The organism is Pseudomonas sp. FG35, from assembly GCF_057809295.1.
In genome coordinates, this window is record NZ_JBMDJR010000003.1 from 57,672 (window position 1) to 508,497 (window position 450,826).

Genomic DNA, 450,826 nt, shown 5'->3' on the forward strand with positions numbered 1-450,826 from the left:
CATGGTCACGGATCCGTTGCAGACTGTCTGTCGACAATGATCGCAAGTGTCCCGATAAATGTGTTCCGGCAAGCAGTTCATCATGGCGGCCGTCAAACGCCTGTGCCGGAATATCCCTGATCGGATTGCCGAACAGCTTCAGCGTATGCAGACGCTCGGCGTGCAGCACCCCGGCCGGCCATTCCTTCAGGTCATTGCCGTTCAAATGCAGCCGCTCCAGCCAGGGCGGGATCGCTGCGTTGAAATCCTTGAGTCGGTTGTGATTCAGTTCCAGCAGCTCCAGCGCCTCCAGAGACGCGGCGTTGAAGGATTTGAAACGGTTGTAGTTCAGACTCAGGCGCCTGAGGTGCTGCAGCGACTCCAGCCGCTGTACGACAGTGCGCCCGTCCTGCAAGCGATTGGCGGACAGATCCAGTTGCTCAAGCCGCTGCATGTCGCCGATGGCTTGCGGCAAGTTCTCCAGTGCATTGGCAGCCAGGTCCAGGGTTTCAACTTGCGTGAACGACAGGAGGAAATCGTTGAGGCCTTGCTCGCTCAGTTCCAGCCCTCGCAGATTCAAGCCCGCCACATGGGTAAAGGCTTCCGGCAGCCTGGGCAACGCTCCCACACCGAGAGTGCCTTCCAGATCCAGCACATAATCGGCCTCGCCAGCCTCACCGAGCAGACCCAGTCGCCAGCACTCGATGATTTTTTGTGCCGCGTCCCCGCGACCTTCCGATGAGATTCGCGGATGCCTGAAACGCTGTTCTGAACTGCGCCGGACGAAGATCCAGCCATTCAACTCCCGGGTCATCACGTCGAACCGCCGGTTCCACTCAGCGAGCCGCGCACTGACTTGTTCGTCGCTGGCGCCAATGCGCAGGTACTCGACTGCTTCAATGGCCTCCTGCTCCGACAGCTCGGGAATGATTCGCTGCAGGCGACCGATGAACGAACCTGGATGCTCTTCAGCGGGCAATGCCGGTGGCAGCGGCAACAACCGCGAGGCCACGCGCGACCCCGTCTCGATGGGGTGCGGGTAAGGGTCGGGTATCGGTTCAAGGGCAAACCTTGCCAACGTCCCCTCCGGCAGCCCCAGGGTCGACTCGACCCGTTGTTGTGCCGCCCGCAGGCGGACTTGCGTTTCGTCTGTAAGGGGAGCACCGGTCAGATTGGTATTGATCAACAGTTCGTCACGGGCAAGCATTTGCGGCGCCAGCGTGGTGATGCGGGTGTTGCGCAGATCCAGCCAGCGCAGCGCCCGAAGCTCTTCGGCTGCCCGCGGCCATTGTTGCAGTTGCGTCCCTTGAAGGTTCAGGACCTTCAGGTTCGGCATGTTCGAGACGTCCAGCCGATACAGCGGATTGCCGGACAGGTTGAGCTCCACCAGTTTCACGCGGGTATCGGTGGGGACGGGATTGGTGGTCAGCGCACATTCACTGAGATCGAGATGGCGAATCTCGGGGAATGCGCGCAGGAATCCACGCATTTGTGCAGCATCTGAACGGCGTGATTGCAGACGCAGGGATTTCACATGAGGAAAAGTCCCCGGCATGGGTGGCAGCGGGTCGTCGCAGACCCATTCGAGGTGACTGTAACCCGGGGTTTCGGCAGCAAGTGGTGCATTGCGCCAGCATTGCTTCAACTGACGCACAGCTCGCAAGCGCTCTTCGACATGCGCACCGGGAACCGCCCATTGAGCGAGCGTTGATTCAAGGCGCTCCCACTCAAGCGCGCGTTCGACCAGCCCTTGCATGATCTGCGCGTCGCTTTGGCCTTCTCTCATCGCTCTGAGGATGACCCCGTTGGCCTGTCGCAAATCCAGATTCGGATAGACGTCGAGCAATCGGATCACCAGCGAAGGATTGACACCCGAACGCCCTACTGCGCCCTCCCCACTGGCGAAATACCCCAGTCGACGACCTTCGAGACGCACTGGCGCTGTGAACGCACGGACGCCCTGGCCGGGTGGAACCACGAAGGCGCGAACCTGCTCCGGGTGAGCGGTGGCGTAATCGATGATCGCACGTTGTAGCCTGGCGCCGTCCGTCATCCCGAATATCCCCAGCGCCTCTGTTGATTGCCGTGGCAAAGCGCGCATGAGCGCGGGGAAAAACCGATCGAGCCGAGCGCTCGATGCCTGCTCGCTGAATGCCTGGAACAACGGCCCCTGTTTCACCAGATACACACGGTGTGCCGCCGATTCGCTGCCAATCGCCTCAAGCAGCCCGCCCTGTCGATGCCGATCGCGAAACTCCAGCCGCACATCGCCCGGCCAGCCCGGCAGTTTCTCGAGCAACTGCAATGCCAGACGCCCACTGTCGGCTGGAGGATGCTCCAGGTACAAACCGGCATACGCGCGACTCGCCCGCCCCTGACTTGCATGCCAGCGCGCCTCCTCCAGCAGGCGGCGAGGGACTGGCCTGGAGGTTTGCAAGATCGCCAGCGAGTCGGCATCGGCATGGGTCAGCACCTCCCTGGCGGCGGCATCGCCGAGTCCCGGACACGCCGTTTGCAGCTTGATGATTCGCGCGTCCGGCGCGGCTGTGCCGCGAGGCGCTTCAAACAATTGCAACGCATCGGCCAGTTCGGGCGGCGGCGGCAGGTTATCCAGATGCATTTTGCGCAAAGCGTTGTCACTGACACCGCCGATATCGGCGATGGCCAGCAATTGCGTGTCTGAAAGCCTGTCGGTTCGATGCCCGATGCGGCGCAGCAGCGTCAGCCGGTCCCAGGACAACGGACGCTCCAGCGTATGGCGCCAGGCACCGACGCCGTTGTGGCTGAGCGGCGGCTGGTAGGCGCGGGGATCGCGGGGATGCCGCACTCGCCAGCGTTTGATTGTCCTGTCCCAGTGCTTCTCGTACGCCCTGCCCTCGATCCGGATCCAGGTTTTCTCCCCTTCGGTGAATTGCCCCAGGGCATTGGGTTCGTGTTGGTGAAGATGCCAATCGGGGCTTTCATAGGCCGTCAGATCCGGACGCCACAGCCGGGTTTCGCCGCTGGCCAATGTGACCGGATGCAGTTTTTCCATCACGGGTGCAGCCGTTGCAGGTCTGACACCGTCCAGGCTTTTTCCGGCCCCGGCGAGCACGCCGAACAGCACCAGATTTTCCGCGACATCGATCAAGTGCGCCTTGGCGGCCTGGCGATCCCCTTCGCTCCAGTCAATGACGCCTTCAATGGACTCTTCCAGCAACTGACCGACCATGACGCCAGTCATGATCTCGCCCAGCACAGGTACAAACCCTGCTGCCGTGGTCAGCACCAGCATGCCGATGTTCAGCAGTGCCGCGAGCTTCTCACTGCGCACTTTCGCATCGACATCAGCCGTGGGTACGGCGTGACTGCGGGCATCGGCAGTGAGCCGGTCGCGGTGTTGCTCGAAAAGATAGTTCCACAGGTCAACGTTTTCGGATGCGGGGTCATCGCCCTCGCGGGGAATGACTGCCGGGGCCAGATAAGGGTCGTCCTCCGGGAGCGGTTGCTGGCGCAGGGGGGGCCATTCATGGACGGATGTGAAGCCGGTGAAGGGATTGAGCATTGTAAGGAGCTTGAGAACAACACGCCCGGCGGCCGATGCGTCCGAGGCATCGCGAGTGAACTGACTGAAATAGTCCGCGCGATCGGCATAAGCCACGAAACGGCTGAAAAACCGCTGATACGCCGTCGGCACAACCTCTGCCGACGAGCCGCTGTCGCGTTCGCTGAAGCGCTTCCTGAACATGTCCCACAGTTGCTTGCGCGTATAACGCTTCAACGGGTGCCGGGGATCATGGGGGATATAGAGCAGCAAATCGTCTGTATAGCGATCATTCTCGCTGATCGAGAAACAGACACATCCAGTCATACGATGCTTCATCAGGCTCAGTTCGTGAAACCAGACGCTCTTGTTGCCCAGGCGAGGATGCCGGTTGCCATCGATGACCGACAGGATCATCGGGTAGTCGGCAGGCTCGATGTCGTTGCACAGCAGCGCCTGCTCGGCGGCAGCGCGCAGATCAGCCTTGGCGGCGCCGATGAAATTGTCCCGCAGGGTCGCTTGCACCTCTTCGGCGTGGAGATAGCCCCTGAGGTAAGCCTGATACTTGGCGCCGATGTCCAGCGAACGGCATAGCGTGATGAACCCGGGAACGGTCAACGTGGTTTGCAGGGGAAGGAGCACACCGGATGTCCACCATTCGATCAAGAAACCGGAAGAATCGTGGAATGCCTCAGGCTCACATTCCGAGGCTGCAAAGTTATGCAGCGCCGCCTGCAGCAGCGGCAGTTTGATGAACTCGAACACACCCACTTCTATCGAAAGGATCCCCATTTGAACCGGTTTGTTCAGGCACAGATAAATCACATCGACATCTATCTCCACGCCAAATTGCTCCTGCAGTGCCTTGGTCAGCAAAGGCCTGGCAAAGGTGTCGATGTTTTGCAGGGTTGACAGTTGTCGGTCCAGCCGGGACTGGGCGACGAAACTGGCGACAACGGCGTCGTTCAACGCACGACGCTGCTGCGCGGTGGCCTGGCGATAACCGGGCGTCAGTGCCGCGTTGGCGCTGCCCAGCTCCGCACGTCGCTGCGCCGTGGCGTCCGTCAGCCAATCGGGAATGGCCTGTTCAAGAAACGGACCGTGGATGCTCTGTGAGGCCGCGGGTCTCATATCAGCGGCGGGAATCGGTGGCATGGCGCCTCTCCTGTGGGATGAGGCGTCAGCACACCATTTCGCGGGCGACCGTTCGCAGTAGATAGTTATGCCGGCGCCACCAAGGCATTACCAACGGTTTCGCGCGCTGTCGGCCGATTGACTATGCTCAACAGGCACACTTTGAGACGAGGGATGTATGGACGATCCAGTCGACAACAAACCACCGACCTTCTGGCAGATGCTGCACAGCGTCATGGCGGCGGCGTTCGGGGTGCAAAGCGGCAAGAACCGGGCGAGGGATTTCACCCACGGCAAGCCGAGTCATTTCATCTTTCTGGGCATTGCGTTCACGGCAGTGTTCGCCCTGACGCTGTTCGGCATCGTTCAACTGGTGGTGCATCTGGCCGGCGTCTGACTCGCTCAGTGCATCAGTGTCTGCAGATTGAACGGATAGCGGTAGGAAACCGGACGGCCTTTCGCCGAGAGCTTGCGAAAGTGCACGCCATAGTCCGGTGAGGCGCCCATGGCAAGGATTCGGCGGGCATGATCCCGATCGATCAGTTGCAGCAACGGAATCTGTCGGTCACGACCGCCGTACTGATTCAGATCGACACCCTGCGCGTGATCATGCAGCTCGACCAGTGCCCAGCCACCGAGGGTGAAATGGCCGCCCAGCAACGCGCTCAGCCGCCCGTCAACCAACGCCTGCAACGCTTCTGGCGAGGTATTGACCGCGCTGAACAGCACGTCTTTGCCCGGCACCTTGCCGGCTTCCGAAACGGCACGCATCGCGCCGAAGGCCATTTCATCATTGGCCGCCCACACCAATGACACCTTGGGATAGCGGACCAGCAATTGCCTGGCCTGCTCGTAGGCACGCTGTTGCGTCCAGCCGCCGTAGACCAGTTGCCGCAGGTGCACCTGAGGATGCTCGGCGAGTGCCCGTTGCATGCCTTTTTCTCGCAGTTGGGCCGAGGGCGTGATCTTCAGACCGGAAAAGGCCAGCAGGTCGATGCTTTCACCGGGCGCGACAGCCGGATGCAGACGAATCAGCTCCTTCATCATCAAGTAGCCGCCCTCTTCATCGTTGGGCACCAGACTGCCGATGCGATCAGCACGATCGGCCATCATCGCCTTCTGGTTGGGCGTCAGTGCCGAGTTGACGATAAAGAGCTTCACGCCGCTGCCATTGGCCATACGCAGGATCTGCGGCGCCACGTACTGTTCATTGACGAACACCAGATAGTCCGGGCGCTCAGGCCCCTGCAGGGCCAGTCGCGCCTGAGCCAGGGTCAGTTCCGGCTGGCGCTGGGCATAGAGGATGCGCAAGTCGATGCCCAGGTCCCGGGCGGCGGCCTGCATGAATTGCGAGTAGCTGACCCAAAACGCTTCCTGGGTCGAGCCCGGATTCAGGAACAGCACCGACTCTGCACGCGCGCACGTACCGAAAACCGCGCCGAACAGCAGCAGGCTGAGGTGGAGAAACTTGAACATGAATCATCCGGGCCCAAGGAAAAATGGCCGCGCATTATAGCCATTGATCACCTGGCCTTTGGCGCTTGATCCCGCCTTTTGTCCGACAATCGTCGCAAGCGGGGCCCGGACGAGTCGTTTTACTGATGGCTGACCCAGAACACCGCCGTTCCAACGACCAGAATGATCAGGAACAGAATGGCCCATGCATCGACGCTGCTATCGCTTTTCCTTGCCTTGGTTGGGTTGCTCATTGCATCGCCTCTTGTCGGTTTTATCGGTGATTGCAGAAAGACTCGACCACAGTTAAGACGATGATTGACCGCACGACAAATGTGGGTTAGTTGAAAGTGATTCTCGTTAGGCGATTTGGTTCTTTCCATATACTCAAACATCACTTTTGCGCATAACTGCAAACGGGTATATTGCCCCGGCTCCTTCAGGGAGTGCGCGGCCGTGCGCGCCGAATTGCAGAGGAACCATCGGACTCCAGCAAGCGAAAACGCAGCGTTTTCCGAGTGGCCAAAGCCTGAGAACAGGACTTATATGTACGTATACGACGAGTACGATCAGCGGATCATCGAGGACCGCGTCAAGCAGTTCCGTGATCAGACCCGACGCTATCTGGCAGGTGAGCTGAGCGAAGAAGAATTCCGCCCCCTGCGCCTGCAAAATGGCCTGTATATCCAGCGTTTCGCGCCGATGCTGCGCGTGGCGGTGCCTTACGGCCAGCTGACCTCGCGCCAGGTGCGCATGATGGCGAAAATCGCCCGCGACTATGACAAGGGCTACGCCCACATCAGCACGCGCCAGAACGTGCAGTTCAACTGGCCGGCGGTGGAAGACATCCCGGACATCCTCGCGGAACTGGCCACCGTGCAGATGCACGCCATCCAGACCAGCGGCAACTGCCTGCGCAACGTCACCACCGACCAGTTCGCCGGTGTCGCAGCCGACGAGTTGATCGACCCGCGTCCGTGGTGCGAAATCGTTCGTCAGTGGACGACCTTCCACCCGGAATTCGCCTACCTGCCGCGTAAATTCAAGATCGCCGTCAACGGTTCGACCTCCGACCGTGCGGCCATCGAAGTCCACGACATCGGCCTTGAGCCGGTCCACAACGCTGCCGGTGAACTCGGTTTCCGCGTGCTGGTCGGCGGTGGTCTGGGTCGTACTCCGGTGGTCGGCGCGTTCATCAACGAATTCCTGCCATGGCAGGACCTGTTGAGCTACCTCGACGCGATCCTGCGGGTCTACAACCGCTATGGCCGTCGTGACAACAAATACAAGGCGCGGATCAAGATCCTCGTCAAAGCGCTGACTCCAGAAGTCTTCGCCCAGAAAGTCGATGCCGAAATGGAACACCTGCGCGGCGGGCAGACCACCCTGACCGAAGCCGAAGTCCATCGCGTCGCCAAACACTTCGTCGACCCGGACTACAAGGCGCTGAGCAATCAAGACGCCGAACTGGCCGCCCTCGACAAAGAGCATCCGGGCTTCGCCCGCTGGCGCACGCGCAACACCCTGGCGCACAAGAAGCCGGGCTATGTGGCCGTGACCCTGTCCCTGAAGCCAACCGGCGTTGCACCGGGCGACATCACCGACAAGCAGCTCGACGCCGTCGCCGACCTGGCCGAGCGCTACAGCTTCGGTCAACTGCGCACGTCCCACGAGCAGAACATCATTCTGGCCGACGTCGAGCAAAGCCAGTTGTTCACCCTGTGGGGCGAGCTGCGTGAAGCTGGCTTCGCCACGCCGAACATCGGCCTGCTGACCGACATCATCTGCTGCCCTGGCGGTGATTTCTGCTCCCTGGCCAACGCCAAGTCGATCCCGATCGCCGAATCGATCCAGCGCCGTTTCGACGACCTGGACTACCTGTTCGACATCGGTGAACTGGACCTGAACATCTCCGGCTGCATGAACGCCTGCGGTCACCACCACGTCGGCCACATCGGCATCCTCGGTGTGGACAAGAAAGGTGAAGAGTTCTACCAGGTCTCCCTCGGTGGCAGCGCCAGCCGTGACGCCAGCCTGGGCAAGATCCTCGGCCCGTCTTTCGCTCAGGAAGACATGCCGGACGTGATCTCCAAACTGATCGACGTGTACGTGGAACAACGCACCGAAGACGAGCGTTTCATCGACACCTACCAGCGTATTGGCATCGACCTCTTCAAGGAACGCGTCTATGCAGCGAATCATTAAGAACAACGAGGTCGTCGACGAAACCTGGCACCTGCTGCCCAAGGATTTCAACATCGACGAAATCAGCAACTGCGACGACCTGATCGTCCCGTTGCAACTGTGGCGTGAACACGCCCGCATGCTCAAGGCCCGCGATGGCGGCCTGGGTGTGTGGCTGGACGCCGACGAAGAAGCCGAGGAAATCGGTGACGACGTGAATGAGTTCCAGGTAATTGCCCTGAACTTCCCGGCGTTCACCGATGGCCGCAACTACTCCAACGCCCGCCTGCTGCGTGACCGTTACGGTTTCAAGGGTGAATTGCGAGCAATTGGCGACGTGCTGCGTGACCAACTGTTCTACATGCGCCGTTGCGGCTTCGATGCCTTCGCCCTGCGCGCGGACAAAGACCCGTACGACGCCCTTGAAAGCCTGAAGGACTTTTCGGTGACCTATCAGGCCGCCACCGATGAACCGCTGCCGCTGTTCCGTCGTCGATAAAACCCTGAGTCAAACACAAAAAAACGCCGGTCATTCGACCGGCGTTTTTTTATGCCCGATTCACCAGAATCGTTGCTGGGTCAGCCGGCTCCACCAGCTCAACAACACGCGATCCACCGAACCGCTGGCGGCCATGCCGATACGTTCCTGGAGGCTTTTGCGTTCGGCATAGTGCAGGTGATAGACCTCGGACTGTTTGGCACGCTCGGCCAGGTATTCGTCGCTGGTCTTGAGTTCGTCGACCAGTTGCTTTTCCAATGCCGCGATGCCGAGCCAGACTTCACCGGTGGCGACTTCGTCGATCGCCAGTTGCGGGCGATAGCGGGCAACGAAGTTCTTGAACAGCTGGTGGGTGATGTCCAGGTCTTCCTGAAACTTTTCCCGACCCTTCTCGGTGTTTTCGCCAAATACGGTCAGGGTGCGTTTGTATTCGCCAGCGGTCAGCACTTCGAAATCGATGTCGTGCTTTTTCAGCAGGCGGTTGACGTTGGGCAACTGCGCCACCACACCGATGGAGCCGAGAATCGCAAACGGCGCGCTGATGATCTTCTCGCCGATGCACGCCATCATGTAGCCGCCGCTCGCCGCGACCTTGTCGATGCACACGGTCAACGGCACGCCGGCTTCCCGGATGCGCGCCAGTTGCGACGAGGCCAGACCATAGCTGTGAACCATGCCGCCGCCGCTCTCCAGACGCAGGACCACTTCGTCCTTCGGTGTGGCCAGGGTCAGTAGCGCGGTGATCTCGTGGCGCAGGCTTTCAGTCGCCGAGGCCTTGATGTCGCCGTCGAAGTCCAGCACGAATACCCGCGGTTTGGCGTCGGGTTTCTTCTTCTGTTTCTTTTCGGACTTGGCCTGGCCCTTGCGCAAGGCCTTGAGCTGATCCTTGTCGAGCAGGGTCTGCTCCAGCCGCTCACGCAGGCCTTTATAGAAATCGTTGAGCTTGCTGACCTGCAACTGGCCGGCAGATTTGCGCCGGCCCTTGCTGCGCAACGCAGCAAAACTCGCCAGCACCACCAGAATGGCGATGACCAGCGTTACGGTCTTGGCCAGGAAACTGGCGTATTCAGTCAAAAACTCCACAGTGACTCCTTCAAACGATGCGCGGTCGTGAAACACACGCGGGAATTGGCTCCAGCATACCCATGCACCGGCCCGTCGGCCAGCCGTGAAACCTCTGGCAACAAGGCTGGAACGGGCATTTCAAACAAGCGTATGTTTTTTCATTGACAGCTCACCGTCATCCCCATAACCTCGCCACAACCTTCAACGTACCGGGATGACGCGGACGTGGGCAGCATCTACTTGATTCGACATGGCCAGGCCTCCTTCGGTGCAGACAACTACGACGTCCTGTCGCCGACCGGTGTACGCCAGGCAGAAATCCTCGGCCGTCACCTCGCCGAACTCGGAATCAGCTTCGACCGCTGCCTGTCGGGCGACCTGCGCCGCCAGCAACACACGGCCAACAGCGCGCTGGAGCAGTTCGCCGCCGTCGGTTTGCCGGTTCCGGCTCTGGAAATCGATTCGGCCTTCAACGAATTCGATGCCGACGCCGTGATCCGCGCGCTGCTCCCGGCCATGTTGCCGGAAGAGCCCGAAGCCCTGGAAATCCTGCGTAACGCCGCGCAAAACCGTGGCGAGTTCCAGCGCATCTTCGCCCTGATCATCGAACGCTGGCTCGCCGGCACCTACGACACGCCGGGCCTGGAAAGCTGGCTGGGTTTCGTCAAGCGGGTCCAGGCAGGGCTGCAGCGGATTCTCGAACAGGCTGACAACACCCAGAAAATCGCGGTGTTCACCTCCGGTGGCACGATCACCGCCCTGCTTCACCTGATCACTCAAATGCCTGCCCGGCAGGCCTTTGAACTGAACTGGCAAATCGTCAACACCTCGCTCAACCAGCTGAAGTTCCGCGGTCGCGAGGTGGCTCTGGCTTCCTTCAACAGTCATGCACACCTGCAGCTGCTGAAGGCCCCGGAACTCATCACCTTTCGCTGAGTCCGGATTACTGTGACCCTGCTGCAATCAACCAAAAAGGATCGAACCATGACCTCCGTAGCTGATGCCGTAAAAGCAATGCAAGCCAAGTTCAACCCAGCCGCCGCTGCCGGTCTGGATCTGGTCTTCGGTTTCAACATCACTGACGAAGACAAGCAATACGCCCTGATCGTCAAAGACGGCACCTGCGACATCCAGGAAGGCGAAAACCCGGACGCCAACTGCACGCTGGTGCTGGACAGCGAAACCCTCAAAGGCATCGTCAGCGGCGAAACCGACGGCATGCAGGCGTTCATGGGCGGCAAGCTGCGCGTTGAAGGCGACATGATGCTGTCGATGAAACTGTCCGAGCTGTTCCCCGCGTAAGACCGCAGCCAGTCTGCAAACAAATCCCGCCCCTGTGGCGGGATTTGTCGTTTCAGGCGTTCACACCGGCAAACGATGCCGCCAGCAATTCCCGTGTGTACGGGTGCCGGGCCGAATCAAACAACCCGGCCGTTTCGCCACGCTCCACCACTTCGCCATCCTTCATCACGATCAGATCGTGAGCCAGCGCCCGCACCACCGCCAGGTCATGGCTGATGAACAGATAAGTCAGCCCGTGCTCCTCCTGCAACCGGCGCAACAGCGCGACGATCTGTTTCTGCACCGTGCGATCCAGGGCCGACGTCGGCTCATCGAGCAGGATCAGATCCGGCTTGAGCACCAGCGCCCGAGCGATGGCGATGCGTTGTCGCTGCCCGCCGGAAAACTCGTGGGGATAGCGATGACGCGTCGCCGGATCGAGCCCGACTTCCTTCAGTACATCAATCACCGCCTGCTCGCGCGCCTGCGCATCCAAGTCACTGTGCACCTGCAAACCCTCGGCAATGATCTGCTCCACGCACAAGCGCGGGCTGAGGCTGCCGAACGGATCCTGAAACACCACTTGCAGGCGTTTGCGCAACGGACGCAATTGTTTGCCGCTCAGTTGCTCAAGCGCCTCGCCGTTGAAGCGGATGCTGCCGTCGGCATCGATCAGGCGCAGGATCGCCTGACCCAGCGTGGACTTGCCCGAGCCGGACTCACCGACAATGCCCAGCGTCTTGCCCCGCTGCAGGTCCAGATCGATGCCATTGACCGCGTGCAGATACGACTTGGCCCGCAGCCAGCCGCCTCCCAGCGGAAAACGCACATGCAGATCGCGAACTTCGAGCAAATCCTCCGCCGCATCCCGGCACAGCGCCGCGCCGCCGGGTTCGGCGTTGAGCAACTCGATGCTGTAGGGATGCTGCGGCGCACGGAACAACTGCTCGCAGCTTGCCTGTTCGACGATCTCACCCGCACGCATCACCGCCACCCGCTGGGCGATGGTGCGCACCAGATTCAAGTCATGGCTGATAATCAGCAGCGCCATGCCCAGACGTTGTTGCAGTTCCTTGAGCAGCAACAGAATCTTGCGTTGCACGGTGACATCGAGGGCTGTGGTCGGCTCATCGGCGATCAGCAACTGCGGTTCGCACGCCAGCGCCATCGCGATCATCACCCGCTGCCGCTGCCCGCCGGAGAGCTGATGCGGATACGCTTTCAGCCGCTCGCGCGGTCGTTGAATGCCCACCAGCTCCAACAGCTCCAGAATCCGTTTGCGCGCCGCCGCGCCGGCCAGGCCTCTGTGCAGCGCCAGGCTTTCGCCGAGTTGCCGCTCGATGCTGTGCAACGGATTTAGAGAACTCATCGGCTCCTGAAAAATCATCGCGATGCGGTTGCCGCGCAGTTGCCGCAGATAGCGCTCGTGCACACCCAGCAACTCTTCGCCGCCGTAGCGGATGCTGCCGTCGATCCGGGTGATGTTCGGGTCCAGCAGTTGCAGGATGCTGTGGGCCGTCACCGACTTGCCGGAACCCGACTCGCCCACCAGCGCCAGGCATTCGCCCGGGCAAATGTCGAAGTTGATGCCGTGCACCACTTCCTGCCCTTTGAACGCCACCCGCAGGTCGCGTATTTCGATCAGATGTTCACGCATATCAAGTCCTGGGGTCGAAGGCATCTCGGCAGGCTTCGCCGATGAATACGAGTAGAGAAAGAATCAGCGCCAGGGCAAAAAATGCCGTCAGGCCCAACCACGGTGCTTGCAGATTGTTCTTGCCCTGGCCGATCAACTCGCCCAGCGAAGCGCTGCCGGCGGGCATGCCGAAGCCGAGAAAATCCAGCGCCGACAACGTGGCAATTGCCCCGGTCAGAATGAACGGCAGGTACGTCAACGTCGCACTCATGGCATTGGGCAGAATGTGCCGCACGATCACCTGCACGTCGCCGACACCCAGCGCCCGCGCCGCTTTCACGTACTCGAGCCCCCGGCTGCGCAGGAACTCGGCGCGCACCACGTCCACCAGACTCAGCCAGGAAAAAAGCGCCATGATCCCCAGCAACCACCAGAAATTCGGCTCGACGAAACCCGACAGAATGATCAGCAGATAGAGCACCGGCAGCCCCGACCAGACCTCCAGCAAGCGCTGGCCGAGCAAGTCGACCCAGCCGCCGTAATAGCCCTGCAAGGCACCGGCGGCGATGCCGATCAACGCGCTCACCGCCGTCAACGCCAGGGCGAACAATAGCGAGACCCGCGTGCCGAATATCACCCGCGCCAGCACATCCCGCGCCTGATCGTCGGTGCCCAGCCAGTTTTCAGCGGTGGGCGGGCTCGGGGCCGGTTCGCTGAGGTCGTAGTTGGCCGTGTCGAAGCCGAACGGGATCGGCGCAAACCACATCCGTCCGCCCTGCCCCTCGATCAATTCACGCACCTGGGCGCTGCGGTAGTCGGGCTGGAACGGCAGCTCACCGCCGAAATCCTGCTCGGTGTAGCGTTTGAACGCCGGGAAAAACCATTCGCCCTGATACGTCACCAGCAACGGTTTGTCATTGGCGACCAGTTCGCCGCCCAGGCTCAGGCCGAACAGCGCGAGAAACAGCCATAACGACCACCAGCCGCGCCGATGGGCCTTGAACCGCGCCCAGCGGCGCTGTCCGATGGGAGAAAGCGTCGGCATCAGGCAGTCCTCGCGGTGAAGTCGATGCGCGGATCGAGCAGCGTGTAACACAGGTCGCCCAACAGTTTTATCAAGAGCCCGAACAGGGTGAAGATGAACAGCGAACCGAACACCACCGGGTAATCCCGCGACACCGCCGCCTCGTAGCTCAGGCGGCCGAGACCGTCGAGGGAGAAGATCACTTCGATCAGCAACGAGCCGCCGAAAAACACCGTGACCAACGCCTGAGGCAATCCGGCCACCACCAGCAGCATCGCGTTGCGAAACACATGCCCGTACAACACCTGTCGTTCGCTCAGGCCTTTGGCTCGGGCCGTGACCACGTACAGCCGCGAGATCTCGTTGAGGAAGCTGTTCTTGGTCAGGATCGTCAGCGTTGCAAACCCACCGATCACCAACGCGCTGACCGGCAACACCAAATGCCAGAAGTAGTCAGCAACCTTGCCCCACAGCGACAGCTCGACGAAGTTGTCCGAGACCAGCCCTCGCACCGGGAACCAGTCCAGCGCCGTACCGCCGGCGAACACCACGATCAGCAGCAGCGCAAACAGAAATCCCGGCATCGCGTAGCCGATGATGATCGCCGCGCTGCTCCAGACATCGAACGCCGAACCGTTGTGCACCGCCTTGCGAATGCCCAGCGGAATCGATACCAGATAAGTGATCAGCGTCGCCCACAATCCCAACGACAAGGTCACCGGCAGCTTCTGCCAGATCAGCTCGGTCACCGACGCACCCCGGAAGAAACTCTTGCCGAAATCCAGTTGCGCATAGCTCTTGAGCATCAGCCACAAGCGCTCGCCGGTGCTTTTATCGAAGCCGTACTGGCGCTCGATCTCGGCCACCAGTTTCGGGTCCAGCCCACGGGTCGCGCGGGACTCGCCGCCAATGCTTTCGACATGACTGGCACCCACCGCCGCACCGACACCGATCCCCTGCAATCGGGCGATGGCTTGTTCGACCGGGCCACCGGGCGCGGCCTGCACGATCACGAAGTTCACCAGCAGAATCGCCAGCAAGGTTGGCACGATCAGCAGCAGACGCCGCAGGCTATAACCCCACATGGGCGGCGTACTCCTTTTGCTGTTGCTGCATTTGCGTCGAGGTCAGCGCGGTCGGACTGATTTCCCACCAGGTGTCGAGGCCGGCGTCGTACAGCGGCGCAATCGCCGGGCGACCGAAACGGTTCCACCACACCGTGGAAATCCCTGGCGGGTAATAGTTGGGAATCCAGTAATAGCCCCACTGCAACACCCGATCCAGCGCATGGGCGTGGCGCAGAAGGCTCTCGCGATTGTCGGCCTGCACCACGCCTTCAAGCAGCGCATCCACCGCCGGGTCGCGCAGCACCATGTAGTTGTTGGAGCCGGGATCATCAGCGCCGTCGGAGCCGAAATAGTTGAACAGCTCGCGCCCCGGTGCCTGACTCACCGGGTAACCGACCACGATCATGTCGTAGTCGCGGCTGCGTACGCGGTTGGTGTATTGCGCGGTGTCGACCTGACGAATATCGAAGCCGATGCCGATCTGCGCCAGGTTGCGTTTGAACGGCAGCAGCAGACGCTCGAACCCCTTCTGGCCGTTGAGAAAGGTGAATCGCAGCGGATCGCCGGCGGCATTCACCAGTTGATCGCCTCGGGGTTTCCAGCCGGCGGCCTCCAACAGTTTCAGCGCCTGCAACTGTTGCGCGCGGACGTTGCCGCTGCCGTCGGTGCGCGGCGCCTCGAACACTTGACTGAAGACTTCATCGGGAATCTTGCCGCGCCACGGTTCGAGGATTTTCAGCTCTTCGGCATCCGGCAGTTCGGTGGCCGACAACGCACTGTGGGAAAAGAAGCTGCGCTGACGCAGGTACATACTGCGCATCATCTGCCGGTTGCTCCATTCGAAATCCCAGAGCATGGCGATCGCCTGCCGCACCCGGCGATCCTGAAACACCGGCTTCTGCAAGTTGAACACAAAGCCTTGGGCACCTTGCGCGGCCCCGGGTGCGAGGTGTTCGCGCAGCAACTTGCCCTGCTCCAGCGCCGCGCCGGCGTAACCGATGGTGTAACTGGTGGCGGAGAATTCGCGGTTGTAATCGAAGCCACCGGCCTTGAGCACTTGTCGCGACACGTCCGTGTCGGCAAAGAACTCCACGCTCAATTGATCGAAGTTGTAGAGCCCGCGAGTGATCGGCAGATCCCTGCCCCACCAATCCTTGATCCGCTGAAATTTCACGCTGCGCCCGGCGTCCACCGCGCTGACCTTGTACGGCCCGCTGCCCGGCGGAATCTCGAAGCCTGCGCCATCGGCGAAATTGCGTGTGCGCCACCAGTGCTCGGGCAGCACCGGCAACGTCGCCAGATCCAGCGGCAATGTGCGGCTCTCGTTGTTCTTGAACACGAAACGCACCTGGGTCGGCGACTCGACCTGCACCTCGGCGACATCGCGAAACTGTTGGCGATATTTGAGGCTGCCCTGAGTGGTGAACAGCTCGAAGGTGTAGCGCACGTCTTCGGCGGTGATCGGCGTGCCGTCCTCGAACCGAGCCTTGGGGTTCAGGTAAAAGCGCAGCCAGCGCCGGTCCGCGTCCAGCTCCATCCGGTGGGCGACCAGACCGTAGACACTGTAAGGCTCGTCCTTGCTGCGATAGGCCAGCGGCGCGTAGAGCCAGCCGTCTATGTCGGCAACGCCGGTGCCTTTGTCGATGTAGGGAATCAGGTGATCGAACGGGCCGCTCTCCAGCGAAGAGCGGCGCAAGGTTCCACCCTTGGGGGCGTCGGGGTTGGCGTAGGCCAGGTGCTGGAAGTCCGGGGCGTATTTCGGGGCTTCGCCGTAGACCGTGAGGGCGTGTTGGGGCGCCGCGAACAGCACCGGGCTCAGCGACAGACCGACGCTGAACAGAATGACTCTGGAAAACATGGGCAGATCCTTTCACCACGTGCCTGCCTGATGGTGATGTGCAACAGGCCGGGCCTTTTTATAGGTCGGGGGTTAGAACGATGTGTTACTAAAACCCGCCCCGACCTATCTTTCTCAGAACTTGTAATTGATCCGCGTGTACAGCGTGCGGCCAAACGGGTCGCCGTATTTCGGGTCGTAGCCGCTCTGGAACGTGTAGGTCTGGTTGCTGAATGGCGGCTCGCGGTCGAACAGGTTTTTCACCCCGAGGGTCACCGCCAGGGTCTTGCGCCAGATATAGGTGCCGGCCACGTCCCAGACGTTGTACGAGCCGACGTAATCGTGAGTCTCGCGATCAGAGTCGTGGTAACCGCTGGTGTAGCGGTTGGTCAGGCTGGCACCGAGCGGACCGTAGTTCCAGCTGCCGGTCAGGCTGTGACGCCAACGAGCCACGGCGCCGGCCGAGGCAAAGTCGCCGCCACGAAAATCGCCGAGCTTGTCGATGTAGTCGCCCTTGAGCTGCTGCTGATAGTCGTAACGGGTGACGTAAGTGCCTTGCAGGCCAATGCCGAAATCGCCATACGGTGTGCTCGGCAGGCGATAGTCGAAGCTCACGTCGACGCCGTTGGTCTTGATCTTGCCGAGGTTGGCGAGGCCGGTGACGATGTGATCGATGGAACCATCAGGCTTGCGGATCAGGCGCTCCGGGTACAGCTCCGGGTTTTCGAACACCGCCGATTCTGGGAATTCGGCGATCTGGTTGGCGATGTCGATCCACCAGAAATCCAGCCCGGTGGTCAGTCGATCGAACGGCTGATAAACGAAACCGAGGGTGACGTTGCGTGCGGTTTCCGGGCTCAGGTCGGTGTTGCCGCCGGAGGTGCGATTGAACTGCTGGGCGCAGTCGCGGTTGGCGATCCCGCCGTTGCTCGGGTTGCCACCGGCGCACAGGCGCGGGTCGTTGTAGTTGGCATTGGTGAACGAGGTGAACGTCGGGTTGTACAACTCATAAAGCGACGGCGCACGGAAGCCTTCACTGTAGGCACCACGCACCACCAGCTCCTTGAACGGCTGGAAGCGGAACGAGTATTTCGGGTTGGTGGTGCTGCCAAAGTCGCTGTATTTGTCGTGGCGCACGGCGGCGGATAATTCAAGGCTGTCGAGCACCGGCACGTTGACCTCGGCGTATTGGGCCGAGACGCTGCGATCCCCTTTTACGCTGCCATTGGGATCAACACCCAGGCTCTGCACGTCGCCGGCAAACGCGGCGAAATCCTGGTGGAAATCTTCCTTGCGGTATTCACCGCCCAGCGCCAGCGCCGAAGGCCCTGCACCGAACCAGTCGCCGATCTCGCGGCTGATGCGCCCGTCAATCGCCTTGACCCGGCCCACTGCTGTTGCGTAATCGCCGTCTACCTCATTGTCCGCCAACAATGCTGAACCGGCAGCAGTCTGTGGACCGAACGGGTTGATCACACCGTTGGCGATGCCCTGGCTGACGGCACGGTCGTTCACGTAACCGCTGCGAATCGTGTTGACCACCTTGTTCTGGTTGTACGACGCGCCGAGGTTGTAATCCCACCCCACCAGCGTGCCATCGAAGCTCAACAGCAGGCGCTGACCCGTGTTGTCATCTTCATGCTGCCGGGCACCGACGGCAGTTTCGCGCCAATTCACGTCCACCGGTTGCGTCGGGTCGAGGGCGAAACCGCTCGGGCCGGGCGTAATGCCGTTACCCGGATAGAACGCCGTGCCAGGATTGACCTGATTGCCCATCAAAGTGCCGGGGCCGATCTGCGTCCGGTTTTCATTGCGCGCCCAGAAGTATTCGAGGCTGACGTTGTGATCATCCGACAGCTTGCCGGTGGCCTTGGCGAACGCGGAGGTCTTTTCGGTTTCCGGCACCAGATCCAGGTAATTCCACAGGCTCTGGCGGCAGATGCCGTTGCGTGACAACAGCCCCGGCGCATTGCAACCGGAACCGGCCAGCGGGTTGGTGGCGTTACTGCCCTGGCTCCAGTTGGCGGGCGATGCCGTGCCGGAGGTGTAATCGAGTCCGCGTCCCGGCTGGTAGTTATAGGTGTAGCCGCGATCGTCGGCCGCCAGGCGATTCTGCTTGTCGTAGCTCACCACGCCGAAAACGTTGAAGCGATCGTCCTGCAAATCACCAAAACCCCAGCTGCCGCTGAAGTTGCGGCTTTCACCGCCACCGGAATGGGTCGGCGTATCGTAATTGGTGCTGATCTGGCCTTCGGTGAGGCTGGTCTTGGTGATGAAGTTGATCACCCCACCGATGGCATCGGTGCCATACAACGCCGAGGCGCCGTCGCGCAGCACCTCCACCCGGTCGATGGCGGCGAACGGGATGGTGTTGAGGTCGACGCCAGAGCCATTGATCGCATTGGTCGCGTTGTTGCTCAGACGCCGACCGTTGAGCAGCACCAAAGTCTTGTTCGGGCCAATGCCACGCAAGTCCGCATAAGACGCGCCGCCGCTGGAAGAACCCACCGAACGCCCGGAGCCTACGGACGACTGGTTGGCAGAGATACGGCTTACCAGCTCTTCGGTGGTGGTCACGCCCTGCTTCTGCAATTCCTCGACCCGCAGGATGGTGACAGGCACAGCGGTTTCGGCATCGACCCGGCGAATCGCGGTGCCGGTGACTTCGACCCGTTGCAATTGGGTGGTCGGTTCTGTCGCACTGCTGTCGGCAGCGACAGCCGGCAACGTGTTGATCGCCAGCAGCAAGGCCAGGCTCAAAGGGGATTTAACGGGTGAAAAATGGATCATGAACAGCCATCCCTGCGTTTTGGTTTATGCAGGGATGTGCGATGGCGGATGACGATTTATAGGGTGCGATTTAGACCGTTGGGTGCTGAGGTTATGCAAAATGCGGCATGACGCTTCATCAGACCAACGCCATTTCCGCGAGTAAGCGGGTATCGAGGCCGAACCGCTCCTGCGAGACCATCCTGAACTGCCCTTCTGCCAGGTCGCAGCTCACTAGCAAGTTCCACGAATGGCGGGTTGCCGCCGACGGAATCAATACAAACGGGTGCTCGGCCAGCAACGCGTCGGCGAACAATTGCTGATTGGGTGAAGGCTGTGCAGGGCTCAGCCAGTAAGGGTTCGGCACCTCTTCGGGCTGCACGATTTTCACCTTCGCGTCGCTGATGACCTCAAAGCACGTCAATACATAAGGTTCGCGGTCCAGGGCATCAAAACTGCGGTTGGCTGCCACCTCCAGAATGGCCGAGGAAGGATCGACTGAGGCGTAGACGACGCGTCGTCCGGGTATATTCCAGCGACCGCCTTTCAACTTCGATCCAATCCCGCTGTCCCACGTGCCTCCGTAAACCTCGGGATCCAGCCGCCAGGCATACCAATGCTTGTCCCACGGCAAGGGGTTCATGGGTAAACCCCGTAGATAAGCTGCTGCAAATACTGCTCGACCATCTGAAAACCCAATGGATGCAAGGTCAACTCCAGCGGCACATGACCGTGAAAATAGGTAGAGGGTTTCTGCAGCCAATCCTCCGCCCGTGGTTGCCCCCCGAAGGCCCGAATGGCCAACTCCAGCACCAACGCATATTGGTAGGCGATGACACTCTGCTGCGGGTCAAGTCGTACCGGTTTTCCTTCCTTCAGCAGCCGCCGAACCGTTCTGACCGACTTGCCAGTGATGAGTTTGACCACGTCGCCTTGCTGGTAAAGCTCGGAGGTTGAAAGCATGTCGACGACGTCGTTCAACTCGAAACCTTCATCGGTAAGGTGAACAATCAGCAGGGCGTCATCACCGATGTTTTGGCCATGCACGAGCAATTCGACAGGTTTGCCCTCAACCTTCTTCAAGCCCGCCAACCGGGTTACTTTTGCGCTGGGCAACGCGACATCCTCCATGGGGCACCTGGCACGGTCATCGCGCCACTGTTGGCGTGCGGAATAAGCCGGCGTTTCGTATTCGAGGTGTGCAGTTCGCATGATCAATCCATTATCAGAGGCCTGAGTAATCAGGCCGTTAACGACTTCAATGTCATCGCCGATGCTATAGATCACGCTTCCGACGACCAACCTGAAAAAGTCGTCGGAAATATCCCTGCTTTCACATGAAACCCGGCAACTTCCGTAGGACGTTGTCGGGCGTCATTACGTATTCAACTCCCGAAGTGATAACTCACATCCAGCCACCACTGGCGCCCGTACGGGTCGTAGTTGCCGGTCGGGTAATAAGGCCACCCCGCCGAGTCGTCATGCTTGACCTGGTTGAGCACGTTGTTCACGGTCAGCCCGACGCTTGCCCGGTCGTTGAGCTTGTAGCGTGCACTGGCATTGAACACCGTCCACGGCGACAGACGCCCGTCGCCCGCGCCGTTGGTGACCGAGCCGTAGCGAATCCCCATCAATGTTGCCGTGGCCTTCTGGTAATCCCAGGTCAGGCTGGCGTTGACCTTGCTGCGCCAGTCGTAGTTGGTACGCGAGGTGCGCCAGTCCTGGGTCGGGGCTTCGTCCGACTCCTTGTAGTAATGCGAGAGCACCAGGGTGTAGCCCAGCGCCGAACTGAACGCGCCGTACTGCCCGGCGCCCCAGCGGATGTTGCTCTTGAAGTCCAGGCCGCTGACCCGTTCGCTGGCGGCGTTGATCGCGTTCACCCGCACCCGCTGCAACTGATTGGGATCGACGGCCGCATTGCCGGGATTGCGATCGACGCGCGCCAGGGTCGACTGGCAGTTGGCCGAGTTGATGTCCTGGGTGCCATTGCGGCATTCGTTCTCTTGCTGCAGCAGACGGTTTTCGTCGACGGTGGTCAGCAGGTCATCGATCTCGACTCGCCAGAAATCCGTCGAGAAGTCAAAGTTGCGCGAGGGTGACCAGACGAAACCGTAGGTCCAGGATTTACCGCGTTCGGATTCCAGATCCGCCGTGCCGCTCTGGGTGTAATCGACCCGCCCGCGATCACAGGCGCCCTCCACGCCCTGGCTGCAACCGTAATAGTCGATCTGCGCCGGGTAGTAGCCGTTGCTGTCGGACTGATAGATGTAGTTCAGGTCCGGGGCGCGGAAACTGGTGCCGTAGCTGCCGCGCACCAGCAGGCTGTTCACCGGCCGCCATTCCAGGCCGAGGTTGTAGGTTTTCTGTTGTTCGGTGCGGCCGCTGAATTTGTATTGGTCCCAGCGCCCCGCCGCTGTCGCCAGCACCGTGTCGGTGACCGGAATGCTGAACTCGCCACCGGCCGCATAACGCTTGCGCGAGCCGCCGGAGCTTTGCGCAGGCGTCACGCCGTAGAAACTGCCGTCGTTGAGGCTGTCATCCGGGTCGATACGATATTCCTGCTTGCCCGCCTCCAGCACCCCGGCGAATCCCACCGGGCCAGCCGGCAGATCAAACAACTCGCCGTTGACCGACGCGTTGTAGCTGGTGGAAACCGACTTGCTGCTCTGCGTCAGGTTGCCGCGAAACTGCTCCCACTCCTGGGTTGTCAGTGGCCGGTCAAGGCGCGAGGCATCCGGCGCGAACACCGGATAACCGTCGCGGGTGCCCAGCTGCGGGCCGAGGTAGAAATCCTGGATCGACGAAAGCGGCGTGTAACGCGTGGTGCGCACGCTTTTATATTCAGACCGGTTGGCTGCCAGTTCATAGTTCCACCCGGTGTCGGCGATCTTGTCCGAGAGGCCCAAGGTGCCGGTCCATGAGGTATCGCGCCACTTGCTGTTGTTGCTGGTGCGTCCGCCGATTTCCTCTTCGCCGAAGCGGCGGTACCAGCGCTCCAGATTGCCGCTGTTCTGGTTGATGAAGTCCGGCGAGGTGAAGCTCGGGCCGCGTGTGTTGTTCTGGATGTGATCGAGGCCGTACATCAGGTCGGCGAAGACCTGACCACTGTCGCTGAAATGCCAGGTGCCACGGGTGTAGCCGTCGTAGTTTTCCTTTTGCGTCTGCACCGTCCAGTAATCGTTGTACATCTGGTCGGTGCGGCAGCGCCCGCCGCTGTTGAAGAGCTTGTTATCGAACGTGCCCTGATAGGCACCGCAGCCGGGTCCCAAATAGCGGTTGTTGGTCAGGTCGCGACGGTAGCCGACATCCGCCAGGGGCCCGCTCTGCATGAAGCCGCGATCATCGGCCCAGATCGGATCGCGGTGGGTCAGTTCGAGTCCGAACAAACCGTCGAAGTCGCCCCAACTGCCGCCGCCGCTGATCTGCAAGCGCTGGTTGTCACCGCCGCCGCGCTCGCTGGTGCCGCCCTTGAGATTGACGTCGACGCCATTCATTTTGTCTTTGAGGATGATGTTCACTACCCCGGCAATCGCGTCAGAACCGTAGATCGCCGAGGCGCCGCTGCTGAGCACTTCGATGCGCTCGATGATCGCCGATGGAATGTTCGCCAGGTTGGTGAAGTTGACCTTGCCGTCGTATGGCGTCGGATAATCGGCGACCCGTCGGCCATTGATCAGCACCAGCGTGTGGTTGGGCCCGAGGCCGCGCAGGTTGAGGGCGCTGGCGGCCGGTTGCCAGGTGTTGCCGTAGTCTTCGCCCTGGGTCATGCCGGTGTTCTGGGTTTGCGTGGCGAGGGCGTCGTAGACGTTCTTGTAGCCGCGCGCTTCCATTTCTTCGTGGGTGATGACATTGACCGGGGTCGCACCATCGCTCTGGGCGCGGGCGATGCGCGAGCCGGTGACGGTGACTTTTTCCATGCGGTAATCGGCGCTGCTGGCGGGCGCCACGGCTGCGGCCTTGACCGGCGCGGCGCTCGGCGCATCGGCCGGGCGAATGCTCAGGCCCTGAGTGCCCTGCTCGACTTGCAGACCGCTGCCGATCAAGGCTTTCTCTACCGCCTGACGACCACCCAATGCGCCGCGCACCGCACTGCTGCGCTTGCCCTGAACCAGATTCTGACTGAAGGAAATCGGCACGCCAGTCTGGCGCGAGATGTCCAGCAGCACCTCGTCGAGAGCCCCTGCGGCAATGTCGAAGGTAAAGACCTGAGCGGCGGCGTCTTGTGCCTGAACGGCGACCGGAGCCATGCCCGCCACCAGCACGATGGTCAGCGTCAGGCGGGACAATTGTTGTTTGAATGAGAACATCGAGGGGCTTCCCTGTTGAAGGCGTCTGCAGGGAATGAGCAGCGGGCCGGCGCTTTTTATAGGGGGACGGATAGACCGGGAAGTTATGGATTTATAACCGCGCTTCGATGCTAACCCAGTACGCGTTATGCCAAGTGACACGGATCGGCAGCGAACGCTCCAGCAGTTGCAGGGTGCGGTCGCTGTCGTCCAGCGGATAGAGACCGCTGAGACGCAGACCGGCAACCTCCGGACTCAAGTGCAGGATGCCTCGACGGTAGCTGCGCAGGCTGTCGATGACTTCGCTCAAGGGGCGATCGCGTACTTCAAGCCGCCCTTGGACCCAGGCACTTTCCTGCCCGTTGCCGGGTTTCAGCGCGAGGATCTCCTGAGCGTTGAACAGCAGACTTTCGCCCGCCTCCACCACTTGCCGCGCGCCGCTGGCGGTGACCACTTCGACTTGCGAATGCAACATCACCAGCCGCGTCGAATCCTCACCGCGCTGCACCAGGAATTTGGTCCCGAGCGCACGAATCCGCCCATGCTCGGTTTCGACCACAAACGGCCGGGACAGATTTTTCGCCACATCGATCAGCAGTTCACCGCTGCGCAAGTCCAGCAAACGCTCGATGTTGTTGAAGCGTGGCACCACGCGGCTGCGGGCATTCAACGTAAGGGCGCTGCCATCCTCCAGCGTGAATTCCCGACGCTCGCCGGTACCGGTCGACAACTCGCCGGCCTCGGGCAACCAGCCATAACGTCGACCGAGCAAACCGGCCAGCACCGCGATACCGAGCACGCTCAAACTGCCGCTGAGGAATCGACGGCGACTGGACGGCGCATTCAGGCTGTGCAACACACTCTCACGCGGCAAGCCGCGCAGGTTCGCATGACGCAACAGGTTCAGCCCGCCACCCATTTGTTCGATGATCTGCTGATGCCGTGGATCCGCCGTGCGCCAGGCGTCGAAGGCGGCGCGCTCCTGCAGGCTGACGTGCCCCGATTGCAGCAGCGCCATCCATTGCGCCGCTTCGTCGATCAGCGTTTCGTCCGGCCTCATGCCTGCATCGCCTGATAGCAACGCTTGAACGCCTCGACCATGTATTGCTGCACGCGGCTGGTGGACACGCCGAGGCGTTCGCCGATTTCGCTGTAGGTCAGGCCGTCGAGTTGGTGGTAGAGAAACGCCGCCTTGGCCTTGGCCGACAGGCCGTTGAGCAAGCGATCCACCGCCAGCAGCGTTTCGATCACCAATTCCCGTTCCTCGGGCGACGGATGCACCGGTTCCGGCGCCAGCGCCAGGCTTTGCAGATAAGCGCGCTCCAGATCCTGCCGGCGCCAGCCTTCATAGACCAGCCGCCGGGCAATCGTGGTCAACAGCGCACGGGGTTCGCGGATTGCCAGCGGATCGGGCAGCGCCAATACCCGAAGAAAGGTTTCCGAAGCAATGTCCTGTGCGCTGTGCGGGCAACCGAGCGTACGGCTGACCGCCGCGCACAGCCATCGGTAGTCCTTTTGGAACATCTGCCCGATGACCTGGTAATGCGGGTTGTGACTCCCCATGCGTTACTCCCTGAAAACGGGTTCCACCCGCTGCGAAAATCCATGGATACGCCGGGATCTTCCGGCGGTGATCAGGGATGCGACTGTGCAATAGCGCCTGAGACATTTGAAGTAATAAAAAATCAGGATCAGCAAACCTTTGAGAATAAGGCACGTCGTCGCCACGGCAATATTGGCTGACACAACGTTGATCTCGATCAGTGGCGCGAGCCACGCCAGTCACTAACCTTGCGCCTCCATCGATAGCCACGGACGGCTCACAGGGAGCCTGCGGCTGACCTTTCAAGGAAGAACAATCATGCGATCACTCAACATCATTCTTTTGTCGTCGGCGTTCAACGGCCTGACTCAGCGTGCATTGCTGGACCTGCGCCAGGCCGGGCACTCGCCGAGCGTGGTGCTGTTCACCGACGAAGCCGCCGTGTGCGAACAGATTGAAAACAGCGGTGCCGACCTGGTGATCTGCCCGTTCCTCAAGGACCGTGTGCCCCACGCACTGTGGAGCAATCCGCAGCGCCCGGTCGTCATCATCCACCCCGGCATCGTCGGCGATCGCGGTGCCAGCGCACTGGATTGGGCGATCATGCGCGAGCTGCCGTCCTGGGGCGTGACCGCCCTGCAAGCGGTGGAAGAAATGGATGCCGGCCCGGTCTGGGCCACCTGCGAATTCAACCTGCCAACGGGGCTGCGCAAATCCGAGCTGTACAATGGCCGGGTCAGCGACGCGGCGATCTGTTGCATCCGTGAAGTGGTGGAGAAATTCATCGACGGCTTCGTGCCGGTGGCGCTGGACTACAACGATCCGAAAGTGCGCGGGCGTTTGCAGCCGAACATGAAACAGGACGACCGCACCTTCAGCTGGCATGACTGCTCCCGCTTCATCAAACGCTGCATCGATGCGGCGGACGGCCAGCCCGGCGTACTCGCCAGTCTTGCCGGCGGGCAGTATTACGTGTTCGACGCGCACCTCGACCAGCGCACCGGCATGCCCGGCGAAATTCTCGCGGTACACGACGACGCGGTGCTGGTGGCGACCGGTGATCACAGCCTGTGGATCGGCTCGCTACGACGCAAACCGCAACCGGGCGAGGAAACCTTCAAGCGTCCGGCGCGGCATGTACTGGCCGGGCAACTGGCGCACGTGCCGGTGCTGGACTGGTCGATTGCCAACGCGCCGTTCAGCGACGAGCCGTATCAGCCGATCCGCTATCGCGAGTCCGGCCAGGTCGGCGAGCTGACGCTGGAGTTCTACAACGGCGCCATGAGCACCGAACAATGCCGGCGCATGGTCGAGGCGTTGCGCTGGGCCAAGTCCCGCGACACGCACGTACTGTTGATCAAGGGCGGGCGCGGCAGCTTTTCCAACGGCGTACACCTGAACGTGATTCAGGCTGCCGAAGATCCGGGCGCCGAAGCCTGGGCCAATATCCAGGCCATCGATGATGTGTGCGAAGAATTGCTCAGCGCACGGCAACTGGTGGTCAGCGGCGTTACCGGCAATGCCGGGGCCGGTGGCGTGATGCTCGCTCTGGCGGCTGACATCGTGTTTGCCCGCGCCGATATCGTGCTCAATCCGCACTACAAGAGCATGGGGCTGTACGGCTCGGAATACTGGACTTACAGCCTGCCCCGCGCCGTCGGCCCGGCCATGGCGGAACAACTGACTCAAGCCTGTCTGCCGGTCAGCGCTGCGCAGGCGCTGCAACTGGGCATGGTCCAGGAAATCGGCCCGCGCTGCCCGGACGAGTTCTCGCTGTGGCTGCTGCAACGTGCCAACAGTGTGCTGAGCGATCCCACTTATGCGGCGGTGCGGGAGCGCAAGTTGCGGGTCGATCATGTGTTGATTCGTCAGTGCCGCGAGGCGGAGTTGCAGGAGATGCAGGAAGACATGCTGTACAACCGCAATCAGTTTGCCGAGAAGTGCCGGAGTTTTGTTTACAAGCGCAAGACTTGCTGCACGCCGGCGCGGTTGGTGGAGGATTGGGCGCGGGTGCGTGAAGTCGAAGTGGCTGACTGAACAATGACGCGGTCCCGGGGCTGCCCGTACAATGCGGGCACCTCAACCACCGGCCCGCCCATGGACATCGACCTCGCCCGCACCTTTCTGGAAATCGTCCGTCACGGCAGCCTCGCCGCGGCGGCGGAAAAGCTGTTCGTCACGCAAACGGCAATCACCGCCCGCGTCCAGAAACTCGAAAGCCAGTTGGGCAGCACGCTGTTCGTGCGCAACCGTGCCGGTGCGCGGCTGACCGCCAATGGCGAGGCTTTCGTGGTCTACGCCAATCAGCTGGTGCAGACCTGGGAAGCGGCGCGCCGCGACCTGCCCTTGCCCGAGGGCTATCACAACGTGCTGCACATCGGCGGCGAGGTCAGTCTGTGCAACCCGCTGATGCTCAGTTGGGCCGCTGAGCTGCGGGAGAAAATCCCCGGCCACGCTTTGCGCATGGACATCCGCGACGGCGAAAACCTGCTGCGCCAGCTCGAATTGGGGGTGCTCGATGCGGCGCTGGTCTATCAACCGGAATATTGGCCGGGACTGCAGGTCGAGCAGGTGCTGGAGGAGAAACTGATTCTGGTGACCACGCCCGGCCGCCCTGCCCCCTACGTGTACATCGACTGGGGTCCGGACTTCCGTCGCCAGCACGACGCCGCCCTGCCGGAAAAAGCCAAGGCTGCCCTGAGCTTCAACCTCGGCCCGCTGGCCCTGCAATACATTCTGGAGAACGGCGGCAGCGGCTATTTCCGGACCCGGGTCGTGCGCACCTACTTGGAAAGCGGCGCGCTGGAACCGGTGACCAAAGCCCCGGAATTCGGCTATCCGACCTACCTCGTCTACTCCCGCGACCGCGACTCGGCGATCCTGCAACAGGCGTTCGATCTGCTGCGCGAAGTGATCAAGGCCGATGACGACTGGTCGCAGCGCTGGAACCCGTTGAGCTGACGGCCGCTATACACCGGAGCATGGCACTTGTGACCTGAAGGTTGCCCCTGCACAAACGGCGGGATCGGCTACGCTGCCGGGATAACGACAATATCCGCAGGTGAGCGCAGTGAGGCAGACCACCGAGGCATTTCGCAGCCGCTACCGGGCGGCGATCCATCCCCGCTACAACCCGTGGCTGCACGGCGCGTTCGTGCTGCTGTTCGGCGTGCTGGCCATCGGCGCGTTCTGGAGCAGCGTGCACCAGGTGCGGCCGCTGGAATGGCTGACCGTGCCGCTGACCCTGCTGTTCTTCAATTTCGGCGTGTACATGGTGCACCGCCACCTCGGCCACCACAAAAAGCGCTTCGCGCGGATGTTCTACGCCCGGCATGCCGGCGATCATCACAGCTTTTTCACCCCCGGCCACATGACCTACGACGGCCCCCGCGACTGGCGGGTGATCCTGTTCCCGGCCTGGCTGATCGTGCTGCACACGCTGGCGATCACCCTGCCCCTGTGGTGGCTGTTCGCGCAGGTCAACAGCAACGTCGCCGGGCTGTTTGGCGGCTGCATGGTGTTCGGTTACCTGACCTATGAAGTGTTTCATGCCTGCGAGCATCTGCCGCCGCAGAACCCGCTGACCCGCCTGCCGTGGATCCGCCAGATGCGCCGTCTGCACGAATTGCATCACCGTCGCGAGCACATGCAGAAGCGTAATTTCAATATCGTTTTTCCGCTGATGGACTACCTGTTCGGCACCCTCTACCGGGAGCCGGAAACCGCCCCTTTGACCGATTCGAGAACGCCCATGACCCGCATGCAGCACACAGTCGATATCGCCGGCGATCCGATCGCCGTCCTCGCCTACGCCGCCACCGTCAGTCGCTGGCCGGAGTGGCATCCGTCTTCGCTGAAGATCGACGGCCCGAGCGGTGCGTTGCATGCCGGTGCGCGATTCGACGAGGACATCCACGCCGGCGGCCGCGAGGGGCATTTGCGCTGGGAGGTCACCGAATACCTGCCCGGTCGGCGCTGGTGTGCCCGGGCCCAGGGTGACCAGGGTCTGTCATTGCAGCTGACTTATGAATGCTCGGCGCACGACGGTGCCACGCGGTTCGTGCGCACTCTCCACTACCAGTTCGAAGGTATCGGCCTGCGCATCGCCAACCATCTGCTGCTCAAGCGTCGCATCGAGCGCGAATCGGCGACTTCGATGCTGGCCCTGCGCGACATGGCCACCAGGCACCTGGCCCTTGCAGGAGCTCACGTGTGAAGTGGCGCTATTCGGTGTTGTTGCTGATCGTCGTCGTTGTGGCGTTCCTGCTGCTCATGCCGACCAAGGTCGAGCCCGTAGCATGGACACCGCAACCAGCGCCCTCGCTGAGCGAAGGCCAATACGCTGACAATCAGCGGCTCAAGAGCGCGGCGCAGGTCGGTCCAAGTGACATCGAAGGCCCGGAAGCGCTGTTGCTGGAAAACGACTTTCTGATCACCGGCCTGCACGACGGACGCCTGCTGCAAACCAGCCTCGATGGCCAGCAACGCAAGGTGCTGGCCGATACCGGCGGCCGGCCGCTGGGGCTGGCGCGGCATCCCAACGGTTTGCTGGTGATCGCCGACGGGGTCAAGGGTTTGCTGTCCCTCGACGCACAGGGTCAGCTGGTGGCGCTGACCACCGAAGCCAATGGTCTGCCGTTCGGCTTCACGGATGACGTGGCGATCGACAAGTCCGGACACTACGCCTACTTCAGCGACGCCTCGAGTCGCTGGGGTTACGGTCACGATGGCGAAGCGATCATCGAACATGGCGGCGACGGCCGCCTGCTGCGTTACGACTTCCAGACCGGAAAAACCAGCCTGTTGCTGGACAAGCTGGAGTTCGCCAACGGCGTAACCCTCGGCCCGGAAGACGCTTATGTGCTGGTCAACGAAACCGGCGCCTATCGCATCAGCCGCTACTGGCTGACCGGCCCCAGGGCCGGCACCCACGACCTGTTCATTGACAACCTGCCGGGGCTGCCGGACAACCTCGCCTTCAATGGCCGGGATCGCTTCTGGGTGGCGCTGTACACGCCGCGCAATCCGCTGCTCGACCGCACCGCTGAACAACCGTTCGTACGCAAGATGATCGTGCGGGCCATGACCGTGCTGCCCAAACCGGTGGAGAAACGCGGGTTCGTGTTGGGGCTGGATCTGGACGGCAAAGTGATCGCCAATCTGCAGGACGCCAGCGCCGGCAATTACTCGCCGATCACCACCGTGCGCGAGTATGGCGAGTGGTTGTATTTCGGCTCGCTGAAGGCCACGCACATGGCGCGGATGCCATTGGACGCCGCCTTGAAGTGAGGCTTTGAGATTTGTGATAAATCGGCTGACGTCATCGCTGGCAAGCCAGCTCCCACAGGGTTTTTCGTCGTTTGCAGGTTCCGCGACCAACACGGTCACTGTGGGAGCTGCGGTGCGACGATTCGACTTGCCAGCGATGGCGGACTATCAGTTACTGGATCGATCGAACTTGTCCGGATCCTCGTCCTCCGGCACTGCCTCGCTCTTGCGTTTCTCTTCAGGATTACGAACGGTGTGCGCCGGGCTGTTCGGCTCGGGTTGGGTCGGAACCGGGTCGAATGCACCCTGCTCTTCACTGGGGAATTTTGGATCTTTCATAAGGCACCTCGTTGAGAGTCGCAATGTGAAGACTCTGAACATTCGAGGTGCCGGTCGTAGCTATCGTTCCAGTCGTTTCACCAGCGAGGGCCGGTGGCGCGACTGACGGTCAGGATCGGGCCTGCAACTGCTCGACGATCTTGTCTTTGACCTGCAGGCGTTTCTCTTTGAGTTTCTTCAGGGTGTCGTCGCTGGGTGCATCCGAGGTCGCCGTCTCGGCCTTGACGACTTCGGCGTCCGCCTGGGAATACTTGTTGATCAGTGCATCCAGATGTGGATCCGCGGTGCGTCGTTGCTGGATCTCTTCCTTTGTCAGTTTCAAGTCCTGTAACAAATCATGGGTCACCGGCATGGAACACCTCCGTCAGTTGATCGGCAGCCAACGCGACCGATTGCGCTGGCCAGGTATCAGAATGGCCTCGGTTGACCGGTTCTGTCGACCTCCTGTCAGACCAGCGGTGCCCGTTCGTCGCCCTTTCGCAAATGCGATAAAACCTTTGGTCGGCGAAATCCCTCCATTGGTTAACGCTCACAAAAACCTGCGTGGAGAAACACCAATGGACGGATTCAAACTGCGTCATCTCTTTCTGGCTGTCGCCCTCAGCACCGGCATGGGTTCGGCCTTTGCCGCCACCGACAACGATTTCGTCGATAACGCAGCAGCCGGCGGCATCGCCGAAATCGAAACCAGCCGTCTGGCACTGGAAAAGAGCCAATCGGCCGACATCAAGGCGTTTGCCAACATGATGATCACCGACCATGGCAAGGCCAACGATGAACTGGCCACGATTGCCAAGGCCAACGACATTGAAGTGCCGGACACCACGACCCTGGTCAAACAGGCCAAAGAGAAAATCCTCGACATGCGCGATGAATCCTTCGATGCCGCCTATGCCAACAATCAGGTCAAGGCGCACGAAGAAACCATCGAGCTGTTCAAGAAACAAGCCAACACCGTGACCGACGACAAAGTCAAAGGCGCCACCGAACTCAAAGCCTTTGCGCAGAAAATGTTGCCCGGTCTGGAAAAACACCTGGCCGCCGCCAAAGAGCTACAGGCCAAACACCCCAGCAAGTAACCGCCAGGTACTCAAAGAGGCCGCCTCCATTGGACGCGGCCTCTTTGCGTTGGGGCCTTGTTGCAGGCAAAAGATCAGCATTTCCGGCCACGCCGACTAGAGTTACCGGTGCATTGCTTGCGGCAGATCAAAAATATCCTCGCGGGAACGAACAACTATTTCGAACGGCCAGGGTCATTCACTTCGCGCCGGTCATTTTCCGAAGATCCGGCCCCCAATTCGCAATGGAGCAACAGGCACATGGCAGCACTGCAGAACAGCACACTTAATGCGATTAAAAACAATCAGGTTCAACTGCTGGGCGAATGGATCAACGGGCTTCAAACCACCGGCGCTACGCGCAACCTCAAAGAACACGACATACAGCAACAGACCGGCGAATTCCTGCAACTGGTGGTCAGTGGCCTGGAAAACGACAGCGGCACCAACATCGCCGCGCCGGGCTGGGAAGGCATGCGCCAGTTCCTCGAAAAACTCTCCCACAGCCGCGCCCAGCTCGGTCAGGATTCCCAGCAGACCGCCAGCTTCATTTTCTCGCTCAAGGGCCCGCTGTTCGCCCTGCTGCAAAACCATTATCGGGACCAGCCCGCCCTGCTCGCCGAACAGCTTTGGGAAATCTCCGAACTGTTCGATGCTTTCGGCCTGTACACCATTCGCACGTTCCAGAAGTCCCGTGAAGCGGTGATCAAGCGCCAGCAGGAAGAACTGCTGGAGCTGTCGACCCCGGTGGTCAAACTGTGGGATGGCGTGCTCGCCCTGCCGATGATCGGCACCCTCGATTCACAGCGCACCCAAGTGGTGATGGAATCGCTGCTGCAACGCATCGTCGACACCGGCTCGGAAATCGCCATCATCGACATCACTGGCGTGCCAACCGTCGACACGCTGGTCGCCCAACACCTGCTCAAGACCGTGACCGCGATCCGTCTGATGGGCGCCGACTGCATCATCAGCGGCGTGCGTCCGCAGATTGCCCAGACCATCGTGCACCTGGGCCTCGACCTGCAAGGCGTGGTCACCAAAGCCAATCTGGCCGACGCACTGAAGCTGGCCCTGACCCGTCTGGGCATCACCCTCACCAAGACGGTCTGAACAATGGAACGTATCCCGATTCTTCAGATGGGTGACTTCCTGCTGGTGACCATCCAGGTCGACATGCATGACCAACTCGCCCTCACCCTGCAAGACGACCTGTCCGAGCGCATCAGCAAGACCTCCGCGCGCGGCGTGCTGATCGACATCTCGGCGCTGGACATGGTCGATTCGTTCATCGGCCGGATGATCGGCACCATTTCCGGCCTGTCGAAAATCATGGATGCCGAAACCATGCTGGTCGGTATGCAACCGGCAGTAGCGATCACGCTGGTGGAGCTCGGCCTGTACCTGCCGGGCGTCAGCACCGCGCTGAACGTCGAGCGCGGAATGAAACTGCTGCAGGAACGAGTACGCCAGCAATGACCGTGCGCAGCAGCGGTACCCAACCGATCAACATCGAGCAGGATGTGGTGCTGGCACGGCAAACGGCGCGCAAGCTGGCCACCGAGTGCGGCATGCGCTTGATCGACCTGACCAAACTGGTGACCGCCGTCAGTGAACTGGCGCGCAACACCATGGTGTATGGCGGTGGCGGAGACATGGACTGGCAGATCCTCGATGACAACCACAAGGTCGGCCTGCGCCTGACCTTTCGCGATGAAGGCCCGGGTATTCCCGACATCAAACTGGCGATGACCGACGGCTGGACCTCCGGCAGCGGTCTGGGTCTGGGCCTGACCGGGGCCAAGCGACTGGTAGATGAATTCGAACTGGACACCGAGCCCGGCAAAGGCACTCGCATAACGATCACCCGATGGACATGAACATCAGCGGGACATTGACCCAGGTGTTGGTGATCGAGGACAGCAGCCAGATCGGCCATGCCCGGCGTACGGCCCAGCGTCTGGCCGAGCAACACGGTTTTGGCGAAAGCGATGCCGGCCGCGTCGCGCTGGTGGCCACGGAGCTGGCGAGCAATGTGCTCAAGCATGCCGGGCACGGCGAACTTCACTTGCGTCTGTTGCCGCGTCAGGGTGACGACGGCATCGAAATGATTGCAGTCGACCGGGCCCAGGGCTTTGATCTGGATGCGTGCATGGCCGATGGTTTTTCCACCGGCGGTACTCAGGGCATCGGTCTGGGAGCCGTGGCACGCCAGGCCGATGTCTTTGATGTTTTTGCCGATCATCGCGGCGCGGTGCTGCTGGCTCGTTTATACCCACGCAGCGACCGGCAGGTGGATATGCCGTATGGTGTCAGCCAACACTCGCTGCACAACGACCCGGCCTGCGGTGATGTCTGGCATCTGGCGATCCACGGCGCTGACGTCAGTGCTCTGGTGGTCGACGGTCTGGGCCATGGCGAGGACGCCGAGCGTGCGGCCCGCGCCGGTGAAAAGGCCTTTACCTTGAATCCGTTCGGTGCGCCGACGCTGCTGATGGAAGACATGCACCGTGAGATGATCGGTAGCCGGGGCGGCGCGGTGGCATTCGCGCAGTTTCACGCCGGCCGTGCCAGTCTGTCGTTCACCGGTGTCGGCAATATTGGTGCCAGCCTGATCGCTTCCGACAAGTCGCGCGGACTGGCCTCGCATCCGGGCATCGTCGGTGGCCAATACAGAAAAGCCCAGCCTTTTGACTATGCTCACGTGAACGGACATCTATTGATCATGTATAGCGACGGCTTGCAGTCCCGCTGGAACCTTCAGGATTACCCCGGTCTGGTGCATCGCCATCCCGCCGTGATTGCCACCGTCCTGCACCGCGACTTCTGCCGCGGGCGCGACGATGTCACCGTGCTGGTGGTTGCCCTGGAGTCCGCCCATGACTGAGTCCCCGACACTGAGCAATGCCGAACAGGCTGCGTTGATCGCCCAGTTGCAGAGCGAAACCGCTGCGTTGCGCGAAGAGCTCGACGAAACCAATCAGGGCGTGCTCGCCCTGTACGCCGAGCTGGATACCCAGGCTGAACAACTGCGTCAGGCATCCGACCTGAAAAGCCGTTTTCTGTCGTACATGAGTCACGAGTTCCGCACGCCGCTGGGCTCGATCTTGAGCATCAACAGCCTGCTCGCCGACGAACTCGACGGCCCCCTCAGCCCCGAGCAACACAAGCAGGTGGCGTTTGTCAGCACCGCCGCCCGGGAACTCAGCGACATGGTCGACGACCTGCTCGATCTGGCGAAGATCGAGGCCGGACGCATCAGCATTTCTGCGGCGTGGTTCGACATGTTCGACCTGTTCGCCGCACTGCGGGGGATGTTCCGGCCGATTGTCGATGCCACGGCCGTAGACCTGATTTTCGAAGAGCCGGTAGGCCTCCCGCGTCTTTACACCGACGACAAGAAGCTGGCGCAGATCCTGCGCAACTTCATTTCCAACTCGCTGAAGTTCACCACCCGTGGCGAGGTCCGGATCTCGGCGCGTCTTGAGGGTGAGGGCAAGGTGCGGTTCGCCGTCAGCGACACCGGCATCGGTATCGCTGCGGAGCTGCACGGCACCTTGTTTGAAGACTTTTCCCAGGTCGACTCACCGCTGCAAAAACGCCTGCGCGGCACCGGGCTCGGCCTGTCGCTGTGCAAACGCTTCGCTGAATTGCTCGGTGGTGAGGTTGGTGTCGAAAGTACGCCGGGCGTGGGCTCAAGCTTTTTCGTGATCATTCCGCTGGCACTTGCCCAGGAGAACGTCGATGAAACATGACATCCGTCTGTTGATCGTCGATGACAACGTCGCCACTCGCTATGCCTTGCGCCGACGACTGGAGCGCCACGGTTACGAAGTGCTCGAGGCCGGCACCGGCGGCGAGGGGCTGGCCCTGATCGCCAGTCAGTCGCTCGATGCGCTGATCCTCGACGTCAACCTGCCGGACATGAGCGGGTTCGACATCGTGCGTAAACTGCGCGCCGACCCGGGCACCGCCCTGCTTCCGGTGATCCACGTGTCCGCCGCGTCGATCCAGACCGGCGACATCATCACCGGCCTCGATGCCGGGGCCGATGCCTACCTGATTCATCCGGTCGATCCCGACGTGCTGCTGGCAACGTTGCGCACCCTGCTGCGGGTGCGTGACACGGAGAACGCGTTGCGCGAAAGCGAGGCGCGTTTCCGCGAGATCTTCGTCAACGTCTCCGCACCCATCGCGGTGCTCGATGCCGATCTGAAAGTCCATGAGTGCAATCACGCCTTTTCCCAGCTGATCCAGGACAACCGCGACCCGCAGACCCTCAGCGAATGCTTTGCCGAGGATCAGAGCGCGATCCTCGACGAACTGCGCCTGCGACTGGTGGACGGCGAGCGCTGGAAGGGCACGCTGAACATGCGCGTGCAGGGTGAGGTTCGCGAGACCGAATGGCAGATTTCGCCCTACCGGACTCCGAAGCTGAGCCTGGTGTTCGTCGAAGACGTCACCGAACACCGTCATCGCGAGCGCTCGCACCTGGCGCAGCTGGACGACACCACCACGCAACTGGCCAAGGAAGTCGCCGACCGGGTACGCGCCGAATCGCAACTGCTGCAAGTACAGAAAATGGATGCGCTGGGCAAGCTCACGGGCGGCATCGCCCATGACTTCAACAACCTGCTGACCGGGATCATCACCAGCCTCGAACTGATCCAGAAACGTGTTGCCGATGGCCGAACGGACAAGGTCCAGTTCTACGCCGAAGCGGCTCTGAACTCGGCGAGGAGCGCGGCCTCGCTCACCCATCGCCTGCTGGCGTTTGCCCGTCAGCAACCACTCGACACCCGTCCGCTCGACATCAACAGACACGTCCGCTCGCTCGAAGAATTGCTGGTGCGCACCATCGGCGAACGCATCGCCCTCAAGCTCGAATTGACCACCAAACCTGCCATCGCGCTGGTCGATCCGATTCAGCTCGAAAGTGCGGTGCTCAATCTGGTGATCAATGCCCGGGACGCATTGCCACGGGGCGGCAATATCTGGGTCAGCACTTACGCGGCGTACTCCCACGGCGACCCGAACCTCGCCGATGGATCCTACGTGGCGCTATCGGTGCGCGATGACGGTACCGGCATCGAGCACAACGTGATCGACAAGGTGTTCGAGCCGTTCTTCACCACCAAGCCGCTGGGCCAGGGCACCGGGCTGGGGCTGTCGACGATCTACGGTTTTGCCCGTCAGTCCGGTGGCGATGCGCACATCCGCAGCGTCGCGCGACGCGGCACCGAAGTGACGATCATGCTGCCGGCCACCAGCGATCCGACCGCTGTCGATGTGGCCCCGGTGACGATTGATCCGCAAGGCTCGGGCGAACATGTGTTGATCGTCGAAGACATGCCGGCGGTACGCCTGTTCGTCACCGAAGTGCTGGAAGACGCCGGTTACCGCTGCACCCAGGCCGGCGATATCGAAACGGCGCTGGAACGCTTGCAGAACGACGCGTCGATCGACCTGCTGCTGACTGACGTTGGTCTGCCACGCATGACCGGCCGTGAACTGGCCGACGTTGCCCGGGGCTGGCGTGAGGGGTTGCCGATCCTGTTCATGACCGGTTATGCGGAAACCGCGATCAACCGCCAGGTGTTCCTCGGGGCGGGTATGGACATGCTGGTCAAACCGTTTCAGATCAGCGCATTGCTGGACAAGGTGCGTCGCACGCTCGACGGTGCCTGATACACCTAGCGGCTGAGGGCGCGGGCGAGAAACGGCGCAGTCCGGCTCTTCTTGCTCGCCGCCACTTTCTGCGGCGTTCCGGCCACGACGATCTTGCCGCCCTGATCCCCCGCACCCAGGCCGATGTCGATTACCCAATCGCTCTGCGCCACCACGCGCATTTCATGCTCGACCACGATCACCGTGTGTCCTGCGCTCACCAGATTGTCCAGTTGTTCCAACAAGCGGTCGACGTCTCGCGGATGCAAACCGGTGGTAGGCTCATCGAGCACATACAACGTCGCGCCGCGCTGATTGCGTTGCAGCTCGGTGGCCAGTTTGATCCGCTGGGCTTCGCCGCCGGACAACTCGGTCGCCGGTTGCCCGAGGCGCAGGTAACCGAGGCCGATGTCGCGCAGCACTTCCAGTGAACGACGGATCGCCGGTTGCTCGGCAAATACCGCCACCGCTTCATCCACGGTCAATTGCAGCACCTGCGCAATGCTCAAGCCCTGCCAGAGGATGGCCAGGGTCTCGGGGTTGTAACGCGCGCCGTGACAGGTCGGGCACGGCGCATAAACGCTGGGCATGAACAGCAACTCGACACTGACAAACCCCTCGCCTTCGCAGGTCGGGCAGCGACCCTTGGCGACGTTGAAGGAAAACTGCCCGGCGTCGTAGCCCGCCACTTTCGCCTCATCGGTCGCGGCAAACAGCTTGCGCACGTTGTCGAACAGCCCGGTGTAGGTCGCCAGATTCGAACGAGGGGTGCGGCCGATGGGTTTCTGATCGACCTGAACCAGACGCTTGATCGACTCCAGCCCTGCGCTGACCTGGCCGGTGCTGGCAGACGGGGTATCGTCTTCCAGATTGAGTTCTTCCGGTTCGGCGTCACTGACGCTGCGCCCGAGCTGCGCGCCGACCAGTTCCAGTAGCACCTGGCTGACCAGGCTCGATTTGCCGGACCCGGAAACACCGGTGACCGAGGTGAAACAGCCCAATGGAAATTCGGCGCTGAGATTGTCGAGATTGTTGCGGGTAACGCCGTCGAGCTTCAGCCAGCCCGACGGTTTGCGCGCAGTGCGTGTGGAGCGTTGCTGTTCGGCGAACAGATAGGCGCGGGTCTGTGAGTCCTCGATCGCGGCCAGCCCCGGCGGCGGGCCGCTGTAGAGAATCTGCCCGCCCTTTTCGCCCGCCGCCGGGCCGACGTCGATCAGCCAGTCGGCCCGGCGCATGGTGTCCAGATCGTGCTCGACCACAAACACGCTGTTGCCGTCGGCCTTCAGAGGCTGCAACGCCGCGAACAGCGCTTCGCCGTCAGCCGGGTGCAGGCCGGCGGAAGGTTCGTCGAGCACGTAGATCACGCCAAACAATTGCGAACCCAGTTGGGTGGCCAGTCGCAGGCGTTGCAATTCGCCGGACGACAGGGTCGGCGTGCTCCGTTCCAGGGCCAGATAACCGAGGCCGAGATCGGTCAGGGTGCTCACCCGTTCCAGCAGATCCTCGGCAATGCGCTGCGCGGCCAGGCGTTTTTCCAGCGACAGGTTCGGCGTATGGCGCACGTCCGGCGCGTTGGCGTGGCCGCTGGCGCCATGGGCCACGCGCTGCTGCCGGGCTTCGCGGGTCTGGCTGTGGGTCAGGGTTTCACCGGTTTCATCGGCGTGTTCCAGCCAGCTCGCGTCCGCGACCGGCCGCAAAACCTCGGCGACTTGCAACAGAGACATCCGCGACAACTCGCCGATGTCATGCCCGGCAAACGTTACCGACAGCGCCTCGCGCTTGAGGCGCTTGCCATCGCACAACGGACACAGGCTGCCGAGCATGAACTGCGACACGCGCTTCTTCATCAGCGCACTTTGCGAATGGGTGAAGGTGTGCAGGATGTAGCGCCGGGCGCCAGTGAAGGTGCCTTGATAACTGGGCTCCATGTTGCGCTTGAGGGCGACGCGGGTTTCTTCCGGCGTCAGCCCGGCGTACACCGGAACGGTTGGTGTTTCCTCGGTGAAGAGGATCCAGTCACGCTGTTTTTTCGGCAGCTTGCGCCACGGGATATCGACATCGATGCCCATGGTCACCAGGATGTCGCGCAGGTTCTGCCCCTGCCAGGCCAGCGGCCATGACGCTACGGCGCGCTGGCGGATGGTCAGATTCGGATCCGGCACCATCAACGCCTCGGTGACCTCGTAGACCCGGCCCAGTCCATGGCATTGCGGGCACGCGCCTTGCGGCGTGTTCGGTGAAAAATCTTCGGCATACAGCATCGGCTGACCCGGTGGGTAGCTGCCGGCGCGCGAGTACAGCATGCGGATCAGGCTCGACAACGTGGTGACGCTGCCCACCGACGAACGCGTGCTCGGCGTGCCGCGCTGTTGCTGCAGGGCCACGGCCGGCGGCAGGCCTTCGATGGAGTCGACGTCCGGCACGCCAACCTGATCGATCAGCCTTCGCGCATAGGGCGCCACCGATTCGAAATAGCGTCGCTGGGCTTCGGCATACAGCGTCGAAAACGCCAGCGACGACTTGCCTGACCCCGACACCCCGGTGAACACCACCAGTGCATCGCGAGGAATGTCGACGTCCACGTTCTTCAGATTGTGCTCACGGGCACCGCGCACGCGAACCATGCCGGCGGCAGAACTGGAATTGCGTCTGGAAGTCATCGGCCAGCCTTGGTCAGGGGATTGGAGCTCAGGTGCTGAGCACGGAACGGATCATCTGCAGCAATGCTTCGGGTCCATAGGGCTTGCCGAGCAAATGGGTGTCGGGACTGAGCTGGTGGTTGCGCGAGATGATGTCGCGGGTGTGGCCCGAGGTGAACAGCACGGCCACCGGCGGCATTTGCACCTTGGCCCACGCCGCCAGATCGGAGCTCTTGATCAGACCGGGCATGACCACGTCGGTGAAGATCAGGTCGACCCGAGCGCCTTCCATCAACATCTGCATGGCTGCGTCACCATTACCGGCGGTCAGCACGCGATAACCTTCCTCGCGCAGTAGTTCAACTGCCGAGGTGCGCACCGCTTCGTTGTCCTCGACCACCAGGATTGTCTCGTGGCCGCCCGTGAGGGGGGTCTCCACGCTTGGCGCCGCTTGACCCACCGCTCGCAGGCTGCGCGGAAAGTACAACTGCACGCGCGTGCCCTGGCCCACCTGGCTGTCGATCTCGACATGCCCGCCGCTCTGTTTGACGAAGCCGAACACCATGCTCAAGCCGAGGCCCGTGCCCTGGCCGTCGGCCTTGGTGGTGAAGAACGGTTCGAACACCTGCTCGAGCATGTGCGGGGCGATGCCGACGCCGCTGTCACTGACCGAAACCCGGACGAAATCCCCCGGCACGATCCCCTTGCCCGAACAGAACGCCCGATCCAGTGAAAGGTTGGAGGCGCCGAGCACAATCGTGCCCTCGCCTTTCATGGCGTCCCGGGCATTGATCGCCAGATTGAGAATGGCGTTTTCCAGTTGATTGCGATCAACGTTGATGTGCCACGGTTCGTCCGGCAGTTGCACGTCGATCTGAATGGTTTCGCCCAGCGCCCGTTGCAGCAACTCACCGACGCCTTCGAAGATCTGCCGGGGATTGCACACCGCCGGCGACAGCGGCTGGCGACGGGCAAACGCCAGCAGTTGCGAGGACAGCTTGGCGCCCCGCTCCACCGCCGCCAGCGAGGCGCTGACCCGACGCTGGACGTTGGCATTGTCCGGTTCATGCCGCGCCAGCAGATGCAGGTTGCCGGCGATCACTTGCAGCAGGTTGTTGAAGTCATGGGCCACGCCGCCCGTAAGGCCGCCGATGGCCTCGAGCTTCTGCGACTGACGCAATTGCTCTTCCGCGGCGAGGCGCGCCTCGACTTCATCCGCTACCCGCTGTTCGAGGTTGCGGGTGAACTTGAGCAGCGATTCTTCGGCGATCTTGCGCTCGTGAATATCGATCAGCACACCGGGGAAACGGAACGGCCGGCCCTGCTCGTCGAATTCGCAAGCGCCGCTGGCGAGCACCCACAGACAACTGCCATCGGCACGCACCACCCGGTACTCGGCGTTGTAGGGCTCGCCGGTACGCACCGAATTCTCCACGCACTCCTGTACCCAATTACGGTCGTCCGGATGAATGTGCGTCTCGGCGATATGCTGAGGCAGGTTGCTCAGGTCTTGATCAGGCGGGTAGGAAAATGTCCGGGCAAAACGCTCGTCGGCCGACAGCACATTGTTTCTGACGTCCCAGACAAACGAGCCAAGCAGTGCCCCGGCATTCAGTGCCAGTCGCACCCGCTCGTTATCGGCGCGATAAGCGTCTTCGGCGGCCTGACGCAAGCGTTCGGACAACACCAGTTCAGTGGTTTCCACCACCATCGCCATGACGCCCGAAGGCACACCGGCATCGTTGGCCACCGGGCTGTAATACAAATCGAGCCAGACATCCTCGGGTACGCCGTCGCGCAGCAACACCAGGACCTTGTTGCGATATTCCAGGGTGCCGCCGGCCAGACAGGTGTCGACCACATGCCGGTTGAAATCGGCCACCTCCGGCCAGCCCAGTTCCACCGGCGATCCGAGCAGGTAGGGATGTCGTCCGCCGGCGAATCGTGAGTAAGCGTCGTTGTAGATCATGTAACCGGCATGGCCCCAGAGCATGACCATCGGCAGCGGCGATGCCAGCATCAGTTGCACTGTGCTGCACAGGCTGGCCGGCCAGGTTTCGAGCGGGCCCAGATCGGTCCTGCTCCAGTCGAACGCACGGATTCGCCCGGCCATCTCGCCTTGCCAGCCGTCACACCCATGGCTATCGGATAAAAACTGCATCAGCTGCTTCAACGCCTTGTGGTTGATCCGGATCTATCGCTGCGCGGTCAAACGTCGCGCCCGTCTGTTTCGAGCGCATCGGGCAACGATGGTTTCATTAGAGGTATAGCCGATTTCAGTGGCAGCCGACGCTCAGACTTCGATCAGATGTTTGAGCGGATGGTAGCCGGTCTTGAGCTTCGCAGCGACGTCGAGAATCGCCTTCTGGATGCCGTCCAGGTGTATGCAGGTCAGCTCGATGGCGGCGCTCTGATTGCCAGCCTCGATGTACTCGATCAGCCGCAGGTGTTCGTCGTCGCGACAGGCTTCGTGGCTGTCGTCATCCAGCGCCGCGGCGTACAGCGAGGCGCGGGAAATCAACTTCTGGAACCAGTCGAGCAGCACCGGGTTATTCAGGCTGCGGGCGAGCTTGATGTGGAACTCGCCGAGCAGGTGAATCAGCCGCTCGTGATCGCCGGCTTGGTGGGCTTCGTCTTCCAGCAGCAAGTGATCGCGCAGGTCCTGCATCGCCGCAGAGTCTTTGCGTCGGCACAGTTCGGTGACGATGCCGATCTCGACCAGACGTCGGGTTTCGAACAGCGAACGGATCTCTTCATCACTGGGCAGCGATACCGATGCACCTTTATTGGGCTCGGTGGTGACCAGTCCATCGGCCTCCAGTTGCTTGAGCGCGGCACGAACCGACGTGCGGCTGACATTGAACAATTCTGCCAGCGACGCCTCGCCCAGCTTCATCCCAGGACGCAGCGAACGTTTGCTGATCGCCTCGTAAACCCCTTGGTAGACGCGGTCGACCGTGGTTTCCGGTTTTTTCTCGGTCATCTGAAAACTCCTTCAATGCTGGCAGCGCTGCCTGACGAGCGACTCAGTCAGGGAAATGGGGGGTTGCGCCAGCAGATTAATCCGGGTATTTCTAAATTGCATTCAGATATTGCATACAATAATTAGAGGATTGCACCATTATGGGTCAACCAATAGCCATTGAAGTGCGTAATGTATCCAAGCGGTATTCTGATGACCCTGGCCTCGCGCCTGCCCTCGACAACGTCTCGGTGAACATCGCCGACAACGAGTTTTTCACCCTCCTCGGCCCCTCGGGCTGCGGCAAGACCACCCTGCTGCGCGCCATCGCCGGTTTCGAACACGTCAGCGACGGCGAGATCCGTCTGGCGGGCGAAACGGTCAATCACCTGCCGCCGTTCAAGCGTCGGGTCAACACGGTGTTCCAGAGTTACGCGCTGTTTCCGCACATGAGTGTCGCGCAGAATATCGCCTTCGGCCTCGAGATGCAGGGTCTTGATCGCAAGACGATTCCCGGACGGGTCGACGAAATGCTCGCGCTGGTGCAGATGGAGCACCTGGCCGGGCGCAAACCGGCGCAATTATCCGGCGGCCAGCAGCAGCGCGTGGCTCTGGCCCGGGCCCTGGCGCCGAAGCCGAAGGTGCTGTTGCTCGACGAGCCGCTGTCGGCGCTGGACCTGAAGCTGCGCAAGGAAATGCAGGTCGAACTCAAGCGCGTGCAGCAGGAAGCCGGCATCACCTTCATCTTCGTCACCCACGATCAGGAAGAAGCGCTGACCCTGTCCGACCGGATCGCGGTGATGTCCGCCGGCAAGATCCTGCAGATCGGCACCCCGATCGACATCTATGAACGTCCGCAGCACCGCTTCGTCGCCCAGTTTATCGGCGACATCAATTTCCTTCCCGGCCAACTCAAACGCGGGGAACACAACGAAAACATCTTCGTACCGAACGGCATGCCGGTGGAAATCCCCTGCCCGCCGCAAGGCGTCAATGGCAGCAGCGTGCAGCTGGCATTCCGGCCCGAGCGCTCGCAACTGGTTGCAGCGAATCAGCCGCATCATCTGCGCGGTGTGATCGAAGCGGTGCTGTATGTCGGCACCGCGACGCTGTACCAGTGCCGCTTGAACAACGACATCAAAGTCATGCTGCGGGAAAACAACGAAGGCCTGAACCGTGGTCGCGCAGTCGGTGAGCCCGTGGCGGTGCACCTGCCGCCCCAGGCCTGCCTGTTGATGGAGGCCTGAGATGAGCGTCAGCAGCACTTCTCCCTCCCTCAATCGCGCGCTGTTGCTCAGCCCGGTGGTGTTGACCCTGCTCGCCCTGATCGCCATTCCGCTGGGGATCATGGGTTACATCAGCCTGTTGCCGCGCAACACCTACGGCGGCGTCGACTGGCAGGCTCAATGGCAACTGCAGAGTTATGTGCAGCTGTTCTTCCAGGAAGGCTTCGACGGCGAACTGGAGCTGAACTGGGTCTACGCCCAGGCGCTGTTGCGCTCGGTGTTCCAGGCCAGTGGCACCACGGTGTTGTGCTTCCTGTTCGGCTTTCCGGTGGCGCTGTGGATGTCGAGCCTGACCCCGCGCCGGCGCAATTTGATGGTGTTGCTCATCACCATCCCGTTCTGGACCAACCTGCTGATCCGTAACTACGCGTGGCTGATCATCCTGCGCGAACAGGGCTGGGTCGCCCAGAGCCTCAACGCGCTCTTCCCGAGTGCCGGCGGCATCACCCTGCTCTACAACGACTTCGCCGTGAGCGTGGGTCTGGTCTACAGCTTCCTGCCGTTCATGATTTTGCCGATCTACTCGACCCTGGAAAAACTCGACTGGCGTCTGGTGGAAGCCGCCTATGACCTGGGCGCCAACCGCTGGCACGCCCTGCGCCGGATCATCCTGCCGCTGTCGATGCCCGGCGTGATTGCCGGCGCGTTGCTGGTGTTCGTGCCGAGCCTCGGCGCCTTCATCACCCCGGCGATCCTCGGCGGCGGCAAGACCCTGATGATCGGCAACCTGATCCAGCAGCAATTCGGCACCGCGCGCAACTGGCCGCTCGGCAGTTCGTTGTCGTTCCTGTTGCTGGGGATTCTGCTGTTGTCCCTGGTGCTCTACGCCCTCTACAGCCGCAGCGCGGTGAAAACCCTGAACCGGGGAGCGAAAGCATGATCTCTCTGCACCTGAAAAAACTCCCCGCAACCCGGGAAATCAGCCTGCTGATCCTCGCCTACCTGTACGTGCCGATCCTGGTGTTGATCGCCTACAGCTTCAACGCCAACCGCTCGGCGACGGTGTGGACCGAGTTCTCGTTCGCCTGGTACGGGCGGATCCTGGCCAATCCATCGATCCAGACCGCAGCGCTGAATTCGATCATCGTCGCGACCATCGCCACAGTCTGCGCCACGACCATTGCACTGCTCGCAGCCCTGGCGACTTACCGGCCGTTCTACGGACAGAAAATGGTCGAGGGCGGGATCAACCTGCCGCTGATCCTGCCGGAGATCGTCACCGCCGTGGCCACCCTGCTGCTGTTCATGGCCCTGGGCATCAAGCTTGGGCTGATGACGGTGATCGTCGCGCACATTGGCTTCTGCATTCCGTTCGCCTACCTGCCGATCCGCGCACGGCTCAACGATCTGGACAAGAGCCTGCTGGAGGCCGCCAACGATCTGTACGCCAACCCGTGGCAAGTGTTCCGCCGCGTGACCTTGCCGCTGTTGTGGCCGGCGGTGCTGTCCGGTTCGGTGCTGGCGTTCGTGGTCAGCCTCGACGATTTCATCATGACCTTCTTCGTCGCCGGGCCCGGTTCGACCACGTTGCCGGTGTACATCTTCTCGGCGATCAAGGCCGGCGTAACGCCCGAGATCAACGCGATTTCGACCCTGATGCTGGTGATTTCCATCGTGCTGGTGGTGCTGGCCTTCTGGCTTGGCCAATGCGGCAAACAACAATAAACCTGGAGCGCTCTGTTCATGAAAACCAAAAGCATGCGTTTGGCAATTTCCGGTCTGGCCCTGAGTTGTTTCACCGCGTTCAGCGCCCACGCCGCCGAGCCCAAGCAATTGTTCTTCTACAACTGGACCGATTACTACCCGGTGGACCTGCTGGCCAAGTTCGAAAAGGAGACCGGGATCAAGGTCACCATGGACGGCTACGACAGCAACGAAACCCTGCTCGCCAAATTGCAGGCCGGCGGCGCGGCGTATGACGTGATCGTGCCGTCGCAGTCGATCATGCAGACGCTGATCAAGCAGGACCTGCTGCTGGAAATCGACGCTCCGACCCTGAGCAACTTCCAGTACGTCAAAGGCCCGTTCCGCGATCCGAGCTTCGACCCGGGCCGCAAGTTTTCGGCGCCGTACCTGTGGGGCACCACCGGGTTTTCCTATGACAGCGCACGGGTACCGGGCGGCAAGCTCGATGATTCGTGGAAAGAATTCTTCGAACCGCGCAAGGAACTGCAAGGCCAGCTCGCCGCCCTCGACACTTCCAGCAGCGTGATCAACGCCGCCAGTCATTACCTGAACGTCGACGAATGCACGGAAAACCCGCAGGAGGCCAAACGCATCCTCGAACTGCTGCAAAAACAGAAACCGTTTTTGAAGATGTACAGCTCCGACAACACCGTCGACCGCATGGCCTCGGGCGAAGTGATCATGATGCAGAACTGGAACGGCTCGACGGCCCGCGCCACGTTGCAGAAGAGCACGATCAAATACGTGTACCCGAAAGAAGGCCTGGCGATGTTCCAGGACAACTTCGCCGTACCGAAAAGCGCTCCGCATCCGGGCAACGCGAGGATCTTCATCGACTGGATGATGAAGCCCGAGAACGCGGCGGCCGTGTCCAACGCGATTGCCTATGCCAACGGGATTCAGAGCGATCAGTTGCTGGATGCGAAATGGAAGGTCATGGACGCGATCAACATGCCCGAGGAATACGCCTCGCGCCTGCGGCCGGAGAAGGAATGCAGCAACAAGGCGCGGGAGCTGCAGGATCGGATCTGGTCGAAGCTCAAGGGTTGATTCGGGATCGCTGGTTGATCTGAACGCCGACCACCCAGTTCGACCTGGAGAAGCCCCTCACCCTAGCCCTCTCCCAGAGGGAGAGGGGACTGACCGCATTGTCTCGAGAGATACGCCGACCTGAGAAATCGAGTTGATTACGGATTCACAGCCAATCGTTCAGGTCGGCGTAGCTCTTCAATATCCCCCATTCGGTCCCCTCTCCCTCCGGGAGAGGGCTAGGGTGAGGGAAAAATTTCAAAGAACACCGAGGTTCCCATGTCCCACCCCCGCTGGCTCAGAAACATCCGCCCCTACGGCGCCCCCGCCGAAGACCTGCTGATCGAAAACGGCAAGTTCAGCCAACGCCGCCCGGCCTCCAATGCTCCACTGACCGCCACCGACATCGACGGCCAGAACCAGCTCCTGACCGCTCCGCTGGTGGAAAGCCACGTCCACCTCGACAAGACCCTGTACGGCCAGCCCTGGCGCCCGAACAGCGCCGGCCCGACGCTCAAGGACTACATCAGCAACGAGCGCCGTGTGCTGCGTGAAGTCAAGGCGCCGATCGCCGAACGCGCCGGCGCGCTGCTGGAAAACTGCATCGCCCGGGGTTCGCTGACCATGCGCTGCCACGTCGACATCGACCCGGAATTCGGCCTGCGCCACGTCGAGGCCATGCAACAACTGCGCGAAACCTACAACGACCTGATCGACCTGCAACTGGTGGTGTTCCCGCAAACCGGCCTGATCAGCCGCCCCGGCACCGCCGAGCTGATGCGCGAAGCCATGGCCCTGGGCGTGGAGAACGTCGGCGGCCTCGACCCCTGCGGCATCGACAACGACCCGATCGCGCAACTGGATTTCGTGTTCAAACTGGCCCGCGAGTTCCAGCGTGGCGTCGACATTCACCTGCACGACAAAGGTGAACTGGGCCTGTGGCAGATCGCCCGGATCGCCGATTACACCGAGCGTTTCAACCTGCACAACCGGGTGATGATCAGCCATGCTTATTGCCTCGGCATGTTGCCTTGGAGCCAGGTCAAACCGGTCGCCGAACGCCTCGCTGCGCTGGGGATTTCGCTGATGAGTTCGGCGCCGGCCGACTGCGCGGTGCCGCCGTTTCTGGCGCTGCGTGACTCCGGCGTCAACGTCTGCCTCGGTTCCGACGGCATTCGCGATGCGTGGTCGCCGATGGGTAATGGCGACATGCTGGAACGGGCAATGTTGCTGGCGTTTCGTTTTGATCTGGGCAAAGACGATGAACTGGCGGCAGCCTTCGACGCGGCGACGGGCAACGGTGCCCGCGCATTGGGGATCAAGGATTACGGCTTCGCCATCGGCCGGCCGGCAGACTTTCTGCTGATGCCGGTCGAAACCCTCGGCGAAGCAGTAGTTTCGCGCCCTGTGCGTCAGGTCTATCGCGGTGGCGAATTGATCGCGAGCGGCGGTCGTTTGCTGGGCAGCCGTCTGTGAAACGGATCGGTCTGAAGGCTGGTTGCGTGGTCGGTTTCGACGGCACGCAACATGTACTGTGGCGCGACGGCGAAGTGGTGTTCGCCGGTTCACGGATCGAGTTTGTCGGGCGCGGATACCAAGGGCCGGTGGATCAGTGGATCGACTACGGCAATGCGCTGATCGGACCCGGTTTCATCGACCTGGATGCCCTCGGCGATCTCGACTCCACCGTGCTGACTCTGGACAACGGCGACGAACGCGCGATGGGCCGGATGTGGTCGGCGGAGTATCTGGCGGCCGGCCCGCGTGAGTCGTTCAGCCCCGAAGAAGAGGTCTTCAAGTACCGCTACGCCTTCACCCAGTTGATCCGCAACGGCATTACCACGGCCATGCCGATCACTTCGATGTACTACCGCGAATGGGCGGAGACCTACGACGAGTTTGCCGCTGTCGCCGACGTCGCGGGCGAATTGGGCCTGCGTACCTATCTCGGCCCCTGCTACATGAGCGGCATGAGTTACTGGCGCGCCGACGGCACCCTCGCCCATCACTGGGATGAGGCTCGGGGCCTGGCGGGACTGGATGCGGCCGAACGGTTTTTCAAGGATTTCGATGGCGCCCACGCCGGGTTGATTCGCGGTGCGCTGCTGCCGGATCGCATCCAGACCTGCACTCCGGCGCTGCTCCAACGCACGTCCGCCTTGAGTCGTGAACTGAACGCACCGATGCGTCTGCATTGCTGTCAGGCGCCCGGCGAAGTAGCGATGGTCGAACAGTTGCGCGGCACCACGCCGCTGGGCTGGTTGCAGCGGTTGGATTTGCTCAACCCGCGCAGCCTGTTGCCCCACGGCATTTACACCTCGGGAGATGACGACTTGCAACGGGTCATCGACGGCGGCGCCAGTCTGGTGCACTGCCCGCTGGTGTTCGCCCGTGACGGCGAGGCGCTGAATTCGTTCGGCCGCTATCGGGCCAAAGGCATCAACCTCGCCCTCGGCACCGATACCTGGCCGGCGGATTTGCTGGCCAACATGCGCCACGGTCTGAACATCGCCCGGCTCATGGAGGGAGGGCCGTCGCAGACCCGCAGCCTCGACCTGTACAACGCCGCGACCCTCGGCGGCGCCAAGGCGTTGGGCCGTGACGACCTCGGTCGCCTGGCCCCCGGCGCCAAAGCGGATATCACCGTGTTCAACCTGCGCGGCCTGCACCTGGGCCCGCTGTTCGATCCACTGAAAAACCTGCTGCTGGCCGGGCGCGGCGACGACTGCCTAGCCAGTTACATCGACGGTCGCTGCGTGATGCACGACGGTCAGGTCAACGGCGTCGACTACCCCACTCTGCAACGCCAGGCCCAGCGCCAATACGAAAAACTGATGCGCAGCCACAGCGACCGGGCCTTTGGCCGACCGGACTGGAAAAAGCTGTTCCAGCCGGCCATTGCGTTCGCCGACGCCTACAGCGCCGAAGCGCCGTTGAGCGCCATCGATCCACTTCTTTAGAGAACACTGCCATGCACAGCTTCGATTTCAGCCAACTGAGTCCACGGGAAAAATACAAGATTCTGATCGGCAGCGTGGTGCCGCGCCCGATTGCACTGGTCACCACCATCGATGCCGAAGGCCGGGTCAATGCCGCACCGTTCAGTTTCTTCAATGCGCTGTCGGCGGATCCGCCCATTCTCGCGCTCGGCGTGGAGAACTACGGCGACCAGAGTCCGAAGGACACCACGCGCAATATCCAGATGAATCAGGAGTTCACCGTCAACATCGTCAGTGACGCCTTGGTGGAGGCCATGAACGTCTGCGCCGTGCCGTTCGCGCCGGGCTTCGATGAGTTGACCGCAGCGGGCCTGACAGCGATCCCCGGCACCTCGGTCAAATGCCCGCGAATCGGCGAAGCACCGGTGGCGCTGGAATGTCGGCGGATGATGGCGCTGAACATCGGTCAGTCGCGGGAGATCATTTTTGGCGAGGTGTTGATGGCGCATGTGCGCGACGAGTTGATCGACCCGAAAACCCTGTACATCGATCAATTGGGGCTGGATGCGATCGGACGCATGGGCGGGCATGGTTATGCACGGACCCGAGACTACTTCGACCTGCCGACCCGCTCGTTGCAAGCGTGGACGGAGGCGCCGGGGGGTGGCGAGCGGTTCTGGCCACAGCGCTGATCAGTGGAAGTCGCGGCTCTGTACGCGGATGCCGTTGAGCAGCGGAGTCAGATCGCTCAAGCGTCCGGCGATCAGGTGCCGCACCTCGCCTTCCCGCTCCCAGCGGCCATCGACCTTGAGCAATTGCGAGCCCACCAGCACCTGCCGCTGACGCTCGGCCAGATCGCGCCAGACCACCACGTTGACGTTGCCGAACTCGTCTTCCAGGGTCACGAAGGTCACGCCACTGGCAGTGCCCGGCCGCTGACGCCCGGTCACCAGCCCCGCCACGCTGACCGGCCGGCCATGTTCGACCTCCAGCAACTCCCGGGAACTGCGGCAGCGCCGCGCCCGCAACTCGTTGCGCAACAGCGTCAGCGGGTGCGGCCCCAGTGTGGTGCCAAGGGTGGCGTAGTCGGTGAACAGGTCTTCGCTGACACTCGGCGTCGGCAGCAACACATCCGGTTCCTCCTGACTCGGCAACCCGGCAAACAGCCCGAGCTGTTTCTGCACCCCGGCCACTTCCCAGCGTGCCCGATGGCGGTGACCGGCCAGGCCGCGCAACGCCCCGGCGTCGGCCAGCAACGCCTGGGCGCGACTGTCGAGCCCGGCCCGCTCACCCAGATCGGCGACATCGGCAAATGCCCCCCTCGCCCGCGCGCTTTCAATGCTGCGCGCATCTTCCTCGCGAAAGCCCTTGATCATCCGCAGGCCCATGCGGATGGCCGGTTGCTCGCCGGCAATCGGCTCCAGGCTGCAATCCCAGTCACTGGCGCGCACGTCCACCGGACGGATCTGCAAATGATGCCGGCGCGCATCCTGAAGAATCTGATCCGGACTGTAGAAACCCATCGGCCAGCTGTTGATCAGCGCACAGGCGAACGCCGCCGGTTCATGGCACTTGAGCCAGCAACTGGCATAGGTCAGCAAGGCAAAACTGGCGGCGTGGGACTCGGGGAAACCGTAACTGCCGAAGCCCTTGATCTGCTCGAAGATCTGCGCGGCGAATTCCGGGCTGTAGCCGTTTTTCTTCATGCCGGCGGCCAGCCGTTCCTTGTGCGGTTCCAGCCCGCCGTGGCGTTTCCACGCCGCCATGGAGCGGCGCAACTGGTCAGCCTCGCCGGGGCTGTAGTCGGCGGCGACAATCGCGATCTGCATCACCTGTTCCTGAAACAGCGGCACACCGAGGGTGCGCTTGAGCACCACTTCCAGTTCCGGGGACGGATAGGTTTCCTCTTCTTCCTTGTTCCGCCGGCGCAGGTACGGATGGACCATCCCGCCCTGTATCGGCCCCGGCCGGACGATGGCCACCTCGATCACCAGGTCATAGAAGGTTTGCGGGCGCAGACGCGGCAGCATCGACATCTGCGCCCGGGACTCGATCTGGAACACGCCGATGGTATCGGCGCGGCTGATCATGTCGTAGGTCGGGCGATCCTCAGGCGGGATGGTGGCCAGGCTCAGGTCCTGATGGCGATGGCGGCGCAGCAGGTCGAAACAGCGGCGGATCGCGCTGAGCATGCCGAGGGCGAGGATATCCACCTTGAGCAGCCCGACCGCATCGAGGTCATCCTTGTCCCACTGGATGATGGTGCGGTCGGCCATAGCGGCGTTTTCCACCGGCACCAGAGTGTCCAGCGGTTGCTCGGATATCACGAAACCGCCGGGGTGCTGCGACAGGTGCCGGGGGAAGCCGATCAGTTGCCCGGTCAGGCTCAGCACCCGGTGCAGCAGCGGACTTTCGGGGTCGAAACCGCCCTCGCGCAGGCGCTCCACGGGTGGGGTTTCATCGCTCCAGTGACCGCAACAGTCGGCCAGCGCATTGATCTGGTCCGGCGGCAAGCCCAGCGCCTTGGCCACATCGCGGATCGCACCGGAAGCGTGATACGTGCTGACCACCGCGGTCAGCGCCGCACGACGGCGGCCATAACGACGGAACACGTATTGCAGGACTTCTTCCCGGCGTTCGTGCTCGAAATCGACGTCGATGTCCGGCGGCTCGTTGCGCTCCCTCGACATGAAACGCTCGAACAGCAGCGTGGTGCGGTCCGGGTCGATCTCGGTGATGCCCAGGGCAAAACACACCGCCGAGTTGGCCGCCGAACCCCGGCCCTGACAGAGAATTTTCTGCTCACGGGCGAAGCGCACCACGTCGTGCACGGTGAGGAAGTAGCTTTCGTAGCCGAGTTCGGCAATCAGCTCCAGCTCATCGTCGATCTGCTTGAGCACCTTGGGCTGTGCGCCTTTCGGCCAGCGCCAGGCGATGCCTTGTTCGGTCAGGTGGCGCAGCCAGGAACTGGCGCTGTGTTCCTCGGGCACCAGCTCTTTGGGGTATTGATAGCGCAACTCGCCCAGATCGAAGGTGCAGCGGCGGGCCAGCTTTAGCGATTCGTCCAGCAAGGTCTGTGGATACAGCTCGCGCAATACATCGAGGCTGCGCAAATGCCGCTCGCCGTTGGGGTGCAGGCGCAATCCGGCCTCGGCCACCGGGACGTGATGGCGGATCGCGGTCATGGTGTCCTGCAAGGCTCGCCGGCCACGGGCATGCATGTGCACATCGCCGCTGGCCACGGCTGGAATTTGCAGCTCATCCGCCAGACTCAACAGTGCGGCAAGCCGTTGCTGATCGTTCTGCCCACGATGCAACTGCACCGCCAGCCACAGCCGCTCGCCGAACGTCTGTTTCAGCCAGCGCCCCTCTTCCACCTCATCGACCGCCTCCGGCACCCACAGCACCAGCAATCCCGGCAACGGCTCGCTGAAGTCCTCGCGCAGTATTTGATACTGGCCTTTTTGGGTACGCCGTCGAGCCTGGGTGATCAAGCCGCACAGGGCCTGATAACCCTCGATGTTCTCCACCAGCAACACCAGTTTCGGGCCGTTCTCGATACGGATTTCGCTGCCGATGATCAGCGGCAACTCCACTGACTTGGCTGCCTGCCAGGCACGGACGATCCCGGCGAGGGTGCATTCATCGGTAATCGCCAGCGCCTGATAGCCGTGCTTTTTCGCGCGCTGAAACAGTTCCAGCGCACTGGACGCGCCGCGCTGGAAACTGAAATTCGACAGGCAGTGCAGCTCGGCATAACCCTGGTTCATGCGAACCAGCCCTGCAGCCACAACGGACCGACCTCACCCACTGCCCGGTACGCCCAGCCTTGCTGGCCTGCGCGGTTCTGGATCAGGTAATAGTCGCGGCGCACGTCGTCACCGTCCCACCAGCCGGACTCGATGCGCTCCGGACCCATGAGGATGCGCGCCGAACCTTCGGGCACCGACTGCGGCTCGCCCAACAACCAGCCCGGACGCTGCACGCACGGCAATGCAGGGCAACGCTGCTTGTCGTCGGCGTTCTGCCACGCGCACTCCGGGCGATGATCGGCCTGAAAGCGCAGGCCCTGCACCGCCTCATCGCCCAGCCGTGCGCGCAGGCGTTCGCGCAGTTGCTCCCAGGGCAAGGTCTGCTGCGGGCGGTCGTCGAACAGTTCCTGAAACTGCGGCACGAAACTCGGCAGATCCTCGGCGCGCAGACGAAAGCCGCGCACCGGGGCTTCGACCTGCACCTGCTCCAGTCGGCCACGGGCCAGTTCAAAGAGCATCGCCGGATCGCGCTCGGCGCTGAGCAGGCCGACCTTGATCAGCGTGTCCGGCAGCCCCGCATGTTCCAGGTGCAGATCGAAGCGCTGCACGCCGCTGTCACGCCCGCACAAAAACGCCGCCAGATCGGACGTCAGGCGGCGCAAGGGGAACAGCAGCGCCTGATGGGACTGCACGTCGAAATTGAGTTCGATGCGCACGTCGAAGCGATCCGGCGGCAGGTAGAACGCCAGCGCCAGCGGTCGCGCGCCGAACAGCGTGTCCAGGTGCTTGAGCATCGGCGCCTCGAAACGCCGGGCCAGGGCCTGACGCGGCAGGTTCTGCACCTGATGGAGGTTGCGCAGGCCCATGCGCGACAAGGCCGTGGCCACGCTCGGCTCAAGCCCGATGCGGTCGACCGGCAATTGCCCGAGGTGATGGCGCAGGGCTTCACCGTCGGGCACCACCAATCCGTCATAGGCGTTGGCCAGTACTCGCGCCGCCACCGGGTTGGGCGCGGCGACGATGCGGTGACGAAAGCCCAGCTCCGTCAGTTCCGTGCGCAAGCGCGCTTCGAACTGCGCCCAGGACCCGAACAGCCCAAGGCTCGACTCGATCTCGAACACCACGGTGCGCGGGTAATGCACGCTGACCTGGGCGCTGAAACGATAGGCCCAGGCGGCGAGAAACTGCTGCCAGTGCTCGACCTCGGCCGAATCGTAATCGACGGTGGCAAACCCTTTGCTCATGGCCTGCGCGGCGGTCATCGATTGCCCGGGACGCAAGCCCAGTGCCCGCGCCGCCGGGTTGACCGCTTGCAGCACCCGCCGCTGGGCCGGGCCGCTGAGCAGCGCCAACGGTTGCTCGGGATCGGGGCGCTGACGCAGCACGGCGTCGAGGGCCAATTGCGGGAACAGAATGCAAACCCAGCGCATGGCGACCTCAATGCCCCACGGTGAAGGCAATCGGTGCGCTGCGCGCCAGTCCGCCCCGGCACTTGAGCACGCGCAATTGCGCCGGGCGGGCATCGATGGCGATGCGCAGCGCGGCCGGCGACGGGTTGACCGCTTCGCTCAAGGGGCGCCACGCGAACGCCAGGGTCTGGCCGGTTTCCGCCGCCACCTGCAAACGGCGCAAGGCGCGGTCATCGGCCTTGTGCGGCCAGCACAGCACCGCGCCGCAACTGCCCGAGCGCAGGCATTGTTCTGCCGCCCACAACGCATCGCGTTCGCTGGCCTGGATCACCGACAACTGCCGCAGATCGACCCCGGCATTGGCCCACGCCTGCGGGTACGGCACGAACGGCGGCGCCACCAGCACAATGCGCTCGCCCGCCGCCGACAGCCGCGCCAGCGTCGGCCACACCAATTGCAATTCGCCGACACCGGGCCCGGCCAGCAGGATTTCGCTCAGCGCCGCTTCTGGCCAGCCGCCACTGGGCAACGCTGCGTCCAGCGCCGCGTGCCCGGTGGGTTGCGGGCTGGCGGCGGGTGGCGCAGGCCGGCCCTTCCAGACCTGGCCGCCATTGAACAGCGTATCCAGCGCAACGACGGCACCCATCAGCCTTGCCTCACCAGACCGCAGAACACCCCTTCGATAGCCAGGTCCTGATCGGCCCGCACCACAATCGGCTGGTACGCCGGGTTGCGCGGCAACAGGCGAACCTCATCGCCGACCCGCTCGAAGCGTTTGATCGTGACCTCACCGTCGAGTCGCGCCACCACGATCTGGCCATTGAGCGCTTCGGGGTTGCGCCGCACGCCGACCAGATCGCCGTCGAGAATGCCGTCCTCGATCATCGAATCGCCCTGCACCCGCAGCATGTAGTCGGGCGTACGGGAGAACAGCGCCGGGTCGAGCATCAGCCGATTGTGCAGGTCGGCATCGGCCCCGATGGGCGCACCAGCGGCCACCCGGCCGAGTACCGGGACTTCGAGCAGCTCCGGCCGCGCAGGTTGCCCGAGCAAACGAATGCCCCGGGCCTGATGCGGATTGACCTCGATAAACCCGGCTTCGGTGAGCGCCAGCACATGCTTGCGCGCCACGCTGCGGGAGGCAAAACCAAAAGCCTCGCTGATTTCAGCGAGGCTTGGAGGCTGACCGTGTTCGGCGATGCGTTCGCGGATAAAGGTCAGGATGGCGGTACGGCGAGGAGTGAGAGTCGTCATGGAGTACATTTGTACTCTTGTGGGAATTTCCTGACAAGCACCACCAGTCAGCTCAAACCGCGCTCCGCCAGAAACTCCGCGATGTAGTCGATAAACGCCACAACCTTGGCCGTAGCCCGCCGATGACTCGGGTACACCGCCAGAATGTGCGGGCCAAAACTGTCCGGATCGATCTCGTAATCCGCCATGACCCGCACCAGTCGCCCGTCGGCGATGTACGGCGCGGCACTCCACAGCGGCGTGTGCAGCAGGCCACGCCCGGCCAGGGCGCTGGCCAGCAGCAGGTCGTAATTGTCACTGCGCAACAGCGGCGCCGTCGGTTGCGCCAGGCTCAGGCGCTGGCCGTCGCGCTCGGCCCACCAGAATTCGCGGCTGAGCAACGGATGCCGGTACAGCAACCATTCATGCTGATCGAGGGTTTGCGGCGTGACCGGCAAGCCCTTGCGCGCCAGGTATTCGGGGCTGCCGCACAGCGCCAGACGATTGCTGCCGACCACCCGGGCGATCAACCCCGGCAAATCATCGTGCCCTTCACGCAACGCCAGGTCGTAACCGCTTTCCAGCAGATTGACGAATTCGTCGCACAAATCCACTTGCAGGCTGATCTGCGGGTATTGCTGTAAAAAGCCGTCACACACCTGATCGAGAAACGCTCGCCCATAGGCCAGCGGCGCAGTGATTTTCAGGCTGCCGCGCAGGCCATGCTGCAACTGCTCGATTTCCTCACTGGCCTCGTCCAGCCGTTGCAGCACCTGGCGTGCGGTTTCCAGATACAGCCGGCCGATTTCGGTCAGCAGAATCCGCCGCGTGCTGCGCTCGAACAGCCGCGCCCCAAGTTCGGATTCCAGATGATTGACCGCTTTGGTCAAGGCCGACGGAGTCTTGCCCAGTTGCTCGGCAGCGCGGCTGAAACTGCCGAGCTGCGCGGTGACCACGAACATTTTCAGTGCACCCAGCTTGTCCATGCTTTTTCCATTCAGGCAAAAACGTTTTTCGTGAGGGAGGCGTTCTGTCGGGCGTTGGCAGCCACTAATCTGGCCATCAGACGCAATAACAAGGAAATGTTCAATGAAAAGATTCATCCCGCATTTCACAAAAAATCTGCTGATCGCCGCTATGAGTTTTGCCTCGATGGAAGCCATGGCCGCCACCGATCTGGTGCTGTTCAATGGCAAGATTTTCACCGCCGACCGCGCTCAACCGAAGGTTCAGGCGCTGGCCGTGGAGAACGGCAAGGTGCTGAAAGTCGGCAGCGATGCGCAGATCAAGGCCTTGATCGAGCCCGGCACCCAGGTGATCGACCTGAAAGGTCAGGCGCTGATGCCCGGCCTGATCGACAGCCATTCCCACGCGATTTTCGGCGGACTGGAAATGGTCTCGGCTAACATGGAAGACGACGTGGTCGGTCTGGATGAACTGGAAAAACGCCTGCGCGGCTGGCGCGATGACGGCAAGGCCCGGCATGGCGATGTGTTGAGCGTGGCCGGCATGAGTTCGGCGTATTGGGCCAAGGCTGAGGCATTGGGCAAAATCTTCAATAACGGCGAATGGGCCGACGTGCCGGTGGTGTTCACCGGCAGCGATCACCACACGGCGTGGGCCAACAACGTGATGCTCAAGCGTGCGGGCATCGACGCCGCGCTGCTGAAAACCCTGCCGGACGCGGAAAAAGACACCCTCGGCAAACTGGCCAACGGTGAACCGAACGGCTTTGTGGTCGACGCCGGTTGGGATCGGGTTGCCTCGAAAATGCCAGTGCCGAGCCCGGCCGACATGCTCAAAGCCGCGCAATCGGCGGTGCGTTTCAACAACAGCCTCGGCATCACCGCGTGGATGGACCCCGCCGCCAACGCCGCGCCGGGCGAGCCGGTGTTCGCCCTCAAGCCCACCGAGAAAACCGTCGGCGTGCTGCCGGCCTATAAAGCCCTGTCGGAAAGCGGCGGCATGACTGCCCACGTCGCCGCACTGCTGGTGGCCAATCCGAAAAGCGTCCCGGCCGATCTCGACACCCTCGACAAGGTGCGCCGGCAGTTTCAGGGCATTCCCAACCTGACGCTGCCGGGGATCAAGATCTTCGCCGACGGCGTGATCGAGTACCCGGCCCAGAGCGCGGCGATGATCGATCCCTACAGCAACTCGCACAAACAGGGCGAATTGCTGATCGATCCGCAGCATTTCGGCGAACTGGTCAGTGCCATCGACCAGCGCGGCTGGCTGGTGCACATCCACGCCATCGGCGACCGCGCGGTGCGCGAATCGCTGAACGGCATCGCCCAGGCGCGCAAGGACCGGCAAAGCGGCGTAACGCACTCGATCACCCACCTGCAAATGGTCAACCCGAAGGAGTTCGCCCGCTTCAAGCCGCTGAACGTGATTGCCTCGATGCAACTGCTGTGGGCCAGCGCCGACGACTACACCACCGACATGATCAAGCCTTACGTCAGCGCCCTCGCCTTTCGCTATCAATACCCGGCGCATTCGCTGCTCAAACAGGGCGCGACGATTGCCGGCGCCAGCGACTGGCCGGTGTCCTCGCCGAACCCGTGGAACGCCATGGCCCAGGCCATCACCCGCACCGGGCCGCTGGGCGTGCTCAACGCCGACGAACGCCTGGACCGTGAAACCATGTTCTACGCCTACACCGCCAACGCGGCGCGGACCATCGGCCTGGAACAACAGATTGGCTCGCTGAGCCCCGGCAAACAGGCCGATTTCATCGTGCTCGATCGCGACGTGTTCAGCGTCGATGACAAAGCCCTGCATGACACCCAGGTGCTGCAAACCTGGTTCGCCGGCCGTCAGGTCTACGCCCCTACCCTCCAATAACAATCGCCGTATCCGCTGCCCGACCCCGCGCCAGCCGCCGGGGTCCGGCGCAGCCTTGCCCGCTTCCTGCCCATAACAACCACAACAACGGGACTTCACATGAAAGCCTTGCCCCTGCTCGCCCTCACTTCCTTGAGCCTGCTGCCTTTGAGCAGCCACGCAATTGCCCTGAACGATGATTTCGCGGTGCTGGTCGATCTGACCCTGGCCAGCGATTACCGCACCCGCGGCATCTCCCAGACCCAGAACGACCCAGCCCTGCAGGCCGGTCTGACCCTGGCCCACAGCAGCGGCCTGTACCTCGGCGCATGGAGTTCGAACATCGATTTCGGTGGCGGCCTGAAAACCCGTCAGGAGGTCGATTACTACGCCGGCTGGCTGTGGCAGGCCACCGAGGCTGTGAGCCTGGATCTGGGCTACATCAAATACGCGTATCCCAAAGAGAGCCAGTTCAACCAAAGCGAGGTGTACTCGATTCTCAGCGCTTACGGCGTGAAACTCGCGGCCTATTACTCCAGTGACGCGCCGGGCATCGACAGCAAACAGAGTTCGCTCTACAGCTACATTGGCTATGAAACCGAATTGCCGTTCGATTCCGGGCTGAAGCTGCGCTACGGCAACATGGACTTCAAGGACCCGCATATGTATTCGGCGTCCGGTCACAGCGAAGAGTCCTACCGGGAGTGGGAAGTCAAACTGACCCACAACCTGGCCGGCGTGGTACTGGGTCTGAGCTACATCGACACCGACCTTTCGCAGAGCCAGTGTCTGAGCAGTTGGGGCTTCAAGGACGTGTGCACGGCGACGGTCGTCGCCAGCGTCAGCAAATCCTTCTGAACCGCCGCAGTTCTCCGTGGGAGCCGGCCTGCTGGCGCCCACATTTTTTTGCACTTATCGTGATTTTGTTACCGGATGTTTACGGAATTTTTACCAATGCTCTTCTACAGTTACGCGCGTAACCGTATGGGTTTTCGACTGACGTAGAGGAAAGTATCGAAATGGCTTTGGGCAAGGGACTGCGTTTACCGTCCATCACTCCGACCCGCTTGGTGCTGCTGTTTTCGCTGGCACTGGTGGCGCTGTACAACCTGGCGACCTGGAAGGCGCTGGGAACGCTGATTACCCTGCAAGGCGCACAGAAACTGGCGTTTTTCGCGTCCTTCGGGTTGTTCCTGTGGGCGGCAATCACCCTGCTGCTGACCCTGGTGTCGTTTCGCTGGACGCTGAAACCGGTGCTGACGCTGGTGGCCCTGCTCTCGGCCTGCGCGGCGTATTTCATGAACGAATACGGAATCACCATCGACACGGTGATGATCCAGAACGTGTTCGAAACCAATCCCGGGGAAGCCACGGCGCTGTTCAGCGGCAAATTGCTGGCTTACGTGCTGTTGCTCGGCGTGTTGCCGGCCGTGCTGATCTGGCGCTGGCCGGTGGTGTATCGGCCGTTCTTTCGGGGCTTGCTGAACAAGGTGCTGGTGATCGTCGCCTGTGTGCTGGTGATCGGCGCTTCGGTGGGCGCGTTCTATTCGACCTACGCACCGATCTTTCGCGAGGAAGACAAGCTCACCCACTTCATCAACCCGACCAACTACATCTACGCGATCAGCAAATACACCAAGCAGCGGCTGGGGATCAAAAAGCATTTTGTGGTGCAGGCCATCGGCGAAGACGCGGTGATGAGCGCCAAGGCGGCCTCCCGCGAGAAGAAATCGCTGATGGTGTTCGTGGTCGGCGAAACCGCCCGGGCCGACCATTTCTCGCTCAACGGCTATGAGCGCGAGACCAATCCCGAGCTGAGCAAACTCGACATCCTCAATTTCACCCAGGTGCATTCCTGCGGCACTTCGACGGCGGTGTCGGTGCCGTGCATGTTCTCGATGTTCCCGCGCGAGGACTACAGCGACAAGAAAGGCAAAACCTACGAAGGCCTGCTGGACATCCTGCAACGGGCCGGCGTGCAGGTGCTGTGGCTGGACAACAACAGCGACTGCAAGGGCACTTGCCTGCGGGTGCCGAACCGCGACATCGCGAAGAACCAGCCGGGGCCGTTCTGCGACGGCAACAACTGCCTCGACGAAGCGCTGCTGGCCGACCTGCAAGGCTACATCGACAGCCTCAAGGGCAACGCGATCATCGTCCTGCACGCCGACGGCAGCCACGGCCCGGAATATTACGAGCGCTACCCCAAGGACATGGAGCGCTTCAAACCGATCTGCCACACCAACCAGCTGGGCAGTTGCAGCCGTGACGAACTGGTCAACGTCTACGACAACACGATCCTCTACACCGACCATTTCCTGGCCAAGGTGATCGAGCTGCTCAAGCGCAATCAGGATCATCTCGATACGTCGATGCTGTACGTCTCCGACCATGGCGAATCGCTGGGCGAGAACGGCCTGTACCTGCACGCCGCGCCTTATGCGCTGGCGCCGGAAGCGCAGACCCATGTGCCGATGGTGATGTGGTTCGGCAACAACACCCTGGCGCAACTGGGCATCGACCGTGGCTGCCTGCAAGGCAAAAGCAGCCAGCCGGATCTGAGCCACGACAACCTGTTCCACTCGGTGCTGGGGTTGTTCGAGGTCAGGACGTCGCTGTATCAGCCGGGGCTGGATATTTTCCATGGCTGTCGGCCAGCGATGACGGCGGGACAGTGATCCCCTCCAGCTGCGCCAGATAGGCCCACGGGTAAATCCCGCGCTGATGGCCGTCGCTGAACACCAGTTGCAGACCGTAGCCCTGAGCGTTCAATTCGATGACCCGCACACGCGGGTCAACCATGGGCGGCGAGCCCCGCAGGCGAAACGCCCGGCATTGCGAGCACGGGCATTGGCGGCGCAGTTCGGCATGGTCAAGCAACTGCTCGCGGCCATCCGGCCAGCTCAGCCGCAACCGGTGCTCAGTTTGAGAATTGCCGACCGACAGCGGATTCATTGCAGCTGACTCAAGGCAATCCGCACGGCTTTGCGCACTTCCGGATCGCCGTCGTCCTGCGCGGCCTGCAATGCGGCCACGGCGCCGCGATCGTTCAGTTCGCCGAGGGCCAGCGCGGCTTCCTTGCGCAGGTTGCTGATGCGGTGGCCGAGGGTGTCGATCAAGGCGTCGAGGGCAGCGACGTACTTGAGGCGCCCGAGACTACGGGTAGCGCGCAGGCGCACTTGCCAGTAGTCGTCGGCCAAGGCTTCGATCAGCGCCGGGCCCGCATCGGTGTGGCCGACCTTGCCGAGGGTGGTCGCGGCTTCTTCGCGCACTTGCCAGGCCTGATCCTGCAAGGCCTGACGCAACGCAGGCAGCACGTCAGCGTCACTTGCCAGGCCCAGGGCGCCGGTGGCGGCGCGGCGTACTTCGGTGTCCGGGTCATCACTCGCCAGGCGGGCCAGTGCCGGCAACGCGTCGAGTTGCTTGAGCCAGCCGAGCACGCCGACGGCTTCGCGGCGCACACTGGCATCGGCATCGTTCAGCGCCTGAATCGCGGCCGGCGCAGCGCCGGGGAAACGCAACTCGCGCAAGGCCCGGAACGCGGCAATCCGCACGCCGGTTTCGGCATGGGCGGTCCACGGCAGAATCACCCTGCCCGCCGCTTCGGTCTTGAGCAGGCTCAGGCTCTGCGCCGCAGCGGCTTGCACCGCCGGCGACGGATCCGTCAGCGCCTGGCACAGCGCCTCAACCACCGGCTCGTCTTCCCAGGCTTCCAATAAACGCGCCGCTTCGGCACGCACCTCTTCGGCAGGGTCTTCGGCCAGTCGTTCGACCAGCCAGAGCAGACCGTCCGGCTCTTCGAGGTCGGCCAGGTCGATCAGGGCAATCCGCCGCACCCCGGCATCATCGGCGGTCAGGCGTGGTTGCAGGGCGAGAATGTCGTCGTTATCGGTCAAAGCAAAAAATGAAGTCACAGGGCAAATCTCGGCAAAGAGTTTTCAGGAGGCAGGCCGAGCGGATTGAGGCGCGGCAGCGGTCGGTCGTTGTCGTGGCGCAGCAGGTCGAGGCAGTGGCGCTTGAGGCGCGAGAACTCGTGGCTGGTCACCAGTTCGGTGGTGCGTGGCCGGGGGAAATCCAGGCGCAGGTCTTCGATGATTCGCCCCGGTCGTGCGCTCATCACCAGCAAGCGGTCGGCAAGGAACAGCGCTTCGTCGATGTCATGGGTGACGAACACCACGGTGGTGCGAATCCGTGTCCAGATGTCCAGCAGCAGTTCCTGCATGTTCAGTCGGGTCAGCGCGTCCAATGCGCCGAAGGGTTCGTCCATCAGCAACAGCCGTGGCCGGTTGACCAGCACCCGGGCGATTTCCACCCGTTGCTGCATGCCGCCGGACAGTTGATCGGGCCAGCGTTCGGCGAAACCTTCGAGGCCGACCAGTTTGAGGATGTCGTCGGCGGCGCGGTGGCGCTCGGCCTTGCCGATGCCACGCATTTTCAGGCCGAAGGCAACGTTGTCGCGCACCGTGCGCCACGGAAACAACGTGTGATGCTGGAACACCATGCCGCGTTGTGGCGACGGGCCGGACACCTCGGCGCCATCGACTTTCAACTGTCCGCCATGGGGTTGCAGATGCCCGGCCAATGCGCCGAGCAAAGTCGACTTGCCGCAACCGGACGGGCCGAGAATGCACACGAACTGGCCCGGCTCGATCTGGCAATCCAGGCCCTGCACCGCCTCGAACGCTTGCCGGCCTTCGCCGAGGACGATGGACAACTGGCGGATATCGATCCGCCCTTCCGGGGTTTGCATCACGCTCATCAGGCTTTTCCTCGTGGTCGATGCCAGGGAGTGAACAGCCCGCCCAGGCGTTTGATCAGCAGGCTGCTGCCCATGCCCAACACGCCGATCAGCAACATGCCGACCACGATGTCGGCGTAGTTCTGGATGGTGTAGGACTCCCAGGTGTAGTAACCGATGCCGAACTGACCGGAGATCATTTCGGCGGTCACCAGACAGAACCACGAGGTGCCCATGCCGATGGCGAGCCCGGTGATGATGCTCGGTGCGGCGCCCGGCAGGATCACTTCCAGCAGGATCGCCCGACGCCCGGCCCCGAGGCTTTTGGCCGAGGCGATCAGCCGCGGGTCGACGCCTTCGACGCCGTGCACGGTGTTGAGCAGGATCGGGAACAGCGCGCCGGTGAAGGTGATGAAGACCATCGACAGTTCCGACGACGGGAACATCAGGATGGCCAGTGGAATCCATGCCACGGCGGGGATTGGGCGCAGTACTTCCAGCGGTGGCAGCAGCAGGTCTTCGGCCCATTTCGAACGGCCGATGGCCAGGCCCAGGGCGATGCCGATCACCAGCGCCGCGAGGTAGCCGGCGAAGACCCGGCCAAGGCTGGCGCTCAGGTGCTGGATGAGCTTGCCGGAGTCGCCGAGGCCGAGCGCGGCTTCGATCACGGCCAGCGGGGTCGGGACGTTGGCGAAGGTGACGAGGCCGAGGTTCCAGTGGTGGCTGGCGGCTAGTTGCCAGAAGAGCAGGCAGAACGCTATGGAGGTTGCTCTGGTGGTCCAGCGGGCTTTCGGGATTTTCATGGATCGGAATTCCGTGTGATGACTGAGATCGAACCCCCTCACCCCAGCCCTCTCCCCCAAGGGGGCGAGGGGGAAAGGGGGCAGATCTTCAAGCCTTTCAAAACCTGTACCCGACTCGAGAACGAGCAGATGTTCATGATTTTCAAACCTGAGTTCGGCTCGATATCTCAGGTCGGCGTAACTCTCCAGAACAACACCGTCAGTCCCCTCTCCCTCCGGGAGAGGGTTAGGGTGAGGGGCTTTTGATCTGCTGTTAGCGGGTGGCCACGGCCTGGGTGGTAGCGTCGGTAAAGTCGAGGACTTTGCCGCCCTGAGCCGTGGCAAATTGCTGCGCCTGCCCCTTGAGCAAAAACGCGCTGAGCCGCCCCTTCGCATCACTGGCAAACCACGCCTGCTCCGCCAGCAACTTGATCCCGCTGTCACTCGCCTGGGCATACACCGCACGGATGTTCTTGCCTTCCGATTTCAGGCCGGCCAGCGCCGTGAACGCCTCTTCAGCCGAGGCATAACGCCGGACCTTGTCCTCACCGCGCACCCAGATTTCCGCGACATGGCTGAAGTCGGTGATCGCTTTGCCGGTCAATGCATCCTGCGACTTCAACGGCGTCTGCGCGTAGTTGGCCAGTTGCGCCGTGTAATCCAGATTCGAAGCCTTGAACGCCGCACGGATGTACTGATCGTCGATAAAGGTATTCAGATCGAGTCCGCGATCGGCCTTCTTCAGCAGCTTCAGCGTGTCGATGGCGGTGCCTACGGCCTGGCGATATTCCGGTTTCCAGCTCAGGTCGCGGGTCTGCACGCCCAGCGGACCGTGGAACAGGTAGTTGACCTCAGCATCTACGCCAGTGACCTTGGCGATCAGTTCGCTGTATTTCTCCGGTTCGGCGGCCAGCAGTTGATTGGCCTCGATGCTCGCGCGCAGGTAGGCGACGACGATTTCCGGGTACTTCCTGGCGTAGGCCTGATCGACCAGCGCACCGTGGAACGTCGGTGCATTGGCCTGGGCGCCGTCGTAGATCTTGCGGGCGAAGCCGCGGCTCGGGAACAGTTCGGCAAACGGTACGAAGTCGGCGTGGGCGTCGATTTTGCCGGCCTGCAACGCGGAGCCTGCGACCTCTGGCGGCTGGGCGATGATGTTCACGTCCTTGAGCGGATCCCAGCCCTGCTCCGCCACGGCGCGCAGCAACATGCCGTGGGCGGTGGAGGCGAACGGCACGGAGATGGTCTTGCCCTTGAGTTCGCTCAACGACTGCACGCCAGACGCGCTCGGCACCACGATGCCGTTGCCGCTGCCCTTGATGCTGCCCGACAGCACGCTGATGAACAGACTGTGTTTGCCGGCGGTTTCAAACGCCACGCCGTTGAACGCACCGGGGAAATCGGCCATGGCGCCGAAGTCGAGTTTGCCGGCGACCATCTCGTTGGTCAGTGGTGCGCCGCTGGTGAAGTTCTTCCATTGCACATCGTACCTGGCGTCCTTGTAGGCGCCGTCGTGAGGCAGGTATTTGTCGAGCAGGCCCAGTTCGCGAATCAATAGGCCGCCGGCGGCGCAATTGATGGTGGTGTCCTGGGTGCCGATGGCGATGCGGATGGTTTCGGCGGAGGCCGACAGGGTGAACGAAGCCAGTACCAGACCGGCGATTGCTGCACGCAACATGGTTGAATCCCCTCGAATCATTTATAGGATGTTCGTCTCCGCCGCGATCAGGGCGCGGTGGGAAACGAGGGGTGTGTTGAATCAGGCGTCCGGTGTTGCCGGATAGCGTTTTAGCGAAGCAGGTACGGGATTTCGACTTTCACCGCACCGGTCGGGCAGTCCTTTTCGCAAGGCATGCAGTACCAGCATTCATCGAAGGCCATGTAGGCCTTTTGCGTGGCCGGGTTGATCGCCAACAGGTCCATCGGGCAGACATCGACGCACACGGTGCAGCCCTTTTCGGCGATGCATTTGTCCTCGTCCACGGTGACGGGGGCGTTGGAGCGGAAGAAGATTTCCTGGGCTTGGTAGGCCATGGTTCGGACTCTCTCTAGTGATGCCTCAAGCGGCGAATGCGCCGACCCGGAGGCGGTCGTAGGCCTGCATTTCCTCGGCATCGAGGGGGATGATGTAAGGCTCGACGGCTTTCTTGAAACTGGTCATGCGCCCGTCTTCGCCCTTCTTCAGGTGGCAGTGGCAGAACCATTCGCGGTCGTCCCGTTGCGGATGATCGACGCGGTAGTGGTACAGGCCCCAGCGACTTTCGGCGCGGAACAGCGAAGCGCGGGCGGCCATTTCGGCGCAGTCGCGAATCACGCTGGTTTCCATGGCGCGCATCAGTTCGTGGGCGTTGTTGGCCTTCATCTCGTTGAGATCGCGCTCGATGTCGCTGAAGCGTTGCAGGCCGATTTCCATTTTCTTGGTCACTTTCGGCGGTTGCAGGTAGTCGTTGACGAAGCGCCGCAGCTTGTACTCCACCTGGGCTGGCGGCAGACCGTGTTCGCGATCCAGCGGTGCATAGACCCGGGCCTTTTCCTTTTCGATCTGCTCGGCATCCAGCACGGAGAACTCGCGCCCGGCAACAAACTCCGCCGCGTTGTTGCCCGCGAACCAGCCGTAGGTGAACGCGCCAAGCATGTAGTTGTGCGGCACGGCGGCCATGTCACCGGCCGAGTACAAACCTTTCACCGAGGTTTCGGCGCGCTCGTTGACCCACACGCCGGACGCCGAGTGGCCGCTGCAAAAACCGATTTCCGAGATGTGCATCTCGACCATCTGCGTGCGGTAATCCGTGCAGCGATTGGCATGGAACTGGCCGCGACTCGGACGTTCGTTGCTGTGGAGGATTTCCTCGATGTTCTGGATGGTTTCCTCGGCCAGGTGATCGAGCTTGAGGAACACCGGACCGTTGCCGCTTTCCAGTTCCTGGTGGAATTCCCACATCATCTGCCCGCTCCAGTAGTCGCACTCGATGAAGCGTTCGCCCTTGTTGTTGGCGGTGTAGCCACCGAGCGGGCCGGTGACGTAGGCGCAGGCCGGGCCGTTGTAATCCTTGATCAGCGGGTTGATCTGGAAGCACTCGAGGTTCGCCAGTTCGGCCCCGGCGTGATACGCCATCGCGTAACCGTCGCCGGCGTTGGTCGGGTTTTCGTAGGTGCCCATCAGATAACCCGAGGACGGCAGACCGAGGCGCCCGGCAGCGCCACACGCGAGGATCACTGCCTTGGCCTTGATCACATGGAAGTCGGCAGTGCGGCAGTCGAACCCCATCACACCGTTGACGGCGCCCTCCTCGTCAGTCAGCAAACGGGTGCAGACCAGGCGATTGGTGATGTTGACCCTTGCGCGCTTCAACTGGCGATACAGGACTTTTTTGATGTCGTGCCCTTCCGGCATCGGCAGCACGTAGGCGCCCATGTGGTGGACTTTCTTCACCGCGTAATCGCCGGTTTCGTCCTTCTCGAACTTCACGCCCCAGCGGTCGAGCTGCTCGATGGTTTCGAAACTGTGGGTGGCGTAGGCATAGACCGCTGCCTGATTGACGATGCCGTCGTTGGCGATGGTGATTTCCTTGGTGTACTGCTCGGGCGTCGAGTGGCCGGGGATGATCGCGTTGTTCAGGCCGTCCATGCCCATGCTGATCGCGCCGCTGCGCTTGACGTTGGCCTTGTCGACCAGCAGCACGCGCAGTTCCTTGTTCTTTTCCTTGGCCTTGATCGCGGCCATCGGGCCGGCAGTGCCGCCGCCGATCACGACGATGTCGTATTCCTGTTCGAGGGTGTTGCGGGTCATGGTCACGCCCCTTTTTGCCGGTCGATCCGCAGGCGGTACTGGAACGCATCGCCACGGTAGTAAAGGTGTTCAAAGTCCAACGGCTGGCCGTGAGCGTCGTGGGTCAGCCGCTCGATGCGCATGATCGGCGAGCCGGCCTCGACGTTCAGCGCCTGAGTCAGGTCGCTGTCGGCCAGCACCGCGTCGATGGCCAGATCGGCATGGCCGAGGGCGATGCCGCAGTCGTTTTCGAGGATCAGGAAGATGTCGCGGGTGACCAGATCGGCCTTCTCCAGCCGCTCGCCGACGGCTTTGGGCAGGTAGGTGATTTCCAGCGAAATCGGCTCGCGGTTGATCAGCCGTACACGCTTTATCTGCGCGACGATTTCGCCTTCGGCAACCTGCAAACGCTCGGCGACCAGTTTGTCGGCGGCGATGAATTTGAAGCTGCGCAGACGGTTGATCACCTCGTAGCCACGGCCGGTCATGGACTCGGCGAGGCCTTGCAGGGTGCTGACGTTTTGAAAGGTCTTGGGTTTGGCGACGAAGGTGCCTTTGCCGTGGATCTTGAAGATCAGCCCTTCTTTCTGCAGATCGCCCAGGGCCTGGCGCACGGTGATGCGGCTGACCTTGAACAGCGTGCCGAGCTCGCTTTCGGACGGCATCTGGCTGTCTTGCGGGTATTCGCCGTCGAGAATCCGGGCACGCAATACGTCGCGCAGTTGGGTGTGCAGCGGGACGCTGCCCAGGGAGAGAACGTTATCGGTCATCACGGGATCACTTGTTATAACGAGTTATGACGTGATCTTAGAGATGTTATGACAAGCTTGAGAAATACCGAATGAGCATAAGGTTAGATGCGCCTTCAGTGGCGTTTGAGGATCTGATCCATGACCCAGTCGGTCTTCAGGGCTTCGGCGGCGATTGCCGGGTGCCGGGACTCACCGCGAATCTGCGCGTTCATACCGAGTACGTGATGCCACTGGATGTGTTCGTGATGGGGGATTTCCAGGCTGATGTGTTCGTCGGCATGCAGCTCGACCGGATGCTCGTCGAACACCGAAAAGCCGATCCGCCCTTGGCTGCCAAAGATCTCGACCCGATCCTCACGGCGATCCGCAACAAAGCTCCAGCAACCCATGCCCAGCGCGCCCGAGGCGAATCGCCAACTGGCGCTGACCGCATCCTCCGCGGCGTACAACCCGGCCTGACGCGCGGTGAAACCGGCGACTTCGACGATGTCGCCAAGCAGGTACTGGAACAGGTCAAAACCATGGCTGGCCAGATCCGCGAAATACCCGCCCCCGGCGACTGCCGGATCGGTGCGCCAGTTTGCGCTGCCGTCCAGATCCTTGGGCGATGGTGCCTTGGTCAGCGTCCAGCTCAGATGCCGCACCTGGCCGATGCGGCCCTGCTCCAGCCACTGCCGAACCTGCTGGAAACGCGGTAACGAACGGCGGTAATAGGAGACGAACAGGTGCAGACCAGCCTCGGCGAACGCCTGCTGCATCTCGCGGCTTTGCCCGGCATTGAGCGCCATGGGTTTTTCCACGCAGCAATGCTTGCCGGCGGCGGCAACCTTCAGGCTGTAGGCGTGGTGACTGTCGGGTGGCGTGGCGATGTACACCGCGTCCACCTCGGGGTCGTTGATCAGGGCATCGACGTCGGTGTACGTCCGGGCGATGCAGTGGCGCGCGGCGTAATCGGTCACGGCTTCGAGGCGGCGCCCCATCACCGCCACCAACGCCGAGCCGGGCGCCTTGTAGAAAGCCGGCCCGCTCTTGCGTTCGGCAACGCTGCCGCAACCGATCATGCCCCAACGCACCACGTTCATGCTTGCGCCTCAGCCGATGCGCAGTGCGCGCAGATCGAGGTGGCCGTTTTGCAGTGGCGGGCACCAGTAGTAGCCGCCGGTGATCGGCCGGCTGATGCGGTACAGGCCGTCGGTGATGCCGTCTTCCAGACCGCTCATGCGGCGCAGTTGCGCTTCAAAGGCATCGAGGGAGAAGCCGAACGCCAGGAACATCAGGCCGGCGCGGTCGCCTTCGATCCACGGCATCGAACGACGCACGACGAAGGCTTCCGGGGCGAAGCTTTCCTGGGCGGTGCGTTTGACGTGGGCCGACACCGGAGCGTCGTCGATCTCTTCGTTGTCGCTCAGGCGACGGCCCATGATGTTGTCCTTGTCCTCGGCGGACAACGCATGGAAACCCTTGAGGTCGTGCTGCCATTGCTGGATTGCGGCGAAGCTGCCACCGACCAGACCGTCCGCGCCGTCACTTTGCAGTGCGGCGGCGATGGCGGCTTCGTCGTGCGGGTTTTCGGTGCCGTCTTCATAACCGGTGAGGTCATGGCCGTCCTTGTGGCGAAAGGCTTCCTGCATCTGCACCAGACGCAGCGCCGGGGCCAGTGCGGCCTCAAGCGCGGTGCTGCGGTTGAGCAGGTCGCCACGGTCGATGCCGTGCAGCCAGACCCACAGGGCGTGCTGGGTCGACGGGTTTTCCACGCCGACACCGGTCAGCGCCGGGAAGCTGCGCAGGCCGTCGATGTTCACATTCAGGGCCTTGGCCAGGGATTCACCGAAACCGACCACCGCCGACTTGCCGTCCACCAGGTTCAGCAGGTTGTCGATCGCCTGCGGCAGCGCTTCAACCGAATCAAGGGCGAAAAACAGGTGACGTGCTTGTGGCGGAACGGGGGTGGCGAGAATGCCCGGCTGGTAGTAACTCATGTCGACTCCTTGGAAAGAGCGCGGAGTTTAACTGTAGGCGGAGGGTTTGTGGGGGATTGAAATGGGTTGGGTAGCCTCAAAGGCCCCCTCACCCTAGCCCTCTCCCGGAGGGAGAGGGAACTGACCGGGTTGTTTGTTGGAGATACAGCGACGTGAAAGACAGAGTTGAATAGGGATTCGCTGAAAAACTTTCAGGTCGGCGTATCTCTCGAATATCCCCCAATCGGCTCCCTCTCCCTCCGGGAGAGGGCTGGGGTGAGGGCCATCGGTCTCAGATCAAATCGAAGCACTGCGCCACGCACTCGGGCTTTTCCCCGTCCAGCGTTTGAACGCCCGGCGAAAACTACGCACGTCGCTGTAGCCGACTTCCTCGGTAATCCGCTCAATCGGCATATCAGGATTAGCCAGCAAACTCATGGTGCGCGCCTGACGCACTTGTTCCAGCAGCGCCTCGAACGTCAGCGAATGCTCAGTCAGCCGCCGGCGCAGAGTGCGGCTGCTCATATTCAAGTCGGCGGCAATCTTTTCAATATGGCTGCCCCGGCTCAAGTCACGGGCAATCGCCCGCTCCACCGCCTGGATCAGATCGAGTTTCTGGTGAACCTGCGCCGCCTCCAGTTCCAGCAACTTGACCGCCTGACGCAGCGCCAGCGAATGGTGGTTGGGCAGGTTCACATCCAGCCATTGCACGTCGATCAGCATGCGGTTGTGCAGGCACCCGAAGCGCACCTCCGGCCCCAGCAGCCGCCGGTACTCATCCAGGTAATCCGGCGCAGCGTGCATGAACTCCACGGCAATCGGCTTGAACGTCTCGCCCACCAGCGCCCGGCCATAGACCAGCAGGCTGGCGAAAAACTCTTCAACCGCAAACACCTGAACCTCGGCAAACGGCAGCCGGCACTCAACATCGACATAGACCTGGTCGCCCACCACATCGACGCTGGAAACGACAATCCCGCCGGAAGTGTGCTGATGCCGAACCCCGATTTCGAACGCGTCGCGCAAGGTCTTGCACAGCGACAGCACATGCCCGAGCAGACCCAGCGTACCGAGCACGTTCTGCGCGCCGACCCACAGGCCCAGCCCCTGATTGGGCAAAGCCTTGAGCGCACGCTGGATCATCGCCACGGCCTGGCGATAGGAAATCCGCTGCGCCGGATCCTGCAGGTCGTCGAAATCAAACCCCAGGCCACGGCACAGACTCTGCGGCTCGACGCCCTTGTTGGCGGCGACTTCGGCCAGGGTTTGCAGGAGAAATGGCGACACCAGCGCCAGTTCGAAGGTGGGGTCTTGGACTTTTACGTTCATGGAGGCTGACATCCCGGATCACGCTGAATTGTTATTTTTGTAACCGGTTATGTCGAAGGAAGTTAGCACAGGGTTGGCGGACTGTCCGCAGAAGCCCCCTTCCGTGTCCGCCAATACCCTGCCCTGTTGTGCGCCAAGGGCTTATTTCTATCGTGGCCGGGCACCCCGAATGCCGGCGTTGCGCCCAAAACACAATAATAATGAGGACGGACATGACCCCGAACCGCGCGACATTCCCTGTGCGACTGGCGCTGAGCCTGCTCGGCTGCGCCGCGACCCTGCCGGTGCTGGCCACTGAAGCCGGCGTCGACAACATCGGCCCCGGCACCGACGGCTTCTTCATGCTGCCGCTGGAGGTCGACAGCCTTCCGGAGAACATGGTCGCCTTCAACCTCTACTACAACCATTACAAGTCACGAAAGCTCAACATCAGTTCGCTCGGCGGCAAGGTGCCGAATGTCGAGATCGAATCCACCGCCGTCATCCCGCGCATCGATTACCTGAGCCCGGTGCGGATTTTCGGCGGGCGTCTGGCCGGTTACATCGCCCAGCCGTGGCTCAAGCAGGAAGTCTCGGTGTTCGGCCTGAGCGACACCCGTGAAGGCATGGGCGATACCACCATCGCGCCGATCATCCTGTGGGACATGGGCAAGGACCTGACCCTCGGCGCCGCCGTGGAAATCACCGTGCCCACCGGCGAATACAGCGTCGATCGACTGGCCAACACCAGCAACAATTTCTACACCTACAAACCGCTGTTCTCCTTCACCTGGCTGCCGACCGAGCGCACCGAGGTGTCGATGAAAACCACCTACAGCTTCAACGAGAAGAACAAGGACACCGACTACAAGTCCGGGCAGATCTTCCACTTCGATTACTCGGCCAGCTACAAGATCACCGACGACCTGATGCTCGGCATCAACGGCTACTACCTCAAGCAGACCACCGACGACAAACAGTTCGGCCACACCGTGCAGTTCGCCGGCGAAGACGTGAACGACGGCGTACGCGGCAAGGTCTTCGCCATCGGCCCGGCGCTGCACTTCACCTTCCTCAAGTACGCCAGCGCGGAGATTCGCTGGGCCAAGGAATTCGACGTGGAGAACCGGCCAGAGGGGGAAATGCTGTGGGCGAAGGTGAGTATTCCGTATGCTTTTTAAATAAAAGAACCGAAAAAAAGGGCGGCCAAAAGGCCGCCCGAAGCGTACTACACGAGAGTTCTTTACAACGTCAGCTGTCCCCGCTCCTCCTCGGTCAACTGCTGCTTCGCTTGTTCATCCAGCGCTCCGGCGCCCAGCACCTGCACCGGGCTGTTGGGGTTGTAACCCGGTGTCGGTGCGCGGCTGGCGCCGTCGCGGGTCGGGGCCAGTTGTTCGTTGCCGAAGCTCAGTACCTGCACGGTGAACACCGAAGCCTGGTTCTGGCGCGACGCGGCTTGCTGCTGACGGGCGACGTCTTCCGCCGCCTGGGTTGCCGACGACGCAGCGGAGCTGGCCGAAGTGATCGCGCCGGTGTTGACCGCCGAGACCACCGGCACGCCGGTCGCCTTGCCCTGCACCGAGATGTTGGCGGCGTTGACCACCGTCAGCGCGGCGATGTTGACGTTGCCCGACACGCGAATCCCCGCCTCGCCCGCATCGATGGTGCCCAGCGGCGCGATCAGGTCGATGTCCCCCGGTGCCACCTCGGCAATCGGGTTGAGCGTGGCGATACCGGCGCCGGTGCTCGGCACCGATGGCGACAGGGTCACGTTGCCCCAGGTGTCGTACACGCGTTTCGGCGGGGTGTAGACCACGGTGGTTTTCGAACCGCGACCGGCGTTGATGTCGCCCTCGGCGGACCAGCCCAGGATCGAGCCGCCGAACGTGGTCATGATCCGGCTCTGCCCGAGCAGAATGCTGCCCTCGGAGTAGAGCTGAATGTCGCCCGAACCCTGGGTGATGATCCCCGCCGTCGATGGCGGCGCCGCGCCTTCGATGCCGAACACCTGACCGCCACCTGGCGTGAGCATCTGGATATCGCCACCGAACAGCGTCTTGACCCCGGCACCGCCGTAGAGGGTGATGTCGCCGTCATAACGGATCAGGTTGCCGACCACATCGACGGTCGGGAACAGCGAAGCAATGGCGTTGCGACCGCGCAGGTAACTGCCTTTGCGCGGGCCGTCGACGTCGTTGTACTCAAGACCACCGGCACGCAATTCGGCGAAGTACACCTGACGGGCGAAGATCGCCTGCTCGGCGCCTGGCAGCGCAGCGAAGAAGGCTTGCGCCTGTTCTGCGTTGCCGCTGAAACCGTAGCCGAGGGTCAGCCAGCTCTGCAATTCGTCGAGGTAAGTCTTGACCACTTTGCCCGGTTGCCCGTTGAGGGAAACGCTCGGGTCGGCAAGGTTCTGCGGGTTCAGGTAACGGGCGATGAACCGCGAATAGTCCGCTCCCTGTGCGCCCGTACCGGCCTGCATCACCAGGCTGGCGCCGGGACGGTTGTCCCCCGCCAGAATCGGTCCGATGCTGGTAATGCTGGCACGGTTCTCCATCAGGATGTTGCGCCCTGCCTTGATGTCCAGCACACCCGGGCCGGCGATGTCGAAGCTGCTGTAGAGGATGTCGCGCCCTGCCGAGACCCGGGAAATATCCCGTGAATTGTTGTGCACGAACAGATTGCCGGTCGAGGCGACACCCTCTGTATTCGGTAACCCCATCTCGCCGTTGGGCGCCGTGGTCGGTTGCCCGAGAAAGGTACCGGAAGCCACGATGTCTCGCCCTGCCAGCATCCAGACAGGGCTGGCCGCCTCGTACCAGGTACGTTTGGAGAGGCTGAACGTCAGTGTTTCCCCACTGCGCACCCCCACCAGATCACCGGTCAAAGCATAGAACCGTGCGGGCGCCTGCACCTCACTCAAACCCGAGTAACTGTTGGCACCAAAAGCAAACAGCGGATATCGCAAGTTTTTATCGGGTGAAACCCCATCACTGCCACGGTTGGTCATGATCGGCGTTTTCGATGTGTTGTTACCGTAGCCATTGAAGGCCGGTGTGAATGGCGTAGCGATGGCCGACGGACTGGCGCCCGACTGATTGATTGCGTAGCCACCGGCATAGATCGAATCCTGCGCCAGGAGCTCCAGTTGCCCGGCCTTCGAGGGCGCCAGCAACAAGGAGTACGCTGTGGCCGGCAAAAATCCGCTGCCTTGCATGTAGGTCGCCGACGGCCCGGCATAAATCGAGCCCTGGGCCGCCACCGCACGCAGGATCGACGGATATACGAAGCGCCCATCGGTGGGAGATGTGTTTCGCCCGATCATGGGGCCCTGCCCGTCAACCTCGCCCAGCTGTGTACTTGGCGTCAGGTTGCCTCCAGCCGAAAACAGATCGATAGCCGTGTGATCGGTCCATAGCGAGAAACCACTCAATCCGCCCCCGTCATGCACGACACCGTCAGCGGTGGTGAACGGCGTCGAGTTCTGCAACCGAACCCGGCCCGGGTCCGCCGCACCACCCAGCACCAGGTCGCCGCGGGTATTGAGGCTCATGCCCGAGTCGCCAGGGATCAAGACCAGGCCGCCGGAGGCACTGCCAGCGGTGGATGTGAACGGGTCAAACGGTCGGACTTCTCGTGGGTCCTGCACATAGGAGGCTGCGCCGTACTGCAGATTGATTCCACCCAGCGCCCCGCCAGTCAGTCGGGCCGCGCCGCGCAGGTTGATCAGAGCGCCTTGCAAGTCGTGTCGGGGGACTCCCACGCCACTGTTGCCGGCCCGTGCCTGCAACGACGGATTGAGCGAACCGCCGATGCGGATGTCCATATCACCGCCACCGGTCAATTGCAGCCGTCCATCGTCGCCGACGCGCCCGGTACTCCCGACCGCCACGATCAAGCCTTGGCCACGGGGGTAAAGATTGGTGTTGGCGTTTTCGCCCAACGCCTTGACCATGCCCCCATCGGCACCTGCGCGCAGGCTGATGTTGCCGCCACCCAACGTGCCGAAACCGGTGAAGCCAACCAGGAACGGCCCGGTATCGACGCCTTGATCCGGCAACGGCTGAGTCGCATAACTGCCGAAGTTGATCCACCACGCCGTCGGCACATCGCTGTTGCCGGTCCCCTGACGCCAGAACCAGTTGCCCACCGCCACACTGGGCACTTGCTCAGGTGTTTCCAGGGTTGCCGAAGGGCCACGCCGACCCAGCACATCCCCCGAAATCGAACCACCGGCGTTGATGGTCAGGTTGCCGCCCATTTGCGGGTACCAGGCCTGATACAGACTGTCGTTGCCTGTGACCCACCGCTCGTAATCGCTGCCGGCACTGCCCAGCACCGAACCGTTGTCCGACAGACGTCCGCGCGGCTGGTTGAAGCGCGGATCGATCTCCTCGGATTGGGTGCCGGCGGTATAGACGCCGAACGGTGAGTCCATGCTCAGATCACCGGCGGCGAGCACGTCCAGATCCCCGGTACCGGTACGCAGTACGCTGAACATCTGTGTGCGGGTCCTGACGGTGATGCCCGGTTTGTTTTCCACGCACAGCTCAGGGAAAGACCCACACCAGGCAAGCACGTCTTCATCGCTTATCGGTGACCCCGGGGGCATGCCCATCCAGTTGTCCGGTGCCCACGTCCATCGCGGTGCAGAAACGCAGGAGTTCGGTGCCCAGTCGCACCATTCCTTGAGCTCGTCAGGCACGGGTTCGCCCGGGGTGAAGCCACCCAGATTGCCTTCACCCCAAACCAGGGTTGGTGCCTTTTCAGTGACTTTGAGCCCGTAATGAGTGTCGGCCAGACGCAGATTGCCGTCGCTGGAAACCGGTTTGATCGCACGCGTATCAGCGGCACCCAAATCGGCCCCCGCCACCACCCGCATCGACCAGGACGCGCTGCCGGCCGGTAACAGGCTGGCAACGGCCCAGTTGCGCCCCTGCTGGTTGCCGTTCAATGGCCGCAACTCGATAAAGGCCGTCCCATCGGCCAGAACCACGTCGGTCATCGACGGAATCAAAGAACCGCGCAGCAATGCCAGCGATCCACTCAAGCGCACGCCTTTGATCGCGTTGGTACCGGCTTCGACGCTCCCCGGCAACGGCACGCCTTTAGGCCAGCGAATCGCTTTGACAGACGTGACGTCATTCAAGCGAATGCCCGCGCCAAGGCGGCTGCCGGCCGGCAATGTGACGTTGTCGGTCAGCAGCGTTCCAGCGGCAAAAATCAACTGGCCCGAGGCATCGTGAACCGCGCCTGCCAGTACCGTACCGGCGCCCAGCGTGTATGGCGCGGCCAAGGTCGCTTCGGTTGGCAACAACGTGCCAGCGGCCAGGGTCGTCGCTTGCAGCGGCACGTCGTAGTTCAGCGTGACGCCCGCCGGGAACAGCGTGCCCTCCGCCAGTGTGACGCCTGCACCCGGCACCACCAGATCACCGCCGAACGGCTGAATCCCCGGCAACAGTTTCCAGCCCGCATCGTCGACCGTCTCGGGTGGCGGTGCAAAACCGTCGTTGAGGCTGCCGTGGATATCGAGATTGCCGCCGGCGCGAATCACCAGGCTGCCAGACTCGCCAGAGCCATAGGCTGCGGTTTTCTGCGTATGCGGATTGAGACTGGCATAGCGGTAACCGGACAGATCCACATCGCCCTGCACCACCAGATCGCCGTCGGCGGTTTTGCTGACGATCTCGACACCCGGTCGCAGATGGAAGGCATCGGCATAGGACGCATTGTTCAGGCCGGCCAGTTTGTTCTGCAGCAGGTTGCTGTTGAGCAACGCGGCATCGATGAACGCCGTGTTGTCGCCATGGATGCGGTCAAGGTAGGCCTGATCGATCACCTGATACGGACGTCCGCTGGCCGCCGGGTCTGCACCGTCGCTGGCATCGCTGTAACGGCGCGTGGCATTGAGCCCGATCGAACGGGCGCCCTGAATGTTCAGCGCGCCGCTGGCATCGATGGCGATGTCGCCGCCGGCCAGACGTGGTGCGTTCAACTCCAGCGTACCGCGCGGCAATCCATCGGACTGCCCGGGCAATGGCCCCAGTGCAGCGTCGGTGCCGTGGCGCAGATCGATCCGTGCGCCGGAGCCCAGCGTCAGCGTTCCGGCGCCGGAGTTGAGCTCGACCATCGCCCGGTTCGGTGCATCGATGATTTTTCCGTAGCTGTCGACCCGCAGCACACGGCCATGGGCGTCGAGCACGGCGCTGCCAGTCACCGTCAGGCCGTTCTTCGCCGACAGACGAATCGAACCGACCCTTGAACCACTCGCGTCGACAAGACCCGCGACGGTCAGGCTACCGTTGTCCACCGAGACATTGACCTCACCGGCCTTGAGCCCGTCGCCGATCAACAGATCGCCCTGCTTGAGTTGCAGGCTGCGGCTGCCAAAAACCTGCCCTGCGTTCAAGCGCTGGTTAAGGGCCGCGAATTGCTGGCTCGGATCGCCATTCAAGTGTTGCGCGCGGATGTCCACGCCACCGGCCTTGTACGGCACCCATGTGCCACCCGCGTCATAACTGCCGCTGCTGGCGCCGAGGATCTGGCCCTGCAGATCGACCATCCCGGCATCGCTGGCCAAGGCGATGGCGCTGAGATTGCCGGCCTGATTGTTCTGCGCCGACAGGTCGATGCTTGAGCCCGCGAGCTGACGGATATTGCCGTGGCTGCTGTACAGCGCCACATCACCGCCCCAGCTGTACTTGTTCACATCGTTGAACGCCAGGGTACGCCCGGCCATATCCAGGTAAGCGCCACTGTTCAGGGTCAGGTCTTCTACCGATTTGATCACCAGTTTGCCGCTGGCCAGAGCAATGCGACTGTCGAGCGTGACATTACGCGCATCGAGCGTCAGTTCCGCGCCCAGGACATTGGCCGCCGCTGGGGTACCGGCGCCCGTGAGAGTCAGGTTGTTACCGGCCTTGAGCAGGTTCACCGAGGCCGCCTCCCCCGTCAGCAACGGGGTGCGCAGGTTGAGGTTGCCGCCGCTGTAGGCATAGCCCCCGACCGGGTCGAAAGCGCCTTGCGCCTGATACACCGCAAGGCTGCCTTTGTGGTTGGCGGTGATGTGGTCGCTGGCGGTCAGATTGACGTTGGCAAAGCCCAGCACCACGCGATCGTTCTGCTCCAGTCCACTGGCCTGCGGGTTGGGGCCGTAGCCGAATTCGATGCGCTGGGCCTGAATGTCGAGTGTGCCCTGACCGGTGCCGGCGCCGCCAGAGATGACAGCAGCGGGCGCTTGCGTGGCGCCGTTCCAGACCAGATTCGCAGTGCGGATGCTCGCAACGTCTGCGGCTTGGCCCAAGCCATAAATGGCCGGTGTGCTGAGTATCAGATTCTGCAGTTTGCTGACGCCGGTCTGCCGATCCAGCGTGTCGAGGCTGACACTGCCATAGAAATTGAAGGCATCGCGACTGGTCAGGCTCAAGGTCTCCAGGGCCGGAGCGCCAAACTGCGTATCACCGCGCAACAGCCGGTCAAGCACGTTCTGGTTCAGGGTCAGGCCGGTCGGCACACGACTGCCGGCGGCACTCAAGGCCTCGGCACTGCCGGCATTGATCGTCCCCACCGCCAGCGTCAGATGGCGAGTACCGAAGCGTACCGTTTCGTCGAGCTCGAACTGTTTGTCTGTGGCGGCCGTGATGCTGCCATTGGAGTAAAGCAGCGTCGGGTTGGTGCAGGCGTTCGTCGGGCAGGTGCCGATGCGAATATCCCCCGCGCCGGAAGTAGGGGTCGACAACGACGGCGCGAGCACGTTGGTCCAACCGTTCGAGACCACCAGCAGACCTGCCGTGCCCGGAGCATAGATAAAGCCTGCGGATGAATCGTACGGTGCGTCGCCGCGCCCCAGAGTGTTGATCCCCGAACCGGCTTCGAGCGTGATGCTGCCACGGGTACTGGTGGTACGCAGCAGCACTTCAGGCGCAGACAGCATGGCGCCCTCACGCAGGGTGATATTCGATGTATCACCGATGAACGAAACGATATTGCCCGCCGTGTTGTAATCGATCGCCGGTTGCGCGCCGATGGTCAGACGGCCTGCACCCAATCTGTTGAGGCTGTCGGCATACAGCGACACGCCGCTGAAACCCTCGGTACGCCGATGCCCGTCGCCGAGCAGTTCCACATCCCGCGCGCCCCTCACCACCGCCGTCCCGACCACGCCGCCAGTGGCCGGTTTGAACAACACCTGTCCGGCGAAATCCAGCGCAATGCCCTGCTCGGCGCCCGACATCAAGTACAGATTCAGCGACTTGCCATCCATCGGCGCCAACGCCCGTGGCACGCCACGCCGTGCAGCGTCACTGCGGATGAATTGAGTAAAACCGGTTTCGTTGTACTGCGAATAACGGCGCACGACATCGGCCGAGGTCAGGATGACCTGGCTGGCCAGGTTGTCACGCAGCCCGGTGTTGGCGATCGACATCAACCCCGAGCTGGTCCATGAACCATTGCGCAAAGGCAACGCGCCAGACGTGACACCCGCTGCGGCCTGGCCGTTGACCTCGACCCGGAACGCCCCCGGTAACAAGGCGAACGTCGAGGGCAGCAGCGTATAGGTGCCTGCCGCCAGCCCCGGCACGCCGGAGCCGAGGGTGATTTGCTGGCCGATGCGCGGATCAACCGCTCCTGCTTCGGCGAGCATCGGCGCGTAGGTGCTCTGATTGCCGGGCACAATGGCGTACACCGGATTGCTGGCCAGGCCTGGCAAGCTGAACGTACCGTCGGTGGCATTGCGCACCAGCGGATTGAAGCGTGCATCGGTAGAGCCGCCCCGCCCGGACACAAACCCGGTCCCTCGCAGGTCGCCGCCGCCAGACAAATCGATCAATGCTCCCTGCTGCACATCGACGTACCGCGAGGTCAGCGTTACACCGGCGGTTTCTGCGGTAATCCCCTTGAGCACAACCGATTTGCCTGCGTATCGATAGTCGATGCCGTCGGTGGTGCCGCCATAGGGCATGACCAGTCCGTCCGCGCTGACCGAGGTCACACTGCCCGGCAACAAATGCAGGTCATGGGTGTTGACCACGGTCTCGTCGCCCAGGCGGATCATGCCCAGCGGCGCACGAATAACGCCGCCCTGCTCAATGTGCCCGGCAGCCAGCGTCAAGTCGCCAAACACCGAGTAAGGCACGACGGCCGGGGCGCTCCCGGCGCGGGTGATGCGCAAGGTGCGCGCCGGGTCGGCGCCAGGGTGCACGCTCTGATAACCGACCCGCACCTCGGCAGTGACATCACTGGCCGGATAGATTTGCGCGGCCTGCAGGTTCAGGTCCCCAGGCGTCCACAACTCCGTTTTAGTGGTGTACCCGGTCGGAGCCAGAAAGCGCAGATCCCCCCGGCTGTGCAAGGTCACCTGATCAAAGCCGCGCCGACTGACCTCGATTGCCGCACCGTTGAGTGACGCAATCTTCCCCGCCGTGCCGAACGACAGGCTGTTGCCCAGATCCAGCAGGTCCGCCGTGGCGTTGAACGTGGCGGGTGCCACATGGGTCGTCGGAGTGTTCATGACTCGCGGGCGCAGATAACCCGGCGCGTCGAAGTATTTGCCGGTCCCCGACAACCGCAGATACGGCGCTGACAGATTGATCCGCGCAGTCTCTCTGGCGCCGTCGGCCAACGCCAACGCGCCGGCATACAGGCTCAGGCTCTGGCGGCTGTGCAGATCGACATCGCCGTCGAACGACAGCAAACCATTGCTCAGCAGGCTGAGGTTGTCGAAACCGCCGGCCATCAACTGATTGGCGCCCAGGCGGGCACGACCGTATTGCAAGGCTGAAGCAGCGGCACCGGGTTGCAGATCCTGCGGCAGCTGGGACTTGCCTGCGTCCTGTCCAAGGATGATTTCCCTGGCGGCACGCACTTTATTGGCGGCGAGGTTGAGGTCGTAGAGCGGCGTCTCCAGTGCAATGTCCAGACGCCCGCCGGCTGCGCCCGCACCACCGGCGACTGCACGCAGGCTGCCATCGATGAACAGTCCGTTATAGGAGCTGAGGCTGATTCGTCCACCATCGGTGGCTATCGGCGTTGGGCCCTGCCCGGCGATATCCAGCGTGGCTTGAGCACCGGACGCGTCCAGTCGTGCGCCCTCACGCACGATCACATAGGCGTCGGCCGACGTTGCCGTGGTTTTTTTCGCATCGATTTCACCGCCGACGATGATCGTGCCGCCCTTGCCCACCAGCCCGTAAGTACGACCCAGCGCATCCACCGCCGTGGCCGCGCGGCCAGCCACATCCAGCACCGCGTGTTCGCCGATCCAGATCGAGCGGTTGTGCGCTGCGTTGTCAGCCAGTTGTGAGTTGTCGGCGACGTCGTTCAAACCGAACTGTTGCTGGCGAATGTCGAGGGTGCCACCCCAGGCATTCAGTTCGCCATTGAGGGTGATCTGTCCCGCGCCGCGCAAGTTGATGCTCTGCCCGGGGTCGACGCTGATGCGCGAGCCCTGGCCGAGGCTCAGGGTCGTGTGCGCAGGATCGAGCAACCTGACTTCGCGGGCACCGGCCTGCAGCGTCAGGCTGGCACCGGCACGCCGCGTCAGTTGGGCCTTGGTCGGATTTTCCTGATAGAGCGGCGGCGTCCACAGCTCCAGTGCCTGCTGCGGCGCGGCACCGCTGACCTGATTGGCGGCCGCCTCGCTGAAGCGATAGACCGGCATCGACACATCAATGACGGTGTTATCCGTCACTTCCATCCGGTTCAGGCCAATCAGGTTGTAGGTCGAGAAGCCTTTTTCAAACAGCGTCGGCGTCAGCTGCAACACAGAGTCGGCCTGACGCTTATCGGTCTGGCCGATCAGCACATCGCCGGTCTGCAGAAACAAACGGCCGCCGCCAGACACACCGTAACCCCGCAGCTGGCCGTCCAGAGTCAGATGACTGTCACCCGACGCGGTCAAGGCGCCGGCCTCCAGCGTCACGTCACCGCCCTTGCCTCCGCGGGTCTTGCCATTGGCCAGAATCGCCCCGCCGGAAGACACGTCCAGCAGACTGCCGGCACCGACCTCGATGTCGCCGCTGCTGCGGATCGACACCACGCCACCATCCAGATACGCCAGGCTGACTCTATCGTCCGGGTTGGTGCGCAGGTTGCTCCACAGACCGCGAGTGTCCAGTTGTGCCCCTTCAGCCACGCTCACGCGGGTGGCCTTGCCGGTCGGCGCGACGAGTCGGGTGTCGGTGAGGCGATCGGTGTTGAGCTGATTGAGCACATTGCCCAGATGCAGGCTGCCGCCACGCGCGGTCAGGTTTGCGTTGACCTGCACGTCCGGCCCGTACAGGGTGATGTCGCCGCCATTGTCGACGGTGACGGCACCCTGGACGTTGATCCGTTCCTTGGCCGCCACTTTCAGCGCGCTCAGTTGCCAGTCACTGAGTTGCCCGGCATCGAGGAACAGCTTGCCGTTGCGCGCATCGGATACGGCGCCGGTCAGATCCCGATCATTGCCGGCGACCGGGCGCTCACCGCCGATCTGCACCTGTTCGAGCAAAGGGTTAAGCCCATAGAGCAAACCACCGGAAGCCGCCACGTACGCCGGGTCATAACTGCCGACAATCAACTGCCCGCGCCGCGCCAGCGCCGTCTGACTCTGCGCATAGCCATCGAGTACGGCACGCGGTGCCTGGATCTGGCGCTCGCCCTGATAAGCCTCGCCAAGCATTTGCCCTTCGAGCACAGCGTTGCGGGTGCCGATCACCAGTTGCCCGGCATCGCGTCCCACGGTGTAGCCCGACTCCCGACGACTGGACGGCGCAATCAACGGGTTGTAGTAATAACTCGTCTGGCCCCAGCGCTCACTGCTGTCTTCATAGCCCTTGTACAGCCCGGTGTAGAGCAGATCGCCCGGTGCTTTGGAGACCTCATACAGGCGCCCGTCGGCCCCGCGCAGCCAGCTCTGGCGAATCTCGCCGCTTTGTACGTCCAGCGTGCCGCCGGACAGGTTGATCAGCGAGCCCTTCTCGGTCACCACGTCATTGCCGGCGAAACTCACCGTGCCGCCCTGAGCCATCCACTCGCCGATGCTGTGGCCCTGGGTGCCGAGGTAACCGCCGACCTCCAGCAGACCACCAGCGGTGTACCAGCGATCCGTGGCGTAGCCGTTGGTGCCGGCCGGGACGTAGACCAGTTCGCGCACATCGACCCAGATGTCATTGCTGTTGAGCGCACCTTTATCGCGATTGACCGAAGCATCGCGCTGCTCGTTGCCCTGGACGTTGATCTTGATGCTGTTGGATTCCATCGCGACTTTCACGCCGATGGCACCGGAGACATCGATCAATGCGCCGTCACGCACCAGACTGCGACGCTGCGCCGCCACTGCAACCTGGCCGCCCGTGGCGAGGGTGATCGAACCGTTCTGGAACTCGACGCTGCCGCCGCTCTGGATATCAATGCGCGACTGATCGCTGCGAATCCGGTTGTTCGGTGTAACGCCCGTCAGCGCCGCCTGATGCTGACTGTCGAGGGCGGTCAGATCGCTGCTGTCGAGCAGGATCGCCGTCGCGCTGCCCTGCCCCAGCGTCACGCTGCCTTGGGTGTCGGTCGCCGGGTTGAGCAAGTGGATCGTGCCGCGAGTGGCTACCGAGGTGCTGGCCAGCAACACGCCGTTTTGCACGATCTCATGGCCGGTCAGGGTGATATCGCCAGTGGCGGCCTGAATCAGACCGTTGTTGCTGACCTTGCCGGCAGTGCTGCCGGCCTTGAAACCCGGCGTGACTTCGTTGCCGAACGTCGTGGAGAAGACGTTGCCTTCAGTACCCGAGCCTTTGCGAATGTAAAAGCGATCCCCCGCGCCGAGCACGGTCTGGCCCTTGCCGGTGTTGATGCTGCCGTCGTTCTGCACTTCGCTGCCGAGCAGCAAGGCATAGCCGCCAGCATCGGTCGATTTGGCCGGCCGCGCCGTTTCGATGGACGCACCGCGCTCCACCAACACTTTTCCGGCGGCCTCGGTGAACGTCGGTTGGCTGCCGGTGCTGTCGAAATACAGGCCGCGGTCGCGGAACTGAATGTCAGTGATGTTGGCCGCCGCCGCCACCAGGTTGCGCACGTTGACCTGGCTCGTGCCGCTGAACACGATGCCGTTACGGTTGATCAACATCACCGTACCGTTACCCTTGATCTGGCCCTGAATCTGGCTGGCCCGCGCATTCGGATCGTTGACCCGGTTGAGCACCGCCCAGTTCGACTGCTGGACGAAATCGACCGTGGTGTTGCGCCCGACGTTGAAGGTCTCCCAATTGAGGATCGCCTTGTCGGCGGTCTGCTCGATCTTCACCGTGGTCTTGCCATCAACCTGAGTCTGCTGCGGGCCTTTGGCGTTTTGCCAACCTTGCGTGAGGCTGTTATCGACCTTCAGACCGCCCTCGCCCAGACCATCAGGCACAAACTGCACCGTGCCCAGCGCCGCCGCACGACCGGCCGCCTGCGCCGCTTGTTGCGCCGCAATCGCAGCCACGGTGTTGTTCAGGGTCTGAATCGAGCGTTGCAGCTGCTGATTGGCCTTTTGCTGCTGCGCCAGCGGTGGCGTCATCCCCGGCAATCCGCCCACGCTCGGGCGCGCTGCGGCGGCCTGTTGCGCCGCGCCCTTGGCGGCAAACCATCCCGAACTGAACGCAGTCGCCGCCTCGGCACTGCCTGCCACCAGACACAAGGCAATCGCCTGCGCCAGGGGCTTGAGCAACCACAGCGCCGGATCGGCGGCCATGCGCTGCTGAGGCTGAACACGGGTACTGCGACGGGATGGGCGAGCGAGCATCACTACGAGATCCTTTTTGTTTGCCACATGAGGCCGCAGGTCGGCTTGCCCCTGCTGTTACGACATAGGCGGTTGGCGCGGGCCGCGACCGAACGGATGTCACACAAACTTCATGAACGAGGTGTAGATCGGCCAAAAAAAATGGCAGCAGCCCGAAGGCTGCTGCCATTTCATTGCCGTGAAGCGAGGCTTACAAAGGACGGCCGACAGCGTTGCAGACGCTGGCGTTGTTGATGTCCAGGTTGTTGCCCGAGGTGTTGGTGACGAAGTTGGCAGTCACGGCCGCTTTCCAGTTGGTTGGAACCGGAGTGAAGCTGTGAGCGATGGTGGCAGCGTTGTTGCCCGGGTTGCTGTAGTGAGTGGTCAGGAAGGATTTGACGTCAGCGGCCACGGTTGCGTCCTTGTAGCACTGGCCGAAGATGAAGTTGGTGTAAGCCACGATCGGGTAACCGCTGGCTGGGTTAGGAACGACCGGTACCCACTGGGCAGGGTTCGAAGGCGCGGTTGGCAGAGTCGCCGAACCCAGTGCCAGCGAAACGTTGGCGGTGGTTGGCTGTACGCCGTTGACGCGAGCAACCACGGCGTTGCTGGCGGCGTTCACACCGTCCGGACCAACGTAACCGATGGAGCCGTCAACGGCGTTGACTTGAGTGGCCACGTCAGCAGTACCGGCAACGCCTACCCAGGTCGTAGGCAGGGTCGAACCGGCTGGCAGACGAGCGCTGGCGAAGGTGGAGTTGGTGGCGAACTTGGTCGGGCAGATCGAGTTCAGGTGACGGGTCAGGATTTCCGTGGTGCCGCTGGAAACGTTGCGATAAACAACGCGGATCGGCGTGGTGTCGGAAGTGCCCAGCAGAGCGCCCCAGGTGGTTTTGGCGCCGGAGAAGGCGTCGCACAGCTGAGCGCTGGTCAGGTTCAGAGCGGTCTGACCGGATTTTTTGTACGGAATGGCAACCGAAGTAGCCACCGAAGGCAGTTGAATCAGCGGGCCGTACGAAGCGCCGAAGTTGGTGTTGTAGGTGCTGATTTCCGAAGCGCTGAGGATCGAGTCGCTACCGGCGAAGTGAACCGAACCGGTGGTGTTGAACAGTGCCGAGTTGTTGGTCAGGAAAGCGGTCTTGCCGGTGCCGCTACCGGTGCCCAGGTAGCTGAAGTTGGCTGGCAGGATGCTGTTGGCAGAACCTTTGTACAGAGCGGCAGGCAGAGTCGCGCCACCACCGGTTACGTTGGCGGCCATGGCCTGGGCGGAAGCCAGGGCAGCGACAGTCAGGGAAGCTGCGATCAGAGTGCGCTTGAACATGAAGAATCTCCTTTTCAACGTTGGGTGTGAACACAGGTTTGCAGGGGTCTTGCATGACACTGGGAAGACTCACCGCTGACCTTCGCAAGCGGGGTCCGTGGTTAAGTCGCACTGAGAAATTCGCAGTTTCCGGTGACAGATAAAGGAAAAAACCTCGGGAGGTGCGAGGTGATTTTCGAGGGATTTTCTCGGGTGTTCCGGGGGTTGTGCGGAGTGTCTACGGCAAGCTTTTCGAGGGAACCGGCCACAGCCCTTGAAGGGCCGTTGCAGATGACAGAAAGGAGAACCCGAGGATGCTGTTTTTGGCGCTCGGGTGAGATCCGGGCGCCGGCAAAAAAGTTGAAAAAACTACTGCACCAACTGGTTGATCTCGATGATCGGCAACAGCACCGCCATCACGATCACCAGCACCACCCCGCCCATCACCACGATCATCAGCGGTTCGAGCAATGCGGTCATGCCCATCGCCCGGCGCTCGATATCGCGGGACAGGGTTTGTGCGGCGCGTTCGAGCATCGGCGGCAGCGCGCCGGTTTTCTCGCCGCTGGCGATCAGGTGAATCAGCACCGGCGGGAACACGTTCTCCACTTTCAGCGCGGCCGCCAGATTGACGCCCTCGCGCACCTTGGCGGTGGCCTCATTGACGCTCAGGCTCAGACGATCATTCGACAAGGTCTGCCGCGCCGCCTCCAACGCGCGCAACAACGGCACCCCGGCGCCACCGAGAATCGCCAGCGTCGAGGCGAACCGTGCAGTGTTCAGCCCCAGCACAAAGCGCCCGATCAGCGGCAACTTCAACACCCGATGATGCCAACTCAAACGCGCCGCAGGGTTGCGCAGATACAGGCGCCAACTCCAGAACGCGCCGGCCATGACGCCTGCGCACAACCAGCCCCACGCCCGGATGAAATCACTGGCATTGAGCATCGCCAAAGTCAGCCCTGGGAGATCCTGCCGCGCCTGGGAAAACGCGCTGACCACCTGCGGCACCACGTAACTCAGCAGGAAAATCACAATGCCGATCGACACCAGCCCGACCACACCCGGATAGATGAACGCGGTAAGAATCTTGCCGCGCAGGTTGTTGCGCTCTTCGATGTAATCCGCCAGCCGCTCCATCACCTGCGCCAGATCGCCGGACTCCTCGCCCGCCGCAATCAGCGCCCGGTAAATCTCCGGAAAATCCCGTGGCCGCGCCGCCAGCGCTTCGGCCAGGCGCATGCCGCTGCGCACGTCGGCACGTACGGCGCTGAGTGTGTGAGCGATGTGTTTTTTCTCGGCCTGTTCGACCGTGGCGCTCAGCGCCGCCTCCAGCGGCAGACTGGCGCCGAGCAGGCTCGAAAGCTGTCGCGTGGCCCACGCCAGATCGTTATCCGAGAGCCTGGCGCTGAACAATCCACCGCCGCCGTGCTGGGAGACGTTGCTTTCCTTCTCCACCGACAACGCCGTCAGGCCACGACCGCGCAACACGCCGAACGCCGCGCCCTGACTCTCCGCCTCCAGATGCCCGGACTCGATCTTGCCGCTGGCATCGGCGGCTTCAAAACGATAGCGATTCATCAGGCGTCCCGTGTCACGCGAAGGATTTCTTCAGGGGCCGTGGCACCGCTGCGAATCCAGCGCTCGCCGTCCTCACGCAGGCTGAACATCCCGGCCTTGCTCGCCGCCGCGCGCAACGCCGGCTCCCCTGCCCCTTGGTGAATCAGAGTGCGGATGTCGTCATCGATGCAGAACAATTCATGAATGCCGGTCCGGCCGCTGTAACCGGTGTGATTGCACGCCGCACAACCGACCGGGCGCCAGGTGCCGGGCGTCGCCGGGTCTTCCTGTTTGCACTGATTGCACAGCCGCCGCACCAAGCGCTGGGCCAGAACGCCGAGCATCGACGAGGCCAACAGAAACGGCTCGACGCCCATGTCGACCAAGCGGTTGACCGCCGACACCGCGTCGTTGGTGTGCAACGTCGCGAGCACCAGGTGACCGGTCAGCGAAGCCTGCACCGCGATCTGCGCGGTTTCGAGGTCACGGATCTCGCCGATCATGATGATGTCCGGGTCCTGGCGCAAAATGGCACGCAGCGCGAGGGCAAAAGTCATGTCGATCTTGGCGTTGACCTGAATCTGGCTGATGCCCGGCAAGTCGTATTCCACCGGGTCTTCCACGGTGAGGATGTTGCTGGTGCTCGCATCGAGCCGCGCCAGCGCCGCATACAGACTGGTGGTCTTGCCGCTACCGGTCGGGCCGGTGACCAGCACGATGCCGTGGGGCTGGCGGATCAGGTGATCGAGTTTGGCCAGCACCTGCGCATCCATGCCCAGGGTTTCCAGATGCAAGCGCCCGGCCTGCTTGTCGAGCAGACGCATCACCACCCGCTCGCCATGACCTGTGGGCACGGTTGAGACACGAATGTCGATCGGCCGCCCTGCTACGCGCAACGCAATGCGCCCGTCCTGCGGCAGGCGTTTTTCGGCGATATCGAGCTGGGCCATGATCTTGATCCGCGACACCAGCGCACCGTGCAACGCCTTGCGCGGCGAGACCACGTCGCGCAGGGTGCCATCGACCCGGTAGCGCACCACCGAATGGGTTTCGAACGGTTCGATATGAATGTCGCTGGCCTCGTCCCGCGCCGCTTGGGTGAGCAAGGCGTTGATCATGCGGATCACCGGCGCGCCGTCCTGGGTGTCGAGCAGGTCGGTGATTTCCGGCATGTCCTGCATCAGGCGGTCGAGGTCGACTTCGTTCTCCGCCGCACCGACCACCGCTGCTGCGCTGCCAGTATCGGCGTAGGCCGTGGCGAGCAAGCCGTCGAGTTCGTCATCGCGCACCCGCTCAAGCCTCGTCGCGCCGAACTGCCGGCGTACTTCGCTGATCGACCAGCCCGGCGTCGACGGGCACACCGTCAGCACGCCGTCGCGCAGCAGAATCCGCTGCGCCTTGGCCCAGGCGTAGGGCAAGCTGCTCATAACCGCGGGCCTGCTTCAATCGGCACAGCCTTGATGATTGCGCGGGGTCCCGAAGCCGGAACCGAACTCGGAACCCCCTGAGCAGCGGTCGGCAATTGCGGCGCCTGCATGTCCGGCATCGCCCAGCTGCGTTCCGGTTGCAGACCGCCCTGGGCGCGGCGCATGAAGTCGTAGCGATTGAGCGTGATGCTGCGCCCCGCCGCACTGTCGCGAATGATGTACGGGCGCAGGAACACCATCAGGTTGGTCTTGGTGATCGAGCGGCGCTCGTTGCGAAACAGCGCGCCCAGCCCCGGAATGTTCGAGAGCCACGGCACCGCGTCATTGCTCTGGCTGTAGCCGTCCTGCAGCAGACCGCCGAGCACCATGATCTGCCCGTCGTCGAGCAGGATGCTGGTGTCGATCGCACGTTTGCTGGTGACGATCCCCGCCGAAGTCGAAGCAGCCGAGGCACGTTCGTCGATGCTGCTGACTTCCTGATAAATGTCGAGCTTCACCGTGCCGCCCTCGGAAATCTGCGGCCGCACGTTGAGCTTCAAACCGACTTCTTCGCGGGTCACGGTCTGGAACGGGTTGTTGCTGGTGCCCCCGCCGCCGGTGACGTAGCTGCCGCTGACAAACGGAATGGTCTGACCGACAAAAATGCTCGCCGCTTCGTTGTCCAGGGTTAGCAGGTTCGGCGTCGACAACACGTTGGTGCCGCCCTTGCTCTTCAGCGCCCGGGCCAGCACTTTCAGGTCGAGGATCTTGCCGATGCCGGGGATATCGACCGTGCCGTTGACGTAGCCGAGGTTCAGACCTTTAGGCAACACGTCGACACTGGTCTTGCCATTGACGTTGATCCCCGATCCGCCAAGGTTGGCGCCGCCGATCACGCCATTGCCGGCCAGATTGCCGGTCTGCCATTGCACGCCGAATTCGCTGGCATCGTCCTCGCCGACTTCGACGATCAGGCTCTCAATCACAACCTGGGCGCGGCGCTGGTCGAGCAGGTCGATGACTTCACGCAGGTTGCGGTACAGCGGTTCCGGCGCGGAAATCAGCAAGGTATTGGTGGTGGCGTCGGCCTGAATAGTCACGCCACCAGCGCTGAAGGCCACGTTCTGTTCGCTGCTCTGCGCATTACCGCTGCCGCTGGTGGCGCTGCTGCCCTGGGCGTAGCTGCCGCCGGTGCTGCCGCTGTTAGTGGTCGAAGTGCTGCCGTTGGTTTGTGTGCCGCTCTGGCCGTTTTGCCCGCCACTCGAGTTGGTAGAGCTGCCCATGGCGCTGAGCACCGAACGCGCACTGTCGCTGGTGCCGCTGTCGCTCTCGCCGGTCAGCAATCCGCGCAGCGCTTGCGCCAGTTTGCCGGCCTGGGCGTTGCGCAGATAAACCACGTGCAGATTGCTCGGGTTGCTCTGGGCGTTGTCGAGTTTGTAGATCAGGTTGCGCGCCAACTCAGTGCGCTCGGGGCTGCCGGCGCGGATGATGATGGTGTTGGAGCGCGGGTCGCCGATCACCGCGATTTTCTGCGTTGGATCGTTGCCCGGCGCGTCGAGCAAGTCGGCGACCATCGGCGCGATGTCGGCGGCGATGCCGTTCTGGATCTGCACCACGTCGGTGTCGATGGCGCTCGGCGTGTCGATGCCCTGAATCAGTTGCGCGACCCGCGTGAGGTTCTCGGCGTAGTCGGTGACGACGATGGTGTTGTTGCCGGGATAAGCGTTGATCGGATTGTTCGGCGACACGATCGGGCGCAGCACCGGGATCAGGTTCACCGCGTTCTCGTATTGCAGGCGGAACGTGCGGGTGAGCATCCCGTTGCCGGCCGGTTTGTCAGCGCTATAGATCGGCCCGCCGAGCAATTTGGCGTCGGCCTCCGGCACCACCTGCGCCACGCCGCCGACGTCGACCACGCTGAAACCCTGCATGCGCAGCGCCGCCAGCAGCATGTCGTAAGCCTGATGCGCCGGCACCTGGCCTTCGGAGACCAGCGTCAGGTTGCCCTTGACCCGTGGATCGACCAGAAACTGCTGGCCGGTGGAGCGCGACAACGCCCGCACCACCGCTTGAATATCCGCATCGACAAAATTCAGCGTCACCGGTTGATCGCCCAACGGATTGGCCGGCAACGTCGTGCCCCGTGCCGACCCACCGCTGCGGGCGCGTTCGGTGATGTTGTGCAATTGCTTCGGTGCAGGTCTGGCCTGGGCCTGCGCACGCTCGCGGTCGAGCACCGCGTCGCCACTGCGCTGGGTGTTGGCCAGCGGCCGGCCGAGTTCGCTGTCCACCAGCAGCGGCGGTTGATTCGGTGGTGTGGTGTTGCTGCACGCGCTCAATGCCATCAACAGCATCGGCAACGCCATGCGTTTGGATCCTGACCCCTTCATGAAGCTTCCTTAGCGCCCAGCGCCTGATCCATGCGTACGGTGCCCGACAGAGTGCCGGCCGTGTCATCGGTCGCGGCGTCGTCTGCACGTTGCAGACGGGCCTCGACCACTTGCAGTGAAAAATTCCGGGGTTGGCTCAGCAGCCAGTCGAGCACGGCGTCGGCCGGTGCCGCATCGAAGGTCAACTGCCAACCGGCGGACGCGGCCGCCAATTGGTAATGGCCGCCCAGTCCGCTGGCCTGCAAGGTCTGTTGCAGCGACTGCTCCAGGTTTTGCCCGTCGGGGCGCACGCTGACGTCGCGCAACAGCACTTCCAGCGCTTCAGCCTGGGCGCGCAGTTTTGGCGTTTCGACTTGCGAGGCGGCGATCTTCTTCAGCGGCGGCTGAATCAACGCCACCCACACGAACAGCCCCAGCAACAGCGCCGCCATGCCGCCGACCATGCGTTTTTCCCGCAAGGCCAGCGGCTGCCAACGGGCCTGCAACTGAGCATTGAAGCGCTGCCAACCGGCGCGGTATTTCGCAAGCGAGGGGCTATTCATCTTCGGCTCCGCTGCTGTCGTCGTTGTCGGTGGCGGCGGTCGCCTCGCCGGCCGGGCGCAGGACCCAGCCGTCGTCATTCGGGCTGATGCTGATGCCGGCCTGGGCCAGCGTGCCTTGCCAGTCCTTGTCGTTGCCCGAACGCCGGGCCTCGGGCAGCAGGCTCAATTGCAGCGCGCCGTCGACAAACTCCAGCCGCTGCACCGTCCCGGCCATGGACGGCATGCCACTGCCGGCCTGCGACACCAGTCGCGTGAAATCCTGCCCCGGCGCATCCACCGCGCCTTGCCGGCGCGCCGCGATTTGCTGACGAGCCTGTTGCAACGGATTGAGGATCACCGGCAACTCGGGAAATGCCTGCTTCACCCGTTGCGCCATCTGCGCCTTGAGCTGCTGGCCCTGCCCGGCCTCGCGGGCGGCGTACAGGTTCAAACCGATCACCCACACTGCCAGCGCCAGCGCACAGCAACCGAGCGCCCTGCCCCAGCCGCGATGCTCGGTGCTCGGTTGCAGGAGGCCGCCGTGCAGGCCCCAGTTCGGCAACGGGCCGGAGCAGCGTTGCGTGTCGGCCAATATCGATTGCACAGCCTCGGGCGCGCCGTCTCCGATCCAGTGCGCCGGCAGACCGGTTTCCAGCAGCCACGCTTCGTCGATCATCGGCTGCACCTGCGCCGCATTCGGGCCGTGGCGCAGCAACAGATGATCGTCATGCAGACAGCCGACGCCGCCCGCCATCACCGGCAAGCTGTAGGCCGCCGGGTACAGGCCTTTGAGGTTCAGGCCGAATTGCCCGAGGTGCTGCAGATCCTTGCGTGCTACCCAGGCAATCTGCACCTGGCCGCGTTCATTGCGAGCACTGTGGGCGATGTGCATCTCGGCGCTGTCGCCCAGCATCAAGGCCTGCGCTGCGCATTGCACAGCCGCAGCGGTTTTGTTCGCAGGCAGCGGCGGCAGATCAATGCTCGCCAACAGGCTGTCCGACGGGTGCAGAAAGCACACCAGCGGTTGCTTCGGCAGCGCGCCGAGCCGCACGCGTTCCTGGCGAACGACCTGCCCCTGTCGATCCAGCCAAGCACAATCCAATTCACTGTCGAGACTCAGTTCCGCCAGCGGCGGCAAACTCACGCGCAACTGGCTCATACGCCCACCCGCGACCAGATCACTTGCGGCAAGCGGTCTTCACTGCGATGCAGTAACGCATCGAGGCTGACCCGCCGCTGATCGCGCCGCGCCTGCCCGCGCAGCCGAAACCAGTCGCTGGTGATGCCGACCTTGACGCTGGTGATCTCCAATTGCGGCAGTCGCAGGCGATTGACGAAATCCCCGCGATTGATGAACCAGCGCCCGGCATCACGCTCATTGATCAACGCCTGCGCCCGCTCCAGCGACAGCCCCGGCACGTAAGCCGCCAGCACTGGCGCCGTGGCGGTGTTGCCGTTGAGCCAGGTGGTCGCCGGAATCACCGTCAGGTACGGCGCCAGTTTTGCCAGCACCGCATCGTTGACCCCGTCGACGCTGCGCAGATCATCAAGCGTGCGCAACATCGGCAAGGTCGGCGATTGCGGTTTGCGCGACGCGGACGGCGACGTGGCGCGCCCGCTGTCGAAGGTGTTTTTCGCCACAGGCTTGTCCACTATTTGGGCATTCAACAGGTGCGGATAAGAGCCGATCACCCGCTGACTGATGCGCCGGCTCAAGGCGCTGCTGACACCAATCAACTCGCACAAACGCTCGAACGCCTGCACCTGCGCGTCATCGATCCGCTCGTTGGCCACCAGATTGCGCAGGTTGAACTTGCCCTGCTCGTCCTCCAGCCGCCCCTCGAAACCCTGGGTGTTCAACCGCTGCGCCCACGGTTGATCGAGTCGGGTCAGCGGATCACGCTGCCGCGCATCCCACAATAATTGCCGGCTGATCTCCAACCCGCCGTGCAACAGCCAACGGCCCTGCACGCGCAGTTGTTCGGCTTCCAGCGCCCGGGTCGAAACGCTCTGGCGAGTCAGCATGCCGGCGGCGATCACCGCGACCACCGCCGCGATCAGCAGCGCACTGATGATCGCCATCCCCTGCTGGTTCGATTGGTTGTTCATGACCGGCCTTACAACTGCCAGGAACCGATGTCGGCATTCACGCCGTCGCCGTCAGGCTGGCCGTCGGCGCCGAGGGAAAAGATGTCGATCTCGCCGTTGGCACCGGGATTGAGGTACTGATAAGGGCGACCCCACGGGTCATTCGGCAGGCGCTCCAGGTACGAACGCCAGTTGCTGTTCTTCGCATCGGCCGGCCGCTCCACCAGTACCTTCAGGCCCTGGCTCTGGCTCGGATAAGTGCCGTGATCGAGGCGATACAGCTTCAGCGCCTGCATCAACCCGCCAATGTCTTGCTTCGCCGCCGTGGCCCGCGCCTGATCCGGCCGGTCGAGCACCTTGGGCACCACCATCGCCGCCAGAATCCCGAGAATCACCACGACCACCATGATCTCGATCAGCGTGAAACCCTGCTGCCCACGGGGCATCCGGCTCGGTCGATTGGGCTGTTTGAATTGCGCGATATCCATCTCGTCATTCCCTGGCTTGATTCGATTCGACGCGCAGTGTTGCAAGAAGATATGTCAGGGATGTTGAAAATCCTCGGGTGTTTTCGTCGTCAAGCCGTCAAGCACGGGCGTTAGCGTCAAGGGCTGCCCGACCGCCCGAGACCCCGATGCGCACCCCCTCCCCGCAAACCGGATTCACCCTGATTGAAGTGCTCGTCGCGCTGGCGATCATCGCCGTCGCCATGTCCGCCGCTGTTCGTGTAGCGGGGTTGATGACGCAGAGCAGCGGGGTTTTGCGGGATCGCTCGGTTGCGATGATTGCGGCGCAGAGTCGGATGGCGGAATTGCGGTTGGAGGGGCGATTGCCGATGGGGGTCAAGGCGGTTGAGTGTGATCAAGGGAGGTTGTTGTTGCGGTGTGAGGAGGTGATTGGGGCCGCGGAGAATGGGCGGTTGCTCAAGGTTGGGGTGCAGGTTTTTGATCGCAGCCAGGAGCGGCCCCCGCTGGCTAAGATTGAAACGTTGCTTAGCCGCCCCGAGAATCCCTAGCCCGAGCCCGCCTTAAATGTCGGCCCCCTCGATGGCAAATGAATCAGCGTGGGACATTTCCGACACCCACCTGAAGATCTAAACCAACCTGCACATACCGCGCTGAATCCATAATCAACTCGGTCTCTCAGGTCGATGTAAAGCGCAAGACACCTCGGTCGGCCCCCTCTCCCTCCGGGAGAGGGCTGGGGTGAGGGCCGCTTGTTGAATCACCCGTTTACCCACCCCAAAAACACCGTTTAAAAGACACCCACCGTTACTTCCTCAAGGCTACACAACCTTGCGTCATTACCTACGACTACGCCAGAATCCGCCGGCTTGTGCGTCTAATGCGCGGGTCTTATCGTTTCCGGGTCACTGAAAAACAGTGATCGGGTTTGGTAGCCCGCACATGAGTTCTGCACAGCATCACCATTCGCGGCGTCGTTTCGTCTCGGCTTTATGGTGGTCATGCACAGGGCACCTTCGGGTGCGCCGGGTTCCTCATGTGCCGGTCTACCAACCTGAGCATGGCCGCCACCTTCGTTTGGTAGCGAAATTGGATGGCCTCCCTTTTTGAAGCATGAGGAGTTACATCTATGTTCAAACCGACGCCCAATCCCCCCGAAACCGATCCGGTCTCCCCCTACAAATTCCCCGACTCCCGAACCCTCAACGAAGCCGCCGAACGCGCCCTCGACCACTACCTCACCCCACAACAACGCATCATGGGCAGCCACCATAAACACGACCCCATGTACCTGGCCAACCCGGCCTACAACACCGAATCACTCCTGGCCAACGCCAGCGAATCACTGGGCTCGGCCAGCGAAATGCTCAACAACTTTGCTGCCACGCTGGAGCCTGCTCATCGCAAGACCGCGATCGGGATTGCGCAGTTGGTGATGTTGAGCGAGTTGGCGGTGAATCAGGCGTTGGATCATGTTGAGTTGAAGGCGTGATCGGCTGAGCGCTGTAGCCCAATAGCCAGAAAGAAAATGGCCGAGGTTGTCAGGTGTGACTGACGACCTCGGCCAAATGCGTTTTTCTCTGTACCAAAAGCTTCAACCGATCCGAACGCAAAGGCGTTACGGGCTACTCGCGTGAAGATCGTTCACAACCCGTCAACCGAAGAATTGTAAGAAATGTTGAGCGCAACATTTGCCTCAGGCATCCTGTGCGACGCAAACGTACATGGGTGGCGGAGGTTGATGCTCTCCTCCTCCAGAGCACGCTTTCCTGCTCTGCCAAACGTGTGATGTTCGCACTATCTCAGTGGCCGGAATTTCTAATCCAATCAGGCCAAGGACATCTGAATCTTTGAAAAGGAACTTCCTGTGAGTGGCAAACCTGCAGCCCGAGTCACAGATCCCACCAGTTGCCCACTCCCAGGGCACGGCACAAATCCAATTGTCAGCGGCTCTCCCAATGTCAATTTCGACGGCCTTCCTGCCGCTCGGATGACCGATAAATCCGCGTGCGGTAGCCCAATCACTGGAGCGGTCAGCTCTACGGTTTTTATCAATGGGCTGAATGCCGCGACTCAAGGCAGCACCGGTGGCCACGGTAACGTGGTTGTGGGTGGCTCTGGCACGGTCATTATCGGCGACACCGTTGTATCAGCGCCCTTCAGCGGCCTGATGCCCATGCCGGTGCACTTCAGCGACAAGTTCAGGCTTATTGATGACGAGTCAGGGGAACCCCTGGCTAATCTTGATTACGCCATTCAGCGAGCTGACGGCAGCATTGAGCACGGTGTCAGCGATTCAATGGGGTATACGCACGTAGTCAGCTCGCACCTCGCCGAAACGATCCAACTGTTTTTGGAGGATTGAACATGGATGTCAAAGTAAATAACGGAAGTTTTCCTCATGGCTGAAGTCATTAGCAAAAACGGCCGAAAAATGTCACCTGTAGCCACCAGAACGGTGACACCTGTCAAAGACTCCAGCCCTAAAGCTGTATCCGTAGACGCAAGGCAACAAAAGAGGCGTGCCGAGAATGCGGAGTTCTTAAAGAATCAGAATGTGAAGGCCTTCCTGGATACGTTGGCAAAAGTCGAGGGTGGCGATTATCACGCGAAATTCGGTTATGGCTGGGCACCCGGCTGGAAATCCGGGAAGTGGACATTCAGCGATGAGTCCACTCACCCAGGACCAGGTCATGGCGGTTCAACCACCGCTTCTGGAAGGTACCAAATCACGAAAGCCACATGGTCGGAACTCTCCATCAAAGCAATGGGGTTATCTGACTTCAGCCCCGGAACTCAGGATCTGATTGCCGTTGAGCTCCTGCGCAACGTAAGTGCCATCGAACCGCTGATCGGCGGCGACTTAAAAACGGCAGTTGGAAAAGCATCAAAAAAATGGGAAGCGTTGCCTATGGGGCCGGGGTTGGCAAACCGACCAATCAACGGAAAGCCTTCCGGCCAACCTTATACCGAGTACGACGAAGTAGAAAAAATATATAAAGGCTTTGGCGGTACCGTTAAATGAAACTAAAAATATTAGCCATCAGCCTTTTAGGTTGCGTCAGTTTATTTTCAAGCGCAGCAGACCTTCCTATCAAAGAGGGAATGCCATTTTCGAAAGCCCGCAAAGCCTTGATCAAAAATGGCTGGAAGCCGAATCCGACCTACTCAGGTGAGTTCGGAGTTGAAAGCGTCATTCAAAGAAAAGGCTTCAATGAAATCGAGTCTTGCACGGAGGGCGTCCGTTACTGCAGCTTCAACTACATCAAGAACGGAGATTGTTTAGGTGTAGGAACTGTCGGCGAAGAAGTCAAAGACATGAAGATTTATTCCTGGAACTTCAAATGCCCTGAAAAGGATTGAAGCCAGAAACCAAAGGGGACAGGAGTCTGTTCCTTTTTGTGGAGCGATCAAATGAAGACGCCGACTCTCCTGCTCCTCGCAATGTGTTGCACGGGTACAAGCTTGGCGTTTGCCGGCGGCTCGCAAGCGACAAACGTCAAGCACGGGCCAGCAGACATCGCCGTCGATGAGCCCTTGGTGTCGGCCAGATCCAGGTTGATCGAACAAGGATGGAAGCCAACCCGGATGCACACCAGCGATGGCTATGAATACAGTGGTATCGAGCGCGAGCTGGCTGCACGCAATTTCCTGGAACTCGATACCTGCTCTTTTGATAGCTCGCGCTGCATCCTGTTCTATTCGAAGAAAGGTGCCTGCTTGCGCGTCGAAACCGTCTCTGAGCAGCTTAAAGACATGACGGTTACGGGATGGACCGATGAATGTCCGAACGCATCTCCAGAACCAAATAAAGAGGACTCGAGTTAGGCAAACAAAGAAGCTGACTTATTGCCGCCCCTCCGTCGAAGACTTTTATGAGATCCGAGCAAATGAAAAAGACCAGAAATTTAACTATGCCCAATATAACCGAGCGCAAACATTAAATAACACTTGCACTCTCTCGACGAACGCGCTTGCGATTGTGCATTCAACTTAGGCAGAAGGGGTCAAATTGGAAAACCTTGAAAAATATATGGAGCAGTTTGATTCGAACTATCCAAAATACTCAGACGCACGCTATTCAGAAATTCTAGCATTGGTAGCCAGATATGATTTAAATACGGCATCCAAGGTATTAACCAGCGACTCATTCAAGCAAGCTCTGGAAATAATTTCACCTTTAGTTGCAATAAAAAACTACAAATCTCAAATTCCGTTTCCAGAAGATGTAATTTCCGCGATAGAGGCTATCCTTAACATCAGAAAGGTCTCTATAGACGCATCTGATCGATTCAAGAATTTAGAACCATTTTTCAATACTCTCGTAGCTACTCAAGGCTTTCAGTTACCGACAATTTCAGCAGTATTTCATTTTTGCCACCCAGATCACTTTCCGATTGTAGATAGAAATATTCAAGCGGCTTGCAAAGCGCTGATAGATCAAAGTCCAGCGTTAGCTGGATATGAATATCCAGAGCTTCCTGCACCAGGAACCTCCGCAGCAAACAAATTAAAAAAATATAGGCAATTCATTCAGGTAATTGACAGGTTACTGGAATCGAACCTAGAAAAGCAGAAAATTAATGACTATAGAAGCTTGGATAAAGCACTAATGGTTTTGGGCGCTGTAGAACTTAAAAACGAAAAAAACGGGAATGATCTATTATCTGGAAAATAAATCCGCCCCCTTTTTCTTCGCTTTTAAGAATCTGTCGCAATAGTTTTTTTGACTGATAAAGGATGTCTCATATGTGGATAAAGCTACTGCAAACATGGAATAAACCTTATCAGTGGTTTGAGTCTTTCGTTAAACCTGGCGACGATCTAGGTGTTAAAGGGCTGTATCGAATTTTTGTTTTTGCTTTAGTGGTGGTATTGTCGATTTTTATAATCGACATTGGCTTAACGGCATACACATATAAATCTGAAGAGCCTAATCACGGTATTTTCGGCGATTTTTTTGGTGGCATTGCTAATCCATTTTTGACTTTTCTCACCTTTATGGGCCTGCTCTTAACGATAGTCGTTCAGAAAGTAGAATTGAGAGATTCCAGAGAGGAAATGCGGCGCTCAGCAGATGCGTTGAGTGAGCAAGTAGACGCTTTCAGGAAACAAAGTTTTGAGGTGACTTTCCTTAAAATGCTTGAGATACACTCCAATCTAACTCAGTCAATTGACTTGGTTTTATCCAAAACCAAAAAAACAGTCACCGGCTCGGACTGCATGGAACGATTCCACTCTAGGCTAAAAACAAAATATCGAAGCAGGTTTAGAGATGGCGGAAAGGAATTTCACATTACTACGCTTGAAGGCCTGGATGAGCTTAAAATTATGTATGCTGATTATTGGGAGCCAACTAGGAAAAACTTGCACAGCTGGCATGAAAGCCTATCTGTCATTCTAGGCTACATACAGTCCGAATCAAACTCGGTCGAACCGTACCTATCAATGGTTTCCGCCCAGCTTTCTGAATATGAAAAAATACTTGTTTTTTATCATGTTGCGCTTCATGACAAAAGTCGTTTAAGACCATTAGTTCTAGAACTTGGCTTCTTAAGAAACTTACCGACAGACCTACTACTGCATAAAAGTCACATGCATTTGGTGCCTACCGTGAGCTTTTTATAAGTTCTCTAGGTTTGGACATTAAAAAGGGGATTGGTTTATCACCTTGAAAACCCCTTTTTTCTCTAAAACAAATCTGCCCCGCTCTTCCTATAAATCATAACCATACTTATAGTTTTGTATAATTCCCGATGTCTGATAAGTACGTTTACCACTAGTCATACGCCCGCTCTCAGAAAATAAGTAAAGATTCTTTTTTGCCCTTGAAGCTATCACATATAGCATTTTCGATTCAGAATTTAAGCCAACATAATCCGGCCTATCAATTATATCGTTCCAATGTGGGATAAACCCACGAAGCAAACCATATGCAATTACGGTGTTATATTCCTCACCCTTCACACCATGACAGGTATTAATCACAACCCCAACCGATTCTTTGAAAAAACTCTTAAACACACATACATTATTTTCATATTGACCTTCATTAGCCTCAATATTTTTTATCGCCTTTTCAAAAAAAATATCATACTCATCCTTGAGTCGACCTGCTAGATCTAAACCAAGCCTGGACATCGTATAAACAAAACATTCAGACAAGTAAACAGTACCTACAATCTCTAATGAGAAAAATGAATTTATAATATACAGCAACTCCCTAGAGCTTCTATCAATTGCAAAGCCGAATTCCCTATCTAACTTTTCAAGTGCCTCTGACGCCCAACGGCTTCGAGTAGACACCAAACGTCCGGAGGGTTCAGTTAAAACAAGCTTTGCAATTAATAGCCAAAAATTGTCTTGCTGCCCATAAAACGGGGTAAGTGCCGGAGCATCAAACTTTACATCTGGAAGCAGCTTTATCAAGCTCCGAGTAATTGATCTAATATGGGCCCATTGAGGGGCTATCACACAAATCTCTCTTTCAGAGACACCTGAATCAATCGTCACCTGTATTATTTCTGCAATCACATCCGGCAACTGAGCTTTATATATAGAATTATTAAAGAATTTAATCACCCCACGTTCATTAGAGTATGAGGCCTTTGATACCACACCGTTTACCCCTCTAAAGTAAGAGAAATAATCAACCACACGCTGAGTAGATCGGTAGTTATCTTTAAACTCAAAAAGCCTGAGATTGGCCCCTTCAAACTCAACATTAAGCTCGTCAACATCTCTAGAAACGGCACCTATGTTTGTATATATCGCTTGATTTGCATCACCTACGATAAACAACTTCGGCTTTATTTGCCCTCCACCATAAATTTCTGACAATATCGCATATTGCAAATCGCTGACATCTTGAGCTTCATCAATGCAAATTAGCGGGAACAGTGAGCATAAAAGCTGGGATATTTCCTTGTTACTGGAAACAATTAGAAAAGCCAAGTATAAAACCTGATCAAAGTCAATTTTCTTATTAACTCTTAAAAATTGGTGATATTGATCCAATACCACCTCAGTTAATTTAGACTTATTATAAGCTCTCCCATAACGATCAAGCCTTGTATTTACGTCATCGTAAATTCCAACCCCGCATTCTTTTTTTAACCTAGCGAGAACTCTCTTTGACTCATATTCATCTATAATTGAATACCCATTTTTCGTCAAATCCAAATAAGCAGCATACGGTTTAATGATCCAGTCTAAGGCAAAAGAATGGATAGTCCCCGCCCAAAGCTTATTATGATCATACGTATGGTTGCTCTCAATTCTTGACCGCAACTCTTCAGCAGCACGATTAGTGAATGTTACAGCCAGTACCTTTTCTGTCCGAGAGGATAACTCGAAAACACCTTTTGCAATTCTTGCTGTTAACGCTCTTGTTTTGCCGCTACCAGGACATGCGGAAACATATGCATTCCCGCCATAAACTACAGCATTAGACTGCTCCAAACTCAATTCCATAATTTATATTACCGGCGCAACAAATTTATTAGGAGGCTCAAATCATCATCTGGGCAAACCCTTAAAAACTCATTTATACAAGATGAAGGATCTATCCTATTTTCCTTAAAAAATGCAATCGGCTTATCCTTATCTGCGAATATCGGCATCGGATTTCTCAAGCGATGCACACACATCTTGTACAAGACCTGCTCAGATAGCCGACCGCCACAAGCAAAAGCTATCGCAGCCAATATATAAGGTGGAATATAGACCCGTGAAGAAATTTTCTCCGCCAACAGTAGCGAAAACCACCCCTTTCCTACTTTTTCAGCTAATCGAAGTACTTCCTTTCCGTAGATACTAATATCTGAATTTGAGAGTTTGCTTTTTGACGCCGCTATATTAGCCGACTTACTGTATATTGAAGAGAGAACCTCAATGACCTCTAGAGAGTTATCCGCCATAATGAAATCAACTTCAAATGTATGCGTCGCATAAAAAGCATTAACATACACATTATCAGCGATTAAATCATCCAGAGCAGCCTTTCTCTGCTGTCCGGACTCCTGAGAGTTTCGGCAATCTCGCTGATATTCCGTATCATCTTCCGGATCCTCCGGAAGCACAACTATAGTTTTATCAAAATCCGTGATAATAGCGCAACACTTCCTGATTCTCTTATCATCAAATAGTTTTGAAATATGCTCAAAAAAGGCACTTTCCATATTTATCAAACTAATCCCCAGCTCATCTAAGGACACACCCAATACATTTTTAGCCAATGCAGGAATGATTATAAGCTCAGCATCCCCCTCAACAAGCACTACTCCCTTTGCGAATAGCAGTGTCGAACGTGTAGCATTTAAGTATCTTTCAATGCGACCACACTCTTTTTGCGAAATCCCATTTGCTGGCTGAAAAACATCAACCTCACCGCTCTCCAACCCTAAAATATTCATCTCTGAGATTTTTGCTACAGACGAAATATGCGTTGAATGTGTAGAAAGAAAAACTTGCGTCTTTCCGGTCGAATGCTTTTCGAATAGCGTCTTTTGTATATGAGTATGAATATGAGCTTCAGGCTCTTCGATAATCAAAAACTGACCAGCCTTTTCCGCCTCTTGCTTACGCTCATACTCAAGAAGCTTAAGTGCAATATAGATTAAATTAGCCCCGCCCAAGCTCAACTCACTCAAATCACCGCTATAGCCATCTATATAATTATCCCCAACTGTCAGCGATAATTTTTGCAATAACTTATCAAGCTCACTTGGCAGTGAAGACTGAATATCAATAACTGGCGAAAATGTATAACCAACCGTATTGTGCAGTGTATTTTGTATCCCTTTGGACAAGCTCTTTATTTGGTCCAGACTTGAGATCGCTCCGTTCAGTTCAGAGACCAATGTGGAAATCTCATCCGCTTCAACCCCATCAATCTCTGACTCAAGTCCTTTCAACAAAGAAAGCAGTGGGCTACTTCGATGGTTTTTTAGATCTGACACCACATCTCGGAGTGCTTTAACAAAAGTAAATGACACTTCCTCATGAATTGGATATATCTTTACCCCATAAGCATCAAAATTTAAATCTTCGGGATTAGGAAAAATATTTCTCTCAAAATCCCCAACCAACTCCTCATACGACTCCTTAATCAAAAAATTTGCTGTCGACCTTCCTGTAAATACCACTTCGTAATCATCGATAACAATACTATCTAATACCTTCTTCGCCTCATCAAAATCATCATTAGACTCGAACAATTTTTTTCTAACAATTAGATTTGGTCTAAAATAGTACGTTAGTGTACCTCGCCCTTCGCCCGCCATATGACCAATAAGGTGCTTTAATGTCTGACACCCTTCGTGAGCCGTTAACTCTGAAAAATCTATGGAAATAATTATCCAATGACCACGCCAGGAAGATAAATTTCGACAAAAATCAGCTTCGCATAACTTAACAACATTTCTAGGAAGGGTGTCATCTAAAAGGAGACGCAAAGTGTATAGAGCGTTAGACTTCCCCGAGCCATTTTCGCCCAATACAGTATTAACCCCCTTATTAAATACAAGTTCTGAGGCTAAAAAATTCCTGAAATTTCTAATTTTAAGAGAGCTTATATACATACAACCTTCCATGCCTAGAAGTGCTTTAACTGATTAGCGTCATTTTTCAGAGTCAGAACACACGCCATTTTTTCACAGCCCATCATTTGGAGTTTTTACTACCTGATGCGAAATGGGTAGTGGCTATGAGTTCTACATTCTTAGACTGTAATCAGTGTCGGCGCCAATTTCAGCAGAGAATTTTTTCTAAAATTACTCCTATCGATACAAGCCTTTAATCTATTGCGTGACTCTTCAAGGTGGAGCGTGATGGATTCCATGCATCATCTTGGCAAATTGCCGTAGCCTCACTGTGCCTTGATCTCCCACCAATCCAAAAACCCTTTACCCGGCTCAAACGTCAAAATAACTTCCTTTTCCCAGCAACTCACGGCCTAACCAACCTAGGCATCTCCACCCCCTCCCCCAACCTCTCCACCCCCAACCGCACCCTCTCCCCACCCTGCTCAATCACCACCCCATCCCCCTCCACCGCCACCAACTTCACCCCAGGACTCACCCGCTCCCCCTGCAAAAAGCTCCTCGGCGGTCCGTCGTTGAGGCTGAGTATCGCCACCGCCCCGCGACTCCCCGCCATCACCCCGCTGACCTTGATCTCCACCGGCGCCGTGCGATTGGAAAACCACTGCAACGCCGGGTTATCGCTGCGCGCGGCGAGCAATTGCGGCGTGGCCGCCGGGGTGTGGGATTCGGCGGTGGTCAGGAGCAGAGATGACCAGGTGGCGATGCCGACCAGGGCGGCGAGCAGTGCGGCGGCCTGGATGATTTGGGGGGGTGAAAAGCGTGCGGTGTATCTCATGGGCTGAATCTCCTTTTAGTCCCGGTGACCAGACTACGCGGCAATTCTCACGGTTTTATTTCACACGCCTTACATGTTGGCCGTGCAGGATGGTTTTTTGGGACGGGGCTGGACGCAAGGGAGTGCGCATTCGATGAACCGGTGCAGGCAGCAGGGTTTTACGCTGATCGAGTTGATGGTGGTGCTGGTGATCATCGGTATCGCCAGTGCGGCGATCAGTTTGAGTATCAAGCCCGATCCGTTGCAGTTGCTGCGCAAGGACGCCGAGCGCGTGGCGCAGTTGCTGCAGATTGCCCAGGCTGAGGCCCGCGCCGATGGGCGGCCGATTGCGTGGTTGAGCGATGGCAAGGGGTTTCGGTTCAGTCGGCGCAGTGACAGTGGCAAGGGTTTTGATCATTTCGATCGGGACCCGCAGTTGCGGCCGCGTCCCTGGCAGAGTCCGAAGCTGGAGGTGCGGGTGGAGCCCAAGCAGAAAGTGGTACTGAACGCGGAGTGGATCAATCCGCCGCTGCAGTTGACGCTGTCTGACGGGCTCAATCGGTTGAGTGTGCTGCGCGATGCTTCGGGCCGGATTAGCGTGCAATGAACAGACAACAAGGTTTTACGCTGATCGAGGTGATGGTCGCGATTCTGTTGATGGCGGTGGTCAGTCTGATTGCCTGGAAGGGGCTGGACAGTGTCACGCGCGCCGACAGCCATTTGCAGGCCAGTGGTGAGCAGAGCGACAGCCTGTTGCGGGCGTTGAATCAGATGCAGCGGGATGTGGAGATGCGCGCCGGGATCGAGCTGACGGAGCCGAAGAAGGTCGGCACCGAGGATGAACCGGCGACGGCGCCGCCTGCCGTTACGGTGCGCAGCAGTGACAGCAAGGGGTTTCGGCTGGACATTATTCGGAGTGCGGCGGATCAGCCGGGGGCGTTGCAGCGGGTGCGCTGGTGGCTCAAGGGGGACACGTTGTATCGCGCGGTGGCACCGGCGCGCAGTCGGTATCCGTTGCCGGCGCCGACTGCTGGGGTGGCGGTGTTGGGCGGGGTGAGTGATTTGCAGGTGCGGGTTTGGGAGGCGGACAAGGGGTGGCGGCAGTTGAGCGGGAATCGGCGGGAGGATCCGTTGGGGTTGGAGGTGCGGTTGACTCGGGAGACGGCGCAGGGGGTGGAGAAGTATCGGCAGGTCATGGGGCCCTTGCAGTGATCAGCTGAGGACGACTACGCCACCCGGCAACTCGGTGCATTTGACGCCGTAGGCATCGCGGATCAGCGCGCCTACGCCGGCCAGTTGGTCGAGGGAGAAACGTGCCTGAACCCGGCGTTGGCCGAGTTCGCGGTTGAGCAGCAGCAACATGCCTGGGCGATAGCGGTTGATCTCGTCGATCATCTGGCTGAGGGTTGCGCCGTTGAACACCAGCACCTGCTGCCGCCAGTTCATCACCGCTGCGGTGTCGACGCTTTGCACGGTGCCGACCTGTTGCGCGTCGTAGGTCAATTGCTGGCCCGGTTCCAGGCGCAAGCTGCGGCCTTCGACTTCCACATCCACCGCACCATCGAGGCAGGTCACGCACACCTGTTGATCGAGGTTGCGCAGGTTGAACCGCGCCCTGCTCGCCCGCAGCCAGCCGCCACCGGCCTGCATCGCCATCGGCAACCGCGCTGTCTGCACTTCGACTTCGCCGCTGACCAGTTCAAAGCCTTGCACGCCCTCATCCACCGAACGCTGGTTGATGCGGGTCTGGGTGTTCAATTCCAGGCTCAAGCCGTCGGCCGGTTCGACCCGGCGTTGCTGGCCGACTTCGGTGATGTAATCGGCGCCGAGCCCGGAGAACCCGCCCGGAATCGTGCCGCGTACCAGCAGGAATGCGGCCGATGCGGCAATCGCGCCGCCAAGAAACGCCCTTCGTCCAAACCGGCGTGGCGCCTGTGTCGCTTCCGCCGCCGGCTGCAGCAGATGCCACAAGGCCTTGCACTCTTCAAAGGCGCGGGCGTGTTCCGGGCTTTGCGCACACCACTGGCGCAGCGCTCGGGCGTCGGCGACCGTGGCGCGGCCGGAGGTCAGGAGGATCAGCCAGTCGCGGGCTTCGCTTTGCAGACGCTCGGCAGGCGTGGGCTCGGCAGGTGTCAGACGGAAGATGTTCAAACGCACAGGTACTCGACGGGTTGATCGGGAGCTTCATTCACTAGACGGTTTTCCGGCCCCGCGACCGAACCGCTGAAACACTTTTCTTTCCAGTTTGGCCGCGCAGTGTCCGAGGGCAGCCTTGATTTCCTTCTCGACCATGCGCGTGGAGATGCCGAAACGCTGGGAGATTTCCAGGTGCGGCGCTTCTTCCAGGCGTGCGGCGATGAAGATTCGTCGGCGCCTGGCCGGCAGCTCGTAGAGGGCGCTGAGCAGGGACTGGATTTCCTTCTGGCCGCCGACTACGCGCATCGGGTCCAGCGCTTCGTCGCTGACTTGCAGCAGTTCTTCGACTTCGCTGCCGGTGAGCAGCCGCGCATCGGCCTGGCGGCGGTCGGCGGCGATGTTCAGGGCCATGCGATAGAGGTAGGCGTTGGGCCGCAGCAGGTTCGGCGGCGCTTCCATGCGGTCGACCCGCAGGTAGGTTTCGTGCAGCACGTCGTTGGCGAGGTCCTCCGAGCCGAGACGGCGTCGCAGGCGCACCCGAAAGTCCTCGTAGGACGTCAGGAACAGCTGGACCATCGAACTTTGTCCGGCGTCTTTCATCCCCCGGAAACTCCTTCCCATTGTGTGCATTCCATGCGCTTTCCTGACGATTCGGGTAACAACAGCAACGTGACTGGCTGGCGCAATGCGCCGGGTGTGGGCCGGTCGATTTTGAGCGTGTGAAAACTGTCTACCAGCGCTGCATCGCGCCGAACATCGCCGGTCGAGGTCACCAACCGGTTGTGCTGCACCACGCCGTCGCGACCGATCCACAGTTGCAACACCGCGCGAAAACTGCCGGGCCGGGTCAACGGCGAGCGGCACAGGTTGCGTTCAATCGCGGCCTGCACCGCTGTGGCGTAACTGCGGTTGACGGCAGCGCTGGCGGGGGTCGGTTTCTCCGCCGGCATCGGCACGTCCTCGACTTGCGCCACTTGCAAGGTGAACGCGTCGTCGCGGCTGTACTTGGCCATCAAGCCGCTGCCGCCGAGCATTCGGCGCAACGCTTCGGCAGCGGTGAATTCGCCATCCACCGCCAACGAACGTCGACCGCGACTCAACTGGCTGTCGACCAGCACCGCCATGCCGGTGGCGCGGCTGAACTGTTCGAGGGCGCGGGCCAGTTCCTGGGCCGGGATGTGCAAGGTCATGCGCATCGTCGCCGGCACCGGGTCGGCGCTGGCGCGGCTCAGAAACAAGCCAAGCAGCAGCCCCAGACAGAGCTGGCGCATGAGCGCTGAGCGCACAACATCCTCCCTGGCACGGCCTCGCTGCACGGCTGATGTATCCCTGAAAACCGTCATCCTGAGGGCTGTTTATGAATCTGGTGTGACGGCCACTGCAAAAAAACCATCACGGGATCGGCGCCGCCGTTGCACTAGACTCTTGAGCCAGAGCGGCCCCTTCGGGCCGGCCAGGAGGCAGGCATGAAATCAGTCTGGAAAGTCGTCTTCGGCGGGTTGTTGCTGATGGCGTTGGGCAGTGCGCACGCGGAGGAACCGCTGGGCTGCGTCGAGGTGACGGTGGGTGGCTACAAGGCGCCGAATTACGATTGCCTGAGCCAGCAGATGGGCAACAATCCCAATGGCGCGGCGGCTGCGCAGAAGAATCAGGAAGCGATGAATGTGCCGGTCAACAAGCGTCCGCCGAATCAGGTGGGGCTGGCAACGCCGGCGGCCACGAGTACGCGGATGGGCAACACGTTTGGTACGTCGGTGAAACCGCAGCGGCCGCCGAACTAGCTTTCACTTGATCGTTCCCACGCTCCCGCGTGGGAACGATCAGCGTGTAGAGGGCGGAGCGATTGATGGCTCGTGATCAATCGCTGGGAATCTGGCGGAAGCTCACCGCCAGCCTATTCCAGCTGTTGATGGTGCTGACGGCAATGGTCAGGTCCACCAGTTCCGTCTCGTTGAACTGTTCCCGCGCCTGCTGGTAAACATCGTCGGGCACCCGGCTGTCCGCCAGCAGCGTCACCGCCTCGGTCCAGGCCAGCGCCGCCCGCTCGCGCAGGTTGAAGAAGCCGCTGTCGCGCCAGACCGCGATGGCGTACAGCCGCCGATCCGTCTCCCCGGCCCGTCGCGCTTCCACCGAATGCATGTCGGTGCAGAACGCGCAGCCGTTGAGCTGCGAGGCGCGGATCTTGATCAGGTGCAGCAGCGGCGGTTCGATGCTCAGGTTGCTGGTCAGCGCTTCCAGGCCAATCATCGCTTTCATGGCTTTGGGTGATGCGCTGTAGTAATCCAGACGCGGTGACATGGGCGGGCCTCGGGCAGCAGAAGAGTGATTTCACGGTAAGCGCTGGCTCGGCAAGGTTACAGCCCCAATTCTGCGAAAAAACGGAAGACCACTGAACCGGAGGCCAATTCACGGTTTTTCAAGCACACAACTTCTGCCCCGCCCGCATTCGGGAGTAATCTGGCCGGCACACTCAATCGCCCGGAGCGCCCCCTCGCAATGGAACTTCATGTCGTGATCAATGGCCGCAAGGACCTGGCCGGTCAGTTGTACCAGCAACTGCGCGGCGCCATTGAATCCGGGCGCCTGACCGCCGGCACCCAGTTACCGCCCAGCCGTTTGCTCGCCGAGCAATTGGGGATCTCGCGCAAGACCATTTCCGACACTTACGCGCAGCTCACTTACGAGAATTTCCTCACCGGCGTGATCGGCAAAGGCACTTACGTCAACGCCCGCTCGACGCCGGTACAGCGCAAGCAAAGCCATTCCGAACTGGCCAGTTCCGAGGTGATCGAGAGCTGGCGCAATCTGCCGGTGTTCCTGCGCCATCCGACGCTTGAGGGTTCGCTGCGTTATGACTTCATCGGCGGCGCCACCAGCAAGGGCCAGTTTCCCCATGATGACTGGCGCCGCTGCGTCTCTCACGCACTGCGGCAGATGGCCCATTCCAAAGGCTTCTATAGCGTGCCGGAAGGCCTGCCGGCGCTGCGCAATGCGATTGCCCGGCACATCGCGTTTTCCCGTGGCGTGAACTGCCAGGACGAGGACATCGTGGTCTGCAACGGTGCGCAACAGGCGCTGGACCTGATCACCCGCGTGCTGATCCGCCCCGGCAGTCTGGTGGCGATGGAAGATCCCGGCTACCCGCCGGCGCGGCTGCTGTTCGGCACTCACGGGGCGACGGTGGTCGGCGTGCCGGTGGATGCGGAAGGGATTCAGGTCGAGCGGATTCCCGAGGGCACGCGGCTGATCTATGTGACGCCGTCGCACCAGTTCCCGCTGGGCATGCCGATGAGCCAGGCGCGACGCGAAGCTTTGCTCGCGCGGGCCCATGAGCTGGGCGCGATCATCATCGAGGACGACTATGACAGCGAATTCCGCTACGAGGGCCGCCCGACCGATTCGCTGCACAAGCTCGATCAGCGCGGCATCGTCGCCTACGTCGGCACCTTCTCGAAAACCTTGCTGCCGGAGCTGCGGCTCGGCTACGCGATCCTGCCGCCAGCGATCCTCGAAGCGGTGATCCGCGCCAAGCAGCTCACCGACCTGCACGCCTCCACCCTGCCCCAATGGGCGCTGGCCAAGTTCATCGCCGAGGGCTGCCTGCTCAAGCACATCCGCCGCTGCCACACCATTTATGCCCAGCGCCGCGAGCGGATTCTGGCGCGCATGGCCACCGACCTGTCGCCGTGGCTGCAAGCCGTGCCGCCCAGCGCCGGTTTTCACATGGCGGTGTTCTGCAAGGTCCCTATCGATTTGCCGCTGGTGATCGAACTGGCAAAAAAGGTCGAAGTCGGGCTGTACGCCATCGATGGTTTCTATTATCAGCAGCCGGCCAAAAGCGGGATGTACTTCGGTTTCGGCGCCATCGAGACGCTGGACATCGATATCGCGCTAGACCGCCTGCGCGACATTCTGCAACAGGTCGCTGGTTAGATTGGACTAAACGATTAACCGCCGATTGGTTATTGGTGATCCGGGGGTGCAGGCCTATCCTGCACAAGCGTTATCCCTCAATGAGCAGGATTCGTCCGGCCTGATTCAGGAGTGTGAGCAATGTCCAACGAAGTGATCAACACCGTACAGGTGCAGGCTGCCGCCGGCCGATCGGAGGAGCTGGGCAAGCAGTTGCAGAAGATCGTCGAAACCCTGCGCGAAACGCCGGGCTGCGATTCCTACATGGTCGACCGCTGCCCAGAGGACAGCCACCGCTGGACGGTCAGCGCCCGCTGGCAGTCGGAAGCGGCAATGCAGGCGCATTTCAATCGCCCGGAAGCCCAGGGCTTCATCGACCTGATCGACAGTCGTCTGGCCAATAGCGTGGATTTCAACTCTTTTCCAATCGTTTGACTTACTGACGCCATCGCTGGCAAGCCAGCTCCCACAAGGTTTGTATCGTTCACAAATCATATGAACGACACAAAAACCTGTGGGAGCTGGCTTGCCAGCGATGGCGTATTTGAATGCGCTGAAATCCCCCAGATTGGTCACCCAAACTTCCCGAACATTGGCCGTTTGAATACCCCGGCACGCGGACTACTGTGATGACCGACTCCCCCACTTCATCAGGTGATCACCATGAAAGTCCTGCACTTGCTTGCCGCCCCGCTCGCCGCTCTGGCCCTCACCATCAGCGCTTCGGCACTGGCCCACGGCACCGATTCGCCGTCCGAGAAAATCTCGGTGCTGCAGGACCAGATGCTGAAAAACGTCCCGGGCAAAAAAGCCATGATGATCGAAGTCGACTACAAACCCGGCCAGTCCTCGATCGCCCACAAACACGACGGCACCGCCATGGCCTACGTGCTCGAAGGCGAGATCGTTTCCCAGGTCAAGGGTGAGCAACCGATCACCTACAAGAAGGGCCAGTACTGGTACGAGCCGGCCGGCTCCGAGCATTTGATCTCGAAAAACGCCAGCAAGAGCAAGCCGGCCAGGTTGCTGGTGTTCATGGTGCTGTCACCCGACGAGCAAGTGCTGATCCCATTGAAAAACTGATGGTTGTTTAACCAGCCATAAATGAAAGGCGGAAATTTTTGATTTGCGCCTTTTTTATTTCACGCGGCAATTAATCAAAAATGCTTACAACCAATAAAACTATGACATGACAGTCATTCAGCAAATTGTCAGGTTGTTTTCGTTTTGGCGGGAGTAGTCTGAGGCGACTGTCGCCGGTTCTATTTAATCAACCTCGACACCTCTGACTTTCCGACTGAAGTTGCTTCACGGGAGACTCACCATGAAACTTGCCTTTGCCAGTACCTTGGCGATATCAGTTTTAGCGTTGTCCGCCTGTTCTGTTCCTACCGCTCCGAAAGCGGTTTCCTCTCTCGACACGCTATTCACCCAACCGGTGGGACGCAGCAGCGCCACCCAGGTGAAAAGTGGTCCCGGTGTCTCATTGGGCGTGATCTACAGCCCGAGCACCCAAACCAACCGCGACTACCTGCGCAACTACCAGGCCAATGCCGGCACCGGTTTCGGCCAGAGTTTGCTGGTGCAGCCGATCCACGACGCCTACGTCGCCACCTCGAAACCGGACATGGCGGTGGATTGGGTCAAAGCTTCGCTGCAACGTCAGTTTGGCTCGGTGACGGTGTACCCGGACATGCAGAGCCTGCGTGCGGCCAATCCGGATGTGGTGGCGGTTGTCGATACTCACAGCCAGTTGATTACCTCGCGCAGTTCGAACATCAAGGCGGATGTGAGTGCGGATTTTTATGATGGGAAGTTCAACTATATCGGTACGGCCAAGGGGTCTGAGGCAAAAGAATTGACGCCGGTGTGGGCGGACTTCAAGCGTTCAAAGGAGATTGTTGCGGATATTAATCAGCAACAGGAAGTTCAGGTTCGGGCGTTGCAGAAGTTTGACCAGTCGCTCAGTAATTTGCTGACCAGGCCGGCAGGTAATGTGTCGATGCTTGATAGTAAACAACTACATAAGTTGCAGTGACTGTCAGGCCGCTGCCCTCACCCTAGCCCTCTCCCGGAGGGAGAGGGGACTGACCGAGGTGTTTGTTAGAGTTACGCCGACGTGAAATACCGAGTCGAACTCAAGTTTCGAAAAACACACAAATCGGCTCCCTTTCCCCCTCGCCCCATTGGGGAGAGGGCTGGGGTGAGGGGCTGGATTTGTGCAGCAACACACAAATACCGCCAAACAACAGGCATAAAAAAGCCCCGCCTCTTTCGAGAGCGGGGCTTTTTCATTCAACGGTTACTCAAGCAAGCTCAAGCTCCGCAGTCGCCGCAGCAGGCACAACTGCCTGACCGCTCAGCGCCACGTCGTTCAGCTCACGGTTGGCCACCGCGTACATGGCGTAGTCGGTGCCGCTGGCGGCACGGATTTCCACCAGCATGGCGCGCCAGCGTTCGATCATGGCGTCGTTCTGCTTCATCCACAGTGCCAGACGGGTTTCCACGTCCGAATCACCGCCACCCGCTTGCAGAACGGCGATGGTAATCGCGCGTTGCTGCCAGTCGACGTCGTCGCGGAACGCTTCGCGGGCCAGGGCCTGCCAGTTATTTTCAACCGGCAAGGCGCTGATCTGCGAAATGTACCAGGTGATGTCCAGCGCGCTGCCCACGGCGAAGTACGCCTTGGCCACTTCGGCTGGATCCTGACCGGTCACGTCCGCCGCTTCGATGATCGGCAGCAGCGTGTAGAGGTGGGTCGTCCCCGCCACCATACGCGCCAGCAGTTCCGGTACACCGGCGGCGACGTACGCCTGATAACGCTCTTGCCAGTTTTCGCGGATTTCGCCGCTCAGCAGCTCGTCCAGTTTCAGGCCGAGCTCTTTGAGGTGCGGACCGAAATGCGCGACGTCACGGGCAGCGTTCTGCTCGTTGCGGCGGGCACGCAGGAACCAGCGCGTAGCGCGACGGCCCAGACGCATCAGCTCGTCCATCAGCTCCAGTTGCACGTCAGCGGAGACCTGGTAGTCCAGCGCTTCGATCTGACGGAACCAGTGTGGGAGATGGAAGATGTCACGCACGATCACGTAGGCGCCAGCCACGTTCGCCGGGGTCATGCCCGTGGACTCTTTGAGTCGCTGAACGAAGGTGATGCCCATGTGGTTGACCAGATCGTTGGCGATCTGGGTGCTGACGATCTCGCGCTTGAGGCGGTGACGACGCATAGCTTCGGAGAACTTGCTGACCAGGGTCGGCGGGAACGCCGTTTCCATGTCGCGGGTCAGGTAGTCGTCGTCCGGCACCAGGGAGCCCAGCAGCTGCTCCTTGAGGTCGATCTTGCTGTACGAGATCAGCACCGACAGCTCAGGACGGGTCAGGCCATGACCTTCGGCAACACGTTCGGCCAGTTGCTCTTCGGTCGGCAGGAACTCGATGGCGCGATCCAGCTTGCCACGGCCTTCCAGGTCGCTCATCAGACGTTTGTACTCGGCGATGCGCGCATAAGCGCGGCGGGCCGCCAGGGACAGGGCCTGAGTCTGCTTGTAGTTGTTGCCCAGCACCAGACCACCGACTTCGTCGGTCATGCTCGCCAGCAACTGATCACGTTGCTTGCCAGTCATGTCGCCGGCCTGAACCACTTCGTTCAGCAGGATCTTGATGTTCACTTCGTGGTCGGAGCAGTCCACGCCACCGGCGTTGTCGATGAAGTCGGTGTTGGAACCGCCGCCATTGAGACCGAACTCCACACGACCCAATTGGGTCATGCCGAGGTTACCGCCCTCGCCCACCACTTTGCAGCGCAGTTCGTTGCCGTTCACGCGCAGCGCATCGTTGGCCTTGTCGCCGACATCGGCGTGACTTTCGGTGCTGGCTTTGACGTAGGTACCGATACCGCCGTTCCACAGCAGATCCACCGGCGCCTTGAGCAAGGCGTTCAGCAGTTCGGTCGGGGTCAGCTTGTCGGCCTGGATGTCGAAGCGCTCTTTCATCTGTGGCGAGATGGCGATGCTCTTCGCGCTGCGCGAGAAGATGCCGCCGCCTTCGGACATGATGCTGGTGTCGTAGTCGGACCAGGCCGAACGCGGCAGGTCGAACATGCGCTGACGCTCGGCGAAGCTGGTGGCCGGGTTCGGGTTCGGGTCGATGAAGATGTGCAGGTGGTTGAATGCGGCAACCAGTTGCAGCTTGTCGGACATCAACAGGCCGTTACCGAACACGTCACCGGCCATGTCGCCCACGCCGACCACGGTGATGCTGTCTTCCTGGACATTGATGCCGCGCTCGCGGAAGTGGCGCTGTACGCCGACCCACGCGCCCTTGGCGGTGATGCCCATTTTCTTGTGGTCGTAACCGGCCGAACCACCGGACGCGAACGCGTCACCCAGCCAGAAGCCGTAGTCGATGGCGATGCCGTTGGCGATGTCGGAGAAGGTTGCAGTGCCCTTGTCCGCCGCGACCACCAGGTACGGGTCATCGTCGTCATGCCGCACGACGTTGGCCGGCGGAACCAGTTTGCCGTCCTTCAGGTTGTCGGTGATGTCCAGCAGACCCGAGATGAAGATGCGGTAGCAGGCGATGCCCTCGGCCGCGATCTCGTCACGGCTGCCGCCCAGTGGCAGGCGACGCGGCAGGAAGCCGCCCTTCGCACCCACCGGCACGATGACCGAGTTCTTCACTTGCTGGGCTTTTACCAGGCCGAGGACTTCGGTACGGAAGTCTTCTTCACGGTCGGACCAGCGCAGACCACCACGAGCAACGTTGCCGAAGCGCAGGTGCACGCCTTCGACGCGTGGCGAGTAAACGAAGATTTCGAACTTCGGCACCGGTTTCGGCAGTTCAGGAATCAAGTGCGGGTTGAACTTGAAGCTGAAGTACGACTTGTTCTGGCCGTTGGCGTCGGTCTGGTAGAAGTTGGTCCGCAGGGTCGCTTTGATCAGGTCCAGGTAACGACGCAGGATGCGGTCTTCGTTGAGGACTTGAACGTCGTCCAGCGCGGTCAGGATGGCCTGTTCCAGACGTTGTTGCTTGTCGTCCAGATCATCGCTGCCCAGCTTGCGGGCCAGGTAGAAACGGGTCTTGAACAACCGGGTCAGTTCGCGAGCGATGTCGGTGTGGTTGTTCAGGGTGCTGGCGATGTAGCCGAGGTCGAAGCCCAGGCGGATCTGCTTCAGGTAGCGGGCGTAGGCACGCAGCAGCGCCACGTCGCGCCATGGCAGGCCGGCGGTCAGCACCAGACGGTTGAACGCATCGTTTTCGGCATCGCCACGGACGATGTGGACGAACGCGTCCTGCAGGGTGTCGTTGAGTTGCTGGATGTCCAGGTCCAGGCCTTCGGCAGCGGTGAACGCGAAGTCGTGGATCCAGAACTCGCGGCCGTTGGTATGACGCAGGCGGTACGGGAACTCACCCAGCACGCGCAGGCCGAGGTTTTCCAGGATCGGCAGCACGTCGGACAGGGCCAGCGGGGTATCGGCGTGATACAGCTTGCAGTGCAGCTCGCGTGGGCCGGAGGCCAGCGGCTGGTAAAAGCTCATGGCCAGCGGCTTTTTCTCGCTCAGATTGAGCAAGTGCTGCATGTCGACCACGGCCGAATGCGCTGCGAAACGCTCGCGGTAGCCGGCCGGGAAGCCTTTCGGGAAGTCGGCCAACACGTTGGTGCCGTTGGCTTCGCCGAAGGTTTCAACGGTCAGGGCAGCGTAGTCGTCCTGCCAGCTGCGGCAGGCCTGGATCACTTCGTTTTCCAGTTGCAGCGGGTCGATGTCGATGCGGTTTTTCGGGTCGACGCGCAAGATCAGTTGCACGCGGGCCAGCACGGACTCGGAGAAGAACGTCCAGAATTCGCAGTCGGAGGCTTTCAGGCGCTCCATCAGCACTTGCTGGATCTTCTGGCGAACTTCGGTGGAGTAGATGTCACGCGGCACGTAGGCCAGGCAGTAGCAGAAACGACCGTACGGGTCTTTACGCAGGAACACGCGGATCTTGTTGCGTTCCTGGATCTGCACGATCGACATCACGGTGCTGAACAGTTCGTCGACCGGGGTCTGGAACAGATCGTCACGCGGCAGCACTTCCAGAACCTGAGCCAGTTCCTTGCCCAGGTGAGCCTTGGCCTGGAAGCCGGAGCGACGCTCGATTTCCTCGACCTTGCGGCGGATGAACGGGATGACACGCACGCTTTCGCCATACACCGACGAGGTGTACAGGCCCATGAAGCGGTGTTCCTTGATCACTTTGCCGTCGGCATCGATTTCGCGGATCGACACGTAGTCCGGGTAGGCCGGACGGTGCACGCGGCTCGGATGCGCCGCCTTGGCGAACGACAGCAGTGTCGGTTCGCGCAGGTACTTCACGGCATAGTCTTCGATGTGGCGGTCTTCGTTGGTCAGACCGGTGCGCAGCATCTTGGTCAGGCCGAGGAAGGAGTTCTGGTCGTATTCGATGTGGCCGCCATCGGCCTGATCGACAACGGTGAACTCTTCGTAGCCGAGGAAGGTGAAGTGGTTGCCCACCAGCCATTCCAGGAAGCTCTTGATTTCATTCTTTTCGTCGGCATCGACGGCGAATGCGCTGTTATCGAGCTTGGTGAGGATTTCCTGCACCTTGGCCTTCATCGGCTCGAAATCGGAGACCGCGACGCGGACTTCACCCAGGACCTGCTCCAGTTCCTTGGACAGCACATTCAATTCGGCCGCATTGGCGCAGCGGTCGATTTCCAGGTACATCAGCGACTCGTGCAGAACGCCTTCGCCGGTGGTGCCTTTTGGCAGGATTTCCAGCAATTCGCCCTTGCTGCCACGACGCACGCTCAGCACGGTGGTCTGCAGGGTGTGGATGCTGTAGCCGCGACGGTTCAGCTCGGTACGCACCGAGTCCACCAGGAACGGCAAGTCGTGGTGCAGCACTTCGACCGCGGTGTGGGTCGACTGCCAGCCGTGACGTTCGTAATCGGGGTTGTAGACGCGCACTTGCGGTTGCGCGTGATCGAAGCGCTCAAGCAGGCGCCACGCAGAGAGAGTACAGCCAGCGAGGTCGGAGAGGCGACGTTGGGTCAGCTCGTCCAGGGAAATGATGCCGAAGAATTGTTCAGCGAACAGCGCCACTTGTGGCAGTGCCTGTTCACTGATGTGCTGCGCCAGTGCCGCTTGCAGTTGGTGCTGGAAGTCGGCTTTGCTGGCTGCGGTGAAGAACGCCATCTGTGGTACTCCGCTTGGGCTTGTTATTGATGGAAAGCGTCGCGTGCAAAACCCCTTTCGGGGCGTTCCGTCGCCCTGTTCCTGAATCTCGGGCAGAGGAAACAGGGTGACAGGTGGGTGAAGCTGGACGAGACACTCAGGTCACATTCACCTTCCATGAATGGGCATCTGCAAAAACGACTGCCGGGCGCCGCTCGCGGGGCCATGGCAATGCCTTTACGGGTGCTCATCCGTTGCGCAGCTTAATGGGTGCGACAATGTGTCTGCTTGCGGTGCTGCGACATATTCGGTCATTGGCACGTAAACAAAGGCCTGCGCATCGGTAAACACTAGCATTCATGGGGCGGAACGCCGGTCTGAATGCCCGTTTTTACGGTACAGGCGTGCCAGGAATGACCATTGATCTGTGTCGCGTTCACGACACATCCTCTGACACTCTCACATGCAGAAATTCCCGGGGGCTGGCAGAATCGCGCCCAATTGCGACCAACAAGCCCGCCGAGGCAGGAATTCCCCCATGCAAATGACCACCGCCCTTTTGATCGTCAACCCGTGCGACGACGAAGAAGACAACATGGCCATGCTCTGCTGCCACAGCGACAAGGGCGACATGTTCCTGATGAGCCGCTATCCGGACGAGGACGAGCTGGAGATCACCCTGGATGGCGAGCCGTCGACCCTTGATGGCGTCAAGGTCACCCTGAGCAAGACTCTGCTGAAGATCGAAATCGCCGCGGCGGATGCCGATGCGTTGAACGGGGACGATGTGCTGGAAATCACCTTCAATCCGGACATGGTGGATCTGGCTGAGGTTGAGGAAACCCTGAAGAACATTCTGGATGGTACTGGCACCTATATCAGCCAGATTTGATCGCGTCTGGGCCGGCCCTTTCGCGAGTGAAAGGGCCCGAAAGCACACCGCACCTCCCCCGCCCTACAAAATTCCAACAATTGCCCCGGTCATTTCCCGCACTTTGCGCAAAATGCCGTTAGTCGCCACCCCCTGCGATGGATTAAAGTAACGCCCCCAGCCCCGGCGTTATCCGAACGCCTGTGGCCTCCCTTTCCAGGAACAGTCATCGATGGAACATCGTGAAGCGCTGCTGGCGCTGCGAACCTTTCTTTCAACGCAGATTCTCGGCCAGGAAAAACTCATCGAGCGCTTGCTCATCGCCCTGCTCGCCGACGGCCACATGCTGGTCGAGGGCGCTCCAGGTCTGGCCAAGACCAAAGCGATCAAAGAGCTCGCCGAGGGCATAGAAGCCCAGTTCCATCGCATCCAGTTCACCCCGGACCTGCTGCCCGCCGACATCACCGGCACCGAGATCTATCGCCCGGAAACCGGCAGCTTCGTGTTCCAGCAAGGCCCTATCTTCCACAACCTGGTGCTGGCGGACGAAATCAACCGCGCCCCGGCCAAGGTTCAGTCGGCGTTGCTCGAAGCGATGGCCGAACGTCAGGTCAGTGTCGGGCGTAGCACTTACGAGTTATCGCCGCTGTTTCTGGTGATGGCCACGCAGAACCCGATCGAACAGGAAGGCACCTATCCGCTGCCCGAAGCCCAGCTCGACCGCTTTCTGATGCACGTGAAAATGGGCTTCCCCGACGCTGCCGTCGAACGCCGGATCCTGCAACAGGCCCGGGGCGAAGCCCTGAACGGCGAAACCAAGCCCGAACGCCGAGTCAGTCAGCAAGCGATCTTCGCCGCGCGCAAGGAAATCCTCGGCCTGTACATGGCGGACGCCGTGGAGGAATACCTGGTGCAACTGGTCATGGCCACACGCAACCCGGCCAAGTTCGACCCGGAAATGGCCGAATGGATCGCCTACGGCGCCAGCCCGCGTGGCTCCATTGCCCTCGACCGCTGCGCCCGCGCCCACGCCTGGCTGGCCGGTCGCGACTTCGTCAGCCCGGAAGACATCCAGGCTGTGCTGTTCGACGTGTTGCGTCACCGCATCATTCTGTCGTTCGAGGCCGAAGCCGCTGGCATCGACCAGGATCGGGTGGTGCAACGGATTCTCGACGTCGTAGCCGTCGCTTGACCCCGATGAACGCCTCCCTGCCGTTCGAACCGGGCATCCGCATCAGCCTCGCCGAGCTGATCGAGATGCGTCACCGCGTGCGCGAAGTGCAGCTGTTTTCGACGCCGAGCCAGCGCAGCCCGCTGATCGGCCTGCACCACTCCAAGTTTCGCGGTCGTGGCGTCGACTTCGATCAGGTGCGGGTCTATCAGGCCGGCGACGACGTGCGCACCATCGACTGGCGCGTCACCGCTCGGACGCAGGAACCGCACACCAAACTGTTCCATGAAGAACGTGAACGGCCGATTTTCATCATGGTCGAGCAAAGCACGCGGCTGTTTTTCGGCTCCGGACTGATGTTCAAGTCGGTGCTCGCGGCGCAGGCTGCGGCGCTGATCGGCTGGGCGGCGCTGGGTCACAACGACCGGGTTGGCGGACTGGTGTTCGGCGACAACGAGCACTACGAAATCAAACCGCGCCGCAGCAAGCAAAGCCTGCTGCAACTGCTCAACCGCCTGGTGAAGGTCAACCAGTCGCTGCACAGCGAGCGGGAGCCGGATCGCGATGCGTTCGGCGTAGCGCTGCGCCGGGCCCGCGAAGTGCTGCGACCGGGCAGTCTGGTGATCGTGATCTGCGATGAGCGCGCACTGTCCGACAGCGCCGAACAGCAATTGAGCCTGTTGTCGCGCCATTGCGATCTGCTGATGCTGCCGCTGTCCGATCCGCTGGATCACGCCCTGCCCGCTGCCGGGCTGCTGAGATTCGCCGAGCGCGGCGCGCAGCTGGAACTCGACACCCTGAATTTCGACCTGCGCCAGACCTACCGCGCCCAGGCCGAAGCGCGGATCGCCCGCTGGGAATTGCTCGCGCAGAAGCTGCGAGTGCTGCTGATGCCGCTGAGCACTCAGAGCGAAATGGTCGAGCAGATGCGCGAATTCCTTAACCCGCAACGTCCGGGGAAAGGTCGATGAGCGGCCTCGAACAACTGCAACCGCTGATCTCCCCGCCACCGATTGCCTTCTGGCCGCCGGCACCGGGCTGGTGGCTGCTGCTTTTGCTGTTGCCGGTGATTGGTTTTGCAGTCTGGCGGCTGCGGCGTTTCATTCCGATCAAGAAAAAACCGGTCGTGCGCGCCGAACTGCCGCTCGATCCAGTGCGCATCGCCGCACTCGCCGAACTGGCGCAGATGCCCAAACCCTACGACGGCGCCCCCGCCGGGGCCTGGCTGCAGCAGCTCAACGGCTTGCTCAAGCGCCTGTGCCGCAACCATTACCCCTACAGCCAGAGCCACACCCTCAACGGCCGCAAATGGCTGGCGTTTCTCGACAACCGTTGCCCCGCCGCCGGCCTGACCCGCTGGATGGTGCTCGTCGAAGGCGCCTACAAACCCGAGTGCAAGCTCGACGACAAAGCCATCGCCGGCCTGACCCAGGCAGTCGACACCTGGATCCGCAAACATGTTTGAGTTCGCCTGGCCGTGGATTTTCCTGCTGTTGCCGCTGCCGTGGCTGATGCGCCTGGTGCTGCCGGTGGCCGACAGCGGCGAGCCAGCGTTGAAAGTGAGTTTCCTGGGTGACCTGGAAGGCCTCGCTCGCCGTCGCGCCCGGGCCAATCTGCCAGCGTGGCGCCAGCAAGCACCGTTCATGCTGCTGTGGCTGTTTCTGCTGATCGCCGCCGCACGCCCGCAATGGCTCGGCGAACCGCTGCCGATTGCCGCCAGCGGTCGTGATCTGCTGGTGGCGGTGGACGTGTCCGGCTCGATGGATTTCCCGGACATGCAATGGAACGACGAAGACGTCAGTCGCCTGTCGCTGGTCCAGCATTTGCTTGGAGATTTTCTGGAAAGCCGCGATGGCGACCGGGTCGGTCTGATCCTGTTCGGCAGCCAGGCTTATCTGCAAGCGCCGCTGACGTTTGACCGGCGCACCGTTCGGGTCTGGCTCGATGAAGCGCGAATCGGCATCGCCGGCAAGAACACCGCGATTGGCGACGCCATCGGCCTGGCCCTGAAGCGCCTGCGCATGCGTCCGGCCCAAAGTCGGGTGCTGATTCTGGTTACCGACGGCGCCAACAATGGCGGCGAAATCGACCCGCTGACCGCCGCAAAACTGGCCGCCAGCGAAGGCGTGAAAATCTATCCGATCGGCATCGGCGCCGATCCCGAAGAAAGCGGCGCCACGGCGTTGCTCGGCGGCAACCCGACCCTCGATCTCGACGAACCGGCACTCAAGGCCATCGCCGAGGTCACTGGCGGCCGTTACTTCCGTGCCCGCGATGGCCAGCAACTGCAAGCGATCAAGGACACTCTCGACCAGCTAGAGCCGGTGACTCAACAACCGACCCAGGCCCGTCCGGCGCAGGCGTTGTATCAGTGGCCGCTGGCGTTCGCGCTGCTGCTGAGCATCTTGCTGGTGGCCCGAGTGTTGTGGCCAGACAACCCGCTGCAACGGCTGTTCACCAAGGAACTGTATTTGCAAAGCCCCCTGCCTGACTGGCGCGAGCGCCTCAAGCGCCTGCGTTTGCGGAGGCGCCGATGATCGCCCTCTGGCCGCACTGGTTCCGTCCCTGGTGGCTGTTGCTGCTGCCGTTGCTCGGCTGGCTGATCTGGCAGCTCTGGCACCGACAGAAACGTGCTGGTCGCTGGCAGATGATTCTACCGCCGGCCTTCCACGCCACCCTGCTCAGTGGCGGCAGCGGTCGTGACAGCAAGTTGCCTTGGGTCGCCCTGAGCGTGGCCTGGCTGCTGACGATCCTGGCGCTGCTCGGGCCGAGCTGGGAACGGGTCGAACAGACCAGCCAGAAACCCGCCGACCCGTTGGTGGTGGTTTTGGAACTGACCCCGGAAATGCTCGCCACCGACTCGCCGCCAACGCGACTGGAACAGGCCCGGCGCAAGCTGTTCGACCTGCTGAAAGTGCGCAGCGATGCCCAGACTGCGATCGTCGTTTACGCCGGTAGCGCCCATACGCTGGTGCCGCTGTCGGATGACCTGGCGACCAGTCGCAACCTGCTCGATGCGCTCAAGCCTTCGCTGATGCCGGAAAGCGGCCATCGCGCCGATCTGGCGGTAAGCAAGGCGCTGGCGCTGCTCAAGCAGGGTGCGTTGGGCCAGGGGCGGATTCTGCTGATTGGCTCTTCGCTGTCGGAAGAAGAACGCCAGGGCATTCGTCATGCGCTGAGCGGCCAATCGGCGCAGTTGTTGATGCTCGGTGTCGGCACCGCCGAGGGCGCGCCGATTGCGCAGGAGGACGGCAGTTTCCTCAAGGATGCCCAGGGCGCGATCCGGGTGCCGCAACTTGACAGTCCGGGCCTCGGCGCATTCCTCAGCGCGGTCGGTGGCGAGTACCGCAGCGCACGGCTGGATGAATCCGATCTGGGCGACCTCGGCCTGCTCGATGGCCCGCGCAGCCTGCGCGACGATGGCCAGACCGTACGCCTCGACACCTGGGCCGATCAGGGTTACTGGCTGCTGTTGCCGCTGTTGTTGCTCGCCGCGTGCGCCGGGCGGCGTGGCTGGCTGTTCTGCCTGCCGCTGCTGCTGGCATTGCCGCAACCGAGCTATGCCTTCGACTTCGAAGACCTGTGGCTGCGTCCCGATCAGCAAGGCCTGCACCTGCTCAAACAGAAGCGCCCGGCCGAAGCGGCGAAGCATTTTGAGGATCCGCAATGGCAAGGGGTGGCGTTGTACGAGGCCGGCGACTACAGTGGCGCCGCTCAGCGTTTCGCCGAGGGCAATGACGCCCACGCCCACTACAATCGTGGCAACGCCCTGGCCAAAAGCGGCGAGCTGGAAGCGGCGCTGGATGCCTATGAACAGGCTCTGGAACGCCAACCGGATCTGCGCCCGGCGCTGACCAACAAGGCGCTGGTGGAAAGCCTGCTCAAACAGAAAAACGCCCCTCCGCCGGCCGAACCGCAAGACAAACCGGCGCAGCCAAACATGCCGGGCGATGAACCACCGCCAGCGACCGCTCCGCCGCCAGCGGTCAAAAGCGAAACCCAGAGCGAGCCGCAAACCGGCGAGTCCGCCAGCGAACCGCCGCCGACCACCCCGCCGCTGCCGGGTGCCAACGAGCTGCCGGACAGCGAACCGGGCAAGGAACAGAACACCCCGCCGCTGCTGCGCCCCAATGAGGACACCCTCGAAGGCGAGCAGCAGCAGGCGTTGGAACAATGGCTGGGCAAGATCCCGGATGATCCGGGCGAACTGCTGCGACGCAAATTCTGGTACGAACAGCAACAACATCAGGATCAGGAAAACATTCGATGACCCGTTTCACCGCTCTCTTGCTGCCCCTGCTGATCTGTACGGCCACCGCCCAGGCGGCCGAGCTGACGGCCAGTGTGGATCGCAGTCGCCTGAACTCCGGCGAGACGGTCGAACTCACCCTCGAATCCAACGATGTCACGCAGTTCGGCAAACCGGACCTGAGCCCGCTGGAGCCGCTGTTCGAAGTGCGCGGCACGCGGCAGGTCAACCAGTTGAACACGCTCAACGAAGACAATCGCGCCACCACTCGCTGGATCATCACCCTGCTGCCCAAGCAGAACGGCAGCGTTGAAATTCCGCCGCTGAAACTGGGCGACGTCGAGAGCCAGCCGATCACCGTGCAAGTGATTGAAAGCGACACCCGCGAAGAGAGCAGCGCCCGCGAACCGGTGTTCATCGAGGCCAGCCTCGACCAGACCAGCGTTTACGTGCAGGCCCAGGCCATCCTGACGTTGCGCATCTACCATTCGGTGTCGCTGTACGACGACAGCAGCCTGACGCCGTTGCAGATCGCCGATGCGCGCATCGAGCAACTGGGCGACATGCGCACTTACGAAAAAGACATCAACGGTGTGCGCCATGGCGTGATCGAGATGCGCTACGCGATCTATCCGCAGCACAGCGGCTTGCTGAGCATCGCCCCGCAGACGTTCAGCGCCACACTGGTCGATACCCAGCCCTCGCAGGACGCCACGGCGCAGGGGCCGAAACCGGGCAAACTGATGCACATCAGCTCCGCCGCGACTTCGCTGACGGTTAAACCCAAACCGATGACCTACCCCAGCGATGCGCCGTGGCTGCCGGCCCGCAGCCTGAGCCTGAGCGAGAGCTGGAACCCGGAGCCGGATCACACTCAGGTCGGCGATTCCCTGACCCGCAGCCTGACCCTCAAGGTCGAAGGCTTGGCCAGTTCACAACTGCCCGCCCTGCCCGCCACCGAAGCCAACGGCCTGCGCCGCTACCCGGATCAACCGGTGCTGAACAACCAGAGCAGCGACCGCGGCCTGATCGGCAGCCGCGAAGAACGCGAAGCGCTGGTGCCGAGCCGCAGCGGCTCGATCGAGTTACCAACGGTGGACGTGGTCTGGTGGAACACCTTCGAAGATCACCTGGAACACACCAGCCTGCCGGCGCGCACCCTGCAGGTGGCGAACAACCCGAGCCTGCAAGTCGACACCCCGGCCGGCAACGCGCAACCGCTCAGCGCCGCCGACAGCGAAGCCTTGTGGTGGTGGAAACTCAGCACGTTCGTTCTCGCCTGCACCACCCTGCTCGGCTTCGGCCTGTGGTGGCGTGCCCGCTGGCAACCGGCGATCCTGCGCGCCGCACAAACCGGCCCGAGCCCGCGCACCCTGCTCGACGACATCAAACGCGCCAGCCAGGCCAACGACCCCCACGCCACCCGCCAGGCCCTCGACGCCTGGGCCCGTCAGCAGCCGGAAACACTGGCGGACATGGCGGCGCGGTTTGTGCCTCTGTCGGATGCGCTCGATGGGCTGAACGGCGCGCTGTACAGCGAGACCGGGCAGCATTGGCAGGGTGAGGATCTGTGGCGGGCGATCCGGACGATTCCGACCGCGGAGCGGGTGCAGGATCCGGTCGGGGATAGTGGGTTGCCGCCGCTTTATCCGAAGTAGGGTCGCGATAAACATTAGGTCTGGGGCTGCGCTTGAAAAGCCCCTGCAAAGATTACGTAGTGGATAAATGGCTAAACTCGAGTTTTGTCCACCCGGACACCTTCCTGTTTTATAGAAACCTCAGCTTCCAATAATCACTTCCGTCCTTTACCCAATATCGCTCTCTATCGGGAATCAGGAAACTGAAATCCACGCACTGAGCAATCCAGCCAGGGTATACGGATTCTTCGTGACAGCGCCCATAGTCCATATGCATGTATATTTTTCTGTCAAAGTTCACATAGAACTTAGGAAGCCGCGAAACAAAAATATTAGCCAACTTGAATTCGTCAACACTCAGCGCTTCACCCGACAAATAATGCTGCTCTATTCGCTCAAATAACTTCCCGTCGGGTTCAAACAGAGCATCCAGCTCCAGTGGAGAGAGAACCTTTCCCTCTGAAGCCTCGAGATACTGCGGAAAGTTGTCTGCAGTCAACCTCAGCAACCCTCCTCTAAAACTCTTGCACGCCAGCTCATACTGCTCTTGCGTTATATCCCCGCTTTCCAGGTAGGTGCGATAATCTTTTTCCGCATCAAGGCAGAAATTATATTTCTCATCAACAACCCAGAAACAGCTACCGTGACATACAAAAAAACCAATACTTTTTTCGCCTTCCCAGAGACCATCACAAACTGCTTGATTCAATATCACTTCACGAACCCTTTTAAGAATCCATCTTCATTCTTTTCTGTTGCGGAAATTTGTTATTCAAGTAAAGCCTATAACTTAAAGGTGCCGCCTCAATGAGAGCGGCAACATTATCGCCTCGAGCTGAAAAAACAGTCGACTACGGACTCTACAAAGTAATAACGCTGTTCCGCCCCTTCACCCAGGCAAAGTTGAAAATCCTTAAAGAAAATCAAAAGACTTTGGAATGAATGGGCAGACACCAATGCACTACCTAAAAGTTCATACGCTGAAATATAGTATGCATTTTCCAAAACGCCCTGCGCGCCGCCCAGATCAGACAATGCCATCTCCAAGGATTCGATCGAGAGCAGACCCGAAGAGTTCAGCAACTGCAAAAATTCTTTAAAAAGATCATGAGGCAAACATTTAGTCGACATTCTCTCTCCCCCGAAAACCATTACTTTTTTTACCCGGGCGAATCAGACCCATACTTCCTGGAGATCAACTGGGACAAATTTATTTAATAACCACCCGCCTTTTTACTCTTCGCCAAATTTACAAATTTTCTGAAATAACTTCCAATTCATCCCAAAGTCTGGAAAAACCAATCCCTTCCATATAAGTCACGTAATCTACAAAACCGGGAAACGTAATCTTCTCGATCGAGTTGAAGCCGGCGGACTGCTCGAGCAAAATTGATATCAATTTAGTGGCCAGATGGTAGATACCCGATGTATGGCCGTCAATTGAAGGATCAACGGCGATCGCCACTCCGACCTCCCGGACAAGCCTACCCGTCGCAATAATCTGTAAACTCTCCCCTCTTTCGCCGCCCTTCTCATTCCGGCGGCCACCACCTCTTTATATTGCGGAGTCAGCCTTGCGTCTGTTTCACACCTCCGACTGGCACCTTGGGCAGAACCTCCACGGGCAGGAGCGCGATTTCGAGCACGCCTGTTTTCTCGAGTGGCTGCTGCGCCAATTGAAGCTGGCGCAGCCGGACGTGCTGCTGATCGCCGGCGACATCTTCGACACGGTCAACCCGCCGGTCAAAGCCCAGGAACGCCTCTACGATTTCATCGTCAGCGCCCACGAACAACAGCCGTTGCTGACCATCGTGATGATCGCCGGCAACCACGATTCCGGCTCGCGGATCGAACTGCCGGCGCCGTTGATGCGGCGTTTGCGTACCCATGCGCTGGGCCGAGTGTTGTGGCTGGATGACGGGCAGCTGGATGCGGAACGTCTGCTGCTGCCGCTGCCGAATGCTTCCGGCGAGATCGCCGCGTGGTGCCTAGCGCTGCCGTTCCTGCGGCCTGCCGAAGTGACCGGCGCGCATCTGGGCGATAACTATTTGCGCGGGATCGGTCAGGTGCATGAATGGCTGATCGAAGCGGCGAACGCCAAACGCCAGCCGGGCCAGGCACTGGTCGCCATCAGCCATGCGCACATGGCCGGCGGCTCGGTGTCGGAAGACTCCGAGCGCAGCCTGATCATCGGCAACGCCGAAGCCCTGCCTGCCAGCCTGTTCGGGCCGAGCATCAGCTATGTCGCCCTCGGCCATTTGCACAAGCCGCAGAAGGTCAATGGCGAAGAAAGAATTCGCTACAGCGGCTCGCCGATCCCGTTATCGTTCTCGGAAATCGCCTATCAACATCAGATTCTCGACATCGTGCTCGACGGCGAAACCCTGGTCAGCGTCGAGCCAAAACTGATCCCTCGCGCGGTCAATCTGCAACGCCTCGGCCCTGCGCCGCTGGCCGAAATCCTGCTGCAACTGGCGGATCTGCCGAACATCGACCTGCTGGCCGAAACCCAGCGTCAGCCGTGGCTGGAAGTGCGGGTGCGCCTCGACGAACCGCAGCCGGATCTGCGCCATCAGGTCGAAAGCGCCTTGCAAGGCAAAGCCGTACGACTGGTGCGGATCGCCGCCGAATACGCCGGCAACCGGGGCGCTGACGGCGCCGAGGACGGCAGCGCGCTGATCGAGCTGGACCAGCTCACGCCGCAGGAGTTGTTCAGTCGCGCCTGGCTCGACAATTACGGCAACGAGGTCGACGAGCAAACCCTCAAGGACTTCGCCGAACTGCTGCAAGACGTACAAATGGAGGGCGAGCAGCCATGAAGATTCTCGCCATTCGTTTGAAGAACCTCGCGTCGCTGGCCGGCCCTTTCGAAATCGACTTCACCGCCGAACCGCTGGCCAGCGCCGGTCTGTTCGCGATCACCGGCCCCACCGGCGCCGGTAAAAGCACTCTGCTCGATGCCTTGTGCCTGGCGCTGTTCGGCGCCGTGCCGCGTCTGAACAACACCGGGCGTGACGCCAAGGTGCCGGACGCCGACGGCGAAATCGCCACCGGTGACCCGCGCACCCTGCTGCGTCGTGGTACGGGCGAAGGATTTGCCGAGGTTGATTTTGTCGGCGTCGATGGCCGTCGCTATCGCGCGCGCTGGGAAGCCAACCGCGCCCGGGAAAAGGCCGGTGGCAAGTTGCAGGCCAGCCGTCAGAGCCTGCGCGACATCGATCAGGATCAACTGCTCGCCAGCCAGAAAGGCGAGTACAAGACTCAGCTCGAAGCTGCGCTGGGCCTGAACTTCGAACAGTTCACCCGCGCCGTGCTGCTGGCCCAGAGCGAGTTCAGTGCCTTCCTCAAGGCCGATGACAACGACCGCAGCGAACTGCTGGAAAAGCTCACCGACACCGCGCTCTACACCCGCCTCGGCCGCCGCGCGTTCGACAAGACCAAAGAGGCCCGCGAAGCCCACAAGCAGTTGCAGGATCAGGCCACCGGCGTGACCCCGCTGGCCCCTGAAGCCCGCGCCGAACTCGACGAACGCTTCAATGCCGCCCAACAACAATTGAAGTTGCAGCAAGCGCAGCTCAAGCAGATCGAGCAACAGCACGACTGGCTCAAAGAGCTGCTACGGCTGCAAGACTCCCAACTAGCCGCCGCCGAACAACTGCGCAGCGCCGAGCATGAGCGAGAGTCGCTGGCCGGTGAGCGTTTGAAGCTCACCCGCCTGGAACAACTCGCGCCGCAACGGCACCAGTTCGCCCGCAAAACCGAACTGGATGCACTGCTGACGCCGCTGGCGGAACAGATCAGCGCGCACACCCGGCAAGAAAGCGAACTGACCGAGCGCCAGACGCGACTGGAACAGGATCTCGCCGCCGCGCAGATCGCCCTGACCCAGGCGCAAACGCAGTTGAGCGAAAGCGCGCCGCTGTTGCGCCAGGCTTTCGAGGAGCAAAGCACCCTCGCCCGCCTCGCCAAGGACGTTGCGTCCGGCGCCGAAGCGAAGCACGCCGCAGAGCAGGCCTGCACCCAGGGCCAAAGCACGATCCAGTCCCTGCTCGATCAGCAAAAACAGGTCGCCGAACGCTTGCAGCGCATTGCCGCTGATCTTGAGCAAAGCGCTCATCTGGCACCGTTGAGCGAAGCGTGGAATGCCTACCGCGACCGCTTGCAGCAACTGATGCTGATCGGCAATCGGTTGAACAAGGGTCAAGGCGAACTGGCGTCCCTCGAAGAAAACGCCACCCGCGCCAGCGAAGCGCTCGCCACGCAGAAGCAGCAGCTGGAAGTGCTGTTCAAAGAGGCCGGTGCCGAACCGGACGCCGTCGCCGAACAGATCGGCATCCTCGGCAATCTGTTGCAGGACAACCGCAAGCAATTGCGCGCCGTCGAGGACCTGACGCGCCTGTGGGCCAGTCAGCAGGAGCTGGACAAGCGCAGTGCCGAACTGCAACAGCGTCAGCTCGATGCGCAACACGAACGCGAGCGCCTTACCCAGGACGGGGTGAAAACCAAGTCCGAACTGACCGTCGCCGAACAGACCCTCAACGTCACCCGCGAACTGCTCGAACGCCAGCGTCTGGCCCGCAGTGCCAGTGTCGAAGAGCTGCGCGCGCAATTGCAGGACGACCAGCCGTGCCCGGTGTGTGGCAGCAACGAGCATCCGTATCACCAGCCGGAAGCCCTGCTGCAAAGCCTCGGCCGTCACGATGAAAGCGAGCAGGCCAGCGCGCAGCAAGCCGTCGATCAACTGAAGGAAAAACTCACCGAGCTGCGCGCCGATGTCGGTGGGGTGATTGCTCGGCAAAAGGAACTGCTGCAACAGCAGGAACAACTGGCCGCCCAGCGGCAGGCGCTGACGCCGAGCATCGAGGCACATCCGCTCGCGACATCGTTGCTGAATCAGGACAGTGACAAGCGCGCCGCGTGGCTGACTCGCCAGAACGATCAACTGAATCAGAGCATTACCCAGGACGAACAGCGCCAGACCGCCCTGCTCACGCTGCAACAGGATGCGGCGCGCCTGACCCAGCAATTGCGTCAGGCCGAGACCGCACACCAGCAAGCGACCCAGCACCTGAGCAATCAGCAACGCGAGCTGAGCGCTGACCGCCAGCGCCTGGACGAAGAGCTGGCGGCTTTCGCCACACTGCTGCCGAGCGACACCCTCGAAGCCTTGCGCGCCGAACCGGCGGCGACCTTCATGCAGCTTGACCGGCAGATCGCCGAACGCCTGGCGCAAGTCGATCAGCAGAAGGAAGAGCTGGCCGAACAGCAACAGCGCCAGCAGACGCTCGAGAAAGAACAGGATCGCCAACAAGGCCGTACGCAGCAACTGCAAACCGCTGAGCAGCAACTCAACGCGCTGATCGGGCAACAACAGGTCAGTCAGGAAAAACTGGCGCAATTGTTGGGCGATCACAGCTGCGCCGAACATTGGCAGCAGCAACTGGAACAGGCCGTGGAGCAGGCGCGCAACGCCGAATCCACGACGACTCAGGCGCTGCAGGAGGCGCGTACGCAGCGGGTGCAAATCGCCGCCGAACTGAAAGCGCAGCAAGAGCGTCTGCAAGCGCTGGAAACCGAAGATCGTGATCTGGCCGGCAAGATTGCCGACTGGCGTGCGCGCCATCCGGAACTGGATGACGGTGGCCTCGAAGAGCTGCTGCGGATCGATGACGCGCAGGTCGACGAACTGCGCCAGCGCTTGCAGCACAACGAAAAAGCCGTTGAACAGGCCAAGGTGTTGTTGCAGGAACGCGATCAGCGTCTGCTCGACCATCAGGCCCAGCACAACGGCAATCTGGATGCCGAACAGCTCGCCAGCGCCCTCGCCGACCTGCAAAACCAGTGCACGGCCAGCGAACAGCAATGTGCCGAACTGCGCGCCGAGCAGGCCGAAGACCAGCGGCGCCAGAACGCCAATCAGGCGCTGGCGCAGCAGATCGCCGATGCCTATGCCGAGTATCAGCGCTGGGCGCGGCTCAATGCGCTGATCGGCTCGGCCACCGGCGACACCTTCCGCAAGATCGCCCAGGCCTACAACCTCGACTTGCTGGTGCATCACGCCAACGTACAGCTGCGGCAACTGGTCAAGCGCTATCGCCTCAAGCGCGGCGGCAGCATGCTCGGCCTGCTGGTGATGGACACCGAAATGGGCGACGAACTGCGCTCGGTGCATTCGCTGTCCGGCGGCGAAACCTTCCTGGTCTCGCTGGCCCTCGCCCTGGGCCTGGCCTCGATGGCGTCGAGCACGCTGAAGATCGAATCGCTGTTCATCGACGAAGGTTTCGGCAGCCTCGATCCGGAATCCCTGCAACTGGCCATGGACGCCCTCGACGGCTTGCAGGCGCAGGGCCGCAAGGTCGCGGTGATTTCCCACGTGCAGGAAATGCACGAGCGGATTCCGGTGCAGATTCAGGTACAGCGCCAGGGCAACGGTCTGAGCACACTGGAGGTGAAATGAACACGCTGTATTCCTTCCGCCGCTGCCCGTACGCGATGCGGGCACGGATGGCCCTGCGTTATTCGGGTGTGCCGGTGGAGATCGTTGAAGTCAGCCTGAAAGCCAAACCGGCGCAGATGTTGGCGATCTCGCCCAAGGGCACGGTGCCGGTGCTGGACGCGGACGGTCAGGTGATCGATGAGAGCCTGGAAATCATGCGTTGGGCGCTGGCGCAGCATGATCCGGATGACTGGTTGCTGGGTGGTGATTCAAGGATCGCCGAGTTGATCGAAGCCAACGATCGCGTATTCAAGATTCACCTGAATCGCTACAAGTACGCCGAGCGTTATCCGGAACAGCCGATGGAGGTTTATCGGGCGGAAGGTGCTCTGTTCTTGCAGAAACTGGATGAGTTGCTCGAAGGTCGCGATTACTTGCTGGCCAATCATCCGAGCCTGGCCGATATCGCGCTGTTGCCGTTCGTTCGCCAGTTCGCTCACGTTGATCGTGACTGGTTTGCGCAGACGCCTTACGTGCGGTTGCAGGCCTGGTTGCAGCGGTTTCTGGAATCGGAGCTGTTCACCGGCATCATGAAAAAGTAGGCGCGTTACGCCAGCACTTCACACATGCCGATGGCCGAGCAATCCACTTCAAACGGGCCGAGAAAACCGATGGCAGTTTTCACTGGTGGATTGCCGGCCAACAGCCCCAGCGCATTGGCCCGTTCGATGTTGTGAGCAATGCTGTGGTTGGCCTCTATGGCCCGGGCCAGTCCGCCGACCGAACCCTGGCCGAATCCCAACAGGGAAGCGCCGTTGGTCAGGAACGCCAGCCCGGCGATGACCCAGAGTCTGTAGCCTTTCATGCTCCGCCGACTCCCGCGAGTTCAGCTGAACCGACCGCCGCGTTTTGCGAGCGAAGTTCGAACTGGATGCCAGGATGGGCGACGTCGATCGGTGCTTCGAAGCTGTGTTGCGACTGCGACGCCAGACTGACGAACAACACCATGACCAGGTACAGACCGATGGCCACGTAGGCGCCGCGTTTGGCGGAAGTGATGATTGAACTGGCCATGATGTGTGCTCCGTGGACAATGTTTCGAGGCCCACAGAATCGATCAAAAAAGCCGGGGTAACCACTCAGGGTTTTCCATAGCAACCATCAGCTTCGTTGATTATTTAGCCGGTCTATCTCGCCGTTTGAAAATAGCTATCGCCGGTCGTTGCGCAGACAAAAAACTGCCCAAGGCTGCGATCTTTTGATTTTGCTTTTTGGGAAACAAGATCAAAGGATCGCAGCCTTGGGCAGTTCCAGGGCGTGACGGAAATTTCAGTGTTGAGCTTTGTGATCCAGCGCGGCGTAGAAGTTGGCGCTTTGTTGCAGGTATTTCTGGGTGTAGCTCTGGGTGTGGGCTTTTTTGTCGCTGATTTCAACGTTGGCGCTGGCTGGCAGAGCCACGGTAGCGGAGATGGCGGAAGCGGCAATTACGGAGAAGAGATTGAAGTTCATGGCGGTAACCCTCGTGTTCAGTTGGCTGGCTTGCCCGGTTGGGCCGTGGAGCAAACTTAACGCTCGAGGGTTGATCGCTTGAAATGCTTTGCAACATTACCTGTTATCAGCAGGATTAATACAAAGCTTCAGGCCCCGTAGACCGGGGCCTGCGGCTTATTGACGCACGAGAAACTTGAGATCGCTCGGGGCGTCCATTGGCAGTTTTTGCACGGTTTTGCCCAGCAGACCGGTCTTGCCGTCGCGCTCGACCACGACAATCTGGTTGCTCTTCTGGTTGGCGATCAGCAGGAATTTGCCGCTTGGATCGAGGCTGAACTCGCGCGGGTGATCGCCTTCCACCGAACGTCGTTGCAATTCCTTGAGCTGGCCACTGGCCGGGTCGATGGCGAACACCAGCAGCTGATTGGCGGTGCCACGGTTGCTGACGTAGAGGAATTTGCCATCGGCGGACGCGTGCAGCGCGGCGGCGGCTTTGTCCGAGGTTGGCTGGCCGGCAGCCAGATCGACCAGTTGTGTCTGGGTCAGCACGCCGTCCTTGTAGTCGAACACCGCGACCTGAGCACTCATTTCCATGGTCAGCCAGGCATGTTTGCCGTCCGCGCTGAACAACAGATGACGCGGGCCGCTGCCGGCCGGCAGTTGCACCGAGGCGGTTTTCGCCGGGGTCAGCGGCAGATCCGGGTTGGCTTTCGGGTCGAATTGGTAGATGAAGACCTTGTCCGCACCCAGGTCATTGGAGAACACGTAACGGCCGTCCGGCGAGGACACCGTCGAGTGCACGTGATTCGAGGCCTGACGCTCGGGATTGACCCGGCTCGCCGGGTGCGCGCTCATCTGCACCACCGGTTTGAGCTTGCCGTCGCTGCCCACCGGCAATACCGCGAGGGTGCCGCCCGGATCTTCAACCACCGAGTAGTTGCTGACGAACAGATGGCTGGCGTCGGCGCTGAGGCTCGAATGGGTCGGCTCGTTGCCCAGGCTCTGGACCTGATTGATCAGGGTCAGCGCGTGGGTCTTCGGATCGATGGCGTAGCTGCTCACACGACCGACCGGATCTTTCTGGCCTGGGCCGTTTTCGTTGACCACGAACAACCGGCGCTGATCCTTCGACAGGGTCAGCCACGACGGGTTTTCGCTCTTGATCACTTGCAGCGGCTTGGCGTCGATCTGTCCGGTGGAGCTGTCGAAGTTCATCCGGTAGATGCCTTCGCTGGTGCCGGCGGTGTAGGAGCCCACCAAAAACTGGAAGCTCTCGGCCGAGGCACTGGAAAGTCCCATCGCGCCGACGCTGCCGGCCATCAGCAATGGCCAGAATTTACGCATGTTCATTCGACTTCATCCTCGTCGTCGGCGCTGCTCAGTACATCCCCGAGGCAGACCAGACGGTGTTCGCCGACGGTCTTGGTGTCGCTGGAAAAACCGACGATCAGCCAGCTCTGCAGGTCTTCATCAAACGTCGCCGCCGCCACCTGGGCCGGGGTGAATTCCCAGTGCTTGGCTGTTCGGCCATCGATGCATTCGATGTGCAGGTTGTCGTCTTCGTCGAGGGCGAATTCGAAAGCGTGCAGGCCGTCGATTTCGACCATACCGCAGTGTTCGAGGGCGTTGAGAAGGGTGTCGGTTACGGCAGTCATGGCAATCATGTCTTTCAGGGGGAAAGGGGCAATGATAGCTCAAAGCCCCGCGCTTGATCGCTCCCACGCCCCGCGCGGGAACGATCATGTGGCGTAAGTCAGAGGGCTTCGCGCGATGGCTTGCCGTCCACCAGCCGCTGAATGCGCAGCGGATTACCGTTTTTCAGCGGTTCCGGCAGCAGACTGTCGGGGTAGTTCTGGAAGCACACGGGGCGCAGGAAACGATCGATGGCCAGGGTTCCGACCGATGTGCCGCGAGCATCGGACGTCGCCGGATACGGCCCGCCGTGAACCATCGAATCGCACACTTCAACCCCGGTCGGGTAGCCATTGAGCAGAATCCGTCCGACCTTCTGTTCCAGCAACGGCGTCAGTTCCGGGAACAGCGCGAAGTCTGCCGGCTCGCCGATGATCGTCGCCGTGAGCTGCCCGTGCAGGCCATGCAGTGCAGCGCTCAACTGCGCCTGATCGGCCACTTCGACGATCACCGTGGTCGGGCCGAACACTTCTTCCTGAAGCACTTCATCGCCATCGATCAACAGGCTGACATCGGCCTTGAACAACTGCGGCTGCGCCTGATTGCCCTGTTGCGGATTGCCCGCCAGATGCTCGATGCCGGCGTGGGCCAGGAGTTTTTCCAAGCCTTTGCCGTAGCTGCCGAGGGTGCCGGCATTGAGCATGGTTTGCGCCGCTTGATCTCCGATCAGCGCCGCGACTTGCTCAACAAACGCGGTGAACTGTGGCGAACGGATGCCGATCACCAGACCCGGATTGGTACAGAACTGACCGCAGCCCTGCACCACCGACGCAGTCAGATCGCGAGCGACGGTGTCCGAACGCACGGCCAAAGCCTGGGGCAATACGATCACCGGGTTGATGCTCGACATCTCGGCGAACACCGGAATCGGTTGAGGGCGCGCGGCGGCCATGTCACACAGTGCCCGTCCGCCTCGCAGCGAACCGGTGAAACCCACGGCCTGAATGGCGGGATGCTTGACCAGCCATTCGCCGACGCCACCGCCGTAGATCATGTTGAACACACCGGCCGGCATGGCGGTTTTTTCCGCCGCGCGGATCAGCGCATCAGCGACGAGTTCGGCCGTAGCCATATGACCGCTGTGGGCCTTGAACACCACCGGGCAACCGGCCGCCAGCGCCGACGCGGTATCACCGCCGGCGGTGGAGAATGCCAGTGGAAAGTTGCTTGCACCGAACACCGCCACCGGGCCGAGGCCGATGCGGTACTGGCGCAGATCCGGACGCGGCAGCGGCTGACGATCGGGCAACGGCAGGTCGATGCGTGCACCGTAGAAATCACCGCGTCGCAGGACTTTGGCGAACAAGCGCATCTGGCCACTGGTGCGACCTCTTTCACCTTGAATTCGCCCGGACGGCAGTGCGGTCTCGCGGCAGACCACGGCGACGAAATCATCGCCCAGCGCATCCAGCTCATCGGCAATCGCATCGAGAAACTGCGCGCGGCGTTCGGCGCTGAGGCTGCGATACGCCGGATACGCCGCCGCAGCGGCTTTTGCGGCGGCGTCGACTTCCGCTTCCGTGGCCTGAATGAAATCGTGGGGCAGTGCTTCGCCCGTAGTGGCGTCGACGCTTTGCAGCTTGACGTTGCCCGCCGCGCTGCGACGACCGCCGATGTAGTTGTGACCGAGAATCTGAGTCATGGGATCTCCTTAAAGGGTGCCAATGCTGTCCGGTTCGAATGCCGCTGCGACCGGGGTGATGCCGTTGACCAGCGGTGCGCCGAATTCGGCCTGGCTGATCTCGAACACGTCGCCCGGCTGAGTGCGGATGCCATCGGCGAACGACAGGGTCGCGGTGCCGAAGAAGTGAATGTGCACATCGCCCGGACGCAGGAACTGGCGGTACTTGAAGTGGTGGTATTCGAGGTTCGCCAGGCTGTGGCACATGTTGGCCTCGCCGCTGAGGAACTCGTTCTGCCACAGCACTTCGCCGTCGCGCAGGATGCGGCTGGTGCCCGCCAGGTGTTGAGGCAATTCACCCGTGCGAAGTTCCGGGCCGTAGCTGCAACTGCGCAGTTTCGAGTGGGCCAGGTACAGGTAATTCTTGCGCTCCATGACGTGATCGGAGAACTCGTTGCCCACCGCAAACCCCAGGCGATACGGCTTGCCATCGTGGCCGATGATGTAGAGGCCGGCCATCTCCGGTTCCTCGCCGGCGTCTTCGGCAAACGGCGGCAGCGGGAACGGCTGACCGGGACGCACAACGATGCTGCCGTCGCCCTTGTAGAACCATTCCGGCTGCACGCCCGCCTGCCCCGCCGCCGGTTTGCCGCCCTCCACGCCCCACTTGAAGATGCGCATGGTGTCGGTCATCGCCGCTTCGTCGCCAGCCTGCTGATGCATCTTGTCCCGGGCCGACGCGCTGCCGAGGTGCGTGAGGCCGGTGCCGCTGACCAGCAGGTGCGCCGGATCCGGGTGATCCAGCGGCGGAAGGATCCGCAGTTTGGCGAGCAATTCGGCGTAATCGTGGCTGATGCCCAGACCCAGGGTTTGCACTTGCTGCGCGAGGGTGCTGCCGGCCTCGATCGCGGCCAAAGCAAGATCGCGGACTGTGCGCGCATCCTGCACTTCACGCACCAGACCGCCCTCGACCACCCCGACACGGCGCTCGCCGCTACTCAATTCGAATTGAACCAGATGCATGATGTTCTCCTGTTAAAACAAATCCCGGATCGAAATCAGGTGCGCGTCGCGCCGCGCGCGCTCGCTGCAAATTGCTCGACTGGCAGCACATGCTTGCGCTCGAGCAAGCGATAGACGACACCCGTCAGAATCAGCCCGCACACCATCACCCCGGACAGGAAGTACAGGCCCGAAGCGAGGTTGCCGGTGTATTCCTTCAAGGCGCCGATCACGAACGGGCCGATGTAGCCGCCGAGGTTGCCCACCGAGTTGATCAAGGCAATCCCGGCTGCAGCACTGGCACCAGCGAAGAACCGCCCCGGCAAAGTCCAGAACACCGCCGTGCAGGAAAACAACGCGAACGCCACCAGACACAACGCCGCCAGTTGCGCCACCGGCAACGACAGCCAGGCGCTGAGGAACAGGCCGATCGCGCCCAGCACATAAAGCACCGCCAGATGGCCGTAGCGATCATTCAAACGGTCGGAACTGCGCGGAATGATCAGCAGGCCGATGATCCCGAAGATGTACGGCACCGATGACACGAAACCGGTCACCAGATCGCTGCCGCCGAACTGTTTGATCAGAGTCGGCAGCCATAGGCCCAGACCATAGATGCTCAGCGTGACCGGCAGATAGAACAGCGCCAGCAGCAACACACGTTTGTCTTTCAACGCATGCAGCGGATTGCCGTGACGGGTCTGGCCGTATTCCTGCAGGTCCTTTTTCAGCTCGCCGGTCAACCAGTCCTTCTCGGCCTGGTCCATCCATTTCACTTGCTGCGGGCCGTCCGGCAGCCAGCGCAATACCGGCCAGGTCAGCAAGATCGCCGGGGTGCCGATGACGATGAACAGCCACTGCCAGCCATGCAGGCCGAGGATGCCGTCCATGCCCAGCAGACCGCCGGACACGGGGCCGGTGATCATCATCGCAATGGGTTGGGACAGGATGAACAGCCCGAGGATCTTGCCGCGATGGCGCACCGGAAACCATTGAGTGATGTAGTACAGAACGCCGGGAAAGAACCCCGCCTCCGCCGCGCCGAGCAGAAAGCGCATCACGTAGAAACTGTGCGGGCCCTGGACGAACGCCATGCCGATGGTGATTGCGCCCCAAGTGATCATGATCCGCGCGAACCAGCGCCGCGCGCCGAAGCGTTCGAGCATCAGGTTGCTAGGGATTTCAAACAGAAAGTAGCCGATGAAAAACAGCCCGGCGCCGAGGCCGTAGGCGGCATCGCCAATGCCGATGTCGGCGCCCATGTGCAGCTTGGCGAAGCCGACGGCGGAGCGATCCACATAGGCGATCAAGTACAGCAGGATCAGGAAGGGAATCAGTTTCAGCGTGATGCGCCGGACAAGCCGCAGTTCCTGGCTCATGAGATCGGTCTCCGATTGTTGTTTTTATGGAACCTCGGGGGACGCCTCTCGCTGAAAACCGCCAGGGCCATCCCTCCGTCGAAATCGACTATATAGTAATACTAATTGCGCAACAACACTTCCAAAGCTGCGATTTTGCGCTTATGTTTAGCCGAAGCTCGCAAACAATAGTCTTACAATAAGAGAATCAATCATGTCTGATAAGAAACCCACCCTGCGCTCCGCCCAATGGTTTGGCACGGCCGACAAGAACGGCTTCATGTACCGCAGCTGGATGAAGAATCAGGGCATCGCCGACCATCAGTTCCATGGCAAGCCGATCATAGGCATCTGCAACACCTGGTCAGAGCTGACCCCGTGCAACGCGCACTTCCGCCAGATCGCGGAGCACGTCAAACGCGGGGTGATCGAGGCTGGCGGATTCCCGGTGGAGTTTCCGGTGTTCTCCAACGGCGAATCGAACCTGCGCCCGACCGCCATGCTCACCCGCAACCTGGCGAGCATGGACGTCGAGGAAGCGATTCGCGGCAACCCGATTGACGGCGTGGTGCTGCTGACCGGTTGCGACAAGACCACCCCGGCCCTGCTGATGGGCGCGGCCAGTTGCGACGTGCCGGCGATCGTCGTCACCGGCGGGCCGATGCTCAACGGCAAGCACAAGGGCAAGGACATCGGTTCCGGCACCGTGGTCTGGCAGCTCAGCGAACAGGTCAAGGCCGGCACCATCACGATTGACGATTTCCTCGCGGCCGAGGGCGGCATGTCCCGTTCGGCCGGCACCTGCAACACCATGGGCACCGCGTCGACCATGGCCTGCATGGCCGAAGCACTCGGCACTTCCCTGCCGCACAACGCGGCGATTCCGGCGGTGGATGCGCGACGTTATGTGTTGGCGCACATGTCCGGCATGCGTGCGGTCGAGATGGTGCGTGAAGACTTGAAGCTGTCGAAGATCCTGACCAAGGAAGCCTTCGAAAATGCGATCCGGGTCAACGCAGCCATTGGCGGTTCGACCAACGCGGTGATCCACCTCAAAGCCATCGCCGGGCGCATTGGTGTCGAGCTGGATCTGGATGACTGGACGCGCATCGGTCGTGGCATGCCGACCATCGTCGACCTGCAACCGTCCGGGCGTTTCCTGATGGAAGAGTTCTACTACGCGGGCGGCCTGCCGGCCGTGCTGCGGCGTCTTGGTGAAGCCAATCTGATTCCCAACCCGAACGCGCTGACCGTTAACGGAAAATCCATCGGCGAGAACACCAAGGACGCGCCGATCTACGGTGAAGACGAAGTGATCCGCACCCTCGACAACCCGATCCGCGCCGACGGCGGGATCTGTGTGTTGCGCGGCAACCTGGCGCCGCTGGGCGCAGTGCTCAAACCGTCAGCCGCCACGCCGGAACTGATGCAGCACCGTGGCCGCGCCGTTGTGTTCGAGAACTTCGACATGTACAAGGCGCGGATCAACGACCCGGAACTGGACGTCGATGCGAACTCGATTCTGGTGATGAAGAACTGCGGGCCGAAGGGTTATCCGGGCATGGCCGAAGTCGGCAACATGGGCTTGCCGGCCAAGCTGCTGGCGCAGGGCGTGACCGACATGGTGCGCATCTCCGACGCGCGGATGAGCGGCACGGCTTACGGCACCGTTGTGTTGCACGTTGCCCCAGAAGCCGCAGCGGGCGGGCCTTTGGCGGCGGTGAAGGAAGGTGACTGGATCGAGCTGGACTGTGCCAGCGGGCGTCTGCATCTGGATATTCCGGACGCTGAACTGGCAGCGCGGATGGCGGATCTGCAACCGCCGCAGCAGCTGTTGGTGGGAGGGTATCGTCAGTTGTATATCGACCATGTGCTGCAGGCGGATCAGGGTTGCGATTTCGACTTCCTGGTAGGTTGCCGAGGGGCTGAAGTCCCGCGCCATTCCCACTAACACCGTCATCCCCTTGTGGGAGCCAGCCTGCTGGCGATGGCGATCTGTCAGTTGATATTCATATTGACTGATACACCGCTATCGCGAGCAGGCTCGCTCCCACATTGCTATGATGCGCGGCATCTCCATCGCTCAGGATCGCGCCACTCCCCATGGATTACCGCAAACCTTCCGACCGTAAAAGCATGCACTCGCGCATCGTCCAGGAACTGGGCATGCAGATTGTTTCCGGACGCTTTCTGCCCTGCGACAAACTGCCCGCCGAAGCCCTGCTCTGCGAGGAGTACGCGGTCAGCCGGCCGGTGTTGCGCGAAGCCACGCGAGTGTTGGTCGCCAAGGGCCTGGTGTATTCCAAACCCCGCGTCGGCACCGTGGTCAAGCCGCGCCGCGAATGGCACATGCTCGACCCGGACGTGCTGCACTGGCTGATGCAAAGCAGCCCGCAGAACGAGTTCTTCAACGTCCTGACCAGCGTGCGCAGCATCATCGAACCGGCCGCCGCCGCCCTCGCCGCCCAGCATGCCACCGATGCCGATATCGCGTCGATTGCCGAGGCTTACCAGCGCATGGAAGCCGCACCGACCCCGGAAGCCTTGCTGCAACCGGATCTGGATTTCCATAGCCGGATTGCTGACGCAACCCACAACGACTTGCTGGCCAACCTGTGCAACATGCTTGCGGTGGCGATTGCCGAGGCGTTGAAGCATTCGAATCAGCGGCCGAATCTGCATGAGCTGGCATTGCCTCGGCACAAGGCGATTCTGACGGCCATCGAGAATCGGGATGCGCTGGGGGCGCGGCATGCGACGTTGGTGCAGCTGGATGATGCGCGCAGCGCGCTTAGCGCCGTGCTAGGCACTGAACTTTCCTAAGCCGAGAGACCGCTGGCCCTCACCCTAGCCCTCTCCCGGAGGGAGAGGGAACTGACCGCGATGTCTTGCGTAACACATCGACCTGAAAAACCGAGTCGATTATGGATTCAAAGCAAGTCGTTCAAGTCGGTGTAGTTCTCCAATATCCCCGGATCGGTCCCCTCTCCCTCCGGGAGAGGGCTAGGGTGAGGGGCTTTTGATCTTGCACCATAAAAAAGCCGCAACCCTTCAAGGTTGCGGCTTTTTCATTTCAGCCAACCGGATCAGTGAGCAAACAACGAATTGCCCTTCTGCCCCGCCAGTTTCTCCGGCTTGATCAGGAACTTCGCCAGTGCCGGCAGCAGCCACAGCGCACCGAACATGTTCCACAGCAGCATGAAGGTCAGCATCAGGCCCATGTCGGCCTGGAACTTGATCGCCGAGAAGATCCAGGTGCACACGCCGATGGCCAGGCACAGACCGGTGAACAGCACCGCTTTACCGGTGGATTTGAGGGTCTGGTAATAGGCTTCCTGCAACGGCAGGCCGGCACGCAGGAAACTTTCCAGGCGGCTGTAGATGTAGATGCCGTAGTCCACGCCGATCCCCACGCCCAGCGCCACCACCGGCAGCGTCGCCACCTTCACGCCGATGCCCATGAACGCCATCAGCGCGTTGCCCAGCACCGAGGTCAGCACCAGCGGCAGCACGATGCACAGGGTCGCCGCCCACGAGCGGAAGGTGATCATGCACATGACCGCCACGCAGATGTACACCAGGATCAGGATGGTCAGCTCGGACTTCTTGATCACCTCGTTGGTAGCCGCCTCGATCCCGGCGTTACCGGCGGCGAGGATGAATTCCAGGCCTTCCTTGTTGTTTTCCTTGGCGAAGTCCTGCACCGCATGCACTGCGCGGTCGAGGGTTTCAGCCTTGTGGTCGTTGAGGAACACCAGCACCGGCGCCAGCGAGCAACTGTTGTTGTACAGGCCGTCGGCACGGGCGATGGAGTTGTTCAGCACGTCCGGGTTGCGCGAAAGGGTTTCCCATTTCAGGTTGCCCTCGTTCATGCCCTTGATCATCTGCTTGGACACGGTCACCAGCGAGATCGCCGACTGCACGCCCTCGGTGTTCTGCATCCTCCACATCAGCTCGTCGATCGGCGCCATGGCTTCATAGCGCGAGCAGCCTTCGGACTTGGTCTTGACCATCACCACCAGCACGTCGGAGCTGGTCGAGTAGTTGCTGATGATGAAGTTGTTGTCCTTGTTGTAGCGCGAGTCCGGACGCAGCTCCGGCGCGCCCTGGTCGAGGTCGCCGATCTTCAGGTTCTGGCTGTACCAGAGGCCGCCACCGAAGGCGACCAGCGCCAGGGCGATGGAGATCGGGGCGACTTTCGGGTTGGCAAAGTTCGACAGCAGGCGCCAGAACGGATGTTCGCGGTGCGCGTCCTTCTTGCTCTTGGCGATGGCGCGCTTGCTGATGCCGACATAGGAAATCGCCACCGGCAGCAGGATCAGGTTGGTGAACACGATCACCGCCACGCCGATGGAAGCGCCGATGGCCAGCTCGCGGATCACGCCGATGTCGATGATCAGCAGCGTGATGAAGCCGACGGCGTCCGCCAGAATCGCGATCATCCCCGGCAGGAACAATTGACGGAAGGTCCGCCGTGCGGCGGTCAGGGCGTTGTCGGCCTCGCCGGATTGCAGGGCGATCCCGTTGATTTTCTGCACGCCGTGGGAAATGCCGATGGCGAAGATCAGGAACGGTACCAGCATCGAATACGGATCGAGGCCGAACCCGAAGAAGTGCATCAACCCCAACTGCCAGACCACCGCCACCAGCGTGGTGCTCAACACCGCCACGGTGCTGCGCAGGCAGTTGGTGAACCACAGCAGCAGGATCAGAGTGATGACGAAAGCGATGCCGAAGAACATCACCACCATCACCAGGCCGTCGATCAGGTCGCCGACCTTCTTGGCGAAACCGACAATGTGGATCTTGACGTTGGGGTTCTGCGCTTCGAACTTGTTGCGGATCTTGTCTTCGAGCTCATGGGAGAACTGGCGATAGTCCAGCGCCAGCAGCTTGCCCTGGTCCTGCGGGTCCGGGTAGGACTCCAGCAGCGGGATGTCGACGATGCTCGACTTGAAGTCGTTGGCCACCAGACGCCCGACCTGACCGGACTTGAGCACGTTGTTGCGCAACAGATCGAGGCTGTCCTGGGAGCCGTTGTAGCTCTGCGGGATCACTTCGCCGCCGGCAAAACCTTCCTCGGTGACTTCGGTCCAGCGCACGCTCGGGCTCCACAGCGACTTGAGGCCGGAACGGTCGACGCCGGAGATGTAGAACACCTCGTCGTTGATCTGACGCAGGGTCTCCATGTACTCCTTGGAGAAGATGTCGCCATCCTTCGCTTCCACCGAAATGCGTACGGTATTGCCCAGGTTCGCCAGATCGTTGCGGTGCTCCATCATCTTTTCAATGAACGGATGCTTGAGCGGGATCATCTTTTCGAAACTGGTGGACGGACGGATCAGCGTGGCCTGCCAGAACAGGAAAATGCTGACCAGCAGGCAGATCACGATCACTGCCGGGCGGTTGTTGAAGATCAGGCGCTCGAGAAACGTCGCCTTGTCCTGATGATGAGTGCTCAAGGAAGTCATAGCCCCGCCTTCTTATTATTGATTCGGCTCATTTGCCCAGCTCGGCGCCGTTCGACGAAGTGACCCGAACGCCACCCTGCCCGCTCAGGATCAGATTGCCGTTGCCGGCGGCGGTGACCGACGACAGCGAGATGCGATCCGGACGGTTGAATACGCTGAAGGTTTCGCCGTTGTCACTGCTGCTGACCACCGAGCCGCCGTTGCCGACGATGACGATGGAGCCGTCTTCGAGCAGTGTGGCGCCGGACAGGCCGAACTCCAGCGAACCGCGCGCAGCTTTCAGTTCGACCTGCTCCCAGGTGCTGCCGAAATCGGTGGAGCGGTAAAGGTTGCCGCGCAGACCGTAAGCCAGCAGGGTTTGCGGTTGCGCCGTGCCGATCACGCCGAACAGCGAGCCTTCGTACGGGCCTTCGAGTTTTTCCCAGGTCTGGCCCCAGTCGGCGGAGCGGAACATGCTGCCCGACTCGCCGACGATGAACAGGCCGGCGTCTTTTACCGAAGCGATGGCGTTGAGGTGGAACTGGTCTTCGTTGTCGAGGCGATCGCTGACGTCTTCCCAGTTTTTGCCGCCGTCGGTGGTTTCCAGCAGCGCGCCGTAGGCACCCACGGCCAGACCACTGTTGACGTCCTTGAACCAGACGTCGAGCAGCGGCGATTCGCGCTTGAGGTCTTCGAACTGTTTGGTCCAGGTCAGGCCGCCGTCTTCGCTGGCGAGGATCTGCGCGTCGTGGCCGACGGCCCAGCCGTGCTTGTCATCGACGAAATACACGGCGGTCAGCAACTGGCGGCTCGGCACTTTGGCCTGGGTCCAGGTCTTGCCCTGGTCGTCGGAATAGAGAATGTGCCCGCGATCCCCGACCGCCACCAGCCGGGTTCCGGCGTGAACGACATCGAGCATCAGGCTTTTCGAGGCCTTGGCCGATTCGGTGGAATAGACCACGTCGGCTGGCGCTTCGGCGGCGAGAACCGGCGCCGACAATGTGGCAAAGCCCAGCAGAGAGAGTGCTGTGGCCAGCAACGCGGTGTTGCGTAACGCCGGCGGGCGGCAACGACTCATAGACCTTCCCCTGTTTATTATTGTTGGTCATGGACCTTAAGGGCGCCGCAAGGGTGCTCACGGTGACTGCCTGGTCACAAGCATAGTCCTGAAACCCGCTGTCCAGAGCCCCTTCGGAAGCTGGCTCATCCTATCGGGCATTCGAAACGTCTGACAATCGGCGCAACGTTATCTTTTGTTAACCGAAAGGGACTACAGCGGCAGCTGAATGCGCGGGCATTCGTCCGACTGATGGCAGGGAATCTTGCGAGGGGGACTTGCACGATCGGTATTATGGTATACCATCAGACGCACAGACACTCTTTATCCCCTACGGAGCAGCTCATGAGTTTCGAAATCCGCAAGATCGTCAGCTATGTCGAAGAGACCTTCATTGAAGGCGGCAAGGCGTCCGCCACCCCTGTGACCATGGTCGGGCTGGCCGTCGTGATGAAGAACCCGTGGGTCGGCAATGGCTTTGTCGAAGACCTCAAGCCGCAGATCCGCGCCAATTGCTCCGACCTCGGTGCGATGATGGTCGAGCGTCTGGTGGGCATCATCGGCGGCGCCGAGAAGATCGAGGCCTACGGCAAAGCCGCGGTGGTCGGCGCTGATGGCGAAATCGAGCACGCATCGGCGGTGATCCACACCCTGCGGTTCGGCAACCACTACCGTGAAGCGGTCAAGGCCAAGAGCTACCTGAGCTTCACCAACAAGCGCGGCGGCCCGGGCACTTCGATTCAGATCCCGATGATGCACAAGGATGACGAAGGCCTGCGCTCGCACTACATCACCCTGGAAATGCAGATCGAAGACGCCCCGCGCGCCGACGAAATCGTCGTGGTGCTCGGTTGCGCCGACGGTGGTCGCCTGCACCCGCGCATCGGCAACCGCTACATCGATCTGGAAGAACTGGCCGCCGAAAAAGCCCAGTAATCACAATAAAAAAGGCATTGCAGGAGCGCTCCATGATTCGGCTCACCGCTGAACTCACCCCGGCCGGCACCAGTTATCTGGCGACAGGCATTGGCCAACCCGTGGTGTTGATCCACGGCGTGGGCTTGAACAAAGAAATGTGGGGCGGCCAGATCGTTGGCCTGGCCACGCAATACCAGGTGATCGCCTACGACATGCTCGGCCATGGCGCCAGCCCGCGACCGGCCAGCGGCACCGCCCTGCTCGGCTATGCCGATCAGTTGCTGGAGCTGCTCGACCACCTGCAATTGCCCGAGGCATCGGTGATCGGCTTTTCCATGGGCGGTCTGGTGGCGCGGGCGTTTGCCCTGCATTACCCGGAACGCCTGAAAAGCCTGGTGGTGCTCAACAGCGTGTTCAACCGCAGCGAAGAGCAGCGCGCCGGGGTCATCGCCCGCACTGCGCAGGCCGCCGAGCACGGGCCGGACGCGAATGCCGAAGCGGCGCTGTCGCGCTGGTTCAGCCGCGAATATCAGGCGGCCAACCCGGCGCAGATCGCTGCGATCCGCCAGACCCTGGCCGGCAATGATCCGCAGGGCTACCTGACCACCTACGAACTGTTCGCCACCCAGGACATGTACCGCGCCGACGACCTGGGCAGCATTCAGGCGCCGACGCTGATCGCCACTGGTGAACTGGACCCCGGATCGACCCCGGAAATGGCCGAGCAACTGGCCGCGCGCATTCCCGGCGCGAAGGTTGCCGTGCTGCCCGAGCAACGGCATATGATGCCGGTAGAGTCGCCACGGCTGGTGAACCAGACGCTGCTGGAATTTCTCGACACCGCACACGCCCGACAAAACCATATAAAGGGGATCGTTGCATGACGCTCGCACGCTTCCAGATGTGCATCGGCGGAGAATGGGTCGACGCCCTCTCCGGCAAGACTTTCGAAAGCCTCAACCCGGCGCTGGCCGAACCCTGGGCCGAACTGCCCGACGCTGACGAAGCCGACGTCGAACGCGCGGTGCAGGCCGCACAAACTGCTTTCGACAGCCCGGCCTGGCGTGGTTTGACCGCAACCGCGCGCGGCAAACTGTTACGTCGGCTCGGTGACCTGATCGCCGAAAACAAGGAACAACTGGCGCAACTGGAAAGCCGTGACAACGGCAAACTGATCCGCGAAACCCGGGGTCAGGTCGGTTATCTGCCGGAGTTTTTCCACTACACCGCAGGCCTTGCCGACAAGCTCGAAGGCGGCACCCTGCCGCTGGATAAGCCCGATCTGTTCGCCTACACCGTGCACGAAGCCATGGGTGTGGTCGCCGCGATTATTCCCTGGAACAGCCCGCTTTACCTGACCGCGATCAAACTGGCACCGGCGCTGGCTGCCGGCAATACCATTGTGATCAAGCCGTCCGAGCATGCCTCGGCAACCATTCTGGAACTGGCGCGCCTGGCCCTCGAAGCCGGGATTCCGCCGGGCGTGGTCAACGTCGTCACCGGCTACGGACCGAGCACCGGCGCCGCACTCACCCGTCATCCGCTGATCCGCAAGATCGCCTTCACCGGCGGCGCGGCCACGGCCCGACATGTGGTGCGCAGCAGCGCCGAGAACTTCGCCAAGTTGTCGCTGGAACTGGGCGGTAAATCGCCGAACATCATCTTTGCCGACGCCGATCTCGACAGCGCGATCAACGGTGCGATTGCCGGGATCTACGCGGCGTCCGGGCAGAGTTGCGTATCCGGTTCGCGACTGCTGGTGCAGGACGAAATCTACGACGAGTTCGTCAGCCGACTGGTGGAGCGCGCCCAGCGCATCCGCATCGGCAACCCGCAGGACGACAGCAGCGAAATGGGCCCGATGGCTACCGCGCAGCAACTGGCGGTGGTTGAGGGTCTGGTGGCTGATGCGATTGCCGAAGGCGCGCGTCTGCGTCTGGGCGGCAAGCGGCCGAGCGGCGTCGGTGACGGCTGGTTCTACGAACCGACGCTGTTCGAATGCGACCGCAATTCGATGAAGATCATGCAGGAAGAAGTGTTCGGTCCGGTGGCTTCGGTGATCCGTTTCAAGGATGAAGCCGAAGCGCTGGCGATTGCCAACGACTCGCAGTTCGGCCTCGCTGCCGGCATCTGGACCCGCGATCTGGGCCGCGCCCATCGCCTGGCCCGGGACGTGCGTTCGGGGATCATCTGGGTCAACACCTACCGCGCGGTGTCGGCCATGGCACCGATCGGCGGCTTCAAGAACAGTGGCTATGGACGCGAAAGCGGCATCGATTCGGTGCTGGCCTACACCGAACTGAAAACGGTGTGGATCAACCTCTCCCAGGCGCCGATGCCTGATCCGTTTGTGATGCGTTAGGAGTCCTGCGACATGATCGAACCCGGCATTTACAAAGACGTCATGAGCTCGTTTCCGTCCGGGGTCACGGTGGTCACCACCCTCGACCCGGACGGCGGCATCGTCGGCATCACCGCCAGCGCCTTCAGTGCGCTGTCGATTGATCCGGCGCTGGTGCTGTTCTGCCCCAACTACGCCTCCGACACCTACCCGGTGCTGCGCGACAGCAAGAAGTTCGCGATCCATTTGCTGTCCGCCGACCAGACCGCCGAGGCCTACGCCTTTGCCGGCAAGGGCAAGGACAAGGCCAACGGCATCGAGTGGCATTTGAGCGAACTGGGTAACCCGATCCTCGCCAAGGCCACGGCGATCATCGAGTGCGAACTGTGGCGCGAATACGACGGTGGCGATCACGCGATCATCGTCGGCGCGGTAAAGAACCTGATCCTGCCGGAGCAACCGGTGACGCCGATGATCTATCACAAGGGCAAGCTCGGCGCGTTGCCGACACTGGGTTGAGCGGAGAAACACATGAGCAACGAAAAGTACGAGCAAGGCCTGAAGATCCGCACCCAGGTGCTGGGCGAAGCCTATGTGCAGCGCTCGATCGAGAACGCCGACGACTTCACCCGCCCGCTGCAGGAAATGGTCACCGAATACTGCTGGGGCCACGTCTGGGGACGCGAGGGTCTGTCGCTCAAGGAGCGCAGCATGATCAACCTGGCGATGATCTCGGCGCTCAACCGCCCGCATGAACTGAAACTGCATGTGCGCGGCGCCTTGCGTAACGGCCTGAGTCGTGAGCAAATACGCGAAATTCTGCTTCAGGTCGGTATTTATTGCGGCGTCCCGGCAGCCGTGGACAGTTTCCGGCTCGCCCGTGAAGCCTTCGCCGAAGCCGACGCCGAGGCCTCCAGTTAACCCCTCGGCTGTTTTGATGCCCGTCTGGCATGGACAGCCACCTTAAAGAGCGGACCCCATGAAACGCCTGCCACTCGACGACAGCTTCAAGGTCAATCGCAACCCCGTCACCCTGCGCGAAATCGTGCTGGATAAACTGCGAAGCGCCATCATGAACTTCCAGCTGCTGCCGGGCGATCGCCTGGTGGAGCGCGATCTGTGCGATCGCCTGGGCGTGAGCCGTACGTCGGTGCGTGAAGCCTTGCGTCACCTGGAATCTGAAGGCCTGGTGGAGTTCGCCGACGCCAAGGGCCCGCGGGTAGCGATCATCACCCTCGCCGATGCCGTCGACATCTATGAACTGCGCTGCGTGCTCGAAGGCCTGATCGTTCAGCTCTTTACCCTGCGCGCCAAAGCCAAAGACATCAAGGCCCTGGAAAAAGCCCTCGACGAGAACCGCAAGGCGCTCAAGGACGGCGAGCTGCAACAGGTGATCGACTCGGTGCAGGGTTTCTACGACGTGCTGCTGGAAGGCTCGGGCAACCATGTCGCGGCCACTCAACTGCGTCAGTTGCAGGCGCGCATCAGCTACCTGCGGGCGACGTCGGTGTCACAGGAAAACCGTCGCGGCGCGAGCAACCAGGAAATGGAAAAAATGGTCGAGGCGATCAAGAGCGGCGATCCGCTGGCGGCGCATCAGGCGTGCGTCGATCACGTTCGCGCCGCCGCTGCCGTGGCCCTCGATTATCTGAAGCGCAAACAGGAAGAGACAGGCGCCACTCCACCGATCACCCTGCCCATCGCGCTGAAAGAACCGCGCATAGGTCACTGACATGTTCAGCCCGAGCTTTTGCCCGAAATGCGGTGGCGCTGACCTCGGTCAGCAGGTGCCGCCGGGCGATACGCACGAGCGCCTGATGTGCCGCGGCTGCGGCTACATCCACTATGTAAACCCGAAGATCATCGCCGGCTGCATCATCGAGCAGGACGGCAAATACCTCTTGTGCCAACGGGCGATTCCCCCCCGCCCCGGCACTTGGACCCTGCCCGCCGGTTTCATGGAAAGCGGCGAAACCACCGAACAGGCCGCCCTGCGCGAAGTCTGGGAAGAAAGCGGCGTACGCGCGGAGATCGTCTCGCCTTATTCAATCTTCAGCGTGCCGAAGATCAGCGAGGTCTACATCATCTTCCGCGCACTCGCGCTGGAAATCACTGGCGAGTACGGTCCGGAAACCCTCGCCTGCAAATTCTTCGCCCCCGAAGACATCCCCTGGGAGCAGATCTACTACCCGGCGATCCGGCAGATCCTCGAACGCTACATCGAGGAACGCCAGGCCGGGGTGTATGGCATGTACATGGGCAATGACGACAGCGGCAAGATTCATTTCATGCGTTGATCAGCCGTCACTTGCAAGAGATACAGAGCCCGGCCCGATTCCTCGGTAGATAGGTGCTCAGTCCGGCATCGCACGAATAATATCCGCCAGATCATCTTTGGTGATTTCATTGGCTTTGAGAGCAGCGGAGATGTCTTTCTTGGAGAGCGGGAAACGCTTGAAAATGTCTTTCAAGGTATCGGCATCAATATTGGCCAGCCAAAGAGGATCGATAAAAGAACCGCCATATTCAGGTTTCATTGGGACTTCTTCGTGGGCAATGGCACCTTTGTGATTCAGATACACAACATAACGATCGTGCCCTTCAGGAAAGCTTTTATCGTGATATAGCGTTGTTCCCATCGGCAGGACATAGTAATTGTCATCGCCACCTTGCCCTTCGATCAGCAGTGGCTCTTTAGTTTTAATCATCTTCATAGTGTGTTCCTTTGCAGTATCGCCAAAAATCAGAAAAGCCATAAAGACTGCATTTACAAATAAGGCCGCCGTCAGCCAAAAGCCAATCTGCCTATTTGTAAACATTCTTTTTATCATAGTGCGCCTCAGTATTCCCTTCGAGCATGGCTTGTAAATCCGCAGGCATGAAAATCCCGTCCTGAGGTTTGGTCTGCGTGCGCGCAGCCTGCCTTTCCAGGAATGACAATCCACGCATTTCGCTATATTTGGACGGATTCTGCACGATTGGCTTACCCGAAATTTTGGCTCCCGCTATCGTTACAGTTGTGCAGTTATTGGTGGTTGGATGATAGTTGGACGGCAATACATAGCGCGCAGACGTTGCTGTCTTTCTTCTCAGCTCCTTTTTCTGGGCGACAATACCGTCGAAGTGAGCGATAACGGCCTCAGCGGTTGCACTATCCAAAAAATAAACAAATCCAGTTGTTGTGCGCCCCAAGCTGTTCTCACCCGAGATGTACGCTTTGAAGGATGTCCAAACGTTCAGCACTCCCTCCCCTTCGCTATCAAACGTCCCCCAGGTTTTTCCATAGCGCCCAAAGTCATAGGTGATGTCTTTAGAACCAACCACTACGTGTAAAGCAGCATGTCCGAAAGGATGCTCTTCCTTGTCACGGGTGTAAGGGCCACCCACAAGTATCTCCATATATGCACCCGACACGACTACTTGGTTGGTTTTTGTAGTTTTCCCCGATGCGCCTGTACTTTTTGCTGCCTGTGTCGTGCTGGTAGTTTTAGTAGGCTGAACCATTAAAGATGTTCCGTATCTTCAAGTTTCGGGAATTTAATACTGCAACTTCCCCTAGGGATGTTTGCAACATGCACGAAGCCGTTTTCGTCAAGGACACCTGTCATCAACGTTCCATCGGGGAGTGTCAGTTCGTACGCCTCGTTGGCAACAGGCTCATCTCTATCGTTCAGCAACTGAAACTCGACAAACGTCTTTTCTTTCAGGAACTGCGAGAAAAAGCTAGTGGGCGCCCCCCCACCGGATTCACCCACGAAGGTATCGGGAGACCCGGCAGTGATCGTCGCTCCGCAGGCTGTCTGCGAGCCTACGTGTGCTACATCTTTTCCCAGACCGAACACGTGAGGAGCACCCGTCGTTATGGGATTACTGCCGTGAACCGGGCAGGAATATGTGTCTCCTACCAAAGCAACAGGCATTGAGTTAACGAAAATAGGGCTCGATCCAGTGGTGATATTTCCGCCGTGACTTCCTGGGTCTCCAAGTCGTGCGACTGGCTTTCCTGCCATCGTTTCTCTCCTTTGAACGTCACAATGGCTGGATAGTAACCGATCCTTGATCACTCCTGAACGAGCAAAATACGAAACGGAACCGGCTTACAGGACTGGTTGCGTTTTCCGGCGTGCCGCTGGTTGACGGCCCTAGCCCCACTCCCTATCCTCGCGCCTGTCACGACTCATTCGTGATCGGGTTTGACGGCCCGTAATCTTCTCACGACGTGCATAGCCTTCTCTGCTCGAGCACTCCTGTGTCCGATGCATTCTTTATGGCGACTGTGCGCGGGGCATCTTCGGGTGCGCCGGTGTCCGTGAGAGCCGGTCCGTCAACCCACGCACAGTTGCCACCCAATTTCGTTTGACGGCGTTTTTGTGGCAGCTCTACTGGATCTTACGGAGCTACACCCATGACGGAATCGACCATAGAACTCATCCCCTACACTCGCCGCGATCGACTCAGACAATTCCTAGTCGACAATATGTCGATAGCGCTGAGAAGAACCTTCACAGGCAATCTTCAGGCAGGTGCTGGCGTATGAATACCCACATTTCAATGACCCACAACGAAGACAGCATTCCAGTGCTCCTGGTCTCAACACTGGCACCGCTGGACGTTTTGCACAGCAGCGCGGCGAGCAGGTTTTTGGCAGCTACACAGATGATGGAAAGCCTCGCCAGCCTGGATATTTCAGCTGCCAAGGGTGTCGATGTGCAGCAACTCGCCCACGCAGCAGCGATTTTGCTTCGTGACGGCTGTGATGTAATGGATGTATTAGGGCGGCAGATTCAAGCACAAGCCTGAGCAAAGAATCACAGCCCTTAACCGCTGATAGCTGCGATCTTCTGATTACGAAAAAGAGCATCAAAAGATCGCAGCCACCATCGATTCGCCAGTTCCTCTGGAATCGTAAACAAGCGCTTACGGCGCCATCCCTTCCACAATAACGATCTCCGCCCGCGCCCACTCCTCGCGATAGCTTTTCGCTTCCTGATACGCCGCCGAGCGATAGCACGCCACCGCCTTCTCGTAGCTGTCGAACTCGATCACCACGCTGCGCTGCGGCGTCGTCCGCCCTTCCATTGCTTCGCTGCGCCCGCCTCTGGCCAAGAACTTCGCGCCGAACTCGGCGAACGCTTTCGGCGCGCGCTGGGTGTATTGGCTGTAGTGATCGGGATCGGTGATGTCCACGTGAGCAATCCAGTACGCCTTCATAGTGACCTCTTGGTTGATTTTGTATTATGGTATACCACGAATTTCATCCACATCGAGAGTCCAGCATGGCCTTCAACAGCATCGAAGAAATCATCGAAGATTATCGCCTTGGCAAAATGGTGTTGCTGGTCGATGACGAGGATCGGGAAAACGAAGGTGACCTGCTGCTGGCCGCCGACCGTTGCACGCCCGAGGCAATCAGTTTCATGGCCCGTGAGGCTCGGGGCCTGATTTGTCTGACGTTGACTGACGATCATTGCCAGCGCCTGGGACTGGAGCAAATGGTGCCGAGCAATGGCAGCGTATTCAGCACCGCGTTCACGGTCTCCATCGAAGCGGCGGTCGGTGTGACTACCGGCATTTCCGCCGCCGACCGCGCCTGTACGGTGGCCGCTGCGGTTGCGCCGAACGCACGCGCAGAAGACCTGGTGCAGCCAGGCCACATCTTCCCGCTGCGCGCCAAGGAAGGTGGTGTGTTGACCCGCGCCGGTCACACCGAGGCTGGTTGTGATCTGGCGCGGCTGGCCGGGTTCACGCCCGCCTCGGTGATCGTCGAAGTGATGAACGACGACGGCACCATGGCCCGCCGCCCGGACCTGGAAGTCTTTGCGCGCCAGCACGGGATCAAGATCGGCACCATCGCCGACCTGATCCACTATCGCCTGAGCACCGAACACACCATTGAGCGCATCGGCGAACGGGAGTTGCCGACGGTGCATGGCACCTTTCGTTTGATCACTTTCGAGGACCGCATCGAGGGCGGCGTGCACATGGCGATGGTCATGGGCGAATTGCGCCGTGAGGAACCGACGCTGGTGCGCGTGCATGTGATCGATCCGTTGCGCGATCTGGTCGGCGCCGAGTACAGCGGGCCGACAAACTGGACGTTGTGGGCAGCGCTGCAACGGGTCGCGGCCGAAGGGCATGGCGTGGTCGTGGTGCTGGCCAATCATGAGTCGTCCCAGGCGCTGCTGGAGCGCATTCCGCAACTGACTCAGCCGCCTCGACAGTTCAGTCGCTCGCAATCGCGGATCTATTCGGAGGTCGGCACCGGGGCGCAGATTCTGCAGAACCTGGGCGTAGGCAAGCTGCGCCACTTGGGCCCGCCGCTGAAGTATGCCGGGTTGACTGGGTACGATCTTGAGGTGGTAGAGAGCATTCCGTTTACCGAGTGATTCGATGTTGCATTTCAAGCGGCTAATGCTGCCCTCACCCCAGCCCTCTCCCAGAGGGAGAGGGAGCCGACCGAGTTGTTTTACCGCTATACATCGACCTGAAACTCAGAGTCGAACTCGAGTTTTGAACAGCATAGAGATCTGCTCCCTCTCCCTCCGGGAGAGGGCTGGGGTGAGGGGTCGGATCTAAAATCCAGCCAAAATCCCCACATCGAACACCTCAAAAACCATAAGCCGCCAGATAGCCGGTAAGGCAAAGTGCTTGCACAAAGTTTGGAATACCATAATATGATATTCCATAGACCGGACGACCTGAAAAACCGTCCAGCTACTGCTCCCGACAGGCGGGCAACAACGCAAGCCCGCTCAAAAACACAACAATGAGGGCGTAAAAATGGTGTTGAACAAAGCTGCAACCGCGATCTTTTTCGCGGGACTGCTGAGCGTGACCGGTCAGGCCGCGATGGCCGCCGAGAGTGTGAACTTTGTCAGCTGGGGCGGTAGCACCCAGGATGCGCAGAAACAGGCCTGGGCCGATCCGTTCAGCAAGGCCAGCGGCATCACCGTCGTGCAGGACGGCCCGACCGACTACGGCAAACTCAAGGCCATGGTCGAAAGCGGCAACGTGCAATGGGACGTGGTCGACGTCGAAGCCGACTTTGCCCTGCGCGCCGCTGCCGAAGGCCTGCTCGAACCCCTCGATTTCAAACAGATCCAGCGCGACAAGATCGACCCGCGTTTCGTCAGCGACTACGGCGTCGGCTCATTCTTCTTCTCCTTCGTCCTCGGCTACAACGAGGGCAAACTCGGCGCCAACAAGCCGCAGGACTGGAGCGCGCTGTTCGACACCAAGACCTTCCCCGGCAAACGCGCCCTCTATAAATGGCCGAGCCCCGGTGTACTGGAACTGGCCCTGCTCGCCGATGGCGTAGCGGCCGACAAGCTCTACCCGCTGGATCTGGATCGCGCCTTCAAGAAACTCGACACCATCAAGAAAGACATCGTCTGGTGGGGCGGCGGCGCGCAGTCGCAGCAACTGCTGGCCTCCGGTGAAGCGAGCATGGGCCAGTTCTGGAACGGCCGGATTCACGCCCTGCAGGAAGACGGCGCACCGGTCGGCGTAAGCTGGAAACAGAACCTGGTCATGGCCGACATTCTGGTGGTGCCAAAGGGCTCGAAAAACAAGGACGCGGCGATGAAGTTCCTGGCCAGCGCCAGTAGCGCGAAGGGCCAGGCCGACTTCTCCAACCTGACCGCTTACGCCCCGGTCAACGTCGACAGCGTGGCGCGTCTGGACTCGACGCTGGCCCCGAACCTGCCGACTGCCTACGCTAAGGATCAGATCACTCTTGATTTCGCGTACTGGGCCAAGAACGGTCCGGCCATCGCGACACGGTGGAACGAATGGCTGGTCAAATGAAAATGGCGGCCACCGCATCCCGTCCCTCCACTGCCACCGGGAGCGCCCCGAGCGCTGCCGGCCTGGCATCCGGCAAGGCGAGTGCAATGGCGCACGCCCCGTCCCTCAAGCAACGCTGGCGCGGCGCCGGCAACCTCGCGCCGGCGCTGTTGTTCCTCGGTCTGTTCTTTCTCGCCCCGCTGATTGGTTTGTTGCTGCGCGGCGTGCTGGAACCGGTGCCGGGCCTCGGCAACTATGAGCAACTGTTCGCTAACTCGGCCTACGCCCGGGTGCTGTTCAACACCTTTTCGGTAGCGGGATTGGTGACGGTGTTCAGCCTGCTGCTGGGCTTTCCGCTGGCCTGGGCAATCACCCTGGTGCCGCGTGGCTGGGGCCGCTGGATCCTCAACATCGTGCTGCTGTCGATGTGGACCAGCCTCCTGGCCCGCACCTATTCGTGGCTGGTGCTGTTGCAGGCTTCGGGTGTCATCAATAAAGCCTTGATGGCGATGGGCATCATCGATCAGCCGCTGGAAATGGTGCACAACCTGACCGGCGTGGTGATCGGCATGAGCTACATCATGATTCCGTTCATCGTGCTGCCGTTGCAGGCGACCATGCAGGCCATCGACCCGATGATCCTGCAGGCCGGCTCGATCTGCGGCGCGAGCCCGTGGACCAACTTCTTTCGGGTGTTCCTGCCGCTGTGCCGGCCGGGTCTGGCGTCCGGCGGCTTGATGGTGTTCGTGATGTCGCTCGGTTACTACGTCACCCCGGCGCTGCTGGGCGGGGCGCAGAACATGATGCTGCCGGAATTCATCATTCAGCAGGTGCAGTCGTTCCTCAATTGGGGCCTGGCCAGCGCCGGCGCCGCGTTGCTGATCGTCATCACGCTGGTTCTGTTCTACGTCTACCTGAAGCTGCAGCCGGAATCCCCGGTTGGCGCCAGTCACGCGAGGTAAGCCAACATGCTCCTGACGCCCAATGCCATGAGTCGCCGGATGCGCTTCGGCCTGTATTTCACCACCGGGTTGATCGGCCTGTTCCTGCTGTTGCCGATCGTGTTCATTGTCCTGCTGTCGTTCGGTTCGTCCCAGTGGCTGGTGTTCCCGCCACCGGGCTGGACGCTGAAATGGTACGTGCAGTTCTTCTCCAACGCCGACTGGATGAGCGCAGCGCTGGCCAGCCTCAAGGTCGCGGTGCTGACCACGATCTGCGCTGTCGCCTTGGGTTTACCGACTGCCTTTGCGCTGGTGCGCGGACGCTTCCCCGGTCGGGAAATGCTCTACGGCCTGTTTACCCTGCCGATGATCGTGCCACTGGTGATCATCGCCGTGGCGGTGTACGCGCTGTTCCTCAAGCTCGGCTACACCGGCACGATGTTCGCCTTCGTCGTCAGCCATGTGATCGTCGCGCTGCCGTTCACCATCATCTCGATCATCAACTCGCTGAAGCTGTTCGATCAGTCGATTGAAGACGCGGCGGTGATCTGCGGTGCGTCACGCCTGCAAGCGGTGTTCAAGGTGACCTTCCCGGCGATCCGCCCGGGGATGGTGGCCGGCGCCCTCTTCGCCTTTCTGGTTTCGTGGGACGAAGTGGTGCTCAGCGTGATGATGGCCAGCCCGACCCTGCAAACCCTTCCCGTGAAAATGTGGACCACCCTGCGCCAGGACCTGACGCCCGTGATCGCCGTCGCTTCGACGCTGCTGATCGGCCTGTCGGTATTGGTCATGGTGATCGCCGCCGCGCTGCGCCGGCGCAACGAAATCAGCGCCTGAGCGCCAGGAGTACGACATGAGTGCCGTGATCAAAGACGCATCCCAGCAGAGCGACAAACCCCTGGTCAGCCTGCGCAACCTGAACAAGCACTACGGCGATTTCGCCGCCGTGGACAACATCTCGCTGGACATCAAGGACGGCGAATTCCTCACCTTTCTCGGCTCCAGCGGCTCGGGCAAAAGCACCACGCTGTCGATGCTCGCCGGTTTCGAAACGCCGAGCAGCGGCGAGATCCTGGTCAACGGCCAGTCGTTGGTCAACGTGCCGCCGCACAAGCGCGACATCGGCATGGTGTTCCAGCGTTATTCGCTGTTCCCGCATCTGTCGGTACGCGACAACATCGCGTTCCCGCTGGCGATCCGCAAACTCGCGGCAGCCGAGCGTGACAAACGCGTCGATGCGATGCTGAAACTGGTGCAGCTCGAACAATTTGCCCATCGCCGCCCTTCGCAACTCTCTGGTGGCCAGCAGCAACGGGTTGCCATCGCTCGCGCTCTGGTTTACGAGCCACGCATTCTGCTGATGGACGAACCGCTCGGTGCGCTGGACAAGAAACTGCGCGAAGACCTGCAGGATGAATTGCGCCAGCTGCACCGCCGCCTCGGCATCACCATCGTCTACGTGACCCACGACCAGGAAGAAGCCATGCGCCTGTCCCAGCGCATTGCGATTTTCAGTCACGGCAAGATTGTCGGGCTCGGCAGCGGTTATGACCTTTATCAGAATCCGCCAAATGCGTTTGTGGCGTCGTTTCTGGGTAACTCGAACTTCCTCAAGCTCAAGGCGCAGGGCAATGCGGCGGCGAGTTTTGAGGGGCAGTCGCTGTCGATTCGCCTGACCGCTGGATTGCCGACCGGTCAGGATGTGCTGCTGATGGTGCGTCCGGAAAAGGCGTTGGCGTTGAGTGTGCAGCAGGCGAATGACGAGCCATTGGCGGCCGGCTGGAATGAGGTTTCGGCGAAGGTGGTCGAGGTGTTGTTTCTGGGTGAGAGCCAGACTTGCAGTGTGGTGACGTCGGGTGGCACGTCCATGACCGTGAAAGCATTGTCGGCGGCGGGGATGCCGCTGAAGGCTGGGGATCCGGTTCGGGTGCGTTGGGCGACGGCGGATGCTTGCGTCTATACCGAGTGGGCCGAGAGTGATTTGAACAAAGCCGCCGGCGCGCACTGATTCAATAGAGACTGCGTGTCACTTCTGGCCACCGCAACGTCGGGTTGCGGTGGCCATTTTTTCAGACAATGGCTTTAAAGCCCTCAATCTCATCCGGCCAAGCCGTCAACACTTCAAACCCGTCGTCAGTCACCGCAATCATGTGCTCCCACTGCGCCGACAATGACTGATCCTTGGTCACCACCGTCCAGCCATCCGCCAGACTCTTCACATGCCGCTTGCCGGCATTGAGCATCGGCTCGATGGTGAAGATCATCCCCGCCTTCAACTTCAAGCCCTGCTCTGGATAACCATAATGCAGCACCTGCGGTTCATCGTGATAAACCTTGCCGATCCCGTGCCCGCAATACTCGCGCACCACGCTGAACCCTTCCTTCTCCGCCAGCGTCTGGATCGCATGACCGATGTCGCCCAACGTGGCGCCCGGTCGGACGACGCGGATGCCCGCGCACATCGCGTCGTAGGTTGTCTTGATCAGGTGCCGAGCCTCGGGCGTCGGCTCACCGACCACGTACATGCGGCTGGTATCGCCGAACCAGCCGTTCTTGATCACCGCGATGTCGAGGTTGACGATGTCGCCATCCTTCAACACGCGCTTCGAAGGAATGCCGTGGCAGACCACTTCGTTGACTGACGCACAAACGGTTTTCGGAAAGCCGTGATAACCGACGTTAGCCGGAATCGCCTTCTGCACATTGACGATGTAGTCGTTGCACAACTGGTCGAGCTGGTCGGTGGTGACGCCAGCCTTGACGTGCGGCACCAGCATTGCCAGCACCTCGGCGGCCAGTCTGCCGGCCTCTCGGGATTGGGCGATTTCGGCCTGGGTGTTGATCTTGATCGGATTTCTCATGCCTTGGCCGCCTCTTTGACCGAGGCGTTCTGCGCGGCATCCGCCAGGGCACAGACTTGCTGCAGATCCAGACCGCCCGACTGTTCGGCGCGAATCAGCAACCGGCAAATGGCGTGGTGATCAAGGTCGGGATACAGCTCGGCGAGCATGCCGATGCGCATCCAGTGTTCGGCCTGCGCGTTGATCGAGCGGCTGAGTGCGTTGCTGGAAATGCGCAGATTCTCGTGCATGTCCTCTGAAATCTTTACGATGCCCATGGCAATATCCGATACGAAGTGTATATGGATCGTATATTAATCGTGTGTCGCTCGGGATTGCAAACGTTGCGTGCCCGGTAAATCGCAGGCAAAAAAAAGCTGCCCAGTAGGCAGCCGAATCATGAAAAGCACGCGATGTATTGGGGCCAAGTATGGGCAGCCGATAATGACAGTGTCATGACAGCGATTAATTCACCGAACCGCCCCGCCCGCGTCATCAGGCTGTCATCGAACCCACGGCAGAATTCTCGCAAACCGTCCCGCGCCTCCCGACGGATGATTTGCAAGGATCCCCATGAAAGAAGACACCTCTCTATTTGCCGCCATCGACCTCGGTTCCAATGCCTTTCGCATGATGATCGGCCAGTCGGTACGCAGCAGAAAGGGCTTCATGATTCAGGAGGTCAAAACCTTGCGTGAGCCGGTGCGGCTGGCGGAAGGCTTCGACGGTCGGGCGCTCGACGAAATGGCGCTGGATCGCGGCTGGCAGGCGCTGGCGCGGTTCGGCAAGAAGCTGCGCGGTTTCGAGCCCGGTCGCGTGCGCGCAGTCGCGACCAGCGCGGTGCGCGAGGCCGACAATGCGCAGCTGTTCCTGGCCAGTGCGGAGCGGCATCTGGGGTTTCGCATCGATGTGATTTCCGGGCATGAAGAAGCGCGTCTGGTCTACGCCGGTGTGGCCCACACCCTGCCGGTCGCCGATGACATGCGTCTGGTGGTCGACATTGGCGGCGGCTCCACCGAGCTGATTCTCGGCCAGGGATCACAACCGCTCCTGACCGAAAGCATCGCCCTCGGCAGCGGCACCTTGAGCACCCGCTACTTTCGCAACGGTGAGATTTCCCCCGGCGCCCTGCAAGAAGCCGAACGCGTAGCCATCCTGCAATTCGAAAAAGTCGCCCGCCGTTATCGCGCCCAGGGCTGGCAGCAGACCATCGGCTCCTCGGGCACCGCGCGGATGCTCGCCAAAGTGCTCAAGGCCAATCGCCTGAACGATCATGGCGAGAGCGGCATCACCTACGGCGGCCTGTTGCGGCTGTCGTTACGCCTGCTGGAAGTCAGCAATGTTCAACAGCTGAAACTGGCCGGCCTGCAACCCCATCGCCAGAGCATCCTGCCCGGCGGTCTGGTGGTCATGCTGGCAGCATTCAAAGTGTTCGGCATCTCGCAAATGGTGCCGTCCGAACCCGGCTTGCGGCTGGGCGTGCTGCACGGTCTGATGAGCAACCACTGAGCGATTTCTGCTGCAGGATTTTCACTGCCGGATCAAGCGGTTCGTGACGGCGAAGACGCCCTTTCAATACTCGATGACGCCTGCGTATAAACCCCTGCAAATCACTTCCTTCCCCTCGCTGATTTCGTTCTATCGTTAGATCGAAATGGCAGTATTTCCGGCCGTTTAAAGGTTGCGACAGCGCAGGTCTGAGCCTATGTTGCACGCGAGCTTTTTCCCCGCGAATGGAACGCGATCAACACCACAAAGAGGTGAAGAGATGTCAAAGGATTCACGCCCTGCCGTACTTGGGCTGATCGGCAATACGCCGCTGGTACAAGTCACCCGCTTCGATACCGGTCCCTGCACCCTGTTTCTCAAACTTGAATCACAAAACCCCGGCGGTTCGATCAAGGACCGCATCGGTCTGGCCATGATCGACGCCGCTGAGCGCGATGGTCGCCTGCAACCCGGCGGCACGATCGTCGAGGCCACCGCCGGCAACACCGGTCTGGGCCTGGCCCTGGTCGGCCGCGCCAAGGGCTACCGCGTCGTGCTGGTGGTGCCGGACAAAATGTCCACCGAAAAAGTCCTGCACCTCAAAGCCATGGGCGCCGAAGTGCACATCACCCGCTCCGATGTCGGCAAGGGCCATCCCGAGTATTACCAGGATGTCGCCGCGCGTCTGGCCAAGGACATTCCCGGCGCGTTCTTCGCCGACCAGTTCAACAACCCCGCCAACCCACTGGCCCACGAGTGCAGCACTGGACCAGAAATCTGGGCCCAGACCGAGCATGACCTCGACGCGATCGTGGTTGGCGTTGGCTCGGCCGGCACGCTGACCGGCCTGACCCGCTTCTTCAAGCGCGTGCAACCGGATCTGGAAATGGTCCTGGCTGACCCGGTCGGTTCGGTGATGGCTGAATACAGCCGCAGCAAGCATCTCGGCACCGCAGGTTCGTGGGCGGTGGAAGGCATCGGTGAGGACTTCATTCCGTCGATCACCGACCTGTCGAGCGTGCGCAACGCCTACTCGATCAGCGACGAGGAAAGCTTCGATCACGCGCGCCAGCTGCTGAAAGCCGAAGGCATTCTCGGTGGTTCGTCCACCGGCACCCTGCTCGCTGCCGCGCTGCGCTACTGCCGCGAACAGACCGAGCCGAAACGCGTGGTCAGCTTCGTCTGCGACACCGGGACTCGCTACCTGTCGAAGGTCTACAACGACCAGTGGATGACCGATCAGGGCCTGCTGCAGCGCAAACGCTACGGCGACCTGCGCGACCTGATTGCCCGACGCTTCGAAGACGGCAAAGTCGTCAGCGTCGGCCCGGACGATACGCTGATGACCGCGTTCCAGCGCATGCGCCTGGCCGACGTTTCACAACTGCCGGTGCTGGTGGATGGCAAGCAACTGGTCGGTGTGATCGACGAGTCGGACATTCTGGTGCGTGTGCACGAAGACGCTTCGCTCTTCAGCAAACCCGTTTCCAGCGCGATGACCGACAAGTTGCAAACCCTCGCCCCCGGCGCGACGCTGGCTGAACTGGAAGCCGTACTCAGCAGCGGCCTGGTGGCCATCATCGCCGACGCTTCAGGCTTCCACGGCCTGATCACCCGCGTCGACATGCTTAATCAATTACGGAGATCCCTGGCATGAGCCAGCACGACAAGAACGCCCGTCAACAAGGCTTCGCCACCCGCGTGATCCACGCCGGGCAAACGCCGGACCCGACCACCGGCGCGCTGATGCCGCCGATCTACGCCAACTCCACGTACCTGCAAGACAGCCCCGGCGTGCACAAGGGCTTCGACTACGGCCGCTCGCACAACCCGACGCGTTTTGCCCTGGAGCGCTGCGTGGCGGATCTGGAGGGCGGCACCCAGGCGTTCGCCTTCGCGTCCGGGCTGGCGACGATTTCCACCGTACTCGAACTGATCGATGCCGGCTCGCACATCGTGTCCGGCAATGACCTGTACGGTGGCACGTTCCGCCTGTTCGACAAGGTGCGCCAGCGCAGTGCCGGGCATCGTTTCAGCTACGTCGATCTGGCCGATCTGTCAGCGTTCGAAGCCTCGCTGCAGGACGACACGCGCATGGTCATGGTCGAGACCCCGACCAACCCGCTGCTGAGCCTGTCCGACCTCGCCGCCATTGCGCGCATCTGCAAGGCCCGCGGGATCATCTGCGTGGCCGACAACACCTTTGCCAGCCCATGGATTCAGCGTCCTCTGGAACTGGGCTTCGACATCGTGCTGCACTCGACCACCAAGTACCTGAACGGTCACTCCGACGTGATCGGCGGGATCGCGGTCGTTGGCGACAATCCTGCGCTGGCCGAACGTCTGGGCTTTCTGCAGAACGCCGTCGGCGCCATCTCCGGCCCGTTCGACGCGTTCCTCACCCTGCGCGGTGTGAAAACCCTGGCGCTGCGTATGGAGCGTCACTGCAGCAACGCGCTGGAGCTGGCGCGCTGGCTGGAGCAGCAGCCGCAGGTCAAACGCGTCTACTACCCGGGTCTGGAATCCCACCCGCAACACGAACTGGCCAAGCGTCAGATGCGTGGTTTCGGCGGAATGATTTCCCTGGATCTGAACAGTGATCTGGCAGGCGCCCGGCGTTTCCTGGAGAACGTGCAGATCTTCGCCCTGGCCGAAAGCCTCGGTGGTGTGGAAAGCCTGATCGAGCACCCGGCGATCATGACTCACGCGACCATTCCGGCGGAAACCCGCGCCAAACTTGGCATCGGTGACAGCCTGGTGCGTCTGTCGGTGGGCGTCGAGGACATCGAGGACCTGCGTGCGGATCTGGCGCAGGCGTTGGCCAGTATCTAACGCCGGAAAACGTCAAAGCCCGCGCGAGGCGGGCTTTGGTATTTGAGTAGGCGGCCAGTGCTGGTCTCTGGCTTACGAGGTTTCTCAGGACTCCCACAGTACAGGCAATGTGCTCTGCTGCTTCACACGGCATAAGGGCTGGAACCCAGCGCGGGGTTCTTTCTAACCGTGTACCCTTCGGAACGCGCCCAACGCTTCCTCGCTATCCGCTTGCGCATCAGTCTGCGTCTTCGCCTACATTCTTGAGCCTAGCAAACACGCTGCATTGCGCTACGCGTTTTTTAGACTGATTGTTTTCTAACCCCGATCTGCAAGGAAGCGAACCGACTATCGCCTTCACGGCCCTTCAGCCTGCCTCCCGCCAAGGGCGAACTATACTTTTCAGTTCGCTGTCCAGATTTCCTGTAAACCGTCGACACCCGTGCACCCTCCGGTGCCCCCGTGCCATTCACCAATCTGGTTGACCCCGGGCCGACGAGCCTTCCGTCAATGAACGAATGACGGCTAATGCTCGGTTGCTGTGTGGCTGATGGGGCGTGGAGAACATCATGAAGCATACGCTTTGGCCGGGCCTTGTCCTGGCAGTTGCAGCAACGGTGGCAATGCCCAATGTCTGGGCTGCGAAGGCGCAGGCATTGGCGTCGGATGGGGCGGATCATGTGGGGGCGGGGGCGGTGGCTTCTGATGGATCGGATCATGTTGGCGCCGGCGCCGTTGCCTCTGACGGCTCCGATCATGTCGGTGCTGGCGCGGTAGCTTCTGACGGCGCGGACCACGTTGGCGCCGGAGCAGTTGCCTCCGACGGCTCCGATCACGTTGGCGCTGGCGCCGTTGCTTCTGACGGTTCCGATCACGTTGGCGCTGGCGCCGTTGCCTCCGATGGCGCGGATCACGTCGGCGCTGGTGCTGTTGCCTCTGACGGCTCCGATCACGTCGGCGCCGGAGCCGTTGCTTCCGATGGCGCGGATCACGTCGGCGCAGGCGCCCTCGCCGCCGATGGCGCAGACAAGGTCGGTGCCAACCGGCTCGCCTACTCCCGCGCAGGCGTTGGTTCGGACCAGGTCGCTTCGGCCCTTATGAGCGGCAGCTATTCCGACCAGTTCAACAGTCCTCAATAACCGCTATCGGCGCAACCAGCCCACCGCTGGTTGCGCCGCACTAGCACATTTGTGCTAATCGACCACCCCGATCCCTGGCGTTATATTCCCTCGCAACCCCCGACGCTCCCCAACATTGCCGCTGCGCAGTGCGCGGGATCGTTGTGCCTGGAAAAACAACAACACCAAGGAAGAAACACCATGAAACAGCAGCTCAGCCTCGCCAGGATCTCGATTCTCGGTGCCCTGCTCCTCGGCGCCAGCGGTTGCCAGACCGCCAAACCCACCGAAGACAGCATGCGCGAACGCGCCCAGACCGTCATCGGCCAACCAGTGACCAAGATCGGCAACATCCGCAACGACAGCACGCTGACCTACTACACCGCCTACACCGCCGCCGGCGAATACAACTGCGAGCTGCCCAGCGGCGCGATCATCGCAGTGGCCAGCATGGGCATCATGACGCCTCCGCTGTCTTGCCTGCCCAAAGGCGCGTCGCCGATTCCGTACCAATAATCCGGTGCAGAAAAACCGTTCAAATGCCTCTTCTCATCCGGTAAAGGATTGCGCTCGATCATGAAAACACTCATCGCCACCCTCAGCCTCGCAGCCATCGTTCTGACCGGCTGCGCCACCCCCAAGCAATGGGAAGCCACCGGCGGCAGCAAGACCGACGGCGTTGTCCAGGTCTCCTATGAACTGGGCCAGTTCGAGAGCGGGCAAACCTCCGCCGCTCAAGGGTTGGCCACGGCTGAAGGCCGTTGCAAGATCTGGGGCTACAAGAGCGCCGAAGTATCGGGCTCGGAGAAAAACATCTGCCGCACCATGGGCCAGTACAACTGCCTGCAAACCACCATCACGCAGGACTATCTGTGTAAGCGCTGACCACTTCGGTCTGCCGGTCGCGCAGCGCACGCAGGGTCGCGCGCAGCTCGGCCGGGCGTACCGGCTTGGACAGAATGGCGATCTGGCGGTCATGCAGCGCCGCCTGGATTTTTTCGATGTCGTGCCCGGTGATGATCATGGCCGGCACCGCATAACCGCGCTGACGACGAACCTCGTCGATGCACTCGATACCGGTGCTGTGAGAGCCGAGGTCATAGTCGGCGACGATGATGTCGCAGTCCGTGACCAGGCCCTGTCCGCTGAGTTCGGCCTGCACAAGGCAACCCCAACGCTCGAGCAACGCCGACGTCGCCAACAGAACGTTACGATCATCTTCCACCAGACACACCTTCAGCCCTGTCAGCAACCCGACCTGTCGAGCCTCTTCACGATTGACCGGCACCTGCGGCGATGCGAGTGGCAGCCCATACAAGGTCACGGCCGTGCCATGCCCCAGCCGTGAGCGGATCGCAACGTCGACACCGATCAACTGCCCCAGACGCCGGACAATCGACAGTCCCAGCCCCACGCCCTCAACGTCCTTGTCGCGCAACTGGCGCACCCGATAAAACTCCTCGAACACCTTGGGCAAATGCTCTTCGGCGATACCACTGCCGCGGTCATAGATCGCGATGGCCAACCCCGCGCCGCGCTTGCGAACACCGATCAGCACCGGCCGGTGCGCGCCGTATTTGAAGCAATTGGAAAGCACGTTCTGCACCATCGTCGCGAGCAACGCCGGATCGGTGCGCACCCAGTGTTCGCAAGGCCGCAAGCGCAGTTCGACACCCGCCCAGCGTGCGGCTTCGGCGTTCTGGCGGATCAGATCCGCCAGCCATTCACCCAGCTCAAGCGTCTGCAACCGGGGCAGAATCCGCCCGTTGTCGAGGGTGTAGAGATCGAGAATCGAGCGAAACAGCTGCGACACGTTGAGCAGCGAACGGTCAATGCTGTCCACCAGCCGCCGCTCCTCCTCGCCTAGCCTCGATTCGCGCAGGCACGCGGTAAACAACCCGATGGAGTGGATCGGCTGACGCAGGTCATGACTGGCCTGGGCCAGGAAACGCGACTTCTCAAGGTTCGCAGCGACCGCTTCTTCCGATGCTTTGCGCGTACGCTCCAGCAACAGGTGCGCATACACCGGAATCACCGTGCTGGTGATCATCAGCATCAGCACCATGAACGGTTGCGCCTGCCAGTACGGCGTCAATCGATAGACCGCCAACAGCGCCAGCAATGCCAGCACCGTGGCGATCGCCAGGTAGCGCGAGCCGTAGCGCATGCCGTTGCCGAGATTGACCCAGACCATGACGGCATAGATGGGCAACGCCGCCTCGCCGCCGACCACCAGCCCGAAACTGGTGCCGGTGTAATCGTGGAGCATGCCGAAAATCCGCCGCGCCGGATAATGCCCAGGCCAGCGCACGATGACTTGACGAAGCACAACGGAGGCCAGCAGAAACAGGGAAATGTAGGTGACCACCGGCAGATAAGTATCGAAGCGCTGCCCCGGCAGGAAACCGAGCACGGCCATGTAAACCAGGGCGATGCTGGCGATGATGATGCGCAGATTGGCCTGGTCGAGCTCGGTGTTCTTTTCGAACTTCATGGTGGAACGTCCTTGTGCGGCAGTCGTCATAAACAGCACGAATCAACAGGCAATGCCTTCGCCCGGTGCTAAGGTGCATGCCGTGAGAAATGCTGACCCAGGGAGGGTTTTGCCATGGCGTGCCGAATCATCATAGCCGACGATCATCCGTTGTTTCGCGAAGCGCTGCTGCGCACCGTCCAGCGTCTGCTGCCCGAAGCCCTGATCGAAGAAGCCGGCGACCTGGACACCGTGCTCGCCCTGCTGCCGGCGGGCGATGAGCCTGACACCTTGATCCTCGACCTGCGCTTTCCCGGCCTGACCTGTGTGACCCAGCTCGCTGAACTGCGCCGGTGTTTGCCGCGAACCACCCTGATCGTGGTGTCGATGGTCGATGACGAAGCACTGATCGGCGAAGTCATGGCCGCCGGCATCGATGGATTCATCGGCAAGAACATCGCCCCCGACGAAATCGGTCAGGCGATCCGGGCGATTCGTGAAGGTGAGGTTCTGGTGAAATTCGCCCCGTCCGGCCTGCTGCCGCTGGACACCGGCACCGCCCTCACCCCGCGTCAGCAAGAGGTGCTGCGGCTGATTGCCCAAGGCAAGACCAACAAGGAAATCGCCCGTGAACTGGATATTTCGCCGTTCACGGTGCGGATTCATGTGTCGTCGTTGTTGCGGGTGCTCAACGTGCCGTCGCGGGCTGCGGCGGCAGTCAAGTATTCCGGAGCGGGTTAGCGTCAGAAGCCTAGATCAAGGATCGACCTGGGCCATCAGTTCAGGCACCGATTCCTGGCGTTTCGCATACCGCTGCGCCAGCACCGCGCAGACCATCAGTTGAATCTGATGGAACAGCATCAGCGGCAGAATCAACACGCCAATCGTGCTGCCGGCGAACAACACCTGCGCCATCGGCACACCGGTGGCCAGGCTCTTTTTCGAACCGCAGAACAGAATGGTGATGCGGTCTTCCAGACTGAAACCGAACAGCTTGCCCAGCACTGTGGACGCCAGCAGCACCAGCGCCAGCAGAATGCAGCACACCACCACCAGCCCCAGCAAGTCGATCACCGGAATCTGGTGCCAGATGCCCTCGTTCACCGCTTCGCTGAAAGCGCCGTAGACCACCAGCAGAATCGAGCCCTGATCGACAAATTTCAGCCAGTTCTTGTTGCGACCGACCCAGGCCCCGATCCAGCGGCGGGCGATCTGACCGGCGATAAACGGCAGCAGCAGTTGCACACTGATTTTCACGATCGCATCGAGGGTCGAGCCACCGTCACCGTGAACGTTCAGCAACAGCGTCACCAGCAGCGGCGTGAGGAAAATTCCGAACAAACTGGACGCCGCTGCGCTGCAGATCGCCGCCGGAATGTTGCCCCGCGCCAGCGAAGTGAAGGCAATCGCCGACTGCACCGTGGCCGGCAGCGCACACAGGTAAAGCATGCCCATGTACAGCTGATCGCCGATCAATGGCGACAGCAGCGGCTTGAGCGCCAGTCCCAGTAGCGGGAACAGGACAAAGGTCAGGCCGAACACCAGCAAATGCAGGCGCCAGTGACCGGCGCCGGCGATGATCGATTCCCGCGACAGCTTGGCGCCGTGCAGGAAAAACAGCAGCGCGATGGCAATGTTGGTCAGCCAGCCGAAGCCGGCCGCGACCTGGCCGCTGGCGGGCAGGAAGCTGGCCAGCAGCACCACGCCGATCAGGGTCAGGGTGAAGTTGTCGGGCAAAAATCGTGGGCGCGTCATGGTTTGCTCATCCGGGGGGTTGCCAGTACGTTGAAGCGACTCTAACGTGACTGAAAATTACCGACTAACGCCGAAGAACCCACAGATGCCGCCAAAAGGACACGACAAGAGCGTCAGACGCAGCATTCCCGGGCTGCCCAGCCTGCCGCGTCCACTGTACGGGCGCACCGAATCGCTGCCCAATCGTGCACTCACCCGCCGCCACAGTCATCCGTGGGTGCAGTTGTCCTATGCGATCCAGGGCGTGCTCGAAGTGCAGACTGCCGTCGGTCGTTTCGTTGCCCCACCGGAGCGTGCGGTGTGGATTCCGGCGGGCGTACCACATCGGGTGTTCAGTTCACCGCACACGGAAATGCGCAGCCTGTACATCGATTGCAGTGTTGCCGACTGGGCGCCGGAGCGTTGCCATGTGCTCGGCGTCAGCGATCTTTTGCGTGAGCTGATTCGAGCGTTCAGTCAGATTCCTGTCGAATATGACCAGAGCGGCCCGCACGGGCGCCTGGCCCAGGTGATCCTCGATCAACTGGCCGATGCCCCGCCCATCGACCTGATGCTGCCATTGCCGCAGGACAGTCGCCTGCGCCAGATATACCAGAGTCTGGAGCAACATCCGGAACAGCAGACCACCCTGGCGCACTGGAGCGAAAAATTCGGCGTGACCGAGAAAACGCTGACTCGGCTGTTCCTGCGCGACACCGGCTTGACCTTCCGCACCTGGCGTCAGCGCCTGCGTCTGTTGGGTGCGCTGACGCCGCTGGAGCGTGGCGAACGCGTCACCGACGTGGCTTTGGCGTGTGGTTATGACTCGACGTCGGCCTTTATCGCGGCGTTTCGCCAACAGTTTGGTGAGACGCCGGGAGAGTTTTTCCGATGAAATTAACCGATATTTATCGACTTTGTGCATGCCAATGGGCCAATTTCAGGGTAGAGTTTCGCCCATCAAGAATCTTTGACATCTTTCGACGATAACAATGACCAACCACCCTTTAGCGAACCTGTCGGCGGTAACAGCATGATCGAAGTCACTGAAGTTTCCATTGCCCAATTGCGCGCGGCGCTCGAATCCGGCCAGACCACGGCGGTTGAACTGGTGCAGGCTTATCTGGCGCGCATCGACGCCTATGACGGTCCGGACACCGCTACGGCCCTGAATGCGGTGATCGTGCGCAACCCCGACGCGTTGAAAGAAGCGCAGGCTTCCGATGCCCGCCGTGCCAAAGGCGAAACCCTCGGTCCACTGGACGGCATCCCCTACACCGCCAAAGACAGCTATCTGGTCAAAGGCCTGACCGCCGCGTCCGGCAGCCCGGCCTTCGTTGATCTGGTGGCCCAGCGCGATGCGTTCACCATCGAGCGCCTGCGCGCGGGCGGCGCTATCTGCCTGGGCAAGACCAACATGCCGCCAATGGCCAATGGCGGGATGCAGCGCGGCGTCTATGGCCGGGCTGAAAGCCCGTATAACGCTGATTATCTGACTGCGCCGTTTGCTTCCGGCTCGTCGAACGGTGCCGGCACCGCCACCGCTGCCAGTTTCTCGGCCTTCGGTCTGGCAGAAGAAACCTGGTCGAGCGGTCGCGGCCCGGCTTCGAACAATGGCCTGTGCGCCTACACGCCGTCGCGCGGGGTGATTTCGGTACGCGGTAACTGGCCGCTGACGCCGACCATGGACGTGGTGGTGCCCTACGCCCGTACCATGGCCGACCTGCTGGAAGTCCTCGACGTGGTGGTCGCCGAAGACACCGACACCCGTGGCGACCTGTGGCGCCTGCAACCGTGGGTGCCGATCCCGAGCGTCGCCTCGGTGCGCCCGGCTTCTTACCTTGAACTCGCCGTGAAAAGCGATGCACTGGCCGGCAAACGCCTCGGCGTGCCGCGCATGTACATCAACGCCGACCCTGAAGCCGGCACCAGCGAAGAACCGGGCATCGGCGGCCCGACCGGGCAACGCATCAACACTCGTGCCTCGGTGATCGATCTGTGGAAACAGGCCCGTCAGGCCCTCGAAGCCGCCGGCGCCGAAGTGATCGAAGTGGATTTCCCTCTGGTCTCCAACTGCGAAGGTGATCGTCCGGGCGCGCCGACCGTGTTCAATCGCGGCATCGTCTCGAAAGAGTTCATGCACCACGAACTGTGGGACCTGTCGGCCTGGGCGTTCGATGATTTCCTGCGTGCCAACGACGACCCGAAACTCAACCGTCTGGCAGACGTCGACGGCCCGAAAATCTTCCCCCACGACCCGGGCACCCTGCCCAATCGTGAAGGCGACCTCGCTGCCGGCATGGACGAATACGTGCGCATGGCCCAGCGCGGCATCACGCCGTGGGATCAGATCCCGACCCTGCCGGACGGCCTGCGCGGTCTGGAGAAGACTCGCAAGCTCGACCTCGAAGACTGGATGGATCGTCTCGGCCTCGACGCCGTGCTGTTCCCGACCAACGCCGACGTGGGCCCCGCCGACGCCGACGTCAACCCGGCCTCGGCGGACATCGCCTGGAGCAACGGCATCTGGGTCGCCAACGGCAACCTTGCGATCCGCCACCTCGGCGTGCCGACCGTCACCGTGCCGATGGGCGTGATGGCCGACATCGGCATGCCGGTGGGATTGACGTTTGCCGGTCGCGCCTATGACGACTCGACGTTGCTGCGTCTGGCAGCGGCGTTTGAGGCGACCGGTTCCAGGCGTCTGGTGCCGCCACGCACGCCAGCGCTGGCGACAGGCAAGTAAATGCAAAACGGCGGGATCAATTGATCCCGCCGTTTTTTTTCATCGCTCTGCCAGTTCTTCCAGTAAATCCGCCGAAGGCACAAAGAACAGACTGCCCGTGACCGCCGTGCTGAAGTCCAGCAACCGGTCGTAGTTGCCCGGCGGCTTGCCGACAAACATGTTCTCCAGCATCTGCTCCAACGGCTCCGGCGAACGCGCGTAACCAATGAAATAAGTGCCGAACTCGCCTGCGCCAGGTCGGCCGAACGGCATGTTGTCGCGCAGGATTTTCACCTCTTCGCCGTCCTTGGTGATGGTCGTCAGCGCGCTGTGGGAATTGCTCGGTTTGACCGAATCGTCCAGCTCGATATCGGACAGTTTGGTGCGCCCGATCACCCGTTCCTGCGCCTCGACCGGCAACTCGTTCCACGCCTTCATGTTGTGCAGGTACTTCTGCACCAGCACATAACTGCCGCCACTGAACGGCTGATCTTCATCGCCCACGAGGGTGAAATGCTCGGCTTTGCGGCCGACCGGATTTTCCGTGCCGTCGACAAAACCGATGATGCTGCGCATGTCGAAATAGCGGAATCCTTGCACCTCGTCGGTCACCGTCACGGTGCCGTCCAGCGCCGACATCAACTGCGTCGCCAATTCGAAACACAGGTCCATCTGATCGGCACGAATGTGCAGCAGCAAATCGCCCGGCGTGGAAACGGCGCGCCGCCCTTCTACGCCAAACTCGCGAAAGTCATGCAATGACGCGGGGCGTGGACTGCCGAACAGACGATCCCAGGCGTTGGAAGAAAATCCGCAGACGCAGGACAGGTTTCCCGAAGGAACGCGCTTGCCGACCGAGCGCGTCAGGCCGGCGATATCGGCGCACCAGCCGCGGACTTTTTCGGCGGCCTCGGCCTCGGCGTTGAGGGTCGCCACGATGAATATGGCAGCGCTGGTGATCGGGCTGCAGACGGCTTGAGGATCTGGCGTGTCGATGATCGTGACTCCCAAGGGATGATGGACTGGCTCGAAGGGAGGTTAGCAAAGAAGCACTGACTGAAATACCTTCCGTCACCCCATTGCCAAGGCAGACACTTCGTTAATAACGAACAATACCCACGAAATAAACGATTTTTCTTTGTCGGAAGGCTCCTACTAGCATGGCCTCGTCTACCCCGAAAAAACATAAAGACAGGGAGAACGGCATGCACCCCATCAACATCGGCGAACCCTGGATGTGGGTCGCCTTCATCGTTTTTGTCCTCGCCATGCTGGCCGTCGACCTGTTTGTCTTCGGTGGGCGCAAGGCGCATCGGGTCTCGGTACGTGAAGCCTCATGCTGGGTGATTGCCTGGTGCATGCTGGCCATGGCTTTCGCCGGATTGCTCTGGTGGTACCTGAACGGCGAATTCGGCCCCGAAATCGCCAAGGTCAAGACCCTGGAATTCCTCACCGGTTACCTGATCGAGCAGTCGCTGTCGATCGACAACATGTTCGTCTTCGTGATGATCTTCAGCTACTTCGCCGTGCCCCCGGAGTTGCAGCGCCGGGTGCTGCTGTATGGCGTGCTCGGGGCGATCGTGATGCGCGCGGCGATGATCTTTGCCGGGGTCTGGCTGGTGTCGCAATTCACTTGGCTGCTGTATGTGTTCGGCGTGTTCCTGATCATCACCGGGATCAAGATGCTGGTGTTTGCCGAGCAGCAACCGGACCTTGATAACAACCCGCTGCTGCGCTGGGTGCGCGGGCATTTGCGGATCACCAACGGCTTTCACGGCGAGCGTTTTTTTGTGCTGCAGAACGGTGTGCGCTGGGCCACGCCGATGTTTCTGGTGCTGGTGCTGATCGAAGCCAGCGACCTGATGTTTGCGGTCGACAGCATCCCGGCGATTTTCGCGGTGACGACTGATCCGTTCATCATTTTCACCTCGAACATTTTCGCGATCATGGGCCTGCGGGCGCTGTACTTTCTGCTGGCGGACATGGCCGACCGCTTTCATCTGCTCAAGTACGGGCTGGCGCTGGTGCTGGTGTTCATCGGCGGGAAGATGACGGTGATGCCGTGGTTTCACATGCCGGTGGAGTGGTCGCTGGCGATCGTCGGCGGGCTGATTCTGGCGTCGGTGGTGCTGAGTCTGATCCTGACGAAGGACAAATCGCCTGAAGAAAGTCAGGCGAAATAACAGCCGGGGGAGCGAACGTGGTTCGCTTCCCCGGTTTTGGGCTTATTTATCCGACTTGATGCTGGTCCAGACCCGGGTCCGCACCCGCTCCAGTTTCTGCGGCAGTGGCTGCACCACGTACAGCTTCTTCAGCGCTTCGCTGGTCGGCGTCAGGTTCGGGTTGCCGGTGATTTCCTTGTTGATCAGCGGCAGCGAATCCTTGTTGGCATTCGGGTAACCGAGGAAGTCGCTGATCGAAGCGATGACCTTCGGATCGAGCAAGGTGTTGAGGAACTCGTGGGCCTCTTCGACGTTCTTCGCGCTCTTCGGAATGGCGAAGGTATCGAACCAGATCGGCGCGCCTTCCTTCGGCAAGCGCCAGTCGACCACCACGCCGTTGCCCGCCTCTTTGGCACGGTTGCCGAACTGGTAGAAGCTGCCGGAATAACCAATGGCCACGCAGATATCGCCGTTGGCGATGTCGGTCATGTATTTGGCCGAGTTGAAGTAGGTGACGTAAGGGCGAACCTTGAGCATCAGGTCCTTGGCTTTCTCATAGTCGGCCGGGTTCTGGCTGTTCGGGTCGAGGCCCAGGTAATGCAGAGCCAGCGGCAGGATTTCCGACGGCGAATCGAGCATCGCCACGCCGCAGGATTTCAGCTTTTCCATGTTCTCCGGCTTGAACACCAGATCCCAGCTGTCCACCGGCGCATTCTCACCGAGCGCAGCCTTGACCTTGGCCGGGTTGAAACCGATCAGCACCGTGCCGACCATGTAGGGCACGCCGTACTGATTGCCGGGGTCGTTGGCGTCGAGCAACTTGAGCAGCGCCGGGTCCTGGTGGCTCCAGTTCGGTAGCTTGGACTTGTCGAGTTTCTGGAACACGCCAGCCTTGATCTGGGTATCGAGGAACTGGTTCGACGGCACCACCAGGTCATAGCCGGAGTTACCGGTCAGCAACTTGGCCTCGAGGGATTCGTTGGTATCGAAGGTGTCCCAGGTCACTTTGATGTTGCTTTTGGCGGCGAAATCCTTGGGCACCGACGGCAGAATGTAATCCGCCCAGTTGTACACCCGCAGTTCGCGCTGTTCGGCCTGTACGGCGCTGGCCAGCAGCGTCAGCCCGAAAACAGTGGCGCCCAGAATGCGTTTCATCGTGACCATGTTGTGTTTCCCCGAATGCAGCGTGAGTCGATGGTTTTTATGTTCTGTACACGGCAGCGGCTTGCAAATCAGCCAAGGGCAAGGAAGGTGCAGCATTTAGTTGTGGCTCCGATTCTTGCTGACAGCGTAGTCGCAGCACAGTAGCCGGTTGGCCAAAAGGGGATCGAAACGGCCAATTTGCGTGACCGTCGGGATGCGGAAACAACAATGCCCGGCGAAGTGCCGGGCATTGTTTGAACAGCCTGCGAACGCTCAGTCGGTAAAACCCAACCGCGCCGCCCTGCTCTGCTGAGTCTGGCCACGGGTCGCCAGGCAGTAATACAGCGGGCACGTCACGATCAGGCCGACCAGCCATGACAGGTCCGCGCCTTCCACCAGATTGGCGTACGGCCCGACATACAACGATGTGTTGGCGAACGGCAGTTGCACGATGATGCCGATGAAGTAGGCAATGATCGCGTGCAAGTTGAAGCGCCCATAAATGCCGCCGTCGGCGCGGAAGATCGAGGCGATGTCGTAGCTACCGCGCTTGATCAGATAGAAGTCGATCAGGTTGATCGACGCCCACGGTACCAACACCAGCAGCAGCGCCAGAATCAAACCGATGAACTCGGAAATGAAATCCGCCGACGCGCCCAGCGCCACCAGGCAGCAGCCCGCCAGCACCACGCCCGACAAGCTCACTCGCACTTTGATACTCGGCGTCCATTGGCTGGCAAAGGTCTGGATCGAGGTAATGATCGACAGTACCGCGCCATACAGATTCAGCGCGTTGTGGCTGATGATGTTGAGCAGGAACAGCACCATCAGAATCGGCCCGAGCCAACCGGTGGATTGCTTGACCGCCGCCATCGCCTCAGTGCCTTCCGGCGTCGCCAGTACCGCCACCGCGCCGAACGTGAACGACAGAATCGTGCCCAGCGTGGCGCCCAGATAAGTCGCGATAAATGGCTTGCCGATCCCGATGTCCGCCGGCAGGTAGCGGGAATAGTCGGAGACGTACGGCGAAAAGCTGATCTGCCAGATGATCCCCAGCGATAACGTCGCCAGCCATCCGGAAAGATTAAAGCTGCCACGGGTAAAGAAGTCCGCCGGCAACTCATGGGCGAAGATGTAGATAAACCCGGCCAGCAACGCGCTGCCCATCACCCAAGTGCCGATGCGGTTGAGCGTGTGGATGAAGTTGTAGCCAATCACGCCAATGGCCGTGGCGCTGAGAGCGCCGATCAGAATGCTCAACGGCACCGGCACCGACGGCGCAATGCCGACGATGGATTTACCCGCCAGCACAATGTTGGAAATGAAAAAGCCGATGTAGATGATCGCCGCAAAGAACACGATCAACAGCGCGCCGTAACGCCCGAACTGGCCCCGGCTCTGCACCATCTGCGGAATGCCCATGCGCGGGCCTTGCGCCGACGCCAGGGCGATCACCACGCCGCCGATCATGTGCCCCAGCGCAATCGCCAGCAGCCCCCAGAACAAGTCGAGATGAAATACCTGAACCACCATGGCGCCGGTGACGATGGGCAGTGGCGCGATGTTGGTGCTGAACCAAAGAGTGAAAAGGTCGCGGGCCTTCCCGTGGCGTTCCGCGAGTGGGACGTAGTCGACCGTGTGATTCTCGATCAACGGATCTTGCCGGGACATCTGGGACATAAAAATGAACTCGATTGGGTCTGTTCTTATCGTTGTATGAAGCCAAACCGGGGGAGATTCGTGGCCGCCCCTCAGATGAACACCATATTATGGTATTCCAATATTTTCACAAGACTGATCCGCTGTTTGCGGCGTTAACTGATACGGCATCCTCTCCGATATCAAGGCCTTACGGCTAGACGAAAGGCCCGTAACTGTTGAGTTTCCGACGAATACACCACGTTTATCGTTTCACCAAAAAAGCGCTTGCAATCGATGTATTACGGTATACCATCAGACCCATAAACACATAAAAACACGCTTCACCGCACTCGAGGATTGACCAATGATCGATGCTGCCGTCTACAAACAAGTCATGGGCTCGTTCCCGTCCGGCGTTACCGTCATCACCACGCTGGATGACGACGGCCAGATCGTCGGCCTGACCGCCAGCGCCTTCAGCTCGCTGTCGATGGACCCGGCGCTGGTGCTGTTCTGCCCCAACTACAGTTCCGATTCCTACCCCGTCCTGATCAAGAACAAACGCTTTGCCATTCACGTGTTGTCCGGCGGTCAGCAGAGCGAAGCCTATGCCTTCGCCCGCAAAGGCAAGGACAAGGCGCAGGGCATCGAGTGGACGCTGAGCGAACTGGGCAACCCGATCCTGGCCAACGCGACAGCTATCATCGAATGTGAGCTGTGGCGCGAATACGAAGGCGGCGACCACGCGATCATGGTCGGCGCGGTGAAGAACCTCATTCTCCCTCAGCAGGACGCCGGCCCGCTGGTGTACTGCCACGGCAAGATGGGCGCCCTGTCCGCCTTCGCCTGATCCGCACGATTGCACTTAAACAGGCCGGCAAGCGACCGGCCGACCACAAGAGATTTGAGGTAGCGTCATGAAATTTTCCCTGTTCGTACACATGGAACGCTGGGACGAAAGCGTCAGCCACCGTCAACTGTTCGAAGAACTGACCGAACTGACGTTGATGGCCGAGGCCGGCGGTTTCAGCACCGTGTGGATCGGCGAACACCACGCGATGGAATACACCATCTCGCCGAGCCCGATGCCGCTGCTGGCCTACCTCGCGGCCAGGACCACCACCATTCACCTGGGCGCCGGCACTATCATCGCGCCGTTCTGGCACCCGCTGCGGGTCGCCGGTGAATGCGCCTTGCTCGACGTGATCAGCAACGGCCGGATGGAAGTCGGTCTGGCGCGTGGTGCCTATCAAGTGGAATTCGATCGCATGGCCGGCGGCATGCCCGCCTCCAGCGGCGGTCAGGCGCTACGGGAAATGGTCCCGGTGGTCCGCGCGCTGTGGCAAGGCGACTACGCCCACAATGGCGAGATCTGGAAATTCCCCACCTCCACCAGCGTGCCGAAACCGATCCAGAAGCCCAATCCGCCGATGTGGATCGCCGCCCGCGACCCGGACTCGCACAACTTCGCCGTGGCCAACGGCTGCAACGTGATGGTCACGCCGCTGATGAAGGGCGACGAAGAAGTCCTAGACCTGAAGAACAAGTTCCAGACTGCGCTGGACAACAATCCGGATCTACCGCGTCCGCAATTGATGGTGCTGCGTCATACCCACGTGCACTCGGCGGATGACCCGGAAGGCTGGAAGGTGGGCGCCAAAGCCATCTCCCATTTCTATCGCACGTTCGATGCCTGGTTCGGCAACAAGGAAGTGCCGGTAAACGGCTTCCTGGCACCGAGCCCGGAAGAGAAGTTTGCCGGGCGTCCGGAGTTTGAACTGGAGAGCCTGCACAAGACCGCCATGATCGGCACGCCGGAAGAGATCATTCCGCGGATCAAGTACTACCAGGAACTGGGCGTGGATGAGTTCAGTTTCTGGTGCGACAACAGCTTGCCGCATGCGGAGAAGAAGAAGTCGCTGGAGTTGTTTATCAAGCATGTGGTGCCGGCGTTTCGTTAAATACGCCAAGCGCCCCTGAATGCACAGCGCCCCGAACAGAACGTCGGGGCGCTTTTTTTTCGCCTGACGCAGGTGTCAGTAGGCAGTAGAAGTTGTCACGATATCTTCCGGCGCCAACTGGCGACCATCGGCCGATAGCAGCTCCAGCTTCCTGATCGGCTTTCGCTTCTGCGCATCGACCATCACAGAACCCGACTCGCCCGGCTCGAACATGAACTCGCCACCCCACTGCGACAATGCAACGATCACGGTTTGCAACGCCCGGCCTTTTTCAGTCAGCACGTACTCCTTGTAAGCGCTGCCATCGGACGCCGGCACCAGCCGCAGGATGTCACGCTCCACCAGCCCTTTGAGCCGGGTGCTTAACATGTTCTTGGCGATTTCCAGGCTCTTCTCGAAATCGCTGAAACGACTGATGCCTTCCAGCGCGTCGCGGATGATCAGCAGCGACCACCAGTCGCCGATCAGGTCGAGTGTCCGGGCGATCGGGCAGGCATTGCCCGCAAGGCTTTTGCGTTTCATTCAGCGCTCTCCAGCAAAACGGTCATCAAATCGTGGTTGCATCTTACAACTCTGGCGCCCGCGAGCGTCTACGCTGATCGGCTGGCGAAACTTAGCACCTGCGTACAAGTAGACCAGACCCTTAACCGCGATAGTCAGCGATGCCATCCCGGCAACCACACACACCCCGACATAAGGAGTTTTCATGAGCACGTTCAAGACCCAAGACGGCACCGAGATCTATTTCAAGGACTGGGGCAGCGGCAAGCCCGTGCTGTTCAGCCACGGCTGGCCGCTGGATGCCGATATGTGGGAATACCAGATGGAATACCTGAGCAGTCGTGGCTATCGCACCATCGCCTTCGACCGCCGCGGCTTCGGCCGCTCCGAGCAGCCGTGGACCGGCTACGACTACGACACCTTCGCCGATGACATCGCGCAACTGATCGAACACCTGGATCTGCGCGACGTGACCCTGGTCGGCTTCTCTATGGGCGGCGGCGATGTCAGCCGCTACATTGCGCGCCACGGCAACGAACGCGTTGCCGGGCTGGTGTTGTTGGGCGCGGTGACGCCGCTGTTCGGCAAGAAGCCGGACTTTGCTGAGGGCGTCGACAAGTCGGTGTTCGACGGTATCAAGGCTGGTCTGCTGAAGGACCGCGCGCAGTTCATCGCTGACTTCAACGCTCCGTTCTACGGTACCAACCAGGGCCAGAAAGTCTCCGACGGCGTGCTGACCCAAACCCTGAACATCGCGCTGTTGGCCTCGCTCAAAGGCACCGTGGATTGCGTCACCGCTTTCTCGGAAACCGACTTCCGCCCGGACATGGCGAAAATCGATGTGCCGACCCTGGTGATTCACGGCGATGGCGATCAGATCGTCCCGTTTGAAACCACCGGCAAACAAGCGGCTGCCCAAATCAAGGGCGCTGAACTGAAAGTCTACGCAGGTGCGCCACACGGCTTTGCGGTCACCCATGCGCAGCAATTGAATGAAGACCTGCTGGCGTTTCTTGATCGCTGAGTCCTGCTGATCTGAACGCGCCTTGAAAAGGGCCGTCGACAACCCTGTCGGCGGTCCTTTTTTTTGTTGTCCCGGTTTTCAGTGCCAGGGCGAAGCCCCGTGTTTACGGGGCTTTCAGGCCTCTGCATCACGTTTTTATCTTCACATGCCAGCTTAATAATATTTTACCGATAACCACCCCCTCCCTAGTCTGATCCCAAGCACAGAGAACAGGTCGACAGCGACCTGAATCCAACGGCCTCGTGAGAAGGGATCAGAGATGACCACTGAAATAATAAAAACAGACACGCTTGTTGTCGGCGCCGGTCAAGCGGGTGTGGCCATGAGTGAACACCTGAGCAAACTCGGGGTGCCGCACCTGGTGCTGGAGCGCAGCCGCATTGCCGAACGCTGGCGCACCGGGCGCTGGGATTCGCTGGTGGCCAACGGTCCGGCGTGGCACGACCGCTTTCCGGGGATGGAATTCGATGATGTCGATCCGGACGGTTTCGCCCACAAGGAACGCGTCGCCGACTACTTCGAAGCCTATGCGAAGAAATTCAATGCGCCGATCCGCACCGGCGTCGATGTGAAAAGCGTGGTGCGCAATGTCGGGCGTCCGGGCTTCACCGTCGAGACCTCCGAGGGCGTGATCGAAGCGGCCCGCGTCGTCGCCGCCACCGGCCCGTTCCAGCGTCCGGTGATCCCGGCGATTGCGCCGAAAGATGAGCGCCTGCTGCAGATTCACTCGGCCGACTATCGCAACCCGCAGCAACTGCCGGCCGGCGCAGTGCTGGTGGTCGGCGCCGGTTCGTCGGGCGTACAGATCGCCGATGAATTGCAGCGCTCGGGCAAGCAGGTTTACCTCTCGGTCGGCGCCCACGACCGCCCTCCCCGCGCTTACCGCAACCGTGATTTCTGCTGGTGGCTGGGCGTGCTCGGCGAGTGGGATCAAGCTGCTATGAAACCCGGCCGCGAGCACGTGACCATCGCCGTCAGCGGCGCCCACGGTGGCCGCACCATCGACTTCCGTGGCCTGGCCCATCGCGGCATGACCCTGGTCGGCGTCACCGAATCGTTCAGCAACGGCGTGGTGACCTTCAAACAGGACCTGCGCGACAACCTCAAGCGTGGCGACGAGAACTACCTCGCACTGCTGGATGCCGCCGACGCCTACATCGAACGCAACGGCCTCGATCTGCCGCTGGAACCGGAAGCCCGCGAAACGTATCCGGACCCTGAATGCGTGAAAAACCCGCTGGCCGATCTCGATCTGGCCGCCGCCGGTATCACCTCGATCATCTGGGCCACCGGGTTTGCCGTGGACTATTCGTGGCTGAAAGTCGCCGCTTTCGACGACAACGGCAAGCCGCAACATCAGCGCGGTGTGTCCAGTGAATCGGGCGTGTATTTCCTCGGCTTGCCGTGGCAATCGCGACGCGGCTCGTCGTTCATCTGGGGCGTGTGGCACGACGCCAAACACGTGGCCGATCACATCGCCACCCAGCGCAAATACCTGGCCTATCGCGATGCCGAACAACGCGAAGCCGCGCTGCACAACCACGCTGTCGACACCGTCGACGCTTGATTTCCCTCTTCAATCCCGGCGCCCATCGCGCCGGGCCCGATTTCGTCAGGAGCCGCACATGAGTCAGCCAACCCACACCCGCATCCGCATGTTCAACACCAAGGACACCTACCCGAACCAGACCTTGGACAACGACCTGTGCCAGGCCGTGCGCGCCGGCAACACCGTGTATGTGCGTGGTCAGGTCGGGACCAATTTCGAGGGCGAACTGGTCGGCCTCGGCGACCCGCGCGCACAGACCGAACAGGCCATGCGTAACGTCAAGCAACTGCTCGAAGAGGCAGGCAGCGACCTCAGCCACATCGTCAAGACCACCACTTACCTGATCGACCCGCGCTACCGCGAGCCGGTGTATCAGGAAGTTGGCAAATGGCTGAAGGGTGTTTTTCCGATCTCCACCGGACTGGTGGTGTCGGCACTGGGCCAACCGCAATGGCTGATGGAAATTGATGTGGTTGCGGTGATTCCCGAGTAATTCGACCTTAGCGAAAGGAGGCCACACATGACATTTTCCATCGCCGCCCGTTGCCCCGAAACCGGCCAGTTCGGCATCGCCATCAGTTCCTCCAGCATCGCCGTCGGCGCCCGCTGCCCTTGGTTGTTGCCGGGTGTTGGCGCGGTGTCGAGCCAGAACATCACCCTGCCGTCGCTCGGTCCGGAAGTGCTCGCTTTGATGGAGCAAGGCCTGGCACCCGAGGCTGCACTGGACAAGGTGCTGACCCGCAACGGCTACAGTCAGTACCGGCAGATCACGGCGATCAATCACCTCGGCCAGACCGCGCATTTCAGCGGCGCGCAGACCCTCGGCGTGCACAACGCCGTATCCGGCGAGCAATGCGTGGCGGCGGGCAACATGCTCGCCGGGCGCTCGGTGATCGAAGCCATGGTCAGCGCGTTCGAAGAAGGCGAAGGGCAACTGGCCGATCGCCTGATCAAGGCCTTGCACGCCGCCCAGTCCCTGGGTGGTGAAGCAGGTCCGGTGCATTCGGCAGCGGTGGTCGTGGTGGGTGAACTGACCTGGCCCATCGTCAACCTGCGGGTGGACTGGGCCGATGCAGACCCGATCGGCCAATTGCAAAAACTCTGGGACGCCTATTGCCCGCAGCTTCAGGACTACATCGACCGCGCCCTCGATCCGGCCAAGGCGCCGGGTTATGGAGTTGCCGGAGACGACCGATGAGCGACAGCGTCGCGTTGCTCAAGACGCTGGTGGAGTTCGACACCACCAGCCGCGAGTCCAACCTGCAATTGATCGACTTCGTGCGCAGCTACCTCGAAGGTTTCGATGTGCCGTGCGAGTTGATCTACAACGATGAGCGCAGCAAGGCCAATCTGTTCGCCACGATCGGCCCGGCCGATCAACCGGGCATCGTGTTGTCGGGGCACACCGATGTGGTGCCCGCCGATGGCCAGCCGTGGACGCTGCCGCCGTTCGAACTCAGCGAGCGCGACGGCAAGCTTTACGGTCGTGGCACCGCGGACATGAAGGGCTACATCGCCTGCGTGCTGGCGCTGCTGCCGTCGTTGATCGAAGCACCGCTGCGCCTGCCGGTGCACATTGCCCTGTCGTACGACGAAGAAGTCGGCTGCCTCGGTGTGCGCTCGCTGCTCAAGGTGCTGGAGCAACGTCCGGTCAAACCGCTGCTGTGCATCATCGGCGAGCCGACCGAGCTCAAACCGGTACTTGGGCACAAGGGCAAACTGGCTGTGCGCTGCGATGTCCAGGGTCATGCCTGTCACTCGGCCTACGCGCCGCTCGGAGTGAACGCCATCGAGTGCGCCGCCGAGCTGATCGGCGAGCTCGGACGTATCGGCCGGCAGCTCAAGGACGAACACGTCGATCCGCGTTTCGACCCGCCGTATTCCACGGTGCAAACCGGCGTAATCGGCGGTGGCAAGGCGTTGAACATCGTCCCCGCCGATTGCCGTTTCGACTTCGAAATCCGCGCCCTGCCCTCGCAGGATCCGGCGGTCGTTGCGCGGCAACTCAAGGCCTACGCCGAGCAGCAAATGCTGCCGCGCATGCGGGCGGTCAGCGAGCAGAGCGATATCCGTTTCAGTGAATTGTCGGCCTATCCGGGGCTGGCCACCGATGCCCGAAGCCAGGCTGCGCAATTGATCGCCACGTTCTGCGGTTCGGACGATTTCGGCACTGTTGCGTTTGGGACCGAAGGCGGCTTGTTCGACGCAGTGGGGATTCCCACGGTGGTGTGCGGTCCCGGCAGCATGGATCAGGGGCACAAGCCGGACGAGTTCGTCAGCATCGATCAGCTCACGGCCTGCGATGCGATGCTGCAACGGATGCTGGCGTCGATCCGCCTCTGAAAAAACGGCCTGGCTGCTGGATTCAGGTCTGCATCCGAGCCGCAATAACACCGACAGACAGCTGCTCCGATGGAGGTCAGCTGCGTTGTCGTTCATGGCTCTGAAACGACCGGAACAGAGCGTTTTCCGCTGACCGGAGAGCCTCGTTTTTTTAACGCCTGAAGCAACAAAACTACTAATTTATCTCTCCCCTTTCCTTGCCCATGATCAACCCCAACAAGAAATGCGCCGTCCGTGCCGGCGCTCATTGAAGTACGTCCACGTACTCGTCCTTGCCTTGGAGTTCGTCATGACCACCTCTGCATCAACGTCTGCACCGCTCATTGAAAAACACACGATCGGCTACGTGCCGCCCGAAGATCGCCACGGAAAGGTTCGGGATCTGTTCACCCTCTGGTTCGGCGGCAATATCGCGCCGTTGCCCATCGTCACCGGCGCCCTCGGCGTGCAGCTGTTTCACCTGAATCTGGTGTGGGGCATCGTCGCCATTCTGGTCGGCCATCTGGTCGGCGGTGTGCTGATGGCGCTGCACTCGGCGCAAGGTCCGCAGATGGGCATTCCGCAGATGATCCAGAGCCGCGCACAATTCGGCTCCCTCGGCGCACTGCTGGTGGTGTTGATTGCCGGCGTCATGTACATCGGTTTCTTCGCCTCCAACATCGTGCTGGCCGGCAAGTCGCTGCATGGCGTGGTCGACAGCGTTCCGGTGCCGGTCGGCATCGTCATCGGCGCGCTGGGTTCGGGGATCATCGGGATCATCGGGTACCGCTTCATCCACGTGCTCAACCGCATCGGCACCTGGGTCTTGGGGATCGGCATCGTGGTCGGCTTCGGCTACATCCTCACCCACATCCAGACCGATGATTTCCTCACTCGCGGCAGCTTCAACCTCTCGGGCTGGCTGGCAACTGTGTCGCTGGCAGCGCTGTGGCAGATCGCGTTTGCGCCGTACGTCTCGGACTACTCGCGTTACCTGCCGGCGAATGTGCCGGTGGCAGCGACCTTCTGGACGACCTATCTGGGTTCGGCGCTAGGTTCGAGCCTGTCGTTCGTATTCGGCGCCGTCGCCGTGCTGGCAACGCCAGTGGGTATGGACACCATGGACGCGGTGAAACTCGCCACCGGCGCCATCGGCCCGCTGATGCTGGTGCTGTTCCTGCTCAGCGTGATCAGCCACAACGCCCTCAACCTGTATGGCGCGGTGCTGTCGCTGATCACCCTGGTGCAGACTTTCGCTTACCGCTGGATCCCGACCGCCAAGAGCCGCGCCGTGATTTCGATCATCGTCCTGCTGGCCTGCTGCTTCGCTGCGGTCGGCGCGTCGGCAGACTTCATCGGCCACTTCGTCGACATGGTGCTGGTGTTGTTGGTCGTACTGGTGCCGTGGACCGCGATCAACCTGATCGACTTCTACGCCATCCACAAAGGCCAGTACGACATCGGCTCGATCTTCCAGGTCGACGGCGGCATCTACGGCCGTTACAACCCGCAGGCCTTGCTGGCTTACGCGATCGGTATCGCGGTGCAGATTCCGTTCATGAACACGCCGCTGTACGTCGGGCCCGTGTCGGCGCACATCAACGGCGCGGACCTGTCGTGGCTGGTTGGCCTGCTGGTGACCTCTCCGCTGTATTTCTGGCTGGCGACTCGTGACAGTGCTTATCGTCGGCGGCTGACTTCCGGAAAACTGGCGAACAATCTGTAAGTCATCCGTTTTGCGCTGACACGCGAAGGCCCTCGCAAATGAGGGCTTTTTTTTGTTTTGGATGGAGCCGTCTATTTAGCTTTGAACGCCTCACGCCGCGCCTGCCGTTCGGCGGCGTACGCCTGTTGCGGCTGGCTGATCAAATCCTCACGGCGCAACACTTCACCGCAGTGATCGCACATCGGTCCGAGGCCGGCGCTGTGGTTGCAGTTCTTGTGGGTCATGTTCACCGCCAGCCCCTCCTCCGGCGATTTACACCAGGTCTCGCCCCAGGCGCGCAACGCGATCACCACCGGATAAAACGCCTCACCCTTTGCGGTGAGGTGGTACTCGTAGCGTTTCGGCCGCTCGTTGTACAAGCGGCGCTCGACCAGTCCGTCCGCCTCCAGGCTTTTCAGACGGGCGGCGACCATCTGCGGCGTGCCGCCGGTCTGCGCCAGGATCTCGTCATAGCGATGGCTGCCCATGAACAATTCGCGCAAAACCAGCACCGTCCAGCGGTCGCCGACGATCGCCTCGGCCCGGGAAATCGGGCACAGGGTCTCAGGAAGACTATCGTTTACAGCCATCAGGGCTTGCCTCTTACACAGTTACTATGATTATCATATCAACACGATGCGGGAACAAGCCCTGAGCATCGATCACTCTCATTGCCGGAGTACATCGTCATGTCGAAACCTCTTTATCCGCTCGACAGAACCGCCTACCTGCTGGTCGATCCGTACAACGATTTTCTCTCCGAGGGCGGCAAGATCTTTCCGCTGCTCAAACCGATGGCCGAGCAGAACGGCCTGCTCGACAACCTGCGCAAACTCGATCGCGCCGTGCGGGCCCTGCCGATTCCGGTGTTCATCGTACCGCATCATCGCTGGGTCAAAGGCGACTACGAGAACTGGGATCATCCAACCCCGACCCAACAAAAGATCATGCACATGCACCACTTTGCGCGCGGCGAATGGGGCGGTGAATGGCACCCGGATTTCGCACCGAAGGACGGCGACGTCGTGGTTCAGGAACACTGGGGCTCCAGCGGTTTCGCCAACACCGACCTGGATTTTCGCCTGAAACAGCAATGCATCACCCACGTGATCATCGTCGGCCTGCTGGCCAACACCTGCATCGAAGCCACCGCCCGCTATGCGTCCGAACTCGGCTATCACGTCACGCTGGTGCGCGATGCCACCGCCGCGTTCAAAGAGGAAATGATGCACGCCGCCCATGAACTCAACGGTCCGACGTTCGCCCATGTCATCACCACTACAGACGAACTGATCGCCAACCTTCAGTCGCAAGGTGACGCAAAATGACTCTGACCGGCCACCTGCTGATCGGCGCCGCTGACGTCCCCGCTACCGAGGGCACGATGAAGGCGCTGAACCCGGCAACCAACCAATTGCTCGAACCGGAATTCGCCCTCGGCGGTGCGTCGCAGATCGATCAGGCGGCAACCCTCGCTGATGCGGCCTTCGACAGCTACAGCCACACCTCGCTGGCCGAGCGTGCGGCATTTCTGGAAAGCATCGCCGACAACCTCGACGCCGTCCGTGAGGAGCTGGCCGCCCGCGCCGCACTGGAAACCGGCCTGCCCCAGGCACAACTGGAGGGCGAAGCCGCCAAGGCCGCCACCCAGTTCCGCCAGTTCGCCGACGTGGTGCGCAAGGGTCGCTTCCTGCAATTGGCGATCGACCCGGCGCAACCCGATCGCCAGCCGCGGCCACGGATGGATCATCGCCTGCAAAAAGTCGCCATCGGCCCGGTGGCGATCTTCGGTGCAAGCAATTTTCCGATCTCCTATTCAGTGGCCGGCGGTGACACCGCGTCGGCACTCGCGGCCGGTGCAACGGTGATTCTCAAGGCGCATAACGCGCATCCCGGTGCCTCGGAAATCCAGGCGCGCGCCATCCGTAAAGCGGTGCAAATGCACGGTCTGCACGAAGGGGTTTTCTCCATGGTGCGCGGTGGTGGCAATGCCATCGGTGAGGCGCTGGTCGATCATCCTTTGATTAAAGCGGTGACGTTCACCGGTTCAGAGGTGGGCGGCATGGCGCTTTATCGTCGCGCGCAATTACGGCCTGATCCGATCCCGGTGTTCACCGAAATGACCAGCGTCAACCCGACGTTCATTCTGCCCGCAGCGCTGTCCGCGCGTGGCGGTGAAATCGGCGATGGCTTTGTCGAGCGGATGCTGGTGAATGTCGGGCAGGCCTGTCTGTGTCCGTCGATCCTGATCGCGGTCGAGGGCGAAGGTCTGCAAGCGTTGCGCAGCGCCATGATCAAGCGGGTCAGTGCAGCGTCGGCGCGTACGATGCTGACGCCGGGGATTCACGGTTCATACGTCAAAGGGCTGGTGGCAATGGAAAGCGTGGGGGCCAATCTGGTGGCGGTCGGCGCGCCGGCGGATGGTCAGTTTGAGGGACGCTCGGCGTTGTTGGAAGTTGACGGCCAAGGCCTGCTCAGCGAGCCGGCGCTGGCCCATGAAGTGTTCGGTCCGGCGGCGCTGTTGGTAACGGTCAGGGATGATGAAGAGTTGCTGGCGGTCGCCCGTTCGTTCAAGGGTCAACTGAGCGCAGCCATTCACCTTGAAGACCGCGATCTGGATCTGGCCCGGCGTCTGCTACCGATCCTCGAGCGCCGCACCGGACGCATCGTGGTCAACGCTTTCGCCCATCCGCAGGAAGTGACCTTCGCCACCGTACACGGCGGGCCGTTCCCGGCCACCTCGGACAGCCGTTTCACCTCGGTCGGCATGACCTCGATCGAGCGCTTTTTGCGGCCGGTGGCGTATCAGGGCTTTCCCGATGCATTACTGCCGGAGGTGTTGCGCGACGCCAATCCACTCGATCTGCCCCGCAGCATCGACGGCCAATAAAAAATGCCCGGTTCGGCGGATCACCGAATCGGGCATGCTTGTTCAATCAAATAAGCAGGTCCTCATAGAAAGCGCCGTACGGAAGCTCGGGGTGTTCGATCTGGATTTCCAGAATCCACACACCGGCATTCGGCGCCTGATCGAAGTCACCAAGATTGCCGCCGCGATAGATCGCGTGAGGGAAATCGCTGACCCGGTGGCCCTTGATGTCCAGGTTCAGTTTCCAGCCCATCGCCTCGGCCTGATCGGTGGCGTAACGGTACAGCTCGACACCGGTCACGCCCTTGCGCCAGAAGGTTTCGACCTTGTCGAAGAGTTCTTTGGAGGCCGCCGCGCAAGCGACCATTTGTGGGTCGGAACCGGTGACATACGTCGCCCCGGCATCGCCTTCGTGACCTTCCCAGACCACGCCCATGTCGATGAAGAAAATGTCGTTCTCGCCCAGCACCGGATCGCCGTCGGAACGCTCCTTGAAGGTCTTCAGCGTGTTGGCGCCGAAGCGGATCAGCAGCGGATGCCAGATCCGGTCCATGCCCAGTTCGACGAGAATTTCCTTGCCCCGCGCATGGGCTTCAGATTCGCGCATACCGGGTTTGATCACCTTGGCGATCTCGTCCACGGCCTTCCAGGTCAACTGCTGGGCGTGGCGCATGGTTTCCAGCACAAAACGCTCACCTACCGCTTCTTTCCCGCTCAGGGCTGTGGTCATCGCTGATTCCTTCTGGCTAATCGCTTGCGCTGTATAGTTTTTTATATTGCGAAACAGAACGCCTAAGATACAACCATGACACAACGTGTCAATTCTCTTCTGCGCGCACCACACCGCGCTCTTCCAGCAAGCGCACAAACATGCTCAGACTGCGCGAAACCGTGCCCCGCCGCCATACCAGCCACGTCGTCAGATAGCGGAAATCCGACGCCAGCGGCCATACGCTGACCGTCGCGCAGCCGGGCATGCTTTGCAGCATGCTGCGTGGCATCAGGGCCAGGCCGGCGCCGGCACTGACACAGGCGAGCATGCCGTGATACGACTCCATTTCGAAGATCTTGCCGGGCACGGCAGCGTCGGTGCTGAACCATTTTTCGAAGTGATGGCGATAGGAGCAGTTCGAACGGAATGCATAGATGTTCTCGCCATTCACGTCCGCCGCGCGCTGGATCGGCCCGTGGTGAAGCGGCGAGATGATGACCATTTCTTCTTCGAACGCCGGGATGCCCTCCAGCGCCGGGTGCAGGACCGGGCCGTCGACGAACGCAGCCGCCAGGCGCCCCGAAAGCACACCGTCGATCATCGTCCCGGACGGACCGGTCGACAGGTCCAGATCGACCTTCGGGTGTTGCTGGTTGTAGGTCGCCAGCAAACCGGGAATCCGCACCGCCGCCGTACTTTCCAGCGAGCCCAGCGGGAACGCGCCTTGCGGTTCCTCCCCGGCCACCGTGGCGCGCGCTTCCCGGACCAGGTCAAGAATGCGCCGTGCGTACTCGAGAAAACTCCAGCCGGCCGGCGACAGGCGCAAACGGCTTTTCTCGCGGATGAACAGGTCGACGCCCAGATCCTCCTCCAACTGCTTGATGCGTGTCGTCAGGTTCGACGGCACGCGATGGATCTGCGCCGCCGCCGCGCTGATGCTGCCGTGCTCGGCAACGGCCTTGAAGATTTCCAGTTGCACCAGATCCACAGTCATTCTCCAATCGTGAAAGAAACGCTCTTTATTATTCAGTTTCCAGAAACCAAACGCCACCCTACTCTGAGCGCATCCACTGACCTCGCAGGACGATGCCATGAGCCCGATTTCCAGCCAGACCCACGCTATCTCGATCAATCCCGCCACCGGCGAGCAGATCGGTCATTACGCGTTCGAATCCGCCGAAGCCCTCGACGCTGCGCTGACCCGCGCCGCCTTCGGCTTCAACAAGTGGAAACGCAAACCGCTGCAGGATCGCTCCCGCGCCCTGACCGCGCTGGCCGGGGCCCTGCGGGACAGCAGCGAAGCCATGGCCACCATGATCACTCGGGAAATGGGCAAGCCGATCGCCCAGGCCCGTGGCGAAATCGAGAAATGCGCCAAGCTCTGCGAGTGGTACGCCGAACACGGCCCGGCCATGCTCAACGCCGAAGCGACGCTGGTCGAAGGCGGCAAGGCGCGCATCGAGTATCGTCCGCTCGGACCGATCCTCGCCGTGATGCCGTGGAACTTCCCGATCTGGCAGGTGCTGCGCGGCGCCGTCCCGGCGCTGATCGCCGGCAACACCTACGTGCTCAAGCATGCGCCGAACGTGATGGGCAGCGCCTATCTGTTGCGCGATGCCTTCACCCGCGCCGGTTTCGCCGATGGCGTTTTTGAAGTGATCAACGTCACCCCGGAAGGCGTGTCCAGCGCCATTGCTGATCCGCGCATTGCCGCCGTAACCCTGACCGGCAGCGTCCGCGCCGGCATGGCCATTGGCGCACAGGCCGGTGCCGCGCTGAAGAAATGTGTACTGGAACTGGGCGGCTCCGATCCGTTCATCGTGCTCAATGACGCCGATATCGACGAAGCTGTGCAAGCAGCCGTCATCGGTCGTTACCAGAACTCAGGGCAAGTCTGCGCCGCCGCCAAACGCCTGATCATCGAAGAAGGCGTGGTCGAAGAATTCACCCGCAAATTCGTCGACGCCACCCGTCAGTTGAAGATGGGTGACCCGTTGTCCGCCGACAACTACATCGGCCCGATGGCCCGTTTCGACCTGCGCGACGAACTCGACCAACAAGTGCGCGACACCCTCGAAGAAGGCGCCACCCTACTGCTCGGTGGCGGCAAGGCCGAAGGCCCCGGCAATTACTACGAGCCGACCGTGCTGGCCGATGTCACCGACCGCATGACCTCGTTCAAACAGGAACTGTTCGGCCCGGTGGCCTCGATCATCACCGCCCGCGATTGCGCTCACGCCGTGGCCCTGGCCAACGACAGCGAGTTCGGTCTGACCGCCACGATCTACACCGCCAACGTCGCCCTGGCTCAGCAACTGACCAGCGAACTGGAAACCGGCGGCGTGTTCATCAACGGCTACTCCGCCAGCGACCCGCGCGTGACCTTCGGCGGCGTGAAGAAAAGCGGTTTCGGCCGCGAGCTGTCGCACTTCGGCGTGCGCGAGTTCTGCAACGCGCAGACGGTGTGGCTGGATCGCCGCTGATCCAATGAAAAGAAGCCCGGAAGCGTTTTGCGCTTCCGGGCTTTTTCATTTATGCCGGAGCCTGTTGGTGTTCCGACACCGTCCGATCTTTGCTTAATAGCCCCAGCACCACAGCCGCCGACACCAGCGTGATGATCGTCAGGATGTGCAGCAGGTACTGAAACGCCGAAGCGTAACCTTGAACCAGATGCTCATTGGCCAGGCCCGGAACCGTGTTGATCGCATGGGCCATGTCGCCAGTGGTCACCCGGTGCGCGGTCTCGGCAATCAGCGCTGCATCTGCACCGTTGGCCACAGCCTGCAGATCGGTATGCAGCAGCGAGGCAAGAATCGCCGCCACGCTCGCCAGTGCAATCCCTTCACCCGCCACCCGTACCGTGTTGAAAATCCCGGCCGCCATGCCGGCGCGCTCTTTCGGCACCACGCTGACCGACAGTCCATCCATCAAGCCCCACGGCAGACCCGCGCCGATCCCGATCAACACCATCGGCACCACCAGCGCGAATTTCGGCTCGCCGACGTTGTACAGGCTCAGCCAGTGCAGCCCCATGGCGGCAATCAGGAAGCCCACGCCCGACAGGATGCCGGCCGAGACAAACCGTGTCATGGACGCCGCCAGCATCGGCACCACCAGCATCGGCGCCGACAGCGCCAGCAACAGCAGGCCGGCATCGATTTCACTCAAGCCTTCGACACCGATAAAGCGCAGCGGCAGCATGACCACCAGCACGATGTAGCAATAGCAGGTGCCGATCGGCAGCATCTGCACGCCGACGAAGCGCGGAAAGCGGAACAGCGTCAGATCGAGCATTGGACGTTTGACGCGCATTTCGATGCAGACGAACAGTGCCAGCAACAACGCCGAAGCACCCAACAGACCGACCACTAAAGGACTGCCCCAACCGCTTTCGGGCGCCTGGATCACACCGAACGTGAACAGCGCCAGCATCGAGCTGAACGTCACGGTACCCGGCCAGTCGAGACCGCTGGCGTCGGGGTCACGGGTTTCACGCATGCGCGGCAGGCCGAAGACCATCGCGATCACACCAATCAGCGCGGTAAACACAAAGATCGCGCGCCAGTTGAACGCCTCGATCAACGCCCCGGCCACCAGAGGTCCGAACGCGAGACCGATGCCAAACGTGGCGCCGAGCATGCTGTACGCACGAGTGCGCGCATGGCCTTCGAATTCCTGCGCCAACGCCGCCGAACCACTGGCCAGCGCCGCCGCACCGGCCACGCCCTGAATCGCCCGAAGCACATCCAGCCAGAACACCGAAGGCGCCAGGCTCTGGGCAATCGACGCTGCGGTGAATAACAGCATGCCGGCAGTGAACAGGCGCTTGCGTCCATAGACGTCGGCGAGCGCCCCGGCCGCCATCAGCAAACTGCCGAACGACAACATGAACGCATTGGTGATCCAGGTCAGCGCCACCGGGCTGCCGCCCAGGTCACGGCCGATGGCCGGCGTTGCCACCGCGCCACCGGTAAAACTTAACGGAAGGACCAGCGCCGACAGGCAAATGGCCGCGAGGATCAGCAGCTTTTCGCGCGCGCCCTGGTATTGGGAGACGGTTGTCATGGATTTCATCCAATGAATAGAAAACAAGGCTGCGATCAACAGAGCGCAGCCTGCGATGGCTTCAACGGAGGGTTACGTCAGTCCTTGAAATCCGTGGACAATGCCAGCTCATTCCACTCGGCCAATTCCTGCGCCACCAAGCGGTTCTTCGCCTCGATCCGTGCAACCGTGTCGCTGCCCAGCGCCAGCCGCTGCGGCGGGTTCGGTGCGTTGACCAGCGCCAGCATCGCTTCAGCAAACTTCAGCGGATCGCCCAGTTGCGCATGGTTGGCAGCTTCGGCAAACGTGCGCATCTTGCCAACGGTTTCGTCGTAGTCCGGCAGCACCAGCGCGGTCTTGATCAGCGATTGTTCGTCGAGGAAGTCGGTGCGGAAGAAGCCCGGTTCGACCACCGTGGCATGAATGCCCAGCGGCGCCAGTTCCTGATGCAACGCTTCGCTGATGCCTTCTACCGCGAACTTGGTCGAGCCGTAGACACCCCAGCCCACGTAGGCCTGATAACCGCCAATCGACGAGATGTTGATGACCCGTCCGCTGCGCTGGGCGCGCATGTGCGGCAACACGGCGCGGGTGACGTTGAGCAGGCCGAACACGTTGGTGGCGAACAGGCGCTCGGTTTCGCTGGCGCTGGTTTCTTCGACGGCGCCCAACACGCCGAAGCCGGCATTGTTGATCAGCACGTCGATGCGACCGAAGCGCTTGATGCCTTCTGCCACCGCTTGGTGGGCTTCCTCTTCGCGGGTGACATCCAGGCGCACCGCCAGCAGGTTCGGGTGATCGCCGAGGCGGTCGGTGATGTCTTGCGGGTTGCGGGCGGTGGCAATCACCGCGTCACCGGCACGCAGGGCCTGTTCAGCGATAAGGGTGCCAAAACCACGGGAAGCTCCGGTAATCAGCCAGGTACGCATATCAACTCCTCCTGTCGGTGACCCTGGCGAGATTGCCGGGGCCTTCTTGATGAGTTGAGTCGACTTTAAAGCCGTGCTACTGATGTGATAATCCCAACAAATTTGCATGACTTTGTGAAAGGCGTTCACAAATGAAAACCCCGTCCACGGCGGATCTGCCGATCTTTCTCTGCATCGCCCAGCACCTGAATTTCAGCCGTGCGGCGGTGGATCTGGGCCTGACACCGTCCGCGCTGAGTCATTCGTTGCGGGCTCTGGAAAATCGCCTAGGCGTGCGCCTGTTCAATCGCACCACCCGCAGTGTGGCGCTGACCGAAGCGGGCGAGCGGTTATACGCGCGGCTGAAACCGGCGTTTCGCGACATCGACGACGCCCTCGAAGACCTCAATCACTTTCGCGACAAGCCTTCCGGCAACCTGCGTATCACTGCCGGGCGCCAGGCCTGTGAGCTGGTGCTGCTGCCTATAGCCAGCGAGTTTCTGAAGATTTACCCGGACATCCGTCTGGAAGTGGTCGAAAGCGATGCGCTACTGGATATCGTCGCCTCCGGATTCGATGCAGGTGTACGCTTCGGCAATCGGCTGGAAGCTGACATGGTGTCGATGCCCATCGGACCGAATCTGCGTTCAGTGGTGGTCGGCGCACCCGGCTTTTTCGAACGACATCCCGCGCCACAGAAACCTGAAGATTTGCATGCCCTTCCCTGCATCCGACATCGGTTCCCGAGCGGTTCGATGTACCGCTGGGAATTCGAACGGGGTGGTATAGAACAGGAAATCGAGATCAACGGCCCGCTGACGCTGGGCGATGTCAGCCTGATGATCGGCCCGGCATTGCAGGGCTTGGGACTGGCCTATGTGTTCGAGAACATGGCCCGGGAACATCTGGCGAGCGGGCGGCTGGTACAGGTGCTGGCGGACTGGTGCCCGTACTATCCCGGCCTGCATCTGTATTACCCGAGTCGGCGCCACGTGCCGGCACCGCTCAAGGCGTTTATCGATTTCGCCCGCAATGCCAGCGAAGGCAAAACGGGCTAAGCCGCTTTACAAATACTTCAACCAGGCAATGTCGCGACGCCGGGCCTTCAATGCCGAAAACCAGCGCACGGCCGGGAACAACGCGACCGCCAGCACCATCGCCGCCAGCCACACCGCCGTCACCGACGAGAAACCGAAATAGGTGCCCTGATTGAGCCCGAACAGCGCCACGCCGATCAGGTACAGCACCTTCAGCGCATACAAGTGCAGCAGGTAAAAAAACATCGGTGCCGAACCGAACACCGTCAGCCAGCGAATCAAGCGTCGATCCTGCGCGCGCTCGAACACCAGCAACAGCAGCAGCCCGACGCTCACCGTCAACGTGATGAACAACAGCGACGGTGGGTATTTGGTGATGTTGAAAAAGCTCATCAGGGTTTGCACACCGCTGTCACCCAAGGCCCAGGGTTTCTCGCCGTAACCGTTGACCAGCCGCAGTGCCACAAAGCCCAGCAGCCCGGCGACACCACCGATCAATAAACGGCGCTGGCGCACGCCGGCATCGGCTGCGCGAGCGAACCACGGCCCCAGCGCGTAACCCAGCCCGATCACGCCGATCCACGGCAGCAACGGGTACGAGGTGCGCAGGCGCAAGGTCTCGCCCGCCTCGATCCAGCCGCGGTCATGCAGGATTGCCCACGGCACGTGCAGCGCTGACTCGGTTGCGAAGTGCAGTCCGTCGAGCAGGTTGTGCCCGGCGATGATCGTCAGGCTCAGCGTCAACAACAGCCAGCGTGGCAGCCAGACCAGCAGCGACAACGCGATCATGCTCAGGCCGATCGCCCATATCACTTGCAGGTAGATCACGGTCGGTGGCAACTGGAACGTCCAGGCGAAATTCACCAGAGTGAATTCGAGCGCGACCAGAAACAGTCCGCGCTTGAACAGGAAGGCACTGACGTCAGCCTTGCCGTCGTACTTCTCGCCGAACAGCCACGCCGACAACCCGGTCAGCAGCACGAACACCGGCGCGCACAGATGCGCCAGGGTACGGCTGAAGAACAGCGCCGGCTCGGTGATGGCGATGTCCATCGGGTCGGAGACCTGACGATGCAGCAGAAAGGTTTCGCGCACGTGGTCCAGCAACATGAACAGAATCACCAGGCCACGCAGCGCATCAATGGACAGCAACCGGCCAGTCGCCGAGGGGGCAGAACGGGGAACCGCAATCGTCATGGAGGTATCGCAATCGAAAGGTTGATCGATGCGACCGCCCGAAAGCGGCCACATAATTTGCGTTACCTTATAACATGAAAAACCGATCCAATCGCTAGCGGTTCTCAAACAGCGATTACGCTGTACGCAGGATTTCCAGCACGACCTGCAACGGATGGCGCAACTGTCGATCGGCCTGGCGCTTGACCTGACTGCGGCAGGAATACCCGGTGGCCAGCGCCTCGCCCTTCTCCACCGGCGCCTCGATCTGCTTCGCCCAGGATTGCTCGTAAATCACTGCCGACGTCTCGCGATTGCGCGCTTCGTGTCCGTAAGTGCCGGACATGCCGCAGCAGCCGGTGGCCTGAGTCGCGAGCTTCAGGCCAACGCGCTCGAAAACCTGCTCCCATTGCCGGGTGGCGGCCGGGGCGTTTGTTTTTTCGGTGCAGTGCGCCAGCAGGCGGAAGGGTTCGGCGCGACGTTGATCGATTTGCTCCGGCATGACCTTGAGCAACCACTCCTGCACCAGCGCCACCTCCGGGCATTTCTCCATCCCCGGCACTTTCAGATACTCCTGGCGATAGACCAGGGTCATGGCCGGGTCGAGCCCCACCAACGGCACGCCGATCTCGGCCAGTGCGCGCAATTGCCCGGCATTGCGCAGCGCCGCGCGATTGAACGCCGACAGGAAGCCCTGCACATGCAGCGGCTTGCCGTTGGCACTGAACGGTGCCAGATAGACCTGATAGCCCAGTCGCGAAATCAGCTCGATCAGATCCGCCAACAATGGCGCCTCGAAATACCGGGTGAAGGCATCCTGCACCAGCACCACGCTGCGTTCGCGCTGGGCTGCAGACAGCGCCGACAACACCTCGACCGACGCCGGCTGAACCTGCCAGCGACGCATCGCCGCGTGGAAATCGAAACGGCTGAGCAACGGCACATCGACCATGCCGCCAAGGCGCTCGATCAAGCGCCGGCTGAACGAGGCGCCCATCACGCCGTTGTAGAGCAACGGAATCCGCGCCATGTACGGAATCGTGTACTCCAGCGAAGCGATCAGATAATCCCGCGCCGGCCGCAGATAACGGGTGTGGTACAGCTCGAGAAACCGCGAGCGGAAGTCCGGCACGTTCACTTTCACCGGGCACTGCCCCGCGCAGGATTTGCACGCCAGGCAGCCGGCCATGGCGTCGTAAACCTCGTGGGAAAAGTCCTGTTCCTGCGCACGGCTGTTGCGCCAGCGCTGGAGCAACGTGCTGAAAAACGGCGGACGGCGACTGGCATCGGCCAACACATCAACACCCGCCTCGCCCTGCAACCGCAGCCATTCGCGAATCAGCGAGGCGCGGCCTTTTGGCGATTGCGCACGCTGGCGGGTGGCTTTCCAAGACGGGCACATCGCATCGTCGGGATCGAAGTTGTAGCAGGCGCCGTTGCCGTTGCAGTGCATGGCCGCGCCATAGTCCTGCCAGACTTTTTCGTCGATCTGCCGATCGAGCTCGCCGCGCAGGGTCACTTCGTCGATCTTCAGCAATGCCGCGCCGGGAATATTCGGCGTGGCGATCTTGCCGGGGTTGAACTGGTTGAACGGATCGAACGCCGCCTTCAAGGCTTGCAGCGCCGGGTACAGTTCGCCGAAGAAGGCCGGCGCATATTCCGAGCGCAGACCCTTGCCGTGCTCGCCCCACAGCAGACCGCCGTAACGCTGGGTCAGCGCGGCGACGCCGTCCGACACCGGGCGCACCAATGCGGCTTGTTGCGGATCCTTCATGTCGAGAATCGGCCGTACGTGCAGCACGCCGGCATCGACGTGACCAAACATGCCGTACTGCAACTGGTGGCTGTCGAGCAGGTCGCGCAACTCGGCGATGTACTCGGCCAGGTGTTGTGGCGGCACGGCGGTGTCTTCGACAAACGGCTGTGGGCGCGCTTCACCGGCGACGTTGCCGAGCAGGCCCACCGCGCGTTTGCGCATGCCGTAGACGCGATTCACCGCCGCATGCCCGACGGCCAGCGTGTGGCCCAGGCGCTCGACCGTGGCGTCGGTGCCCAAGTGCTGGACGAAGGCCTCGACCCGGCGTTGCAGCTCCTCGGGATCGTCGCCGCAGAACTCCACCAGGTTGATCCCCAGCGTCGGCCGCTCGGCGCTTTCCGGGAAGTACTCGGCGACGCCATGCCAGACGATGTCCTGCATCGCCAGCAACAGCACTTTGGAGTCGACGGTTTCGATCGACAATGGCTTGAGCGCCATCAACGCCCGGGCATCGCGCAAGGCATCCATGAAGCCGGCGTAGCGAATGTTCACCAGCATCGTGTGCTTGGGGATCGGCAACACGTTGAGCTTGGCCTCGACCACAAACCCCAGCGAACCCTCGGCGCCGCACAGCACGCTGTTGAGGTTGAAACGATTGTCGGCCTCGCGCAGGTGCGCCAGGTCGTAGCCAGTCAGACAGCGGTTGAGATCGGGGAAGGTTTCCCGGATCAGCTCGCCCTGCTCATCGATGATCTGCCGCGCACAGCGATACACCTCGCCGGCCCGGCCCTCGCGGGCGCATTCCGCTGCCAGCTCGCTTTCTGCCAGCGGGCGGCCGTGCAAACGTTCGCCACCGCGCAGAACCATGTGCAGTTCCAGCACGTGGTCGCGGGTCTTGCCGTAGGTGCAACTGCCCTGGCCGCTGGCGTCGGTGTTGATCATGCCGCCGACGGTGGCCCGGTTCGAGGTCGACAGTTCCGGGGCGAAAAACAGCCCGGCGGATTTCAGCGCGGCGTTGAGTTGATCCTTCACCACACCGGCCTGTACCCGCACCCAACGCTGTTCAACGTTGATTTCGAGGATGCGGTTCATGTGCCGCGACAAGTCGACGACGATGCCGTCGGTCAACGACTGGCCGTTGGTGCCGGTGCCGCCACCGCGAGGCGTGATCACCACTTTCTGGTAAGCCGGTTCGGCGATCAGACGCGCCAGCAGCGCTACGTCGTCAGCGTCACGCGGGAACACCGCCGCTTGCGGCAAGCGCTGATAGATCGAGTTGTCAGTGGCGAGCACCACGCGGCTGGCGTAGTCGGCATTGATTTCGCCGCGAAAACCGCTGGTTTCAAGGGCTTTGAGAAACTGTTGGTAGTCGGTGTTCAACGCGGTGGAAGGCGACAGCTGGGCAATCATCGGGAGGGCAATCTCGGTCAAAAACGGGCCGTGTGGCGGTGAACAGTTGTGCGCAAGGAATGATTGCGTCACGCTCCCGCCATCTCATAGGCCTTATGTTCATTGCAGAGCGATGTCGGGACAACCGTAAAATCGACCCGCAATCCATGACTAAAACGAATGAATCCGCGAACCCTCACTCCCTCGATGTCGTTGCTGCTGGCTTTTGAAGCCGCTGCACGCCATGAAAGCTACACCCGCGCCGCCCACGAACTATCGCTGACCCAGAGCGCCGTCAGCCGGCAGGTGCAGATTCTGGAAAAGATGCTCGGCATGCGCCTGTTCAGCCGCGAAGGCCGGCGGGTGATCCTTACCGACGTCGGGCGCATGTATCAGCGCGAACTGTCCGAAGCCCTCGGCCAGATCCGCAGTGCGACCTTGCAGGCCATGGCATTTGGCTCAGGCATCCACAGTTTGCGCCTGGCGACCCTGCCGACCTTCGGCTCGAAATGGCTGCTGCCGCGCTTGAAGGATTTCTACACCGCGCACCCGGGCATGACCGTTCATCTTCATTCGCGCATCGAGACGATTGACTTCGACACCAGCGAAATCGACGCGGCGATTTGCGTCGGTGGCGGTGACTGGCCGGGGCTGACCGCCCACCGCCTGCACACCGAAGAACTGGTGGTGATCGCCAGTGCGCAGCTGTCCGATGCCGAACGCCGTGCGGCCGACAAGGACATCGCCGGGCAACTGCTGCTCAACGTCAGCAGCAACGCTCAGGCCTGGTCCGAGTGGTTCAGCCATCATGCCCTGCCCCATCGCAGTATGCGCATTGGCCCGAGTTTCGAGATGACCTCGCACTTGATCCAGGCCGTGCGCGCCAATATCGGGATCGGGCTGGTGCCGAGGATTCTGGTGGAAGATGAATTGCATAACGGCGAGCTATTGCAACTGGGTGAACCGATCAGCAGCCGGCGCAGCTATTACCTGGTTTACCCGGCGCGCAATGAGTCGCTGGCGTCGCTGAAGGCGTTTCGCGACTGGTTGATGCGTACGCTTTGAAACAACCGAGGGCGCCGTTCGGCGCCCTCTGGTTTTGCTCGATCAGAATCGTGGCTTCAGCGCTTTCCAGTCAGGTTTATAGCGTTGCATCTGCCGCACATCATCGCGCTGGCGAATGCCGCAGGTCAGGTACTGGTCATGCAGCTTGCCCAGTTGATCGTGATCCAGTTCCAGCCCCAGGCCCGGCGCACGCGTGATCTTCACGCAGCCATCGACAATCGGCAGCTTGCCGCCTTTGATCACCTCTTCATCCGGCTCCTGCCACGGATAATGGGTGTCGCACGCGTAGTCCAGATTCGGCACGGCGGCCGCCACGTGCGCCATGGCCATAAGGCTGATGCCCAGGTGTGAGTTGGAATGCATCGACACGCCGAGGCCGAAGGTGTCGCACATTTTCGCCAGGGTCTGGGTATCGCGCAGGCCGCCCCAGTAATGGTGATCGGCGAGAACAATCTGCACGCTGTTCTGCGCCACGCTGCGGCGGAACTCGTCGAAATCAGTGACCACCATGTTGGTGGCCAGCGGCAGCCCGGTGCGTTTGTGCAGCTCGGCCATGCCGTCGAGGCCCGGGGTCGGATCCTCGTAATACTGCAGATCATCACCCAGCAACTCGGCCATGCGGATCGAGGTTTCCAGCGACCAGTTGCCGTTGGGATCGATGCGCAGCGGATATCCGGGAAAGGCCTTTTTCAGCGCCTTGATGCACGCCACCTCATGTTCCGGCGGCAACGTGCCGGCCTTGAGCTTGATGCTCTTGAAACCGAACGCCTCGATCATCCGCGCCGCCTGGGCGACGATTTGCTGCTCGTTCAGCGCCTCGCCCCAGTTGTCCGGTTTGTAGGGTGAATCGACGTGCTGCGCATACTTGAAAAAAAGGTAGGCACTGAACGGCACTTCGTCGCGCACCGCACCGCCCAGCAGATCCACCAACGGCACATTCAGGTAATGGGCCTGCAAGTCGAGAAACGCCACTTCGAACGCCGAATACGCATTGCTGACGGCCTTGCTGGCGTGGGAACCGGGCGCCAGTTCGGCACCCGCCAGACTGGCCGGTTTGTGTGCGGCAACCGTGGTCTGAACGATCCGACGCAGCTGATTAAGATTAAACGGATCGAGACCGATCAACTGCGACTGCACCTGTTGCTGGATCGCCAGCGCCGGGGCATCGCCATAGCTTTCGCCGAGGCCGATGTAGCCGTTGTCACTCTCGATCTCGATGATCGAGCGCAGGGCGAACGGTTCATGGATGCCACTGGCGTTGAGCAGCGGCGGATCACGGAAAGCGATCGGAGTGACGGTTACGCGAGTGATTTTCAAAATGACGCTCCTGTTGAGTCGGAATCAGTGGCTCGCCAGCGGGTTGGCCGTCGGCGCAACCGCGGTTTCGGGTTCAGGCTTTGCCGGGGTGTTGCCTTTGGCGCCGGGCGCCATGCGGGCGAAGAAAATCACTACTGCCGCTACCAGCGAAGTCGCGGCCAGGCCATACAGGCCTCCCTCGATAGAGCCGGTGGTCTGTTCCAGAAAACCGAACGCGGTCGGCGCAACGAAGCCGCCGAGGTTGCCGATGGAGTTGATCAGAGCAATGACTGCCGCCGCGATGCGCGCATCCAGATAGCTCTGCGGAATCGGCCAGAACAGTGCCGAAGCCGCCTTGAAACCGATTGCCGCGAAACAGATGGCGACGAAGGCGAAAATCGGCCCGCCGGTGGTGGACATGAACATGCCGAACGCGGCGATCACCAGGGTCAGTGCGACCCAGGCCTGCTGGAATTTCCACTTGCCCGCCAGCGCCGCAAAGCCGTACATCGCGACAATGGAAATGATCCACGGCACCGAGTTGAGCAGCCCGACCTGGAAGTCGCCCAGGTTGCCCATTTTCTTGATCATGCTCGGCAGCCAGAAGGTGGCGCCGTAGATGGTCAGGGCGATGGAGAAGTAGATGAAGCAGAACAATGCGATCTGCCGATCCGCCAACAGTTTGAACATCGATGGTTTGGCGACGTGGGTCGCCTCCCGGGCACGTTGTTCCTCGGCGACTGCCGTCACCAGCGCTTCACGCTCCTCTTCGGTCAGCCACTTGGCCTGGCGCGGATGGGATTGCAGCCAGAACCAGACAAACCCGCAGAGCACCACCGACGCAGCGCCTTCGATCAGGAACATCCACTGCCAGCCGTGCATGCCCAGGCCGCTGATATGCAACAACGCGCCGGACACCGGACCGGATATCACCGAAGCAATCGCCGACCCGCTGAGAAATACCGCCATGGTCTTGCCGCGTTCAGAAGCCGGCAGCCATTGGGTGAAGTAATAAATGATCCCCGGGAAGAACCCGGCTTCGGCAGCGCCCAGGATGAAGCGCAGCACGTAGAAACTGGTTTCGCCTTTGACGAACGCCATGGCCATCGCCGCTGCGCCCCATGTGAACATGATCCGCGTCAGCCAGGCGCGGGCGCCGTAGCGTTGCAGAAGCATGTTGGACGGCACTTCAAACAAGGCGTAACCGATGAAAAACAGACCGGCGCCAAGGCCATAGGCGGCAGCACCGATACCCAGATCGGTTTCCAGATGACTGCGCACGAAACCGATGTTGACCCGGTCGATGTAGTTGACGATGAACATCACCACGAACAACGGCAGCACATGGCGCTTGACCTTGGCGGCAGCGCGGGCGAGTACCGTGATGTCCGGCGAACTCTGGAGGGTTTTCAAGGGGCGACTCCCGATCTTTGTTTTTGTAGGGAAGGCCTGTTCAGGCGTAGAGCGATCATGGACGGGGCAATTGATCCCGTCTAATCTAACCTGGCATTCGATTGATACCTGGATTAGATCAATGTTCGAATTGACCCAACTGCGCTGCTTCACCACTGTCGCCACGGAACTCAACTTCCGCCGCGCCGCCGAGCGGTTGAACATGACCCAGCCGCCACTCAGCCGGCAGATCCAGTTACTGGAACATCATCTGGGCGTCGAACTGTTTACCCGCAGCACGCGCAGTGTCGCGCTCACCGCCGCCGGCCGGGCGTTTTTCATCGAGGCGCAGAATCTGCTCGAACGCGCGCAACAGGCTGCCGTCACCGCCCGGCGCTTTGCCGAGGGCGATATCGGTTCGGTGAACATCAGTTTTGTCGGCAGCGCGGTGTACGAATTTCTGCCCAAGGTCATCGCCGAGGCGCGCCTCAAGCAGCCGCAGGTGAAGATCGACCTGACTGAAATGAACACCTATCAGCAACACGAAGCCCTGCGTGCCCGTCGCATCGATCTGGGCATCGTCCGCGCGCCGTTGCTCGAACCTGGTTACGCCACCGAATGCCTGGTGCGCGAGCCCTTTGTGCTGGCGGTACCGAGCGGCCATCGACTGGCGGAGGCAGACGACGTTTCAGTGAAGGACCTGGATGGGCAGCCCTTCCTGATGTATTCCCACGCCGCCTATCCGCCGTTCAACGAATTGCTCACCGGCATGCTGCGCTCGGCCCGGGTCGCTCCGGATTACGTGCAGTGGCTGGGATCTTCCTTGACGATTCTGGCGCTGGTCAACGCAGGCATGGGCCTGGCGCTGGTGCCGCGTTGCGCGACCAGTGTGGTGTTCAGGAATGTGGTGTTTCGCGAGATCGATCTGGGCGAAGGGGTGCAGAACGAGCTGCATCTGATCTGGCGGGAGAACAACGACAACCCGGCGTTTGCGATGTTGCTGGAGGGCATTCGCCGGGCGGTGAAGGATGGATGGGGTCAGGAATGAGCTTGCGGATATGGAGGGTATTTCGGCGGAGGAGGTGCCTTTGATGCCTCGATCAATGGTTTCTCCAGCCGCTTTCCGTCCGGCCCTACAAAAAGACGCTTTATATGTGGAGGTATCAGTTGCGGTGCTCTGGCTGTCATGATGAACCCTCTGATGCCGGGCTGAATTCAACCCATTGAACCTTCGTGGAATCTATCAGCAAAAATTCGGCGCTAATAGGCTCCTTTGTTCCATCGCCATTAATCCAGCACGGGTACTGCATCACAAACTGCCCGGAGGTCGACTCCGGCGGCCACTCAACCGGCCAGCCTAGAACACGCCTTTCATCGTTCAAATGCAGAGTGATAACCCGATCGAATTGCGCAAACGCGCAGAACCATTCACTGGGATAGGAAGATTGTTTCGTTACGTTTCTGCTGCGCAACCACCTATGCAATTTGCCATTAGTTGCCAGACAACAAGCCATCAATCCCAGCAGCAAGGACGCAGAAAATGCCCAGCACGTTTCAGCTTTCGCATCCCATCTCCCTACAGAAATCCCCTGCTCTCCCACCCACACACAAACCGCCCCAATACCCAGCACCATCCCGTGAATCACAAACGTGAAAATCAACGCCTGTACAATCTGTCCGAACGTATCCGGCCGTTTGAACGCCGTCAGGGTGTAGAAAATCCAGGTCGAGACAAACCCCGGGATCAGGTACTGCAACAACGGAATCACTTCTTTCACCAGATCATCCATGATCGGTCGCTCCTTGAATCAAAAAAACACTCCTCCTAAAACAGCAATGCCGGCCCGTAATGAGCCGGCATTCAAAGCCTAGTGCACGCGGGAGGAACGCTCGCGATCATCTGTCACCGCGCATTACTATCCTGCAGAATCCGATCCACGCCCTTCTCTGCCGCCATCAGCACCGCCGCATGAAGGTTGATGCATGACCTGGATCGTTTCATCATCGCCCAAGGTTTCGAGGAGTAACGCCATGACCCGTTATCAGCCATTGAATTGTGACCTTTACGACTACCTGGAAATCGCTTGCCTGCGCGGCTATCAGCTCGACATCGAGTTGATCGACGGTCAGCGGCTGATGGCCAAAGCCGTGACCACGCGAACCAGCAGTGACAAAGAAGAATTCCTGGTGATCGAGCAACAAGCCGCGCAACAGGAAATTCGCCTCGACCAACTGCTTGCCATCACGCCTCAGGAGACCAACGCCGAGTTCGGTCGGGTGATCCTTGCCGAAGGGGTTTGCGCAATCTGAACAAAAAATCCCGCTCGGAATCAACCGGCGGGATTTTTTGTGACACGTCGCTTTACGCGACGACGGGAATCACCGGATCCGCAGCAGCCAGCGCAATCGCACCGGTCAGCCGCTGGCCGGTTTGTGACCTTACAGACAGTCGCGCACCGCTTTGCGCAACGACCCGGACTTCGCCCACGGCGGCCCCTGATACAGGGAAACGCGGCTGCCGTCCTTGTACTTGACCACATCGAGAATCTCGTCGGCGGTGACGATGCTCGGCGCGGTGATCCGGTAGCCATTGGAAATCGCTGTCTGGGACGTCTTGGCAACGTCCTGCTGCCACAGGGGCAATACACAAGCGGCGTAGTCCTTGGGAGTCTTGTCGCTGGTCTTGCTGACATTCGGTTCGCCCGGCACCAGTGAAGCAGGCAACGAACAACCGGCCAATGCCGCCATCAGCATCCCCCCGATCAACATCCGCATGGTGATTCCTTCATCTGAAAAAACGCGAATGTACCCTGTAACTGTTCGGACATCCATCGTAGCGCTCTGCCTGCATTCCCTGAAAACCGGGCCGTTCAGCTCATCGACAGAAGACCTTGCCCCACACCGGAAAAATGCGGCTAATCTGTTTTACCGAGAATGTTCCGGAGGTGATCATGCGGCTCAATGAATACGAACACGAACTTCAGCGTGACCTGCAAAGCGTGGCATCGGACCTGAGATGGTCGGCGGTGGACCTCAAGCGTATCGCCGAGCAACTGCGCCAGTCGGGCAACGAGGCGGACGCCCAGGCGGTACTGCGATCCTGCGAGGTACTGCAAAGCGATGAAGAACGCCTGCAACTGTACGCCCGGGAAGTGAAAGCCCGCGCCATCAGCCGAACCAAAGTCCACTGAACCTCACCCTTCCATAGCAAAAGCCCCGGACAACCGGGGCTTTTTCTTCACAGACCTTCAGTCTGCCTTGCGACCGCGTGCGCGGCTTTTGTACCCCGGCAGCGCGGCGGCGTACGCCAGCGCTTCCTCGCGACTGGCAAACGAAGCGAGCCGGTCACCCTGCGTGCAGACCCGCCACGGGCCGTTGTTGACGCTGAGTACGTCGTAGCCATTCATGTGCATTTTGTTCAGCATCGCCATGCTCATAGGCACCTCCTGTCTGCTGACGAACTTTTCCACCTTACACCCGCAATGCCCCCTGTGCCGACCGAACGTCGCACCGCGGCCGCGTCAAGTCTCCGGCACTTTTGCCGCTGCCAGGCACTCAGAAGCTCTAGACCGGCAGCGGCCCAAATATTGCTAATTCATGACAGATTTATGACAACCGACATTCGGGTAACACATGAAAGTACGAGCAACGGTCATCTGCGAGCAGGACCGACACATTCTTCTGGTGCGCAAACCCAGGTGCCGCTGGACGCTGCCGGGCGGCACCGTCGAGCCGGGAGAAACCCGCGCGCAAGCCGCCGCCCGCGAACTCAAGGAAGAGACCGGACTGGACAGCGATGAGATGCTCTATCTGATGGAGTTGCAGAACGGCAGCACCCGGCACCACGTCTACGAGGCGTCGGTGCTGAACATCGATCAGGTTCGCCCGCTGAATGAAATTGTCGACTGTCTCTGGCACCCGCTCGATGCGGTGCAGAATCTGAACGTCAGTAACGCTACGCTGAACATCGTCCGCGCCTTCCAGCGACGTCTTTGACCGTCAGCCGGCGAAAGCCCGGCGTCCGGCGCTCATTTCGGTGCGCAATTCACCGATGAAATTGGAAATGTCACGAATGGTGACCAGATGCTCCGGGGAAACCCCGTTGAGCAACAGCTCGACACGCCCGCTGTCGGGTTCGTAAACCTTGATCTGCAAGAGTCCCTGCGCCGTTTCGGTGCAATCGCAATACAGCGGCGAGAAGCCGGATTCGACGATGCGGCAAATATCGGCAATGGCAATCATGGGGGAACGCCTCACAGGCGTTGACTCGGGCAACCCGATGAGCATAGATGAGCTTTTATCGCCCCGCTTGCGCCGACACCTGCAGAATTTGCCAACCGCTTCACATTTCACATCACCGCACTCAGTGGGCGTCATGGTCCCAGATCCAGTTCCAGATCCCTGGCAGGTTCACCGGTTTCGACGACTCACGCACGGTGCGCGCCAATGCGGCTTTTTCCAATGTCGCGCGATCATCATAGAACGGTTTTTCTGCCAGTCGCACGCCGGTGGCAGCGGCGCTGTCGAGCAGAATCTCTAAGTACTCGCGGGTGTGGCGAGCGGTGTAGCGGTTGAGGTCATGGAAGGTCACCACCACCGGAATCACCCCGTCCACCGTTGGCAGTTCACCGAGGGCAATCCGTTCGCGGACTTCCGATAGCTGACGCAGCATGTTCGCCCGCCGCCGGGGACTGGCGTTGAAGCCCCAGATCTTGCCGTCATTGGCGCTCAGATCGGTCAGCAACACCTGCATATGGTGCTGCTGATAAGCGGCGAAGGTGCGTTTGTCGTAGTTCCAGAATGGCGGGCGCAATAACGTCGGCGGCGCGCCGGTGATCGCCACGATGTCTGCCGAGCCGTTGGTCAGCGAGGTTTCGAGCTCATCAGGATCGAGCAATCGATGATTGGTGTGCCAATGGGTAGCGGTGTGAAAACCCAGAATGTGCCCTTCAGCATGCTCGCGACGCATGACCCGCCGGCCGATCTCGCTGTTGCCCGCCCGTGGAGCGCGGGTCTGGACGAAAAACACCGCTTTGATCCCCGGTTGCAGCGGGTTGTCCTTGAGGCTGTCGAGCACGGTGTCGGTGGGATTGAACAAACTGGAAGCGCTGGGGCCGTCATCGAAGGTCAACAGAAACCGCACAGGCGCCTGGGCCTTGAGCCGGGTCTCGGTCTGCGCGGTCATTTCGATGGGAGCGGCGATGCATCCGGCCAACCCGACGGCCACCGCCATCGCGCAGAAAAGCTTGAACCACTGTGTCATGTTTTGCCTTGAGCCCGACCGTAGCGGTCATGTTGTCGATTGGCAAAACTCCTTCGCCGCTGCTGCCTCCCTGCGACCCAATGAGATGGGCCGAGGTTGGATAAAGATACACAGGGTTTGGTTCCAGCGCTCGCTCAGCGTGCCAGCGCCTGTTGAAACGAGCTGTCGATGATCCCCGCTGTGGCCAGCGGTGCCGGCAGCGCCTTGACCTTGAACAGGAAGTCGGCGGTGCTTTGCAGATCGGCGGCGGCCTGTTGATCGACCGGGCCGACCGTCATGTGCGCCTGGCGCAACCAGTGCCGCGAAACCTGCTGATCGAGATTGGCCTTCTTCGCCCACAGGTCGGCGTATTCGTCGGTGTGGCTGTCGACCCAGGCCCGGGCCTGCTTCAGGCGCCCGAGGAAATCGGCGATCGCTTCGCGCTTGCTGTCGATGGACGGCGCCGATGCCGCAATGGCGCTCAAGCCCGGCATCAGGTTTTTCGCCGTCAGAATCGGCCGCGCACCCGAGAACACGATCTGCTGGGAAATGTACGGTTCCCAGACCGGGAACGCATCGATGCTGCCTTGCGGTAGCGCCGCCGCTGCATCAATCGGCATCAGCTTGACGAAGTCGACGTAATTCTCCGGCAAACCGCCCTGCTCCAGCGCCCGCAAGGTCAACTGCTGACTCCAGGCACCCGGCCAGTAGGCGACTTTCTTGCCCTTCAGATCCTCGATGGTTTTCACCGGAGAATCCTTGGGCACCAACAGGGCGATGGTGTCCGGGTTCTGCCGCGACACCCCGATCAGCTTCACCGGCGCCTGCTTGGCCGCCAGAAACAGAAATCCCGAATCCCCCAGAAAACCCAGATCCAGCGACCCGGTCTGCAACGCCTCGGCCAGTGGCGCGGCGGCCTGGAAGTGTTTCCAGTCGACCGTGTAAGGCGCGTCCTTCAACACGCCGGACGCTTCTATGGACGCGCGGATGTTGTAGTAATTCTGGTCGCCGACGTGCAGGACTAAGGGTTCGGCAGCGTAGGTCAATGGGGTGGCAAACAGTGCGCTGGTCAACGCGGCGCGTAGGAAACGTGAGAGCTTCATGGCGAGTCCTGCAGAAGGGGTTTTTATAGACCATAACGCTCTTACAAATAAGATTTGAAATTCGATTAGCGCATAAGCTCAGCACCCTCCCGTTGCACTGTTCGCCGAGCAACAGTGGCTCGGCACAGTGTTTTCCCTGCAACACTTCAAACCTGCAAAACCGGCGTTAAACCCCGTAAATACGGGACAAGGCGCACATGGCACAGAGCCTGCAATATTCCATTCATGCAGGAAGCATTCGATAAAAATATCTTTTTGGACATAAGAATCTGTTGCCTTGCCGGAGCGTGCCCATGAAATTCCTCTTACCGTTTTCCCGCTTCAAAACGCTGCTCGCGGCCTGCGCAGTAGCCCTGAGCCTGCAACCGCTCGCCCACGCTGCCGAAGCGCCGCCGGCCGAAGTGCATCTGGATTACGCCTATTACTCGCCGGTCAGCCTGGCGCTGAAACATCTGGGCTACCTGGAAAAAGCCCTGCCCCAGAGCAAAGTCAGCTGGGTGCTGAGCCAGGGCAGCAACCGCTCGCTGGAATACCTCAACAGCGGCGGCGTGGATTTCGCCTCTTCGGCCAGCCTCGCCGCCGTGCTCAGCCGCGCCAATGGCAGCCCGATCAAATCGGTCTACGTCTACAGCCGCGCCGAATGGACCGCGCTGGTGGTGCGCAAGGACTCGCCGATCCAGTCCGTCGCCGACCTCAAGGGCAAGAAAATCGCCGCCACCAAGGGCACCGATCCGTATCTGTTCACCCTGCGCACCCTGCAACAGGCCGGGCTGAAAAAGGACGACGTGGAACTGGTGCATCTGCAACACCCGGACGGCCGCACCGCGCTGGAGAAAGGCGATGTCGACGCCTGGGCCGGTCTTGATCCGCACATGGCCGCCAGTCAGGTGCAGGCCGGCTCGCGCCTGCTGTACCGCAATCGCGACTTCAACAGCTACGGCGTGGTCAGCGTCACCGAGCAATATGCCAAGCAACATCCGCAAACCATCGACACCGTGATCAAGGCCTATGAGCAGGCCCGCGAATGGTCGGTGAAGAACCCCGACGAATTGGCAAAGTTGCTCGCCAGCGAATCCGGCCTGCCGCTGGACGTGGCCAAACTGCAACTGTCGCGCACCGACCTGAGCAGCCCGCAACTGACTGCCAAGGATGTGCTGGCCTCGAAAGCCGCCGCGCCGATTCTGGTTTCCGAAGAGCTGGTGCGCCGTGGGGTGAATGTCGATCAGGTCATCGATCAATTGATCGACACCGGTTTCCAGCAAGTCGCCGCCGCCCAGTAACCGATCAAGCCCATGACAAGTCCGCGCCCGTCGCGGATTTGTCGTGAGCGGAGAACCGTCCATGAGCAACGACTTGCCCGCTCGCCTTGCCTTGTCGGCCCCACGGCGAAAACTCCCCCTGCTGAATCCGCTCTGGCTTCGGCGCTTCAAAGGCCTGGCCCTGCCACTGCTGATCGTGGTCGCCCTGGAATTCATCGTACGCATCGGCTGGCTGCCGTCCTACCAGATGCCGGCGCCGAGCGAGATTGCCCTGACCCTCACGGATCTGGCCGAAGGCGCCTTGTGGAAACACATCGGCGCCAGCCTGATTCGCGTGCTGCTGGGGTTTGCCATCGGCGCGAGTCTGGCGCTGGTGTTTGCCGCGTGGGTCGGTCTCAGCCGCGAAGCCGAGGCTTATCTGGAACCGACGTTCGCCGCGCTGCGTTCGATTCCCAGCCTGGCCTGGGTGCCGCTGTTGCTTTTGTGGCTGGGGATCGACGAGACCTCGAAAATCGTCCTGATCGCCATCGGCGCGTTCTTTCCGGTTTACGTCAACGTGGTCGCAGCGATCCGCAACATCGACCGCAAACTGGTGGAGGTCGGGCACATCTACGGCTTCAGCCCACTGCAACTGGTGCGACGGATTCTGCTGCCTGCCGCCCTGCCCGGCCTGTTCACAGGATTGCGCAGCGGCATGAGCCTGTCGTGGATGTTTCTGGTGGCGGCCGAACTGATCGCCGCAACCAAAGGACTGGGTTACCTGCTCAGTGACGGTCGCGAAACTTCACGGCCGGACATCGTGCTGGCCGCGATCATCGTCCTGGCGCTGCTGGGCAAACTCAGCGACGGACTGCTGGCCATATTGGAGCGCCGCTGGCTGGTCTGGCGCGACGCGTTCACCGGTCAGGGCAGCAAGGAGTGAACGGTGCAACTAAGCTCAAAGCTTCAGGCAGCTGCCGGAGGGTCGGTCGATGTGCGGAAGACTGTCGCAATACCGGGGCATCCACGATTTCGTCGCGGTGCTGAGCATTCCCGATGCGCTGATCAATCACGTCGGTGACGCACCGCTGGCGCATTACAATGCCGCGCCCACGACGTCACTGGCGATCCTCCATCAGCACCAACAACGGCTATACGCCGACAATCTGCGCTGGGGCTGGCGCCCGCACTGGGCGACGGATCGCGCCGCGCCGATCAACGCGCGGGTGGAAAAAGTCGCCCACGGGCCGTTCTTTCGAGCGATCTGGCGCCATCGACTGATCGTGCCCGTCGACAACTGGTTCGAGTGGGTCAATGCACCCGACAAAAGCCGACAGCCCTGGCTGATTCGTCGGGCCGATCATCAACCGGTTTTCTGCGCCGCCATCGGCCAGTTTCCGACACCCGGAGAGCCTCAACGGGACGACGACGGCTTCGTCATCATCACCGCCAACAGCGAAGGTGGCCTGCTCGATGTGCATGACCGGCGCCCGATCGTTCTGCGCGCTGATCGGGTGCACGAATGGCTCGATCCCGCCACGCCGACCGAGCGCGCCGAACAGATGCTGCTGTTCGAAGCCGAACCCAGCGAAGCGTTCCACTGGCACAAAGTCGGCAAAGCGGTGGGCAGCTCCCGCAATCAGGGTGCGGAATTGATTGAAGCCGTAACGTAAATAAATGTCGACGCGATGCGTTATCAAAAGCAGGAATTCAGCAATCGAATCCTGTGTGTTACACGCGGTGTTTCAAACGCGAAACATTCAACATAAACAGTCGTTTGATTGAACTAACCGCCTGTCTGACATTTCAACCGTCATACATACATTTACAAACACTACGGATAGCATGCGCGCCGCATTTCCTTTTGGCATACCAGTTGACCAAAGAGTCAGCAAAACCAGGAATCCCCCCAAACTTACAAGCCTTGCAGAGAACTAAGTTGCGCGACGATTTTGCAATCAAACAGGTCACAGGCCTGGAGTGTATTCATCTGTCCACGACAGAACGCTTTCAACTCGACTGTTTTATCGGCCACTACATAAAGACTCGAAACCTGCGTGAGGTACCCGATATCGACCGCATCCTGCGCGCCACCCTCCAAAGCTATCCCGGGCGCCCTCCGGTGATGGTCAACGAGCTGAATGCCTGGATCGACAAGACCTTGGGTTATCGGGCCTCACACCCCGATTTCACGCAGCTGGAAGATCTTTGATGAAACGAAAAAGCCCCGCAATCGCGGGGCTTGTTCGTTGTGGCGTTCAGGGTTTCAGCGGGCGTTCCTGATCACGGTCGGACAACTCGCGGCTATCGTCATGCTTCCAAGTCTGCTCCTTGTGTCTCTCCCGCTCGATTTCTTCTTCGCTCGGTTCGTCATCTTCTTCGGGACGTTTCTGCTCGGTTGCCATGTTCACCTCGCTAATGGAATTCATCCATTAAGCGTAGAACTTAAAGCCACCAGCGCAATAGAAAGAAGAACGCCATGCTCAATAGCATGCTAAGCAACGTATTGCGTGTGTAGATCACGAGGCCGATTGCCACTAGTGAACTCAGCAGATAGGGGTTGTCCCACTGCAAATTCAGTTGTTTGTCCGGCATGAACACAATCGGCCCGCAAATCGCGGTCAACATGCCCGGCACGGCAAAACCGAGAAACTGCCGCGCGTTGCTGCTCAGTCGCACCGGCAAACGCGGTTCGAGAAACACATAACGGTTGAGGAACACCAGAATCCCCATGCCGATAATCACTGCCCAGACCATCATGTGCGCTCCCGATACAGTTTGTTGCAGATAAACCCGGCAGTCATACCGGCCAGGCCCGAAAGCACCAGCGCCGAACCCCATTGCCAGTAGCTGAACAACACCGAGCAGAACAGCGACACTGCCACGCAGACCACCGTCGGCACATTGCGCACCACCGGGGTGATCAGGGCGATGAAGGTGGCGGCAATCGAGAAGTCCAGCCCCAGGTGTTCCAGTCCCGGAATACTGCTGCCGAGCACGATGCCGGCCAGGGTGAAGAGATTCCAGGCGATGTAGAACGTCAGGCCGACGCCCAGCGCATACCAGCGGTTGAACTGCTGGCGGTCGTGTTGACTGGTCAGGGCGAACAGTTCGTCGGTGAGCAAAAAGCCCAGGCCGATGCGCCAGCGTCCCGGCAAAGGCGAAATCACATGACGCATGCTCATGCCGTAAAGCAAATGTTGCGAGGTCAGCAGCAGCGTGGTCAGCAAAATCGAGAAAATCCCCGCGCCGCCCTTGAGCATGCCGATCGCCACCAGTTGCGCAGCACCGGCGAACACGATGCTCGACAGGCCCTGCCCTTGCAGCGGCGTGAGGTTGGCTTCAATCGCCATGGAGCCGGCCAGCAGCCCCCAGGGTGCGGTGGCCAGCGATAACGGCATGATCGCCGCGGCTCCGCGAAGAAAGGCACTGCGCGGCATAGATGAGTCAGACATAACACGCTTCAACCGTGAGACAAGGCCCCGGACTCTGCCAGCAAATGCCCGTGGGTGGCTTGAACAATCTTGCGCAGTTGGCGCAAATCCTTCCTTCGGGCAGTCGTTTACCGGCGTAACATGGCAGCCATTCACACACGCGTCAGGGAGACGACATGCTGTATCGAATAGCCGCCGACGGGCTGGTGCTGTTTCATTTGCTGTTCATTCTGTTCGTGCTGTTCGGCGGACTGCTGGTGCTCAAGTGGCCGCGGCTGGTGTGGCTGCATTTGCCGGCGGCGGCCTGGGGCGTGGCGGTCGAGGTATTGCACCTGACCTGTCCGCTGACCTATTGGGAAAACCTGATGCGCCACGCCGCCGGGCAAACCGAATACTCCGGCGGCTTCATCGAGCACTACATCTGGCCGATCATCTACCCGGCCGGGCTGACCCCGCAGATTCAGCTGGTGCTGGGCAGCGTGGTGCTGGTGGTCAACCTGCTGGTCTACGGGCGTCTGATCCGCCGTTGGAAACTGCGGCGCGCCGCGCGCATTCCGTTCTAGCGCGCTTTCAAGGTTTCCAGCCAGGCCGGATCGAGGCGTGTCTGATCGGTGTCCAGACCGAGCGCCTCCATCCGCGCCTCGTGCGCTTCGACTTCCCGGTGCAATTGCGCGTGATCGCTGGAGTTGCCGTCCAGTTCATGCATCTGGGTCAGGCCCAGGTGATAGAAACGCAGCACCTTCATCGCCACCGGGTCGCCCTTGTCCACCGCCGCCGTCACCTGATGCATGACGTTGGTGACGCTCATCAGGCTGCGCTTGAGCCGCCAGCCGTACACCGCCGGGGCCATCCAGGTCTGGTTCCAGAATCGCCCGCGCAGCAACGCCGCCGTCAGCAGAAATGCGCCAAACACCCCGCCGACATTGAATCGCAGATTATCCCCGCCCGGCTCGCCGAACAGCGCCACCGCCGCCGTCGAAAACGCCATCGCCAGCACCAGAAACAGCACCGCGATGATCAGCGTGCTGCGCCGGGTCTGCTGGCGATATGTGATGGCATCGATCGGTTGAATCTCGAACATCGCGACAGGCTTCCATGGCTTGAGTTAAAAAGAGGCTGCGCATTATCGCCTCTGAGGCGGATTTAGCTATGCTGGAGCGCCTTTTCATCTTTTCAACGTCCAACGGGGACATGGCGATACCACGCAGATCGTGCCATCTTCATTCATGGATACACACTATTCGGATGCCATTGGCCATGCCGGCAATGACATCGTTTTAAGGATCACTGCATGACCCAACGACACGTAATCAATGCCTCGGTCAGCCCGAAAGGCAGCCTCGAAACCCTTTCCCAACGTGAAGTTCAGCAACTGAGCCAGGCCGGAACCGGCAGCACCTACACCCTCTTTCGCCAGTGCGCCCTGGCCATCCTCAATACCGGCGCCCATGTCGACAACGCAAAAACCATCCTAGAAGCCTACAAAGACTTCGAAATCCGCATCCACCAGCAGGATCGCGGCGTGCGCCTGGAATTGCTGAACGCTCCGGCCGACGCCTTCGTCGACGGCGAAATGATCGCCAGCACCCGGGAAATGCTGTTCAGCGCCCTGCGCGACATCGTCTACACCGAAAACGAACTCGACGCCTTGAGCATCGACCTCAGCACCTCCCAGGGCATCAGCGACTACGTCTTCCACCTGCTGCGCAACGCGCGCACCCTGCGCCCGGGCGTCGAGCCCAAAATCGTCGTGTGCTGGGGCGGCCACTCGATCAACACCGAAGAATACAAATACACCAAGAAAGTCGGCCACGAACTGGGCCTGCGCAGCCTCGACATCTGCACCGGCTGCGGTCCCGGCGTAATGAAGGGGCCGATGAAAGGCGCGACCATCGCCCACGCCAAGCAGCGGATTCACGGTGGCCGTTACCTAGGCCTGACCGAGCCGGGCATCATCGCCGCCGAAGCGCCGAACCCGATCGTCAACGAGCTGGTGATCCTGCCGGACATCGAAAAACGTCTGGAAGCCTTCGTCCGCGTCGGCCACGGCATCATCATCTTCCCGGGCGGTGCCGGCACCGCCGAAGAGTTCCTGTACCTGCTGGGCATCCTGATGCACCCGGACAACGCCGGCCTGCCGTTCCCGGTGATCCTGACCGGGCCGAAACACGCCGCGCCGTACCTGGAACAACTCGACGCTTTCGTCACCGCGACCCTCGGCGAAGCAGCGAAAAAGCACTACGAAATCATCATCGACGACCCGGCCGAAGTGGCGCGGCAGATGACGGCGGGCCTGAAGGCCGTGAAGCAATTCCGCCGCGAACGCGCCGACGCGTTCCACTTCAACTGGCTGCTGAAGATCGACGAAGGCTTCCAGCGCCCGTTCGATCCGACCCACGAAAACATGGCCAACCTCAAGCTGCACCGCGACCAGCCACCCCATGAACTGGCGGCCAACCTGCGCCGCGCGTTTTCCGGGATCGTGGCCGGCAACGTCAAGGACAAGGGCATCCGCCTGATCGAGGAACACGGGCCGTACCAGATCCGTGGCGACGCCGCGATCATGCAGCCCCTCGATCTGCTGCTCAAAGCCTTCGTCGCCCAGCACCGGATGAAACTGCCGGGCGGCGCGGCGTATGTGCCGTGCTACCGCGTGGTGTCCTGACCCGAAGTGACAAGTGCCCGGAGCGCAACGCTTCGGGCACTCCCTATAAAAAGAGCGAACCATGGATCACATCAACCACATCCTGATCGTCGACGATGACCGCGAGATCCGCGAACTGGTCGGCAATTACCTGACCAAGAACGGCCTGCGCAGCACCGTGGTCGCCGATGGCCGGCAGATGCGCAGTTTTCTGGAAGCCAACACGGTCGACCTGATCGTGCTCGACATCATGCTCCCCGGCGATGACGGGCTGGTGCTGTGCCGCGAATTGCGCGCCGGCAAACACAAGGCGATCCCGATCCTGATGCTCACCGCCCGCGACGACCAGACCGACCGCATCCTCGGCCTGGAAATGGGCGCCGACGACTACCTGACCAAACCCTTCGCCGCCCGCGAACTGCTGGCGCGGATCAACGCCGTGCTGCGCCGTACACGAATGCTGCCGCCCAATCTGCTGATCAGCGAAACCGGGCGCCTGCTCGCGTTCGGCCGCTGGCGGCTAGACACCACCGCCCGCCACCTGCTCGATGAAGACGACACCATGGTTGCCCTCAGCGGCGCCGAGTATCGCCTGCTCCGGGTGTTTCTCGACCATCCGCAACGGGTGCTCAGCCGCGACCAGTTGCTCAATCTGACTCAGGGTCGCGACGCCGACCTGTTCGACCGCTCCATCGATTTGCTGGTCAGTCGCCTGCGCCAGCGTCTGCTGGACGACTCCCGCGAGCCGACTTACATCAAGACCGTGCGCAACGAGGGTTATGTGTTCTCCTTCGCCGTGGAGATGCTCGCCGAATCCTGACGGATTTGTATCGCTCTGTATAAATTCGCCGCGCAGATACGTAACCCGTGTTTTCGCGCCGCATCACCACATATCAGCGATACACCCTCGCGTTTGAATGAACCCACCAGAAAGCACTGGCTCACTCATCATCAAACGCAAGGAGAAACACCATGTTCAAGTCCTCGAAATCCCTGGTACTCGCACTCAGCCTGCTCGGTGGCCTGGCAATGGCCGATCTGGCATCCGCCAGCTCCCAGCCGCTGGTCGCTGAATACGGCTCGGAAAACCTGCAGAAGGATCGCGTTGCCGAAGGTGGCGCGGATCGCTTGCAGGAACTGCGTGAACGCGTGGCAGAAGGCGGCGCCGACCGTTTGCAGGAGCTGCGTGAGCGCGTCGCCGAGGGTGGTGCAGACCGCTTGCAGGAACTGCGCGAGCGCGTCGCCGAGGGTGGTGCAGACCGCTTGCAGGAACTGCGCGAGCGCTCGGCCCGCAGCGTGCTGGTCGCCGAGAACCGTCCCGAGTTCGGTTCCAAGTACCAGCGCTACTGATCGTTTTTACCCGCCGTTGTCGATTCCTGCCGGGGGCACTCTGCCCCCGCAGCGATCACTACCGATAAGCCTTGTTCTCTGACACAAAAGCCCCGCTGTTTCTCGACGACAGCCGTCATGGCTCGTACTAAGCTGCGCGATTGATTTGTTCAGGGACGATCCATGAAACGATTTGCCGCTTGTCTGCTGTCCATGCTGGCCCTGACGGCCAACGCGGCGGATTTGCAACTGCTCACCGACAACCACCCGCCCCTGCATTTCATGCAAGGCAATCAGCTCGCAGGATTCGGTGTGGACGTGGTGCAGGCCCTGGCGACCCAGACCGGCGACCGTATCCATCTGCAACAAGTCCCGCTGCTGCGCGCCCTGCGCATGGCCAGCGATACCCCCGACACCGGCGTATTCACCGTGCTGCGTACCGACGAACGCGACGATCGCTATCAATGGGTCGGGCCGCTGATCGAAGTCGAAACCGCGCTGTACGCCCGCGACAATCTCCAGCCTCCCGTGCACAGCCTGCGTGAAGCCGATCACCTGGGCCGGATCACCGTGCCGCGCAAATGGCTGGTCTACAGCTACCTGCAAGGGCAAGACCTGAACAATCTCTACGGCGTGGAAACCCCGGAGCAGATGATGCGACTGTTCAGCCTGGGGCGTACCGATTTCGTGGTCTCCGATACCTGGTCCAAAGCCGCCCTCGCCCGCGAACAAGGCATGGAGCCGGGACGCTTGCAGTACCAGATCCCGTTGATGAAACAGAACACCTACATTGCCTTTTCGCCGCAGACCGATCCAAAACAGGTCGCACGCTGGCAGCAGGCGCTGGACACATTGCGGGCCGATGGCCGTCTGGAGCAGCTGCGCCAGCGCTGGCTGAGCAATAACCTACCGCGCTGATCGCGCATCAACACCTTCGATAACGACTATGCGCAAGGGTGTTTTCACATCAAAACCCTCCAGCACTACAGTGGGCCCCATCTTCTCCCCACTCTCTGGAGCAACATCATGAAAGACCTCATCGCACTCGGCTTCATCGTTTCCCTGATCGGCGCCACCTCCGCCATCGCTGCCCCACACGCCAGCACCCCGGTTGTCGCGGCTGCAACCATCGGCCAGTCCGGCACCCTGAACGTCGACACCGTCAGCGTCGATGCCGAACACCAAGGCAGTCTCAAACTGCAACAGAACGCCGAACAGACCAAACTGTACATCGCGGAAAACCGCCCGGAATTCGGTTCCAAATATCAGCGCTACTGAGTGATCGGTTTGAGCTGCCAGAAACAGGAAACCCCGCCGAAGCGGGGTTTCTTGCATTTTGCGTCAGCGCACCAGTCGCGCGGCCAGTGCCTTGGCCTGCGACGCCACATCGGTGACAGCGGTGCTTTCCCACCACATGCCACGCAACGGCGGGCCCATGGCGAACAGGCAGGGCGAAACCCGGCCTTCGGCATCCAGCACAGCGCCGTCCACCGCGGCTGCGATGCCCAGCTCCAGCGGCCCCGGACGAACCAGACCGCGCGCCAGCAAATGCTGCGGCAAAGGTCGCGCGACCCGGCGCCAGTCGTATTCGATGCCGCTGGAATTGATCAACGCCGCGCCCTGCACCACGCGGGTTTCGGCCTCGCCGCGAGGGCGAATACGGATACTCACCCCGCCATCCGACGCCAATTCAAGACCCTTGTAGGACGCAGCATGAATGCGCAATCGCCCTTCCCGGTGCAGACGCTCGACCAGTTCCGCGCTCAGCGGCGGTGAACGATGGTGATGACTTTCCCACCACGGCCGCACATGCCGCACGAATTGCCGGCGCTGCAGATCGCTGGCCTGACTCCATAACCGACCGATGTGCGCACGCACGGTGTCGAGCGGCGCCTGCCAGTCGATGCCTTGGGCGATGGCGTCGCGGCAATGCCGGCGCAATTCGCGCAGTAACTGGCGCGGCGTGCGGATGCTGTGATCCTCGGCGAGGAAGTCCACCCACGCCGGCGGCTGCCGACGCACATGGGGCAACAGCCCGTGCCGGGAAAACACCTCGATCGGCCCGCGATGCCCGGCCTGCTCCAGCGACACCACGGCATCGACCATGGTCAGGCCGGAACCGATGATCAGCACCGTCGAGTGCGGATCGAGCTGGCGCATGGCCGCGACATCCCACGGATCCAGCGCCGCCGCGTTGAGGCCACTGGATTGTTTTTGCGGGGTGCGCGCCGCAGGGAACATCCCGGTCGCCAGCACTGCGAAAGCGCCTTGAAGTTGCTGGCCGTCACTCAAGGTGAGCTGCACGGAATCGCCGCAGTCCTGCAAATCGACCACTTCGGCGCGCACATGCTCGACCGTCGAACCGTGTTGCGCGCCCACCTGCTGTGCCTCCGCCAGACGCTGTTGCACGTACACACCGAACAAGCCTCGTGGCGGAAACAGTTCGCTGACCGGTACATGTTGCTGGTCCGACTCCGGCCAGCCACCGCCAGCGATGTGATCGGTGAGCCATTGGGTCAAGTCATCGGCATTGTCCGGATCGACGCTCATCCGCGCCGCATTGCCGTTGAGCGTGTGGCCCAGTTCCACCGCGCTGTACGCTTCGCCCCGGCCCAGTTCGGCCCGGGGCTCGATCACCAGAATCTTTCTGCGCCCCGGCAAACGCAGCAATTGCACCGCCAGCATCGTGCCGCTGAGGCCGCCGCCGACAATCAGGATGTCGGCGTGACGCAGTACGGTCGTATCGGTTTGAGTCATGCCGTTCTCGCAGCTGAGGATATGCCCGGGCCAGTGTCATTCAGACGCCGCGGAGGCGTCTAGATGGACGCCATTTTTTATCATGCCGATGCGACTTGCAGCGTGTTTCATTCCGTTGCGACTGTCAGATCACCACATTACGCACAAAACGCGCCGCCACTTCCCCATCATTGCGATAGGTGTGCGGCTGATTACTGGCGAACATGAAAAACTCCCCGGCGGCGATCTGCTGGGGTTGATCGCCGAGCATCAACGTCAGGCAGCCTTCAAACACGAAAATCTGCTCGCTCCAGCCGTCGGCGTCCGGTTGCGAGGGATAGACCTCGCCCGGTTGCAGGCACCATTCCCACTGTTCCACCGCGCGAGTGGCATTGGCCTTGGACAGTAAAACGGCTTTGCTGCCGGGGATGCTGCCAGCCCAGGCCAGTTCGTTGATACGGCCCGGATCGCGATTGTCCGGGGCTTGGATCAGATCGCTGAAGGCCACTTCGAGGGCTTCGGCGACGCGGTCGAGGGTGGTCAGGCTGACATTCTTCTCGCCGGCCTCGATGGCCACCAGCATTCGCCGGCTGACCCCGGACTTTTCCGCGAGGGCTGTCTGGCTCATGTCGGCGGCGTGGCGCAGGCGCCGGACGTTCTGGCTGACGTGTTGCAGGACCGAAGCCCGCTGAACAGAATCTTTGTGCACTATATTGCTCACTGGCTGGGGTTGGGCAGTATACTGCGCACCATTTGACGCATTGTGCGTCTCCTTCTTAAAAGTGCGCAAGGTCATGACGTCAGCCAACTCCCCTCAAACTCCCCTGCGGTTTTCCCGGTTCAGCAAAGCCGAGTGCGTGCTGGTGTTGATCACCATGCTGTGGGGCGGCACCTTTTTGCTGGTGCAGCACGCCATGACCGTCAGCGGCCCGATGTTTTTCGTCGGCCTGCGCTTTGCCGCCGCAGCTGGCATTGTTGCGCTGTTCTCCTGGAAACACCTGCGGGAACTGACCCTGTTCGAATTCAAGGCTGGCGCCTTTATCGGCGTGGCGATCCTGCTCGGTTATGGCTTGCAGACCGTTGGGTTGCAGAGTATCCCAAGCAGTCAGTCGGCGTTCATAACCGCGCTGTACGTGCCGTTCGTGCCGCTGTTGCAATGGCTGGTGCTGGGCCGGCGCCCGGGTTTGATGCCGAGCATTGGCATCATGCTGGCGTTTACCGGGCTGATGCTGCTTTCCGGGCCTTCGGGGGCTTCGCTGAATTTCAGCCCCGGTGAAATCGCCACGCTGATCAGCGCCATTGCGATAGCGGCCGAAATCATCCTGATCAGCAACTATGCCGGGCAAGTCGATGTGCGCCGGGTAACCGTGGTGCAGCTGGCGACGACTTCGGTGCTGTCGTTTTTGATGGTAGTGCCGACCGGCGAGGCGATTCCGGACTTCTCGTGGCTGTTGCTGAGTACGGCTCTGGGCCTGGGCGCGATGAGTGCGGCGATTCAGGTGGCGATGAACTGGGCGCAGAAAAGTGTTTCGCCGACCCGAGCGACCTTGATCTACGCCGGTGAACCGGTGTGGGCCGGGATCGTCGGTCGTATTGCGGGTGAGCGCCTTCCGGCCATCGCATTGGTGGGTGCGGGACTGATCGTGGCGGCGGTGATCGTCAGTGAATTGAAGACCAAAGGCAAAGAGACACAAACGGTCACGGAAGAATTGGAGCACGAGACCGAAGGCTAAACGGGGGTTTTACGGCTACTTTGTAGGATTCAGAGACATCCTCGCGTTTGGCGATCCGGGAGCTGGCACGTATGATGCTTCACAAACTTCCGCAGATTAGAAGCCTATGTCCCTGATAGTTCTACTGCTTCTGCCTTTTCTGGGCAGTTGTCTGGCAGCCGTGCTGCCGCACAACGCACGTAACGCCGAATCCCTGCTCGCAGGTCTGGTCGCACTGATCGGCACTGTCTCGGTCGCGCTGCTGTACCCGCAGATCGCCCACGGCGGCGTGATTCGCGAAGAATTCACGTGGCTGCCCAGCCTGGGCCTGAACTTCGTCCTGCGCATGGACGGCTTCGCCTGGCTGTTCTCGATGCTGGTGCTGGGCATCGGCACCCTCGTTTCCTTATATGCCCGTTATTACATGTCGCCGGACGATCCGGTGCCGCGTTTCTTTGCGTTCTTTCTGGCGTTCATGGGCGCCATGCTGGGGCTGGTGATCTCCGGCAACCTGATCCAGATCGTGTTCTTCTGGGAGCTGACCAGCCTCTTCTCGTTCCTGTTGATCGGCTATTGGCACCACCGCCACGACGCGCGCCGCGGCGCCTACATGGCGTTGATGGTCACCGGTGCCGGGGGATTGTGCCTGCTGGCGGGGGTCATGATTCTCGGCCATGTGGTCGGCAGCTATGACCTGGACAAGGTCCTGGCCGCCGGCGATCTGATTCGCGCACATGCCCTCTACCCCATCCTGCTTCCCCTCATTCTTATCGGCGCCCTCAGCAAAAGCGCCCAGTTCCCCTTCCACTTCTGGCTGCCCCACGCGATGGCGGCGCCCACACCGGTTTCGGCTTACCTGCACTCGGCGACCATGGTCAAGGCCGGGGTTTTCCTGCTGGCCCGGCTGTGGCCGTCGCTGTCCGGCAGCGAAGAATGGTTCTACATCGTCAGCGGCGCCGGGGCCGCCACGCTGTTGCTCGGCGCGTACTGCGCGATGTTCCAGAACGATCTCAAAGGACTGCTGGCCTACTCGACCATCAGCCACCTCGGCCTGATCACGCTGCTGCTGGGTCTGAACAGTCCGCTGGCCGCCGTCGCAGCGGTGTTCCACATTCTCAACCACGCGACCTTCAAGGCTTCGCTGTTCATGGCCGCGGGGATCATCGACCACGAAAGCGGTACCCGCGATATCCGCAAGCTCAACGGCCTGTTCAAACTGATTCCCTTCACCGCCACCCTGGCGATGGTCGCCAGTGCCTCCATGGCCGGCGTGCCACTGCTCAACGGTTTCCTGTCCAAGGAAATGTTCTTCGCCGAAACCGTGTTCATCAACGCCACCGCGTGGGTTGAAACCAGCCTGCCGATCGTCGCGACCATTGCCGGTATGTTCAGCGTGGCCTATTCGCTGCGTTTCACCGTTGATGTGTTCTTCGGCCCGACTGCCACCGACCTGCCGCACACCCCGCACGAGCCCCCGCGCTGGATGCGTGCGCCGGTGGAACTGCTGGTGTTCACCTGCCTGCTGGTGGGGATTTTCCCGGCCCAGGTGGTCGGACCGTTGCTGGCCGCTGCCGCGTTGCCGGTGGTGGGTGGCGTGCTGCCGGAATACAGCCTGGCGATCTGGCACGGCCTCAATGCACCGATGATCATGAGCCTGATCGCCATGTCCGGCGGCATCGTGCTGTATCTGCTGCTGCGCAACCAGCTCAAGCGCGGCCGCTTCAAGTATCCGCCGCTGGCGGGCCGCCTCAACGGCAAGCGAATGTTCGAACGCAGTCTGGTGGCGATGATGCGTCTGGCCCGGCGGCTGGAGCGGAGGATCGGCACCAAGCGTCTGCAAACCCAGCTGTTCCTGATGGTGTTGGCGGCAGTGCTGGCCGGCCTGATCCCGATGCTGCACAGCGACCTGAGCTGGGGCGACCGGCCGAAGATCCCGGGCTCGATCGTGTTCGTGACCCTGTGGCTGCTGGCAATCGCCTGCGCCCTCGGCGCCGCGTGGCAGGCCAAGTATCACCGTCTCGCCGCCCTGACCATGGTCAGCGTCTGCGGGCTGATGACCTGCGTGACGTTCGTCTGGTTCTCGGCGCCGGATCTGGCCTTGACGCAGCTGGTGGTCGAAGTGGTGACCACGGTCCTGATCCTGCTCGGCCTGCGCTGGCTGCCACGGCGGATCGAAGAGGTTTCGCCGCTGCCAAGCAGCCTGCGCAAGGCGCGAGTACGCCGTCTGCGCGACCTGCTGCTGTCGATTGCCGTCGGCGGCGGCATGGCGCTGCTGTCCTACGCCATGCTGACCCGGCAGACGCCGAACGACATTTCCTCGTTCTACCTGAGCCGTGCTCTGCCCGAGGGCGGCGGCAGCAACGTGGTCAACGTGATGCTGGTGGATTTCCGTGGTTTCGACACCCTCGGCGAAATCACGGTGCTCGCCGCCGTGGCACTGACCGTATTCGCCCTGCTGCGTCGTTTCCGCCCACCGAAAGAAAGCCTGCAACTGCCGGCCCAGCAACGCCTGCTCGCCCCCGATGTGGTCACCGATCTGGTCAACCCGCGCTCGGCCAGCGACACCGCGCTCGGCTTCATGATGGTGCCGGCGGTGCTGGTGCGCCTGCTGCTGCCGATTGCGCTGGTGGTGTCGTTCTACCTGTTCATGCGCGGGCACAACCAGCCGGGTGGCGGCTTCGTCGCCGGTCTGGTGATGTCGGTGGCGTTCATCCTGCAATACATGGTCGCCGGCACCCAGTGGGTCGAGGCGCAAATGAGCCTGCGGCCGCTGCGCTGGATGGGCACCGGCCTGCTGTTCGCCACCGTCACCGGCCTCGGGGCAATGGCGGTCGGTTATCCGTTCCTGACCACCCACACCTGGCATTTCAGCTTGCCGCTGCTGGGTGACATCCATATCGCCAGCGCGCTGTTCTTCGATATCGGCGTCTACGCCGTGGTGGTCGGCTCGACCTTGCTGATCCTCACCGCCCTCGCCCACCAATCGGTCCGGGGCCACAAAACCGCTGCCGCCAAAGGAGCCGTCTGATGGAAGAAGTCATCGCAATCGCCATCGGCGTGCTCGCCGCCTCCGGGGTCTGGCTGATCCTGCGGCCACGGACGTTCCAGGTGGTGATGGGCCTGTGCCTGCTGTCCTACGGCGTCAACCTGTTCATCTTCAGCATGGGCAGCCTGTTCATCGGCAAGGAGCCGATCATCAAGGATGGCGTGCCGCAGGACCTGCTCAACTACACCGACCCGCTGCCCCAGGCGCTGGTGCTGACGGCCATCGTCATCAGCTTCGCCATGACCGCATTGTTCCTGGTGGTGTTGCTCGCCTCACGAGGCCTGACCGGTACCGACCACGTTGACGGAAGGGAGCCCAAGGAATGACGGCGATGACTCACCTGATCGCCGCACCGATCCTGCTGCCGCTGCTGACCGCCGCCATCATGCTGATGCTCGGCGAGAAGCACCGTCCGCTGAAGGCGAAAATCAACCTGTTCTCCAGCCTCCTCGGCCTCGGCATCTCGGTAATGCTGCTGCAATGGACCCAGACCACCGGCGTTCCCGGTTCGATTGGGGTTTATCTGCCGGGCAACTGGCAGGTGCCATTCGGCATCGTGCTGGTGGTCGATCGTCTGTCGGCATTGATGCTGGTGCTGACCGGGATCATCGGCGTCAGCGCCCTGCTGTTCGCCATGGCCCGCTGGGACGGCGCCGGGTCGAGCTTCCACGCGTTGTTCCAGATTCAGTTGATGGGACTCTATGGCGCGTTCCTGACGGCGGACCTGTTCAACCTGTTCGTGTTCTTCGAGGTGCTGCTCGCTGCGTCCTACGGCCTGCTGCTTCACGGTTCGGGCCGGGCGCGTGTGTCGTCGGGGCTGCATTACATCTCGATCAACCTGCTGGCCTCGTCGCTGTTTTTGATCGGCGCGGCATTGATCTACGGAGTGACCGGCACGCTGAACATGGCGGATCTGGCCCTGAAGATCCCGCTGGTGCCGGAGGCCGACCGTGGCCTGCTGCACGCCGGCGCGGGAATTCTGGCCGTGGCGTTCCTGGCCAAGGCCGGCATGTGGCCGCTGAACTTCTGGCTGGTACCGGCCTACTCGTCGGCCAGTGCGCCGGTAGCGGCGATGTTCGCGATTATGACTAAAGTCGGCGTCTACACCCTGCTGCGCCTGTGGACGCTGCTGTTCTCGGGCCAGGCCGGCGCTTCGGCGTATTTCGGCGGCGACTGGCTGATCTACGGCGGCATGGCCACCATGGCCGGCGCAGGTGTGGCGATCATCGCCGCGCAGCGCCTGGAACGCATGGCCAGCCTGAGCATTCTGGTGTCGGCGGGAATTCTGCTGTCGGCCGTGGGGTTCGCCCAGCCGAACCTGATCGGTGCGGCGCTGTTTTATCTGGTCAGCTCGACCCTGGCGCTGAGTGCGCTGTTCCTGCTGGCCGAGTTGATCGAACGTTCGCGCACCGCCATCGAAGTACCGCTGGAAGACGAGAACGAACTGCTGCCGCGTCCGCAGGAATGGCAACGCCCCGTCAAAGGCATCAACCTCGACGACGAGCAGAAAGCTGTGGTCGGCCAGGTGATCCCATGGACCATGGCGTTCCTTGGTCTGAGCTTCATTGCCTGCGCGCTGCTGATCATCGGCATGCCGCCGCTGTCCGGGTTCATCGGCAAGCTCAGCCTGATCGGCGCCCTGCTCAACCCGCTGGGACTCGGTGCCGGCGAACCGATCTCGAATGCTGCCTGGGCGTTGCTGGCCCTGCTGATCCTTACCGGCCTCGGCTCGTTGATGGCATTCTCGCGCCTGGGGATCCAGCGCTTCTGGTCGCCAGAGGAGCGCCCGTCGCCCGTGCTGCGCAAACTGGAATGCACGCCGATTTTCCTGCTGCTCGGCCTGAGCATCGCCCTGACCTTCAAGGCTGAACCGCTGCTGCGTTACACCCAGGCAGCGGCCGATGCCCTGAACAATCCGCAGCAATACGTAATGGCGGTGCTCGGCACCCGCGCCGTGCCGAGTCCGGAAGCCAAGGCTGCGCTGCTGGAGGTGCAACCATGAAGCGTCTGTTTCCTGCTCCTTGGCTGTCGCTTGCGCTGTGGTTGCTCTGGCTGGTGCTGAACCTGTCGGTCAGCCCGGGCAACCTGCTGCTGGGTGCCGTACTCGGTTTCTGCGCCCCGCTGATGATGCGCAAACTGCGCCCGCAACGGATTCGCATCCGCCGCCCGGGCACGATCCTGCGATTGTTTCTGCTGGTCGGGCGTGACGTGATCGTCTCGAACCTGCAGGTGGCCTGGGGCGTTCTCAACGCCGGTCGCCGGCCGCTTCGTTCACGTTTCATCAAGGTGCCGCTGGACCTGCGCGATGCCAACGGTCTGGCGGCGCTGTCGATGATCTGTACGGTCGTGCCCGGCACGGTGTGGTCGGAGCTGGCGCTGGATCGCAGCATTCTGTTGCTGCACGTCTGGGATCTGGATGACGAGGCGCAGTTCATCCAGCACTTCAAGGTCACTTACGAGCGGCCGTTGATGGAGATTTTCGAATGAGCCCGCTGCTGTCGAACGCGATACTGCTGACGCTGTTCCTGTTTTCCTTGGCCATGGTCCTTACGCTGGTGCGCCTGTTCAAAGGCCCGTCGGCACAGGACCGCGTACTGGCGCTGGATTACCTGTACATCGTCGCCATGCTGATGATGCTGACCCTGGGGATTCGTTATGCCAGTGACACCTACTTCGAAGCGGCGCTGCTGATCGCGCTGTTCGGCTTCGTCGGCTCGTTTGCCCTGGCGAAATTCCTCCTGCGTGGCGAGGTGATCGAGTGAACGCTGAACTGTCTCTCTGGGTGGAAATCCCGGTGGCGATCCTTTTGGTGCTCAGCGGCGTGTTCGCCCTGATCGGTGCCATCGGCCTGCTACGGATGAAAGATTATTTCCAGCGCATGCACCCACCGGCGCTGGCCTCGACCCTCGGTGCGTGGTGCGTGGCGCTGGCCTCGATCATCTGTTTTTCCGCGCTCAAGTCCGGGCCGGTGCTGCACGCATGGCTGATTCCGATTCTGCTGTCGATTACCGTGCCGGTGACTACCTTGCTGCTGGCGCGGGCGGCGCTGTTCCGCAAGCGCATGGCCGGGGATGATGTGCCGGCCGAGGTCAGCAGCCGGCGCACTGAAACCGGCAGTTAAATCCAGGCAACAGCCAACAGCCCGGCTCCCAATATCAGACACAGCGGCGAGTAAACCCAAGTGTCGAGCCGGGCGAACCGCGACCCCTTCACTTCCTTGAAAAAACCCACCAGTTCCGAATCGCCAATCGCCCGCGCAAACATCAGCAGCGCAATCGCGCTGATCACCCATTGCAGCGCCCAGTGATGCACGGCGGGCAGCCACCATCCCACTCGCATGCACACCAGTGCGGCAATCAGTAGCAGGGCTGCCGCCACCACCAGCGTGATCCAGCCTGACGGCTTGAACGCCGGCCTGAGTGTCAGCCCGCCGTTGTCCACCGGGACCTGCGGCACCACCGCCACGGCTGCCCATTGCCCACCCATCGCCCAATACACATGCATCAGGCTGATCACCGCAAATATCGTCACCAGCCATTGAGCCAACACAAAGGTCATGGTCGAGAATCCTTTAAAGGGATTTGAACAAAACATCCTAGTCGGCATTTTTCCATGTGCACGACCGGTCGGCGGTGCGGTAAAGTGCCGCCCCATGAAATTCACCCGTACCGATCGTTCACTGCTGGCCTGGATGCTCTATTGCTGCGTCCTGTTCAACGTGTTCGCCTGCAGCATCGGTCACGGACAAATGGTCGGCATGCAGCTCAACGGTATCGGCGGCCAGTTCTGCGCCGTTGACCCGAGCACCCTGGCACCGCTCGCCTCGAATCCCGCCGAAGAAAAGCTGCCGACCCTGGCAAAAGCCTTCGGCTGCCCGCTGTGCTCCACCGGCGGCATGGGCCCGGCGTTCAACTCCAGCCTGACCCTGGCGATCCTGCCGGAACAACACAGCCCGCCGCTGCCGGTCATCGTCAGCGCCGACCTTCCTGCCCGCTTCATCTGGCCTTCGGCCAATCCTCGCGCCCCGCCGCGCGCCTGAGTGTCCTTGCCTTTTTGAATTGTCAGCCCACTGCGCCAACGCGCGGCGTTCGCCTGTGCGCTGACGCCTAGACAAGCATTCAGGATTCAAACGATGAAACAACTTACCTTGCTGGCGAGCCTGTGCGGCTGCCTGTCCGTCAACGTCTGGGCGCAATCCACCGTGGATCTGGCGCCGATTACCATTGACGGCGAATCCGGCGCCGAACCGGGCCTGAGCCTCGACCAGTCCAGTGGCATGGCCTCGCGCCTGGGCCTCAGCGTGCGCGACACCCCGGCTTCGGTGGCCATTGCCAACCGCAACGACATTGAACGTCACGGCTCGCAAAACTTTCAGGACGCGGCCAACACCTTGCCGGGGGTGAACGCCAGTGCGCCGCCCGGCTTTGGCGGGTTCGTCTCCTATCGCGGCTTCACCAGCAGCCAGATCACCCAGATGTTCAACGGGGTCAACGTTTCCGGCGGACTCGCACGCCCCGTGGATTCGTGGATTTATGACCGGGTGGAGCTGGTGGGCGGCCCGTCGTCACTGATCAACGGCGCCGGCTCGGTCGGTGGCTCGCTGAACTACGTTACCAAACTGGCCACCCGCGACGAGCAAGCCATCGATGGCCGAGTCAGTTATGGCACCTACGACACCACCGAAACCGCATTCGGCCTCAATCACGCGCTGACCGAACCCGGCGTCGACGCGCAACATTACGCGCGCCTCGACGTCAGCCACAACACCAGCAACGGCTACATCGACCGGCAGGAACGCGATGCCTGGAGCGTGGCGTTCTCGCTGCTCAGCGATCTGACGCCGAACCTGTCGCACACCCTGGCCCTGGAATATCAGGACGAACACGAAGACAGCCCGTACTGGGGCACGCCGGTGCTCAACCCCAAGGCCGGCGAGTTGAAGATCGACAAGCACAACCGCTTCAACAACTACAACGTCGAGGACGGCCGCTACGAGCAGCGGACGATCTGGGTGCGCTCTATCATCGATTACCGGATCAACGAGAGCACCACCCTGCGCAACACCCTCTATCACCTCGACAGCCAGCGTGATTACCGCAACCTGGAAACCTATCAATACAACGCCGACAACAGCGCGGTGAACCGCTCCACCGCGTATCAGGTGCGGCACCAGGGCGAGCAGAACGGCAACCAGTTCGAACTGCGCCACGACAACACCCTGTTCGGCCTCGACACCACCTGGTCCGGCGGATTCGAGTACAAGGTCAACCAGACCACCAACTCGCCGCTGAACGTCAAAGGCGCCAGCGCGGTGAACCCGAACAACTACCGACCGGGGCATTTCTATGACATCCCCGGAACGATGCCGGGTTTTGTCAGCGACAAGACCAACGAAGTCACCACCAAAGCGCTGTTTGCCGAGAATCGCCTGGCACTGACCGACAAGCTTTCGCTGCTCACTGGTCTGCGCTATGACGACATCGACCTCGACGTGACCAACCATCGCACGGTAACGGCAAGCAACCCGCACCATCTGAAGCGCAGCTGGGATCCGGTCACCGGGCGCATCGGCCTGACCTATCAGTTCATTCCGTCAGCCAATGTATACGTGCAATACAGCACTGCCGCCGAGCAACCCAATGGCACCCAGGACTTTGATGTCTCGACCGGCAAGCAATGGGAAATCGGCAGCAAGTTCGACTACCTGAACGGACGCGGTTCGGCAACGGTGGCCGCCTACACCATCGAGCGCAAGGACTTCGCGGTGACGGATCCACTGGACCCGACCAGCAGCATTCCGGTCGGCCAGCAGACGTCGAAGGGTATCGAGATTGCCAGCTCGTTGCGGATCACCGACAAGTTGCTGGCCGAAGGCAACTTCGCCTGGGTCGATGCGCAATACGATGAGTTCAACGAAAAGAACCCCGCCGGCGTGGTGGTTTCGCGCAAGGGCAACACACCGACCAACGTGCCGGACCGGGTCGGCAATCTGTGGCTGACCTACGATTTCTCGCCAAAATGGCAAGGCGGGGTCGATGCGCGGTACGTGGCGTCGGTGTTCGCCGATAATGCCAACACCATGACCGTGCCGTCGTACACGCTGTTTGGCAGCTTTCTCAGCTACAAGGTGGATTCGCACACCACTGTGACCGGACGGGTGCGCAACCTGACGAATGAGGTGTACGCCGAGTTCGCCCATGTGTCGCCGGCGTATTACCTCGGCACACCGCGTACATTCGAGCTGGCTGTACAGACGCGGTTCTGATTCATCCTGGCGAGGGCGTCGCCCCTCGCCACTTCACTACAGACCTGCCTGAACCTTCTGCGCCACATCCTTCGGCAGCCACGCCTGCCACACATCCGGGTGCGCCTTCATGAACGCCACCGCCGCGTCCCGAGGCGCCGTGTGTTTCTCGCTCATTTCGGCCAGCGCCTTGTTCAGGTCATCAATCGGAAAATCGACCTTGCTGAAGAACTCGGCAATCTCCGGATGCTGTTTCTGGAACGGCGTAGACACACCGATCGACAGCTTCGAGGCCAGTGAACGGGTCGGTTTTGGATTGGGATTATCGGCGTCGGTCAGGGTCTTCCAGGCCTCGGCATCGAACGGCGGCTCTTCCAGTTGAATCAGCTTGAACTTGCCGAGCAATGGCGTCGGCGACCAGTAATAGAACAGCACCGGTTTACCGCGGCGGATCGATGAGCTGATTTCGGCATCGAGTGCCGCACCGGAGCCGCTGCGGAAATTGACGAAATCGTCCTGCAAGCCGTAAGCCGTCAGTTTCTGTTTGTTCACCACCTCCGACGTCCAGCCGATCGGGCTGTTGAGAAACCGTCCCTTGCTCGGGGTTTCCGGGTCCTTGAACACGTCCTTGTACTTCTTCAGATCGCTGACACTGCGCAGGTCCGGTGCCAATGGCTTGATGCCTTTGGCCGGATCGCCCTTGATCACGTATTCCGGTACCCACCAGCCTTCGGTGGCACCTTTGACCGTATCGCCCAGGCTCGCGACCTTGCCTTCGGCTTCGGCCTTGACCCAAACCGGACTGCGCCCGGCCCATTCTTCGCCGATGACCTGAATGTCATTGTTGGCCAATGCGGTCTCCAGCGTGATGGTGGTGCCCGGCAAAGTATCGGTCGGAAGCCCATAGCCCTTCTCGACAATGATCCGCAGGACATCGGTAATCAGGCTGCCGCTTTCCCAGTTCAGATCGGCGAAGTGGATCGGCGTCTGCGCCGCGCTCACCGCAGGCATCACCGTCATCAAACCGAATGTGGTAAACCCGGCGGCAAGCAACCGTCGAAATCCGTTCATGCTTTTGCACCTCGTGCTGTTCACAGCAATAGCAGGATGGCCTGACAGAAGACCGCAAGCCTCTGAATACTCAGTCAACTGACTGTAGACGAGGTTCCTGCTTTTTCAGGGGCATGACACGGACAAGGCTACTTTTCAGACATTTCCTGCAGGCTCTTCAGCTCGCGTCTGACCATGCTGGCGTATTCCGCAGGCTGCAAGGCGTAGATTTGCGAAGCGACCCAACCCAGCCACGCGCCCTTCAGTTCGGCCTTTGCAACGAACAACCGACGTGCTTCTTCGCGGGCACTGTCGAGGTTCTGCAAATGGAAATCGGCGCGACTCACTCGCTGGCCTTGAAGGTCACCAGCTCGCCCTTGCGCCACTTGGCGGCTTTGGCGGTGACGGCTTTCAGGGTCTTGGTCAGGCCTTCCTGCAACTGCTCGTTGGCTGCGAACACGGTGACCGCGCTGTGGCCTTCCTTGAACACGATGGCATGGCCGTCGCCCGTGCTGACAAACGCGTAGTCGCCCAGACCGTACACAGTCATTTTGATTTCGCGAAAGCGGATGTCCATCTTGCCGCCTTCTCGGCTGGGCAGCACCGACGCGCTGAAATGATCGCCGACCTTGAGCTTGAGGCCAGGTTTGTCATCGACCACCAAGGCGCTTTCGGTGTCGATCTCGGCAACGTAAATGCCTTCGGCGTTCTGCTCGGTGATGTAAACAAAACGCGATTGAAACTGCTTGACCAGCTTTGCCCGCAAATCACCCAGCACGAACAAAGCATGCATATCGAGGTTACTGACTGCCAAAGAAACATCCCCACACTTGAAAAGAGTGCCGTACGCGAAAAGCGCCCACGGCAGAAAAAGTCGGCCCGGCCGAAGTGTTGCGCGATGACTCGAATATACGCCTGAGCGAGCGAAGTGCTTATTCAACGCGAGTTGCACAAGACTACTGGAATGCCACTCGCGAAACCTGCAAAGACGTTCTCCAGATGTTGAAGGAAAATGCGTCACGCCCGCCCAGAGAAAGCTGATTACGAACTTTAGGGAAAAAACTCACCAAGAAAATCACTTTTCCGACATATCGCACGCAAAAAATTGCTTTAGATAGCGCCATGCCGTCGCCAGGTGTTGGCGATTCTAGAGCAGCGATGCTGTTCTCGACTACCCGCAGTGGCCAGTAAATGCGGGTCAATCCATGAAAAGGACTTCATATGTGCACTTTGACGCATTTTGCCGTGGCCCACGAGCCCGCCTTTGTCTTGAACAATTCTGGTTTCGAGAATGTTCCTAGAATGCAGCCTTGCACTCAGGAGCCGTTATTTCAGGTGATCCCTGCAGGCAATGCCTTTTTCCATATTAGAGAAAAGTCGACGGGCCTTGTCAGAGGATTCCGAGAGGATCACAACGCCGCCTGCGCCCTCGCCCGCTCACTGGAATCGCGAATCGAACTCCTGGCCAGCGCGCACCTCAGATAAAGAGAGTCATCGACCCCGCCATCCTTCAAGGAGCACACCATGGAACTGCCTGCCTACAACCTGACAACTCTGTTCGATCAATTAGGGCTGCCTTCGGAGGAAACAGCGATTGACGACTTCATCGAAGCCCATCCACTGGATGCCAACACTAAATTGATTGATGCCGAATTCTGGAGCCCGCAACAGGCGCAGTTGCTCAAGGAGTGGCTGCGTGCCGATGGCGAGGAAGCCGTGATGGTCGATGAGCTGAACGTGCGCCTGCACCGGGGCAAATGATTTCGATCAGTGCAGGCAGTCACTGGGTTCAGCGCTCAACTGCTCAAGCCACGCGGCCCTGCACTCTTCCGCTTCATTACGACTCGCGAAAGCGGTGCCACGGCGTTCGCCATTGAGCAGCACCACCCAGCAGACACTTTGCCCCATCGCGCGCAGCCCGGCGGGTACGCCGCTGCCGATCATCACCGCGACATCGACTCTGCATTGCATGCTGACCTCCCAACTTCATTAGCAACCTAACTATGTAGGCATGTTAATGATCTGGATCAGGATGAAACAGCTGCGCGTCTGTACAGCTTAATTGCAGTTCCGGCAACAATGCCTCAGCGCGGATTCTCCGGTTTGTAGCCCAGACGCAACCCGCCCCAGTGGCGGCCCTTGACCATGATCGGCACCGACAGATCGTGCATCAGCTCGCCGGTATCGCGGGTGTAGGTCTGCAACAGCACGGGTTGCTGATGGCTGCCGCAGCGGATACCGGTGCGGTCGGCGAATTTGCGTTTGGTGCGATTGTTGACGGTATCGACCTGCACATCCCCGGTCAGCGGCTGGCTGAATGCCTGATTGTGGGTCGGCACGTAACCCTGCTGCGTGCAGGCAATGGCGAACACCAGGCCTTCGTGGCGCGGCAACAACGGTTCCTGAATCGCCGGGAGTACCTGATCGGTGTAGCGGTCGAAACGGGTCTGGAACTTGGCAGGTTGTGTATCGGGAATCGGCTGATACTGGCGGTCAAACAGATCTTCAAGGCTGATGCGCCCTTGCTCGACATCGGCCTCGAACCGCGCGGCAATCTGGCTGGCGCCTTCGCGGGCAAGGTCGTAGATGCGTTGGTGATAGTCATCCAGCCCGACTTCGGCCAGGCGTTCGCTGATGGTTTCCGCCTGCCCTTCCATCTGTACGGCCGCGTCGGCCAGACGACGAGTCTGCTGGTCGCTGATAGCCAAATCGCTGCGCATCTGCTCGATGGCAGCGAACAGACTGTCGAGCTGTTCGCGATTGGTTTCCGCGCCTCGGGCGATTTCGCCCACCTGGCTTTCGACCCCGGCCGCCAGTCGCGCGATGTTTTCCAGGTGCTGACCGGTGTGCTCAACCTGCTCGACACCCGTGTGTAAATCGTCGGAGAGCTGGCGGATCTGCTCCACCACCTGCGCCGTGCGTTGCTGAATGTCGGCGACCATTTCCCCCACTTCACCGGTGGCCGTCGCGGTACGAGCCGCCAGGCCGCGCACTTCGTCCGCCACCACTGCAAATCCACGACCGTGCTCGCCGGCCCGGGCCGCTTCAATCGCGGCGTTCAATGCCAGGAGGTTGGTCTGGCTGGCGATGGACTGAATCACCAGCGTCACGCGCTGAATATCATCGCTGCGCTGGCTCAAGGCTTCGATCAGTTCGCGGCTCGCATTGGCGCGCTGGCTGAGCTGGTGCATGCGCGAGATCGAATCCACCAGTTCGGTGCGCCCTGCTGCGCTGCTGTGATGGGCTTCGCTGGCGGCGCCCAATGCCTCGCGGCTGAGCTGCGAAGTGGCCTGTTCAGTGGCGATCATGACTTCAGCGTTGTTGACGATCTGCGCGGCGGCGTCGAGTTGCGATTGCAACTTGCCGGCCAGCTCCTTGACGGAAAACGCCACGCCAGCGGCTGACAGCGCGTTATGGCTGGTGGTGTAGGAAAGGTCGCGAGTCAGCTCGGACATCGCGCTGCTGCTGTCGACCGGTTGAGCATCGGGGACCGCCCGAGAACGCAGGCGCGGCAGCCAGACGATCAGCACCGCCAGCGGCATGCTGACGTACAAGGGCCATTCGCCCAGGCTCATCCCGGCCAGCAACAGCATCAGGGCGATGCTTTGCAGGGTCGGCGTCAGCCAGCGATTCTTCGGCAAAACAACTGGTGCAGGCAGAGCCGCAACCAGAGATCCATCTCTCGTCATTTCGTTACCCCACGCTTGTTCTCATTGTTGTGACTGCATTAAACGCCACTACAACGCCATTATCCATGGTCCGTTAGTCGTGGGTCTGTGGCAGGTCAATGGAATGGCAGGGAGACTTTCCGGCAGACGAGAAAAAGCAAAGATCGCAGCCTTTTGCAGTTCCCGATGGAGCTGCAAAAGGCTGCGATCTTTTCGCGACGACCCATATTGAAGGGGTCGCCTCAGGAATCAGGCCTGACGCTGGTGCTTGTCGATCTGCTCGTGCCGCTCTTGAGCTTCGATGCAGTACTTGGTGGTCGGGCTGATCAGCAGGCGTTTCAGGCCAATAGGCTCGCCGCTGTCGTCGCACCAGCCGAAGCTGTCTTCCTTGATACGCTCAAGGGCCTGCTCGAGTTGCGGCAGCATGCGCTGGTCGCGATCGATCGCGTTTACCAGCCAGGTGCGCTCTTCTTCCACCGATGCGGCGTCCGCCGGGTCAGCCGGGGTGTCCAGGCTTTCGATGGCAATACGGTTCTGCTCAATGCGCTCATGGGTTTCGACTTTCATGTTCTGCAACAGCTCTTGAAAGAAAGCTTGTTGCTCGGCATTCATGTAGTCATCTGCCGGCATGGCCAGCAACTTGTCCTTTGTCATTGATATCTCTATAAAAAACGTGCATTAAGGCGAATTAGGGAGCGTTCCGGCGAACCGTCTGCGTTCATCGGAAAGGCATCGTTTATTGCAAACGCCACCCGGCACTCAATTTACGAAGGGGCGGCAGTCTAAGGCTCGTTTGAGGCCTCAGCAACTGTAAATACCGGGAATTTGTCCGACAAGGCCCGGAAACTGCTCTGACACAGGCTTCACAGCGCTCATCGGAGTGCGTTTATAGCAAGAAATTCAGTCGAGCGGCTGTATATAGAAGACAAACGTCGGACGAGCGGCGCTTTGTCGCATTTTCTGACGGCAGAATCCCCAAATTTGTAAGCGCCAACCAATGCCTCGCAAGGGCTGGCGTTGTGCATGAGCAGAAACTCAAGGTTGGCGAATCTGTGGCTGCGGTAGACTTTCCTCCAATAAATCGCGAACGGACTTGGGAAGGAGTTTCGGGTCTACATTTTCCTTGATCAACACCACGACTCTGTCGTTCGATGGTTCCAGTTCTCCGAGGTTCTGTGCAGTTACTGGAGGTGGAAGCAACGACTCAATGCTGTAGTTGATACCCCGGTACCCGATAGCAACCGGCCGAGCAAATGCCTGACGCAAGGTCACACCCAACGCGGAGGACCTGACTACCGACCCCGTAACGCCCGGCAAATCAGGAGCAACTTTGTTCACCCGGTCACGCAGTTGAGAATTGACCTGCTCCAACTCAGCCTCCAACTCGTCGATTCTGGCTTGACTGGTTGTCGACACTGCCGCGGTTGCGGTTTTTACCTCAGGCTGGGGCTTATCAGGCTTTTGAGGATCAGCCGGTTTGGTTTCCTTGTCTTCTTTTGTTTGAACCTTGCCTTCAGCACCAGCACCAGCACCAGCACCAGCACCAGCACCAGCACCAGCACCAGCACCAGCATTTGGCTCCTTGCGGAGTTTGAGCAACTGCGCTTCGATGCTTTTCTTCTTGTCACTCAGATCAACCATCGCCATGGTCAATGCCGAGAACGTGGCACTCATGCCCTCCTCAGAAGAAACACTCACATCAATGGCTCGGGCCAGGTATACGTCCGTGATCAAAACCAATACCGACTGCGCCCCCTCAGAACCTCTTCCGCTCGTACTTAATGCCTGCGCGGCCTCCTTTAACATTTGACGATCCTTTATGGTGTAACGCGTCGGCGCCACCTCGTTGAACCGGCGTCGTGCCTCCAGATAGCTCACACCATAGGTCTCCGCCGCCGGAACCGAGTAGGAAACGCTGTATTGTGATCGACGTCCCAACCCGATAAGCGCACCGATAGCATTGCTGGTGACATTGACGCCAACATCACTTTCAGCCAGTGAAGCAAAGGTAAATCCTGGGAAAGCTACCAAGCTATTTATCACCCGGTCACGAACCTTCAATGGTAAAACCTTTCTGGTCTGAACAGTACCAATGCCCGTGCCATCATCATAGGTATCCGAAGACTCGAAGGTCACTGTTGGTGCAGACCGGTACAACTCCTCACTCAGATCGATGTGATCGACGCGGATCGATCCCAACACATAATCGGCAGTCTTGCTTTTCTGGCCTTTCCCAACAGAACGCGCAACAAAAACATCACCGACCTCAAACTGTGCCCGAGGTGGGTATATCGCCTGAATGCCTAATTGCTCTGTATTGGTTGCCCAGTTTTCGGCGACCACGCCGGGAGTCGGTCTCGAGCCACATCCTGTTAATGCGCCCGCCCCTACCAGACACCAAATTAAATAACTGTGCTTGTACATGCTTTAACCCTCCCTTGAGTTTCCATAGCACGCCTTTGCGCATCGATCGCGCGCAGGTCGGCGCCTCAACGATCGAGGGGGTCATGGACTACAAGGGAGTAATACAAACGAGTACTGATTCAGAGGGCCTGAACTCGCTTAACTTTTCCATCCCTGGTCGGTGCTGGCACTTTGACTATAGATCCGGCACAAACCTCCGCAAGGGCCGTCCCGGCCTTTATTTTCGGGTGTTTCATCGGTGATACGCTCAGCAACGACCGTCGACCCGTTGTCACGAAGTAGTCAGCCCACAGACTTTGCCGCTACATTCGTCACCCACATCACCAGATCGTCGCCTCCAGGGAAGTGCACATGAAACTGATCGGAATGCTCGACTCACCCTATGTCCGCCGCGTGGCGATCTCCGCCAAGTGCCTGGGTATTGAACTGGAACACGACCCAGTGTCGGTGTTTCGCCACTTCGAACGCTTCCAGCAGATCAACCCGGTGGTCAAGGCGCCGACCCTGATGCTCGATGACGGCGAAGTGCTGATCGACTCGACCCTGATCCTCGACTATCTCGAAGCCCTGTCCGGCAAAACCCTGCTGCCAACCGACCTGCCGCAACGGGTCAAAGCCCTGCGCCTGATCGGCCTCGGCCTCGCCGCCTGCGAAAAAGCCGTGCAGCTCTACTACGAACGCAACCTGCGCCCGGCCGACATTCAATATCAGCCGTGGGTCGAACGCGTCGAAGGCCAACTCGCCGCCGCCTTCACCGCCCTTGAACATGAACTCGAAAAACACCCGCTGCCCACCGACGGCCCTCTCCAGCAGGACGGCATCACTCTCGCCGTCGCCTGGAGCTTCACCGGCCTCGTCGTCCCCGACCAGATCGACGCTCAACGTTTCCCGCGCATCGCCCAATACACCGAGTACGCCGAAAGCACCCAGGCGTTCATCAACACCCCGATGACCTGACCATGAGCACCACCGAAACCGCCGCCCCGGCCCTCAAAGAAATCTTCAACGCCGAACGCCTGCAACACATCGCCACTGAAATGAGCGCCGTGTACCCGGCGTTCAAGGCCAAGGCATTTCTCAAGCACGCCAACGAAGGCCTCGCCGACCTCTCCGTCATGCAACGCATGGCCCGCGTCAGCGAAAGCCTGCACGCTGTGCTGCCGCTGGATTACGCAGATTCCCTCGTTATCCTGCGCGAACTTGCCCCACGCCTGAACAGCGGCTTCGTCAGCATGTGCCTGCCGCACTACGTCGCGAGCTACGGCGCGCACGCGTTCGACACCTCGATGGAAGCCCTGAAGTACTTCACCACCTTCGGCTCCTCCGAATTCGCCATCCGCCACTTCCTGCGCAGCGACCTGGAACGCTCGCTGGAACTGATGCACGACTGGACCCGAGACGAAAACCACCACGTCCGAAGACTCGCCAGCGAAGGCAGCCGCCCTCGCCTGCCGTGGTCATTTCGGCTGGAACCGTTGCAAGCGGATCCGCTGTTGGCTGCCGGGATACTTGATCGGTTGAAAGCCGATGAAAGTTTGTACGTGCGCAAGTCCGTGGCGAATCATTTGAATGACGTGACGAAAGAACATCCGGAGTGGGTGCTGGATACGGTTGAGGGGTGGTCGCTGGAGAACAGGCACACGGCGTGGATTGCCAAACATGCGCTACGAAGTTTGATCAAACAGGGGAATTCTCGGGCGCTTACGGTTATAGGCGCTGGGGCGAAGGCTGAGGTTGAGTTGCTGGATGTGAAGGTGGAGCCGGCGGTTGTGCGGCTTGGGGATACGATTACCTTGTCATTTACCGTTCGATCGTTGGTGCCAGTTGAACAGCGGCTGGTGATTGATTATGCGATTGACTATGTGAAGGCGAATGGCGGGACGTCGGCCAAGGTTTTCAAGTTGAAGACGTTGGAGCTGGAGGGGTTCGGGAGTGCGGTTGTGGCGCGGCGGCAGGTGATCAAGGATTTCACTACGCGCAAGCACTATGCGGGGGTGCATGCGGTGCATGTGGTGGTTAATGGGGAGCGGTTGGGGAGTACAGCGGTTGACATCGATTTTTGACGGACTGAAAGATTCTCTCTGACGTTGCTCTCGTACGTGGACTAGCCAACAAAAAAATCCAAGGACCTGGCCATGAAGCTTAAACAAATAGTCGATTGCTTTTTTAAATATGCGATTGAACGGAGAAATCCGTACAGCAGCTTCCCCCTTACCACTGAAATCGATGAGTTTGGCGGGCCGTATGTTGAAATTTCCGACTCAGGAAAACTGGCTATCGTTGCGCGAGATCGCGGTTATGAAGTGTTGAGAAAAGAGACAACATCACCAGAGGAGCTGGCTAAATGGGTGTATGAAATGTTCAACAAGAGATAAAACTTCACACCTATGCGTCATTTCGACTAATCCAACTCGACGCTTTCAACTTTTCGCAACCGATCAAAAATTTACGACTTTACTTTCTGACTGATTTTGACCAAAAGTATCTAAACACGCTTGGCACCCCTTCACAGCCGGCTTCAGGCGGGAAGGAAGGTCAAACTGTCAAGATTGATCTCGGCGTAAGAACCTATATCCCCCTTGTAAAGCGAGACCCTGGACACGCCCAGCTCGGACTGTAAAAGCTCGACTAACGTTCTTAGCTTTTTGTTTTTAGACATCGACGTCGGACGCACTACCGCTGCCTGTCCGGGTTCGTCATCGTAAATCCTGATCAGAAACATATCCTCTTCGCTCTGTATTTCGTAGTTATAACCACGATACTCATACCCGAGGTCGTGGTCGACGTCATCAAAGCGAGTAGCTTTTATTATCTTCAAAGTGGCATCCAGCATTTGATCACCATAGAAGGATCGTTTCAAAGAAATGCTAAAAAAATGGGGACGTGCAAAAAATCGAAAAATGGGGACGCATCTATTTATCAAAAGACCCGCTCTATTTTTTCCGACTCCCCCCCGTTTCCAAGAATTACCAACTGCCATATGGAATGCCGAACTGGTCGATATAACGCTTGGATTTTTCACTGACCGGATATGCGTAACGCCCCTGGTTTTTGCCTTGGCTTGGCCCCAACGGTTCAATCTCAGCTTGCGCCCTAGCCACTTTGATCGGGTGATGACAAGAGTCTCTAACCCACACTTGCACAACTCCGCCCGGCGCCAACCCTAAATAAACGGAAGAAATATAGGTGGCCGTTTCCTCCGGAGTTTTCGCACATCGCTGATTGACCGACGTCAGCATCAGCTGCCTGGCTTCTTCCGGTATATCCACCCAAGCACGATAGGTCTGAGGCTCCACAATAGATTGCCAACGAACAAAGATTCGTTTGGGAAGATCGGCGCCTACTACTGCTTTTGCAGAGCCGCCTACGCCATGCCAACCTCGGGCTGACTCTGTGCCATCCTCTGGTTGCCCGCCCGAGGCGGATCCCCCGCCGGTGCGTAGGAACGTTCTTCCTTTGATGTCTTCCACCGAAGTATCTTCCACCCAAACCTTCATGTAGTGAGGCTCTGTGAAACCCAGCTCCCACCATGGGGATTTTGGGTCGTTTTTCGCTGAAAGCGGGTCTGCGGAACAACCGGTAGTGAGCAGTGTGCACAACAGGGTTACAAGTAGCTTCATTACCAAAGCGTCCAATCAGGTACGTGCGGGTGTTTTACTCGAATTGCATCTGACGTGGGAGCGTTGATGTAAACCGCTTTCACGCCACTTCCATCCCTTCGGCCGAGTGGGTGGTTCCAGTTGGCGGATGTATGAATGTACTTGAGTTTCAGGATTTGCTCCTCTTGCGGGGTGGTGCTGTAGTCGCCAGAGACAAAACGATCACACAAAGCTTGAAGCTCCGCAGGAATGGAAAACTCGGGAGTCTCAGGAATATCGTTGAAGCGAACTCCCTTGGCTTTCGCCTGTTGATGCATCACACGTAGACATACTCTGGAAAGCATCCCGCTCACAGGGCGTTTGAGCTGAACGGCGGCATAGACGCGCTTGATCTGTGGACTAGATCGATCCTGTGGACTATTGGGCATAAGGAGTGGCGGTGGCGTGACGATTTCCAGCATTTCAGAAGGCCAGCCATTGGCGAGCCACTGATTTTTCACGGTTAAAGCATCCTGATAAATCGAGGTGGTTACGACATCAGTGTTAAGCGACACCTCAAGTGTCTGCATCGGGCTGACGAGTACGCACTCATCCGCCTCCTCGAGGTAGCCCCCACCAATATCGGAATGAACACCGGGCAAAATGATCTCCTGATGATCTGGCGTTACACAGCTGAGGGCGAAATTTCCCCTGCACTCATCGCGTGCGACCAATTGGAGGACATCAGTGAAATAGCGTTGATCCAGATAAAGCTTGATGCCTGTTGCAACGGGGCTTTTGATGTTGCCCAGATTGGACCAGCCAGCAATGGAAGGAACGGTATCGAACAGGCCTATAAAGCCCATATTGATATCGCTTTTATATTGATCGCTGAAAGTCGAACTCAAGGAAGCTGCGTTATTTCGAAGGATTTCTCCTAAAGGACCCTGTTTGCCGCGCACGACTTCATTTGCAAAATGCCGAGCGGCTGCCGCACCACGGCTGAAGCCGAAGGTGTCGAATGTCAGGGAGACAATTTCACAGCCCGGATTTTCGTCCAGCGCCTCCTTGATCCGCTGCTTGATCAATACGAACGAAGATTGAACACGACCGGCAACTCCGGTTTCGCCACGCCCAGTACCTGCTCCCAAGGTGCTGTCTTTTTCACCTGAACGGGTGCCGATCCCTTCGACATACACCATGCGAAAAGCACGTTTTCGCGTGCCCTCACCTTCGGCTGCCTCAGGCGTGTCATACAGCTCACTCAGCTTTTTTATATTGCTGACATCATTGCCATAACTACTATCCGGATCACTCATATACGGCTTGCAACTCGCATCAATATCTTGAGCCGCAATCGGATGATGAGCACCACACAGAAGCCCGGCCGCTGCGTTATTCGCATTATTCCCCGTCCCATCGAAGAACACTCCGATCTGCAGGGCAATGCCGATTTTTTCACGTGCCGATGCCGGTTCCTTCCCGTGTTTCTCATATTCAGCCCAACGCTGGGCATGAATATCGACGGGGTCGGTTCCTTTGTTGCGATAGTTTTTAGGCGGGTTGGGAATGTAGCCACTCAATCCTTGATTCCTTCTTCTGATCCTTGAAGAACGGGCCGAAGGGTGACAGCGGAAATCGGGGGATGCAAGGCGTGGCCGCGTGCCAGCACCTGGCGCTCTTTCTCCCTGCCTGCAATGGTGGCGCCGAGCCACGAATGATATGGTTCAGCCTCAAAACCAGGGACGACACCTCGTGCACAAACAATGTCTGGCAGCAGCAGTAACCTTCGCCATCAGTTTTTCCGCTCTTGCCTCTCCCGTACCGCAGGAAGAGCTCGAAGAGTGCCAACGAATAGAAAACTCGGCCAAACAGGTCATGAAAACCAGGCAGCAAGGCGTGCCTATGGCTTCGGTGTGGGAATTGGCCGAAGCGGCAGGTAAGCAGAACGAGTATGTGGGTGAAGTGTTCAAGTCGCTGATCCGCGAGGCGTACGAGATTCCTCAATACTCAAGCGAGAGCTTGCAGCAGAAAGCGATCAGCGATTTCCATTCCAATTTCTACAAGGCTTGCATCGTGACGGCGGAAAAGAGAGCAAACGCAAACGGCTGAGCTCAACGAACAAAAAAGAGAGCAGATTCAGGTAATGAATCTGCTCCCTTTTACTGAAGGACTCCTGATTCAGGGCCAGGGAGCTCCATCACCTTCGCGGGCATTAAAAGCCGCCCCCTCAATGTGATAAACCTGCGGCTCCTCCGAAAAATACCTCTCAAGTCCCAGCATAAAGACCCTGTGATCCTCCCCCGCCTCAAAATCCGTGTGAGCCTCAAGCGAGTCCCACCGCACAATCAGATTGAACCGCTCCGGCGTTTCAATCCCCTGCGCAAGCATGTGCCCGCCGTACCCGTTCGCGCGGCGGAGCAAAGGCGCAACCTCGGCAAATGCACGCCGGAACTCATCAACACGTTCTGCGTGAACAGGCAGCAAAGCGATCTCGTAAATCATGACGCATCCCCCACAGAATCCACACGAAGCGCCGGCTCGACCGCAATCGCAATCTTCCCTTGAAGACCGTTGTTGGGACTTTCCAACCGAGCATGGGCCAGCGCAATCTCCGCAAGCGAATACACCGCGCCAACATGTGGTCGCAGTTGACCGCGCTCCACCAGGACACTCAATTCATCGAGCTTGCCGCGGTTCTGGCGGGTGAAAACGAAGTGATAGCTCGCGTTCTTGCCCCAGGCCTGAACGAGGTTTTGTGGTTTGGCGATGTCAACGATCGAGACCACGCGGCCAAGTTGCGCGAGTGCGTCGGGGCTGCGCGACAGGGTGTCGCCGCCGATGGTGTCGAACACTACGTCCACTCCGAGGCCATTGGTTTCCCGCAGGATGGCGTCGACGTAGTCTTCCTTTTCGTAGTCGATGATCACATCGGCGCCCATGCGGCGGACGAACTCGGCATTTGCTTCACGCGCGGTCGTGAACACTTTGGCGCCCATCGCTTTGGCGAGCTGGATGGCGACATGTCCGACGCCGCCTGCGCCGCCATGGATCAAGATGCTCTCCCCTACTCTGAGCGCTGCCCGCACGATCAAGGCTTCCCATGCTGTCCCGCCCACCAGGCTCAAGCTGGCAGCTTCGAGGTGGCTCAGTGAGGAAGGCTTTTTGCCGATGATGCTGGCGGACGCCACGTGGTACTCGGCATAGCTGCCGGGGCCGTCGAAGATTTGCGGCGTGTACCAGACTTCGTCTCCGGGGGCGAAAGCCGTCACACCCGGGCCGACCGCTTCGACTACGCCGGAGACGTCATGTCCGGTGATGGCCGGCAGTGGCACCAGGTCGGAATAGTCGCCGCGTCGGACTTGATAATCCAATGGATTGATCGAGGTGGCGTGTACCCGGACCAGCACTTGTCCCGTTTCCGGCACAGGCTTGGGCACGTCGCAGAGTGTGAACGATTCCGGGTTGCCAAATGATTCAAGCAGCATCGCTTTCATGGTGAATCCTCGTATCGACAATAAGGGATATCGAGATATCTCGATACATTGCGGTAAATTTTTTTACAGCTCTTTCCCTATGACCTCGGCCAAGGCGCTGATGTTGGCTTCATTGCGCTTGTAGTAGGTCCACTGACCGATGCGCCTGACTTCAACCAGGCCCACACGCTGCAGCGTTGCAAGATAACCGGACACCGTTGACTGCGAGAGTCCGATGCCCTCTTGAATACTGCTCACACACACGCCCACCGTGTGAACGTCGCCCTCGTCCTGCGGGGGAAAGTTCTTTACGGGGTCCTTCAAGCCTTTCAGGATTTCAAGCCGTACCGGGTTTGAGAGTGCTTTGAATACTTCGATCAGGTCCATGCGGCGAGGATATCGAGATTATTCGATATGTCAATACGCTGTTTGACCAACGGAAAGCATCTCGCCTGCCGAGAGCCCGGCAACGCTCGTCAAACCGCCAGAACGCAGCAAGGTACCTGGTAAAGAATGTGCTCGGTGGTACTGCCCAACCATTTGCTCAAGCCCCGGTTGCGAACTCTTCCCATCACGATGACATCGACATGCTGCTCGTCGGCGAACTCGCTCAGCACAGTGACTGGCCGGCCTTCAACGAAGTGGCGCTGACTGGAGGCCACACCGAACTGCCCGGCCAGTCGAAGAAACGATTTTTGCAGGTCCTCGCGCAGTGACCGAGTCAGCTCGGCCAGGGGTAATCCCCCCATGTCCGCCAGGTACGCGGCGGAAATATCGCAGGCATAGAGCAAGTGCAACTCGGCGTCGCACTGAATGGCCAAGGCACTGGCCTGCCGGATGATCTGCTCGTTCAACGAGTTGTCGGCGGACTCGATATCCGACACCTCGACCGCCGCCAGCACTTTACGAGGCAATACATAGCCGCTTCCGCCCACCAGATACACAGGTACTGGACAATCGCGCAGCAATTGCCAGTCCAGCGGCGTGTAAAACGCGCGCCTGAGGGCCGACACCTGTTCGATTTCCTTGATCAGCAGATCGGGCCCATACGCTTTGACGTGATCAAGGATGCGCTGCTCCACATCAGCGGCCCATTCCACTTCGGTGGTCACCTCGATCCGCCTGCCGCGCAGATTGACCGCCCGGGCTTCCAGCGTCCGCCGGTGTTCCTCAAGAAATGCTTCGCGTGCCTGTGACCGGTTGCCTGTTTCCAGCAGCGACAAACCGTCGAGCGAGGGAATCAGCGCCAATATGTGCAAGCGCGCGCCACTGGCCTTGGCCAGCGCCGCGGCATGGTTGATCGCAGCGGACTCGCGCAGGAGCGGATTGATGATCAGCAACAACCGTTGATACTGGCTCATAGAGACCTCTCGTCAGATCCAGGACTTTGCACTTCGGTTCGAACGACCGGCCCCACCGCCAGGATGCTGCCGGGTACCGAATACAGCGCCCGCTCGGTATTGCTACCCATCAACCGGTCAATACCTGCGCGGTGCACCGTGCCCATCACGACCACATCCGCCAGGTATTGCTCGACAAACTCGCTGATGACCGGCACTGGCAGCCCCATCACAAAATGGCGTCGCTCGGGCGGGATCCCGTAGCGATCGGCGAGGTTGATGAAAGCCTGGTGCAGGGACTGCCGCAGCTCCTCGACAAAATCCACTCCCCATCCGGCACCGATCAGCGGCGCGTCGCCATTGAAGGCCGGTGACAGGTCATAAGCGTAGAGCAGGTGCATGGGCGCGTCACATTGCGCGGCCAGCGCGTTGGCGGTCTGAATGATGGTGTCATTCAGACCGCTGATCTGGGTCTCGGGATCGAACGGATCCACGGCCGCCACGATCCGATGCGGCAGGCTGTAACGGACCTCGTTGACCAGATGCACGGGCACCGGACATTCGCGCAGCAAATGGCAATCCAGCGGCGTTATGAAAACCCGCTTCAGGAGGGGTTCGAGCGTCACATCCTTGATCAGCAAATCAGGTTTAAGGTCTGCGACAGCCCGCAGGATATCCAGCAGCGCGTGGGTGGTGAACACCACGTTCACCGTCACCTTCAGTCCCTGTTCCGAGAGTTGCTCAAGCTGATCGGCTACCCAGCGACGGTGGTGGCGCAGATAGCGCTGATACCCGACCTCATCGATTTTGTCCTCCCACAGGTGAACCACGGGTGCCGGTTCAGCGAAGACCCGAACGTCCAGCGCCGCCCCGCTCGCCTTGGCCAGCGCCACCGCGCGCAGCATGGCGGGCGTCTGATGCAGAGTCTGGTCGGCGACCAGCAGCAAACGTTGATATTGCCCCATCACACACCTCCGCAAGACAACCGCAGGCTTTGAGACTGAGCCTGCGCCAATGGCACGCAGTTGATTTACATCAACTTCGGACCATTCAACATCGCCGGTCTCTGACCCAGATCAGATTCCTGCCCATTGAGCGGCGTAGAAAGAAAGCGACTGCAGGGCGTTGTGTCCCGCACCCGTCTTTAAAACCGCAAGGAGGGTCTCCTCATGCTCACCGTCAAAGACCACAACGAACGAGCCGCCAATGCCTATGCCTCGATCGCCGGGCAACACTGGATCGAAGCACTCAGGGACGGTCGCCATGTGCTGATCCGGCCCCTTTCGGAAAAGGATCGGGAACGCGAGTATGCGTTCATCCAACGCTTGTCTCCGGAGTCGCGACACACGCGTTTTCTGGCGCAGATAAACGAACCGTCGGGCACGATGCTGGATCAATTGATGGATACCGATAATCGCCTGCGCCTGGCCTACGTGGCGCTGGTGCACGACAACGGCCAATTGATCGAGATCGGCGTAAGCCGCTATGCCGCCACGGGTGAACACGAGTGCGAATGCGCCGTTACCGTTGCCGATGAATGGACGCATCTGGGGCTGGGGACCTTGTTGATGGAACACTTGATCACGGCGGCGCGCAAGAATGGAATGCATCGGATGTATTCGGTCGATGCCGCCAGCAATGCTTCCATGCGCGATCTGGCGCGGGCGCTGGGATTCGAACGGCACAATGACCCCGACGATCCCCGCCAGGTCATTCACAGCCTGTACTTGTAGCCTCTGTCGCCGGCGAACGTCCGTACGGGCGATCGCCGGTGCTCCAACGCTAGAGCCCCCTGCCCGGCTTGATCGCCAACACACTGCACGGTGCCCGGTGCAAGAGCTGTTCGGCCGTGGTGCCCAAGAGTTTGTTCATCCCTTTGTTCTGCACCGTCCCCACCACGATCACGTCGACGTTTTGCTCTTCGACAAATCGGCAAATGGCCGGCACCGGCACACCTTCGATGAAATGACGACACTCCTTCGACACGCCATGACGCTCGGCCATCGCGGCAAACGCCTCATGCTGTGCTGTGCCCAGCGCCTCGTAGATACCGGTGGCCAGCGGCAACGCACCAAACCCGAAGTCCTGCGCATAGGCGGCGGTCCAATCGTAGACGTGCAACAACTGCAGCCGGGCATTGCACACCTCGGCCAGCTTCGATGCGGCGTCGATAATCCGGTCATTGAACACCAGATCCTGATCTTCGCTGCGAAGCACGTCGATGATCGCCAGAACATGACGGGGGCGTGGGTTCAAGGCGTTGGTCACGAGGTGTACCGGGATCGGGCAATCGCGCAGCAGTTGCCAGTCCAGCGGGGTAAAAAACACTCGTTTCAGGACCGACTCTTCGTGGGCATCCCTGATGATCATCACCAGCGGTATTTCATTGATGAATTGCAGAATCTCCGCGTAAGGGTCCTGAACCCAGACCACTTCGCTCGTGACAACGATCCCGTGTCCACGCATCCGTGTTGCCTGTTCTTCAAGCCAGTGGCGATGCTTCTCCAGGTAGGCGTCACGGGCCACGGCCACCTGTTCGGGGGCAAACAGCCCGACCACGGCCAGCGCCTGTAAATAATCGAATGCCACGATATGCAGCGGTCTTTGCAGCGCCTGCGCCAATGCCAAGGCACGATCGAATGCCGGCGTGTGGTGCATGGAGGGCGGAGCGATCAGCAGCAGGCGGGGTTCCTGTGACATGGTGCACCTCGACATTGAGCGATGGCAGGGAATGAGTCTCAGGCTGTCCCTTTTACCGACGAGCACTTTGATTTTTGTCAGTGTCCGGTCAAATCGTCGCTCGATCCACCAGCAGACCGGCCCACATGGCAGCGGTCAGCAGAATCTGACCGGGTATGACATACGCGGCGAAACGGCGTCCGCCACTGATCCAGGCCACCAGGCATTTGCTCAATGCGTTACTGCTGACCGCCAGCAGCACGGGCGGCGCAATGGCGGCGTAATCCAACAGTCCACCCTTGGCGAGGGTGGCAATCGACGCCGTGGAAGAATGAGCATCGGCGAATCCGCTGAGTACGGCAGTCAGCATCACGCCCGCCTCGCCAAAGTGATCGAGCATCAGCGAAGACAAAAACGTCACGCCGGCCATGGTCAACGTGACCGCCAGCGCGAGCTTGAGATTGAACGCCCCGCCGACCTTGATCGGTTGGTTCGCAGCGACCGCAGGCCTGGGGAACAGCAGGCCCAGGCTGAACAGCAGTGTTACGCCGAATCCGGCCAGCAACGGCCCCCACAGGTGCCGCAGCAGCGCGGTGTCGACCGCGCCGAGGATCAGCGCGACCTGCGCCGCCGTGGCCAGGTTCGACAGCAGGGCCGCCGCACTCAATACCTTGAGGTGCTCCGGGTCTTTGCGGGCGATATGGCCCATCGCCGCAATCGTCATGGTGCTGGAGGCGAAACCGGACGCGATGGCGCTGACCGCGTAGCCGTAGCGCACACCCAGCGTGCGCACGGCGATATGCCCGATGGCGCCGACGGCCATCAGCAACACGGTCAATGTACAAAGGGTGCGCAGGTTGAGTGCCGAGTAGGGACCGATGAACCGGTCAGGCGTCAGCGGCAACACCACCAATGCTGCGATCAGCAGCACCAACCCATCGCGCATCTCCGCTTCGCTCAACTGGCTGCGGGCGAAGTGATGGAGTTTCTGCCGGTAAGCCAGCAGCCCCGCCATGACCACGCCAATGGCGATTGCCAGTTCCGGCGCTGTGCCGCATAGCGCACCCAGTACCAGCACCGTGAGCAAGGCCACTTCGCTGGTCAGCCCCGGATCAGTGCTCAGGCTGCGCCAGTAAGCCACGCCGATCAGCACCGCCAGACAGCCGCCCACAATGCCCAACAGCAGTGCGCCGCCCACTTGCATCGCGACGTAACCCAGCAGCGCCGTGATCGCGAACGTGCGCAACCCGGCACAGGCACGGCTGTCGCCGCGCCCTTTGTGCCGCTCGCGCTCCAGACCGACCAGCATGCCGATGCCCAACGCCGCGGCGGCCCCCGCCAGACCCAGTGCGTCACTCATAAAGGGATCGGACCATCGGCATACGTGATCCCGGGACGCTTATTGACCGGCGCCCTATCGGCAATCGCTGGCCACACGGGGGCCGCATCGATCCGTGACTTGAGTTGATCGATAACATCATTGAAATACCTCCTCCGGCCGCAACCACCGTTGTTTCTCATCCAGTGCAAACTCGGCACTACCCCGCATTCACTCGCAGGGCTGCGGCGGTTTGACGATCATCAGACTGCAGGGAGCCTGGTTCAACACGCTTTCGACGGTACTGCCGATGAATCGGTGTGTGCCGTCGGGATACAGCATGCCCAGCACCACCATGTCGAAAGCGTGCTGCCGGGCAAACAGGCCGATGACCTTTTGCGGGATGCCGGTCAGCAAGTGTCTGCATGAACTCTGGATGCCATAGCGTTCAGCGAGTGCTTCGAAAGCTTCTTGCTGGGCGTCCTCGATGGCGTCTTTCAGACTGCCATCCAGGCTGCCTGTCGACACGCTGATAGCCCCGTCGTCGATGACCGCCCAGCAACCGACATTGAGCAGATGCAGCGCCGCGCCGCAACCGGCCGCCAGCGTGCAGGCAAGGTCAAGTATCCGGTCGTTCAACCCTTGCGTCAGTTCTTCCAGATGCGACAGATCGACCGCCGCAAGAATTTTCATTGGCCTGGCATGCCCGGCGCTTGTCACCAGGTGAAGGTGTGCCGGACATTCGCGCAGCAAGCGCCAGTCCAGCGGGCGATGGAAAGCCCGGTCGAGTGCAGGGACGTAATGGGTATCCTTGATGACCAGGTCCGGATGAAAGTCTTGCACGTACTCAAGCACGTGCGCCAGGTTCGATCTGGCCCAGACCACTTCAGTGGTCACGTTCAGGCCGATGCATCGTTTGAAGCGGGCCTGCTGCTCCAGCCAGTGCCGATGCACTTGCAGATACCCTTCCCGCGCCTGGGCCATTGCCTCGGGTGCAAACAGCCCGGCCGCTGCCAGCACCGGGACATAATCGAACGCGACGATATGCAACAGTGCTCCGTTTGCAAGAGCCAGCGCACAGGCGCGTTCAAAAGCCGGGGTCTGGGTCATTTCGCCAGGGGCTATCAATAGAATGCGTTTGAGTTTGAGCACCACGTGCCTCTCCCTGAAACGTTTACCTGGATGATTGAAAAGCTGATTTCCTGAAGAGCGACATGAGCGGGGATTTTTCTCTCAGCCTGATCACGATCAGGAATTCTGCTGCTCAAGTATCGGCAGGCATTCTTCTGGCTCACTGATTTTTATCAACTTGATCGCAGTGATGTGCCCCCGGTCACTCACAACTTGTTTCTGATGCGCGAGGACGTTTTGACTGACTCGGATCCATTCGTCGTTTAACGGCGGCCGACAAGGCTTTTTCCGTGTCAATGGCGACCCGAGAACTATGATCAACAATTCATGGTGAGGGCTTTGCGGTGGCAGAAACTCGCTCGTATCGCGATCAATACCTCAAAACGGCGTGCTCCCGGTGCAGCGTGCTGGAGCTGTGTCTACCGCTCGGCTTGAACGGTGGAGAAATCGAGCGTCTGGACACGCTGATCGCCCAGCGACTGAAGGTCAAAAAAGGCGCGGCACTCTACCGTGCCGGTGATCCTTTGCGTTCCCTCTATGCCGTGCGGCTGGGGTCATTCAAGACCAGCGTGCTGTCGATCGATGGTCGCGAGCAAGTCACCGGGTTCCAGATTGCCGGTGAAATGCTCGGTCTGGATGCCATCAGTTCGGATCTGCACACCTGCGACGCGTTCGCGGTGGAGGACAGCGAAGTCTGCCCCATCCCTTTTGGCCAGCTGGAAAAACTGGCCCGGGAGCTGCCGTCACTGCAGCACAACCTGAACAGGATCCTCAGCCGGGAGATCGTTCGCGATCACGACATGCTGATGATGCTGGGCAACATGAGCTCGGATGAACGCCTGGCAGCGTTTCTGTTGAACCTGTCGCAACGCTTGAGCGCTCGTGGTTATTCGTCGCGCAGCTTTGTGTTGAAGATGCGTCGTGAGGAAATCGGCTCCTACCTGGGCCTGCGCCTCGAAACCATCTGTCGCGGCATCGCCCACCTGCGCGACCAAAAACTGGTGGAGATTACCGGCCGCGACGTCACCATTCAGAACATGGACGGCCTCAAGCAGTTGATCGTCGGCTGCCATCGTCACCCGCAGTGAGCGTGCCGACGGGCCGGACGCGCCTTCACGGGGTAATCGCCACCTTCATCACACCGTCACGCTGGTGTGCAAACAAATCGTAGGCTGCTTCAATGTCATCCAGTTTGAACCGGTGGGTCACCAACGGTGAAAGGTCAACCATGCCGCTCTGCACGACCGCCATCAAACGCCGCATACGCTCTTTCCCGCCGGGGCACAGGGTGGTGACGATGCTGTAATCGCCCAACCCGGCCGCAAAGGCGTCGAGCGGAATGCGCAGGTCGCTCGAATACACGCCCAGGCTCGACAAGCGGCCGCCCGGACGCAGCACGCGCAACGCCGATTCAAAGGTGCCTTGCGTGCCCAGTGCCTCGATCGCGACATCGACACCGCGCCCATCGGTGAGGGCCATGATCTGCTCGACCACGTCGCCCTCGCGAAAATTGACGACATGGGTGGCGCCCAATCGACGTGCTACCGTCATGCGCTCGGCCACCGCATCGACACCGATGATCGTGCTGGCGCCTTTGAGCCGGGCACCGGCGACTGCACACAGACCAATGGGGCCGAGGGCGAATACAGCGACGCTGTCGCCGATGCTCACCTCGCCCCGTTCGGCACCGGAAAAACCGGTGGACATGATGTCCGGACACATGAGTACCTGCTCATCACTGAGGCCATCAGGAATCGGACAAAGATTGGCCAAGGCATCGGGCACCAGTACGTATTCGGCCTGGCAGCCATCGATGGTGTTGCCGAACTTCCACCCGCCGATGGCCCGGAAACCATGGCGAGTGTCCGGCCCGTCCTGGGAACCACAGCCACACAGGCACGCATAACTTTGCCCACTGGGAGTGATGGCGCCGGCAATCACGCGCTGCCCCTCTACAAACCCGCGCACCTGTGATCCCAGACGTTCGATGATCCCCACCGGTTCGTGACCGACCGTCAAACCCTTCGCCACCGGGTACTCGCCGCGCAGGATATGCACATCCGTACCGCATATAGTCGTGGTGGTTATTCGAATCAAAGCGTCCTGCGGGCCGACTTCGGGGATCGGCTTGTCGTCGAGCACGATGCGATTGTTCTCGACGAAAATCGCGGCTTTCATGGTGGCCATGAGCATTCTCCTGAAGGATTCGACTCGTAGTCAGCCTGCGCCGCGCTGCCAGACCGGCACTTGATAATGATCAACAATCGACGACATCCGCGACGATTGACCACCCGTCTGACGGCGTTCTGCCGACCATCGGTTGTTTGACAAAGATCAAACGTCCACCGCACGCCGGGCTCAGCCTGTAGCCATCGGTTCAACGCTTCCTGCCCCAAGGAGAGTCGTCATGTCAGAACAACCGCGTTACATGCTGGTCGCCTCACCCCTGATGGAAAACAACCCTGCCTTCGACCGTGCGGCGGCACTGGCCAAGGCGGCGGGCGCGGCCCTGCACATCGTGGCTTTCGATTATCTGGAAGGTCTGGCGACCGCCAGCATGGTCAACGAGCAAGCACTGGAACAGATGCGAATCGGCTATATCGAGCGTCATCGTCAGTGGCTCGAAGAACGGGCGCATTCGATGCGCAAGCTCGGGGTCACCGTCACCACGGAAGTGGTGTGGGTGGAACGACCCTTACAGGAAATCCTCATTCACCTCAAAGAACAGCCCATGGCGGCGCTGATCAAGGCGCTGGAGCCGGAATCGTTCCTGTCACGCTTGATGTTCACCCCGCTGGATATTCACCTGCTGCGCGAATGCCCGGTGCCGCTGCATTTCGTCAGCCATGTCGGGCATGCCCTGCCGCGCAAGATCCTGGCCGCCGTGGACCCGTTCCACCGTGACGGGCAGTACGCCGGCTTCAACGACCGGATCCTGCGCGAGGCCGCCAAACTGGCCAGCCTGTGCAATGCCGAACTCGACGTGCTGTATGCCCATGATCTGTCATCGATCAGCGCCAATGAATTCGGCTTCGACAATGCCTCGGCGTTCTTCTCCTCCAGCGCCGCCAAGTCCCTGTTCGATGCCCAGGCCGAGGCGTTCCGCGAACTGGCCGAACGCAATGGCATTCCGGACGAGCGTCAGCACATGGTCATGGGCAACCCGGCCAAGGTGCTCTGCAGCTACGCGAGCGGGTATGACATCGACATGATCGTCATGGGCCCCGTCGGCCATCGCGGCGCAGACCGGCTGGTCGGCAGCACGGTAGAACAGCTGCTGTACAAGATTCCGTGCAGCGTATGGGTAGCGCCGGAGAACCTGCCTGACTGAGTAGGCTCCCGCGCCTCAGGAACGAGTGCGTCCTCCCAGCATCCGGTCCAGGGTGTCGTCGCCGACCCAGTAATGATGGAACAGCCCGGCAGCGGCGTGCAGGCCGATCAGCCAGTAACCGGCATTGCCGATCAGCTCGTGCCAGTGCTTGATCTGCTTGGCCAGGTCCGGATCGACCGCCACCGGCGCCGGCACATGAAAGCCGAAATACGGAAAAGGTTTGTCGCCAGCCGCGAGCATCAGCCAGGCCAGCACCGGTGTGACGATCATCAGCCCATACAGGGCCAGGTGCATCAGGTGCGCGATTGCCGTCTGCCAGGCAGGCGGTTTCGGGGTGATCGGCGGACGCGGCGTCAGGCGGCCAAACAGGCGCACCCACACCAGGACGAAAATGCTCGCGCCGAACATCCCGTGCAATCCCATTAACAGGCCTCGCGCTTCGCTGCCTCGGGGCATGAAGCCTTTGATTTCAACGCAGGCATACACGCCGACGAACAGCGCCAGCATCAGCCAGTGCAAGGTGATCGACAGTTTTCCATAACGGGGTGCGGCCATGTCGCGGGTCATAAGTGCCTCGTGATTGTTGTGAGCGACGGCCGACTCGTTCGGCTGTCTCGATCCGGTTGCCGGGCGAACCGACGATGTCACCCTGCCGGGGAAGTCTTAAGACAATCTGAAGATCCGTCGTTCGTTAACCTTTTTTCACCTTCAGACTTCGTTAAGAAATGGTCCGGATACTCCACTCAAACCTATTGAGGGAGGCGTTCAGCCCATGCCCGATTCTGACTGGAATATTCCCCTGCCCCTGCATTTTGGCCAAGGCGAAACACCGCAGATGCAGCTGTCGAGCGCCCAACCCGGCGATGCTCAACGAGCGGCGTTCGAAGCGTTCATTCAACAACGCTTTCGCAAGGCCCACGGCGCCGATATCCGCCATTTCATGCCTGAACTGTTTGGTGTGCACAACGACTCCGGGGACTTGTGCGCAGCGGCCGGGGTACGTCGTGCGCACCTTGAACCGCTGTTTCTTGAACGCTACCTGGACGAGCCGATCGAGCCCTTGATCAGTGCAGCCGCCGAGCGTCCGGTGGAGCGTAGCGCGATTGTCGAAGTCGGCAACCTTGCCGCGAACGACACCGGCAGCGCACGCCTGAGCATCATTGCCATCACTTACCTGTTGGCCATGGGCGGTCTGGAATGGGTGACCTTCACCGGCAATATCGGCCTGGTCAACAGCTTCCATCGCCTGGGTCTGAAACCGGTGACGCTGTGCGCCGCCGACCCCGAACGTCTGGGCGATGACCGTCACCACTGGGGCAGTTACTACGAAAGCAAACCCTGGGTGCACGTGGGCAATATCCGCGCCGGTTTCATCCATCTGCGCAACATCGGTCTGTTCGGTCGGCTGGGATTGCCGACTTCTGTCGAAGGAGCCTGCCATGTCGCTTGAACGGCAACGATTCCAGGAAACCCTGCGCAGCCATGCAGGGCGCAATGACAACGCGCTGGCGTTATGGGGCGACACCCTGAAAGTCAGTTATACGACGCTGTACGCCGAGGTGATGTACCGCCAGCAACGCTTGCGCGATGAAAACGTGAAGGTCATTGCCCTGGCACTGGATAACGGTGTCGAGGCCATACTCTGGGATCTGGCGGCGTTGTTTGAAGGCTTGACGTGCGTGACCCTGCCGCCGTTCTTCAGTCCGGCACAACGTGCCCATTGTCTGGAACAAAGCCAGGCCGAACGGGTGATCGCTGAACCGGAGTTGGAGAGCGAACTGCTCGCCGCCGGTTATGAACGACGCGGTGAATTCTGGTGCCGCGCCTTTGAAGGCCCGAACCGCCTGCCCGCCGGTACCGCCAAATTGACGTTTACCTCCGGCACCACCGGTACACCGAAGGGCGTGTGCCTGAGCGCCGACAGTCTGCTGCGGGTCGCTCGGGAGCTGGAAGAGGCCAGCAAACCCACAGCCCCTCAACATCACGTGGCGCTACTGCCGCTGGCGATCCTGCTGGAGAACCTCGGCTGTTACGCCGCACTGTACGCCGGTGCGACGCTGAGCGTGCCGAGCCAGAAAACCCTGGGCATCCAGGGCGCCAGCGGCGTCGACCTGCCGCGCTTGCTCGGCTGTCTGGCCAGCCGGGCACCCGAGAGCCTGATTCTGGTGCCGCAATTGCTGCTGTTACTGGTCAGCGCTGCCGAACAGAAAGCCTTCGATCCGCAATCGCTGCGTTTTGCCGCCGTCGGTGGCGCACGGGTTTCCGAGGATCTGCTGCACCGCGCGCAACGGGTCGGCCTGCCGGTCTACGAAGGCTACGGCCTGTCCGAGTGCGCCTCGGTGGTTTGTCTCAACCGACCCGGTGCTCGGCGTCCGGGGAGCGTCGGGCGGCCCCTGCCTCACGTCGAAGTGCGCCTGGCCGAGGACGGAGAGGTACTGATCAAGGGATCGACCCTGCTCGGCTACCTTGGCGAACCAGCGTACAGCGATGAGTGGTGGCCCAGCGGCGATCTGGGCGAGTTCGACCCGGAAGGTTTTCTCTACCTCAAGGGCCGCAAGAAGCATCAGTTCGTCACCAGTTTCGGCCGCAACGTCAACCCGGAATGGGTCGAATCCGAACTGACCCAGCGTCAACACATCGCCCAGGCCTTTGTGTATGGCGAAGCCTTGCCACACAACCACGCCCTGCTCTGGCCGCACCGTCCGGACTGCACCGATGCCCAGTTGGCGGCCGCCGTCGCCGCTGCCAACGAGGCCTTGCCCGATTACGCCCAGGTGCATCACTGGACACGTCTCAAACAACCTTTCACGGCCGCCAACGGCCTGCTCACCGCCAACGGTCGCCCGCGCCGCGAGGCAATCGTCGCGCAGTACCGCGCCGTGCTTACCGAATCCGCCCTTTCCGAGGAATCCGCACCATGAGTTTTTTCGACACCCTGCAAGAAGCCACGCACCAGGAACGCCATGAGCTGTTCAATCTGCCGATCATCCTCGATGCGCTGCAAGGCAAGGTCAGCCTTGAAAGCTATCGCGCGTTTCTCGCCCAGGCCTACTACCACGTGCGCCACACCGTACCGCTGATGATGGCCTGTGGTGCACGCCTGCCGACGCACCTGGAATGGCTACGCAAAGCCGTGTGCGAATACATCGAGGACGAATACGGCCACGAGCAATGGGTGCTCAACGACATCGAGGCCTGTGGCGGTGACCGTAACGCGGTGCGTGATGGCCAGCCGTCGCTGCCGATCGAGCTGATGGTCAGTTTTCTTTACGACCTGATCGCCCGAGGCAATCCGGTGGGTCTGTTTGGCATGGTCAACGTGCTGGAGGGCACCAGCATCGCCCTGGCCACCCACGCCGCGGGCAGTATCCGCGAGCGTCTGGCCCTGCCGGAAACGGCGTTCAGCTACCTCAGTTCCCACGGCTCGCTGGACATCGAGCACATGCAAACCTATCGCCGGCTGATGAATCAGCTGGAAGATCCGGCCGACCAGGCGGCGGTGATCCATGCCTCGAAAGTCGTCTATCGGCTCTACACCGACATGTTCCGCGGCCTGCCCCGTGACGCGGAGGCTCAACATGCAGCTGCATGAAGCCCGTGTGGTGTTGACCGGTGCCAGCGGCGGCATCGGGATAGCGATCACGCGTGCCTTGTGCGCTGCCGGTGCGCAGGTCCTGGCGGTCGCGCGGCATCAGGAATCGCTGCGCCCGTTGCTCGACCTTTACCCGCAGAACCTGTGCTGGGTCGCCGCCGATCTGACGTTCCTCAGCGACCGGCGCAAGGTGTTGGCCGCCGCCGAGGCCATCGGCGGCATCAACCTGCTGATCAACGCCGCCGGGGTCAATCACTTCGCAATGCTGGAACAGCTCGACGACAGCGACATCAACGCCATGCTGGCGGTGAACATCAGTGCGCCGATCTGCCTGACCAAACTGTTGCTGCCGCTGCTCAAGCAGGCCGACAGTGCCATGGTGGTCAACGTTGGTTCGACCTACGGGTCGATCGGCTATCCCGGTTATGCCAGTTATTGCGCCACCAAGTTTGCCTTGCGCGGATTTTCCGAGGCCTTGCGCCGAGAGTTGGCGGATACCCGGGTCGGTGTGTTGTACGTGGCGCCGCGCGCCACCCGCACCGCCATGAACAGCCCCGCCGCCCAAGCCTTGAATGACGCACTCAAATCCAGCGTCGACGACCCGCAAGCCGTCGCGAATGCCGTAATCCATGCGATTGCCGGCGATCGCCGCGACCTCTATCTGGGCTGGCCGGAGCGCTTCTTCGTACGCCTCAACAGCCTGCTGCCCAATCTGGTGGATCGCGGTCTGCGCAAGCAATTGCCGTTGATCCGTCGCCTGAGTGAAAAACCCGAGAACGAGACGCCGAAACCATGAAAAAACTTCTCGCCTGTGTGCTGCTGGGCGCCCTCAGTCAAAGTGTCTGGGCGCTGGACGCTGCCGATCAACAACGCCTCAACAGCATCCAGCAGAGCTGGGCGCACATCCAATACGAGACCCCGGAAAAACAGCGGGCCGCTGCGTTTGAACAGTTGGCCGCCCAGGCAACGCACTTCGCCACGGAACGGCCGGCCGTCGCCGAGGCCTGGATCTGGAAAGGCATCGTCACCAGCAGTTGGGCCGGTGCCGAGGGCGGGCTCGGGGCCCTGGGCAAAGCCAAGGACGCCAAAGCCGATCTGGAAAAATCCCTGACCCTCGACCCCAAGGCATTGCAAGGTTCGGCCTACACCAGCCTCGCCGCGCTGTACGACCGGGTGCCGGGCTGGCCGATCGGGTTCGGCGACAGCGACAAAGCCGAACAACTGCTCAAACAGGCCCTGCAACTCAACCCCGAGGGAATCGACAGTCTGTACTTCTGGGGCGATCACCTTTACCGTCAAAAACGCTACGCTGAAGCCAAAGCAGCGCTGCTCAAGGCCCTGCAAGCCGCTCCTCGCCCAGGCCGGGAAAGTGCCGATGCCGGACGCCGCAAAGAGATCGCCGCGTTGCTGGTGGACGTGAACAAGAAACTCGACTGACAGGAGTCCGTGTGCGTTTATTACTGATCGAGGATGACGTGGCCCTCGGCGAGGGCATTCATCAGGCGCTGGGGCGCGAGGGCTACACGGTCGACTGGCTCAAGGACGGCAGCAGCGCCCTGCACGCCCTGCTCAGCGAAAACTTTGATCTGGCGGTGCTCGATCTCGGCCTGCCGCGCATGGATGGGCTCGAAGTCCTGCGTCGTCTGCGTGGCAGCGGTTCGAACCTGCCGGTGCTGATCCTCACCGCCCGCGATGCCACCGAAGACCGCATCGCGGGACTGGACGCCGGCGCCGACGACTACCTGATCAAGCCCTTCGACCTGGCCGAGCTCAAGGCCCGTCTGCGCGCCCTGCTGCGACGCAGTGCCGGACGCGCGCAGATGCTGATCGAACATGCCGGCATCAGCCTCAACCCCGGCACCCAGCAAGTCAGCTATCTGGGCCAACCGGTGGTGCTCACGCCCAAGGAATATCAGTTGCTGCACGAACTGCTCTCGCCGCCGGGTCGGGTCATGACACGCGACCACCTCACACAGCTGCTCTACGGCTGGAACGAAGAAGCCGAAAGCAACACGCTGGAAGTGCACATTCATCACCTGCGCAAGAAATTCTCCACCGACCTGATCCGCACCATTCGCGGCGTGGGTTATCTGGTGGAGGAGCGCCGATGACCTCGATCCGGCGCCGCACCCTGACCCTGATCATCGGCCTGATGCTCGCCGGTCTGACCGTGCTCAGCCTGTTCAATCTGCACGACAGCAACCACGAAATCGCCGAAGTCTACGACGCGCAACTGGCGCAGAACGCACGGTTGCTGCAAGGCGTGATGCGCATGCCGTTGCCGGGGCAGGAGCACGCGGATCTTTATCGGGCGTTCAACTCGGCCTTGGCTGAAGCCGTGCCCAAGGGTGACGGCCATCCCTACGAAAGAAAACTCGCCTTTCAGGTCTGGAATGCCAAGGGCGAAATCCTGGTGCATACCGCCAGCGCGCCCTCCTTCAGCACACCGCCAATCCAGCCAGGCTTCAGCGATGTGGTGGATCTGAACAAGCGCCACTGGCGGGCTTTTGTCCTGGAAGACAAACAGAACGGTTTGCGCATCTGGGTGGGTGAACGCGGTGACGTGCGAGCGGACCTGGTTGACCGGATTGTCCGCCATACCCTGTGGCCGAACGTGATCGGCAGCCTGATCCTGGCGGCGATGATCTGGCTGGCCATTGGCTGGGGGCTCAAGCCTCTGGCCAACATGGCGGCGACCCTGCGCGCCCGCCACAGCGGCTCCCTCGAACCGCTGCAACTGACGCCGCTGCCCAGCGAACTGGAACCAATGCAGGCAGCGCTCAACCGCATGCTTGCGCAGATCCAGGAAGTGCTCGGTCGCGAGCGCCGGTTCATCGCCGACGCCGCCCACGAAATGCGCACGCCACTGGCGGTACTGCGGGTGCATGCGCAAAACCTGCTGGAGGCCGGCACCGAACAGGAGCGTCGCGAGTCACTCGAATTTCTGATCGCCGGGGTGGATCGCACCAGCCGGCTGGTCAATCAGCTATTGACCATGGCCCGCCTTGAACCCAAGGCCAACGCGCCTGCCAAACAACGCATCGACCTTGGCGAAACCGTGCGCAACAGTCTGGTGCAGCTCACGCCATGGCTGCTGAGCAAGCATCTGGAACTGGCCTTCGACGTCAACGACCAGCCATTCCCTGTGCTCGCCGATGCCGCCACCATCGACATTGCCCTGAACAACCTCATCACCAACGCCGCCAGCTTCTCCCCGGAGCAAGGCGTGATCAGCGTGCAATTGACCAGGGCCGACGGGTTTTACCATTTGAGCGTTGAAGATCAGGGGCCGGGTATCGATGAAGCGGATCGGGCTCGACTGTTCGAGCGGTTCTACAGCCGGGGCAATCCCCAGGGTGCCGGGCTGGGGCTGACCATCGTCAATACCATCGCAACCCGTCTGGGTGGGCGAATCACACTGGAAAACCGGGTCGAAGGTGGCCTGAGGGCGACGTTGTCGATTCCCGCCGGTTGAACAGGTCTTGCGAGCGTTGAGTCATGGCGCAACCATCGGCGGCGCCTTGCCTTGCAGGGCGATCGAGTCGGTATCGGAGCGCTGCACCGTCTCCGGCACTGCCAACCAAAGCAGCACCAGCGCCGCCATTGCCACCGCCGCCAGGGTCACGAACGCAGCGCTGTAACCGGCCTCCTGAACCACAATCCCCGCCAGACTGTTGCTCAATGCCGCGCCCAGACCGAACACCGTTGAAATCGCCCCGAGACTGACATTGAAATGTCCGGTGCCCAGCGTCAGGTCTTTCACCACCACCGGAAACAGCGCGCCGAAAATCCCCGCGCCGATGCCATCGAGCAACTGCACCGAAACCAGCCACCACGGATCGTTCGACAGCACATACAGCACACCGCGCAATGGCAGGATCATAAACCCCGCCAGCAGCAACGGCTTGCGCCCCCACAGATCGGCCTTCGCCCCCACCAGCAGCGCGACCGGCACCATCACCAGTTGTGCCGCGACGATGCAGGCGGACGTGAGTGGCGTGGCCATCTGCAGATTGGCCTGCGCCAGTTTCTGACTCACCAGCGGCAACATCGCCGCGTTCGCCAGATGAAACAGCGCACAACAAATCGCGAACATCAGCAACGGTCGGTTGGTGAGCAATACGGAAAAGCCCGAAGGCTGCTTGCTCTGCCCCGTTTCGCTGGGTGAAAGACCTCGGGCGAGATCGTGGTCAATCGCATCTGCCGACACAAAGGAGACGGCAATCACGCTGGCCAGCGCCATGACCGCCATCAAATAAAACACCGCCACCGGGCCGAACAGGTACGCGGACAAACCGGCCAACAACGCAGCGCAGGCATTGCCCGCGTGGTTGAAGGTTTCATTGCGCCCGGTTCTTCGCGTAAACGCGCGAGGCCCGGTAATGCCAAGGGTGATCGCGCAAATGGCCGGCGCGAAAATCGCAGCGGCAGCAGCGCTGATGGCCTGCGTCAGCGCCACCAAGCTGAACGATGTCACGAACGGCAGCAACAGGCAGCTTCCGGTGACCACCAGCGCAACAATCGCTATCAGCGCCCGTTTGAAGCGTGTGCTGTCGACCAGCGCGCCTGCCGGGGTCTGGGTGATGAGCGCGGCGATCCCGGCAATCGTCATCACCAGACCAATGCTCGCCGGCTCCCAGTGGTGAACCGCCAGCAGGTAAATCGCCAAATAGGGCCCCAGGCCGTCACGCACGTCGGCGAGGAAAAAATTCAGGCTGTCGAGAGACAGGTTATTACGGCGATCGAGGTGAGTGGCCACGGGTAACGTCTTCGTTGTCGAGGTTCTGCGAGATGACTCAACCTCCGCAAATCGAATGACCTTTTGCCAAGCGTTTTAGTTGCATGAAACAGCCGTCTTTACTGGCCCATCAACAACTTGCGCTCGCCTTCGCACAAGCCCACGACGTAATCCCAGACCACCCGCAACCGCACCGATTTGTGCAACTCGCGCCGCGTACTGATCCAGTAACTGCGCTCAATGCTCTCATCCGGCAACAGCGCCACCAGATCCGGGTCCGACGCTGCCATGTAACAAGGCAGCACCGCAATCCCCAGCCCCGAGCGCGCGGCTTGTTGCTGGGCGATCACGCTGGTGCTGTGAAATACCACCCGAGGGTTGCGACAGAAACTGTTGAGGAACATCAGCTCCTGACTGAACAGCAGATCATCGACGTAGCCGATCCACGCGTGCCGGCCGAGATCTTCGCGACTGCGCAGCGGCGGTGCGTTGTCGAGATAGGCGCGGCTGGCATAAAGCGCGAGCCGGTAATCGGTGAGTTTGCGGGTGACCAGCATGTCCGCCGCCGGTCGTTCAAGGTGAATGCTGATTTCCGCCTCGCGGTTGAGGATGCTGACAAAGCGCGGCACCGCCACCAGTTCCACTTCCAGCCCAGGATAGCGTTCGAACAACCCGATCATGCGGCTGGCCAAAAACATGATGCCCAGCCCCTCCGTCACGCCAACGCGAATCTTGCCCAACGGTGCGGTGGATTGAGTGATTTCCTCCTGAGCCAGCAGCGCGACGTTCTCCATGGCTTCGGCATGCTTGAGCAGCGCCTCCCCCGCCGGGGTCATTTCGTAGCCCTGGGCATGCTGGACGAACAACGCGGTGCCGAGGCTTTTTTCGATGGCCTCGATATGCCGGGCCACGGTGGCGTGCGTGGTGTTCAGGCGGCGGGCGGCGGTGAGCAAGCGCCCGCTGCGTTGCAACTCGAGAAAGAACCGCAGGTCGTTCCAGTCGAACATGGCTTGTCCTTGTCGGCTATCGTCAGGAAGCGCTGTTTGAAAACGCACAGCGGCTGCGCAAAAACTAACATTCTTTTGACGAAAGCTAACAACTAGGATGACCGACAACAAAAACAATAAGCGAGGTCAGGGAATGCAGGCTTCCCTTGATGAATTCGATTACATCGTGGTCGGTGCCGGGCCGGCCGGATGTTTGCTGGCCAATCGGCTGTCGGCCGATCCACAGCAGCGCGTGCTGTTGCTGGAGGCCGGCGGGCGCGACAACTATCCGTGGATTCACATCCCCGTGGGTTACCTGTTCTGCATCGGTAACCCGCGCACCGACTGGTGCTTCAAGACCGAAGAACAACCGGGCCTCAACGGCCGCGCGCTGAGTTATCCGCGCGGCAAGGTGCTGGGCGGCTGTTCGTCGATCAACGGCATGATCTACATGCGTGGCCAGGCCAACGACTATGACGGCTGGGCCGCCGAGGGCAATCCGGGCTGGGCCTGGAACGATGTGCTGCCACTGTTCAAGCAGAGCGAAAACCACTTTGCCGGCGCAGCGGAATTCCATGGTGACAAGGGTGAATGGAGGGTCGAACGCCAGCGCCTGTCGTGGCCGATTCTCGATGCCTTCCGCAGCGCTGCCGAACAGAGCGGCATCGCCAGCATCGATGACTTCAACCAAGGCGACAACGAGGGTTGCGGCTACTTTCAGGTCAATCAGAAGGCCGGGGTGCGCTGGAATGCGGCGAAGGCGTTTCTGAAGCCGATCCGCGATCGGGCCAATCTAACGGTGTTGACCGAAGTCGAAGTGGATCGCGTGTTGTTCGAAGACGGTCGCGCCTCGAAGGTCAGCGCCCGTTGGCAAGGTCAACAAAAGAGCTTCAAGGCGCGCAAGGAGATCGTGTTGTGCGCCGGCTCCGTGGGCTCGCCGAGCATTCTGCAACGCTCCGGAATCGGCCCGCGCCCGCTGCTGGAAAAGCTCGGCATCGGCGTGGTGCATGAATTGCCGGGCGTCGGCGGCAACCTGCAGGATCACCTGCAACTGCGCCTGATCTACAAACTGGAAAACGCCCGCACCCTCAACCAGATCGCCGGTAGCGTGTGGGGCAAGATGGGCATGGGCCTGCGTTATCTGTATGACCGCAGCGGGCCGTTGTCGATGGCGCCGAGTCAGTTGGGCGCGTTTGCCCGCTCGGGGCCGGAACAGGCCTCGGCCAACCTCGAATATCACGTGCAGCCGCTGTCGCTGGAGCGTTTTGGCGAGCCGCTGCACAGCTTCCCCGCATTCACCGCGTCGGTGTGTGATTTGCGGCCGCAGAGCCGGGGCCGAATCGAAATCCGCGCCGCCGATCCGCAAACCGCGCCGCTGATTCAACCCAATTACCTCAGCCATCCCGAAGACCTGCGCGTGGCCGCCGATGCGATTCGCCTGACCCGGCGCATCGTCAGCGCCCCGGCCCTGCAAGCCTTCAATCCGGTGGAGTACCTGCCGGGCGCCAGCCTGCAAACCGAAGAACAACTGCACGCAGCGGCGGCGAAGATCGGCACGACGATTTTTCACCCGGTCGGCACCTGCCGCATGGGCAACGATGCGGACGCGGTGGTCGACGCACAGTTGCGCGTGCACGGTGTGCCGGGTCTGCGAATTGCCGATGCGTCGATCATGCCGCGCATCACCTCCGGCAACACCTGTTCGCCTACGCTGATGATTGCCGAGAAAGCGGCACAGTTGATTCTCAACCCAACCGCCCGGAGTTTTCCCGCCGAAGAAAAAGCACTGACCGCACTCTCTTGACCAAAGGAACAGCGGCGCCTGCCCACAGGCTCGGCGCCGACAGTGGAAACAACAAAAACAATCACTGTGAGGGATACCGATATGCCAGAACACGTTCAGCCTCTGGACGCCGTGCGCAGCACGGACGCCAGCCCCGATACCCGAAAGGTCATCTTCGCCTCGTCCCTGGGGACGGTGTTCGAGTGGTATGACTTTTTTCTCTACGGCGCCCTGGCGGCGGTCATCAGCAAGCAGTTCTTCGCCGGGGTCAACGACACCACCGCGTTCATCTTCGCACTGATGGCGTTCGCCGCAGGCTTCATCGTGCGGCCGTTCGGGGCGCTGGTGTTCGGGCGGTTGGGAGACATGATCGGGCGCAAATACACCTTCCTCGCGACCATCATCCTGATGGGTGTAGCGACGTTCGCCGTGGGCCTGCTGCCGACCTACGCCAGCATCGGCATCGCCGCGCCGATCATTCTGGTGGTGCTGCGCATGCTGCAGGGCCTTGCCCTCGGCGGCGAGTACGGCGGCGCCGCGACTTACGTGGCGGAACACGCGCCCATCGGCAAACGTGGTTTCCATACGAGCTGGATTCAATCCACCGCAACCCTCGGTCTGCTGCTGTCATTGCTGGTGGTGCTGGGTTGCCGCTACTTCACCGGCGATCAGTTCGAAGTCTGGGGCTGGCGCATTCCGTTCCTGCTGTCGATCGTGCTGCTGGGCATCTCCACCTGGATTCGCCTGAGCCTGCACGAGTCGCCGGCCTATCTGAAAATGAAAGAGGAAGGCAAGGCCAGCAAGGCGCCGATCCGCGAATCCTTCGGCAAATGGGAAAACCTCAAGGTCGTGCTGATCGCCCTGTTCAGCATCAACGCCGGCCAGGCGGTGACCTTTTATGCGGCGCAGTTCTACGTGCTGTTCTTCCTCACCCAGTTCCTGAAAATGGACCCGGCGGTGGCCAACAGTCTGCTGATAATCAGCGTGGTGATCGGCGCGCCGTTCTTCATCATTTTCGGCTGGCTGTCGGACAAGGTCGGGCGCAAACCGGTGCTGATGCTTGGCTTGCTGCTGGCCACCGCGCTGTACTTCCCGATCTTCAAATCCCTGGCCCACTACGCCAACCCGGCCATCGACCACGCCAGCCGACAGGCACCGATCACCGTGGTGGCCGACCCGGCGACCTGCACCTTCCAGTTCGATCCGGTGGGCAAGGCCAAATTCGACAGCCCGTGCGACAAGGTCAAGACCTTCCTGGTCAAGCAAGGCCTGCCCTACTCCAGCGTCGCCGCCCCAGCGGGCAGCACGGTGCAAGTGAGCGTCGGCGATGTGAAACTCGACGGCTTCGACGAGGCGGCACTGCGCGGCGCCATCACCCTCGCCGGTTATCCGCAACAGGCTGACCTGCAGCAGATCAACAAACCGATGATCGTGGCCCTGATCGTCGGCCTGATCATCATCTCGGCCATGTGCTACGGCCCGCTCGCGGCGCTGATGGTCGAACTGTTTCCGACCCGCATCCGCTACACCTCGATGTCCCTGCCGTATCACATTGGCAACGGCTGGTTCGGCGGTTTCCTGCCGACCGTGTCGTTTGCGCTGGTGGTGTACACCGGGGATATTTTCTACGGGCTGTGGTACCCGGTGTTGATTACAGGGGTGAGCCTGGTGGTGGGGATGATTTGCTTGCGTGAGACCAAGAATATCGACCTCGACAAGAACTGATACATCCACTAAGCCGCTTCAAGTTAAACCTTGAAGCGGCTTTTTTTGCTGCACTTTAGTAATCGACAAATTGATGGCACTTCAATACCATCTTGCTTCCAGCAGATACTCCAGCCTCTTCACTCGATCAGCGAAATATCGCCACAGCCATCAAGGACGAAAACGTGATTTCTACACCCCAGTTCGATGAAGCTGAACTACTAACCCTGATAGATAGAATGTTGCGCACACTTCCAGGCGGAAACGGAGGAAAAGCAAAAATCAGACAAGTTACGCAGAGGCAGGAACGCTACAGGGGTGGTTATGATGCTGTCGCAACAAGCGTCAAGCCTTTTTACATACAGGCTAAAACTTCAAGCTTCCATTCCTACAAATCAAGCAGCGAAATAATCTCTTCGCGAGAATCAATTCCGTTAAATACCAAACCAGGCGTTTTCACATTTTATCTACGCAAGCACAAGGGAACTGACGAGCCGCTGCAACACAATGCATTGTATTGGTTGTCACTTCGCTCTACTGCAGCCTATGTATGCCCAACTTTCGTTTCTGAAAACGAACTCGACACCCGAATTGATTTGGCCATTGTGTTAAAACGGCATCAGGTCTGGGAATATCTCAATAACGATTACACGGATGCTAGCACTGGCAAAACACAGTCTTTTTTTACTCGACACTTCAATGGGCTGATCACCATCGTTCCTCATCGTTTGGTAGATCATTACCTCCACCGCTATAGCTACGACAAATCCACCACGCCGAGTATCGTTTTTCACTCAGATCCAGAATCTGTCGGCTTCGCACAACCATGGAACTCATTTTTTAACGGTCTGACAAATTCAAGCCAGAGTCCAGACGTGACATCCGAGAATAAGGTATTTCAACCCGTCGGGATCGATACGCTCAGAAACATCCAGCTCAACTGGATAGATGAAGCGTTTGACACTGAGATCTCTGGTCTGATGATGAAACCCTCGGATGTTTCGCAGGCGCTCCACTCGGCCAACCTTTCAAACTCTACAAATTTCGACAGATCTACCAGTGCGATAAACTATTTGAGAAAACTGGACGGACTTGATCTTTCGGCTTTCTTTGGTTCGTTTCTCAAAGAAAAATATAGCATCCATCAAAATATCTTGTTCCAAAGCGAGTGATCGACTTCGTTACTCCATCAATCTCCAAGTCGACTCTTCTCCTGCTTTCATGAATGCATGACTATACAAGCCCGTTATCGATTTCCGACTGACGGGCACCTTTTACATTCATCCATCGACATCTATAACTTCAAACTTCACCTGATCGGGATAAAACGCCACATAGTCCTTGATCTGGCTCACAGAAATCTTCGGATGTTCGTACGTCCACACCGCATTCGCCCCCTCATGCCCCGGCACTTGCAGACTGAAATAGTTGGCATCGCCCTTGTACGGGCAGTAGGTGGTGTGGTCGGTGCGGGCGAAGTACTTCTCGTCGATGTCCTCGCGGGGGATGTAGTAGACCGGCGGGTAATTGGCTTCGAGCAGCACCAGCGCCCGAGCTGAGGCGGCGACCTGTATGCCGTGGAATTTCACAAGCAGGCAGCCTGGCTGCTCGGCGATGGTGATGACGGGACTGGGACCGGACGTTTTCATCGGTTTCTCCTGACGGCGGCGAGGGCACCGGTTCAGGTATAACCCATGCGGAGGAATCTCGTCGGGTTCGCAGCCGAACGGCCTTTCTTCAATCAGATATGACCGCCGCTTGCGGAGGCGACGGTTTCTGGTTTCATATCACGCGCAAAGCGGCCAAAACGCCGATCGACAGGAGTCATCATGCGTAAGGATTACCTGGCTTTTTTCATCTCGCTGTTCCTCTCGCGGCTGGCGGATCAGATCCTGTTGTTCATCGTGCCGCTGGTGGTATTCCAGACCACCAACAGCGCGTCTTGGGCGGGGCTTGCATTCTTCGTCGAGTCGCTGCCGCGCTTTCTCGCGTTTCCGTTGTGCGGGGCCCTGTGCGACAAGTTCTCGCCCATCAGGATTCTGCACATCAGTCAGGTCTACCGGGCGCTGCTCTGCGTGTTGGCGGTAGGGCTTTATGCCGTCTTCGGCGGTATCGCGTGGCTTGTGGTGCTGTCTGCGCTGTGCGGCGTGCTGACCACTCAGGGCATCATGGCCCGCGAAGTGCTGATGCCGCATATTTTCCAGCACTACAGCTACACCAAAACCCTGTCCTACTCGCAGATAGCCGACCAGACCGGACTGGTTCTGGGCCCCTTGGTGGCGGCATTGCTGCTGGAGGTTTCGGCCTGGCACTGGGTGGTGCTGTGGGTGGCCGGGCTGTTCTTGCTGGCCGACCTGAGCATGCGGGTGTGGCAACGTTTCAGTCGTATCACCCTCGAGGTTTTCGAGCAGCATCAGGACATCTGGCTGCAGCCTCTGCGCATCGCGTTCAGGCATATCCGCGAACGGGCGGAGCTGAAAAAGATCATCGCCCTGGCGGTCGGGGTCAACCTGATTGTCGGGGTCACTCTGGCCACTTCGGCGGCCATGGTGCTCGGTCAATACAGCGCCGGCAAGGACGACTATGCCGTGCTGCAAGCGGCTGGCGCGGTGACCACCATCGTGATTCTGTTTTTCCTCGCCCGGGTGGTATTGCCGTTGCGCGTACTGGGTGGGGTTGCCTGTTCGATGCTTGCCGCCGGCGCCTTCATCAGCGCCCTGAGCCCGAACCTGGCGGGTTATGTGCTGGGTTTCCTGCTGATCGTCGGCTTCGACAAGATGTTCAACGTCTACATGCGCAGCATTCGCCAGCGAGTCATTCCCCCGCAGGACTTCGGCAAGACCGTGGGCGTGATCACTCTGCTCAACAACTTGTCACAACCGCTGGCCGGTCTGCTGGTCGCACTGCTCGCCGCGCCATTGGGGACACAACGTGTGATTCTGATTCTGGCCGTGCTGGCGACGCTGCTGGGCGTAGCGGCGCTCTGGTGGTTTGCCAGAGTCCGTAACGCCCCCGTCACGTCGATTCTCGAGACCGAGCAGTAACGGATTTCACTATCGTGGAGCGATGTCCGAAAACAAAAAAACCGCAGCCTGTGAAGGACTGCGGTTTTTTTTGGACTCAGATCACGCGACGATATCGGTCGCCACCGCCTGCCCCACCACACCCACCGCGAAGTCCACCGAGCCCTGGCCTGTGAGGTCGATCATCAGGCTGGTCTGGTTGGTCTGTTCGAAGTACGTGAGGATTGCGTCGCCGGCGTGGCCAGTGAAGCCGCTGACGAAGTTCAGCGTGGCTGCGCCGGTGGCGAACCCGGCGATGCCCGACAGGTCGATCTTGTCCAGGCCGCTGGTGAAATCCATGATCCAGTCCGGCGCGGTCATGGTCGAGTCGCTGGCCGCGCCGAACACGAAGGTGTCTGCGCCTTCACCGCCCCACAGCGAATCACCGCCGCCACCGCCATAAATGATGTCGTTGCCGGCACCGCCGATCAGATCGTTGGCCGCCGCGTTGCCGATCAGCAGGTCACTGCCCGAACCGCCAATGGCATTTTCCACGGTCACACCGTGGGCGATGGACACGTTGCCCACCAGACCGCCGACATCGGAGAACGAGCCTTCGTTGAGGTTGATCTTCTGGTTTTGGTTGAAGCCGGAGAAATCCAGGGTGTCATTGCCGCCGCCGTCCCACACCGAGAACACCACTTTCGAGGTGTTCGAGGTGGCGCTGTAGAAGTCGCGATCAGCGTTGGAGTTGAAGCCGTACACGGTGTTGTCGGCACGGGTTTCGAAGTTGGCGCCGTAGAGTTTCTGCACCGCGACGATGTCGTCCATCAACGGTGCCGAGGCGTAGGCGCCGCTGCCGTCCTTGCTGAAGTTCTGGTCGGTGTTGGCTTCGCTCCAGTAGCTCATCAGGCTGTAGCCACGGGTGTCTTCGGCGTATTTGGCGTCGCCGTAGGTCGGGTTGCCGTTGCCGGCGTTGTAGGCGCCCGGGTGCGACAGGCCGAGGGTGTGGCCGATTTCGTGGGTCAGGGTCTGACGCCCGTAGTTGTTGGCGTCCGGGGTCTTGTTGACCTGGTACTGATCGTTGATCAGGTACCACGATTGACCGTCGTAGCTGCTGCCCTGCGGCAGGTAGGCGAACGCTGCGCCGCCGGTGCTGACGTCGTAGTTGCCGAAAGTCATGTGGCCGTCACCGCCCTTGCCTTCGGTGAAGGTCACGTTGGCCACGTCCGACCACGATTGCATCGCCAGCACGGCCTGGGCCTTTTGCTGGGCACTGAACTCGCTGAAGTTGCCGAGTTTGGGGTTGTAGTTCGACGGTTTGTCGGTCAGGAACGTGTAGGTCAGATCAATCTTGCCGTCGGCATTCTTGTCCTGCCACGACATGCCCTTGCGCAGGATTTCGTCAGCGGCCTGGTCGGCGGTGAACGACGGTTTGCCATTGACGGTGCCGGTGCCCCGGTCGTACAGGTGACTGAAGGTGTCGACGGCGGTGTAGGCGCTGCTGGCCTGGGAGGAAGGTTGAGACATGGTGTACGTCCTTGTTTCTGAAGAGTCAGTGTCAGACAGAAAAACGGCGATCTTCTGGCGAGATCGTCCTGTCACTCGCCTTGTCAGGCAGATTGAACCTGCCACAGCCGCCAACGGGGACGCTAATCAATTTCTCGATAGCGTCCCGGATTGCCCCGACGCGCGCTGTCATGACCGGCAATCCTTTTATCTGTATATCCATACAGATAAAAGTTGCCCGAACGCCCGAGTCAGGCCATCCTGTGCGCCTCTTCGGGCAATGATCGACGACGGTGGTTATGCGGCTGTACCTCTGTGAAAAACCCTCCCAGGCCAAGGACATTGCGGCCGTACTCGGCGCAAAGCGTCGGGGCGACGGCTGCTGGCTGGGAACGGACGTCACGGTGACCTGGTGCATCGGCCACCTGCTGGAAACCGCGCCGCCGGACGCCTACGACGCCAAATACAAGCGCTGGGTGCTGGCCGACCTGCCGATCATCCCCGACAAATGGAAAATGACTGTCAAGCCGCGTACCGCCAGCCAGTACAAGGCGGTCAAGCGCCTGCTCGGCAAGGCCAGCGAACTGATCATCGCCACCGACGCCGACCGTGAAGGCGAGATGATCGCCCGTGAGCTGGTCGAGCACTGTCGCTATCGCGGGCCGATCCGCCGCTTGTGGCTGTCGGCGCTGGACGAAGCCTCGATTCGCAAGGCGTTGGCGGCACTCAAACCGGGCGCCGAAACCTTCAGCCTGTACCACTCGGCATTGGGGCGCTCGCGGGCCGACTGGCTGATCGGGATGAACATGAGTCGTCTGTTCACCCTGCTCGGCCGGCAATCAGGCTATCAAGGCGTGCTGCCGGTGGGCCGGGTGCAGACACCGACTCTGCGACTGGTGGTGGATCGCGACCGCAGCATCGCCGATTTCGTGCCGGTCGCGTACTGGGCCATCGACGTGCAACTGCTGCACGGAGGCACGCCGTTCACCGCGCAATGGCGTGCACCGAACGATGCCTGTGACGATCAGGATCGCTGCCTCAATCAAGCCCTCGCCCAGCAAGCGGCCGCCGCAATCAGCAGCGCTGCCAGCGCCCGGGTGGTCAAGCTGCGCACCGAACGCATGCGCGAAGTGGCGCCCCTGCCCTTCGATCTGGGCACCTTGCAGGAAGTCTGTTCGAAGAAGCTCGGCCTCGGTGCCCAGGAAACCCTCGACATCGCCCAGGCCCTCTACGAAACCTACAAAGTCATCACCTACCCGCGCAGCGACTGCGGCTACCTGCCCCTGAGCCAGCACAACGAGGCGCCGGGGATTCTCGCAGCGCTGCGTCAGGCCGACCCGAGCCTCGAAGCGCTGCGCGAGCATCTGGAACCACAGCGTCGCTCCCGCGCCTGGAACGACGCCAAGGTCAGCGCTCACCACGGCATCATCCCGACCGCTGCCGCAAAGAATCTGGAACGCCTGACCGGCAAGCACCGCGCGGTCTACACGCTGATTCGCGCTCGGTATCTGGCGCAGTTCCTGCCCAATCACGAATACGATCGCACTCAGGCCGATTTCGATTGCGCCGGTGAAGCCTTGCGCGCGGTCGGCAAGCAGATCATCGAACCGGGCTGGAAACGCGCGTTGCCCGAAGCGCTGGCCCCGGCCAAGGGCCGTGAAGCCCCCGCGCCACAAACACTACCGACATTGACCCAGGGTGCCGAATGCGCCGTGGCGGACGTGAAGCTCAAGGACCTGTGGACGCAACCGCCCAAGCCCTACACCGAAGGCGACCTGATCAAGGCGATGAAGAACGTCGCCAAACTGGTGGAAGATCCGCTGCTCAAGCAGAAACTCAAGGACACCACCGGCATCGGCACCGAGGCCACCCGCGCCTCGATCATTCAAGGGTTGCTGGATCGCGGCTATCTGGTGAAAAACGGCAAGGCGCTGTCCGCCACGCCCGCCGCGTTCAGCCTGATCGACGCCGTTCCGCGCGCGATTGCCGACCCCGGGACCACGGCGATCTGGGAGCAGGCGCTGGACATGGTGCAGAACGGCGAGATGAGTCTTGAAGAGTTCGTCACCAAACAGGCCGCGTGGATGAGTAAGCAAGTCACCCGATGCGCCGGGCTCAGTCTGACCATCAGCGGCCCGCCACCTGCCGGCAAGGCCGCTGCGCCATGGAAGAACAAACGCAAGTCCACTCGGCGCAAAACCACCGGAACCAGCAAACGCTCGGCAAAACCAGCCAAATAGCCCGCTGCACGCTACTGTTTCTGCAGTGATGGTCAGGAGGCAGCCGCATGTCGGTCATCGAACTGCGTGTCGCCCGGCGCGACGAACTGGAAACCCTCGAAAACCTGATGCAGTTCTACACCTACGACTTCAGCGAGTGGCTGCCGCTGAAGCTGGGCGGACATGGTTTCTTCCCGATCCATTTGAAAGACGATTACTGGCGCCAACCGGCGACCCGACCATTCCTGATCCACGTCGACGGTGAACTGGCGGGGTTCGTGACCGTGGATGACCACCTCCTGATCGAGGGCGCCGACTACAACATCGGCTACTTCTTCGTCAGCCGGCGCTGGCGTGGCCAAGGCGTCGCGCAGTTTGTCGCCTCTGCCCTCTTGAGCCACCTGCCCGGTCGATGGCAGATTTTCCATGTCGACGCGAACCTGCCTGCACAGCGGTTCTGGGCCCGGCTCATCCCCGAGCTGAGCGGCGGCGACTTTACCCGCCAGACCGGAACCGTGGACGGCTATCCCTGCACGTTCTACTGCCTGCGCAGCCTTTCTCCCGCTGTCTGAAGTCCTCTTTTTCATTCCAGAATGACTTTGTCCGACAATATGTAGTGAGCAAAAATAATCACTACAAAACCGTTGACGGCGTCGTTTGGCTTTTGCATGATGCAGACGTCTCCCCGATCGGGAGCACTGGCAACACGCTTGAGCAAGCTCGTCTGACCGCCGAGCTGTTTTTTCCGGATACACGCTGCCCACAAGGCAGATTGAAGAAGCTGACCTGGCCTGAACGTCCAGTACAAGGACGAGAAGCGCTGGCGAAAATTCTCAAGACGCTTGTGGTCGACCCTGAAAACGTCGTCAAGGAGCCTCCCGGTTTTCGCTGCTTCTCCTCGTTGTGACGCTATTGCGTAGCAGTTATTCAACACGACTACATGCAACAGACGCATGACCCCGTACTTCACACGGGCGACCGCTGACGTCCTGGTTTCGGTGCCAGGGATCAACTAACCGATGGGCTACCTGTATTAGCGAATCAACTTTGAAAGATCACCAGACTGGTCAAGGGGCAATATCATGAATCTGAACAATCAACCTACTATCGAAGAACTGGCTCGTATGTTCGCTGCGCAAAAAGACAGCCACGACAGCCATATTCTGTGGATCAGCAAGTCGGGTCAGGTCCATATCGACTGCCTGTCGCCCCATGCTGGTGAAGAAGAGTTCGACCGGAACAACCAGAACCTGCTGGCCCGCCTGAAGATGTACCGCCGCGGCCACGGCTATGTCGGCAAAAAAGCCGCGGCCGACAAGGACTTCATCGGTAATGTTCTGCAAACGCTGAAACAGGCGTGGGACTCGATGCAAAACAACAACGAAGTTCGGGTGATTGATCGGTTTTGCTAAGTTAAAACTTCAATAAAAAGGGCCTGCTTCGAAAACGAAGCAGGCCCTTTTTATTGCTCGCCAAAAAAGCTCATGAACGAGTTTCCAGCACCAGCTTCATGAAAGCCTCAGCCGCCGCACTGTGATAGTTGTTCTGGCGCCGCAATAACGCCGCTCCCCGCTGCGGCGCCTCGCTTTCGACACGCAACCGGCGCAACGCCCGGTCCTCGGTCGCAATCGCCTCCGGCAACATGGTCGCAATCGGCGCATGCCGGATCACTTCCAGCAACGTACTCACCGAGTTCACCTCGATCTGCACCTTGGGCGTGATGCCGTGCTGACGGAAATACTCGTCAATCGATAGCCGCGTGATGAAATCCGGCGCCAGCAAGGCGAAATCCAGCTGCGCAATGTCATCCGGGGTCAGCACCGATGAGCTGTCGTACAGCGGATGCTCGCGCCCGACCATCACCCCCAACGTCTCGACAAATGCCGGAATGCATTCAATGTCCGGATTGCGCACTGGCGTGAAGGCAATCGCGATATCCAGCGAGTCATCCGCCAGCCCGGCCTCGATGTCGTCCATCGACAACTCGAAAATCTCCAGGTGAATCCCCGGATACCGCGCCACGTAATCGCGCACCAACGGCCCCACCAGATACGCTATGAACGTCGGTGTCATGGCCAGGCGCAGCGAGCCTCGGGACAGGTCCTTCACGTCATGCAACGCGCGCTTGCCCGCCTCCAGTTCCACCAGTACCCGTCGTGCGCATTCGATATAGGCCTGGCCGGCGTCAGTGGGTTTGACCGAGCGCGAGGTGCGGTCGAACAGATCCACACCGAGGCTTTCTTCCAGTTGGCGGATCTGTTGCGACAAGGTCGGCTGCGACACGTGCAGCGCCTCGGCCGCCCGGGTGAAGCCGCCGTGATCGGCCACAGCCAGCAGGTATCGCAAATGTCGCAGCAGCATGGGACGCTCCATCTATAGGCAGTGCTTATGCTTTGCATTGTATATCGGTCTTGGACGCTATGGATCAATCGGCAGAAGATGAATCCCACACAGCAAGCCAACCCCGAAAGGAGAAGCACCATGCAATCCCAAGCCTATAACGACAGCCGCATCGCCCTGACCACCCGCGCCCTGGATGCCAAGGCACAGAAGAACCTGTCGTGGCAGGATCTGGCCGACGGCACCGGCCTGAGCCTGGCCTACGTCACCGCCGCCCTCCTCGGCCAGCACCCGCTGCCAAAAGCCGCGGCCGAAGTGGTCGGCGACAAGCTTGAACTGAGCGCCGAAGACGTCGCCGCCCTGCAAATCATCCCGCTGCGCGGCAGCCTCGACGGTGTGCCGACCGACCCGACCATCTACCGCTTCCACGAGATGATCCAGATCTACGGCACCACCCTGAAGGCGCTGGTTCACGAGCAGTTCGGCGACGGCATCATCAGCGCGATCAACTTCAAGCTCGACATCAAGAAAGTCGAAGACCCTGAAGGCGGTTCCCGCGCCGTGGTCACCCTCGACGGCAAGTTCCTTCCACTGCGTCCGTTCTGATCCCTCCGGGCCCGTACACCGCGTGCGGGCCCATCCAAACCTGAATTGCCCTGTCGTCACCACACCTGTCTGGAGGCTGCCCCATGCAAAAAATTCTGTTGACCCTGACCCTGCTCGCCGGCCTTGCCGCCCAGGCCCAGGCTGATGAAGAGGCCGTCGCCTACCGCTACGGCATGTCTCTGGACATCGCTGAAGTCGTGAACATCACCCCGGTCGCCGACATCTGCGGCGTAGTGCCGGTCGAGATGACTTACCTCGACAGCCACGGCGCAAAACACATTCTTCAATACAGCGAATTCGGCACCGGCTGTTCGAACTGAGAGGACTACACCATGAAAAACCTGATCGAAGGCTTCCTGAAGTTCCAGAACGAGGCGTTTCCACAACGCACCGAACTGTTCAAACACCTGGCGACTACCCAAACTCCGGGTACGCTGTTTATCACTTGCTCCGACAGCCGGGTCGTCCCGGAACTGCTGACCCAGCAAGAGCCCGGCGAGTTGTTCGTGATCCGCAACGCCGGCAATATCGTGCCGTCCTACAGCCCGCATCCGGGCGGGGTCTCGGCAACGGTGGAATACGCGGTGGCCGTGCTCGGCGTGACCGACATCGTGATCTGCGGCCACTCCGATTGCGGCGCCATGACCGCCATCGCCCAGTGCAAATGCATGGATCACCTGCCCGCCGTCAGCGGCTGGCTGCAACACGCCGAGTCGGCGAAAGTGGTCAACGAATCGCGGCCACACGCCAATGACGCCGCCAAACTGAGTTCGATGGTGCGGGAAAACGTGATCGCGCAATTGGCGAACATCCAGACGCACCCGAGCGTGCGCCTGGCCCAGGAGAAAGGCCTGCTGAATCTGCATGGCTGGGTGTACGACATCGAGACCGGCTCGATCGACGCGCTGAGTGCCGACCGCCGTACCTTCGTCTCGCTGGCCGAGCAACCGTCGACGTGCGCGGTGTACGGTCAGGCAGTCGATGCGGCTTGAAAACACAACGCCGCGCCCGTCATTGCGACGGGCGCGGCGTTGTTCTGTTCAGCGTTTTACGCCCAGATCGATTTGCGTCATGCGGCTGCGGACGGTGAACACGCCGTCCCCCGAGAGGATCGCGCTGCGGGCAAACAACCGGCCGCTTTCCCAGTTCGAAAGCCCCAGTTCCGGCTTGTTCAGCGCGTACTGGCCATCGACCCAACGGGTGATCCCGTTGCCCACGAACGGCGCGTTGACCGCGCTGTAGAAACATTCCTGAACCGCTGGATCTTCGCTGATCAACGACACCGTGAATTGCGGGCTGTAGCGATTGAACAGCGCGATGGCCTGATCCAGATCGTCGACGATCATCAGGCTGGTTTCCGGGGTTTCTTCCCATTCCCACTCGCGGCCCAGTTGCGCTTCCGGCAGCGGCTCGGCCAATGCTTCGGTCTGGTAACCCCCGGCGCGATAGACCTCGACCGTCGCGTTCTGCCATTCGCCCGGCAGGTAGCTTTCGCTGCCTTCGACGATGTGCAATTTGCAGCCCTGACCGCGCGCGGTGCCGGCCTGCTGCAAGGCGTCGAGGAACAGCGGCACCAGCTCGGCGGCACGGTCGCGCTGGATCAGGCAGACGTTCAAGGTGTTGCAGACTTTGCGGTCCAGCGAGTTGCGTACCACCGCGGCGAAGCGTTTGGCGTCGGCATCGCGATCAGCAATCAGCCACGCGCCACCGGTGCCGTGCAGGCTGACGGCGGTGCCGGCCTGCTGGGCGATGCTGCCCAACTGGCTGACCGCACGGCCCGAACCACGGGCCACCGCCAGCGACAGACGCCGGTCGGCGAACATCGCCCAACCGGCGGCGTGGTTGACGCTCTCCACCAGCGACACCGCTCCCGCCGGCAGTCCGGCATCGGCCAGCGCCGGGTTCAGGGCATGAGTGACGATGGCTTGCGCGGTGCCCAGCGCATCGCTGCCAATGCGCAGTACGGCGGTGTTGCCGGTGCGCAGTACACCAGCAGCGTCGGCAAAGACGTTAGGCCGGCCTTCGAACACGAACGCGACGATGCCCAGCGGCGACACCACCTGCTCGACCTTCCAGCCGTCGTGATCGACGCTGCTGATCACCTTGCCGCGGGTGGCCGGCGCATCACGCCAGGCACGCAGACCGGCGATCATGTCGCGGCGCATCCGCTCGTCGGCGAGCAACCGGGTGGTGGAGCGACCACGCGCCTTGGCCCGTTCGATGTCGGCGAGGTTGGCGGTTTCGATCAGTGCCCAGGCGTCCGGGTTTTCCAGACGTTGGGCAAACAGATCGAAGAAGCGGCTGATGGCCTCATCCGGCACAGCGCACAACGCCGTAAACGCCGCTGCTGCACGCTCGATCGCCACCGATGCAGCCTGCTGATCCACCACCGGAATCAGCAACAGCTCCCCGCTCACCTGCTCCACCAACAGGTGGTCGCCGGGTCGGAAACGCTCGGCCAGTTCGGGGCTGACCACGGTGACGCGGTTACCGGCGAAAGGGATAGGCGTGCCAGCGACGAGACGTTCGAGCGCGAGAGACATGGAGCGGATTCACCATATTGAGGGCGGCCGGAAAATGTATAGGTTGGCCTCCCTCAAAGCAACACGGGCTCAGAATACCGACCAGCCAATCCGCGAGCTGAGCATTTCCAGCGCCGCCATCCCCGCCAGCGAATTGCCCGCCGCGTTCAGCTCCGGCGACCACACACACACCGTGAACTGCCCCGGCACCACCGCGACGATGCCGCCACCGACGCCGCTCTTGCCCGGCAGGCCGACGCGATAGGCGAAGTTGCCGGCCTCATCGTAGAGACCGCTGGTGGCCATGATCGAGTTGACTTGCTGGGTCTGGCGTCGGCTGAGGATCTGCTCGCCGCTGTGTTTGCAGAAACCGTCGTTGGCCAGGAAGCAGAACGCCCGGGCCAGGTCGATGCAGCTCATTCGCAACGCGCAGTGGCTGAAATAACTGCGCAACACCGCTTCAACGTCATTGTGGAAATTGCCGAAGGATTGCATCAGGTACGCCATCGCCGCGTTGCGCGCGCGGTGCTGGTATTCGGAATCGGCAACCTTGCCGTCGACCATCACCTGCGGGTTGCCCGACAGCCGCCGCACGAAGTCGCGCATCGACAAGGCCGGTGCGGCAAAGCGTGACTGGTTGATGTCGCAGATCACCAGCGCCCCGGCATTGATGAACGGATTGCGCGGACGACCGCGTTCGAACTCCAGCTGCACCAGCGAGTTGAACGGCTGGCCGGACGGCTCGTGGCCCAGGCGTTCCCAGATCGCCTCGCCGGAATGTTCGATGGCCTGCACCAGGCTGAACACCTTGGAAATACTCTGCACCGAGAACGGCGTCTCGGCATCGCCGGCGCAATACATCTCGCCGTCATTGCCATATACGGCGATGCCCAATTGATTGGCCGGCACAGTGCCGAGGGCGGGAATGTAGTCAGCCACCTTGCCCTGCCCGATCAGGGGCCGGACCGCGTCAAGGATCTCGTTCAACAGCGCTTGCATGCCGGGTCTCGAAGTCTCGCCCCATGGGATTGCGGGGACACGGTGGCTAGACGCTGCGCCCGGCAATCGAATCACAACGGCGCTGTGTATCGCAGTGTGTACGGCCCGACGCCCGACACATCCCGCGCACAAATCCGGCCCTTCGCGACACATCCGCGATACAGCCCGACGTTCAAATGAACCTGTCGATCGGCAGCCCCGATCAAGCCTTTGAACTCACCTATCGCATCGGAGATACACAATGACCAAGCTCTCGAAAACCTCCCTGACTCTGGGCCTGCTGCTTGCCGGCGGCTTGGCCCTGTCCAACGCGGCTTCGGCTTCAGACGCGTTCAGCGTCAAGCAACTGGATTACGGCTATAGCCAGACCCAGGCCAAGGCCGACTCGGCGGAAAAAACCTCGGAAGGCAAATGCGGCGAAGGCAAGTGCGGCGCCGGCGAATAAGCCTTTTCACGGGGTACACCAGTGCCCCGTTTTCCCCTTGAATGAATGGAGCCTTCCCATGACCACAGCTCTCTCGTCGGCCGTCAAAGGCCTGCACTGGAACCTCGACCGCGCCGGCCAGTGGCTCGCGCCGCTGACCTTGCGCCTGTTCATCGCCTGGGAGTTTTTCGAATCGGGGCTGGAGAAATTCAACGGCCAGAACTGGTTCGAAGACATTCAGGAGCGGTTCCCGTTCCCCTTCGACCACTTGCCCGCCACGCTGAACTGGGAGCTTTCGATGTGGGCCGAGCTGATCTGCGCACTGGCGATCCTGATCGGATTCGGCACGCGGATTTCGGCGATTTCGCTGATTGTCGTGACCGTCGTCGCCACCGCTGCCGTGCACTGGCCGGCAGACTGGTCTTCGCTGAGCGAACTAGCCCAGGGCTACGCGATCACCAACAAGGGCTACGGCAACTTCAAGCTGCCGGCGATTTATTTGGCTGCGCTGCTGCCACTGGTGTTTGCCGGGGCCGGCAAGTTGAGCGTGGATGCGTGGCTGGCGCGGTTTTTCTGGAAACGCGCCAGCCACTGAGGATCAATGCGCCCGGTCCAGCCCCGCCAGCAACGCACTGTCCCGGCTGTAGATGTCCGGCGCGTAGAGCACGCGACCCTGGCCATCGACCTGTGCCGTCCAGTAAGTCATGAGGATCGGCACGGGATTGCTCAGGCGGAATTCATGGGTGACGCCGGTGGCGAGCAAGGTGTCGGTGCGCGCCTTCTCCGCCGGGCTGAGCAGCAAATCGCGCAGCTTCATCGGATGCTCGACCCGTACGCAGCCGGAGCTGAACGCCCGTGGTCCCTTGTCGAACAGCGCTTTGCTCGGCGTGTCGTGCAGGTACACCGAGAACGGGTTGGGGAAACGAATGACCATTTGCCCCAGCGGGTTGCGCGGCCCGGCGTCCTGGCGCAGGAGGATGTTGCCGGGGTTGTCCCAGTCGATGTCGGCGGCGGCCAGCGGCTGGCCGTTGGCGTCGAGCACCTGCAGGTTCTGGCGGCTGAGGAACGTCTGGTCCTTGCGGATTTCCGGCAGTTTGTCTTCCTTCCAGATGGTCGGCGGCACGGTCCAGGTCGGGTTCAGGGTCAGGCGCGTGACCCGGGATTTGAGCAGCGGGGTCTGGCGTTCAGCGCGCCCGACCTGGGTGCGGGTCTGCCACACCGGCAGGCCACCCTGGTAAAGCGTCAGCTCGGCCGCGGCGACGTTGACCAGCAGACCGTCCGGCTCCATGTCCTGGGCCATCCAGCGGAAACGTTCAAGGTTGACCCGCAACTGTTCGCGGCGAGTCAGCGGACTGATGTTGAGTTCGGCAATCGTCCCCGGCCCCACCACCCCGTCGGCCTGCAACGAATGGTTGGCCTGAAAGCTCTTCACCGCCTCCACCAATACGCCGTGATAAGCGTTGTCCGGCGTGCCGGCCACGCTGTTCAGATAGCCTTCGCTGTACAGCCGGCGGGCCAGTTCCGGCACGCGTTTGTCTTCCATGTCCGGACGCAGCAAAGGACCGTTGCCCACCGACGTCCACTGCGGCAAGGCTTTCAGGCGCTGCGCGGCATACAGATGACGCAGATTCTGATATTGCGCCAGCTGCGGGCGGGCCAGATCGAAGGCGGCCGGAACGTTGTGCACGCCGGGTACGGCGATGGCGAGCAATTCGGCCTGCCGGTCGCGTGGCGTTTCGTCGGAATGCCACAGCGGTTCGAAGTGCGATTGCAGCAGGCGCCCGTAATGCAGATCCTGCAGGGCTTGCAGGTAGTAACGGCTGATCTCGATATCGGCGCACAGTTCGCCGTCCTGCGGGGCGGTGAGCGCTACCGGATAGCGTTTCGGGTTCAGGCCATCGTCGGCCAACAGCTGCAATTGCGCATGCAAGGCCGGCAATTGCCCGCCATCGGCCCACACCGGCAGCCAGTCCTGCTGCTGGTAGAACGCGCGCAACTGATCCAGCGCCGGGCCGTTGAGACTAGTGCCGATCGTCGGGCACGCCTGGGGCAGGCTGATCAGCGCAGCCTGCAACGGGCTCTGCGGTTCGATGGGCATTTCCGTCGGCACGGGCGGCAGCGTCGGGAGTCCCGGCAACGGCTCTTCGGCGCAAGCGACAAACGGCGCAGCGAGCAAACAAATGCTCAAGTAGCATGCGTACTTTTTGAACAACTGCTTTACTCCAATCCATGGCCGTCCTGATTGACGGTCAACCTTACCTCAGGTGCGGTGAACAGTCAGGCCCGATTCGCGGGCCTGCCGGGGACGACTGGACGTCAGGAGCCTAAGTGCCGAACAAGTAGCAAGTGGAGACTCACGTTAAATGTTGACGTTTTTGCGCCGACTTCTGCTGACTGCCACCGCCCTTGGCGTGCTGACCAGTCCAGCCTTTGCCGCCGGTACCTCTTCGCCGGTTCTGTACACCAGCCTCGCCCACGCCGCGCCGGAACTCAATCCCCAGGCGCTGAAAGGTGCCTTGAACGCCATGCAATGTGCGATCAACAACGGCGCGAAGCAGTCCCGTCACCTGGCGATCATCGACTATTCGCAGCCGTCCACCGAGCGCCGGTTGTGGATCTTCGACCTGACCCGGAAAAAACTGGTGCTGCGCGATCTGGTCGCCCACGGCTCGAACTCCGGGGAAAACTTCGCCACACGGTTCTCCAACCGTGAAGGCAGTTTCCAGTCCAGCCTCGGCCTGTTCCGCACCCAGGAAAGTTACCAGGGTACCCACGGTTACTCGCTGCGCATGGACGGTCTGGAGCCGGGCATCAACGATATGGCCCGTGACCGCGCCATCGTTATCCACGCCGCGGACTACGTGAACCCGTTCTGGAGCAAGCGTACAGGGCGTCTGGGCCGTAGCCAGGGTTGCCCGGCGGTGCGACCGCAGGTTGCCAAACGGGTGATCGACAGCCTGAAGAATGGCCAATTCATGTTCTCCTGGTACCCGGATCAGCAGTGGCTGAAATCCTCGCCGTACCTCAACTGCCAGCCACAACAGATCGCGAGCATTCTCAGCACTCACGCCAGCTGAATACTCTGTGGGAGTGCGCTGGCTCCCACAGGTTCGGTTTATTACAGATTTGTCATCGAGTTGTCGGTTTGCCGAGCGGATCGCCCGGTAGCTTGAAGTTGTCCCGGCCAGAACGCCGATCAACTTCAACGACTCGAGTGACCCATCATGAAAACCCTGATACTCGCTTTCACCGCCCTCCTCGCCACCGGTTCCGTGTTCGCCGCTGAAATGCCTGAACACACAGTCATTCACGACACCAACGGCTTCTACGTGCACCTGGATGTCGACAAAGTCCTCTCCAGCACCGATATTTCCCAGGCCTGCGGCGTGATCCCCGCGCAGCTCGACTACCTCGACCACCAGGGCCGTGAACATGTGCTGGACTACCAAGTGCAAGGCAGCGGCTGCACCAACGACCATTGAGGCGCAGTAGCCATGAATATCCTTGTTGTCGAAGACGAACCCAAGGCCGGCAATTATTTGCTCAACGGCTTGCAGGAACTGGGCTACAGCGTGAGCCTGGCCCGGGACGGCGCCGACGGTCTGCACCTGGCGCTGGAGTTCGACTTCGACGTGATCGTGCTGGACGTGATGATGCCGAAAATGGATGGCTGGGAAGTCCTGCGCCGGCTGCGTAAGGAAACCGACACCCCGGTGCTGTTTCTCACCGCCCGCGATGACATCGCCGACCGGGTCAAGGGGCTTGAACTGGGCGCTGACGACTACCTGATCAAGCCGTTTTCCTTCGCCGAACTGGTGGCGCGCCTGCGCACCCTGACCCGGCGCGGGCCGATCCATGAAGAAGAGCAATTGCAGGTGGCCGATCTGCAGATCGATGTGCTCAAGCGTCGGGTCACCCGGGCCGGCAACCGGATCACCCTGACCAACAAGGAATTCGCCCTGCTGCAACTGTTTGCCGCCCACACCGGGCAAGTGCTGTCGCGTTCGCTGATCGCCTCGCGGGTGTGGGACATGAATTTCGACAGTGACACCAATGTGGTCGATGTCGCCGTGCGCCGCCTGCGGGCGAAGATCGACGATCCGTTCCCGCTCAAGCTGATCCACAGCGTGCGCGGCATCGGCTACCGCTTCGATACCCAACCATGAAAATCGCCGGCACGTATTCCCTGACCTTGCGTCTGGCGCTGGTCTTCGCCGTGCTCGCCTTTGCCGCGCTGGGAGGCCTGGGCGCGGCGCTGTACAACCAACTGGAAGCAGCTCTGATTCGCCGCGATGACATCCAGTTGGTCAGTCGCGTCGATCAGTTGCGCACCTTCCTCAACGACAGCAACACCCTGGAACTGATCAAGAACAAGCCGGCGCTGTTTCAGAACATGCTCGGCAACCGCGAAGCCTTGCTGACCATCGGCGCACCCGGCCAGCCGCCGTTGCTGGTGGTCAACCCCGGCAACCTCGCCACCCCGAACTTGCCCGCCGTACCGATCGATCATCCGATGGCCCTGAGCGATGTACAGCACTTGCCGAGCGTCGACGGTGTGCCGTTTTCGGCGGTGGCGGCGACCATCGACTCGGGCGATCTGGGCAACCTGCAGGTGCTCACCGGACGCCTGATGACCGAGCGCACGGCGATGCTCGCCAATTACCGGCTCAGCGTGTACGGCCTCGCGTCATTAGCCGCGATTGTGCTGGCGCTGGTCGGCTGTCTGCTGGTGTATCGCGGCCTGCTGCCGTTGCGGCGGATGGCCCGGCATGCCCACGGGATCGGCATCGCCAACCTTGGCGAACGCCTCGACCGCCAAGGCACGCCTCGTGAATTGCAGCCGATGATCGAAGCCTTCAACGCGATGCTGGACCGGCTCGATCGAGGGGTTGCGCAACTGAGCCAGGTCTCCACCGACATGGCCCACGAACTGCGCACGCCGATCAACAACCTGCTCGGGGAAACACAGGTCGCCCTGCAACAGAACCGCAGCGTCGACGCCTACCAGCAGTTGCTCGCCTCCAACGTCGAAGAACTCGAACGGCTGGCGCGGATGCTCGACAACATGCTGTTTCTCGCCCGCACCGACCCGGCCAGCGCGCTGAGTCAGCGGCAGGAGCTGGACGCCAGCGATGAGATGCAACGCATTGCCGATTACTTCGAAGGGCTGGCGGCGGACGTCGGTGTCACCATCGAGGCCAGTGGCAGCGGCGTGATCTGGGCCGAGCCGATGCTGCTGCGGCGGGCCCTGGCCAATCTGTGCGCCAACGCGATCAAGTACGGCGCGGCGGATTCGACGTTGCAGGTCGAAGCCATCGCTGAAACGGACGGCAGCTATCTGCGGGTGCGCAACCAGGGCACGACCATTCCTGCCGAACACCTGTCGCGACTGTTCGAACGCTTCTACCGCGTCGATCCGTCACGCGAGCGCTCGGCCCAGTCCAACGGCTTGGGCCTGTCGATTGTCGCGACCATCATGCAGTTGCATCAGGGCCGTTACAGCGTCAGCAGCGCTGATGGCATCACCTGCTTTGAACTGTTCTTTCCGGCACGGGAGACGCGAGACGCAGGTGCGTGAAGGCGCCGAGCGCAGACGCCGCGAACATCAACGCCGTAGCCACACCGAAGGTCATGTGCAAGCCGCCTGCGATGACCGCGGCCGGCGCCTCAGTCGGATCGTCCGTGGCCAGTGCAAACACCGCGCCCATCGCCGCCGCCCCGGTGATCAAGCCCAGATTGCGCGACAGCCCGAGCATGGCCGAGACCACACCGCGCTGATCCTGAGCAACGCCGGACATCAACCCGCTGTTGTTGGCGGCCTGGAACAGCGCGTAACTCAAGGCCACCACCGTGATCGGCAGCACGTATGCAAGCACTCCGAAACTCACCGGAAACAGCGCCAAGAGACCACACCCGCAAGCCAGGCCGAACAACGCACCCGGCACCATCCGCCGCGCGCCGAAACGATCCACCAGCCGCCCGGCCGGCACGCCGCTGAATGCCGCCAGCAACGGCCCGATCGACAACGCCAGACCGACCTGAGTGCTGGAAAGACCCAAACCTCGACTCAGGTAAAACGGCACGACCACCAGCGTGGTCATCATCACCGTCGTGACCAGCAAGGTCAGCGCCAGACTGCTGCTGATTCGCGTGTCGGTGAACAAAGAGAGGTGAATCAGCGGCGCCTTGCTCCGTTTCTCGACCAGGATGAACAACCCCACGCCCAACAGGCTGAGCAACAGCAACGTCGGGGTGAATCCATCAACCGTCATCGCCAGTGCATAGGCCGCCAGCGTCAGCATCAATACGGCGGTGCCGGGATAATCAAATGCAACACCCGAGCGCACGCTACGATCCTTCGGCAGATAGCGATACACCAGCCACGCATTGAGCAATCCCAACGGCACGTTGATCACAAAAACCGACTGCCAGCCGACATGCGCCATCAACAGCCCACCGAGCGACGGCCCGAGGGTGGTGCCGGTGGCCGACATCGTGGCCAGCAACCCCATCGCACTGCCGGCCCGGGATTTGGGCACCGCATCGGCCACCAGCGCCACCGTCAGCGCAAACATGATTGCCGCGCCAAGCCCTTGCACCGCCCGCGCACCGATCAGCCAGGCGAGGCTCGGCGCCAGTGCGCAGACCAGCGAAGCGGCGGTAAAAATGCCGATGCCGATCAACAACAAGCGCCGCCGACCGAAGCCGTCACCCAACCGCCCGACGCTGACAATCAAGGTAGTGACCGCCAGCAGGTAGGCCAGCACGATCCATTGCACCTGTTGAAACGTCGCATCGAATGCCGCCGCCAGCGTGGGCAATCCGGCGTTGGCGATGCTGGTATCCAGCGACGGCATGAGCATCGACAGCGCCAGACTGATCAGCGCCCAGCGGGCTGAAGGGCTCAGGGGTTCTCGGTGCATGGGGGGCTCACAGGGCAAAGGTCATGCGACATAGCCTGAGCCTCGACAATACAAGGCGCAAGACGCATGCTTTGCACTTGATACCTGCATGGAACGCCATGTCATGAATGCACCGGATCTGAACCTGTTGATCACCCTCGACGTGCTCCTGAGCGAAGGCAGCGTCGCCCGCGCCGCCGAACGCCTGCGTCTGAGCCCTTCCGCCATGAGCCGCGCATTGGCCCGGCTGCGGGAAACCACCGGCGATCCGCTGCTGGTGCGTGCCGGTCGTGGGCTGGTGCCGACCCCGCGTGCGCTGGAGCTGCGCGACCGGGTCAGTTATCTGGTGCAGGAAGCCGAAGCGGTTTTGCGCCCGGCAGAAGTGCTCGATCCCGGCCAGTTGCGGCGCACCTTCACCCTGCGCAACACCGACGGGTTCGTCGAAACCTTCGCCGCCGCCCTGCTCGCCCGCATCGCCGAAGAGGCCCCCGGCGTGCGCCTGCGCTTTGTGCAAAAGGCTGACAAGGACAGCACGCTGCTGCGCGTAGGCCGGGTGGATCTGGAAACCGGCGTGGTCGACGACAGCACCGACCCGACGCTGCACAGTCGCATCCTGTTCCGCGATCAGTGGATCGGAGTGGTGCGTGAAGGACATCCGCTGAGCAGCGGCAAGGTCAGCGCCAAACGCTTTGCTGCAGGCCAGCACATTCTGGTGTCACGGCGCGGGCGCAGCAGCGGACCGGTGGACGAGGCATTGCTCGCCTTCGGGCTGACGCGGGATATCGTCACCTCGTTCGGGGGATTTTCGGCGGCGCTGACGCTGGTCCGTGAATCGGACCTGATCGCCACCGTTCCGGAACGTCACACCAGCAAACTGCGCACGGGCCTGCACAGCTTCGCCCTGCCCTTGCGCATGCCGGATATCAGCGTGTCGATGCTTTGGCACCCGCGCATGGACGCCGACCCGGCGCATCGCTGGTTGCGCAATTGCGTGCGCGAAGTCTGCGCCTAACGCGCATCCCCGCCCGCGGGTTTGTAGAACAGGAATTTCCTGGTCTCGGCGGTTTTTCTGTATTCCTTGGCCCAGCTCGGATGTACGTTGCGGTCGTGGAAGTACAGCGCGCCGTGAGTGCGATCGGTGAGCTGACGGTTCAGCGCCTTGCCGGCGATTTCCTTGGCCAGCGCGTATTCGGCATCTTCCTTGACCTGATCCGGACGCCCGTCGCACCACCAGGAAAACTGGCAACTCTTGCTTTCCGAGCCCTGCTTGACCACCTCGCACACCGTGCCTGGAAAGCCGTCATGCCCGAGGCGATTCATCACTACACTGGCCACGCCTTCCATGTCGGCATTGTCCTTGCCCTTGGCTTCCCAATAGATACTGCGCGCCAGGCAGGTAATCGGATCGTCCAGCGGTGCGGCGCCTGCGGGGTCGACCGCCTGTGCTTCGGTCGGGGTGATGGCTTCGGATTTGGGTGCCGGAGGTGCGTCGGGTTTGTCGGCGGCCTTCTCTTCCAGAACCTCGGCTTTCGCCTCGGCCTTTTCCTTGATCGGCGCCTGATCGGTGGCCAGCGCAGCACCGCTCAGCAGGGTCAACGCAAGACAGCAAAGCAACCCGTTCAATCCCATGATCATTCTTCCGGCAGGGCCCGATGCGGGCGAAGTGTTACGTGGTTGAGACGCCCGGTTTCCGGGGTCTTCGCAGAGTGTAGACGGCAAATTGCACGGAATCGTTCGGCAGAAAAATCCGCGTTGTGAAGAAAAAGACATTGCACGAACCGGGGCCCTTTCGCGCATGATGTGCGCACTCAGCCCAAGGGAGATTTCCATGCGCTTCATGCCATCCGTTCTGCGACTCGCCGCGTTGTCCGTGGGCCTGGCGCTGGCCACTTCGGCCATGGCCACCGATGAGTCGCAATTGATCGAATCGATCAACAGCTACCGCAGCCAGCCGCAGCGTTGTGGCAGCCAGGCGTCCAGCGAATTGCCGCCGCTGTCGGCCGATCCGCGCCTGATTCTGCCGGCCAGCGGCGTGGTGGATTTGCAGCAGGCGATGTCCAGCGCTCGCTACCCGATGGTCAACGTGCAGGCGATCACCCTGAACGGGCCACGGGATGCGGCGTCGGCGATGAAGGCGATTCAGGAAAGCTTCTGTCAGGTGGTGCTGGATCCGCAGTTCGTCGATATCGGCGTCAGCCGCGCTGATCGTGACTGGCGCATCACCCTCGCCCGGCCACTGCTGTCGGCCCGCCTCGGCGACGGTCAGGCGGAAGGCCAGAAACTCCTCGAACAACTCAATGCCGCCCGCGCCCAACCGCGCCAGTGCGGCGGTCAGGCATTCGCAGCGACTGCGCCGCTGGCGTGGAACGCGGTGCTCGGCGGCGTTGCCCAGGAACACAGCCGCGAGATGGCCAACAACAATTATTTCGACCACAAGGACCGCAACGGCGGTACTCCCGGCGACCGCGCAGAACTGGCCGGTTACAGCGGTCAGCAGGTCGGCGAGAACATCGCCGCCGGGCAGGACACGGTGCAGAAAGTCGTTGCCGGCTGGCTCGCCAGCCCCGGCCATTGCGCCAACCTGATGAACCCGCAGTACCGCGAGCTCGGCGCTGCTTACGCAGTCGATCCGAAGAGCAGTGCCGGTATTTACTGGACGGCGATGTTTGGCGGGGAATAGACCTCAAGGCAGTTCCTCCCCCCCAAAGGAGGAAGTACATCGCAGGCAATAAAAAACCGGAGCCAAGCTCCGGTTTTTTTATGGTCAGTGGGTTCTCATCCCCGCCGCATACATCGCCAGTTTCAACAGGCTCGCCACCACCGCCAACGACACCACGCTGCCGGACCAGATCAGCAACAGCCAGCCCAGGCGCTTGTACCAGCGACTTTTCACTTCACGCATCTCAATGGTAGCCATCGCCAATCCTCACTTTGCCGCGGAACACGTAGTAGCTCCAGAAGGTGTACATCAGGATCACCGGCAGGATGAACAGCGCACCGATCAAGGCAAACAGCTGACTGGTGGCCGGTGAAGCTGCCGCCCACAGGCTGACCGATGGCGGGATGATGTTCGGCCAGATGCTCAGCGCCAAACCGATGTAGCCAAGGAACATCAGCACCAGCGTGAACACGAACGGCCAGTGGGTGTGCCGCTGACGCAACGAACGCAGCAGCCCGAACAGCGACAATGCCGCCAGCACCACCAGCCCCGCGAACACGGTCAGGTGTGCATGATTGAACCAGCGACTGGCCAGTTCCGGATGCAGTTGCAACGTCCACGCGCCGATCACTACGACCATCGCCAGCAACAGCCAGGCCAGCGGACGGCTGTAGTGACGCATCCGCGACTCGAGCATGCCTTCGGTCTTGACCAGCAGCCAGGTACTGCCGAGCAAGGCGTAAGCAATCACCAGACCGACGCCGCAGACCAGCGGGAACGGCGCCAGCCAGTCGAGACCGCCACCGGCAAACTGCCGATCCACCACCGGAACTCCCGACACATACGCGCCGATCACCACGCCCTGGGAGAACGTCGCCAGCAGCGAACCGCCGATGAACGCCCAGTCCCACAGATGACGTTTTTCAGCCGGCGCCTTGAAGCGAAACTCGAACGCCACCCCACGGAAAATCAACCCCGCGAGCATGAAGATCAGCGGCAGATACAGCGCCTCCAGAATCACCCCGTAAGCCAGCGGAAACGCGCCGTACAACGCCGCGCCGCCGAGCACCAGCCAGGTTTCGTTGCCGTCCCACACCGGTGCGACGGTGTTCATCATCACGTCGCGTTCCTGCTCGTCGCTGATCATCGGGAACAGGATCCCGAGGCCCAGATCGAAGCCGTCCATGATCACGTACATCATCACCCCGAAGGCAATGATCACGCCCCAGATCAACGAGAGATCGATACCTTGAATACCCATGACTCAACACTCCTTTTTCAGTGGATCCGGGTCGCGGATTCGAGGTTGTCGGTGACCGCCGAAAGTGGCCGGCGCGGGGTCTGCACCTGAGTGCCTTCGGGCGGATGTTCGTGGTGCGGCTGCGGGCCCTTGCTCACCAGTTTCATCATGTAGCCGATGCCCACGGTGAACACCGAGCAGTAGATGACGACGAACAGCGCCAGCGACGTGCTCATCTGCGCCACCGAGTGATGGGACGCCGCGTCATGAGTGCGCATCAGGCCGTACACCACCCACGGCTGGCGCCCGACTTCAGTGGTGATCCAACCGGCCAGCAGCGCGATCAGACCGCTCGGCCCCATCAGCAGCACCAGCCGCTGGAAGCCGCGATGACGGTAGACCTTGCCGTTGCGCCGCAACGCCAGACCCACCACACCGACGAGGATCATCAACATCCCCAGCCCGGCCATCACGCGGAAGCTCCAGAAAATCACGGTCGAGTTCGGCCGGTCTTCTTTCGGGAAGCTCTTGAGCGCCGGGATCTGCTTGTCGAGGCTGTGGGTGAGGATCAGGCTGCCGAGGTACGGAATCTCGATCGCATACTTGGTCTTTTCCGCCTGCATGTCGGGGATGCCGAACAGCACCAACGGGGTCGGCCCGTTGTCGGCGTTTTCCCAGTGGCCCTCGATGGCGGCGATTTTTGCCGGTTGGTGTTCCAGGGTGTTCAAGCCATGGGCGTCACCGACCACCGCCTGGATCGGCGCCACGATCAGCGCCATCCACAGCGCCATGGAAAACATCTTGCGCACCGGTTTGCTGTCGTTGCCGCGCAGCAAATGCCAGGCCGCCGAAGCGCCGACGAAGAACGCCGTGGCGACGAACGCAGCAATCGCCATGTGCGCCAGACGGAACGGGAACGACGGGTTGAACACGATCGCCAGCCAGTCGACCGGCATCACCCGGCCGTCGACGATTTCGAAACCCTGTGGGGTCTGCATCCAGCTGTTGGAGGCAAGAATCCAGAAGGTCGAAATCAGCGTGCCGATGGCGACCATCACCGTGGCGAAGAAGTGCAAGCCACGGCCGACGCGGTTCCAGCCGAACAGCATCACCCCGAGAAAACCGGCCTCGAGGAAGAACGCGGTCAGCACTTCATAGGTCAGCAACGGCCCGGTGACGCTGCCGGCGAAGTCGGAAAACCCGCTCCAGTTGGTGCCGAACTGGTACGCCATGACCAGCCCCGACACCACGCCCATGCCGAAGTTGACGGCGAAGATCTTTGACCAGAAGTGGTAAAGATCGCGGTAAGTGTCGTTACGGGTTTTCAGCCACAGGCCTTCGAGCACCGCCAGGAAACTCGCCAGGCCAATGGTGATCGCCGGGAAAATGATGTGGAACGAAACCGTGAACGCGAATTGAATTCGCGCCAGGTCCAGTGCCTCCAGGTTGAACATGATGATGTCCTCATCAGGGCTGAAAAGCGGCAGCACACGGCCGGGCCACCGCCAGGCGCGAACGCCTGCAGCCAGTCAAAAAAGCAAAAGGGTTGGATCGCGTGGTTCGGTCAGGCCACCGACGACGGGATCAGGTTGCTCGTCTGGGCCGCTTCGAGGCGGATCGCCACGAATTTCGAGGTCGGCGTGTAGGTGCGGTCGCCGTAGCTTTCCAGCGGCACCAGCGGATTGGTTTCCGGGTAGTACGCGGCAGCCTGCCCGGCCGGAATGTCGTAGGCGATCAGGGTAAAACCGCTGACCCGACGTTCGCGCTCGTCGCCCCACAGCGCCACCAGATCGACCTTTTGCCCCGGTTCGAAACCGAGTCGGCGGATGTCCTGTTCGTTGGCGAACACCACGTCGCGCATCCCGTATACACCGCGATAACGGTCGTCGAGGCCGTACAGCGTGGTGTTGTACTGATCGTGGGACCGCATGGTTTGCAGGATCAGATGCGGTTTGACCGGCAGGTTGCGCACGCCTTCGCTGATCAGATGTTCCGGCAGCACACACGGGGTGAACTGGGCCTTGCCGGATTCGGTTTTCCAGACCCGGTCGGAAGCGTTGTTGCCGAGGTGGAAACCACCGGGGGTCAGCAGCTTCTCGTTGAAATTCTCGAAGCCCGGAATCACGTCGGCGATCAGGTTGCGGATACGCCCGTAGTCGCCCACCGCCCATTCCCAGTCGATCGGGTGTTTGCCCAACGTGGCGGCGGCAATCCCGGCAATAATCGCCGGCTCGGATTTCAGATGCGCCGACTTCGGTTTCAGTTGGCCGAACGACAAGTGCACCATGCTGAAGGTGTCTTCCACGGTCACGCCTTGCGGACCTTCGGCCTGTACGTCGATGTCGGTACGGCCCAGGCACGGCAGGATCAGCGCATCACGCCCGGTCACCAGATGGCTGCGGTTGAGTTTGGTCGAGATGTGCACGCTCAGGTCGAGTTTGCGCATCGCGGCGTGGGTGCGCGGGGTGTCCGGCGTGGCTTGGGCGAAGTTGCCGCCGAGCCCGATAAACACCTTGGCTTCGCCACGTTCCATGGCACCAATCGCCATGACCGTGTTGTGGCCGTGCATCCGCGGCACTTTGAAGTTGAAGCGTTTTTCCAGGGCGTCCATCAGCTCGGTCGGGGCCAGTTCGTTGATGCCCATGGTGCGGTCGCCCTGCACGTTACTGTGGCCGCGCACCGGCGACAGCCCGGCGCCCGGACGGCCGACGTTGCCGCGCAGCAGTTGCAGGTTGATGACCTCCTGCAGGGTCGGCACCGAGTGCACGTGCTGGGTCAGGCCCATGGCCCAGCACATGATCACGCTCTTGGCCCGGGCGTACATGCGCGCTGCCAGTTCGATGTCATGCAGCGGCACGCCGGACTGCTCGACGATGTGCTCCCAGCTCGTGGCATCGACTTCGGCCAGATAGCTGTCGAGACCCGAGGTGTGCTCGGCAATGAAGGCGTGATCGAACACCGGTTCGCCGCCGGTGGCCTGGGCTTCGCGCTCCCACTCCAGCAGGAACTTGGCCATGCCGCGAATCATCGCCATGTCACCGCCCAAGGCAGGACGGAAGTACGCGGTGTTGGTCGCTTCCCAGCCGTTGCTGAGCATCTCGATCGGGTTTTGCGGGTTCTGGAAACGCTCCAGTCCACGCTCTTTGAGCGGGTTGATGCACACCACTTGCGCGCCGCGCTTCACCGCTTCACGCAGCGGTTCGAGCATGCGCGGGTGGTTGGTGCCGGGGTTCTGGCCGATGACGAAAATCGCATCGGCGTGGTGCAGGTCTTCATAGACCACCGTGCCTTTGCCGACGCCGAGGCTCTCGCCCATACTCACCGCACTGGCTTCGTGGCACATGTTCGAGCAGTCCGGGAAGTTGTTGGTGCCGTAGGCGCGGACGAACAACTGGTAGAGAAACGCCGCTTCGTTGCTGGCGCGACCCGAGGTGTAGAACTCGGCCTCGTGGGGCGATTTCAAGCCTTTGAGGTGTTTGGCGATCAGCGCGAAGGCATCGTCCCAGGTAGTTTCCACATAGCGGTCGACCCGTGCGTCGTAACGCATCGGATGGGTGATCCGGCCCTGGTATTCGAGCCAGTAATCGCTTTGCTCGGCCAGGGTCGAGACTGTGTACTTGTTGAAGAACGCCGGATCGACCAGGCGGCCGGTGGCTTCCCAGTTCACCGCTTTGGCGCCGTTCTCGCAGAACTTCAGCATGCTCGCACCGGGCGCTTCACCCCAGGCACAACCTGGGCAGTCAAAGCCGCCGTTCTGGTTGGTCTTGAGCATGGCGCGGATGTTTTTCAGGGCGTTTTCACTGCCCAGCCAGTTCTTGGTGAGGCTGATGACAGCGCCCCAACCCGCAGCGGCGCCCTTGTAGGGTTTGTAACGGTCGACTTGTGACATGGGACTTCTCCATGACGATGCACACAGGCAAAAACCTGATCGGGTTTAAACAGCGACGACTGACTTTCAAGTTAAAAAAGCGGTCGTTTCGTTTGACGGGGCCAAGGATAGGAACCGCTGCAAAAACTTGTCTAATCGCTATTAATGACTGCGTTATCGAAAGCATCTATCACGGACTTAAACCCTTTAAATACGGGCACTTGCAAAACTAAGAAGGGAAAAACAGCAAATAATTATTTCATCATCGACAGCATCAATCGGCCGGTCATTAAGAGTGATTGGACTCTGTCTCAAGTTGCTCATAACCTGCGCCGACCCAATCCCTTCAATAGCGGATTTCACCCAAGCGAGGCTGTCATGTCAGAGCGCGTCTTGATCGATGGTTACAACCGCCGCGTCGACTACCTGCGCATGTCGGTCACCGACCGCTGCGACTTTCGCTGCGTGTATTGCATGGCCGAAGACATGCAGTTTCTGCCGCGCCAACGGGTGCTGACGCTGGAGGAAATCTATCAACTGGCGCAGAGCTTCGTTGCGCTCGGCACCCGCAAGATTCGCCTGACCGGCGGCGAGCCGCTGATTCGTCCCGGCGTCGTCGGCTTGTGCAAGCAGATCGCCGCCCTGCCCGGCCTGCGCGAACTGTGCCTGACCACCAACGGCTCGCAGCTCGGCAAACTGGCCAGCCCGCTGTTCGACGCCGGGGTCAAACGCCTCAACGTCAGCCTCGACAGTCTTGATGCCGAGCGTTTCAAGCAGATGACCCGCACCGGTGATCTGGCCCAGGTGATCGATGGCATCGACGCCGCGCGCGCCGCCGGATTTACCCGCACTAAACTCAACTGCGTGGTGATGCAGGGCCGCAACGATCACGAGATCAACGATCTGGTGCAGTTCGCCATCGAACGGGATCTGGACATTTCCTTCATCGAGGAAATGCCGCTGGGGATCATCAGCGAACACAGCCGCGCCGAGTCGTTCTTCTCCAGTACCCAAGTGCGCGAACGGATCGCCGAGCGCTACACCCTGATCGACTCCGCCGAGTCGACCCATGGCCCGTCGCGCTACTGGCGGCTCGCCGAAGCGCCGCACATTCGGCTGGGATTCATCTCGCCCCACAGCCACAACTTCTGCGGCACCTGCAACCGGGTGCGGCTGACCGTCGAGGGGCGTTTGCTACTGTGTCTGGGGAACGAGCATTCGGTGGATCTGAAAGCGGTGCTGCGGGCCCACCCGGGTCAACCGGAGCGGCTTGAGAAAGCCATCATCGAAGCGATGAAACTCAAGCCTTACCGGCACAACTTTGAAGTGAACGACGACGTGCAAGTGGTGCGTTTCATGAACATGACCGGCGGCTGATCCGCCACGTTTGCAAGGCAGAGAGCCGCATGATCATCCGACCCAAGGTCAATCAATTCGCCATTCTCTTCACCCTCAAGGGCTCGATTGCCAAGCGCATCGCCCTGCGCACCCTGATGGTCACACTGCTGGCGTCGGCCATCGTGCTGGTGGAAATGCTCCACCCGAGCAACTTCACCAAGGTCAACGCCACGCCGTTCACGCTGCTCGGCCTGTCGCTGTCGATCTTCATGAATTTTCGCAACAACGCCTGCTACGACCGCTGGTACGAAGCGCGCAAGGCTTGGGGCGATGTGATCGTGCATGTGCGCTCGGTGATTCGCGAGACCCATGTGATCCGCGAATCGGCCCAGCGTCGGTTATTGCTGCTTAACCTTTGTGGTTTCGCCCACGCGCTGAATGCGCGACTGCGCCGGGAAGACGAAGCCGCCGCCAGCGCTCAATGGATCACCCCGCAACACGATGCGCAGGTGCCGGATTACAGCGGGCGAATCCTGCAGACGGTGGGTCAGCAATGCTCCGATCTGCATGAGGCGGGCGATCTCAGTGAATGGCGCTACATGCTGCTGGCCAATCACCTGACCAGCCTGACCCAGGCGCAGGCGGTGTGCGAGCGGATCAAGAACACGCCGCTGCCCTTCCCCTATACCTTGCTGCTGCATCGCACGATTTACCTGTTCTGCATCCTGCTGCCGTTCGCCATGGCCGAACCGCTGGGGTGGCTGACGCCGCTGTTCACGGCGATTGTCAGCTACACCTTCTTCGGCCTGGATGCGATTGCCGATGAACTGGAAGACCCGTTCGGCCGGGATGAAAACGATTTGCCGACCGATGCGCTGGTGCGGGGTATCGAGCGGGATATTCTCTCGGAGCTGGGGACTGAACCGTTGCCGCCAGCGCTGAAACCGGTGGACTACGTCCTCAGTTAATCGACTGCCTTCCCTTCCGGGGAGGGAGACTCATCAATCCAGATGCGCCCAGGTCATGCGGAACGAAGCGCCGCCCCACGGCGAGTCGCCGACCTCGACCTGCCCGCCATGGGATTGCGACACCCGCCGCACCAGCGCCAGGCCGAGGCCGAAGCCGCCCGTGCGGCGGTCACGGCTGGCGTCCAGACGCGAGAACGGTTCGAAGATTTTCTCCCGCCCTGCCAGCGGCACACCCGGCCCGTCGTCGTTGACCTGCACTTCGTATTGATCGCCAACGCGCACCAGCGACACCTCGACCCGCTGCTCGGCATACCGGATGGCATTGCGCAGCAGATTGATCACCGCACGCGCCATGAAACGCGGTTCGATCCGCACTTCGTCGACCCGGCAATCTACGATCAACAGCTGCACCCCGGCCGCCTCGGCTTCCAGCGCCACGCTGCCGACCACGCTGTCGAGCCAGTTGGCAGCCTGAATGTTTTCGCGGGTGATCACCGTCGCGCCGCGCTCGAGGCTGGCGTAGGTCAGCAGTTCGGAGACCATTTCTTCCAGCTCGCCGAGGTCGGCGTACATGTCGGCGATCAGTTCGCGGTTCTGGCTGGCGTCCGGTTGCTGCTTGAGCTGATCGAGCTCGAACGACAACCGGGCAATCGGCGTGCGCAGTTCGTGGGAGACCGCGTTGGTCAGTTCGCGCTGATTGGCGATCAGGCCTTCGATGCGCGCCGCCATCAGGTTGAAGTGGCCGGCCAGGTCGCGGATGTTCGAGCGTTTGGACAGCTGGATCCGCACCGAAAGATCGTTGTCGCCGAAGCGCTCGGCGGCCAGGCGCAGCTTTTCCAGATCGCGCCAGTGCGGGCGAACCCAGAAGTACAGGACGATGCCGAGCAGCACGGCCAGCATCAGGTAGGCCCCGGCAATGTAGAACGGCATCAGGCTCGGCTCGGGAGGCAGCTTGATGCTGAGCAACTGCGAACCACCGTCGATGTTGCTGATGAACTGGGTGTAGTCATCGCGGATCACCAGCAGATCCTGGGCCAGTTCGGCTTTCTCCTGATCGTTGAGGTTCAGTTGGTCAGCCTCGACCAGGCTCAGCGTCAGCCCGTAGTGCGGCCGTAACGCCTCCAGTTGCGCCTCGCGCGCTGAGCCCTGCTGGTCGCGCATGTGTTCGATCAGCGACCACGCCTGTCCGCGTACCGCCTCACGGTTGTAGGCCTGCATCTGATTGTCGAGCAACGCGTTGAAGGTGTGTTCGACGGTTTGCAGCGCCGCCACCAGCCCGACCGTCATCACCAGAAACAGCCCGAGAAATAACCGCAGCATCTACAACTCCCACGCGAACGGATTGAACAGGTACCCCTTGCCCCACACGGTCTTGATGCACACCGGTTCGCGAGGGTTGTCCTTGAGTTTGTTGCGCAACTTGCTGATGTACACGTCGACGCTGCGATTGAGGCCATCGAACGCGATGCCGCGCATGCGGTTGAGGATGTCATCGCGCGACAGGATCTTGCCGGCAGCGCTGGCCAGCAGCCACAGCAGCTCGAATTCCATGGTGGTCAGCTCGATCAGCTCGCCCGCCAGACGCACTTCGCGGCAACTGCGATCAATGATCAGGTTGCCGAACTCCAGCGAACTCACTACGCCGCTTTCCGGGACTTGCCGGCGCTGCAGGGCACGCAGGCGCGCGAGCAGGACGGGCGGCTTGATCGGTTTGATCACGTAGTCGTCGGCCCCGGACTCCAGGCCCAGAATATGGTCGAGGTCGTCTTCCTTGGCCGTCAGGATGACAATCGGCGTGTCCGACACGCTGCGGATTTCCCGGCACACGTGCAGGCCGCTCTGCCCCGGCAGCATCAGGTCGAGCACCACCACCTTGGGCTTGAATTCGAGAAACGCGGCCACGGCCAGATCGCCGCGATGCACCGTGCGCACCTCGTAGCCGTGTTGTTCGAGAAAGTGGGCGATCAGCGCGGCCAGCCGCTCATCGTCTTCCACCAGCAGGACTCTGCCAAAACCCAGGTTATCCATAACAACCGCCGCCAACCGCTTTGTGAAGTGGGCGACATTATGCGGGCATTCAATGGCGAGACGTTTATCGCAGGCAGCAAAAACCGGCCTCCGGGGCCGGTTTTCGTTGAAGTTTCATACTCTTAAGAGTTTTTAACAATTCATGCCGCGACGGGTACACCGCTGTGGAAACGGAATTCCTCGTCCGGCGACTCGATCAGGTCCTGCTCGGCGGCGCGGACTCTCTCGATCACCTGGGCGATGTCCTTGGCGTCACCGTACTGGTAGGCCAGTTTCAGGTAACCCTGGAAATGCCGGGCCTCGCTTTTCAGCAGGCCGAAGTAGAACTTGCCGAGTTCTTCGTCCAGATGCGGCACCAGCGCTTCGAATCGCTCGCAACTGCGCGCTTCGATAAAGGCGCCGACCACCAGGGTGTCGACCAGTTTCACCGGTTCATGGCTGCGCACCACTTTGCGCAGGCTCGAGGCATAACGGCCGGCGTGGAGCTGGCGCAGTTCGATCTTGCGTCGCTTCATGATGCGCATCACCTGCTCGTGGTGCACCAGTTCTTCCCGGGCCAGACGCGACATCATGTTGATCAGATCGACGTGGGAATGGTACTTGGCGATCAGGCTCAACGCGGTGCTGGCGGCCTTGAACTCGCAGTTCTTGTGGTCGATCAGCAGGGTTTCCTGATCGGCCAGCGCGGCCTGAACCCAGGCGTCAGGCGTGCGGCAACCAAGGAATTCGTGGATTTCGGGAAGGATCATGGGGCTCACGGTCAAAAGGTGTTCGAGCGAAGGGCGCCGATTATACCGGCCTGCCCGCAGACCACCAGCCGCGCGCGTTGATATGCATCAAGTCGCAGACGGATGCGCAGCAACTATAGTTGTGCAACGCCGTGCCTTTTCATTGCTGGAGACTCACTCATGCAAGCCATTCGCAGCATTCTGGTGGTCATCGAACCCGAACACGCGGAAAGCCTGGCGCTCAAGCGCGCCAAACTGATCGCCGGGGTGACCCAGGCCCATCTGCACCTGCTGGTCTGCGACAAGAAGCACGATCACGCCGGCATGCTCAGCGTGCTCAAGGCCGCGCTTTTGGCGGACGGCTACAGCGTCACCACCGAACAGGCGTGGAACGAGAGCCTGCACGAAACCATCATCGATGTGCAGCAGGCTGAAGGCTGCGGGCTGGTGATCAAGCAGCACTTCCCCGACAGCCCGTTGAAAAAGGCCCTGCTGACCCCGGCGGACTGGAAACTGCTGCGCCACTGCCCTACTCCGGTGCTGCTGGTGAAGACCGCCGGTTCGTGGAAGGACAAGGTGATTCTGGCGGCCGTCGACGTGGGCAATGCCGATGGCGAACATCGTCATCTGCACACCACGATCATCGACCATGGATTCGACATTGCCAGCCTGGCCAAAGGGCATCTTCACGTGATTACCGCTCATCCGTCGCCGATGCTGTCGGCGGCCGACCCGACCTTCCAGCTCAAGGAAACCATAGAGGCACGCTATCGCGAGCAATGCCGGGCGTTTCAGGCTGAGTTCGACATCGATGACGAGCATTTGCATGTCGAGGAAGGTCCGGCGGACGTGTTGATTCCGTTCATGGCGCACAAGCTGCAGGCGGCGGTGACCGTGATTGGCACCGTGGCGCGCAGTGGCGTATCCGGTGCCTTGATCGGCAACACGGCCGAACAGGTGCTGGATCAGCTGGAGAGTGATGTGCTGGTGCTCAAACCCCAGGAGGTTGAAGACCATTTGGTGGAGTTGGCGGTGAAACATTAAGCATTGTTGTCATCCTGTGGCGAGCACGTTCGCCACAGGTAATGCTCAGTCGCCCAGCGCATCCTTCAGAAATCCGGGTGCGATGTAGCGCTGATAGTGCGCTTCCGACAGCAGGAAAAATTCCCGATCAATGGCATCGCGCAGTTCCGGCAGGTTCCAGTCGCGAAACTCCGGCAGCAATACCATTCCGTAGGCTTCCAGATTAATGATCACCCGCGCGCCCCGGGCGATCAGCTGATACGCCCAGCAATATTCCGACTGATGCGGCACGAAGCGGATCTTGCGCTGTTCCAGTTGCAGACGCAGGCGCGCCGGGTCGAAGACCTCGACCTTGCTCGCCATCACTTGTGACAGCAATTGTTCAAGACGCAGCCACACCGCACGCTTTTCTTCCTCGTTGTAACCGTTCCAATGGATCACTTCGTGGTGGAAACGCTTGCAGCCACGGCACACCAGATCACCGTAAACGGTGGAGCAGAGGCCGACGCAGGGGGTCTTGATGGTCTGATTGGGCATAAATGGGCAGAACACTTGAAACGCGGAACAGGTCGGCATGTTAGCCCTTTGTCCGCCATTCATCACCCCTCAAACGTCAGGGGCAAGCGCTGGATCAAGGTTTGCCCGAGCCGCGCACAACGCCACCAAAGTCCAATAGAGCGCGACTTACCTTTAAATTTTTTTTGCCGTAGAATCAGCCAGCCTTTTTAGGCGCCAATGTCCGTTAGAAGCTGTTTTCAAAGCGTCACGAGCACAGTCGTTCCTTCAGAGCGGTGTTGGCGTAAGGTTTTTCCAGCGGGGAAAAGCCCAACGCCAACCCTCATCAGCTCCCCGTTCTGCAGGCGTAAAACTTTGAAAGCAGCTTCTGTAAGGAATGCCCGGTAATTCTGGCTAAGCGGCCCACAACGCCACGCAGCGCATGAGTACGAGCATTTCGGGATGAGCGTCCCGGACACCCATTTGGGACCACTGATGAGGGTAATAACTGTGCTTGAAGCCTACCGCAAACATATCGAAGAGCGTGCAGCCCTGGGTATCGTTCCCCAGCCGCTTAACGCCGAACAAACTGCAGGCCTGGTCGAGCTGCTGAAGAATCCTCCGGCTGGCGAAGAAGCTTTCCTCGTTGACCTGATCACCAATCGCGTACCACCAGGAGTGGACGAAGCCGCCTACGTCAAGGCCGGTTTCCTCTCCGCACTGGCCAAGGGCGAAGTCTCCTCCCCTCTGCTGGACAAGAAGCGCGCTGTAGAACTGCTCGGCACCATGCAGGGCGGCTACAACATCGTGACCCTGGTTGAACTGCTGGACAACGCCGAGCTGGCGCCAGTGGCCGCCGAAGAACTCAAGCACACCCTGCTGATGTTCGATGCCTTCCACGACGTGGCTGAAAAAGCCAAGAACGGCAACGTTCACGCCAAGGCCGTGCTGCAATCCTGGGCTGACGGCGAGTGGTTCAAGAAGCGCCCTGTACTGGCCGACAAGATCAGCCTGCGCGTCTTCAAGGTCACCGGCGAAACCAACACCGACGACCTGTCCCCTGCTCCAGACGCCTGGTCGCGTCCTGACATCCCGCTGCACGCCCTGGCCATGCTGAAAATGGCCCGTGACGGTATCGTTCCGGACGAGCAAGGCAAGACCGGCCCGATGAAGCAGATCGAAGAAATGCGCGGCCAGGGCTTCCCTATCGCCTACGTCGGTGACGTGGTCGGTACCGGTTCCTCGCGTAAATCGGCGACCAACTCGGTGCTGTGGTTCTTCGGCGACGACATCCCTTACGTGCCGAACAAGCGCGCTGGCGGTTTCTGCTTCGGCAGCAAAATTGCCCCGATCTTCTACAACACCATGGAAGATGCCGGCGCACTGCCAATCGAGTTCGACGTATCGAACATGAACATGGGCGACGTGATCGACCTGTACCCGCACGCTGGCAAAGTCTGCAAGCACGGTACCGACGAAGTCATCACCACCTTCGAAATGAAGACCCCGGTCCTGCTGGACGAAGTCCGCGCCGGCGGCCGTATCCCGCTGATCATCGGCCGTGGCCTGACCGAGAAGGCTCGCGCCGAACTGGGTCTGCCAGCGTTCGACCTGTTCAAGAAGCCGGAAGCACCGGCTGAAAGCACCAAGGGCTTCACCCTGGCGCAGAAAATGGTCGGCAAGGCTTGCGGTATGGCAGAAGGCAAAGGCGTTCGTCCTGGCACCTACTGCGAACCGAAGATGACCACCGTAGGTTCTCAGGACACCACCGGTCCAATGACCCGTGACGAACTGAAAGACCTGGCGTGCCTGGGCTTCTCCGCTGATCTGGTGATGCAGTCCTTCTGCCACACCGCGGCTTATCCAAAGCCGATCGACGTGACCACCCACCACACCCTGCCTGACTTCATCATGACCCGCGGCGGTGTTTCCCTGCGTCCGGGCGACGGCATCATCCACTCGTGGCTGAACCGCATGCTGCTGCCGGACACCGTCGGTACCGGTGGTGACTCGCACACCCGATTCCCGATGGGCATCTCGTTCCCGGCCGGTTCCGGTCTGGTCGCGTTCGCCGCTGCCACCGGCGTCATGCCGCTGGACATGCCGGAGTCGATCCTGGTGCGCTTCAAAGGCAAAATGAAACCTGGCATCACCCTGCGTGACCTGGTTCATGCCATCCCCTACTTCGCCATCCAGAACGGTCTGCTGACCGTCGAGAAGAAAGGCAAGAAAAACGCCTTCTCCGGCCGCATCCTGGAAATCGAAGGCCTGGAAGGTCTGACCCTGGAACAGGCGTTCGAACTGTCCGACGCCTCGGCCGAACGTTCGGCTGCCGGTTGCACCATCAAGCTGTCGAAAGAGTCGATCACCGAGTACCTGCAGTCCAACATCACCCTGCTGCGCTGGATGATCGGCGAAGGCTACGGCGATGCGCGTACCCTGGAGCGTCGTGCTCAAGCGATGGAAGCCTGGATCGCCAACCCGCAACTGATGGAAGCCGATGCCGACGCCGAATACGCCGAAGTCATCGAAATCGATCTGGCCGACATCAGCGAGCCTGTACTGTGCGCGCCGAACGACCCGGACGACGCCCGTCTGCTGTCCAGCGTTGCTGGCGAGAAGATCGACGAGGTGTTCATCGGTTCGTGCATGACCAACATCGGTCACTTCCGCGCTGCCGGTAAACTGCTGGATCAGGTCAAGGGTCAGCTGCCAACCCGTCTGTGGCTGTCGCCACCGACCAAGATGGACGCTCACCAACTGACCGAAGAAGGCTACTACGGCATCTACGGCAAGGCCGGCGCCCGCATGGAAATGCCAGGCTGCTCGCTGTGCATGGGTAACCAGGCACGCGTTGAGCCGAACAGCACCGTGGTGTCGACCTCGACCCGTAACTTCCCGAACCGTCTGGGCGACGGCGCGAACGTCTACCTGGCCTCGGCCGAGCTGGCGTCCGTTGCTTCGATCCTGGGTCGCCTGCCGACCGTCGAGGAGTACATGGAATACGCTGGCAAGATCGACAGCATGGCGGCCGACGTTTACCGCTACCTGTCCTTCGACCAGATTGCCGAGTTCCGTGAAGCTGCTGCGAACGCCAAGATCCCTGTCGTTCAAGCCTAACGCTGCAACGCAATGAAGAACGCCGCCCATCGTAAGATGAGCGGCGTTTTTTTATGCCTCCGCGTTGATCGTTCCCACGCTCTGCGTGGGACGCTCTGCGTCCTGAACCGTGACGCAGAGCGTCACAAGAGGCATTCCCACGCAGAGCGTGGGAACGATCAATCAATGCTGTGCAGGCACAAAAAAGGCCGACCTGCGAGGCAGGTCGGCCTTTCTGTTTCACAAGATCAAACGGGATCCTGTGTTGAACCTCAAGCAGTCAGCGAGTAGATCAACGCCGAAATCGCCACCAGCCCCACTGCGGTGACAAACACGTTCGACATCTGCCCACGATAACGGGCCATCGCCGGCACTTTGCGGATCGCGTACATCGGCATCAGGAACAGGATCGCCGCGATGACCGGGCCACCGATGGTTTCGATCATGCCGAGGATGCTCGGGTTCAGGGTCGCCACGATCCAGCACACCACCAGCATGAACGCCGCCACGATGCGGTCCAGCGCCTTGGCGCCCGGACGCTTGCCGCTCTTGACGATCAAGCCCTTCAGGCCTTCGCTGGCACCGATGTAGTGGCCGAGGAACGACTTGGAGATCGCCACAAACGCAATCAGCGGCGCCGCGAACGCGATGGTCGGGTTGCTGAAGTGGTTGGCCAGGTACGACAGGATCGACAGGTTCTGCGCCTTGGCTTGCGCCAGTTGCTCCGGCGACAGGGTCAGTACGCAGCTGAAGACGAAGAACAGCACCATCACCACCATCAACAGATGGGCGCGGGACAGTATCTGCGAGCTACGCTCATCCGCGTGGACGCCGTATCGACGCTTCTGGTCCACCGCAAACGCCGAGATGATCGGCGAGTGGTTGAACGAGAACACCATCACCGGAATCGCCAGCCACAGCGTGTGCAGCAGCGCCGACGGCGCCGGCACTTGCGAAGCGGTGGTCAGGATGCCGCCGTTCCAGTGCGGAATCAGATACACCGCCAGGAACAGCAGCGCGACGATGAACGGATACACCATAAGGCTCATGGCCTTGACGATCACTTGCTCGCCGCAGCGCACCACGGCCAGCAGGCCGAGAATCAGCACGAACGACAGCAGCGCGCGCGGTGGCTGCGTGATGTGCAGTTGGTGCTCGAGGAAACTGGCGACCGTGTTGGTCAGGCCAACGCTGTAGATCAGCAGGATCGGGAAGATAGCGAAGAAGTACAGCAGGGTGATCAGCGCGCCGGCCTTGATGCCGAAATGCTGTTCCACCACGTCTGTGATGTCGGCGCCTTCGCGACCGGAAAGCACGAAGCGGGTCAGGCCGCGGTGTGCGTAAAACGTCATCGGGAAGGCCAGCAGCGCGAGGATCACCAGCGGCCAGAAGCCACCCAGACCTGCGTTGATCGGCAAAAACAGGGTACCGGCGCCGATGGCCGTCCCAAACAGTCCCAACATCCAGGTAGTGTCATGGCGATTCCAGCTCGACAGTTCGGCTGGTGCTGCCGCCTCAAAGCGTTGTTCGACGCTATTGGCCTGATCATTCATCCGGTCGGATCTCCGCATTCCGGTCACTTGCCACTCGGTCAGGACGCGTCGGAAAAAACCGACAGACATGCTCCGGCCGAAACAGGGGCGCGATTCTCCGCGATAAATGAGCAGAAGCAAAGACTTAGCTGAGGAATGGTTGTACGGATCAGATCGGAGGCTTGTCGTTTTCAGGAAAAATCCTGTCGGCGCCAGATACGCGACATGTCGTTTTATGACATGCACCGGCGCCGAATGAGCCATGGGAAAGCCCGATCAGATCGATCGGGCCAATATGAAGCCGAGGAACATGCAAAAGATGCCCAGACCCATCAACCCCCAGATCGGGCGCATTTCTTTCCTGTTTTTGATGCGTATTTTTTCGGCCCACTCATCGTGTTCGCGTTCCAGTTGTTCCATTCTGGCTTTGGCGTCATAGGTGCTCATATGGATTTCCTTTTGGGTCATGTGTCTGAAGATTGCGAAAACGAACGCTCAAAACTTGAAAAAGACGCCTGCCAATGCCGCGCTTGCCGTCAACACGCCGGCCACCACCGCGACTGGATAAAAATACGTCTCCCAAGTTCCGCCAGAAGCTTCTGCCGCTCAGCTATCAGTTTTCGCGTTTCGTTATGCAGCCTGTCGAGTTCCAGGTTTTCGCGGTTGTTCTGAAGCATTGGCCTTCCCTGGCTGATGGCTATTTCCGTCCGGATTACTGCTTCGTCATGAAGAACGCATCCCGCCCTGCTCTCTATAATTCCGCGCTTCTCACCCTGCCGTATAGCGGATGAGTCCGGCAGCACTCGTAGGCAACATCCGTAAATCCCGCAGGACGGTGCGTCCATTTCCTAACGTTTTTAAACAACCTCACCGACTGGCATTTTTCGGCTATACCCAATGGCGAATTGACCGACATACCCGTCCAGCCCCCTCGCCTGTGGAGCCATCCCATGCCTCTCGTCCGCGTCGACATCAAGAAAAACCCGGACCCGACGTTCGCCAAACGCATTGGCGAAGTGATCTACGCCGCCCTGCGCAGCGAGATCAATGTGCCGGAACACGACAATTTCCAGGTGCTGGCCGAGCACGACGACCAGCACTTCGTCTATGACCCGCAATACCTGGGGATCAAGCGCAGCGACGGCATCGTGTTCATCCAGCTGACCATCAGCGAAGGCCGCACCGTGGAAATGAAACAACGGCTGTTCCAGACCATCGCGCGCAACCTGAACCAGCAACTGGCCGTGCGTCAGGAGGATGTGTTCATCAATCTGGTGGAGGTGAAAAAAGAGAACTGGTCGTTCGGCAACGGCATCGCCCAGTACGTGACCTGATCCTGTGACCACCGGCGCCGACATCACCTTCTGACGAAGCACCCGCGCACTCCCCGCGTCAGCTCCTACACTGCCTGATGCGGGGCCGCGCCAGCCATTGCCAAACCGCTCTGGAATCAGCACTCTGAACCGACTTTTGCGCCCGAAGACCGACGATCACAGGAGCCGAGCAATGCCCGCCACCGTTCTGGTACTGGTTGAAACCATCAATGACTATTTGCCGATCCTCGAACGTCAGGGTTTTCACCTGATTCTCGCGCCGACCCCAGCCGAACGCGCGCAAGCCATCGCCACCCACGGGGCGCGGATCGACGCGGTACTGACCCGTGGCCCGCTGGGCTTATATGCTGAAGAAATCGCGGCCTTGCCCGCGCTGAAAATCATCTGCGTGATCGGCGCCGGTTACGAGCAGGTCGACCTGCAGGCCGCCAGTGACCGTGGGCTGACCGTGACCAACGGCGCCGGCGTCAACGCTTCGTCGGTGGCCGACCACGCCATGGCGATGCTGCTGGCGCTGGTGCGCGACATCCCGCGCTGCGATGGGGCGGTGCGTCGGGGCGAGTGGCCGAAGATCATGCGCCCGTCGCTGGCCGGCAAGCGCCTGGGCATTCTCGGTCTGGGCGCGGTGGGGATGGCGATTGCCAAACGCGCGGGCCTGGGCTTCGACATGGAGATCAGCTACCACAACCGTCAGGTGCGCAGCGACGTGCCTTACGCGTTCTGCTCGACCCCGACCGAACTGGCCCGGGCCTCGGATTTTCTGGTAGTCGCCACGCCCGGCGGCATCGGCAGCCAGCATCTGGTGACCCGCCCGGTGCTCGATGCTTTGGGTCCCAACGGTTTTATCGTCAACATTGCCCGCGCCAGCGTGATCGCCACCGCCGATCTGATCAGCGCGCTGGAACAACGGCGAATTGCCGGCGCAGCGCTGGATGTGTTCGATCACGAGCCGCAAGTACCCGATGCGCTGAAGAGCCTGAGCAATGTGCTTCTCACCCCGCACGTCGCCGGGCTGTCACCGGAAGCCACTCAAGGCACCGTGGAGCTGGTGGGCAAGAATCTGGTGGCGTTCTTCTCCGGGCAACCGGTGCTGACGCCGCTGCAGTTGCCGCCGAAACTGAACAACCAGCGCGTGCACTAAAGCACGCCGAGCAAAGTCCACAGACGCCGGGATTCGGCGTCTGCCGAAATCAGCTCGCCGAGCAGCTCGCTTAACGGCTTGTTGCCCCATTCCACCCCGCGCCGGATCAGATACGGCACCGGGCTGTGGGGTTCGGTGCGGGCCAGGTACTCGGCGATCAGCAGCAATTGCCGATAAGCCTCTTCTCGACTGGCCGGTTCGCGCGGCACTGGCGCGGCTTCGGGCGTGGCCGCGACAGACGCTTCAACCGGTGAGACTGCGACCGGCGCAGGCGGCGGTGCCGACAGTGGTTGTTGTGGGTGCATGGCGATGAACTCCTGAACCAGTGTCAACAACGCTTGAAGGGTGTCCTGCAACGGACCGAGCCCCGGCCCCTGATCTCCCAGATACGCATCGCACCAGGCATCCAGACGCTGCAGGTGTTGCAGGCTCAGCAGCAGATTGCCTTGATGGCGCAGCCAGAACGCCATGGGCGTGGCACGCACCTGCTCGATGAGTTTCTTGTGCTCGCTGCGCGCCGTTTCGGCCGACGCCTTAGCGCCTTTGGAGTCGTTGGCCTGCACCTGCTGCACCTGAATCCGCCGCCAGGTTTCGAGGGTGTAGCCCTCAAAATCGCTGTTGTTGGCGCCAAATAAAGGCACCCGGGTCAGCAGTACTTCACTGTAGCGACGCACCAGCCATTCCAGCGGAATCGCCCGCCACGACTGGTCACCGTCGCCGGCCTGCGGGTGCAAATGTTCGGGATAGCGCTCACACAGACCGGTGATCAGCGCCAGACTGCCCGGCAGTCCATCGAGTGCCTGCAAATGCAGCCAGGCCTCGCCCAGCCAGGCACTGAGCATCAGGTCCTTGCTGCGCTCGAGCAATAGCGTGGTGGTCAACCGCTCGACTTCCGGCCAGTTGGCCCGTTTCAGGGTCGACTGCCAGACACCCGTGGGCAGACTCGCGTCGTCCTCGCGGCGCAGATCGCGCAACTGGTCGTACTCGCGCTCATAACGCAGATCCGCACCACAGGGCGCATCGTCGCTGATGGGCGCAAGCAACTGATCGATCAGGTCCGGCAACGGGGTCGAGGGCAGGCTCACAAATCCTCCTTCTGGGCTTCAAGGGCGGCGGTGGTGCCGGTCACCTGGAACGGTGAACGCGGCGCGCGGGTCGGCAACGGCGGAATCGACAACGGCAGTTTCGAGCCCTGGCTCATCAGCGACACGCGCACGAACATCCGGGTGAATTCGCTGGTCACGCTGTCATTCTGCGCGGTAACCGGCAGGCGCAGGCTCAACGGAAAATCGGTGTAATCCATGCTCGGCTGGCGTTGTACCGAGAAGTGCGCACGCATCAGGCGCAGCAGCGACCACGGCCCGCCAAACTCCCAGCCGGCCTCCAGATCGCGCACCACCAGGTTTGGTTGCAGCGGGTCGTTGACCGGACGCTCCTTGCCGTTGCGCGCCCAGCGCAGGGTCAGGCGGATCGGCTGGCCGGGCATCCAGCGCAGGTTCGGCTGATCGGCAGCGGGATAGTTGATCTGCTGATTGCCGGCCAGCAAGCCCCAGGCAATCACCTGATCGGCGCCCTTCTCTTCTTCGCGATCAGTGCGCCAGCGCACGTCCAGCTCGACGCCGAGAATCCCGCTCTTGTCGCGTACGAACAGCGGCGTCAGCCAGACGCTGGCCTGTTTCACCCGGTTGAGAAAATCTTCCGCCGCCAGCCGCTCCGGGGTCTGGCTCAGGACCAGTCCGGCCTGGGCTACCGGCAAACGCTTGTCGATGATTTCCAGAAAGTGCTGGACCCGCGCCGGGTCGGCATCCTGCGCCTGCACGCCGTTGGCGAACGGAAAGCGGTCAGCCAGGTACTGATTGAAGTAGCCGGCCAGTTCGTTCCACGCGGCAGCCGCCTGTTGCTGTTGCAGAAACTGGCAGCGTTGCAGGGCCGACTGTTGCAACTCCACCGCCCGCATCGCCAGGGTGCCGCGCCCGCCGGTCAGATTGGCGGTCTGCAACACCTGCACGCAGGAGCCGGTGTCCATTTCAATGAAGTCGCGGCTGACCAGTTGCTCGATCTGCGCCGGCGAACTGGCCGGGTTGGAGTCCTTGTACTTGAGCAATTCGTCGTTGAGCGCGCTGAACTGGGTCACGCGCTCGTAATCCAGCGCCGACAGATTGCCCTGCTGGGTCTTCAACCATTCCAGCGCCGGGGCGCGACGCTCGGTGATGCCGAGCATGGTGTTGAACTGTTGCTTGAGGCTCAGCTTCAGATCCTGCACATCGCTGGCGCCATAGAGTTGCAGGCCAAGGTTTTTCGAGCCGTCCCACTGGCTGATTTCCGTGCGGCCACCGAACAGCGGCTGCGCGGTGATTTCATCCAGCCCGCCAACGATCTGCGCCATCGCCCGGCGATTCAAGGCCCCTTGCAGACGCGCCGCCAGATCACTGCGATGGACTTCGATAAAGGCTTTTTGCAGGTTCATCGCCTGTACCGCCTGCACGTTGAACACCGCGTAAGGATGAGTCTGATCATCATGATCCTTGAGACTCAACCACATCGCCTGTGCGGCGGCGGTTTCGGCCGCTTGCAGCAATGCTTCACGGTAGGCCGGCGGAATGCGCGGCAGCTCTTCGGCAACGTAGTTCTTGTAGCTGGCGAAATAATTCAGCGACTCGTTGAGGTCATCGCCATCCACGGTCTGGCCTTGCCGGTTGACGCTGTCCTGGCTGGCACGCAGGGCAATTGAAACGAAGTCACGCTTGAACAGCGCCTGCACCGCGTTGTTGAGCTTGACCACCTGATCCTGCAATGCCAGTTGCCCGCTGCCCTGCTGCACCAGCAGATTGCCCCGCGAACCCACTTGGGCGATCCATTGATCGCGAAAACTCTGCTGCAACTTGCCGGCCTGCGCATCGAGCTGCTGTTCCACGGCCGGGCCGAGCAATGAACTCTTGCGCACCTTGTCGAGAAACTCGCGATAACCCGGCACCAGCTCCTGCCCCTTGCCGCGACTCCAGGTCGAGTTGGTCAGGGCGATCGCCGCTTGCAAGTCATCGATCAGCGCGCGCAGGTCTTCCAGTTCGGCAAGGCTGTTGCCACTCCCGGCTTCAAGCTGTTCCAGATGCAACTTGAGGTAGCCGGCCTTGCTGACGAAGTTGTCGGCCAGAAAATACTGATCGAGCCAGCGCTCCATAAGCCCGGTGAAATTGCTGACGATCAACGGCCGTTCAACGCTCAGATCCAGCGCCTGCAAGTCGCCGCCATCACTGGCCGCCAGCAGCCGGTTGTAGTAGGCGGCATGGGGCAAGGTGCCGACGTTGAGGTTGAGTGACAGCGCGCTGTTGCTCAGTTGCGCCAGATCTTCCAGCGGCGCCCGCTGATCGTTCTGCACTTGGGCGAACAACTGGTTCTGTTGTTCCAGACGCAAGGCTCGCTCGACCAGATCCGTGGCCTTCTGATAATTCTGCCACTGCGCCGGGTCTTCGCTTTCGACGCTGGTGCGCCGGTCGGTGGCGCGGATCGCCTTGATTTTCGCCAGCTCCGCGACCAGCAGATCGTGCAGCGGTTGCAGCATGTGGCGCTGGGTCGACCTGAACACTTCCTGTTCGAGTCGCCCGTCCAGCGAGGAAAACCACGACGTCGGAAAGGCCAGCGAAACGTAGTGCCAGTGCGGCGCCCGTTCCAGCACCCGCCAGAAGTTCTGCACGTTGCGCCGGGTCGGCTCGACCCGATGCTCGTCATCGATCACCGCCACGTAATTCTTCTGCGCGCCTTGCAGCAGCCGCGCCAGTTCATGCGCGTCCTTGACCGACGCCTGCCAGACCCAGAGCATCGCCACCGCCCAGACCACCCCGACCACCAGCGCCACCCCGGCAGTCACTCGTTGCCAGCGCTGGCGCAAGCGCAACAGGCGCGGCACGCCTTGGGCCAGTCCACGTTCGCCGACTATTCGCTGGCGCCACAACTGACGCACAAACGCACTTTGCTGCAGGCCGCTGTCATCGGCAGAAAAACCGTCCAGCGCATCATCGGCCGGCTGATTGGCCGTCAGGTAAACGCCACGAAAACACGGTGCCTCGCCCTGAGCGTTGCCTTGAAAAACCGGTTCCAGCACGTTCTGCAAACCACGCCGCAGAGTTTCCAGACGTTCCGGCAAGGCGTACAGATCCGCACTCAAATGCCCGGACAAGGTGCCGATTTCGATCACCGCCTCCGCCACCGCGCGGTGTAGCCGATCCAGCGCCTGATCGCTCCATTGCCCCTGCCACACTGCATCGCGGGCATAGGGCGACGACCAGCCCAAGGTGCGATCGCGAGCCTCGTCCGGCAACGCGCTGATCAGTTCCTGAAATCCCGGCAGTTCTTCCAGCCCGGTGATGACCACGTACACCGGCAGGCTCAGACCAAAGCGCTGCAACAGATCGATGAAACGCCGACGCGCCGCCAGACCGAGTTGCGTGGCCTGCTCCAGATTGCTCAACCGACTGACCGGCACTGTCCAGATCACCCCGTCCAGCGGGCGCTTGCTGCGCAGGCGCAGGATCAACCCGAGCAGACGCCACCAGCCGCCGCGTTGCAGGTGCATGCCGTCTTCCGGCAGAAACAGCGCCTGCGGCACCACCAGCACCGCGCCTTCGGAGTCCGACCACCAACGGCCGAACCACGCCGGTTTGTCGGTGGGTTGCAAACGCCATTGAGTGGCGAGCTGGGCGCCCTGGGTTTCATCGCCGAGCATCAGCAGCCACGGCATCTGATAACGGTCGTGGGCGCCCTGCTCCTGCTCCATGTGCCGCACGGCGGCGTAGAAACTGCGAATCGCCGCGCCGCTCTGGGTGCGCAGCCACCACACCGCCACCGCGATGATCACCAGCAGCAGAAGGATGGCGACCACCCAGGCCACGATCGTCAGGGTACTCATGAGTCTTGCTCCGGCGCCGCCAGCGTGTCGGGCGCCTGCAACACCGGCTCCAGTTCCTGGCGGATGTCACGCCACAGAAACTGCCCGAGCCCGGTCAGCAGCAGAATCATCGCCAGAATGCCCAGCGCCAGACGAAAGCCATCGGGCAACGCCGTGCGTACCGGCAACTGCAAGGGTGTCGCCATCGAGGGCTGTACCAGTCGCTGACTGACAGCGGCGTAATCGGCCTCGTCCTGCCAGGCAAACGTGAACAGGGCCCGCCGCCATTTTTCCCGTTGCACCTGGCCCTGCTCACCGCGCAGGCGTCCGTGGAAACCGAGGATCAGGCACTGCAAATACACGTTGGCCAGATCGCGGGTGGTGGGCTGCTGTTCATCGAGTAGGGTCTGGATCGCCGCCGGCACTTGTTCGCCGGCCTGACGGCTGGAGTACAGTCGCGACTCCAAGGGCTTTTCCTGCCAGGCGCTTTGGCCTGGCCACGGGCTGAACAGCAGGGTCTCATCGACCAGTGCGACAAAGGCATACACCAGCGCCTTGACCTGTTCAGTCGCCGAATCGCCGACCCGGGCAAACGCGGTGCGCCACAGCCGTTGCGAAGCCTGGGTCGAGAGCTCGACCACGGTTTCGACCAGCGCAGCTTCGTCCTCGCTGTCCTTGGGCAACTGGCTCCAGTCCTGCGACCACTGCTGCCACGTCTGGCGGAACGCACTGCTCAGCGGAGCGTCCTGCAACCCGAGGCTTGCGGCACTTCCTTGCGACATACGACGTTCCTTGTGTGATCAGGCACGTTCACTGTTCTGGGCGACAAACAACACCACTTGCCACGGGCTGCTGGTCAGCTTGGTGGCCGGCGCGGCGATCATCAGCGGCAGTTGCGCGTCGAACCAGCTGCCTTCGGCGGTCACCACGAACAGCCGGGTGTCGTCGCCGACGCTGTAGGCCACCTGTTCGCTGCGGCTCATGGCCTGATGCGTCAGACCGCTCATCCGTTGACGGCTGAGCAAGGCAATGTGCGGCGCCGAAGCGATGATCGCGCCGCGCAGCCATTCGCCGGCCGCCTGCTCGCTGGCACCGTTGGGCATGCGCAGGCCAATGACCAGACGCTGGCTCGGTTGCTCGTCCGGCAACTGAATGGAAAAGCTCTGCTCACCGCGCTCGAACGCGATGCTGCGGTAACCGGCGCGGATCAGTTCCAGGGTGTTTTCCAGCCAGTCGAGCAGCGGATCGTAACCGCGCTGCAATTCGAGAAAATCCAGTGGCGCAAAAGCCGGCACACCCGCCAGCGGATCCAGCGCCGACCACGCACCGGCGAGTCCCAGCAATTGCACATAAATGCTTTGCGGATGAGCGACACGGCTGATCAGCGCCCCTTCCACCTCCGGCAAGCGCGCCCACAACGCCGTCATCTGCCGACGGATTTCCAGCGCGTCATCCTGATTGCCGGCCTGCTGCGCCTGGCGCAATCGCCCGCCGAGAAACAGGCACTTCTCCCGCGCCCTCGCGCAGAGCCCGACCACCCGCCGACCCAATGGGGATTCTGGCAGCAGGACCGGTGTCGGCGGCGTGTACGGCAACGGCAGGAAACCGCCGCCCTCCTTGCGGATTTTCAGCAGCGGCAGGCAGATTGAATCGGCTTTGTTGAGTTGCGTACACAGCCGTGGATTGGGACGCCACACCGTGATCGATTCAGGAAATTCGCCGCTGGTGAGATCCGGTAACGCCTCGCCGACCACCGATTGCAGACGCCCCTTGAGCGGCAGCAACTGACCGGCGCGCCACAGCGGACTGATCGCCAGATAGACCGTCACCGTCGCATCGTCCGTGGCGTCGATCGCGGCAGCGACGTCCAGCTCCAGCGTCGGGTCGACGCCGACTTGCAGATTGACCGGCAGACCGTCCGGCATCGTCCCTTGCAACGACAGCACCCGCACCACGCCGGCGCTCATCGCCGACGGATCGAACTCCATGTGGCTGACGCCGAAAAACCACGGATTGCACGCCTGAGCCAGATGCGCGCCGAGCGCCTCGGCCCGCAGGCCCTGTAACTGAAAATGCTGGGGCAGCAATTGCATGCCTTCATGCCAGCAGACCGCGTCAGGTAGCAGACTCATACGACTCCCTTCGACTGCACCGCGAACCGGCGGCGGACGGTGTGTTTCAGTTTTCCTTGCTGACCAGGCTCATCTCGCGACTGTCGAACTTGAGCCATGCGTCGCTCTGATCGTCCAGCCGCAGGCGGTGCGCTCCGGGAGTGTTATAGCTGGCGAAGACCAAAAGTCCAGCCGCCCGCTTGCCCCCCAAAGGGAACGGCTGGCGGTCGATGAATTGCCCCGGCACCAGTTCCAGTCCCCACACGCTCATCAGCTGACGATAGTCACGCTGATACTGCTCGCGCTCGGCAAACCACTGACGGGCACTGATGCCCGACAGTTGCTTGAGCAGATCCGGATCGTTGACCGCGATGAAGTCCACGGCGATCGGGGTGTCGTCATTGGCCTTGGGCGCGACGTCGAGGGTCAGGCTGTCGAGATCCACTTTCGGCCCGAAAAACGAACAGCCGGCGAGCAGCGCAAACCCGAACGTTAGAAAAAGTCGTGCAGACAAAATGAATTTTCCTTTTCGCCAGTCAGTCCAAAAAAGTTTTTCGCTTGCATTTTTATAGACCTGTTCTAGCGTCTTGGGTAGTTCGGTTCCTACAGCCGAATGAGGAAGGTTTGTCAAAGGAACGACAGGTCATCTGCCACCCTTTCTAACCTGTGGTCCAGCAAGGGAAAGCGATGAACGGGCCTCCCCGATGCATTGCGCCCGCTCATCGCATCGGAGTCCGCCGACATGGCAGAAAGTACCCAGCACAAGCTCGACCGGGTTCGCCCGCCCCGAGTGCAAATCACCTATGACGTCGAAATCGGCAACGCCATCGAGAAAAAGGAATTGCCGCTGGTGGTCGGCATCCTCGCCGACCTCTCGGGCAAGCCGCTCGAACCATTGGCAAAACTGACCGAACGCCGTTTCACCGAAATCGACCGCGACAACTTCAACGACGTCCTCGCCTCCATCGCGCCCCGCGCCACGCTGCAAGTCAACAACACCCTCAGCGGCGACGACAGCAAGCTCAACATCGAACTCAACTTCAAGCACATCGACGACTTCGACCCGGTCAAGGTGGTGGAGCAAGTCACGCCGCTGCGGCGCCTGTTCGAAGCCCGCCAGCGCCTGCGCGACCTGCTGACCAAACTCGACGGCAATGACGATCTGGACAAGCTGCTGCGCGACGTCATCGCCAACACCGAAGGCTTGCAAGAGATCAAGTCGGCCCGCCCGGACACCGCTGTCCCGGCCGCTGATGCCGAAGCTCCGGCCGAACCGCAAGCCTGATCGTCCACCTGACCGAGGAAGAATTCGCCATGCCCGCCGCCGCCCAGAATCAAGCCAGCGAAAATGCTGCCGCCGAGACTTTATCCCTGCTCGATCGAATCATCGCCGAGGGCCGCATGGCCCATGACGACAGTCAGCAGGATTACGCCCGCGACATGCTCGCGGAATTCGCCACCCAGGTACTCGACGAAGGCATGGCCATCGACAAGGACACCGTGGCGATGATCAACGACCGCATCAGTCAGATCGACGAACTGATCAGCGCCCAGCTCAACGAAGTGCTGCATCACCCGGACCTGCAAAAACTCGAAGCGTCCTGGCGTGGCCTGCACATGCTGGTGCAGAACACCGAAACCAGCACCCGGCTGAAACTGCGCCTGCTCAACGTGACCCAGAAAGAGCTGCAGAACGACCTGGAAAAAGCCGTCGAATTCGACCAGAGCGCGCTGTTCAAAAAGATCTATGAAGAGGAATACGGCACCTTCGGTGGTCACCCGTTCAGCCTGCTGGTGGGCGACTACACCTTCGGCCGCCACCCGCAGGACATCGGCCTGCTGGAGAAACTGTCGAACGTCGCCGCCGCTGCCCACGCGCCGTTCATTGCCGCCGCCAGCCCGCGTCTGTTCGACATGAACAGCTTCACCGAACTGGCCGTGCCGCGTGATCTGTCGAAAGTGTTCGAGAGCCAGGAACTGATCAAGTGGCGCTCGTTCCGTGAAAGCGAAGACTCGCGTTACGTCTCGCTGGTGCTGCCGCACTTCCTGCTGCGTCTGCCTTACGGCCCGGACACTTCGCCAGTGGAAGGCATCAACTACGTCGAAGACACCAACGGCACCGACCACAGCAAATACCTGTGGGGTAACGCCGCGTGGGCGCTGTCGCAACGCATCACCGAAGCCTTTGCCAAGTACGGCTGGTGCGCGGCGATCCGTGGCGCTGAAGGCGGCGGCGCGGTTGAAGGCCTGCCCGCGCACACCTTCCGCACCAGCTCCGGTGATCTGTCGCTCAAATGCCCGACCGAAGTGGCGATCACCGACCGCCGCGAGAAGGAACTCAACGACCTCGGCTTCATCGCCCTGTGCCACAAGAAGAACAGCGACGTCGCGGTGTTCTTCGGCGGCCAGACCACCAACAAATCCAAGGTCTACAACACCAACGAGGCCAACGCCAACGCACGGATCTCGGCGATGTTGCCGTACGTGCTCGCGGCCTCGCGTTTCGCCCATTACCTGAAGGTGATCATGCGCGACAAGGTCGGCAGCTTCATGACCCGCGACAACGTGCAGACCTACCTCAACAACTGGATCGCCGACTACGTGCTGATCAACGACAACGCTCCGCAGGAGATCAAGGCGCAGTACCCGTTGCGTGAAGCGCGGGTGGATGTCACCGAAGTCGCCGGCAAGCCCGGTGCCTATCGCGCGACGGTGTTCCTGCGGCCGCACTTCCAGCTCGAAGAGCTGACCGCGTCGATCCGCCTGGTCGCGACCCTGCCGCCACCGGTAGCCGCCTGACCCGCCTGCGCCCGCAGGATTTCCTGCGGGCGCTCCCCTGTTTGCCTGGCACGACACCTTTCAGGAGTTTCAAGCGATGGATGCAATCATTCTCGACCTCGGCGGCGACATCAAAGGCGACAGCCTGCTCGAGGGTTACGCGGACAAGATCGAAGTCATGTCCTACAGCCACAACGTGGCGATGCAAGTCACCAACGACGTCAGCAACTCGGAGCGCACCTCCGGCAAACCCCACGTCGGCGAGTTCACCCTGACCAAATTCGTCGACACCTCCACACCGTCGCTCAACGAATACTGCTGTGCCGGCAAGCCGATCCCGGAAGCCAAGATCACCATCGGCCGCAACGCCGCTGAAGGCAGCGGGCAACTGCTGCCCTTCATTATTTACACCCTGACCAACGTGGTGATTTCCAACGTCAGCGTCAGTGGCGGTACCGGCGGCAAACCGGTGGAAACCCTGTCCCTGAACTTCACCAAGATCAAATGGGAACTCACCGCGCAGAAAGACGACGGCACCAAGGAAGGCACGGCTGCCTCGACTTGGGACATGGCCGCCAACAAGCTCGTCAGCTAACCCGGCGGCGCGGCCATGGCAGGCACCGGCTTACTTCCACCGCTGTTCGAACGCCTCGCCTCGAGCGAGGGCGACGGCGCGCGGGAGTTCGATCGGCAGGATTTGCTCGACTCGGTGCACACCGAGCTCGGGCGCCTGTTCAACACCCGCCGTGGCCCGCGCCCCCTCACCTCCCCGCCCAGCGTCATCGATTACGGCATCGCCGACTGGAGCGCCCTGCAACAGCAGCGCAGCGATGACCGTCGTCGGCTGGCGCGGGACATTCGCGAAGCCATCACCCATTTCGAACCGCGCCTGCTGCTCGGCGAAGTTCAAGTCAATCCCCTGCCCGAGCACCCGCAGCGCCTGAGCATTCGCCTGCTCGGCGAGTTGCGCAGCGGCTCGCAGCACTGGCCGGTGGCATTTGTCATCGAGCCCGGCAACGAAGGGCTGGAGGTGCGCAATGAGCGACTCGATTGACCCGCAATTGCTCGACTACTACCAGCGCGAACTGACCTGGCTGCGACATGCCGGCGGACAGTTTGCCGAACGCTATCCGAAAGTCGCGCGACGTCTGCAGTTGTCTCCCGGCGAATGCCCGGACCCACACGTCGAACGATTGCTGGAAGGTTTTGCCCTGCTCGCCGCACGTCTGCAACGGCGGCTGGATGACGACTACGCCGAGTTCAGCGACGCATTGCTCGAACAGCTTTATCCCCTGGCCATGCGCCCGCTGCCGTCCTGCGCGATCGTCCAGTTCGAACCGGACCCGAGCAAAGGCAACCTCGACGGCGGCTATCCCCTGCCCCGGGACACGCCGTTGTTCGTCACCACCAGCAAGGGCGAAAGCATTCACTTTCGCACCAGCGCCGCCGTGCGTTTGTGGCCGGTTGAAGTCAGCGAAGCGTTGTTGCTGGGCAGCGATGAAGCGCAGGCGCTGACCGGTGTGGCGCAGTCCCGCTCGGCGTTGCGCCTGAGTCTGCGTTGCCTCGGCGACAGTCAGTGGTCGGAGCTTGGCATCGAACAACTGCGCATTCACCTGGCCGCGTCACCGGTGGTCAACGCCAACCTCTATGACCTGCTCGGCGCCCACGCGGTGCAGGTGCTGGCCGGCTCACCGGGGAGCATTCCCGCCCGCGTGAAAGGCCTGCCGAAGATCGTCGGTTTCGCCGACGACGAAGTGCTGCTGCCGGACGAAGACGGCGTGCATCCGGGCATGCGTCTGCTGGCCGAATACTTCGCGTTCCCGGACAAATTCCACTTCTTTGATCTGCCCCTGTCCGGTGTTTCGAGTGACAGCCAGACGCTGTATCTGTACATCGTTTTTGACCGGGCGCCGGCCGGCCGATTGCACTTGCAGGCCACTGAAATCGCCCTCGGCTGTGCGCCGGTGATCAACCTGTTCCCGCGTACCTCGGAGCCGCTGCGTCCGGACGGCACCCGCAGCGAATATCGCCTGATCGCCGACAGCCACCGTGAAAACAGCGTCGAAATCCACAGCATTCGCAGCATGCGCGCCAGCTCCGCCAGCGGGGTGCAACGGCTGCCGGCGTATTTCGGCAGCCAGCACAGCAGCGGTGACCGGCAACGTTACTGGCATGCGCGGCGAGTCAACGGACAGACGCCGAACCGGCTCGGCAGCGATCTGCTGGTCAGCGTCGTCGACACCCGTTTCGAACCGCAGACCGACCTGCCCGATTACAGCCTGACCGCCGAACTGCTGTGCACCAATCGGCATCTGGCCCAGAGCCTGCCCGCCGGTACGCCGCTGGGTTTCGAACGGCCGGGTCCGGTGGCGTGGGCACGCTTGCGCAATCCGCCGAGCCCGCAAAGCCTGCCGCGACTGGACGGTGATTCGCGCTGGCGGCTAGTGTCGCAACTGACCCTCAATCACCTGTCGCTGGTCGAAGGGCCGCAGGCGCTGGATGCGCTGAAGGAAATCCTGACCCTGCACAACCTGCGCGATGAGGCCAGCGCCCTGCGCCAGATCGAAGGATTGCTGAACCTTGGTTGCGAGCGGGTGATCGGCCATGTCGGCGCCGACGCCTGGCGTGGCTGGCGCAATGGACTTGAAGTGCAATTGCAACTCGATCCACAGCATTTCGTCGGCAGCAGCGCGGTGTTGTTTTCAGCGGTGCTCGCGCAGTTCTTTTCGGTGTACGCCACGGCCAATCGCTTTGTGCGCACGGTGCTCATGCAGGCAGACAAGGAGGTCAAGGCATGGCAACCCCAAGCCGGCATGCCCCTATCGCTCTGACCCTGAGCCAGCGCCTGCGCCGTGATCCGCAAGCGTTCGAATGGTTGCAGGCGTTGCTGTTGCTGGAGCGCGAACAGCCGCAGGCCGACGCGCTCGGTTCGGGTACATCGCCACAGGCCGAAGCGCTGAAATTGCGCGGGCCGCTGACGCCGTTGTTCGCCGCCAGCCAGATCGAAAGCCTGGAGGAAAACCCCGGTGAACCGCTGACCCTGAACTCGCCGATGTTCGGCCTCGGCGGCCCCGACGGCCCGCTGCCTTACGCTTATCAGGAATGGCTGCAACAACGGGCCCGGGCCAAGGATCATGCGCCCGCCGAGTTCCTCGACCTGTTCCAGCATCGGCTGCTGAGCCTGCTTTACAAGGTGATGCGCAAACACCGGATCGCCCTCGGTTTCACCACGCCCGGCGCCTCGCCAGTGCAGGCGCAACTGCGGGCGCTGACCGGGTTGTTGCCCAAATCCCTGCAAGAACGCCAGGCGGTTCCCGACTGCGCCGTTCTGGCCTGCACGGCGTTGTACGCCGATGGCCGTCGGTCGTTGGCGGGGTTCGCGGCGATTGTCCGCGAGCAATTTGCCGTGGCGGTGGAACTGAGCGCTTATGAAGGGGCGTGGCGTGAAATTCCACGCGCCAGCCGCAGCGTCATGAAGGCCGGCGGACGCAATCTGCAACTCGGCCGTAGCGCTGTCGCCGGTACTCGGGTCTGGGATGAACATGCCGGAATTCGTCTGACGCTGGGGCCGCTGCCATCGACGCAGGCCGCGCGCTTCTTGCCGGACGGCGAAGCGCATCCGGCACTGGCGAGCCTCGCTGCGCTGTATTTCGGCCCGGATCTAGACGTGAAACTGGTGCTGCTGGTGCGCGGTGCGGGGCCGCTGCAACTCGGCCGACAAACCCCGGCCCTGTTGAGCTGGAACGGTGGCCTGCAACGGCAGACCAGCCTGGCCGTGCAACGGATCGAAACCCGCCTGCGTCAGCTGGAGATCACCTGAAATGGAACTGGCCAGCCTGATCGGACGCCTCAACCCGGACAACCGCCGCGCCCTCGAACGTGCCGCGCAACGGTGCTTGCAGCGCGGGCATCACTTTGTCGAGATCGAGCATCTGTTGCTGGAGTTGCTGGATATCGAGGGCGGCGATTTTGCTTTTCTGCTGCCGCGCTTCGGGCTGGAGCGTGATGCGCTGACGGCGGAGATCAACAAGGCGCTGGACCTGTTCAAGACCGGCAGCACGCGCACGCCAGCGCTGTCCTCGCACACGCTGGGATTGCTGGAAGACGCCGTGGTGCAGGCCAGTGTGCTGGGGATCGACAGCATTCGTTCCGGGCTGCTTTTATTGGCGTTGATCGACCGTGACGAGCGCCGCAGCCTGCTGCTCAACAGTGCATCGTCATTGCTGCGAATTCCGAAAGAAGCCTTGCGCGCAAACCTGCTGGAATGGACGGAAAACTCCCGTGAGCACGTTGGCCCGCGCTCTGTGTCTTCGGGGAGTCCAACGCCACGGCAAGACTCGGTGCTCGATCAATACACCCAGGATCTGACCGCCGATGCTCACGCCGGGCGCATCGACCCGATCGTCGGTCGCGATGGCGAAATTCGCCAGTGCATCGACATTCTTTTGAGGCGCCGGCAGAACAACCCGATTCTGGTCGGTGCGCCGGGCGTAGGCAAAACCGCCGTGGTCGAGGGCCTGGCGCTACGCATCGCCGCCGGGGATGTGCCGCCGTCGTTGCAGGAAGTCAGTTTGCGGGTGCTCGACCTTGGTTTGCTCCAGGCTGGGGCCGGGGTCAAAGGCGAATTCGAACAGCGGCTCAAAGGTGTGATTGACACGGTTCGCAGCGCCGACAAGCCGATCATCCTGTTCATCGATGAGGCCCACACGCTGATCGGCGCTGGCGGTACCGAAGGTGGCAGCGATGCGGCCAACTTGCTCAAACCCGCGCTGGCCCGAGGTGAGTTGCGCACGCTGGCCGCCACGACCTGGATGGAATACAAAAAATATTTCGAGAAAGACCCGGCCCTCGCCCGCCGCTTCCAGCTGGTGCAGGTGGAAGAGCCGGATGAAATCACCGCCGTGGAAATGCTCCGTGGCGTCGCCGCCAAACTCGAACAGCACCACGGCGTGCAAGTGCTGGATGCCGCGATCCACGAAGCGGTGAAACTCTCGCATCGCTATATCTCTGGCCGCCAGTTGCCGGACAAGGCCATCAGCGTCCTCGACACCGCCTGCGCCCGGGTTGCCCTCGGACAGCACGACGTGCCGCCACCGCTGGAGAGCCTGCGCCACCGCCAGCAAAGCCTGAAAGAAGAAGTCGAACGCCTGCGCCGGGAACAGGCCACGGGACTGGATCACCGCGAGCGCATCACCCTGCTGGAAAGCGAATCGAAGACCAATGTCCAGGCCATCCGCGAACTGGAAACCCGTTGGAGTGAAGAGCGCGTCGCCGTGCGCGAACTGCTCGACACCCGTCGCGAGTTACTGGCGCTGAGCGAAAGCGCCGACAGCGACAAGCCCGACGAAGCCATCGACAGCCGCATCGATCACCTCGCCGCCGAACTGCTGCGCCTGGAAGCCGGACTCGATGCGATCCGCCAGGACGATCCGCTGGTACCCGAACAGGTCGACGGCAAAACCGTCGCCGCCGTGATCGCCGGCTGGACCGGCATCCCCGTCGGCAAAATGCTCGCCGACGAAGCCCATGCCGTGCGCACCCTCGGTACACGCATGGGCCAGCGCGTGATGGGCCAGAGCACCGCACTCAATACCATCGCGCAACGTTTGCAGGCCTACCGCGCCGGGCTCACCGATCCGCAAAAACCGGTCGGCGTATTCCTGCTGGTCGGCCCCACGGGCGTGGGCAAAACCGAAACCGCTTATGCCTTGGCCGACGCGCTGTATGGCGGCGAACGCAATCTGATCAGCATCAACCTTTCCGAATATCAGGAAGCCCACACCGTCAGCCAGCTCAAGGGCGCACCGCCCGGTTACGTCGGTTACGGAAGCGGCGGCGTGCTGACCGAGGCCGTTCGGCGCAAGCCGTATTCGGTGGTGTTGCTGGATGAAATCGAGAAGGCGCATCCGGATGTGCTGGAAGCGTTTTACAACGTGTTCGACAAGGGCTTGATGGAAGACGGGACCGGGTTGGTGGTCGACTTCAAAAACACCGTGATGCTCGCCACCAGCAATGTCGGCGCCGAATTGCTGCTCGATACACCGACTGCACAACTCGGCTCGGAAGCGTTCAACGAGGCGCTGCACAAAGTCCTCCTGCAAGCCTTCCGCCCGGCGTTTCTGGCACGCATGACGGTGGTCGCGTATCGGCCGCTGGATGAGCAGACGCTTGAAGGGATCGTGTTGGCGAAGCTGGAGAAATTGCGCGGCCGTTACAAGGCTGCGACGGGCAAGCAGTTCGAGTTCGATTCGGGAATCGTCAAAGCCGTGCTCGCAAAATGCAGCGCAGCAGGCGCGCGGGATGTCGAGAACGTTTTGATGACGCAGGTGACAGGGAAATTGGCGGAGTGGGTGTTGGAATGACCGCCGTCAACGAGAATTGACGGAACGCAAAAATGGCACCCGCGCAGGAGACGGAGTAATGACAGAAGCGGATTTTTTGAATGCGGTGCTGCAGGCAGCAGGTGTACACCCAAAGCTGCAAGATACCGATGAACCAAGTCAATTTACGAAGAGCTGGGTTTCTGAAGGTCCTTGGGAGAGTGCTGCGCAAGTTGAGATAGCTCACCATCTACGACGTGGTTACGGCATCACAACGAAAATTCGCGAAATCAGTTACCCGGAGCCTTACTCCAGCGAAAAGGTCGATTTCTATTTCGAACTGCAAGATGAGTCCTACGCCATTGAAATAAAAGTAGAAAGCACGAACGGCTTATTCGGCGGCGCAAACTTACAGGAATCGATCACCCGTGACGTTTACAAATTAAGCGGTTTTGTGGCTGACCACCGATGGGTCGTGGTCATAGCCACCAGCCAAAAAAATTGCGAGCTGCTTGATTTCACCTTGAATCGCGGGGACTCATGGTCTCGAGATGTGGAGGGCCAGTTCAAGGCTTACCTGTGCAACATTGACACGTACCCACACGGACTGCCCATCGATCGTTCAAAACAACTTTCCGCACCTTTCAACTTTATAACCAACTACTACAAATAATCTCAGCCGCTTTTCCCAACAGAGGGCACACTAATGAATCAAAGGGGACAGATTTATTTATGAAGCAAATAAATCCGCCCCCTTTCTCATCCCCTTTTTTCGCTCAGTTTTTTCTGAACAGACACCGAGGACAAAACCATGGCAATCACTTTAGCCCCGCCCCTTGCGAACGAAGGAAGTTTCGAACTAAAACTTATCAACAAATCACTGGCATACCTCATTAATGTCGGTAATGACCCAGGGGAACTGCACGAACTCAACACGCTATATTATGCGAATCGCGGCAACCTGTTCCTCGACGCAAAACCATGCACCATTATTGATGAGCGAAACTTCAGCAGAGGTCGATGGACGCCCACCGCAGATTATGGAAGCCTGAACATTCACGAACTCCGGGCGCACCTTCCCGCTGCGATGGCGCAAGATGCAAAGGTAAAAAATGGCGATAACGAAATAGACTTGATTGTTTCGTCCGACCAGCGTCTTGTCATCATTGAATGCAAATCAGGTGACGCGTCCAGCAGTGGATCGCAAACCAATAGTTATGTTGAAACATTGCTGGAACGCGGCAACAATCACAATCACAGTTATTTCGCGTATTGTCATGACTCAGCAAAATCAGACAACCATTATTTTTCTTTCTTTCAAAAAATCTTCAAGGCCATCTCTGAAACCAGGCCTAGCATTTATAAAGACGCCACTGATTACTTCAAAAAATTCACCTATACCGGAAAGCCAGAAGTGGATCTCGCCGTAATTATCGACGATTACGCGACAACTAATAACATCACCAAAACATTGGATACGGACTACGCCAAAGTCATTTTTCTGAATGAGATACTCGACGACAAAGCAGGTTTCAAACTCCACTACTTTCATGTCCCGACCGGTAGCAAGAGCAATATCAGAGACGCTACAGTCAAGCTCATCAACAAAAATTATCTGACAGCGACCGCCTATGATGACACCCGGGCATTCTGGCTAAAACTCTATTTATATTTGAAAGACAACCCAGTCCGCTGAATCTCCTGCCACTCCCATCGCGGCTCAGTCTTACATGAACATCCAGCGCGAGGACTCACGATGCCCCGCTCCACCGACAGCACCACCACCCTCTCCCTCACCGCCACTTCGCTGTCGGCGCTTTACCCTGAGTCGCTGTCGGGTGATGAAGCGCTCAACGCACTAAGCGCACAAATCCTCAACGGACTCAACGACGGTACCTCCCTCACCCTGACCAGTGCCATCGCCACCCACGTCACCACCACCCTGCACAACGACGCCCAACTTCGCCCGTTCGACGCTCTGGTCGCCGAAATCCGCCAGCTCCCCGCCGACGCGACCGCCGAACGCTATAAGCTGGTTCTAAGGCCATGGCTCTGGTGGCTGACCCTGGCCAGCAACAACCGGGTATTCCAGAACCTCGTCACCTCGGACATCGTCACTTCGATCTTCAAAGCTCACGGTTTCACCGATTTCAAACTCTCACTGACCGGCAGCTACACCCCACGCGAATACTGCGTGCAGTACGGCGAAACCGATTTCGCCTTCGTCTCGCGCCTGCTGGAGGAGGAAGGCATTTTCTGGTTCTTCACCCACGAGGACGGCAAGCACACGCTGGTGCTGGGTGATAGCAACGACGCCTTCGTGCAGATCCCCAACGGGCCGAAGGTCAAATACCTGGGCCAGCAATTGGGTGAGCGCGAATTGCATGGCATCCGCTCAGGCCAGGTGTGCCTGCAAGCGGTGGCCGGCGTGTACAAGGCAACGGATTACGAATTCACCACACCAACCACTTCACTCTATGGCCAGGCCGAAGCCGTCGCCGGGCCGCGTTCGATCTATGAGCATCCGGGTGGTTACAACGCCAAGGCTCGGGGCGATGCATTGACCAAACAACGGGTAGACGGGCTTCGCAGTGAAGAGAAACGCTTTGTTGGCGAAAGCGACTGCCGCTGGCTGATTCCAGGCCACTGGTTCACCCTCGACGGCCACGAAGACGCGAGCCTGAACATCGACTGGGTCGTCACTCGGGTGACCCATGACGCCAGCCACGAAAGCTATCGCAATCGCTTCGAGGCGATCCCCAAGGCCACGCCGTTTCGTCCGCAACGCCTCACGCCCAAACCGCGCATGCACCCGCAGACCGCCATCGTAGTCGGCAAGTCCGGCGAGGAAATCTGGACCGACGAATACGGCCGGATCAAGTTGCAGTTCCCGTGGGATCGCGACGGCAAGAACGATGAAACCAGTTCCTGCTGGGTGCGCGTGGTGCTGCCGTGGAGCGGCAAGGGTTTCGGCATGCAGTTCGTGCCGCGCATCGGTCAGGAGGTCATCGTCACCTTCATCGACGGCGATCCGGACCGGCCGCTGGTCACCGGGTGCGTCTACAACGGCGATAACGCCCTGCCCTATGCCTTGCCGGCGAACCAGACACAGTCGGGGATCAAGACTCAATCGTCCAAGGGCGGCGGTGGGTTCAACGAGCTGCGTTTCGAGGACAAGAAAGACGCCGAGGAAGTGTTCCTGCAAGCGCAGAAAGATCTGAAGATCAACGTGCTCAACGACACCACCGCCACCGTCGGCCACGACGAAACCCTCACGGTGCAGAACGCCCGCACCCGTACGGTCAAGGACGGCGATGAAACCGTGACGCTGGAGAAAGGCAAACGCAGCGTCACGATCCAGACCGGCAGCGATAGCCTCGATGTAAAGGACAGCCGCACAGTGAAAGTCGGCGCCGACCAGAACCACAGCACCGGCGGCAACTACACCGACAAGGTCACCGGCGATTACAGCCTGACGGTGGACGGCAACCTGACGATCAAGGTCAGCGGCACCCTCACCCTGCAAAGCGGCGGCAGTTTCACGATCAAGAGCGGTGCAGATCTGGCGACTTCGGCCAGCACTTCGATCACCCAGAAGGCCGGCACCGCCATGACCAATCAGGCCGGTACTTCACTGGACAACAAAGCCGGGACGACGCTGACCAACGACGCCGGCATCAGCCTGACCAACAAGGGCGCGGCCTCACAGACCGTGGACGGCGGCGGCATGCTGACCATCAAGGGCGGGCTGGTGCAGGTCAACTGACAAGGAGAAGCCATGGCGATCACACCGCTGGATCTGCAGCAGGATGACAAACACCTCAAGGGGCGATTGCAGAACGGCCAGCTCGACGGCCCGTTGAACATCAAGGATGACGGGCGCCCGCAGGCGGATCTGAATTACAGCCAGGGCGAATTGCAGGGTACGTCCCTGCTCTATCACCCCAATGGCAAGGTTTCGGCGCAGATGCCGTTTGTGCGTGACAAGCTGCAAGGCATTGCCAGTTTCTACGCGCCCGAGGGCTGGCTGCAGCGCAAGGCCAGCTATCGGCGCGGGTTGTTGCATGGCGAGGCGTTCAATTACTTTCCGGACGGGCAAGTGGCGGAGGCCGAGTTCTATCGCGATGGCGTGCGTGAGGGGCGCTATCAGCGCTTTCATCCCAACGGCAAGCCGGCGGTGGATGCGCGTTATCTGAATGGGCAGTTGATGGAGCCGGAGCAAGGGTTTGCCGAGGACGGGCGGCCGCTGGATGCCGATGGCAAACCGATTTCCCGGGTGCGCTGGTGGTTTCGCAAATGGACGGATCCGGCGCAGGCCTGACTCAGGGAATCAACATCTGCATCTGCCCCGGCATCACGATCTTGATCACCCCCGCCCAGTTGCACATCAACGTGCTGTTGGCATCAATTGCCGGCATCCCGCCCAGCAGCAGGGTCGGCGCGCCGCCGGGGATCCACGGCGTGGCGGTGGCGGGAATGCACGGCATCGGCGTCAACACGCCCAGCGCCGCAGCCGTGGCAGCCGCGACCATCGGGTTGGCCATGCTCATGCACATGCCGAACGTGGTGACGTTGACCAGCGGAATATGATCCATGATGTTCGCCGCCGGCATCCCGCCAGTCAGCGTGCGATTGACCGGCAGCACGTTGAGCACCGCCGGTGCGGCGCCGAAACTGCATTGCAGGGTGGCGCTGGCACAGACTTGCGGGCAGCCCATTTCAAAGCTCCTTCGTGAACAAGGCATACGCGCTAAACCTTAGTCGCCTGCGGCCCGCCGCGCACATTCCCAAAGGTGATTATCGTCCAACACGCTAACCTATAAGACCGAACCGCGCTTGTGACCGCCCGAGCGCGCCATTAGATTAGCCAATGATGTCTGGCCTCCAAAATAAGCAGAAGGGATAAGCATGGCGCTTACTGACCAGTCCACCCGTATCCGCTCTGGCGAAGAACTCGATGCCAGCCTGATCGATCCGTACCTCAAGGCGCACATTCCGGGCCTGACCGGCACGCCGCAGATCAGCCAGTTTCCCGGCGGCGCGTCGAACCTGACCTACCTGCTGGAATACCCGGACCAGGAATTTGTCCTGCGCCGTCCGCCGTTCGGCCACAAGGCCAAGTCCGCCCACGACATGGGCCGCGAATTCCGCATCCTCAACCAGTTGCGCGACGGTTTCCCGTATTGCCCGAAAGCCTACGTGCACTGCACCGACGATTCGGTCATCGACGCCGAGTTCTACGTGATGGAACGGGTCAAGGGGATCATCCTGCGCTCGGACCTGCCGCCGGAACTGGGCCTGGATTCGGCCAAAACCGAAGCCCTGTGCAAGAGTTTCATCGACCGTTTCGTCGAGCTGCATCGGGTCGACTACAAAGCCTGCGGCCTCGGCGACCTGGGCAAGCCTGAAGGCTACGTCGCCCGCCAGATCAAAGGCTGGAGCGAACGCTACGAGAAAGCCCTGACCCCGGACGCACCGCACTGGGAACAGGTCAAAGCCTGGCTCAACGACAAGATGCCGGCCGATCACCCGACCTCCAGCATCGTCCACAACGACTACCGCTTCGACAACGTCATCCTCGACCCGAGCAACCCGATGCAGATCATCGGCGTGCTCGACTGGGAACTGACTACCCTTGGCGATCCATTGATGGACCTGGGCAACACCCTCGCCTACTGGATCCAGGCCGACGACCCGGCACCGGTGCAACTGATGCGCCGCCAGCCGAGCCACGCCCCGGGCATGCTGACGCGCCGCGAATTCGTCGATTACTACGCCGAGCGTTCGGGCATCCAGATCGACAATTTCGACTTCTACTACACCTACGGCCTGTTCCGCCTGGCCGGCATCGTGCAGCAGATTTACTACCGCTTCTTCCATGGCCAGACCCAGGACAAACGCTTCGCGCAGTTCATTCACATGAACAAACTGCTGGAGCAGATGAGCCTGCAGGTCATTGCCAAATCCAGCCTCTGATGACGGCGTTATAACAAGGCTTACTACAAGGGAATCCCATGTCCAAGACTCAGTTGTTCGACCTCGACGGCAAGATCGCTTTCGTCTCCGGCGCCAGCCGTGGCATCGGTGAAGCCATCGCCAAACTGCTGGCCCAGCAAGGTGCCCACGTCATCGTTTCGAGCCGCAAACTCGAAGGCTGCCAACATGTGGCCGACGCCATCATCGCCGCCGGCGGCAAGGCCACCGCCATCGCCTGCCACATTGGCGAAATGGAACAGATCAGCCAGGTCTTCGCCGGCATCAAGGAACAGTTCGGGCGCCTGGACATCCTGGTCAACAACGCCGCGACCAACCCACAGTTCTGCAACGTGCTGGACACCGACCTCGGTGCCTTTCAGAAAACCGTCGACGTGAACATCCGTGGCTACTTCTTCATGTCGGTGGAAGCCGGCAAGCTGATGCGCGAAAACGGCGGTGGCAGCATCATCAACGTGGCGTCGATCAACGGCATCTCGCCGGGAATCTTCCAGGGCATCTACTCGGTGACCAAAGCCGCCGTGATCAACATGACCAAAGTCTTCGCCAAGGAATGCGCGCAGTTCGGCATCCGCTGCAACGCCCTGCTGCCGGGCCTCACCGACACCAAATTCGCCTCGGCCCTGGTGAAGAACGACGCCATCCTGAAACAGGCCCTGACGCAGATCCCGCTCAAGCGCGTAGCCGACCCGAGCGAAATGGCCGGCGCCGTGCTGTACCTGGCGAGCGATGCCTCGAGCTACACCACCGGCGTATCGCTGAACGTGGACGGCGGTTTCCTGTCCTGATCCGCTTCTGACGCAAACGAAAAGGCAGCGCAGGGGCTGCCTTTTTCATGCCTCCAGAACCTTCGGCAACTGCCAGCCGAAATGCACCGACAACAACCGCAACAACAAACACGCCGCCCCGGCCAGCAACGCAGCTGCCACCGGCGGAACACCCAGCCTGCGCCCGACAATCAACACCGCCGCCCCGACAAACGCCGAACTGGCATACAAGTCCGCCTGCAACACCACTGGCACCCGCGCCAGCACAATGTCACGCAGCACCCCGCCACCGACCCCGGTAATCGTGCCCATCAGCATGGCCACAAACGGCGAGATGCCGAAATTCAAGGCCTTCTGCGCCCCTGCCACGGCAAACAACGCCAACCCCGCCGCATCCAGCACGATCAGCGTCGAACCGGACCAACCCAGCACCAGCTCATGAAAAACAAACGCCACCCCGCCCATGGAAAACGTCAGCGCCGGATAGCGCCAGTCCGCCACAGCCTTGGGCGGCGCCGCACCGATCAACAGATCACGGGTCACCCCGCCACCGAGCGCAACGATGAAGGCAATCACCATCACCCCGAGCAGATCGAGCTGACTGCGCATCGCCGCAATCGCGCCTTCAACCGCAAACACCGCCGTACCGACCAGATCGGCCACCAGCACAATCCCCTCGACCCGCGCCTTCGCAGGCGCCCGGCTTATTGAGTGACGCAACGGGTCTTGGTGATGTGTCGAGTCACTTGCCCGTCGGCATACGCATCACCGGCGACCTCGGTATTTTCCATGACCTGACAAGTCCGCTCAGGTGGCGGAGGCGGCGCAGCTGGCGGAGGCGGTGGAGGACTGGCGCACCCACTGAGCAGCACCAGACCGACAGCCGACAACAACGAAAAACACACGCGTTTCCCAGGATTGTTCATAGGATGACCCGCGATGAATGGAAGAAAACTCCCGTCGCCGAGCAGGACAACGCCCGGTTATGGAAACCGAACCACTCATTCCTTATAGACCAGTGGGGGGTGAGTGCCAGTGAAATGGTGGGATTGGGGGGAATTGGCTGTCGATTTTGGGCGCAGTTGTTGATTGGATCGTGGGTTTCGAAAAAATCGAGGACAACCTCAAGAGCCAGCCCTCACCCCAGCCCTCTCCCGGAGGGAGAGGGGGCCGACGGCGTTGTTTAAGAGAATTACGCCGACGTGAAATACCGAGTTGAACTCAGGTTTTGAAGAGCACAGAAGTCGCCGTCGCGCACCTCACCCCTCACCACGATGAGCGTTAGCTCGAGTAAAGCTTTTGATCGCAAGGCCCGTCGGCAGGCTGAGTGGAGGGATTGATCCGGGGGTGGGAGCGCAGCGACCGTTTGGCGAAGCCAAACACATCGAGAGGAGGTGCAGCGAAGCAAACCGTAGGCGATGCCCCCGGATCAATCCCGGAGCGAAGGAACCCGAGCCACAGCGAGGGCCGAACGTCAGGGTAAAGACTTTTTGGTTACTTTTGAGGCGTTTGTCAAAAGTGACCCGCTGTAAGAGCGGAACCGCCAGCCGCAACACCCGAAGAAACGGATATTCACCCAAAAAAAACCTGAACCTGGTCGGCCCAAAGGCCGCCAAGTTCAACTGGGCGATCGCAGAGAATTACTCTCAAGCTCATACTGCAATTCATCGATCAAAGCATCCACCGCTTCCGGAGTACGCAAGGCACCAAGACTCAACCCACTAATCACCAGATCCACCCGCCCCGAAACCGGCTCATAAAGCTTCACAGTAAGCGAATGATCCCCATCCACCACACACTCACAAGCCAACGGCGAAAAACTACGCTCAAGCCGAGCCCGCAACTGCGCCAGATAAATCATAGCGCCAGCTCCGACAATCGACGCAACACGCCAGGTTCAATGACAAACAACACATTCATGGTCAAATCCATTAACAACGACGGAGGGGACACGATCACGAACAAAACCCGCATCGCACCTCACCAGACTAAGAACAGCCCGCCCCGCCAGACACCCGAATTTGCACCCCATGAACTAGTGCATTTGCACCTTACCGCTGCCCCCGACCTCCCCCCGAAAACAACCCGCGCTCGCGAGCCCAGACAATCGCCTCGCTTCGACTGTGCACATCCAGCTTCGAATACACCGTCGCCACATGATTGCGCACCGTGTTCGGCGCCAGCTTCAGCCGCGCAGCAATCTCCTTGTCCGCCAGCCCCTCACAGATCAGCGCCAGCACATCACGCTCCCGGGCCGTCAGATCGGTGAACGACACGCTCGGCAGCTGCGGCGAGTTGACCTTCTTCACATTGGCCAGCTTTTCGATCAACGTCCGACTGAACCAGGATGCATCCTTCATTACTTCTTCAATCGCCGCCACCAGCTCAAGCTCGGTGCGCTTGCGCTCGGTGATGTCCATCAGCACCAGCAGATAGCACACCGCGTCCTGGATGTTGACAGTGTCGGCGGACATCGCGCACTCCAGCAGCTCGGCGTCTTTCCTGCGGATCCGCATATCGACGCGGTCAACGCGGCCGTTTTTTTCCAGTGCCGCCAATAACCGGGCGCGTTCCGCCGGTTCATCGATGAAGTCCAGTTGCGCGACGGTCTTGCCGAGCACGTCGTCGCTCTCGTAAGCCAGGGTATCGAGAAAGGCCTGATTGACGTCGATCAGCCGCTGCTCATCGGCGCTGCAAATCAGGATCGGTACCGGCGTCAGGCGAAAGGCCTTGGCGAACCGCTCTTCACTCTGGCGCAGGGCGACTTCGGCCTTATGCCTGAGCTCCATGTCGACGAACGAAAACAGCATGCAATCCTCGTCATTGAGCACCAGCGGCTGCCCCGCGACGATCACCTGTTTACTGCCACCGTCCGGCAATCGCAGCTCGGCCTGCATCTGCGGGATCGTCGCGACATCGCGCAGGCGCTGGATCGCCAGGTCCTTGCGCTCGGCCTGTTCGAGAATGTCCAGCTCATAAGTGGAAGCGCCGATCACCTGATCGCGGGTGTAACCGGTCATTTCCAGAAAACCCGGATTGACCTTGATGTAACGCAGATCGCTGAGGCGGCAGATCACCGCCGGCGCGGGGTTGGCGTTGAAGGTTTTTTCGAAGCGCTGTTCGGCATTGGCCCAGTCGGTGACGTCGCTCATGATCAGCACCAGCGACTCGATGTCGCCGTCGCGATCGGTCAGCACCATGCTGCGCACGCTGTGCACCCAGGTGCGTTCTTCATCGCTGCGCGGGGAAACCTCCACCAGCACATCACTGAACGTTTCACCGGTCGCCACACGGCTGATCGGGTATTGCTCCGGCGTCAGCGTGTGGTTGTTGCGATACCGCAGGTTGAAGCGCTCGACGTATTCCCCGGCGTTGTTGCCCAGCTCGCCGATCCGGCTGACGCCATGCATCGCCAGCGCGGCTTCGTTGGCCCAGAGAATCGTCTGGTCGAGCTCCAGCAGAATCACCCCGTCGGAAAGCCCGGCAATGATCTGCTGCAACTGACGGCGATTGGTTTCGGTGGTCAGGACGTCCCGGCTCATTGGTTCTCCACAAGTTCGCGCATGTGAAGTTTACGACCGCAGGCGGTTGTGATCGTGCCGGGCAACTTTGTCCCTGATTACCGCAATGAGTGATCGACCAGCTCGCGCAGCGTATCGAGAAACAGCTTGAGCACCGGCGAGGCATCGTCCGCCCGATACGTTGCGTACAGCGGCACTTGCGGCAGCGCCGGGGTCAGGCGCCGGAACACCAGCCCGGCGGGAGCCAACTGCTCGATCGATGCGGGTAACAGCGCCACGCCGAACCCGGCGCGAACCAGACTGAGCAAGGTCTGCACCTCGATCACCTGCTGACGGATCTGCGGGGTGAACCCGGCCTGAATGCAGCACTGATAGAGAAAGTTGGCAAATCGCGACTGCTTCAATTCCAGCGCCACGAACGGTTCCTGCGCGAGGTCTGCGGGCGCCAGCACCTCGCGCCGGGCCAGCGGATGATCCTGCGGCATCACCACATGGATCGGCTCATGGATCAGCAATTCATTGCGCAACTGCGGGTCGTCATAGCCGACGCGGAATACGCAGGCGTCGATGCGTTTTTCCTTCAACGCCTTGACCTGCGCCGCCGGGGTCATCTCATGCAGACGCCAGGTCACCTGTGGATAGCGCTCGCGAAACAGGTGCAGCGCCTTGGGCAGCACGCCGACCATCACCGAACTGATCATGCCGATTTCCAGCTCGCCGAGTTGCCCGCGCCCGGTCTGGCGGGTCAGGTCCAGCGCCCGCTCGAGTTGCTCGAACACCAGCGGCGCCTGCTCTTTGAGCATCTGCCCCGCCGCTGTCAGCTCGACCCGGTGATGGCTGCGCTCGAACAGCGGCGTGCCGAGTTCTTCCTCCAGCAAACGGATCTGCTGGCTCAGCGGCGGCTGGCAGATGTGCAGCCGTTCGGCGGCGCGGCCAAAGTGCAGCTCATCGGCCAGGGCCATGAAGTACCGCAGCAAACGCAGGTCCATGGCGGCTTACCCCAGGTTCAGTGGCGTGGAACGCTGACGCACCCCGGTCAGGCTGAATAGCGCATTGGCAATCGCCGGGACCACCGAAGGACTGCCCAGTTCTCCCACACCGCCCGGTTTATCCGGCTGGCCATTGAGCACGAGGATGTCCACGGGCGGCATGTCCGACATGCGCGTGACGCGATAGTCGTGAAAATTGCTCTGCACCACCCGGCCCTGCTGGATGTCGAGACGGTCGAACAGCGCATGCCCGAGGCCCCACATCAGTCCGCCGTAAATCTGCTCTTCGACACCGCCCGGCGACACCGCCAGACCGCAATCGACCACGCAGGTCAGCTTCTCGACCCGCGCCTTGCCATCCACCTTCGCGACCCGCGCCACCACGGCGATGAAACTGGTGTAACCCTGATTGGTCGCAATCCCCAGCGCCGTGTCCGGCGGCAGCTTCTGCCCCCAACCGGCGCGTTCGGCGGCCTGCTTCAACACAGCGACATGCCGTGGCCGCTCCTGCATGCTGGCCAGTCTGAACGCCAGCGGATCTTTGCCGGCCGCATGGGCCAGTTCATCCATAAAGCTCTCCACAGCGAAAACGTTGGGAATGAAACTGACCGAGCGATACCAACCGCTGGGCACGTTGCTTTCGTGCTTGACCCAGTTCAGCTCCAGGTGCGGCGGACGGTAGGCGAAGTCCCACGCGGTGATTGCTTCGGTGGTGCTGTAATCCATGTGATCCGGACGCTCGAAATAGCCCGGCTCCCACTGTTCCGGCGAGGCCGGTGACACTGCATGCAGTTGCAACGCCGTGAGTTTGCCCTGGGCATCCAGTGCACCTTTCACCCGATGCAGCGTGGCCGGGTGATTGAACAGCGCGTGCATTTCGTCTTCGCGGCTGTTGAGCAGTTTCACCGGCACGCCGGTTTTCTGCGCCAGATACGCCACTTCGAACAGCCAGTACTTGGCTTCCCGCGCACCGAAGCTGCCGCCGGACACCAGCTCATGGATGGTGACCTTGTCCTTGGCGATGCCGCACACGGTCTGCGCCGCTTCCAGCGCCGACGACGGCACCTGCACGCCGCCCCAGTAGGTGATCGCCTTGTCCTTGACCTGCGCGGTGATGCAGATCGGCTCCAGCGGGTTCTGCACCTTGTAGGGCATCGTGTAATCGGCTTCGAGCAGCTTCGCCGCACCCGGCCATTGTCCGGCGACATCGCCCTGGGCCATGGCTTTGACGGTTTGCGTTGCCGGGTCGCTGATCGCTGCGATCTGCGCTTTGCTCAGCTCGACGCTGTCGAAACCGGCCAGCGGCGAGTCGCTCCATTTGATCTCCAGCAACTGACGTCCCTGCTGCGCAGCCCAGAACGTTTCGGCCAGCACCGCGACGCCTTCGAGGTTGCCACCGAGCACGTCCGGCCGGCCCGGAACCGCGATCACCTTGCGCACGCCCGGCACCTGCAATGCGGCCGCCGAATCCACGGCGACAACCTTCGCGCCCACCACCGGTGCGCGCTGAATCACTGCCACAAGCATCCCCGGCAACTGCACGTCGATGCTGTACTTGAAGCGCCCACAGACCTTGGCCGCCGCATCGCGTTTGTGGCGCAACTTGCCGATGTATTTGAACTGCGCCGGATCCTTCAGCGTGACGTTGGCCGGTGCCGACAGATGCGCCGCCGCGCCGGCCACTTCGCCGTAGCCGAGGCTGCGCTTGCTCGACGCATGCACGACCCGGCCTTCTTCGGTGGAGCAACTGTCGGGGCTGACTTTCCACTGCTGCGCCGCCGCGCTGATGAGCAGCGCCCGAGCCGTGGCGCCGGCCATGCGCAGACGATCGTATTCCAGCGACACACTGGTGCTGCCGCCGGTGGAGAAAACTTTCCAGACCGGATGAATGTAGGTTTCGAAGAACGGATCGTCCGGGGTGATGACCTGCACGGTCATCGGGTTGACGTCCAGTTCCTCGGCCACACATGCGGCCAGCGCGGTCTGGGTGCCGGTGCCGGAATCGTGCTTGTGCACCACCAGTTTCACCGTGCCGTCGGGCAGCACACGCACCCAGGCGTTGGGTTCGAATTCCGTGGCGGTGGTTTTCGCTTCAGTCGCAGCCGCACCGGAAGGCAGGTACAGCGCAATCGCCAGACCGGACGCCACTGTCACCGCCTGTTTGAGAAACACCCGGCGCGAGGGTTCTTGAAGGGTGCCGTCGATGAGGCTCATCACGCCTCCTTCGGCGCATTCGCCGCCCGTTTGATCGCTTTGTTGATGCGCCCGTAGGTGCCGCAGCGGCAGATATTCCCGGACATCGCGTTGCGGATCGAGTCGTCGTTGACCGGTGCGCCGGTGTTGAGCAGCGCGGCTGCCGACATGATCTGCCCGGATTGACAGTAGCCGCATTGCGGCACATCTTCGGCGACCCAGGCCAGTTGCAGCGGATGGTTTTCGTTGGGCGACAGCCCCTCGATGGTGGTGATGCTGTGGCCCGCGACGGCGGCCAGCGGCAACTGGCAGGAACGTACCGCGACGCCGTTCAGGTGCACGGTGCAGGCACCGCACAGGCCCATGCCGCAACCGAACTTGGTGCCGGTGAGTTTCAACTGATCACGCAACACCCATAACAAGGGCATGGAAGGGGACGCCTCATCCAGCTCGCGTCGTTCGCCGTTTACCGTGAATGCAATCATTGTCAGGCTCCAAAAGAGCGGCCCGTCTTTGTGCGGGCCTGGTGACCGATTATTGGAACCCCCGGCAACGCGCGGCCAGCGACGATTTCTGCCAACCGGTGTAAGCAGGACTAACAACATGTACAAGCGATACCCGTCGGTGCAGTCCATGAGCGCGTTCATCCACGCGGCGCGCAGCGGCAGTTTTTCCAGCGCCGCACGCAAGCTCGACCTGACCCACAGCGCGATCAGCCAGCAGATCCGCGCCCTGGAAGACTTCATCGGCCAGCCGCTGTTCGTGCGCGAAGGCGGCGGCAGCAACCTGACCGACGCCGGGCAGCTGTTTGCCAGCGTGCTGTCGGATGGCCTGGCGCAGATTGACCGGGCACTGTCCTCGGTGAAAAACCGCAGCGTAGCTCAGCGGCTGACCCTGGATGTGGACAGCGAACTGGCGCAGAGCTGGCTCAATCCGCGCCTGCCGCAATTGCTCGACGGATTGCCGGATTACGAAGTGACAATCCTGTCGATGCCGCGCAGTGATCGCAGCACGTTCGAACGGGTGGACCTGTCGCTGCGCTATGGCTATGGCGATTGGGATGATTGCGAGATGACCCAGATTTGCGGGGATCGGGTGTTGGCGGTGGCGTCTCCGGCGTTGCTTGAGCGGCAGGGTTTGCAGGTGCCACTGAGCCCGGCGCAGATTCTTGAACTGCCACTGTTGGGGTATACGCGCAGGTCGTGGATTCCGTGGCTGGATGCGGCGGGGATGACGCCGACCGAACCGCCGGCGCGGGTGATTTTTGATAATGCGGCGAATCTGATTGCGGCAGCTGAAGCGGGTGTTGGTGCGGGGCTGGTGCGTGGATTACTGGCTGCCGATGCGTTGCGCAGCGGGCGGCTGGTGGCGTTGAACGAGGCGCAGATTGCGGCGCATTACAACCTGTATGCGGTGTGGCCGCATGGGCAGGCTGAGCGGGTGGCACCTGTTGTTGAAGTGATCCAGCAGTTGGCCATGCAAACATTTCACTGACACCATCGCTGGCAAGCCCATATCGAACAAGTATCACCACCCCACCCAATTAATATTGTACGAACCCTCCCCCGCCTTCCAATACTCGCCTCAAGCAACCACCCACCCGGGCCGGATGCGAACAGGCGAGGGAATGCGCGAGTGCTGCGCATAGAAACGGCCGATTGCCCGGGACGTGGATGCTGTGAGCCGCAAGGCTCCCTTCCCCGCTATCAGGAGATCGACTTCAATGATCATCGATATCAGCTGCTATCCCACGGATCTCGTGGACCTCGCCTGGAGGCATGACGGTGACCCGTTCACCGGCGAGCGTCTGCTGGAGATGATGGATGGCCCGTACATGGTCAACGGCAAGCCTCGCCGCATCGACAAAGCCTTCATCCAGCCACCGCAGGGCAACACCATTTACACCTGGACCGACGGCGAACTGTCGGGCCGTGAATCCATCGACGCCTACATGGCCTACACCCTGAAAATGGTCCAGACCTATCCGGACCGTTTCATCGGTTGCTTCGTCTACAACCCGCGCTGCGGCGTGGAAAACGGCGTCGAGGCAATCGAGCGTTACGTGAAAGAACACGGTTTCAAGATGGTGCAGATGCAGGCCAACATGCACGCCTACCGGCCTGACCGTGCGCTGGACTGGGTCCGTCCGGCCTTCGAGAAATGCGCCGAGCTGGGCATTCCGGTCAAGTTGCACACCGGCGACGGGCCTTACAGCATCCCGTCGGAATGGGTGCCGATGATCAAGGAATTCCCCAACGTCGATTTCATCATGGCCCACTTCGGCGTGCAGACCGGCGGCGTCTACGTGTTCGAACCGATGCAGTGGGCGATGGAGCTGCCCAACGTCTATTGCGAGTCCGGCTGGTGCCTGCAATCGCGGATCGTCGAGTTCGCCAAAGTCCTGCCGACCCACAAGATCCTGTTCGGCACCGACACCCCGCCGAACGAACCGGGCATGTGGCTGCGCCTGCTCGAAGTGCTCTGCCACGAGCCGCCGCAGGGCCTTAACCTCGACGAGGACACCCTCGAGGACTACCTGGGCAACAACACCGCACGGATGATCGGCCTCGAGCCGTCCCCGCCGCCGCGTTCCGTTTCCGAAGCAGAGGCGCAACTCAAGCGCCCCGTCACCACCCAACTGGCCAGGAGCTGAACCGATGATCATCGACACCCATCTGCACCCCACCAATCTGGTCGACGAGGCCTGGCGCCACACCGGCGAACCGTTCACCGGCGAGCGCATGCTCAAGCTGATGGACGGCCCGTACATGATCAACGGCAAGCCGCGCCGGATCGACATGGGCTTCATCCAGCCGCCACCGGGCAACACCGGTTATCGCGACGGCAACCGCCGTGGCCGCGAGGGCGTGCGCGACTACATGTCGTATGTCGCCGAACTGTGTGTGAAGTACCCGGACCGCTTCATCGGCAACTTCAACTTCAACCCGCGCTGGGGACCGGAAAACGGTGCGGCGGAGCTGGAATTCCACATCAAGGAATACGGCTTCAAGATGCTCAAGCTGCACGCCAACATGCACGGCTATCGCCCGGACCGGGCGCTGGACTGGCTGCGTCCGGCGATGAAAGTCTGCGCCAAGTACAACATCGTGGTGCTGATCCACACCGGCGACGGCCCGTACACCATTCCGACGATGTTCTACCCGATCATCCGCGAGTTCCCGATGGTCAATTTCATCATCGGTCACTTCGGCATCCAGACCGGCGGCAACTACTCGTTCGAGGCGTTCTGGATGGCGATGGACACGCCGAACGTGTACTGCGAATCCGGCTGGTGCTTCCAGTCGCGAATCGTCGAGTTCGCCAAGGAGCTGCCGCGCAACAAGATCGTGTTCGGCACCGACTCGCCGCCGAACGAACCGGGCATGTGGCTGCGCGAGCTGGAGGTGTTGTGCTCGCCGGCGCCGCAGGGCCTGGGGATCGACGAGGATCACCTTGAGGATTACCTGGGCAACAACATCGCCCGGTTGTGCGGGATCGAACCGACCCCGCCGCCCAAGGATCTGGCCGAAGCGGACATTCGTCTGACCACGACCTATCTCTAAACAGGGTCTGACCCGGCTTCAACCCAGCCACACAGCGACTTTACAGGCGCGAAGATGATCCGGCGTTCGCTCGACCGGCAGGCCAACGGCTTGTCGATCGAACGCCAGCCTCACCCCTGCGCGCCTGCTTTTTACGAGGTGAAACCATGACCCGTTCGACGCTCGGCGACTCTCAGGATTTTCACGTATTCATCGACGCCTATCGCCGCCAGTACCCGGACGATGTGCTGACCGTCACCCAACCCCTTTCTGCCGATCAGGACGTCACCGCTCTGGTCGATGCCCTCGCCGCCCAGGGCCGCGATCCGCTGCTGATCTGCGAAAACGTCGGCAACCTCGGCGTGCCGGTGGCGACCAATCTGTTCGCCTCCCGCCGGCGTATCGCCCGGCTGTTCGGCGTCAGCGCCGCGCAGCTGCACGAAACCTTTCAGATCCGCGCCAACCAGCCGATCGCGCCACGCTACGTCGAAACCGGCCCGGTGCTCGACGAAGTCTTCGAAGGCGAAACCCTGGACCTGGCGCTGCTGCCGATGCTCAAGCATTTCGACAGTGATCGCGGTCCCTACATCACCAACGCGATCATCATCGCCGAGGACCCGCAGACCGGCATCGCCAACATGAGCTACCACCGCTCGATGCGTCATGCGCGTCAGGCCCTGGCCACCAGCCTGCACTCGCGCGGGCACCTGTGGCGGATGTTGCAGACCGCCCGCGAACGCGGTGAAGAATTGCGCGTGGCCATGGTGGTCGGCGCGCATCCGCTTTTCATGCTCGCCGCCGCTGCACGTTTGCCCTACGGCAGCGATGAACGCGCAGTGGCCGGCGGGCTGTTCGGTGCGCCGCTGGAACTGGTCAAGACCCCGCGCTACGGCATCGGCGTCCCGGCTTACGCCGAATTCGTGCTGGAGGGCGCGATAGACCCGACGGCCTATGCCGAAGAAGGCCCGTTCGGCGAGTTCAGCGGTTATTCCTCGGATCGCTCTACCAACAACGTGTTGCGCGTCGACACCTTGTTGCGGCGCAAGGACGCGTGGCTGGTGGACGTAATGGGCGGGCGTTACGCCGAGCACCTGACCCTGGCGCGGCTGCCACGCGAAGCGGAGATGAGCGAGAAGCTCAAGGCACGCTTCCCCGCCGTCACCGCCGTGCATTACCCGAACTCCGGCACGCATTTTCATTGCTACGTGGCGCTGGATCAAAGCCGCGACGGCGAGGCGCGGCAGATCATGCTGGCCCTGCTCGGCTGGGATCCGTACCTGAAAACCGTGATCGCGGTGGACAGCGACATCGACCTCACCGACGACAGCCAGGTGTTGTGGGCGCTGGCCACGCATTTCCAGCCGCACCTCGACATTTTCACCATCGACGGTTTGCCCGGCAGCCCCCTGGATCCGTCGTCCTCGGTCAATGGCACCACCTCGCGCATGGGTCTGGATGCCACGCGCGGCTCGGCGTTCGACGGGATCAAGGCGCAGCTCGATCAGGACGTACTCGAACGCGCCAGGCAACTGCTTGAAGGTCTGCCATCGTGAACCGTCAGCAGATGGTGGTCGGCATCAGCGGCGCGTCCGGCTTCATCTACGGCGTGCGCCTGCTGGAGTTGCTGGCGGAGCTGAACATCGAAAGCCACCTGATCATCAGCCGCGCCGCGCTGCTGACCATGGCCCACGAAACCGACTACAAACTGGCGGACGTCACCGCTCTCGCCAGCCACTATCACCGCGCCGATGACGTGGCCGCCGGGATCGCCAGCGGTTCGTTCCGTTGCCTGGGCATGGTGGTTGCGCCGTGTTCAATGAGGACGCTGGCGGAGATCGCCACCGGCACGTCATCGGGGCTGATCGGCCGCGCCGCCGACGTCACCCTCAAGGAGCGCCGCACCCTGGTGCTGATGGCCCGCGAAACGCCGCTGACCCTCGCCCACCTGCGCAACATGACTGCCGTCACCGAGATGGGCGGGATCATCGCCCCGCCGGCGCCGGCCTTCTACGCCCGCCCCGACAGCCTGGCGCAAATGATCGACCACAGCCTCGGCCGCGTCCTCGACCTGTTCGGCCTCGATGCCGGCGTCGCGCTGCGCTGGGGTGAAACCCCGGCCCCGAGCCAAATCCAGCCTCACTCCCCTTCATCGTGCACCGGTCTATCAATACCAAGGAGCCTCACATGAACACCCCCTTCAACGCCCCGACCCCGAACACCAAAATCCCGGTCACCATCCTCACCGGGTTCCTCGGTGCCGGCAAAACCACCCTGCTCAATTACATCCTCAAGGAGAACCACGGCCGCAAGATCGCGGTAATCGAAAACGAGTTCGGTGAAGTCGGCATCGACGGCGATCTGGTGCTCAGCTCCGAGACCGAAGAGATCTACGAAATGGTCAACGGCTGCGTCTGCTGCACCGCCGAAGTCCGCGAAGATCTGGTGCGCATCGTCCGCGAACTGGTGGCGCGTCCGGTACGGCTCGACCACATCCTGATCGAAACCAGCGGCCTCGCCGACCCGTACCCGGTGGCCCAGAGCTTTTTCATCAACGACCCGATCGCCGAGGAAGTCGAACTCGACGCGATTGTGACCATGGTCGATGCCAAGCACATCGCCCAGCACCTGGAAGACCTGCAACTGGACGGCGTCGACAATCAGGCGGTGGATCAGATCGTCTGCGCCGACCGCATCGTCATCAACAAGGTCGATCTGGTCAGCGCTGAAGAGGTGGAAACCCTGCGCGGCAAAATCCGTGGATTGAACGCCACGGCGGATCTGGTGACCTCGACCCACGCACAAATCGACCTGTCGAAAATCCTCGGCATCGGCGCCTTCGAATGCACGCAGAAGCTGATGGAAATCGGCGCTGAACCTGATCACCCCGACCATCACGAGCACCATGACCACGACGAGCCGGATCACGAGCACGATCCGAGCGTTTCGTCCGTGGGCATCGCTGTGGACGGCGCCGTCAACCTGATGGCGTTCCACCGCTGGATCAGCGAGTTGCGCAGTGCTCAGGCCGACAACCTGTACCGCATGAAAGGCGTGCTGGCGGTGGCCAACGAAGACCAGCGCTATGTGTTGCAAGGCGTACACAGCCTGGTGGAGTTCCGCGCCTCGACCGCGTGGGGCAGCGAGCCGCGCTCGAGCAAGATCGTGTTCATCGGCCGCGACCTGGATCGGGCGGCGCTGAACCAGGGCTTCGCCGCCTGCCTGGCCGGCTGAAACCCGGCATCGGAGCCGGTGGATGGCGGTTCCGGGCACACAGAACGAATACCCCTCTGTACCGAATAACAACAGCTAGAGGTGATTCCACATGTCGTCAGCCAGTTCCTCCTCCACCGTCCACCCTGTCGACCGCGTCTTGCCGGTGCGACAGATGCTCACCCTCGGCCTGCAGCACATGGCCGTCTCGTACATCGGTGCCATCGCCGTGCCGTTGATTGTAGCCAGTGCCTTGAAGATGTCCCACGCCGACACGGTGGTGCTGATCAGCACCACGCTGTTCTGCTCCGGCATCGCCACCCTGTTGCAGACCGTCGGTTTCTGGAAGTTCGGCGTACGCCTGCCGATTCTGCAAGGCGTGGCGTTCAGCAGCGTCGGGCCGGTGATCGCCATCGGCAGCAACCCGGAGGTGGGATTCGCCGGGGTCTGCGGGGCGGTGATCGGCGCGGGGATTTTCACCATGCTGATCGCGCCGTTCGTGGGCCGCTTGCGACGGTTTTTCCCGCCGGTGGTAACTGGCTGCATCGTCACGGTGATCGGTCTGCAGCTGTTCCCGATTGCCTATGAGTGGGTCGGCGGCGGGCGCAACGCGAGCAATTTCGGCGCGCCGGCGTTTCTCGCCGTGGCCGTGGTGGTGTTGCTGACCATCCTGCTGGTCAACCGTTATGGCAGCCCGTTGCTGCGCAACATGGCGGTGCTGGTGGGGATGCTGGTGGGCGCCGGTCTGGCTTACGGTCTGGGCATGGGCAACTTTCACAGCGTCGAGGACGCGCCGTGGCTGACCGTGCCCTACCCGTTCTACTTCGGCCTGCCGACTTTCAGCCTGATCCCCATCGCCACCATGGTCGTGGTGATGATCGTGCAGATGGTCGAGTCCATGGGGCTGTTTGTGGCCATTGGAGACATTGTCGACAAACCGGTGGAAGACAAACAGGTCATCAATGGCCTGCGCGCCAACGGCCTGGCCAGCACCATCGCCGGGATGTTCGCCGCGTTTCCGTTCATTGCCTTCATGGAGAACGTCGGGCTGGTGATCCTGACCGGCGTGCGCAGCCGTTGGGTGGTGGCGATCAGCGGACTGTTGATGTGCTCGATTGCGCTGGTGCCGAAGGCCGGGGCGATCATCGCTTCGATGCCAACTGCTGCGCTGGGCGGTGCCGGTATCGCGATGTTCGGCGTGGTCGCGGCAGCGGGCATCCAGACCCTGGCCAAGGTCGATTACGAGCGCAATCGCTACAACGTGCTGATCGTCGGTTTCACCATCGCCGCCGCCCTGGTGCCGGTGCTCGCCCCGCCCCTGTTCAAACAACTGCCCGAGTGGTCACAGCCGTTCCTGCACAGCAGCGTGGTCATCGCCTGCCTGGTGTCGGTGCTGCTCAACGCGGCGCTCAATGGCGTCAGCGTGCCAGAAACCACAGCCGGCAAATCCGCCTCGCACATCCTCTGACGGGAGCTGCCCATGACTCAACTTCAAAACATCCTGATCAAGCACCCGGTCGCGGTGATGACCGGCCTGCGCGGCCCCCGTGCCCGGGCCGTTGCCGTGGACATCCGCGTGGTCAACGGCCGGATCGCGGAAATGGCCGCCAACCTTGAGCCGCAACCCGGTGAACGAGTGATCGACGCGCGAAATTCGGTGGTCTACCCGGGCTGGATCAACACCCACCATCACCTGTTCCAGAACCTGCTCAAAGCCGTGCCCGAAGGCTTGAATCAGGACCTGCAAGGCTGGCTGGGGAGCGTGCCTTATCCGCGCCTGAACCGCTTCACCCCGCAACTGGCGCGGATCGCCGCACGGCTGGGGATGGTCGAGCTGCTGCTGTCCGGCGTCACCACCTGTGCCGATCACCACTACCTCTATCACGCCCACGGCAGCACCGAGACCGGCGACTTGCTGTTCGACCTCGCCGAGGAATTCGGCCTGCGTTTCGTGCTCTGCCGTGGCGGGGCACTGGAGTCGGCCAGCGCGCATCCAGGCTTCTCGAAAACCGCGCTGCAACCGGAATCCCTGGAGCAAATGGTCGGCGACATAGAACGGCTGAAATCGCGCTACCACCAGGACACCCCGGATGCACTGCGTCGGGTGGTGGTGGCGCCGACCACACCGACCTTCTCGCTGCCGCCAACGCTGCTGCGCGAACTGGCACACACCGCACGAGGCATGGGGCTACGCTTGCACACGCACCTGTCTGAAACCCAGAACTACGTAAATTTCTGCCGCGACAAGTACAACTGCCTGCCGGTGGAATTCGTCGCCGAACACGAATGGCTCGGCCCGGACGTCTGGTTCGCCCACGCCGTGCACCTGCAACCGGAGGAAATCCGCATGCTCGCCCAGACCGGCACCGGCGTCTCCCATTGCCCGGTGAGCAACGCACGACTGGGCAGCGGCGTCGCGCCGATCCCGCAGATGTATGAAGCCGGCGTGCCGATCTCCCTCGGCGTCGACGGCGTGGCCTCCAACGAATCCGGAAGCATGGTCGGCGAAGCCAACACCGCCTGGCTGATCCACCGCGCCGAACAAGGCGCCTCGGCCACCACCGCCGAAGACGTCATTCACTGGGGCACGGCCGGCGGCGCACAAGTGCTCGGGCTCGGCGCGGTCGGCACGTTGGAGGTTGGTCAAGCGGCTGATCTGGTGATCTACAGCCTCGACCATCCACGGTTCTACGGCTTCCACGACAGCGCCGTCGCACCGGTTGTCGCGGGTGAACCGATTGCCGTGAAATACAGCCTGGTGGGTGGGCGGATCGTCGTCGACAACGGCGTGATTCCGGGGCTGGATATCGAGCGGATGCGGGCCGAGGCCTGGGAGGGTGTGCAGGCGATGATGAAGGTCGACGATTGATGGATGACCGGTGGGAGCGGCGGTGCGACGATTCGCCTCGCCAGCTCCCACCGACGGCATTAGCGCCCCGCGGTTTTGTCGACTAACGTTAGTACCTCATCGGATTGAGCCCCTGCCAGTTACACCGGGCTCTTGATCAAGGAGAGACTGATGACATCCAGCCGCCTCATCGAACAGACCTATCGCACCTGGTCCAGCCCCATCCTGCTGGAGCTGAAAAAGCGCGAGCACCAGATGGCGCCGGCCGAACGCCAGGCGCTTGAGAAAGTCATGGCGGAACGACGGTTGCTGGATGTTGGCAACCCTGACGGACCGGATCGACGCCAGGACAAGACTTCCCGTTAAGGCCGCCATCCGGCCGCCACACCTTGTCTACACTGCCAGCCATGGAGTCCGGACTTACTCCTCTGAATGATCAGGTCTGCCACTCCAGCCATTGGGTCGTTTCAGGAAAACCTCGCGGGTTTTCCTGAACCTATGGAGAAATCGGATAGCCCATCACTCACTGGAGCAGGGACATGACGATCACATTGGGCCCGATCATCGGGCACACCACGGACACGTCGGCAAAAATCTGGATACGCGGGGAAGCTAATGATGACAAGGAGGCGAAGCGGTTTTGTGTCGGCCTGATCGATGTATTCAAGGGCAAGACCTGGGTCACGTCGTGCCGCTGTTTCCTGCGTGACTACTATGACTTCACCGGTGCGGTAGAACTCAGTGAACTGAAACCCGCCACGGCCTATCGCGTGGTCTGCAACACGACCTACGTCAGCGATGAACTGGAGGTCACCCGACTGGTCAGGGACGACAAACCCGTCCGCCCGCTCAACCGTGCGGAAGAATCCGTCGAAGGGACGTTCACCACCGACCGGGCACCCGCTGACGGCACGCTGAACTTTGTATTCGGCTCGTGCCGTTATCTGTACTGGGACAACGTCTTTCAGAGTGATGCGGAAAAAGGCGACAAGACATTCCGCTCGATTGTCGAAAAACATTCGCAGAAACCTTTCGACCTGACGCTGATGATCGGCGACCAGGTGTATCTCGATCCGCTGAATGCGCTGCGCCAGTACAGCACGCTTGAAGAAATGTTCGACATCTATCGTCAGGCCTTCGGCCTGCCCTGGATCCGGCAGATGATGAACCGGATCCCGACCTACATGATCCTTGACGATCACGAGATCCGCGACGACTGGTCGCGAGAGAAACTCGACGATGTCGGCAAAGGCTTTTACGTCAGTGCGATGCGTGGTTATGAGTCCTACCAGCATTTGCACAACCCGGCGACGCCCAAGGGCCAGTACTGGTACACCTTCCAGAAAGGTGCCTTTCCGTTTTTCGTGATGGACACCCGAACCCAGCGTATCCGTGAGCCGTCGTCGATCGAACCGCGCTCGGTGCTGGGGCGCGAACAGCTCAATGCGTTCCTGACGTGGCTGAGTGAGCATCGGGGGGCGCCGATGATCTTTGTGGTCTCGAGCGTGCCGTTCTTCCCCGATCCGAAATCCGGAGACGACAAGTGGGTGGGCTTTCCGGAGGAGCGCAGCATCATTCTGGAGTTCATCCGGGTCGAGAAGATCAGCAATGTCGTCGTGTTGTCCGGCGACGTGCACAACAGCTGCTTCGCCGGCATGCGTTGCTACCAGGACCCGACGTTCGGGCTGACCTCACTGGTCGCCTCGCCCTTCTACTGGCCCTATCCCCATGAAAATCGCAGCAACTTCTACGGCGGCCGGACACTCGAGTTCATGCAGTGGAGCGATGGCACCCGCCGCATGCGCGACCGCATAGAGTATCGCTACGAAGGCGAAGGCTTTATCGGTGAAGAGAGCTTTGTCACCGTTTCGGTAGACGCGAGCAGGAAAGGCAAGATCGGCCAGGCACGCATCTATGACCGCAAGGGCGAGCCGCAGGAAGACTACCCCGGCGTCTTCAAGTTCTAGGACCGGACGCGTGCCGGGGCGAACGCACCCGGCACGTCTCGGCGTTTCATTGCAGGTTCAAGGTAGTCGGCAACCCGGCCAGTTTCTGCGGGTTACGCATGATGAAAATCCGGTTCACCTGCCCCGCCTGATTGAACCCGAACGTCATCGAAGCAGTGATGAGGCCGTCGGCCTTGATCACTACGCCCTGCGCGCCATTGATCTCGACCGGCAGCCACTCCTGCGCCTGCCAGTAGGCGTGCAGCGATTGGCCAATGAAGTCCAGCACATGCTTCTGGCCGAACAAGGTTTCGCGGATCGCCGACGCCTTGCCGCCGCTGTCGGCGCAGAGTTCGACGTCTTCGCTCAGCAGCGCACTGAGGGCGTTGGTCGAGCCGCTGGCGATGGCCGAATGAAAGGCATCCAGCAACTGCGACTGGCGCGCCGGCTCCGGCTGAAAACGGATCTGCTCGCCACCGATGCTTGCCTTGGCCCGGGACACCAGTTTGCGGCACGCGGCTTCCTGAATGCCGAGGGTTTCAGCGACCTGCGAGTAATCGAAATCGAAAATTTCATGCAGCAGGTACGCCGCCCGCTCCTTGGGCGTCAGCCGTTCGAGCATCAGCAGGAACGCGGTGGACAGCGACGCGGCGAGTTCATGCATGTGTTCAGGCGATTCGTGGTGGGTGGTGTGAATCGGCTCCGGCAACCAAGTGCCCATGTAATCGACACGGGACTTGTGCGCCGAGCGCAACAGGTCGATGCAGTGGCGGGTGCAAGCGGTGGTCAGCCACGCGGCCGGTGTGGTGATGGAGGCCTGATCGGCCTCCAGCCATTTGATGAACAGCTCTTGCACCGCATCCTCGGCTTCCGCGCGGGAACCGAGAATGCGATACGCCAGCCCCAGCAGAAAGGGTCGTCGCTGTTCGAACACAGCGACGGTTTTTTCAGCGAAGTTCATCGATCAGTGCCTCGACACCTGCAAACGGTTCCACAGGTTGATCATGCCGATTTCCGCCGTCAAGGCAGCGATCTGCGCGTCGTTGAAATGTTCGCGCAGGGCGCCGCGCAACGGTGCGTAGTCGGCGTGCGGATCGAGCACCGTCAGGGCTTCGGTCCAGGCCAGCGCCGCTTGTTCGGCGGCAGTGAAATCGTTGACGTGGCGCCAGACGATCAAGCGATCCAGACGCTCGTTGCTTTCATCGGCTTCGCGCGCCTCGCGGGTGTGCATTTTTACGCAGAAACCGCACTGGTTGATCTGCGAGGCACGCAGGTGAATCAGGTGCCGCAGCGACGGCGGCAAGTCGTGGTCGTTGAGGCTGACATGCACCTGGGTCAGGCTTTCGAACACTTGCGGCATGGCCTGTTGCAGGTTGACGGCTTGGGTATTGGACGACATCGCGTTGCTCCGTGTTTGAGGGATTCAACGGGATGACGATTCAGCTTTCGGGTTTGTGACGTGGGGTCTGTAAAGAAAGCTTCAGCAGTTCCTTGCGCAGCATTGATGGCTCTATAACGGCCATTCCAGCGTGCCATTCAAGTGATAACAAATGGCTCAGCTTCTGCTGGGAGACCAAGGGTTTGGCCAGCAGACAGCTTTTTTGGTCGCGGATGCTGATGAGGTTCAGCAGCCAGTCATCGCCCTGCCCGGCCATCCAGTCGTTGATCGTCGAGCGATGCCTTTCGAGCAAGGCATCGGCGTCCCAGACCGTCATTTGAGCGAAGACCTGCGGCAGGAGGCTGTCGGGTTTCATCCTTTTCAAGTCTGCTGCCAGTGCTGCGCAGATGTCAGATTCGATAGCGGTCTGACATTCGAGGAAGTATTGCCCGGGCCAGTCCGCTGTGAGTTTCCCGTGGGGTGCGAGCTCGGCATAGGCGTCGATGTCCGCTGTCGTGGTCATCTGCCCGGTGAAATTCAGCGTGTTGTCCAGAATCGCCGTGGCCAGCAGCGCGGCGCTTTGTTCGCTGATCCTCGACAGCCATCCTGCGGCTTTCCAGCGCTGGAAAACCTGCGTCGCCGCCGCGCCGATCGGGCGGATGTCGGCGGCAGATCCGAGTGTCTGTGCCCAATGCTGTTCGAAGCCCGGATGATGGTCGATGACTTCCACCACCCGATCGAGCGCGACCATTGGGTCGAAATAGTGGTAATCGGATACGTCGACCAGCACAAACTCATCGCTGGATGTCGGGCGGTAGTCGTGCAAAACAGCGCCCCAGCCGAGCACGGTTGTCGAAACGCTGGCATTGGGTTTTGCGCTGCTGACGGCGCGGGCCGAAATGCCCTGCAGGTTGAGCAGTTCGGCGTAGGCGATGCAGCAGGCGTAGGCGTCGATGTCCAGATACGCCGAGCCTGAGGTGATGACTTTGATGGGCGACATTACGCGTCCCTGACTTCCTTTTCAGGGGCGGCAACGTCGCACATTTTCATGAACGATTAATGAACGTCAGGCAGCGCGTTGTCCCCCGGCCACCGCCGCAGAAGCTGCCAGCATCGCCCGCAGCAACACCGCACACCCGGCCGCCAGATCGTCCGGCGCGGCGTTTTCGATTTCGTTATGGCTGATGCCGCCTTCGCACGGCACGAAGATCATCCCGGCCGGGCCCAGTTCGGCGAGGAAGATTGCGTCATGGCCAGCGCCGCTGACGATATCCATATGCGACAGGCCCAGACCTTTGGCGGCGCCGCGCACGGCTTCGACACAGCCTTTTTCAAAGTACAGCGGCGGGAAGTCGGCAGTCGGGGTCAGTTCATAGGTCAAGCCGTGCTCCTCGCAGGTGGCTTCGATAACTTGCCTGACCTCGGCGATCATCGAGTCGAGACGCGCCGGCTCCAGATGCCGGAAGTCGAGAGTCATGCGCACTTCGCCGGGGATGACGTTGCGCGAACCCGGATAGGCTTGCAGGCAACCGACCGTGCCGCAAGCGTGGGGTTGATGGCCGAGCGCCGCGCGATTGACCGCGCCGACGATCACCGCAGCGCCGACCAGTGCGTCCTTGCGCAGGTGCATCGGGGTCGGGCCGGCGTGGGCTTCGACACCGCGCAGTTTCAGGTCGAACCACTTCTGCCCCAGAGCGCCGAGCACTACGCCGATGGTTTTCTGTTCGTCCTCAAGGATCGGTCCTTGTTCGATGTGCGCTTCGAAATAGGCGCCGACCTTGTGCCCGCTGACCTTGCGCGGCCCGGCGTAGCCGATGGCGTTCAGCGCTTCGCCGACCGTCACGCCGTCGGCATCGACCTTGGCCAGGGTTTCTTCGAGGGTGAATTTTTCGGCGAACACGCCGGAGCCCATCATGCATGGGGCGAAGCGCGAGCCTTCTTCGTTGGTCCAGACCACCACTTCCAGCGGTGCCTCGGTTTCCACGCCGAGGTCGTTGAGAGTGCGCAGCACTTCGACCCCGGCCAGCACGCCGAAGCAACCGTCGAACTTGCCACCGGTGGGCTGGGTGTCGATGTGGCTGCCGGTCATCACCGGTGGCAGGTTCGGGTTACGCCCGGGGCGACGGGCGAAGATGTTGCCGACTTCATCGACCGTGACGCTGCAACCGGCGTCCTTGCACCACTGCACGAACAGGTCACGGGCCTGGCGGTCGAGGTCGGTCAGGGCCAGGCGACAGACTCCGCCCTTGACCGTCGCGCCGAGTTTGGCCAGTTCCATGAGCGACGCCCACAAACGGTCGCGGTTGATGTGCTGATGGGTCGATTGCAGAACGTCTACGGCTGCGTTCATGGGGATCTCCTCAGGCAGTTCTTATGGGAATTACAACGGCGATTTGACGGCCACCGGCTGCGCACGCATCGCGCACAACCCGTAATAGATCAACCCGCCCAGCGCCGAGCCGGTGAACCAGCCGTAGCTGTAGAACCAGCTGAATGCGCTGCTGCCCAGCGACAGCAGGGTCAGCACCACCGGCACGCCGAAGGCGATGAACCCGGACCAGTTCCACGCCGGGTACACGTCGTCGCGGTACAGGCCGGCCAGGTCCAGTTGCTGTTTCTTGATCAGGAAATAGTCCACCACCATGATCCCGGCAATCGGCCCGAGCAGGCTGGAATAGCCCAGCAGCCAGTTCGAATACACGGTTTCCAGACTGACATCGGAGACGATCAGGCCGAGCTTCTTCAGCAGCTCATGGCCCATCAGTGCCAGCCCGACGAACCCGGTGAGGATTACCGCTTTGGTACGGTTGATCACCTTGGGCGCGATGTTCTGGAAGTCGTTGGTTGGCGAAACAATGTTGGCGGCGGTGTTGGTCGACAGCGTGGCGATGATGATCAGCGCCATGGCCACCGCGACCCACACCGGGCTCTGGATATGGCCGATCAACGTCACCGGATCGGAGACGCTGACGCCCACCAGTTTCACCGAAGCGGCGGTCATCACCACGCCCAGTGCGGCAAACAGGAACATGGTCAGCGGCAGACCGAAAATCTGCCCGAGGATCTGATCCTTCTGGCTGCGGGCATAGCGGCTGAAGTCGGGAATGTTCAGCGACAGGGTGGCCCAGAAACCGACCATCGCCGTCAGCCCGGCGGCGAAGTAACTGACCACGCTCGCACCTTCGGGACGCTTCGGCGGAATCGCCAGCAATTCAGTCATCGACACATTCGGCATGGCCCACACCAACAGCCCGATGCCGACCGCCACCAGCAGCGGTGCCGACAGGGTTTCCAGCCATTTGATCGACTCGGCGCCGCGGATCACCACCCACAGGTTGAGCGCCCAGAAGACCATGAAACCGATCACCTCCCCCGTCCCGCCGAGGGATTTCCAGCCGTCGAACACCGACCCGAGAAACAGGTGAATCGCCAGCCCGCCGAACATGGTCTGAATGCCGAACCAGCCGCACGCCACCAGCGCCCGGATCAGGCACGGCACGTTGGAGCCGAGAATCCCGAACGACGATCGCAGCAGCACCGGAAACGGAATCCCGTACTTGGTGCCGGGAAACGCATTGAGCGTGAGAGGAATCAGGACGATGACGTTGGCAAACAGAATCGCCAGCAAGGCTTCGCCGACGCTCAGGCCGAAATACGCGGTGAGCACGCCGCCGAGGGTGTAGGTCGGCACGCAGATCGACATGCCGACCCACAGCGCGGTGATGTGCCACTTATTCCAGGTTCGTTCGCGCACCTTGGTCGGTGCCATGTCGTGGTTGTAACGGGGACTGTCGAGGACGTCGCTGCCGGCTTCGAGTTCGAACAAGCCGTCGCGCTCGGTCACTTGCGATCTGTTCTGTTGCATGGCCGCTCCACTGTTCTTCTGATTATTTTTTTGCTCATCAGGCGGCTGCACACGCAGGTGCGAGCCGGACGATGGCCGGAGGAACTGACAACTTTCATGCACCGGCCATGGTGTCAGCGGCGGCATCAATAAACGTGCCGGGGGAACCGCCTGGCGCCAGGGCCGTGCTTTGATCTTGTTGTAACTGACTGATGTTTATCAGTTTTAATTATTCACCTGTTCAGGCCGCGAAAACTTGACTGAACACTCAGGCCAAATGCCAGGCAAGTTGTCCGAACTGTCAGGACTCAATCTGGTGCACTGCATTATTTTTCTTCAGGACGCCTCACTCTCCGCTCAACTTCAAGCGGCTGATTTCACATAGGAAATCTTGCTCATATTTCCATCCTGTCAAGTGCGTCAAAATGGTGAAGCGCCTCACCATTTTGGTGATTTTGTATTTTTATCGTTATTTTTCAACGACTTAAAACAGTCATAAGCTTATAAAAAATAATCTTGATCAATTGCTTAACTGCGACTAGCGTCTATTCCTGACAGCGCTGACAAGATTACGCATTTGGCGCTGCAGACAATAAAACACTAGAACCGACACAAGTCGGTCATGCCTGCGAGGAACTCGGAATGTCTCTGTTGATCCGTGGCGCCACCATTGTTACCCATGATGAAAGTTACCGCGCCGATGTCTATTGCGCTGACGGCGTGATCAAAGCCATTGGTGAAAACCTGGATATTCCCGCCGGCGCCGAAGTGCTCGACGGCAGCGGACAATACCTGATGCCCGGCGGCATCGATCCGCACACCCACATGCAACTCCCGTTCATGGGCACCGTGGCCAGCGAAGACTTCTACAGCGGCACCGCCGCAGGCCTGGCCGGAGGCACCACTTCGATCATCGATTTCGTGATTCCCAATCCGCAGCAGTCACTGCTCGAAGCGTTTCACCAGTGGCGTGGCTGGGCGGAAAAATCCGCGTCCGACTACGGCTTCCACGTCGCGATTACCTGGTGGAGTGAGCAGGTGCGTGAGGAAATGGCCGAGCTGGTCAGCCATCACGGGATCAACAGCTTCAAGCATTTCATGGCTTACAAGAACGCGATCATGGCCGCCGACGACACGCTGGTGGCGAGCTTCGAGCGCTGCCTGGAACTCGGCGCGGTGCCGACCGTGCACGCAGAAAACGGCGAGCTGGTCTATCACCTGCAACGCAAGTTGATGGCCCAGGGCATCACCGGGCCGGAAGCGCATCCGCTGTCGCGGCCCTCGCAGGTCGAAGGCGAAGCCGCGAGCCGGGCAATCCGGATCGCTGAAACCATCGGCACGCCGCTGTACCTGGTGCACGTCTCGACCAAGGAAGCCCTCGACGAAATCACCTATGCCCGCAGCAAGGGCCAACCGGTTTACGGCGAAGTGCTGGCCGGGCATCTGCTGCTGGACGACAGTGTCTATCAGCATCCGGACTGGCAGACCGCCGCCGGTTATGTGATGAGCCCGCCGTTCCGTCCGCGCGGGCATCAGGATGCGCTGTGGCATGGTTTGCAGAGCGGCAATCTGCACACCACCGCCACCGACCATTGCTGCTTCTGCGCCGAGCAGAAAGCCGCCGGCCGCGACGACTTCAGCAAGATCCCCAACGGCACTGCCGGCATCGAAGACCGCATGGCGGTGTTGTGGGATGAAGGGGTGAATTCGGGGCGATTGTCGATGCAGGACTTCGTCGCCCTCACCTCCACCAACACTGCAAAGATCTTCAACCTCTACCCGCGCAAGGGCGCGATCCGCGTCGGCGCCGATGCCGACCTGGTGCTGTGGGACCCGCAAGGCACCCGCACCATCTCCGCCAAGACCCACCATCAGCAGGTGGACTTCAACATCTTCGAAGGCAAGACCGTGACCGGTGTGCCGAGCCATACCGTCAGCCAGGGCCGGGTGGTCTGGGCCGACGGTGACCTGCGCGCCGAGCGTGGGGCGGGCCGGTATATCGAACGGCCGGCGTATCCGGCGGTGTTTGATTTGCTGAGCAAGCGGGCTGAGCAACATAAGCCTACTGCTGTGAAACGCTGAAAGCGGCCTTCGGCCTCATCGCGGGCAAGCCCGCTCCCACAGGTTTTATGCGCGCCGTAGATCCCTGTGGGAGCTGGCTTGCCAGCGATGAGGCCAGTTCAGACACCACAAAAAACCACTGCCCGACAGAGGCAGAAAACCTCAATTAACCGTGAGGCAAAAACCGTGATCGAGACCCTGAACCATCTCCCGCACCCGCAAGAAAGTGCGGCCGCCCTCGCCGGCCATTTCACCGATCTGGCGCCACCGCTCAACGACCGTCAGGCGCATCTGGAAGCCTCGCGCTGCCTGTATTGCTACGACGCGCCGTGCGTGAATGCATGCCCGAGCGAGATCGACATTCCGTCGTTCATCCGCAATATCCATCAGGACAACGTGCCCGGCGCGGCGCAGAAAATCCTCTCGGCGAACATCCTCGGCGGCAGTTGCGCGCGGGTCTGTCCGACCGAAATCCTCTGCCAGCAAGCCTGCGTGCGCAACAACGCCCACGAATGCGCACCGGTACTGATCGGCCTGCTGCAGCGCTACGCCGTGGACAACGCGAACTTTACCGAGCATCCGTTCCAGCGCGCCGCCGCAACCGGCAAACGCATCGCGGTGGTCGGTGCCGGCCCGGCGGGTTTGTCCTGCGCGCATCGCAGCGCCATGCACGGTCACGAGGTGGTGATTTTCGAAGCACGGGAGAAGGCTGGCGGGCTCAACGAATACGGGATCGCCAAATACAAACTGGTGGATGACTACGCGCAGAAGGAGCTGGATTTCCTCCTGCAGATCGGCGGCATCGAAATCCGTCACGGCCAGAAACTCGGTGAGAATCTGACCCTCAGCGAACTGCATCAACAGTTCGACGCGGTGTTCCTCGGCCTCGGCCTGAACGCGAGCAAGCAACTCGGCCTGCCCCACGAAGACGCCCCCGGCCTGCTCGCCGCCACCGACTACATCCGCGAACTGCGCCAGGCCGATGACCTGTCGCAACTGCCGCTGGCCGAACGTTGCATCGTCCTCGGTGCCGGCAATACCGCCATCGACATGGCCGTGCAAATGGCCCGCCTCGGCGCCCGCGACGTCAATCTGGTCTATCGCCGTGGCGCGGCAGACATGGGCGCCACCGGCCATGAGCAGGACATCGCCAAGGCCAATCAGGTGCGGTTGCTGACATGGGCGCAACCGGACGAAGTGCTGCTCGACGCGCAAGGCAAGGTTCGTGGCATGCGTTTCGCCCGTACGCATCTGGTGGACGGTCGCCTGCAAACCACGGGCGAGACTTTCGAGCTGGCCGCCGATGCGATCTTCAAAGCCATCGGCCAGGCCTTCGACGGCAGCGCCCTCGCCGACCCGCTGGCCCGCGAACTCAAGCGTCAGGGCGAACGCATCCAGGTCGATGAAAACCTGCGCACCAGCATCCCCGGCGTGTACGCAGGCGGCGACTGCACCAGCCTCGATCAGGACCTGACCGTGCAAGCGGTGCAACACGGCAAGCGCGCCGCCGAGGCGATCAACGCTCAACTGATGCTCAACGTGGAGGCTGCGTAAATGGCCGATCTCTCGATAGTCTTCGCCGGTATCAAAGCCCCCAACCCGTTCTGGCTGGCCTCCGCGCCGCCGACCGACAAGGCCTACAACGTGGTGCGCGCCTTCGAGGCCGGCTGGGGCGGCGTGGTCTGGAAAACCCTGGGTGAAGACCCGGCGGCGGTCAACGTGTCGTCGCGTTATTCGGCGCATTACGGCGCCAACCGCGAAGTGATGGGCATCAACAACATCGAACTGATCACCGACCGCTCGCTGGAAATCAACCTGCGGGAAATCACCCAGGTGAAAAAGGACTGGCCGGATCGCGCGCTGATCGTGTCGCTGATGGTGCCGTGCGTCGAAGAGTCGTGGAAACACATCCTGCCACTGGTGGAAGCCACCGGCGCCGATGGCATCGAACTGAATTTCGGCTGCCCCCACGGCATGCCCGAGCGCGGCATGGGCGCGGCGGTCGGTCAGGTGCCGGAGTACGTCGAGCAGGTTACGCGCTGGTGCAAGACCTATTGCTCGCTGCCGGTGATCGTCAAACTCACACCGAACATCACCGACATCCGCGTCGCCGCCCGCGCCGCACACCGGGGCGGCGCCGATGCGGTGTCGCTGATCAACACCATCAACTCGATCACCAGCGTCGACCTCGAACACATGGTCGCCCTGCCCACCGTCGGCAGCAAAAGCACCCACGGCGGTTATTGCGGCTCGGCGGTCAAGCCGATCGCGCTGAACATGGTCGCGGAAATCGCCCGTGACCCGCAGACCCAGGGCCTGCCGATCTGCGGCATTGGCGGCATTGGCAGCTGGCGTGACGCGGCGGAGTTCATCGCACTGGGCAGCGGCGCGGTGCAAGTGTGCACGGCGGCGATGCTGCACGGCTTCCGGATTGTCGATGAGATGAAGGATGGCCTGTCGCGGTGGATGGACAGTCAGGGTTACGCCAGCATTGCCGAGTTTTCCGGGCGCGCGGTGGGCAACACCACGGACTGGAAGTATTTGGACATCAACTATCAGGTCATCGCGAAGATCGATCAGGAAGCGTGTATCGGATGCGGGCGTTGCCACATTGCCTGCGAAGACACTTCACACCAGGCGATCAGCAGTCTGAAACAGGCCGATGGCACGCATAAATATGAAGTGATCGATGATGAGTGTGTGGGGTGCAATCTGTGCCAGATCACCTGTCCGGTGGCGGACTGCATCGAGATGGTGCCGATGGAAACGGGCAAGCCGTTTCTGGACTGGAATCATGATCCGCGCAATCCCTATCACGTCAGCCCTTGAATGATCGTTCCCACGTCGAGGCGTCGAACCGTCCGCGTGGGAATGCAGCCCGGGACGCTCTGCGTCCCACTGGAACGCGGAGCGTCCCTTGAGGCATTCCCACGCAGAGCGTGGGAACGATCAGTTACGGTTCTAATCCGATCCCTCGCAAAATCACACTCGTCACCGTCTGCACCGCCCGCTCGAACTGCATGTCCGACAACGGCTGGTGCTCATTCAGAATATTCACCTGATGATCAAAGTCCGCATAGTGCTGCGTCGAGGCCCAGATCATGTACAGCAGGCTCGACGGCTCCACCGGCAGAATCCGCTTGTCCTCGACCCACTGGCGGATCTTCGCCTCTTTCATCTTCGCCCAGTCATACAGGCTCACATCCAGCGCCTCGCCGAGGGTCGGGGCGCCGTGGATGATTTCGTTGGCCCAGACTTTCGACCCGTAAGGCCGGCTGCGCGAGTGGTTCATCTTGGCGCGGATGTAGCTGCTGAGCACCACGCGCGGATCGTCGAACATCTCGAAGCACAGCGCGTCCTGCTTCCACACTTCCAGCAGGTCGAACAGCACCGCGCTGTACAGCTCGCTCTTGGTCGAGAAGTAGTAATGCAGGTTGGAACGCGGCAGCTGCACTTCAGCGGCGATGTCCGCCATGGCGGTGCCGCCGAAACCTTTTTCGGCGAAGACTTTTTCCGCCGCCAGCAGGATTTTGTCGACGTTGGTGCGGCGGATTTCGATCTTGTGATTGCCCATGAGGGCTCCCTGAAGACAACGTTGTTGAAGACTAGCATCCGCTCTGGGCACGGGGCGACAGCCGAGAACGATTCTTCACACACTTGGGCTTTTTTCTGGTTTAGGATCGCCCTCCTTCTCCCCGTCAGACACTGAAGGATCTGTCCATGGCCATTCGAAAGCGCGTCGCTGCGGATGATCCGCAGCTCGCCGCACTGTGGGAGCGCTCGGTCCGCGCCACCCACGATTTCCTCCCGGAAGACGACATTCACCGGCTGTTCCCGCTGGTCCGTGACGCCTACCTGCCTGCACTGGATGTCTGGGTCTTCGAGAACCCCGACCACTCCCCGGCAGGCTTCATCGCCACCGATGACGACACCGTGCAGATGCTGTTCATCGACCCGGCTCAGCGTGGCCAGGGGATCGGCCGCCGCTTGCTCGACCATGTCCGCCGCCCGCTGCTGAAGGTCGACGTCAATGAACAGAACCCGCAGGCCCACGGTTTCTACCGGCACTACGGCTTCGAAGACATCGGCCGCTCGGCACTCGACGGCGAAGGCCGGCCGTTTCCGGTCATTCACATGCGCCTGAAAGCCCTGTGATCCACGTCCTATACTCAGCCCGCCATTTCACTGAAAGGAATCGTTCCATGTCGATGAAAAAACTGTTCACCGCTGGCGCGCTGCTAGCCTCGCTGATCGTCACTTCCCAGGCCTTCGCCCACGCCCATCTGAAAAGCCAGACCCCGGCCGCCGACAGCACCGTCGCCGCACCGGCGGATCTGCGCCTGGTGTTTTCCGAAGGCGTCGAAGCCAGCTTCACCAAAGTCACCGTGACCCACGACGGCAAGCCGGTGGCGGTCAAACCGCTGACCACTGAAGGCGACAAAAAAACCCTGATCATCACCCCCGAAGCACCGCTGACCGCTGGCGAGTACAAGGTCGAATGGCACGCGGTGTCGGTCGACACGCACAAGAGCGAAGGCGCCTATCAGTTCAAGGTTGGCCAGTAATTCATGAGCGAAGCGCTGGTGCTGTGCCGGTTCCTGCATTTCATCGTGGTATTGATGCTGTTCGGGGCCTGGCTGTTCCGGCCGCTGCTGCTCAAGGGTGAAGCGCCGGCGCTGGATCGGCGGCTGGCGCAACTGTCCCGCTGGCTGGTGGCAATTGCCCTGGCCAGCGGCGTCTGTTGGGCGTTGTTGATTACCGCCAGCATGGCCGGTTCGGCGGCGGCCGCGTTTGATCCGGCCACCGTCGAGCTAGTGCTGGGGCACACGTTTTTCGGTCAGGTCTGGCGCTGGCATCTGTTGATCAACGCCTTGTTGCTGGCCTTGCTGTTTACGCCTTGGCATTCAAACCGGCCATTGCGACTGGGCCTGAGCGCGCTGTTGCTGATGACGCTGGCACCGGTCGGACACGGCGCGATGCTCGACGGCTTCAGCGGGCAGATGCTGATCCTCAATCAGGTCATTCACCTGACGTGCGTCGGCGCCTGGCTCGGCGGTCTGCCGATGCTGGTGATGATCCTGCGCCAACCTGACAAAAACATTCGCGAAATCCTGCGGCGATTCAGTGGGCTCGGTTACGGGCTGGTCGCCGGCCTGCTGATCACCGGGTTGATCAACGTGCGCGTGCTCACCGGCCAGTGGTGGCCGACACCGCTGTTCTCGGGATTCGCCCTGATCCTGCTGATCAAGGCGCTGCTGGTGTTCGGCATGCTTGCACTGGCACTGTTCAATCGCCTGCGGATCAACGATTGCGAACAGCGGATCGACACCCTCAAGCGCAGCGTCATGCTCGAATGGCTGCTGGGGATCGGCGCCGTGGCGGCGGTGTCCGTGCTCGGCACCCTGCCGCCAATGATCGCTGCCTGAGGTCAGTGTTTCTGGGTGTCGCCCGCCGCCGTATCAATGCTGACCACCACCGACATCCCCGGCCGCAAACGCTCGCTCTCCTGCTGATCCGGATCGATGGTAATGCGCACCGGCACACGCTGGGCGATCTTCACGAAGTTGCCGGTGGCGTTGTCGGCCTGCAACAACGCGAACTCGGAACCGGTGCCCGGAGAGATGTGCTGAACGTGGCCGGTGAATTTACGGTGGTTCAAGGCATCGACGGTGAAGCTCGCCGGCTGCCCCACGCGCACGTTGTCCATCTGGGTCTCCTTGAGGTTGGCGATTACCCATTTCTGGTTCGGCACCAGCGCCATCAACTGCGCCCCAGAGTTGACGTAGGCGCCGAGGCGCACGCCGATCTGCCCGAGCTGTCCGTCACGCGGGGCGATGATCCGGGTGTTGGACAAGTCGATCCGCGCCAACTGCACCGCCGCCTCGGCACTGGCCACCGCCGCCTCCAGCGAACCGCGATTGACGATCACCGTTTGCAGATCCTGCCGGGCGATTTCCAGATTGGCCTTGGCCTGCGCCACCGCTGCAATGCTTTGCGCGTTGGCGGCCAGCGCTACGTCCATCTCGCGTTTGGACACGGAGCCGTCATTGACCAGCGCTTTGTTGCGTCGCAAGTCAGCCTCGCTTTTGCGCAACTGCGCTTCGCTGTCGGCCACCACCGCCTGCCGCAGTTTTATCGTGGCTTCGGCGCTGTTGCGCTGCTGCACCACGTTGGCCAGCGAAGCCTTCTGCACCGCCAGTTGTGCCAGCGACTGGTCGAGGCGTTGCTGATAGATGCGGTCATCGAGACGTACCAGCAAATCGCCCTCCTTCACAAACTGAAAGTCCTGTACCGGCACCTCAAACACATAGCCACTGAGCTGCGGGCCGATGATCGTCACCTGCCCGCGCACCAGGGCGTTTTCAGTGGTCTCCACCGCGCTGCTGAACGGCGGCAACTGCCAGGCATAGAGCACGATCAGCACACCGACGATGGCGACCCCGGCAAAGCCCAGCGACGAGATGATCCGCACCCGCAACGACCGCGGCTCGGTATTCGGTGATGACGGCGGCGCCACGCCTTCAGGGGTGGCGGCGATGGCATTGGTGGTTGTGGTGGTCGGTTCGGTCATGAAGAGGTGGCACCGCTGGAAGGTACGGAAGATGTCGGGGCGACGGCTCGGGTGGTGCTGATCAGCCACAGCGCACGGATGGAAATCCAGATCATGGTCAGGATCGCGATCACCGCGATCAGCATGAACACATCGTTATAGGCCAGCACGTTGGCTTCGCGGGTGGCGGCGTTGGCCAGGCTGCGAATGCCTTGCAGATTGCGCAGGCTCGGGTCGGCAATCAGCGAGCCAACCGCCGACCCGCCGCTCTGCACCCGGGCGGCGACACGCGGGTCGGACATCACCAGTTGCTCGACGATGTGGCTGGAATGAAACTTCTCGCGCACGATCTGGAACGTCCCCAGCAACGCCGCGCCGATCAGGCCGCCGAGGTTGTTGCAGATCCCGAACAACACCGAAAAACTCACGAGGTTGCGCGGATTGGTCAGCACGTTGCGCGTGCCCAGCACCATGGTCGGGCCGAGGAAGAAGGTACTGCCGAACGCCAGCAGGAACTGGCTGAAATACAGGTTGCCGGGGCGGGTCAGATTGCTCGATGAGCTGTCCATGATCGAGCCGGTGGCCATCAACGCCAGCGAAACGATCAGCGGCATCAGCAGGTGTTTCGGGTCGATGGTCAGCGCACTGGTCAGCAGCCCGGCGACGCTGCCGATCAGCATCACCACATACAGGCTATGAAGCTGCTGGCTGCTCATGTTCAGGTTCTGCATGAAGCCCACGGCGCCGGTGGATTGCTCCGAGGTCACCATGCGAATCAGGATCACCGCCAGCGCCAGGCGGATCATTACCCCGCTGCCGAGCCAGCGGGTCATCAGCATCGGATTGCTGCGGTTATGTTCGATGGCCAGCCCCGCGAGAATCAGGACAATCGATGCGGCCAAGGCGATGCCGATCCAGTCGGCCTCCAGCCACCAGTCGATCCGGCCCAGGGACAACACGGCGCACAACAGGGCCACGCCACTGGCAAGGATCGCAAAGGTCAGGAAGTCGAGGGGTTCGAAGGTCTTGAAGCGGTCACCCGGCGGCAGTTTGAGCAACAAGACGCAGCCCAGCGACAGCAACGCCATGCCCAATTCAAACAGGTACAGGCCGCGCCATTCGGCGATCTGCAGCAGGTCTTCGGAAAACAATCGCGCCAGTGGCAAGGCCAGCTGTGAGGTGCCGAGGCCCAACACCAGCGCCTTCATCCGCCATTTGGCCGGGAACGCCTGCACCATGTAATACAGGCCCAGCGAACTGAGCGCCGCGCCGACCATGCCGTGGGCTGCACGCACCGCGATCGCCGAATTCAGGTCATTGACAAACAGATGGCCGAAGGTCACCAGCGCATACAGCACCAGAAACACCTCGGTGAACGCCCGCAGGCCGAACTGCTGACGAAACTTCACCAGCAGCAGGTTCATCGACACGTTGGTCATCACGTACGCCGCCGGCAGCCAGGCCATCTCCGCCGTGGTCGCCCCGAGCGCGCCTTGCAGGTAAGGCAGGTTGGCGACCACCAGCGCATTGCCCAGACCACCGGTCACCGCGACAAGCACGCCCACCAGCGCATAAGCCAGGCGCTTGGGGTTGGAATGCAGCGGCGTCGAGGGGGAACCGGGCAGACTGGGCTTCTCGTGCGGCTGCCAGTTGCGCGGGGCGTATTGATCCATTGAAAGGCCTTGTCTGTTAGTCGCTCAAGTGTGCCGCAAATCCTGGCCAAACACCTATCCAGTGTGGGAGCGAGCTTGCTCGCTTCCACAAAGGAATTTTGGGTGGATTCGTAAATTCTGTTTAAAAGACATCTCGCCCGCAGCGGATTTTTCCCAAGCGTAGCGGATGCCAACCTTGCAGCACTTCTCAACCTGCAAGGTGCCCGATATGACCACTCCCCGCTGGCAACGCTCCCCGCGTCTGCTGAAAAACCTGCTGGCCGCCGCGCTGATGCTGCCCGCCCTCGCCTTCGCTCAGGAACGCCCGTGGCCGGATGGCTCGCAACTGGTGATTTCGGTGTCGATGCAGTTCGAAACCGGCGGCCAGCCCGAGGGCGCCGAAAGTCCGTTCTCCGGCACACCGCTGCCAAAAGGCTATCCGGACCTGCCGGCGCAGACCTGGTTCGATTACGGCTACAAGGAAGGCCTGTGGCGCATGCTCGATCTGTGGGATCGCACCGGCATCAAAGTCACCTCCCATGTGGTCGGCGAGGCGGCGCTCAAGCACCCGGAACTGGCCAAGGCAATCGCCGAGCGCGGTCATGAACTGGCGGCCCACGGCATGCGCTGGGCCGATTCGTACAACATGAACTACGCCCAGGAAAAACAGTTCATCGGCGACGGTGTCGCAGCGGTGGAGAAAATCACCGGCCAGCGCTCGGTCGGCTACAACGCCAACTGGCTGCGCCGCAGCCCCAATACGCTGAAGGTGCTGCAGGATCTGAATTTCACCTACCACATTGACGACGTCAGCCGTGACGAGCCGTTTGTGACCATGGTTCGCGGGCGTAAATTTGCCGTGGTGCCATACACCCTGCGCAACAACGACATCGTGCTGGTTGAGGGTCGGCACTTCTCCGCCGAGCAGTTCTATCAGCAACTGGTGCTGGAATTCGATCGCCTCTACGCCGAAGGCGCGAGCAAGCGGCGGATGATGTCGGTGAGTCTGCACGATCGCATCGGCGGTACTCCGGCGATGGTCGAAGCCATGGAGCGCTTCATCCGGTACGCCCAGTCGCATTCGAAGGTGAGTTTCATGCGCAAGGATCAGATCGCCCAGATCGTGCTGACCGAAAAAAATCCCCTGATCGATAACACTGAAGCGCTCTACAACCAGTAAACGTGCCGAAAGCAGCCCTCTTCACAGCGCTTTGAGGGCTGCCCGCTCACCCAAAGTCATCGTACGACGCCCTGTTGACATTTCCGGAAAACCTCGCAAATATCCGCAACCATGTTGTACGACGACGTATAACAAATAATAAAAACAACAAATGAAACAGGGAGCGTCACAGTGAGCACACTCGTCTGCAATTCCGTCCGCACGTCCCGTTTTTCTATCCCCCGCCCGCGTTCCACCCTAAGCCTGATCGGTTGCAGCAGTCTGGCCCTCTTCTTGCCGATGAGCGCCGATGCCGAGGGCTTCATCGAAGACAGTAAAGCCACGCTGAACCTGCGCAACGCCTACTTCAATCGCAACTTCGTCAACCCCAACTACCCACAGGGCAAGGCTGAAGAGTGGACACAGAACTTCATCCTCGACGCCAAATCCGGTTTCACTCAGGGCACGGTCGGCTTTGGCCTGGACGTGCTGGGCATGTATTCGCAGAAGCTCGATGGCGGCAAAGGCACCGGCGGTACGCAACTGCTACCGATCCACGATGACGGGCGCCCGGCGGACAATTTCGGGCGCCTGGGTGTAGCGCTCAAGGCCAAGGTGTCGAAGACCGAATTGAAGGTGGGTGAATGGATGCCGGTGCTGCCCATCCTGCGCTCGGATGATGGTCGATCACTGCCCCAGACCTTTCGCGGCGGCCAGATCACGTCTACCGAAATCAATGGCCTGACCCTTTACGGTGGCCAGTTCCGCGGCAACAGCCCACGCAACGATGCCAGCATGGAGGACATGTCGATGAACGGCCGCGGCGCCTTCACCTCCGACCGCTTCAACTTCGGCGGCGGCGAATACACCTTCAACGATAAGCGCACGCTCGTCGGTGTGTGGTACGCCGAACTCAGCGGCATCTACCAGCAGCAGTATTTCAACCTCAACCACAGCCAGCCACTGGGCGACTGGACACTCGGCGCCAACCTCGGTTTCTTCACCGGCAAGGAGGACGGCAGCGCCCAGGCCGGCGACCTCGACAACAAAACCGCGTTCGCCATGCTTTCGGCCAGATACGGCGGCAACACGTTCTACATCGGCTTGCAAAAGCTCAGCGGCGACGATGCCTGGATGCGCGTCAACGGCACCAGCGGCGGCACCCTGGCCAACGACAGCTACAACGCCAGTTACGACAACGCGAAGGAGCGCTCCTGGCAGATTCGCCACGACTACAACTTCGTCGTCCTCGGCGTCCCCGGCTTGACGTTGATGAACCGCTACATCAGCGGCGACAACGTGCACACCGGCACCATCACCGATGGCAAGGAATGGGGTCGCGAATCGGAACTGGCCTACACCGTGCAGAGCGGCCCGCTGAAGAACCTCAACGTCAAATGGCGCAACGCGACGATTCGCCGGGACTTCAGCACCAATGAATTCGACGAGAACCGGATCTTCATCAGTTACCCGATTTCCTTGCTGTAGACCCGAACATGGCATGAGCGGAAGGTGAATCAGCCTTCCGTCATTTACACCGAAAGTCGCGTTGACAAGTTCCGGAAACCCTACCGATACTTCAGCGCAGTCATACGACAACCTACAACAAACCTAATAACAACGTGTAAGGGATTGCCATGACGTCCACCTCCACCGCCCCAACTCCGTTCAATCGCCTGCTGCTGACCGGCGCCGCCGGTGGCCTGGGCAAAGTCTTGCGCGAACGTCTGCGCCCCTACGCCAATGTGTTGCGCTTGTCGGACATCGCCGCCCTCGCCCCGGCCATCGATGACCGGGAAGAAGTCGTGCTCTGCGACCTCGCCGACAAAGCTGCCGTGCATCAGCTGGTCGAAGGCGTGGATGCGATCCTGCACTTCGGTGGCGTCTCGGTGGAGCGCCCCTTCGAAGAAATCCTCGGCGCCAACATCTGCGGCGTATTCCATATCTATGAAGCGGCACGCCGCCACGGCGTCAAACGGGTGATCTTCGCCAGCTCCAACCATGTCATCGGCTTCTACAAACAGGACGAACACCTCGACGCCAGCTCCGCTCGCCGCCCCGACGGCTACTACGGTCTGTCCAAGTCCTACGGCGAAGACATGGCCAGTTTCTACTTCGATCGCTATGGCATCGAAACTGTCAGCATCCGCATCGGCTCGTCGTTTCCCGAACCACAGAACCGCCGAATGATGCACACCTGGCTGAGCTTCGACGACCTCACCCAATTGCTCGAACGTTCGCTGTACACCCCCAACGTCGGCCACACCGTGGTTTATGGCATGTCCGCCAACAAGGACGTGTGGTGGGACAACCGCTTCGCCAGCCACCTCGGCTTCGAGGCCAAAGACACCTCCGAAGTGTTTCGAGACAAGGTCGAAGCGCAGCCGGTGCCCGCCAGCGATGACCCGGCGCGGATCTATCAGGGCGGGGCCTTCGTTGCGGCCGGCCCGTTCGGCGATTGACCGGCGCGATTCACGTCTCCAATAAAACCAAGGGAATGAGTATGCAAGCCGAATTGATCGTCGACGCCCGCAACGCGGTGGGTGAAAGCCCGGTGTGGGTGCCGCAGGAAAATGCGCTCTACTGGGTCGATATCCCCAACGGTGGCCTGCAACGCTGGGATGCCGACACTGGCCATGTTCACGCCTGGAAGGCTCCCGAGATGCTCGCCTGCCTCGCCCGACACAGCCGGGGCGGCTGGGTGGCCGGTATGGAGAGCGGGTTCTTTCAACTGCGCCCCCACAGCGATGGCAGCCTTGACAGCGACCTGCTCGCGACCGTGGAACACAGCCGCCAGGACATGCGCCTGAACGACGGCCGCTGCGACCGTCAGGGCCGGTTCTGGGCCGGCAGCATGGTGCTGAACATGGGCCTGAATCTGCCCGAAGGCCGGCTCTATCGCTACGCCGCCGGGCAAACAGGCGCGATCGAGGCACAGCTTGATGGCTTCATCGTGCCCAACGGTCTGGGCTTCAGTCCGGACGGCAAAACCATGTACCTGTCGGACTCGCACCCGAACGTGCAACTGATCTGGGCCTTCGATTACGACATTGCCAGCGGCACCCCCTCCAACCGACGGGTGTTCGTGGACATGAACCATTTTTACGGCCGTCCCGACGGCGCTGCCGTGGATGCCGATGGCTGCTACTGGATCTGCGCCAACGATGTCGGCCTGATCCACCGGTTCACTCCGGAAGGCCGCCTTGACCGCTCGCTGCCGGTACCGGTGAAAAAACCCACCATGTGCGCCTTCGGTGGCAGCCGGATGGACACCTTGTTCGTGACCTCGATCCGCCCCGCCGACGACCAGGACCCGCATTCGCTGGCCGGCGGCGTGTTCGCCCTCAACCCCGGCGTCAAAGGCCTGCCGGAGCCATTGTTCGACGACCTGCTGTAACCCCCCTGCTGCATCGCTGTGCCTTGAACACAAAAATAACAAGACTGGAGAACCCCTCATGGACTTCAAACGCACGTTGCTCGCCGCCGCTCTCCCCCTCGCGCTCACCTTCGGCAGCGCCGCCCAGGCGCTGGAAATCAAATTCGCCGACATCCACCCCGCCGGTTATCCGACCGTGGTCGCCGAAGAACAGTTGGGCAAGACCCTGGTTGCCGAAAGTGACGGCAAGCTGACCTTTAAAATGTTTCCCGGCGGCGTGCTCGGCTCGGAAAAGGAAGTGGTCGAGCAGGCTCAGGTCGGCGCCATTCAAATGGCCCGCGTCAGCCTCGGCATCGTCGGCCCGGTGGTGCCGGACGTGAACGTGTTCAACATGCCGTTCGTGTTCCGTGACCAGGCGCACATGCGCAAGATCATCGACGGTGAAATCGGCGACGAGATCCTCGACAAGATCACTCAATCCGAATTCAACCTCGTCGCCCTGGCGTGGATGGACGGCGGCACGCGCAACATCTACACCAAGAAACCGGTGCGCAGCCTTGAAGACCTCAAGGGGATGAAAATCCGCGTGCAGGGCAACCCGATGTTCATCGAAACCATCAACGCCATGGGCGGCAACGGGATCGCCATGGACACCGGCGAAATCTTCAGTGCGCTGCAGACCGGCGTCATCGACGGCGCGGAAAACAACCCACCGACCCTGCTTGAACACAACCACTACCAGAACGCCAAGTTCTACAGCCTGACCGGGCACCTGATCCTGCCCGAACCGATCGTGATGTCGAAAATCACCTGGGAAAAACTCACGCCCGATCAGCAGACGCTGGTGAAAAAAGCCGCCAAGGCTGCACAGGCTCAGGAGCGCACGCTGTGGGACGCCAAGTCCGTCAGCAGCGAGGAAAAACTCAAGGCGGCCGGCGTCGAGTTCATCACCGTCGACAAGAAACCCTTCTACGAGGCCACCGCCTCGATCCGTGAAAAATACGGCGCGCCCTACGCCGACCTGATCAAGCGCATCGAAGCCGTTCAGTAAACCTCCCAGCCCTCTGCAAAAGGCCCGGCAGCGCTGACGTCGCTTGATGTCCGCGCGTGCCCGGTTACGGTGGAACCCGATGAAGAATTTGCTGCTGCGCATCAATGACCGGATCTACATGGCCTGCATCTGGGTCGCCGGTCTGTCGGTGCTGACCATTTCCCTGATCATCCCCTGGGGCGTGTTCGCCCGTTACGTCCTCGGCACCGGCTCGAGCTGGCCGGAGCCCACCGCCATCCTGCTGATGATGGTCTTCACCTTCATCGGCGCCGCCGCCAGCTATCGCGCCGGCGCGCACATGGCGGTGGCGATGGTCACCGATCGCCTGCAACCAAATATGCGCCGAACCATGAGCATCGTTTCGCAAGTGCTCATGGGCACCATCTGCCTGTTCATGACCATCTGGGGCACCAAGCTGTGCCTGTCGACGTGGAACCAGTTCATGAGCGCCCTGCCGACATTGCGGGTCGGCATCACTTACATGCCGATCCCGATTGGCGGTGCGCTGACGCTGGTTTTCGTACTGGAAAAACTCTTGCTCGGCGATCAAAGCAATCGCCGCGTGGTGCGGTTCGACCTGGTTGAAGAAAACGAAGGGGCTGCCTGATGGACGCATTGATTCTGCTGGGCAGTTTTATCGCACTGATCCTGATCGGCATGCCGGTTGCCTATGCCCTCGGGCTGTCGGCGCTGATCGGCGCGTGGTGGATCGACATCCCGTTCCAGGCCTTGATGATTCAGGTGGCGGGCGGGGTGAACAAATTCTCGCTGCTGGCGATTCCGTTTTTTGTGCTGGCCGGCGCGATCATGGCCGAGGGCGGCATGTCTCGGCGGCTAGTGGCGTTCGCCGGGGTCCTGGTGGGCTTCGTGCGTGGCGGGCTGTCGCTGGTCAACATCATGGCCTCGACCTTTTTCGGCGCGATTTCCGGCTCGTCGGTGGCCGACACCGCGTCGGTGGGTTCGGTGCTGATCCCGGAAATGGAGCGCAAGGGCTACCCACGGGAATTCTCCACAGCGGTCACCGTCAGCGGTTCGGTACAAGCCCTGCTGACCCCGCCGAGTCACAACTCGGTGCTCTACTCGCTGGCGGCCGGCGGCACCGTTTCCATTGCGTCGCTGTTCATGGCCGGCGTGGTGCCGGGCCTGCTGATGAGCGCGTGCCTGATGGTGCTGTGCCTGATTTTCGCGCGCAAACGCGACTATCCCAAAGGCGAGGTGATCCCGCTGCGCGAAGCCCTGAAGATCTGCGGCGAAGCCTTGTGGGGCCTGATGGCGATGGTGATCATTCTCGGCGGGATTCTGTCGGGGATCTTCACGGCCACCGAGTCGGCGGCCATTGCCGTGCTGTGGTCGTTTTTCGTCACCATGTTCATCTACCGCGACTACAAATGGAGTGAACTGCCGAAACTCATGCACCGCACAGTGCGCACCATTTCCATCGTGATGATTCTGATCGGCTTCGCCGCCAGTTTCGGCTACATCATGACCCTGATGCAGATCCCGGCGAAGATCACCACGCTGTTCCTGACCCTGTCCGACAACCGCTACGTGATCCTGATGTGCATCAACGTCATGCTGCTGTTGCTCGGCACCGTGATGGACATGGCACCGCTGATCCTGATCCTCACACCGATCCTGATGCCGGTGATTCTCGGTATCGGCGTCGACCCGGTGCAGTTCGGCATGATCATGCTGGTCAACCTCGGTATCGGCCTGATAACGCCGCCCGTGGGAGCCGTGCTGTTCGTGGGTTCGGCGGTGGGCAAAGTCAGTATCGAAAGCACGGTGAAGGCGCTGCTGCCGTTCTACGCCGTGCTGTTCCTGGTGCTGATGCTGGTGACCTACGTTCCGGCACTGTCGCTGTGGTTGCCGCATCTGGTGTTGTAACGCGATCACTGTGGCGAGGGCGCTTGCTCCCTCGCCACAGGTGTTGTCTCACGCCCGCAGCAACATGTAAGCCGCAACCACCAGGCACACACTGGCAAACCCCACCTGCAACGTCCTCGCCCGCACCCGCGCGCAGAGTTTGCGGCCGATGATCATGCCGACGATGCTGGCCACGATGAACGACGCGCCAAGATGATCGATCCGCACCCCGGCATGGAACGCGCCGATCACGCCGATCGCGGAAATCAGGCTGATGACCATCAAGGACGTGGCGACGATCCCGCGCATCTGCACATCGGTCAGTTGCTTGAACGCCGGCACGATCAGAAACCCGCCGCCGACCCCCAGCAACCCGGACACCACGCCGGTGACCGCGCCCAGTGCCGCGAGGGTCGCGGTGCATTTGGCGGTCCAGTCGAAACGGCCGGTCTGCTCATTGAGCATGCAGTTTTTCTGGCCCCAACTGGCGTGGCCATGATCGCTGGGTCCCTGCTGCTGGCGTTCGCGGCGCAGCATGCGCCACGCCACCATCACCATCAGCAGGCTGAACAGGATCATCAGGACCTTTTCCGGCAACTGATGGGCGAAGTAGATGCCCACCGGCGAAAACACCGCGCCGAGCGCCGCGATCAGCAGCGCCGCGCGATAACGCACCAGACCATGGCGCAAGCCATCGATCGCGCCGACCGCCGCTGCGCTGCCAACGGCAAACAACGCCACCGGCGCCGCCTGCGTCATCGTCCAGCCCAGCCCGAGCACCAGCGCCGGTACGGCGAGAATCCCGCCGCCGGCCCCGGTCAGTCCAAGGATCAACCCCATCACCACGCCAAACAGACTTGCCAGCAACATAGAGTGTTCTCAGTCGACCCTGGACAGACGCGTCAGCCATTCGCGGCCCTTGAGCATGCCGTTCCAGTAGAACCACGGCAGCAGCGTCGCCTTCAGCCACCACGCGGAGCGGCGCGGCACGGTCGGGTCGAGGGGAAAGGTCGGCAACATTTTTCCGCCGTAGCCGAACTCGGCGAGGATCACCTTGCCCTTCTCCACCGTCAGCGGGCAGGAGCCGTAGCCGTCGTACTTCAGCGGCAACGCCAGTTCCTTGCGCAGGGCCAGCAGGTTTTCCGCCACCACCACAACCTGCTTGCGCACTGCCGCGGCGGTTTTCGCATTGGTGGTGCCGCAGATATCGCCCAGGGCAAACACTTCGGGATAGCGCGGGTGTTGCAGGGTGTGCGGGTTGACCTCGCACCAGCCGGCGGCGTCGGCCAGCGGACTTTGTGCGATGAAATCCGGTGAGACCTGCGGCGGGACGACGTGCAACAAATCGAAAGTCTTGGCCTGACGGGTAACGTTGCCGTCCGCATCCTTGACGTCGAACCAGGCAGTTTTCGCCGGGCCGTCGACCTTCACCAGATTGGAATTGAATGCCAGCCGCGCGTTGTATTTCTCGATGTACTTCATCAGCGGCGGTACGAAGGTCGGCACGCCGAACAGCGCGGCACCGGCCAGATTGAACTCGACATCGACCTTACTCAGCACGTTGCGCTTGAGCCAGTGATCGCAGGACAGGTACAGCGCCTTTTGCGGCGCGCCGGCACACTTGATCGGGATCGGCGGCTGGGTGAACAGCGCTTTGCCGCCGCCCAGTTTCTGCACCTGATCCCAAGTGTATTGCGCGTGCTGATAGCTGTAGTTGGAGGTGACGCCGTGCTGGCCGAGACTGTCCTGCAGGCCTTCGATCTTCTCCCACGCCAGGCGCAGGCCGGGGCAGACGATCAGGTTCTGATAGGTGATGGTGCGTTGATCGTTGAGGGTGAGACGGCGCTGGTCGGGGTCGATGCCGGTCACGGCGGCCTGAATCCAGGTGGCCTGGCGCGGCAGCACCTTGTTCATCGGTCGGGCGGTGTCTTTGGCGTCATAGGCGCCACCGCCGACCAGCGTCCACGCCGGTTGGTAGTAATGCAGGGTGCTCGGCTCGATCACCGTGATTTTCAGGCCGGGATCGCGCTTGAGCAGGCTCGCGACAAAACCGATGCCGGCAGTGCCGCCGCCGATGACCACGATGTCCGCACTGATGGATGGGCCCCAGTGTTGATCGTTCATTGTTTGTTCCTTATGGCTGCACGCAAGGATAGCCGGGTCTATTGCGCCCAGCTTTTGAGCACGGCTCCGCAGTAGAGTCCGGAGAGGGTTTTCATCACCTGGATCACTTCGTGACTGGCGAGACCGTAAAAAATGTACTTGCCTTCACGACGGGTCGCGACCAGCCCTTCATCACGCAGGATGCCCAGTTGCTGGGACAGGGTCGGCTGACGCACGCCGGTCATTTTCTCCAGTTCGCCGACGTTGCGCTCGCCCTGGGTCAACTGGCACAGGATCAACAGCCGATCCTCGTTGGCCAAGGCCTTGAGCAGCGAACAGGCCTTGGAGGCCGAGGCGCGCAGTTGCGCCACTTCACATTCGGTCAGACTGGATTGCATTTGCAGGATGCCTTCAACGTCACTTAAGCTGCGGACATTATGTGTTTACATAAAGTGTTGCAACTCTGACTTTCCACCTTCTGCACAGGACCGTGTCCATGCCCGCGCTGATTGAAGCTTTCCTCGACCCCGCCTCTTCGACCTACAGCTATGTGGTCTACGAGGCCGATGGCGGGCAATGCGCAATCGTCGATCCGGTGCTCGATTACGACGGGGCCGCCGGCCGCACCTGCACGGCTCAGGCGGACAGGATCATCGCCTTCGTTCGCGCCCATAACCTGCAAGTGCAGTGGCTGCTGGAAACCCACGCCCACGCCGATCACCTGTCCGCCGCGCCGTACCTGCGCCGGGAACTGGGTGGGAAAATCGCGATTGGCGAATCGATCAGTAAAGTGCAGAACGTGTTCAAGGCGCTGTTCAACCTGGAACCGGAATTTCGCGTCGACGGCTCGCAGTTCGATCATCTGTTCGCGCCGAACGAGTCGTTCCGGATCGGCAATCTCAAGGCCACCGCCCTGCATGTCCCCGGCCACACCCCGGCGGACATGGCCTACCTGATCGATGGCGAACAAATCCTGGTCGGCGACACGCTGTTCATGCCCGACGTCGGCACCGCCCGTTGCGACTTCCCAGGTGGCAACGCCCATCAGTTGTTCAATTCGATTCACAAGCTGCTGGCCTTCCCTGCCAGCGTGAAGCTCTATGTCTGCCACGACTATCCGCCGCAAGGCCGCGACTCGCAGTGCCAGACCACCGTGGGTGAACAGCGCAAAAGCAATATCCATGTGCATGACGGCGTCGATGAGGCCGCGTTTGTCGAGATGCGTACTAAACGGGATGCCGGACTTGGAATGCCGACACTGTTGTTGCCGGCGATTCAGGTGAATGTGCGGGCGGGAAATCTGCCACCGGCGGAAGGCAATGGCGTTGTTTACCTGAAGATTCCGATCAACTCCGTGTAAGAAAAGATCAGTGAAGCAATTCGAATCAAGGGGATTCGTACCTGTCACGTCGGATCCCATGAACTGGGCGTAATCTCGGCCGACAGGCAGACTTCATGGGGTAATCAACCCATGGAGATTTGGCAATATGGATATTCGCCGCAACCACCGGGATCTATCCCGGGAGGAAAAAGCCGCCTTCATCAACGCGGTCCTGACGCTGAAAAACAACGTCAACAGCGTACTGCGTCCCGGTCAGCAAAGCCGTTACGATGACTTCGTTCAGATCCACAAAAACTCAATGGGACGTGGCAATCCGCTCGTTCCCAACCCGCATCAAAGCCCCTTGTTTTATCCGTGGCACCGGGTCCTGATCCGCCAGTTCGAACTGGCGCTGCAGGCCGCCGCCGATGACCCTCGCATCACACTGCCCTACTGGAACTGGCAAATCGGCGGCGCCGAGAATCCATTCACCTCGGACTTCATGGGCGGCAACGGTGACAATACCCAGAATCAGCTGGTAACCAGCGGACCCTTTTCCAATAACCAGTCGCCATTCATTGTCTCGGTATGGGACGAGGGTGTCGGTGATGCGGGCTTGCGTCGCAATCTAGGGGCTGCCGGCGCCTTGCCGTCACCAGAAACCGTCATCTCGGCCCTGAACAGAACGTCCTATTGGATGGAGCCGGGCGGTTGGGAAAACTTTTCCGAGCGTGAACTGCACAATCCCGTGCATGCCTGGATCGGAGGCAACATGATGGAGGCATCCTCTCCCAATGACCCGATATTCTTCCTGCATCATTGTTATCTGGATCTGCTCTGGGAGCGCTGGAAACACCAGCATCCGAACGTTCCCTCTTTCCCGCAGGAGGAACTGAGCAACTCGACACTGGTCTTTCACCCCGAAAACGAACTCGCTCCGTGGCCTCAAAGCTTCACCATTGAGCAGACTCTTTTTACCGAAGAACTGGGTTATCGATATGAATACCTGTGAACGGCACCGGATTCAGTTGCCCAGCGTCAAACCGTTCGCCGGCAGCGGCAATGCCGTCTTATAGCGCACCTGCTTGAGCGCAAAACTTGACCGAATGTTGGCCACGCCCGGCACCTTGGTCAGAAAGTCCATCATGAAGCGTTCGAGCGACTGAATGGTCGGCACCAGCACCCGGATCAAGTAGTCAGGGTCGCCGGCCATCAGGTAGCACTCCATGACTTCGGGACGATCGGAAATGGCTTCTTCGAAATGCTGCAGCGCTTCCTCTACCTGCTTCTCGAGACTGACGTGGATGAACACGTTGACGTGCAGGCCCAGCAGGTCTGCATCCAGCAGCGTCACCTGCTCGCGGATCAGCCCCAGCTCTTCCATCGCCTTGACCCGGTTGAAGCACGGCGTCGGCGACAGATTGACCGAACGGGCAAGGTCGGCGTTGGTGATGCGCGCGTTCTCCTGAAGGCTGTTGAGAATGCCGATGTCGGTACGGTCCAGTTTGCGCATGAGACAAAACCACCTGTTTTTTATGTTTATGCAGAATTTCTATCTGCAAATGATCTCCAGCGCAACGAAACAGAGAGAAATATTCTTCTTGCCCGGGCCTATGATTGTTGTAGGACAAGATTTCTTTTATCGAAGAATGACTGCCAGCTCACTACAAGAAATTCACAAGATCGAGCGTAGAAGCCATGACCCAAGCGTATGAACCGCTGCGTCTGCACGTCCCTGAACCCTCGGGCCGCCCAGGCTGCAAAACCGATTTCTCCTACCTGCATCTGACCGATGCCGGCACGGTGCGCAAACCTTCCATCGACGTAGAACCAGCCGACACCGCCGACCTGGCCCGTGGCCTGATCCGCGTGCTCGACGACCAGGGCAACGCCCTCGGCCCATGGGCTGAAAACGTTCCGGTCGAGATCCTGCGCAAAGGCATGCGCGCCATGCTCAAGACCCGGATCTACGACAACCGCATGGTGGTTGCCCAGCGTCAGAAAAAAATGTCGTTCTACATGCAGAGCCTTGGCGAAGAAGCCATTGGCAGTGCCCAGGCCCTGGCCTTGAACATCGACGACATGTGCTTCCCCACCTACCGCCAGCAAAGCATTCTGATGGCCCGCGACGTACCGCTAGTCGACCTGATCTGCCAGTTGCTGTCCAACGAGCGCGATCCACTCAAGGGACGTCAGCTGCCGATCATGTACTCGGTCAAGGACGCCGGTTTCTTCACCATTTCCGGTAACCTCGCCACCCAGTTCATTCAGGGCGTGGGCTGGGGCATGGCCTCGGCGATCAAAGGCGACACCAAAATCGCCTCGGCCTGGATCGGCGACGGCGCCACCGCCGAATCGGACTTCCACACCGCCCTCACCTTCGCTCACGTCTATCGTGCGCCGGTGATCCTCAACGTGGTCAACAACCAGTGGGCGATCTCGACCTTCCAGGCCATCGCCGGTGGTGAAGCCACCACCTTCGCCGGACGCGGTGTCGGTTGCGGCATCGCCTCGCTGCGGGTGGATGGCAACGATTTTTACGCGGTCTACGCCGCCTCCGCCTGGGCTGCCGAACGCGCCCGCCGCAACCTCGGCCCGACCATGATCGAATGGGTCACCTACCGCGCCGGCCCGCACTCGACCTCCGACGATCCGTCCAAATACCGTCCTGCCGACGACTGGAGCCACTTCCCGCTGGGCGACCCGATTGCCCGCCTGAAACAGCACCTGATCAAAGTCGGCCACTGGTCGGAAGAAGAGCACGCCGCCGTCAGCGCCGAGCTCGAAGCCGAAGTGATCGCCGCACAGAAACAGGCCGAACAGTACGGCACCCTCGCCGGCGGCCAGATTCCGAGCGCCGCCACCATGTTCGAAGACGTCTACAAAGAGATGCCGGAGCACTTGAAGCGCCAGCGTCAGCAGTTGGGGATCTGACATGAACGATCACAACAACAATATTCAGTTGGAAACCGCCATGACCACGACCACCATGACCATGATCCAGGCCCTGCGCTCGGCCATGGATGTGATGCTTGAGCGTGACGACAACGTGGTGGTGTTCGGACAGGACGTCGGCTACTTCGGCGGCGTGTTCCGTTGCACCGAAGGCTTGCAGACCAAGTACGGCACCTCGCGGGTGTTCGATGCGCCGATTTCCGAGAGCGGTATCGTCGGCGTCGCGGTAGGCATGGGCGCTTATGGCTTGCGTCCGGTGGCCGAGATTCAGTTCGCCGACTACGTGTACCCGGCGTCCGACCAGATCATTTCCGAAGCCGCCCGTCTGCGTTATCGCTCGGCCGGCGAGTTCACCGCCCCGATGACCCTGCGCATGCCTTGCGGCGGTGGCATCTACGGCGGCCAGACCCACAGCCAGAGCATCGAAGCGATGTTCACTCAGGTCTGCGGTCTGCGCACCGTCATGCCGTCCAACCCGTATGACGCCAAAGGCCTGCTGATCGCCTCCATCGAAAACGATGACCCGGTGATCTTCCTCGAGCCAAAACGCCTGTACAACGGCCCGTTCGACGGCCACCACGACCGCCCGGTGACCCCGTGGTCGAAACACCCGCAAGCCCAGGTGCCGGACGGTTACTACACCGTGCCGCTGGACGTTGCCGCGATTACCCGTCCGGGCAAGGACGTAACCGTGCTGACCTACGGCACTACTGTGTACGTGTCGCAAGTCGCTGCTGAAGAAAGCGGCGTTGACGCTGAAGTCATCGACCTGCGCAGCTTGTGGCCGCTGGACCTGGAAACCATCGTCAAATCCGTGAAGAAAACCGGCCGTTGCGTCGTGGTTCACGAAGCCACCCGCACCTGCGGATTCGGCGCCGAACTGGTGTCGCTGGTGCAAGAGCATTGCTTCCATCACCTGGAAGCGCCGATCGAACGCGTGACCGGTTGGGACACCCCCTACCCGCACGCGCAGGAGTGGGCGTATTTCCCTGGGCCGTCCCGAGTGGGCGCGGCGCTGAAACGGGTCATGGAGGTCTGAATGGGCACGCACGTTATCAAGATGCCGGACATTGGCGAAGGCATCGCAGAAGTAGAACTGTCGCAGTGGCACGTCAAGGTTGGCGACCTGGTCGTTGAAGATCAGGTGCTGGCGGACGTGATGACCGACAAGGCGATGGTCGACATTCCGTCGCCGGTCCACGGCAAGGTGATTGCACTCGGCGGTCAGCCGGGCGAAGTGATGGCGGTCGGCAGTATTCTGATCAGCATCGAGGTTGAAGGCGCCGGCAATCTGAAGGAGTCCGACAAACCGGCGCCTGTTGCGGCGAAAGAAACACCCGTCGCGCCAAAAGTTGAAGCTGTCGTTGAAAGCAAACCCGCCGCACCACGTACGGCTCCGGTTTGCCAGGGCCCGATGGTTGCTCGCCAAGCCGATGAGCGCCCACTGGCCTCGCCGGCCGTGCGCAAACATGCGCTGGATCTGGGCATTCAATTGCGTCTGGTGCGCGGCTCCGGCCCGGCCGGCCGCGTGCTGCACGAAGACCTCGACGCCTATCTGGCGCAGGGTCAGTCGAATGCTTCGGCGCCGGTCGCCGCTGCGTACGCCCAGCGTAATGATGAAGAACAGATTCAAGTGATCGGCATGCGCCGCAAGATTGCCCAGCGCATGCAGGACGCCACCCAGCGTGCGGCACACTTCAGTTATGTCGAAGAAATTGACGTCACCGCGATTGAAGAACTGCGCGCCCATTTGAACGAAAAACACGGCGCGAGCCGTGGCAAGCTGACCTTACTGCCGTTCCTGGTGCGCGCACTGGTCGTCGCCCTGCGCGATTTCCCGCAGATGAACGCCCGTTACGACGACGAAGCCCAGGTCATCACCCGCCTCGGCGCGGTGCACGTCGGCGTCGCCACCCAAAGCGACGTCGGCCTGATGGTGCCGGTGGTGCGTCACGCCGAAGCGCGCAGCCTGTGGGACAGCGCGGCGGAAATCTCCCGCCTGGCCAACGCCGCCCGCAATGGCAAGGCCAGCCGCGATGAACTGTCCGGCTCGACCATCACCCTGACCAGCCTCGGCGCCCTTGGCGGCATCGTCAGTACCCCGGTGCTGAACCTGCCGGAAGTGGCCATCGTCGGCGTGAACAAAATCGTCGAACGGCCAATGGTCGTCAAAGGCCAGGTGGTGATCCGCAAGATGATGAACCTCTCCAGCTCCTTCGATCACCGCGTGGTCGACGGGATGGACGCGGCGCTCTTCATCCAGGCCATTCGTGGTCTGCTCGAACAACCCGCGACCCTGTTTGTGGAGTGATGGCATGCAATCTCTGAACACCACGCTGCTGATCATCGGCGGCGGTCCTGGCGGTTACGTGACGGCCATTCGTGCCGGGCAACTGGGCATTTCGACCATTCTGGTCGAGGGTGAATCGCTGGGCGGCACCTGCCTGAACATCGGCTGCATTCCGTCGAAAGCGCTGATCCACGTGGCCGAGCAGTTTCACCAGACGCAACATCACAACCAGCATTCGGCACTGGGCATCAGCGTTTCGGCGCCTACCCTCGACATCACTAAAAGCGTCGAGTGGAAGGACGGCATCGTTGATCGCCTGACCACCGGCGTCGCCGCGCTGCTGAAGAAGAACAAGGTTCAGGTCATCAACGGCTGGGCCAAGGTCATCGACGGCAAGACCGTGGAAGTCGGCGACACCCGCATCCAGTGTGAACATCTGGTGCTGGCCACCGGCTCGAAAAGCGTCAATCTGCCGATCCTGCCGATTGGCGGGCCGATCATATCGTCCACCGAGGCGTTGGCGCCGAAGTCGGTGCCGAAACGCCTGATCGTGGTCGGCGGTGGTTACATCGGTCTGGAATTGGGCATTGCCTATCGCAAGCTCGGCGCCGAGGTCAGTGTGGTCGAGGCGCAGGATCGGATCCTGCCGGCCTACGACGCCGAACTGACTCAACCGGTGCACGACGCGCTGAAGCAACTGGGCGTGAAGCTCTACCTCAAGCACAGCGTGCTGGGTTTCGACGGTACGTTGCAGGTGCGCGATCCGAACGGTGACACGCTGAATCTGGAAACCGATCAGGTGCTGGTGGCCGTCGGTCGCAAACCCAATACCCAGGGCTGGAACCTTGAAGCGCTGAACCTGGACATGAACGGCTCGGCGATCAAGATTGACAGCCGCTGCCAGACCAGCATGCGTAATGTCTACGCCATCGGCGACCTGAGCGGCGAGCCGATGCTGGCCCACCGCGCCATGGCCCAGGGCGAAATGGTCGCCGAGCTGATCAGCGGCAAGACCCGCGAATTCAACCCGACCGCCATCGCTGCCGTGTGCTTTACCGACCCGGAACTGGTGGTCGTCGGCAAGACGCCGGACGAGGCCAAGGCGGCGGGACTTGACTGCATCGTGTCGAACTTCCCGTTCGCGGCCAATGGCCGGGCGATGACGCTGGAATCGAAAACCGGCTTCGTGCGGGTGGTCGCCCGTCGAGACAATCATGTGATTGTCGGCTGGCAGGCGGTCGGTGTCGGGGTCTCGGAGCTGTCGACTGCGTTCGCGCAAAGCCTGGAAATGGGCGCGCGACTGGAAGACATCGGCGACACCATCCATGCACACCCGACTCTGGGTGAAGCGGTGCAGGAAGCGGCGTTGCGTGCGCTTGGGCACGCGTTGCACCTGTAAAAACCCGACACGGGGGAGTTTTTTCATAAGCAGGCTAATAAATCTGCTGCTCCCCCCATCGCCCGGGCTGCGAAACCGCTCAAGAATGAAGTATTGTTGTGCCCATCCAAAAAAACGTCAGAAGCCTTGAACCGCTTCGGCGGTTGTTCAGTGATAGAGGGTGTCATGGGTAACGAAAGCATCAACTGGGACAAGCTGGGTTTTGACTACATCAAGACCGACAAACGCTATCTGTCGTACTTTCGCAATGGCGAGTGGGACAAAGGCACCCTGACCGAAGACAACGTGCTGCACATCAGCGAAGGCTCCACTGCCCTTCACTATGGCCAGCAATGCTTCGAAGGCCTGAAGGCCTATCGTTGCAAGGACGGCTCGATCAACCTGTTCCGTCCGGACCAGAACGCCGCGCGCATGCAACGCAGCTGCGCCCGCCTGCTGATGCCGCATGTATCCACCGAGCAGTTCATCGAAGCGTGCAAGGAAGTGGTTCGCGCCAACGAGCGCTTCATCCCGCCTTACGGCACCGGTGGCGCGCTGTACCTGCGTCCGTTCGTGATCGGCGTGGGTGACAACATCGGCGTGCGTACCGCACCTGAGTTCATCTTCTCGGTGTTCGCGATCCCGGTCGGTGCCTACTTCAAGGGCGGCCTGACCCCGCACAACTTCCAGATTTCCACCTTCGACCGCGCCGCGCCACAAGGCACCGGTGCCGCCAAGGTCGGTGGCAACTACGCGGCCAGCCTGATGCCTGGCTCCCAGGCCAAGAAAGCGCACTTCGCTGACGCCATCTACCTGGATCCGCTGACCCACAAGAAGATCGAAGAAGTCGGTTCGGCCAACTTCTTCGGGATCACCCACGACAACAAGTTCGTGACCCCGAACTCGCCATCGGTACTGCCGGGTATCACCCGTCTGTCGCTGATCGAACTGGCCAAGTCCCGTCTGGGCCTGGAAGTGGTCGAAGGCGACGTATTCATCGACAAGCTGTCGGACTTCAAAGAGGCCGGCGCCTGCGGTACTGCGGCGGTGATCACCCCGATCGGTGGCATCAGCTACAACGACCACCTGCACGTATTCCACAGCGAAACAGAAGTCGGCCCTGTGACCCAGAAGCTCTACAAAGAGCTGACCGGCGTGCAGACCGGCGACGTCGAAGCGCCAGCCGGCTGGATCGTCAAGGTTTGATCTGACGGCCAGATGCACAAAAGCCCCCATCGAGTGATCGATGGGGGCTTTTTTATTCGTTTGGCTCGGTGGCCTTCATGGCAATCCGCTTGCCCGCGCGACCGGCAATCCCGCTCGCCTGTCCGTTCTGCTGCTTGCCCATTCGCGCCTGGGTAATCAATCCGGGAATCAGCTCTCCTTCCGGCAGGTTCTTCCAGAACCGCGTCGGCAAATGCCCCTGCATGACTTTCTCGTTCAAACGCGCCGGGTTGAAGATGTGGCTGTAGTACGTCAGCCATAAATCACCGTGGGGATCGTCGACGTTCTGCGCCAATTGCTGCCACTCCAGCGGACACTGACGTTCATGGATCAGTTGTTCACCATCGTAATAAACCCCGTCGCGGGGCGTGGCGATCAGCCAGCGATGCCGGCCCATGCGCCCGACGAAGTGTTCGCTGGCGCTGTGCAGAATATCGTGGGCCGGTTCGTGCCACGCCACGTATTGCGGGCCCGGCAGCTCTGGCGGGCGCTCGATGAAGCGCACGAACGCATGCAGATGATGGGCTTCGCGCTGCACCTGCTTGATCCGCCGCTGCAACTCGCTGCCCAGCTTGTCGCCGGCCATCATTGCCGTGCGATCGCCGTGGCTGACTCGCCACAGCACTTCATACAGCAAACTCCAGCGCTGATCGCCACGGTATCGCGACGCTTGTTCCAGGGTGTCGAGCAACGCACGCGGAATTCGCGCCTGAAACGGCCCCTGCCCTTCGGGCACCGCCACGTCACTGGCAAACAGATCACTTACCCCTTCCGACGCCCAGCTCACCAGACTCGGATCAATTTCATGGCTGAGCAGCCAGCGCGCCTGCTGGCGCCAGGTGTCGAACAGGTCGTCGCAGTCGAGATTGATCATCCCCACAGCCCCATCTGTTGCGGCATTGGTCGGTCGCGCAATTGCTGATAAAGCATCTGGCTGGTGACTTCCGCCTGCTGAGGGTGGTAATCGCTGGTGATGATGAACGGCTTGGCTTTGGCCAGCACACAGCGCATGCGCGCCACGTCTTCGTAGCGAATGCGCCGCTGCCGACGCAGTTCCACCAGACGTTCGGTGGTGCGCAAGCCGATGCCGGGGATGCGTGAAATCAACGCCGGTTCGGCGCGATTGAGGTCCAGCGGGAACACCTCGCGGTTCTGCAGCGCCCAGGCCAGTTTCGGGTCGATGTCCAACGCCAGATTGCCCGGCCCCTGAAGCAACTCACCGGCGGTATAGCCATAACCGCGCAACAGAAAATCCGCCTGATACAAGCGGTGCTCGCGCATCAGCGGCGGTGCGGCCAAAGGCACGCTTTTCGGGCTGTCGGGAATCGGGCTGAAGGCCGAGTAATAGACCCGGCGCAGACGGAAGTTGCCGTAAAGCGCCTGCGCGCTGTGCAGGATGGTGCTGTCGTCGGTGTCATCGGCACCCACAATCATCTGCGTACTCTGCCCGGCCGGGGCGAACTTTGGTGCGCGGGGTTCGTTGAGCACGGTCTGCACACCGGTGTAGATGGTGTTCATCGCCTGCTTGATCGAACCGATGTGCTTCTCCGGCGCCAGGGTTTGCAGGCTGGCATCCGTGGGCAATTCGATGTTGACGCTCAGGCGATCGGCGTAACGCCCGGCCTCTTCGATCAACGCGGGATCCGCATCGGGAATGGTTTTGAGATGAATGTAGCCACGGAACTCATGCTCTTCGCGCAGCAACTTCGCGACACGCACCAGTTGCTCCATGGTGTAGTCCGCCGAACGAATGATCCCCGAGCTGAGAAACAACCCGCTGACGCAATTGCGCCGGTAGAAATCCAGGGTCAGCGTCACCACTTCCTCGGGCGTGAAACGCGCACGGGGCACGTCGCTGGAACGGCGGTTGACGCAGTATTGGCAGTCGTAGAGACAGAAATTGGTCAGCAGAATCTTGAGCAGCGACACACAACGCCCGTCCGGCGTGTAGCTGTGGCAAATGCCCATGCCATCAGTCGAACCCAGCCCGTCCTTGCCTTCGGAACTGCGCTTGGGCGCGCCACTGCTGGCGCAGGAGGCGTCGTACTTGGCGGCGTCGGCGAGGATGCTGAGCTTGTCGATGATTTGCATGGCACTGACTCGATACTGTTCGCATATACAGTATAGACAGCGATTGGCTCACACAAGGTGCAATGCCGCTCTTCGTCGGAATGTCGCACCGCAGGAGTCAGGTCAATTTGACTCAGCAGCAGTCAGATTGACTCGATTCCACAAGCGTCATAATGACTATCAACCCTGCGCAGCCCTTGATATTAAAGGCTGTCCGGCATGGCCCGAAAATTGACTGGTCTCCCGTAGCCATTTGGCTGAAGACCAAAAACGGGAGTCGAACATGGATCATATTTTTCAGGGCAAGCTTGCCGTCATCACCGGTGCCAGTTCGGGCATAGGCCTGGCCGCCACCGAGCGCCTGCTCGATCAAGGCACACGCGTGTTGGCCATGTCGCGAAAGCTCGGCGCACTGGCCGAACTGCTTGAGCGGTATCCGCAGCAACTGGTGTGGCACTCCGGCGATGTCGCTCAAGCCGCTGACCTTGCCGCTTTGGCCGAGCAAGCTGCACGCATCGGTCCGGTAAGTTTCGTGGTGCCCAACGCCGGTATCGCAGAACTGGCCGACGGGCTCGACAGCTCGGCATTCGGTCGCCAATGGGCAGTAAACGGCGCCGGCGCCCTGAACACCTTGGCCGCCCTGCGCCCGCACCTTGCAGACAAGGCGTCAGTGGTGTTCATCGGTACTTTTCTGGCCCGAATCAGTTTCGCGGGATTGGCCGCCTACATCGCGTCAAAAGCGGCGTTGATCGCCCATGCCCGAACCCTTGCAGTCGAGCTGGCACCCCACGGTGTGCGCATCAATTGCGTTTCCCCCGGCCCGACCGCAACGCCGATCTGGTCGACATTGGGCCTGAGTGACGAAGCGCTCGGCGACGTGGCCCAAGGCGTCAACAAACGACTGCTGGGCGGACAATTCCTAGAACCTGCGGCAGTGGCCGACGTCATTCTGTTCCAGCTGGGCAATGGCGCACGCGGCGTCATCGGTCAGGACTGGGTAGTCGACAGCGGATACACCTTGAGCTAACGCGCATGCACCGATCCGGGCGTGGAATCAGCCAACTGGCGACCTGACGAATCCCGCCCGGCTTCGGGCAAAACCAGCCCCCAGCGCGATGACAATTCTCGGCGCCCCTGCACCGTCAACGTCAGCGCCCGACTGTCCAGATCCTGCGTCACCCATTTGCGCTTCAGCGCCGCCTGCAACAACGCCGCACCGAGCGAACCGCCCAGATGCGGCCGGCGCATGCTCCAGTCCAGACACGGGCAGGCGAACCGTCGGCGCAACGTCGACAGATCCTTGACCTCAATACCCAGCCCTTCAAAAAACGCCTCGCCACTTTCACTGAGGCGATAAACCTGTTCATCGGTTTCCACCAGCCATCCCGTCTCCAGCAAGCGGTCATGCAACAACACCGCCAGCGTCCCGGCCATGTGGTCGTAGCAGGTGCGGGCGAATTGCAGGCGATCCGGTGTATGCGGCTTGAAGGTCGGTGCGGAGTTCTGTCCGATCACCATCAGCGCTTCCAGCGCCTGGGCCACGCGCTTGTCGGCGAGGCTGTAATAACGGTGGCGGCCCTGCACATGCAGGCGCACCAAGGCCAGATCCTTGAGCTTGGCCAGGTGTGCGCTGGCGGTCGAGGCGCTGACTTCGGCAAGGGTTGCCAGCTCGGTGGCGGTGCGGGCGTGGCCGTCCATCAGCGAGCACAGCATTTTGGTCCGCGCCGGTTCCGCGATGGCGGCGGCCACTTGCGAGACGCCGATGTCTTGATGTTCTGCGTGCATATTTCGCTCCCGGACGAATCATCGCCCTCAAGGACTGGAGATAGTAGCAACACTTTCCCCACCGACAAGGTTGCGATCCATGGACCCGATCATCGCGGCGACTCACGCCGATCCCTACCCCTACTACGCCGAACTGCGCGCGGCGGGCGGGCTGACCTTTCATCACGGACTGAAACTGTGGGTTGCCAGCAGCGCCCGCGCGGTATGCGCGGTGCTGGCGCATCCGGATTGCCGGGTACGTCCGGTGCAGGAACCGGTGCCCAAAGCCATCGTCGATGGCATGGCGGGCAAGGTGTTTGGCCTTTTGATGCGCATGAATGACGGCGAAGCTCAGCGCTGCCCGCGTTCGGCCATCGAGCCTCCGCTGGGGTTGATTGATCGGGAAGAAGTCGGCGCACTGGTGTCCGCGCGGTTGATCACCAATGATTCCGACGGGCTCTATAAAGCCATGTTTCGCGGCCCGGTGTGCGTGGTTGCATCGTTGTTCGGATTCACCCCGGCGCAGGCGCGGGTCATCAGTGAACTGACGGCGGATTTCGCGGCGTGCCTGTCGCCGTTGAACAATGACTTGCAACTGGCGGCAGCCCATCGGGCGGCGGAGCAATTGCGCGGTTACTTTATTGAATTGCTGGCGGATCCGAATCCGTTTCTCGCCGACATCCAACAGCGTTTTGTCGGCGAGGAGGATGTGCTGCTCGCCAACCTGATCGGCCTCTGTTCGCAGACGTTCGAGGCCACCGCCGGGCTTATCGGTAATGCGCTGGTGGCGTTGCAGCGTCAGCCTGAATTACGCGTGGCGTCAGTGGATTCGTTGCTGGCTGAAGTCCAGCGCTTCGATCCCTCGGTACAGAACACTCGCCGTTTTATGGCGAACAGCTGCGAAATCGACGGCGTGCGGCTGGAAGCCGGCGACGTGATTCTGGTGCTGCTGGCCTCGGCCAATCGTGACCCGGCACTGAATGAAAACCCGGATCGCTTTAGGGTGGATCGCCCGAACCGACGCAGCTTCACGTTCGGCAGCGGTCGGCATCAATGTCCCGGACAGACGCTGGCAATGACGATCGCCAGCGCCACGCTCACTGAAATTCTCGCCCGCAACATTGATCCGGGAAGATTCACGTGGCACTACCGGCCTTCGCTGAATGGACGAGTTCCGATGTTCAGCGAGGTGCAGCCTTAAGCGTTGCGCAATTCGATGGTCAGGTGCGAAAGTTCATGCACCGGCGCCAGGCGCTCACGGATCGCGTCGGCAGTCACGCCCGCCACCGCGACCACACTGACAATCGCCGCCCGCGCCTGCGGGCCGACCTGCCAGACGTGCAAATCGCTGATGCGCACATCATCGGAGGTTTCCAGCAGTTCGCGGATCTCCTCGGCCACGGGTTCGTCGGTGGTGTCGAGCAACACGGCGGCGCTGTCGCGCATCAGGTTCCAGGCCCATTTGGCGATGACGATGGAACCGACGATGCCCATCACCGGGTCCATCCACACCCAGCCCAGATAGCGCCCGGCCAGCAGCGCGGCAATCGCCAGTACCGATGTCAACGCGTCCGCCAATACGTGCACGTAAGCTGAACGCAGGTTGTTGTCGTGATGGTGGTGATGGCCATGATCGTGGCTGTGGTCGTGACTATGGCCGTGGTCGTGATGGCTGTGGTGACCGGCCAGCAGAAAAGCGCTGAGCAGGTTGACGCCCAGGCCGACCACGGCAATCAAGGTTGCTTCGCCGAACGCCACACTGGTTGGCTGGAACAGACGGAAAACCGATTCCCCGGCAATCCCCAGCGACACCAGCCCCAACACCATCGCCGAGGCAAAACCCGCCAGATCACCGACCTTGCCGGTGCCGAAACTGTAGCGTCGGTTGTTGGCGTTACGCCGGGCAAAACCATAGGCTGCCGCCGCGATGCCCAAGGCGCCGGCGTGGGTCGCCATATGGAAACCGTCGGCCAGCAATGCCATGGAACCGGTGAGATAACCGGCGGCAATTTCGCCGATCATCATCACGAAAGTCAGCACCACCACCCACAGGGTGCGGCGGGCGTTTTCATCGTGCGAAGCACCGAGAAACTGGTGGTTGTGGGAAAAGTCATCAACCTTGAGGGTCATGATGTCGGCGCTCACTTGGAATATCGGCGGATGGCCAGCAGCAACTCTTCCACGCCCTGGGCGCGGGCTTCATCGCTGAGGTCGGGACGGGCGACATGCTCGCGGGCGTGGGCCTCGATGAACTGCTCCATCAAGCCATTGACCGCGCCGCGAATCGCCGCCATCAGGTGCAACGTCTTGGCACAATCGGCCTCGGATTCCAGCGCTTTTTCAACAGCCTGAACCTGCCCGGCAATGCGCCGGACCCGGTTGAGCAACTCGCCTTTGTGTTCGTGCGTGTGCGACATACCTATACCCCCTACCCCTATATGGCGAGCATAGTCGCTGTTCCGATCGAGAGGGGCAAGGCCTGTTTTCGACCATCCGTCGCAGCTTGAATTTTTGACGTGAAAGGATTGAGGCGGAGCGTCAGTCGGCAACCGACTCTGGAAGGTGTTTCAGAGGCAGGATCGTTGGGAACCCTCGTCTGTCAGGCCCATTGCAGTGGCGAGGACGACGAGAAGCAGAGGTCTACGTCCAGTTGCGCTGCAGCCGACAGGTTGACCAGCGCATCCAGAGAGAACTTGTCGATTTTGCCGTTGAGTACGTCGTTAAGGCGCGGCTGGGTGATGCCTAGACGCTTGGCCGCCTCCTTCTGCGGAAGCTCCCAGGCACGAATCGTTTCGCACAACGTGCGCATCAGCTTGGCCCGCAGGCGCATGTTGGCCGCTTCCTGCGGCGTGTCTTCCAGTGCATCCCAGACGCTTGCGAAACGCTGGGAAGAGTTTTGATGATCCGTCATGGTTCAACCTATTTCCTGGTATCTGGCCCGTGCCAGTTCTATGTCTCGCGTCTCGGTTTTGCGCGTGGTCTTTTGCAGGGCGTGCAGCACATAAATCGCGTCAGGCCGGTTGACCACATAAAACACTCGAAACGCTCCTGAATCCTCGGTGATTCTGATTTCATTGACGCCCCGCCCGACGGTCTTCATGGGGCGCCAGTCAAAGGGTTCGTCACCCTGCTGCAACAGATCCAATTGGAATCCGGCAGCTCTGCGAGCATCGAGGGGAAAAGCTCTCAGATCCTTGAGCGCACTCCCGACAAATACCACGTCCTTGTGTCTTGGCATTGGCTTCTCCTGTGTTGGAAGGAAAAGCGTAATAGCCCGGACGGAATCGTGTCGCGGCGGTGTGTTGCAAGGAATGGCAGCGATCACATACCAGCAGACTATATCGAAATCGATATAAATCAAGTTTGAATTGGCTTATCTGACATTTGGTAGCACAAAGCAGAAATTCGCGAGTCGGCACACTTGATAAGCCGACACAGAGCCCCTGTGGGAGCGAGCTTGCTCGCGATGGCGGACTGAAAAATGACGCATCATTTTGCCCCCATCCGGGAGGCTACATTGCCTTGCGCCTTTGCCTACAACTACGCCAGAATCCGCCGGCTTGTGCGGTTTGGAGCCTGCCCGTAACTTGATTCGCATCACTGAATGGTCAGTGAACGGGTTTAGTCGCTCGGTGGGTTTTAAGCTGCATAGAGTCATTTCTGTCAGGCATTTCTACGCCTGTACTTAATGGTAGCTGTGCGCAGGGCACCTTCGGGTGCGCCGGGAAAGCTTAGAACCACCGGTCGACTAACCTGCGCATAGCTGCCACCCAATTTGTTTAGTCGCAAATGACGGTGTAAGCCTCAATTGAAAGGTTCTAAGCAAATGATCAAGCCAACACCCAATCCTCCGGAAACAGACATCCAGTCCGAATCCGACCCAACCTCTCCCTACTCCACAACCGACTCAAAAAAACTCCACGAAGCCGCCGAGCGCGCCCTCGACCATTACCTGAAACCCACCGCCCCGAAACAGCACTGCCCCGGCCGCATGTTCCTCATCGCACCCCACATCGATCAACATGCCTTGCTAGCCCACGCCTGCGAATCGATGGCTTCGGCCGGCGTGATGCTCAGCGACTTCGCCGCGCTGCTGGACCCGCCCTACCGCAGCACCGTGCTGGGCATCGCCCAAGTGGTGATGTGTGGCGAACTCGCCGTGAACCGGGCACTGGACACTCTCGATGCCACGACCTGAGGAACACTCCATGGAAAGCAAATCCGATGCACACGTCGTCGCCGCACTGATCTCCATCGGCCTCAACGAGAAAGACAGCCAATGGGCCCAGAAAGCCTGTCTGCTACTGCTCGAGAGCGAACGGAAATCCATCGTCAGCGCCGCCCTCACCGCCCTCGCCCAGATTGCCCGCGACCATGGCGAACTGGACCGCAACCGCCTGCTGCCGGCACTCGCCAGCGTAAAACGCAGATTTCCAAGCCTGACCGGTACGGTTGCCGCGACGCTGGATGAGATGGCAATGGCTGCGTAACACCTGGGGTACAAGGCAAGAAAAACCCGCTGTCTCAGTGGAGGGAGGCAGCGGGTTCAGTGTTTTCCGAGCTCTCCAATAACAGGTTAACCCCCAAGTAAATACAGGAGGCTTTTAATGTTTTTATGGATAAGTGGCTTTTTGAAAGGTGATGAAGAGGACGACTCTTTGAAGTTTGAACTGACGGTGAAGCCTGAGGCAGAAGCTGCGGTTTTAGCGTTGCTGGGTTGGGAAAGCCTGGAAGAAAGCGAGGCCGGAGAATGGTTATTGAATGAAGGTCAGGTCCGGAAAATTGCGTCAGTCCTTAATGAACACCTACCAACTGAACTAGATCTTTTTATCGGGGTTCGGGAATAGTTGAGTCTTTCCTATCAAGAACCAACAGTGAACCACGATGAAGCAGTGAGGATTCTTGAAAGCGGCGTGGAAAGGAATGTTGTCGCTGGATTGATTTCTATTGGCTTGAACGAATCAGACAGAATCTGGGCTCAGCAAACCTGCCTGAAGTATTTCGCCAGCAGCAATGAGTCGGTTGTCGCATCTGCCATTACCGCTTTGGGCCACATTGCTCGAAGGCACGGCAAACTGGACAAAGACATTGCCTTCGCGGCCCTGGAAGAAGTAAAGACAAGATTCCCCTCCCTGGAAGGCGTGATCGCAGACACGCTTGACGATATTGAGGCATTCACCTGACTCATCGAGTCCTTGCATGCCGGACGTTGTGATCAGGAACGCCCCTCATCACAACGCACTCGTCCCGCGAGCTTCAATCCTCCCGCGTCAAAACCTCCAGCAACTCAATCTCGAACACCAGATTCGAATTCGGCGGAATCTTGCCCATCGTCCGTTCGCCGTAACCCAGATGCGCCGGCACCAGCAGTTTGCGCTTGCCGCCAACTTGCATCCCCATGATCCCCTGATCCCAACCCTTGATCACCCGACCGGTGCCGATCACGCACTGAAACGGTTTGCCCCGGCTCCAGGACGAATCGAATTCGGTGCCGTCTTCCAGCCAACCGGTGTATTGGGTGGTGATCAACGCGCCTTTGACGGCGGCTTTTCCGTCTCCGGTCTGAAGATCGATTATCTGCAGTTCATCATTCATAACATTCACTCTATTGTTCCGCTGGCCGCCGTTTTCCCAGAAATACCGGCCATTGGCAACCGTTTGACCCTACGTCGGCCGTGATGGATGATGGCCACCCGCTACCAATCCTGATCGATACGCCATGACAGCGACGCTTGAATGACTCAACTCTGGATCAGCTTCGCCATTGTCGTTGTGCTGTTGGTCGTGATCGCCGTTCTGATCCGCCGAGTGCGCGCGCTTCGTCAGCAACTCGCCGAGTATCGCGAACTGCTCACCCGCGCCGCCGAGGGCCAGAACATCCGTCAGGATGGCGACGCCGACCGCTTCAAGCGCAGCCAGTATTTTGCGCGGATCGGCACTTGGGATTGGGAAGTCGACACGGATCGACTCTATTGGTCCGACGCAATATTCGGCATGTTCGGCTTCAAGATCGGCGAAGTGACGCCCTCCTATGCGCTGTTCTGTTCCTGCGTACACCCCGATGACCGCGCCAGGGTGCGCGCGGGGGAATTGCGATGCCTGGAGACTGGTGAAAACCATGATGAGGAATACCGCGTGGTCTGGCCCGACGGCACAATCCGCTGGTTGCGGGAAACCGGCAATGTGGTGCGCAACGATCACGACGCGGTGATCAAGATGATGGGTGTGGTACGCGACATCACCGAAGAAAAGGCCTCGGCCAGCTACCTCCAGCACCTCGCTCATTTCGACCCGTTGACCGGCCTGCCCAATCGGCTGGTGCTGGAAGAACGGCTATCGGAAGCACTGGAACATGCGCGCATGACCGAGACGCGGGTGGCGTTGGTGTTTATCGATCTCAACGGCTTCAAAGCGATCAACGACCGCTACGGTCACGCCGCCGGCGACCGCGTTCTGATCACCACCGCCACGCGCCTGAAACGCATCCTGCGGGTCAGCGACACGGTCGCCCGGATCGGCGGCGACGAATTCGTGGTCATCCTGCAAGGCCTCGCACCCGGCCTGAATCTGCAGGACGAAGCCCGCAGCATCTGTCAGAAAATCTTCATCGAACTGTCCCCGCCGATCCCCATCGGCAACGAACAACGCCACATCGGCACCAGCCTCGGCGTCGCCGTCTTCCCCGACCACGCACCGACCATGGATCGCTTGCTGCACATTGCGGATCTGGCGATGTATGAGGCCAAGCGCAGTGGGAACAATCAGTATCGGTTGGGCGGCGGGCAGACGCTGAGTCATGGCCGGGCTGATTGAATTTCAGCGCTCGGGCGTACCGAATACAACGCCATTGAAGGTATGCGTGCAGCACCGGCAGCTGGGCGTCATGTCTTCGGCTTTCAGGGCGGGATTGACGATTTGCAGGCGCTTGTTCTCATCGACGTATAACCCGCTGTAGATGCTGGACTCGCCCATCCCCACGACATCCCTTCTCTCATGTTCATGCAGAGCGACCATCCAGAACACCGGCTCTTGCCGATCCAGCCGCGACACCGCTTCACTGAAAATCTCGTCCCAATCACCGCCGACTCGCGACAACAGAAAGCGAAACAACGGCGTGTAATCGTAGCCATGGTGCTTAATGCCATGCATCGACCCGCGTATAGCCTCGCTGTGGATTTCAGCCTTGGTGTTTCGCTGATGCCGGTAATGCCCGCCCGGGTTGTTGCGCCAGACGTTGTGGGCGGTGGTGTTTTCTTTGCGGTAAAGAGGTTTCTTCTCCAACCTATTGCTCCTGACATCCGGTCACTCGAAACGCCCCTCGCGTTTTACCGGAACGGCGCTCGAATGCAATCAACCGTCCATGGCCAATTGTTGCTTTAGGTCAGCGCTCCACCGGCTGAATCGCCACAATCGTCCCGTTGGTAATCATCACCATCACGTATTTGTCATTGATCTGCACCCACTGCGCCTGCGGTTCCGGCTGCTTGAGGCCTTTCTGTTTCCAGTTTTTGATGGCTTTTTCGCTGCGCTGGTAAATGTCCGGGGCGCGGTCGTTGACGTTCAGTTCGCGGTTGCCGGTCGGTGATTGTTCGACAGTGTCGTTCGAGGTTTGCGCCGCTTGAACGAGTGGGCTGATCCCGGCGATGCCGGCGACGAGGGCCAGGCTGGCGATTAGGGTCTTGTTGTTCATCGGTGAACCTCCTTCAGATGTGTGATACCTGAACTCCGACTGCGGGGTTCGGGAATCATTCCTTGTTTATTGATGGGCGTTGAGATTGTAGCCACGCTCCGGAACGTAATCCGGGCTAAACCGCCATCGGGCCAATACAGTCAACGGCATCCATTTGCGATAAGATCGCGCGCCCCCGCCGAGTGAATAAGGACATCACCGTGAAGATCTACCTCATCGTCAATCTGGTATTGCTTGCGCTTCTGGGGCTCTACGCTGTCAGTCTTTTCAATAAGCTCGTTGCCCGGCGCAACGAGATCAAGAACGCATTTGCCCAGGTCGAAGTGCAGCTCAAACGCCGCTATGACCTGATCCCCAATCTGGTCAGCATCGCCAAGGGTTATCTGGCCCATGAGCGCGAAACCCTTGAAGCCGTGATCGCCGCACGCAATGCCGCCCTGGCTGGACTTGAGGCTGCCCAGGCGAAACCGGGCAACGCCCAGAACATCGCGCAACTGGGGCTGGCGGACAGCGCACTCAACAGCGCGATGGGTCGATTGAACCTGACGCTGGAGGCTTATCCGGAACTCAAGGCCTCGCAGAACATGCAACAGCTGAGCGAAGAGCTGAGCAGCACCGAAAACAAAGTGAGTTTCGCGCGGCAGGCGTTCAACGATGCGGTGATGGCCTACAACACGCTCAAGCAGAGCTTTCCGGCAGTGCTGCTGGCGGCCAGTTTTGGCCATCGCGAGGATGCGGTTCCGTTGAAGTTTGCCGATACGCTGGCCATCAAGACCGCGCCCAACGTTTCTTTCTGATTGCTGCTCTCCATGGATGGCCCGATGAATTTTTTTGAACGACAAACCCAGGCCCGAAACCAAACGTCACGGCTGGTTTACCTGATGATTCTGGCGATTGTCATGCTGATCGGGATGACCAGCCTGCCCTTCGTCTTCAATGGTTTTGAGGGTTACCTGAGCGGGACCGACACGCTGGCGGATGCGCTACTGGCAATGGCCGTTATCGCATCGTTCATCAGCAGCATCGTGGTGATTGGCGGTCTGCTGAAATATCGACAGCTGCGGGCGGGCGGCAAGGTCGTCGCGGAGAAACTGGGTGGCCGCCTGCTCAATGGCAATGTGCGTACCCTGGACGAGCAGCGGTTGATGAACGTCGTCGAAGAAATGGCGATTGCCTCCGGCACCTGCCTGCCAGCGGTGTATCTATTACCCGACGAAAGCATCAACGCCTTCGCGGCCGGATTTAAACCGGAGGACGCGGCCATTGGTGTGACCCGTGGCGCAGTGAAACTACTGACTCGAGAAGAACTGCAAGGGGTGATCGCCCACGAATTCAGCCACATTTTCAACGGGGACATGCGCCTCAACACGCAACTGGTGGCGGTGGTGCACGGCCTGTTGGTGCTGGGGCTGGCTGGCACTTACATACTGGCCAGCCTGCTCAAGCGCGACAAACGCGACGTGCGATTGATGTTGGTGGTTTTTGCGCTCGGTGCCGCACTGTGCGTGGCCGGGTTTATCGGGAATCTGTACGGCAATCTGATCAAGGCCGCAGTCAGTCGTCAGCGTGAGTTCCTCGCTGATGCCAGCGCGGTGCAGTACACGCGCAATCCGCATAGCATTGTCGGCGCCTTGAAAAAAATCGGAGCCCATGCACAAGGCTCGGTGATCAGCTCGCCCCGTGCCGCCGAGTTCAGTCATTTATTTTTCAGCACCGGCGGCTCAGGTTTGCTGAGCCGGATGTTTGCGACCCACCCTGATCTGAGCGTGCGGATTCGTCGAATCGATCCGCAGTGGGATGGGAGCTTTACGACAGTGGCTGCACCGAGCACTCCTGATCAGACGGTGAAAGCCGTTGTCGCCTCCACCTGAAGACCACCTGAGCAGTTTATTCCAACCCCAGCCAACGGATGGCCCAATGAATTTTTTTGAACAACAGCGCCAGGCAAAACGCCGTACAGTGCTGCTCGTGATTTTGATGTTTTTTGCAGTACTGAGCCTGATCCTCGTTTCTTGCGTGCTGATGACCATTCCGGTCGAGGATGGTAACGGCAAGGTCCTGCTGGATCTGGAACTGGACTGGCGGCTGTTCTCGGTAGTTTCAGCTGTCGTGATCAGCATCGTGCTGCTGGGCAGCCTATCCAAACATTCAGAGTTGTCCGCTGGCGGCAAGGTGATTGCGCGGCGCCTGGGCGGCCGTCTGATCAACCACAGTGCGCAGACTCTTGAAGAGCGTCGTTTACTCAATGTCGTCGAGGAAATGTCTCTCGCCTCCGGCACCGTAGTCCCCTCGGTGTACTTGCTTCCGGATCTGGGCATCAATGCGTTTGCCGCCGGACTCACACCGCAGGACGCCGTGATCGGGGTGACGCAAGGCGCGATCAACCTGCTGACCCGTGAAGAGCTGCAAGGTGTGATCGCCCATGAGTTCAGCCACATTTACAACGGCGACATGCGCCTGAATACGCGATTGGTGGCCATCGTCCACGGCATTCTGGTTCTTGGCCTGACTGGCAGCTACATCCTGCGGGGCATGGATAACGTTCGCAAAACACCGGCCGAGCGCAGCCGGTTTGTCGCCTTGCCGATGCTGTTCGGTTTCGTGTTGTGTGTCGTGGGATTGGCCGGCACTTTCTTCGGCAATCTGATCAAGGCTGCGATCGGTCGACAACGGGAGTTTCTGGCCGACGCCACTGCCGTGCAATACACCCGCAACCCACAAAGCATTGCCGGTGCGCTGAAAAAAATAGGTGGTTATCCATTGGGAGCGTCGATCAATTCCGCACACGCCGCCGAATTCAGCCACCTGTATTTCGGCTCGGGCACTTCGTCGATGGGCGACGATTTGATGGCGAGCCATCCGGATCTTAGCGAGCGAATTCGCCGGGTCGATGCAGAGTGGGATGGCACTTTCACAAAAATCGCGGCGCCCTTGCAGCCCCACACAGAACCTGTGTCGGCAACCCCGGTCACCGATGCGTTCAGCGGTGTTCCGACTGATGCAATGGCTGTTCTCTACGATGTAAACGCCCTCCAGGGTTCAATCGAAACCATTGGCACGCCGCAATCCGCACACCTTGCTCAAGCTCGCAAGATGCTGCAAGACATTGCGCAGCCGCTCAAAACCGAGGCCCACAGCCCGGAGGGGGCTCAAGCCATCGTGTATGGCTTGCTGCTGTCACGTCTGCCCTCCCTGCAGGCCGTGCAACTGGATTTACTCCAGTCGGAAATCGACGACAACGTATTCAACACCCTGAGTCGGCTGCGTGAACCGCTCTCGACACTTAATCCTGGACTGCGATTGCCGCTGATCGATCTGGCGATTCCCTGCCTGAAAGAGCTGGGTAAAAAACCGGTTGCAGCGATGAAGCGCAATCTGAATCTGCTGGTCGAGGCGGACAACGAAACTGAATTGCTGGAGTGGACGCTACTGCGCATCATCGAACGCAATGTCGAGGGGCCAACGCCTGTGCAATTCAAGTTCGGCCTGTTCCAGTGCGCCGAAGAACTGAGGGTGCTATTGCATGCATTGACCCGGGCCGGACAGGAAAACCCTCAAGCGGCAGCACAGGCACTTGAACATGCCTGGAACGGTTTGCCGTTCGAGCAGCCGCAAGAGGTGCGCCCTGAGTTGGAAGATTTGGCCGGACTGGAAAGCGCAATCAAACGCCTGCGTCATCTCATGCCGGAAGAGCGTCCCGCCCTGCTCGATGCCATGACTCGCTGCGTATTGCACGACGGTGTCATCACGGTGGCTGAAGCAGAACTTTTCCGCGCTCTGGCAGATTTGCTTGATTGTCCATTGCCGCCGTTGCTGGCTACGGGACCAGTGCACGATGAGCAAACGCAAACAACGGTAGCGGCATAGGCGGATGCCGTTTTCTGAACAAGACATGCAAAGGATTGATCCGCCTGGAACATCAATCCATGCCAACAATGCAATTAACAAATCGATCCCTGCGCGCCACTATCCGCCCCAATAAGAACCGTGCGCCGCCTCCCCGTCGCGCACGTCATAAAAGCGGTGGAGTACTTTTCTATGACAGCCTCAATCCCACACGGCGGCTCGCGGGCCGGCGCCATTTTCCGGGTGACCTCGGGTAACTTCCTCGAACAGTTCGACTTCTTTCTGTTCGGCTTCTACGCCACGCAAATCGCGGCGGTGTTCTTTCCGGCGAGCAGTGAGTTCGCGTCCCTGATGATGACTTTCGCAGTGTTCGGCGCAGGCTTTTTGATGCGTCCGCTGGGGGCTATCGTGCTCGGCGCGTACATTGATGACGTCGGTCGGCGCAAAGGGTTGATTGTCACCCTGTCGATCATGGCCAGCGGCACGATCTTGATTGTGCTGGTGCCCGGATACGAAACCATTGGCCTGTTCGCCCCGGCGTTGGTGTTGATCGGGCGCCTGTTGCAAGGCTTCTCCGCCGGTGCCGAACTGGGCGGGGTTTCGGTGTATCTCTCGGAGATCGCCACGCCCGGTCGCAAAGGCTTTTTCACCGCCTGGCAGTCGGCCAGTCAGCAGGTGGCCATCGTCGTCGCCGCCGCGCTCGGTTACGGTTTGAACCAATGGATGGCGCCGGAAGCTGTCGCCGATTGGGGCTGGCGGATTCCGTTTTTCGTCGGCTGCATGATCGTTCCGTTCATCTTCTTTCTGCGGCGCAATCTGGCGGAAACCGAAGAGTTCGCCGCTCGCAAACATCGTCCAAGCATGAAGGAAGTGTTCCGCACCCTCGGTCAGAACTGGGGCGTGGTGCTGGGCGGGATGCTGATGGTTGCCCTGACTACCACTGCGTTCTACCTGATCACCGTGTACGCACCGACCTTCGGCAAAACCGTGCTGCACCTGAGCACATCCGATGCGTTGCTGGTGACATTGCTGGTGGGCGTTTCCAACTTCTTCTGGCTGCCGATTGGCGGTGCATTGTCCGATCGCGTCGGCCGCCGTCCGGTGCTGATCGCCATGGCGCTGCTGGCGCTGGCCACCACTTATCCAGCGCTGTCGTACCTGGTGCAGGCGCCGAGCTTCAGTCACATGCTGCTGTCGCTGTTGTGGCTGTCGTTTATCTACGGCCTGTACAACGGCGCGATGATTCCCGCGCTGACCGAGATCATGCCGGTGGAAGTGCGGGTGGCCGGTTTCTCCCTGGCCTATAGCCTCGCCACTGCCGTGTTCGGCGGATTCACTCCAGCGATGTCGACCTTCCTGATCCAGTACACCGGCGACAAAGCCGCACCAGGTTACTGGATGAGCATCGGCGCGCTCTGCGCATTGGGCGCGACGCTTTATCTGTATCGCCGGGCCGGCGGTCGTCTGCAACCTGTTACTGCCTGAGAACATCACCATGAAAAAACTGTTTACCGTTACCGCCCTGCTCGCCGGCCTCGCATTCAACGTTGCGGCCCAGGCCGAAGAACTGCGGGTCATGACTTCCGGCGGTTTCACCGCCGCCTACAAGATCCTCGGGCCGAAATTCGCCGCCGCCACCGGCAACACGCTGGACACCCAACTCGGCCCGTCGATGGGCAAGGCGCCGGAGGCAATCCCCAATCGCCTCGCCCGTGGTGAAAAGGCCGACGTGGTGATCATGGTCGGCTACGCCCTCGATGATCTGATCAAGCAAGGCAAGGTTGATCCGGCTTCGCGGGTGGAACTGGCGGATTCGCGAATCGGCCTGGTGGTGCGCGAAGGCGCGCCGAAACCGGACATCAGCAACGTCGACGCTCTGAAGAAAACCCTGCTCGATGCAAAATCGGTGGCCTACTCCGACAGCGCCAGCGGCGTGTACATCGAGCAGCAATTGTTCAAGAAACTGGGGATCGAAGATCAGCTGAAACCGAAGGCGAAGATGATCCCGAAAATCCCGGTGGGTTCAGTGGTCGCAAACGGCGACTATCAACTGGGCTTCCAGCAGGTCAGCGAATTGCTGCCGGTGCCGGGGGTGAGTTTTGTGGCGAAGATTCCGGAATCGGTGCAGTCGGTAACGCGGTTTGCAGCGGGGATTCCGGTGGGTGCGCAGCATCCGCAGGAAGCCAAAGCGTTGCTCGCTTATCTGGCCGCACCTGCAGCCCAGCCTGACGTACAGGCCACCGGGCTGGATTCGGTCAAGCGCTGACCGTCGGCGGCTGGACCTTCATTTCCACCACCAGCCGCTCCAGCTCCAGTGCCGCCGGGGTCAGCGTACGACCCCGGCGTTTGATGATGCCGACACTGCGCATCACTTGCGGATCGGTCAGCGGCACCCGCGTCAGGATCGGATGATCCGCCGCCGGCATCGCCATCAATGGCACCGCTGCCACCCCCAACCCCGCTTCCACCAGACCGATCATGGTCGTCACATGCCGCGTCTCGCAGATGCTAGGGCGCTGCGGCACCACTTTGGCCAGGGCCTGATCGAGCAAAAAACGATTGCCGGAAGTCTTGTCCAGCGAGATGTAATCCTGCCGGTAGAACTCGTCCCAGGTGACGCTGCTGCGCCCGGCCAGCGGATGATCGCGGCGACAGGCAACCACGTAGCTCTCCTGCACCAGCGGCTCGAAATCCACGCCCGCCTCTTGGGTGCCCATGAAACTCAGACCGAAATCCGCCTCGCCATTGACCACCGCGCTCAGCACGTCGTGGGCGCTGGAATCGAGGACTTTGACTTTGATGCGCGGAAACTGCTGGTGATAACGGGCGACCACGCTCGGCATGAAGTAGTACGCCGCCGACGGCACGCAGGCAACAGTCACGTGGCCCTGCCGATTCGAGGCGACTTCACTGATGCCGAGCAACGCGACGTCCAGATCGTCGAGCAAGCGTTCGACGCTGGGCATGAAACCGCGTCCGGCCTGGGTCAGGCTGACCTTACGCGTGGTGCGCTCGAACAGCTTCACGCCGAGAGCGTCTTCGAGCTTTTCGATGCGCCGGCTCAGGGCCGGTTGCGACAGGCGCACGGTGTCGGCGGCCTTGCGGAAACTGCCCTGCTCGACCACGGCGCGAAAGGCTTGCAGGTCGTTGAGGTCGAAGTTGATGGCCATGAAAGACTCGAAGGAATTGATTCGTTGAGGTTATAAATGTAACCAATTGATGCAAATTATTACAGAAGCACATCTGCTCAAGCAGGCTGTGCGGTAGATCTGCAATGATTTCAGCCTTTATCCTTGTCGCCCCCCGCCGTACCGCGTTACTGGAGTTCCGCTCATGCCCCATGAAGGCAATCTGTTGCAAGCCGCCGTCGTCTTTCTCCTGGCCGCCGTGCTCACCGTTCCCCTGGCCAAGCGTCTGCAACTGGGCGCGGTGCTCGGTTATCTGTTTGCCGGGGTGATCATCGGCCCGTCGGTACTGGGTCTGATCGGCAATCCGCAAAGTGTCAGCCATATCTCGGAACTGGGCGTGGTGCTGCTGTTGTTCATCATCGGTCTTGAGCTGTCGCCGCGACGTTTGTGGGTGATGCGCAAATCGGTGTTCGGCGTGGGTCTGGCGCAGGTGCTGCTGACCGGTTCGGTGATCGGTGTGCTGGCGTTGTCGGTGTTCGGCCAGCCGCTGAACAGCGCGATTGTTCTGGGCCTGGGCCTGGCGCTGTCGTCCACCGCATTCGGCCTGCAAAGCCTCGCCGAGCGCAAGGAACTGACCAGCCCCCACGGGCGGTTGGCGTTTGCGATTCTGCTGTTCCAGGACATCGCCGCGATCCCGTTGATCGCCCTGGTGCCGATGCTCGCGGGGGTCGATCACCACACCAGCACCGCCGACGATATTCGTCACAGTTTGCAGGTGCTCGGCAGTATCGCCGTGGTGGTGATCGGCGGGCGATATCTGTTGCGTCCGGTGTTTCGCGTGGTGGCGAAAACCGGTCTGCCGGAAGTCTCCACCGCCACCGCGTTGCTGGTGGTGATCGGTACAGCGTGGCTGATGGACATGGTCGGTGTGTCGATGGCGCTGGGCGCGTTTCTCGCCGGGTTGCTGTTGGCGGATTCGGAATACCGCCATGAGCTGGAAGCGCAGATCGAACCGTTCAAGGGTCTGCTTCTCGGGCTGTTTTTCATCAGCGTCGGCATGGGCGCCAACCTCAGTCTGCTGCTCAGCGCGCCAATCACGGTGCTGGGGCTGACGCTGTTGCTGATCGCCCTGAAGTTGCCGTTGTTGTTTGTAGTCGGGCGTCTGGCCGGTGGATTGAACAAGGTCAGCGCGATTCGCCTCGGCATCGTGCTGGCAGCGGGCGGTGAGTTTGCTTTCGTAGTGTTCAAGATTGGCCGCGATCAAGGCCTGTTTGAACCACGTCTGTACGACCTGCTGGTGCTGACCATCACCCTGTCGATGGCCGTCACGCCGCTGTTGCTGCTGGTCTGCGCACGGCTGGTCAGCCCGAAGGTGCAGCCGGTGGAAGTGCCGGAGAAATTCCGCCAGATCGAGACCGAATCCCCACGGGTAGTGATCGCCGGCATGGGCCGTATGGGGCAGATCGTGGCGCGGATCCTGCGGGCGCAGAACATCAAGTTCGTGGCGCTGGACACCTCGGTGGAAACCATCGAACTGTCGCGCAGTTTTGGTGGCGTACCGGTGTTCTACGGTGACCCGATGCGTCCGGAAATCCTCAGTGCGGCCAAGGTCGGTGAAGCGGAGTACTTCGTGATTGCCACGGATGATCCGGAAACCAACATCAAGACCGCTGAGATCGTGCGCAAGCTCTATCCAGACATGAAGATCATCGCCCGGGCGCGTAACCGGCAGCATGTGCATCGGCTGGTGGATGTGGGGGCCGATCCGATCCGGGAGACCTATTACTCAAGCCTGGAAATGAGCCGCCGCACCCTGGTTGGCCTTGGCTTGACCCAGGCCCAGGCCGATGCGCGGATCAAGCGCTTCAAGCACCATGACGAACAGGTGCTGGAAGCTCAACACGCGGTGTACGACGACGCGGCCAAAGTGCTGCAGACCGCCCAGGAAGCGCGGGCGGAACTGGCCCGGTTGTTCGAGTCGGATCAACTGGAAGAACAATCGGGCAAGTCCTGAGCCCCGCCATCAATCCTTCCCGCGCAATGCGCGGGAAGGTTCTGATCAGGCCATCTCCAGCGCCCGCTCCTCCTTCAGGGGCGCCTCTGCAAACCGGTCCGCCAGAAACGGCGTGATGTCCAGCGGCAGCGGTTCATCGTTGACCATTTTGTCCAGCAACACCCCGGTGATCGCCGACGTCAGCACCCCGGTGCGGAAATGCCCACAGGCGTTGAGGTAACCCTCGACCCCGGCCATCGGCCCGAGAATCGGCAATTCGTCCGGCGAGCCCGGCCGCAACCCGGCCCAGGTGCGTTTGAGGTTGATGTCCGCCAGTTCCGGCAAACAACGCACCGCGCCCTGCACCAGCCCGGCGATTTCCGGCCAGGTGGTGGTGACGTCGAAGCCCTTATCCTCGGTGGTGCTGCCGATCAGGATTTCGCCGTTGTCCTTCTGTGCCATGTAGCAATCGCTGGTGGTCAGGCAACCGTTGAGGATTTTCGGCAGACGTTCGGTGAGCAGGATCTGGCCTTTAACCGGTTTCACCGGAATGCGGATGCCCGTGGCCCACTCGCTCAAGTCCGCTGCCCAGGCGCCGGCGGCGTTGATCAGGGTTTTGCAGTGGAACACCCCGGCTTCGGCCGTCTGTACGCCAGTCACCCGGGTGCCGTGATGCAACACGCCGGTGATGTTGGTGTTGACGTACATGTCCACGCCATTCTGCCGGGCGCCTTCGGTGTAGGCGTCGGCCAGGCGGAACGGGCTGACCTGGTGGTCGCAGAGAAACTCCAGCGCCCCGCGTGCCTCATGGCTGACGCTCGGCTCGGACTCGCGCAACGCCGCCTGATCCAGCCAGCGCACCTGATCGGCCAAGTGCGGAATGCAACTGACGATGTGCTCGGCGTACAACCGGTCTTCATCGTCATAGATCACGAACTTGAGCCCGGTCTTTTCGAACTTGAAATCCATCCCGTGGTTGTCGCGCAGTTCGCGGTGCAGCGCCGGGTACAGCGCGTTGGACTGCAAGGCGAAATCGAAAAACGACGGCGGCAGAATGTGCGGCGTGCTGGCGTCCACCGCCACCGCCGCGCCCTGGGTTTCGCGCTTGCGGCTGGCCGACATCATGCGGAAGAAAATCACCCCGCAGCCCAGCCCCACTGACTCGCCAATCGCCCACAAACCGCCGGCCGAAGCGCGGGTCGCGTTGCCCGGACGCTTGGCGTCGATCAGCGCAACCTTGAGGCCTTTGCGTTTGGACAACTGATAGGCGATGGAGGCGCCGATCACACCGCCGCCGGCGATGACCACGTCATAGAACTTACTCATGGGAAACGGCCTCCGTGCCGAGGGACTGGAACGCGGAAAAAGGGATCGGATCGATCGGGAAACGCGGGCGCAGCCAGCCGACATCCTTGCGCCCGGAGGCCTGACGCAAGCGGTCGCTGCAATAGCCGACGCACATCCGCCCCTGGCAGTCGCCCATGCTTATGCGGGTGCGCATTTTCAGGCTGGCGATGTCTTGCACGCCCTGCTCCAGCGCCCGGTCGATGTCGGCGCGGGTCGCGTGTTCGCAGCGGCAGATCACCGTGTCGGCGGCCGGCAATGCGGTCTGCCCGACGCCGCGTTCGGTGTAGCGATCCACTGCGGCGCGGAAACGTACGATGGCTTTGAGTTTGCTCAGGTAACGGTCGCGACGGACCCGCGCCAGCTCTTCTTCCAGCACGCCGCGTTGCAGCAGGATCGAAGTGGCGGCGATCTTGCCGGCGAGCATCGCCGCTTCGCCGCCACGAATCCCGCCCATGTCACCGGCCAGATGCACGTGGGGCTCGCTGCTTTGCTGCCAGATATTGGCGTTGGCGCGCAGGTAACCGTCGTCGCTGAAGCCGTGATCCAGACCCATTTGCTGACTCAGTTGCGTGCGCGGGATGAAGCCGTAGCCGACGGCTAGGGTCTTCGCTTCGAAGCGTTCAACCCGGCTCAGGTCCGGCTCCCACGTTGCCGAGTACGGTGCCACGCTGACGCTTTTCAGTTCGCCTTCGCCGTGCGCTTCGACCACGCCCCAGCCGTAGTGCATCGGGATGCTGTGCAGTTTCAGGTAGGCGAGCATGCTCAAGCCATCGAGGAACAGCTGCGGCTTGTTCAGCAGTGCCAGGCTTTCCTTGGCAATCTTGCCGAATGCGCAGGCCTCGTAGACCCCCGCCACACTCACGCCCGACGCATGCAACTGGGTCGCCACCAGCGGCAACAGCGGCCCGGTACCGGCGATCACCACCGGCCCCTGCGGTTTGACCACCCCGCTTTTGATCTGCAATTGCAGACCGCCCAGCAGGATCACGCCGGGCAGCGTCCAGCCTGGAAACGGCACGCTGCGCTCGTGACAACCGGCGGCCAGCAGCAACTGCGGGTATTCGATTTCATGCAGCCGCTCGTCGCCGTCCAGTACCACCAGCGAACGCGTGCCTTCTGCGCCGACTACGCGGTGGTTGAGGCGCACGTCGATCAGCCCGGACTGCTCCTGGAAATCACCGTGCAATTTGCCCAACGCCTCGGAGTAACGCGGCCCCAGATAATCCAGCTGCACGCCGTCACGCAGCGGCCCGCGATAGACCACGCCGCCAAGGCGCGAAGCTTCTTCGAGCAAAGTGCAGCGCACCCCATGCAGGGCCAATTCGATGGCCGCGGCCATTCCCGCCGGGCCACCGCCGACGATCACCGGATGCAGGCTCATAGCACCTCCTGCCCGTGAATACGGTTGGCCTGGGTTTCGATCAGCATGCCCTCGCGCACCACGGTCTGGCAGGCTCGACGCTTGTGCCGGCCGTTGATTTTCACCAGGCAGCACTGGCACACGCCCATGCCGCAATAGGCACCGCTGATCTGGTTGTGATCGTTGCGCGCCACCTGGCGCACGCCAAGGGACTGAATGACGCTGAGCACGGTTTCGCCGATGGCGGCGGTGACCGGCTGGCCGTTGATATGGACAGTCATATCCGCCTGCGCCAAGGGCTGGATATCGAAGGTTCTTTCTAGGCAGTGCATTGCGATGATCATCCGTGAAAAGTTCAGGTGAGGTTGAAACAGCTCCTTGCTGCACTACACCTCGCCGGCTCGTGGGGGGTTATCGCTCTCTATCGGGCCGGCAGGCGGGTTTTGCTCGCGCAGCAGAGTGCGCGCAAGCAATGTAGTCGATCCAGCGGCAAGGGCCTGGAAATTTCACGTTAGGGGATATTGCATTAACGGATATTGATCCAGGCCATGGAAATGACTGTAGGGTTCTGCGACCTCGACACTGCGCAGAAAGCAAAAAGCCGCTTCAACCCGAAGATGGAAGCGGCCAAGGCATATGCCTCAAGGAATCAGTGCACGAACAGGGCGATCAGGATGATGATCGGGATTGGAACGCCGAGGAAAAACAGCAGTAGTGAGCGCATGGTGATTCTCCTTGATTAACGGACTGGCGGCAGCGTGGTCGTGGTGTAGGTTTCGACTTCGACGTACTCGACCGCATCCCGGCGGCGACCGCCGAAGGTGGCCGAGAGGCTGGCGAAGAACGCACCGGCCAACAGTGCGATGAACATCCACAGCGTGGTCCAGGCAGCGACTTTGGCGGCGGTGTCGGCGGCTTGTTGCGCTTTCACTTTGGCGTCGGCGATTGCCTTCTGGGTGCGGGCGTAGATTTCATCGACCCGACGTTCGGCGTCGGCCTGGGTCAGGTTGGTACGCTGAGCGACCAGTTGTGCGAGATAGGTACGGTCTTCGGCGCTGAGCTGACCGTTGGCCAGGCTCTGGGCGAAGATCCGGGTCACGGTGCCACGGGCGGCGTCATCGCTGACGGCGGCGGGACGATCGTCGCGAAACAGGCTGTCGACGAAGTAGCCGTACTGATCACTGTCGGTGTTGGCCGCGGCAGTACCCGCCGCCTGAGTCATCGCACTGGCTGCGCCACCGGCGACACTTGCACCGGCCTGCACGCCACCGCTGACGATGCTGCTGACCGAGCCGACCACCAGCGTTGCGGTGACCAGAGTCGCTACACACCAGGACAGGAAGCCATGGGCGGTGTCGCGGAAATAAACCTCGTCACCGTGCATGTTGGCCCACTTCACTCGCAAGCGACCAGCGATGTAGCCACCGAGCCCCGAAGCGATGATTTGCGTGGCCGCCAGCCAGATGATGGTGGAAATGCCCAGCCCCTTGGCGCTGATACCCTCCCCGGCCCACGGTGATACGGCGGAGAAGCCCAGACCGAAGCCCAGCAGCACGAGAATCAGCGACAGTGCCGCCGCAGCGGCAGCCCCTGCGAAGATCGCGCCCCAGGACACCCCCGAGACGTTGCTCGACTCTCCTTCGTAGGCAGGATAAAACCCATCAGAGGATCTATTCATTGTTGTAGTGCTCCAGGCATGAAAAATGGTGTTACAACTCGTCATCAGAGGAATTGCAGTGACCGTGCCAGTCGCCGACACTAAATAAATCGTTTGGATTCAATCAGTTAAAAAGTCTGAACTTCCCAGGACCATGCAATTTGCAACAACGGCTCAATAACAGCGGGTTTTATGCATTGGCACAAAAGCCCCGGTCATTTGCGTTTGTAGCTTTTCTTGCCACTCGGAGTCAGGCAATACACGCCGCCGCGCGGCCCGGTGCAGAATGAGCCGGTGCCGCAATCACAGCCATCGTTGCTTTGCAGAAGTTGTTGCGGTCGCGCCTGTTCGCGGATGCCGAACATGGCGGCGCAGCTCTTCTTCGAGCCGCTGATGGAGCCGTCATTGCACAGGAACAGATCGCCGTCGCAGCGATCGATGCCGCCCTTTTTCCCGGAACACGGGGTGTTGGCGGCCAGTGCCGAAGCGCTCAGCAGCGCCAGCAACATCCCGGCCATCGGCATCCAGCCACCACGAATCAACCGGCTCACGGCATCACCCCTTGAAAAATATGGCCATATGATATCAACGTTTCACAGAATAATTCGGCAACTGCGACTAATGACGGCTAAAACATGAAAGTTAATTTAAAGCGCCCGCGCAAAATCTTGGCAAAATGCTGCCATTGCGTTTGAACAGACCAGCAGGCCCACCATGACTCGCATCCTCACCATCGAAGACGACGCCGTGACCGCCCGGGAAATTGTCGCCGAACTGAGCAGCCACGGCCTCGACGTGGACTGGGTCGACAACGGCCGTGAAGGCCTGGACCGCGCCGTCAGCGGCAACTACGACCTGATCACCCTCGACCGCATGCTGCCGGAACTCGATGGCCTGGCCATCGTCACCACCCTGCGCACCATGGGCGTGGCCACGCCGATCCTGATGATCAGCGCCCTCTCCGATGTCGACGAGCGCGTGCGCGGCTTGCGCGCCGGCGGCGATGATTACCTGACCAAACCGTTCGCCACCGATGAAATGGCCGCCCGGGTCGAAGTGTTGCTGCGTCGGCAGAACAGCAACGGCGCCCAGCCGACCACGTTGCAGGTGGCGGATCTGCAACTCGACCTGATCAGCCACGAAGCCCGTCGCGCCGAGCAAGTGCTGACGCTGCTGCCGACCGAGTACAAGTTGCTGGAATTCCTGATGCGCAACAGCGGTCAGATCCTGTCGCGGATGATGATTTTCGAGGAAGTCTGGGGCTACCACTTCGACCCCGGCACCAACCTGATCGACGTGCACATCGGCCGTCTGCGCAAGAAGATCGACCCGCCGGGCAATGTCCCGCTGATCCGTACGGTGCGAGGCTCGGGTTATGTCATTGCCGAACCCGTCTGACGGTTGGCGCTCTTCCAGCAGCCGCTTGCTGGCGCTGTACAGTTCGTTGTTCGTGGCCTGGAGCGCGATCCTCATGGGGGTCATGTACTTCGAGGTTTCCGGTTATCTCGACAACCTGGCCAAGCATTCGCTGATGCAACGTCAGCACCTGTTCAAGCATTTTCGCGGCGATCAACTGGAAGAGGCCCTCGCCGCCAGCATGACCTTCGACATTCGCGGCATCGACGCCTACGGCCTGTTTGACGCCCAGCATCGCTACCTCGGCGGCGCGTTGCAGAAGATCCCCGAGGGCCTGCCGCTGGACGGCAAGATCCACATGCTCAGCGAATGCGCCGACTCCGACGACCCGACCCTGCCCGCCGACAGCTGCGACGCTGTCGCCACCCCGACCCGAGACGGCCGCTGGCTGGTGTTGTTGCGTGACAACGGTTCGCTGTTCGCGGTGACCAGGATCATTCTGCATGCGTTGCTCTGGGGCGTATCGCTGACGATTGTGCCGGGCATCATCGGCTGGCATTTGCTGCGTCGCCGGCCGTTGCGGCGGATCCGGGCGATCCAGGCCAGCGCCCAGTCGATTGTCGCCGGGGACCTGACCCACCGTTTGCCGCTGTCCAATCGCCGCGATGAGCTGGACATGCTCGCCGCCATCGTCAACGCCATGCTCGATCGCATCGAGCGCTTGATGAATGAAGTCAAAGGCGTGTGCGACAACATTGCCCATGACCTGCGCACCCCGCTGACCCGATTGCGCGCGCAGTTGTATCGCATGCAGCAGCAGGCTGGCGAAGGTTCGCCGGAAGCGGCGCAACTGGATCTGGTGCTGGCCGAGGCCGATACGTTGATGGCGCGGTTTCGGGGTTTATTGAGGATTTCCGAACTGGAGGATCGTCAGCGCCGCTCGGGGTTTGTCGAGCTCGATCCGGTGTTGCTGCTGCAGGAATTGCACGAGTTCTATCTGCCGCTGGCCGAAGACGACGAGTTGCGCTTCGAACTGAACATGCCGGAAACCCTGCCCATGCTGAACGGTGATCGAGCGTTGCTGTTTGAAGCGCTGGCGAACCTGTTGAGTAACTCGATCAAGTTCACCCCGGCCGGTGGCACGGTGGTGTTGCGCGGGGTCAATGATGCGGGGCATACGCGGATCGAGGTGCACGACTCCGGGCCCGGCATTCCAGAATCCGAACGGGAGGCGGTGTTCCAGCGCTTCTATCGCGCCGAGGGCGGGCAACCGCAGAATGGTTTTGGCCTGGGACTGTCGATCGTCGCGGCGATCGTCAATCTGCACGGTTTCAGTCTTGAGGTGGGACGCAGCGATCTGGGCGGGGCGAAGCTGGTGCTGGATTGTCGGCAGAGTCTGATTTCACAGTCTTGAAGAGATCGTTCCCACGCCGCGTGGGAACGATCAGCGATCAACTTAAGCGGGGTAGTTGGCGCGCAGTGCCTCGAGCCCACCCTGATAGATCCCGCTGAACAGCGCCACCACTTCCTCCTCGCTCACGCCCTTGGCCGTAAACCGTCCCGACCACGTCACCTTCGCGCCCTGCCCCTGGGCTTCAACACGAATCGTCGCCAGATAATCGGTAGCCGGAAACGGTGCCTGCAGAATCGAATAGCTGTAAGTCTTGCCCGCGTTATCGAACGTCTCCAGACGCTCGACCACCACCCCGCCGTCAGCGGTTTGCAGGGTGCGCACACGCCCGCCTTCACTCAGTTCGCTATTGGGAATGAACGGGAGCCAGTCCGGCAGGCTGTTGAAGCCGCCAATCAATTGCCAGACCTGTTCGGCCGAAGCCGGAATGTCGATGGTTGCTGATGCAGTTGCCATAAATAAAAAGTCTCTCTCGATGAATTCAGATAGTCAGGCTGTCGACCACGCCACCGTCGACCCGCAACGCGGCGCCAGTGGTAGCTGAAGACAGCGGTGAAGCGATGTAGGTGACCAGGTGCGCGACCTCTTCGACATCCGCCACGCGCTGGATGATCGAGCTCGGGCGGGCCCGGCGGACAAACGCGTCAGCCTCGTCCCGCAGGCTGCGGCCAGACTCGGCGGCGGCATCCTTGAGCATTTCCTCGACACCGTCGGTGAAGGTCGGCCCCGGCAGGATCGCGTTGACCGTAACCCCGGTGCCCGCCAGGCGTTTGGCCAGGCCATGGGACACCGCGAGGTTGGCGCTTTTGGTCACGCCGTAGTTGATCATGTCGGCCGGGGTGGCTACGCCGGATTCCGAAGACAGGAAGATCACCCGGCCCCAGCCCTGCTCGACCATCGCCGGCACGTAATGCCGCGACAAGCGCACGCCGGAGATCACGTTGATCTCATAGAAGCGCGTCCACTCATCGTCCGGCGCGTCGAAGAAATCCACGGCGTTGTAGATGCCGAGGTTGTTCACCAGGATGTCGGCTTTCGGTTCGGCGGCGAACAGTTTCTGCGCGCCTTCGGCCGTGCCCAGATCCGCCGTCAGACCGCGCAGTTGCGCGCCCGGCACCTTGTCTCGAATGCTTGTAAGCGCCTGTTCGACCTTGGCCGCGTCGCGACCGATCACCACCACCGTGGCGCCCGCTTCGGCCAGCGACTGGCTGATACCCAAACCGATGCCCGCCGTGCTGCCGCTGACAATCGCCAGTTTTCCGCTCAGATCGATCTTCATGCTTTCACCTCGTCGATGGGTAATGGTGCACGTTCGGACACCAGTTTCGCTTCACGCATGGCCTGCCAGAAACCGGCCGGAATGACCGCCGACAGCGCCGCCACATCTTCAGCGATACGCCCCGGTTTGCTCGCGCCGGGAATCACGGCTGCCACGGCCGGATTGGCCAGCGAGAATTGTAGTGCAGCCGCTTTGACATCGACGCCGTAAGCCGCGGCGATGCGTTTGATCTGCTCGACCTTCGCCACGATCTCAGGGCTGGCTTTCTGGTATTCGAAGTGCGCGCCGCCGGCCAGGATCCCAGAGCTGTATGGACCGCCGACAACGATTTCAACGTTCTGCGCCCGGGCCGAATCCATCAAGCGCTGCAGAGCGCGGTCGTGATCGAGCAAGGTGTAGCGGCCGGCCAACAGGAAGCCGTCAGGCTGCGCCCCGGTCAGGTCCAGCGTCAACTCGCACGGCTCGACCTTGTTCACGCCCAGGCCCCAGCCCTTGATCACGCCTTCTTCACGCAGACGGGTCAGGACTTTGAAGGCGCCGGTACGGGCCTGATTGAAGTACTCGAGCCATTGATCGCCGTAGAAATCCTGAGCGATGTCGTGGACCCAGACGATGTCGAGGCGATCGGTTTTCAGGCGCTTGAGGCTGTCTTCGATCGAACGCAGCGTAGCGTCAGCGCTGTAGTCGTTGACGATCTTGTTCGGGCGGCCGTGTTCGAACACCCCGCTTTTCTCGCCCAGATCCCGGGCGGCGGCGTCTTCGACTTCATCGAGAATCACCCGGCCGACTTTGGTGCTGAGCACATAGTCGTCGCGCTTGTAGCGGGACAGTGCTTCGCCGAGGCGGATTTCCGAGAGGCCCGAACCGTAGAACGGTGCGGTGTCGAAGTAACGCACACCGGCCTCCCACGCCGCGTGCACGGTAGCTTGGGCTTCTTCTTCAGGAATGGCGCGGAACATGTTGCCCAGCGGCGCGGTGCCGAAGCCGAGTTGGCCGGGGAGTTTGTCTTTCAAGCTCATGATGCTGTCCTCGTAATTCGTGGTCGGTGTTGACCGTTGAGCAGATCCTAGATTGCGCCACTCAGACCGTCCAAGACATAATCCGCAGCACTTGAGTCCCTGAAGGTCTGACATGATCGACATCCGCCAATTGCGCTACTTCGTCGCCGTCGCCGAGGAAGAACACGTCGGCCGCGCCGCCGAGCGCCTGCACATTTCCCAGTCGCCCCTGAGCCGGCAGATCGCCCAGCTCGAAGAGCGCCTGGGCCTGACTCTGTTCGAACGCAGCCAGCAACGCATCCGCCTGACCCGCGACGGCCAGACCTTTCTCGCCGAAACCCGCGCCCTGCTGACCCACGCCAACCGCTTGGAATCCCTCGGCAAACGCCTGGGCCGTGGCGAAGAAGGTGGCCTGTGCATCGGCTACATCGAGAACGCGATGCACGCCGGGGTCTTGCCCAATGCCTTGCGCGTGCTGCGGGTGGATCGACCGAACGTGCATGTCGCGCTGTACAACCTGAGTTCCGCCGAACAGCTGGAAGGCCTGCGTCAGCGTAGCCTCGATATCGCGCTGGTCAGTGAACCGCCGACGATCGACGACCCTGACCTGCTGGGCTTTCAGGTGCTGGACGACCCGATGCTGCTGGCGCTGCCCGAACATCACCCGCTGAATCAATTGCCATTGCTGACCCCGGCGGATCTGGCCGATCAGGAATGGATTGGCGTGCAACCGCGCCAAGGGGCCGACGATGAGTTCGTCAGCGCCTGCATCCGCGCAGGTTTCACCCCGGATTTGCGGATGCAGGCCACGGAACCGTTTACCGCGTTGGGGCTGGTGGCCTCGGGGCTGGGGATCGCGATGATCCAGAAAGGCCTGAGCCATAACGCACCGCCGGGCGTGGTGCTGCGGGAAGTGCCGTGGCTGGCGTTTACCACGCCGTTGTGGGCGGCTTGGCACCGAGTCAATTTACGGCCGTTGGTGGAGACGTTTCGTAAAGTGTTGACCGGGTCCGATATCTCCGCCGCCTGAAAATCCGCAGGTCCTCACCCCAGCCCTCTCGAAACGTCGGACCGCCCGTAGGGAGAGGGAACCTATCGAGGGATATTGACGTGATAAATCGACCTGAAAAATCTGGTGTGAATCCATAACCAGGTTGATCCGGCACTGAGAGTTGGTCTGGTCTACAGTGAATTTTCCATTCCACTTCACAAGGACGTGAAGCATGCAAAATCGCCCTACCCTCGACCAACGCCGATTCGCCCGCCACTTACGCGCCAGCCAGACCGATTGTGAGCAACTGCTCTGGCAGAAGCTGCGGGCGCGGCAGGTGGCAGGGCTGAAATTTCGGCGGCAGGTGCCGGTTCCGCCATTCGTGCTGGATTTCTACTGTGTGGAATTGAAGCTGGCGGTAGAGCTGGATGGGGGGCAGCACTTTGAGGAGGCGGGAGAAATTCATGACCGGCGGCGTACGGCTTATCTTCAGCGACTGGGGATTGAGGTGGTGCGGTTTAGCAATCTGGAGGTGATTCAGCAGATGAGTGACGTGCTGGAGCAGATTGTGCGGGTTGCGGAGGTTTTGAGAGCGCAATCCTGATCCGAAAAGCGCCCTCACCCCAGCCCTCTCCCGGAGGGAGAGGGAGCCGATTGGGGGATATTGTCGGAATACATCGACCTGAAAAATCTGCGGTGAATCCGTAATCGACCTTGTGTTTCAGATCGATGCTTGAAATCCATAATCGACTCGGTGCATCAGGTCGACGCTTGGAATCCATAATCGACTCGGTGCATCAGGTCGATGTACCTCTCAAGACACCTCGGTCGGCTCCCTCTCCCTCCGGGAGAGGGCTGGGGTGAGGGCAAGCGGTCTACGCGGAACTCCTGAGCATTCAAGATCCCAACCGCGCCCACCTCGCCACCAGTTGCGCACTGATACTCACCCCGCCGCAAACAATGACCACCACATCATTCGCCCCCGCCAACGCCGGATGATCGAGGTACGCCACCGCCAGCGAAACCCCGCACGCAGGCTCCACCAATTGCCGCAGATCACTGGCATAACGCACCACGCCCATGATCGCGTCGTCATCTGACAGCACCAGACACTCATGATCGAACTCGCCGATATGCTCTACCGGCCAAGCCGCCACCTGGGCGGCGCCGAGGGAGGTGGCGACACTGTCGATCCGACTCAGGCGCACCGGATGGCCAGCCTGGACGGCCGCAGCGAACGAGGCGGCGCCTGTGGTTTCGCAGGTGATGATGCGGCAGTCTCGGCGGTCATGGCGCAGCAGCCCGGTGAGGATGCCCGCCAGCAAACCACCGCCGCCGACCGACGTGACCACGGTATCGACCTGCGGGCAGTCGTCGAGGATTTCGTCGACCATCGAGCTGTGCCCTTCCCACAACACCGGGTGATCGAAGGCCGGCACGTATTCGGTGTCCGCCGCGCTGGCCAGTTCTCGCGCTCGCTGATTGGCCTCGTCCCAGACTTTGCCGTGGACGATGACGTCCGCGCCGGTGCGGCGAATACGCGCGCGGGTCGCTTCAGGCGTGGTGTGCGGCACCACGATGCAGGCTTGCAAACCCAGGCTGACCGCTGCCACCGCCGTGGCCAGCCCGGCATTGCCGCCGGACGGGCATACGACCTTGCGCTTGCCCTGCGCCGCTGCCTGACTGCACAACAAGCCCATCCCGCGCAGCTTGAACGAGCCACAGGGTTGCAGGTTTTCCAGCTTCAGCCACATGCGCCGGGACGCAGTCGACAGGGTCGGATGGAGGATCAGCGGCGTGCGGATGTGCAACATGGCGGACTCCCGAAGCGGCGGATCGGATGATCGGAACGTCTCTGCCTGAAGTTTAGTCCACGCCCCTGCCAGCGGTTAAACGCCGGGGATCGTGCAGGGATCTACACTGAACGGAATAGCTGTGAGGTGCCTATGAAAATGTCTGCGCAAATGACCGTGGTCGCCGTGCTCGCCACCCTCGCCTATCTGGGCCTGGCGATGTGGGGCATCGGTGGCGTGGCGGTGTTCTTTTCTCACGGGGCGTTGGTCGTGATGGCCCTGGCCACGCTGGCCATGGTGGTGGCGTCGTTGTTCACGGAAGTGAACCTGAGCACCGGCGAACGCGAGGACCGGGCCAATCGCTGGGTGATTCCGGCGTTTGCCGTGATCGGACTGGTCAGTGCCTTTCTGCCGGCTTACTGCGACCGCATCGGTTTCTGGACCGTCGGCCGCGAAGGCACCCGTTGGCTGGGAGCGTTGCTGTTTATCGTGGGTGGTGGGTTGCGCTTGTGGCCGGTGTTTGTGCTGGGTCATCGGTTCAGCGGGCTGGTGGCGATTCAACCGGGGCACCGGTTGGTCACCGACGGCATCTACCGGCATCTGCGCAACCCCAGTTACCTGGGGCTGGTGATCAATGCGATCGGCTGGGCCTTGGCGTTTCGTTCGGTGGTCGGCCTGTTGCTGGCGGCGCTGACACTGATCCCGCTAATCGCCCGCATCCACTCCGAAGAGGCCTTGCTGCGCACGCAGTTCGGCGCCGAATACGACGCTTATTGCGCCCGCAGCTGGCGATTGCTGCCCGGGGTTTATTGAGGTTGCAGACGCAACTGGCCGTCGCTGTCGATGCTCAGCGCAATGTCGCGGTAGCTGGCGATGGTCGCGTGGGCGGTTTCAAGCGGATGCTGGTGAGTCGTGGTGATGATCATCAACGGCGCACCCGCGGCTTCAGCGGCCTGAATACCGACAGTGGCGTCTTCGAAAATCAGGCAATCCGCCGGCTCCAGCCCCAGGCGTCTGGCCGCCAGACGATAACCGGCCGGATCCGGTTTGCCAGCGGTCACATCTTCAGCGGTGATCATTACCGCCGGTTCAGGAATCCCCGCCGCGCCCATCCGCCGCAACGCCAGATCCCGTGGCGCCGAGGTCACCATGGCCCAGCGATCCGCCGGCAACGATTTGAGAAACGCTGCCGCGCCGGGGATCTCGACGATGCCTTCGACGTCTTCGATTTCCGCCTCGGTGATGAACGCCGCTTGCGCCTCGGCGTCCACGCCCGGCAGGTTCAAACGCGTGATGGTGTCGATGGCGCGCACGCCATGGATGGTCGGCAGGAACGTTTCGACGTTCACCCCGTGGCGCACGGCCCAGGCGGACCAGATCCGCTCGGCGGCGGCGATGGAGTTGAGGACGGTGCCGTCCATGTCGAACAGGAACGCGCCGAACGCGCGGTTGAAAACAGCATCGTGAGCAGACAAAAGATCACTTCCTCGCAAGGGGCCGGGCAACGATGCCCGGCAATGTAGCACCTGCGGGACGCTTCAGTGCAGACGCGGCGCCTTGGATTTGAACGCACCGTCAACACAGTCGAGCAACTGGCCGATGGCCCACGGCTTCTTGATGAACGCCACCGGATGCTTCACGCCTGAGGTCTCCGGTGTTTCATAACCGGACATGACCATCACCGGTTTGTCCGGCCAGCGCTCGCCGACCAGATTGGCCAGGTCTGCGCCGTTAAGCGTGCCGGGCATGGTGATGTCGGTGAGCAGCAGCGCCACTTCCGGCGCATGCTCCTCCAGATAGACCGAAGCCGCATCGGCGCTGGTCTGCGGCTCGACCTTGAAACCTTCCTCCTGAAGAATTTCGCACAGAAACTCCAGAATCAACGGATCGTCCTCGACTACCAGAATCAATCCGCCAGGAAGGTGCGCGCTCGACGTCGAAATTGGACACATGAACTGGCACTCCCTGAATTGCATGAACGATTTAGCGGCTTGATCCCGCTGCTTATCTGGTATGAGCAGCGCCTTCTACAGAAATTCATTTTTGATACAGGTCTTTTCGATAACACTGGGTCAACGGGCACTCGCCGGCGGGTAATTGCGGTTAAAATGCGCGCCCTTTTGCTGGCCGATCCTGATTGATGAACCCTCAAGCCCTCGCCGTTCTCCATACCCACCTGCTCAACGCGCTGACGTCGGCACCGGCCGAAACCCGGCGCCTGTTCCATGGGCGCGGGCGTTGCTGGCCGGGTCTGGAGCAGGTCACCGTGGACTGGCTGCAAGGCGTGGTGCTGGTGTCATTGTTCAAGGAGCCCGAGGCTTCGCAGCTGGACGACCTCAAGCGCCTGCTGCTGGAAATCACCGGTTCAGCGCCATGGCAGCAGTCCGGCGCCCACACTTTGTTGATCCAGCACCGTTACCTGCCGCAAAGCACCGCCGAATGGCTATTGGGTGAAGAGATCGACGAAATGACCATCGTCGAGGGCGGGCTGAAATATCGGGTGGATCTGGGCCGCAAGCAGAACACCGGGCTGTTCCTCGACATGCGCTACGGCCGCAACTGGGTGCGCGAACAGGCTGCGGGCAAACGGGTGCTGAACCTGTTCGCCTACACCTGCGGCTTTTCGGTGGCGGCCATCGAGGGCGGCGCCAGCCATGTGGTCAACCTCGACATGTCCCGCGCCGCACTGAGCCGGGGCCGCGACAATCACCGGTTGAACGGGCATGACCTGAGCAAGGTGAGTTTCCTTGGCCACGACCTGTTCAAGTCCTGGGGCAAGGTGATCAACAGCGGCCCGTACGATCTGGTGATCATCGACCCGCCGTCGTTCCAGAAAGGCAGTTTTCTGCTGACCAAGGATTATCAGCGGGTGCTGCGTCGTCTGCCGGAATTGCTGACGGCGCAGGGCACGGTGCTGGCCTGCATGAACGACCCTTCGTTCGGCTCGGACTTCCTGATCGATGGCGTGACCCAGGAAGCGCCGAGCCTGCGCTTCGAGCAGCGGCTGGAAAATCCGCCGGAGTTTCCGGATATCGAACCGGAAAGCGGTCTGAAGGCGCTACTGTTCAAGCAGATCGGCTGATTCCGGTCAGCGCGGGCGCAGCACCAACGCAAACAGCTCACCATGCCCCGTAACGTTGAGCTTGTGGTAGAGATTGCGCCGGTGCACCTTCACGGTCTCCGGCGAAATGTTCATGTGCTGGGCGATGGCCTTGCTGGAAAAGCCCTGAAGAATCAGACGCGCCGTATCGATCTCGCGCGCGGTCAGACGGGCGTCGAAGCGGTCGAGCAGCGCCGCAATATCGCCGACCGGCGCCTCGACCACCGCGCCTTGCGGCGGCATCAACTGCACATGCCGACGCATCGCTGACAGCACCCAGTCCCGCACACAGAGCAGGCGCCCCTGCTCCTGCAAACTGAACGCCGTCGAGCGGCCCATCGACAAGCCCAGCACGCCGCCATCGGTGTTGACCAGAAATTGCAGCTCATCCGCGCCGACCACCGAACGGAAGTAACTCTGGTAGTACTCGCTGTGCAGAAACTGGTCCGGAGCCACGGACGCGAGGCTGTACAAACCGTCGGCGACCCCGGCGACGGCGGCCTGGTAGAACGGATCAAGCAGGTACATGCCGGCACAGTAACCGGCCAGCTCTTCCTGCTCGTCGGCGCGGCCCTGGCTGTCGAAGTCGATCAGCAATTGCGGCGGCCGCCCCGTCTGCATCACCGCCACCAGCGCATTGTCCAGCGGCACCAGCAATCGCAGCGTATCGACCAGCGCCCGCCAGAAACCGTCCTGCCCCACCGTGGCGAACACCCGCGACAGGCTCTGATGCACCGGCAATTCCTGCAGCAACGCGTCCACGCACTACCCCTTTCGAGTAACCCATGATGGGAATGGGTGCGGCGCGGCCCGCCCGATAGGCTGACCACTCCTGTTCATCACCGGCCTGCCAACAGGCCAGGAGTGCCGCATCATGCGTGGTCATCGTGGGTATATCAACCTGGGTCTGATGGGCGTTTTGTCCGCTGCGCTGAGTGCGCAGGCGGCCGATGCGCCGAGCGTGCATGTCTATAACTGGTACGACTACATCGGCCTTAACACCCTGCATGACTTCAAGCGTGACAGCGGTATCGAACCGGTCTACGACACCTTCGACAGCGCCGAAGTGCTGGAAGGCAAACTGATGACCAGCCGCAGCGGCTACGACGTGGTGGTGGCGAGCAACTTCAGCCTGCCGACCCTGATCAAGGCCGGCGCCCTCGCCCCGCTGCCCCGCGACCAACTGCCGGGCTGGAAGAACCTCGACAACGACCTGCTGAGCAAACTGGCCAACAACGACCCCGGCAATCAGTACGCCGTGCCTTACCTGTGGGGCACCAACGGCATCGGCTACAACGTCGACAAGGTGCGCGCCGTGCTGGGCGAAAAGGCCCCGGTGGATTCCTGGGATCTGGTGTTCAAGGAAGAGAACCTGGCCAAGCTCGGCGAGTGCGGCGTGGCGATGCTCGATTCGCCGTCGGAAATGCTCCCGGTCGCGCTGCACTATCTCGGGCTGCCGCCGAACAGCACCAAGGCCGAGGACTACCAGAAAGCCGAAGCGCTGCTGCTGAAACTGCGCCCGCACATTGCCTACTTCAACTCCTCGAAATTCATCAGCGATCTGTCCAACGGCAACATCTGCGTGGCGGTCGGTTGGTCCGGCGCGATGCTCGAAGCCAAGACCACCGCCGAGCAGGCCGGCAACGGCGTGAAGATTCAGTACAGCCTGCCGAAGGAAGGCGCGCCGGTATGGTTCGACACGCTGGTCTTGCTCAAGGACGCACCGCATCCGGCCCAAGGCCTGGCGTTCATCGACTACCTGCTGCGGCCCGATGTGATTGCGCCGGTCAGCGATCACTTGTCCTACCCCAACGGCAATCGCGCCGCGACGGCGCTGGTTGCCCAGACCACCCGCGACAACCCGGCGGTGTACCCGTCAGCCATGGCGATGGCGACGCTGTACACCCTCGAGCCCCTGCCCAAAGCCACCGAACGGGTGCGCACGCGGGTGTGGAGCAAGGTCAAGAACGGCCAGTAACAACCCTTCGAATCACTGCCTTCAACAGAGAGAACATCAATGAAACCACGTGCCCGCGATCTCCATATCCGCATCGGTCAATTGCAGCCTGGCCCGCTCAACGCCATCACCGACGTACCCGGCGTACGGGTCGGCCACAGCAACGTGCGCGGCCGCAGCGCCAGCGGTCGTGACATCTGCAGCGGCGTCACCCTGATCGAACCACGCGCCGGTTCGACCAACGCACAACCGTGTTTCGCCGGCGTCCACGTACTCAACGGCAACGGTGACGCCACAGGACTGGAGTGGATTCGCGAAGCCGGCCTGCTGACCAGCCCGATCGCCTTCACCAACACTCACAGCCTCGGCGTGGTGCGTGATGCCTTGATCGAGCTGGATCGCGCGCAGCAACCGGATGACGGCCGTCTCTACTGGAACATGCCGGTGGTGCTGGAAACCTTCGATGGCTTGCTCAACGACATCAACGGCTTTCATGTGAAGCCCAAACATGTGGCCGAAGCGATGAGCAATGCCGTTGACGGCCCGGTGCAGGAAGGCGCGGTGGGTGGTGGCAGCGGCATGATCTGCCATGAATTCAAAGGTGGGATCGGCACCGCATCACGTCGCTTGAGCAAGGCTCAGGGTGGCTGGACAGTGGGCGCCATCGTCCAGGCCAACCACGGGATTCGCAGCGAACTGCGGGTCGACGGCTACCCGGTCGGGCGATATATGGAACAGGTGGATTCGCCGTTCCTGCGCGCTTCGTTGCCGCATCCGGGCATGGGCTCGATCGTAGTGGCCCTCGCCACCAATGCACCGCTGTTGCCGCATCAATGCACGCGACTGGCGCAACGGGCGAGCCTCGGTCTGGCGCGCACCGGTGGCGGCAATGAGGATCACAGCGGCGACATCTTCATCGCCTTCGCCACCGGCAACGGCCATATCCCCCCCGCCGCCTATGAAGGCAAAGGTGCGTCGACCTGCGACGGCTTGCGGATGGTCAACAACGATCACATCAGCGAGTTGTTCCTGGCGGCGACCGAGGCGGTGGAAGAAGCGATCATCAACGCCTTGCTGGCCAGCGAGAGCACCGAAGGCAACGGGCATTCGGTGCCGGGGCTGGATGCCGCCACCCTGCTCGCGGCCCTGGATAAAGCCGGGTGGCCGGGTGCTCGCTGACACTCAGCGGAACAACCCAAGTCCGAGTTCGCGCGCCGCCTGCAACTGCATTGCCGGATCGCTCGACTCGGACTCCAGCAACAACGCCGAGCCCGACACCGTCGCCCCGCAGTAATCGAAAATCCCGTGATCAATCTGCGTCTTCATCGCCGCGCCGTAGCCGTGGCGTTCGTAAGTGCGCGCATCCGCTCCGCCGAGTGCAACCAGGTGCACGCGCAGTCGTCCGAGCTTCTTCAGGGTCTTATCGCCGTCGAAATCGTACGCCCAGCCATTGCTGAACACCCGGTCGATCCAGCCTTTGAGCAGCGCCGGCATCGACCACCAGAACACCGGATAGACCAGCACCAGCGCATCGGCGCGGTCGATGCGTGCCTGCTCGGCCAGCACGTCCGCCGGTGGCGCGGATTCGCGGTGATGCACCGCCCAGTCGGCCACACCAAAGCGTGGGTCGAATTCTTCGGCGTGCAGGTCGGCGATTTCGAAGGTGTTGGAGGGATCGCTTTCCGACAGGCCTTTGGCAATCTGTTGCGCCAACCCGTGGGTCAGCGAACGTGGATCATCGTGATCGACAACAATCAATGCGTGCATGGGGAAATCTCCGGTTGGTGATTGCTGGCCAAGGGCTTATCCTCTCGATAAGCTACACTTAGTAAGTTACCTTCAGTAAGTTACGTTTGGTATATAAGCAATGTCAACCACTGAAATCCCCGAACCCGCACAACCCCGTCGACGCCTCTCCCGGGAAGACCGACAGCGCCAGTTGCTCGACATGGCCTGGCAGCTGATTCGCGAGGAAGGCACCGATGCCCTGACCCTCGGCTATCTGGCGGAAAAGGCCGGCGTGACCAAACCGGTGGTCTATGACCACTTCACCACCCGCGCCGGTCTGCTCGCGGCGCTGTACCAGGATTTCGACCGGCGCCAGACGGCCCTGATGGACGCGGCGCTGGCCAATGCCGAAGCGACTTTGACCGGCACTGCGACGGTGATTGCCACGGCGTATGTCGATTGCGTGCTGACTCAGGGCAACGAGATTCCGGGGGTAATTGCGGCTCTGGCGAGCACGCCGGAACTGGAGAAGATCAAGCGCGAATACGAGGCGATTTTCCTGGAGAAGTGCCGCCGCGTGCTCTCGCCTTTCGCTGACGGCGCAGAGATCGGTCAGGCAGGATTACGTGCCATGCTCGGCGCCGCCGAAGCCCTGTCGCAAGCAGCCGCCACCGATGAAATCAGCGCCGTACAGGCCCGTGACGAGCTGTTCGCCACCATCATTGCGATGGTCGAAAGAGCCGCTGCCCGCACCCTCAAAGCAGGTGACTGACGGTACTTGAGCGCACCACCTCAGCTTCCTACGATGGAGCTACGCAGTCGCTTGGTCCGCCAAGACGTTGCGTAGGTGCGGGTGCTCTGAACCCCAATCAAGCCCGCACCTGGCTTCATGCGCATCTTGAGCCTCGCGGGCTCTACTTCATCCCCATCAAAGAGTCTTGAGGCTCTTTTTTTGTCTCTGAAAATCAGCGTTCGGGTTCGCGACGGATTGAGCGCCAAGTGGCCTGGGCCAGCAATTCGCGATACGCCTTCGGACTGCCTTGCACTCGCCCGGACAGCCACGCGCGGCAATAGCTGTCGGCCTGACCGACGATCAGCGACGGCAGCAGCTCCGCCGGGTACTCGTTGAGTTCAGCCGCGCGCCCAGACTCGGCCAGCCAAGTGCGCAGACTCAGATTGCGGGTCTTATTGCGCTCGGCCAGTTCTTCCTTGTGCGGGCCCCAGGTCACGGCAAAGCGCGCGTGATACTGGAACCGCGCCCACTCCGGCTGGTTCTCGACCCAATCCACGTAGCTGTAGACCAGCGCCTGAACGCCCTCTTCGGTGGTCGTCGCGTCGGCCAGATAGGCGTCGCGCAGGCGCGCCTGATCCTCCAGCGCGGTGAAGAACAACGCGGCCACCAGCCCTTCCTTGTTGCCGAAATGGTGGTAGATCGCCCCGACACTGGTGTCGCACTCGGCACGGATCATTTCGATGGTGGTGGCCTCGATGCCCTGTTCGTTGAACAGGCGCAGGGCTTTGCGAAAGATGTCGCGCTTGAGTTCGGCGCGGCGGCCGGGGTAGCTGCGTTCGAGGAGATCTGCGGTGTCCATGGGCCTTGAAAATCCAAGTAAAGGGCACGTCCGTGCCGGTGATCGAAACACGCACAGGTTGACAGATTTCCCTCGAACAGAATACCGTTCCGTTACAGAACAATATTCTGTAACGGAATATGATTCTGTAAATACCCTAACCGCGAGGCTTCACCCATGAGTCAGTTTCTCAGCATGTTCAACAGTGTCGGTTCCCAGGCGTTCAGCCAGATGGCCTGCCAGGTCGCGCCGTACTTCAGCACCATCAACCCGCTGGTGACCGAGTTGCGGGCAGGTTCGGCGCAGGTGCAGGTGCCGTTTCGCCGCGAGATCACCAACCACCTCGGCACCGTGCATGCCATCGCCCTGTGCAATGCCGCCGAACTGGCAGCCGGGATGATGACCGACGTGTCGATTCCCGCCGGCGCACGCTGGATTCCCAAGGGCATGACCGTCGAATACCTGGCCAAGGCCAAGACCGACGTGACCGCCGTGGCCAATGGTGAAGGGCTGGACTGGCAGACCGAAGGCGACAAGATCGTGCCAGTGGATGTCCACGACGCCGAAGGCAAGAAAGTGTTCACGGCGCGCATCACCATGAACGTGAAACTGTCCTGAAATCACCGGCACAAAAAAGCCCTTGCTGCGCAGATCGCAACAAGGGCTTTTGTCGTTTCAAAGAGAAAGAATCAGTGAACGGTCAGGCGCTGGCGGACAAATTCTTCAGTGCGGCGGGTGACCTGATCCAGATGCCGGTCGCGCTGTTTTTCGGCATCGAGCATGGCGCGCTTGCCGTGTTTTTGCAGCAGGTAGGTGTGGATCTGCTGCACTTCCAGCGAACGGTAGATCGGTGTGGTGTCGATGAAACCGCGCAGCCCGTTGCTGCGGTAAGGCCGGGTGCTCATCAGCACCTGCGTTTCGAGCTGGCCCAGCACCTCGAAACCCAGCGCCTCGAAATACGGCACCTTGCCGACGCTGCAGGTCAGCTCGGCATGGGGGTAACGCGCCACCATGTCCGCGATCAACGAACGGGCCACGCCCTTACGCCGATGCCCCTCGCGCACCGCCAGGTAGGCCACGTTGCACGCCTCCCAATCGCCCTGCACCGGCAGGTACAACAGGAAGCCGACCACCTGCTCCGGATCATCGTCGTCGGTGGCGACCAGCAGTTCCACCTCGGTGCCCTTCTCGCCGTTCAACGCCTCCAGATACAGATGCACCTCGTAGCCCACCGCGTACTGATAGACGTTGTACAGCAGATTGCTCGGACCCAGCCCGACGGCACTGATGTCGGTGAGATAGTCGACCACCATTTGCAGGATCTGACTGTTGACGCCTTCGGGACAAGGGGACTTGTAATGGGTGATGCGGGGCATGGCGGGCGGACTCCAACGGTAAAACACAAGTTGCCGGGCGGGTTGAGTGACCGGCGAACCGCGACATCATACCCTGTGCAAGCCTGACAAAAATTTCATCTGCCCGAGAACGGATCTTTCGCCGATTTGGCGTCCAATTTTTCAGCTGCGTTCATTTTCCGACGCAGGCCTTGAGGAGTTGCCATGAACGTTCTGCGTTGCGCGAAAACCATGAAATGCTTGCTCGCTGCCGCGCTGGTGGCGATCACCCTGTCGGGCTGTGTCGTCGAACCGGTTCGCCCGCATCGGCCACCACCGATCGTCGAAGTGGTTCCGGTCATGCCTGCGCCGGGTTATCACTGGGTTGCCGGGCATTACCGCTGGGCCGGCAACCAATGGCGCTGGATGCCGGGACATTGGCGGACGTATTGAGGCCGGTCACTGCGCAGGGGCAACGACCTTGAACTTGATGTCGATATCCTTCGACACCACGGTGTCCGCCCACTCCCCCGCGCCGAGGCCGAACTGGTCGCGCTTGAGCACCAGTTCGCCGTCGAAGATGCCAATGCTGCTATCGGGTTTGAGTTGCACCGGCACCTGCACCTCACGGGTGATGCCTTTGAGGGTCAGGTGGCCGTCGACCAGATAACGGTCGGCGCCGACCGGGCTGAAGCGGGTCGATTCGAACACCGCCACCGGGAATTTATCGGTGTCGAACCACGCCGGTTTCACCAGCTCGGTATTGGCATCTTCACTGCCGGCGTCGATGCTGGTCAGGTCGATGTGCAGCGTGGTGCGGGCGTTGGCGAGGTTATCGCTGTCGAAATCCAGCGTCGCGTCGAACTTGCCGAACGTGCCGTACATCCGCGAGCCCATCTGGCTGTAAGTGAAACTGATCTGGCTGGCGGTGGTGTTGACCCGGGTGTACTCCACCGCACTCGCAGCAGGGATGAAGGTCAGGCAAGACGCGGCCGCCAACAACAATCGAATCGACATGCAATGCTCCGGCGCCCGATGGGTCTCGAATGACTTAAGCAAACATCCGGCACTTGTGCCAGCCTCACCAATGTCTACCCGGATCGCTTCATCACACCAACCGCTCAATCTTCTGATGCTTCCAGACCCGTGTGTAATACAGCGTCTGCAACACCAGCATCCCCAGATACGCGATCGGAAACGCCATCCACACACCCTGCAGACCGAACTTCCCGTCCAGCCAGTAGGCCGCCGGCAACTGCACACCGAGCACGCAAATGATCGCCACACCCACCGGCACCAGCACCGTGCCGCTGGCGCGCATGATGCCGCCGATGATCGCCTGGAAACCGAAGATCAACAGGCTCCACAACATGATGTGCAACAGGTGTTCGGCCATTGCCCGGGTCGAGTCTTCGGTCAGGAACAGCCCCAGCAGCCAATGCGACAACAGGTAGCCCGCCAGGATCAAACCACCGGTCAGGCACACGTTGATCCACAGCCCGGTGCGCAGGATCGGGCCCATTCGCTCCAACCGCCCGGCACCGATCGCCTGGGCGCCGAGGATCGACGCGGTGATCGCAATCGACAGCGCCGGAAACTGCACGTAGTTGACGATCTGCGTCACCGCGCCATAGGCCGCCGTCGCCTGCGAGCCATGCTGGTTGACCAGCGCCAGGATCACCAGCTCCGACAGCGACAGCACGATCATCTGCACCCCGGTCGGCAGACCTATGCGCAACACCTTGCCGAGAATCACCCCGTCCAGACGCAACGCCGCAAAGAACTCGCGATCCGGCGCCAGCGGATGGCCCTTGCGAATCAGGCGCCATGACAGCCACGCCAACGACGTCAGCGTACCGACCAGACCCGCAATTGCCGCGCTCTGAATGCCCAGTTGCGGCAAGCCGATCCAGCCGCGAATGAACGCCGGTGTCAGCGCCAGCCCGACAACGGTCGACAGCAGCAGCGCCAGCATCGGCGACAGCGTATCGCTCACCCCACGCAACAACTGGGTGAACAGCACGTACACCAACACAACCGGCAAGGTCCACATCATCACCCGCGCATAGGCCACCGCATCATCCAGCACATCCGCCGGCGTGCCCAAACCCTGCAAGGCCTGACGCGCAAACACACTGCCCAGCACCGCCGCCACCAGCCCGATCAATACCCCCAGCAACAAAGTCGCCCCGGCAATCGCCTTGACCATGTGCGACTCACGCGCGCCCCACGCCTGACCGATCAACACCCCTGCCCCGGCGCCCAGGCCGATGACCAGCGCGATAAAGAAAAAGATGATCGGAAACATCCCCGACACCGCCGCCAGCGCCTGCGTGCCGAGCATCTGCCCGATGTAGATGCTGTTGATTGTGCCCGACATCGATTGCAGGAAGTTCGACAGCACCATCGGGGCGAGGAACAGCAGGTAGGTTTTCCAGAGGGGGGATTGAGCGGGGGTTTGCATTGAGGATCCGTCTCGGGTGGGAGCTGATGACAGAGTCTAAGGTATGCGATGCCGTTCAGGTCGTACCGGTTTGCATTAAAACTTCGTAATCTGCACCTCGACCAATGTGCATAGCCTCCCCATCACGACAGGAAGTGAACCCCTCCCATGCGCCATTCCTCGTTTCTTCTGAGCTGCACCTTATTGACTGTTCTGGCGACGACTGCCCACGCCGCTCCCGCCCCCTCGCCCGAGGTGGTGCAAGGATTGGTGAACACATTGAACGAACGCCTGAACATCGGCGACCTCGTCGCCCTGACCAAATGGGACAGCGGCAAACCGATCCAGGACAGCCCCCGTGAGGCACAGGTGATCGACAACGCCCGCAAGCTGGCCGCCGAACGCAAGCTCGATCCGGAAGACGTCGCGCAGTTGATCGCCGCACAGATGGAGGCCAACAAACTGGTGCAGTACGGTTTGCTCGCACAGTGGCAGGCAGCCGGTGCCGCGCCAGACACGCCGCGCCCGGACTTGGGCAAGCAGATTCGCCCGCGTCTGGACGAGTTGCAAACCCGTCTGCTGCAGCAATACGCCGACTTCACGCCCTATCGTCACGACCCGAACTGCCCGGCCTGGCTGGCCAAGGCGCGCAGCGGCCAGACCCGCGATGCGCTGCATGATCTGGCCCTGACGCGCGCCACCGGAGAGCTGTGCATTCGGCCGCTGACGCCCTAGGACAAGGGTTCTGGCATTCATTGCTGGCGTCGATAGTCACCATCAGCTCAATGAAGTTCTCATAAAAAATCCGCGGCGTAACATCGGCTCCATACCCAACAAACAACACCCCTGGAGCACACGATCATGAAACGCCAAATCCTTCTCGGCATCGCTTTCTCGGTTCTTGCAGTCAACGCTTTTGCAGCCAAACCCGCCCACACCATGATCGCCGAAGGCGGTTCGGATCGGTTGATTGAAAGTCGCTTGGCTGAGGGTGGTTCGGATCGTTTGATCGAACGCCGCGTTGCTGAAGGTGGTTCGGATCGTCTGATCGAACGTCGTGTTGCTGAAGGTGGCGCTGATCGTCTGATCGAACGCCGCGTTGCTGAAGGTGGTGCTGATCGTCTGATCGAACGCCGCGTTGCTGAAGGTGGTGCTGATCGTCTGATCGAACGCCGCGTTGCTGAAGGTGGCGCTGATCGCCTGATCGAACGTCGCGTTGCATAAGTAAGCAGCGCATAAAGATAAGCCCGGCCTGATCAGCCGGGCTTTTCTTTGCGCGCGCTTTTTGCGTTTGCTGGGTAAGCTCTTAGCCCGACGCTGCGAATTTCAGGTTTCCCATGGACATTGAACGACTACTGAAGAAAAAACAGCTCAACGTGCAGGAGCAAAACGCAGTCGTTGCGCATCGTTTGATGCTTTGCGCCAGTGAATGGCGCAAACAGGGTGTACCTGTCGCCCTGGCCCGATACGCAGAGTACCAAGGCATCGACTGGTCGTCGTCCATCGTGCTGGAACTGGAAATCGACTTTCCCGGCATGCCTCGCCTGTTCGGACTTTTGCTGGATCAAAACGAATGTTTCATCGCATTTGAAATCGATACGGACGCCTCCCATGATCACATTGAATCCGTGGATCGCTGGGAGGACGTCTCGTCGATGCAAAATACTTCGACATCTAATCCGGGCACAGGTAAAGGCTTTGCCTCGATCGCGCTGGACGTGAAGCGTCAGCTTGTTTGATCGCTCTTTGCGCAACGCTCACTCTTCGGCGTCTTGAAGTCGTCACTGGTTGAGTATCTACGCCTCATCAAAAGGAGCACTGATTGAACATGGGCCCGAAAACCGAAACGCTGATCAAGGTACTGAATGAGCTAATCAGTGTTCTGGAAAGCGACGGAGAAGCGCACTGGAGCGCGTGGATGCGAAAAGCTCGCGCACGATTGCTGGACTCCGATTATTCCGGAATCACGTGGCTGCTCTCGGCCTATGGCGGGATGGGGTCCTTCAATGATGTCGTGCTCGGACAAACCAGCATCAACGGTGCATTTGCCTGGAAGCGCGGCTATGGCGAACTGAATGCAAAATTTTCCGAACTCCGTGAGCAAGCCTACGAGCTGGCCAATGAAATCAGGCACATGCAGCGATAACGGCATTCATTGCTGGCGTCGATAGTCACCATCAGCTCAATGAAGTTCTCATAAAAAAATCGCGGCGTAACATCGGCTCCATACCCAACAAACAACACCCCTGGAGCACACGATCATGAAACGCCAAATCCTTCTCGGCATCGCTTTCTCGGTTCTTGCAGTCAACGCTTTTGCAGCCAAACCCGCCCACACCATGATCGCCGAAGGCGGTCCGGATCGGTTGATTGAAAGTCGTTTAGCTGAGGGTGGTTCGGATCGTTTGATCGAACGTCGCGTTGCTGAAGGTGGCGCTGATCGCCTGATCGAACGCCGCGTTGCTGAAGGTGGCGCTGATCGCCTGCAAGAACGTCGCGTTGCCGAAGGTGGCGCTGATCGCCTGCAAGAACGCCGCGTCGCCTGAATAAAACGCTCTACCGCTGTACAAACAAAAAGCCCGGCCTGATCAGCCGGGCTTTTTCACGTCCAACCGGTGCTTATTGCACGGTTTTCAGTTTGACCACATCACCGGAGACCTTGGTGGTATAGCCGCTCAGGACCCATGCCCAGAACCAGTTTTCCTGAATCTGAGTATTGATCATGGCGTCGCCGCCCTTGGCCTTGATCGCGGCATCCTGTGCACGGACGAAACGGCTGTTCTGCCGGATCGGGATCACGCCGAACAGCATCAGGCCGGTGGCGCTGGCTTCGCTGTGGCCAATCACGGTGTATTGGCTGCTGTCGTAATGTCTGGTGTTCATCGGGGTGCCGGTGCAACCTGCCAGAACCACACCGAACAGTGCGGCGGCGACTACTTTGCTGAGGTATTTCACTGCGAGACTCCATGGGTAAACGCCCGGGATCCGTCTCTCGGGCGGCGCACACTTTACCGAACGCAATGGCTCATTGATATCGGTCTCGGCAGGTTTTCATTAAACGCCTTGCTGGCAGCCCGTCCGCGATGTCGCATACCATGGCGCCACTTCAATAAAAACAGACCTCGCTCATGCTTAAAGCCAGCCTGCGTAGCCACCTGACTCTCTGGTTTGCCGGTTTGTCTCTGCTGACGCTATTGAGCGTGGGCTTTTACGTCGGTGATATCGCCACTGAACAAATGAAACGCGCCAGCGGCAATGCGCTGCTGAGTACCGCGCGGTCGGCGGCGACGCTGCTGGGCGAGCAGTTGCGCGAGCGGCAACTGGAGGTCTATCTGCTCAGCCGGGCGCCGCATCTGGAACGCGGCGATCTGGACAATCCGGCAATTCTCAAATCGATGCAGCTGCGCACCGAAGCCCGCTCCGAGTATGCGTGGATGGGGGTGACCGACGCTCAGGGGCGTGTGCATCAGGCAGTCAACGGTTTGCTGGTCGGTCAGGTCGTGCAACAGCGCCCATGGTTTCAGGCCGGTCTGCGCGGGGAATACACCGGCGATCCGCACGAAGCCGTTTTGTTGGCGAAACTGTTGCCGGGTCTGCCCAACGGCGAGCCACTGCGCTTCATCGACTTCGCCGCGCCCATCCGCAACGCCGATGGCCAGGTGATCGGTGTGCTCGGCGCCCATGCGCACTGGAGCTGGGTCACGCACATCGTCGAATCGGCAGCGATGTCGCACAAGGGGGCGGAGCCGGATATCGAAGCGCTGATCATCGATCACGACGGCAAGGTGCTGTACCCGGAAGCGCTGGTTGGTCAACAAATGCCGGCCAAGGATCCGAAGTCCCCGGGCTGGGTCGTCGGCAACGGGTACCTGACCAGTGAGGTGACGGTGCCGACGCCTACGGGCACCGCGCTGTCGTGGTCGATTGCCGTGCGTCAACCACTGGACACTGCGCTGCAACCGGCGCGACTGCTGCTTTATAAACTGCTGTTGCTGGGGGTTTTCGCCGCCGTGACATTCGGACTCGTAGCGTATTACCTGGCGCTGTACCTGAGCCGACCCATCGAGCACCTCGCGCGTTCAGCCCAAAAAGTGCAGAACAACCAGCCTGGTGCGTACTTTCCGCTCCGGCATCCCGTGCGGGAAATTGCCCAGCTCGGCCAGTCCATCGATGCCATGACCCAATCGCTGCTCGCCAAGGAGCGTGAGCTGCAGGAGACCAACGCATCGCTCGAAGCCACCGTCGCCCAACGCACGGCGGCCCTGACCCTGGCCAACGCCGAGCTGCTGAACCTGGCCACCCACGATGGCTTGACCGGTGTCTACAACCGCCGCCGTTTCGACGAAAAACTCACCGAATACAGCCTGCTGTTCCGTCGTACCGGGCGGCCGTTTGCATTGCTTCTGATTGATGCCGATCACTTCAAACGCATCAACGACACTCACGGCCATGCGGCCGGCGACGACGTACTGCAGCAATTGGCGCAGCTGATCCAGATCAGCATCCGGAGCACGGATTTCGTCGCCCGTTACGGAGGCGAAGAATTTGCGGTGCTGCTGCCGGAAATCGCCAAACCCGATACGCCCGATATCGTCGCCGAAAAGATTCGATCAGCGATTGCCGAGGCGGATTTTCCAGCAGTCGGCCCGGTGACGGTCAGCATTGGTGTCAGCCTCGCCGACCCGGCCGACAACACCCCCACAGCACTGGTCAAACGTGCCGACCAGCAGTTGTATAAGGCGAAAGCGGCAGGCCGCAATCAAGTGGCCTGTCAGGCTTCTCTCGTCGAGGTGAGCGAAAATGGCTGATGCAAACTCGACGCCGCCATGATTCATTTTGGCGAAAGCCCGACCCCCTCTGCGACTCAGGGGGCGTCGATCAAAGATGTGACTGCACGATTGAGACTGGCGCTGAAGTAAACCGCTTTATTGCTGCATGTCTTTGATCAGATCGGCCATCAACAGATCAGACACGTGGGTAAACGCCTTGCGCAGAACTTCGGGATCTCTTGCATATTGCTCCGGCAGGTAAGCAAGGTTGTTGGCGTCATTGAATACGGAGATCGTTTCAAAGTTGCGCCACACCGCCGAGCCCTTGCGCTTGATCTGAGCGGTTGCGCCAATAACCGGATACAACTCGGTGCTGAAGTTTTTCAGGCTCAACCCCCATTGCGAGACGATGATCTCGATCTCGGCATCAGCCTGCTCGCCTTCTCCGACTATTGTGAACAGCCGCTCCTGCTGAACCCGGTCAACGAAACTCTGGCGGACCAGTTTGGCCAGGTCGATATCATTGGCCTTCATGTTGTTGAGGATTGCCCGGGAGATATCCCCCGTCAGCACATCACCATTTTTTGTCCCCTCCACAGACCCCGCGCCTGCCAATGCATTGACTTGTGTCGTCGATGCACCGGCCGCCATCCCGGTGGCTGCGCCGGCACCGGCACCGAGTCCCGCGCTCCAGGCTTGGGTCATGCTGGTGTATTTGAAGTTTTCGACGGCGACATACACGGGGAGCACTTTCAGGGTCTTGATTTGCTGACGATCTTCGACACTGAAATTTTTGGTGACGCATCCGCAGAGCAGCAAGAGTGAGCCAACAACAATGAGCAATTTTTTCATGGCGGGGAAAGTTCGAGGGAATGGATGTCAGACTTATCGCCCGCACTCGCCAATCCTTGAACATGGCATGACTCACTGCCACGGAAAAATTGGGGCGCGTGCCAGACTAACGCCCCGCCCCCTCAAATGCGCAGCTCCCGCACAGGCGCTTCATTGCTGAGAAAAGGTCTGCAGATACGCCAACAAATTATCAATCTTCTCCTCGTCACTCAGTCCCCAGAAAATCATCCGCGTCCCCGGCACCACGCCCTTCGGATCTTTCAGATACTTCGTCAGCGTTTCACGATCCCAGGTCAGGCCGGAGTTTTTCATCGCATCGGAGTACACGTAATTCGCCGACGTACCCGCCGGGCGACCGATGATGCCGTTGAGTTCCGGACCGAATCCCGGGCGGGCAGATTCACCGACTTGATGACAACCGCCGCACAGGCGCGGGAAGATTTTTGCGCCGGCCTCGGCGTCGCCTGCAGCCAGAGCGGGTGTGCTGAGCAGGCCAGCGTTGAGGATCAGGGCGAAAGTCAGTGCAGCGTTTTTCATCAGGGATTTCCAGGTCTTCGGCGGCGCCAAGGGTAATCCCGCGCGGTCACTTGCGCTACAGGTAGGCGCCCACGACCTGACGGACTTTGAGCAAGGCTTGACGCAGGACAAGCATGTCCACCGAGCCCAGCGCCAGGCGAATCGCGTGGGGCACATGAGTAGACACGGTGAAAGGTTCGGCGGTGGTGACGGAAACCTGTTCGTGCATCAACTCGACCACGATATGGTCGGCCCGAACGTCTTCGGGCAGTGGCAACCAAAGGAAATACGAAGAAGGATGGCCCACAGTCGGCAGGCCTTCGAGAACCTGCGCGGCCAGAACTTGCCGGGCCTGGGCGTCGCTGCGCTTTTGCGCTTCGAGCAAGGTGACGGTGCCGTCGTCGAGCCAGCCGCAGGCGATGGCGGTCATCACGCCGGGGGTGTTCCAGGTAGTGGCGCGGATGATCCGCTCCAGCGCCGCCACCCGCTCGACCGGCGCGGCGATGAAACCGACACGCAGGCCGGTGGCGATGTTTTTCGACAGGCCCGACACGTAGACCGTGCGCTCCGGTGCCAGAACCGCCAACGGGGGTGGCGGGTTATCGACCAGAAAGGCGTAGGCCGCGTCCTCGATGATTGTCAGATCATGCCGGTGGGCAATCGCGATCAAATCCTCACGTTGCTCCGAAGCCATCACCCAGCCCAGCGGATTGTGCAGGGTCGGCATGCTGTAAACCGCACGCACCGGTCGTTGGCGGCAGAGTTTGTCGAGGGCCGCCAGATCGGGGCCCTGCTCATTGACGGGGATCGCCACTACTTCCAGGTGCAGCGCTTCGGCCAACACTTTGAATCCCGAATAGGTCAAGGCGTCGGCGGCAATCACATCGCCGGGTTTGAGTAGCGCCATCAACGTGACTGCCAGCCCTTGCTGCGCGCCGTTGACGATCAGCACCTGCTCGGCCTCGACACTCAAACCGCGTGTTTGCAGGTGCCGCGCCACCGAGGCCCGTTCATGCTGGCGACCGGCGTGGGGCTGATAGCGCAGCAGCGCTTCAAGGTCGCCGGACAACGCCAGCTGCCGCAACGCGGTGCGCAGCAGCTCGGCCTGCCCCGGCAATGACGGGTAGTTGAAGTTCAGATCGATCATGCCCACCGCGACGTCTTTCTGGTCGATGCCTTGCCCCGGCAACAACGACGTTTCCCGCACGAACGTGCCGCGCCCGGCTTCGCCGCTGACCAGGCCCATGGCCTCGAGCTCGGCGTATACGCGCGAGGCCGTGACCAGCGCCAGCCCTTCGCTGGCTGCCAATTGCCGGTGAGTCGGCAAACGCGTGCCGGGCAACAGGCGGCCGGCGCGGATGTCAGCCGCAAAGGTGTCGACAAGAGTCTTGTAGCGAGAGCGCGGCATATCGGGCTGTATCCATGACAATTTTTTGATTGTCTTGATTCTCAGCCCTAGGATCGATTCGACGCAACCCACCTCCGAGCGCCACATCCATGGAACGAACCTCCCATCTCGGCACACCGGCCCTGGAAAAAACCAGCGGCTGGATCAATGGCTTCATCGGCGTCGTGATCTTCAGCGGCTCGCTCCCCGCCACGCGGCTGGCGGTGCTGGAGTTCGATCCGGTGTTCCTCACCGTCATCCGTGCGACCATCGCCGGCGCCCTGGCGTTGAGCCTGTTGTGGCTGTTTCGCGAACGACGGCCGGCGCGGGATCAGTGGTTCTCGTTGTTGATCGTGGCGCTGGGCGTGGTCGTGGGTTTCCCGTTGTTGACGGCCCTGGCGCTGCAATACGTGACGTCGGCGCATTCGATTGTGTTCGTAGGATTGCTGCCACTGGCGACGGCGATTTTCGGCGTGCTGCGCGGCGGTGAGCGGCCGCGTCCGGTGTTCTGGATTTTTTCGGTGCTGGGCAGTTCGCTGGTGGTCGGCTTCGCGATCTCGCAAGGCCTGACTGCCTCGCCCACCGGCGATTTGCTGATGCTGGCGGCAATTCTCGCCTGCGGCCTCGGTTACGCCGAAGGCGCCAAACTGTCGCGCACTCTCGGCGGCTGGCAGGTGATTTGCTGGGCGCTGGTGCTGTCGTTGCCGGTGATGGCCGTGCTGAGTGTCTGGCTGGCGCCCGCCTCGTTCAGCGGTATCAGCGTGTCGGCGTGGGTGTGTCTGGCTTACGTTTCGCTGTTCAGCATGCTGATCGGTTTCGTGTTCTGGTATCGCGGGCTGGCTCAGGGCGGGATTGCGGCGGTCGGACAGTTGCAGTTGTTGCAGCCATTCTTCGGTCTGGCACTGGCCGCGACGTTGCTGCACGAGCATGTCAGCATGGGCATGCTGGCGGTCACGCTGGGGGTGATCCTGTGCGTGGCCGGGGCAAAGAAATTCGCCAGATAGTCGTCAGCTCGCACCGGCCTTCCATTCACGCGGGCTGAGCCCGGTCTTGCGCCGAAACGCCCGGGCCAGCGCCGAGGGACTTTCATAGCCGACCTCTTCGGCGATCAGGGCGATCGGCCGTCCCTCGCGCAGGCGTTTCTGCGCGAGGCTGATCCGCCAGTTCACCAGATAATCCACCGGCGTCTGCCCCACCACCCGCCGGAAATGTTCGGCAAAACCGGCGCGGGATAGATTGGCCGCGCTTGCCAGTTCGGCGACGCTCCAGGCCTTGGCCGGCTGCTCGTGCATCAGGTTCAAGGCTCGGGAAATCTTCGGATCGGCCAGCCCCGCCATCATGCCCGGCTGCTGCTTTCGACTGCTGATGAGGTGGCGCAGCAGCAGAATCACCAGCAATTCGAACAACCGGTCCATCACCGCTTCTCGCCCGCAGTGGCCGTCGAAAGCTTCCTTGAACAGCCACTCCAGAGTGTTGGCCATTTCCGGCAGATCGGCGAGTTTCAGCACCAGGTAATCCGGCAGTGCCGCCGCCAGGGCATTGCCCGAGCCGCCGTCGAAGGTCAGTGAAGCGCAAACAAGTTGCGTGCCCATGGCTTCGTTGGCGAACAGGCGATGGGCCATGGGGCGCGGGAAAAAGATCAGGGTCGGTTCATTGAGCGAGAGTTCAGGATCATTGCCCGGCTTGAGCAACAATTCCCCCGCCTGCAACAGGTGCACATGCCCGCACACCTGATCGCCGCCGTAGGCGCTCACCCCGCAGAACGTGCCGCTGTGAAAGGTGCCGGCATTGACACCGAAATGGCTGAGCAAGGTGGACAGGCGATCCATTGAAGGACTCCTCCGGCGGCAGATTTGGACGATCTGTCGCATATCCTCGACGATTTGCACCCAAAGCACCAGCCGCGCTCCGTAGCATTCACTCCATCCCCGGCGCACTTCGCACCGGACTTTCGGAGAATCACCATGAGCCGCATCGCCCCTCTCAGCCTCGAAACCGCCACCGACGCCACTCGCCCTGTGCTTGAAGGTGTGCAGAAAAAAATCGGCTTCCTGCCGAACCTGTTCAAGACCCTGGCCACTGCGCCTGTCGCGCTGGATGCCTACGTGCAAATCTCCGCCACGCTGGGCAAGACGTCCTTGAGCGCCAAGGAAAAAGAGGCGGTGTACCTGGCCACCTCGCAAGTCAACGGTTGCGACTATTGCCTGGCGGCGCACACCCTGTTCGCCAGCAAGGCCGGGCTGGCAGCAGAAGACATCATCGAAGCGCGTCATGGCCGGCTCAATGCCTTCGCCACCCTCGCTCATCAATTGACCGAAACCCGTGGTCATCTGAGCGATGAACAGATCGCCGCCGCCCGCGCTGCCGGCATCGACGACAAGAAAATCATCGAAGTGATCGCCATCGTCGCCGCGCAAACCCTCACCAACTACCTGAACAACGCGGCACTGACCGACATCGATTTCCCTGCCATCGATGCCTGATCAGTCACCAGGGTCGACCTCAGTCGTGGTCGACCCCGGCGCGTTTCAACAACTTCTTGCAGCGCTCGGACAGGTGAAACACCTGCAACTGCTTGCCCGCCTTGGCGTAGCGTTCGCGCAGGGTTTTCAGCGCGGCGATGGCCGAGTAATCGACAAAGCTCAGGTGCCGGCAATCCAGCGTCACCCGCTGCGGATCGCTGGCCGGGTCGAACTGATTGAGAAACGGCGTGGTCGAGGCAAAGAACAACGTGCCGTGCAGGCGATACAGTTTGCTGCCGTCCGCTTCCAAATGCTCATCAGCGTACAGCTCGCGCGCTTGCTGCCAGGCAAAATTCAGCGCCGCGATAATAATCCCGCACAACACTGCCGTGGCCAGGTCGGTAAACACCGTGATGGTCGTTACCGCGATGATCACCAGCACATCGTTGAGCGGCACTTTGTTCAGCACCCGCAGTGAAGCCCAGGCGAACGTCTGCTGCGACACCACGAACATCACCCCCACCAGCGCCGCCAGCGGAATCCGCTCGATCAACGGCGACAGAAATAGAATGAACAGCAGAATCAACACACCCGCCACGACGCCGGACAAGCGCCCGCGCCCGCCGGAACTCAGGTTGATCACGGTCTGGCCGATCATCGCGCAACCGCCCATGCCGCCGAATGCACCGGAGACCACGTTTGCCGCGCCCAGCGCCACGCATTCACGGTCCGGGTAGCCACGGGTTTCGGTGATTTCGTCGGTAAGGTTGAGGGTCAGCAGGGTTTCCAGCAAGCCGACCAGCGCCATCAGAATCGCGTAAGGCGCGATGATGCGCAGGGTGTCCAGCGTCCACGGGATGTCCGGTAGCGCAAACTTCGGCAGACCGCCGGCGATGTGTGCCATGTCGCCGAGGGTGCGGGTTGGCAGGCCGAGCAGGTAAACCAGCAAGCCTACGCCGAGGATCGCCACCAAAGCCGGCGGCACCGAACGGGTCAGGCGCGGCAGGATGTAGACGATGGCCATGGTCAGCAGCACCAGCCCGGTCATCAGATACAACGGTGTGCCGCTGAGCCATTGTTCACCGCTCTTGAAATGCTCCAGTTGCGCCAGCGCAATGATGATCGCCAGGCCGTTGACGAACCCGAGCATCACCGGGTGCGGCACCATGCGCACCAGTTTGCCCAGCCGCAACAGCCCGAACGCCATCATGATCAAGCCGCCGAGCAACACCGTCGCCAACAGGTACTGCACGCCGTGCTGCACCACCAGCGCGACGATTACCACCGCCATCGATCCGGCCGCCCCGGAGACCATGCCCGGCCGGCCACCGAACAGCGCAGTCAACGTGCAAATAATGAAAGCGCCGTACAGGCCCATCAGCGGATTGAGGTGGGCCACCAGCGCAAACGCAATGCATTCGGGCAATAGGGCAAACGAGGTGGTGAGTCCGGCCAGGACATCGGCGCGCAGACGAATCGGTTTCATGGCTTACCTGACAGAGCGGCCGACGGTCGCGGCCACTGATTTTCACGGAAAAAGGAGGGTTGCGGATGTTACGCAAATGCCCCGCAGCGGGCCAGTCATCGCTGACAACCTCCAGCGCGCACTCTATGCTGGCGCGCTGTTTAAGCCAGTGGAGCCCCGAATGCCGACCGAATTGACCAGCCGCGAAGTGTGCCAGCGATTGCGCGATGCCGCGCTGGGCGTGTGTGCCTTGCGGGTGATGGACGTGCAAACGGATGGGGTTGCGGTCGACATCGAAGGCTGGCGCTTGCAACTGGACTTCGACGGCCAGCGCCTGCATCACTGCGCTGATTGTCTTTGCCCGGACGGTCGCGAGTGGACGCTCGACACCCGGCAGCGCTTCGGCACCGACCCGACTAGTCTGTTGAGTACCTGGGAGCTGGCGCAGATCGAGGGCTTGTTGCAGCAACGTGAATGAGGGACGGCAAACAGAGTTGCCCAATGATGGCACTCTGCCCATAATTCGCCCCCCTCTTCTACGCGCAAGGAACTGCCGTGAAAAAATCGCTGTTGTTGATCCCGCTGTTTGCTCTGCTCCTGCAAGGCTGTGGCATGACCATGGCCCGTTACGAGCCAAGCTTCGACAATGTTCAGAAGCTCAAGCAAACCCCGCCGCTGCACGCGATCAGCAATCCACAGGTCACCGCTGAATCGGGCGAAGGCTCGTTGATGGTCCGCGCCAACCCGATCAAGTCACCGACAGGCAGCATCCCGGCGCACATCCAGGACGCGATCACCGAAGAACTGCGCAAGGCCGGTCTGCTCGATCCGCAGGCGACGCGTCATCTGCAGGTGCTGGTCGTGAAAAACCAGTTGAACGCTGGCATGGGCACCGGTGATGGCACCATCGCTGCGCGTTTCACCCTGCGCAATGGCAGCGATGTGGTGTACGACGCTACCAAAGATGTCAGCCATCAGTGGAACAGCAGCTTTTTCGGCTTTATCGCGATCCCCAACGCGACCAACGCCTACAACCCGATGCTGCAGGACTTGCTGAAAAATCTGTACAGCGATCCACAGTTCATTCAGGCCCTGAAGTAAGGGCCAAAAAAAAGAGCCGCGATTGCGGCTCTTTTTTTTGCGGCTGGAGTGCGTCAAATGCCCGAATATTTCGGACGGTTGTTGTCGGCCCATTCCTTGAGCAACGCATTGACCTGCCGAGTGAATGTATCGGTCACCGCTGCTTTCGGCGTATTGAACGCCAGCGGGAGGAACCAGATGCCCATCCAGGTGCCGACCGCGTCATGGTTGCTCGCAGTGGACAGCGGCTGATCTTGCTGATCGAGGGTTTCCAGGCTCATGGTGTACTGGTCGGTGGCATAGGCCGGAATGATCGTCATGCTCAGACCACTGATGAAGGCCAGCACCAGCTGACCGCCATTCGGTGGATGGTTGTACATTTTCAGGCGCAGGCTGTAGTCACCTGGCTGCTTCTCGAATTTGTCGAAGGTGACACGACCGAACAAACCGGAATCGTTGAGGACGGTTTGCAGTTGCGGTTTTAGCATGTCCCGAGCTTGTGGCATTTCCACGGCGGAAGCGCTTTTCGGCTCGCCCTGATAGAAATCGAAATCGACATAGACGTTTGGCTTGTTGGCATAGCTGGCCATCGATGGCAGCGTGACCGGGGCCACTTCGTCCTTGGTGAAACTGGCACAGCCGCCCAGCGTGAGCACCAGACCCAGCGCAAGGATTTTCCCGAATTGCATTATGTCGTCCCTAAAGTGATATCAAAGAGCCTCCATTGCGGAGCGCCGGGGCGGATTCTAGTGATCGTCTACGTTCGGGAAAAGACCTGATTCGGGAAAACCGTGAAAAAGTTCGCGCCGATTCAGCTTTGGCGCAAATCGAGGGTGTACGTGTAATAGCCCGTATCGCGCACCCAGCCGAGTGATTCGTACAATCCCTGAGCGGTGAAATTGTCGGTGGCGGTTTCCAGCACCAGGCCCTTGGCGCCGGTTTCGACGGCGAAGTCGCGGGCGGTATTCATCAGCAATCGTCCGACTCCACGACCTCGGGCGGCCGGCGTGGTGAACAGATCGCTGAGCAGCCAGGTGCGGTGGGCATCAATCGAGGAAAACGTCGGATACAGCTGGACGAATCCGAGCGCTTCACCGCTTTCATCCTCAACCAGAAAAATCGCCGATTCATTGCCGGCCATGCGTTCGGCGATAAAGGCCCGGGATTGCTCGAGATTCGAAGACTGGCCGTAAAAACCGCGATAGGCGTCGAACAGCTTCGCCACTGCGTCGAGGTGAATCGTCGTGGCGCGCAGGGCCCGGAGAGTCATTGGCCTTTTCCTGACGTTATTGAAATTGAAACCAGCATAGCGCTGACAAACGAGTTTGCTGGCCTAATCGCTATATAGTTTTGTATATTGCGAAGCCGAAATGGCCAGACCTCCATGCCGTCCATGAGCAGCATCCGCGAACGCAACCAGCAACTGATCCTGGCCGCCGCCAGTGAAGAATTCGCCGCCAACGGCTTCGACGCGACCCAGACCCGCGACATCGCCGCCCGCGCCGGTGTGCCCAAGGCCAACCTGTATTACTACTTCCAGAGCAAGGAAAACCTCTACGGCAAAGTGCTGCTCGGCTTCGTCGAACCGTTGCTGGAAGCTTCGGCGGTGCTGCGCGAAAGCGACGATCCGCTGATTGGCCTGCGCGCCTACGTCGCCGCCCGCATCCGCATCGCCCGCGAGCATCCGGCGATCGCCAAGGTTTTCAGTGGTGAGTTGCTGCTCGGCGGCCGTCAGTTGCCCGACGAATGCCGCGACCTGCTGCACGGTGAGGCCCGGCGCAATGTCGAGTGTCTGCGCAGCTGGATCGACCGCGGGCTGCTGGCGCCGGTCGATCCAGAGCATTTGATGCTGTTTATCTGGTCGGCGACGCGCACCTACACCAACATTGGCTGGCAGATGGGGCGCATCACCGGGCGGGAGGTGCCGCAGGATGAGGATTATGCGGTGGCAGCGGAGACGATTACGCGGCTGGTGCTGAGCGGTGCGGTGTCCGAGCCGGTGAGTGATGTTCGCAGGTTGATGTTTGCGACCTGAACGTGAGAGTCAGGGCATCAGGTCCAGAGGCAGTGTCGCCTCTCCCGCCAAGCGTTCACGCCACGCCAACAGCACATCAGGCACCCGCTTTTTCCATTTGGGAACGTTGGTGTAATACCGCGCCCTGACTTTGCGTTGCTCATCGAAAACCAATAGCACCAGCCAAACTCGGCCTCCCGGCGCGCTCATCAGAATCGCCGCGTTGCTGGAAGCCAGACCTCGCAGCCAGAACTCATTGACCTCACTCCCCGGCACATCACGAGAGGTCTCGCCGGTTGCCATTGAGCCGCTATTTTGCAGCAGCGTCTGATAGTCACTTTTGAGCAACGTGCGTAATGCCTGATCTTCTTGCTGCGTACGCACGACGCCAAGGCTCAGCAAGTCGTATTCAATCGCGATCGGTTGGTCAGATGCCACATACCTTCCATCGTAGTAAACGCCCATCCCGCCACCACAAGCCCCCTCACCGCCATCGGAATCAACATCCAGCAAACCGTTGAGCGCGCTGAATTTCAGGGTGCAGTTGCCTTCAGCGAAATGCGCTACGGCACCGTCAATTGTGGCCACACCGTCCATGTCACCAGAGTTGCCACCATTTGACGCAGAAACATCAAAGGCAATATGCGTGGCGTCCAAACGCTTGGTTGTGACTTCTGCCACCGATGAAACGCCCCACGGAATCATCTGCCAGGTGGCATCCCAGCTGAAAGGCTTGGCCACGTATTCAAGCGCTTTCAGACGCATCAAATACTCACGGCGCAGGCAGGAGCTATTGGCAGCGCATTGATTGCGTTGTTTCAACCATGAACGCTGATCAGCCTTGAGCGCTTGCGGGTCAGCCACCTGCGCCAACGTTGTCTGCCAGAGCGCCCCGAGTTTCTCATCGAGACTCGAGGTATACGGATCCGCACAAACGGCTTTTTCAACGGGGCTGGAAGCGCCAGCACAGTCAAAACTGGCAGCGTGGGAGGCGGTAGCAAATACGAGACACGTCAGCTGCAAGGCGTGACGGAGATTGAAAGCGAGCATCGACAGATTCCTTTCCTGAGGCGGCGGCAGTATGCCGGGCCCGGGCTATCGATGCTCTGGTTTTTTCACTGGTTGCTCGCGAGCAACCGGGCTCTTGTGCAAGCAAGCATCAGAATGTGATCCCGGCCGCCGGCTTCACATCGATCCGCGCCACGGAACCGGTCAGGTGCGCCCAGTCCTTGTTGTGTTCGGCGATGATGTCTTCGGCGCTCATGTTGCCGTTGTCGACGGTGGAATGCGCATCGGCCGCCAGTTCCACGTCGTAGCCCAGTTGGTGGGCCTGACGCACGGTGGCGTTGACGCAGTAATCGGTTTGCAGGCCGCAGATCACCAGGCGGTCGAAGTCTTCCCGGGGAATCAGTTTCTGCAGGTTGGTCTGGTAGAACGAGTCGTTGGCGGTCTTGTCGACGCGCAGATCGCCGGGCGCGGTGGCCAGGCCGTCAGCCAGTTGCCAGCCCTCGGCACCGTGGGCGAACGGACTGTCCTTTTCGTTGTGCTGGATCAGCACCACCGGCACACCCGATTGGCGCGCGCGGGCGCTGAGGCCGTTGATGGTATCGATCACCCGTTTGATGTCGTGGCACTCGTATTCGCCTGTGCACAAGGCGCGCTGGACATCGATGATCAGCAATGCGGTGGTCATGGTGAGCCTTCCTTGATCGGTCCTTGGACAGGGGCGGACCTGTGCCCGCCCCCTTTTTACTCCGCTCAGTAACCCAATGACAACCCGGTGTTGCGCCGTGGATCGTTGGCGCCGTAGAAGCGGTTCTTGCCGACCGGTTTGCCACCCAGCGACGGTGCACCAACCAGAATCGCGGCGATGTGGTTGGCGTCCTGCGGACCCGCGAACTTGTGGCCCCAGCTCTCGAGAATCTTCTTGGTGTCGGGGCTGGCGGCGAAGTCTTCGAGGTTGGTTTCCTCCGGCATCCACTGCTGGTGGAAACGTGGAGCGTCGACCGCTTCCTGCAGGCCCATGCCGTAGTCGATGACGTTGAGCATGGTCAGCAACGTCGCGGTA

Annotated in this window: 434 protein-coding genes and 2 pseudogenes (2 of these 436 only partly in view); 235 read left to right on the top strand and 201 right to left on the bottom strand. The window is 61.0% G+C overall.

Annotated elements, in window-relative coordinates; all coding sequences use genetic code 11:
• Window positions 1-4,657: the 5' portion of a dermonecrotic toxin domain-containing protein gene (locus tag ACODTD_RS06790; RefSeq protein ID WP_489104627.1), read on the bottom strand. The gene continues 125 nt to the left of window position 1, outside the view; 4,657 of the gene's 4,782 nt are visible here — the first part of the coding sequence; its start codon is at window positions 4,655-4,657; the stop codon falls past the left edge of the window.
• A gap of 157 nt (window positions 4,658-4,814) precedes the next feature.
• On the opposite strand from ACODTD_RS06790, the gene ACODTD_RS06795 reads away from it, so the two are divergent.
• Window positions 4,815-5,033, top strand: a complete 219-nt coding sequence (locus ACODTD_RS06795; RefSeq protein ID WP_007959515.1) for a DUF2970 domain-containing protein — start codon at window positions 4,815-4,817, stop codon at window positions 5,031-5,033.
• A gap of 5 nt (window positions 5,034-5,038) precedes the next feature.
• Here ACODTD_RS06795 and ACODTD_RS06800 read toward each other — a convergent pair whose 3' ends face one another.
• Window positions 5,039-6,112, bottom strand: a complete 1,074-nt coding sequence (locus tag ACODTD_RS06800; RefSeq protein ID WP_011334497.1) for an ABC transporter substrate-binding protein — start codon at window positions 6,110-6,112, stop codon at window positions 5,039-5,041.
• A gap of 525 nt (window positions 6,113-6,637) precedes the next feature.
• On the opposite strand from ACODTD_RS06800, the gene ACODTD_RS06805 reads away from it, so the two are divergent.
• Entirely contained in the window at window positions 6,638-8,296 is a 1,659-nt protein-coding gene (locus tag ACODTD_RS06805) for a nitrite/sulfite reductase (RefSeq protein WP_011334498.1), read from the top strand.
• The gene (locus tag ACODTD_RS06810; protein WP_007959510.1) at window positions 8,280-8,774 is read left to right on the top strand and encodes a DUF934 domain-containing protein; all 495 of its coding nucleotides are present in this window, start codon (window positions 8,280-8,282) and stop codon (window positions 8,772-8,774) included. The genes ACODTD_RS06805 and ACODTD_RS06810 overlap by 17 nt, the downstream gene beginning before the upstream one ends.
• A gap of 60 nt (window positions 8,775-8,834) precedes the next feature.
• On the opposite strand, the gene sohB is transcribed toward ACODTD_RS06810, so the two are convergent.
• The gene (gene sohB / locus ACODTD_RS06815) at window positions 8,835-9,857 is read right to left on the bottom strand and encodes a protease SohB (protein WP_011334499.1); all 1,023 of its coding nucleotides are present in this window, start codon (window positions 9,855-9,857) and stop codon (window positions 8,835-8,837) included.
• A 207-nt stretch (window positions 9,858-10,064) separates the two neighbouring features.
• On the opposite strand from sohB, the gene ACODTD_RS06820 reads away from it, so the two are divergent.
• On the top strand, window positions 10,065-10,775 hold the full coding sequence (locus tag ACODTD_RS06820; protein ID WP_489104628.1) for a histidine phosphatase family protein: 711 nt from the start codon (window positions 10,065-10,067) through the stop codon (window positions 10,773-10,775).
• Between the two features lie 48 nt (window positions 10,776-10,823).
• Complete coding sequence (locus ACODTD_RS06825) at window positions 10,824-11,141, top strand: SCP2 sterol-binding domain-containing protein (RefSeq protein WP_007959502.1); 318 nt, start codon at window positions 10,824-10,826, stop codon at window positions 11,139-11,141.
• 52 nt (window positions 11,142-11,193) lie between these two features.
• On the opposite strand, the gene ACODTD_RS06830 is transcribed toward ACODTD_RS06825, so the two are convergent.
• From ACODTD_RS06830 to ACODTD_RS06875, 10 genes are all read right to left on the bottom strand, one after another.
• Window positions 11,194-12,777 carry an ABC transporter ATP-binding protein gene (locus ACODTD_RS06830; protein ID WP_011334501.1) on the bottom strand — a complete coding sequence of 528 codons (1,584 nt, stop codon included), beginning with the start codon at window positions 12,775-12,777 and terminating at the stop codon, window positions 11,194-11,196.
• Between the two features lies 1 nt (window position 12,778).
• Window positions 12,779-13,801 carry an ABC transporter permease gene (locus ACODTD_RS06835; protein WP_489104629.1) on the bottom strand — a complete coding sequence of 341 codons (1,023 nt, stop codon included), beginning with the start codon at window positions 13,799-13,801 and terminating at the stop codon, window positions 12,779-12,781.
• Window positions 13,801-14,865: a microcin C ABC transporter permease YejB gene (locus ACODTD_RS06840; RefSeq protein WP_489104630.1), complete on the bottom strand. Its 1,065-nt coding sequence runs from the start codon at window positions 14,863-14,865 to the stop codon at window positions 13,801-13,803. Before ACODTD_RS06840 ends, ACODTD_RS06835 begins: the two co-directional genes overlap by 1 nt.
• Window positions 14,852-16,705 carry an extracellular solute-binding protein gene (locus tag ACODTD_RS06845; protein ID WP_489104631.1) on the bottom strand — a complete coding sequence of 618 codons (1,854 nt, stop codon included), beginning with the start codon at window positions 16,703-16,705 and terminating at the stop codon, window positions 14,852-14,854. Before ACODTD_RS06845 ends, ACODTD_RS06840 begins: the two co-directional genes overlap by 14 nt.
• Before the next feature lie 114 nt (window positions 16,706-16,819).
• Window positions 16,820-19,474: a TonB-dependent receptor gene (locus ACODTD_RS06850; RefSeq protein WP_489104632.1), complete on the bottom strand. Its 2,655-nt coding sequence runs from the start codon at window positions 19,472-19,474 to the stop codon at window positions 16,820-16,822.
• A gap of 118 nt (window positions 19,475-19,592) precedes the next feature.
• Entirely contained in the window at window positions 19,593-20,096 is a 504-nt protein-coding gene (locus ACODTD_RS06855; protein ID WP_011334506.1) for an RES family NAD+ phosphorylase, read from the bottom strand.
• Complete coding sequence (locus ACODTD_RS06860) at window positions 20,093-20,584, bottom strand: antitoxin Xre/MbcA/ParS toxin-binding domain-containing protein (RefSeq protein WP_201819331.1); 492 nt, start codon at window positions 20,582-20,584, stop codon at window positions 20,093-20,095. Before ACODTD_RS06860 ends, ACODTD_RS06855 begins: the two co-directional genes overlap by 4 nt.
• 254 nt (window positions 20,585-20,838) lie before the next feature.
• Window positions 20,839-23,760, bottom strand: coding sequence for a TonB-dependent receptor domain-containing protein (locus ACODTD_RS06865; RefSeq protein WP_489104633.1), 2,922 nt, complete (start codon window positions 23,758-23,760; stop codon window positions 20,839-20,841).
• A gap of 91 nt (window positions 23,761-23,851) precedes the next feature.
• Window positions 23,852-24,799 carry a FecR domain-containing protein gene (locus ACODTD_RS06870; protein ID WP_201819298.1) on the bottom strand — a complete coding sequence of 316 codons (948 nt, stop codon included), beginning with the start codon at window positions 24,797-24,799 and terminating at the stop codon, window positions 23,852-23,854.
• Window positions 24,796-25,302, bottom strand: a complete 507-nt coding sequence (locus ACODTD_RS06875) for a sigma-70 family RNA polymerase sigma factor (protein WP_011334510.1) — start codon at window positions 25,300-25,302, stop codon at window positions 24,796-24,798. The genes ACODTD_RS06870 and ACODTD_RS06875 overlap by 4 nt, the downstream gene beginning before the upstream one ends.
• A gap of 298 nt (window positions 25,303-25,600) precedes the next feature.
• On the opposite strand from ACODTD_RS06875, the gene ACODTD_RS06880 reads away from it, so the two are divergent.
• The 4 genes from ACODTD_RS06880 to ACODTD_RS06895 all read left to right on the top strand — a co-directional run bounded on the left by ACODTD_RS06880 (window position 25,601) and on the right by ACODTD_RS06895 (window position 30,571).
• Window positions 25,601-27,319, top strand: a complete 1,719-nt coding sequence (locus ACODTD_RS06880; RefSeq protein ID WP_489104634.1) for a hydrogenase maturation protein — start codon at window positions 25,601-25,603, stop codon at window positions 27,317-27,319.
• Between the two features lie 60 nt (window positions 27,320-27,379).
• Window positions 27,380-28,243: a LysR family transcriptional regulator gene (locus ACODTD_RS06885; RefSeq protein WP_041475306.1), complete on the top strand. Its 864-nt coding sequence runs from the start codon at window positions 27,380-27,382 to the stop codon at window positions 28,241-28,243.
• 109 nt (window positions 28,244-28,352) lie between these two features.
• Complete coding sequence (locus ACODTD_RS06890; protein ID WP_489104635.1) at window positions 28,353-29,498, top strand: SRPBCC family protein; 1,146 nt, start codon at window positions 28,353-28,355, stop codon at window positions 29,496-29,498.
• A 56-nt stretch (window positions 29,499-29,554) separates the two neighbouring features.
• Entirely contained in the window at window positions 29,555-30,571 is a 1,017-nt protein-coding gene (locus ACODTD_RS06895) for an SMP-30/gluconolactonase/LRE family protein (RefSeq protein WP_236676622.1), read from the top strand.
• A gap of 147 nt (window positions 30,572-30,718) precedes the next feature.
• Here ACODTD_RS06895 and ACODTD_RS06900 read toward each other — a convergent pair whose 3' ends face one another.
• Complete coding sequence (locus ACODTD_RS06900) at window positions 30,719-30,889, bottom strand: hypothetical protein (RefSeq protein WP_201819290.1); 171 nt, start codon at window positions 30,887-30,889, stop codon at window positions 30,719-30,721.
• Window positions 30,890-30,998: 109 nt separating this feature from the next.
• Window positions 30,999-31,241: an HP1242/YdcH family protein gene (locus tag ACODTD_RS06905; RefSeq protein ID WP_039768852.1), complete on the bottom strand. Its 243-nt coding sequence runs from the start codon at window positions 31,239-31,241 to the stop codon at window positions 30,999-31,001.
• A 205-nt stretch (window positions 31,242-31,446) separates the two neighbouring features.
• Between ACODTD_RS06905 and ACODTD_RS06910 the strand changes: the two genes are divergently transcribed.
• The 7 genes from ACODTD_RS06910 to ACODTD_RS06940 all read left to right on the top strand — a co-directional run bounded on the left by ACODTD_RS06910 (window position 31,447) and on the right by ACODTD_RS06940 (window position 37,635).
• The gene (locus ACODTD_RS06910; protein ID WP_085695913.1) at window positions 31,447-31,968 is read left to right on the top strand and encodes a DUF4142 domain-containing protein; all 522 of its coding nucleotides are present in this window, start codon (window positions 31,447-31,449) and stop codon (window positions 31,966-31,968) included.
• A gap of 240 nt (window positions 31,969-32,208) precedes the next feature.
• A complete protein-coding gene (locus ACODTD_RS06915) occupies window positions 32,209-33,060 on the top strand; it encodes an STAS domain-containing protein (RefSeq protein WP_064381281.1) in 852 nt (283 codons plus the stop codon).
• 3 nt (window positions 33,061-33,063) lie between these two features.
• The gene (locus ACODTD_RS06920; RefSeq protein WP_011334518.1) at window positions 33,064-33,426 is read left to right on the top strand and encodes an STAS domain-containing protein; all 363 of its coding nucleotides are present in this window, start codon (window positions 33,064-33,066) and stop codon (window positions 33,424-33,426) included.
• Entirely contained in the window at window positions 33,423-33,827 is a 405-nt protein-coding gene (locus tag ACODTD_RS06925; RefSeq protein ID WP_011334519.1) for an anti-sigma regulatory factor, read from the top strand. Before ACODTD_RS06920 ends, ACODTD_RS06925 begins: the two co-directional genes overlap by 4 nt.
• Window positions 33,824-34,834 carry an ATP-binding protein gene (locus tag ACODTD_RS06930; protein WP_489104763.1) on the top strand — a complete coding sequence of 337 codons (1,011 nt, stop codon included), beginning with the start codon at window positions 33,824-33,826 and terminating at the stop codon, window positions 34,832-34,834. Before ACODTD_RS06925 ends, ACODTD_RS06930 begins: the two co-directional genes overlap by 4 nt.
• Entirely contained in the window at window positions 34,827-35,702 is an 876-nt protein-coding gene (locus ACODTD_RS06935; RefSeq protein WP_489104636.1) for a sensor histidine kinase, read from the top strand. The genes ACODTD_RS06930 and ACODTD_RS06935 overlap by 8 nt, the downstream gene beginning before the upstream one ends.
• Window positions 35,692-37,635 (top strand): response regulator, encoded by a 1,944-nt coding sequence (locus tag ACODTD_RS06940; RefSeq protein WP_489104637.1) that lies wholly within the window; start codon window positions 35,692-35,694, stop codon window positions 37,633-37,635. The genes ACODTD_RS06935 and ACODTD_RS06940 overlap by 11 nt, the downstream gene beginning before the upstream one ends.
• A gap of 5 nt (window positions 37,636-37,640) precedes the next feature.
• Here ACODTD_RS06940 and ACODTD_RS06945 read toward each other — a convergent pair whose 3' ends face one another.
• From ACODTD_RS06945 to ACODTD_RS06955, 3 genes are all read right to left on the bottom strand, one after another.
• Window positions 37,641-40,274, bottom strand: coding sequence for an excinuclease ABC subunit UvrA (locus ACODTD_RS06945; protein ID WP_489104638.1), 2,634 nt, complete (start codon window positions 40,272-40,274; stop codon window positions 37,641-37,643).
• A 28-nt stretch (window positions 40,275-40,302) separates the two neighbouring features.
• The gene (locus ACODTD_RS06950) at window positions 40,303-42,414 is read right to left on the bottom strand and encodes a hybrid sensor histidine kinase/response regulator (protein ID WP_285354485.1); all 2,112 of its coding nucleotides are present in this window, start codon (window positions 42,412-42,414) and stop codon (window positions 40,303-40,305) included.
• A 132-nt stretch (window positions 42,415-42,546) separates the two neighbouring features.
• A complete protein-coding gene (locus ACODTD_RS06955) occupies window positions 42,547-43,236 on the bottom strand; it encodes a GntR family transcriptional regulator (protein ID WP_285354486.1) in 690 nt (229 codons plus the stop codon).
• 140 nt (window positions 43,237-43,376) lie between these two features.
• Between ACODTD_RS06955 and ACODTD_RS06960 the strand changes: the two genes are divergently transcribed.
• From ACODTD_RS06960 to ACODTD_RS06990, 7 genes are all read left to right on the top strand, one after another.
• Window positions 43,377-44,462, top strand: a complete 1,086-nt coding sequence (locus ACODTD_RS06960) for an ABC transporter ATP-binding protein (RefSeq protein WP_285354487.1) — start codon at window positions 43,377-43,379, stop codon at window positions 44,460-44,462.
• Between the two features lies 1 nt (window position 44,463).
• On the top strand, window positions 44,464-45,381 hold the full coding sequence (locus tag ACODTD_RS06965) for an ABC transporter permease (RefSeq protein ID WP_489104639.1): 918 nt from the start codon (window positions 44,464-44,466) through the stop codon (window positions 45,379-45,381).
• The gene (locus tag ACODTD_RS06970) at window positions 45,378-46,166 is read left to right on the top strand and encodes an ABC transporter permease (RefSeq protein ID WP_489104640.1); all 789 of its coding nucleotides are present in this window, start codon (window positions 45,378-45,380) and stop codon (window positions 46,164-46,166) included. Before ACODTD_RS06965 ends, ACODTD_RS06970 begins: the two co-directional genes overlap by 4 nt.
• Before the next feature lie 18 nt (window positions 46,167-46,184).
• Window positions 46,185-47,237: an extracellular solute-binding protein gene (locus ACODTD_RS06975; protein ID WP_221614545.1), complete on the top strand. Its 1,053-nt coding sequence runs from the start codon at window positions 46,185-46,187 to the stop codon at window positions 47,235-47,237.
• A gap of 258 nt (window positions 47,238-47,495) precedes the next feature.
• Window positions 47,496-48,692, top strand: coding sequence for an amidohydrolase family protein (locus ACODTD_RS06980; protein ID WP_011334529.1), 1,197 nt, complete (start codon window positions 47,496-47,498; stop codon window positions 48,690-48,692).
• Window positions 48,689-50,176 carry an amidohydrolase family protein gene (locus tag ACODTD_RS06985; protein ID WP_011334530.1) on the top strand — a complete coding sequence of 496 codons (1,488 nt, stop codon included), beginning with the start codon at window positions 48,689-48,691 and terminating at the stop codon, window positions 50,174-50,176. The genes ACODTD_RS06980 and ACODTD_RS06985 overlap by 4 nt, the downstream gene beginning before the upstream one ends.
• Window positions 50,177-50,187: 11 nt before the next feature.
• Complete coding sequence (locus ACODTD_RS06990; RefSeq protein WP_011334531.1) at window positions 50,188-50,847, top strand: flavin reductase family protein; 660 nt, start codon at window positions 50,188-50,190, stop codon at window positions 50,845-50,847.
• On the opposite strand, the gene ACODTD_RS06995 is transcribed toward ACODTD_RS06990, so the two are convergent.
• Genes ACODTD_RS06995 through ACODTD_RS07015 form a run of 5 tightly spaced genes read right to left on the bottom strand, consistent with a single transcriptional unit; the run spans window position 50,848 to window position 57,535 of the window.
• Window positions 50,848-53,925 carry an error-prone DNA polymerase gene (locus ACODTD_RS06995; RefSeq protein WP_489104641.1) on the bottom strand — a complete coding sequence of 1,026 codons (3,078 nt, stop codon included), beginning with the start codon at window positions 53,923-53,925 and terminating at the stop codon, window positions 50,848-50,850.
• Window positions 53,922-55,337: a Y-family DNA polymerase gene (locus tag ACODTD_RS07000; RefSeq protein ID WP_221614541.1), complete on the bottom strand. Its 1,416-nt coding sequence runs from the start codon at window positions 55,335-55,337 to the stop codon at window positions 53,922-53,924. Before ACODTD_RS07000 ends, ACODTD_RS06995 begins: the two co-directional genes overlap by 4 nt.
• Window positions 55,338-55,344: 7 nt before the next feature.
• A complete protein-coding gene (imuA, locus tag ACODTD_RS07005; protein ID WP_011334534.1) occupies window positions 55,345-55,962 on the bottom strand; it encodes a translesion DNA synthesis-associated protein ImuA in 618 nt (205 codons plus the stop codon).
• Entirely contained in the window at window positions 55,962-56,579 is a 618-nt protein-coding gene (lexA, locus tag ACODTD_RS07010) for a transcriptional repressor LexA (protein ID WP_064381249.1), read from the bottom strand. The genes imuA and lexA overlap by 1 nt, the downstream gene beginning before the upstream one ends.
• A 38-nt stretch (window positions 56,580-56,617) precedes the next feature.
• Window positions 56,618-57,535 (bottom strand): LysR family transcriptional regulator, encoded by a 918-nt coding sequence (locus tag ACODTD_RS07015; RefSeq protein WP_489104642.1) that lies wholly within the window; start codon window positions 57,533-57,535, stop codon window positions 56,618-56,620.
• Window positions 57,536-57,638: 103 nt separating this feature from the next.
• Between ACODTD_RS07015 and ACODTD_RS07020 the strand changes: the two genes are divergently transcribed.
• The 3 genes from ACODTD_RS07020 (at window position 57,639) to ACODTD_RS07030 (ending at window position 62,053) form a co-directional block, all read left to right on the top strand.
• Entirely contained in the window at window positions 57,639-59,396 is a 1,758-nt protein-coding gene (locus ACODTD_RS07020) for an amidohydrolase (RefSeq protein WP_489104643.1), read from the top strand.
• Window positions 59,397-59,495: 99 nt separating this feature from the next.
• A complete protein-coding gene (locus ACODTD_RS07025; RefSeq protein ID WP_011334538.1) occupies window positions 59,496-60,233 on the top strand; it encodes a TorF family putative porin in 738 nt (245 codons plus the stop codon).
• Between the two features lie 161 nt (window positions 60,234-60,394).
• Window positions 60,395-62,053, top strand: a complete 1,659-nt coding sequence (locus ACODTD_RS07030; RefSeq protein WP_011334539.1) for a phosphoethanolamine transferase — start codon at window positions 60,395-60,397, stop codon at window positions 62,051-62,053.
• Between the two features lie 7 nt (window positions 62,054-62,060).
• Here the strand turns inward: ACODTD_RS07030 and ACODTD_RS07035 are convergent.
• The 4 genes and pseudogenes from ACODTD_RS07035 to ACODTD_RS07050 form a co-directional block, all read right to left on the bottom strand.
• Window positions 62,061-62,330: pseudogene (locus ACODTD_RS07035) on the bottom strand (DUF971 domain-containing protein); the annotation flags it as partial.
• A complete protein-coding gene (locus ACODTD_RS07040) occupies window positions 62,327-63,289 on the bottom strand; it encodes a HEAT repeat domain-containing protein (RefSeq protein WP_011334541.1) in 963 nt (320 codons plus the stop codon). The gene ACODTD_RS07040 and the pseudogene ACODTD_RS07035, both read right to left, overlap by 4 nt.
• Complete coding sequence (locus ACODTD_RS07045; protein ID WP_011334542.1) at window positions 63,286-64,134, bottom strand: ABC transporter ATP-binding protein; 849 nt, start codon at window positions 64,132-64,134, stop codon at window positions 63,286-63,288. Before ACODTD_RS07045 ends, ACODTD_RS07040 begins: the two co-directional genes overlap by 4 nt.
• Window positions 64,134-64,916 (bottom strand): ABC transporter permease, encoded by a 783-nt coding sequence (locus tag ACODTD_RS07050; protein ID WP_041475308.1) that lies wholly within the window; start codon window positions 64,914-64,916, stop codon window positions 64,134-64,136. Before ACODTD_RS07050 ends, ACODTD_RS07045 begins: the two co-directional genes overlap by 1 nt.
• Window positions 64,917-64,934: 18 nt before the next feature.
• Between ACODTD_RS07050 and ACODTD_RS07055 the strand changes: the two genes are divergently transcribed.
• The gene (locus ACODTD_RS07055) at window positions 64,935-65,162 is read left to right on the top strand and encodes a hypothetical protein (RefSeq protein WP_041475309.1); all 228 of its coding nucleotides are present in this window, start codon (window positions 64,935-64,937) and stop codon (window positions 65,160-65,162) included.
• A gap of 7 nt (window positions 65,163-65,169) precedes the next feature.
• On the opposite strand, the gene ACODTD_RS07060 is transcribed toward ACODTD_RS07055, so the two are convergent.
• The 7 genes from ACODTD_RS07060 to ACODTD_RS07090 form a co-directional block, all read right to left on the bottom strand.
• Window positions 65,170-66,573 (bottom strand): ABC transporter substrate-binding protein, encoded by a 1,404-nt coding sequence (locus tag ACODTD_RS07060; protein WP_011334544.1) that lies wholly within the window; start codon window positions 66,571-66,573, stop codon window positions 65,170-65,172.
• 110 nt (window positions 66,574-66,683) lie between these two features.
• Complete coding sequence (locus tag ACODTD_RS07065; RefSeq protein WP_007959413.1) at window positions 66,684-66,929, bottom strand: 4Fe-4S dicluster domain-containing protein; 246 nt, start codon at window positions 66,927-66,929, stop codon at window positions 66,684-66,686.
• Between the two features lie 25 nt (window positions 66,930-66,954).
• Window positions 66,955-68,685: a fumarate reductase/succinate dehydrogenase flavoprotein subunit gene (locus ACODTD_RS07070; protein ID WP_011334545.1), complete on the bottom strand. Its 1,731-nt coding sequence runs from the start codon at window positions 68,683-68,685 to the stop codon at window positions 66,955-66,957.
• Window positions 68,686-68,687: 2 nt separating this feature from the next.
• Window positions 68,688-69,434, bottom strand: a complete 747-nt coding sequence (locus ACODTD_RS07075; RefSeq protein WP_011334546.1) for a GntR family transcriptional regulator — start codon at window positions 69,432-69,434, stop codon at window positions 68,688-68,690.
• Window positions 69,435-69,529: 95 nt separating this feature from the next.
• Window positions 69,530-70,498 (bottom strand): Gfo/Idh/MocA family protein, encoded by a 969-nt coding sequence (locus ACODTD_RS07080; protein ID WP_489104644.1) that lies wholly within the window; start codon window positions 70,496-70,498, stop codon window positions 69,530-69,532.
• A gap of 9 nt (window positions 70,499-70,507) precedes the next feature.
• Window positions 70,508-71,395, bottom strand: a complete 888-nt coding sequence (locus ACODTD_RS07085; protein ID WP_489104645.1) for a Dyp-type peroxidase — start codon at window positions 71,393-71,395, stop codon at window positions 70,508-70,510.
• Between the two features lie 276 nt (window positions 71,396-71,671).
• The gene (locus ACODTD_RS07090) at window positions 71,672-72,703 is read right to left on the bottom strand and encodes an AraC family transcriptional regulator (RefSeq protein ID WP_011334549.1); all 1,032 of its coding nucleotides are present in this window, start codon (window positions 72,701-72,703) and stop codon (window positions 71,672-71,674) included.
• Window positions 72,704-72,915: 212 nt separating this feature from the next.
• Between ACODTD_RS07090 and ACODTD_RS07095 the strand changes: the two genes are divergently transcribed.
• The gene (locus ACODTD_RS07095; protein WP_201819261.1) at window positions 72,916-73,863 is read left to right on the top strand and encodes a SphA family protein; all 948 of its coding nucleotides are present in this window, start codon (window positions 72,916-72,918) and stop codon (window positions 73,861-73,863) included.
• 62 nt (window positions 73,864-73,925) lie between these two features.
• Here ACODTD_RS07095 and ACODTD_RS07100 read toward each other — a convergent pair whose 3' ends face one another.
• The 9 genes from ACODTD_RS07100 to gspG all read right to left on the bottom strand — a co-directional run bounded on the left by ACODTD_RS07100 (window position 73,926) and on the right by gspG (window position 96,170).
• Window positions 73,926-86,438, bottom strand: a complete 12,513-nt coding sequence (locus tag ACODTD_RS07100) for a filamentous hemagglutinin family protein (protein ID WP_489104646.1) — start codon at window positions 86,436-86,438, stop codon at window positions 73,926-73,928.
• A 190-nt stretch (window positions 86,439-86,628) separates the two neighbouring features.
• A complete protein-coding gene (locus ACODTD_RS07105) occupies window positions 86,629-87,738 on the bottom strand; it encodes a substrate-binding domain-containing protein (protein ID WP_489104647.1) in 1,110 nt (369 codons plus the stop codon).
• A 348-nt stretch (window positions 87,739-88,086) separates the two neighbouring features.
• Window positions 88,087-89,298 carry a type II secretion system inner membrane protein GspF gene (gene gspF, locus ACODTD_RS07110; protein ID WP_085654186.1) on the bottom strand — a complete coding sequence of 404 codons (1,212 nt, stop codon included), beginning with the start codon at window positions 89,296-89,298 and terminating at the stop codon, window positions 88,087-88,089.
• On the bottom strand, window positions 89,298-90,704 hold the full coding sequence (gene gspE / locus ACODTD_RS07115; RefSeq protein WP_489104648.1) for a type II secretion system ATPase GspE: 1,407 nt from the start codon (window positions 90,702-90,704) through the stop codon (window positions 89,298-89,300). Before gspE ends, gspF begins: the two co-directional genes overlap by 1 nt.
• A complete protein-coding gene (gene gspD / locus ACODTD_RS07120) occupies window positions 90,701-93,073 on the bottom strand; it encodes a type II secretion system secretin GspD (RefSeq protein WP_489104649.1) in 2,373 nt (790 codons plus the stop codon). Before gspD ends, gspE begins: the two co-directional genes overlap by 4 nt.
• Complete coding sequence (locus ACODTD_RS07125) at window positions 93,070-93,615, bottom strand: type II secretion system protein M (RefSeq protein WP_163975531.1); 546 nt, start codon at window positions 93,613-93,615, stop codon at window positions 93,070-93,072. The genes gspD and ACODTD_RS07125 overlap by 4 nt, the downstream gene beginning before the upstream one ends.
• Window positions 93,608-94,753 (bottom strand): type II secretion system protein GspL, encoded by a 1,146-nt coding sequence (gspL, locus tag ACODTD_RS07130; protein WP_489104650.1) that lies wholly within the window; start codon window positions 94,751-94,753, stop codon window positions 93,608-93,610. The genes ACODTD_RS07125 and gspL overlap by 8 nt, the downstream gene beginning before the upstream one ends.
• Window positions 94,750-95,703, bottom strand: a complete 954-nt coding sequence (gspK, locus tag ACODTD_RS07135; protein ID WP_489104651.1) for a type II secretion system minor pseudopilin GspK — start codon at window positions 95,701-95,703, stop codon at window positions 94,750-94,752. Before gspK ends, gspL begins: the two co-directional genes overlap by 4 nt.
• A gap of 8 nt (window positions 95,704-95,711) precedes the next feature.
• Window positions 95,712-96,170: a type II secretion system major pseudopilin GspG gene (gene gspG, locus ACODTD_RS07140; protein ID WP_025109838.1), complete on the bottom strand. Its 459-nt coding sequence runs from the start codon at window positions 96,168-96,170 to the stop codon at window positions 95,712-95,714.
• Between the two features lie 146 nt (window positions 96,171-96,316).
• Between gspG and gspI the strand changes: the two genes are divergently transcribed.
• The 8 genes from gspI (at window position 96,317) to ACODTD_RS07180 (ending at window position 101,774) form a co-directional block, all read left to right on the top strand.
• Entirely contained in the window at window positions 96,317-96,697 is a 381-nt protein-coding gene (gspI, locus tag ACODTD_RS07145) for a type II secretion system minor pseudopilin GspI (RefSeq protein ID WP_489104652.1), read from the top strand.
• 578 nt (window positions 96,698-97,275) lie between these two features.
• A complete protein-coding gene (locus tag ACODTD_RS07150; protein WP_489104653.1) occupies window positions 97,276-97,638 on the top strand; it encodes a DUF6124 family protein in 363 nt (120 codons plus the stop codon).
• 375 nt (window positions 97,639-98,013) lie between these two features.
• The gene (locus ACODTD_RS07155; RefSeq protein ID WP_489104654.1) at window positions 98,014-98,511 is read left to right on the top strand and encodes a PAAR domain-containing protein; all 498 of its coding nucleotides are present in this window, start codon (window positions 98,014-98,016) and stop codon (window positions 98,509-98,511) included.
• Between the two features lie 36 nt (window positions 98,512-98,547).
• Window positions 98,548-99,171: a lysozyme family protein gene (locus tag ACODTD_RS07160; RefSeq protein ID WP_489104655.1), complete on the top strand. Its 624-nt coding sequence runs from the start codon at window positions 98,548-98,550 to the stop codon at window positions 99,169-99,171.
• A complete protein-coding gene (locus ACODTD_RS07165; RefSeq protein ID WP_489104656.1) occupies window positions 99,168-99,509 on the top strand; it encodes a hypothetical protein in 342 nt (113 codons plus the stop codon). Before ACODTD_RS07160 ends, ACODTD_RS07165 begins: the two co-directional genes overlap by 4 nt.
• A gap of 51 nt (window positions 99,510-99,560) precedes the next feature.
• Entirely contained in the window at window positions 99,561-99,974 is a 414-nt protein-coding gene (locus ACODTD_RS07170) for a hypothetical protein (protein ID WP_489104657.1), read from the top strand.
• Between the two features lie 184 nt (window positions 99,975-100,158).
• Window positions 100,159-100,824 carry a hypothetical protein gene (locus ACODTD_RS07175; RefSeq protein WP_489104658.1) on the top strand — a complete coding sequence of 222 codons (666 nt, stop codon included), beginning with the start codon at window positions 100,159-100,161 and terminating at the stop codon, window positions 100,822-100,824.
• A gap of 71 nt (window positions 100,825-100,895) precedes the next feature.
• Window positions 100,896-101,774 carry a putative phage abortive infection protein gene (locus ACODTD_RS07180; RefSeq protein WP_489104659.1) on the top strand — a complete coding sequence of 293 codons (879 nt, stop codon included), beginning with the start codon at window positions 100,896-100,898 and terminating at the stop codon, window positions 101,772-101,774.
• An 87-nt stretch (window positions 101,775-101,861) separates the two neighbouring features.
• Here ACODTD_RS07180 and ACODTD_RS07185 read toward each other — a convergent pair whose 3' ends face one another.
• From ACODTD_RS07185 to ACODTD_RS07195, 3 genes are all read right to left on the bottom strand, one after another.
• Window positions 101,862-103,619, bottom strand: a complete 1,758-nt coding sequence (locus tag ACODTD_RS07185; protein ID WP_489104660.1) for a UvrD-helicase domain-containing protein — start codon at window positions 103,617-103,619, stop codon at window positions 101,862-101,864.
• A gap of 8 nt (window positions 103,620-103,627) precedes the next feature.
• Window positions 103,628-105,727 (bottom strand): ATP-dependent nuclease, encoded by a 2,100-nt coding sequence (locus ACODTD_RS07190; protein WP_489104661.1) that lies wholly within the window; start codon window positions 105,725-105,727, stop codon window positions 103,628-103,630.
• A 367-nt stretch (window positions 105,728-106,094) separates the two neighbouring features.
• Window positions 106,095-106,526 (bottom strand): type II secretion system protein N, encoded by a 432-nt coding sequence (locus tag ACODTD_RS07195; protein ID WP_192561311.1) that lies wholly within the window; start codon window positions 106,524-106,526, stop codon window positions 106,095-106,097.
• Window positions 106,527-106,659: 133 nt separating this feature from the next.
• Between ACODTD_RS07195 and gspH the strand changes: the two genes are divergently transcribed.
• Together gspH and ACODTD_RS07205 are read left to right on the top strand one after the other, a co-directional pair.
• Complete coding sequence (gspH, locus tag ACODTD_RS07200; protein WP_011334577.1) at window positions 106,660-107,112, top strand: type II secretion system minor pseudopilin GspH; 453 nt, start codon at window positions 106,660-106,662, stop codon at window positions 107,110-107,112.
• A complete protein-coding gene (locus tag ACODTD_RS07205) occupies window positions 107,109-107,717 on the top strand; it encodes a type II secretion system protein GspJ (RefSeq protein WP_221614521.1) in 609 nt (202 codons plus the stop codon). Before gspH ends, ACODTD_RS07205 begins: the two co-directional genes overlap by 4 nt.
• On the opposite strand, the gene ACODTD_RS07210 is transcribed toward ACODTD_RS07205, so the two are convergent.
• Genes ACODTD_RS07210 through ACODTD_RS07220 form a run of 3 tightly spaced genes read right to left on the bottom strand, consistent with a single transcriptional unit; the run spans window position 107,718 to window position 109,912 of the window.
• On the bottom strand, window positions 107,718-108,656 hold the full coding sequence (locus ACODTD_RS07210) for a FecR family protein (RefSeq protein ID WP_163975562.1): 939 nt from the start codon (window positions 108,654-108,656) through the stop codon (window positions 107,718-107,720).
• A gap of 33 nt (window positions 108,657-108,689) precedes the next feature.
• On the bottom strand, window positions 108,690-109,241 hold the full coding sequence (locus ACODTD_RS07215) for an RNA polymerase sigma factor (protein ID WP_011334580.1): 552 nt from the start codon (window positions 109,239-109,241) through the stop codon (window positions 108,690-108,692).
• Window positions 109,238-109,912 (bottom strand): STN domain-containing protein, encoded by a 675-nt coding sequence (locus ACODTD_RS07220; RefSeq protein ID WP_201819328.1) that lies wholly within the window; start codon window positions 109,910-109,912, stop codon window positions 109,238-109,240. The genes ACODTD_RS07215 and ACODTD_RS07220 overlap by 4 nt, the downstream gene beginning before the upstream one ends.
• 195 nt (window positions 109,913-110,107) lie before the next feature.
• On the opposite strand from ACODTD_RS07220, the gene ACODTD_RS07225 reads away from it, so the two are divergent.
• A complete protein-coding gene (locus tag ACODTD_RS07225; RefSeq protein WP_011334582.1) occupies window positions 110,108-110,422 on the top strand; it encodes a hypothetical protein in 315 nt (104 codons plus the stop codon).
• A 76-nt stretch (window positions 110,423-110,498) separates the two neighbouring features.
• Here ACODTD_RS07225 and ACODTD_RS07230 read toward each other — a convergent pair whose 3' ends face one another.
• The gene (locus ACODTD_RS07230; RefSeq protein ID WP_011334583.1) at window positions 110,499-110,939 is read right to left on the bottom strand and encodes a carboxymuconolactone decarboxylase family protein; all 441 of its coding nucleotides are present in this window, start codon (window positions 110,937-110,939) and stop codon (window positions 110,499-110,501) included.
• Between the two features lie 198 nt (window positions 110,940-111,137).
• Here ACODTD_RS07230 and pdxR point away from each other — a divergent pair, with 198 nt between their 5' ends.
• From pdxR to ACODTD_RS07250, 4 genes are all read left to right on the top strand, one after another.
• Entirely contained in the window at window positions 111,138-112,574 is a 1,437-nt protein-coding gene (gene pdxR, locus ACODTD_RS07235) for a MocR-like pyridoxine biosynthesis transcription factor PdxR (protein ID WP_489104662.1), read from the top strand.
• 120 nt (window positions 112,575-112,694) lie between these two features.
• Window positions 112,695-112,988 (top strand): putative quinol monooxygenase, encoded by a 294-nt coding sequence (locus tag ACODTD_RS07240; protein WP_007959339.1) that lies wholly within the window; start codon window positions 112,695-112,697, stop codon window positions 112,986-112,988.
• Window positions 112,989-113,216: 228 nt separating this feature from the next.
• Window positions 113,217-113,636, top strand: a complete 420-nt coding sequence (locus ACODTD_RS07245; protein WP_041475570.1) for a cupin domain-containing protein — start codon at window positions 113,217-113,219, stop codon at window positions 113,634-113,636.
• Between the two features lie 241 nt (window positions 113,637-113,877).
• Window positions 113,878-114,591, top strand: a complete 714-nt coding sequence (locus ACODTD_RS07250; RefSeq protein WP_201819230.1) for an ATPase — start codon at window positions 113,878-113,880, stop codon at window positions 114,589-114,591.
• Between the two features lie 268 nt (window positions 114,592-114,859).
• Here ACODTD_RS07250 and ACODTD_RS07255 read toward each other — a convergent pair whose 3' ends face one another.
• On the bottom strand, window positions 114,860-119,746 hold the full coding sequence (locus tag ACODTD_RS07255; RefSeq protein WP_489104663.1) for an NAD-glutamate dehydrogenase: 4,887 nt from the start codon (window positions 119,744-119,746) through the stop codon (window positions 114,860-114,862).
• 517 nt (window positions 119,747-120,263) lie between these two features.
• Here ACODTD_RS07255 and ACODTD_RS07260 point away from each other — a divergent pair.
• From ACODTD_RS07260 to ACODTD_RS07290, 7 genes are all read left to right on the top strand, one after another.
• Entirely contained in the window at window positions 120,264-120,617 is a 354-nt protein-coding gene (locus ACODTD_RS07260; RefSeq protein ID WP_011334588.1) for a hypothetical protein, read from the top strand.
• A gap of 211 nt (window positions 120,618-120,828) precedes the next feature.
• Window positions 120,829-121,788 carry an AAA family ATPase gene (locus ACODTD_RS07265; protein WP_011334589.1) on the top strand — a complete coding sequence of 320 codons (960 nt, stop codon included), beginning with the start codon at window positions 120,829-120,831 and terminating at the stop codon, window positions 121,786-121,788.
• Between the two features lie 5 nt (window positions 121,789-121,793).
• The gene (locus tag ACODTD_RS07270; RefSeq protein WP_041475312.1) at window positions 121,794-122,738 is read left to right on the top strand and encodes a DUF58 domain-containing protein; all 945 of its coding nucleotides are present in this window, start codon (window positions 121,794-121,796) and stop codon (window positions 122,736-122,738) included.
• Window positions 122,735-123,232, top strand: a complete 498-nt coding sequence (locus tag ACODTD_RS07275; protein ID WP_201819228.1) for a DUF4381 domain-containing protein — start codon at window positions 122,735-122,737, stop codon at window positions 123,230-123,232. The genes ACODTD_RS07270 and ACODTD_RS07275 overlap by 4 nt, the downstream gene beginning before the upstream one ends.
• Complete coding sequence (locus tag ACODTD_RS07280) at window positions 123,225-124,304, top strand: vWA domain-containing protein (RefSeq protein ID WP_201819227.1); 1,080 nt, start codon at window positions 123,225-123,227, stop codon at window positions 124,302-124,304. The genes ACODTD_RS07275 and ACODTD_RS07280 overlap by 8 nt, the downstream gene beginning before the upstream one ends.
• Window positions 124,301-126,037, top strand: coding sequence for a tetratricopeptide repeat protein (locus tag ACODTD_RS07285; RefSeq protein ID WP_201819225.1), 1,737 nt, complete (start codon window positions 124,301-124,303; stop codon window positions 126,035-126,037). Before ACODTD_RS07280 ends, ACODTD_RS07285 begins: the two co-directional genes overlap by 4 nt.
• Window positions 126,034-127,674, top strand: a complete 1,641-nt coding sequence (locus ACODTD_RS07290; RefSeq protein ID WP_489104664.1) for a BatD family protein — start codon at window positions 126,034-126,036, stop codon at window positions 127,672-127,674. The genes ACODTD_RS07285 and ACODTD_RS07290 overlap by 4 nt, the downstream gene beginning before the upstream one ends.
• 109 nt (window positions 127,675-127,783) lie before the next feature.
• Here the strand turns inward: ACODTD_RS07290 and ACODTD_RS07295 are convergent, their stop codons facing one another.
• From ACODTD_RS07295 to ACODTD_RS07305, 3 genes are all read right to left on the bottom strand, one after another.
• Complete coding sequence (locus ACODTD_RS07295) at window positions 127,784-128,368, bottom strand: hypothetical protein (RefSeq protein ID WP_489104665.1); 585 nt, start codon at window positions 128,366-128,368, stop codon at window positions 127,784-127,786.
• A gap of 107 nt (window positions 128,369-128,475) precedes the next feature.
• Window positions 128,476-128,784, bottom strand: a complete 309-nt coding sequence (locus ACODTD_RS07300) for a hypothetical protein (protein WP_489104666.1) — start codon at window positions 128,782-128,784, stop codon at window positions 128,476-128,478.
• A gap of 118 nt (window positions 128,785-128,902) precedes the next feature.
• Window positions 128,903-129,118, bottom strand: a complete 216-nt coding sequence (locus ACODTD_RS07305; protein ID WP_489104667.1) for a hypothetical protein — start codon at window positions 129,116-129,118, stop codon at window positions 128,903-128,905.
• 109 nt (window positions 129,119-129,227) lie between these two features.
• On the opposite strand from ACODTD_RS07305, the gene ACODTD_RS07310 reads away from it, so the two are divergent.
• From ACODTD_RS07310 to ACODTD_RS07320, 3 genes are read left to right on the top strand one after another with little or no spacing between them, the layout of a single operon-like run.
• Complete coding sequence (locus tag ACODTD_RS07310) at window positions 129,228-130,472, top strand: exonuclease SbcCD subunit D C-terminal domain-containing protein (RefSeq protein ID WP_011334597.1); 1,245 nt, start codon at window positions 129,228-129,230, stop codon at window positions 130,470-130,472.
• Window positions 130,469-134,110 carry an AAA family ATPase gene (locus tag ACODTD_RS07315; RefSeq protein ID WP_489104668.1) on the top strand — a complete coding sequence of 1,214 codons (3,642 nt, stop codon included), beginning with the start codon at window positions 130,469-130,471 and terminating at the stop codon, window positions 134,108-134,110. Before ACODTD_RS07310 ends, ACODTD_RS07315 begins: the two co-directional genes overlap by 4 nt.
• Window positions 134,107-134,691, top strand: a complete 585-nt coding sequence (locus tag ACODTD_RS07320; RefSeq protein WP_489104669.1) for a glutathione S-transferase — start codon at window positions 134,107-134,109, stop codon at window positions 134,689-134,691. Before ACODTD_RS07315 ends, ACODTD_RS07320 begins: the two co-directional genes overlap by 4 nt.
• 5 nt (window positions 134,692-134,696) lie before the next feature.
• Here the strand turns inward: ACODTD_RS07320 and ACODTD_RS07325 are convergent, their stop codons facing one another.
• From ACODTD_RS07325 to ACODTD_RS07360, 8 genes are all read right to left on the bottom strand, one after another.
• A complete protein-coding gene (locus ACODTD_RS07325) occupies window positions 134,697-134,954 on the bottom strand; it encodes a hypothetical protein (protein WP_064380402.1) in 258 nt (85 codons plus the stop codon).
• Window positions 134,951-135,163 (bottom strand): hypothetical protein, encoded by a 213-nt coding sequence (locus ACODTD_RS07330; protein WP_064380404.1) that lies wholly within the window; start codon window positions 135,161-135,163, stop codon window positions 134,951-134,953. Before ACODTD_RS07330 ends, ACODTD_RS07325 begins: the two co-directional genes overlap by 4 nt.
• 255 nt (window positions 135,164-135,418) lie before the next feature.
• The gene (locus ACODTD_RS07335; RefSeq protein ID WP_064380406.1) at window positions 135,419-135,598 is read right to left on the bottom strand and encodes a hypothetical protein; all 180 of its coding nucleotides are present in this window, start codon (window positions 135,596-135,598) and stop codon (window positions 135,419-135,421) included.
• Window positions 135,599-135,754: 156 nt separating this feature from the next.
• Window positions 135,755-136,930: a lactonase family protein gene (locus ACODTD_RS07340; RefSeq protein WP_489104670.1), complete on the bottom strand. Its 1,176-nt coding sequence runs from the start codon at window positions 136,928-136,930 to the stop codon at window positions 135,755-135,757.
• Window positions 136,927-137,235 (bottom strand): DUF5629 family protein, encoded by a 309-nt coding sequence (locus tag ACODTD_RS07345; protein WP_285354526.1) that lies wholly within the window; start codon window positions 137,233-137,235, stop codon window positions 136,927-136,929. Before ACODTD_RS07345 ends, ACODTD_RS07340 begins: the two co-directional genes overlap by 4 nt.
• 98 nt (window positions 137,236-137,333) lie before the next feature.
• Window positions 137,334-138,914, bottom strand: a complete 1,581-nt coding sequence (locus ACODTD_RS07350) for an aldehyde dehydrogenase (NADP(+)) (protein ID WP_285354527.1) — start codon at window positions 138,912-138,914, stop codon at window positions 137,334-137,336.
• Between the two features lie 9 nt (window positions 138,915-138,923).
• Window positions 138,924-139,916, bottom strand: a complete 993-nt coding sequence (gene araD1 / locus ACODTD_RS07355; protein WP_489104671.1) for an AraD1 family protein — start codon at window positions 139,914-139,916, stop codon at window positions 138,924-138,926.
• Window positions 139,917-139,951: 35 nt separating this feature from the next.
• The gene (locus ACODTD_RS07360) at window positions 139,952-141,274 is read right to left on the bottom strand and encodes an MFS transporter (RefSeq protein WP_201819208.1); all 1,323 of its coding nucleotides are present in this window, start codon (window positions 141,272-141,274) and stop codon (window positions 139,952-139,954) included.
• 193 nt (window positions 141,275-141,467) lie between these two features.
• Here ACODTD_RS07360 and ACODTD_RS07365 point away from each other — a divergent pair, with 193 nt between their 5' ends.
• Entirely contained in the window at window positions 141,468-143,204 is a 1,737-nt protein-coding gene (locus ACODTD_RS07365; protein ID WP_011334608.1) for an IlvD/Edd family dehydratase, read from the top strand.
• A 152-nt stretch (window positions 143,205-143,356) separates the two neighbouring features.
• On the top strand, window positions 143,357-144,076 hold the full coding sequence (locus ACODTD_RS07370) for a FadR/GntR family transcriptional regulator (RefSeq protein WP_201819207.1): 720 nt from the start codon (window positions 143,357-143,359) through the stop codon (window positions 144,074-144,076).
• Window positions 144,077-144,339: 263 nt separating this feature from the next.
• Here the strand turns inward: ACODTD_RS07370 and ACODTD_RS07375 are convergent, their stop codons facing one another.
• A complete protein-coding gene (locus ACODTD_RS07375; protein WP_489104672.1) occupies window positions 144,340-146,724 on the bottom strand; it encodes an efflux RND transporter permease subunit in 2,385 nt (794 codons plus the stop codon).
• A gap of 28 nt (window positions 146,725-146,752) precedes the next feature.
• Window positions 146,753-147,781 carry a WD40/YVTN/BNR-like repeat-containing protein gene (locus ACODTD_RS07380; protein ID WP_085603070.1) on the bottom strand — a complete coding sequence of 343 codons (1,029 nt, stop codon included), beginning with the start codon at window positions 147,779-147,781 and terminating at the stop codon, window positions 146,753-146,755.
• A gap of 324 nt (window positions 147,782-148,105) precedes the next feature.
• Between ACODTD_RS07380 and ACODTD_RS07385 the strand changes: the two genes are divergently transcribed.
• From ACODTD_RS07385 to ACODTD_RS07415, 7 genes are read left to right on the top strand one after another with little or no spacing between them, the layout of a single operon-like run.
• Window positions 148,106-148,696, top strand: coding sequence for an amino acid synthesis family protein (locus ACODTD_RS07385; protein WP_489104673.1), 591 nt, complete (start codon window positions 148,106-148,108; stop codon window positions 148,694-148,696).
• 32 nt (window positions 148,697-148,728) lie between these two features.
• Window positions 148,729-149,562 carry an alpha/beta fold hydrolase gene (locus tag ACODTD_RS07390; RefSeq protein ID WP_201819203.1) on the top strand — a complete coding sequence of 278 codons (834 nt, stop codon included), beginning with the start codon at window positions 148,729-148,731 and terminating at the stop codon, window positions 149,560-149,562.
• A complete protein-coding gene (locus tag ACODTD_RS07395; RefSeq protein WP_085603065.1) occupies window positions 149,559-151,040 on the top strand; it encodes an aldehyde dehydrogenase in 1,482 nt (493 codons plus the stop codon). The genes ACODTD_RS07390 and ACODTD_RS07395 overlap by 4 nt, the downstream gene beginning before the upstream one ends.
• A 12-nt stretch (window positions 151,041-151,052) precedes the next feature.
• Window positions 151,053-151,538: a flavin reductase family protein gene (locus tag ACODTD_RS07400; protein WP_007957406.1), complete on the top strand. Its 486-nt coding sequence runs from the start codon at window positions 151,053-151,055 to the stop codon at window positions 151,536-151,538.
• Window positions 151,539-151,550: 12 nt separating this feature from the next.
• A complete protein-coding gene (locus ACODTD_RS07405) occupies window positions 151,551-151,940 on the top strand; it encodes a carboxymuconolactone decarboxylase family protein (protein ID WP_007957404.1) in 390 nt (129 codons plus the stop codon).
• Between the two features lie 58 nt (window positions 151,941-151,998).
• Window positions 151,999-152,751 (top strand): GntR family transcriptional regulator, encoded by a 753-nt coding sequence (locus ACODTD_RS07410; RefSeq protein ID WP_011334614.1) that lies wholly within the window; start codon window positions 151,999-152,001, stop codon window positions 152,749-152,751.
• 1 nt (window position 152,752) lies between these two features.
• Complete coding sequence (locus ACODTD_RS07415; RefSeq protein WP_011334615.1) at window positions 152,753-153,316, top strand: NUDIX hydrolase; 564 nt, start codon at window positions 152,753-152,755, stop codon at window positions 153,314-153,316.
• A 57-nt stretch (window positions 153,317-153,373) separates the two neighbouring features.
• On the opposite strand, the gene ACODTD_RS07420 is transcribed toward ACODTD_RS07415, so the two are convergent.
• The 3 genes from ACODTD_RS07420 to ACODTD_RS07430 form a co-directional block, all read right to left on the bottom strand.
• On the bottom strand, window positions 153,374-153,733 hold the full coding sequence (locus ACODTD_RS07420; RefSeq protein WP_236676608.1) for a hypothetical protein: 360 nt from the start codon (window positions 153,731-153,733) through the stop codon (window positions 153,374-153,376).
• A 91-nt stretch (window positions 153,734-153,824) separates the two neighbouring features.
• Window positions 153,825-154,523, bottom strand: a complete 699-nt coding sequence (locus tag ACODTD_RS07425; protein WP_052912742.1) for a hypothetical protein — start codon at window positions 154,521-154,523, stop codon at window positions 153,825-153,827.
• On the bottom strand, window positions 154,523-155,029 hold the full coding sequence (locus ACODTD_RS07430) for a PAAR domain-containing protein (protein WP_074688595.1): 507 nt from the start codon (window positions 155,027-155,029) through the stop codon (window positions 154,523-154,525). Before ACODTD_RS07430 ends, ACODTD_RS07425 begins: the two co-directional genes overlap by 1 nt.
• Before the next feature lie 523 nt (window positions 155,030-155,552).
• On the opposite strand from ACODTD_RS07430, the gene ACODTD_RS07435 reads away from it, so the two are divergent.
• A complete protein-coding gene (locus tag ACODTD_RS07435) occupies window positions 155,553-155,819 on the top strand; it encodes a short-chain dehydrogenase (RefSeq protein WP_201819201.1) in 267 nt (88 codons plus the stop codon).
• A gap of 117 nt (window positions 155,820-155,936) precedes the next feature.
• Here the strand turns inward: ACODTD_RS07435 and ACODTD_RS07440 are convergent, their stop codons facing one another.
• A complete protein-coding gene (locus ACODTD_RS07440) occupies window positions 155,937-156,230 on the bottom strand; it encodes a DUF1330 domain-containing protein (protein ID WP_201819200.1) in 294 nt (97 codons plus the stop codon).
• A gap of 65 nt (window positions 156,231-156,295) precedes the next feature.
• Between ACODTD_RS07440 and ribBA the strand changes: the two genes are divergently transcribed.
• The 5 genes from ribBA to ACODTD_RS07465 all read left to right on the top strand — a co-directional run bounded on the left by ribBA (window position 156,296) and on the right by ACODTD_RS07465 (window position 161,753).
• Window positions 156,296-157,405 (top strand): bifunctional 3,4-dihydroxy-2-butanone-4-phosphate synthase/GTP cyclohydrolase II, encoded by a 1,110-nt coding sequence (gene ribBA / locus ACODTD_RS07445; RefSeq protein ID WP_197868054.1) that lies wholly within the window; start codon window positions 156,296-156,298, stop codon window positions 157,403-157,405.
• Window positions 157,406-157,799: 394 nt separating this feature from the next.
• Entirely contained in the window at window positions 157,800-158,825 is a 1,026-nt protein-coding gene (locus tag ACODTD_RS07450) for an ABC transporter substrate-binding protein (RefSeq protein ID WP_064597261.1), read from the top strand.
• Window positions 158,822-159,766, top strand: coding sequence for an ABC transporter permease (locus tag ACODTD_RS07455; protein ID WP_011334620.1), 945 nt, complete (start codon window positions 158,822-158,824; stop codon window positions 159,764-159,766). The genes ACODTD_RS07450 and ACODTD_RS07455 overlap by 4 nt, the downstream gene beginning before the upstream one ends.
• 6 nt (window positions 159,767-159,772) lie before the next feature.
• Window positions 159,773-160,582, top strand: a complete 810-nt coding sequence (locus ACODTD_RS07460) for an ABC transporter permease (RefSeq protein ID WP_007957396.1) — start codon at window positions 159,773-159,775, stop codon at window positions 160,580-160,582.
• A gap of 16 nt (window positions 160,583-160,598) precedes the next feature.
• Window positions 160,599-161,753, top strand: coding sequence for an ABC transporter ATP-binding protein (locus ACODTD_RS07465; protein ID WP_221614515.1), 1,155 nt, complete (start codon window positions 160,599-160,601; stop codon window positions 161,751-161,753).
• A 61-nt stretch (window positions 161,754-161,814) separates the two neighbouring features.
• Here ACODTD_RS07465 and map read toward each other — a convergent pair whose 3' ends face one another.
• Window positions 161,815-162,606: a type I methionyl aminopeptidase gene (map, locus tag ACODTD_RS07470; RefSeq protein WP_201819198.1), complete on the bottom strand. Its 792-nt coding sequence runs from the start codon at window positions 162,604-162,606 to the stop codon at window positions 161,815-161,817.
• Window positions 162,603-162,863, bottom strand: coding sequence for a ParD-like family protein (locus ACODTD_RS07475; RefSeq protein ID WP_011334623.1), 261 nt, complete (start codon window positions 162,861-162,863; stop codon window positions 162,603-162,605). The genes map and ACODTD_RS07475 overlap by 4 nt, the downstream gene beginning before the upstream one ends.
• Before the next feature lie 295 nt (window positions 162,864-163,158).
• On the opposite strand from ACODTD_RS07475, the gene ACODTD_RS07480 reads away from it, so the two are divergent.
• From ACODTD_RS07480 to yecR, 6 genes are all read left to right on the top strand, one after another.
• Window positions 163,159-164,094, top strand: a complete 936-nt coding sequence (locus tag ACODTD_RS07480) for a Ppx/GppA family phosphatase (RefSeq protein WP_011334624.1) — start codon at window positions 163,159-163,161, stop codon at window positions 164,092-164,094.
• Window positions 164,095-164,353: 259 nt separating this feature from the next.
• A complete protein-coding gene (locus tag ACODTD_RS07485) occupies window positions 164,354-165,730 on the top strand; it encodes a pyridoxal-phosphate dependent enzyme (RefSeq protein ID WP_489104674.1) in 1,377 nt (458 codons plus the stop codon).
• Window positions 165,727-166,905 carry a cystathionine gamma-synthase gene (locus tag ACODTD_RS07490; RefSeq protein ID WP_011334626.1) on the top strand — a complete coding sequence of 393 codons (1,179 nt, stop codon included), beginning with the start codon at window positions 165,727-165,729 and terminating at the stop codon, window positions 166,903-166,905. Before ACODTD_RS07485 ends, ACODTD_RS07490 begins: the two co-directional genes overlap by 4 nt.
• Before the next feature lie 674 nt (window positions 166,906-167,579).
• Entirely contained in the window at window positions 167,580-168,023 is a 444-nt protein-coding gene (locus tag ACODTD_RS07495) for a hypothetical protein (RefSeq protein WP_489104675.1), read from the top strand.
• A gap of 180 nt (window positions 168,024-168,203) precedes the next feature.
• Window positions 168,204-168,518 (top strand): hypothetical protein, encoded by a 315-nt coding sequence (locus tag ACODTD_RS07500; RefSeq protein ID WP_011334628.1) that lies wholly within the window; start codon window positions 168,204-168,206, stop codon window positions 168,516-168,518.
• Window positions 168,519-168,578: 60 nt separating this feature from the next.
• The gene (yecR, locus tag ACODTD_RS07505; protein ID WP_489104676.1) at window positions 168,579-168,887 is read left to right on the top strand and encodes a YecR family lipoprotein; all 309 of its coding nucleotides are present in this window, start codon (window positions 168,579-168,581) and stop codon (window positions 168,885-168,887) included.
• Here yecR and ACODTD_RS07510 read toward each other — a convergent pair.
• Entirely contained in the window at window positions 168,859-170,496 is a 1,638-nt protein-coding gene (locus ACODTD_RS07510; protein ID WP_489104677.1) for an ATP-binding response regulator, read from the bottom strand. The genes yecR and ACODTD_RS07510 overlap by 29 nt on opposite strands.
• A 114-nt stretch (window positions 170,497-170,610) precedes the next feature.
• Here ACODTD_RS07510 and ACODTD_RS07515 point away from each other — a divergent pair, with 114 nt between their 5' ends.
• Entirely contained in the window at window positions 170,611-171,216 is a 606-nt protein-coding gene (locus ACODTD_RS07515) for a LuxR C-terminal-related transcriptional regulator (protein WP_489104678.1), read from the top strand.
• A gap of 15 nt (window positions 171,217-171,231) precedes the next feature.
• Here ACODTD_RS07515 and ACODTD_RS07520 read toward each other — a convergent pair whose 3' ends face one another.
• The gene (locus ACODTD_RS07520; protein WP_285358162.1) at window positions 171,232-172,230 is read right to left on the bottom strand and encodes a bile acid:sodium symporter family protein; all 999 of its coding nucleotides are present in this window, start codon (window positions 172,228-172,230) and stop codon (window positions 171,232-171,234) included.
• 85 nt (window positions 172,231-172,315) lie between these two features.
• Here ACODTD_RS07520 and ACODTD_RS07525 point away from each other — a divergent pair, with 85 nt between their 5' ends.
• Together ACODTD_RS07525 and ACODTD_RS07530 are read left to right on the top strand one after the other, a co-directional pair.
• The gene (locus tag ACODTD_RS07525; protein WP_011334633.1) at window positions 172,316-173,104 is read left to right on the top strand and encodes an AraC family transcriptional regulator; all 789 of its coding nucleotides are present in this window, start codon (window positions 172,316-172,318) and stop codon (window positions 173,102-173,104) included.
• Between the two features lie 138 nt (window positions 173,105-173,242).
• Window positions 173,243-174,955: an amidase gene (locus ACODTD_RS07530; protein WP_489104679.1), complete on the top strand. Its 1,713-nt coding sequence runs from the start codon at window positions 173,243-173,245 to the stop codon at window positions 174,953-174,955.
• Between the two features lie 39 nt (window positions 174,956-174,994).
• Here ACODTD_RS07530 and ACODTD_RS07535 read toward each other — a convergent pair whose 3' ends face one another.
• On the bottom strand, window positions 174,995-175,945 hold the full coding sequence (locus tag ACODTD_RS07535) for a Dyp-type peroxidase (RefSeq protein ID WP_489104680.1): 951 nt from the start codon (window positions 175,943-175,945) through the stop codon (window positions 174,995-174,997).
• 194 nt (window positions 175,946-176,139) lie between these two features.
• Between ACODTD_RS07535 and ACODTD_RS07540 the strand changes: the two genes are divergently transcribed.
• On the top strand, window positions 176,140-177,117 hold the full coding sequence (locus ACODTD_RS07540) for a TerC family protein (protein WP_489104681.1): 978 nt from the start codon (window positions 176,140-176,142) through the stop codon (window positions 177,115-177,117).
• A 42-nt stretch (window positions 177,118-177,159) separates the two neighbouring features.
• Here the strand turns inward: ACODTD_RS07540 and ACODTD_RS07545 are convergent, their stop codons facing one another.
• Together ACODTD_RS07545 and ACODTD_RS07550 are read right to left on the bottom strand one after the other, a co-directional pair.
• Window positions 177,160-178,260, bottom strand: coding sequence for a polyamine ABC transporter substrate-binding protein (locus tag ACODTD_RS07545; RefSeq protein WP_011334637.1), 1,101 nt, complete (start codon window positions 178,258-178,260; stop codon window positions 177,160-177,162).
• Between the two features lie 252 nt (window positions 178,261-178,512).
• Window positions 178,513-179,919 carry a purine-cytosine permease family protein gene (locus ACODTD_RS07550; protein ID WP_489104682.1) on the bottom strand — a complete coding sequence of 469 codons (1,407 nt, stop codon included), beginning with the start codon at window positions 179,917-179,919 and terminating at the stop codon, window positions 178,513-178,515.
• 325 nt (window positions 179,920-180,244) lie between these two features.
• On the opposite strand from ACODTD_RS07550, the gene ACODTD_RS07555 reads away from it, so the two are divergent.
• Entirely contained in the window at window positions 180,245-180,730 is a 486-nt protein-coding gene (locus ACODTD_RS07555; RefSeq protein WP_011334639.1) for a flavin reductase family protein, read from the top strand.
• 67 nt (window positions 180,731-180,797) lie between these two features.
• Window positions 180,798-181,841, top strand: coding sequence for an LLM class flavin-dependent oxidoreductase (locus ACODTD_RS07560; RefSeq protein WP_489104683.1), 1,044 nt, complete (start codon window positions 180,798-180,800; stop codon window positions 181,839-181,841).
• A gap of 75 nt (window positions 181,842-181,916) precedes the next feature.
• Here ACODTD_RS07560 and ACODTD_RS07565 read toward each other — a convergent pair whose 3' ends face one another.
• On the bottom strand, window positions 181,917-182,363 hold the full coding sequence (locus ACODTD_RS07565; RefSeq protein WP_011334641.1) for a winged helix-turn-helix transcriptional regulator: 447 nt from the start codon (window positions 182,361-182,363) through the stop codon (window positions 181,917-181,919).
• Window positions 182,364-182,547: 184 nt separating this feature from the next.
• On the opposite strand from ACODTD_RS07565, the gene ACODTD_RS07570 reads away from it, so the two are divergent.
• The 6 genes from ACODTD_RS07570 (at window position 182,548) to ACODTD_RS07595 (ending at window position 188,963) form a co-directional block, all read left to right on the top strand.
• On the top strand, window positions 182,548-183,366 hold the full coding sequence (locus ACODTD_RS07570; RefSeq protein WP_221614511.1) for an alpha/beta fold hydrolase: 819 nt from the start codon (window positions 182,548-182,550) through the stop codon (window positions 183,364-183,366).
• A gap of 259 nt (window positions 183,367-183,625) precedes the next feature.
• Window positions 183,626-184,933: a flavin-containing monooxygenase gene (locus tag ACODTD_RS07575; RefSeq protein ID WP_489104684.1), complete on the top strand. Its 1,308-nt coding sequence runs from the start codon at window positions 183,626-183,628 to the stop codon at window positions 184,931-184,933.
• A gap of 58 nt (window positions 184,934-184,991) precedes the next feature.
• A complete protein-coding gene (locus tag ACODTD_RS07580) occupies window positions 184,992-185,408 on the top strand; it encodes a RidA family protein (protein WP_064380484.1) in 417 nt (138 codons plus the stop codon).
• 27 nt (window positions 185,409-185,435) lie between these two features.
• On the top strand, window positions 185,436-186,113 hold the full coding sequence (locus ACODTD_RS07585; protein WP_285358180.1) for a DUF1028 domain-containing protein: 678 nt from the start codon (window positions 185,436-185,438) through the stop codon (window positions 186,111-186,113).
• Window positions 186,110-187,258: an acetylornithine deacetylase gene (argE, locus tag ACODTD_RS07590; protein WP_489104685.1), complete on the top strand. Its 1,149-nt coding sequence runs from the start codon at window positions 186,110-186,112 to the stop codon at window positions 187,256-187,258. The genes ACODTD_RS07585 and argE overlap by 4 nt, the downstream gene beginning before the upstream one ends.
• A 289-nt stretch (window positions 187,259-187,547) precedes the next feature.
• Window positions 187,548-188,963: a purine-cytosine permease family protein gene (locus tag ACODTD_RS07595; protein WP_489104686.1), complete on the top strand. Its 1,416-nt coding sequence runs from the start codon at window positions 187,548-187,550 to the stop codon at window positions 188,961-188,963.
• A 71-nt stretch (window positions 188,964-189,034) separates the two neighbouring features.
• Here the strand turns inward: ACODTD_RS07595 and ACODTD_RS07600 are convergent, their stop codons facing one another.
• Window positions 189,035-189,532, bottom strand: coding sequence for a winged helix-turn-helix transcriptional regulator (locus ACODTD_RS07600; protein WP_489104687.1), 498 nt, complete (start codon window positions 189,530-189,532; stop codon window positions 189,035-189,037).
• 99 nt (window positions 189,533-189,631) lie between these two features.
• Between ACODTD_RS07600 and ACODTD_RS07605 the strand changes: the two genes are divergently transcribed.
• On the top strand, window positions 189,632-190,270 hold the full coding sequence (locus tag ACODTD_RS07605) for a cysteine hydrolase family protein (protein ID WP_489104688.1): 639 nt from the start codon (window positions 189,632-189,634) through the stop codon (window positions 190,268-190,270).
• Window positions 190,267-191,832, top strand: coding sequence for an aldehyde dehydrogenase (NADP(+)) (locus tag ACODTD_RS07610; protein WP_011334649.1), 1,566 nt, complete (start codon window positions 190,267-190,269; stop codon window positions 191,830-191,832). The genes ACODTD_RS07605 and ACODTD_RS07610 overlap by 4 nt, the downstream gene beginning before the upstream one ends.
• A 46-nt stretch (window positions 191,833-191,878) precedes the next feature.
• Here ACODTD_RS07610 and ACODTD_RS07615 read toward each other — a convergent pair whose 3' ends face one another.
• Both ACODTD_RS07615 and ptrR read right to left on the bottom strand, forming a co-directional pair.
• Complete coding sequence (locus ACODTD_RS07615) at window positions 191,879-192,541, bottom strand: M24 family metallopeptidase (protein ID WP_201819183.1); 663 nt, start codon at window positions 192,539-192,541, stop codon at window positions 191,879-191,881.
• Between the two features lie 88 nt (window positions 192,542-192,629).
• Window positions 192,630-193,511, bottom strand: a complete 882-nt coding sequence (ptrR, locus tag ACODTD_RS07620) for a putrescine utilization regulator PtrR (RefSeq protein WP_489104764.1) — start codon at window positions 193,509-193,511, stop codon at window positions 192,630-192,632.
• 103 nt (window positions 193,512-193,614) lie between these two features.
• Here ptrR and ACODTD_RS07625 point away from each other — a divergent pair, with 103 nt between their 5' ends.
• Window positions 193,615-195,006 carry an aldehyde dehydrogenase family protein gene (locus ACODTD_RS07625; RefSeq protein ID WP_489104689.1) on the top strand — a complete coding sequence of 464 codons (1,392 nt, stop codon included), beginning with the start codon at window positions 193,615-193,617 and terminating at the stop codon, window positions 195,004-195,006.
• A gap of 49 nt (window positions 195,007-195,055) precedes the next feature.
• Here ACODTD_RS07625 and ACODTD_RS07630 read toward each other — a convergent pair whose 3' ends face one another.
• On the bottom strand, window positions 195,056-196,588 hold the full coding sequence (locus ACODTD_RS07630) for an MFS transporter (protein WP_041475320.1): 1,533 nt from the start codon (window positions 196,586-196,588) through the stop codon (window positions 195,056-195,058).
• A gap of 77 nt (window positions 196,589-196,665) precedes the next feature.
• Window positions 196,666-197,496, bottom strand: a complete 831-nt coding sequence (locus ACODTD_RS07635) for an oxidoreductase (RefSeq protein ID WP_489104690.1) — start codon at window positions 197,494-197,496, stop codon at window positions 196,666-196,668.
• Between the two features lie 131 nt (window positions 197,497-197,627).
• Here ACODTD_RS07635 and ACODTD_RS07640 point away from each other — a divergent pair, with 131 nt between their 5' ends.
• Window positions 197,628-198,533, top strand: a complete 906-nt coding sequence (locus ACODTD_RS07640; RefSeq protein WP_011334655.1) for a LysR family transcriptional regulator — start codon at window positions 197,628-197,630, stop codon at window positions 198,531-198,533.
• 6 nt (window positions 198,534-198,539) lie between these two features.
• Here ACODTD_RS07640 and ACODTD_RS07645 read toward each other — a convergent pair whose 3' ends face one another.
• Both ACODTD_RS07645 and ydiJ read right to left on the bottom strand, forming a co-directional pair.
• The gene (locus tag ACODTD_RS07645; protein WP_041475572.1) at window positions 198,540-199,709 is read right to left on the bottom strand and encodes an acetyltransferase domain-containing protein; all 1,170 of its coding nucleotides are present in this window, start codon (window positions 199,707-199,709) and stop codon (window positions 198,540-198,542) included.
• A 115-nt stretch (window positions 199,710-199,824) separates the two neighbouring features.
• The gene (ydiJ, locus tag ACODTD_RS07650) at window positions 199,825-202,854 is read right to left on the bottom strand and encodes a D-2-hydroxyglutarate dehydrogenase YdiJ (RefSeq protein WP_285358195.1); all 3,030 of its coding nucleotides are present in this window, start codon (window positions 202,852-202,854) and stop codon (window positions 199,825-199,827) included.
• Between the two features lie 159 nt (window positions 202,855-203,013).
• On the opposite strand from ydiJ, the gene ACODTD_RS07655 reads away from it, so the two are divergent.
• Window positions 203,014-203,898 (top strand): LysR substrate-binding domain-containing protein, encoded by an 885-nt coding sequence (locus ACODTD_RS07655; RefSeq protein ID WP_011334658.1) that lies wholly within the window; start codon window positions 203,014-203,016, stop codon window positions 203,896-203,898.
• A 42-nt stretch (window positions 203,899-203,940) separates the two neighbouring features.
• Here the strand turns inward: ACODTD_RS07655 and ACODTD_RS07660 are convergent, their stop codons facing one another.
• Together ACODTD_RS07660 and ACODTD_RS07665 are read right to left on the bottom strand one after the other, a co-directional pair.
• Window positions 203,941-205,215 carry a glucarate dehydratase family protein gene (locus ACODTD_RS07660; RefSeq protein ID WP_064379388.1) on the bottom strand — a complete coding sequence of 425 codons (1,275 nt, stop codon included), beginning with the start codon at window positions 205,213-205,215 and terminating at the stop codon, window positions 203,941-203,943.
• 24 nt (window positions 205,216-205,239) lie between these two features.
• Window positions 205,240-206,607, bottom strand: coding sequence for an MFS transporter (locus ACODTD_RS07665; RefSeq protein ID WP_489104691.1), 1,368 nt, complete (start codon window positions 206,605-206,607; stop codon window positions 205,240-205,242).
• A 121-nt stretch (window positions 206,608-206,728) separates the two neighbouring features.
• Between ACODTD_RS07665 and ACODTD_RS07670 the strand changes: the two genes are divergently transcribed.
• Entirely contained in the window at window positions 206,729-207,634 is a 906-nt protein-coding gene (locus ACODTD_RS07670; RefSeq protein ID WP_489104692.1) for a LysR family transcriptional regulator, read from the top strand.
• Between the two features lie 136 nt (window positions 207,635-207,770).
• Here ACODTD_RS07670 and ACODTD_RS07675 read toward each other — a convergent pair whose 3' ends face one another.
• The gene (locus ACODTD_RS07675; RefSeq protein ID WP_221614501.1) at window positions 207,771-208,376 is read right to left on the bottom strand and encodes a DUF6338 family protein; all 606 of its coding nucleotides are present in this window, start codon (window positions 208,374-208,376) and stop codon (window positions 207,771-207,773) included.
• 241 nt (window positions 208,377-208,617) lie between these two features.
• Between ACODTD_RS07675 and ACODTD_RS07680 the strand changes: the two genes are divergently transcribed.
• The gene (locus ACODTD_RS07680; protein WP_011334663.1) at window positions 208,618-208,896 is read left to right on the top strand and encodes a Rho-binding antiterminator; all 279 of its coding nucleotides are present in this window, start codon (window positions 208,618-208,620) and stop codon (window positions 208,894-208,896) included.
• A gap of 129 nt (window positions 208,897-209,025) precedes the next feature.
• Here ACODTD_RS07680 and ACODTD_RS07685 read toward each other — a convergent pair whose 3' ends face one another.
• Window positions 209,026-209,361 (bottom strand): hypothetical protein, encoded by a 336-nt coding sequence (locus ACODTD_RS07685; RefSeq protein ID WP_041475321.1) that lies wholly within the window; start codon window positions 209,359-209,361, stop codon window positions 209,026-209,028.
• 176 nt (window positions 209,362-209,537) lie between these two features.
• Between ACODTD_RS07685 and ACODTD_RS07690 the strand changes: the two genes are divergently transcribed.
• Complete coding sequence (locus ACODTD_RS07690) at window positions 209,538-209,777, top strand: hypothetical protein (RefSeq protein WP_007950501.1); 240 nt, start codon at window positions 209,538-209,540, stop codon at window positions 209,775-209,777.
• Window positions 209,778-209,834: 57 nt separating this feature from the next.
• On the opposite strand, the gene ACODTD_RS07695 is transcribed toward ACODTD_RS07690, so the two are convergent.
• Window positions 209,835-210,023 carry a hypothetical protein gene (locus ACODTD_RS07695; RefSeq protein ID WP_007950503.1) on the bottom strand — a complete coding sequence of 63 codons (189 nt, stop codon included), beginning with the start codon at window positions 210,021-210,023 and terminating at the stop codon, window positions 209,835-209,837.
• 196 nt (window positions 210,024-210,219) lie between these two features.
• On the opposite strand from ACODTD_RS07695, the gene ACODTD_RS07700 reads away from it, so the two are divergent.
• Entirely contained in the window at window positions 210,220-210,582 is a 363-nt protein-coding gene (locus ACODTD_RS07700; protein ID WP_011334666.1) for an NUDIX hydrolase, read from the top strand.
• 3 nt (window positions 210,583-210,585) lie between these two features.
• Here ACODTD_RS07700 and ACODTD_RS07705 read toward each other — a convergent pair whose 3' ends face one another.
• The 3 genes from ACODTD_RS07705 to ACODTD_RS07715 all read right to left on the bottom strand — a co-directional run bounded on the left by ACODTD_RS07705 (window position 210,586) and on the right by ACODTD_RS07715 (window position 212,931).
• Window positions 210,586-210,828, bottom strand: coding sequence for a DUF1652 domain-containing protein (locus ACODTD_RS07705; protein ID WP_011334667.1), 243 nt, complete (start codon window positions 210,826-210,828; stop codon window positions 210,586-210,588).
• Between the two features lie 121 nt (window positions 210,829-210,949).
• Window positions 210,950-211,849, bottom strand: coding sequence for a polysaccharide deacetylase family protein (locus tag ACODTD_RS07710; RefSeq protein ID WP_201819169.1), 900 nt, complete (start codon window positions 211,847-211,849; stop codon window positions 210,950-210,952).
• Between the two features lie 134 nt (window positions 211,850-211,983).
• A complete protein-coding gene (locus ACODTD_RS07715; protein ID WP_011334669.1) occupies window positions 211,984-212,931 on the bottom strand; it encodes an ABC transporter substrate-binding protein in 948 nt (315 codons plus the stop codon).
• Window positions 212,932-213,224: 293 nt separating this feature from the next.
• Between ACODTD_RS07715 and ACODTD_RS07720 the strand changes: the two genes are divergently transcribed.
• The 4 genes from ACODTD_RS07720 to ACODTD_RS07735 all read left to right on the top strand — a co-directional run bounded on the left by ACODTD_RS07720 (window position 213,225) and on the right by ACODTD_RS07735 (window position 216,381).
• Window positions 213,225-214,211 carry an aliphatic sulfonate ABC transporter substrate-binding protein gene (locus tag ACODTD_RS07720; protein WP_285358208.1) on the top strand — a complete coding sequence of 329 codons (987 nt, stop codon included), beginning with the start codon at window positions 213,225-213,227 and terminating at the stop codon, window positions 214,209-214,211.
• Window positions 214,212-214,272: 61 nt separating this feature from the next.
• A complete protein-coding gene (locus ACODTD_RS07725) occupies window positions 214,273-215,112 on the top strand; it encodes an ABC transporter permease (protein ID WP_285358210.1) in 840 nt (279 codons plus the stop codon).
• Window positions 215,113-215,161: 49 nt separating this feature from the next.
• A complete protein-coding gene (locus ACODTD_RS07730; protein ID WP_285358212.1) occupies window positions 215,162-215,842 on the top strand; it encodes an SOS response-associated peptidase in 681 nt (226 codons plus the stop codon).
• 266 nt (window positions 215,843-216,108) lie between these two features.
• A complete protein-coding gene (locus ACODTD_RS07735; RefSeq protein ID WP_221614497.1) occupies window positions 216,109-216,381 on the top strand; it encodes a hypothetical protein in 273 nt (90 codons plus the stop codon).
• Window positions 216,382-216,427: 46 nt separating this feature from the next.
• Here ACODTD_RS07735 and ACODTD_RS07740 read toward each other — a convergent pair whose 3' ends face one another.
• The 3 genes from ACODTD_RS07740 to ACODTD_RS07750 are packed head-to-tail and all read right to left on the bottom strand — an operon-like array spanning window position 216,428 to window position 217,624.
• Window positions 216,428-216,574, bottom strand: coding sequence for a hypothetical protein (locus ACODTD_RS07740; protein ID WP_201819167.1), 147 nt, complete (start codon window positions 216,572-216,574; stop codon window positions 216,428-216,430).
• Between the two features lie 40 nt (window positions 216,575-216,614).
• Window positions 216,615-216,926 (bottom strand): AzlD domain-containing protein, encoded by a 312-nt coding sequence (locus ACODTD_RS07745; RefSeq protein ID WP_166742327.1) that lies wholly within the window; start codon window positions 216,924-216,926, stop codon window positions 216,615-216,617.
• Window positions 216,926-217,624 (bottom strand): AzlC family ABC transporter permease, encoded by a 699-nt coding sequence (locus tag ACODTD_RS07750; protein ID WP_011334675.1) that lies wholly within the window; start codon window positions 217,622-217,624, stop codon window positions 216,926-216,928. The genes ACODTD_RS07745 and ACODTD_RS07750 overlap by 1 nt, the downstream gene beginning before the upstream one ends.
• Before the next feature lie 155 nt (window positions 217,625-217,779).
• Here ACODTD_RS07750 and ACODTD_RS07755 point away from each other — a divergent pair, with 155 nt between their 5' ends.
• A complete protein-coding gene (locus tag ACODTD_RS07755; RefSeq protein ID WP_221614496.1) occupies window positions 217,780-218,166 on the top strand; it encodes a DUF2784 domain-containing protein in 387 nt (128 codons plus the stop codon).
• On the opposite strand, the gene ACODTD_RS07760 is transcribed toward ACODTD_RS07755, so the two are convergent.
• Complete coding sequence (locus ACODTD_RS07760; RefSeq protein WP_011334677.1) at window positions 218,163-218,684, bottom strand: DUF3087 domain-containing protein; 522 nt, start codon at window positions 218,682-218,684, stop codon at window positions 218,163-218,165. The two genes, ACODTD_RS07755 and ACODTD_RS07760, sit on opposite strands and share 4 nt — an antisense overlap.
• 210 nt (window positions 218,685-218,894) lie before the next feature.
• On the opposite strand from ACODTD_RS07760, the gene ppnN reads away from it, so the two are divergent.
• From ppnN to ACODTD_RS07785, 5 genes are all read left to right on the top strand, one after another.
• Window positions 218,895-220,268 carry a nucleotide 5'-monophosphate nucleosidase PpnN gene (gene ppnN, locus ACODTD_RS07765; protein WP_007950520.1) on the top strand — a complete coding sequence of 458 codons (1,374 nt, stop codon included), beginning with the start codon at window positions 218,895-218,897 and terminating at the stop codon, window positions 220,266-220,268.
• A 61-nt stretch (window positions 220,269-220,329) separates the two neighbouring features.
• The gene (locus ACODTD_RS07770; protein WP_011334678.1) at window positions 220,330-221,067 is read left to right on the top strand and encodes a response regulator; all 738 of its coding nucleotides are present in this window, start codon (window positions 220,330-220,332) and stop codon (window positions 221,065-221,067) included.
• Between the two features lie 152 nt (window positions 221,068-221,219).
• On the top strand, window positions 221,220-221,597 hold the full coding sequence (locus ACODTD_RS07775) for a hypothetical protein (RefSeq protein WP_011334679.1): 378 nt from the start codon (window positions 221,220-221,222) through the stop codon (window positions 221,595-221,597).
• 162 nt (window positions 221,598-221,759) lie between these two features.
• Window positions 221,760-222,494 carry a substrate-binding periplasmic protein gene (locus ACODTD_RS07780; protein WP_011334680.1) on the top strand — a complete coding sequence of 245 codons (735 nt, stop codon included), beginning with the start codon at window positions 221,760-221,762 and terminating at the stop codon, window positions 222,492-222,494.
• A gap of 108 nt (window positions 222,495-222,602) precedes the next feature.
• Complete coding sequence (locus tag ACODTD_RS07785; protein ID WP_011334681.1) at window positions 222,603-222,854, top strand: hypothetical protein; 252 nt, start codon at window positions 222,603-222,605, stop codon at window positions 222,852-222,854.
• A 63-nt stretch (window positions 222,855-222,917) separates the two neighbouring features.
• Here the strand turns inward: ACODTD_RS07785 and ACODTD_RS07790 are convergent, their stop codons facing one another.
• Window positions 222,918-224,333, bottom strand: coding sequence for an FAD/NAD(P)-binding protein (locus tag ACODTD_RS07790; protein WP_489104693.1), 1,416 nt, complete (start codon window positions 224,331-224,333; stop codon window positions 222,918-222,920).
• Between the two features lie 124 nt (window positions 224,334-224,457).
• Window positions 224,458-225,021, bottom strand: a complete 564-nt coding sequence (locus ACODTD_RS07795; RefSeq protein WP_489104694.1) for a helix-turn-helix domain-containing protein — start codon at window positions 225,019-225,021, stop codon at window positions 224,458-224,460.
• A gap of 85 nt (window positions 225,022-225,106) precedes the next feature.
• On the opposite strand from ACODTD_RS07795, the gene ACODTD_RS07800 reads away from it, so the two are divergent.
• From ACODTD_RS07800 to ACODTD_RS07830, 7 genes are all read left to right on the top strand, one after another.
• Window positions 225,107-226,045 (top strand): DMT family transporter, encoded by a 939-nt coding sequence (locus ACODTD_RS07800; RefSeq protein WP_440812084.1) that lies wholly within the window; start codon window positions 225,107-225,109, stop codon window positions 226,043-226,045.
• Between the two features lie 106 nt (window positions 226,046-226,151).
• Window positions 226,152-229,052, top strand: a complete 2,901-nt coding sequence (locus tag ACODTD_RS07805; RefSeq protein ID WP_489104695.1) for a monovalent cation/H+ antiporter subunit A — start codon at window positions 226,152-226,154, stop codon at window positions 229,050-229,052.
• The gene (locus tag ACODTD_RS07810; RefSeq protein WP_003192163.1) at window positions 229,052-229,396 is read left to right on the top strand and encodes a Na+/H+ antiporter subunit C; all 345 of its coding nucleotides are present in this window, start codon (window positions 229,052-229,054) and stop codon (window positions 229,394-229,396) included. Before ACODTD_RS07805 ends, ACODTD_RS07810 begins: the two co-directional genes overlap by 1 nt.
• Entirely contained in the window at window positions 229,393-231,072 is a 1,680-nt protein-coding gene (locus tag ACODTD_RS07815) for a monovalent cation/H+ antiporter subunit D (RefSeq protein WP_201819153.1), read from the top strand. The genes ACODTD_RS07810 and ACODTD_RS07815 overlap by 4 nt, the downstream gene beginning before the upstream one ends.
• Window positions 231,069-231,557: a Na+/H+ antiporter subunit E gene (locus ACODTD_RS07820; RefSeq protein WP_201819151.1), complete on the top strand. Its 489-nt coding sequence runs from the start codon at window positions 231,069-231,071 to the stop codon at window positions 231,555-231,557. Before ACODTD_RS07815 ends, ACODTD_RS07820 begins: the two co-directional genes overlap by 4 nt.
• Entirely contained in the window at window positions 231,554-231,832 is a 279-nt protein-coding gene (locus ACODTD_RS07825; protein ID WP_011334688.1) for a K+/H+ antiporter subunit F, read from the top strand. Before ACODTD_RS07820 ends, ACODTD_RS07825 begins: the two co-directional genes overlap by 4 nt.
• Window positions 231,829-232,191, top strand: a complete 363-nt coding sequence (locus tag ACODTD_RS07830) for a Na+/H+ antiporter subunit G (protein WP_011334689.1) — start codon at window positions 231,829-231,831, stop codon at window positions 232,189-232,191. Before ACODTD_RS07825 ends, ACODTD_RS07830 begins: the two co-directional genes overlap by 4 nt.
• On the opposite strand, the gene ACODTD_RS07835 is transcribed toward ACODTD_RS07830, so the two are convergent.
• A complete protein-coding gene (locus tag ACODTD_RS07835; protein ID WP_007950535.1) occupies window positions 232,188-232,628 on the bottom strand; it encodes a DUF3995 domain-containing protein in 441 nt (146 codons plus the stop codon). The two genes, ACODTD_RS07830 and ACODTD_RS07835, sit on opposite strands and share 4 nt — an antisense overlap.
• A gap of 94 nt (window positions 232,629-232,722) precedes the next feature.
• On the opposite strand from ACODTD_RS07835, the gene ACODTD_RS07840 reads away from it, so the two are divergent.
• On the top strand, window positions 232,723-233,109 hold the full coding sequence (locus tag ACODTD_RS07840; RefSeq protein WP_285358231.1) for a DUF2946 domain-containing protein: 387 nt from the start codon (window positions 232,723-232,725) through the stop codon (window positions 233,107-233,109).
• Between the two features lie 93 nt (window positions 233,110-233,202).
• Window positions 233,203-235,335 carry a TonB-dependent receptor gene (locus tag ACODTD_RS07845; protein ID WP_489104696.1) on the top strand — a complete coding sequence of 711 codons (2,133 nt, stop codon included), beginning with the start codon at window positions 233,203-233,205 and terminating at the stop codon, window positions 235,333-235,335.
• 36 nt (window positions 235,336-235,371) lie between these two features.
• Here ACODTD_RS07845 and ACODTD_RS07850 read toward each other — a convergent pair whose 3' ends face one another.
• The 3 genes from ACODTD_RS07850 to ACODTD_RS07860 all read right to left on the bottom strand — a co-directional run bounded on the left by ACODTD_RS07850 (window position 235,372) and on the right by ACODTD_RS07860 (window position 237,178).
• Window positions 235,372-236,385: an ABC transporter substrate-binding protein gene (locus tag ACODTD_RS07850; protein WP_221614489.1), complete on the bottom strand. Its 1,014-nt coding sequence runs from the start codon at window positions 236,383-236,385 to the stop codon at window positions 235,372-235,374.
• A gap of 128 nt (window positions 236,386-236,513) precedes the next feature.
• Window positions 236,514-236,711, bottom strand: a complete 198-nt coding sequence (locus ACODTD_RS07855; protein WP_011334693.1) for a hypothetical protein — start codon at window positions 236,709-236,711, stop codon at window positions 236,514-236,516.
• Complete coding sequence (locus ACODTD_RS07860) at window positions 236,708-237,178, bottom strand: hypothetical protein (RefSeq protein ID WP_011334694.1); 471 nt, start codon at window positions 237,176-237,178, stop codon at window positions 236,708-236,710. The genes ACODTD_RS07855 and ACODTD_RS07860 overlap by 4 nt, the downstream gene beginning before the upstream one ends.
• A 407-nt stretch (window positions 237,179-237,585) precedes the next feature.
• Here ACODTD_RS07860 and ACODTD_RS07865 point away from each other — a divergent pair, with 407 nt between their 5' ends.
• Window positions 237,586-237,849, top strand: coding sequence for a hypothetical protein (locus ACODTD_RS07865; protein ID WP_260411472.1), 264 nt, complete (start codon window positions 237,586-237,588; stop codon window positions 237,847-237,849).
• A gap of 39 nt (window positions 237,850-237,888) precedes the next feature.
• Window positions 237,889-238,125: a DUF2789 family protein gene (locus tag ACODTD_RS07870; RefSeq protein ID WP_011334697.1), complete on the top strand. Its 237-nt coding sequence runs from the start codon at window positions 237,889-237,891 to the stop codon at window positions 238,123-238,125.
• A 6-nt stretch (window positions 238,126-238,131) separates the two neighbouring features.
• Here the strand turns inward: ACODTD_RS07870 and ACODTD_RS07875 are convergent, their stop codons facing one another.
• The 4 genes from ACODTD_RS07875 to ACODTD_RS07890 all read right to left on the bottom strand — a co-directional run bounded on the left by ACODTD_RS07875 (window position 238,132) and on the right by ACODTD_RS07890 (window position 242,456).
• Entirely contained in the window at window positions 238,132-238,335 is a 204-nt protein-coding gene (locus ACODTD_RS07875) for a hypothetical protein (RefSeq protein ID WP_011334698.1), read from the bottom strand.
• 113 nt (window positions 238,336-238,448) lie between these two features.
• Window positions 238,449-240,053, bottom strand: a complete 1,605-nt coding sequence (locus ACODTD_RS07880) for a methyl-accepting chemotaxis protein (protein ID WP_201819148.1) — start codon at window positions 240,051-240,053, stop codon at window positions 238,449-238,451.
• 228 nt (window positions 240,054-240,281) lie between these two features.
• Entirely contained in the window at window positions 240,282-240,686 is a 405-nt protein-coding gene (locus tag ACODTD_RS07885) for a TraR/DksA family transcriptional regulator (protein WP_011334700.1), read from the bottom strand.
• Window positions 240,687-241,067: 381 nt separating this feature from the next.
• On the bottom strand, window positions 241,068-242,456 hold the full coding sequence (locus ACODTD_RS07890; RefSeq protein WP_489104697.1) for a hypothetical protein: 1,389 nt from the start codon (window positions 242,454-242,456) through the stop codon (window positions 241,068-241,070).
• Window positions 242,457-242,807: 351 nt separating this feature from the next.
• Here ACODTD_RS07890 and ACODTD_RS07895 point away from each other — a divergent pair, with 351 nt between their 5' ends.
• The 3 genes from ACODTD_RS07895 (at window position 242,808) to ACODTD_RS07905 (ending at window position 244,831) form a co-directional block, all read left to right on the top strand.
• Window positions 242,808-243,413 carry a glutathione S-transferase gene (locus ACODTD_RS07895; protein WP_285358243.1) on the top strand — a complete coding sequence of 202 codons (606 nt, stop codon included), beginning with the start codon at window positions 242,808-242,810 and terminating at the stop codon, window positions 243,411-243,413.
• A gap of 2 nt (window positions 243,414-243,415) precedes the next feature.
• Complete coding sequence (locus ACODTD_RS07900) at window positions 243,416-244,519, top strand: DNA alkylation repair protein (RefSeq protein WP_285358246.1); 1,104 nt, start codon at window positions 243,416-243,418, stop codon at window positions 244,517-244,519.
• Between the two features lie 72 nt (window positions 244,520-244,591).
• Complete coding sequence (locus ACODTD_RS07905; RefSeq protein WP_011334704.1) at window positions 244,592-244,831, top strand: hypothetical protein; 240 nt, start codon at window positions 244,592-244,594, stop codon at window positions 244,829-244,831.
• A 143-nt stretch (window positions 244,832-244,974) separates the two neighbouring features.
• On the opposite strand, the gene ACODTD_RS07910 is transcribed toward ACODTD_RS07905, so the two are convergent.
• From ACODTD_RS07910 to ACODTD_RS07920, 3 genes are all read right to left on the bottom strand, one after another.
• A complete protein-coding gene (locus ACODTD_RS07910; RefSeq protein WP_064597421.1) occupies window positions 244,975-245,289 on the bottom strand; it encodes a hypothetical protein in 315 nt (104 codons plus the stop codon).
• 133 nt (window positions 245,290-245,422) lie between these two features.
• On the bottom strand, window positions 245,423-246,076 hold the full coding sequence (locus ACODTD_RS07915) for a DUF2931 family protein (RefSeq protein WP_011334706.1): 654 nt from the start codon (window positions 246,074-246,076) through the stop codon (window positions 245,423-245,425).
• Window positions 246,076-247,617, bottom strand: a complete 1,542-nt coding sequence (locus ACODTD_RS07920) for a phospholipase effector Tle1 domain-containing protein (protein ID WP_285358251.1) — start codon at window positions 247,615-247,617, stop codon at window positions 246,076-246,078. Before ACODTD_RS07920 ends, ACODTD_RS07915 begins: the two co-directional genes overlap by 1 nt.
• A 172-nt stretch (window positions 247,618-247,789) precedes the next feature.
• On the opposite strand from ACODTD_RS07920, the gene ACODTD_RS07925 reads away from it, so the two are divergent.
• Complete coding sequence (locus ACODTD_RS07925; RefSeq protein WP_285358253.1) at window positions 247,790-248,146, top strand: hypothetical protein; 357 nt, start codon at window positions 247,790-247,792, stop codon at window positions 248,144-248,146.
• A 69-nt stretch (window positions 248,147-248,215) separates the two neighbouring features.
• Here the strand turns inward: ACODTD_RS07925 and ACODTD_RS07930 are convergent, their stop codons facing one another.
• The 5 genes from ACODTD_RS07930 to ACODTD_RS07950 all read right to left on the bottom strand — a co-directional run bounded on the left by ACODTD_RS07930 (window position 248,216) and on the right by ACODTD_RS07950 (window position 251,815).
• Window positions 248,216-248,539 carry an antibiotic biosynthesis monooxygenase family protein gene (locus ACODTD_RS07930; RefSeq protein ID WP_011334709.1) on the bottom strand — a complete coding sequence of 108 codons (324 nt, stop codon included), beginning with the start codon at window positions 248,537-248,539 and terminating at the stop codon, window positions 248,216-248,218.
• Window positions 248,536-249,531, bottom strand: coding sequence for a zinc-dependent alcohol dehydrogenase family protein (locus tag ACODTD_RS07935; protein ID WP_221614480.1), 996 nt, complete (start codon window positions 249,529-249,531; stop codon window positions 248,536-248,538). The genes ACODTD_RS07930 and ACODTD_RS07935 overlap by 4 nt, the downstream gene beginning before the upstream one ends.
• 63 nt (window positions 249,532-249,594) lie before the next feature.
• A complete protein-coding gene (locus tag ACODTD_RS07940; protein WP_007950555.1) occupies window positions 249,595-249,897 on the bottom strand; it encodes an ArsR/SmtB family transcription factor in 303 nt (100 codons plus the stop codon).
• Window positions 249,898-249,986: 89 nt separating this feature from the next.
• Window positions 249,987-250,871: a universal stress protein gene (locus ACODTD_RS07945; RefSeq protein WP_221614479.1), complete on the bottom strand. Its 885-nt coding sequence runs from the start codon at window positions 250,869-250,871 to the stop codon at window positions 249,987-249,989.
• Entirely contained in the window at window positions 250,868-251,815 is a 948-nt protein-coding gene (locus ACODTD_RS07950) for a universal stress protein (protein ID WP_011334712.1), read from the bottom strand. The genes ACODTD_RS07945 and ACODTD_RS07950 overlap by 4 nt, the downstream gene beginning before the upstream one ends.
• A gap of 204 nt (window positions 251,816-252,019) precedes the next feature.
• Here ACODTD_RS07950 and ACODTD_RS07955 point away from each other — a divergent pair, with 204 nt between their 5' ends.
• Window positions 252,020-252,583: a GNAT family N-acetyltransferase gene (locus ACODTD_RS07955; protein ID WP_285358263.1), complete on the top strand. Its 564-nt coding sequence runs from the start codon at window positions 252,020-252,022 to the stop codon at window positions 252,581-252,583.
• Between the two features lie 49 nt (window positions 252,584-252,632).
• Here the strand turns inward: ACODTD_RS07955 and ACODTD_RS07960 are convergent, their stop codons facing one another.
• From ACODTD_RS07960 to ACODTD_RS07970, 3 genes are all read right to left on the bottom strand, one after another.
• Window positions 252,633-253,550, bottom strand: coding sequence for a universal stress protein (locus ACODTD_RS07960; protein ID WP_285358265.1), 918 nt, complete (start codon window positions 253,548-253,550; stop codon window positions 252,633-252,635).
• Between the two features lie 88 nt (window positions 253,551-253,638).
• The gene (locus ACODTD_RS07965) at window positions 253,639-254,889 is read right to left on the bottom strand and encodes an MgtC/SapB family protein (protein ID WP_489104698.1); all 1,251 of its coding nucleotides are present in this window, start codon (window positions 254,887-254,889) and stop codon (window positions 253,639-253,641) included.
• A gap of 189 nt (window positions 254,890-255,078) precedes the next feature.
• Window positions 255,079-255,999, bottom strand: coding sequence for a universal stress protein (locus tag ACODTD_RS07970; RefSeq protein ID WP_489104699.1), 921 nt, complete (start codon window positions 255,997-255,999; stop codon window positions 255,079-255,081).
• Window positions 256,000-256,322: 323 nt separating this feature from the next.
• On the opposite strand from ACODTD_RS07970, the gene fnr reads away from it, so the two are divergent.
• Complete coding sequence (gene fnr, locus ACODTD_RS07975) at window positions 256,323-257,066, top strand: fumarate/nitrate reduction transcriptional regulator Fnr (protein ID WP_489104700.1); 744 nt, start codon at window positions 256,323-256,325, stop codon at window positions 257,064-257,066.
• A gap of 25 nt (window positions 257,067-257,091) precedes the next feature.
• Here fnr and ACODTD_RS07980 read toward each other — a convergent pair whose 3' ends face one another.
• Window positions 257,092-258,165, bottom strand: a complete 1,074-nt coding sequence (locus tag ACODTD_RS07980; protein ID WP_489104701.1) for an NAD(P)-dependent alcohol dehydrogenase — start codon at window positions 258,163-258,165, stop codon at window positions 257,092-257,094.
• A 220-nt stretch (window positions 258,166-258,385) separates the two neighbouring features.
• On the opposite strand from ACODTD_RS07980, the gene ACODTD_RS07985 reads away from it, so the two are divergent.
• Window positions 258,386-259,309 (top strand): universal stress protein, encoded by a 924-nt coding sequence (locus tag ACODTD_RS07985; protein WP_489104702.1) that lies wholly within the window; start codon window positions 258,386-258,388, stop codon window positions 259,307-259,309.
• 15 nt (window positions 259,310-259,324) lie between these two features.
• Here ACODTD_RS07985 and ACODTD_RS07990 read toward each other — a convergent pair whose 3' ends face one another.
• Window positions 259,325-259,876, bottom strand: a complete 552-nt coding sequence (locus ACODTD_RS07990) for a cytochrome b (protein WP_011334720.1) — start codon at window positions 259,874-259,876, stop codon at window positions 259,325-259,327.
• A gap of 205 nt (window positions 259,877-260,081) precedes the next feature.
• Here ACODTD_RS07990 and ACODTD_RS07995 point away from each other — a divergent pair, with 205 nt between their 5' ends.
• From ACODTD_RS07995 to ACODTD_RS08025, 7 genes are read left to right on the top strand one after another with little or no spacing between them, the layout of a single operon-like run.
• Window positions 260,082-260,759 (top strand): thermostable hemolysin, encoded by a 678-nt coding sequence (locus tag ACODTD_RS07995; protein WP_489104703.1) that lies wholly within the window; start codon window positions 260,082-260,084, stop codon window positions 260,757-260,759.
• Complete coding sequence (locus ACODTD_RS08000; RefSeq protein WP_489104704.1) at window positions 260,749-262,230, top strand: AMP-binding protein; 1,482 nt, start codon at window positions 260,749-260,751, stop codon at window positions 262,228-262,230. Before ACODTD_RS07995 ends, ACODTD_RS08000 begins: the two co-directional genes overlap by 11 nt.
• The gene (locus ACODTD_RS08005) at window positions 262,227-262,901 is read left to right on the top strand and encodes an iron-containing redox enzyme family protein (RefSeq protein ID WP_039767068.1); all 675 of its coding nucleotides are present in this window, start codon (window positions 262,227-262,229) and stop codon (window positions 262,899-262,901) included. Before ACODTD_RS08000 ends, ACODTD_RS08005 begins: the two co-directional genes overlap by 4 nt.
• Window positions 262,888-263,697, top strand: a complete 810-nt coding sequence (locus ACODTD_RS08010; RefSeq protein WP_221614475.1) for an SDR family oxidoreductase — start codon at window positions 262,888-262,890, stop codon at window positions 263,695-263,697. The genes ACODTD_RS08005 and ACODTD_RS08010 overlap by 14 nt, the downstream gene beginning before the upstream one ends.
• Entirely contained in the window at window positions 263,694-264,338 is a 645-nt protein-coding gene (locus tag ACODTD_RS08015; protein WP_011334725.1) for a tetratricopeptide repeat protein, read from the top strand. Before ACODTD_RS08010 ends, ACODTD_RS08015 begins: the two co-directional genes overlap by 4 nt.
• An 11-nt stretch (window positions 264,339-264,349) precedes the next feature.
• Window positions 264,350-265,012: a response regulator gene (locus ACODTD_RS08020; RefSeq protein ID WP_011334726.1), complete on the top strand. Its 663-nt coding sequence runs from the start codon at window positions 264,350-264,352 to the stop codon at window positions 265,010-265,012.
• Entirely contained in the window at window positions 265,009-266,376 is a 1,368-nt protein-coding gene (locus ACODTD_RS08025) for an ATP-binding protein (RefSeq protein WP_236195996.1), read from the top strand. The genes ACODTD_RS08020 and ACODTD_RS08025 overlap by 4 nt, the downstream gene beginning before the upstream one ends.
• Before the next feature lie 21 nt (window positions 266,377-266,397).
• Here ACODTD_RS08025 and ACODTD_RS08030 read toward each other — a convergent pair whose 3' ends face one another.
• Together ACODTD_RS08030 and ACODTD_RS08035 are read right to left on the bottom strand one after the other, a co-directional pair.
• Complete coding sequence (locus ACODTD_RS08030; protein WP_489104705.1) at window positions 266,398-267,660, bottom strand: MFS transporter; 1,263 nt, start codon at window positions 267,658-267,660, stop codon at window positions 266,398-266,400.
• A 98-nt stretch (window positions 267,661-267,758) separates the two neighbouring features.
• Complete coding sequence (locus tag ACODTD_RS08035) at window positions 267,759-268,646, bottom strand: LysR family transcriptional regulator (RefSeq protein ID WP_285358278.1); 888 nt, start codon at window positions 268,644-268,646, stop codon at window positions 267,759-267,761.
• 133 nt (window positions 268,647-268,779) lie between these two features.
• Here ACODTD_RS08035 and ACODTD_RS08040 point away from each other — a divergent pair, with 133 nt between their 5' ends.
• The 3 genes from ACODTD_RS08040 to ACODTD_RS08050 all read left to right on the top strand — a co-directional run bounded on the left by ACODTD_RS08040 (window position 268,780) and on the right by ACODTD_RS08050 (window position 273,284).
• On the top strand, window positions 268,780-270,429 hold the full coding sequence (locus ACODTD_RS08040; RefSeq protein WP_489104706.1) for a GMC family oxidoreductase: 1,650 nt from the start codon (window positions 268,780-268,782) through the stop codon (window positions 270,427-270,429).
• A gap of 81 nt (window positions 270,430-270,510) precedes the next feature.
• Entirely contained in the window at window positions 270,511-272,133 is a 1,623-nt protein-coding gene (locus ACODTD_RS08045; RefSeq protein ID WP_285358282.1) for an MFS transporter, read from the top strand.
• Between the two features lie 164 nt (window positions 272,134-272,297).
• Window positions 272,298-273,284, top strand: a complete 987-nt coding sequence (locus ACODTD_RS08050; protein WP_011334732.1) for a hypothetical protein — start codon at window positions 272,298-272,300, stop codon at window positions 273,282-273,284.
• Between the two features lie 108 nt (window positions 273,285-273,392).
• Here the strand turns inward: ACODTD_RS08050 and ACODTD_RS08055 are convergent, their stop codons facing one another.
• A complete protein-coding gene (locus tag ACODTD_RS08055; RefSeq protein WP_011334733.1) occupies window positions 273,393-273,761 on the bottom strand; it encodes a DUF427 domain-containing protein in 369 nt (122 codons plus the stop codon).
• Window positions 273,762-273,941: 180 nt separating this feature from the next.
• Here ACODTD_RS08055 and ACODTD_RS08060 point away from each other — a divergent pair, with 180 nt between their 5' ends.
• Window positions 273,942-275,156, top strand: a complete 1,215-nt coding sequence (locus ACODTD_RS08060; RefSeq protein WP_011334734.1) for an MFS transporter — start codon at window positions 273,942-273,944, stop codon at window positions 275,154-275,156.
• Between the two features lie 81 nt (window positions 275,157-275,237).
• Here the strand turns inward: ACODTD_RS08060 and ACODTD_RS08065 are convergent, their stop codons facing one another.
• Window positions 275,238-276,644, bottom strand: coding sequence for a serralysin family metalloprotease (locus ACODTD_RS08065; protein WP_285358286.1), 1,407 nt, complete (start codon window positions 276,642-276,644; stop codon window positions 275,238-275,240).
• A 278-nt stretch (window positions 276,645-276,922) separates the two neighbouring features.
• Between ACODTD_RS08065 and ACODTD_RS08070 the strand changes: the two genes are divergently transcribed.
• The 4 genes from ACODTD_RS08070 (at window position 276,923) to ACODTD_RS08085 (ending at window position 280,254) form a co-directional block, all read left to right on the top strand.
• Window positions 276,923-278,863: a DNA topoisomerase III gene (locus ACODTD_RS08070; protein WP_285358288.1), complete on the top strand. Its 1,941-nt coding sequence runs from the start codon at window positions 276,923-276,925 to the stop codon at window positions 278,861-278,863.
• Between the two features lie 47 nt (window positions 278,864-278,910).
• Window positions 278,911-279,414, top strand: a complete 504-nt coding sequence (locus tag ACODTD_RS08075) for a GNAT family N-acetyltransferase (RefSeq protein ID WP_221614466.1) — start codon at window positions 278,911-278,913, stop codon at window positions 279,412-279,414.
• Between the two features lie 44 nt (window positions 279,415-279,458).
• Window positions 279,459-279,749 carry a hypothetical protein gene (locus ACODTD_RS08080; protein ID WP_181457876.1) on the top strand — a complete coding sequence of 97 codons (291 nt, stop codon included), beginning with the start codon at window positions 279,459-279,461 and terminating at the stop codon, window positions 279,747-279,749.
• Between the two features lie 175 nt (window positions 279,750-279,924).
• Window positions 279,925-280,254, top strand: coding sequence for a hypothetical protein (locus ACODTD_RS08085; RefSeq protein ID WP_011334739.1), 330 nt, complete (start codon window positions 279,925-279,927; stop codon window positions 280,252-280,254).
• 70 nt (window positions 280,255-280,324) lie between these two features.
• Here ACODTD_RS08085 and cynR read toward each other — a convergent pair whose 3' ends face one another.
• Complete coding sequence (gene cynR / locus ACODTD_RS08090; RefSeq protein WP_489104707.1) at window positions 280,325-281,203, bottom strand: transcriptional regulator CynR; 879 nt, start codon at window positions 281,201-281,203, stop codon at window positions 280,325-280,327.
• A 120-nt stretch (window positions 281,204-281,323) separates the two neighbouring features.
• Here cynR and cynS point away from each other — a divergent pair, with 120 nt between their 5' ends.
• From cynS to ACODTD_RS08105, 3 genes are all read left to right on the top strand, one after another.
• Window positions 281,324-281,788 (top strand): cyanase, encoded by a 465-nt coding sequence (gene cynS / locus ACODTD_RS08095; RefSeq protein ID WP_011334741.1) that lies wholly within the window; start codon window positions 281,324-281,326, stop codon window positions 281,786-281,788.
• 83 nt (window positions 281,789-281,871) lie between these two features.
• Window positions 281,872-282,108, top strand: coding sequence for a DUF2790 domain-containing protein (locus ACODTD_RS08100; RefSeq protein WP_011334742.1), 237 nt, complete (start codon window positions 281,872-281,874; stop codon window positions 282,106-282,108).
• A 12-nt stretch (window positions 282,109-282,120) separates the two neighbouring features.
• A complete protein-coding gene (locus ACODTD_RS08105) occupies window positions 282,121-282,780 on the top strand; it encodes a carbonic anhydrase (protein ID WP_007950573.1) in 660 nt (219 codons plus the stop codon).
• Between the two features lie 48 nt (window positions 282,781-282,828).
• Here ACODTD_RS08105 and ACODTD_RS08110 read toward each other — a convergent pair whose 3' ends face one another.
• Together ACODTD_RS08110 and glsB are read right to left on the bottom strand one after the other, a co-directional pair.
• Complete coding sequence (locus ACODTD_RS08110) at window positions 282,829-284,331, bottom strand: aldehyde dehydrogenase family protein (RefSeq protein ID WP_489104708.1); 1,503 nt, start codon at window positions 284,329-284,331, stop codon at window positions 282,829-282,831.
• A 69-nt stretch (window positions 284,332-284,400) separates the two neighbouring features.
• Window positions 284,401-285,309: a glutaminase B gene (gene glsB / locus ACODTD_RS08115; protein ID WP_085648356.1), complete on the bottom strand. Its 909-nt coding sequence runs from the start codon at window positions 285,307-285,309 to the stop codon at window positions 284,401-284,403.
• 241 nt (window positions 285,310-285,550) lie between these two features.
• Here glsB and ACODTD_RS08120 point away from each other — a divergent pair, with 241 nt between their 5' ends.
• Window positions 285,551-285,754: an HvfA family oxazolone/thioamide-modified RiPP metallophore gene (locus tag ACODTD_RS08120; protein WP_489104709.1), complete on the top strand. Its 204-nt coding sequence runs from the start codon at window positions 285,551-285,553 to the stop codon at window positions 285,752-285,754.
• Window positions 285,755-285,812: 58 nt separating this feature from the next.
• A complete protein-coding gene (locus tag ACODTD_RS08125; RefSeq protein WP_285358297.1) occupies window positions 285,813-286,328 on the top strand; it encodes an HvfX family Cu-binding RiPP maturation protein in 516 nt (171 codons plus the stop codon).
• Window positions 286,329-286,331: 3 nt separating this feature from the next.
• Here the strand turns inward: ACODTD_RS08125 and ACODTD_RS08130 are convergent, their stop codons facing one another.
• Window positions 286,332-287,945: a L,D-transpeptidase family protein gene (locus ACODTD_RS08130; RefSeq protein WP_489104710.1), complete on the bottom strand. Its 1,614-nt coding sequence runs from the start codon at window positions 287,943-287,945 to the stop codon at window positions 286,332-286,334.
• A gap of 151 nt (window positions 287,946-288,096) precedes the next feature.
• On the opposite strand from ACODTD_RS08130, the gene ACODTD_RS08135 reads away from it, so the two are divergent.
• From ACODTD_RS08135 to ACODTD_RS08150, 4 genes are all read left to right on the top strand, one after another.
• Window positions 288,097-288,810 (top strand): murein L,D-transpeptidase catalytic domain family protein, encoded by a 714-nt coding sequence (locus tag ACODTD_RS08135; protein WP_011334749.1) that lies wholly within the window; start codon window positions 288,097-288,099, stop codon window positions 288,808-288,810.
• Window positions 288,811-288,957: 147 nt separating this feature from the next.
• On the top strand, window positions 288,958-289,215 hold the full coding sequence (locus ACODTD_RS08140) for a DUF2790 domain-containing protein (protein ID WP_011334750.1): 258 nt from the start codon (window positions 288,958-288,960) through the stop codon (window positions 289,213-289,215).
• 12 nt (window positions 289,216-289,227) lie between these two features.
• A complete protein-coding gene (locus tag ACODTD_RS08145; protein ID WP_011334751.1) occupies window positions 289,228-289,899 on the top strand; it encodes a heavy metal response regulator transcription factor in 672 nt (223 codons plus the stop codon).
• A complete protein-coding gene (locus tag ACODTD_RS08150; protein ID WP_011334752.1) occupies window positions 289,896-291,311 on the top strand; it encodes a heavy metal sensor histidine kinase in 1,416 nt (471 codons plus the stop codon). The genes ACODTD_RS08145 and ACODTD_RS08150 overlap by 4 nt, the downstream gene beginning before the upstream one ends.
• Here the strand turns inward: ACODTD_RS08150 and ACODTD_RS08155 are convergent.
• Window positions 291,256-292,656: an MFS transporter gene (locus ACODTD_RS08155; RefSeq protein ID WP_489104711.1), complete on the bottom strand. Its 1,401-nt coding sequence runs from the start codon at window positions 292,654-292,656 to the stop codon at window positions 291,256-291,258. The genes ACODTD_RS08150 and ACODTD_RS08155 overlap by 56 nt on opposite strands.
• 103 nt (window positions 292,657-292,759) lie before the next feature.
• Between ACODTD_RS08155 and ACODTD_RS08160 the strand changes: the two genes are divergently transcribed.
• Window positions 292,760-293,647 (top strand): LysR family transcriptional regulator, encoded by an 888-nt coding sequence (locus ACODTD_RS08160; protein WP_011334754.1) that lies wholly within the window; start codon window positions 292,760-292,762, stop codon window positions 293,645-293,647.
• Here the strand turns inward: ACODTD_RS08160 and ACODTD_RS08165 are convergent.
• On the bottom strand, window positions 293,644-294,264 hold the full coding sequence (locus tag ACODTD_RS08165) for a cell wall hydrolase (protein WP_041475326.1): 621 nt from the start codon (window positions 294,262-294,264) through the stop codon (window positions 293,644-293,646). The two genes, ACODTD_RS08160 and ACODTD_RS08165, sit on opposite strands and share 4 nt — an antisense overlap.
• Before the next feature lie 199 nt (window positions 294,265-294,463).
• On the opposite strand from ACODTD_RS08165, the gene ACODTD_RS08170 reads away from it, so the two are divergent.
• The gene (locus ACODTD_RS08170; protein WP_064379534.1) at window positions 294,464-295,315 is read left to right on the top strand and encodes a CAP domain-containing protein; all 852 of its coding nucleotides are present in this window, start codon (window positions 294,464-294,466) and stop codon (window positions 295,313-295,315) included.
• An 84-nt stretch (window positions 295,316-295,399) separates the two neighbouring features.
• Here the strand turns inward: ACODTD_RS08170 and ACODTD_RS08175 are convergent, their stop codons facing one another.
• From ACODTD_RS08175 to ACODTD_RS08190, 4 genes are all read right to left on the bottom strand, one after another.
• Window positions 295,400-295,552, bottom strand: coding sequence for a DUF2474 domain-containing protein (locus ACODTD_RS08175; RefSeq protein ID WP_074688757.1), 153 nt, complete (start codon window positions 295,550-295,552; stop codon window positions 295,400-295,402).
• Window positions 295,539-296,555: a cytochrome d ubiquinol oxidase subunit II gene (cydB, locus tag ACODTD_RS08180; RefSeq protein WP_489104712.1), complete on the bottom strand. Its 1,017-nt coding sequence runs from the start codon at window positions 296,553-296,555 to the stop codon at window positions 295,539-295,541. The genes ACODTD_RS08175 and cydB overlap by 14 nt, the downstream gene beginning before the upstream one ends.
• Window positions 296,556-296,572: 17 nt before the next feature.
• Window positions 296,573-297,988, bottom strand: coding sequence for a cytochrome ubiquinol oxidase subunit I (locus ACODTD_RS08185; RefSeq protein WP_489104713.1), 1,416 nt, complete (start codon window positions 297,986-297,988; stop codon window positions 296,573-296,575).
• Between the two features lie 110 nt (window positions 297,989-298,098).
• A complete protein-coding gene (locus ACODTD_RS08190; protein ID WP_201819134.1) occupies window positions 298,099-300,423 on the bottom strand; it encodes an FdhF/YdeP family oxidoreductase in 2,325 nt (774 codons plus the stop codon).
• 357 nt (window positions 300,424-300,780) lie between these two features.
• On the opposite strand from ACODTD_RS08190, the gene moaA reads away from it, so the two are divergent.
• Together moaA and ACODTD_RS08200 are read left to right on the top strand one after the other, a co-directional pair.
• Window positions 300,781-301,779 carry a GTP 3',8-cyclase MoaA gene (moaA, locus tag ACODTD_RS08195; protein WP_011334760.1) on the top strand — a complete coding sequence of 333 codons (999 nt, stop codon included), beginning with the start codon at window positions 300,781-300,783 and terminating at the stop codon, window positions 301,777-301,779.
• Between the two features lie 29 nt (window positions 301,780-301,808).
• Window positions 301,809-302,708: a bestrophin family protein gene (locus tag ACODTD_RS08200; RefSeq protein WP_011334761.1), complete on the top strand. Its 900-nt coding sequence runs from the start codon at window positions 301,809-301,811 to the stop codon at window positions 302,706-302,708.
• A gap of 33 nt (window positions 302,709-302,741) precedes the next feature.
• Here the strand turns inward: ACODTD_RS08200 and ACODTD_RS08205 are convergent, their stop codons facing one another.
• The 3 genes from ACODTD_RS08205 to ACODTD_RS08215 form a co-directional block, all read right to left on the bottom strand.
• A complete protein-coding gene (locus ACODTD_RS08205) occupies window positions 302,742-304,028 on the bottom strand; it encodes an ATP-binding protein (protein ID WP_285358312.1) in 1,287 nt (428 codons plus the stop codon).
• Window positions 304,029-304,736 carry a response regulator gene (locus ACODTD_RS08210; RefSeq protein WP_007958821.1) on the bottom strand — a complete coding sequence of 236 codons (708 nt, stop codon included), beginning with the start codon at window positions 304,734-304,736 and terminating at the stop codon, window positions 304,029-304,031.
• A gap of 140 nt (window positions 304,737-304,876) precedes the next feature.
• Complete coding sequence (locus ACODTD_RS08215; protein WP_011334764.1) at window positions 304,877-305,485, bottom strand: MiaE family protein; 609 nt, start codon at window positions 305,483-305,485, stop codon at window positions 304,877-304,879.
• Window positions 305,486-305,644: 159 nt separating this feature from the next.
• On the opposite strand from ACODTD_RS08215, the gene ACODTD_RS08220 reads away from it, so the two are divergent.
• Window positions 305,645-306,508, top strand: a complete 864-nt coding sequence (locus tag ACODTD_RS08220; protein WP_011334765.1) for a universal stress protein — start codon at window positions 305,645-305,647, stop codon at window positions 306,506-306,508.
• A gap of 45 nt (window positions 306,509-306,553) precedes the next feature.
• On the opposite strand, the gene ACODTD_RS08225 is transcribed toward ACODTD_RS08220, so the two are convergent.
• Complete coding sequence (locus ACODTD_RS08225; RefSeq protein WP_039767141.1) at window positions 306,554-307,024, bottom strand: DUF1289 domain-containing protein; 471 nt, start codon at window positions 307,022-307,024, stop codon at window positions 306,554-306,556.
• Window positions 307,025-307,492: 468 nt separating this feature from the next.
• On the opposite strand from ACODTD_RS08225, the gene acnB reads away from it, so the two are divergent.
• Window positions 307,493-310,102: a bifunctional aconitate hydratase 2/2-methylisocitrate dehydratase gene (acnB, locus tag ACODTD_RS08230; RefSeq protein WP_489104765.1), complete on the top strand. Its 2,610-nt coding sequence runs from the start codon at window positions 307,493-307,495 to the stop codon at window positions 310,100-310,102.
• 251 nt (window positions 310,103-310,353) lie between these two features.
• Here acnB and ACODTD_RS08235 read toward each other — a convergent pair whose 3' ends face one another.
• Window positions 310,354-311,634 (bottom strand): HAAAP family serine/threonine permease, encoded by a 1,281-nt coding sequence (locus tag ACODTD_RS08235; protein ID WP_011334768.1) that lies wholly within the window; start codon window positions 311,632-311,634, stop codon window positions 310,354-310,356.
• Between the two features lie 255 nt (window positions 311,635-311,889).
• Complete coding sequence (locus tag ACODTD_RS08240) at window positions 311,890-312,060, bottom strand: hypothetical protein (protein ID WP_181457877.1); 171 nt, start codon at window positions 312,058-312,060, stop codon at window positions 311,890-311,892.
• Window positions 312,061-312,134: 74 nt separating this feature from the next.
• On the opposite strand from ACODTD_RS08240, the gene ACODTD_RS08245 reads away from it, so the two are divergent.
• The 3 genes from ACODTD_RS08245 to ACODTD_RS08255 all read left to right on the top strand — a co-directional run bounded on the left by ACODTD_RS08245 (window position 312,135) and on the right by ACODTD_RS08255 (window position 314,088).
• Window positions 312,135-312,404, top strand: coding sequence for a hypothetical protein (locus ACODTD_RS08245; protein WP_011334770.1), 270 nt, complete (start codon window positions 312,135-312,137; stop codon window positions 312,402-312,404).
• 159 nt (window positions 312,405-312,563) lie between these two features.
• Window positions 312,564-312,947 carry a tautomerase family protein gene (locus ACODTD_RS08250; protein WP_011334771.1) on the top strand — a complete coding sequence of 128 codons (384 nt, stop codon included), beginning with the start codon at window positions 312,564-312,566 and terminating at the stop codon, window positions 312,945-312,947.
• Window positions 312,948-313,119: 172 nt separating this feature from the next.
• Window positions 313,120-314,088, top strand: coding sequence for a 2-hydroxyacid dehydrogenase (locus ACODTD_RS08255; RefSeq protein WP_011334772.1), 969 nt, complete (start codon window positions 313,120-313,122; stop codon window positions 314,086-314,088).
• Here the strand turns inward: ACODTD_RS08255 and tssA are convergent.
• The 5 genes from tssA to ACODTD_RS08280 are packed head-to-tail and all read right to left on the bottom strand — an operon-like array spanning window position 314,085 to window position 321,595.
• A complete protein-coding gene (gene tssA, locus ACODTD_RS08260; protein WP_489104714.1) occupies window positions 314,085-315,173 on the bottom strand; it encodes a type VI secretion system protein TssA in 1,089 nt (362 codons plus the stop codon). The two genes, ACODTD_RS08255 and tssA, sit on opposite strands and share 4 nt — an antisense overlap.
• Window positions 315,170-318,991 (bottom strand): type VI secretion system protein, encoded by a 3,822-nt coding sequence (locus ACODTD_RS08265; protein WP_489104715.1) that lies wholly within the window; start codon window positions 318,989-318,991, stop codon window positions 315,170-315,172. Before ACODTD_RS08265 ends, tssA begins: the two co-directional genes overlap by 4 nt.
• Window positions 318,988-319,752 (bottom strand): DotU/TssL family secretion system protein, encoded by a 765-nt coding sequence (locus tag ACODTD_RS08270; RefSeq protein WP_011334775.1) that lies wholly within the window; start codon window positions 319,750-319,752, stop codon window positions 318,988-318,990. The genes ACODTD_RS08265 and ACODTD_RS08270 overlap by 4 nt, the downstream gene beginning before the upstream one ends.
• 18 nt (window positions 319,753-319,770) lie before the next feature.
• Window positions 319,771-321,102 carry a type VI secretion system baseplate subunit TssK gene (tssK, locus tag ACODTD_RS08275; protein WP_201819126.1) on the bottom strand — a complete coding sequence of 444 codons (1,332 nt, stop codon included), beginning with the start codon at window positions 321,100-321,102 and terminating at the stop codon, window positions 319,771-319,773.
• 46 nt (window positions 321,103-321,148) lie between these two features.
• Window positions 321,149-321,595 carry a hypothetical protein gene (locus ACODTD_RS08280; RefSeq protein WP_011334777.1) on the bottom strand — a complete coding sequence of 149 codons (447 nt, stop codon included), beginning with the start codon at window positions 321,593-321,595 and terminating at the stop codon, window positions 321,149-321,151.
• Between the two features lie 228 nt (window positions 321,596-321,823).
• Here ACODTD_RS08280 and tssB point away from each other — a divergent pair, with 228 nt between their 5' ends.
• The 11 genes from tssB (at window position 321,824) to ACODTD_RS08335 (ending at window position 334,500) form a co-directional block, all read left to right on the top strand.
• A complete protein-coding gene (gene tssB, locus ACODTD_RS08285) occupies window positions 321,824-322,366 on the top strand; it encodes a type VI secretion system contractile sheath small subunit (RefSeq protein ID WP_007958861.1) in 543 nt (180 codons plus the stop codon).
• Between the two features lie 29 nt (window positions 322,367-322,395).
• Window positions 322,396-323,880 carry a type VI secretion system contractile sheath large subunit gene (gene tssC, locus ACODTD_RS08290; RefSeq protein ID WP_007958864.1) on the top strand — a complete coding sequence of 495 codons (1,485 nt, stop codon included), beginning with the start codon at window positions 322,396-322,398 and terminating at the stop codon, window positions 323,878-323,880.
• A gap of 76 nt (window positions 323,881-323,956) precedes the next feature.
• On the top strand, window positions 323,957-324,454 hold the full coding sequence (locus ACODTD_RS08295) for an Hcp family type VI secretion system effector (protein WP_007958866.1): 498 nt from the start codon (window positions 323,957-323,959) through the stop codon (window positions 324,452-324,454).
• 15 nt (window positions 324,455-324,469) lie between these two features.
• On the top strand, window positions 324,470-324,913 hold the full coding sequence (gene tssE, locus ACODTD_RS08300; protein ID WP_489104716.1) for a type VI secretion system baseplate subunit TssE: 444 nt from the start codon (window positions 324,470-324,472) through the stop codon (window positions 324,911-324,913).
• Window positions 324,897-326,690 carry a type VI secretion system baseplate subunit TssF gene (gene tssF / locus ACODTD_RS08305; RefSeq protein ID WP_489104717.1) on the top strand — a complete coding sequence of 598 codons (1,794 nt, stop codon included), beginning with the start codon at window positions 324,897-324,899 and terminating at the stop codon, window positions 326,688-326,690. Before tssE ends, tssF begins: the two co-directional genes overlap by 17 nt.
• Window positions 326,654-327,679 carry a type VI secretion system baseplate subunit TssG gene (gene tssG, locus ACODTD_RS08310; RefSeq protein ID WP_489104718.1) on the top strand — a complete coding sequence of 342 codons (1,026 nt, stop codon included), beginning with the start codon at window positions 326,654-326,656 and terminating at the stop codon, window positions 327,677-327,679. Before tssF ends, tssG begins: the two co-directional genes overlap by 37 nt.
• Window position 327,680: 1 nt before the next feature.
• Window positions 327,681-330,221, top strand: coding sequence for a type VI secretion system ATPase TssH (tssH, locus tag ACODTD_RS08315; RefSeq protein ID WP_011334782.1), 2,541 nt, complete (start codon window positions 327,681-327,683; stop codon window positions 330,219-330,221).
• A 58-nt stretch (window positions 330,222-330,279) separates the two neighbouring features.
• Entirely contained in the window at window positions 330,280-330,852 is a 573-nt protein-coding gene (locus ACODTD_RS08320; RefSeq protein ID WP_050761167.1) for a hypothetical protein, read from the top strand.
• Between the two features lie 138 nt (window positions 330,853-330,990).
• The gene (locus ACODTD_RS08325; protein WP_011334784.1) at window positions 330,991-331,875 is read left to right on the top strand and encodes a hypothetical protein; all 885 of its coding nucleotides are present in this window, start codon (window positions 330,991-330,993) and stop codon (window positions 331,873-331,875) included.
• A gap of 60 nt (window positions 331,876-331,935) precedes the next feature.
• Window positions 331,936-333,945, top strand: a complete 2,010-nt coding sequence (locus tag ACODTD_RS08330; protein WP_011334785.1) for a type VI secretion system Vgr family protein — start codon at window positions 331,936-331,938, stop codon at window positions 333,943-333,945.
• Between the two features lie 12 nt (window positions 333,946-333,957).
• Window positions 333,958-334,500 (top strand): toxin-antitoxin system YwqK family antitoxin, encoded by a 543-nt coding sequence (locus ACODTD_RS08335; RefSeq protein ID WP_489104719.1) that lies wholly within the window; start codon window positions 333,958-333,960, stop codon window positions 334,498-334,500.
• Window position 334,501: 1 nt separating this feature from the next.
• Here the strand turns inward: ACODTD_RS08335 and ACODTD_RS08340 are convergent, their stop codons facing one another.
• Window positions 334,502-334,897: a DUF4280 domain-containing protein gene (locus tag ACODTD_RS08340; RefSeq protein WP_007958887.1), complete on the bottom strand. Its 396-nt coding sequence runs from the start codon at window positions 334,895-334,897 to the stop codon at window positions 334,502-334,504.
• Window positions 334,898-335,087: 190 nt separating this feature from the next.
• Between ACODTD_RS08340 and ACODTD_RS08345 the strand changes: the two genes are divergently transcribed.
• Both ACODTD_RS08345 and ACODTD_RS08350 read left to right on the top strand, forming a co-directional pair.
• Window positions 335,088-336,155 (top strand): phosphotransferase family protein, encoded by a 1,068-nt coding sequence (locus tag ACODTD_RS08345; protein WP_489104720.1) that lies wholly within the window; start codon window positions 335,088-335,090, stop codon window positions 336,153-336,155.
• A gap of 38 nt (window positions 336,156-336,193) precedes the next feature.
• Complete coding sequence (locus ACODTD_RS08350; protein ID WP_064380507.1) at window positions 336,194-336,961, top strand: SDR family oxidoreductase; 768 nt, start codon at window positions 336,194-336,196, stop codon at window positions 336,959-336,961.
• A gap of 45 nt (window positions 336,962-337,006) precedes the next feature.
• Here ACODTD_RS08350 and ACODTD_RS08355 read toward each other — a convergent pair whose 3' ends face one another.
• The 6 genes from ACODTD_RS08355 to ACODTD_RS08380 all read right to left on the bottom strand — a co-directional run bounded on the left by ACODTD_RS08355 (window position 337,007) and on the right by ACODTD_RS08380 (window position 344,128).
• Window positions 337,007-337,660, bottom strand: a complete 654-nt coding sequence (locus ACODTD_RS08355; protein ID WP_285358339.1) for a trimeric intracellular cation channel family protein — start codon at window positions 337,658-337,660, stop codon at window positions 337,007-337,009.
• Window positions 337,661-338,558: 898 nt separating this feature from the next.
• Window positions 338,559-338,801: a DUF1652 domain-containing protein gene (locus ACODTD_RS08360; protein WP_011334792.1), complete on the bottom strand. Its 243-nt coding sequence runs from the start codon at window positions 338,799-338,801 to the stop codon at window positions 338,559-338,561.
• Window positions 338,802-338,991: 190 nt separating this feature from the next.
• Window positions 338,992-340,482 carry a helix-turn-helix transcriptional regulator gene (locus ACODTD_RS08365; RefSeq protein ID WP_201820227.1) on the bottom strand — a complete coding sequence of 497 codons (1,491 nt, stop codon included), beginning with the start codon at window positions 340,480-340,482 and terminating at the stop codon, window positions 338,992-338,994.
• A 77-nt stretch (window positions 340,483-340,559) separates the two neighbouring features.
• On the bottom strand, window positions 340,560-341,450 hold the full coding sequence (locus ACODTD_RS08370; protein WP_285358342.1) for a LysR family transcriptional regulator: 891 nt from the start codon (window positions 341,448-341,450) through the stop codon (window positions 340,560-340,562).
• Between the two features lie 6 nt (window positions 341,451-341,456).
• Window positions 341,457-343,664 carry a xanthine dehydrogenase family protein molybdopterin-binding subunit gene (locus ACODTD_RS08375; RefSeq protein WP_489104721.1) on the bottom strand — a complete coding sequence of 736 codons (2,208 nt, stop codon included), beginning with the start codon at window positions 343,662-343,664 and terminating at the stop codon, window positions 341,457-341,459.
• The gene (locus ACODTD_RS08380; protein ID WP_085732042.1) at window positions 343,664-344,128 is read right to left on the bottom strand and encodes a (2Fe-2S)-binding protein; all 465 of its coding nucleotides are present in this window, start codon (window positions 344,126-344,128) and stop codon (window positions 343,664-343,666) included. The genes ACODTD_RS08375 and ACODTD_RS08380 overlap by 1 nt, the downstream gene beginning before the upstream one ends.
• A 118-nt stretch (window positions 344,129-344,246) precedes the next feature.
• Between ACODTD_RS08380 and ACODTD_RS08385 the strand changes: the two genes are divergently transcribed.
• The 10 genes from ACODTD_RS08385 (at window position 344,247) to ACODTD_RS08430 (ending at window position 355,210) form a co-directional block, all read left to right on the top strand.
• Entirely contained in the window at window positions 344,247-345,137 is an 891-nt protein-coding gene (locus ACODTD_RS08385; protein WP_285358347.1) for a LysR substrate-binding domain-containing protein, read from the top strand.
• Window positions 345,138-345,366: 229 nt separating this feature from the next.
• Window positions 345,367-346,296, top strand: a complete 930-nt coding sequence (locus ACODTD_RS08390; protein ID WP_007952852.1) for an amidohydrolase family protein — start codon at window positions 345,367-345,369, stop codon at window positions 346,294-346,296.
• Window positions 346,297-346,300: 4 nt separating this feature from the next.
• Window positions 346,301-347,206 (top strand): amidohydrolase family protein, encoded by a 906-nt coding sequence (locus ACODTD_RS08395; protein ID WP_007952854.1) that lies wholly within the window; start codon window positions 346,301-346,303, stop codon window positions 347,204-347,206.
• A gap of 146 nt (window positions 347,207-347,352) precedes the next feature.
• Window positions 347,353-348,738, top strand: a complete 1,386-nt coding sequence (locus ACODTD_RS08400) for a UbiD family decarboxylase (protein WP_285358350.1) — start codon at window positions 347,353-347,355, stop codon at window positions 348,736-348,738.
• Window positions 348,739-348,749: 11 nt separating this feature from the next.
• Window positions 348,750-349,373, top strand: a complete 624-nt coding sequence (locus ACODTD_RS08405) for a UbiX family flavin prenyltransferase (protein WP_285358464.1) — start codon at window positions 348,750-348,752, stop codon at window positions 349,371-349,373.
• Entirely contained in the window at window positions 349,370-350,416 is a 1,047-nt protein-coding gene (locus ACODTD_RS08410; RefSeq protein ID WP_489104722.1) for a CobW family GTP-binding protein, read from the top strand. Before ACODTD_RS08405 ends, ACODTD_RS08410 begins: the two co-directional genes overlap by 4 nt.
• Before the next feature lie 91 nt (window positions 350,417-350,507).
• Entirely contained in the window at window positions 350,508-351,863 is a 1,356-nt protein-coding gene (locus tag ACODTD_RS08415) for a nucleobase:cation symporter-2 family protein (protein ID WP_489104723.1), read from the top strand.
• 12 nt (window positions 351,864-351,875) lie between these two features.
• Window positions 351,876-353,264, top strand: coding sequence for an amidohydrolase family protein (locus ACODTD_RS08420; RefSeq protein ID WP_489104724.1), 1,389 nt, complete (start codon window positions 351,876-351,878; stop codon window positions 353,262-353,264).
• 150 nt (window positions 353,265-353,414) lie between these two features.
• Window positions 353,415-353,609 (top strand): hypothetical protein, encoded by a 195-nt coding sequence (locus ACODTD_RS08425; RefSeq protein ID WP_489104725.1) that lies wholly within the window; start codon window positions 353,415-353,417, stop codon window positions 353,607-353,609.
• A 173-nt stretch (window positions 353,610-353,782) separates the two neighbouring features.
• The gene (locus ACODTD_RS08430; RefSeq protein ID WP_011334804.1) at window positions 353,783-355,210 is read left to right on the top strand and encodes an alkaline phosphatase D family protein; all 1,428 of its coding nucleotides are present in this window, start codon (window positions 353,783-353,785) and stop codon (window positions 355,208-355,210) included.
• Window positions 355,211-355,256: 46 nt separating this feature from the next.
• Here ACODTD_RS08430 and sigJ read toward each other — a convergent pair whose 3' ends face one another.
• The 5 genes from sigJ to ACODTD_RS08455 form a co-directional block, all read right to left on the bottom strand.
• Window positions 355,257-356,150: an RNA polymerase sigma factor SigJ gene (gene sigJ / locus ACODTD_RS08435; RefSeq protein ID WP_285358355.1), complete on the bottom strand. Its 894-nt coding sequence runs from the start codon at window positions 356,148-356,150 to the stop codon at window positions 355,257-355,259.
• 3 nt (window positions 356,151-356,153) lie between these two features.
• Window positions 356,154-356,588 (bottom strand): carboxymuconolactone decarboxylase family protein, encoded by a 435-nt coding sequence (locus ACODTD_RS08440; RefSeq protein ID WP_011334806.1) that lies wholly within the window; start codon window positions 356,586-356,588, stop codon window positions 356,154-356,156.
• A 40-nt stretch (window positions 356,589-356,628) separates the two neighbouring features.
• The gene (locus tag ACODTD_RS08445; protein WP_181457881.1) at window positions 356,629-357,558 is read right to left on the bottom strand and encodes a DHH family phosphoesterase; all 930 of its coding nucleotides are present in this window, start codon (window positions 357,556-357,558) and stop codon (window positions 356,629-356,631) included.
• 75 nt (window positions 357,559-357,633) lie between these two features.
• On the bottom strand, window positions 357,634-358,917 hold the full coding sequence (locus ACODTD_RS08450; RefSeq protein ID WP_011334808.1) for a Zn-dependent hydrolase: 1,284 nt from the start codon (window positions 358,915-358,917) through the stop codon (window positions 357,634-357,636).
• A gap of 30 nt (window positions 358,918-358,947) precedes the next feature.
• Complete coding sequence (locus tag ACODTD_RS08455; protein WP_011334809.1) at window positions 358,948-360,432, bottom strand: NCS1 family nucleobase:cation symporter-1; 1,485 nt, start codon at window positions 360,430-360,432, stop codon at window positions 358,948-358,950.
• Window positions 360,433-361,053: 621 nt separating this feature from the next.
• Here ACODTD_RS08455 and hydA point away from each other — a divergent pair.
• From hydA to preA, 3 genes are all read left to right on the top strand, one after another.
• Entirely contained in the window at window positions 361,054-362,493 is a 1,440-nt protein-coding gene (hydA, locus tag ACODTD_RS08460) for a dihydropyrimidinase (RefSeq protein WP_011334810.1), read from the top strand.
• Between the two features lie 165 nt (window positions 362,494-362,658).
• On the top strand, window positions 362,659-364,026 hold the full coding sequence (locus ACODTD_RS08465; RefSeq protein ID WP_041475331.1) for an NAD(P)-dependent oxidoreductase: 1,368 nt from the start codon (window positions 362,659-362,661) through the stop codon (window positions 364,024-364,026).
• Window positions 364,027-365,301: an NAD-dependent dihydropyrimidine dehydrogenase subunit PreA gene (gene preA / locus ACODTD_RS08470; RefSeq protein WP_221614434.1), complete on the top strand. Its 1,275-nt coding sequence runs from the start codon at window positions 364,027-364,029 to the stop codon at window positions 365,299-365,301.
• Between the two features lie 124 nt (window positions 365,302-365,425).
• On the opposite strand, the gene ACODTD_RS08475 is transcribed toward preA, so the two are convergent.
• The gene (locus ACODTD_RS08475; protein WP_007952885.1) at window positions 365,426-366,046 is read right to left on the bottom strand and encodes a TetR/AcrR family transcriptional regulator; all 621 of its coding nucleotides are present in this window, start codon (window positions 366,044-366,046) and stop codon (window positions 365,426-365,428) included.
• Window positions 366,047-366,192: 146 nt separating this feature from the next.
• Here ACODTD_RS08475 and ACODTD_RS08480 point away from each other — a divergent pair, with 146 nt between their 5' ends.
• From ACODTD_RS08480 to copD, 3 genes are read left to right on the top strand one after another with little or no spacing between them, the layout of a single operon-like run.
• Window positions 366,193-366,627 (top strand): GNAT family N-acetyltransferase, encoded by a 435-nt coding sequence (locus tag ACODTD_RS08480; RefSeq protein ID WP_011334813.1) that lies wholly within the window; start codon window positions 366,193-366,195, stop codon window positions 366,625-366,627.
• A gap of 47 nt (window positions 366,628-366,674) precedes the next feature.
• Window positions 366,675-367,037 (top strand): copper homeostasis periplasmic binding protein CopC, encoded by a 363-nt coding sequence (copC, locus tag ACODTD_RS08485; protein ID WP_011334814.1) that lies wholly within the window; start codon window positions 366,675-366,677, stop codon window positions 367,035-367,037.
• 3 nt (window positions 367,038-367,040) lie between these two features.
• The gene (copD, locus tag ACODTD_RS08490; RefSeq protein ID WP_201820257.1) at window positions 367,041-367,898 is read left to right on the top strand and encodes a copper homeostasis membrane protein CopD; all 858 of its coding nucleotides are present in this window, start codon (window positions 367,041-367,043) and stop codon (window positions 367,896-367,898) included.
• Window positions 367,899-367,900: 2 nt separating this feature from the next.
• Here the strand turns inward: copD and ACODTD_RS08495 are convergent, their stop codons facing one another.
• Both ACODTD_RS08495 and ACODTD_RS08500 read right to left on the bottom strand, forming a co-directional pair.
• A complete protein-coding gene (locus ACODTD_RS08495; RefSeq protein ID WP_011334816.1) occupies window positions 367,901-369,043 on the bottom strand; it encodes an HlyD family secretion protein in 1,143 nt (380 codons plus the stop codon).
• Window positions 369,040-370,695, bottom strand: a complete 1,656-nt coding sequence (locus tag ACODTD_RS08500; protein ID WP_221614432.1) for an MFS transporter — start codon at window positions 370,693-370,695, stop codon at window positions 369,040-369,042. Before ACODTD_RS08500 ends, ACODTD_RS08495 begins: the two co-directional genes overlap by 4 nt.
• A 208-nt stretch (window positions 370,696-370,903) precedes the next feature.
• Here ACODTD_RS08500 and ACODTD_RS08505 point away from each other — a divergent pair, with 208 nt between their 5' ends.
• The 7 genes from ACODTD_RS08505 (at window position 370,904) to ACODTD_RS08535 (ending at window position 378,147) form a co-directional block, all read left to right on the top strand.
• Window positions 370,904-371,854, top strand: a complete 951-nt coding sequence (locus ACODTD_RS08505) for a polysaccharide deacetylase family protein (protein WP_221614431.1) — start codon at window positions 370,904-370,906, stop codon at window positions 371,852-371,854.
• A 171-nt stretch (window positions 371,855-372,025) separates the two neighbouring features.
• Entirely contained in the window at window positions 372,026-373,321 is a 1,296-nt protein-coding gene (locus ACODTD_RS08510) for an OprD family porin (RefSeq protein WP_285358366.1), read from the top strand.
• A 149-nt stretch (window positions 373,322-373,470) separates the two neighbouring features.
• On the top strand, window positions 373,471-374,295 hold the full coding sequence (locus ACODTD_RS08515) for an NAD-dependent epimerase/dehydratase family protein (protein WP_011334820.1): 825 nt from the start codon (window positions 373,471-373,473) through the stop codon (window positions 374,293-374,295).
• 41 nt (window positions 374,296-374,336) lie between these two features.
• Window positions 374,337-375,230 (top strand): SMP-30/gluconolactonase/LRE family protein, encoded by an 894-nt coding sequence (locus ACODTD_RS08520; RefSeq protein WP_489104726.1) that lies wholly within the window; start codon window positions 374,337-374,339, stop codon window positions 375,228-375,230.
• A gap of 58 nt (window positions 375,231-375,288) precedes the next feature.
• Window positions 375,289-376,260, top strand: a complete 972-nt coding sequence (locus ACODTD_RS08525) for a TRAP transporter substrate-binding protein (protein ID WP_064380543.1) — start codon at window positions 375,289-375,291, stop codon at window positions 376,258-376,260.
• A gap of 79 nt (window positions 376,261-376,339) precedes the next feature.
• The gene (locus tag ACODTD_RS08530) at window positions 376,340-376,867 is read left to right on the top strand and encodes a TRAP transporter small permease (RefSeq protein ID WP_108562583.1); all 528 of its coding nucleotides are present in this window, start codon (window positions 376,340-376,342) and stop codon (window positions 376,865-376,867) included.
• Window positions 376,867-378,147, top strand: coding sequence for a TRAP transporter large permease (locus ACODTD_RS08535; protein ID WP_011334824.1), 1,281 nt, complete (start codon window positions 376,867-376,869; stop codon window positions 378,145-378,147). The genes ACODTD_RS08530 and ACODTD_RS08535 overlap by 1 nt, the downstream gene beginning before the upstream one ends.
• Before the next feature lie 48 nt (window positions 378,148-378,195).
• Here the strand turns inward: ACODTD_RS08535 and ACODTD_RS08540 are convergent, their stop codons facing one another.
• From ACODTD_RS08540 to ACODTD_RS08550, 3 genes are read right to left on the bottom strand one after another with little or no spacing between them, the layout of a single operon-like run.
• A complete protein-coding gene (locus ACODTD_RS08540; RefSeq protein WP_489104727.1) occupies window positions 378,196-378,996 on the bottom strand; it encodes a sulfite exporter TauE/SafE family protein in 801 nt (266 codons plus the stop codon).
• A 9-nt stretch (window positions 378,997-379,005) separates the two neighbouring features.
• Entirely contained in the window at window positions 379,006-380,250 is a 1,245-nt protein-coding gene (locus tag ACODTD_RS08545) for an NAD(P)/FAD-dependent oxidoreductase (protein WP_201820276.1), read from the bottom strand.
• Between the two features lie 38 nt (window positions 380,251-380,288).
• Window positions 380,289-380,627 (bottom strand): ArsR/SmtB family transcription factor, encoded by a 339-nt coding sequence (locus ACODTD_RS08550; protein WP_007952897.1) that lies wholly within the window; start codon window positions 380,625-380,627, stop codon window positions 380,289-380,291.
• Between the two features lie 98 nt (window positions 380,628-380,725).
• Between ACODTD_RS08550 and ACODTD_RS08555 the strand changes: the two genes are divergently transcribed.
• Complete coding sequence (locus ACODTD_RS08555; RefSeq protein WP_201820279.1) at window positions 380,726-381,589, top strand: MBL fold metallo-hydrolase; 864 nt, start codon at window positions 380,726-380,728, stop codon at window positions 381,587-381,589.
• 127 nt (window positions 381,590-381,716) lie between these two features.
• Window positions 381,717-382,562, top strand: a complete 846-nt coding sequence (locus ACODTD_RS08560) for a tyrosinase family protein (protein WP_201820282.1) — start codon at window positions 381,717-381,719, stop codon at window positions 382,560-382,562.
• A 12-nt stretch (window positions 382,563-382,574) separates the two neighbouring features.
• On the opposite strand, the gene bkdR is transcribed toward ACODTD_RS08560, so the two are convergent.
• Window positions 382,575-383,063: a Bkd operon transcriptional regulator BkdR gene (bkdR, locus tag ACODTD_RS08565; protein ID WP_007915088.1), complete on the bottom strand. Its 489-nt coding sequence runs from the start codon at window positions 383,061-383,063 to the stop codon at window positions 382,575-382,577.
• Between the two features lie 185 nt (window positions 383,064-383,248).
• Here bkdR and ACODTD_RS08570 point away from each other — a divergent pair, with 185 nt between their 5' ends.
• The 5 genes from ACODTD_RS08570 (at window position 383,249) to ACODTD_RS08590 (ending at window position 389,379) form a co-directional block, all read left to right on the top strand.
• The gene (locus ACODTD_RS08570) at window positions 383,249-384,484 is read left to right on the top strand and encodes a 3-methyl-2-oxobutanoate dehydrogenase (2-methylpropanoyl-transferring) subunit alpha (protein ID WP_007952906.1); all 1,236 of its coding nucleotides are present in this window, start codon (window positions 383,249-383,251) and stop codon (window positions 384,482-384,484) included.
• Window position 384,485: 1 nt separating this feature from the next.
• A complete protein-coding gene (locus tag ACODTD_RS08575) occupies window positions 384,486-385,544 on the top strand; it encodes an alpha-ketoacid dehydrogenase subunit beta (RefSeq protein ID WP_003224000.1) in 1,059 nt (352 codons plus the stop codon).
• A complete protein-coding gene (locus ACODTD_RS08580; protein WP_011334829.1) occupies window positions 385,545-386,816 on the top strand; it encodes a dihydrolipoamide acetyltransferase family protein in 1,272 nt (423 codons plus the stop codon). It abuts the gene before it with no gap.
• A 4-nt stretch (window positions 386,817-386,820) separates the two neighbouring features.
• Window positions 386,821-388,194 (top strand): dihydrolipoyl dehydrogenase, encoded by a 1,374-nt coding sequence (lpdA, locus tag ACODTD_RS08585; protein WP_489104728.1) that lies wholly within the window; start codon window positions 386,821-386,823, stop codon window positions 388,192-388,194.
• Window positions 388,195-388,359: 165 nt separating this feature from the next.
• A complete protein-coding gene (locus ACODTD_RS08590; protein ID WP_011334831.1) occupies window positions 388,360-389,379 on the top strand; it encodes a branched-chain amino acid aminotransferase in 1,020 nt (339 codons plus the stop codon).
• Between the two features lie 52 nt (window positions 389,380-389,431).
• Here the strand turns inward: ACODTD_RS08590 and ACODTD_RS08595 are convergent, their stop codons facing one another.
• Both ACODTD_RS08595 and ACODTD_RS08600 read right to left on the bottom strand, forming a co-directional pair.
• Entirely contained in the window at window positions 389,432-390,271 is an 840-nt protein-coding gene (locus ACODTD_RS08595) for a TIGR03915 family putative DNA repair protein (protein WP_221614422.1), read from the bottom strand.
• Window positions 390,268-391,488, bottom strand: a complete 1,221-nt coding sequence (locus ACODTD_RS08600; RefSeq protein WP_011334833.1) for a putative DNA modification/repair radical SAM protein — start codon at window positions 391,486-391,488, stop codon at window positions 390,268-390,270. Before ACODTD_RS08600 ends, ACODTD_RS08595 begins: the two co-directional genes overlap by 4 nt.
• A 262-nt stretch (window positions 391,489-391,750) precedes the next feature.
• Here ACODTD_RS08600 and ACODTD_RS08605 point away from each other — a divergent pair, with 262 nt between their 5' ends.
• Window positions 391,751-392,494 (top strand): SDR family NAD(P)-dependent oxidoreductase, encoded by a 744-nt coding sequence (locus tag ACODTD_RS08605; protein WP_489104729.1) that lies wholly within the window; start codon window positions 391,751-391,753, stop codon window positions 392,492-392,494.
• Here ACODTD_RS08605 and ACODTD_RS08610 read toward each other — a convergent pair.
• Complete coding sequence (locus tag ACODTD_RS08610) at window positions 392,491-393,252, bottom strand: ArsR/SmtB family transcription factor (RefSeq protein ID WP_011334835.1); 762 nt, start codon at window positions 393,250-393,252, stop codon at window positions 392,491-392,493. The two genes, ACODTD_RS08605 and ACODTD_RS08610, sit on opposite strands and share 4 nt — an antisense overlap.
• Window positions 393,253-393,331: 79 nt before the next feature.
• On the opposite strand from ACODTD_RS08610, the gene ACODTD_RS08615 reads away from it, so the two are divergent.
• Window positions 393,332-394,432 (top strand): cytochrome P450, encoded by a 1,101-nt coding sequence (locus ACODTD_RS08615; protein ID WP_489104730.1) that lies wholly within the window; start codon window positions 393,332-393,334, stop codon window positions 394,430-394,432.
• Here the strand turns inward: ACODTD_RS08615 and dmeF are convergent.
• From dmeF to ACODTD_RS08635, 4 genes are all read right to left on the bottom strand, one after another.
• Window positions 394,429-395,361 (bottom strand): CDF family Co(II)/Ni(II) efflux transporter DmeF, encoded by a 933-nt coding sequence (gene dmeF, locus ACODTD_RS08620; protein ID WP_041475578.1) that lies wholly within the window; start codon window positions 395,359-395,361, stop codon window positions 394,429-394,431. The genes ACODTD_RS08615 and dmeF overlap by 4 nt on opposite strands.
• 11 nt (window positions 395,362-395,372) lie before the next feature.
• On the bottom strand, window positions 395,373-395,648 hold the full coding sequence (locus ACODTD_RS08625) for a metal/formaldehyde-sensitive transcriptional repressor (RefSeq protein WP_011334838.1): 276 nt from the start codon (window positions 395,646-395,648) through the stop codon (window positions 395,373-395,375).
• 182 nt (window positions 395,649-395,830) lie between these two features.
• Window positions 395,831-396,142: a helix-turn-helix domain-containing protein gene (locus ACODTD_RS08630; RefSeq protein WP_096822566.1), complete on the bottom strand. Its 312-nt coding sequence runs from the start codon at window positions 396,140-396,142 to the stop codon at window positions 395,831-395,833.
• A gap of 3 nt (window positions 396,143-396,145) precedes the next feature.
• A complete protein-coding gene (locus ACODTD_RS08635; protein WP_065258430.1) occupies window positions 396,146-396,469 on the bottom strand; it encodes a type II toxin-antitoxin system RelE/ParE family toxin in 324 nt (107 codons plus the stop codon).
• A 588-nt stretch (window positions 396,470-397,057) separates the two neighbouring features.
• Here ACODTD_RS08635 and ACODTD_RS08640 point away from each other — a divergent pair.
• From ACODTD_RS08640 to ACODTD_RS08655, 4 genes are all read left to right on the top strand, one after another.
• Complete coding sequence (locus ACODTD_RS08640; protein ID WP_489104731.1) at window positions 397,058-397,429, top strand: DUF6124 family protein; 372 nt, start codon at window positions 397,058-397,060, stop codon at window positions 397,427-397,429.
• 10 nt (window positions 397,430-397,439) lie between these two features.
• Entirely contained in the window at window positions 397,440-397,721 is a 282-nt protein-coding gene (locus tag ACODTD_RS08645; RefSeq protein ID WP_285358408.1) for a hypothetical protein, read from the top strand.
• A 117-nt stretch (window positions 397,722-397,838) separates the two neighbouring features.
• Window positions 397,839-398,078 carry a pyocin S6 family toxin immunity protein gene (locus ACODTD_RS08650; RefSeq protein WP_489104732.1) on the top strand — a complete coding sequence of 80 codons (240 nt, stop codon included), beginning with the start codon at window positions 397,839-397,841 and terminating at the stop codon, window positions 398,076-398,078.
• 27 nt (window positions 398,079-398,105) lie between these two features.
• Complete coding sequence (locus ACODTD_RS08655; RefSeq protein ID WP_238383018.1) at window positions 398,106-398,414, top strand: hypothetical protein; 309 nt, start codon at window positions 398,106-398,108, stop codon at window positions 398,412-398,414.
• A 73-nt stretch (window positions 398,415-398,487) separates the two neighbouring features.
• Here ACODTD_RS08655 and ACODTD_RS08660 read toward each other — a convergent pair whose 3' ends face one another.
• Window positions 398,488-398,826, bottom strand: a complete 339-nt coding sequence (locus ACODTD_RS08660) for an FKBP-type peptidyl-prolyl cis-trans isomerase (RefSeq protein ID WP_064380576.1) — start codon at window positions 398,824-398,826, stop codon at window positions 398,488-398,490.
• Window positions 398,827-398,967: 141 nt separating this feature from the next.
• On the opposite strand from ACODTD_RS08660, the gene ACODTD_RS08665 reads away from it, so the two are divergent.
• Window positions 398,968-400,044 carry a sensor domain-containing diguanylate cyclase gene (locus ACODTD_RS08665; RefSeq protein ID WP_011334871.1) on the top strand — a complete coding sequence of 359 codons (1,077 nt, stop codon included), beginning with the start codon at window positions 398,968-398,970 and terminating at the stop codon, window positions 400,042-400,044.
• Between the two features lie 3 nt (window positions 400,045-400,047).
• On the opposite strand, the gene ACODTD_RS08670 is transcribed toward ACODTD_RS08665, so the two are convergent.
• Both ACODTD_RS08670 and ACODTD_RS08675 read right to left on the bottom strand, forming a co-directional pair.
• Window positions 400,048-400,512, bottom strand: coding sequence for a hypothetical protein (locus tag ACODTD_RS08670; RefSeq protein ID WP_285358419.1), 465 nt, complete (start codon window positions 400,510-400,512; stop codon window positions 400,048-400,050).
• A gap of 100 nt (window positions 400,513-400,612) precedes the next feature.
• On the bottom strand, window positions 400,613-400,921 hold the full coding sequence (locus ACODTD_RS08675; RefSeq protein ID WP_064597595.1) for an RcnB family protein: 309 nt from the start codon (window positions 400,919-400,921) through the stop codon (window positions 400,613-400,615).
• 200 nt (window positions 400,922-401,121) lie between these two features.
• Between ACODTD_RS08675 and ACODTD_RS08680 the strand changes: the two genes are divergently transcribed.
• From ACODTD_RS08680 to ACODTD_RS08700, 5 genes are all read left to right on the top strand, one after another.
• Window positions 401,122-401,718 carry a LemA family protein gene (locus tag ACODTD_RS08680; protein WP_489104733.1) on the top strand — a complete coding sequence of 199 codons (597 nt, stop codon included), beginning with the start codon at window positions 401,122-401,124 and terminating at the stop codon, window positions 401,716-401,718.
• Between the two features lie 24 nt (window positions 401,719-401,742).
• Entirely contained in the window at window positions 401,743-402,792 is a 1,050-nt protein-coding gene (locus ACODTD_RS08685) for a M48 family metallopeptidase (protein ID WP_489104734.1), read from the top strand.
• Window positions 402,776-404,788, top strand: coding sequence for a M48 family metallopeptidase (locus ACODTD_RS08690; RefSeq protein WP_489104735.1), 2,013 nt, complete (start codon window positions 402,776-402,778; stop codon window positions 404,786-404,788). Before ACODTD_RS08685 ends, ACODTD_RS08690 begins: the two co-directional genes overlap by 17 nt.
• A gap of 171 nt (window positions 404,789-404,959) precedes the next feature.
• A complete protein-coding gene (locus tag ACODTD_RS08695) occupies window positions 404,960-406,252 on the top strand; it encodes an MFS transporter (protein WP_064380585.1) in 1,293 nt (430 codons plus the stop codon).
• A gap of 10 nt (window positions 406,253-406,262) precedes the next feature.
• Complete coding sequence (locus ACODTD_RS08700) at window positions 406,263-407,033, top strand: substrate-binding domain-containing protein (protein ID WP_011334874.1); 771 nt, start codon at window positions 406,263-406,265, stop codon at window positions 407,031-407,033.
• Here the strand turns inward: ACODTD_RS08700 and ACODTD_RS08705 are convergent.
• On the bottom strand, window positions 407,023-407,937 hold the full coding sequence (locus tag ACODTD_RS08705) for a LysR family transcriptional regulator (protein ID WP_007952946.1): 915 nt from the start codon (window positions 407,935-407,937) through the stop codon (window positions 407,023-407,025). The two genes, ACODTD_RS08700 and ACODTD_RS08705, sit on opposite strands and share 11 nt — an antisense overlap.
• A 163-nt stretch (window positions 407,938-408,100) precedes the next feature.
• Here ACODTD_RS08705 and ACODTD_RS08710 point away from each other — a divergent pair, with 163 nt between their 5' ends.
• Window positions 408,101-409,909, top strand: a complete 1,809-nt coding sequence (locus tag ACODTD_RS08710) for a monovalent cation:proton antiporter-2 (CPA2) family protein (RefSeq protein WP_011334876.1) — start codon at window positions 408,101-408,103, stop codon at window positions 409,907-409,909.
• A 45-nt stretch (window positions 409,910-409,954) separates the two neighbouring features.
• Here the strand turns inward: ACODTD_RS08710 and hcnC are convergent, their stop codons facing one another.
• From hcnC to hcnA, 3 genes are read right to left on the bottom strand one after another with little or no spacing between them, the layout of a single operon-like run.
• Window positions 409,955-411,214: a cyanide-forming glycine dehydrogenase subunit HcnC gene (gene hcnC, locus ACODTD_RS08715; protein WP_201820301.1), complete on the bottom strand. Its 1,260-nt coding sequence runs from the start codon at window positions 411,212-411,214 to the stop codon at window positions 409,955-409,957.
• Window positions 411,207-412,616: a cyanide-forming glycine dehydrogenase subunit HcnB gene (gene hcnB, locus ACODTD_RS08720; protein WP_201820302.1), complete on the bottom strand. Its 1,410-nt coding sequence runs from the start codon at window positions 412,614-412,616 to the stop codon at window positions 411,207-411,209. Before hcnB ends, hcnC begins: the two co-directional genes overlap by 8 nt.
• The gene (gene hcnA / locus ACODTD_RS08725) at window positions 412,613-412,927 is read right to left on the bottom strand and encodes a cyanide-forming glycine dehydrogenase subunit HcnA (protein ID WP_041475585.1); all 315 of its coding nucleotides are present in this window, start codon (window positions 412,925-412,927) and stop codon (window positions 412,613-412,615) included. The genes hcnB and hcnA overlap by 4 nt, the downstream gene beginning before the upstream one ends.
• 216 nt (window positions 412,928-413,143) lie before the next feature.
• On the opposite strand from hcnA, the gene ACODTD_RS08730 reads away from it, so the two are divergent.
• A complete protein-coding gene (locus ACODTD_RS08730) occupies window positions 413,144-413,338 on the top strand; it encodes a hypothetical protein (protein ID WP_489104736.1) in 195 nt (64 codons plus the stop codon).
• Here the strand turns inward: ACODTD_RS08730 and ACODTD_RS08735 are convergent.
• On the bottom strand, window positions 413,335-414,273 hold the full coding sequence (locus ACODTD_RS08735; RefSeq protein ID WP_011334880.1) for a hypothetical protein: 939 nt from the start codon (window positions 414,271-414,273) through the stop codon (window positions 413,335-413,337). The two genes, ACODTD_RS08730 and ACODTD_RS08735, sit on opposite strands and share 4 nt — an antisense overlap.
• 194 nt (window positions 414,274-414,467) lie before the next feature.
• Complete coding sequence (locus tag ACODTD_RS08740) at window positions 414,468-414,776, bottom strand: YdcA family protein (protein ID WP_080511039.1); 309 nt, start codon at window positions 414,774-414,776, stop codon at window positions 414,468-414,470.
• 190 nt (window positions 414,777-414,966) lie between these two features.
• Between ACODTD_RS08740 and ACODTD_RS08745 the strand changes: the two genes are divergently transcribed.
• Complete coding sequence (locus ACODTD_RS08745; RefSeq protein WP_007952956.1) at window positions 414,967-415,650, top strand: response regulator transcription factor; 684 nt, start codon at window positions 414,967-414,969, stop codon at window positions 415,648-415,650.
• Entirely contained in the window at window positions 415,628-417,022 is a 1,395-nt protein-coding gene (locus ACODTD_RS08750; RefSeq protein WP_011334882.1) for a sensor histidine kinase, read from the top strand. Before ACODTD_RS08745 ends, ACODTD_RS08750 begins: the two co-directional genes overlap by 23 nt.
• A 42-nt stretch (window positions 417,023-417,064) precedes the next feature.
• Here the strand turns inward: ACODTD_RS08750 and ACODTD_RS08755 are convergent, their stop codons facing one another.
• From ACODTD_RS08755 to ACODTD_RS08765, 3 genes are read right to left on the bottom strand one after another with little or no spacing between them, the layout of a single operon-like run.
• A complete protein-coding gene (locus tag ACODTD_RS08755; RefSeq protein ID WP_011334883.1) occupies window positions 417,065-417,475 on the bottom strand; it encodes an SRPBCC family protein in 411 nt (136 codons plus the stop codon).
• A 25-nt stretch (window positions 417,476-417,500) separates the two neighbouring features.
• The gene (locus ACODTD_RS08760) at window positions 417,501-418,298 is read right to left on the bottom strand and encodes an SDR family NAD(P)-dependent oxidoreductase (RefSeq protein ID WP_011334884.1); all 798 of its coding nucleotides are present in this window, start codon (window positions 418,296-418,298) and stop codon (window positions 417,501-417,503) included.
• Window positions 418,295-419,317: an aldo/keto reductase gene (locus ACODTD_RS08765; RefSeq protein ID WP_489104737.1), complete on the bottom strand. Its 1,023-nt coding sequence runs from the start codon at window positions 419,315-419,317 to the stop codon at window positions 418,295-418,297. The genes ACODTD_RS08760 and ACODTD_RS08765 overlap by 4 nt, the downstream gene beginning before the upstream one ends.
• A 112-nt stretch (window positions 419,318-419,429) precedes the next feature.
• On the opposite strand from ACODTD_RS08765, the gene ACODTD_RS08770 reads away from it, so the two are divergent.
• On the top strand, window positions 419,430-420,326 hold the full coding sequence (locus tag ACODTD_RS08770) for a LysR substrate-binding domain-containing protein (protein ID WP_489104738.1): 897 nt from the start codon (window positions 419,430-419,432) through the stop codon (window positions 420,324-420,326).
• A 193-nt stretch (window positions 420,327-420,519) separates the two neighbouring features.
• On the top strand, window positions 420,520-420,891 hold the full coding sequence (locus tag ACODTD_RS08775) for an endonuclease domain-containing protein (RefSeq protein WP_011334887.1): 372 nt from the start codon (window positions 420,520-420,522) through the stop codon (window positions 420,889-420,891).
• Between the two features lie 292 nt (window positions 420,892-421,183).
• Here ACODTD_RS08775 and ACODTD_RS08780 read toward each other — a convergent pair whose 3' ends face one another.
• The gene (locus tag ACODTD_RS08780) at window positions 421,184-422,101 is read right to left on the bottom strand and encodes a pyridoxal-phosphate dependent enzyme (protein WP_489104739.1); all 918 of its coding nucleotides are present in this window, start codon (window positions 422,099-422,101) and stop codon (window positions 421,184-421,186) included.
• 132 nt (window positions 422,102-422,233) lie between these two features.
• Between ACODTD_RS08780 and ACODTD_RS08785 the strand changes: the two genes are divergently transcribed.
• Window positions 422,234-422,893 (top strand): methyltransferase family protein, encoded by a 660-nt coding sequence (locus ACODTD_RS08785; RefSeq protein ID WP_489104740.1) that lies wholly within the window; start codon window positions 422,234-422,236, stop codon window positions 422,891-422,893.
• Here ACODTD_RS08785 and ACODTD_RS08790 read toward each other — a convergent pair.
• Both ACODTD_RS08790 and ACODTD_RS08795 read right to left on the bottom strand, forming a co-directional pair.
• Entirely contained in the window at window positions 422,887-423,555 is a 669-nt protein-coding gene (locus ACODTD_RS08790; protein ID WP_011334890.1) for an HAD family hydrolase, read from the bottom strand. The two genes, ACODTD_RS08785 and ACODTD_RS08790, sit on opposite strands and share 7 nt — an antisense overlap.
• 63 nt (window positions 423,556-423,618) lie before the next feature.
• On the bottom strand, window positions 423,619-424,032 hold the full coding sequence (locus ACODTD_RS08795) for a response regulator (protein ID WP_011334891.1): 414 nt from the start codon (window positions 424,030-424,032) through the stop codon (window positions 423,619-423,621).
• Window positions 424,033-424,220: 188 nt separating this feature from the next.
• Between ACODTD_RS08795 and ACODTD_RS08800 the strand changes: the two genes are divergently transcribed.
• On the top strand, window positions 424,221-425,162 hold the full coding sequence (locus ACODTD_RS08800; protein WP_489104741.1) for a class I SAM-dependent methyltransferase: 942 nt from the start codon (window positions 424,221-424,223) through the stop codon (window positions 425,160-425,162).
• Window positions 425,163-425,168: 6 nt separating this feature from the next.
• Here ACODTD_RS08800 and ACODTD_RS08805 read toward each other — a convergent pair whose 3' ends face one another.
• The gene (locus ACODTD_RS08805; RefSeq protein WP_011334893.1) at window positions 425,169-425,942 is read right to left on the bottom strand and encodes a helix-turn-helix transcriptional regulator; all 774 of its coding nucleotides are present in this window, start codon (window positions 425,940-425,942) and stop codon (window positions 425,169-425,171) included.
• A gap of 112 nt (window positions 425,943-426,054) precedes the next feature.
• Between ACODTD_RS08805 and ACODTD_RS08810 the strand changes: the two genes are divergently transcribed.
• Together ACODTD_RS08810 and ACODTD_RS08815 are read left to right on the top strand one after the other, a co-directional pair.
• Window positions 426,055-427,158, top strand: coding sequence for a polyamine ABC transporter substrate-binding protein (locus ACODTD_RS08810; protein WP_489104742.1), 1,104 nt, complete (start codon window positions 426,055-426,057; stop codon window positions 427,156-427,158).
• A gap of 39 nt (window positions 427,159-427,197) precedes the next feature.
• Window positions 427,198-428,316, top strand: a complete 1,119-nt coding sequence (locus ACODTD_RS08815) for a DmpA family aminopeptidase (RefSeq protein WP_201820318.1) — start codon at window positions 427,198-427,200, stop codon at window positions 428,314-428,316.
• Between the two features lie 3 nt (window positions 428,317-428,319).
• Here the strand turns inward: ACODTD_RS08815 and ACODTD_RS08820 are convergent, their stop codons facing one another.
• Window positions 428,320-428,904 carry an NAD(P)H-dependent oxidoreductase gene (locus ACODTD_RS08820; RefSeq protein ID WP_489104743.1) on the bottom strand — a complete coding sequence of 195 codons (585 nt, stop codon included), beginning with the start codon at window positions 428,902-428,904 and terminating at the stop codon, window positions 428,320-428,322.
• A 100-nt stretch (window positions 428,905-429,004) separates the two neighbouring features.
• Between ACODTD_RS08820 and ACODTD_RS08825 the strand changes: the two genes are divergently transcribed.
• The gene (locus tag ACODTD_RS08825) at window positions 429,005-429,637 is read left to right on the top strand and encodes a TetR/AcrR family transcriptional regulator (RefSeq protein ID WP_489104744.1); all 633 of its coding nucleotides are present in this window, start codon (window positions 429,005-429,007) and stop codon (window positions 429,635-429,637) included.
• Between the two features lie 193 nt (window positions 429,638-429,830).
• Here the strand turns inward: ACODTD_RS08825 and ACODTD_RS08830 are convergent, their stop codons facing one another.
• Window positions 429,831-430,457, bottom strand: a complete 627-nt coding sequence (locus tag ACODTD_RS08830; protein WP_489104745.1) for a TetR/AcrR family transcriptional regulator — start codon at window positions 430,455-430,457, stop codon at window positions 429,831-429,833.
• Between the two features lie 156 nt (window positions 430,458-430,613).
• Here ACODTD_RS08830 and ACODTD_RS08835 point away from each other — a divergent pair, with 156 nt between their 5' ends.
• Entirely contained in the window at window positions 430,614-431,054 is a 441-nt protein-coding gene (locus ACODTD_RS08835) for a hotdog fold domain-containing protein (RefSeq protein ID WP_011334899.1), read from the top strand.
• A gap of 71 nt (window positions 431,055-431,125) precedes the next feature.
• On the opposite strand, the gene ACODTD_RS08840 is transcribed toward ACODTD_RS08835, so the two are convergent.
• Window positions 431,126-431,812, bottom strand: a complete 687-nt coding sequence (locus ACODTD_RS08840; RefSeq protein WP_489104746.1) for a GNAT family N-acetyltransferase — start codon at window positions 431,810-431,812, stop codon at window positions 431,126-431,128.
• A gap of 183 nt (window positions 431,813-431,995) precedes the next feature.
• Here ACODTD_RS08840 and ACODTD_RS08845 point away from each other — a divergent pair, with 183 nt between their 5' ends.
• The gene (locus ACODTD_RS08845; RefSeq protein ID WP_011334901.1) at window positions 431,996-432,223 is read left to right on the top strand and encodes a YXWGXW repeat-containing protein; all 228 of its coding nucleotides are present in this window, start codon (window positions 431,996-431,998) and stop codon (window positions 432,221-432,223) included.
• Between the two features lie 6 nt (window positions 432,224-432,229).
• Here ACODTD_RS08845 and ACODTD_RS08850 read toward each other — a convergent pair whose 3' ends face one another.
• Together ACODTD_RS08850 and ACODTD_RS08855 are read right to left on the bottom strand one after the other, a co-directional pair.
• Window positions 432,230-432,787 (bottom strand): YceI family protein, encoded by a 558-nt coding sequence (locus ACODTD_RS08850; RefSeq protein ID WP_011334902.1) that lies wholly within the window; start codon window positions 432,785-432,787, stop codon window positions 432,230-432,232.
• A 91-nt stretch (window positions 432,788-432,878) separates the two neighbouring features.
• Window positions 432,879-434,234: an MATE family efflux transporter gene (locus ACODTD_RS08855; RefSeq protein WP_489104747.1), complete on the bottom strand. Its 1,356-nt coding sequence runs from the start codon at window positions 434,232-434,234 to the stop codon at window positions 432,879-432,881.
• Between the two features lie 147 nt (window positions 434,235-434,381).
• Between ACODTD_RS08855 and ACODTD_RS08860 the strand changes: the two genes are divergently transcribed.
• The 5 genes and pseudogenes from ACODTD_RS08860 to ACODTD_RS08880 form a co-directional block, all read left to right on the top strand.
• Window positions 434,382-434,948: a chorismate mutase gene (locus ACODTD_RS08860; RefSeq protein WP_285358454.1), complete on the top strand. Its 567-nt coding sequence runs from the start codon at window positions 434,382-434,384 to the stop codon at window positions 434,946-434,948.
• Window positions 434,949-435,074: 126 nt separating this feature from the next.
• A complete protein-coding gene (locus ACODTD_RS08865) occupies window positions 435,075-435,437 on the top strand; it encodes a hypothetical protein (RefSeq protein WP_489104748.1) in 363 nt (120 codons plus the stop codon).
• 113 nt (window positions 435,438-435,550) lie between these two features.
• Window positions 435,551-435,952: a hypothetical protein gene (locus ACODTD_RS08870; protein WP_221614407.1), complete on the top strand. Its 402-nt coding sequence runs from the start codon at window positions 435,551-435,553 to the stop codon at window positions 435,950-435,952.
• Between the two features lie 89 nt (window positions 435,953-436,041).
• Window positions 436,042-436,359, top strand: a complete 318-nt coding sequence (locus ACODTD_RS08875) for a DUF6966 domain-containing protein (RefSeq protein ID WP_221614406.1) — start codon at window positions 436,042-436,044, stop codon at window positions 436,357-436,359.
• A gap of 115 nt (window positions 436,360-436,474) precedes the next feature.
• Window positions 436,475-436,756 (top strand): annotated as a pseudogene (locus ACODTD_RS08880) (hypothetical protein); the annotation flags it as partial.
• Window positions 436,757-436,832: 76 nt separating this feature from the next.
• Here ACODTD_RS08880 and ACODTD_RS08885 read toward each other — a convergent pair.
• Window positions 436,833-437,168, bottom strand: a complete 336-nt coding sequence (locus ACODTD_RS08885; protein ID WP_064380631.1) for a hypothetical protein — start codon at window positions 437,166-437,168, stop codon at window positions 436,833-436,835.
• Window positions 437,169-437,341: 173 nt separating this feature from the next.
• Between ACODTD_RS08885 and ACODTD_RS08890 the strand changes: the two genes are divergently transcribed.
• Window positions 437,342-439,021 (top strand): sensor domain-containing diguanylate cyclase, encoded by a 1,680-nt coding sequence (locus tag ACODTD_RS08890; RefSeq protein WP_201820341.1) that lies wholly within the window; start codon window positions 437,342-437,344, stop codon window positions 439,019-439,021.
• 117 nt (window positions 439,022-439,138) lie between these two features.
• Here ACODTD_RS08890 and ACODTD_RS08895 read toward each other — a convergent pair whose 3' ends face one another.
• The 3 genes from ACODTD_RS08895 to ACODTD_RS08905 all read right to left on the bottom strand — a co-directional run bounded on the left by ACODTD_RS08895 (window position 439,139) and on the right by ACODTD_RS08905 (window position 441,758).
• Window positions 439,139-439,834 (bottom strand): hypothetical protein, encoded by a 696-nt coding sequence (locus ACODTD_RS08895; RefSeq protein ID WP_201820344.1) that lies wholly within the window; start codon window positions 439,832-439,834, stop codon window positions 439,139-439,141.
• Window positions 439,835-439,984: 150 nt separating this feature from the next.
• Window positions 439,985-440,371, bottom strand: a complete 387-nt coding sequence (locus tag ACODTD_RS08900; protein ID WP_285358830.1) for a c-type cytochrome — start codon at window positions 440,369-440,371, stop codon at window positions 439,985-439,987.
• 55 nt (window positions 440,372-440,426) lie between these two features.
• Window positions 440,427-441,758: an aminotransferase-like domain-containing protein gene (locus ACODTD_RS08905; RefSeq protein ID WP_489104749.1), complete on the bottom strand. Its 1,332-nt coding sequence runs from the start codon at window positions 441,756-441,758 to the stop codon at window positions 440,427-440,429.
• Between the two features lie 89 nt (window positions 441,759-441,847).
• Here ACODTD_RS08905 and ACODTD_RS08910 point away from each other — a divergent pair, with 89 nt between their 5' ends.
• A complete protein-coding gene (locus ACODTD_RS08910; protein WP_201820347.1) occupies window positions 441,848-442,741 on the top strand; it encodes a DMT family transporter in 894 nt (297 codons plus the stop codon).
• Window positions 442,742-442,744: 3 nt separating this feature from the next.
• Here the strand turns inward: ACODTD_RS08910 and ACODTD_RS08915 are convergent, their stop codons facing one another.
• Window positions 442,745-443,566, bottom strand: a complete 822-nt coding sequence (locus ACODTD_RS08915) for a cupin domain-containing protein (protein WP_489104750.1) — start codon at window positions 443,564-443,566, stop codon at window positions 442,745-442,747.
• Window positions 443,567-443,701: 135 nt separating this feature from the next.
• Here ACODTD_RS08915 and ACODTD_RS08920 point away from each other — a divergent pair, with 135 nt between their 5' ends.
• Window positions 443,702-444,220, top strand: a complete 519-nt coding sequence (locus tag ACODTD_RS08920; RefSeq protein ID WP_489104751.1) for a carboxymuconolactone decarboxylase family protein — start codon at window positions 443,702-443,704, stop codon at window positions 444,218-444,220.
• A gap of 19 nt (window positions 444,221-444,239) precedes the next feature.
• Here ACODTD_RS08920 and ACODTD_RS08925 read toward each other — a convergent pair whose 3' ends face one another.
• Window positions 444,240-445,685, bottom strand: a complete 1,446-nt coding sequence (locus ACODTD_RS08925) for a SulP family inorganic anion transporter (protein WP_221614401.1) — start codon at window positions 445,683-445,685, stop codon at window positions 444,240-444,242.
• A 160-nt stretch (window positions 445,686-445,845) separates the two neighbouring features.
• Between ACODTD_RS08925 and ACODTD_RS08930 the strand changes: the two genes are divergently transcribed.
• Both ACODTD_RS08930 and ACODTD_RS08935 read left to right on the top strand, forming a co-directional pair.
• The gene (locus ACODTD_RS08930; protein ID WP_489104752.1) at window positions 445,846-446,142 is read left to right on the top strand and encodes a DUF7693 family protein; all 297 of its coding nucleotides are present in this window, start codon (window positions 445,846-445,848) and stop codon (window positions 446,140-446,142) included.
• 77 nt (window positions 446,143-446,219) lie between these two features.
• Window positions 446,220-446,765 carry a hypothetical protein gene (locus ACODTD_RS08935; protein WP_011334921.1) on the top strand — a complete coding sequence of 182 codons (546 nt, stop codon included), beginning with the start codon at window positions 446,220-446,222 and terminating at the stop codon, window positions 446,763-446,765.
• 53 nt (window positions 446,766-446,818) lie between these two features.
• Here the strand turns inward: ACODTD_RS08935 and ACODTD_RS08940 are convergent, their stop codons facing one another.
• Together ACODTD_RS08940 and ACODTD_RS08945 are read right to left on the bottom strand one after the other, a co-directional pair.
• A complete protein-coding gene (locus tag ACODTD_RS08940) occupies window positions 446,819-447,433 on the bottom strand; it encodes a hypothetical protein (RefSeq protein ID WP_201820360.1) in 615 nt (204 codons plus the stop codon).
• A 122-nt stretch (window positions 447,434-447,555) separates the two neighbouring features.
• Window positions 447,556-448,014: a GNAT family N-acetyltransferase gene (locus ACODTD_RS08945; protein ID WP_489104753.1), complete on the bottom strand. Its 459-nt coding sequence runs from the start codon at window positions 448,012-448,014 to the stop codon at window positions 447,556-447,558.
• Window positions 448,015-448,137: 123 nt separating this feature from the next.
• On the opposite strand from ACODTD_RS08945, the gene ACODTD_RS08950 reads away from it, so the two are divergent.
• A complete protein-coding gene (locus tag ACODTD_RS08950) occupies window positions 448,138-448,779 on the top strand; it encodes a TetR/AcrR family transcriptional regulator (RefSeq protein ID WP_041475350.1) in 642 nt (213 codons plus the stop codon).
• A 9-nt stretch (window positions 448,780-448,788) separates the two neighbouring features.
• Here the strand turns inward: ACODTD_RS08950 and ACODTD_RS08955 are convergent, their stop codons facing one another.
• The 3 genes from ACODTD_RS08955 to ggt all read right to left on the bottom strand — a co-directional run.
• Complete coding sequence (locus tag ACODTD_RS08955; protein WP_201820365.1) at window positions 448,789-449,808, bottom strand: lysozyme inhibitor LprI family protein; 1,020 nt, start codon at window positions 449,806-449,808, stop codon at window positions 448,789-448,791.
• Between the two features lie 109 nt (window positions 449,809-449,917).
• Window positions 449,918-450,451: a cysteine hydrolase family protein gene (locus ACODTD_RS08960; RefSeq protein ID WP_011334925.1), complete on the bottom strand. Its 534-nt coding sequence runs from the start codon at window positions 450,449-450,451 to the stop codon at window positions 449,918-449,920.
• A gap of 65 nt (window positions 450,452-450,516) precedes the next feature.
• Window positions 450,517-450,826 carry the 3' portion of a gamma-glutamyltransferase gene (gene ggt / locus ACODTD_RS08965; protein ID WP_489104754.1) on the bottom strand. It continues 1,418 nt past the right edge of the window, so only the last 310 of its 1,728 coding nucleotides appear in the window; its start codon lies off the right edge, out of view; the stop codon is at window positions 450,517-450,519.

Bases quoted from the DNA above. Each gene is read 5' to 3' on its own strand.
- ACODTD_RS08220 (WP_011334765.1), top strand. From the start codon at position 305,645: ATGCAAGCCATTCGCAGCATTCTGGTGGTCATCGAACCCGAACACGCG.
- ACODTD_RS07450 (WP_064597261.1), top strand. From the start codon at position 157,800: ATGGTGTTGAACAAAGCTGCAACCGCGATCTTTTTCGCGGGACTGCTG.
- ACODTD_RS07950 (WP_011334712.1), bottom strand. From the start codon at position 251,815: ATGGGGCAATATCAACGTTTGCTGCTGGTCGCCGACCAGACTCTGCAT.
- ACODTD_RS06845 (WP_489104631.1), bottom strand. From the start codon at position 16,705: ATGTTTTCCAGAGTCATTCTGTTCAGCGTCGGTCTGTCGCTGAGCCCG.
- ACODTD_RS07595 (WP_489104686.1), top strand. From the start codon at position 187,548: ATGACCACCTCTGCATCAACGTCTGCACCGCTCATTGAAAAACACACG.
- ACODTD_RS06830 (WP_011334501.1), bottom strand. From the start codon at position 12,777: ATGCGTGAACATCTGATCGAAATACGCGACCTGCGGGTGGCGTTCAAA.
- ACODTD_RS08875 (WP_221614406.1), top strand. From the start codon at position 436,042: ATGGGCCCGAAAACCGAAACGCTGATCAAGGTACTGAATGAGCTAATC.
- ACODTD_RS07720 (WP_285358208.1), top strand. From the start codon at position 213,225: ATGAAATTCCTCTTACCGTTTTCCCGCTTCAAAACGCTGCTCGCGGCC.
- ACODTD_RS08695 (WP_064380585.1), top strand. From the start codon at position 404,960: ATGACAGCCTCAATCCCACACGGCGGCTCGCGGGCCGGCGCCATTTTC.
- ACODTD_RS08555 (WP_201820279.1), top strand. From the start codon at position 380,726: ATGCCCGCGCTGATTGAAGCTTTCCTCGACCCCGCCTCTTCGACCTAC.
- ACODTD_RS08600 (WP_011334833.1), bottom strand. From the start codon at position 391,488: ATGCAAATCATCGACAAGCTCAGCATCCTCGCCGACGCCGCCAAGTAC.
- ACODTD_RS08320 (WP_050761167.1), top strand. From the start codon at position 330,280: ATGACAGAAGCGGATTTTTTGAATGCGGTGCTGCAGGCAGCAGGTGTA.
- ACODTD_RS07655 (WP_011334658.1), top strand. From the start codon at position 203,014: ATGAATCCGCGAACCCTCACTCCCTCGATGTCGTTGCTGCTGGCTTTT.
- gspI (WP_489104652.1), top strand. From the start codon at position 96,317: ATGCGCACCCCCTCCCCGCAAACCGGATTCACCCTGATTGAAGTGCTC.
- ACODTD_RS08595 (WP_221614422.1), bottom strand. From the start codon at position 390,271: ATGATCAATCTCGACTGCGACGACCTGTTCGACACCTGGCGCCAGCAG.
- ACODTD_RS08450 (WP_011334808.1), bottom strand. From the start codon at position 358,917: ATGAACGCAGCCGTAGACGTTCTGCAATCGACCCATCAGCACATCAAC.
- ACODTD_RS07865 (WP_260411472.1), top strand. From the start codon at position 237,586: ATGTGCACTTTGACGCATTTTGCCGTGGCCCACGAGCCCGCCTTTGTC.
- ACODTD_RS08535 (WP_011334824.1), top strand. From the start codon at position 376,867: ATGGACGCATTGATTCTGCTGGGCAGTTTTATCGCACTGATCCTGATC.
- cynR (WP_489104707.1), bottom strand. From the start codon at position 281,203: ATGCTGCTGCGACATTTGCGATACCTGCTGGCTGTGGCCGATCACGGC.
- ACODTD_RS07940 (WP_007950555.1), bottom strand. From the start codon at position 249,897: ATGGACCTGATCGAAGTATTCAAAGCACTCTCAAACCCGGTACGGCTT.
- ACODTD_RS07170 (WP_489104657.1), top strand. From the start codon at position 99,561: ATGAAGACGCCGACTCTCCTGCTCCTCGCAATGTGTTGCACGGGTACA.
- ACODTD_RS07460 (WP_007957396.1), top strand. From the start codon at position 159,773: ATGCTCCTGACGCCCAATGCCATGAGTCGCCGGATGCGCTTCGGCCTG.
- ACODTD_RS06855 (WP_011334506.1), bottom strand. From the start codon at position 20,096: ATGAACCCCTTGCCGTGGGACAAGCATTGGTATGCCTGGCGGCTGGAT.
- ACODTD_RS07560 (WP_489104683.1), top strand. From the start codon at position 180,798: ATGAAATTTTCCCTGTTCGTACACATGGAACGCTGGGACGAAAGCGTC.
- ACODTD_RS08245 (WP_011334770.1), top strand. From the start codon at position 312,135: ATGCCGCGCTTGCCGTCAACACGCCGGCCACCACCGCGACTGGATAAA.
- ACODTD_RS07885 (WP_011334700.1), bottom strand. From the start codon at position 240,686: ATGACAAAGGACAAGTTGCTGGCCATGCCGGCAGATGACTACATGAAT.
- ACODTD_RS08255 (WP_011334772.1), top strand. From the start codon at position 313,120: ATGCCCGCCACCGTTCTGGTACTGGTTGAAACCATCAATGACTATTTG.
- ACODTD_RS07680 (WP_011334663.1), top strand. From the start codon at position 208,618: ATGACCCGTTATCAGCCATTGAATTGTGACCTTTACGACTACCTGGAA.
- ACODTD_RS07670 (WP_489104692.1), top strand. From the start codon at position 206,729: ATGTTCGAATTGACCCAACTGCGCTGCTTCACCACTGTCGCCACGGAA.
- ACODTD_RS08530 (WP_108562583.1), top strand. From the start codon at position 376,340: ATGAAGAATTTGCTGCTGCGCATCAATGACCGGATCTACATGGCCTGC.
- ACODTD_RS08820 (WP_489104743.1), bottom strand. From the start codon at position 428,904: ATGCACGCATTGATTGTTGTCGATCACGATGATCCACGTTCGCTGACC.
- ACODTD_RS06805 (WP_011334498.1), top strand. From the start codon at position 6,638: ATGTACGTATACGACGAGTACGATCAGCGGATCATCGAGGACCGCGTC.
- ACODTD_RS08225 (WP_039767141.1), bottom strand. From the start codon at position 307,024: ATGCCCAATCAGACCATCAAGACCCCCTGCGTCGGCCTCTGCTCCACC.
- ACODTD_RS06950 (WP_285354485.1), bottom strand. From the start codon at position 42,414: ATGCAGTTTTTATCCGATAGCCATGGGTGTGACGGCTGGCAAGGCGAG.
- ACODTD_RS07395 (WP_085603065.1), top strand. From the start codon at position 149,559: ATGACGCTCGCACGCTTCCAGATGTGCATCGGCGGAGAATGGGTCGAC.
- ACODTD_RS08515 (WP_011334820.1), top strand. From the start codon at position 373,471: ATGACGTCCACCTCCACCGCCCCAACTCCGTTCAATCGCCTGCTGCTG.
- ACODTD_RS07500 (WP_011334628.1), top strand. From the start codon at position 168,204: ATGAAACAGCAGCTCAGCCTCGCCAGGATCTCGATTCTCGGTGCCCTG.
- ACODTD_RS08370 (WP_285358342.1), bottom strand. From the start codon at position 341,450: ATGGACCTGCGTTTGCTGCGGTACTTCATGGCCCTGGCCGATGAGCTG.
- ACODTD_RS07710 (WP_201819169.1), bottom strand. From the start codon at position 211,849: ATGACACAGTGGTTCAAGCTTTTCTGCGCGATGGCGGTGGCCGTCGGG.
- ACODTD_RS08500 (WP_221614432.1), bottom strand. From the start codon at position 370,695: ATGGATCAATACGCCCCGCGCAACTGGCAGCCGCACGAGAAGCCCAGT.
- cydB (WP_489104712.1), bottom strand. From the start codon at position 296,555: ATGGGTATTCAAGGTATCGATCTCTCGTTGATCTGGGGCGTGATCATT.
- ACODTD_RS07575 (WP_489104684.1), top strand. From the start codon at position 183,626: ATGACCACTGAAATAATAAAAACAGACACGCTTGTTGTCGGCGCCGGT.
- ACODTD_RS07530 (WP_489104679.1), top strand. From the start codon at position 173,243: ATGATCGAAGTCACTGAAGTTTCCATTGCCCAATTGCGCGCGGCGCTC.
- ACODTD_RS07900 (WP_285358246.1), top strand. From the start codon at position 243,416: ATGAGCACCACCGAAACCGCCGCCCCGGCCCTCAAAGAAATCTTCAAC.
- ACODTD_RS06965 (WP_489104639.1), top strand. From the start codon at position 44,464: ATGAGCGTCAGCAGCACTTCTCCCTCCCTCAATCGCGCGCTGTTGCTC.
- ACODTD_RS07105 (WP_489104647.1), bottom strand. From the start codon at position 87,738: ATGTTCAAGCGCACTCTGATCGCAGCTTCCCTGACTGTCGCTGCCCTG.
- tssE (WP_489104716.1), top strand. From the start codon at position 324,470: ATGGCAGGCACCGGCTTACTTCCACCGCTGTTCGAACGCCTCGCCTCG.
- ACODTD_RS06880 (WP_489104634.1), top strand. From the start codon at position 25,601: ATGCGATCACTCAACATCATTCTTTTGTCGTCGGCGTTCAACGGCCTG.
- ACODTD_RS07240 (WP_007959339.1), top strand. From the start codon at position 112,695: ATGTCCAACGAAGTGATCAACACCGTACAGGTGCAGGCTGCCGCCGGC.
- ACODTD_RS06825 (WP_007959502.1), top strand. From the start codon at position 10,824: ATGACCTCCGTAGCTGATGCCGTAAAAGCAATGCAAGCCAAGTTCAAC.
- ACODTD_RS07895 (WP_285358243.1), top strand. From the start codon at position 242,808: ATGAAACTGATCGGAATGCTCGACTCACCCTATGTCCGCCGCGTGGCG.
- ACODTD_RS06925 (WP_011334519.1), top strand. From the start codon at position 33,423: ATGACCGTGCGCAGCAGCGGTACCCAACCGATCAACATCGAGCAGGAT.
- ACODTD_RS08040 (WP_489104706.1), top strand. From the start codon at position 268,780: ATGCAGGCTTCCCTTGATGAATTCGATTACATCGTGGTCGGTGCCGGG.
- ACODTD_RS07280 (WP_201819227.1), top strand. From the start codon at position 123,225: ATGTTTGAGTTCGCCTGGCCGTGGATTTTCCTGCTGTTGCCGCTGCCG.
- gspD (WP_489104649.1), bottom strand. From the start codon at position 93,073: ATGAAGGGGTCAGGATCCAAACGCATGGCGTTGCCGATGCTGTTGATG.
- ACODTD_RS07315 (WP_489104668.1), top strand. From the start codon at position 130,469: ATGAAGATTCTCGCCATTCGTTTGAAGAACCTCGCGTCGCTGGCCGGC.
- ACODTD_RS07640 (WP_011334655.1), top strand. From the start codon at position 197,628: ATGAAAACCCCGTCCACGGCGGATCTGCCGATCTTTCTCTGCATCGCC.
- ACODTD_RS07705 (WP_011334667.1), bottom strand. From the start codon at position 210,828: ATGATTGCCATTGCCGATATTTGCCGCATCGTCGAATCCGGCTTCTCG.
- ACODTD_RS08525 (WP_064380543.1), top strand. From the start codon at position 375,289: ATGGACTTCAAACGCACGTTGCTCGCCGCCGCTCTCCCCCTCGCGCTC.
- ACODTD_RS08570 (WP_007952906.1), top strand. From the start codon at position 383,249: ATGACCCAAGCGTATGAACCGCTGCGTCTGCACGTCCCTGAACCCTCG.
- ACODTD_RS07410 (WP_011334614.1), top strand. From the start codon at position 151,999: ATGAAACGCCTGCCACTCGACGACAGCTTCAAGGTCAATCGCAACCCC.
- ydiJ (WP_285358195.1), bottom strand. From the start codon at position 202,854: ATGATTGCCCAGCTGTCGCCTTCCACCGCGTTGAACACCGACTACCAA.
- ACODTD_RS08900 (WP_285358830.1), bottom strand. From the start codon at position 440,371: ATGAAAAACGCTGCACTGACTTTCGCCCTGATCCTCAACGCTGGCCTG.
- ACODTD_RS07455 (WP_011334620.1), top strand. From the start codon at position 158,822: ATGAAAATGGCGGCCACCGCATCCCGTCCCTCCACTGCCACCGGGAGC.
- ACODTD_RS07490 (WP_011334626.1), top strand. From the start codon at position 165,727: ATGAGCCAGCACGACAAGAACGCCCGTCAACAAGGCTTCGCCACCCGC.
- ACODTD_RS08765 (WP_489104737.1), bottom strand. From the start codon at position 419,317: ATGAGCTTGAAAGACAAACTCCCCGGCCAACTCGGCTTCGGCACCGCG.
- sigJ (WP_285358355.1), bottom strand. From the start codon at position 356,150: ATGAACTTCGCTGAAAAAACCGTCGCTGTGTTCGAACAGCGACGACCC.
- ACODTD_RS08455 (WP_011334809.1), bottom strand. From the start codon at position 360,432: ATGCAACAGAACAGATCGCAAGTGACCGAGCGCGACGGCTTGTTCGAA.
- ACODTD_RS08560 (WP_201820282.1), top strand. From the start codon at position 381,717: ATGGATATTCGCCGCAACCACCGGGATCTATCCCGGGAGGAAAAAGCC.
- ACODTD_RS08955 (WP_201820365.1), bottom strand. From the start codon at position 449,808: ATGCTCGCTTTCAATCTCCGTCACGCCTTGCAGCTGACGTGTCTCGTA.
- ACODTD_RS08825 (WP_489104744.1), top strand. From the start codon at position 429,005: ATGTCAACCACTGAAATCCCCGAACCCGCACAACCCCGTCGACGCCTC.
- araD1 (WP_489104671.1), bottom strand. From the start codon at position 139,916: ATGCATCTGGTTCAATTCGAATTGAGTAGCGGCGAGCGCCGTGTCGGG.
- ACODTD_RS08920 (WP_489104751.1), top strand. From the start codon at position 443,702: ATGAGCCGCATCGCCCCTCTCAGCCTCGAAACCGCCACCGACGCCACT.
- moaA (WP_011334760.1), top strand. From the start codon at position 300,781: ATGTCAGAGCGCGTCTTGATCGATGGTTACAACCGCCGCGTCGACTAC.
- ACODTD_RS08045 (WP_285358282.1), top strand. From the start codon at position 270,511: ATGCCAGAACACGTTCAGCCTCTGGACGCCGTGCGCAGCACGGACGCC.
- ACODTD_RS06910 (WP_085695913.1), top strand. From the start codon at position 31,447: ATGGACGGATTCAAACTGCGTCATCTCTTTCTGGCTGTCGCCCTCAGC.
- ACODTD_RS08010 (WP_221614475.1), top strand. From the start codon at position 262,888: ATGCAGCTGCATGAAGCCCGTGTGGTGTTGACCGGTGCCAGCGGCGGC.
- ACODTD_RS08480 (WP_011334813.1), top strand. From the start codon at position 366,193: ATGGCCATTCGAAAGCGCGTCGCTGCGGATGATCCGCAGCTCGCCGCA.
- ACODTD_RS07835 (WP_007950535.1), bottom strand. From the start codon at position 232,628: ATGACCTTTGTGTTGGCTCAATGGCTGGTGACGATATTTGCGGTGATC.
- ACODTD_RS07880 (WP_201819148.1), bottom strand. From the start codon at position 240,053: ATGACGAGAGATGGATCTCTGGTTGCGGCTCTGCCTGCACCAGTTGTT.
- ACODTD_RS08390 (WP_007952852.1), top strand. From the start codon at position 345,367: ATGATCATCGATATCAGCTGCTATCCCACGGATCTCGTGGACCTCGCC.
- ACODTD_RS08650 (WP_489104732.1), top strand. From the start codon at position 397,839: ATGTTTTTATGGATAAGTGGCTTTTTGAAAGGTGATGAAGAGGACGAC.
- ACODTD_RS08210 (WP_007958821.1), bottom strand. From the start codon at position 304,736: ATGGATAACCTGGGTTTTGGCAGAGTCCTGCTGGTGGAAGACGATGAG.
- ribBA (WP_197868054.1), top strand. From the start codon at position 156,296: ATGGCCTTCAACAGCATCGAAGAAATCATCGAAGATTATCGCCTTGGC.
- ACODTD_RS08675 (WP_064597595.1), bottom strand. From the start codon at position 400,921: ATGAACAACAAGACCCTAATCGCCAGCCTGGCCCTCGTCGCCGGCATC.
- ACODTD_RS06900 (WP_201819290.1), bottom strand. From the start codon at position 30,889: ATGAAAGATCCAAAATTCCCCAGTGAAGAGCAGGGTGCATTCGACCCG.
- ACODTD_RS06800 (WP_011334497.1), bottom strand. From the start codon at position 6,112: ATGTTCAAGTTTCTCCACCTCAGCCTGCTGCTGTTCGGCGCGGTTTTC.
- yecR (WP_489104676.1), top strand. From the start codon at position 168,579: ATGAAAACACTCATCGCCACCCTCAGCCTCGCAGCCATCGTTCTGACC.
- ACODTD_RS07405 (WP_007957404.1), top strand. From the start codon at position 151,551: ATGAGCAACGAAAAGTACGAGCAAGGCCTGAAGATCCGCACCCAGGTG.
- ACODTD_RS07585 (WP_285358180.1), top strand. From the start codon at position 185,436: ATGACATTTTCCATCGCCGCCCGTTGCCCCGAAACCGGCCAGTTCGGC.
- ACODTD_RS07715 (WP_011334669.1), bottom strand. From the start codon at position 212,931: ATGAAGCTCTCACGTTTCCTACGCGCCGCGTTGACCAGCGCACTGTTT.
- ACODTD_RS07775 (WP_011334679.1), top strand. From the start codon at position 221,220: ATGTTCAAGTCCTCGAAATCCCTGGTACTCGCACTCAGCCTGCTCGGT.
- ACODTD_RS07195 (WP_192561311.1), bottom strand. From the start codon at position 106,526: ATGAGATACACCGCACGCTTTTCACCCCCCCAAATCATCCAGGCCGCC.
- ACODTD_RS07770 (WP_011334678.1), top strand. From the start codon at position 220,330: ATGGATCACATCAACCACATCCTGATCGTCGACGATGACCGCGAGATC.
- ACODTD_RS07980 (WP_489104701.1), bottom strand. From the start codon at position 258,165: ATGGCCACCATGAAAGCCGCGATTTTCGTCGAGAACAATCGCATCGTG.
- ACODTD_RS08810 (WP_489104742.1), top strand. From the start codon at position 426,055: ATGCGTGGTCATCGTGGGTATATCAACCTGGGTCTGATGGGCGTTTTG.
- ACODTD_RS08065 (WP_285358286.1), bottom strand. From the start codon at position 276,644: ATGTCTCAACCTTCCTCCCAGGCCAGCAGCGCCTACACCGCCGTCGAC.
- ACODTD_RS07480 (WP_011334624.1), top strand. From the start codon at position 163,159: ATGAAAGAAGACACCTCTCTATTTGCCGCCATCGACCTCGGTTCCAAT.
- ACODTD_RS07750 (WP_011334675.1), bottom strand. From the start codon at position 217,624: ATGTCTGACTCATCTATGCCGCGCAGTGCCTTTCTTCGCGGAGCCGCG.
- copD (WP_201820257.1), top strand. From the start codon at position 367,041: ATGAGCGAAGCGCTGGTGCTGTGCCGGTTCCTGCATTTCATCGTGGTA.
- ACODTD_RS07300 (WP_489104666.1), bottom strand. From the start codon at position 128,784: ATGTCGACTAAATGTTTGCCTCATGATCTTTTTAAAGAATTTTTGCAG.
- ACODTD_RS07605 (WP_489104688.1), top strand. From the start codon at position 189,632: ATGTCGAAACCTCTTTATCCGCTCGACAGAACCGCCTACCTGCTGGTC.
- ACODTD_RS06980 (WP_011334529.1), top strand. From the start codon at position 47,496: ATGTCCCACCCCCGCTGGCTCAGAAACATCCGCCCCTACGGCGCCCCC.
- ACODTD_RS07825 (WP_011334688.1), top strand. From the start codon at position 231,554: ATGAGCCCGCTGCTGTCGAACGCGATACTGCTGACGCTGTTCCTGTTT.
- ACODTD_RS07325 (WP_064380402.1), bottom strand. From the start codon at position 134,954: ATGAAAGGCTACAGACTCTGGGTCATCGCCGGGCTGGCGTTCCTGACC.
- ACODTD_RS07225 (WP_011334582.1), top strand. From the start codon at position 110,108: ATGAAATCAGTCTGGAAAGTCGTCTTCGGCGGGTTGTTGCTGATGGCG.
- ACODTD_RS08295 (WP_007958866.1), top strand. From the start codon at position 323,957: ATGGATGCAATCATTCTCGACCTCGGCGGCGACATCAAAGGCGACAGC.
- ACODTD_RS06940 (WP_489104637.1), top strand. From the start codon at position 35,692: ATGAAACATGACATCCGTCTGTTGATCGTCGATGACAACGTCGCCACT.
- ACODTD_RS07440 (WP_201819200.1), bottom strand. From the start codon at position 156,230: ATGAAGGCGTACTGGATTGCTCACGTGGACATCACCGATCCCGATCAC.
- ACODTD_RS07645 (WP_041475572.1), bottom strand. From the start codon at position 199,709: ATGACGATTGCGGTTCCCCGTTCTGCCCCCTCGGCGACTGGCCGGTTG.
- ACODTD_RS08815 (WP_201820318.1), top strand. From the start codon at position 427,198: ATGAAACCACGTGCCCGCGATCTCCATATCCGCATCGGTCAATTGCAG.
- ACODTD_RS07365 (WP_011334608.1), top strand. From the start codon at position 141,468: ATGTCTGATAAGAAACCCACCCTGCGCTCCGCCCAATGGTTTGGCACG.
- ACODTD_RS08015 (WP_011334725.1), top strand. From the start codon at position 263,694: ATGAAAAAACTTCTCGCCTGTGTGCTGCTGGGCGCCCTCAGTCAAAGT.
- ACODTD_RS07875 (WP_011334698.1), bottom strand. From the start codon at position 238,335: ATGCAATGCAGAGTCGATGTCGCGGTGATGATCGGCAGCGGCGTACCC.
- ACODTD_RS08705 (WP_007952946.1), bottom strand. From the start codon at position 407,937: ATGGCCATCAACTTCGACCTCAACGACCTGCAAGCCTTTCGCGCCGTG.
- gspF (WP_085654186.1), bottom strand. From the start codon at position 89,298: ATGAATCGCTATCGTTTTGAAGCCGCCGATGCCAGCGGCAAGATCGAG.
- ACODTD_RS07995 (WP_489104703.1), top strand. From the start codon at position 260,082: ATGCCCGATTCTGACTGGAATATTCCCCTGCCCCTGCATTTTGGCCAA.
- ACODTD_RS07850 (WP_221614489.1), bottom strand. From the start codon at position 236,385: ATGAACGGATTTCGACGGTTGCTTGCCGCCGGGTTTACCACATTCGGT.
- ACODTD_RS06945 (WP_489104638.1), bottom strand. From the start codon at position 40,274: ATGACTTCCAGACGCAATTCCAGTTCTGCCGCCGGCATGGTTCGCGTG.
- ACODTD_RS08905 (WP_489104749.1), bottom strand. From the start codon at position 441,758: ATGCCGCGCTCTCGCTACAAGACTCTTGTCGACACCTTTGCGGCTGAC.
- ACODTD_RS06970 (WP_489104640.1), top strand. From the start codon at position 45,378: ATGATCTCTCTGCACCTGAAAAAACTCCCCGCAACCCGGGAAATCAGC.
- tssF (WP_489104717.1), top strand. From the start codon at position 324,897: ATGAGCGACTCGATTGACCCGCAATTGCTCGACTACTACCAGCGCGAA.
- ACODTD_RS07910 (WP_064597421.1), bottom strand. From the start codon at position 245,289: ATGCTGGATGCCACTTTGAAGATAATAAAAGCTACTCGCTTTGATGAC.
- ACODTD_RS07615 (WP_201819183.1), bottom strand. From the start codon at position 192,541: ATGACCACAGCCCTGAGCGGGAAAGAAGCGGTAGGTGAGCGTTTTGTG.
- ACODTD_RS08100 (WP_011334742.1), top strand. From the start codon at position 281,872: ATGCAAAAAATTCTGTTGACCCTGACCCTGCTCGCCGGCCTTGCCGCC.
- ACODTD_RS08140 (WP_011334750.1), top strand. From the start codon at position 288,958: ATGAAAACCCTGATACTCGCTTTCACCGCCCTCCTCGCCACCGGTTCC.
- ACODTD_RS07545 (WP_011334637.1), bottom strand. From the start codon at position 178,260: ATGGTCACGATGAAACGCATTCTGGGCGCCACTGTTTTCGGGCTGACG.
- ppnN (WP_007950520.1), top strand. From the start codon at position 218,895: ATGACCCAACGACACGTAATCAATGCCTCGGTCAGCCCGAAAGGCAGC.
- ACODTD_RS07600 (WP_489104687.1), bottom strand. From the start codon at position 189,532: ATGGCTGTAAACGATAGTCTTCCTGAGACCCTGTGCCCGATTTCCCGG.
- ACODTD_RS08420 (WP_489104724.1), top strand. From the start codon at position 351,876: ATGACTCAACTTCAAAACATCCTGATCAAGCACCCGGTCGCGGTGATG.
- hcnA (WP_041475585.1), bottom strand. From the start codon at position 412,927: ATGCACTGCCTAGAAAGAACCTTCGATATCCAGCCCTTGGCGCAGGCG.
- ACODTD_RS08120 (WP_489104709.1), top strand. From the start codon at position 285,551: ATGACCAAGCTCTCGAAAACCTCCCTGACTCTGGGCCTGCTGCTTGCC.
- ACODTD_RS08360 (WP_011334792.1), bottom strand. From the start codon at position 338,801: ATGATTTATCTGGCGCAGTTGCGGGCTCGGCTTGAGCGTAGTTTTTCG.
- ACODTD_RS07085 (WP_489104645.1), bottom strand. From the start codon at position 71,395: ATGAGTTACTACCAGCCGGGCATTCTCGCCACCCCCGTTCCGCCACAA.
- ACODTD_RS08550 (WP_007952897.1), bottom strand. From the start codon at position 380,627: ATGCAATCCAGTCTGACCGAATGTGAAGTGGCGCAACTGCGCGCCTCG.
- ACODTD_RS08950 (WP_041475350.1), top strand. From the start codon at position 448,138: ATGAGCAGCATCCGCGAACGCAACCAGCAACTGATCCTGGCCGCCGCC.
- copC (WP_011334814.1), top strand. From the start codon at position 366,675: ATGTCGATGAAAAAACTGTTCACCGCTGGCGCGCTGCTAGCCTCGCTG.
- gspG (WP_025109838.1), bottom strand. From the start codon at position 96,170: ATGGATATCGCGCAATTCAAACAGCCCAATCGACCGAGCCGGATGCCC.
- ACODTD_RS07525 (WP_011334633.1), top strand. From the start codon at position 172,316: ATGCCGCCAAAAGGACACGACAAGAGCGTCAGACGCAGCATTCCCGGG.
- ACODTD_RS08400 (WP_285358350.1), top strand. From the start codon at position 347,353: ATGACCCGTTCGACGCTCGGCGACTCTCAGGATTTTCACGTATTCATC.
- ACODTD_RS08035 (WP_285358278.1), bottom strand. From the start codon at position 268,646: ATGTTCGACTGGAACGACCTGCGGTTCTTTCTCGAGTTGCAACGCAGC.
- ACODTD_RS06865 (WP_489104633.1), bottom strand. From the start codon at position 23,760: ATGTTCTCATTCAAACAACAATTGTCCCGCCTGACGCTGACCATCGTG.
- ACODTD_RS08865 (WP_489104748.1), top strand. From the start codon at position 435,075: ATGAAACGCCAAATCCTTCTCGGCATCGCTTTCTCGGTTCTTGCAGTC.
- ACODTD_RS08760 (WP_011334884.1), bottom strand. From the start codon at position 418,298: ATGAAGATCGATCTGAGCGGAAAACTGGCGATTGTCAGCGGCAGCACG.
- ACODTD_RS07905 (WP_011334704.1), top strand. From the start codon at position 244,592: ATGAAGCTTAAACAAATAGTCGATTGCTTTTTTAAATATGCGATTGAA.
- ACODTD_RS08780 (WP_489104739.1), bottom strand. From the start codon at position 422,101: ATGTTGCACATCCGCACGCCGCTGATCCTCCATCCGACCCTGTCGACT.
- gspH (WP_011334577.1), top strand. From the start codon at position 106,660: ATGAACCGGTGCAGGCAGCAGGGTTTTACGCTGATCGAGTTGATGGTG.
- ACODTD_RS08110 (WP_489104708.1), bottom strand. From the start codon at position 284,331: ATGTCTCTCGCGCTCGAACGTCTCGTCGCTGGCACGCCTATCCCTTTC.
- ACODTD_RS08025 (WP_236195996.1), top strand. From the start codon at position 265,009: ATGACCTCGATCCGGCGCCGCACCCTGACCCTGATCATCGGCCTGATG.
- ACODTD_RS07420 (WP_236676608.1), bottom strand. From the start codon at position 153,733: ATGAAGATGATTAAAACTAAAGAGCCACTGCTGATCGAAGGGCAAGGT.
- ACODTD_RS08860 (WP_285358454.1), top strand. From the start codon at position 434,382: ATGCGCCATTCCTCGTTTCTTCTGAGCTGCACCTTATTGACTGTTCTG.
- ACODTD_RS07685 (WP_041475321.1), bottom strand. From the start codon at position 209,361: ATGCGGATGTTGATCGGGGGGATGCTGATGGCGGCATTGGCCGGTTGT.
- hcnB (WP_201820302.1), bottom strand. From the start codon at position 412,616: ATGAGCCTGCATCCGGTGATCGTCGGCGGTGGCCCGGCGGGAATGGCC.
- ACODTD_RS07935 (WP_221614480.1), bottom strand. From the start codon at position 249,531: ATGAAAGCGATGCTGCTTGAATCATTTGGCAACCCGGAATCGTTCACA.
- ACODTD_RS07430 (WP_074688595.1), bottom strand. From the start codon at position 155,029: ATGGCAGGAAAGCCAGTCGCACGACTTGGAGACCCAGGAAGTCACGGC.
- ACODTD_RS08665 (WP_011334871.1), top strand. From the start codon at position 398,968: ATGACTCAACTCTGGATCAGCTTCGCCATTGTCGTTGTGCTGTTGGTC.
- ACODTD_RS07785 (WP_011334681.1), top strand. From the start codon at position 222,603: ATGAAAGACCTCATCGCACTCGGCTTCATCGTTTCCCTGATCGGCGCC.
- ACODTD_RS08890 (WP_201820341.1), top strand. From the start codon at position 437,342: ATGCTTAAAGCCAGCCTGCGTAGCCACCTGACTCTCTGGTTTGCCGGT.
- ACODTD_RS07345 (WP_285354526.1), bottom strand. From the start codon at position 137,235: ATGACTGCCGTAACCGACACCCTTCTCAACGCCCTCGAACACTGCGGT.
- ACODTD_RS07565 (WP_011334641.1), bottom strand. From the start codon at position 182,363: ATGAAACGCAAAAGCCTTGCGGGCAATGCCTGCCCGATCGCCCGGACA.
- ACODTD_RS08625 (WP_011334838.1), bottom strand. From the start codon at position 395,648: ATGTCGCACACGCACGAACACAAAGGCGAGTTGCTCAACCGGGTCCGG.
- ACODTD_RS07055 (WP_041475309.1), top strand. From the start codon at position 64,935: ATGACTGAGATCGAACCCCCTCACCCCAGCCCTCTCCCCCAAGGGGGC.
- ACODTD_RS07485 (WP_489104674.1), top strand. From the start codon at position 164,354: ATGTCAAAGGATTCACGCCCTGCCGTACTTGGGCTGATCGGCAATACG.
- ACODTD_RS08070 (WP_285358288.1), top strand. From the start codon at position 276,923: ATGCGGCTGTACCTCTGTGAAAAACCCTCCCAGGCCAAGGACATTGCG.
- ACODTD_RS08635 (WP_065258430.1), bottom strand. From the start codon at position 396,469: ATGCCAAGACACAAGGACGTGGTATTTGTCGGGAGTGCGCTCAAGGAT.
- ACODTD_RS06875 (WP_011334510.1), bottom strand. From the start codon at position 25,302: ATGGGGAGTCACAACCCGCATTACCAGGTCATCGGGCAGATGTTCCAA.
- ACODTD_RS07700 (WP_011334666.1), top strand. From the start codon at position 210,220: ATGAAAGTACGAGCAACGGTCATCTGCGAGCAGGACCGACACATTCTT.
- ACODTD_RS08410 (WP_489104722.1), top strand. From the start codon at position 349,370: ATGAACACCCCCTTCAACGCCCCGACCCCGAACACCAAAATCCCGGTC.
- ACODTD_RS08940 (WP_201820360.1), bottom strand. From the start codon at position 447,433: ATGCAATTCGGGAAAATCCTTGCGCTGGGTCTGGTGCTCACGCTGGGC.
- ACODTD_RS07990 (WP_011334720.1), bottom strand. From the start codon at position 259,876: ATGACCCGCGACATGGCCGCACCCCGTTATGGAAAACTGTCGATCACC.
- ACODTD_RS08265 (WP_489104715.1), bottom strand. From the start codon at position 318,991: ATGAGTACCCTGACGATCGTGGCCTGGGTGGTCGCCATCCTTCTGCTG.
- ACODTD_RS07025 (WP_011334538.1), top strand. From the start codon at position 59,496: ATGAAAGCCTTGCCCCTGCTCGCCCTCACTTCCTTGAGCCTGCTGCCT.
- ACODTD_RS08895 (WP_201820344.1), bottom strand. From the start codon at position 439,834: ATGAAAAAATTGCTCATTGTTGTTGGCTCACTCTTGCTGCTCTGCGGA.
- ACODTD_RS08640 (WP_489104731.1), top strand. From the start codon at position 397,058: ATGATCAAGCCAACACCCAATCCTCCGGAAACAGACATCCAGTCCGAA.
- ACODTD_RS08235 (WP_011334768.1), bottom strand. From the start codon at position 311,634: ATGAATGATCAGGCCAATAGCGTCGAACAACGCTTTGAGGCGGCAGCA.
- ACODTD_RS08145 (WP_011334751.1), top strand. From the start codon at position 289,228: ATGAATATCCTTGTTGTCGAAGACGAACCCAAGGCCGGCAATTATTTG.
- ACODTD_RS07555 (WP_011334639.1), top strand. From the start codon at position 180,245: ATGATCGATGCTGCCGTCTACAAACAAGTCATGGGCTCGTTCCCGTCC.
- ACODTD_RS07125 (WP_163975531.1), bottom strand. From the start codon at position 93,615: ATGAATAGCCCCTCGCTTGCGAAATACCGCGCCGGTTGGCAGCGCTTC.
- ACODTD_RS08330 (WP_011334785.1), top strand. From the start codon at position 331,936: ATGCCCCGCTCCACCGACAGCACCACCACCCTCTCCCTCACCGCCACT.
- map (WP_201819198.1), bottom strand. From the start codon at position 162,606: ATGAGAAATCCGATCAAGATCAACACCCAGGCCGAAATCGCCCAATCC.
- ACODTD_RS07800 (WP_440812084.1), top strand. From the start codon at position 225,107: ATGACGTCAGCCAACTCCCCTCAAACTCCCCTGCGGTTTTCCCGGTTC.
- ACODTD_RS08365 (WP_201820227.1), bottom strand. From the start codon at position 340,482: ATGAGCCGGGACGTCCTGACCACCGAAACCAATCGCCGTCAGTTGCAG.
- ACODTD_RS08085 (WP_011334739.1), top strand. From the start codon at position 279,925: ATGAATCTGAACAATCAACCTACTATCGAAGAACTGGCTCGTATGTTC.
- ACODTD_RS06885 (WP_041475306.1), top strand. From the start codon at position 27,380: ATGGACATCGACCTCGCCCGCACCTTTCTGGAAATCGTCCGTCACGGC.
- ACODTD_RS06915 (WP_064381281.1), top strand. From the start codon at position 32,209: ATGGCAGCACTGCAGAACAGCACACTTAATGCGATTAAAAACAATCAG.
- ACODTD_RS07205 (WP_221614521.1), top strand. From the start codon at position 107,109: ATGAACAGACAACAAGGTTTTACGCTGATCGAGGTGATGGTCGCGATT.
- ACODTD_RS07730 (WP_285358212.1), top strand. From the start codon at position 215,162: ATGTGCGGAAGACTGTCGCAATACCGGGGCATCCACGATTTCGTCGCG.
- ACODTD_RS07435 (WP_201819201.1), top strand. From the start codon at position 155,553: ATGAATACCCACATTTCAATGACCCACAACGAAGACAGCATTCCAGTG.
- ACODTD_RS07265 (WP_011334589.1), top strand. From the start codon at position 120,829: ATGGAACATCGTGAAGCGCTGCTGGCGCTGCGAACCTTTCTTTCAACG.
- ACODTD_RS08745 (WP_007952956.1), top strand. From the start codon at position 414,967: ATGACTCGCATCCTCACCATCGAAGACGACGCCGTGACCGCCCGGGAA.
- ACODTD_RS07930 (WP_011334709.1), bottom strand. From the start codon at position 248,539: ATGATTTACGAGATCGCTTTGCTGCCTGTTCACGCAGAACGTGTTGAT.
- ACODTD_RS08135 (WP_011334749.1), top strand. From the start codon at position 288,097: ATGTTGACGTTTTTGCGCCGACTTCTGCTGACTGCCACCGCCCTTGGC.
- ACODTD_RS08770 (WP_489104738.1), top strand. From the start codon at position 419,430: ATGATCGACATCCGCCAATTGCGCTACTTCGTCGCCGTCGCCGAGGAA.
- ACODTD_RS07255 (WP_489104663.1), bottom strand. From the start codon at position 119,746: ATGGCGTTCTTCACCGCAGCCAGCAAAGCCGACTTCCAGCACCAACTG.
- ACODTD_RS08200 (WP_011334761.1), top strand. From the start codon at position 301,809: ATGATCATCCGACCCAAGGTCAATCAATTCGCCATTCTCTTCACCCTC.
- ACODTD_RS07755 (WP_221614496.1), top strand. From the start codon at position 217,780: ATGCTGTATCGAATAGCCGCCGACGGGCTGGTGCTGTTTCATTTGCTG.
- ACODTD_RS07810 (WP_003192163.1), top strand. From the start codon at position 229,052: ATGGAAGAAGTCATCGCAATCGCCATCGGCGTGCTCGCCGCCTCCGGG.
- tssG (WP_489104718.1), top strand. From the start codon at position 326,654: ATGGCAACCCCAAGCCGGCATGCCCCTATCGCTCTGACCCTGAGCCAG.
- ACODTD_RS07675 (WP_221614501.1), bottom strand. From the start codon at position 208,376: ATGGATGATCTGGTGAAAGAAGTGATTCCGTTGTTGCAGTACCTGATC.
- ACODTD_RS07805 (WP_489104695.1), top strand. From the start codon at position 226,152: ATGTCCCTGATAGTTCTACTGCTTCTGCCTTTTCTGGGCAGTTGTCTG.
- ACODTD_RS08205 (WP_285358312.1), bottom strand. From the start codon at position 304,028: ATGCTGCGGTTATTTCTCGGGCTGTTTCTGGTGATGACGGTCGGGCTG.
- ACODTD_RS07815 (WP_201819153.1), top strand. From the start codon at position 229,393: ATGACGGCGATGACTCACCTGATCGCCGCACCGATCCTGCTGCCGCTG.
- ACODTD_RS07215 (WP_011334580.1), bottom strand. From the start codon at position 109,241: ATGAAAGACGCCGGACAAAGTTCGATGGTCCAGCTGTTCCTGACGTCC.
- ACODTD_RS08185 (WP_489104713.1), bottom strand. From the start codon at position 297,988: ATGTTCAACCTGGAGGCACTGGACCTGGCGCGAATTCAATTCGCGTTC.
- ACODTD_RS08590 (WP_011334831.1), top strand. From the start codon at position 388,360: ATGGGTAACGAAAGCATCAACTGGGACAAGCTGGGTTTTGACTACATC.
- ACODTD_RS07915 (WP_011334706.1), bottom strand. From the start codon at position 246,076: ATGAAGCTACTTGTAACCCTGTTGTGCACACTGCTCACTACCGGTTGT.
- ACODTD_RS07510 (WP_489104677.1), bottom strand. From the start codon at position 170,496: ATGAAGTTCGAAAAGAACACCGAGCTCGACCAGGCCAATCTGCGCATC.
- ACODTD_RS06835 (WP_489104629.1), bottom strand. From the start codon at position 13,801: ATGCCGACGCTTTCTCCCATCGGACAGCGCCGCTGGGCGCGGTTCAAG.
- ACODTD_RS07725 (WP_285358210.1), top strand. From the start codon at position 214,273: ATGAGCAACGACTTGCCCGCTCGCCTTGCCTTGTCGGCCCCACGGCGA.
- lexA (WP_064381249.1), bottom strand. From the start codon at position 56,579: ATGTACTCCATGACGACTCTCACTCCTCGCCGTACCGCCATCCTGACC.
- ACODTD_RS07150 (WP_489104653.1), top strand. From the start codon at position 97,276: ATGTTCAAACCGACGCCCAATCCCCCCGAAACCGATCCGGTCTCCCCC.
- ACODTD_RS07080 (WP_489104644.1), bottom strand. From the start codon at position 70,498: ATGAACGTGGTGCGTTGGGGCATGATCGGTTGCGGCAGCGTTGCCGAA.
- ACODTD_RS08795 (WP_011334891.1), bottom strand. From the start codon at position 424,032: ATGTGTCCAATTTCGACGTCGAGCGCGCACCTTCCTGGCGGATTGATT.
- ACODTD_RS06975 (WP_221614545.1), top strand. From the start codon at position 46,185: ATGAAAACCAAAAGCATGCGTTTGGCAATTTCCGGTCTGGCCCTGAGT.
- lpdA (WP_489104728.1), top strand. From the start codon at position 386,821: ATGCAATCTCTGAACACCACGCTGCTGATCATCGGCGGCGGTCCTGGC.
- ACODTD_RS08430 (WP_011334804.1), top strand. From the start codon at position 353,783: ATGACGATCACATTGGGCCCGATCATCGGGCACACCACGGACACGTCG.
- ACODTD_RS08250 (WP_011334771.1), top strand. From the start codon at position 312,564: ATGCCTCTCGTCCGCGTCGACATCAAGAAAAACCCGGACCCGACGTTC.
- ACODTD_RS08340 (WP_007958887.1), bottom strand. From the start codon at position 334,897: ATGGGCTGCCCGCAAGTCTGTGCCAGCGCCACCCTGCAATGCAGTTTC.
- ACODTD_RS07190 (WP_489104661.1), bottom strand. From the start codon at position 105,727: ATGTATATAAGCTCTCTTAAAATTAGAAATTTCAGGAATTTTTTAGCC.
- ACODTD_RS08495 (WP_011334816.1), bottom strand. From the start codon at position 369,043: ATGACCGAACCGACCACCACAACCACCAATGCCATCGCCGCCACCCCT.
- ACODTD_RS06905 (WP_039768852.1), bottom strand. From the start codon at position 31,241: ATGCCGGTGACCCATGATTTGTTACAGGACTTGAAACTGACAAAGGAA.
- ACODTD_RS07780 (WP_011334680.1), top strand. From the start codon at position 221,760: ATGAAACGATTTGCCGCTTGTCTGCTGTCCATGCTGGCCCTGACGGCC.
- ACODTD_RS08520 (WP_489104726.1), top strand. From the start codon at position 374,337: ATGCAAGCCGAATTGATCGTCGACGCCCGCAACGCGGTGGGTGAAAGC.
- ACODTD_RS06895 (WP_236676622.1), top strand. From the start codon at position 29,555: ATGCCGACCAAGGTCGAGCCCGTAGCATGGACACCGCAACCAGCGCCC.
- ACODTD_RS07075 (WP_011334546.1), bottom strand. From the start codon at position 69,434: ATGACCGATAACGTTCTCTCCCTGGGCAGCGTCCCGCTGCACACCCAA.
- ACODTD_RS08385 (WP_285358347.1), top strand. From the start codon at position 344,247: ATGTACAAGCGATACCCGTCGGTGCAGTCCATGAGCGCGTTCATCCAC.
- ACODTD_RS08750 (WP_011334882.1), top strand. From the start codon at position 415,628: ATGTCATTGCCGAACCCGTCTGACGGTTGGCGCTCTTCCAGCAGCCGC.
- ACODTD_RS08960 (WP_011334925.1), bottom strand. From the start codon at position 450,451: ATGACCACCGCATTGCTGATCATCGATGTCCAGCGCGCCTTGTGCACA.
- ACODTD_RS07610 (WP_011334649.1), top strand. From the start codon at position 190,267: ATGACTCTGACCGGCCACCTGCTGATCGGCGCCGCTGACGTCCCCGCT.
- ACODTD_RS08000 (WP_489104704.1), top strand. From the start codon at position 260,749: ATGTCGCTTGAACGGCAACGATTCCAGGAAACCCTGCGCAGCCATGCA.
- tssK (WP_201819126.1), bottom strand. From the start codon at position 321,102: ATGAGTCTGCTACCTGACGCGGTCTGCTGGCATGAAGGCATGCAATTG.
- ACODTD_RS07465 (WP_221614515.1), top strand. From the start codon at position 160,599: ATGAGTGCCGTGATCAAAGACGCATCCCAGCAGAGCGACAAACCCCTG.
- ACODTD_RS07350 (WP_285354527.1), bottom strand. From the start codon at position 138,914: ATGACTCAGATTCTCGGTCACAACTACATCGGCGGTCGTCGCAGCGCG.
- gspK (WP_489104651.1), bottom strand. From the start codon at position 95,703: ATGAACAACCAATCGAACCAGCAGGGGATGGCGATCATCAGTGCGCTG.
- ACODTD_RS08005 (WP_039767068.1), top strand. From the start codon at position 262,227: ATGAGTTTTTTCGACACCCTGCAAGAAGCCACGCACCAGGAACGCCAT.
- ACODTD_RS08160 (WP_011334754.1), top strand. From the start codon at position 292,760: ATGAATGCACCGGATCTGAACCTGTTGATCACCCTCGACGTGCTCCTG.
- ACODTD_RS07390 (WP_201819203.1), top strand. From the start codon at position 148,729: ATGATTCGGCTCACCGCTGAACTCACCCCGGCCGGCACCAGTTATCTG.
- ACODTD_RS08270 (WP_011334775.1), bottom strand. From the start codon at position 319,752: ATGTCGCAAGGAAGTGCCGCAAGCCTCGGGTTGCAGGACGCTCCGCTG.
- ACODTD_RS08155 (WP_489104711.1), bottom strand. From the start codon at position 292,656: ATGCACCGAGAACCCCTGAGCCCTTCAGCCCGCTGGGCGCTGATCAGT.
- ACODTD_RS07630 (WP_041475320.1), bottom strand. From the start codon at position 196,588: ATGACAACCGTCTCCCAATACCAGGGCGCGCGCGAAAAGCTGCTGATC.
- ACODTD_RS08615 (WP_489104730.1), top strand. From the start codon at position 393,332: ATGGACCCGATCATCGCGGCGACTCACGCCGATCCCTACCCCTACTAC.
- ACODTD_RS08610 (WP_011334835.1), bottom strand. From the start codon at position 393,252: ATGCACGCAGAACATCAAGACATCGGCGTCTCGCAAGTGGCCGCCGCC.
- ACODTD_RS07570 (WP_221614511.1), top strand. From the start codon at position 182,548: ATGAGCACGTTCAAGACCCAAGACGGCACCGAGATCTATTTCAAGGAC.
- ACODTD_RS08175 (WP_074688757.1), bottom strand. From the start codon at position 295,552: ATGGCTACCATTGAGATGCGTGAAGTGAAAAGTCGCTGGTACAAGCGC.
- ACODTD_RS07690 (WP_007950501.1), top strand. From the start codon at position 209,538: ATGCGGCTCAATGAATACGAACACGAACTTCAGCGTGACCTGCAAAGC.
- ACODTD_RS08945 (WP_489104753.1), bottom strand. From the start codon at position 448,014: ATGACTCTCCGGGCCCTGCGCGCCACGACGATTCACCTCGACGCAGTG.
- ACODTD_RS08335 (WP_489104719.1), top strand. From the start codon at position 333,958: ATGGCGATCACACCGCTGGATCTGCAGCAGGATGACAAACACCTCAAG.
- ACODTD_RS08165 (WP_041475326.1), bottom strand. From the start codon at position 294,264: ATGGGATTGAACGGGTTGCTTTGCTGTCTTGCGTTGACCCTGCTGAGC.
- ACODTD_RS08925 (WP_221614401.1), bottom strand. From the start codon at position 445,685: ATGAAACCGATTCGTCTGCGCGCCGATGTCCTGGCCGGACTCACCACC.
- ACODTD_RS08915 (WP_489104750.1), bottom strand. From the start codon at position 443,566: ATGGATCGCCTGTCCACCTTGCTCAGCCATTTCGGTGTCAATGCCGGC.
- ACODTD_RS08700 (WP_011334874.1), top strand. From the start codon at position 406,263: ATGAAAAAACTGTTTACCGTTACCGCCCTGCTCGCCGGCCTCGCATTC.
- ACODTD_RS08190 (WP_201819134.1), bottom strand. From the start codon at position 300,423: ATGTCACAAGTCGACCGTTACAAACCCTACAAGGGCGCCGCTGCGGGT.
- ACODTD_RS07060 (WP_011334544.1), bottom strand. From the start codon at position 66,573: ATGTTGCGTGCAGCAATCGCCGGTCTGGTACTGGCTTCGTTCACCCTG.
- ACODTD_RS08170 (WP_064379534.1), top strand. From the start codon at position 294,464: ATGCGCTTCATGCCATCCGTTCTGCGACTCGCCGCGTTGTCCGTGGGC.
- ACODTD_RS07330 (WP_064380404.1), bottom strand. From the start codon at position 135,163: ATGGCCAGTTCAATCATCACTTCCGCCAAACGCGGCGCCTACGTGGCC.
- ACODTD_RS08425 (WP_489104725.1), top strand. From the start codon at position 353,415: ATGACATCCAGCCGCCTCATCGAACAGACCTATCGCACCTGGTCCAGC.
- imuA (WP_011334534.1), bottom strand. From the start codon at position 55,962: ATGGGTGCCGTCGTTGCGCTGGATACGCTGTTCAATGGCGGCCAGGTC.
- ACODTD_RS06990 (WP_011334531.1), top strand. From the start codon at position 50,188: ATGCACAGCTTCGATTTCAGCCAACTGAGTCCACGGGAAAAATACAAG.
- ACODTD_RS07095 (WP_201819261.1), top strand. From the start codon at position 72,916: ATGACCCCGAACCGCGCGACATTCCCTGTGCGACTGGCGCTGAGCCTG.
- ACODTD_RS07840 (WP_285358231.1), top strand. From the start codon at position 232,723: ATGAAATTCACCCGTACCGATCGTTCACTGCTGGCCTGGATGCTCTAT.
- ACODTD_RS08910 (WP_201820347.1), top strand. From the start codon at position 441,848: ATGGAACGAACCTCCCATCTCGGCACACCGGCCCTGGAAAAAACCAGC.
- ACODTD_RS07090 (WP_011334549.1), bottom strand. From the start codon at position 72,703: ATGAACGTAAAAGTCCAAGACCCCACCTTCGAACTGGCGCTGGTGTCG.
- ACODTD_RS08660 (WP_064380576.1), bottom strand. From the start codon at position 398,826: ATGAATGATGAACTGCAGATAATCGATCTTCAGACCGGAGACGGAAAA.
- ACODTD_RS07820 (WP_201819151.1), top strand. From the start codon at position 231,069: ATGAAGCGTCTGTTTCCTGCTCCTTGGCTGTCGCTTGCGCTGTGGTTG.
- ACODTD_RS08540 (WP_489104727.1), bottom strand. From the start codon at position 378,996: ATGTTGCTGGCAAGTCTGTTTGGCGTGGTGATGGGGTTGATCCTTGGA.
- ACODTD_RS07045 (WP_011334542.1), bottom strand. From the start codon at position 64,134: ATGAGCGTGATGCAAACCCCGGAAGGGCGGATCGATATCCGCCAGTTG.
- ACODTD_RS06935 (WP_489104636.1), top strand. From the start codon at position 34,827: ATGACTGAGTCCCCGACACTGAGCAATGCCGAACAGGCTGCGTTGATC.
- ACODTD_RS08325 (WP_011334784.1), top strand. From the start codon at position 330,991: ATGGCAATCACTTTAGCCCCGCCCCTTGCGAACGAAGGAAGTTTCGAA.
- ACODTD_RS07370 (WP_201819207.1), top strand. From the start codon at position 143,357: ATGGATTACCGCAAACCTTCCGACCGTAAAAGCATGCACTCGCGCATC.
- ACODTD_RS08710 (WP_011334876.1), top strand. From the start codon at position 408,101: ATGCCCCATGAAGGCAATCTGTTGCAAGCCGCCGTCGTCTTTCTCCTG.
- ACODTD_RS07790 (WP_489104693.1), bottom strand. From the start codon at position 224,333: ATGACTCAAACCGATACGACCGTACTGCGTCACGCCGACATCCTGATT.
- ACODTD_RS07985 (WP_489104702.1), top strand. From the start codon at position 258,386: ATGTCAGAACAACCGCGTTACATGCTGGTCGCCTCACCCCTGATGGAA.
- ACODTD_RS08845 (WP_011334901.1), top strand. From the start codon at position 431,996: ATGAACGTTCTGCGTTGCGCGAAAACCATGAAATGCTTGCTCGCTGCC.
- ACODTD_RS08380 (WP_085732042.1), bottom strand. From the start codon at position 344,128: ATGATTGCATTCACGGTAAACGGCGAACGACGCGAGCTGGATGAGGCG.
- ACODTD_RS07185 (WP_489104660.1), bottom strand. From the start codon at position 103,619: ATGGAATTGAGTTTGGAGCAGTCTAATGCTGTAGTTTATGGCGGGAAT.
- ACODTD_RS07360 (WP_201819208.1), bottom strand. From the start codon at position 141,274: ATGAGCCAGGAACTGCGGCTTGTCCGGCGCATCACGCTGAAACTGATT.
- ACODTD_RS07625 (WP_489104689.1), top strand. From the start codon at position 193,615: ATGAGCCCGATTTCCAGCCAGACCCACGCTATCTCGATCAATCCCGCC.
- ACODTD_RS07475 (WP_011334623.1), bottom strand. From the start codon at position 162,863: ATGGGCATCGTAAAGATTTCAGAGGACATGCACGAGAATCTGCGCATT.
- ACODTD_RS06995 (WP_489104641.1), bottom strand. From the start codon at position 53,925: ATGAACCAGGGTTATGCCGAGCTGCACTGCCTGTCGAATTTCAGTTTC.
- ACODTD_RS08075 (WP_221614466.1), top strand. From the start codon at position 278,911: ATGTCGGTCATCGAACTGCGTGTCGCCCGGCGCGACGAACTGGAAACC.
- ACODTD_RS07285 (WP_201819225.1), top strand. From the start codon at position 124,301: ATGATCGCCCTCTGGCCGCACTGGTTCCGTCCCTGGTGGCTGTTGCTG.
- ACODTD_RS06850 (WP_489104632.1), bottom strand. From the start codon at position 19,474: ATGATCCATTTTTCACCCGTTAAATCCCCTTTGAGCCTGGCCTTGCTG.
- hydA (WP_011334810.1), top strand. From the start codon at position 361,054: ATGTCTCTGTTGATCCGTGGCGCCACCATTGTTACCCATGATGAAAGT.
- ACODTD_RS07275 (WP_201819228.1), top strand. From the start codon at position 122,735: ATGAGCGGCCTCGAACAACTGCAACCGCTGATCTCCCCGCCACCGATT.
- ACODTD_RS06810 (WP_007959510.1), top strand. From the start codon at position 8,280: ATGCAGCGAATCATTAAGAACAACGAGGTCGTCGACGAAACCTGGCAC.
- ACODTD_RS07070 (WP_011334545.1), bottom strand. From the start codon at position 68,685: ATGACCCGCAACACCCTCGAACAGGAATACGACATCGTCGTGATCGGC.
- ACODTD_RS07960 (WP_285358265.1), bottom strand. From the start codon at position 253,550: ATGTCACAGGAACCCCGCCTGCTGCTGATCGCTCCGCCCTCCATGCAC.
- ACODTD_RS06840 (WP_489104630.1), bottom strand. From the start codon at position 14,865: ATGTGGGGTTATAGCCTGCGGCGTCTGCTGCTGATCGTGCCAACCTTG.
- ACODTD_RS08375 (WP_489104721.1), bottom strand. From the start codon at position 343,664: ATGAGCCTCATCGACGGCACCCTTCAAGAACCCTCGCGCCGGGTGTTT.
- gspE (WP_489104648.1), bottom strand. From the start codon at position 90,704: ATGAGCAGCTTGCCCTACGCCTGGGCCAAGGCGCAGCGGATTCTGCTG.
- dmeF (WP_041475578.1), bottom strand. From the start codon at position 395,361: ATGACCCTCAAGGTTGATGACTTTTCCCACAACCACCAGTTTCTCGGT.
- ACODTD_RS08755 (WP_011334883.1), bottom strand. From the start codon at position 417,475: ATGGCAACTGCATCAGCAACCATCGACATTCCGGCTTCGGCCGAACAG.
- ACODTD_RS07065 (WP_007959413.1), bottom strand. From the start codon at position 66,929: ATGGCCTACCAAGCCCAGGAAATCTTCTTCCGCTCCAACGCCCCCGTC.
- ACODTD_RS08605 (WP_489104729.1), top strand. From the start codon at position 391,751: ATGGATCATATTTTTCAGGGCAAGCTTGCCGTCATCACCGGTGCCAGT.
- ACODTD_RS07845 (WP_489104696.1), top strand. From the start codon at position 233,203: ATGAAACAACTTACCTTGCTGGCGAGCCTGTGCGGCTGCCTGTCCGTC.
- bkdR (WP_007915088.1), bottom strand. From the start codon at position 383,063: ATGCGCAAACTGGACCGTACCGACATCGGCATTCTCAACAGCCTTCAG.
- ACODTD_RS08440 (WP_011334806.1), bottom strand. From the start codon at position 356,588: ATGTCGTCCAATACCCAAGCCGTCAACCTGCAACAGGCCATGCCGCAA.
- ACODTD_RS08580 (WP_011334829.1), top strand. From the start codon at position 385,545: ATGGGCACGCACGTTATCAAGATGCCGGACATTGGCGAAGGCATCGCA.
- ACODTD_RS08740 (WP_080511039.1), bottom strand. From the start codon at position 414,776: ATGCCGATGGCCGGGATGTTGCTGGCGCTGCTGAGCGCTTCGGCACTG.
- ACODTD_RS08215 (WP_011334764.1), bottom strand. From the start codon at position 305,485: ATGATCCTTCCCGAAATCCACGAATTCCTTGGTTGCCGCACGCCTGAC.
- ACODTD_RS07220 (WP_201819328.1), bottom strand. From the start codon at position 109,912: ATGCGCCAGCTCTGTCTGGGGCTGCTGCTTGGCTTGTTTCTGAGCCGC.
- ACODTD_RS08545 (WP_201820276.1), bottom strand. From the start codon at position 380,250: ATGAACGATCAACACTGGGGCCCATCCATCAGTGCGGACATCGTGGTC.
- ACODTD_RS07100 (WP_489104646.1), bottom strand. From the start codon at position 86,438: ATGCTCGCTCGCCCATCCCGTCGCAGTACCCGTGTTCAGCCTCAGCAG.
- ACODTD_RS08395 (WP_007952854.1), top strand. From the start codon at position 346,301: ATGATCATCGACACCCATCTGCACCCCACCAATCTGGTCGACGAGGCC.
- ACODTD_RS08630 (WP_096822566.1), bottom strand. From the start codon at position 396,142: ATGACGGATCATCAAAACTCTTCCCAGCGTTTCGCAAGCGTCTGGGAT.
- ACODTD_RS07515 (WP_489104678.1), top strand. From the start codon at position 170,611: ATGGCGTGCCGAATCATCATAGCCGACGATCATCCGTTGTTTCGCGAA.
- ACODTD_RS06795 (WP_007959515.1), top strand. From the start codon at position 4,815: ATGGACGATCCAGTCGACAACAAACCACCGACCTTCTGGCAGATGCTG.
- ACODTD_RS07245 (WP_041475570.1), top strand. From the start codon at position 113,217: ATGAAAGTCCTGCACTTGCTTGCCGCCCCGCTCGCCGCTCTGGCCCTC.
- ACODTD_RS07380 (WP_085603070.1), bottom strand. From the start codon at position 147,781: ATGAGTCGTTGCCGCCCGCCGGCGTTACGCAACACCGCGTTGCTGGCC.
- ACODTD_RS08855 (WP_489104747.1), bottom strand. From the start codon at position 434,234: ATGCAAACCCCCGCTCAATCCCCCCTCTGGAAAACCTACCTGCTGTTC.
- ACODTD_RS07250 (WP_201819230.1), top strand. From the start codon at position 113,878: ATGAAACTTGCCTTTGCCAGTACCTTGGCGATATCAGTTTTAGCGTTG.
- ACODTD_RS07635 (WP_489104690.1), bottom strand. From the start codon at position 197,496: ATGCGTACCTGGCTGATTACCGGAGCTTCCCGTGGTTTTGGCACCCTT.
- ACODTD_RS07260 (WP_011334588.1), top strand. From the start codon at position 120,264: ATGCAAATGACCACCGCCCTTTTGATCGTCAACCCGTGCGACGACGAA.
- ACODTD_RS08870 (WP_221614407.1), top strand. From the start codon at position 435,551: ATGGACATTGAACGACTACTGAAGAAAAAACAGCTCAACGTGCAGGAG.
- ACODTD_RS07385 (WP_489104673.1), top strand. From the start codon at position 148,106: ATGAGTTTCGAAATCCGCAAGATCGTCAGCTATGTCGAAGAGACCTTC.
- ACODTD_RS08240 (WP_181457877.1), bottom strand. From the start codon at position 312,060: ATGAGCACCTATGACGCCAAAGCCAGAATGGAACAACTGGAACGCGAA.
- ACODTD_RS07015 (WP_489104642.1), bottom strand. From the start codon at position 57,535: ATGGACAAGCTGGGTGCACTGAAAATGTTCGTGGTCACCGCGCAGCTC.
- ACODTD_RS07400 (WP_007957406.1), top strand. From the start codon at position 151,053: ATGATCGAACCCGGCATTTACAAAGACGTCATGAGCTCGTTTCCGTCC.
- ACODTD_RS07760 (WP_011334677.1), bottom strand. From the start codon at position 218,684: ATGTTCGAGATTCAACCGATCGATGCCATCACATATCGCCAGCAGACC.
- ACODTD_RS08150 (WP_011334752.1), top strand. From the start codon at position 289,896: ATGAAAATCGCCGGCACGTATTCCCTGACCTTGCGTCTGGCGCTGGTC.
- gspL (WP_489104650.1), bottom strand. From the start codon at position 94,753: ATGAGCCAGTTGCGCGTGAGTTTGCCGCCGCTGGCGGAACTGAGTCTC.
- ACODTD_RS08060 (WP_011334734.1), top strand. From the start codon at position 273,942: ATGCGTAAGGATTACCTGGCTTTTTTCATCTCGCTGTTCCTCTCGCGG.
- pdxR (WP_489104662.1), top strand. From the start codon at position 111,138: ATGGAACTTCATGTCGTGATCAATGGCCGCAAGGACCTGGCCGGTCAG.
- ACODTD_RS08350 (WP_064380507.1), top strand. From the start codon at position 336,194: ATGTCCAAGACTCAGTTGTTCGACCTCGACGGCAAGATCGCTTTCGTC.
- ACODTD_RS07340 (WP_489104670.1), bottom strand. From the start codon at position 136,930: ATGAACATGCGTAAATTCTGGCCATTGCTGATGGCCGGCAGCGTCGGC.
- glsB (WP_085648356.1), bottom strand. From the start codon at position 285,309: ATGCAAGCGCTGTTGAACGAGATCCTTGACGCGGTCCGGCCCCTGATC.
- ACODTD_RS08775 (WP_011334887.1), top strand. From the start codon at position 420,520: ATGCAAAATCGCCCTACCCTCGACCAACGCCGATTCGCCCGCCACTTA.
- ACODTD_RS08685 (WP_489104734.1), top strand. From the start codon at position 401,743: ATGAATTTTTTTGAACGACAAACCCAGGCCCGAAACCAAACGTCACGG.
- ACODTD_RS06920 (WP_011334518.1), top strand. From the start codon at position 33,064: ATGGAACGTATCCCGATTCTTCAGATGGGTGACTTCCTGCTGGTGACC.
- ACODTD_RS08850 (WP_011334902.1), bottom strand. From the start codon at position 432,787: ATGTCGATTCGATTGTTGTTGGCGGCCGCGTCTTGCCTGACCTTCATC.
- ACODTD_RS07520 (WP_285358162.1), bottom strand. From the start codon at position 172,230: ATGACGCGCCCACGATTTTTGCCCGACAACTTCACCCTGACCCTGATC.
- ACODTD_RS07540 (WP_489104681.1), top strand. From the start codon at position 176,140: ATGCACCCCATCAACATCGGCGAACCCTGGATGTGGGTCGCCTTCATC.
- ACODTD_RS08475 (WP_007952885.1), bottom strand. From the start codon at position 366,046: ATGGGCAATCACAAGATCGAAATCCGCCGCACCAACGTCGACAAAATC.
- tssC (WP_007958864.1), top strand. From the start codon at position 322,396: ATGCCCGCCGCCGCCCAGAATCAAGCCAGCGAAAATGCTGCCGCCGAG.
- ACODTD_RS07165 (WP_489104656.1), top strand. From the start codon at position 99,168: ATGAAACTAAAAATATTAGCCATCAGCCTTTTAGGTTGCGTCAGTTTA.
- ACODTD_RS08835 (WP_011334899.1), top strand. From the start codon at position 430,614: ATGAGTCAGTTTCTCAGCATGTTCAACAGTGTCGGTTCCCAGGCGTTC.
- ACODTD_RS06860 (WP_201819331.1), bottom strand. From the start codon at position 20,584: ATGGAGGATGTCGCGTTGCCCAGCGCAAAAGTAACCCGGTTGGCGGGC.
- ACODTD_RS06930 (WP_489104763.1), top strand. From the start codon at position 33,824: ATGAACATCAGCGGGACATTGACCCAGGTGTTGGTGATCGAGGACAGC.
- ACODTD_RS07945 (WP_221614479.1), bottom strand. From the start codon at position 250,871: ATGAGCCAGTATCAACGGTTGTTGCTGATCATCAATCCGCTCCTGCGC.
- ACODTD_RS07695 (WP_007950503.1), bottom strand. From the start codon at position 210,023: ATGAGCATGGCGATGCTGAACAAAATGCACATGAATGGCTACGACGTA.
- ACODTD_RS06955 (WP_285354486.1), bottom strand. From the start codon at position 43,236: ATGACCGAGAAAAAACCGGAAACCACGGTCGACCGCGTCTACCAAGGG.
- ACODTD_RS07425 (WP_052912742.1), bottom strand. From the start codon at position 154,523: ATGGTTCAGCCTACTAAAACTACCAGCACGACACAGGCAGCAAAAAGT.
- ACODTD_RS07965 (WP_489104698.1), bottom strand. From the start codon at position 254,889: ATGAGTGACGCACTGGGTCTGGCGGGGGCCGCCGCGGCGTTGGGCATC.
- ACODTD_RS08930 (WP_489104752.1), top strand. From the start codon at position 445,846: ATGCCGACCGAATTGACCAGCCGCGAAGTGTGCCAGCGATTGCGCGAT.
- ACODTD_RS07375 (WP_489104672.1), bottom strand. From the start codon at position 146,724: ATGACTTCCTTGAGCACTCATCATCAGGACAAGGCGACGTTTCTCGAG.
- ACODTD_RS07740 (WP_201819167.1), bottom strand. From the start codon at position 216,574: ATGGCAACCGAGCAGAAACGTCCCGAAGAAGATGACGAACCGAGCGAA.
- ACODTD_RS08505 (WP_221614431.1), top strand. From the start codon at position 370,904: ATGACCACTCCCCGCTGGCAACGCTCCCCGCGTCTGCTGAAAAACCTG.
- preA (WP_221614434.1), top strand. From the start codon at position 364,027: ATGGCCGATCTCTCGATAGTCTTCGCCGGTATCAAAGCCCCCAACCCG.
- ACODTD_RS07020 (WP_489104643.1), top strand. From the start codon at position 57,639: ATGAAAAGATTCATCCCGCATTTCACAAAAAATCTGCTGATCGCCGCT.
- argE (WP_489104685.1), top strand. From the start codon at position 186,110: ATGAGCGACAGCGTCGCGTTGCTCAAGACGCTGGTGGAGTTCGACACC.
- hcnC (WP_201820301.1), bottom strand. From the start codon at position 411,214: ATGAGTAAGTTCTATGACGTGGTCATCGCCGGCGGCGGTGTGATCGGC.
- ACODTD_RS07050 (WP_041475308.1), bottom strand. From the start codon at position 64,916: ATGAAAATCCCGAAAGCCCGCTGGACCACCAGAGCAACCTCCATAGCG.
- ACODTD_RS07955 (WP_285358263.1), top strand. From the start codon at position 252,020: ATGCTCACCGTCAAAGACCACAACGAACGAGCCGCCAATGCCTATGCC.
- cynS (WP_011334741.1), top strand. From the start codon at position 281,324: ATGCAATCCCAAGCCTATAACGACAGCCGCATCGCCCTGACCACCCGC.
- ACODTD_RS06960 (WP_285354487.1), top strand. From the start codon at position 43,377: ATGGGTCAACCAATAGCCATTGAAGTGCGTAATGTATCCAAGCGGTAT.
- ACODTD_RS08800 (WP_489104741.1), top strand. From the start codon at position 424,221: ATGAACCCTCAAGCCCTCGCCGTTCTCCATACCCACCTGCTCAACGCG.
- ACODTD_RS07890 (WP_489104697.1), bottom strand. From the start codon at position 242,456: ATGTACAAGCACAGTTATTTAATTTGGTGTCTGGTAGGGGCGGGCGCA.
- ACODTD_RS06870 (WP_201819298.1), bottom strand. From the start codon at position 24,799: ATGAGGCCGGACGAAACGCTGATCGACGAAGCGGCGCAATGGATGGCG.
- ACODTD_RS07000 (WP_221614541.1), bottom strand. From the start codon at position 55,337: ATGCGCTGGGTTTGCATTCTGTTCCCGCAATTGGCCCTCGACGCCGTG.
- ACODTD_RS07180 (WP_489104659.1), top strand. From the start codon at position 100,896: ATGTGGATAAAGCTACTGCAAACATGGAATAAACCTTATCAGTGGTTT.
- tssB (WP_007958861.1), top strand. From the start codon at position 321,824: ATGGCAGAAAGTACCCAGCACAAGCTCGACCGGGTTCGCCCGCCCCGA.
- ACODTD_RS07335 (WP_064380406.1), bottom strand. From the start codon at position 135,598: ATGAACTTCAATCTCTTCTCCGTAATTGCCGCTTCCGCCATCTCCGCT.
- ACODTD_RS08735 (WP_011334880.1), bottom strand. From the start codon at position 414,273: ATGAATAGATCCTCTGATGGGTTTTATCCTGCCTACGAAGGAGAGTCG.
- ACODTD_RS08405 (WP_285358464.1), top strand. From the start codon at position 348,750: ATGGTGGTCGGCATCAGCGGCGCGTCCGGCTTCATCTACGGCGTGCGC.
- ACODTD_RS07580 (WP_064380484.1), top strand. From the start codon at position 184,992: ATGAGTCAGCCAACCCACACCCGCATCCGCATGTTCAACACCAAGGAC.
- ACODTD_RS07745 (WP_166742327.1), bottom strand. From the start codon at position 216,926: ATGGTCTGGGCAGTGATTATCGGCATGGGGATTCTGGTGTTCCTCAAC.
- ACODTD_RS08055 (WP_011334733.1), bottom strand. From the start codon at position 273,761: ATGAAAACGTCCGGTCCCAGTCCCGTCATCACCATCGCCGAGCAGCCA.
- ACODTD_RS07550 (WP_489104682.1), bottom strand. From the start codon at position 179,919: ATGTCCCAGATGTCCCGGCAAGATCCGTTGATCGAGAATCACACGGTC.
- ACODTD_RS08785 (WP_489104740.1), top strand. From the start codon at position 422,234: ATGAAAATGTCTGCGCAAATGACCGTGGTCGCCGTGCTCGCCACCCTC.
- ACODTD_RS08840 (WP_489104746.1), bottom strand. From the start codon at position 431,812: ATGCCCCGCATCACCCATTACAAGTCCCCTTGTCCCGAAGGCGTCAAC.
- ACODTD_RS08125 (WP_285358297.1), top strand. From the start codon at position 285,813: ATGACCACAGCTCTCTCGTCGGCCGTCAAAGGCCTGCACTGGAACCTC.
- ACODTD_RS07870 (WP_011334697.1), top strand. From the start codon at position 237,889: ATGGAACTGCCTGCCTACAACCTGACAACTCTGTTCGATCAATTAGGG.
- ACODTD_RS07230 (WP_011334583.1), bottom strand. From the start codon at position 110,939: ATGTCACCGCGTCTGGATTACTACAGCGCATCACCCAAAGCCATGAAA.
- ACODTD_RS08575 (WP_003224000.1), top strand. From the start codon at position 384,486: ATGAACGATCACAACAACAATATTCAGTTGGAAACCGCCATGACCACG.
- ACODTD_RS08105 (WP_007950573.1), top strand. From the start codon at position 282,121: ATGAAAAACCTGATCGAAGGCTTCCTGAAGTTCCAGAACGAGGCGTTT.
- ACODTD_RS07290 (WP_489104664.1), top strand. From the start codon at position 126,034: ATGACCCGTTTCACCGCTCTCTTGCTGCCCCTGCTGATCTGTACGGCC.
- ACODTD_RS08645 (WP_285358408.1), top strand. From the start codon at position 397,440: ATGGAAAGCAAATCCGATGCACACGTCGTCGCCGCACTGATCTCCATC.
- ACODTD_RS07160 (WP_489104655.1), top strand. From the start codon at position 98,548: ATGGCTGAAGTCATTAGCAAAAACGGCCGAAAAATGTCACCTGTAGCC.
- ACODTD_RS07320 (WP_489104669.1), top strand. From the start codon at position 134,107: ATGAACACGCTGTATTCCTTCCGCCGCTGCCCGTACGCGATGCGGGCA.
- tssH (WP_011334782.1), top strand. From the start codon at position 327,681: ATGGAACTGGCCAGCCTGATCGGACGCCTCAACCCGGACAACCGCCGC.
- ACODTD_RS08415 (WP_489104723.1), top strand. From the start codon at position 350,508: ATGTCGTCAGCCAGTTCCTCCTCCACCGTCCACCCTGTCGACCGCGTC.
- ACODTD_RS08830 (WP_489104745.1), bottom strand. From the start codon at position 430,457: ATGGACACCGCAGATCTCCTCGAACGCAGCTACCCCGGCCGCCGCGCC.
- ACODTD_RS07270 (WP_041475312.1), top strand. From the start codon at position 121,794: ATGAACGCCTCCCTGCCGTTCGAACCGGGCATCCGCATCAGCCTCGCC.
- ACODTD_RS08345 (WP_489104720.1), top strand. From the start codon at position 335,088: ATGGCGCTTACTGACCAGTCCACCCGTATCCGCTCTGGCGAAGAACTC.
- ACODTD_RS07415 (WP_011334615.1), top strand. From the start codon at position 152,753: ATGTTCAGCCCGAGCTTTTGCCCGAAATGCGGTGGCGCTGACCTCGGT.
- ACODTD_RS07030 (WP_011334539.1), top strand. From the start codon at position 60,395: ATGGCTTTGGGCAAGGGACTGCGTTTACCGTCCATCACTCCGACCCGC.
- ACODTD_RS08730 (WP_489104736.1), top strand. From the start codon at position 413,144: ATGGAAATGACTGTAGGGTTCTGCGACCTCGACACTGCGCAGAAAGCA.